This window comes from Sorangium sp. So ce836 (assembly GCF_028553905.1).
GTDB lineage: Bacteria > Myxococcota_A > Polyangia > Polyangiales > Polyangiaceae > Sorangium > Sorangium cellulosum_D.
This window is the reverse complement of the sequence record NZ_CP102233.1, coordinates 14,055,742-14,517,114: the sequence shown is the minus strand read 5'-3', so window position 1 is coordinate 14,517,114 and position 461,373 is coordinate 14,055,742. Positions and strand designations below refer to the sequence as shown.

Sequence of the window (461,373 nt, the reverse complement as noted above, 5' to 3'; positions counted from 1 at the left end):
AGGAGCCACTAGTATGCCGAGAGACGTATACCGATTCCAGCCATCCTTCAGAATGCGAGCCCGATCGGACAGCGTGCTTTTCTCGTTGCTCCAAGAGTGGACCGGTCAAGCGAAGAACTTCCGAATCCTCCGGGCCGGCATTCTGAAGGCTAACATGGAGCTGCTCAAGGCTTCCATGGAGGTCCTCAACGGTGAGCTGCGTCGCGTCGAGCACGACGATGACATGTCGGAGGACGCTCTCATCGACGAAGTGGCGGACGTGAGCGGCGGGAGTCCGCTCGGTTCGTCGCGAACTCCCAGCGAACGTTACCAAGCCACGTCACCCCGGGGGCGCCCCGGCGCGGTAGCGTCGATCAATATTAACACGCGGGATCGAAAGTGACACGCGTCGAATCCTCGGACCTGAGCAGCACGGCTAGGTACCAGATTATCTCGTTCGATGGAGGAGGGATCCGGTCGCTTCTCGCGATAACCCTGCTCCAGCGCATTGAGGAAGCGCGGCTCGGATTTGTGGGTCGGGCGAAACTCTTCGCCGGTACGTCTGCTGGTTCTTTCACCGCGTTGGCGCTCGCGGCGCTCCCGGATTCACTCGCGGCGCTCTCGCAGCTCCAACAGCTATGGATGGATCCGTCGATCTTCGACGTGCCACTGCGAAAGAAGATCCTCGCAGCGATGGGCTTCGAGGCACTCGTACCCGTCGGTGCGATGGCGCAAGCGCTCACCCGCGTGCTGGGCGATCGGCGGGTGGGTAGCATCAAGCCCAATATCGTAATCCCGGCGTTCGAACTCGACGATAGGAATCCGAACGGAGCGCTGCGGAGCTGGCGGCCACGCTTGTTCAACAACTTTCACGAAGCGGACGACGACAATTTCCTGGTCGACATCGCGCTGCGATCGAGCGCGTTCCCGATCATGTCGCCGATCCATCAGGGGTATGCCGACGGCGGTCTGTTCGCCGACAACCCGAGCATGACCGCCATAGCGACGGCGATTGAAGCCAACGCGGCTCGGCTCGACGACATCGTACTTATTTCTTTTGGAGCGGGCTCCAACCAGATGTATATGGAGGGGCAAAACAACAGCTGGGGGTACATACGCTGGATGATCGACCCGACTCAGCCACTCGCCCTCGCCACCGCGTTCATTGACGCGACCAACGCGGCGACCGTTCATCAGTCGGAGATGTTCCTGACGAAGAACCGGTTCTGCAGGGTCGACATAGTCCTCAACCCATCGTTGATGCAGAGAAATGACTCGGTCGAGATAGCTAATAGCTTAATTCATGCAGCGTGGGAATTAGACATCTCTCCCATACTCGATTGGATCGATCGATCGGGGTGGTTCGGTCCGGCCGTGCTGGGCGGGGAGCCGGCGTGATCGGGTCGCGGAGTGGCGCCGCTCCGCTGAACGACGGCTGCGTGCCATGGGTTCGGCGCTCGCGGCGCCGAACCATGCGCTTCGTCTCTTCTGCTCTCCTACTATCGACGCCAGCGTAACGTCCTTGCCGGGCAAATAGCGCTTTGCACCATTCAATTGTGGCTGAGCTAGCCGTCGATCTCCAAAATGGGTGTTAAAGTTCATCCGATTCACACGTCGGTTGATCCGCTACTTTCAGCCACAGCTTCGGTCAGTTGGTCGTATTCGAGCTGACGCGGAGCCTCCGCTGACACGTCGCGGTCGGTCTGCTTGCGCGGCTTGAAGCCTTAGGGCAAGTCGACTCCGGGCGGATCCAAGATCTGAACCGACGATCGCGTCGCCCGTGTGCCTGTCGGGATGGGCTGGATCCGGCGTCGCACCTCCTCAGCGAGCCCGGTGACGTGCGGGGCGCGCAGCATCGTCATGTGATCGCCGGCTGTGGGGATCACCTCGATGCCGCCCTCAGAAAGTGCGCCCCATCCGAGGTCTGGCGATAGGGCGATCCCCTGGTTAGCGCATCGGAATACGACGATCTTCTGCTTCAGCCTGCCCATAGGTCGGTAGCGCATCATAGCTCTCTGATGTGCTTGGGCGAGCTTCAGCATCGGTCGGATCCCTGGCTGCTGGAGCAGCAGAAGACGGGAGTCTCGAGGAACCACTTCCGTGAGTGCGGAGCGTTCAACGAAGTCGCGCAGAACCGTGCCGATCCAATTGAGAGGACGGAACGAGCGGTCTGTGACGAGTGTAGACTCATAGTTTCGCACCATGAAGTACAAATAATCTCGGATATACGGTCCGTAATTTCGAAAGACGGAACGTCCGAGGAATCGGAGCGAGTCGACGACGGTTGGCTCCCACGATATCGGGGCAGGAAAGTCGAACATCGCGACAAGACCGACCCGCTTGCCGGCAGTCTCAAGCTGGATGGCCATTTCGAATGCCACGACGCATCCGAATGACCATCCCCCAATGTTATATGGACCTTCCGGAGCCATCTCAAGCAACTCGCGCACGTGAATGCGCGCCAGATCTTCGACGCTCTCGAGCGGAGCTTCGCCCTCGAGGCCGGGAGGTCGAAGCGCGTAGAATGGCTGATTCGAACCTAGGTCGCGAGCGAGCTCAAAATATGGAAACACGACGCCGAGCAGCGGCGCCGCGCAGAAGAACGGCGGATTTCGCCCCTCCGCGCGGATAGGAACCAGACTCCGCCACACGGTCGTGCGTTCGGGCTCGGGCAACATCGGCGCCACAATGTGCGTGAGGGCGCGAATGGTCGGGTTCGCGAAGAAGCTGGAGACGGGGATGTCGAGCCCGATCTCGTTGCGCACGCGACTCAACATTTGAATGGCGAGGAGAGAGTCGCCATTCAGTGAGAAAAAGTCGCTATCGATACCGATCTCGTCGAGGCCGAGGGTGCTCCGCCAGATCGCCGCGATCGCGCACTGCAGCTCAGTCGCGGGTGCGTCACGGCGCGCGGCGATGGAGGATCTTGATGGCCGGGGGCCGGCGGTGCGGTCGGCTAACACCAATTGCGGGTGCCACGAGGAGATCCGGAGGTGTTCGAGCTCCGCAATTCGGGCGTGTAGACCGTGAGTCGAGACCACGATTTGGGGGAACGTGGAGGAGAGGATCCGGTCGAAGGCCTCGACCCCTTCCGCGATGCGAATGCCAAGCTCTGCCTGAGCATGGGCTGTAGCGCGCGGAGCCAATTGGTTTAAGGCAGGCGACTCCGCGATGGCGAGGACGACTTTGCCGATGTGGCGTGCTCCGGCGAGGTGCCGGAAAGCATCCACAGCGCGTTCAAACGGGAACACCGTTCGGGGGAGCGGTACGAGATCGGCGCGATCGGCGCGATCGAGCACCTCTTGGAGGAGAGCCGGAAACCCGGGCATTGCGGGGCCGACCTCGATAGCGCAGAACGAGAGGCTCCGATCGAAGGGGGCGAGTGCGAGCGACTTGTTGGCAAGGATGTCGCGCTTTCCGAGCTCGATGAATCGGCCGTAGGGCGCCAGCACCTCCAGGCTACGGGTGATGAACTCGCCGGAGAGTGAGTTGACCACGACGTCGACACCGTGCCCGCCGGTGTGCGCGAGCACTTCATCGGCGAAGTCGAGCGATCGTGAGTCCATAACGTGCACCACGCCGATCGAACGCAGGTAGGCACGCTTCTCGTCGCTTCCAGCGGTAGCGAAGACCTCGGCGCCCCGGCGCTGCGCGATTTGTACGGCGGCCAGGCCGACGCCGCCGGCTGCGGCGTGGATGAGAATGCGGTCGCCAGCTCTCAGGCGCGCAAGGTGGTCGAGCGCGTGCCACGCCGTAGTGACGGCGACTGGGAGAGTGACCGTTTCCTCAAAAGTGAGCGAGGCGGGCTTGCGGAAGACCTGTGCGCGCGGTGCGAGCGCGTGCGTGGCGAAAGCGCCGGTTGTCGTGGTGACGACGTGATCGCCGGGTGCAAGATCGTGTACGTCGGGGCCGACGGCGGTCACGACACCGGCGCACTCGATGCCGAGCGTGAGCTCATCCGACGCCGGTCGATCGGAGAGTGCGCCGAGGGCGATCAGCACGTCCTTGAAGCTCAGCGCAGCGGCGATCACACGGAGTTCGACCTCGCCAGGCCCTGGGACTTGGCGCTCCAGCACGCGAAACTTAATTGAGCATAGGTCGCCGGGGCGCGTGAGCACGAGGCGCCTCGCGGGCTCGTCGACGGCGTGGCTGTGGACGCTCACGCGACGTAGCGTGTACTCGTCGATAGTGATCAACTCTCGGCCGGACTCGTCGATGATGCGGACGTCGAGCTGTTGGACCGAGCCCACGTTCGCGCGCAGGCGAATGTGGCTGAAAATTCGTTCACAGAGGGGCGCACGAATGCAGACGCGGCCGTACGAGAGCGGTATGTAGTCGCCGGCGGGGAGTGAAGCGAAACCGGTCGCGGCGTCCAACAGTGCGGGGTGCAGCGGAGAGTTCTCGAGGTCGCCGACGAGATCGGACGGTAGTTCGATGCGCGCGAGCCCCTCTAGGTCGTGGAACGCGCGCCGCCAGCGGAGCCGTGACCAGCGTGGGCCGAACGTCGGAGCAATGACGCGCGAGCTGATTTCCGGGTCGGCCTCGGATGCTGCGTCGCACCAGCCGCAGCGAGTGGCGATGTCGTGGATCGTGGTCTCGGTAGGAGGATCACCGGGCTCTAGCGCACGAACGGTGCCGGTCGCATGGACGCGTACGTTCGGGGCGTCGGTCGACCGTGTCGTGCTCTCGATGACGAACGCGGTCACGCCTCCGCGCGGGCGTAGGCGGACGTGGATCTCCAGCTCGCTGTCGTTGGACGCCGTCATCGGGTTCGTGAAGACGAGATCACGGATCTCCAGCTCCGTGCTGCCGTGCTCGACGGAGAAGGCTGCACGTACGAGCTCGAGGTAAGCGGTGCCTGGAAGCGTCGGCACTTCCTGGATTCGGTGCTCGCGGAGCCACCAGGCGTCGGCGACGCGGAGGCGCAGCGTATGGACGCGCTCGCCGTCGGGCGTGGCGGAGGGCGCGAGCCACCGCGGAGCTCGGTCACCGAGGCCGAGGCGCCTCGCGGCGCCCACCTCAAGCCAGCGATCCCAGTCGATGGATACGGTGCGGCGCCCAGCGTGATCTCGGCGTGCATGCGCGTACGCGTCGAGGAACGCGCTCGCGGCACTGTAGTCGGCCTGGCCGATGGCGCCCATGATGGCGCTCAACGACGAGCAGAGGACGATAAAATCAACAGGCTCGTCACGCAGGAGGGAGTCGAGGACCATCGTGCCTCGGACCTTGGGGGCCAGAACGCGTGCAGCGGCCTCCGGCGTCTCGCGCTGGATCACTCCATCGTCGAGAACCATCGCGCAGTGTACGACGCCGTGGAGCGCGCCGAACCGGCACTTTGTCTCGGCGAGAACCTCCCGCATGCGGTTGGGGTTCGCGACGTCTGCCTGGACGACGAGCACCTCGCCCCCGGCGGCTTCGATGGTTTGGACGCCGCGGATCTGCTCCTGAACTGCAGCACGGTCGGCCGGTAGCTGCGCTGCACTGGTAAGTGATGAGCGTTGGCCGAGGAACAGGCCCGTGTCCCACATGGCGCGGCGCCCGGCGTCCATTGGCAGCGCAAATACGTGCTCGAAACCAGCATCGCGTAGCACGCGCTCCCATATCTCGGTGTCGAGCAGAGGTGAGCGCGTGCGCAGCCCGTCTTCAAAAGTCCACCAGCCGTCTGCGAGGCCCCAGATCATGTCGACCCACGGCTGCTGCTTCACACTCTCGACGAGGCCGAGGACGCCGCCCGGCGCGAGCGCGCGCGCGAGGTTGGTCAGGCTGGCGTCGATGCGCGGCGTCGCATGCACCACGTTCACGGCGAGGATCAGGTCGAACGAGCCCGACGTATAGCCTTGCTCGTCGAGCGGGCGGGCGATATCGACAACGCCGGTCTTCACGAAGCGCAAGCCTTCGGCCGTCGCAGCGCGCTCCATCGCGCGGACGAACGATGGGCCGACGTCCGTAAAGTGGTACTCGACGTGGTAACGGGCGAGGCTGCGCTGCAAGGCGCGCAGGAGGAGCCCAGAACCGCCGCCAACCTCGAGGATGCGGATCGTTTTGCCACGTGTGCGCGCGAGGAAGCCGTCGACGAACTCGGTGAGCATTGCGACGCACGCTCTAATAGTGCTCCACTCAAACGCTTCGGGCGATAAGTCCGTGGGCTGTTGGTGCCCGTCGGGATACAGGACCGAAATCGCTGGAATCCGCCCGGAAATCGCGGCGGAGTAGCCGGCCACGCAGTGTTCGAGCAGCTCGACGAGGGGACGCATAGGCGGGTGGTCCGCGAGCAGCTCCGCGCTCAGCGCGGAGGGTGACGTGACGGCGGCGGGCACGATCAACCCTTCGACGCGATCGCCGCTGCGCCGGACGAAGCCAGCTTCCTCGACCTTCGCGAGCATGAAGCGGAAGAATCGCGCGAACTCGGGTCGAAGACCGAGGCGGCACGCGATGTCGTCCTCCGCCTGCGCACCGCCGAGCGCGAGCGACGCCGAGCTCGGGAAAAGGAAGTGATAGAGGTGGCTCGCGCAAAGCGCGTGAAGGCGCCGATCCAGATCCGGGTGGCACATGCGCGTGCTGACACCGACCGCGGCGTTGCCGCAGTCCTCGGCGGCTCGGAGCAGGTCCGTGATGCGATCGGGCGTCACGCACTCCGGCGCGCCGAGCCACGCGGGCCAGCTCTCACGGGGTGGGAAGGGAGAGCGCGTCGCGAGGACGAGACGCGCGGAGGCGCGGCGCGCGAGGTGGGCGCCGATGGCGAGGCCGAGCCCACCGAGCCCGCCGGTGATGAGGTAGACGCCGTGGTGGCGCAGCGGCGACGAGCTATTGCAAGCGGAGAGGTCAACGCGCTCGAAGCTGCGCGTCCAGCGGAGTTCGCCGCGCCGAGCGACGATGCGTTCCGGTGTCTCGTAGGCGAGTTCCTCGGCGATTCGTTCGTACCAGGCGTGGAGTTCGGGACCGTCCGGCGGCGGGTCTGCGTCCACAAGCCGGCAGGAGATGCCCGGCAGCTCCTGCGGAATAACGTCGATCGGCCCGATGATCGTGGCCTTGGCAGGGTGGACCTTGCCACGCTCGTTCACGGCGTGAACGTTCGTGGAGAGCACGACGATCTTCACCGGCGACGGCGCACGTCGGGCGCCGAGCGCCTGCGCGAGGGCGAGGAGGCTGTGGAAACCGAGGCGTTGCGCGCGCTCGGTGGCGTTGAGATCACCCTCGAAGTCGTCGTCGGCCGTCCATGCATGGATGATCTGTTGCGGCGGGGTGGCCTTAAGCGCGCCGAGGAGGCGCTCGAAACCCGCCGGTTGGTGCGGCTCTACTCGATAGTGGCCGGCGGAAAGTTCCGCGAAGCCGCCGCCGGGCTCCGCGGTCGAGACGTCGTGGCCCCGACGTCGCATCAACTCGGCGATCCGGGCACCGATAGAACCCGCGGTCAGCACTAGGACGCGCTCGGGCGTGATCGTTGGGCGTGGTCGCAACGGCGTCCTCCGCCATCGAGGCACGTAGAACCAGCCGGCCGGGGGCGCTGGCGGGGTGCTCTCGGAGGCGCGCGGCGCGGGCGGCTCCGTGGACAACGGGGACGCTGCGTCTACCCAGTAACGACGGCGTTCGAACGGATAGGTCGGAAGCGCCTGCCTGCGGCGATCGCGCCCGCGGTGCAGCGCTGTGGGATCGAGCGCAGCGCCTTCGATCCAGAGGCGACCGAGGCTTCCAAGGACGCGGTCGCGCTCGGCGCTGCCATCCGTCGCGACACCGAGGGTGGAGAGCGACACGGTCGATGAGAGGGCGCGTCGATGGCGCGCGGCCAATCGGGCGAGCGCGCGACCGGGCCCCACCTCAAGGAGCAAGTGGCTCGGGTTTTCGAGAAGTTGTCCGAGTCCTTGAGCGAAGCGCACGGGAGCGCATAGATGGCGCGCCCAGTAGACGGGCGATGTCGCCTCCTCCGGTTGGATCCACCCACCGGTGACGTTGGAGAGAAAGGGGATCGCCGGCGCGTGGAGCGCGACGGCGCGTACCCGTCCTTCGAACTGCGCTGCAGCGCCCTCCATCATCGAGGAGTGGAAGGCGTGAGAGACACGCAACTCATTGAACGCAATCCCCCGTTGACCGAGATCACAACGCAACGCGTCGATCCTTCCTAGAGGACCAGCGACGACGCAGGCATCGTGAGCGTTGTAGGCGGCAATCACGAGCCCACCAGAGAGAAGCGGTTCGACGGCCTCGGCCGGGGAAGCCACTGCGACCATCGCACCTGGCGGTGTGGCGCCCATGAGCTTGCCGCGCGCTGAAACCAGCGCGAGCGCGTCCGGCAGCAAGAAGACGCCGGCGAGGCACGCCGCGACGTACTCTCCGAGGCTGTGCCCAATCATCGCGGATGGCCGCACGCCCCACGAAATCAGCAAGCGCGCGAGCGCATACTCGACGGCGAAGAGCGCGGGCTGACAAATCTGGGTCTGCCGGAGCAACTCCTCGGCTTGTGCGCGCTCCTCGGAAGGGGGCCAGAGAACGCGGCGGACATCCATCCCCACGTCCGGTTGGAGGAGCGCCGCACATCGATCCAGCTCTTCGCGGAATACTTCCTCCGTCTCGTAAAGTTCGCGCCCCATGTCGAGCCGCTGCACTCCTTGGCCGGGCAAGAGGAAGGCGACGCTGCGTGCCCGGGCGTCGGTTCGCCCGCGCAGCACGCGATGTTCCGGCCATTCGTCGAGAGCTCGCGTGGCGTCGGCGGCAGACAAGGATACCAGTGCGAGGCGCTCCGGCAGCATCGATCGTCCGGCGTGCAGTGTGTAGGCGATGTCGTGGAGCGATGCCTCCGGGTGCCGACGGAGCCAGTTGGCTATCGATGCCGATAGGGAGCGCAAGGCCGGCTCGGTTCGCGCTGACAGCACCACGAGCGCGCTGCCGCGCGTCGCGCGTGAAGGCGCCCGCGGAGGCGCTTCTTCGAGGATGAGGTGCGCGTTGGTCCCGCCTATGCCGAACGAACTCACTCCCGCCCGTCGCGGGCTACTGCTCGAGTTCCATGGCAATGGGTGGCGGGGCACATAAAATGGGGTATTGTCGAAATCGATCTGTCGGTTAGGTGCGGTAAAATAGGCACTCGGGGGTAGTTCGCCATGCTCGATCGCGAGCACAGTTTTGATAAAGCCAGCAACGCCGGCAGCCGTGTCGAGGTGACCGATGTTTGCCTTGACCGAGCCGATCGCGCAGAAGCGGACACGATCGGTGTACCTGCGGAACGATCTCGTGAGCGCTTCTAGCTCGATGGGATCACCCATCGGCGTCGCCGTGCCGTGTGCCTCAACGTAGCCGATAGACTCGATCGGGACACCCGCGAGTTCGACGGCCTCCGCGATCACGCGCGCCTGTCCGGTGACGCTCGGGGCCGTGTACCCGACTTTGGCCGAGCCGTCATTGTTTATGGCCGACGCGCGGATCACGGCGCGGATGGGGTCGCCGTCGGCGAGCGCTTCGGCCAATGGTTTGAGCAGGACGACACCAACACCGTTGCCTCGGTTGGTACCGGATGCGGTGGCGTCGAATGGGCGGCAGTGCCCATCGGGCGAGGCGATGCCGCCCTCCTGGTATAGGTAGCCGCGTGTCTGCGGCACCGAGATCGAGGCCCCACCGGCGAGTGCCATTGCGCACTCGCCGTTAAGCAGGCTTTGACACGCCAAGTGGATCGCGACCAGGGAGCTGGAGCAAGCCGTCTGCACGGCGATGCTCGGCCCCTTCAGGTTCAGCCGGTATGAGATGCGCGTGGGTAGGAAGTCCTTGTCGTTACCGATCGACAGCTGGAAATCACCGACTGCCCGCCGCAGCTGTTCGTTGCCGACGAGGCGCTCGAGGTAGTAGGTGTTCATGCTGACGCCCGCGAACACGCCGATTCGTCCCGCGTAGCGTTCGGGGTCGTGCCCGGCCTGCTCTAGCACCTCGTGAGCGCACTCGAGGAAGATGCGGTGCTGCGGGTCGAGGATCTCGGCCTCTCGAGGCGTGCACCCGAAGAACGCGGCGTCGAACAGGTCGACACCATCCAGTACGGCGCCGACGCGTACGTAGTCGCGTTGGCGGATCAATGCCGGGACGGCGCCGGCTTCGAGCAACTCCTCGTCGGTGAAGGTCGAGAACGCGTCCCTCCCATCGCGAATCATCCGCCAGTAGGCGTCTAGGGTCGATGCGCCCGGAAAGCGCCCCGTCATCGCGACGACCGCAATCGCGGTGACGTCATTCGGCCCCTCCGCCGCGCGCTTCGTTTGATCCGACGATTCCATGGGCGTTACTCCTCATTCTCCTGCGCCCGGCGACGGGCTCGTCCGCGCTCAATCGCGGAAATCCGGCGTTCAATGGTTTGCACCGGCGTAGTCGACGCGCTGCATAGGTCGGTAGGATCGACCTCAGCGCGTGCGAGATAGGCCGCGAGCTGCCGTACGGTCGGATTCGCGAACAGGTCGACGAGCGGAACCTCCCTGTCGAACTGGTCACGGAGGGCCGCGGCCAAGCGCACGAGGAGGATCGACTCCCCTCCGAGTTCGAAAAAATTGTGGTCAAGCCCGACCAACGGCGCGTCTAGGAGCGTGCGCCAGATGGCCGCAATCGTCCTTTCGAAGGCGCTCCAGGTCGCGTCCAGCGTGGCGGCTTGCGCATCGGTCTCGTTTCTCCGCTCGACGGGCAGTCGGATCGGCGAGCCGAAATGATCCAGGAGAGTGAGGGAGCTCGGAGCCGCACGCCCATCGGCGCCGGAGAGGCGCAGCGCGTGCGACTCAAAGAGCCACGGAGGGAGTGCGAGACTCCGGCGCACAGCTGGGGTGCGCTCGTCGAGTCCGAGAAGGACGCGCGGCAGGCCACGCATGACGCACGCGAGCGCAGTGGATCGAAGAGCGGCGCGATCGGCGTCGGACCACGGTTGCGACCAGGATTGCAGGAGCACTGGAGCGCGGTGATGATGCGAGAGTGCGTCGCACATCGCTTCGGCAAAATGCGCAGTTGCCCAAGCGTCGCCCCCGAGCGATGCGGAAGCTCCCGTGATGACGACGAGCGCGGTATGCGGGCGCGCGGCGAGGGCGCGGTGGAGCTCGTCGATGCCGAGAAGGGCGCACTGGAGGGCCACGTCGCCGATCGTGCTATATGCGGAGGACCGCGTCGCAGGATCGAAGTATAGGATGCCCGCGAGCGGTGCTCCCAGATCCGACTCCAGGACCGCGGCACGGCGCTCGAGCGCGCCGCGCTCGGCCACGTCGACGTCCCCGGCATGAATCACGCGCGCCCGGAGGCGGCTCCGCATTGCGCCCACGAAGGCGCTGTCTATGTCCTCGGGCCGACCGATCAGCAGGTAGGCGCCGTCGGGATCGAGGCGCTCCGGACTCGGCGGCTCCGCGATCGGGTCAACACGTGCGAGTCCTCCGATCCAGCGTTCACCGCCCCGATAGGCTACCTTCGGCACGGCGCGGCCGGTTGACAGTTCGCTTAAAAGGTCGTTTGCGTCCACATCGAGTTGGGCGCCGTCGAGATCGATGGAGCTAATCCTCGGGATGCCCGTGCTTGAGGCGAGCGCATCGGCGGCCGCGGGCAGAATCACGGCCGGCCAGCACGGAGCGTCGGTGTCGATCACGGCTCGCGCGCGGCGCGTGATCACCCGGAGGCGCATCGGGACGCCCGACCCTCGGCCGAGCCGCTCGAAGCCGACGAGAGCCTGCGAGAGCGCGGCGATGCGCGTGACCTCGCGGTTGACCTGCTCGATCGGCACGTCGTGAGTGACATCGTACGATGGGAGGTAGAGCACCTCGTTGACGCGCGCGCCGTCCTCGCCCAGCGTGGCGAAAAGTGCGTCGCACGACTCGGCTGCCTGAACGTCCACACGGAAGCGTTGATCGCCGAGACGAGCGAACCCGACGCCGGTCTCAACTAGCACGGGAGCGTCGAAGCGCTCGATGAGGCGACTCGCGAACGCGTCGCCGAGCCCAGAGCGATCCACCACGATGATGACCGGGACGCCGCGCGTGCGAGAGATCGCTCCGGTGTGGCGTCTCCGGAACACGGGACGGTGGATCATGGAAATCGTCGATGCTGGGCGGCCGCTCTGCCCCGCAATCCGTTGTGTTTCATTCTCGAAATCTCCCTGCTCGAAGCACGATCTTAGATCGGCGCGGCGAATCTTGCCGATGTCGGTCTTCGGAACTTGCTCGCGTTGCAGCATAACGAGGTGAGCGATCGTGAGCCCGAGTTTGTCGAGTACCCGCCTCCGGATCGCGGAGAGCAGCGAGGGCGGGGCCGGCGTGACGTTAGCCTCCGGGACGAAGAATACCGCGAGTTGGTCGCCGCGCCCGGCGTGACCGTAAACGGCGACCGCCGCCGTCCACGAGCGGTCCACGCCTTGGACCCGCTCGACCTCTGTCTCGATGTCGTGACACGCGTAGTTTGCGCCGTTAATGATTACGAGTTCCTTCGCGCGGCCCGTGATCGTCAAACGTCCGTCGGAGAGGAAGCCCAAGTCCCCGCTGTTGAGCCAGCCGTCGGCAGTGATCAGCGTCGAAGTGGCCTCCGAATCGCCGTAATAGCCCGGCAATACTACCGGGCCGCGGACCTGAATGAAGCCTATGGAGTCTTCCGGCAGCACGACCTCGCTCGCGTCTACCACGCGGACGGTGACACCCGCGATCGGCGGACCAACCTCGATGACCGCAAGCGCGCTGGGATCGTCGGGCTCGACGCGTGAGATTGGGCCCTGCAGCCGTGACCGGTCGATCCGGTGCGTGATCGCGGGTTGCCCAGCGCGTCCGCGGGCGTAAGTGACCCCCGAGGCGAGCTCGGTCATGCCCCACGCTGGTACGAACGCGTCGCGCTCGACGCCGGAGCGCTGGAGCGCCTCCATCAGTTCAGCGACGATCTCGGGTGCGATCTGCTCGCCCGCGCTCAGGAGTGTGCGCACGCCGCTCAGATCCCATCGACGGTGACCCGCCGCGCGTAGCCGCTCGACGAGAAGCACATAGGCAAAGTTTGGCGCCCAGGTTTCGTTGATGCGGTGGCGCTCGAGCCAGTCGAGCCAGCGGAGTGGATCTCTTAGGATCTCGGTGGATGGCGCGTGGAAGGCCGTCATGCCGCCGCAGACAGGGCGGATGTGCCAGTCGGCCATGGCCCCGATGTGGTGCAGCGGTAGCCAGCTGAGCGTGCGGCCACCTGGGGCCGAGCCGAGCGCGACGTTTGCCCCCTCGAGACGTACGAGCAGATTGCGATGGGTCAGCTCTGCGCATTTGGTGCGGCCAGTCGTGCCCGACGTGAGGCTGAGCAGCGCAAGGTCGTCGGGACGCGCGCGATGGATGAACGCCTTCCCCCCAGCGGTCCGCAACTCCTCGATCGTCACGACGGCGCTCGTCTCGGCGCCGTCGTGACGGAGGCGCGCCGCGAGTTCGACGGCGCTGTCGCGTCGGCTGATCACGCGCGGGCCGCCTATCAACCGATGCGCGTGCAACAGGCGAGCGATGCTAGGACCGTCGGCGTCCAAGCTCGCGGGCGCATGCAACACGAGCGGCACCATGCCTCCGAGCGCGCAGGCCCACAGTGCCTCGATGATCTCGCCATCGTTTTCGAGCTGAAATATGAGGATCTCGCCGGGCCGCGCCCCCCAGCTTCGGAGCCCGGCGTGAACACGCTGCGCGCGCTCGACGAGCTCCCCGAATGACCATCGCGTGCACGCACCGTCCGACGCGAGCACGGCGATGCCGCCGTCCGGTTGCGCGTCGGCAACGCGCAGCAGCGCGTCAGCGAGCGTCTCTGCTAGATGGGTTGTGAAGAGCGGCGGCGTCGCCGCGCAAGCCATCGGCCTAGCGTGCTGTGTAGGCTCCGGTGCCGCTGCATACGCACTCTGCGAGATTTGTAGCAGGCGTTCACGGTTAAGGGACGGAGGGTCGGGGGCGACTGGGCGTCGCACAAGTTCAACCTCTTCGACCGTGAGCGCCGCGCGTGCCTCGGCCTCCCAACGCGTTTCGACCTCGAGCGTAATCGACGGTAAGACTCGCACGGCGTTCGCGTCAATTTCGCCCGACTGATCCACCGGAATCACTGCGACCTCGAAGAATGTGCGCGGCGCAGGGATCTCATCGGCGTGCTCGTCAGCCCAGCGCTGCAGCTCTGTCGCTGTCACGGGACGTGTGGCGACGTAGTAAATCGCAAGCTCATGGAGGCCATTCGCGCGCATGCGAATCACCGCGGCGCAATCGGCGATTGACGAATGTTCGCAGAGCACCGCTTCTACGTTCTCTAGATCGACGTGTCGCGATCCTAGCCAGTCGACGCGCGCGCTTCTCCGCCGCTCCTCGATTCGTCCCTCGGCGTGCTGTCGACCGCGCCATCCGAGGTGGAACAGACGACCTCTATCGAGCTCGGGTTCCGCCGACGTGACGAATCGTTCCTCCGTGCGACGGCGGTCATTGAGGTAGCCGCGCGCGAGCGCAGTGCCCGAGGCGTGGAGATCGCCTTCAGCTCCCATGGGCGCGAGCCGCCTTCGCTCGTCAAGCACGACGAGGGCACTGGCGGCGCTCTCGAAAACGTATGGCGCTGCAACGCCCGCCGCGCGTAGCAAACGCGCGGCGACCGGCCCAGTCTCCGGCAGGTCGAGGACGTGGACCACGCGGGAGCGGAGCGCGCTGCGTGTAGCGGTAATGACCGGATCGGGCGCCTCGCCCGAGCAGACGATCCACCGCGGTGCATCGCTGCCAAGCGCCGAACCCGTGAGGAAATCGCTAGCCGCGACGTGCACCACCGTGCAGCGAGGTTCCTGTGAGCGCGCGCTCTCCGGCACGACAACATGGGCACCGGCGATCAGTGGGCCGGCGAGCTCCCAGACCGCGGCGGTACTCGCCGGGCTCGCCCCGTGCAGCAGCGCATCTGCCTCGGACAGTCCGAGTGCGTCGCGGAGCCAGCCGCCGCGCGCCAGGACGGCAGACTCGTCGAGGTGGACAAGACCTTCAGCCGTGGGCAGGAGCCACCCCGCGCATTCATGCGTGCCGACCTGGCCACCACCCCGAGGCGTGATCTGCTCGAGCTCCGCGTCTCCGTGATGGACTAGCACTGCGCCTCGGAAACCCTGCGCTTCGGCGGCGCGATCGGCCGACACTACCAAGAAGGCCGCGCCCGCATGCTCGGCGGTCCCGCGGCGGCGGCGGGCCGAGAGTGCCGGATCGAGCGGGAGATGAACGCCACCCGCGGCGAGGATGGCGCAAGGGATGACGACCGATGCCGATGACGCAGAGAGGCATGTCGCGACCACCGCGCCCGCGGGGACTCCGACTTCACGAAGCCGGTCGGAGATGCGCCGGATGCGGGCGTGGAGATCACCATAGCATAACAGCTTCGAACCACAGATTACTGCGGGAGCGCTGGAGTTGGAGCGAGCCTCGAGGTGCTCGATGAGCGATGTGGCGACGCCACAGGTGGTCCGCGCGCGGAGGGCGGGCGCGAGGAGAGTCCTCCGCTCGTCGGCCGTGTGCAGCGGGACCTCGGTCACCCTGCATGTGACGTTCGATGTGAGAAAGGCGAGCGTCGAGCCGTACCAGCGCGCGACGCGTTCGACGGTGCTCTGGTCGTAGCGCTCGGTGTCGTAGACGAGGACACCTCGTAGTCCGCCATCGTCCACCTCCCAGACATGCACCTCCAGATCGAAGCGTGAAACGCGGTTCTGGAACGGGAAATCGGAGATCATGAGGCCCGGGATTGCGACCCGGCGTAGTGGGTGCTGCTGCAGCGCAAAGAGGACCTGGAACATTGGGTGACGATCGAGTCGGCGCTCGGGGCGCAGCGCGTCGACGATGCGCTCGAACGGGAGTTCCTGGTGCTCTTGAGCGTTGGCCACCGCGCGTGCCACGATATCGATGACGTTCACCAGAGATGGATCGGCACCGAGATCGGCGCGAATCACGAGCGTGTTCGCGAAGCAGCCGAAGACGTCCTCGAGCTCCTTGCGGCTGCGGTTCGCGACCGGCGTGCCAACGGCAACGTCATACCTGCCGGATCCGCGTGCGAGCACGACGAAGAAAGACGCGAGCAGGGCGGCGAACAACGACACACGCCGACTTCGCGCGAGTGCCCGAAGCGCCCGTGCGATATCGGAGGGGATCACGAATTCGTGCGCCGAGCCACGGAGCGCCGGCAGCGCCGGTCGGGGTCGATCGCCCGGGATCGTGCTCTCGTCGCCAAGCCCGGCGAGGCACTCGTGCCAATAGGCGAGGAGGCGCCGATCGCGCTCGCCGGTCAGCCGGCGCCGCTCCCAGTGGGCGTAGTCGGCGTAGGTGACCGATAGCGGGAGCAGCGGCGCGGGTCCGCCGCGCATCGTCGCGGTGTAGAGCGCCGCGAGTTCTCGGATGAAGAGCGCGAGTGACCAGCCGTCGGCGACGACGTGGTGCGTCGCGAAGACCAACACGTGCTGCCTGCCATCGAGCTTTAATAGTAGTGAGCGCTGGAGCGGACCGCGCTCCAGGTCGAACGGCGCGAGCACCACACGCTCCACCTGGCGGTGGACCGCCTCGTCGCGCGCCGTGGATGGGAGCGAGGAGAGATCGCTCCGCTCGAGCCCGATGTCGGCGTCTCGGTCGGCTACCTGCACAGGCTCATCGCCCTGCGCCGGAAAACGGCTTCGCAGAAGCTCGTGCCGCTCGACGAGCGCTCGGAGACATCGCTCGAGCGCATCGGCGTCGAGTGCGCCTTGCAGCAGGAGCGCCGCGTGCACGTTGTAGAATGGGCTCTCCGGTCGGAGCCGCTGGAGGAACCACATCCGCCGTTGTGCGAACGACACAGGTGTTCCTGACGCGCTTCGTTGGATCGGGAGGATCACCTCGTCGGGATCGATGCCTTGCTCGCCTAAGAGCGACAGGAAGAGCTCTCGCTTCTCCGGCGACAGATCAGCGAGCCCCGCGATCGGTTCACTCATGGTCGTCTCCCTACGTCACGCCGCTGCGCACGCAGCATCGTGGTGGCCTCGGATGGCGACATCGAGCGGACCTGCTGGAGCAGGCGTGCGGCCCTCGCCGACGCGTCCTCTGCTGGAGCGCTCGCGGTCCCGGCGACCTCCGCGGATGCCTCGGAGGCGCCGCCAACTAAGCTGGCGAGCAGCACGTCGCTCGGATCGAGTTCAAAAGCGTCACGCACGCCATCGGAGTCGAGCGCGCCGATGTGGCATAGGCCGATGCCGTACTCCGGCGCCCAGAGATCGAGGAGTTGCGCCATCAGCCCTGCCTCAAGCGTCGCGAATCGCTCCGCGTGCTCGTCGTAGACTGGGACGATGGCATGCATCCGGCCGACAAGGAAGACGGAAAAGGCAGCTTCGTCGAACGTCGAGCGGTTCACGAAGGGGTCGTGGATGTGCCGATCGATGGCGGTGGATGTCCCGACCGACACGAGCCGGTGTGTGATCGGATCGTGATAATACATACCGCCGTCGATCTGCTCGACGCGGCCTGGTTTCATATGTAGATACGTTTGCACGGGATACAATCCACCTGCGGACGCGTAAAGACGGCGCGGCCCCCCGTCCAGTTTGGTCTCACGGAGACAAGATAGCATCGATGCGATGCTCCTGAGCGGGAGCGCCTTCAACGCGAACCGCCGAACGCTACGTCGTTTGTGAAGGTACTCGCGTTCCTTGCCGGGCGGCTCGTCGGACGGCAGCACGATCGCGGCGCGCTCGTCGCCGAAGTGTCGCAAGCCGGGCCGCTGCTGCTTGAAGCGCGCCACATCCTCGCGAGCGACTAGGACCGCGGCGTCGCGCGGCGACGTGGACGTGCGCGTCGGCTCCGCCGGCACTGCGCCCTCCCTCTCGAGCAGCGCGAGAAGCCCCTCGATGGTCGGGTGATCGTACATCGCCGCGATGCGAACGCGCGCACCGAGCTCCGCTTCGATGCCATTTGCAATGCGAATCAGCGCGATCGAGTCAGCGCCGAGGTCGAACAGGTTTGTACTTGAATCGACGCGATCGACCCGGAGCACGCGCTCTACCACGCTGACAACGCGGGTGAGCGCCGACGAAAACGCTCCGGACACCGCCGTCCCTCGCCCCGCTTCCCTCGAGCCGTTGACGTCGGGCAGCCGATCGCGCGCGACCTTACCATTCTGGCTCCTCGGCAGTTCGTCGAGGTGCACGAACGCGGATGGGATCATGTACGCGGGCAGACGCTCGGCCAAGAAGCCGCGCAGGGCGGTCGGCGTCGGCGCTTCCCCAAGCCGCGGGACCACGTAGGCGACCAGGCGTTGATCCCCAAGTGCCTCACCTCGAGTTGCTACCACACTAGCCGAGAGAGAGGGGTGCTGCACGAGCACGGATTCGATTTCACCAATCTCGATCCGGAAGCCTTGCACTTTGACCTGCAGGTCCTTGCGACCGAGGAATTCGATCGTGCCGTCCTGGTGGAGCCGACCGAAATCGCCGGTACGGTAGAGGCGCTCCCCGGTTGCACCGCTAGTTACAAATAGATCCGCGGTGGTTGCGGGATCGTTCAAATACGCGCGCGCGAGGCCGATCCCGCCGATGTATAGCTCCCCGGGCACCATGAGCGGTCGCAGCTGCATCCGGTCGTCGAGCACGTAGACGGTCTGGTTCGTCAGCGACCGGCCGTACGGAATGCTCTTCCAGCTGGGGTCGACACGGTCGATTGGATAAACGATGGACCATATCGAAGCTTCGGTCGCGCCGCCGAGACTGATGACCCACACGCCCCGTCCGAGGGCGCGGATCCGGTTCGGAAGGTCTATCGGGATCCAGTCACCGCTCAGCAGCACGCAGCGCAGTGAAGCCGGGAACGAGAGATGCCGCTGCTCGGCGAACTCAACTAGCAGCCGCATCAATGTCGGCGTCGAGCTCCAGATGGTGACCTTGCCGGCGCACAAGCGCTCCCACCAATGAGCTGGATCCTTATCCCACTGGGCGTCCGGTAGAACAAGCGTCCCCCCGACGGAGAGGGGACCGAAGATATCGTAGACCGAGAGGTCGAAGCTCAGCGAAGACACGCCGAGGACGCGATCGTCGGCGCGCATCACGATGCGATCGTTCACATCGACGATCGTGTTCAGCGCGGCATGATGCTCGATGGCCACCGCCTTAGGCCGTCCGGTGGAGCCGGACGTGTAGATGACGTAAGCGAGTTCTCCGGGGCCGCCGCGCGGCTCAAGACAGGGTTCGTCGAGCGCACGCGTGCACGCGTCGACGCGCATCCGCGGCAGAGCGGACGACAAGTCCAGGTGTGCGTTGAGCGCCGAGTGCGTCAGCACGGCGCGGACCTCGGCGCGCTCGATGAGCGCTCGCACGCGCGCCGGTGGAAGATCGCCGTCGATCGGGAGATAGGCCGCGCCGGCCGCAAGGGTGCCGAGCACGGCGACCACCTGCTCCCACCCTTTGCGCATGATCACGGCGACGCACGCACCGGAGCCGACGCCGCCCTCGCGGAGCCAGCGCGCCACGGCGTAGCTCCGGCGAACGAGTTCGCCGTAGGTGAGCGACACGTCGCCGGCGTCGATCGCCGTCCGGTCGGGGTCGCGCGCCGCGAGCGCGAAGATCCGGTCTTCAAGCCGGCCGAGCGGCGGCGGGGCTGAGGCATCGTTGCACCGGGCCACCGCCTCCAGGTGCAGGCTCGGAAGCAGCTCCGGCAGCGCGTCGGTCCAGGGCGCGTCGTCTTCGGCGAGATTTCGGAGCAGGCGGTGGTAGGCTTCGAAGAGGTCGTCTACGAGGCCCGCGGGGAACAGTTCGTCGACCGCATCGCACGTCACTGTGAGCGCACCGTCGCGCTCGTAGATGCCTTGATCGAGCCACACCTGGGGCGTCTGGCCGGAGCAGTAGATCATCTCGCCCTCGAACATGGGGGCCGCCTTCGCGCCGCCCGCAGCGACGAGGCCGAGGGTGCTCGTGAAGACGACTGGCATCACCGCTCCGGGAGAGCGTCGGCCGGTCCGCACGAGCTCCCGCAGGACCCGCACGCCGCTCACGAGCTGGTGATCGAGATCCTCGAGGAAGCGGTCCTGAAGCGCCGCGGCGCGCGCTTCGAAGCGATCGTGGCTCCGCCCATCAACATCGAGCAGCACGAGCGAGGTGAAGTCACCGACGACATCCTCGATCTCTGGGTGGAGCGGAAGGCGCTGGAATAGGGTAATGTTGAGCGTGAACCTCGGCTCTGCGCTCCACCGAGTGAGTACCTCGGCGAACGCGGCCAGGCACGCGATCGACGGCGTGAGCCCACGTGTCTGCGCGCGCTCCTTGAGACGGCTCCAGAGCGGTGCTGACAGCGTCACCTCCCGGTGCACGAAATGCGGTCGCTCGACCAAGGCCGCATTGGCGACCAACGGGAGCGCGGGCGCCGGCGGGAGGGTATCGAGGCGCTTCCACCAGTAATCGAGCGCGCGGCGGTACGCCTCGCCCTCGCGGAGCCGGCGCTCGGCCAGCACGTAGTCGCGGAATGTGACGGCGAGTGGATCGAGCGCTCGATCGGGGTCTACGTAGAGCCGTGCGAAATCGCGCCGCAGTATCGCCGAGCTGCCGGCATCCATGATGAGGGCGTCGATGCTCATGTGAATGCGGACTTGGTCCCCCGGAAGAATGAAGAGCGCGATCTCGAAGAGCGGCCATCGATCTGTAGCGAGCACAGCGTCGCTCATCCGCGCGCGGCTCTCGAGGAGGCGCGCTTCGATCTGCGCCGCGGTCATGCTACGCAAATCTTCGATCGCGGGCTCGTATGGTGGAACCTCGGCGAGTACCTGCTGCTGGCCGTCGCTCCGCACAATCGCACGAAGCATGTCGTGCCGATCGATGAGCACGCGGAAGCCGCGACAAAACCGCTCAATGTCGAGTTCCGGGCTGTCGATTTCGAAATATCCACGCGCTGCGACGTTACCGAGCTCGAAGCTCTCGCGCCGTCCTACCCAGTACGCCTCCTGCACGTCGGTGAGCGGGAACGCCTCGTAACGCGCAGTCGCGTCGTGAACGATCGTCGTCGGCTTGAAGGTCGCGACGGGGCGGCTCGCGCCCTCCTCGCGTCGTCCGGCGCCCCGTGCGCGCAGGGCGTCCGAGAGGGCGTGGACGGTCGGGTTGGCGAAGAAGACAGGGACGGGCAGGTCAACGCCGAAGCGCTTGCGCAGTTCGGCGACGACCTGGATCCCGATCAACGAGTCGCCGCCCAGCTCCAGGAAGTTCTTGGTGCCGATGTGGGCAACGCCGAGGTACTTCCTCCAGACCTCCTCGACCAGTTGCTCGACGTCTGCGTCCGCGGGCGGCACTGCGACGATGGATCCAGCCTCGCCGGTGATGAGGCGTACCTTTTCTCGCACGCCCTGTCCCTCACCAAACGCACGCAAGAGCGCCTCGATCGGCTGTGGGGACACGAGGACATGCGGCGCGTTCTGGCCTAGCACGCGTCGGAAAGCCTCCCTCCCCTCGGCGGCGCCAATACCGGAGGCGAGCTGCGGATCGTCCCACGGAGGAGTCACCGTGGGCGTGGCGGTCGCATCAGGGGAGACGAGCGCGTCCGGCGCGGGGATGCCGCTCTCGCACACATTAATCTCGATCACGACCCGGCCTACGTGCTGCGCTCGCGCCATCATATCGAACGCGCGTGCCGCATCCAACATCGAAAAGGTCGTGGTCGGGAGCGGACGAATGGCGCCCTCGGCGAGCATCTCCATCACCTCATCGAGCACCTGCCGGCACGACGGGTGCTTGGGGCCAAAATCGATCGCGGCGAAGCTCTGCCCCCGCGTGAACCCGGCTAACCCGATCCGGGCATTGGCGTGGATGTCACGCTTGCCGACCTCCAGGAAGCGACCGTACGGTGCGAGGACCGAGAGACCCGCTTCGAGGAGCTCACCGCCAAGCGAGTTGAGCACTACATCGACGCCGCGGCCGCCGGTGATTCGCATCAGCTCTGGAGCGAAGGCCGGTGTGCGTGAGTCGAGCACGTGGTCGATACCGGAAGCGCGCAGATGATCGCGTTTCGCCGCGCTGCCAGCGGTGGCGAAGATCTCGGCGTCAGCGTTAACCGCGAGCTGCACAGCGGCCAGACCGAGGCCGCCGGCTGCAGCGTGGATCAGCACGCGCTCGCCGCGACGCAGGCGCCCGACGTGGTTCAGCGCGTAGTGCGCGGTCGCGAAAGGCACTAGGAAAGCTGCAGCCTCATGGACGCCGAGCCCCGTCGGGCGACGTACCACGGAGGACGCGTCGACGACGACCCACGAGCGGAAGGAGCCCGGTGCAATCGCCAACACGTCGTCCGCGACCGCGAACCCCTCGACTCCCGGACCGACCGCGGAGATGCGTCCTGCGCACTCGCGGCCGAGGGGCTCCTCGCTGGCGCGCGCGGGCGCGATCCCCAGCGCGAACAGAACGTCTAGGAAGTTCAGCCCCGCGGCGGCGACCTCGATCTCGACTTGCCCGGCGGCGGGCACGGGCCGGGGGCTCGCGCGCGTGGCGAGCGAATTGAGGAGCCCCGGGGTGGTCGCGACGAGGGCGACGTTGGACCGCGGCGTGGGGCGGTCGCGAGCCTCGCGCCGTGCGGGCGCCGGACGCAGCGTGTATCCCTCGATCCGGAGCCACTCCATGCCATCCATGTCGACAAGTTGAACGTCGACGCGCAGCGGGTGGCCATCACGCTGCCCCTCGTCCGGGAAGCGGACGACGCTATAGAGAGAGCGTGGCGCGCCCCCGCGCATCAGGACGCGCTCGTAGCCGAATGGTAGCCAGGGGGTGTCACCGGGGATCGCGAAACTTGTCGCGACGTCAAGGAGCGCGGGATGGATGCGGAATCGATCGAGGTCGGAGCCGTAAACGTCGGGCAGTTCCACGAGCGCGAGCGCTCGGTGCGGGCCGCGTCGCATCCAACGCACGAGCCCCTGCCAGCGCGCGCCACCGGAGATCGGCTGCTCTGCGATCCCGCGCGGCGCCTCAATCGGCTCTGGGCAGGAGGAGGCGAGGGCCTCCAACTTCACGTGTTCATGCTCCACCGGGGCACAGTCCACGCGACCCCGCGCGTGCTCCACCCATGGAACTCGGCCGCTCGTTGGCCGGCTCCGGACGCTCACCGCGAAGCCGGGGTGATCAGTATGAAGACCGATCTGCACGTTGCGCGCGTTCCCGTCCGGAACTGAAAGTGGTTCCTGGAACCAGAAATCTGATATAGTTAAGGAGGAAGCGCCCGTGTGCGCGGTGTAGGCTGCGCGAACCAGCTCGAGGTAGGCGACGCCGGGAAGGGTCGGGATTCCGCGTAGCCGATGCTCGTCAATCACCCAGTCCTCACCGGCGCTCAGCGTGAGCTCGAAGCAGCGCTCACCTGCGTGCTCGAAGACACGTACAAACGGCGTTCCATCGAGCGGAGTGGTCGAAGAAGCATGCGTCGGGGCTGCGGCGAGTCGCTGCCGCGCGACGAGGCGCATCGCCGCGCCCGTGTCGCGCCACGTCCCCCAGTCCACAGCGGTCGCGGGTATGCGATGCGTACGGCGCAGGTGATGCGCGTACGCGTCTTGAAAGGCGTTCGCGGCGCAGTAGTCCGTCTGGCCCAATGGGCCGAAGAGCGGCGCGAGAGATGTGCACAGTACGAAGAAATCGAGCGGCTCGTCCACGAGGAGCTCGCGCAGCACACACGTCCCGAGCACCTTCGCCCGGAGGGCGTGCACGGACTGCACGCGTTGTCGCCGCTGAATTAGCCCGTCGTCGAAGGACGCGGCGGCGTGAATCACGCCGTGGATTGCCCCGAAGCGGAGGCGCGCACGATCGATCACCTCGCGCATCGCCGCGCGATCGGCCACGTCGGCAACCTCGATCTCGACCTCCGCACCGAGGCTCTCCAACGCACCGATCTTACGAATTCGATGTTGCGTGCGCCGCTGCGGGTCGGGGTGTGCTTCGTCGATCCACGTCTCGTCGGCCGTGCCATCAAGCGCCGCGTCCCATGCGGCGCGCGGCGGGAATGGGCTGCTCGTCACGAGGACGAGTCTGGCGGCGACGGATCGCGCGAGTTCCTCCGCGAGGGACAGCCCCACGCCGCCAAGGCCTCCGGTGATCAGGTAGACCCCGCGATCGCGCAGTCGCCCGCCGTCTTCGCGTTGGTCGGCACTGCACGGGGCGAAGCGTCTCGCGTAGAGGATGCCTCCGCGCACGGCAACGACCGGCTCGCCGCCGGGCGCAGCGATCACGTCCGCGAGGCCTTTCACGAGTTTGCGCCGGGCCTCGCCCTCGGGAGGGAGATCCACGTCGACGCTGCGGCAGTCGATGCGAGGATACTCGCTCGGGATCACCGCGCAGGGCCCGACGAGGAGCGCTTTCCGTGGGTCCACCACGTCGTCGGGTAGGACCGCTTGGAGGCAGGTCGACACCACGTCAATCGCGATATCCCGATCCGGATCGTGTCGACCGAGGGCCTGAGCCAGATGGACCAGGCTGAAGTAGCAGGCGTCGAGATCTGACTCAAGCGGCGCGGCGTCCCGATCCTCGCGCGGTGGCGAGACGCACCAGAGGTGAAGGACGCGCGGCAGCGACATGCCCGCGCTCGCGAGCGCGGCGACGAGCGCGTCGTAGTCGTCGGGCACCCCTGGGCGGATCCCGAAAGATGCCTCCCCACGCTGCTCGAACCGCGTGGAAGAGACGACGCGTACGGCGCGGGCACCCCAGCCCAGTTCCCCGAGCAGCTGCTCTCCGATCCCGCATGAGTCCAGGAATGCGAGAATAGGACCGGTTGCTCGCTCATTAATGATCGAAGCTGAGGGCCGTCGGGGTAGCGGCTCCCAGACGGGGACGCGAAGCCACTCGCGTACGTCCGCGCTTTGCGGTGGTGCGGACTTCGGGGGAGCTGATGGCTCGTGGCGTACTGGCGTGAGCTCCGTGGCCGAAAGCCGCTCCACGTCGATCCAGTGGCGCTGGCGCTCGAACGGATACGTTGGCAACGGAACCCGAACGCGACGTTGGCCGTGATGCGCGCCCCAGTCGAACTCGACCCCGACGCACCACAGCCGCGCCATCGCCTCGAACAGGCTGCGGAGATGCGTGCCCGACCCGCCCGCGCCCAGCGACGATATCGCGTGGACGCTGGGGAGACGCGCCGGGTGACGCTGCGCCAACGCGGTGAGCATACTGCCCGGCCCGATCTCCAGCAGCACGCGGTCCGGACAACCGCCGAGCACATCGAGGCAGCGCGAGAACCGGACGGTTTCGCGGATCTGGCGGCCCCAGTACGCCGGATCCACCGCCTCCTCGGGGCGGAGCCAATCGCCGCTGACGCCCGAGATGCACGGGATTCGTGGCGCGGCGAACCGCTCCCGGCGGAGCGCGGCGACGAAGGGGTCGACACACGCATTCATGGAGCGCGAATGGAATGCGTGGGAAGTGCGAAGTAAGCGCGCCGCCACGCCGCTGTTTGCCAGCATGTCGGCGAGCGCAGCGACGGTCTCTTCGGGACCGGCGACAACGCATGCATTCGGAGCGTTCACCGCGGCGAGGTCGAGCGCCTCGCCCAGCAACGGTACCACCTCCGACTCAGCGAGCGGCACCGCTAGCATCGCGCCGCGCGCACACCCATCCATCAGTCGGCCGCGCACCGCGACAATACGCAGCGCGTCCTCGAGCGGCAGCACCTCGGCGACGCACGCCGCGACGATCTCGCCCAGGCTGTGGCCGGCGAGCGCCGCCGGACGCACACCCCACGACATCCATAGCCGAGCGAGCGCGAGCTCAAACGTGAATAGCGCTGGCTGGACGACGAGCGTCCGCTCGATATTTGCAGCGTCTCCGGCGCCACTGCACGGGGCGAGGAGCACGTTGCGAACGTCCATCCCTAGCGGGCCCTGGAGCAGGCGCGAGCACGTGTCCACGACCTCGCGGAATACGACCTCCGCGTCGTAGCACTCGCGAGCAACGCCGAGCAGCTGTGTCCCCTGGCCGGCGAACACGAAGACCACGGAGGGCTCCGCAGACGCGATAGGGGTCGCCGAGGCCGCCCCGTCGGTCTCCAAGCGCGCGAGCGCCGCGACGGCCTCGTCATTGTCAGCGCAGACCACCGCGCGTCGTACCCCGAAACGGCTGCGGCCGACCTGGAGCGTGTACGCCGTGTCGGCGAGATTACTATTGGGATGGGCGCGCAGGTGGTCCGTGAGAAGCGTCGCCGCACGGCCGAGCGCGGCAGTCGTGCGCGCAGAGAGCGGCAGCACCTGAAGAGGGCGGCCGGGCGCGGCAACGGCCGGTGGCGGCTCCTCGAGCACCACGTGCGCGTTGGTTCCTCCGATGCCGAAGGAGCTGACGCCAGCGCGACGCGGCGCGCCCTCGGCCGTCCACGGCAGCGCCTTCGCGTTGACGAAGAACGGGCTCTGCTCGATCCCGAGCGCGGGGTTGGGTCGCTCGAAGTGAAGTGTCGCTGGAATCATCCGGTGGCGTAGCGCGAGCACCGTCTTGATGAACCCGGCGATCCCCGCGGCCGCGTCGAGATGACCGATGTTCGACTTCACCGCGCCGAGCGCGCAGAAGCCGGTATCCGCCGTCGCTTGGCGGAATGCCTTCGTCAGCGCCGCCACTTCGATCGGATCGCCGAGTGGCGTACCCGTGCCATGCGCTTCGACGAAGCCGATCTCCCGCGCGCTCACGCCGGCAACCACATGAGCTAGGCGGATCAGTTCGGCCTGCCCATCAACGCTCGGCGCCGTATAGCCGACGCGCGCCGAGCCGTCGTTGTTGAGCGCCCATCCGCGGATCACCGCACGAATTGGATCGCCGTCCCTCACGGCGTCCTCGAAGCGCTTCAGCGCGACCATCCCTGCGCCGTCACCGGCGACCGTGCCCGAAGCTCGCGCGTCGAATGGCCGGCAGTGCCCGTCCGCGGACGGGATGCCCCCCTCTTCGTACAAGTATCCGGCGCGCGCAGGCAGGCGGATCGACACGCCGCCGGCGAGCGCGAGGTCGCACTCGAAGCCCCGCAGCGCGCTGCACGCGAGGCAGAGTGCGACGAGCGACGTGGAGCAAGCCGTGTGGACGCCTATTGCAGGCCCGCGGAGGTTCAGCTTGTAAGCAATGCGCGTCGCGAGAAAATCCGTGTAGTTGCCGAAGAAGCTCGGGACGTCCTTAGCGTCGGTGAGAGGATCACGCCCTGCCCCCATCAGGTGGAACCGGTAGCTAGTATCGCCCGTTCCCGAGTAGACGCCGACCCAACCGGGCGTACGGTCCGGCGCGTACCCCGCGTCCTCGAGCGCCTCCCACGCACACTCGAGGAGTATGCGGTGTTGCGGATCGAGGTAGCTCGCCTCACGGGGACTGAAGCCGAAGAAGGCGGCATCGAACATGTCTAGGTCGTCGAGTGCCCCCTTCGCAGGGATGTAGTTTGGGTCGCGGAAGACATGCTCTGGGATCCCGGCGCTCCGCAGTTCATTCTCGGAGAAGAATCGAACCGTCTCGACACCGGCAACGAGGTTCTTCCAGAACGCGTCTACGCCCGGTGCGCCGGGGAAGCGTCCAGCCATCCCGACTACCGCGATCGCTGATTCGAGCCTCTCGGTTGATGTGTCTATCATGTGTCTCGTTCTCTCCTGCGGCCCGCGTGCCGCAGCGCCTCGCGTCGACGTTGCGCGCGCTGCTCTATGCCCGCGCGGGCTTCGGAAACGTCGCGATCGCCGTCGCTAAGGTACGCGGCGAGCGCTGCAATGGATGGATAGCGGAACAATGTCACGAGCTCGATCTTTCGCCCGAGCGCCGCGTCGATACGGCTGCAGGCCTGGACCAGCAGCAGCGAATGACCGCCGACGTCGAAAAAGTTATCGTGCATGCTGATGCTCTCGACGCGCAAAACGTCCTTCCACACGCGCGCGATGGTCTCCTCGAGCGCAGTGCGCGGCGGAACCAAGGCGATGCCGATGTCCGGCCGAGCATCGATTGGCGTGGGGAGTGAGGCGCGGTCGATCTTGCCGTTGGCCGTAAGCGGAAGCGCGTCGAGCGTGACGACCCGCGCAGGGATCATGAACTCGGGCAGCCGCGCCTGCAGATGCACGCGGAGTGCCGGGACCAGGCGGAGAGCCGCGCGCCCGAGCCCAGGAGTCGAGCCATAACTCGAGAGCGGCCGTGAGTCGTCCAGGCGTTCGGCGATCGGCATCGGCCCCCGCACGCGCGGAGGCGCGCCGCAGCGCGGAGGCATCAGCAGCACGTCGAACGCGTCCGCGCGATCCGGGCACCACGCCACACTCGCGGTCCAGCCGATCTCCTCCGCGAGTTCCCAGAAGCGATCGGGCTCCTCGCCCTCGACGAGCGCGAGCCGATGCAGATCTTCGACCCGACGCGCGCTGCCTGGCTTCACGTGGGTGCGAGCCAGCTGCACGGCTGCCGCGATCCGCGCATTCGGCACACCGGAAACGCCGATCACTCCGGCAGTCGGCTGGGCGAGCCGCTCGCGCAGCGCGGCCAGATCCAAGCGATCACGCATCCAATCGAGCCACGTGGCCGCACAAGACGCCCCCGTGGGCGCCGCGCCGACGTGCAGGATCGCGCTGTACCGGAACCGCGCCATCTCGTTGTCGTGGTTACCGCGCGTTAGCTCGACCTCGATGTGGGTAACACGCGGCAGTCGCCGCCGAAGCGCCGCGAAGAGTGCTGGATCTACCGCGAGTTCCCCGTCTTCGAACACTGCGCGTCGGACACGCTCCTGCCAGAAATCGGTGCTCATCGACGGGGGCGCTCGATGCAGCTCTACCGACGCGTGGAATGCGTGCAATAGCGGCAGGCTCCGGATGTCACCGAGGAACACGAAGCCACCGTCGTCGACCGCGTCCACGGCCGCCGCGATCACGCTCACCAGGTAGTCGAGCGAGGGAAAGTATTGCAACACCGAGTTGAGGACGACCGCGTCGAACGAGCGGGCATCGAGGCCGGTCCAGTCGTCCGCAGGGCGATGAAGGAGCTCGACGCGCGCCACCTCGTCGGGGCGGAGATGGTTTGCGATATGCTCGAGCGCGCTGGCCGAGAAATCAGTCCCGACGTATCGCTCGCAACGCGCTGCGAGAAAAAACGTTAGGAGCCCGGTGCCACACCCGACCTCGAGGATGCGACGCGGTGCGAGCTTGAGCAGACGCTCAACCCGGTGTCGCAGCCAGTCCCGCATTTGTTCGGCGGGGATCGCCTTGCCGGTGTAGCTGCTCTTCCAACCTACGATATTGAACCGCGGTTCGAACTCCGCGGGTGTGTCGCGGTATACGTGCTCGTCAAAGAGAGCGTTCCACTCACGCACGTGGGCGCCCGCCGTGTCGTCCTCACCTGCCGCGTGCTTCGGGTCTGGTACCACATAGCACACAAGTTCCTTGTCGCCGCGCCCGGTGTCACGCCCGATGACGGCGATGTCCTTCACGTACGGGCAAGCGCGCGCGACGACCTCGATCTCACCAGGCTCGACGCGGTAGCCGTTGATCTTGAGCTGCTGATCGATGCGGCCGAGAAACTCGATCGCTCCGTCGACGCGCCTGCGCACAAGATCGCCTGTCCGATATACACGCGCACCCGGCAACCGCTCGAACGGATCCGGCAGGAAACGCTCGGCCGTAAGTGCAGGTAGCTTCAAATACCCCAATGCGAGTCCGGCGCCGCCCACGACGAGCTCGCCTGGAACTCCGTCCGGCACCGGCTCAAGGTGCCGATCCACGATGTCGACCCAACCATGCGGGATGCTTGTTCCAATGGGTATCGATGTCCCCCGCCCGTCATCTTGGGTGGTCGTGTGGCAGCAAGTAAACGTGCAATTCTCGGTGGGCCCATAGCCATTAATCACGCGGCATTCTGGGTGAGCAGACAAAAGCCTTGCCACGTGGGGCACCGAGAGTACGTCGCCGCCCGCAAGGAGCTGGCGTACCCCGCTCAGGCTGGGAAGGTTCTCGTCCACCATGAGGTGGAACAAGCCAGAGGTTAGCCACACAGTCGATACGCCGCGCTCACGGATCTCGCGTGCGATGCTTTCCAGCGACTGCGGGCCCGGAGGCATTAGCACGAGGGAGGCGCCGTTCAGCAGCGCGCCCCAGATCTCGAAGTTCGATGCGTCGAATGCAAGCGGCGCATATTGGAGGAACACGTGCTTGGGGGAGAGATCGACGAATGACGTCTCGCGCACCAATCGGACCACTGCCCGATGGGGCACGCACACGCCCTTCGGCGCGCCGCTGGAGCCTGACGTGTACATGACGTAAGCTATCGCATCGCCTCCCGGCGTCGGCGCCATCGGGGCTTCGCGCGCCCCGGTTGAGTCGTCGTGCTCGTCGTCGCGCTCGAGGACGACCACCGCACGATCCGTGCTCGCAAGCAGATCGGCGCCGGTCCGATCCGCGACGACGATTTGCACGTCGGCGTTACGGAGAAAAAATTCTAGCCGCGCCTTCGGCTGACGCGCTTCCAGAGGCACATACGCGGCGCCGGCCTTAAGGATACCGAGAAGTCCCACGATCATCTCCGGCGAGCGCTCCACGCAGACGGCAATCGTGTCGCCCCACCGCGCGCCAAGCGCGAGGAGCCGCATCGCTAACCGATCCGATCGCTCGTCCAACTGGCGGTAGTCGAGCCGCCGAGCCTGTTGCACGATCGCTATCGTGTCGGGCTGCCGCCGCGCCAGCTCCGAGAACAGTGCGCCGATGCTCGCCTCGAGCACCCGCGGCGCCTCGCCCATGGGTGGGCGCGCAATGATGCGCGCGCGCTCTTCGGCGGTGAGCAGTGGTAGCCGGGAGATGGGCCGCTTCGGCCCTCGCACGACCTCCTCGAGCAGCGTTTGATAGCACGCGAGGAGTCGAACGATAGTCGCATCTTCGAAGAGTTCCGGGCTGTAGACGGCGATGCCATCGAGGCGGTCGTCCTCTTCCCAGACGTGCAGTTCGAGGTCGAAGCGGGTCGTCGCGACGAAATAATCGAGGTGCCCGACGTCAAGCCCGACGATGCGTAGCGATTCGCGCGGCGCGTTATGGAGCGCGAAGACGACCTGTACGAGCGGGTTGCGGGCCGCATCCCGCTCGGTTTGCATCTCCTCGACGAGGCGCTCGAACGGGAGATCCTGGTGCGCGTAGGCGTCGAGCGCCGTCTCCTTCACGCTGGCGAGCACTTCGAGGAACGTGGGATCGGCGCCGAGGTGCGTGCGTAGCACGAGCGTGTTCACGAAGAAGCCGATGAGCGACTCGATCTCACCGCGTGTGCGGTTGGCGATCGGTGATCCGACAGCGATGTCTTCCTGCCCAGCGGTGTAGCGATGGAGGAGGATCTTGAAGGCCGCGAGTAAAACCATGAACAGGGTCGAGCCCGCGGCTCGCCCGAGCCGCCGGAGCTGTGCGGCGAGCGACGCGTCCAGCATGAAACGTCGTTCGGCGCCGACAAAGCTCGGCGTCGCGGGGCGAGCTCGATCGAGCGGGAGGCGTAGCGGCTGGAGACCCGCGAGGCGGCGTGTCCAGTGGAGCAGCTCCGATTGCAGCGTCGCGTCGTCAAGGACGCGGCGCTGCCACAACGAGAAGTCGACGTACTGCACGCCGAGCTCTTCCAGCGGCGACCGCGCACCGACGCGGTAGGCTTCATACAGGGCCGAGATCTCGCGGGTAATGACGCTCATAGACCAGCCGTCCGCGACGACGTGGTGCACGACGACGAGGAGCACGTGCTCGTCTTCGGTGACGCGCGCGACCGAAACGCGCAGGAGCGGACCCACGCGGAGATCGAACGGGCGGAGCGCCTGTTGTCGGATCCAGCGGCGCGCCTCGTCATGCCGTGACGGAGCAGCGCGCCCGTGCAAGTCTTCGAGGTCCATGTGTACCGGCTCGGGCGCATGCACCCGTTGGCTGGGAATGCCGCCGGTGTCATTGAATGTCGTCCGCAGCGCCTCGTGTCGGCGCACGATCTCGGTGAAGACCCGCTCCAAGAGCTCGACGTCGATCGGCCCCTGCAGGCGCCATGCATCGACAATGTTGTACGCCGCGCTGTCCGGCGCGAGCCGATGGAGGAACCACAGACGCTGCTGTGCGAACGAGGGGGGTATCACACGCGGGCGCTCCGCCCGCGTGATCTCGGCCAACGCGGACGCGCGCCCGCGCAACTCTGCGACCCGCGCGGCCAGATCGACGAGCCGGGGCGCCTCAAAGATTACGCGCACGGGGACGTCGACGCCGACGGCCGCACGGAGGCGCGAGATCATCCGCGTGGCGAGCAGCGAATGGCCACCGAGGTCGAAAAAATCGTCGTGCGCCGAAGGCTGCCGGATGCCGAGCACGTCCGACCAGAGTTCGGCGACGATCTCCTCGAACGGCGCGCGCGGTGGGACGTAAGCCGCTCCGCCCTCGGACGAACGGGCACTGGGCGCCGTAAGCGCTGCGCGATCGATCTTGCCGTTCGGCGTGAGCGGGAGCGCATTGAGTGCGACGAACGAGGACGGCACCATGTACTCGGGGACCCGGTTACGGAGAAACGCGCGCAACGCCTCGGCGTCGACGTGATGCCCGAGGCGCATAACGACATACGCGATGAGGCACTTGCCGGGACCGTCCGCGTGCGCCTGCACCACCGCTGCAGCGACGCCGGGGTGTTCGCACAGGCGTTGCTCGATCTCGCCCGGTTCGACGCGGAAGCCGCGCACCTTCACTTGAAGGTCGTCGCGGCCGACGAAGACGATCGCACCGTCGGGCTGAAGGCGCACGAGGTCTCCGGTGCGGTACATCCGCGCCCCCGGCACGGGCGAAAATGGGTCGGGCAGAAAGCGCTCCGCGGTCGCCGCTGGGCGCCCCACGTACTCGCGTGCGACGCCGTCGCCGCCGATGTAGAGCTCGCCGACGACGCCGGGCGGCACGGGTCGAAACTGCGCGTCGAGCACGTATGCGCGTGTGTTCGCGATCGGGCGTCCGATAGGGATCGTCGCGGCGTCGGACGCGACCACGTGCACGAGCTGCCATGTAGAGAATGTAGTGCATTCGGTCGGGCCATAGACGTGGATCAGCCGCTCCGGGGCACCGCGCTCGAGCACGCGTCGCACGCTCTCTGGATGGACTTGCTCGCCACCGAACAGGAGCGAGCGCAGCGCGCCGAACGCCTCCGGCCCTTCGGTTGCGATCATATCGAAGAGAGCCGTCGTCACGAATAAGACAGTGATCCGTTCGCGCCAAAGCGCTTCGGCGAACGCATGCGGCGCGAGGACGACGTCGCTCGACAGGCCGACGAGAGCCGCGCCGCCGAGCAACGCACCCCAAATCTCGAACGTTGCGGCGTCGAACGAGCTATTCGATGCCTGCGCAACACGGTCGTTGGGCGCGATTCGCACGTAGTCTGTGTCTCGCACGAGACGCACGATCGCCCGGTGCGTCACGGCGACCCCCTTGGGCGTGCCGGTGGACCCGGACGTGTAGAGGACGTACGCGAGGTCGTTGGCGCTCACCGCGATCGCTGGTGCCATTTCCGACAGCGCGGAGATCGCCGCCTCCTCGGCGTCGAGGTTGATCACGAAACGATCCCATGCGGCGTCATCACACCGGCCGCGCCGTAGCACGACGCGCGCCCCGACGTCGCATAGGAGGTAGCGGCGTCGCTCCTCGGGGTACGCTGGATCGATCGGCACATACGCAGCTCCCGCTTTGAGCACGGCGAGCATGGCGACCACAAGATCGGCGCCACGCTGCAGTTCGAGCCCAACGACGTCCCCGCGCCGAACGCCGCGCGAGCGCAAGTGGCGAGCCAGCCGGTTCGCGTGGCGCTCGAGTTCCTCGTAGGAGAGTGCGTCGCTGCCGTAGCGGATCGCCTCCGCCGACGGCGATGCCGCCGCCTGCGCCTCGAAAAGCGTATGGACCACTGCGTCGCGTGGGTATAGACGCGCCGTGTCGTTCCACGCCGCGATGGTCCGGCACTGTGAGTCGTCGACGAGCGGCAGCGCGGATACACGCGCCTCCGGGTTGCTCACCGCCGCGCGGACTAGGACACGGAAGCTGTTGAGCAGCCACTCCATCGCCGGTGCGTCGAAGAGATCGACCGCATACTCGAGGCGCGCGGTTATGCCGGCGGGCGTGTCGTAGACCCAGAGGTGCAGATCGAGATCGAGGAAGCCGCGCGGGAAATCGAGCGGTGTGACCCCGATCATGGGGATCGACAGCGAGTGTCCCGGCATCCATGGCGTGTCGCTGACGGCGAACGCCACGCGGCAGAGCGGGTTACCACCGCGCTGGCGCTGCGGATGCAGCGCGGCGACGAGGTCGTCGAACGGCATATCCTGATGCGCATAAGCGTCGATACACACCGCTCGTGCGCGGTGGACGAGATCCACGAAGCTGGGATTGCCGGAGACGTCGAGCCGCATGATGACGATATTCACGAAGAAGCCGATCACGTCCTCGAGACCCCGGTGGTTCCGGTTCGCAATCGCGCTGCAGATGCCGAGGTCCGCACGTTCCGTCCAGCGGCTCAGGAGCGCCGCAAACGCGGCGAGTAGGGTCATGTACGTCGTGGCCCCGGCGCGTTTGCCGATGCGGCGGAGCACGTCCGCCTCCGGGGCGTCGAGCAGGCAAGCGCGGATCTCTGCGCCGCGGAGGGACGGAGCGTGCGGCCTCGCTCGAAGCGAGGGGATCTCGATCGTAGTGAGCCCGGCGAGTTGATCCCGCCAGAAGGCGAGTTCCCGCTCGTGGGCCGGGCTCTTCAGCCACGCGCGCTGCCAGACAGCGTAGTCGACCATCTGCACCTCGGGCTCGGGCAGCGCGGTCGCGTGGCCCACGCGTGCCTCCTCATAGAGGGTCGCGAGTTCCCGATCAAGCACGAGGAGGCCGACACCGTCAGCGACGATGTGCGGCACGCTGACGACGAGTACGTGGCATGCGTGTTCGATGCGGAGTAGCCGGACACGCAGGAGCGCGCCGCGCGCGAGCTCGAAGCGCCGCTCCGCTTCGGCCGCCGCGATCCGCCGCGCCTCGTCAAGCCGGAGGTGCCCCGGCATCGCGGTCAAGTCCTCGACGTCGAGTTCCGGCTGCCAGGGAGGATCGACGAGCTGATACGGCTCCCCTGCGTCGACGACGAGGCGGGTACGGAACGCCTCGTGGCGCGCGACTAAGGACACGATCGCCTGTCGGAGCGCGTCGACGTCGAGCCGTCCGTCGAGGATGACGGCCCCAGTGAGGTTATTGGCCGGGCTCGATGGCGCGAGCGCGTCCTGGAACCACAACCGGTGCTGCGCGGACGAGAGCGGCAGTCGACCCTCGCGTGGCACGCGGGTGATCCGCTCCGAGGCTTCCGCATCCATGCGCCGCAGCAGCTCGATAATTTCGTGCTTGCGCGCCAAGAGCTGCTCGCGGAGCTCGGGGGTCAGCGCGCCGCGTGGGCCCCGATAACGAAGGCCATCTCCATCCACGTGCACGTGGATGCCGAGCGCACCGACGCGCGCGACGAGTTCTCCGGGCGTCAAAGCTCACCCTCCTCGTAGTCGATCGCGTCGCTCGGAGCGCCTAGGAATCGACGCAGCTCGACCCATCTAGCGATCGCGACAACCGTCGGCTGCTCGAAGACAAGGCGCAAGGGCAGCTCGACGCCGAACTCGGTGTGGAGGTGCGACACGAAGCGCGTACCGAGCAGGGAGTGGCCGCCGAGCGCGAAGAAGTCGTCGTAACGGCTGATCCGATCAACGTCGAGGAGTCGACGCCAGATCTCCGCGATGCGTCGCTCTGTCTCGCCCTGCGGCGCGACGTAGTCGCCATCCAACTCGGGCCGACCGGTGTCCGGTGGCGGCAGGGCGGCAACGTCGAGCTTACCCGTTGGCTTAAGCGGCAGAGTATCGAGCACGACGATACACGACGGGACCATATACTCAGGCAGTAGCTGCTCTAGGTGGCGCCGTAGGAGCAATGAGAGGGCGCGGCTCGCGTGCGCCGCGAGCGGATCGTTCGCGTACCTTCGGAGGCCGCGCGCAACGGCCGGCCGCAGCAGGGCCGGCCGTTGTGCGCTATCGCTACGACGCGCGATGAGCACGTCGTAGCGCCCATCGTCCGCGTCGAAGCTGAAGTCGATGTGACAATCGTAACCAGCGCCATCAGCGAGTTCCCAAAAGCGCTCCGGATCGCACCCGCGAGGCGCACACGCAGCGCGCAACCGCGCAGCGGTCCACCCGCGCCCCGACTCCGCGAGCAGCGCACGGCGATGAGCGGCGTCCGCCGTGCGCGCGTTGGGCACGCCGCGCAGGTGGATCGCCCTCGGACATTTGGTGAGCAGTCGCTCGATGCGCTCGATCGTGAGCCCCTCACGCGTCCAGTCGAGCGCGTCGGGTACTTCCATGGTCGGCGCTTCACCGCGCCGAATTACGACGTCGTATCGGTAGCACGACATTTCGTTCCAGTAGCACCCGCGCCGCAGCTCGACGCGCGCGAACGCGGGCGTCGATGACTCCGCGCACACCTCATGGAAAAGCGCTGGATCTACATATAGTTGCTCGTCGAATTGTGCGCGCTGCCGGACGCGGCTTCGAATCGCAGTGGTATCGAGATCGAGCGGAGCTTGGGCGAGGACGACCGACGTGTGGAGTAGTTCCGCGAGGCGATGGTTCTGCACATCGCCTACGAACAGCGTGCCATCCGGCGTGAGGACGCGCAGCGAGCCATCGATGACGCGACGAAGGTAATCGACGCCGGGAAATAGCTGCGTCACCGAGTTGAGGACGACAACGTCGAACGATTCGTCAGGGAGCCCATCGAAGTCATCCGCGGCGCGCGTCTCGACGCGGACGTGCCTGAGTTCGCCCCCCGCTGTATCAAGCTGACGGCGCAGCGCGCAGATCACCACATCGGATAGGTCGGTTCCCACGTAGGTCGAGCACGATGGCGCGAGGCGATGAAGAAGCAGGCCCGTGCCGCAGCCGAGCTCGAGCACGCGGCTCGGGCGGAGTTCCCGGATTCGGCGCACCGTGACGTCGACCCACTCCCGCATCTCGTCGCCGGAAATCGCGGCGTTCTGGACGCTGCTGTTCCAGCCGGCGAGGTTGAAGGTCGCGTCGGCCACGTCGGACGCGCCGCGGTACGTTGTGTCCCAAACCGCGCGCCACCGCTCGATCTGCTCGGCCTCGCTCGCGTAAGGTGACCACGCCGCGTCGCGGGCGACGTAGGCGACGAGGCGCCTCTCTCCCGAGGGGTGCTGGAATGTCCTCACGCAGGCTTCGCAGACGGCGGGGTGCTTGCCCAACGCCACCTCGATCTCGCCCGGCTCGATGCGGAAGCCGCGGATCTTCGTCTGGAGGTCGATGCGCCCGAGAAAATCGAGCTCGCCATTGTTGCGGAAACGCGCCAAGTCCCCGGTGCGGTAGAGACGCGCGCCGGGCGTGTCGCCGAAGGGATCGGGAACGAAGTGCGCGGCAGTCTCCGCCGGTCGAGCAAGATAGCCACGCGCGAGCCCCGCTCCGCCCAGGTAGACCTCGCCGGGTACGCCGATCGGTGTCGGATTGAAGTGCTCGTCGAGCAAGTAGATGCGGATGCCCGGCATTGGTCGGCCGATGGGAGGCAAGCTCGGCCATACTTCGGGTCGCGGCTCAAGATCGTGGATGGTCACCACGTGGCACTCGGATGGCCCGTACTGATTGTGCAGCGTGCAGTCGTCAAGCCGCTGGAAGAAGCGCCGCAGTTCCGGCGTCACCTGGAGCTGCTCGCCGGCCGTGATCACTTCGCGCAGCGACGACGGTGTGAGGCCAAGCTGGTCGGCCACACGCGCGAGCTGCTGCAACGCGATAAATGGCAGGTAGAGCCGCGCGATCTGTTCCTCGTTCAGCACGCGCAAGAGCAGCGCCGGATCGCGGCGCGTTGCGTCCGAGATGAGGACCACCGAGCCGCCCGCAGCCCACGTCACGAAGAGTTCCTGATAGCAGATGTCAAAATTCAGCGACGCGAACTGGAGTGTACGGACCGGGGCGCGAAGCCGCGAATGTTCGAGCTGCCACCCGACGATGCCTGCGAGGCAGCGGTGGATCATCGCTACGCCTTTCGGCGTTCCCGTGGAGCCCGACGTGTGGATTATGTACGCGAGATCGCACGGGTGTACGCTACGCTTCGGCGCACGCTCCGGCAGGCGCGCCAAATCATCCCCGGCCCAATCGAGGCAGACGACCTCCGCTCCCGTCGCGGGCAGCGACTCGATCAGCCGTTCCGTTGTCAAGATCACTCGCGCGTCCGCATCTTTCAGAAGAAACGCGAGCCGCTCGCGCGGGTAGCTTGCGTCGAGCGGCAAGAACGCTCCACCCGCTTTCCACGTAGCAAGAATCGCCGTCGGCAGATCCAGCGTTCGATCGACGCAGATCCCGACGATGACGTCGCGGCCGACGCCGAGGCGTTGCAGCTGGTGGGCGATCTGGTTCGCGCGCCGATCGAGCGCATCGAAGGACAGGCTCTCGCGCCCGCAAACCGCCGCGACCGCGTGGGGCGTGCGCTTCACCTGCTGCTCAAAGTGCTCGATCGCGAGCACGTCCGTTCCCGGCGGCACATCGTCTCGCGCCCTCGCGACTGCACCGACACTCCACGAATCGAGGAGCCGCGACTCCTCCTCCGATAGGAGGGATATTGTCCGCACCGGCACGTCCGGGAAGGCGGCGACACGCTCGAGCAGCGTTAGGTAATGCTCTGAGGCGCGCTGCATGCGGGCCTCGCCAAAGAGGTCCGCATTGTAGTCGAGTGCGCCGCACAACCCGCCATCGCTGGGCTCGAGGAAGAGCGTCATGTCGTACGCGCAAAGCCCCGCGAACACCTGACACGGACGGAAGGTACAGCCGCCCGCCGAGAGCGTCGGCTTCGATGGTACGACGTCGAACATCACCTGGTAGAGCGGGTGTCGGCTCAGATCGCGCTGCGTATCCAGCGCATTGACAATGCGCTCAAACGAGAGTTCCCAATGCGCTTGCGCCTCGCGCAGCTCCGCTTGCAAGACGCGCACCGCCTCGCGGAAGCTCAGATCCATTATGCGCGAGCGCAGCAGGAGCGGGTTCCCAAAATAACCAATAGTACCGCGTAAGTCCTCGTAAGGCCGCCCCGGCGCAGGCCACCCGATCACGAGATCGTTCTGCCGCGAGCATCGATGAAGCAGAACCGCAAATGCGGCCAGAAGAACTGCGAATAGCGACGCGTCCTCGCCCGCACCGAGTTCTTCCAGCCTTGCCGCGAGATCGGGGAGAATCTTCAGCTCAACACGTTTCGCCCGAAACGTGCGCCGTGGCGGACGTGGGCCGTCCGTGGGAAAATCGACCCTGAACAGCGACCCATTGAGCCGCTCCCGCCAGAACGCCTCCAGCTTCTCGACGTGCCCGAACGTCCCGAGCATCGCCGCTTCCCATGCGATGAAATCAAAATAACTCGAACGCAACGGAGCCAGCGAGGGGGCGTGCCCACGTGCGGTGAACTCGTAGGCCGACGTCAGTTCACGAATGAGTATATCGAAGCTCCTGTCGCCGTCCGATACGATGTGATGCATCGTCAGGACGAGGGCTGCGGATGCGGCGCCGAAGCGAACGAGTCGAGCGCGCAGCAGTGGATCACGTGCGAGGTCGAACACCGTCCTCGCCTCCTCGCGGACGAGACGTTCGAGGAGCGACGCCTCGTCGACCCCCTCCGGCGCATCGAGCACAGACAGTTCGACGCGCCGATCAGTGCGTATTTCTTGAAGGGGACTTTCCCCTTGCGTGAAGGCTACGAGCAGCACCGCATGCCTCGCGACGACAACGTCCATCGCAGCGCCGAGTGCGCCCACGTCCAGGGGCCCGTCGATCCGGTATAGGACTAGTAGATTTTGCGTCGGGTTACCTGGTTCGAGTCGCTCCAGGATCCACATTCGCTGCTGCGCGGACGACAGCGGGGCCGTCGTCGACCTTACCGCGTCAGGCGCACTCAGCGCGGCCCCGGCGACTCTCGAATCTGTTACGTTGCTTTCGGTTAGCGCACCCAGTGGGCAGATTGGCTCGATCTGCCCTGGCATCGACGTCATCTCGCCGCCCCTCCCCACGCCTCCGTCGCACCGCTGCGCTGACGCACAATGCGTGAGCGCATGCTTCCCCAGAACCGCGGCGACGATACTCGATGTGCTCGGCCAGTGGCAAGTACGAAAGTGTTGCCTCGTCGGCACGTGAGCGCTCGAGATCTGATCGAGCGAGCAGGTAAGCGGCCCGGCCGTGATCGGCGATGATGCGATGCCGCCCTTCGCAAATCTCCGAAATCTTTGTCTCGTGCGCCCCTAGGACCATACGGTCGACCGACTTGAGCACGCGACGGCGCGCGATATTGGGTGGATGCATCAGCAACAACGTTACCGTATTAATAGAATAAACATCGGACGCACACGAGCCGCGACAGTGAAGATCCGACGAAGACGGAATCGCTCTGTGCCCGCTCGGTCGCGCTGGTTTCGGTGGGTCCGCCGTCGAAGACACTTGACATTTCGATGCCGGACCTCGACCGTGTGTACCGACGAACTCGATGGGCTCGAAACGAATGTAACGGTGGGCCGAATCGGCAGGAGCTCGAATGACACGCGTGCTACTATTCTCGGGTAAAGGTGGCGTAGGAAAGACAACCGTCTCTGCAGCCACGGCGCTAGCCTCCGCGCGGCGAGGATATCGAACACTGGTGCTGTCGTTCGACATCGCCCATAGCCTATCGGACTGCTTCGACCTTGATCGGCGGCTCCTTGATTTTAATAGAGGCCTACCCCATCGAATCACCGACAATCTCGACATGCAAGAGGTCGAGGTGCACGATGAGCTGCGCCGCCACTGGAGCGATGTCTACGATTACATGTCGGTGTTGCTCACCTCCACCGGCCTGACCGACGTGGTTGCGGAGGAGGTGGCGATCTTTCCTGGGACCGAGGAGGTCGTCTCGCTCATGTACCTCAACAGGTATGTGAAGGATGGCATGTACGATGTTATCATTGTCGATTGCCCGCCGACAGGAGAGTCGCTGCGCTTCGTCAATATAACGAGCACGCTGGAGTGGTACATCCGCAAGCGCTTCAACATTGATCGTACGATCGTGAAGTTCGCTCGACCGATCGCCGCCCGCGTGAGCAGCCAACACCTCCCCGACGACGGCTATTTTCAGAGTTTGCAACGCCTCTTCGAGAGAATCAACGGCATCGAACGGGTGCTCACCGATTCGCATACGACGACCGTTCGTCTTGTCGCTAGCGCCGAGAAGATGGTCATTCGAGAGACCCAGCGGGCGTACCTCTATTTCAGCATATATGGAATGACAACTGATCAGATCGTCATGAATCGTCTCCTTCCGTCCGACGGCTATTTCTCTCGCTGGCACGAGATGCAATCCAGCTACGTCGATGGAGCGCGTGAATACTTTAGTCCAGTGCCCGTGTCCACGTTACCGCTGTTCCAGGATGAGATGGTTGGAGTGGCCCGGCTTGAAAAGTTCGCCGAATCTCTCTATGGCGACGTCGACCCGACGGTTCGCCAAGTGCAGTCGCCAACCTACCGCTTCCTGAAGGAGGGCGGCCAGTACACACTCCGCATACACGTACCGGGAGCCGAAAAGACGGACATCGCCCTCGATCGCGCCGAGGACGATTTGATCATTCGCGTGGGAAGCTTCAAGCGGCACGTCCCGCTGCCTCGCGCCGTGGCTCGGCTACAAACCGCGGAGGCGTTCCTTGACAACGGCGAGCTGACGGTGCAGTTCGCAGAGCGGTAATTCGGGGGGGCCATGCGAGAGCTCAAAAAGAGATACGCCGCGGTCGGCGACGCCGGCCTCAGCACGATTGTCCTAGGAGAGGCGGACCTTGCGCAGATCGTTCGGACAATAGGCCTAGATGCGCTGATGGATGAGCTTATCGACGCGCTCGAAGGGTCGCTCCGCGAGCACGATCCCATGCACGTCGAGGTCCGCAAGCGCGACGGGTTCGTCTATGCCGAGCCGCACCCCGGCGTCTTCGAATGGATGCCCGTCATGGAGTCGGGCGACCACGTCGTCGTGAAACTCGTCGGCTATAATCCGAGCAACGTCGATGAGCGGTGCCTCCCCACCATTCTGTCCACCATGGGCCTATACGACGTCCGGAGCGGTCACCTGCGCGCGCTCTGCGACGGCACCTTTCCTACGGCGCTCCGCACCGGCGCCGCCTCGGCTGTCGCTAGCCGGGTGCTCGCGCGGAGCGACAGTGCGGTGCTCGGGCTCGTGGGCTGTGGAGCGCAGAGCGTCACACAGCTCCACGCATTATCTCGAGTGTTCCACCTTCGAAGGGTGCTCATATACGACGTGCTGCCGAGTTCCGTGCGCTCGTTCCGGCGACGCACCGCTTTCCTAGACATCGACATCGTGCCCGCGTCGCTCGCACAGGTTGAGCGCGAAGTCGACATACTGTGCACGGCGACTTCGGTGGAAATCGGCGCGGGTCCCGTCATCTGTGGCACTTCGCTCAAACCTCATGTCCACCTCAACGCCGTCGGCTCCGATCTCCCGGGTAAGATCGAGCTTCCGCGCCAATTGCTCCAACGTGCGCTTGTATGCCCAGATTTCTTGCCGCAAGCTGTTGTTGAGGGCGAATGCCAGCAGCTACAAGCCGGTGAGATCGGGCCGTCACTAGTGGAGCTGGTGAAGGCGCCTGAGCGGTTCCGCGCCTATCGTGACGAGGTTACCGTGTTCGACTCGACTGGCTTCGCGCTCGAGGACAAGGTCGCCTTCGAGCTCATCCTGCAACACGCCGAGCGCCTCGGCATCGGCCGACGTATCCAGGTGGAGACGACGTCGACCGATCCGCGCGATCCTTATGGTTTTATTTATGCCGACGACCTTCTATTGCGAGCGCCTGACACGATCCGCAGAGCGTCAGACGGCGAATGCGATCACGGCCCAGGACCGGTAGGTTGACTCATGTACACAGCCATCATCGACTCGATAGCGAATCCGTCTCCGACCCGCGAGACCCCACTCGAACGAGCGATAATTACGAAAACATGGCGCGTTCTCGGGCTCCAAGGATTCATTTTCGCAGCCTACCTCGACTACTTTTGCGATCTATTCGGCATTCCGAAAGGCCGCACGCATTGGAGAATATACGACTATTTTCGTGAGCGCTGCGAAGATCCGGAGGTCGCCGGTCGCTTCCGAGGTCTCGAGCACCTGCCCGAGGGAACGTTCGGCCGCGAACTCTGGAAGCACTGCCGCGCCAAGGGGGTGCCGCTCCCTGGCGAGCCGCGGGGGCTGCCGCTGAACGGAGCGGTCCATGACATGATTCACCTCCTCTCTGGATATGACATCACATCATGGGAGGAGATGCTCGCTACCGCATTTAGCCTCGGCTTCATGTTCACCCGTAAAGCGCGCAATTATGCGCCGAGACGTCATCTCACCGTCTTGCCGGTGCGGATCCTAGCGAGCCTCGTCCCGATCCGTCGCGTGCAGCGGGCGATAAGGCGCGGAGAGGCGATGACCGTCGATCTCTTCGGAGACTGGGATCCGTGGGAGGTGATGGAGATGCCGCTCGAAGAGATTAAGAGAAATTATAACATCACCCCCGAATGAGTCGGCTGTGTGGACCGGAGCATGTCAACCGTCTCTTGTGAGTAGAGCGATCACCCGGAGAGCGATCCGGTCTGCGGTGTCTGAGGTCATCGTCGGCGTGACGTACATGAACGTCACGCCGAGCCGCTCGTCGATAGTCGCTGCGCCAGCCGCCATGTCGATGCCCCGCACCGTCGCGCCCATGCTGAGACCGCGGATCGCAGAGGCTCTTCCTTGAACCAGGAAGGCAGGTCGGCCCAGGTTGCTCACGAGGATGATGCCCCCGATCGCGGCGCGGGAGAGGCGTTCCATCCATGCGCTCTGCGCGAGATCGACCGCACAATCGAGGCTACGGGATGCGGCAGTCTGGATCAGCAGGCTGCGGCGTTGCCGCGCAGGAGTAAGCGTGGCATTGAGCTCGTGCGCCAGATCGATGGCGCTCGCACCGGGGTGCGTTCGCACCGCTGTGGTTACCCCGAAAGCATAGCAACCAAACTCATCGGCTACCGGCTCGCGCAAATACGGCCGCGCATTGACCGCGAGTGTACAGCTAATTGTGGTGCGCTCCGGCCTTGCGCGCGCCTCGGTGAGCGCGAGAGCGAGTGCTGCGCCGAGCACCGTCTGAATTGGGGTCCCGTGCTGTCGGCATCGAGCGAGGAGCGCACGGGTCCGCTCCGGCTCGACTACGTGCCGCAGAAGGTGCGTACGGAACGGTCGAGGGTGATCGGGCGCGATGGCCTCCATGTGTTTAGGCCCTCGCCCGGACGATGGTGGGAAACGCCGCGCCACCCAATCGAGCAACGGCGACGCGCGGTGAAGCCCGGAGGCGACGTGACCGACGGCGGCTCCGAGCGCATCGGTCCCGCGGGTCGCCCCGGCGATCAAGGTCTCCACAGGGGGCCGGAACGGCAGAGGCGGAAGGGGCGCGTTCGTGTCCGATGCGCTCAACACCACCTCATTCAGCAACATGAAGCCAGACAGCCCATCTGCGAGCGCGTGGTGGTACGCGCAAACGAGCTCCGACGCCGCATCTCCGAGCACGAGCGTGAACCGGACGAGCGGGCCCCGCTTCGCGTCGAATGGAAGGTTCATCTCTTCCTCAACGCACACGCGCCACGTGTCGTCGTTGTCGCGTCGGATGATACGAAGCGGGACGTCTACGGCGTCTACGCTCGTGAACCAGGGCTCCGGCCGGTCGACGATCCGCATCTGAAGGAGCGGGTGGCGCGCCTGCACGCGCTTCAGCGCGGCGCGCACGGCGCCCGCATCCAGCCGTCCGACAAGGTGAGCGGTAGGAACAGCGTTGAACGGCTGGAGACGCGAGAGGCGATAAAAGGCGCGTTCCGACCCACCAAGCGGACGTTCGAGCAAGTTTTGCAAGGGACCCTTCCTCTGGATGCCGATGGGCCGAGGGCGACCCTCGCCATTGTATCGTCGTCGTATGACAGCCGGCACTCCGGTGTGACGGAACTGCACCGGACCTCACCGTGCCAACGAGGCGATGAGGTGGCGCACACACCGCGCGGTCCGTTCGGCGTCTACCGGCGATGTTTCTATCGGAATATACATGAAGTTCATGTGAAGGATTCCAGCCAGCGTCGTCGCCATCAGTGCCACGTCATAGTCGAGCACGGTCGCCCCGAAGCTGAGCCCCTGGAGGTTGAAATCTCCGTAGCGCGTCGGCATGCCCAGCCTGCCGAGATTACTCACCGCGATATGACCGTCGATGCCCAGCTTGACGAGCCCAGCAACCGATGGCTGCCGCGTCAGCTCGATCGTGTGCTCCGCAACACCGATGAGCGCCCGGTAGCTACGCAGGCGTTGCGGCGTGCGCGCGGCGAGGAGCTTGCGTCGGACCTCGCGTGCCAGCTCCCAGAACGAGCCGCCCGCCTCGACGCGGAGCACGTCGGTCGTCCCCATCGCGTAAAGGCCGAAGTCGTCTGTCACATCGGGCTCGAGATACCCCCGCATGTCGAGCGCCGAGGTACACACGAGCCGACGAGCCGCGCCGCGTACCTCCACGAACGCGCACGCGAGCGCCGCGCAGAGCGCCGCGTGCACCGAGACGCGCTCGTCGCGACACCGCGCAACAAGCGCGGAGGTATGCTCAGCCGAGATTGTTTGGTGAACGAAGCGGGTCAAGCACGACGCCGCTGCGTCGTGACTGGCTGCGGGCACTGCCGAAAGGCGATCCGAGAATTGGTCGAGGTAGCTCGACACGCGACGGGCGCGAGCGGCGACCTCGGAGATGACCTTGTCGACAACGGCTTGGCCGCGATTAAGAGGGCCGATCATCTCATCGAACGACGGGCGGCAGGGCAGAGGAGGGAGCGGCTGGCCAGACAGCGCCCGGAGGAGATCGCGGACGGCGATACACCCCGACATCGCGTCACCGAGCCCGTGGTCGTGCGTGAAGATCAGCTCGAACGATTTCTCGCGGCGAACCAGCGCCGCGCGCGCCAGCGGGCCACGCGCGGCGTCGAATGGTCGGTTGAGCTCCGAGTCGAAGCATGCCTTCCATCTATCCAGATTGTCCCCTCCATCGACGACTTCGAGATGCATCTTGGGGACGTCATCGAACAACATGCGCGGCCGAGGCGCCTCGACGAGGCGGGCGCCGAGTACAGGGTGCCTGCGCTGCACTTGCTCCAGCGCGACACGCATCGACTCCGTGCTCACGTGGCCGATCACCGCCGCGACGGTAACAACGTTGAGCGCCTGTGCGATGCGGAGTTTCGTGAAGATTCGCTCCTCCGTCCCGAGCCAACGTTCCATCGATCCCTCCTTGTACGGCGTGTAAGTATACCACATTTGCGATTCTATCGCAAGCAGACGGAGACATACAATGAGCGGTGACAATTTCCAATTCAGTACGATTTACCATATAGTCGTAAATCACGAACAACAATACTCCATCTGGCCCATCGACCGACCCGTTCCAGCGGGCTGGTCCTGCACGGGTCCGCGAGGAGCGAAAGACGAATGCCTAGCATGTATCGAGCAAGTATGGATCGATATGCGGCCCCTGAGCCTGCGTGACCTGGGTCGCTGCGTAGCGAGGAATCGGTCGTGATTACGCGCAACTGCCGGTTCGGGCCCGACGTCTTCGTCGTCGATGCCGACAGCCACGTTAACGAGCCCCATGATCTATGGGAACGCTATCTCGAGAAGCGGTACCGTGACCGCGCGATCCGAATCCGGCCCGGCAAAGACGGCGTGGATCGGATGGAGATCGACGGCCGGCCCTCCCGGTTCATCGATGGGCATTTCCTCGGCCGTGGCCGCAGCATGGGACTGTCTTTCGAGGAGCGCGCCGAGCGTGGTTGCTCCCCGTATCAGGAAACCATTCCATATGGCGGTTGCGACGCCGAGCAGCGGATCGCGCTACTCGATCGTGATGGTGTCGATGCGACAATACTATATCCAACCGTGGCGTTGAACTGGGAGGCGGAGGTGACCGACCTCGAGCTCGCTGATGCCTACTGTCGCGCCTACAATCGATGGATCGTCGACTTCTGCTCCGGATCAAGCGGACGCCTCGTTCCGGTCGCGCACATATCCCTAGGCGACGGTCGTGCAGCCGCGCGCGAACTGGAGCGCGCCGTCGAGTCCGGTGCCCGTGGTGCGTTCGTCGCGCCGTTCACCATCACAAACAAGGCGCACGCCCACCCGGACTACGACGTATTTTGGGCGGTCGCACAGGATCTTGGCGTTCCAATCGCGATCCATCCGGTCGCCGAGCCGCCCGCTCGGCGCGTCTATCAGCGCTTCGATGATATGAAGAGGTGGGCTGAGTGGTGGTTCGACCTACTGGGCTGCCAGGGACCTCAGCAGGCGTTCCTAGCGCTGTTCCAATATGGACTTTTCGACCGCTTTCCGAAGGTCAAGGTGGTCATCGTCGAGTCCGGCGCGGGATGGATTGGTTATCTACTTGATCGGATGGACTCGGTCTTCGCCACAGCTCTTGGGCGGAACGTACGCCTAATCGAGAATCCTAGTTACTATTTTTATAGGCAATGTTGGATCTCGGCCGACCCCGATGAGAAGTCGGTCTCGCACATCGTTGAGCATGTCGGCGCGTGCAAGTTCTTTTGGGCCAGCGACTATCCGCATGACGACCATCCGATCGGGTATATGGACTCGATCGTCAGACTCGTCGCCCCGCTATCCGAAGGCGCTCGGCAGGGGCTGCTCGGGGCGAACGCGGCCCACGTCTATGGGCTCTGAACAGGAGAGGTGACCATGGAGGAAGCGCCTATGCCGCTACATGAGGAGCGCGTTCGGAAAATCGACAGCCAGCCGAGCGATAGAATCGATTTGGCAATCGTGGGGGTGGGTACCCTCGGTGCGACGGTCGCGCAGCTCGCGCTGAGCACCGGCCTCAAGGTACTCATGGTTGTGAGACCCGGCGATGAAAAGAAGATCCTCGCGTCAGAAATGCTCGATGAGTGGCTGCGCCGGGAGGTGTTCTGCGGGCGCATGTCGTCGGAGGCGGCTGTGCGCGCTCGCTCTCTCGCTCGGATCACGTCGTCGTTTGAGGCACTCCACGATTGCGATGTCGTGCTCGAATCGGTCGCCGAGGACCTTCTGTATAAGCGCGCCATCCTGGCGAACATTGAGGCGTCGGTGCGACCCGACTGCCTAATCGCGAGCACCACTTCATCTCTCCCTGCCGCTTGGATCGCGGCCGAGACGGCACACCCCGAGCGGGTCGCGGTCGCTCACTACGTATGGCCGGCGCACCGGATACCGCTGGTCGAGGTGGCGTTCTCGACACAAACTGCGCAAGCCCACAAGGATCGTCTTCATGAACTGCTGCGCCGTCAAGGCAAGATGTGGGTCGAGGTGAAGGACAAACCAGGTTTTCTCACCACACGCGTCCTATTCGGATATTGGAGCGAGACCCTAGAACTCGTCCGAGAGGGTGTCTCACCGACAGACATCGATCGCGCCATGGAGGAATTCGGGTGGCCCATGGGACCGTGTCGCGTGATGGATGGCGCCGGTCTAGAGACCATTCTTCGCGTCCAGAAATGCGTCGCCCCGTTTCTCGGTGGGAGGATCGATGGCCTAGCGCGCATCGGCACGCTCGTCGCCGCCGGCCATGTTGGTGGCCGGTCGCGTTCCGGATTCTACGTACATGATGCGGATGGCACACGCCCGAACGATGCCGTGATCGAACTCTCGAATATCCGACTCTCGGAGGCACCTACGGACATCGTCGATCGTCTGATGGGTGCGATGCTGAACGAGGCAGCTCATTGCATTGCGGAAGGGATCGTCGCTTCATGGGAAGAGGCATCGTTCGCGGTCGACTACGCCTTCCGCTTTCCAGCGCGTCGCGGGGGGATGCTCGGCTATCTGAGGTCGGTCCGGCCGACGGAGGTCGTCGCTCGGCTGGAGTTCCTCTGCGCGAAGCACGGCCCCCGCTTCCGACCGAGCGCGGCTTTCGCCGAGGCTGCTCGCACCACCACGGAGGTGATCTCGTGAGCAAGGTCATCATCGGCACGGGCAGCGACCTACCCACGCGCATCATTACCAACGAGCAAATCGAGGCATCGTCCATGGACTACGATCGAGCCCGCGCTGGCGCGTCGCTCCACGAATGGACGATGGCTCGTACCGGCGTCGCTTTACGTCACCGCGTCGGTCCCGGCGAAGGCACGTCGGACATGGCAACGCGCGCCGCGCGCCGCGCCCTTGATGATGCCGGAATCGGCTCCGAGGAGATCGACATTATAGTGCTCTCGACGTTCACGTCGGACTATCGGCTCCCACAGAGTGTCAGCATTGTTCAGAGGAATCTCGGTTGTGAGGCGAAGTGCTTTCAGCTAGAAGCGGCGTGCGCGGGCTTCATTGACGCGATTATCACCGCGAGCGCGCTCCTCGACGCACTCCATGTGCGCACCGCACTGGTAGTCTCTAGTGAGGCCATGTCTGCTGTCGTGGACTCCGAGCGATTCATGTGTCAGACAATCTTCGGTGATGGCGCCGGCGCAGTAGTCCTCCGCGATATCCCCGGCTCGCGATACGGTCTGAAAGCGTACGTCAGTCACACGCGCGGTCGGGATTGCGAGTGGACACGCGCGCCAGGCGGCGGTACAAAGGCCCCGATCACAGAGCGAGTTCTGGCCGAGCGGTCCCAGTACCTTGAGATCGAGTATCGGAACGTCTACCGCTTCGCCGTAGACCACATGGTGGAGTCGACTCACGAGGTGCTTCGCCGGGCGGGCGTGGCACTGTCCGACGTTGACTGGATTGTCCCTCACCAGGCCGGTCGCAACGTGCTTGTTGAGATGGCCACCCGGCTCGATCTACCGCTCGAGCGGTTCTGCATTTGCCTCGATCACACAGGAAATACATCGAGCGCGTCGATTCCGATCGCACTCGATGAGGCCTGCCGCGCCAGCACCTTCTGTGACGGAGCGCGCGTTGTGATTCCGGCAGTGGGCGCGGGGATGGCATGGGGTGCGTTGTACCTGATTTGGGCTGACCATGCGTCGCTGGGCGCACGTACATGAAGGAGGCGGAGAGTGTTCGATCGATGGTATGACGAGCTGAGGATCGGCGATCGGAGGTCTTTCCGCGGCGTGACGATCACCGAAGCGCACATTGTCGGGTTCGCGGGCGTCACCGGAGATCACTATCCGCTGCACGTCGACGCCGAGTACGCGAGGGCGACCCGTTATGGGCAGCGCATCGCGCACGGTTTCTTGGTTATTTCTTGCTCTGCGGGACTGTTCCCCATGGAAGATCAACGAATCGTTGCCTTCTACGGAATGGATGCGGTTCGCTTCTGCGCTCCGACGTTCATCGGTGATACGATCCACCCCGATATGGAGGTCGTCGCCAAACGCGACAAGGATCCTGGTGGTGTGGTGTCGGTGCGAAACGAGATCATAAACCAGCGAGGTGAGCTGGTTTGTACATCGATCCTCCACATCCTCGCGGCGCGCAGACCGACGCCTATGACGTCGCGGTAATGATTTGGCGCATTCCTGTTGAATCAGTCAGCTCTGAATATTTTCTCAGCGTCGCGGGTCGTAAAATTCCAGCTATTTCCGACGAACCCAGTCCTCAGTTGCGTTCCACTGCCGGACGTGGCCGCGATGATCGACGGTCGGGTCGGGAACTGGCGCGGTGGCTGTCGATCGGGGAGTCGGTGTATCCGGCGGCTTTCGCATGGTGCCGGCGCTTCAATCCGTCATTGGCTCCGTCTCCGGCGTCCGCCACCTAGAACCGGACGGGCGGCGGGTGTTAAGATAGTTGTCCTTTGATTCGGTCAGGTCCTAATGGCTGCTTGTGCCTCGTGCGTGTGGGGGTTGAGGGTCACAGGACCGACCGGAGTCCAGTTACGGGTCTGGCCGGTCCAGCGCAACGGCGTCTTGCGGCGGGCCCGCTGGTAGAGGGCGTGGCGGGCGGCGAGCAGCGCGCCGTCGCGACCGCGGTGGCGGTCGTCGGGCGTGACGAAGCGGATGCTGCTGTGCAGGTGCTGTAGATGATCGTGGCAACCCGAGGGAATTCGGTGAAGTTCACCGGTGAAATCCGCACCCGATGCCGGTGAAGAGCACGCTGGATGCCGGTGAAGTTCACCGGTGAAGTCCGCGCCCGATGCCGGTGAAGTTCACCGGTGAAGAGGCCGCTCAGTGCTTCTTGCTGCGCCGCTGCTTGGTGCGGGTGGCGCTCAGCTCCTTGGCTTCCTTGAGCCGGTAGCTCTCGGCCTCGATCTCGATCACCTCGGCGCGGTGGACGAGCCGGTCGACGAGCGTGACGACGCACGCGGCGTGCGGGAAGACCTGGCCCCAGTCGGCGAATGCCTTGTTCGTGCTGAGCAGCAGCGGCTTCTGCGCGTCGTAGCGACGGGTGACGACCTCGAAGAGCAGGTCGGCGTAGCGGCTGTCGTAGGAGAGTAGCCGCTCCGCAGAGCGCGTTCTGAAGCGAGCTTGTGGAAGGCGGCCCCGTGCGTAGAGTCGCGGTGCGATGACGGAGCGACGGAGCGGGGACGCAGGCGTCGAAGTCCCGAGCCTGATGACGGCGGTGCTGAAGCTGTCCGCGCCGCATGTCGCGTGGCAAGGCCGCGAGGACGTCCCCGCCCGCGCGAAGGGGCGCCCGCGTCGCGCGGCCGGCCAGGAAGAGCGCGCGGGAGCAGCCGAGCCCGCAGGCGTGGGGCGCCGCAAGAGCGCCGCCCAGCCGTCCGCGGAGCAGGAGGGCGGACGGCGGCCGACCCGAGGCGCGGACAAGCAGCGCCAAAGCGAAGCGACCCGGAGGCGCCCCGCCACGACGAGCTCGACGGCGGCCGGGCGAAGCGACGACAGCACCGGCTCGACGAGCCGACGCACCTCGGCGCGGAAAGGACGCGCGCCGGCCTCGACCGCTCCGGACGCGACGAGCGCTGTGGGCGCGGCGGCTGCGGGCGACGCGGCGCGATCAGCGGTCGCGGAAGGCGAGCCGCGAGCCGGTGATCCGAGCCAGGTCCAGGTACTTGAGCCGCCCTTCGGCGATGAGGCGTTGTCGCGTCGCGACCCAGTTCTTGGGACTCAGGTCGAGGATGCGACTGAGCGGATAGCTCGGAGCCACGGTCAGGATCTCCTGCAAGTAGAGCTCGGGGTCGAACCCGTGCATCTGGCAAGTCGCGATGAGCGACGTGATGGCACAAGACCGGACAGCGTGCTCGTCGCTGCCGTGGAAGAGCCAGTTGCGCCGTCCCTTGACGACGCGGCGCAGAGCCCTCTCGGAGGCATTGTTGTGGATGGGGATCTCCCCGTTGGAGAGGAACTCGCAGAGCGCCTCCCTCTGGTTGTGCAGATAGACCAGCCCTTCGCGCAACGGCGAATGCTCGGGGACGACCTGCCGCTGCGCCTCGACCCAGGCGAAGAGCTTCTCAATCAGCGGTGCGGACTTGCGCTGCCGGATCTCGAGGCGCTCGTCCGGGCTGCACAGGGCGCATTCCTGCTCGACGCGGAAGAGCGCCTGGAGGGTCTGGAGCGCGAACGCCGCCTCCTTGCCCGCCCCGGCCTTGAACGCCTTGAAGAAGCGCCTTCGTGCATGGCTCCAGCAGCCGGCCTCACGCGCCTTGCCCGGCCCGAACAGCACGTTGTGGTTGGCCGAGGCGTCGGCGACGAGCGTCCCCTGGTAGCCGCCGAAGAGCTTCGCGACGGTGGGCCCGTCGTACGTCGGTGTATAGCGGAACAGCACCCCATCGCCCGGCGCGACCAGGACGAAGACATGCCCATAGCGGTGCTTGTCCTTGGCCCGGATGGCGGTGCCCGTCGCATCCATGGCGAACCACGACCTCGAGAGCGCGTCGCTCCAGATAGCATCGGCGATGCGCATCGCGATGCCACCACAATCGTACTGCCAGCGGGTCATGTTGCCGCGGCCGATGCGGAAGCCGTGGCGATCCGACTCCACCTCTTGCCGGTAGTAGGGCGTGTGGTAGTCGAGCTTGTGGACGAACAGGTGGGCCAAGAGGCTCGGATCGGCAAGGCACCTGTCGATCGGGCGCTCCGGCAGCGACGCGATCTTCACCGGTCCGCTGTCCTCCGCAGCGTCCGACTCGGGCGTGTAGCGTACAAGGACGCCGTCGACGAAGGGGCTTTGCTTGAAGGACGTGTCCGCGGGGATCCCCAGGAGCTCGTGCTCCCGCACGACGAGCGGCTCGCCGCGCTCGTGATTCAAGGCCGGCCCGGCGGCTGGCGAAGGAGCCGGCGCCTCTTCAGCTGCGCTGCTCGCCGCCGGTGCCTCCGCCTTGGCCACGTACTTGAGGCGACGCGTGACGAGCTCGAGGAGGCCGCCACGCCGGTAGCCGATGCTCGAGCTGTCTTCGGCGCCCACACGCTCGAAGCGCTCGAGGCCTTTGAGCAGCACCTCCTGCGGCAGCGACTCGATGATCACCCTCGGAATGACACCGATGCGGCGGCGCCCGTGCTCGTGGCGCTTGACTGGCTTGCCACCTCCGGGATCGGAGCCGGAGGAGGATTCTGCCGTCCCCGCGTGCTCCGGTGGGCTCGCGGAGCCCGGCGGCGGGCCGCTGGCCTCGCCCGGGTCCACTTCGGGCGCGGCGTCGACGCTCTCGGCCTGCGACGAAGTCGGAGCCGGACAGGCATCTGGCTCTCCGGCCAGCGAAAGCCGCAGCTGGTCAGGCGAGACCTGCTCGGAGACGTGGCGCCGGAATCCGATCTCCAGGGTCCGAATCGTCTCCTGCAGCTGTTGATTGTACGCCTTGAGCGACGCGACGGTGCGAGCGAGCTCTTGGGCCTGCTGCTCCGCCGTCGAGAGCTCGGCCAGCCTCGCCTCGAGCTCCTGCACCCGCCGGAGCAGCGCGTCGACCACCGACGCGGGGCCGGCGGGGCTCCCCTGTCCTTGTCCCCTGGCCTGGAGATAGCCGAGCACGAGCGCCGCGCCGTCAAGGCGCTCTGCCTCCGTCGACTGCGGCAGCGCGGTCTCACCGGGGCGTGTCGTCGAGGTCAAGGCGCGCCATGGATGCCCCCTGCGCTTGCTCTTGACAAGTACCTTATGCAGCGAAATTCGCTGTTTTCGATGAGAATTTCTCGTCGAAGGCGGGAATGCAGGGCCGCCATGGTGCGCCATCGGCGGCGCGCTCTCGCGAGGTCTTCGGGCGCGATGCAGCGCGCGCCCTGCTCCATCTCCGCATCCGGCTGCGCCGGCCGCCATCGGGCCGCGCTGGCGCCGGCAGCGCGGTGAACGAGCGCCGGCGCAGACGCCTCAGTGGACCAGCCGGCGGCGGCTTGCCAGCTCTTCTACAGGCAGACCGGCGAGCAGCTGCGCGAAGTCCTGTGCTGACAGCTCGATACACCTGCCGTCGGCCTCGGTGAACGAAGGCAGAGCAAATGCACCCTTCGAGAGACGCTTATACAAGATCGTGTATCCATTGCGATCCCACCAAAGGGCTTTGAGCCGGTTACGCCTCCTGTTGAGGAACAAGAACAGCGCGCCGCTGGCCGGGTCCAGGCACAGCACTTGCCGGGTGATCGCGGCGAGCCGGTCGAACGCACCACGCAAGTCCACTGGACCGACCGCCAGATAGACGGCTATAGTCGCGGGGGTCACCGTCCCCTCCGCAACGCTTCGAGCGCTTCCACGAGCTCGCGCGCGCCTATCCCACATACCTGCATCCGCGTCCCGTCGGCAAACGCGACGTTGAGCCGCAAAGGCGGCGCCTCGCGGCGCTCCGGGCGCACCACGACGGGTAGGAACGGAATCTGCTGAGCCGCCTTGGGGGCTCTTGGCGACGCACCCTCGTCTGCGCGCTCACCGTCAGCCACCCATCGGTCGGCAGTCATCTTGTGGACACCGAGCTCCGTGGCGATCTCGGTCGGTGTTGCCCCCGAGCGGGAGCGCGCCTTGGCGTAGGCCTCGGCTCGCTCCCGCAGCTCGCTCGGGAATTTCCCACGGCTCTTCTGCTCTCGATACCTCGACAGCTCTGCACGCAGCTGTACCAGCTCCCTGCTTCCTGGCATCGCTCGCTCCTCTTCGCTCGGCGAGGGCACGGCCCTCATCTGGCGTCGCGTAGCGTGCAACCGAATCTGGCCAGGGGAAAGACGCGGTCAGCGGAGCGGCTACCTTCAGGTAGGTGATGTCCCAGCACCACACCTGATTCGGCCTTCTGGCGACGAGCTCGCGAGGGCGATGAGCGGTTGCCGGTCGAGCCGGATTGCGGTGCGCCAGCAGCCCCTGCTCGCGCAGGATGCGGTAGAAGCTCGACTCCGAAGCCAGATACACGCCGCGGTCGGCCAGGCGTGGCACGATCTGCTTGGGCGAGAGGTTGCGGAACTCGGGGCTGTTGGCCGTCTCGACGATGTGCCGGCGCTCGGCCTCGGTCAGCTTGTGCACCGGGGCGTGCCGCGGTCCGGCGCGGCCGTCCTCGCCGCCGGCCTCAGCGCGCCAGCGGGCCACGGTGCGCGCGCTCAATCCGGGTTGTTTCGGGAAAGTTGGCCGAGCAGTACCCGGATCATGTGAAGTCGATTCGCCGCCCCCCTGTTCCTCTCGTGCGCCTCACGCTCGATCATGCGGACCGTGCGATGTCCCTGCTGCCAACGCATCTGGGTACTGGATCGCGTCGAAATATTGCGGGCTTCATTCACCGCATCCTGGCGCTGGCAGCATATCCGGCGCGCCTCATCGGCAGCAACCCCCTGCCGCGCGGCTGGGCCCCTAAGGCAGACGCCGACAAAGCAAAAGGATGCTTGTACCCTGACGAGGATCAGCGTCTCATGGAGAGCACGTCGGTCCCCTTATGCTTTCGGATCTATTACGGCTTCCTCATTCGCGAGGGAATGCGAGCCGAAGAGGCCGGACAGCTGGAATGGTCGGACGTCGATCTCGAACGCGGCGCAGTGGTTCTCGACGAGAACAAGACCGACGATCCCCGGGCTTGGGCGCTCTCACCCGACGTGGTACGCGCACTCCGGAAGTGGCGCGAGGTCTGCTCGGACAAGGTACGGGTCTTCGTGGGAAAATGGGGCAGCAACTCTTTGCCGGGGCAGAACGGGGCGGCACGCTTCAGAGACCACCTTCGACGCGCGGGAATTACTCGGCCTGAGCTGTTCGAGACCACGGATTCAAGGCTGAACATCCGCCTGCACGACACACGCGCAACCTTCATCACCATCAAGCTCGCGAACGGCCGCACGGAGACGTGGATCTCCGACCGAACCGGGCATAGGTCGAGCGGCCAGATCCACCACTACAAGCGCGCCGCGCGCAAGGTCGCGGAGCTCGGCTTGCGCGACTTTGCCCCCTTGGAGGAGGCGATCCCCGAGCTGAGGGACAAGGGAGGCTCGGCAGGCGCAGACGGCCCCGTGGGCGCGGCACCGGAAGCACGAGCGGTGAACGAAGCTGCCTCCGCGCTGCCCGGCCAGGCGCCGGCCGCCTGCGACGATGCCGAGCCCCTCGAGGCGGACCTTGAAGCGCCCGGAAGCGGCCGGTTGGGCCCGCGTTGGGCCACACCGGAAGCTAGCGCAGTCGAGCATCGGCCCGAACCGGTTGAAATCGTTAACCTTCATGCCGATCGCTCCGCGGCACCAGGGGAGTCCTGGAGGCACGTCCACCGCGAGGCGGGTGCCACCCATCTTTTGCTGGAGGCACGTCCACCGCGAGACGGGTGCCACCCATCTTTTGCTGGAACCACGTCCACCAGGAGACGGGTGCCCCCCATCTCCCGCGTGGACGCGCCAGCTCACCCGGATGCGCTCTCGGCGCGCCTCACGCCCGCCCGCGCCGCGCGCCCCCCACCTCGTCGACCGCCTCGAGCGCGCTCTCGATCTCGCGGACCATCTCGTCCGCCGCCTGCTGCTCCCGATCGGCGCGCGCCTCCAGCGCCGACGCGTCGAGGCGCATCTCCACCCGCCGCAGCGCCTCCGCGACCCGCTTGCCCTCGGCCGAGGCGGCGTCCACGCGCCGCCGCTTCAGCGCGCCCAGCGCGGCGTCCACGGCGGGCAGGAGCGGCGCGGCCACGACCGGATCGGCCGCCTTCAGCTTGGCCCGCGTGCGGTTCGCGAGCCCGATCAGCTGCCCGAGCGGCGAGCGCGCGCGCCGGCGCTGCACCGCCCACCCGATCGCGGCGAGCGCACCGACGCCGACAAGCACGGCCGCGCCCTGCACATAAGGAACGGCCGCGGGCGCGACGGGCGGAATCACGGCGTCCGGCACCTCGACGGTGATGCCTCCATGCAGGCAGCTGGTCAGCTCCTGCGCCGTCTGGAGCCGCGCGCGCGCGAGCGGCAGGAGCCGGAGCGGCAGGCACGGCGCCTCCACGCCCGCGAGCGCGCACGCGGGCGCCGGCTCGCCCGTCGCGATGGCGTGGACCTCGTGGGTCGCCGGGTCGCGGCTCGTCACGTGGAAGCCGCCCTGCGCGAAGTCGACAAGCCCGCCGCTGTCGACCGAGGCGCCGCCGGGCGCCCCCGCGGGCCAGGTCGTCGTCGCCGCGTCGACGACCGACGCGTCGGTCGAGCACACCAGCTTGCCGCGAAGGACGATCTCGCCGCCCGGCGGCACGTCGACGTGCTGCGCCGCGCGATCGCGCCGGAGAGGGAAGGTCTGGGTCATGTCCGCGCCTCGGGGGTGCCGGCGGCTCGCCGCGCTCGGGGCATCGTGGCCATGGTCATGCGCCTCAGCGGAGGTGCGACCGCGAGGCGGTCTCGAGGAGCATCGCGAGCACGAGCGGGTCGCCCAGGCCGTCCGCGGCGCCCGCGTGGCTGCGGAGGCGCGCGAGGCGATCCGCGTCCTTCAGGAACAGCGGCTCGCCGAGCGCGCCGGCCGCGGCGCGCAGGATGCCCTCCCGCTCGGTGAGCAACGCGACGGCGCGGGCGCGCTCGCCGAGCGCGATCCGCCGGGCGGCCTCGGCCAGCGTCTCGCCGGCGGCGAAGCCCTGGATCGTCCTGCCGACCGACGGATCGACGCTCGCGGCGCTGTCGGCGTCGCCGGTCGCGTACGCGACCTTGAGCGGCGCCTCGTCGACGACGTTCTTCTTGGTCACCCGGTCCTTGTACTTGAGCTCGATGGACGCGACGGTCCGCGCCTCCGCGCCGGCGGGCAGGCCGAGCTTGAGGAGCAGCGCGTGGCCGTCGTCGCGCGAGAACGCCGGGATGAAGAACCGCATCCCGCCCTCGGCGTCGTCCTCGCGGTCCCTCGCGATGCGATCGCGCCGCGCCGCCTGCGCGTCCGCCGCCACCTCGATCGCCCGCACGCGCGCCGCCTCGGCGTCGCTCAGCCGGCGCGACCCGTAGACCTGGAGCAGCTTCACGTCCGGCTTCAACCGCACCCGGAGCTCGACCGCCGTCGCCACCGGATCGAGCCGCTTGTCGAGCTCCGTCGCGAGCGCCGGGGCGATCTGATCCGGATCGCGCAGGTAGTAGTACCCGCCGGCCCCGTCGCTCGCGATGCCGCTCATCAGCGCGCCGTCGTAGTCGGCGCCGAGCCCGAACGTGCTCGTCTGGACGCCGGCCTGGAAGGCGTCGAGCGCGAGCCTCGAGAGCCGCTCCGAGCTCGTGATCCCGGCGTTCGCGCGCCCGTCGGAGAGCAGCAGCACGACCTTCACGGCGCCGTCGGGGATGCCCGGCTGGGCGGCCTGCGCGTAGCCGAGCTCCAGGCCGCGGCCGATGTTTGTGCCGCCGCCCTCGGTGATGCCCGCGATCGCGGCCTTGATCGCCGCCCGCCGGGCCCCGACGGGGCCGTCGGGGATCCTCACCGCGGCGTCGCTCGAGAAGGTGACCAGCGAGAAGTCGTCGTTCGCGTCGAGCTTGTCGACGAGCGCCTGCGCCGCGTCGCGCGCCCGCGCCATCGGCTCGCCGCTCATCGAGCCGCTCACGTCGAGCACGAGGTGCACCGACAGGTGCGGCCGCGCCGCGGGCGCCTGCGCCGTGGAGCGGAGCGCGACGCGCACGTGCACCGGGCCGCCGCCCGGCGGGACCTTCGCCCGCTCGAGGTCGGTGCGCAGGGCGAGGGTCACGCCCTTCGGGACGTCGATCGCGGGCGCGTACCGGGCGCCGACGTCGCTCACGAGCTCGCGCTCGCCGGCCGGGACGATGCCGCGCGCGACGGCCGACTCGAACGCCGCGAGGTGGCCGCCGCCGGGGCGGTACGTGGTGGCGAAGCGGCCGTTCGGGTCGAGGGCCGCCTCGGGGGCCGCGCCCTCGCTCGCCGCCGCGGCGGGGGGCGCGGCGGCGGGCGCCGGCAGGCCGCCGGCGCCGGCGAACCCCTTCCCGGCCTTCGCGCCGTCCCCGGGCGCGGCGGTCGCCAGCGGCGCCTGGCGCCTGGCCCCGGCCGCCGGCGCCCCGAGCATCACGTCCGTCGCCTCCCCCGGCGCCGATGCCGGAGACCCCCTCGAGGGCGCTGCGGACTCGGATACCTCCCTGTTGCTGCACGCGAGCCCTCCCGCCGAGAGCCAAAGCAGCAGCGCGCCGCCGAGGAGCGCGCGCCTTGCCCACACCATCCCGAGTTCGCCCATGCTCTTCTCCCTCCCCGCGGACCGAGCGGGTGCTCGGTAAGACGGGCCAGCGCCGCATCCGTTGTGTCACGCCGCTCCCGGCGACGCCGCCGACGAGCTCCGGGGTAGACAGCGCCGATCGACCGAGGTTCGCCCGATCGCGCAGGCGCCCGCCGCGGCGACGCATGCCGCCGTCGCGCCAGGGGCGCCGCAAGACCGGAGGCGCGCCGCTCGGCCGGACGAGGGCGATGGCTACTCGATGAAGCGCGGGGGCATGAGCGGGTCGTGCGCGATCGGGACGGCGGGCGCGGCGCTCGGCGCGGCGCCCGCAGCCCTGGAGTGCGCGGCGCTCGGCGCGCCGGAGGGCGCGGCGGCAGGGGACGAGCTCGCCGCCGCAGACCGGGGCCTCCTCTCCGGAGCGCGCTTCCGGGGCAGCGGCAGCTGCAGCTTCGAGGGGAGCGAGCCCGCCTCGGTGATGACGACCTCGCGCTCGATCTCGGAGCTGCCCTTGAAGACGCGCACCTTGCAGCTGCTCCCGAGCTCGCCCGTGAGCTCGACCGTGCCGTCCTTCACGGGCGCGGGCACCCCGTCGACCTCGACCGAGGCGTCCGCGGGGATGATCGCCAGCTCGACCCGGTGCTGGACGGGCGTCGGCAGGGCCGCCGGGGGCGCCGCGCGCTGGACGGCGGAGAGCGCCCTCGAGAGCTCGCGGGAGACGAGGTGCATGCCGGTCATCGCGGCGCCCGCCGGGGCGCCCGCGCGGTGCGTCACGCCCCAGCCGAGGCCCGCCACGAGCAGCGCGGCGATGGCCACGTGCGCCTTGCTCCGGGGGCGCTGCGGCGCCGGCGCCTCCTGGCTCACCCGCGGCGTCTCGTCCGCCTCGAGCGCGGGCACCGTCGCGCAGTCGGTCGACTGGTCCCGCCAGCGCTTCGCGGCGCTCCCCGCCGCCACGCCCGCGACGCTGCCCCGGCGGTGCACGCGCGGGCTCGCCCGGACCTCGAGCCTCGGCGCCACGATCTGGCGCTCCGACGGCGAGAGCGGGACCAGCATGCCCTCGTCGAGCGAGAGCGGGTCGTCCCCGAGGAGCGGCCGGATCGCGTCGAGCATCACCGAGGCGCACGGGTACCGGGCGACGGGCTGGTACTGGAGCGCGCCGTCGACGACCGCGGCGATCTCGGGCGCGACCCACGGCGCGAAGTCCTGGACCGGCGCCGGCAGGTCGGCGACCAGGGTGGCGATGAGATCGCCGAAGGCCTCGACGTCCTCGGTCGGCGTGCGCCCCGCGAGCGCGTGGTAAAGGACGATCCCGAGCGCCCAGATGTCGGTCCGATGATCGATGTCCTTGATGCCCCGCGCCTGCTCCGGGGACATGTAGCGGGGCGTCCCGAGCATGCTCCCGGACCGGGTGAGCCCCGTCGTGTCCCGGCGCGGCTCGTGGGCCGGCTTGATCTTGGCGATGCCGAAATCGAGCAGCTTCACGACGAGCCCGGCGCCCTCCTCGCGCTGGGCGAGGAACAGGTTGGCGGGCTTGATGTCGCGGTGGACGACGCCGGCGTCGTGCGCCGTCTGCAGGCCGACGCAGGCCTGCGCCACGATCCGGAGCGCGACCCGCGGGGGCAGCGGGCCGAGGCGCGAGAGGAGCTGCGCGAGATCTTCGCCGCGGAGCCGCTCCATCACCAGGAACGGCGAGCCCGTCTCGCGGTCCACGCCCGTGTCGAGCACGCGGACGATGTGCTCGGTCTGGATGGCGCTCGAGGCCCTCGCCTCGCGCTCGAACCGCTCCAGCGCGGATCGGCTGTGGACGATCTCGCCGTTCATGACCTTCACGGCCACGCGGCGCCCCTGCTCCGCGTCGTCGGCCTCGTAGACAGCCCCCATCCCTCCTCGGCCGAGGAGGCGGACCAGGGTGTACCGTCCGCTCAAGGTCTTGCCGTCCACAAGAAAGCTTTATTCTAGAAGATGTAGGCGGGGCCTCAATCGCGATGCTACCTCGGCCCGCCAGCCCAGGGCATCCGTGCTACCACGCCGGATTGTTGCGCTCCCACAGGACGGGTTGGACCAGGCAGGCCGGCCCCCCCACGCCACGTCAGAACGTGTAGCGCATCCCGATCTTGGGCGCGATCACGACCATCACCGTGCCGGCGAGCGACTCTTGCTCGAACCTGGCAAAGTACCCGCGACCGGGGTCGATCCGGCCGTAGGCGCCCTCCGGGGGGTTCGTCCACACGGGCTCGTTCAGCCGGACCAGGACCGCCGCCGCGAGGCCGGCCGTCACCTCGAGGTGATCCCCGAGGCGCAGGCCGCCGCGCACCTCCGGCGTCATCACGAAGAACCTGGCGGGGTCCTGCGCCACCGTGGGATCGAGGTGGAATTCCATGCCGCTGCTGGAGGTGAACGTGCCGGTGCGCTCGTCGCGCACGGTGCCGAGCAGGGCGCCGGCGCCGAGCCGGACCGAGAAGCGGTGGCGGTCGCCGAGCGACAGGCCGGCCCAGCCGCCCGCCAGGAAGCCGCGGAGCGCGAGGGCGTCGTCGGCCTCGCCGGAGCTGTCCGGCAGGGGGTCCTGGATCTCCAGCGACATGCGCCGGGCGGCCACCGTCTGGTGCACCTGGAGGTAGCCGGTCGTCACGCCGAAGCCGAAGCCGGACCAGAGCTCGTAGCCGGCGTGGACCGCGCCGAGGCCGCCTGCGCCGACGCCCAGCGAGCACGACCCGCTGCACTGGACCGCGGCGGCGCCGCCGAACGACGGCAGGAACGCCGGGCCCACGTCGAGCTCGACGAGGAACCGCCCCGGAGAGCGCCCGAGCTCCACGCGCTCCAGCGGCACGGGGACGACCTTGCGCGCGCCGCGGGCGAGGACCGCCTCGCGCCGCGCGGTGACGAAGCCGCCCGCGGCGACCTCGATCCGGTGCCGGCCGGGGCTCAGGCGCCCCTCCCAGATGCCGCTGCCGAGCGCCACGCCGTCGACGGTGACGCTCGCGCACACCGGCGTGGGCTCGATCCGGAGCGTCGCGCTCAGCTCCTCGGCGCGGAGGGCGAGGGGCGTCGTCTGCTTGAGCCGGATGATCACCGAGGCGGGGATGGTCCCGAGGTCGCCCGAGCCGCGCAGCACCACCGTGTGCTGGCCGGGCGAGAGCGGCCCCTCCCACGGCGTCTTGCCGACGGTGTAGCCGTCGACGAGCACGTCGAGCGCCTTGCCGTTCCGCTCGGTGACGCGCAGGCGCCCCGACTCGACGAGCTTCTGGAGGCGCGACAGGATGCGGACCACCTGCCCTCCGGCGACGTCGACGCGGGTCTCGAACGGCTCGAAGCCGTCCTTGTAGACGCGGATCACGTGGCTGCCCGCGCCGACGCGCAGCGGGGCGGGCAGCGGATAGTCGCCGCGGTGCTGGCCGTCGACCATGATCGAGGCGCCGATCTCGGCGTCGGCGACGTCGACGGTGCCGACCAGCCCGCGCAGCCGCACGACGGCCTGCTGCGCGGCGTTCCTGGTCTCCGGCGGCAGCCGCTGCGCGAAGTCGGCGAGCAGGGTCTCGAAGAGCGCGAGCGCCTCGTCGTAGCGGCGGAGCTGCTGGAGGCACAGCGCCGCGCTCGAGGTGGCGCTCCAGGTCGGATAGTCCTGCCGCGACGCGAGGAACTCGGCGAGCGCGGGCTCCCAGGCGCCCTGGCGGTACAGATCGAGGCCGCGCTCGAAGTGGGCGCGCGCCTCGGCGACGGGGTTCGCGGCGGGCGGAGGCTCGGCGGCGTCCGAAGGCAGCGCGATGGCGGGCGGCGACGCCGGAGCCGCGGCGGGCGGCGGCGCCGGGGCCGCGGCGGCGGGCGGCGACACCGCGGGCGGCGCGGGGGAGGCCGGCGCCGCGGCCGGCTGGGCGAGCGCGGCGGCCTCCGCGCCGAAGGCGGCGGCGAGCGCGACGAGGGTGCCGAGCGCGCCGGCGGCGCGGCGTCGCCGGCGGCGCGCGACGCCGAGCGCGAGGAGCAGCGCACCGGCGGAGCACGCCGCGACGGGGGCGGCTCGGCCCGGCCCGGCGCTGCAGCCGGACGCGGCGTCCGGCGCGGGCGGCGCCGGGACGCAGTGGCCGCGCAGGTTGCAGACGTGGCCCGGCGCGCAGTCGTCGATCGAGGCGCAGCTCTGTCTGCAGGCGCCGCGCTGCGGATCGCATCGATAGGCGACGCAGGGCACGCTCACCTGCGTGGGACACGCGGAGGACGCAGGCGTGCACCGCACCGCCTCGAAGATGCTGAGGTCGCCGTCGCACCTGGAAGGCGCGCAGATCGAGCCGGCCTTCGCCGCGCTGCCTGCCTCGCCGCAGCGCCCCTCGGTCCCCAGGGCGCCGCAGGTGCCGCAGGGACAGGGCACGTCACAGCAGGTGCCGTCGACGCAGATGTCGGGGGACAAGCAAGCGGTCGTCGCGGTGCACGCCTCCCCTCGGGCCAGGCCGAACCGCTCGGTCTCGGCGAGCGTGATGTCGGAGTAACTCCCCCCTGCCACCAGCACCTCGCCGCTCGACAACAGCGTGGCGGTGTGCCCAGCGCGCGGGGAGCTCATGGAGGTCGTGACGGCCCAGGTATCGACCGCCGGGTCGTACCGCTCCGCGCTGCTCAGGTAGAAATAGCTGTCGGTCAATCCGCCCGCGAAGAGGACCGTGCCGTCGGGTAGCAGCGACGCGGTGTAGGCCGTCCGCCCGCGGTTCATCGGGCTCGTGAGCGTCCAGCTCCCGGCCCCCGGCTCGTATCGCTCCGCGCTCGCGACACAGGTGCCGTCAGGATGCCGGCCGCCCGCCACCAGGACCTCTCCATTCGGCAGCAACGTCATCGTGGTAGCACCGCGCGCGTGGTTCATCGGAGCCGTGAACTCCCATCGATCGACCTCGGGGTCGTACAGCTCCGCGGTGGCGAGCGCGCCGGGAATGTAATGTCCGCCCGCCACGAGGACCTTGCCGTTCGAGAGCAGCGTCGCCTTGTGCCCGGCGCGCGGGTCGCCCATCGGAACCGTGGACTCCCACTGGTTGGACTCGGGGTCGTACAGCTCCACGCTCTCGGTAAAGAAGCTGTTCTGGCCCCCGCCCGCCACGAGGACCTTACCGCTCCGGAGCAGCGTCGCCGTGTGCGCGATGCGGGCGAGGAGCATCGTCGCCGCGTCGGTCCATGCGCCAGTCTCCGGATGATACAGCTCCGCGGTGTCGAGGACGATGTCCGCCTCCTGGAAATTCGCCACCGCACCGCCCACGACGAGGACCTCGCCGCTCGGGAGCAGCGTCGCCGTGTGCCCGCCGCGCGCGTGCTTCATGCTCCCTGTGAAGCTCCAGGAGTCGGCCGCCGGGTCGTACAGCTCCGCGCTGTCGAACGTGGCGATCCTCTCGTGGATGGAGTCGTCGTCCCACCCGCCCGCCACGAGGACGAGGCCGCTCGGCAACAGCGTCGCGGTATGACCTTTCCGCGCGACGTTCATCGCGCCATGGGTCAGCACCCACGCCGGGTCGACGAGCACCGCCTCGCCGCCCGCGTCCGCCGACAGCTCGATGCGCGAGCCCCGCGCCCTGAGCGCCGTGGCCACAGGCCGCCCCGACGCCGCATAGGCCCGCGGCGCCGAGACGCGCAGCACCGCCGTCCCCCTCCCCGCCTCGACGAGCTCCACCGCCTCGCCGCGCTCGCGGAGCGTCGCGCCCTCCACCTCCCACGCCGCCACCGCCTCGCCGCCGCGCGCGACGCCCTCGTCGAGCAGCAGCCACTCCTCCACGCCGCGCTCGGTCGCCGACCAGAACGACGTCCCCCCGCTCCGCCGGTAGGCCACGGCCTGCTCCACCGGTATGCCCTCCCCCGCGGCCCCGAGCTCTCGCACCCGCACCTCGACCCCTGCCGGCGTACGGAACCGGATCGGCTCGCTGCCCTCCCGGGGCAGCACCACGTACGGCCGCGCCGGTCTCCCGTTCACCTCCGCCGAGCCCAGATGAAACCCCTCCTCGTCGCCGGCGAACGCCTCGCGCGCCTCGAGCACGGCCGCGGACTGGTCCGGGAACCGGCGGCGCAGGCCGGCGGCGGACGGTGACTCCGGCTCGGCGCTGCAGCCGGAGAGGCATGCGGCGGCCCAGAGCAGCAGGGTGGAGCGCGGCAGAGCGCACCTGAGCAAGCCGAACGGTGACATCAGGAGCCCCCCCGCCGCCGTGTGAATTGGCCTCGAAAGACCGAAGCTCTCCGCTGCGCGACGGCGAGGAGCGCAAGGAGCGCGGCGCCCAGGCCCGCCCTGGAGGCGCTCGCCGCCGCGGTGGCTGGCCCGGCGTCACAACCCGGGCTCGCGGCGGGCGGAGGGAGCACGCAATGGCCCAAAAAGTCGCAGACATGGCCCGGCGCGCAGTCCTGCGGCGAGCTGCACTCGACCTTGCAGGCACCGCTGGCCTGATCGCAATGGTAGGGCCCGCAGTCCAGGACCTCCTGGCCCTCGCTGCTCGAGCCCGCGCAGCTGGCTCCATCGGCGGGGCAGAGGACCTGCGCCGCGCTGTGCGTCTCGTCGCGGCACTGCGCCGGGGCGCACACGCCGTCCTTCGGCACGGCGAAGCAGGCGCCGAGCCCGTCGCACGATCCATCACAGCCCTCGCGCGCACATTCGCCGCGAGCATCCGAGCCCTTCGGCTGGAGGACACAGCGGCCGAGCGACGAGGGCATGGCGCACGTGTGACAGGGCTCGGAGCACCGCGATTCGCAGCAGACGCCGTCGACGCACGCGCCGAGCCCGCACTCGGCGTCCGACGCACACTTGAGTCCGAAGATCGAATACCGCTCTGGGTACTCGGAGTCGCCGACCAGCAGCACATCGCCGCTCAGCAGCCGTGTCGCGGAGTGGTCGTCGTGCAAACCGTTCGTGGGTGTCGTCTCGGTCCAGGTGCCGGCCTCCAAGTCGTACAGCTCCACGCTCCTGAAGGACCCGCTGTTCGAGAAGAAGGGCTCACCCGCGACCAGGACCATGCCGTTATGCAACGTCGTCGCGCTGGGCGAGTTGCGCAGTCCGATCATCGGGCCCGTGGGGGACCAGGTGCCGGTCTCCGGGTTGTATCGCGCCGCTCCCAGAGTGCCCACGGCCAGGACCTCGCCGCTCGGCAGCGGCGCCATGACGATGGGGGCCCAGGAGAAACGACTGCCTCCGGGCAGCGACCCCGTGGGCGTCCAGGTGTTGGTCTCCGGGTCGTACAGCTCCGCGCTCCTGAGCTCATGGGTGAACTCCACCCCTCCCGCCACGAGGACCCCGCCGCTCGACCCCAGGCGCACCGCAGCGTGGCCTTCGCGAGCGTCGTTCATCGAAGCCGCGGAGGTCCACGTGTCGGTCATCGGGTCGTACAGCTCCACGCTGGCGAGCGTGCTGGTTCCCACCGCTCCGCCCGCCACGAGGACCTTGCCGCTCGAGAGCAGCGTCGCGGTGTGCTCGTTCCGTGACGTGGCCATGGATGCTCTGGACTTCCAGGTGCCGACCTTCGGGTCGTAGAGCTCCACGGTGTCGACGGGCACGGCCCCGGAGAGGCTGCGCTGCCCCCCGAGCACGAGGACCTCGCCGCTCGCCAGCAGCGTCGCGGTGTGGCGGTAGCGCGCTGCGAGCATCTGGCCGACGAGGCTCCAGGTGTCGTCTGTCGGGTCGTACAGCTCCGCGCTGGCGAGAGCCTCGGGCAAGCTGCTACCGCCCGCCACCAGGAGCTTGCCGCTCTGCAACAGCGTCGCGGTGTGATGTCGCCTGAACTTGACGTTCTTTCGCCCCGCCGGCTCCCACGCGGGATCCACGAGCGCCGCCTCGCCGCCCGCGTCCGCCGACAGCTCGATGCGCGCCCCCCGCACCCGGAGCGCCACGGTCACGGGCCGCCCCGTCACCGCATAGGCGCGCGGCGCCGTCACGCGCAGCACCGGCGCCCCGCCCTGCTCGTCCAGGAGCTCCACCGCCGCGCCGCGCTCGCGCAGCAGGGCCCCCTCCACCTCCCACGCCGCCACCACCTCGCCCGCACGCGCGACGCCCTCGTCGAGCAGCAGCCACTCCTCCACGCCGCGCTCGGTCGCGGACCAGTACGACGTCCCCCCGCTCCGCCGGTAGGCCACGGCCTGCTCCACCGCTGTGCCCTCCCCCGCGGCGCCGAGCTCTCGCACCCGCACCTCGACCCCCGCCGGCGTGCGGAACCGGATCGGCTCGCTGCCCTCCCGGGGCAGCACCACGTGCGGCCGCGCCGGTCTCCCGCTCACCTCCGCCGAGCCCAGGTGAAACCCCTCCCCGTCGCCGACGAACGCCTCGCGCGCCGACAGCACGGCCGCGGACTGGTCCGGGAACTGGAGGCGCAAGGCGGCGGCGGACGCAGGCGGATCCACCTCGGCGCTGCAGCCGGAGAGGCATGCGGCGGCCCAGAGCAGCGGGGTGAAGCGCGGAAGGGCGCGCTCGAACGAGCCGGACGGGGACATCAGGAGCAGCTCCTCTTTCATGTGGGTTTCCCTCGGGGAACGAGGAGGGCGGCGGCGAGCCCTGCCAGCGGGAGGGCGGCCGCGCGCCGCCGCCAGCGCGCAGCGCCGAGCACGGCGAGCAGGAGCCCGAGGCCGCGCGCCGCGCCGCAGGGCGGCGAGCCCGGCGCGGCGCGGCAGCCCGAACCGGCGCTCGGCGCCGGCGGCGGTCGGACGCAATGGCCCCGGAGGTTGCAAACGAAGCCGGTCGCGCAGTCGTCGATCGAGCTGCAGCCCGTCCTGCAAGCGCCGCGCTCCGGATCGCAGCCGTAAGCGATGCAGTCGACGACCTCCTGCTCCGGACAGGCGGCGGACGCGGGAGAGCACAGCGCCGGCGCGAGGCTGCGGGTCGCGTCGGCGCATCCGGCCGGCGCGCAGATCATGCCGGCCTTCGCCCGGCTGCCTGGAGAGAGGCACTGGCCCTCCGGGCTGCATTCTCCGCAGGGGCAGGGCGCGTCGCAGCAGATCCCGTCCACGCAGAAGCCGCCGTCGGGGCAGTGCGCATCCGCCGTGCACGCGTCGCCCAGGATGGGGACGAACCGTTCGGCGCTCGCGAGGGCGGGCAAGAGCCCGTCCATGCCCCCCACCACCAGGAGCGGACCGCCCGGGAGCAGCGTCGCGGTGTGCTGATAGCGCGCGTACTTCATCCCGGTCGAGAAGGTCCAGGTGTCGGTCTCCGGGTCGTACAGCTCGGCGCTGTAGAGCCGTTTGGCGCCGATGCCGCCGCCCGTCACCAGGACCTTGCCGCTCGACAGCAGCGCCGCGGCAGGACCGCGGCGCGCCGAACGCATGGTGGACGTGACGGTCCAGGCGCCGGTCTCCGGGTCGTACCGCTCCGCGACGTCGAGCGCGCCATCGCGGTTGGCGCCGCCGGCGACCAGCACCTCGCCGCTCGGCAGCAGCGCCGTGGCGTGACCGAGGCGCGCGAACTGCATCGCGCCCGTCAAGGTGAACGTGCCCTCCTCCGGATCGTACAGCTCCACCCGCGCGATGGGGCGGCCGTCGAGGCCCCCTCCCGCGATCAGGACGCGACCGCTCGGCAGCAGCGTCGCGGAGTGCTCATCGCGCGGGATCTGCATCGAGCCCGCGAGCGTCCACGTGTCCTTCTCCGGATCGTACAGCTCTGCGCGCTCGACAGGCTCGCCCTCGCGGACGCCTCCCGCCACCAGGACCTTGCCATTCCGCAGCAACGTCGCCGTATGACCGGCGCGCGTCACCTTCACCGGAGCCGTGTACGTCCACGTCTCGGTCGCGACATCGTACAGCTCCGCGGCCCTGTCCGCGGGTATCGGGGGGGCTTCGAACCCTTCGCTGCCGCCCACCACGAGGACCTTGCCGCTCGGCAGCAGCGTCGCGGTATGGAAGGCTCGCGGGCGGTCCATCGGAGTCGTGCTGAGCCAGACGTCAGGGTCGTCGTACAGCTCCGCGCTGGCAAGGTAGGTCCCCGGGCTCCGACCGCCGACCACAAGGACCTTGCCGCTCGGCAGCAGCGTCGCGGTGTGCCGAACGCGCTTGGCGCTCATCGAGCCGGCCGGCTCCCACACCGGGTCGGCGAGCACCGCCTCGCCGCCGGCGTCGACCAAGAGCTCAATGCGCGATCCCCGCACGCGGAGCGCCACGGGCACGGGCCGCCCCGAGGCCGCGTACGCGCGCGGCGCGCTGACCCGCAGGAGGGGCGCCCCGCCCAGCTCTCCCACGAGCTCGACCAGCGCCCCGCGCGGCCGCGGCGTCGCTCCCTCCACCTGCCACGCCGCCACCGGCTCGTCGCCGTGCGCGACGCCCTCCTCGAGCAGGAGCCACTCCTCCGCGCCGCGCTCGGTCGCGGTCCAGAAGGACGTCCCGCCCGCGCGCCGGTAGGCCACGGCCCGCTCGAGCGCCACGGCCTCCCCCGCGGCGCCTTGCTCCCGCACCCTCACCTCGATGCCCGCGGGCGTGCGAAACCGGATGGGCTCGCTGCCGGTGCGGGGGAGCACGACGTGGAGCCGGGGGGCGCTCCCGCGCGGCTCCTCCGCCGCGTCCAGGCGATACCCCTCCGCGTCGCGCACGAACGCCGCGGGCCCTGCGAGCACCGCGGCGGCATGCTCCGGGAACAAGCGGCTCAGGGCGGCGGACGCAGGAGGCTCCGGCTCGGCGCTGCAGCCGCAGAGGAGCGAGAGGACCGAGAGCAGGCGAGGGGCGCCCCGATGGATCCCCTGGAGAGCGCAGCGCGGGCGGATCATGCGCCCTCCGCCGCCGCCGCCCGTCCCGCCCGCGAGCCCCGCGATCTCCGCTGCGCTGCCGCGAGCAGCGCGAGGAGCAGCGCGACCAGGCCGCCTCCGGACGCGACCGCCGCGCCGTTCGCGGCGCCGCAGCCGCGGCTCGCGGCGGGCGCAGGGCGGATGCATCGGTTGCCGAAGCTGCACGCGAAGCCCGGCGCGCAGTCCAGCGGCGAGCTGCAGCGCTCCTTGCACTTGCCGTCCCGGAAGTCGCAGCTGTATGGCGCGCAGTCCTCCACCGCCCTCGCCTGGCGGGTCGAGTCCGGGCAGGCGGCGCCGTCCGCGGGGCAGAGGATGGGCATGCGGCTGTGCGTACCGTCGGTGCATTCCGCCGGAGCGCACTCGGCCTCCCTCGGCACGGCGGCGCAGGCGCCGAAGCCATCGCACGCACCGTCACAGCCCTGGTGCGCACACTCGTCGCGGAGATCCGACCCCTTCGGCTGCGGCACGCAGCTGCCGAGAGCCGAGGCCAGGGCGCACGTATGGCACGGCTCGGTGCAGGCCGAGTCGCAGCAAACGCCGTCCACGCAGACGGCGAGCGCGCAATCGGCGTCCGACGCGCACGCGGCGCCGACGCTCGTGTACCGCTCGGAGTACTCCGAGGAGCCGCCCGCGATGAGCACCTGACCGTTCGGCAACGACGCCCCGGTGTGGGCCTGGTGCCCCTCGGTCATGGGCGGGCCCGGGGACCAGAGGTTTGTCGCCGGGTCGTACACATCCGTGCTCTTGCCGGAGCTGCCGTCGATTCCGCCCGCGATCAGCACCTTGCCGCTCGGCAAAAGCGTCGCGCTGTGGAGGACACGCGGGATGCTCATCGGGCCCGTGGGCGTCCAGGTGTCGGTCACCGGATCGTACACCTCCGCGTCTTCCCCGGCGTCGGCGCCCAAGCCGCCCGCCACCAGGACCTTGCCGTCCGAGAGCAGCGTCGCGGTGTGCGCGACGCGCGCCGAGTTCATGCGCGCCGCGAGCTTCCAGGTGCCGGAGGCCGGATCGTACAGCTCCGCGCTGTCGAGCGGGATCTCGATGTCATCGGCCGAGCCGGGCCAGCCGTATCCGCCCATCACCAGGACCTCGCCGCTCTTCAGCGCCGTCCCCGTGTGGGAGTAACGCGGGATGGTCATCGGCGCCGTGAGGGTCCAGGTGTCGAGCACCGGATCGTACAGCTCCGCGGTCTCCTCGAACACGTCCGGATGCCCGCTCGCCACCAGGACCTCGCCGTTCGGCAGCCGCGTCGCGGTGGCGTAGGCGCGCGGCGTGACCATGGGCGCCGCGGGGGACCAGCTGTTGGCCGCGGGATCGTACAGCTCCGCGCTCTGCGCGGACATCGAGTCGGCATATCCGTTTCCACCCGCCACCAGGACCTTGCCGTTCGAGAGCAGCTCAGCGACGTGGAAGACGCGCTCTCTGCTCATCGGCGCGGCGAGGGACCAGCTGCCGCTCTCCGGATCGTACAGCTCCGCGCTGCTGGTAAGCATCGTGCCGACGCGGACCCGTCCCCCCACCAGGAGGACCTGACCTCCGGGCAGCTGCGTCGTGGTGTGGTACGTGCGATCGGCGCTCATGCTGCCGGCCGGCTCCCAGGCCGGATCGACGAGCACCGCCTCCCCGCCCGCGTCGCCCGCGTCGCCCGCGTCGATCGACAGCTCGACGCGCGCCCCCCGCGCCCGCAGCGCCACGGCCACGGCGCGCCCCGAGGCCGCGTACGCGCGCGGCGCCGTCACGCGCAGCACCGGCGCGCCGCGCGCCTCGTCCACCAGCTCCACCGCCGCGCCGCGCTCGCGCAGCAGCGCCCCCTCCACCTCCCACGCCGCCACCACCTCGCCGTCGCGCGCGACCCCCTCCTCGAGGAGCAGCCACGCCTCCACGCCCCCGTCGGTCGCCGTCCAGAACGACGTCCCGCCCGCGCGCCGGTAGCTCACCGCGCGCTCCGCGATCGCGCCCTGGCCCTCGGCGCCGAGCTCCCTCACCCGGATCTCGCCGCCGTTCGCGAGCCGGAACCGGATCGCGTCGCTCCCGTCCCTCGGCAGCTCCACCTCCGGCCGCGCAGCCCGCATCCAGGCCCCGCCGGGCTCGGTCGCCGCCAGCCGGAACCCGCCTGGCGTCGGGGTGAACGCCTCGCGCGCCGACAGCACGGCGTCCGCGTGCTCCGGAAAGCGCAGGCGCAGCGCCGCAGCGGAGGAGTCCTCCGGCTCCGCGCCGCAGCCGCCGAGGAGCAACGCGACCGCGAGCAGGGGTGACGGAGTCGGGAGCGATCGCCTGGATGTCAAGGATGGTGCTGGCACGTCGCGTCTCGTCGCGCCGAGTAGAGCAGCCTTGCCCTGGCCCGCCTAGCCTCCCGCCGCGGCGCCGTCGTCAAGCGACCGCCATGCCGCGGCGAGCCTCGAGGCCGGCCGTCGCCGCTCGCGCCCTCCGCGGCAGAATGGAGCGCCGCGGCCCGCCCGGGCCGCGGGGGGCGGCTCGCGTCAGCGGATGTTGACCCTGAGCCTCACCGGGCGGCCGTCGCGCTCGACGACGACGGACAGGCTCTTGTCGGAGCGCATGCGCGCGTAGGCCATCATCGCCTTCTGTGGGTCGGTGAGGTCGATGCTGTTGATCGACTTCACGAGATCGCCGCTCTGCAGCCCGAACGACTCGAGCACCGAGCCCGGCTTGATCATCATCTTCAGCCCGACCACCTGGTTGTCCCGCATCTCCGGGATCGCCGCCGAGGTGGTCGTCACGATCTCGGGCTGCTCGAAGATCTTCTCGGCGGCCGATCGATCGATGTCGATCTCGGTGTCGCTCACGCGCTTCATGCGCGAGGCGATCTCGGGCGGGACGTCGCTCCTGCCGGACGCGCGCGAGGGGGGCGCGCGGGGCGGATCCGGCGCCCTGGGCTGCGGCTCGGCCGCCTTCTTGCCGTCATTGTCGCTCTTCTTGCCGAGCTGCATCTGGCAACGCGTGCCGCCCGACGTCATCCACACCCGATCCCAGGCGATGTGCTCGACCTTCCGGCCGCCGATCTCCCCCCCGCGCCGCCCGAGCGCCGTGCGTCCGCCCTCTGCCTCGACGGCGGCGAACGACCATTCCGGGTCCTCGGACACCGCGATGAGCACGACGCGGCCCGTATCGCACGGCGGCGCCAGGTAGGGATCGCGCTGGGAGAGATCCGCCTGGCCGGCGATCGCCGCGCTCGGCCGAGGCACGAGCGGCCCTGTCGTGGAGTCGAACGGATTGCGCTCCAGGATGGGCGCCGCGCTCGTCGCGCGGTCCTCGGCGGGCGGCGCCGGGGCGGGCGCGCTCTCCGGGAAAGCGGGAGGGGCGCCGTCCCGCGCGATCTGATGGGCGATGAGCTGAGCGACCCCGGAGGCCTGATAATACGCGGAGACCGCGACCATTCCTCCAACGATGAATGCGAATCCGCGCTTGACGAACGCGTCGGGGTTCATTGGTAACGCTCCTCGTGGCGGGAGCGCGCCGGGGCTCGCGGCGCGCGCGTCCCTTGCCGCCGCGGAGGCCGCGGCAGTGCACGCCCTCGCCACCGGCAAGACCGCGCGTCAGGGCGAGCACCGAGCGTGCCCGCGCACGGGTCATCGCCGCGGTCCGGGCGGCATTCGGCCCGGACAGGCGCGCGCTCAGCGGGGAGGAGCGCTGTTCGCGCGGCTCACTTCAGGGAGTACTCGAGGCCCCAGATGTTCACGGATCCCCGCTCGGGATAGTACACGGTGAGCTCGTCCGAGGCCTCGAGCCGGGCGGCGTCGATCAGGGGATCGGAGAAGAACCGGCCAGCGTCGGAGGCGTCGAGGAGCGTCCAGGTCGCATAGCCGTCGCTCGGCGAGGCGCCGGCGATCCGCAGATCGGGGAGGATCGCGTAGACGTTCTCGGTGGAGGAGATCGCGAGCTTTCCCCGGAAGTTCTCGATCGCGCGCAGGCCGAGGCCGTGGCGCGTCCAGGTTCCCTCCGGATCCCGGACGTAGTGGAAGAACTCGCTGCGCGCCCGCGCGTTCGTGAAGTTCGCGTCGTCGGCCGCGGCGTCGGGCAGGTGCGAGAGCAGCACGTGGACCCGGCCGCTCTCGTCGACGGTCATGTGCTCCTGGTTGATGAGCCCTCGGTTCTGGCCGATGGCCCACACGGACAGGCCCTTCGTGCTCCGCGTGACGAAGGAGGCGCCGGTGGTCGCGACCTTTTCCCCTGCATTGTTGTGCCAGGTGCGCCCGTGATCGTCGCTGTAGACGTAGAGGAGATCGTGGTTCGTGGTCGCGTTCGGCGTGTCCCGCCAGCACCAGGCCGCGTGGAGGCGCGAGCCGCCGCGCGTGTACGCGAGCCCGTGCAGGTAGGCGTTGATGCTGGCGTCCGTGCCCTCGATGTACTCGCCGAGCGCGCTCCAGGCGTGCGCCGTCGTGTCGTATTCCCACAGGTGCTCGTCGCCGCTGCCGCTCTCGCCGATCCGGGCGCTCAAGAGGAGCTTGTCGCCGCCGGGCTCGGTGACGAACCGCGGGTAGGTGACGAGGGTCACGGTGGTCGAGCCGACGAGCGCGCTCGAGACGGCGCCGAAGCTCGCGGCGGCCCAGGCGGTGCCCTCCGGGTCGGTCAGGAGGCCGGTGACCGAGCGGCGATAGTGCAGCGTGCTGCCGTGGTGATCGAAGGCGAGGTGGAGCGTGCCGTCGCCGGGCGCGATCCCGAGAGAGATGGTGTTGTGGGCGTCGTCGGCGCTGAGCCGGTAGTCCTTGAAGTCGAACTTCTGCCATTCCCCGGCGGCCCCTCCGGGGCGGGCCGGCAGCTGCCGTCGCGCGAGGACGACATTGCGATTCGTGTTCCAGAAGGCCGTGTACTGGTAACCGCCGAAGGAGACGATCGCGTCTTGCTGGAACGATTCGCCGTTGAGGTAACCGCCATACGACACCACGGTGAGGCCCGACTCGGCGAGCTTGCCCTCGGCGCGCTTGAGGATCCCCGGCGCGACGGCCTCCGCGCCGCCGCCGCCGGAGGTCGCGCCGCTCGCGGTCGTGCCGCTCGCGGTCGTGCCGCTCGCGGTCGTGCCGCTCGCGGTCGCGCCGCCGCCCACGCCGGTGGATCCGGGGGGCGCAGCTCCCGCGCTGCCGCCGCCGCCGAGGCCCGCGCCGCCCCCGCCGGCGCCCCCGCCCGAGGCGGAGCCTCCGGGCGTCGAATCGCGCTCGCCGTCGCCGCAGCTCGCCAGGCAGCCTGCGGCGATGAGGACGAGCCGCAGGAAGGGGGAAAAGCGAAGGTTCATGGGTCTTTGCCCGAGGCTACTGCCGTTCTGCGGCGGCACCAAGCGCGGTCCCGCCTCGCCTCACGCGTCGTAGAGCAGCACCTCGACCTCGGCGCCCTCTGCCACCGCCGCGTCCTCGGCGCGCACGAGGACCACGCCGTCCGCGCGCGTGGTCGACGACAGGATCGACGCGCCGCTCGTCGCGATCGGAAACACCTGGTCTCCCTCGACGCGCACCCGCACGTAATCGACGCGCCCCGGCAGCGAGGCGATCTCGCGCGCCACCACGCACCGCCGCCGCCGGTGCGGCCACGCGCGCGGCAGGCCGCCCAGGGCGCGGAGCGAGGGGCCCGCGAAGAACTCGTAGGCGCACAGGCACGACACCGGGTTTCCCGGCAGCAGGAACACCGGCCGCTCACCCGCCAGAAACCCGAACCCCGCGGGCTTCGCCGGGCGCATCGCGACGCCGTGGACCGCCACCTCGCCCAGCTCCGCGAGCACGAGCGGCGCATGGTCCTCCGAGCCGACCGACGACCCGCCCGAGACCAGCACCACGTCCTCGCCGGCCGCCGCGAGGGCGCTCCGGACCGCCTCGCGCTGGTCGGGGACATACGCGACCTCCACGTCCTCGACGCCGTCGCGGCGCGCGAGCGCCGACAGCACCAGGCTGTTCGCGTCGACGATGCACGCCCCGCTCGGCGCGCTCCCCGGAGGCAGGAGCTCGTCGCCCGTGATCAGGATCCGCACCGACGGCCTCCGCACCGCGCGCACCTCGGCGACCCCGGTCGACGCGAGCACGCCGACGTCCTGCGGCCGCAGCCGGCGCCCGGCCGGCACGACCTCCGCGCCCTCCATCACGTCCTCGCCGATCGACGCGACGTGCTTGCCCGCCGGCACGGGCGCGCGCACCCGCACCACCGCCGCCCCGTCCGGGCCCGCCGCCTCCTCCGCGTGCTCCGCCATGAGCACCGCGTCCGCCCCGTCGGGCACCGGAGCGCCGGTCGTGATCCGCACGGCCTCCCCCGGGCGGATCGCCCCCGCGTGAGGGCGCCCGGGGAACGACGCGCCCACGAGCGCGAGCTCGACCGGCGCGCCGGCGGCCGCGCCGCAGGTCGCCCCGCCGGCGAGCGCGTACCCGTCCATCGCCGCGCGCGCGAAGTGCGGCACGCTCGCCCGGGCGAGCACGCGCTCGGCCGTGACCCGCCCCGCCGCCCGGGCGATCGGCACCGGCTCGTCGCCGAGCCGCCGGATCCGCTGCCCGAGCACCTCGAGCGCCCGCTCGACCGTCGTCTGCTCTCGGAAACCTCGCATCCGGACGTCGCGCATCGGGGCTCCGTGGACCGTCGGCCCCTCAGCCCGCAGCGGAGGTCTCGAGCGCCCCGCGATAGACCTCGTCGACGTCGAGCACGCCGTCGATCGACGCGAGCCTCGCGCGCTCGCCGGGCCCGGCCTCGTAGAGCGTCCAGGTGTTGTCCTCGTTGCGCCGGAAGACCTCGATCCGCGGGTGCGCCTGAGAGACGAGGACGTACTCCTTCAGCGAGGGGATGCGGCGGTAGTGCGCGAACTTCTCCCCCCGATCGTACGCCTCGGTGGAGTCCGACAGCACCTCGACCAGCACCAGCGGGTTGACGACCGCGTGCTCGTCTTCGGGAGCATGCGCCAGCTTGCCGCAGACGACGCTCACGTCCGGGTACGTCGCGAGGCCCGTCGCGAGGACGCGCACGCGGAGGTCGGACGAGAACACGTCACAGGGGCGCCGCGCCAGCTGCGCGCCGAGCGCCACGGTCACCCGCGCCGCGAGCCGCGCGTGCTCCGGCGTGCCGCCGGCCATGTCGAAGATCTCGCCGCCGAGGTACTCGTGCTTTGTCGGGCTCGCCCGCTCCTGCTCGAGGTACTCGGCGTAGGTGAAGGAGAGCTTGCGGGCGGGTGCGTTCACGTCATGGCCTCCCGCGGGAGTATGGCACGGGAAGCCCCCCTCCGGTGCCGCCCGCGCCCGCCGCGGCGCCGCCCGCCCGATCCCTACCGCCGGCCGCTCCTCCGGGGCCGGCTCGCGCGCCGGAGCGGCGCGATCAGCGCGAACACCCCGAGCGCCATGACCGACAGCTTCGGCCCCCGCTTCTTCCGGGCGCCCGGCTGCCGCTCGCCCGCGATCGAGCAGTCCTCCGACTCGGCGGAGTCGTCGGAGCCCCCGCTGCAGCCGTCGTCCTCCGCGTAATACTCGTCCTCGGACTCGTCGCTCGTGTCCCCGCTGCAGCCGTCGTCCTCCGCGTAATACTCGTCCTCGGACTCGTCGCTCGTGTCTCCGCTGCAGCCGTCGTCCTCCGCGTAATACTCGTCCTCGGATCCCGTCTCGCTCGTGTCCCCGCTGCAGCCGTCGTCCTCGTACTCCCCCGCGTAAACCTCGTCCTCGTCCTGCGGCTCGGGGTCGTCCACCACGACCGTATCGGCGGTGCCGGCGCAGCCGCAGCCCATGTCCGCGACCGGCTCGTCGTCGTAGTAGTAGTCCGGGTCATCCACGCCCGACGGCCCGCCGGTCGTGCTCGACGCGCCGGCGCTCGGCCCGCCGCCGAGGCCCCCGGGCCCACCCACGCCCGACGAGCCGCCGGGATCGCCGCCCGCGCCGCCGCCGCCGGTCTCGGTGGAGCACGCGTCCTGGCGCACGGCGCCGGCCCTCACGACCGGCGAGACGGACGCGCCGGCGCCGAACGCCAGCGGCCAGTCCGCGCCGGACTGCCCGGCCGCGAGCCGCAGCGAGACGCGGGTGAGCCACACCGACGACGGCGCGAGCCCGGAGAGCCCGACCGCGAGATCGTCGGCGATCGGGCCGCACCGCAGGAGATCGGGATCCGTCTCGTCCCTGCGGGGCGACTCCGCGCAGTCGAGCGCGCCGTCGACCACGCCGAGCGCGGCGCGCGGGCAGCTCGCGGCGACCGCGAGGCTCGACTCCAGCGCGGCCGCGGCCACGGCGGCGCACGCCCCCGGGCCGTCGCCGGCGTCGCCGTACGCGCCCGCGCGCGCGAAATAGGCCGCGACCACGCTGTCCACGCTGTCGCTGCCGAGGGCGATGCGGCGGCTCAGCGCCTCGTGCCCCGAGGCCTCGACGAGCGCCCCGTCGGGCCCCGCCTGGCCGAGGGCCTCGGCGCGCAGCGCCTCGTAATCGCTGCGTTGCGCGCCCGCGTCCCAGCTCAGCGAGGCCGGCGGCAGCGTCACCCGCGTCGCGCCCGCCAGCGCGCCCCGGCCGTCGCCGAGGAGCCACGCGGTCACGCGCACGTCGCCCGCGCCCGCCCTGGCCAGCGACAGCGGCAGGCGCGGCTCCCCGCCGCCCACGACGACGCGCAGCGTCCGCGTCACCGCCGGCCCGCCGGGCGCCTCGAACCGCGCCGCCGCGAAGCGCATCCCCTGCAGCGCGCCGAGCTGCGCGGCCGTCCCGGAGGAGAGCGCGAGCCCCGCCGACTCGGCCCAGCGCGCGACCGCGCCCGCGTCCTCGAGCACCGCCACCTCGATCGGCTCGAGCGTCGGCTCGTGCGCGAGCTGCCCGACGGTTTCGAACGGGCCCGGCGGGCCCGCTTCCCCCGGGCAGTACGGGGCGACGCCCTCGGGCGGGAGCACGCGCGGCGCGGTCGCCGCCTCGAGCGCCTCGAACCACGCGTCCGAGCTCGCGTCGAGCGCCGCGAGCGGCGGCACCGGCACGACGACCGCCACCGGCCCGCGCGCGCCGTCGAACCGCAGGCTCGTCCAGAGCGTCGTGCGCTCCGGCCCCGCCGCGACGGCGACGCGCTGCTCGACGGACGCCTGTCCGGCGCCGGGCAGCCACGCCCCCGCGGCGAGGGCGTCGCCGGAGAAAGAGAAGAGGACCGCAGGAACGACAAGCGCAAGCGACCGTCGGGGCATGCGAGGCCGATTGGCAAGCAGCATGCCTCCATCCTACGCGGCCTTCGAGCCCGACTTCCACGCTGCCGCGCCCGGATGAGAACCGCAGTTCACGACGCTCCGTCACCACACCGGCGCCGGCGTCGCGCCGGGATGACTGGCGCTGCACGGCGCGCGGCGGCGGTCGGCGCGGGCCGGGGAGGCGGGGTGGCAGGACGAAAAAGATTAATGGTTTCCTGCGTTCACCGGAGCTCGTCCGGGCGGAGGCGACCGCCGGCCGGCCAGCGGCGGCTCACCCCTCGTGGACGATGACGATGTCGTCGGGGTGAAGGTGGCAGAACACCCTGTCGCCGGCGTGCAGCGCGGCCTGGACGGAGCTCTCGTTGGCCACCACGGCCGTGAGCTCGAGGCCGGAGTCGGTCCGGAGGCGCAGCTGGTCGGTGGCGCCCTTGAACAGCTCGTCCTCGACGTGCGCCTCGAAGCAGTTCTCCAGATCGCCGTGCCGTTCCTTGCGGAGCGCGATCTTCTCGGGCCGGATCGAGATGAGCGCGCTATCGGCCGCGCCCGCGAGGTGCTCGGCGTCGACGAGGAGCTCGATCCCGCCGGCGAGCCGGACCCGCGCGCGCTCGCCGCTCCTCGAGAGGACGGCCGCCCGGAGGATGTTGGCCTGGCCGATGAAGTTCGCGACGAAGGTGGTCTTCGGCCGGTGGTAGATCTGCGACGCGTCGCCGAGCTGCTCGATGCGGCCCTTGTTGATCACGGCGATGCGGTCGCTCATGGTGAGCGCCTCTTCCTGGTCGTGGGTCACGAACACGAAGGTGATCCCGAGCTTCTTCTGGAGCGCCTTGAGCTCGACCTGCATGGCGTGCCGGAGCTTCGCGTCGAGCGCGGACAGGGGCTCGTCGAGGAGCAGGACCTTCGGGCGGCAGACGATGGCCCGCGCGAGCGCGACCCGCTGCCGCTGCCCGCCGGAGAGCTGCGACGGCTTGCGCTGCTCCATGCCTTCGAGCGACACCATCGCGACGGCGGCGCGGACCCGCTCGGCCATCTCCGGCTTCGGGACCTTCTTCATCCGCAGGCCGAAGCTGATGTTCTCCTGCACGGTCATGTGAGGGAACAGCGCGTAGCTCTGGAACACCTGGTTCACGTCCCGCCGGTAGGGCGGCTCGTGCGTGACGTCCTTCCCCTCGAGCAGGACGGCGCCGCTCGTCGGCGTCTCGAACCCCGAGATCATCCGGAGGAGCGTCGTCTTGCCGCACCCCGAGGGGCCGAGGAGGGTGATGAACTCGCCCGCCTGGATCTGGAGATCGACCTCGCTCACGGCTTGAAAGCTGCCGAATCGCTTGGTGACCGCGCGGAGCTCGACCATTACGTCCATCGATTTACCTTGAGGGGCCGATACGCAGAGGGGGAGAGCGGGAGGGGCGGCGGCGGAGGGGCGCGGCGCCGCGTCACCGGTCCGGCTCCTTGCGCATCCCGAGCAGGAAGAACAGCGAGAACAGGAGGAGCAGCGTCATCCCGAGCGCGGCGCCGAACGGCCAGTCGCGCGCCTGACCGAACTGGTTCTGGATGACGTTGCCGATCATCGGCACGCGCGACCCGCCCATGAGATCGGTGATCGCGAACATCCCGAGCGCCGGGATGAACACGAGCAGGACGCCCGCGAGGATCCCCGGGCGCGTCAGCGGGACGATGACGTGCGAGAAGGCGGACACCGGCCCCGCGCCGAGATCGAACGCCGCCTCGATGAGCGCGTTGTCGAGCTTCTCGACGCTCCCGTAGATCGGCAGGATCATGAACGGAAGGTACGAATAGACGAGGCCGATGACCACCGCCGTCGGCGTGTACATGATGTCGAGCGGCGCCGAGATGATCCGCAGGTAGAGCAGGAGCCCGTTGAGGAGCCCCTCCGACTTGAGGATCGACATCCACGCATACGTCCGGATGAGGAAGCTGGTCCAGAACGGCACCATTACGAGCATGAGCAGCTTGTTCCGGATGCCCTCCCGGGCCCGGCCGATGAAGTACGCCACCGGATAGCCCGCCACGAGGCAGATCGCCGTGGTGATGGCGGCGTACTTGATCGAATTGACCAGGATCTTGAGGTAGGTCGCGTCGAGGACCCGCGCGTAGCTCGACAGCGAGAGCTCGAAGACCACCTGCCCGAGCTCGTCCCGCTCGCAGAAGCTGTAAACGAGCATGATCGCGGTGGGCGCCACGACGAAGGCCAGGAGCCAGAGCAGGAGCGGGGCGAGCAGCAGCCACCCGCGGACGCCCGGCCTGCGCTGGGGGCCCTGGACCTCGACGACCTGCCCGGTGGCCGTGTTCATGACGCCCCGCCGCTCACTGCGACGCCTTGAGGTCCGTCACCAGCTTGTCGATGTCCGCCGCCGCCTTCCCGATGTCGTGGAAGGTCTCCATCCCCGCGAGGGGCGGGTAGCTCGCCGGGTTCGCGAGCTGCTCCGGCGTGAGCAGCGCGCGCGCCTCCGTGTTCGGGTTGGTGTAGGGGAACTTGTCCGAGATGATCTTGCTGACCTCCGGGCGGAGGATGTAATTCATGAACATCTCCGCGCCGATCTTGTTCTGCGCGTTGTCGGGGATCGCCAGGCTGTCGATCGCCTTGTGCGTCCCCTCGACCGGCAGGACGAACTGGAACTTGTTCTTGTCCTCCTGGTAGAGCAAGGCAGCCTCACCGCTCCAGACGACGCCGATGTCGACGTCGCCGTTGAGCAGCGCCGTCTTCGGGCTGTCGGAGTCGAACACCTTCACGAGCTTGATCCACTCCGCCAGGGTCGGCTTGATCTTCGCGAGGTTCTCCGGCGTCACGTCGTTCGGGTTCATCCCCATCGTCACCATCACCCAGGTGGCCATCTCGCGGTTGTCGTTCAGGGCCACGATGCGCCCCTTGTGCTTCGGCTGGAACACGTCCTTGTAGCCCTTGATGGGCTCCTTCACCTTCTGGGTGTTGACCACGATGCCGACGGTCGTGCCCATCCACGGGACCGTGTACTTGAGCTCCGGGTCGTGCGGCTGGTTCCTGAACGCGGGCGCGATGTTCTTCAGGTTCGGGAGGCGGGCGTGATCGAGCGGCTGGAGCTTCTTCTGCTTGATGAGCGCCTCGATCGCGTACTCCGAGGGCTGGATGAGGTCGTACCGGGTGCCCCCGGCGAGGAGCTTCGACAGCATCTCCTCGTTCGAGGCGTAGGTCTCGTAGTTGACCTTGATCCCGGTCTCCTTCGTGAAGCCGTCCAGGATCTCCTGCGGGACGTACTCGGACCACCCGAAGAGGTTGAGCTCGCCGCCGGCCTTCGGCTCGGGCGCGGGGCCGCTGCCCGAGGCGGCCGCCTGGGGCGCCGGGCTCTCCTTCTTCCCACAGCCGAGCAGGGCCACGAGGGGCACGAACAACAGGATCAGGAGCGCTGAGATGCGTTTCATTGGCTTTTCCTTGTCTTGCCTGCGCCGGCGCAGGCGCTCGCGCCGCGCGTCGGTCCCCTTCAGCTCTCGTCGGGGGGCCGCCTCGCGGTGCCCTTCAGCGACTCGGCGACCACGACGAGCATCGCGGTCGCGACGATGAACACGGTCGAGATCGTGTTCAGCATCGGGTTCAGACCGACCTTCGCCATGCCGAACACCTTGATCGGCAAGGTCTCGGACTTGGGCCCGCGCGTGAAATACGTGACGATGAGCTCGTCCATCGACAGCGTGAACGACATCAGCGCACCGGAGACGATCGCGGGCAGAAGGTAAGGCACCATGATCAGGAAGAACGCCTTGAGCGGCGTCGCCCCGAGGTCCAGCGCGGCCTCCTCGAGCGACGGATCGAGCCCCGCGAGCCGCGCCTGGACCGCGATGAGCACGAAGGGGAAACAGAAGGTGATGTGCGAGATGATGACCGTCGTGAAGCCGAGCTCGAGCTCCACCGTCTTGAAGAAGATGAGCAGGCTGATCCCCATGATGATCTCCGGGATGATCATGGGAATGAAGATCAGCGTGCTGATCGACCGGAGCGCGGGGAACCTGTACCGGTAGAGCAGGAAGGCGCCCGCCGTGCCGAGGACGACCGAGAACGCCGAGGTGATCGCGGCGACGATCACGCTGTTGCTCAGCGACTCGATGAGCGGCGACCGGCGCTCGTCGCTCATGTGGGCGACGAGCTCGCCAAAGAGCTGCCGATACCACTTGAACGTGAACCCCTCCCACACCACGCTCATCCGCGAGTCGTTGAACGAGTAGGCGACGAGGAGCAGGATCGGGAGATAGAGGTAAACGAGGACGAGCCCGCTCCAGCCGCAGAGGAGCAGATTCGACAGCTTGATGCCCGACATCGTTCGGAGTCGCATGCGGCGGCCTCGCAATCTTACACGATCGCGGCGCGAGCTTATCGCTTGCGGAACGCCGGTTGCAACCCGTTGCCGTGTGGTGAGGCCGACACGGCGCAGGGGACGCGACCACGCCGGCTGACGCTCTTCGCGGCGCGAGGGCGCTCGCGCGCACCCGCGGGCCCGCCGGCGCCCGGGTCGGCGCGGGCCGCGCGCATGCGCGGGGCTAGGCTAGACCAGGCTTGGGTCAGGCCAGGCTGGCGTGGACTAAGGCCAGACAGGGTGGGCCAGGCTCCCGCCAGCAGCCGAGCCCGCGTGGGCCGAGCCGCGCTGGCGCGCGGCTCATCGTTCGAAGGCGCCCCGCGCCCGGCCGCGGCGGATCCTCCCGGAGAAGCCCTTGACACCGCACTCTCCTCCGCTTACCGGCCCTGCATGACCGGGTCGTCGCGCCGCCCCTCAGGTGAGGTCCCGTGAGCACTCCCCGCATCTGGACCATCGAAGAGGCGAACGCGCTCGTCCCGCGGCTATCGTCGCTGATCGGCCGGCAGCTCGCCCTGGCGAGCGATATCGAGCGCTGCTGGCAGGAGCTCGTGAAGACCGTCGAGGGCCCGGCGTCGACGCCCGATCAGCTCCTCGAGCTGGCGCGCGGCGGCAGCGAGCTGGCGCGCGCCCGCGAGCGCGAGCTCTCGGAGAAGATCGCCGCGTACGAGTCGGGGTGGCAGGAGGTCGAGGAGCTCGGCGTGGTCGTGAAGGACCAGCGGATCGGGCTCTGCGACTTCTACGGGCGCCTCGACGGCGCCCTCGTCTGGCTGTGCTGGCGCTACGGCGAGCCGGCCGTCGACCACTACCATGGGCTCGAGGCCGGCTACGCCGGGCGAAAGCCGATCACCGCGGCCAAGCGCCGGCAGCTGCTCAACTGACGGGGCCCCGGTGATCGATCGACAGAGAGCGGCACGGGCGATCGAGGAGTTCCTCCGCGCCCTCGGGCGCGACGTCGAGGGGGAGCTCGCCGGCACGGGCGAGCGCGTCGCCGACGCGTGGGCGGACGACCTGATCGAGGGCGAGGCCATCGACGCGGCCGCGGTGCTCCGCGAGGGCGCGATGGAGACCGGCCCCTTCGAGCGCGGCCTCGTCGTCGCCCGCGATCTCTCGGTGACCACGATGTGCCCGCACCACCTCTTGCCGGGGCACGGCGCCGGGGTCGTCGCCTACCTGCCGGGCGCGCGGGTCGCCGGCATCGGCACGATCGCGCACGTGCTCGACGCGCTGGCGCGGCGGCTGACCCTGCAGGAGCGCATCGGCGGGCAGCTCGTCGAGCTGCTCGTCGGCGAGCTCGGCGCCCGCGGCGCCCTGTGCAAGCTCACGCTGACCCACACGTGCCTCATCGCCCGCGGCGAGCGCAAGGCCGGCGCGGTCATCGAGACCGTGGCGGTCGCCGGGGTGTTCGCCGAGCCGGGCCCGGAGCGCGATCTCGCCTTCGCCGCCGCGCTCTCCGGGGGCAGGGGGTGAGCGGCGTCGCGGTCGTCACGGGGCCGAGCCGCGGCATCGGCCGCGCGGCGGCGCTCGCGCTCGCGCGCCGCGGCCTGTCCGTCGCGCTGCTCGGCCGGCCGAGCCCGCGCCTCGACGAGGTGACCGACGAGGTGCGCCGGCTCGACGTCTCGGCGCTGCCGGTCCCCTGCGACGTCGCCTCCGAGGAGCAGGTCGCGCGCGCCGCCGCCGAGGTCGTGGCGTGGCTCGGCGCGCCCCGCGTCGTCGTGAACAACGCGGGCATCGTGCGCCGCGGGACGCGGGTCCACGAGACCTCGCCCGCCGCCTGGGACGAGGTGATCGCCGTCAACCTGCGCGGCCCCTACCTCGTCTCCCGCGCCTTCCTCCCGGCCATGCTGGCGCGCGGCCGCGGCCGGCTCGTCCACGTCGGCAGCATCTCCTCGACCATCGCGTCCCCGGGCAACGCCGCGTACGCCGCCTCCAAGTGGGGCCTCGTCGGCTTCTCGAAGAGCCTGGCCGAGGAGCTGCGCGGGACGGGGCTCCAGTCTATCGCCGTGCTCCCCGGCTCGGTCGACACCGACATGCTCGCCGGCAGCGGCTTCCCCCCGCAGATGAGCGCCGACGAGGTGGCGCAGCTCATCGTGTACGCCGCGCTCGACGCCCCCGACGCCGTGACCGGCTCGGCGCTCGAGATGTTCGGCTGACGAGGCCGGCCGGGCGGCCGGCGCGCAGCGCGCGGCCAGGCGCGCAGCGCGCGGCCAGGGTGCGCGCTGCGCGATGAGGCCTTCTGCCGAGCTCGATGTACGTGGCGTCGCCACACCCGACCCCCCCGCGTGCTAACCTGATGCCCGTGGAAACGACGCCTCCGCGACCGGGCGATCTCAACGCGGCCTTGCCCGAGCTCCCGCTGTTCCCGTTGCCGCAGACGGTGCTGTTCCCCGGCGCCCTCCTGCCGCTCCACATCTTCGAGCCGCGCTATCGGGCGCTCGTGCGCGACGCGCTCGAGACGCACCGCATCCTCTCGGTCGTCCTCATCACGGACCCCCACCCGATCGACGCGCACGGCCACCCGGCCATCGCGGGGGTGGCGGGCGCGGGCGAGATCATCGATCACGCCGAGCTGCCGGGGGGCCGCTACAACATCGTGCTGCGGGGCCGCGCCCGCGTTCGCCTGGCGGAGCGCCCGTTCGTGCCGCCGTACCGCACGGCCGCGGCGACCGTCCTGGAGGACGAGCCCGGCCAGGTCTCGGCCCAGGATCACGCCGCGCTCATCTCGACCGCGGCCTCGTTCGCCTCGCTCGTCCGCGAGCGCGACGGCAATTTCGAGTTCCGGCTGCCGCGCGACGCGGCCACCTCGCTCGTCGCGGACCTCTGCGCCCATCACCTGATCCTCGACGCGCGGGAGCGGCAGGCCGTGCTGGAGACCCTCGACGTCGGCGCGCGGGTGCGCCGCGTGACCGAGGCGCTCGCGCTCCAGCAGCTCGCGCTCGCCTCGGCGACGCGCGACGTCAACTAGCCTCGCGCCCGCCTCGGCGCGACGCCCGCGCCGCCGCGCGCCGCCGGCGCGGATGGGCTCGATTGCGCGCAGCCCGCGCGGCGCACCTGAACACGGGTCCAGAAGCGGCGCCGGAGCGGGTGCGGTCGTCCCAAGATCGAGTAGGCTGCGCCGCCTATGGCGACCTCTCGTTCAACGGAACCTTCGGCCCCGATCATCGTCAAGCACCCGGGGTGTCCCCAGTGGGGACTCGGATACCTCGTCGAGGAGCGCGACGAAAAGCGCTTCTACGATTTCGAGGACGGCCTCAATCACTCCATCGCCAAGGCTTTCTGGTCCAAGCTCGAGCCGGTGCAGCTCGGCGACGACGAGGCGAGCGCGCTCGAGGCCAGGATCCGCGGTCTCCGGGACCGGCCGTCGGCCGCCGCCAAGAAGCAGCGCGCGCGCGTGGTCGCGCCGCCGCTCACGAGCTTCGACGAGCAGGTCGCGAGCTTCGAGTCGCAGTTCGAGGGCGGGTTCGGGGGCCCGCACTTCATCGCCGAGGAGCGCGGCGCCGCCGGGGCCGTCGCGGCCGAGGGCGGGAAGAAGAAGAGCAAGGCCTTCAAGCAGAGCGCCATCGAGACCGCCCGCGCGCTCCTCGGCAAGGCCGAGCTCGAGGCGCTGCTCGCGGCCGGCAACCTCGCCGATTTCATGGAGCGGATCGCCAAGGTCCACAAGGCCGCGACCGGCCTCCTGCACCCGCTCGGCGATCTCATCCCGTTCAACAAGATGCCGGCCGAGCACCACCGCGCCTATGCCGAGGCGGTCGTCGACCTGCTCTACGGCGCGGGCGACTACGCCGCGCGCTTCGACCGGCTCGCCGGCGTGCTCGCCGCGGCCAAGGTCGCCACCTGGCCGCTCGCGACGATCCTGAGCGCGCTCGTCTACCCGGAGGAGCACGTCTTCGTGAAGCCCTCGTTCTTCGAGAAGCAGGCGTCCGTGCTCGGCTTCGATCTCGCCTACGATCGCGTGCCGAGCGCCGAGGGCTATGGCCGGATGCAGGCGCTCGCGCGCGAGCTCGAGCGGCGCCTGCGCGAGCGCGGCCTCGCCCCGCGCGATCTGATGGACGTCTACGCCTTCCTCTGGCGCACGATCTCCCCGCCCAAGCTCTCCGCCAAGTCCTGACGTCCCGCGTCAGCCCGCCCCGCGCGCCGCCGCGCGGGGCGGGGCGCGACGGCCCTCGACGCCCGGCCGCGGCCCGCCTATGCGACCTCCACGAGGAGGGCTTCGCAGGGAGCGGCCGCGCTGCCCCTGCGATGCCCCGAGGAGGGTCTCGTATGAAGGCAGCCGTTCTCGAAGCCGTGAAGAAGATCGCCGTACGCGACGACGTCGCGCCGCCGCAGATCGGCCCGCGCGACGTCCTCGTCCGCGCGAAGGCGTGCGGCATCTGCGGGACCGACGTGCACATCTGGGAGGGCGATTTCTTCCCGACCTTCCCGCTGATCCCGGGGCACGAGCTCGCCGGCGAGGTGGCCGCCGTGGGCGACGAGGTCGAGGGCCTCCGGCCGGGCGACCGGGTCATGGTCGACCCGACGGTGACCTGCGAAGAGTGCCATTTCTGCATGATCAACCGGCAGAACCACTGCTTGAAGTGGAACGCGGTGGGCGTGACCCGCGACGGCGGCTTCGCCGAGCTCGTCCGGGTCCCGGCGAAGAACTGTTATCGCTTCGAGCGCGTCTCGTTCGGCGAGGCGGCGTTCTGCGAGCCGCTCGCGTGCGTCGTCTTCGGCCAGGATCGGGCGCGCATCGAGATCGGCTCGGAGGTCCTGGTCCTCGGCGCCGGCCCGATCGGCCAGCTCCACCTCCAGGCGAGCCGCGCGAACGGCGCGGCCGCGGTCACCGTGGTCGACCTCGTCGAGTCGAAGCTCGATCTGGCGCGCCAGCACGGCGCGACCGAGGTGGTCGTCGCCGACAACGCGCTCCCGGCGAAGCTCAAGAAGATCGCGCCCTACGGCTTCGACGTCGTGATCGACGCGACCGGCATCGCGCGGGTCCTCGGCGACGCGCTCCAGTACGTGAAGAACGGCGGCCGGTACCTCGTGTTCGGCGTGTGTGGTCCCGAGGACAAGGTCGAGGTCTCGCCCTTCGAGATTTACCGGCGCGATCTCGAGATCATCGGCAGCTTCGCGATCAGGAGGACGTACGACCGGGCATTCAAGCTGATGGAGCGCGGGGCCGTCGACGTGAAGCGGCTGCTGTCCGAGGCGATGCCCGTCGAGGAGCTCCCGCGCGGGCTGGAGATGATGAAGAAGGGCACCGCGCCCATGAAGCTCCAGGTCGTGTTCTAGCCGCTCGGCTTCTCTTCAACGTTCAAGCCGCTCACCTTCTCTTCAACGTTCAAGCCGCTCACCTTCTCTTCAACGTTCAAGCCGCTCACCTTCTCTTCAACGTTCCAGCCGCTCACCTTCTCTTCCAAGGAAAAGGACGCTCTTCATGGCCATCGTGATCGGAATCGACGTCGGGACCAGCGGCCTCAAGGCCATCGCAGTCGAAACGGAGCGCGGCGCGGCGGTCGCGTCGGCGCACCGCGAATATCCGCTCTCCACGCCGCACGCCGGGTGGGCCGAGCAGGAGCCCGAGGACTTCGCCGCCGCGGCGCTGAGCGCCCTGGGCGAGCTCGCCCGCGCCCTCGGCCCGCGCCGGGACGAGGTGCGCGCGATCGGGCTGACGGGGCAGATGCACTCGGCGGTGTTGCTGGACGAGGCGCAGGCCGTCATCCGGCCGGCGATCCTGTGGTGCGACACGCGCACCACGGCCGAGTGCCAGGCGATCCACGCGAACCCGAAGGTCGGCGACGCGGGCCTCGCGCGCCTGGTCGGCAACCGCGCGCTCGAGGGGTTCACGCTGCCGAAGCTGCTCTGGCTGCGGCAGCACGAGCCCGAGGCGTTCGCGCGCGTGCGCGCGGTGCTGATGCCGAAGGACTTCGTGGGCCTCAAGCTCACGGGCGAGCTCGGGACCGACGACAGCGACGCGAGCGGCACGCTGGCGTTCTCGCCGGGGGATCGCGCCTTCAGCGCCGAGCTCCTCGACGCGGTCGGGGTGCCGCGCGCGGTGTTCCCGAAGTCGGCGCCGTCGAACGCGCCGCTCGGCAAGCTCACGCCCGAGGTCGCGGCGGCGACGGGGCTGCCGGCGGGCACGCTGGTCGTGCGGGGCGCGGCGGACAACGCGGCGGGCGCGGTGGGGCTCGGCATCGTGCGCCCTGGCCGGGCGATGGCGTCGGTCGGCACGAGCGGCGTGATCCTGGCGCACACCGACACCTGGGTCGTGGAGCCCGAGATGCGGCTCCACAGCTTCTGCCACGCGGTCCCGGGCCGCTTTTACCTGATGGGGGTGATGCTCGCCGCCGGCGGCGCGCTCCGGTGGTACCGCGACGTCCTCGGCGACGGGGAGCGCATGGCGGCGGAGATCCGCAAGGTCGATCCGTACGAGATCATCTCGGACACGGCGTCGACGGCGCGCCCCGGCGCGGGCGGCGTGGTCTTCCTGCCGTACCTGATGGGCGAGCGGACGCCGCACAACGACGCTGCGGCGCGCGGCGCGTTCGTGGGGCTGAGCGCCCGGACGACGAAGGCCGATCTCTCGCGCGCGGTGCTGGAGGGCATCACGTTCGGGCTCGCGGACTCGCTGGACCTGATGCGCGGCGTGGGGCAGGCGAACGGCGCGGCGGCGGTCTCGATCGACGAGATCCGGCTGACGGGCGGCGGGGCGCGCAGCGGGTTCTGGCGTCAGCTGATGGCCGACGTGTTCGAGGCGCCGGTGGCGATCACGACGTCGACCGAGGGCCCGGCCTACGGCGCGGCGCTCCTCGGCGCGGCGGGCGCGGGGCTGTTCTCGTCGGTCGAGGAGGCGGCGGACGCGTTCGTCCATGTCGTCTCCCGCGTCGCGCCGGACCAGGCGCGCTCGGCGCGGTACCGGGAGATCCACGCGGTGTACCGCGGGCTCTACAGCGACCTGAAGGGGCGGTTCCGGGAGCTCGGGAAGCTGGCGTGAGGGGGTGTGAGATAGAGACGATTTAAGCCACAGAGGCACAGAGGGCGCAGAGAGCGAGAGTTGAATCCTCTCCTCCTCGGTGCCCTCTGTGCCTCGTGGTTCGTCCTGTTGTTTTCGTTCAACTCATCTCACGCAGCCCGTCACGACGTAGATCACTGGAAGTAACTGAACATGTCCTCGTCATCGTCCCAGCTCGTGATGCGAACGCTCGGGTCTTCCCGGACGAAGCCCTGGATCAACGACGACAGCTCTTCCCATGCGGTGGAGGTCATCTCATAGGCCGTGATCCCCAGATCCGGCCCGTCGAACCAGAGCGTGAACTCGGGCACGTCATGCCCGCTCGCCTGCCCGATGAAGCCAAACGAATACTGCTTAAAATTCTCGTCGAAGCCTCGGTAGGACTTCGATCGCAGCAGCGGCTCGATATCATCGCGACGAAAGCCGCCGCTGCGCTGCACACGAAACTCAGTACCCATGATGCACCTCAATGCTTGTGCTTGTGCGGGTTACCGCCTTCGTCGTGCATCCGACCTGTGACGGCCATCGGCCGCTCGATTCAGATCGCACATATCCATTGCAGCCCCCTCACTCCGGTCTGCCCCGGCTTCTCTCCAGCAGCAGGTTCAGGGACTGAACCACCGCACCGAACGGGAGCGTATGCCGCTCCGGCGGGAGCACGGGTTTCAACTCATCGCACGCCAGAAGAACTCCGCACGCTCCTGAAAAAGAGGCAATCTCGACCAGGTTCTCCTGCTTGATGTCGGCCGAAAGAACGACGGGAAACTGATCACACAGCTGCTGTAGATCGGACGGACCAAACTCGTCATCTGCGGCGCACCTCAGGACATTCCAAGAATCTTCCACGTCACAAAACAAATCGAGAACGAACCATTCAACAGGCATCAACGATGCCGCCCATCGGAGCCTGGAAGCCACCCAGGATGGGTCCGTATCGTAAGACACATCCGTGTTCAACACGATGCACCTAAGACCGGACGCCCTTACCGTATCGACGAGAGCTCGATGCTCGAGCTGATGATCGCGCACGAGAATGATATCACCTGGCACCGACCATGTGCGACAAGCGCGCACGCACTCCCCATCATCAGTGTGGCCCGTTAAATCCAGGCAGGAAACGCCGCCCGGGTGCCCCTCCCGACGGCCTGCGCATGCCAGCAATACCTTCGACCCGCCTAGATCAGAGTCAACGCAAACCCGTTCAATATGCATCTGGTCGACCAGACCTGAAACGATGACGATCGATTGACGCGAGTTCATGGTGGGTCTCATTTGTATGGGACAATTGTAGCCTTCTCCCCCAGAGTAGGCACGTAGGTATCGGGATCGACCACCTTGATCTTGCCTTGGGTGGACGTCGAGATCTTGTAGTAAGCCCCTTCGTGTCGACCACCGCCCGGATGGACCTGGATGTTGGATATCTCCGGGTGCCCCGCGATCCTTACTTGCATTGAACGCTTAGAACCTTTGGTCGACGCCTCCAGCGTGGTCTTGTACCCAGCTTTCTCAAAAGCCTCGGAGATCTCTTGCGCAGACTTGCCCCAGATCGATTTCGGATCTTTGAGCAGCTTGCTCGGGAGATCATGTTCATGGGGGTTGCCCGTCGCGCTGAGGCCCAGAGGATCGCTATCATTAACCGCACATCCGTCGAAACCAAACAGCTCGAATCCACCGAAGAGCCCGAGCGGATCGGACGACAGCCACCGCCCCACGTCCGGATCGAAGTACCGGAACCGCGTCGAGCACAGCCCCGTCTCCTCGTCTTCATACTGACCGAGCAGCCTGAACGGCGAGCTCACCTTCCCGCGGTAGCTGAGCTCGCAGATCGGGTCACCGTAGCTGTCGACCACCTTGCCTCAGGCCGAGTGCGTCGCCGACCAGGCGACCATCCCCTTGCTGTCGATGAGCTCCTTCGGCGTCCCCAGGTGGTCGTTGACGTATGTGAACACCTCTCCCCGCTCCGCTTGCAGCAGGGGCACGAGCGTCCCCGGCTCGTGCACGAAGCACCGCGCCCCGCGCGCGCTGTCCAGCTCCGCCGCGATCGCGTCGCCGTCCCACAGGAACGTGACCTCCCGAGCCTTGTCGCCCGTCGCGGCGATCACCTCCTTGCGCACCCGCCGGCCCAGGGCGTCATAGGTCATTCGCACCTGCTCGCCCGAAGGCAGCTTTACCTCGCGCAGCCGGTCGCGCACGTCCCAGCCGTACGTCGTGGTCCGCTCCGCCTCTCCCGTTTCCGGCCCGGCTCCAGCCGCGGCGACCTCACGCTTGCCCACCCGCCGCCCGCGCGCGTCGTAGGCGTACCTCGCCCTGGCCGTCTGCCGGAGCAGGTTGCCCGGCGCGACGGTCCACGACGGCGCTTCCGTGCCCCGCCACCAGCTTGCGCCCTCGCCCGCGCTCGCCCGCGCGTCGAGCCCCTCCAGCGCCTGCACCAGCGCCCCGGCGCCGTCGTACGCGAACACCTCGCGGTGCGCTCCGCGCGTCGCCTCCACGAGGTCCCCGCCCCGGCTGTATCGGTACGCGGTCGCCCCCCAGCGCGACTCGTCGATGCGCGTCACGCGCCCGCCCTCATCGCGCTCCCAGCGCCGCATCACCAGCATCCGGGGGACGCCGTCGCCGGGCGTCGGCGCCGTCGCCCGCTGCTCGATCAGCCGGTCCATCGCATCGTAGCCACGGTAGATCGACAGCCCCACCGCCGCGTTGCGCCGCGCGATCTCGCGGCCCAGCACGTCGCGCTCGATCGCGAGCCAGACGCCGCCGTGCTCCACCCCTGCCAGCGCATCGGCGGCGTCGTAGGCATACCGCGTGGCCGACCCGTCCGGCATCACGCGCACCGCGCGCCTGCCGCGCGCGTCGTGGCCGTAGCGAATCGCGCGATCGCCTTGCCGCTCGACCACGACCCGTCCGAGCACATCGCGCTCGAACAACGTATCCACGCGCTGCCCGTCCTCCTCGATCACGGCCGCGAGCAGCCGCCCCACCCGGTCACGCCCGTACGAAACGGTGCTGCCATCGCTCGCCCTCTCGCTCACGACGAGCCCCCGCCGGTCATAGCCGAAGACGCGCCAGCTCTTGTCTGGATGGTGGATCTCCCGGAGCTTACCCGCCGCGTTCCAGTAATACCAGAGCTCCCGCCCGTCGAAGGTCTTCTCCTGGATTACCCGCCCCGCCTCATCGCGGGTGAACGAGTACACCTCCCCGCGCGGGTTCTTGATCGCCCGGAGCCGCTCCTTGCTCGTGTACTCGAAGGTCCACGCCCGTCCTTCCGGCCCCTTGAGCCACGCAAGCACGCCCATGCCCGAATACCCCATCGAGGTCGTGCGCCCGAGCTGGTCCACCTCCCGCACCACGTTCCCCGCGGCGTCCCGGCTCATCGTGATCCTCGACCCGTCCGGGAACACGATGCCCAGCGGTCGTCCCATCGTGTCGTACCGGACACGCGTGGTGCGCCCGATCGCATCGGTGCGCGTGAGCGCGCGGCCGAGGCCGTCGTACGTGTACGTCGTCCGCGCGCCCCTGGCGTCGATCTCGGCCGCGACGTTGTGATGCGCATCGTACTCGAAGCCGCTCACGAGGCCATCGACGCGGTAGATCCCGGTGAGGCGGCCGCGTTCGTCGTACGTCAGCGAATACGTTGGCCCGGAGGGCAAGATCACGCTCGTGAGCGCGCCGCGCTCGTCGTGGGAGAAGTGCGTGACCAGCCCGTCCGGCGTCACGCGCCGCAAGGGCAGATCGCTATCGCCGTACTCGGTCGCCGTGACGCCGCCCTCCGCGTCGACCGACCGGATGCGATTGCCGCGCGCGTCGTACCAGTGCTGCGTCCCGGCGCCTCCGCCGTTCACCTCGGCGATCAGGAACAGGTCCTCGTCATACGCGCGCTCCTCGATCACCGTCCCGTCGGGCAGCGCCTCGCGCGTCATCAGGCCGTCGTCGTTCCACGCGTACAGCCGCGGCTCCTCGCCCTCGACGGCGGTCGTGCGCGCCTTCGGGTCGGCCCGCAGCGCGATCTCGTACAGCCCGTCAGGCCCCCCGGTCTTGATGCATCGGCCCGAGCCGCCGTACACGTAATGGAAGCGCACGCCCGTCTTGATCGTCGTGGCGCTCATGCGGTGGTCGCGGTTGTACTCGTAGGTGTCGGCCGCGCCGAGCGCGTCGACCGCCGCGAGCAGCAGCCCCGTCGCGCTGTAGCGGTACTCGACCCATTGCCAGAGCCGCCGCTCGCTCCACACCTCGAGGCGCGTGATGCGGCCGCTCTGCCAGATCAGCTTCACCTCGCGCCCGGCCGTATCGACGATGCGGCCGAGCTGCTCGCCGCTGTACTCGAGCGCGATCGCATTGCCCCAGGCGTCGCCGATCGACCGGAGCCGCGCGGGCGCACCAGGGGCCCCGCGGAGAACACGTGCGTCAGGCGCGTGTCGAGGCTGAAGACCCGGTAGGCGCCGTCGTGATCGCGCGACAGACGCAGCCGCTCGCGGCGGTGGAACGTGCTCTCCCCGGGGGCGATCCTGGAGAAGTAGATGGAGCGCCCCTCGCCGTCGCGCAGCACCAGGGATCGTTCTCCTTCGGTGATTCGCTGCTCGAACCCGTGCGCCCAGCCCGGACCGAGGCTGGCCGTTGCATCGCCGCTGCGCGCCGATGAGTAATACCGCTTCCAGACGAGCGGGATGAGCCCCGGCAGATCCAGGTCTGTCGCCTGATCCACGACGTGGCCGGTGACCACGTTGACCGGGTGCCCATCCTGACAGGTATGCGCGTCCGGCGGCGCCGACGATGTTCCGGGTGGACCGCTCGCACCCGTATGACTCGTCCCGCCGCCACCGCCCCCACCGCCGCCCGCCCCCTGGGGCCCGCCGCCGCCCGGCGCCCCCGCCCCACCGCCGCCACCGCCGCCACCGCCGCCGCCAGCGCCGCCCGCACCGCTCGCCGTCGTGCCGGCGCCGACCGTGATCGACTTGTTCATCTGCCCCATGCTGCCGGTGATGCCGGCCATGCCGAGCTCGATGAACACGTTGGGCGCCCCGAGCCAGGGGAAGCAAGGGCCGGCGGTGTTCAGGCTGACGACCTCCTTGAGCGTTCCCGGCTCATTGCCGTGACACGCTTTCATGCAGCCACCGACGGTGAGGATCTTCGCGCCGTTGATCTTCGTGCGCATCGGCGCGTCGATCACCCCCTCGGCCACCGTGCCCATGGTTGGATACGGGATAGGCAGAGGGCTCGGCGCCGCCGGGGTCGTGCATACGCTCACGGCCATTCCGGTCATCTGATGACCGGACTTCTCCGTAATCGTATCCATCCCCAGCGCGGTGACCTTGGCCATGAGCCAGTCAGCTATCCGATCGCTGAGGCGCCGTCCATGGATGCCATGGCGCGACGTCGAACGCCCGTGAGATCGTCCCGGGGTACAGCTCAGACGGACAAAGTGTCGTGCCGTCAGCTTCGCGTCCGGCCGGCAAATCTGCGTCTACGCCGCCCGCACCCACCCCCGCGCCGTCTCCTCGAAGTGCTCCGCGCCCGCGATCCTGAAAATACTGTTCTCCGGCTCCCAGAAGTTCCGCTCGATATCGATCTTGTGCCCGCTGACCCGGATCACGTTGAACGCGTTCTGCTCCCCGCGCCCACGCGTCGACGTCGCCGTGCCGGCCTGGATGATCAGCGACGAGTGCCCGCCGGCCTCGAACCGCTCCGCGGAGTGCCCCGTGTGGCTGAGGTGCAGGTGACCCGACAGGATGATATCGACCCCGCAGCTCGCGATCGCCGCCATCGCCTGCCTCGCGCGCCCCACGATCGCGTGCGGCGAGTTCTTGGGCAGATCGAACGGATGATGCGTGACAACGATCTTCGTGATCTCGGGTCCGAGCTCGCACATCCTCGCCTTGATCCCCTCGATCTGCCGCGCGTTGATGCGCCCGTCCTTGATGGTCAGCGACCGCGCGGTGTTGATGCCGAGGACGGCGAGCTCCGCGTCGAGATGGAACGGCGAGAGGTCGTCCGTGATGTGGCTCCGGTACTTGTCCAGCGGGCGAAAGAACCGGTCGAACAGGTTGTAGAGCGGGACATCGTGGTTGCCGGGCACCACGATCCGCGGCGCGGGCAGCGCGTCGAGGAAGCCGCGCGCCTCCGCGAACTCGGCGCTCCGCGCCCTCTGGGTCAGGTCGCCCGAGATCACGACCACGCTCGGCTCGATCCGCCAGATCCTGTCGATCAGCGGGCGGAGGATGGCCTTGTCGACGCGGCCGAAGTGCAGATCCGACAGGTGCACGAGCGTGCGCATGATGAATCATCCCCCCAGCGCGGCGACGTGTGCCATTGAGCCCTCCCGCCGTCGTGAGCCCGCGCTGATGCTGGACGACAGGGGCACGATGACGCGGAGCGCCTCGGGCCGCGTGCGATAGCAGAGCGGCGGCTCCATCTTCACGACCTCGCCGTCCGCGGCCACGTGGATGCGGCGGCGCCCCGGCGCCTCCACCCGCAGCTCCGTCGTGCGCAAGATGCTGAAATCGCTCGCCTTCTGGATGCGCCCGGCGAGCGCGCTGGCGATGAGCCTGACGCTCGAGAGCCGGCTCTCGGCGTGCGCGACGCACACCCCGAGCTCGCCCGAGCCCGGCGGATGCTGCCGGGCGAGGTCGACGTCGCCGAGCTTGAAATCGTTGTTCGCGACGAACACGAACGGCGTGTCCAGCTGGAGCTCCTGCCCGTCCAGGAAGAGTCGGAGTCGGACGCGCTCGTGCCGCCGGATGCCCGAGACGGTCGCCAGCGAGAGGGCGACCCACTTGTTGAGCCCGCTCCGCTTCCGGAGCGCCTCGCGGTCGCGCACGATGCCGGGATAGATGCCCAGGGTCGAGTTGTTCACGAACACACGGCCGTTGACCTCGCCCACATCGACCCGGGCGCGCCGCCCCTCGGCCAGCGTGCGCACGGCCCCCTCGAGGGTCAGCGGAACGCCGAGGTACTTGGCGAAATGGTTCACCGTCCCGAGCGGCAGCACCCCCAGCGTCTTGTCCGTGCCGGCGATCGCCGCGGCGACCGTGCTCACCGTGCCGTCGCCGCCGGCCGCCACGACGAGATCGTAGGGCTCCCGCGCCGCGTAGCGGGCGAGCTCCCCCGTGTGCCGGGTCTTCTCGGCGCACAGCAGATCTGCGTCAAAGCCGGTCGCCTTCAGGAGCTCCCCGAGCCGCGCGCGCTGCTCCGCCGCGCGGTTCGATCGGGAAGAGCAATTCAACAGGACAGCCACGGATCGATGCATCACCGTCGAGTTTCCAGCAAGAGGCCAGGGCGCGCGCTCACCGATCCTCGATGAAACGGATCGCGCAGAGCGCCCCTCGCGGTGAAGCAATCCGCGCGCCCGACCTCCGCGCCCCTCGCCCTCGCGTCGCGCCGGCGCCTCCGGCCGGCTGCGCCGCCAGCGGCGTGCTCCCCGGCGCGGTGCGTGGCGGATCGCCACGCTCGCTTCCGCGGCCCGCACGGCGGCGCGCCGCGGCCGGCCCTGCTCAGCGCACGCCGCTCCCGACGTCCGGCTCGCTCCGCGGCCAGGTGAAGAAGAACGTGGCGCCGGCGCCCTTCTCCGACTCGACCCACGCCCGGCCGCCCTTGCTGAGCACGATCTTCTGGACGATCGAGAGCCCGATGCCCGTCCCCTCGACGTTGTCGCGCGGGTTCAGGGTCTGGAAGATCTCCCAGACCTTCTGGTGGTACTGCGGGGCGATCCCGGGCCCGTTGTCCTTCACCGAGAACTCCCAGAGCTCGCCCAGATCCCGCCCCCGCACCTCGACGCGCGGGTCGGGGCGATCGGCGTACTTCAACGCGTTGCCGATCAGGTTGAGAAAGACCTGCTCGAGCGGGACCCGCTCCGCGAGGAGCGTCGGCATGCCCGCCGCGATCTCGATCGACGCGCCCTCGGGCACCGTGAGCAGCGCGAGCACGTCGTCGAGGAGCTTCCGGACGTCCACGCTCTCGGGCTTGTCGCGCACGCGTCCAGCGCGCGAGTAGCGCAGGATCCCCTCGATGAGCGCCTCGAGCCGGACCACGCGCGAGCGGAGCAGATCCATGTGCTGGCGCGTCTCCGGCGACGCCTTGTCCACGAGATCGTCCTCGATCCACTGCGACAGGTTCGCGATGGCGCGGAGCGGCGCCTTCAGATCGTGGCTCGCCACGTAGGCGAAGCGATCGAGCTCCTTGTTGCTCCGCTCGAGGGCCTGGATGAGCTGCTGCGCCCGCCGGAACAGGTGCGCGTTGTCCATCGCGATGGCGGCCTGAGCCGCGAGGCCGACCACCAGCTTCTCCGCCCGCTCGGTGAAGACGCCCCGCGCCGAGTGCCCGAAGAACAGCCCGCCGATGACGCTCCCGGAGCGAGAGACCACCGGCACGGCCAGGTAGCTGACCACCGGCAGATGGCCAGTCGGCATGCCGTGGTAAGGAGCGTTGTTCCCGTAGCGCCGGTCCTGCGTGACGTCGTCGAGGCGCACCACGCCCTCTCCGTTGAAGGTCGGCGCGAACACGTCCGTGTTGCGCGGCATCGGGAACCCCGAGAAGTGCTCTCGCGGCACGCCCGAGATCGTGTAGAGCATGTAGCTCTTCCCCTCGGCGTTCGTGACGTTGTAGAAGAACGCGCCGAACTGCGCGCCGGAGAGCCGCGTGGCCGCGTCGGTCACCGCCTGCACGAGCTTCTCCAGATCGAGCTCGGCCGCGAGCTGCTTGCCCGTGAGGTTGAGCAGCTCGAGCGTCTCCCCCTCTTCCTGGAGCCGGTCCTCGGTCCGCTTGCGCTCGGTGATGTCGAGCACGACGGCCCCCACGCCGATGACGCCCCCGTCCTTCGCCCGCACAGGCGCGTAATTGACCAGCCAGGAGCGCGGCAGGTCCGAGGACCGCGTCCGCCCCGTCACCTCGGCGGTGAACGCCACCCCGGTCTCCAGGACGCGCCGGAGCTGGGCGACGATCGCGTCGCCCATCTCCGGGAGCAGCTCGGGGATGGTCCTGCCGAGGTGCGCCTCGAGGGGGATGCCGTTGATGTCCGCCAGCGCCTGGTTGAGCCGCACCACGCGGAGATCGCGGTCGATCACGCCGAGCCCGGCGGTCGTCGCCTGGAAGAAGGCGTCGATCAGCGCGCAGTCCGCGGACGGCTCGTGCAGCGTGTGGCGCTCCTGTTCGCGCGGCGCCGCCCCCGCTGCGCCGCGCGGCGCGGGCTCTGCCGTCGCGCCCTCGCCCGGGGGCGAGACCCGCTCGGCGCGCTCCCCGCTCCCCCTCTTCGAATGCGTGTTCTCCATGGACCTCGTGGGTGCTGGGCTGTCCTCGCCCGAGCGTAGCGCTCGTCGAGGGCTCGTTCAGCGCTCATTCAGCGCTCGTTCAGCGCTTCTGTGCAAAGACGACCCCCGCGCCGTGCCGCCGCGCCGCCGTCGTGCGCCGCGGCGGCGCCCGGCGCGCGCCGGCTCGCCGTGCGCCGGGCTCTGTCGGCGCGCGGCCGTCGGGCGTCAACCGGCGAGCGCGGCGAGGCGGCGGAGCCGGTGCGCCGCGAGCTCGGCGCCATGGACGAGGCCCTGGAGGAGGTGGGCGACCGCGCTGTCCTTCGCCGCGCGGGTGGCGCGCGCCGGGCGCGCCGCGAACCACGCGAGCTCGCCGGCGGCCGCCTCGACGAGGGGTTTGCGCGCCGCGAGCCAGCGCGCGCACCACGCCGCGAGGTGCGTGTCGCCCTCTGCCGCGGCGACGTACTGGATCAGCTCGACGAGGTCGATGCCGTGGCGCATCCCGAGCAGCGTGCCGCGGTAGGACTTCTCGGCGTTCAGCAGGTAATCGGCGAGGTCGTCGCGCAGCGCCGAGAAGACGTGGCCCACCGCGCTCCCGCCCGCGCTGATGGGCAGCCCGCGCTCGCCGAAGAGCGACGGGAGCTCCGTCAGCACGGCCTCGGCGTGGGCCGAGACCGCCCGCATGGCGTGCGCCGGCGGCACATCGCCGAGGCGCTCCGCCTCTACCAGCGGGTGCGCCTTCGCCGAGCGCTCCGTCTGGAACAGCTCCCGCACGAGGCTCGCGAGGAACGCGCGCCCCTTCGGGCTCTCCTCCTGCGGTCCGGACTCGTCCCTCGCCACGCGCCCCTCGCCGTCCGGCGCCCCGTTGCTCTGAAGTTCCTGCATGGCCGTCCCCTCTCCCCTCCTCGCGCCGAGGTCAGGATCCGCTCGCGGAGCGCCGCGCTCCTGTCCCGGTGCGCCGCGAGCTCGTCGTCCGCGAAGCGCTGGCTCCGCTGCGGCGCGCCGTGCCCTGCGTGGCGCGGGGGCGGCTGCTCGCCGTCTTGCGCGAGGCGCTGCTCTTGCGCGCGCTCGACCCCGCGCCCTTGCGCGCGCTCGACCCCGCGCCCTTGCGCGCGCTCGACCCCGCGCCCTTGCGCGCGCTCGACCCCGCGCCCTTGCGCGCGCCCGACCCCGCGCCCTTGCGCGCGCCCGACCCCGCGCCCTTGCGCGCGCCCGACCCCGCGCTCTTCGGCGCCGCCTTCTTCGCCGCCGCGCCCTGGCCGGCGCGGGCCGCGGCGTTCCGCTTGCGGGTCGCGGCCGCCTTCTTCGCCGCCGCGCTCCGCGCCGAGGCCGGCCTCGCCTTCGAGGCGGCGCCGCCCTTGCGGCCCCCCTTCTTCGCCGGCTCCTTGTTCACCGGTTTGCCCACCCCCGAGCCCGACTTCTTCCCTCCGCCGGTCATCTTGTTGACGGTCGCCCAGGCCCGCCGCTCGGCCTCGCCCTCCGAAAGGCCGCGCTTCTCGTACCCTTCCTCGATGTGCTCGGCCTGCCGCTTCTGCTTGTCCGTGTAGCTCGACTTATCGCCTCTCGGCATGGTGTCCTCCTTGGCGAGCTCGCGCCGCCGCGCGGGTCCGCTTCTCCGCTGGAAGCCCGGCTCGCCCTGTCGTGAGAAGAAGACAAGACCGTGCCTGTGGCTCGGATCCATCGAACCGCGGTGTCTGCGTCGATCAAGGAGCAACCGCTGTGCCGTCCGCGAGCGCCGCGATGTCGCCTGACGCGCGTCCGGATTTCCCGTCTATTGCGGATCCAGCGCCGCGCCGGCCGGACGATGGCGGGGCGCGATCGTGGCAATCGGCCCCGGGTGATGAGGAACGCCTCAATCGCGTCGCGCGGGGAGCGCGGCGGGGCGAGGGCTCAGAGCGACTCGAGGTAGGCGACGAGATCGTCGAACTGCGCGGAGGTCAGGCCGGAGACGTCGCCGTGATCGCGGCCGCCGCACGCGGGATCGAAGCGATCGCGGAGCGTCGCCGCGCAGCCGTCGTGCATGAACGGCGCGCGCCCGGCGATGCCGATGAGCGAGGGCACCTGCAAGAGCTCACCGGTCCCGACATCCTCGTTCCGGTTGTTGGTGAGCATCGGGCCGCCGTGGCAGTCGGCGCAGGCCACCTTCTTGTCGTGGAAGAGCGCGGCGCCGCGCGCGACGGCGGCCTCGTCCTCGGGCGGCGACGCCGGGAAGGCGGGCAGGCTGTCGATGTAGCGGGCCATCAGGTCGAGCCGCCGGGCGCCGGGCTTCGGGCCGCCCATGCGGGAGACGAACACCTCTCCCATCAGGCCGGCGAGATCCTGCATGTCGCCGCTCCAGTGGAGGGGCGCCGTCTTCAGGATGCCGCCGCCCACGGTCTGGGTCCGGCGCAGGCCCACGGGGTCGAAGTTCCACGTGTGTCCGTCCTCGTGCCCCTCGGGGTGGCACGACGCGCACGCGACGGCGCTGAAGCCGTTCGGCGGGCGATGGAACATGTCGTGGCCTGTGTCTCTGACGCTCTCGCCCGGAAGCGCGATGGTGCGCCCGCCGAGCACGGCCAGGGCGGCCGGCTCGCGCAGCTGCACGACGATGTCCCCTCGGGCGCTGAACGCCACGGCGACCGGCTGCCCGTCCACCGGCTGCGAGGTGACCTCGGGGTTGCAGTTGGCGGACACGGAGTCGCGCGTCAGGTTGCCGGCGGCCGCGGTCACGACCACGTCGTTGCCGGCCCCGACCACGGCCACGCGGCTGCCGTCGGGCGATAGCGCGATGTCGACCGGCAGCGAGACGCCCGGGATGGCGGCCGCGGGCGGCGGCGAGGCCGCCGTGTCGGGAGTATCCGCCGGGGCGATCCGGCTGATCGCGCCGTGCACGATGTTCCCATCGCAATCGCCTGCCTGGTAATAGCCGCCCGGGCTGAGGGTGACCTGCGACGCCATGGCGCGCTGGTGCACCATCAGCGCGCCGCCCTCGGCGCGCGGCACCATGCGCCAGGCCACGGAAGGCGCGTAATCGGAGGTGCTGAACCCGTTGGAGCGGAAGGCGGGGAGCGTGCGGCGCGAGAGCACCTCGCCCTCGGGGCCGACGACCAGGGTCTCGGCGGACTTGAAGCGGCTGACGAGGAGCCGGTCGCCCTCGACCACGACGTCGCGCAGGTCGGGGGCGGGGCGGATCTTGCGGACGGCGGGGCCGCCGGCGGCGGGGAGCGTCACGAGCTCGCCGCCGGCGCAGGCGACGTGGATGGCGTCGCGCGACGCGTCGAAGGCGACCCCGCGGGGCGCGCGGCAGACCTCCCGACGCTCGACGACGGATCGCGATGCGATGTCGAGGGTCGCCACGGCGCCGGCACGCCGGAGCGCCACGTGGACCCGGCCGCTCGCGTCCTCGACGAGGCGCCCGGGCTCGTCCCCGCGCGCGAGCGCGACCGCGGCCGGCTCGCCGCCGTCGAGGTCCACGATCCAGACGCGATCGCGGTCGGGGTCCGCCGCGACCGCCGTGCGCCCGTCGGCGGCGATGAGCAGCGTTCCGCCGCTGATGGCCGGCGGCGGGACCTCCGTCACCATGATCTGTGGATCAGAGCCGTCGATGCCGAAGCCGGGCGTCGGCATGGGGTCCTCCGGCCCGCAGGCCGCGAGGAGGGAAGAGAAAACACCCGAGGAGAAGAGCCCTACCAGGACAAGAGAACGAGAAAGTCGCTGACGCATGAGGTCCTCCGTTCACCGCGCGCGCGAGCTCAGCAAGAAGGATTCCAGGGAGATGTCGATATTTGGACGGCGGCCATCGCCGGGCGCGGCGCGCGCCGCGCGGCGCCGGAGGCCGGAGGCCGGAGCGGGAATGCGCGTTCTCAGGCGTGGTGCGAAGGGGGCGCGCGCTGGTCCGCGGGGAGCGGGTGTACCGGCGGCGCTCCACGCGGCTCATCCTTCGCCCTGGGCGGAGAGGAGCGCCCCGCGGGAGCCTCGCCGGAGGGAACTCCCGGCGCGGGCCGGCAGCTCCGCGAGACGAGGTGCTCGCGGGGAGGTCTTGAGCTGGAAACGATCGTTACGTAGGATGGCTGCCGGCCGGTGGGTGTTGCGACCAGCCGGCGGACACCTGCCTCCTGCGCGATGTCGTGCGAGGGGGGGCGGGTGCCGGCCCCGCGTCTCCGGGGGCTCGTCGTGCGCATGTGATCAGGAGTTTCGAACCGTGGTGAGGGTCCTCCGGAGCAAGATGGCGTCGCAGGCCGGGGTTGCTCTCTCTCTGCTGCTCGCGGGTCGCGCCGAGGCGCAACCTGAGGCATCCTCGGCTGCGGCGCAGGCGCAAGCGCGGTCCCAGCTCGCCGCCCAGGCGAATACCGCCTTTCGGGAGGGGCGATATGCGGACTCGCGCGAGGCGTGGCTCTCGGTCTGGGAGCTGGATCGCTCCCAGGTAGCTGCCTGCAACGTCGGGGCGCTCTCGCACCGCATGGGCGATCCGGTCATGGCCGTGCGCTGGCTGACGCGATGCAAGGAGATCATGCGCGCGCCGAAGACGCCTGACGAGCGCGCCCTCTACGCGTCGCGGCTCGCCGACCTGGCGCGCGCGCGCCAGCTCGTCGGCGAGATCCGCATTGTCGCCCCGGCGGGCGCCATGATCACGATCGACGGCGAGCCGGCGGAGATCGCGGCTGGAGGCGCGGTCCCGGTCCTGCCCGGCCGGCACGTCGTCCGCGCGGCGCTGAACGGCGCCATTGCGGAGGCCGAGGTCAACGTGCCACGCCGCGAGATGCGGGAAGCGAGGCTCACCCCGCGCAAACCGGAGACGAGACCTCCGGCGCGCGCGCAGGCCAGCGGCGCGCGCGTCGCTTCCGGGGGACCGCCCGCGCCGCCGGCGGCATCGCGAGCCGTCGTCGTCGCGGGCGGGATCGGGGCCGGGGTGTTCGTGGCGGCCGGCGCTGGCCTCTTCGCCTTGGGAGAAGTGGAGCTGAATGCCGGGATCAGGGCCGCGCAGGACGCGGGCCCGAACCGCTGCTATCTCCCCTCGCCCGCCTGCGACAGGGCGCACGCGCACTGGGACACGATGGAGACCGCGCGCGCGTTCGGCGCGGCGAGCCTCATCCTCGGCGGCGCCGTGGCGGCCGGTACCCTCGCGTACGCCCTCTGGCCTCGGCAGAGAGCGGAGGTCGTGGTCTCCGCCGGCGCTGTCGCGGTGAGGGGCGTCTGGTGAGCGCGAGGTCACCCGGCTCACGAGACGCGATGCGCTCGCGGCCGCTGATGGAAACTTGCGCGAAGGCCTCGGAGGTGACGATCGTTGCTGGTAGGATCCGATGGTGACGGCGCCCGGCGCCCCGGCGGACAGGGCCGCGGGGCGGGTGCGCCGCAGCCCTCGTGCCGGAGGACTGGACCGTGGATCGATCTGTCAAGCGCTACATCTTCACCTCTTTGTTTCTCCTCGGCTCTCTCCCCATCGCGGGTTTTCTTGCGTGCGACCGGCCGCCTACCGGCGGCGAGTGCACGTCGCCCATCGATTGCTGGTCGAATGTCCAGACCATTCCCGGCACGACGTGCGCCGGGAACGCCTGCGTGTGCATCGACCCGACGGAGCGCATCTGTTGCAAGCGGGGGTCGACGGATCCGGCGTGTTTGCGGGAGTGCCTCCCTTGCGACCAGTGCGCCGCGGGCACGCCGGGTTGTGAGAAAGAGTGTGTGAGCGACGCCGAGTGCCCTGGCCCGCCGAGCCCGCGGTGCGGGACGGGGCGGTGCGTCGACGGGCTCTGCGAGGTGGAGATCCACGAGGGCAGGATCGACTCCCAGGTCCGGGGCGACTGCATGCAGCTCAAGTGTACGGCCAAGGGCGAGCTCATCGTCCAGGAGGAGCAGGAAGACACCTACGATGACGGGAATCTGTGCACCACGGATCGCTGTGATCACGAGAGACCGTATGTCAGGCTGATCCACGACGAGCCGTGTTCGGGCCCTGGCATCGATCTCGGCGTGTGCGCCCACGGGGTGTGCGTCGAGTGCCTCGACACAGACCCGATGCTGGATTGCCCCAGCGGGCTGGCGTGCGACGGCACGCGCTGCGTCCCTGGCCACTGCGTCAACAACCGGCTGGATGCGGGCCTCGGAGAGACGGACCTCGATTGCGGCGGCGCGTGCCGGCCGTGCGCCACGGGCCTGCGCTGCGCCAGGGGCTCGGACTGCCAGGATCGCGTGTGTCGTGGAGGTGTCTGCGCGTCCCCCACGTGTGCCGACGGCATGAAGAACGGGGACGAGACCGGCGTGGACTGCGGCAAGGACAGCTGCTCGCGCTGCCCGGTCGGCGAGGGCTGCGCCAGGCCGACCGACTGTGCGAGCGGCGTCTGCTGGGCGGGCGTCTGCCAGGCACCGACGTGCACGGACGGCGTGGAGAACGGGAACGAGGGCGGGATCGACTGCGGCGGCGAGGGCTGCGAGCTTCCGTGCCGGGAGTGACCCGGCGCTCCTTGAAGGCGCCCTGGCGCCGCTCCCCTAGCTACCCCGATCGCTGAGGCCAGCGGAGATGCTGCCCCGTTGTGACGACGGGGATGCCCTGGCCCGAGCATGGCTCGTCGTGGGCATGCGCTAGGCAGGCGGTGCGGCGAGGGGCGGCGGCGCTCCATGGTCGAGGCGCCGGGAATCGAACCCGGAGGCCAATCTGGAGGCCCGGTCGCACTCCGGTTCTCATGTGCAGGGACCGCACGGACGCAATGTGGCCCAGATCACTTGTTGACGCCGCCTCTCTGCTGGGAGATCAGACGCGCGCATCCGGAACGGGGAGAAGACATGGGACACGGCCTGAAGGTAAAGGCGAGCGCGCTCGTGCTGTGCGTCGGGCTCGCGATGGTGCTCGCGTCGGCATGCGACTTGACCTACACCTGCGACACGGTGGAGCCCGGGAGCGCGGGTGCTGGATACCCGACAGAATCCGTGGGGGCGGGAGATTACCCGAACAAAGGCAAAAAAGGCGAAGGAGGGGGCGAAGAAGTGGGCAGCGACTCATTCGCACTGATGGCAGGATGCGCCCCGGTCACCAGGTGCAGCGAATACTTCGAAGTTTGTCAGGCCAAAGGGCGGGCTTGCACGCGCATAACGACAAGTGGCTATACGTTCTGCCGCGACTGCCTTGACGACTGCCTTCGCAACGAACCATATGAGTCCAGTGAGTGTTATCGCTGTGGATATCGCTAGTGCAACACATGTAGTGTTTGAGTCTCGTGTTGCGGACCGCATTGCGTCGCTAGGCGCCACCAGCGCGACCGTTGACTCCGACTGCCTTCTTGTTGGGCCGTCCCGCATGGGCACCTCAGAGCATGTCCTTGCGCGTCAGGCATGGTGGGGCTCTTTCGTCGACCCCATCAGTGATGATAATAAGATAGGCCCCGTGGTTGTCGTGTGGGTTTCGTCCACAAATCTGCGCGAGCGCGTGGGTCTCTGGAGAGTCTGCGGTAGGCTGCACGAGTGTGGCATCCCGCGTAAGGACATCGTTGTCGTCGAGCTGGACCCGCCATTCCGCGGGCTGGATGCGCGAGAGTCTGCCGTGCCGACGTGGTGCTCCGCCTCCGAGCTGGGTACCATCCCGGCGCGGCTCCGTGAAGCGCGCCCCTGGCCGCGCGAAGGCTACCGGCGTGCCGTTCGCCTCTGGAGCCAGTACACCGCAGCGGACCCGAGGAGGTTCACGCAGAGTTGCACACGTGGTGTCGAAGGATTTCCAGAGCTCGCCCCCTTATGGGCATTCCTCTCTTCCTTTTTTCCAAGAAGGACTGCGGACGGAGCCCTGCGTCTCAGCCGATTCGACGAGCTGCTCATGACCATCCTGTCGACAGAATGGCAGACTCCTCTCGCGGTGATTAGTCGCGACATGCGATCTGGAATGCATTTATGGCGGATGCTTTCCTGCACAGGCGACCTGTTTCTCCCGCGCCGGCTGGAGCACTGGGCAGACCACAGTTCGAGCGCATTCGTAGAGCGCGCGCCCGGTCCAAAGCCGCCCAATGCTGGCTACCCCATGCTCTCGGAGGTCTACCGCCTCACCGAACGCGGGATGCGGCTCCGGGACAAGGGGCTCGACGAGCTCACGGATGCGCCAAGCCTGCCCATCGCCGGGACCGAGGCGTACTCGCCTTCTGCCCCTTGGGTGCTGCTCGAAGACGGACGGCTCGCCCGGCTGTGAGGCGCAACGCGGGCGCCTGCGAGGAGCCAGCGCGCACGGACGGCGTGGAGAACGGGGACGGGGGCGGGATCGACTGCGGCGGCGAGGGCTGCGAGCTCCCTTGCCGGGAGTGACCCGGCGCCGTCGAGATCAGCTGGCGCGCCGGGGACGGCTCTGGAACGCACGGCGGTAGGCTTGCGGGCTGATCCCGGCCACCCGATGGAAGTGCTGCCGGAAGGCCGCGACCGAGCCGAACCCGGCGCTGGACGCGACCCGCTCGATGGAGAGGGGCGTCGTCTCCAGCAGCGCCTGCGCCCGGCGGACGCGCGCCTTGAGCAGCCACTGGAGCGGCGTCGTGCCCGTCTGCTCCTTGAAGTGGCGGCTGAGGGAGCGGACGCTCATCGCCGCTCGCCGCGCGATGTCGCCGAGGGAGAGGTCGTCGTGCAGGTGCTCTTCCAGCCACTCCAGCACTCGGCTCAACGAGACATGCTCCGTCGGAGGGGGCGCTCGCTCGATGAACTGAGCTTGGCCGCCGTCGCGCTCCAGCGGCATCACGGACAGGCGCGCCGCCGTGGCGGCCACGGCTGCCCCGTAGTCGCGCCGCACGATGTGCAGGCACAGGTCGAGCGCGGCGGCCGCTCCGGCCGACGTCAGCACCTTCCCCTCGTCGACATAGAGGACGCTGGGGTCCACCGATACCCGCGGAAAGCGCCTCGCGAGCTCCTCGGCGGCGAGCCAGTGCGTGGTCGCCCGCTTGCCGTCGAGCAGCCCCGTCGCGGCGAGCAAGAACGCGCCGCTGCAGATCGAAGCGACGCGCGCTCCTTGCTCGGCGGCTCGTCGGACGGCGCGGATCAGAGGCTCCGGGATCTGCCGAGAGACGTCCGCGATGCCCGGAAGGATGACCGTGTCGGCCTTGCGCAGGGCCGACAGCCCCCGCCGGACCCTCATCCGAAATCGCCCGGCGTCGATGTCGCGCTTCACGCCGCAGACCTGCACCTGATACCCCGGGCGCCCGCTCGCGAGGCGTACGCGCTCGAACACCTCGATCGGCGTCGAGAGATCGAAGGCGACCACCCCGTCCAGCGCGACGATCACCACCCGATGCATGGCGCCATCATGGCGCGCCCCTCTTCCTCCGACAACGGCAGCGGCCGCGACGGCGGCGATCCCTGCCGGCTCGCCGCTGCATCGTCTCCCCCCTGGGCCCATGTTCCCGCGACGGGGTGACCCGCGACCTCGCGATGCGGCGGCGACCTCGTTTTCACAGGGCGCGACGCTGGCCAGATCCTGTCGATCATTGTCGTTTTTGCCGCTCGCGCGGAGGGCGCCCGTCCTCCAGACTGGCGTCCGCGTGGAGTCCCGGGCGTCAGCCCCGGACGCCGCCACGTGCCACGGAGATGCTGGACCCCGAGCCGCTTACGATGCTTGAACCCTGGATCAGGGACCTCCGGCGGGAGGCGTACCGATGATCGCGTATCGATGCATTCTCGTGCTCAAGCTCCTGAGCGTCATGGGGTACGCCGGCGGCGCCGTCGGCGCTTTCCTGTGCGAAGATCCAGCCGCGAGGAGGCGCGCCGTGCACCGCGTCGCGTCGCCCAGCCTGCTGGCGACGTGGCTGTCTGGATACGCGCTCTTGGTCCTGAACGGCTGGCCGCTGTTCGAGCTCTGGATCGCGGGCGCGCTGCTCCTGTCGCTCGTCGGCAACGCCGTGCTGGTCTACTGCGTCAGCCGAGAACGCAGCGACCTCTCCGCGTTTCTATGGTCCGCGCTGCCCGTGGTCTGCGTCGTGGCGTTGATGGTGGTCAAGCCGACCTGGGCGCAGGTGCGGCCGTGAACGAGCGCCGGGCCCTCCGGATCGCGAGCATCGTCGAGGGAGCATCTCTCCTGCTGCTGCTCCTCGTGGCGATGCCTCTGAAATACGCGCTTGGCTACCCCGTCGCGGTGCGCATCGCCGGGAGCGTGCACGGCGTGCTCTTCCTGGCGATGCTCTCCGCGGCCTTCCGGGCGGCGCTCGAGCGCTCCCTGTCCAGCCGGGCCGTGCTCAGCGTGGTTGCGCTGTCCGTCGTCCCGTTCGGGTTCGTCATCTCGAACCGGATCCTGCGCGTCGGAGACCGGGCGTAGAGCGGGGTCGACGACCGCGGCGGCGAGGGCTGCGCGCCGCCGCGCCGGGAGCAGCGCCGCGCGCTCCCGGCGGAGAACGCTCTCGGTTCAGACCGGCGCGTCGTCGTCGTCGAGCGGATCGTCCTCCGCCGGCGGCGTGCCGCTGGTCGCGCCGCCGCCGGCGGTGCCGCCGCTCGGCGCGCCGGCGGCCTTCTTCCTCGGCCTCCGGCTGAAGAGCCGCCGGGTCGCGATGGGCACGAGGCGCGGGATGGCCGGGTCCTGCTCGTTGGCGCGCTCGAACACGCGCACGATCTGCTCGAGCAGGATGAGGTTGATGCCGTCGGCCCGGTCGAGATCGCCGCTCGTGACCTTCTGTCCTGCGGGGCGCGCGCCGGCCGCCTTCGCCGCCTGGATCAGCTCCTCGGCGACCTCTTCGAGGCGCTCGACGTAGTCCTGGTCGAGCCGCATCAGCCTGGCGCGCACGGCGAGCGGGCCCTTCTTCTGCGCGAGGTAGCGCCTCCCTAACGCGGCGAGCTGGGCGAGCCCGCGCGCGAGCGCGGCCGGGTCTTCCGCGGTGCCGACCGCCTGCGCGAGCTCTTCGCGCGCCTCCTTGCCCGAGCCGGCGACGCCGCGCAGGACCTCGTAGGCCTGATCGCGCAGGAGCAGGGCGCGCGAGAGCCGCTCGCGCAGCCCCGCGTCCCGCGTGGCGCGCGTGGCGTCCTTTTTCTGGCCGGCGCTCTCGTGCACGTCGAGCAGGCGTTCGAGCGCGATCGCCTGCTCGACCGCGAGCGCGAGCAGCTCCGGAGAGAAGCCGCGCAGCTTCTCCCGCCTGTCCTTCGACGCCCCGTCCCAGCACGCGTGCGCCGTCGCGTAGAGCCGGCGCATGTCGGTCAAGACGCGCGAGGAGGCGATCTGCCTGCCCCGCTCGACGAGCTGCGCCTCGGTCGCGCCGTCGAGCAAGGCCTCGAGGAGCCCAGGCTCTGGCTTGCCGAGGCGCTCGGCCAGGGCTTCGAGGGTGGGGTCGTTGTCGTCGGTCTCTTCGAGGTGAGAGGTAGGTTTGGCCATGACCGCAAGCTAGGCGGCTGTGGCTCGAGACGTCGAGGGAATCGCACGTTCTTGGCATCGGGACGGCGAGCGCCAGCGGGAGCATGTCTCTCGGCGACGCCGGCGCGGCCCGCGCCGCGCGGCTGCCGGCATCGCGGCGGAGATCGTCGTCATTCCGGGACGAGGCGTCGTCATCCGAGATCGGAGCCGTCGTCATCCGGCCAGAGCCCGTCGTCATCCGGCCGGAGCCCGTCGTCATCCGGCCGGAGCCCGTCGTCATCCGGCCGGAGCCCGTCGTCATCCGGCCAGAGCCCATCGTCATCCGGCCGGATGCCGTCGTCATCGGTGGGGCGACCCGTCGTCATCCGGCCGGATGCCGTCGTCATCGGTGGGGCGACCCGTCGTCATCCGGCCAGAGGCCGTCGTCATCCCGCCAGGAGTGCGACGGCGCTGCCTTCCCCCTGCCCCGAGCTCGGGCACGACGCCGACGACGAGCTCGAGGGCGAGCTCGCCGCCGTCCGCAGCAGGCCGCCGTCAGCGGTAGGTTCCGCCGAATCCCATCTCGTGCTCGATCTTGACCAGCTTGTTGTACAGGCCGATCACGAGCAGCGAAGGCACCCACTGGCCGATGAAGTTCGCAGCCTGCCTCTTGCCGGCCAGCATGCAGCCGGCCGAGATCAGCATCGAGCCGATCGCCAGCCCGAGATAGGCACCGGACGGAACCCTGCCGGTCCGCTCCTCGATCCTCTGCGTGACCTTGCCCTCTTCCTTCCGCATCATCGGTTCGGTCGTCGTCATCGTGGATCTCCTCCCGCGGCGCCGGGCCGGCGCTGCGCTTGCCGCCGCGAGCCGTGCGACGACCGGGCCAGAAACCAGGGCGCCCGGACGAGAACAAACCGCGCAGCGCCCTCCCCTCCATCCGGCGCCGCGGCCCGCCGCGATTCGCGGCGATCGCCAGCCCGGCGCGGCGCAGGCCGGCCGCACCAGCGTGGGTGGCAAGCGCGATCACGCCCCGCGCCCACTGCCACGCCGATGCACACGCCGGCCGGCCAAGCCGCGCTTCCAGCAGCCCGGCTGCCTCGAGTGTCGGCCCCGCCCAGGCGCCCGATCCGCTCAGACCCGCGCCGTCACCGCGCGCAGGAGCTGCCGCTGCGCCGCCGCGAACACGAGGAGCACGGGCAGGCTCAGGATCACGTTGCCGGCCATCACGAGGTGCCAGCGGACCCCCGTCCCCTGCTCCCGCAAAAGGGCGATCGCGAGCGGCAACGTGCGCACCCGGTCGTCCGTCGTCATGACGAGCGGCCAGAAGTAATCGTTGTAGTGAAAGACGAAGCTGAACAGGAACAGCGCCGAGAGCGTCGGCCGGAGCATCGGGCCGAGGATCAGGTAGATGATCCTGAGCTCGCCCGCCCCATCCATCCTGGCCGCCTCGATGATCTCGTCAGGCACCGACAGCAGCGCCTGCCGCACGAGAAACGTCCCGAGCGCGCTGACCCCGAAGGGGAGGATCAGCGCCGCGAACGTGTTCACGAGGCCGGCCGCGCCGAGCATCGTGAACACCGGCACGAACGTCACCTGCGCCGGGATGAGCAGGCACGAGAGCACGAGGACGAACGCGGCGCCCCGCCCGACGAACCTGAGCTTCGCGAGGGCATAGCCGGCCGGGAGCGCCAGGGCGATCTGCAAGAGCGCGATGGCCGTCGCCATGAACACGGTGTTGGCGAAATACCGCATCACCGGCACCGCCTGGAGCACCTCGCGGTACGCGCCGAGCTGGATCGCCTGCGGCAACGGGTACGCCGGAGCGCGGGTGATCTCGGGCAGCGTCTTCAGCGAGGTGATCGTCATCCACACGTACGGCCCGAGCCACACGACGGCCACCGCGAGGAGCACGAGGTCCGAGACGAGCCGGCGCGCGCGCGCGCTGAAGAGCCCCGCGCCCGCGCCGCCGCCGCGCCCCGCCGTCACGACGGCCGCCTCCCCTCGCGCGGGACGCCCGCGCGGAGCGCCCAGAGCTGCAGGACCGTCAAGAGGAGCAAGACCCCGAAGAAGATCACGATCATCGCGCTCGCCCGGCCGACCCGCAGGTTCACGAAGACGTGCTCGTAGATGGCGTAGACGAAGAGGGTCGTCGACTTGACCGGCCCGCCCTGCGTCATCACGCGGATCACGTCGAACGCCTGGAAGGAGAGGATGAGGCTCGTCGTCGCCACGAACGCGGCGCTCGGGCGGAGCAGCGGCCACGTCACGTGGCGAAACCGCCGCCACGGGCCGGCGCCGTCGAGCGCCGCCGCCTCGTGCAGCGCGCGCGGGATGTCCTGCAGGCCCGCCAGGAAGATGACCATCGCATACCCCGTGATCTTCCAGACGCTCACCGCGGCCAGCGCGAGCAGCGCCGACCGGGGATCGCCGAGCCAGCTCATCGCCGGCAGGCCGAGCCCGCGGAGCGCCGCCGAGACGATGCCCTCGGCGTCGAGGATCCACATCCAGAGGAGCGCCACCGCGACCCACGACACGACATAGGCGCTGAACACCGCGCCGCGCACGAAGGCGTAGACCGGCCCGGGCCGATCGAGCGCCACCGCCAGCGCGAGCCCGAGCGAGCCGGAGAGCGTCACCACGACGGCGCTGTAGCCGAGCGTGCGGAGGAGCGTGCCGGCGAGCTCGCCGCTCCCGGCGAGTACCTCGTAGTTCCGCAGCCCGACGTACCGCGGCGGCGTGAGCAGATCCCACGCGTAGAAGCTGTTCTTCGCCGCGAGCAGGAGCGGGACCAGGAAGAACACGGCCAGGAAGGCCGCGGTCGGCAGGAGGAGCAGGTACGGCGAGAGGGGGTGCTTGGGCTTCATCGCTCGCGCGCCGCGCGGACGGCCTCGGAGAGGGTCTCGGCGGCGTCGCGCGGGACGAGCACCGCCTCTTCGAGCCGAGGCTGCACCACCTCGCGCTGGATACGGAACAGGTCCGGCGACCAGGGCCAGGGCGCGGCGTGCGCGAGCTGGTCCAGGGCGACGCGATCGTTCGGGTGCGCGGCGTAGTAGCCGTCCCGCGTGAGGTCCTTGAGGCCGCGCCGCGAGACGGGGATGTAGCCCGTCCGCGTCGCGAACGAGTTCGCCTGCTCCGGCTGCATCATCCAGCGCAGGAACGCGAACGCCGCCTCCTGCGCCGACGGCGCCGCGCCCCGCGGCATCACGAACATCGTCCCGCCCGTGGGCACCGAGGCGCGCACGTCGCGCGGCAGCGGGGCCGCGCCCACCTCGAACCTCCCCGCGCCCGCCTGGCTCGCGTTGTCCTCCAGGTACCGGAGGAACGCGGTCGAGGTCCAGATCATCGCGACCCGGCCGGACAGGAAGTCGGTGTTCACCACCTGCCAGGCGTTGTAATCACGCCCCGGCGGCGGCTTCATCGTGCGGTCCTCGTGCACGAGCGTCTGCCAGAACCGGAGCGCGCGCACGCCCGCGTCGCCGCCGAGCGTGGGCGTGCCGTCCGGGCCCACGACGTCGCCGCCGGCCTGCCCGACGAGCGCCGCCCAGAACCACCAGTCCACCGGGCACTCGAAGCCCCACCGCCGCGTGCTCGCGCCGTCGCGCACGACGAGCCGCGCGGCCGTCGCGCGGAGCTCGTCCCAGGTCGACGGCGGCGACAGCCCGAGCTCGCGGAACACATTCCGGTTGTAGTAGGCGATCGGCGTCGACCGGTTGAACGGCAGGCACACGAGCGGGCGCTCGCCCCCGCCGACGAACGTCCCCGCCTGGCCGAGCGCCTCGACCACGTCGATGTCGCCGTGCCCGGGAGGGGGCGCGCGGATGAACCGATCGAGCGGCTCGAGGACGCCCGCCTCGGCCAGGTACGGCACCACCTCGCCGACCACGTGCGTCAGCGCGGGCGCCGCGCGCGCCGCGAGCGCGGTCCGCAGCTTGGCGAGCGCCTCGAAGTAGTCGCCCTGGTACACCGCGTCGATGCGGTAGATGCCCTGCGAGCGGTAGAACTTGTCGACGAGCGACAGGAGCACCTCGCGGTTCTTGCCGCCGTAGGCGAACCACAGCGAGGCCCCGATGCGCCCGTCCGGCGTGCGCCGTGCGCAGTCGACCGCCTCGGACGCGACGGCGGCGCCGGCCGCGGCCGCGGCGATCGACGCGGCGAGCGCCCGGAGCGCGTCGCGCCGCGACACGGCGGCGCTCGACCCGGACCGCGCGGCGCCGCGCGCGCGCCCGCTCACGGCGCGGCCTCCCCGCCCACGGCGCGGACCGCTCCGCTCATGACGCGCCCCGCGGCGGGGCGATCCGCGCGCCGGAGCCCGCGTCGAACCAGAGCACGGCGCCCGGGTCGAGCCGCGCGCGCACCGCCTCCCCCGGCGCGGGCGTCGCGAAGCCGTGCGCCCGCGCGCGCAGCCGCGCGCCGCCGGCCTCGAGGTACAGGAACGTCTCGGCGCCGAGCGGCTCGGCGACCACGACGCGCGCCTCGACCTCCACCTCGCCCCGCGCCCCGTCGCCCGCGGCCCCGGCGTCGCCCCACGCCCCCGCGCCGCCCTGCGCCCCCGGCGCGACGCGCAGGTGCTCGGGCCGCACGCCCGCGATGACCCGCTCCGGGAGCGCCGCCCCCGGCGGGGCGGGCAGCGAGAGCGCCGCGCTCGCGTACCGATCGCCGGCGCGCTCGAGCGGGACCAGGTTGATCGCCGGCGTGCCCAGGAAGCCGGCCACGAAGGTGTTCGCCGGCGCCTCGTAGATGGCGCGCGGCGGGCCGACCTGCTGGAGCTCGCCGGCGCGCAGCACGGCGATGCGGTCGCCCATGGTCATGGCCTCGATCTGGTCGTGGGTCACGTAGACCGACGTCGTGCCGAGGCGGCGCACGAGCGCCGCGAGCTCGACCCGGAGCTCGGCGCGCAGCGCGGCGTCGAGGTTCGAGAGCGGCTCGTCGAAGAGGAACGCCGCCGGCGCGCGCACGATCGCGCGGCCCATGGCCACGCGCTGGCGCTCGCCGCCCGAGAGCTCGCCGGGGCGGCGAGCGAGCAGGTGGCCGATGCCGAGCAGCGCCGCCGCCTCCTCCACGCGGCGCGCCCGCTCCGCCTTCGCGACCCCGCGCATCCGGAGCGGGAAGCCCATGATGTCGCGCGCGGTCATGTGCGGGTACAGGGCGTAGCCCTGGAAGACCATGGCGACGTCGCGGTCCTCGGGCGCGACGCGGCCGACGTCGCGCCCGCCGATCGAGACCGTGCCGCCGTCGGGGCTGTCGAGGCCCGCGATCAGCCGGAGCGCCGTGGATTTGCCGCAGCCGGAGGGGCCGACGAGGACGAGCAGCTCGCCGTCCGCGACCTCGAGGTCCAGGCCGGCGAGGGCGGGGCGCTCGGCGCCCGGGAAGCGTCGGGTAAGGCCGCGGAGCGAGAGGGTGGCCATGGCGGCAGCTCAGGTGTCGAGCAGGACGAGCCCCGGGATCGACCCCGCGACCGCGAGCAGCTTCGGGCTCGGGGCGACCGCGACGGGCACCCGGGCCGTCCGCAGCAGGGCGGCGTCGTACGCGCTGTCGCCGAACGCCGCAAGCACCGCGAGCTCGGGGAACAGGCGCTCGAGCGCGCGGGTCTTGCCGTCGCCGTAGGTCGCGGGCGCGGCGAGCTCCGCGGCGAGCCGGCCCTCGCGGACGGCCGGGGTCATGGCGGCGATCTGCTCGGGCGCGACGCCGAGCCGCCGGACCGCGCGCTCGATCACGGCGCGCGGGGAGGCGGAGACGACGTACACAGGGGCGCCCCGCGACCGCGCCCAGTCGAGGATCGGCAGGAGCGCCGGCCGGATGCGCCCGGCGTGGCCCTTCTCCTCGAGCACGCGGTCGATCAGGGCGGCGAGCTCGTCCTCGCGCCACCCGGCGAAGGCCCAGGCCATCATCGCGAAGGCCCGGTCCTCCGGGTAGCGCTCGGCGGCGAACGCCGCGTAGAGCGCGCTCGCGATCTCGTGCGCGCCGCCGTCCGCCGCGACGCCGAACGCCTCGGCCTCGCGCCGCAGCGCCGCCTCGGCCTCGGGCCGCGCGCAGCGCCCGGCGAGGAACGCCTCGAACAGGTCGATGCCGACGTCGCCCTCCCAGAGGGTGCCGTCCGCGTCGAACGCGAGGGCGGCGCCCGGGCCGAGGGCGGAGCGCGCGGCCTCGATCCGCCGCAGGATGTCGCTCGTGCTCTCGCGAGGGATGGGCGCCGCGCTGCCGCCCTTGTGTGCCGCTGTCATGGTCTCCCGGGGCCGGACGCCGGGTCCGGCCGAGGGCTACGCCTACTGCGGCGCGCGCGTCGCGTCACGCCTGTCAACGTCCTGTCACGCGGCCGGCGGCCGGTGTCACGCGGCCCGCGGCCAGCCGGGGTGAGCCGTCACCGCGCCTTCTCGAAGAGGGAGCGGTGCAGCACCCCGACCGCGGCCGCGACGCTCGCGTCCTCGATGACCATCGACAGGTTGATGCTGCCCATGGCGTAGCTCAGCATCTCCACGTTGACGCCGGCCTCGGCCATCGCCTCGAGCACCTGCGCGGCGACGCCCTTCTGCTTGGGCAGGCCCTTGCCGACGACGACGAGCGTCGTCCGGTTGGGCAGCACCTCGCAGGCGCCGAACCCCTCGAGCTCGGGCAGCGCGCGGCTGAGCTTCCCGAGGTCGTCGGTGGTCATCGAGACCGACACCTCGGACGTGGTGATCACGTCGATCACGACCTCGTGCCGGGCCAGCGCGGCGAGGACCTGCGCGAGGAAGCCGACCTCGCCGAACATCCGGGTCGAGCTGATCTTGAGCACGACCTGCCGCTCGCGGTACGCGATGCTGGTCACGGCCGGGGACCCGGCGTCGGTGTTGAAGTCGATGACCGTGCCGGGGTGATCCGGCCGGTTCGTGTTGAGCACCCGCACCGGGATGCCCTTCTCCATGGCGGGCAGGAGCGTGGAGGGGTGCAGGACGCGGGAGCCGAAGAACGCGAGCTCGGCGGCCTCGTCGAAGCGCATCGTGGGGATGTTCCGGGCCGTCTTCACGACGCTCGGGTCGGCGGTCATCACGCCGTCGGTGTCGCTCCAGATCTGCGCCTCCTCGGCGCCGAGGCCCGCGGCGAGCAGCGTGGCCGTGAGGTCGCTCCCGTTGCGGCCGACGGTCGTGATCTCGCCGGCCTCGTTGCGGCCGACGAAGCCGGTGACGATCGGGACGACGCCCTCGGGGACGCGCTCGGCGAACATGGCCTTCACGCGGGCGTCGAAGCCGGGAAGCGGGCGCGCGCGGCCGAAGCTCGAGTCGGTGATGAAGCCGAGGTCCCAGACGTCGTAAGCGCGGGCCTGGACGCCGCTCCGCGCGAAGAAGTCCGCGATGCAGCGCACGGCCATGCGCTCGCCGAAGCTCGCGATGTAGTCGAGGCTCCTCGGGCTGAGCTCCTTGACGAGGCTGATGCCGCGCAGGAGATCCGCGATCTCCTCGTAGAAGGGGGCGAGGAGCTCGGGCGCGCAGCCGAGCGCCTCGGCGACGGCGCGCTGCTTGCCCACGGGGACGGAGGGGTCGTACTTCCCGGTGGCGGCGAGCTTGGCGGCGTTGATCAGCGCGTCGGTCATGCCCTTGTGGGCGGAGCTCACGACGACGGGGCGGCGGTCCAGACGCGCCCGGACGATGTGAAGGACCTTCTCGATCTGCGCGCGGCTCTCGACCGAGCTGCCGCCGAACTTCATGACGATCATGCGCGTGCCTCCATGGGCCTGCCGGCCCGGTGGGCGCAAAAGGATAGTCAGGACCGCCGGTTAGGCGAGCCCCGCCGACGTCTGACGCGCCGGGCTACGCCTCGGTCGCCAGCAGGGCCCGGAAGCTCTCGCGCTTCGTGAGGAGGAGCCAGCGGAGGTTCTTCATGAGCTTGCCCTGCTCCGACAGGGCCGCGTGGCTCAGGAGGACGAGCTCAGCCACGCTGATGCCCTCGCGCACGTCCTCCGGGGAGACCTTGACGCGGCCGTCCGCCGCGGCGCGGCAGCGGGCGAAGCGAGAGATGATGACGGTGGCGAGCGACAGGTCGAGGACCGCGGCCAGGAGGTGCCGGGGCGCCGAGAAGATGTGCCGGCGCTGGAGCACGAGGCGCAGGTAGTCCTTGACGAGGGTCCCCTCGTCGCCGGCGAGGAAGCGGTCGACCGTCCTCACCCGCTGGAGCTTGAACGGCCTGGGGATGAACAGCATATCGACGGTGCCGCGGCCGAGCATCCAGGCGGCCTTGTTGCCGAAGCTGCGCAGCGCGTGGAGCTCCGTCCACGAGGCCTCTCCGACGCGGTGGGCCTCCCGGACCCGCGACGGATAACAGAGGTTGCCGAGGAGATAGGCGAACAGCACCCGGGCGTAGAACGAGGGCTTCTTGCGGGGCTCGAGCGGCGCGGGCGCCTCGGCGCCGGCGAGCGCGAGGGCGGCGTCGATCGAGACGTCCGCGGCGCGCTCGGCGCCCGGGGGGAGGGCGCGCTCGAAGGCGGTCGTCCAGTCGTAGAGCCGCGCCAGGATCGCCGCCGGCGAGGCGTCGGTCGCGAGCTCGGCGTCCCAGCGCGCCACCGCGCGCAGGTACTGCGGCTGGGCGAGGATGACGCCGCCCAGCGTGGCGAGCGCCTTCGACATCCGCTCGGTGTCGCCCCGCTGCTGGAGCTTGTCCTTGAGCTGTCGATCCACGGGCTCGCCGTAGTTGTCGCGGATCGACGGGCAGAGATGGGACAGCTGCGCGACGACGACGTCCTTCTCGTCGCGGACGAACCCGAACGGGAACGCCTGGCACGACCTGGGGATGTACTCGTGGCCAAACCGCTTCTGCATGCTGCAGAGCAGGTCGTCGTCGAGGAAGACGCACTGGAGCCGGCGGTCCTTCTCCCGCATGGGCAGGACGCCGCGCGCGATGACGAGCGCCCCCTCCTCCCCGGCTCGCTCCCGCACCCACGGCTCCTCGAGGTACCGCTTGGCCTCGTCGCTGCCGAAGCGGATGTTCCAGGGCAGCCGGCAGCAGCGAGCAGGGCAGTCGCGGCACGCGAACTTCTGATCCGGGGGAGAGGAGAGCTTCTCCGCCGGAAGCTTCGGGAGCTTCTTCGCCGGAGAGGCGTGCTTCGTCTTCGTCGCCATGGGGCGGCCGACGATACAACGCGACGGCGATCCGCGCCCGATCCGGCCGCGCCCTCCATCGCCGTCCGCCCCCGCCCCGACCTGCCGGGCGAAGTGAGCCGATGCGCTCAGGCGTGGCAGAACGCGACAGCCGGGAGGGCGACAGACAAAAATACAGCGCCGCCGGGGCCTCAGGGGGGCGAAGGCCGCGCCGGCGGCGCTGGCCTCCCATGAAGCACCGACCATGCCATCCGGAGGATCCCTAGAACCGGCCGAGAATTGCGGCAGTGCGTCGGGGACATCCCCGCCAGGTTTCGATTCTGAAACGCCGTGCTCTCAGCGTTGCACGATTGTAAGGACCATTGTCATACCAACGCATTTCACCGCGGACGTAACAATTACAGCTATTGCTGTGTTTTTCTCCTGATGTGGCACGTACTGGCGTATTCCGTGCTACGAGCGCTGTACCCCCTACTAAGGAGAAACAAGATGCGACTTGCTCTTCCCCTGTCAGCGGTTGCAGCGATGTGCCTGTCGCTTGCCGCCTGCGGCGACGACGACCCGAGGCCGCAAGGGGCGACCTCCGGCACGGGTGGCGAAGGCGGCGACGGCGGCGACGGCGGCCAGGGCGGCGACGGCGGCCAGGGCGAGGGCGGTCAGGGCGGCGACGGGGGCGGCGGCGGCGCCCCGGAGGCGAAGGCGGACGGCGAGGCCTGCACGGCCAACGACGAGTGTCTCGGCGGGCTCTGCTTGACCGAGGAGTCGTTCGGCTGGGCGGGCGGCTACTGCTCTTCGCTCTGCGACGAGGAGCTGCTGCCTTGCGAGGAGGGGTCCGAGTGTCTGCCCCGGGACAGCTACTCGCTCTGCCTCAAGTCCTGCGCAGCTGCGGCCGATTGCGGGGGAGCGGGGCAGACCTGCGTCGACATGGACGGGGCTGGCTGGCAGATGTGCGTCGGCGGCTGCGACGCCGACGAGCAGTGCCAGGGCTCCTGCGACGACGACTCCGGGTTCTGCGTCGCCAAGGGCGAGACCTGCGACAACGGCAAGGACGACGACGGTGACGCCCTGCAGGACTGCGAGGAGCTCGACTGCTCCGTGCAGGGAGCGTGCGCCGATCGCATCGCCGCGGCGTGCACGGGGGCGACCGACGTGTCCGAGGGAGGGACGTTCACCGGCACGACCGAGGACGGCACCGACGTGTTCGGCGCGATCTGCTCGGACATCTTCGGAACGTACGCCGCCGGCTCGGGCCTCAAGGAGAAGGTCTTCCAGTTCGTCGCGCCGGCGAAGGGCGTGGTCGGGTTCGCCGCGTTCTCGGACGATCCGGAGGGCGTATTCGACTGGTACGTCCGGAGCAGCTGCGACGACGCGACCACGCTGCTCGGCTGCGTCCAGGCGTTCGTGCCGGGCGACCCCCTCGTGGAGCTGCCCGTCGACGCCGGCGAAACGTACTTCATCTACATCGAGGCCCTGAGCGAGGCGGACGCGACGTACGAGCTCGAGGTGACCTTCGTGGAGCAGATCTGCGGCGATGGAGAGATCGTCGGCACGGAGGAGTGCGACGACGGCAACACCGTGGACGACGACGCGTGCAAGAACACGTGCGAGGTGAACGCGGAGGTCCTGTGCGCGAACGCCGTGGCGCTCACGGAGCTGGAGGCGGTGGGGGACACGTCCGAGGGCACGCAGGGCTTCACGGGGTCGTGCGGGGGCGCCGGCGGGGAGATCGTGTATCGGTACACCCCTTCGGCGAGCGGCGATGTGACGATCACCGCCACGCCGGAGGGCGACGCCGATATCGTCCTCTACGCGCGGACCGACTGCGCGGATCGGGAGAGCGAGCTCGCGTGCGCGGATGATCCGGTCGAGATCGGGTTCCCCGAGTCGATCACGGTGGCGGTGACCGCCGACACGCCGATCGACATCTTCGTCGACACCTACGGCCCGCGCTACGTCGGGCCGTTCACGCTGACGATCGCGCCGGCGGAGTGACCTGGAGCCGAGCGGCGGCGCCGCCGCCTCGATGTCGCGGCGCTGCCCGCGGGCGGCGCGCGTCGCCGGAAGAGACGCGAACCGGCCGTCCGGGAGGCTCGGCCTCCGGACAGCCGGGGAGCGCAGCAGGTGCCGCTGTCACTGCGGCGGGAGCGCGGCCTCCTGGCCCTTCATGCTCGGCGGGTCGACGACCTGGAGATCCATCGTCGCGACCTGGCCCGGCTTCACCGGCACGCCGCCACCGATGCTGGTCGACTCCACGTTGACGAGATAGGGCCCGGGCGGGAGCCCGGACGCGCGGTACGAGCCGTCCTCCGCGGTGACAGGGTGGTACATGACGAGCGCGCCGTCGTCCCCGATCGAGGTCACCAGCATGAGGCGAACCCCGGCGAGCGGCTTGCCGCCGACGGTGACGCGGCCGCGGATCTCCCCTTCGCCCTGGGGCGCAAAGGCGATGTCCCGCTCCACGGTCTTCCCCTCTTCGATCTCGACGCCAGCGATCATCACCTGCTCACCGCGCCGCAGCATCACGCGGATCCCGCCGGGCGGGACCTGCTCGAAGTGGAAGCGGCCCTCCGCGTCGCTCACCGTGTTGACGAAGCCGATCGGCCGGTGCATCAGCGTGACCCGGGCGCCGGCGATGGGCTTGCCGTCGGCGTCGCGCGCCACGCCGGAGAGGCTGCCGCCGGGCGACATCACGAGCTTCACCGGCGGGATGCCGTCGCAGCTCGAGACCTCGATCTCCTTCGAGCTCACGGCGTTGCTCCCGTCGTAGCCGCGGACGACGATCGTGCCCTTCGGGACGTGCGGCAGGCTGAACGAGCCGTCGTCCTCGGTCTGCGCCTGGGCTGCGGCCTCCATGGCGACGTTGCTCATCTCGCCGGCGACGAGCAGCGACTCGGCGTCGACGTACACGCCCGGCAGAGGGGCGCCGGAGGGGTCCACCGCGCGCCCGGTCAGGGTACATCCCTTCGAGAGGGTCAGCTCCATCTTCTCGACGTCCCCGGCGCGCAGCAGGGTGAGCGGGGAGAACGCCGGCGCGAACTCCGCCGCCGTGGCCCTGACCATGAACTCCCAGGAGGGCAGCTGCTCGATGCGGAACGAGCCGTCCGGGCTCTCGAACGTGCGAGAGAACAGGGGCGGGGTCGCAGGGGTCTCCGCCGTGACGGCCGACAGGACGTCGATGGCGAAGCGCCGCACGGGCTCGCCGCGCTCGTCCAGCACGCGCCCCTCGATGACGCCGCTCTTCGGGAGGACGAGGCTCACCACCTCGCCGGGGTGCGCGGTGGTCGCCGTGGTCCCGTACCCCTCGACGCTCGCGCTCAGCTGATAGGTGCCGTCCGGGAGCGCGAGCTCGAACCGCCCGCCGTCGTCGCTCTTCACCGAGCCCGCCGTCGAGAGCACGTTACCGGCCACCTCGAAGGTCGACGCGACGACGGTCACGCCCGCGATGACGCTCCCGTCGGTGCTGTAGACATGGCCGCTGATCGTGGGCCGCGCCTGCGGCCGCTCTGCGGGCGCGGCGCCGCCGAGGAGCGCCCTGTTGCGATAGCGGGCGCGCTTCTCCACCCCGGCGGCCGGCGCCTTTCCGCCGGCGGTCTGCTCGCCGCTCGGACGCAGGGCGAGGAAGACGGAGACGCCGGCGAGGGCGGCGAGGAGAAGTCCGACGGCGATCCACAAGGGGCGACGCGAGGGGGTCCGTTGCGACGTACTCGGTTGCATCATTGTTCCTCCAGACAAGTTGACCTGGCTAGCGCTCTGCGCCGGACGCTCGGTGGAGGCGGAGAAAGAGAGAGGGGCCGCCGGCGGATGCCGGCGCCCCCTCTCGCTCCGCACGACGCGACCGTCGAGCGCCTCCCCGACCTGCCCGGGGCCGTTACTGAGGGCTTTCTGCAGGGAGGCTCACGCCGATCGGTCGAACGCCGGGCGCCGTCTCAGAGCCCGATGGAGACCGGTCTCAGGGGTGGCCAGGGCTAATGCTCGGAGTGAACGTGACGGGATAGGGCAACGACATCGGGGTATGATACTGGCACACGAGCTTTATCACGCCGTTCCAGTCGTCCTCCATCCCGACGCACGTGGCCAGGCGCGCCTTCTGATACCGTGAATCGATGCCGTAGCTCACCACCGGACCGGGCACGAGGCTGATGGCCCCGCCCGCGTACGAATAGGAGTTCGCCACGCAGTCCGGCATCCCCATCGTCGTCGTCTGGTGAATGAAGAGGTTGGCGAACGTGGCGGCCCCGGGCACCGCCGTGACCCCCCATCTGCCCGCGTAGATGCACCCGTCGTTGAACAGGTCGCCGACCTGCTCGGACAAAGCGAAGCCAGCCACACCGGCGGGAATCTTCCTGATACCGTTACTGATGGTCACACTGTAGCCGCAGTCCTCGCGGACGGCCATGGCGCTGCCAGAGACCGACATGACCGCCGCGAAAGCGAGCGCCCAACGAGCAATCTTCTTCATGAGAAATACCTCCGAGGAATCGAATCTGTGGTGAAGTTTGATGCAGATACCTATCCAGATCGTCACCCAAGGGATTCATGCCCCGGGGCCTGCGCCAGGGGAGTCATGGCCCGGCGGGCGCGACGCGCGTTGTCGTCGGCCCGTCATGGCCACGCTCCCGGAGGAACCCGCCCCGAGGTCATGACGCGAACAACAGGAGACTATTCTCCCCGCGCCCTCGCGCAAGAACTTTTGACTGGCATTCTTCCGCTCGAAAACGCGACGGAGATAGAACCAGGGAGAATACCGGCACTCCTCGACTATGCTCTCATACCCTCTGCCTCGAACGCACCCCATGGGCTCCCACATCCAGCCGAAGTATCACGCACCTGCGCCGCGAGAGGCGCTGTGCGACGGCGCTGCGAAGAGCGGTCCAGGCCGCGTATGGCGGCGGGAGCGCCCGCGCGGGCGCGCGAGGAAGGAACACGCGGAATGCGCGCGAACGCTCGCGCTCGACTCCCGAGGATGCTTGTGGGTCCCGACCCCTCATGCGACGCCGATGAGCACCGCGGAGCCACACGGCGGCGCGGCGTGACGGAGCGCGGCAGTCTCGCGATGATGGGATATCGAGACATCGAGTCGCCGCGGCGGGCCGGGTTCGTCCCGGCCTCCCGGCGGCGCCCGGAGCGGGCGCGCCGCGTCTCGGCTGGACGTGGGCGCGGCGATCCCGGACGCGCGGGGGGGCCGCGCGTCAGCGGATCGTGACGGCCAGCCGGTAATCGAAGAGGGCCGCGGAGCGCGACGCGCCCGACGCGGCGCGGACGCGGAGGAAGTACGTTCCCGCCGGGAGCGCGTGCGCGCCGGGGTGGCGCGGGGCGTCGCCGGTGCCGTCGAGGAGCGAGCAGCGCCCACGGCCGCCGTCGTCGTCGTCCGCGATGAGCGAGCCCTCGGCGTCGAGCAGCGAGAGGCGGCTGTCGATCTCGAGCGACTCGCACGCCTCCGCGCCGCCCTCGACGATCTCCGCGCGGATCGAGCGGCCCTCCGGGAGCTCCACGGCGTAGACGTCGAAGTCGTCGGTCGTCCGCGCGCCGGCGATGAAGACGTCGGAGCCGATGGGCCCGTTCGCCTCGGCGGGGGTGCCGTTCGGCTCGTCCTCGGCCCCGGCGGGCTCGAGGATCTTCACCTGGAGCAGGTAGAGCGGGATCGCCGCGCCGCCGTCCCGCGCCGCCGCCTCGATATCGTATTCACCGGCGGGCAGCGCCACGACGAGCGCCGAGCAACCGCCGATGCCGCCCGCATACTCGGCGTCGGAGAGCCCCTCGTCGGTCGCGACGAGCGCCCCCCCCGCGCCCAGCACGCGGAGGGTCGTGCGGATATCCCCCTCGCAGCCCGCGGCGGTGCCGTCGAGGACCTCGAGGCGCACGACCGAGGCGACAGGCAAGCTCATGTGAAAGACATCCCTGTCGCCCGCGCCGAGGCTCGCCGCGACGAGCGCGTCGCCCTCGATCACGAGATCGCTCGCGACGGCCTCTCCGGGGGTGTCGTTCGGCTCGATCTCCGCGGTCACCGCCTCGAGCTGACAGGCGGCGCTGCACCCGTCGCCGCCCGCGGCGTTGCCGTCGTCGCACCCCTCCGGCGCGTCGCGGAGGCCGTCGCCGCAGACCGCGACCCGCTCGCAGCGCGGGCCGCAGAGCGCGCCGCCGTCGCACTCCTCCGCGCCCTCCCTCACGCCGTTGCCGCACGAGGCGTCGAGCGAGACGCGCAGCGTGTAGCGCGCCCCCGGCAGCTCGGGGAAGCCGCGGACGCGGACATAGTACGTCCCCGGCGCGAGGCGGCGCGCCGCGGCGCCGCCCGCGCTCGTCGAGTCGATGAGCGAGCAGGCGCCCACGCCGCCGTCGTCGTCGGACGCGAGCACGGTCGCGCCGTCCGCCGCGAGGAGCGCGAGGGCGGTGTCGATACCGTCGGCGCAGCGGTCGGGGCCGCTCGAGTCGAAGGTCTCGAGCCGGAGGTCGGCGATGGTGGTGAGCCGCAAGGCGAAGAGATCGACGTCGCCCTCCGGCTCGATCGCGCCGGACACGAGCGCTCCCGGCGCCACGGCGCCGTTCTCGTCGGCCTCGGCAGGGGTCGAGTTGGGCTCGACCTCGGCCGTCGCCCCCTCGAGCCGGCACGCGGCGTCACAGCCGTCCCCGCCGTCGGTATTGCCGTCGTCGCAGACCTCGGGATCGTCGATGAGGCCGTCGCCGCACACCGGGATGCGCTGGCACGCAGGCCCGCACGCGGGGCCGCCGTCGCACTCCTCCAGGCCCTCGACGCGGCCGTCGCCGCAGACGGCCGTCGTCCGCGCGCGCAGCGTGTAGCCGGGGATATAGCCGCTGCCGTAGTCCTCGACGCGCACGAGATACGTGCCCGGCGCGGGGATGGCGGCCTGGATGCGGGAGCACGCGTCCTCACCGCCGTCGTCGTCCTCCGCCATCACGGCGCCTTCCGGCGAGAGGAGCTGCATCACCGTGTCGACATCGCGGCACGAGCGCGGGCCGCTCGTGTCGAACGTCTCCAGATCGAGGTCGGCCACGCGGGGGACCTCGACGGCGAAATAGTCGATCTCGCCCGGCGGATTGATCGACGCGGTGAACAGCGCGCCCGCCGCGGTCGCCTGCCCCGCGGTCGCCTGATCCGGCGCGTCGTTCGGCTCGATCTCCGGGAGCGTCCCCTCGAGCTCGCACGCGGCGCTGCAGCCGTCTCCGCTCTCGGTGTCGCCGTCGTCGCACGTCTCGGCGCCGTCGACCACGCCGTCGCCGCACACCTGGATGCGCGCGCACTCCGGGGAGCACCCCTCGCCGCCGTCGCACGCCTCGGCCCCCTCGACCACGCCGTCGCCGCAGAGCGCGGTGAACACGACAAGCAGGTTGTAGCCGGGGATCGTGGCGTCGCTGGAGAACTCCTCGACGGCGACGTAGTAGGTGCCCGGCTGGAGCTGGGTCGCCCACGGGGCGACGCTCGCGTCGATGAGCGAGCAGGCCTCGGGGCCGCTGTCGTCGTCGCTCGCCAGCACCGTCGCGCCGTCCACGTCGAGCAGTCGAAGGAAGGTGTCGACCCCCTGGACGCACGCGCTCAGGCTCCCTGGGCTGAACGTGGCGAGCAGGACCTCCGCGACGCTCGGCACCTCGAAGGCGAAGACGTCGACGTCGCCGAGCGGCGCGATCGCCCCCGAGACGAGCGCGTTCGGCCGGAGCGCGGCGCGCTGGTCGGCCTCCGCCGCGGTGTCGTTCGGCTCGACCTCGGGGAGCGGGGTGTCCAGCTCGCACGCGGCGCTGCAGCCGTCGCCGCCGACCGTGTTTCCGTCGTCGCAGAGCTCCGGGCCCTCGAGCGCGCCGTCGCCGCACACCGAGGTGTCCAACGTGAGCGAGAGCGTGTAGTCGAAGGTCGCGGGCTCCGCAGCAGGGGAGATCTGCACGCTGACGAGGTATTCGCCGGGACTCAGCTTCTCCAGCACGAGGTGCGAGCAGTAGTTGCCTTCGTCGATATCGTCGTGGTCGGCGATCGTCTCGAGCCTCCCGTCGACGATCGTCACGTAGGTATCGACGCCGAGCGAGCTGCACGTCGTGCCCAGCGGGCCGTCGAGCGTCGCTGCCTCGAGGCGCCCGAGCGCGCCGTCGGGGACGGTCACCGAGAACACGTCCACATCGCCTTCGGGATCGATGAACGCGCGGATCCGGCCGTCCGGCGCGATGGCAAAGGCATCATTGGCCGACGCGAAGCCGTCGTTCGGCTCGACCTCGCACCCGGGCTCCACCTGACAGGCACGCGAGCAGCAATCGCCGTCCTCGTTGCCGCCGTCATCGCACGTCTCCGCGCCGCCCAGCGCGCCGTCGCCGCACCCGGCGGTGCACGCGCTCGGCGACCCGCCGCAGGCGAACCCGGGCTCGATCGCGCAGCCCGGATCGCACCCGTCGCCGGCCGTCCGATTCCCATCGTCGCACGCCTCGGCGGGCGCCCCGACAGCCCCGTCGCCGCACACCCCGCCTGGCGCGCCGCCGGCGCCGCCGCTGCCGGCCTCGCCGCCGGCGCTGGCCTCGCCGCCGGCGCCGCCGCTGCCGACCGCGGGCTCATCGATCTTGCTGCGGTCGACGGCGACGAGCAGCTCGCACCCGATCAGGGCCGGAGCCCCAAGACCGAGGAGCAACGGGAGCGCGGTCCTGCGATGGAAAATCATAGGGGCTCGGCCTCAGCTCGGCGCGATCGCCGACATCATGGCGATCGCGGCCAGCACGTCAGGAGCGCCGCAGGCTCGCCGCGGCGCCGTGGCCGGCAGCAGACCCAAGCCCCACCGTTGCGTCAAGGGACAGCGCGCGCCGAGCGTCAGTACGTCACGGTGACCGTCGTGCGCAGGTATTCGTCGCTGTCGATCTGGGAGAGCATGAAATGCGCGACGTCCTCGCGAGAGATGGTGGGACCAGCAAAGAAGTAACCGCCCATCGACAGGTGATCGGCGCTGGCGCGGTAATCCTTGGTGAGCCGTCCGTCCGTGAGCTTGGGCGGGCGCACGACGGTCCAGGCCACATCGCTCTGGCGGACGGACTCTTCCATGCGCTGCATGTCGGAATACCGGTTGCGGAGCAGCGGCTTCAAAAGGACGCGGAACCACAGCGCGCTCTGCTGATCCTCGCCGATGCCCGCCGAGGTGACGGCGATCAGGCGGCGGACGCGGTGCTCCTTCATCGCGCGGAGGACGTTGGCGATGCCCTCGGAGTAGACGCGCGTCGGGCCCACGCCGCGCGACCCGACGGCGGAGAGGACCGCGTCGTGACCGGACACGGCGCGCGACACCTGCTCGGCATCCATGATGTCGCCCCGGAGCGCGCGCAGCCGCTCGTGGTGCGGGACAGGGATGCTGGCCGGCGTGCGCGCGAATGCGGAGACCTCGTGGCCAGCCTCCAGGCCCTGACGGACCAGCGCGGCGCCCGTGCCCCCAGTCGCCCCCAAGATCAGCAGTCTGCTCATGTACCGCCAGCCTACCCGGTCTGCCGCGGCGGGTTCAATACGCGCGACTCACCTTACGCATGCCCCCCGAATCTCGTTCTGCGTTGTGGAGCGATGCGCGCGCGCCGCCCTGGGCGGGACGCCGGCCTCATCCGTCGAGCGCCGCCGGGGATCCGGGGGAGCGGTGCTCGCCGGTCAGGCGCCGAGCCGCAGCCCCACGACCACGCCGTGGTGATCCGAGCCGGAGAACGGCGCCCGCTCGCAGCGCGTGATCGTCCACCCCTCCCCCGGTTGAACGAAGACATAGTCGATGCGGCGCAGCGGGAGGCCCGCCGGCCAGGTGCCGCCGGCCTCGCCGGGGTGCGTCTGCGACCAGGCGTCGAGCCAAGAGCCCTCTCCGGCGCTCGCCTGGAGGTAACAGACCGCCTCCTCGCTCGGGAGCGCGTTGAAGTCGCCCATCAGCACGGCGCCGAGGCTCTTCGACTTCTCGCGCTCGCGCGCGGCGAAGCTCACGAGCTCGCGCACGGTGCGCGCCCGCGCGCGCTTCGACAGCGAGAGGTGCGTGACGAGCACGTCGATCACCGCGCCCGCGCGCCGGATCGCGGCGCGCAGGACGACGCGCTGGCTGTCGCGCTCGAACGGGTCGTCGCGATCGAGCGTGAGCGCCTCCACGGAGTGGTCGAGCACCTCGATGTCGTCGCGGCAGAGCAGCGCGACCCCCTCGCACTCGCCGCCCGCGGCGACCCGCCCCGGCGCGAACCAGGCCCGGTATCCGCCGACGAGCCGCGAGAGCTCGCCGGCCTGGCCGAGGTCGCCGCTCGCGCCCTGCGCGTGCACCTCCTGGAGCCCGATGATGCAAGGGCGCAGATCGCCGATGAGCCGGGCCAGCATCGCACGGCGCCGCTCCCAGAGGGCGACTCCCCCCCAGATGTTCTGGGTCAAGATGACGAGGTCGCGATCCTGGCTCAAATGCCTCCTCCTCGGGCGTCAGTCCGGGGACGTCTTAACCAGCTTGTCGAGGAGGCTCAAGGCCCCGTGAGCGAGCCAGTCCCCGGCCTTGGCCGGGAGCGACCGCTCCGCGAGCGTGCCCCGGGTCACCGGCCGCGAGCCCGCCCTGTCCCTCGAGAACAGGTCCGCCACCTGCGCGACGAACTCCGGATCGAACACGAAGAGGTTCACCTCGTTGACGGCGCTCAGGCTGCTCGGGTTCGCGTTGAACGTGCCTATCGTGCACCAGTCGTCGTCGATGAGCGCGAACTTCGAGTGCATGACGTCCCGCTGGTACTCGAAGAGCTTGAAGCCCCGATCGAGCCACGCGGCGTGCTCGGCGCGCGCGGCGCGCTGGATGATGGGCAGATCCGTCTCGCCGGGGAGGATGATCTGGACGTCGACGCCGCGCGTGGCCGCGTCGACGAGATCCTTGAGCATCCCGGCGGGCGGGAAGAAATAGGCGTTCTCGATCCAGACGCGCTCCCTCGCCCGCCGGATCGCCTCGCGGTAGCGGCCGTAGACCCGCGCGTTGTCGTCCGGCGTGTCCGCGACGAGCTCGAGATCCGGGTACTTGCGCCCGGTCGCGTAGTCGCGCAGCCCCTCGGAGCCGCCGTCGGCCTCGCGCCAGCGCTGCTCAAAGAGGAAGGCGAAGTCTTCGACGCAGGGGCCCTCGAGGCGCATACAGACGTCGTGCCACCCCTTGCCGCCGCGCCGCTCGGGGAGCCACTCGTCCCCCCACGCGGCGCCGCCGGTGTAGGCATACTCGTCGATCACGATGACGCGCGAGTGATCCCGCGGCAGGAGCCCGCCGCGGCCGAGGCTGGACGACATCGGGCGGTAGGCGCGGACCTCGATGCTGCGGCGCCGGAGCTCGTCGAAGAACGGGGCGTCGGTCTCGTGCGAGCCGAGCGGATCGTAGAGGAGCCGCGCGCGCACGCCGCGCGCCGCGGCCCGCCCCATGACGTCCGCGAACGCGCTCCCGAGCAGGTCGTCGCGGTAGATGTACGTCTCGATGTCGACGCGCCGCTCTGCGCGCTCGACGTCGCGGAAGATCGAGCCCAGCACCGCCTCCATGCCCGGCAGGAGGGTGAGCGCGTGCTGCGCCGTCAGGATGGGGCCGACGGGCCTCGGCGCGCCTGCGCCGGCCGGGCCTCTGGGCGGCTCGCCCGGCACGGGCGAGCTGCGTCCGTCGCCGACGGGGCTCAGCAACCGGCGGTCACGGGAGATCATCGGCGGAGTGTGGAGGATGCGCGGGAGAAGGCGAGCGCTACCGGACCCGCCGGCGCTGCGCCGCGCGCGGGCGCGCTCGCTCACTTGAGGGAGAGCGGACCCTCGCCGGCGGCGGCGCCGCCCTTCATCTCGTGCGTGTTGGGATCGTACTTCGAGGTGCACTTGGCCATCACGAGGCTCGCCTCGAAGTTGCCGTCCTGCTGGAGCGTGCCCTCGACGGTCACCTGGACGCCGCCGCCCTTCACGTCGCGGAAGGTGTCGGGGATGACGCACTGGGCGTAGCGCACGGGCAGCGCCGCCTGCGTGCCGTGGATCTCGAAGCGGTACTCGCAGGGGGTGTCGCGCTTGGCCAGCGTGCCGGGCACGAGCTCTCCCTCGACGCGGACCTTGCGGCCGGCGAGCTTGTCCTTGGAGGCGAGCAGCTGATCGACCGGCGTCGCGTAGACGGCCGCTTCCTTGAAGCCGACGAGGAACAGGGCGACGAGCGCGCCGACCATGACGAGCAGCGTCGCGAGCAGGCCGACGCTGCGCGACGGGCGCCTTGTCGGCGGGCTCGCCGCGGCCGGCTTCACCACCGCGGGCGTGTCCTGCTGCTCTACGAGAGACAGCGCCTGGGCCAACTCTTCATCCAGCTTCTTGCTCATCGTGGAACCCTTCAGGCACAGGCTAGCCCGCGCTCCACGACCGGTCGAGCGCCACCTGCACGCCCCCACGCCCGGGCGGCGGCACCCCGAGGGTTCGGACAGCCCTACCGGACTTGTCCCTCGCGAGCGTACTGCACGAACCGGCGCGCCTGCTCGCGGAGCGTCGAGACGCTCGCGGTGTCGTCGGTCGTGAAGAGCAAGCGGATCCCGTCCGCCGCCTCGACGACCCTGCCGTGCGCGCCCGCGCGGGCCATGTCGAACAGGCGGCAGCGCGCCTCACCCTCCTGCGGCGACGGCTGCTCCTCCTGGTCGAGCGCGGCGAGGTGCGCGTCGAGCCGACGAGCGAGCCGCTCGAGCGACATCGCGGTGGCGCCGGGGACCGGCGTCAGCACGATCTGCACGCCGCCCGGGATGTCCTGCGCGCTGACGCTCGTCGACGCGGAGATCTCCTCGCAGAGCTCGCGCTCGTCGTGGTCGACCGGCGCGCCCTGGCCCTGCCGCTCGCCCGGCGCTCCCTGGCCCTGCCGCTCGCCCGGCGCGCCCTGGCCCTGCCGCTCGCCCGGCGCGCCCTGGCCCTGCCGCTCGCCCGGCGCTCCCTGGCCCTGCCGCTCGCCCGGCGCGCCCTGGCCCTGCCGCTCGCCCGGCGGCTGTCCCTCGGCTGCGTAGGGCACCTCGGACTCGAACGTCGGGGTCCTGCCGATCGGCTGGGCCGGCCGCCGCTGGCCGCCGCACCCGGAGACGAGCGCGAGGAGCGCGGCGGCGCCCAGAGTTACGTGCATGCGATGAATCGACGCGTTCATGGAGGCCTCCTGGCTTTTCTCCACCCGGCCGGGCTGCAGCCGCCGTGCCCGCGGGCGCGCGCCCCGCGGCGATCGCGCCCTGTACAGAGCGGCACCGCGGTGCACGCTCCGGCCTGCGTGCCCCCCACGGCGCGCGGCGCGCGCGCCTGGCGACGATCGCCGGCCCATCTGCGCTAGGCTCGGCCGCCGCCCCCTCCCGGCCGCGCCGCGAGGGAGGCCGAGCGCGCGAAGCATGCGACGTCCCCGATCGCCCCTCTCCCTCCTCGCTGCCCTGCTCGTGCCGCTCGCCTGCGGCGCGGGCGCGTGCTCCGGCCGCCCGATGACGGCGGCGCCCGCGCCCGCCGGCACGGCGGCGCGCGCCCCCGCCCGCGGGCCCGCCGCCTCCCCGCCGCCGCCGCCGGCCGACACCGCGGAGGCGGCCGACGCCGCGGCGCAACCCGGCCGCACCCCGCTCGGCGCGCCGCAGCTCGAGCCGCTCGCGTTCACCGTCGAGCCGTCGCTCGACGGCCGCTCGGTGGTGTTCGTCTCCAAGACGTCGTCGGACCGGTTCGGCTGGGTCAGGCGCCTCGACGCCGCGACCGGCGAGCTCGGGCCGCCGCTCCCGCTCGTCGACGAGGACCTCGCCGGCGCCCTCTCCTCGCCCAGCGGGAGCACGACGCTGCTCACCTCGCAGGACGGCGAGCTCTGCGCGACGACGTTCCTCCCCGACGAGACCTCATCCGCGTCCCGCGCATGCGCGAGGGCCCGCGCGCACGCGGCGGCGGCCGTGGGCGAGCGCGTCGCGCTGATCGAGCTCGAGATCGCCGATCCCGCGAAGCGCGACGTCGCCGCGAAGGCGCGGCGCGCGGCGCGCGAGCGCTCGGCCGCGGCGAAGCCCGCCCGCAAGGCGCCCGCCCGCAAGGCGCCCGCGACGAGGCGGCCCGAGAAGGCGTCCGGCGGCCGCGGCGCGCCGGCCGAGAAGAAGAAGCGCGGCGCGGATCGCGGGCGGGAAGGCCGGCCCAGGAAGGCCCCGCGCGCGGCGCCCCAGCCGAAGCGGCCGGATCCGCTGCCCGAGGTCGAGGTGCGGATCCGCTGGTTCTCGCCGGCCGAGGGGATCGCGACGACGTCGTCCCCCACCGGGCTGCGGTTCCGGCCGCCGCTCGACGGCATGGGGCTCATCGACGCCGGCGGGCGGCCCGGCGCGATCGACCTCCTCTACTACGCGGCGAGCGCGAAGAAGACGAGCACGTCATGGCTCGGGAGCGCGCAGATCGCCTTCGCGTCGCTCGGCGAGGACGGCAAGCTCGACGCGAGCCGGCGCGCCGTCGTGGCCGAGGGGGACCTCGACTACGGCGCGCTGCGCGGCCACGTGGATCCGCGCCTCGCGACGGCGAGCGCGGGCGCGGTGGCCGTCGACGTCACCGGCCGCAACGGGGCCTGCCAGGCGACGCGCGTCGCGCCCTCGCTCCAGCGGCTCCCGGCCGGCGCCGCTCCCAGGGCGGTCTGCGCCGTGGATCCGGCGCGCCTCGCGGACCCGACGCCGCTCGCGCCGGCCGAGATCGGCGCGCTCGAGCGCATCGCCGCGAGCGGCGCCCGGCGCGCCGCGGGGCAGCCGGCGTACGATCCGGGGCTCGCCGTGTGGGCGGGCGATCGCGCCTACTTCCAGACGATCGCCGGCGAGCTCTTCTCGGCCTCGCGCGCCGACGGGCAGCCGCGCCGCGAGCCGGACCCGTTCCCGGCGCGGCGCGCGCGCCTCGCGTGGGGCGCGTTCGCGGCGGACGGCGAGGGGCTCGCCCTCGCCGCGGGGCAGCTCCACCGGCTCGACGCGCGCGGCCAGATCTCCGCGTCGGCCGCGCCGGCAGGCCTCGGCGCCGCGCCGCCCGGGGGCGCGCCGGGCACGCCGATCGACGAGCCGGAGCGCCCCGCCGACCGGCGGCGCGCGGCGCGCATCGGCGCGTCCTGGTGGCTCGCGAGGACCGACGTGGTGCGGCTCGCGCCCGAGCCCCTCGTGGTGCCCGCGCTGCGGGGGCGCGCCCACGAGGGCGGCGCGGCGCTCGTCGGCGGCCGCGAGCGGGGGCTCTTCCTCGAGGTGCTCGGCGATCGGCTCCAGATCACCGGGATCGACGCCTCGGGCGCGCTCGCCGCACCGGGCGCGCAGGCCGCGCTCGCGCGCGTCGACCCCCGCGCGCCCCGCGCCGCAGCGGCGCCCGCCGTGGCGATCGCGTCGCCGGTGCGCGCGGGGTTCGACGCGTGCGAGCGGCGGGGCGGCGGGGCCCTCGTCGCCGGCGTGAGCGCCGGCGATCCGCGCAAGGTCGTGGCGCTCTCGATCGACGCGCTCGGCCGGCCCGGCCCCGCGCGCGAGGCGTCGCTGCCGCTCGCCGAGGGCGACTCCACGGTGCGGCTCGTCGCCCTGCCCGAGGGAGGCGCGCTGCTCAGCGACGCGGCCCGGAGCCACGTGGTCTGGCTGGACGACGACGGCGCGGAGCTCGCGTCGCAGCCGTGGCCGACGGACGACACCGGCGCGCTCTGCGTCGACGGGCAGCCGGCGCGGCGCGCGGTCCCGGCGCCCTCGCCGGGCGCCTTCGTGACCGTCCCGGAGCTCGCGGCCCCCGGCGCCTGCGTGGCGGGTGACGTGGTCTGGGCGGCCGACGGCAGCCTGCGGTGGTTCGGGAGCGCGGTGCGCGGGCTCGACGCGCAGGCCGAGGCGGGCGTCGCGCGCCCCGCGCTGCCGGCGGCCGCGGGCGCGGCGGCGCGCCCCGCCGCGGGGCCGCCGACGGAGGCGCCCGCCCCCGCGCTGCCGGCCGCGCCCGCGTGCCCCTCGGACATGGTCGCGATCGCGGGCGGCCGCTTCTGCATCGATCGCTTCGAGGCGATGCTCGTCGACGGCGCCACCGGACAGGCGCTCTCGCCCGACTACCCGTCGACCCCGAACCTCCTCGAGATCACGCTCGCCGAGTGGTCGACCGGCCGGCGGCGGATCGGCGACGTCCACGCCCGCGCCTTCCCGCTGCCGCTGCTCCCTGGCTGGCAGCGCGGCCGGCCGACCGCCGCCCTGGCCCGCTCCCGGTCCGGGGTGCGGCCGAGCGGCTACGTGACCGGGCTCGTCGCCGAGAGCGCCTGCGCGGCCGCGGGCAAGCGGCTCTGCTCGGTCGACGAGTTCGTCACGGCGTGCCGCGGCGAGGACGACACCCTGTACCCGTACGGCGACACGTTCGAGGAGGGGGCGTGCAATGTCTTCCGGCCGGCGCACCCCGCCGCCCTGCTCCACGGCAACGCGTCGATTGGCCACCTGGATCCCCGGCTCAACCGCGTGCGCAGCGCCCGAGAGCCCCTGCTCCGCGAGACGGGCGGGAGCCCCCGGTGCCGGAGCCGCTGGGGCAGCGACGCGGTCTACGACCTCGTGGGCAACCTCGATGAGTGGGTGAACGAGCCGGGCGGCGCGTTCGCCGGCGGCTTCTACGCGCGCTCGACCCGGGCGGGCTGCGAGGCGCTCATCACGGCCCACCCGCGGAGCTACCTCGATTACTCGACCGGCGTCCGCTGCTGCCAGGACGGCCCCGCGGCGACGGCGACAGAGTCGGAGTCGCTCGAGGCGGCGCCCGCCGGCTCACCGGTGGGGCCGAGCGGGCATCTGCCGGAGCATTCCGGTCACGGCGAAGGCGGCGGAAATCACGAGGAGCACGTTGAGCCAGCCGTCCTCGGGCAGAACGCCGAGCACGCCGAGCAGCCACATCAGCAGCGACACTAGCACCACGCTCCAGAGCACCACGTCGGTCCAGCGTTTCATACGGCCCCTTTCGAGAGGGTTCGCCCGAGGACGAAGCGAATCGCGTGCCACGCCGTCGCGGTCGCGCGCTCCCGCGTGCTACGTTCGGCGTGATGAGCGCGTCATCCTCCGCCATGGAAAGCGACCTGGAAAACCCGACGGAAGAGCACCGGATGCTGCGGCAGATGGTGCGGGATTTCGCCCGTGAGGTCGTCGAGCCGCAGGCCGACGAGCACGACCGGAGCGCCACCCTCAACGTCCCGCTGATGCAGCGCCTTGGCGAGCTCGGCCTGCTCGGCGTGACCGTGCCCTCCGAGTACGGGGGCGCGGGCATGGACGCGCTCGCCGCCGTGATCGTCCACCACGAGCTCGCGAAGAGCGATCCCGGGTTCACGCTCGCGTATCTCGCCCACGCGATGCTGTTCGTGAACAACTTCTTCCATGCCGGGAGCGACGAGCAGCGCGCGCGGTACCTGCCGAAGGTGCTCTCCGGCGAGTGGATCGGCGCGATGGGCATGACCGAGCCCACGAGCGGGACAGACGTGCTCGGCATGAAGACGTTCGCCCGGCGCGATGGAGACCGGTACATCCTGAAAGGGCGCAAGGCGCTCATCACGAACGCCCCCGAGGCCCAGATCTTCCTGGTCTACGCGACGATCGAGGGCAGGGTCACGACCTTCGTGGTGGAGCGCGGGTTCCCCGGGTTCTCGACCGACGAGAAGACGCCGAAGATGGGAATGCGCGCCAGCACGATGAGCGAGCTCATCTTCGACGACTGCGTCGTGCCCGCCCGGAACGTCCTCGGCCAGGAGGGCGGCGGGATCCGCAACATGATGAGGAACCTGGAGCTGGAGCGCCTCACCCTCGCTGCCATGAGCCTCGGAATCGCGGATCGCTGTCTGGACATCATGATCCAGTACGCCGGAGAGCGGAGGAGCTTCGGAAAGCCGATCGCCGAGCACGGGCAGATCCAGCGCTACATCGCGGAGAGCTACGCCAAGACCGAGGCGGCGCGCGCCCTCATCTACTCGGTGGCGCGCAACGTCAGCCCCGACCGGAGAAACCGCCTCGGGACGGACGCGGCGAAGCTCTTCGCGGCGCCGGTGGGCAAGGAGGTGGCCGACAACGCCATGCAGGTGCTCGGCGGCTGGGGGTACTGCACCGAGTACAAGGTGGAGCGGTTCTTCCGGGACGCCAAGCTGCTCGAGATCGGCGGCGGCACGCTCGAGTCCCATCAAAAGAACATCACGCGAGAGCTGATCGGCCGCATCACCTGACCCCGCACGCCGCACGGCCCCGCTCGCCCGGCGCCGGCGCGCATTCGTCGGAGACGGATCCCCGGGCGAAGGGCGATGTCGCCGGCGGCGGTCGGGGCGTATCGTGGCGACTCGCTGCCAGGCGGCGCGGGGGGGCGATGAGCTCCTGTCACGCCCTGGTTGCGAAAAGGCAGCGCTGGTTTTGCGGTCCGGCCATCGGGACGCCACGCGCCTCGTCCAGCATCGTCATCCATGGATTGGGGAGCTCTGGCGACGGTCGCGCCGACGGCGCTGTCATCTACCATCTATGCGACGCTCCAGGCCTCGTTCCTCTTGAGGATCGCCCGGCACCGCCTCGAAGCGGCGCACGACGCGCCGCGGCCGCTCGCGGCGCCCCCGGTCGTCAGCATCCTCAAGCCTGTCGCGGGCGTCGATGACGAGCTCGCCAGCAACCTCGACTCCTTCGCCCGCCTCGATTACCCCTGTTACGAGCTCGTCTTCGGCGTCGCCTCGCGCGAGGACCCGGCGGTGCCGGTGATCCAGGCCTTCATCGAGGCGCACCCCGAGGTGAAGGCGCGGCTCTGCGTGACGGACCCGAGCGAGGCGTTGAACCCGAAGGTGGCGCAGCTCCTCGAGCTCACGCGCAGGGCGGAGGGCAGCGTCCTTGTCATCTCGGACGCGAACGTGCGTGTTCGCCCGGACTACCTCCGCACGCTCCTGTCGCGCTTGATGCGGCCCGGCGTGGGGCTCGTCTCGAGCCTCGTCGCGGGCACGGGGGAGCGCACGCTCGGCGCCGTGGTCGAGAACGCGCAGCTCGGGGCGTTCATCGCGCCCGGGATCGTCGCCGCCGCGGAGCTCGCGGGGCGGTCGATCAGCGTGGGCAAGTCGATGGCGATGCGGCGGGCCGATCTCGAGCGGGTCGGCGGGCTCGAGAGCGTGGGCAACGTGCTGGCGGAGGACGACGTGCTCGGGCAGCGCTTCAGCGCGCGCGGGTTCGTGGTCGATCTGTGCCTGGATCCGATCGAGAACCGCAACACGAGCTGCTCGCTCATGCGCACGCTGGATCGGCACACCCGCTGGGCGAAGATGCGGCGCGCGCTCGTCCCGCGCTGCTTCGCGGTGGAGCCGTTCAACTCGCCGCTGCTCATCGCCTGGCTGACGTTGCTGCTCAGCCCGACGCGCCTCGCCCTGGAGGTGTGGCTGATCGCCTGGGCGCTGCAGAGCCTCGGGACGTTCCTGGCCCTGAGGGCGCTGCGGCCGGCGCGCTCCAACCTGCTGCTCGTGGCCGCGGAGCCGCTCCGCACGCTGTGCTGGTTCTTCTGCTGGCTGAACGCCTACTCGAACCGGCGGGTCGCCTGGCGGGGGAACGCGTTCTATATCGGGGCTGGGTCGGAGCTGGTGGCGGCGGACGAGCCGTCCTCGGTGCGATCGCCGGCCCGGTGACGCGCGGAAGATACGCCAACCGCTCTACAGGTGAACCGAGAGGACACCGATGGCGGCGCCGGCCAGGATGAGCCAGAGCGAGCTCACGCGGTAACGGACGAGCAGGAGCGTTGCCACGATGGCCAGAGCGCCGGTGAGCCAGTCGACCAGCGCCGCCCGGGCGAGGCGGTAGGAGACGACCGCCATCAGCGCGAGCGACGCCGCGTTCACGCCGTCCAGGAAGGCCGACGCCACCGCGGAGCGGCGGACGCGGGGGATCAGCGGGCCGCTCAGCGCGACGAAGAAGAACGCCGGGAGGAAGATGCCCAGCGTGGCGACAAGGGCGCCCGGGCCACGGCCAAGGAAATACCCGATGAACGTCGCCGTCGTGAAGACGGGGCCGGGCGTCACCTGGCCGACCGCCACCGCGTCGAGCAGCTGCGCCTCGGTCATCCAGCCGTATCGCTCGACGAGATCCGCGCGAAGAAACGCGAGGAGCACATAGCCGCTCCCGAAGAGGACCGAGCCCACCTTGAAAAAGAACAGGAACAGCGGCAGGAGCCCGAACGGCACGCCCGCGGCCGCGGCCGTCGCGGCGCCGCCGGCGAGCGGGACGACGAGGCCCGCCACGCCGGGCGACGAGCCCTGAGGGCGCCCGGCCGCGACCCGGAACGCCACCGCGAGCGCGCCGGCGCCGGCCAGGATCGCGAGCTCGTGGACGCCGAGCAGGCTCGCGCCCGCGCAGAGCGCCGCGAGGCCCGCCGAGAGCTTCGAGCGCAGACCGGCGCGGCCGAGACCCCAGAGCGCCTGGACCACCACCGCGATGATCACCGGCTTCACCCCGTAGAGCAGCGCCGACATCTCCGGCACGGCGCCGAACCGGACATACCCCCACGCAAAGCCGAGCGTGATGAGCGCCGCCGGAACGATGAAGCACGCCCCGGCCACGAGCAGCCCCGCCCAGCCGGCACGGCGGTGCCCGATGTGGATCGCGAGCTCGGTCGAGCTGGGTCCCGGGATCAGGTTCGTCGCACCGTAGAGATCGAGGAAGTCCTCGCGCGTCATCCAGCCGCGCCGGCGGACCACCTCGTCCTCCATCATCGCGACGTGGGCCGCAGGGCCGCCGAACGCCGTGACGCCCAGCCGGAAGAACAGCCGCGCGAGCTCCCAGAGCGCCGCGCCCCGGGCCTCGCCGGGCGCCCGGGCCCCCCCGCTGACCGAGCCTTCGCCCATGACCGTGCTGCCTTGTGTACCAGAAGCGGGCCCCGGAAGGGCCGCCGATGGCCTGGATGGGGCCGCCGCCAGGGCAGCCCCCTCCGCGGCGCCGGGCGCCCGCCGGCGGGCGCCGGCGCGGCCTTCATTCGATGGGGAGGTCCGGGATCTCCGGCGGGACGAGGAAGAAGATCTTGCGGGTGCTCAGCGTCGTCACGCCGTCGCCCGTGACGACGATGTTCGCCGTGAAGACCTGCGGCTCCGTCGTCGGGGGCACCGAGACGTTGATCTTCGGGAGCACGTCGAAGCAGACCGTCGGCCCCGGGAACACGTTGGCAAACGTGTCCGCGACGCCGTCGAGGTTCTTGTCCACGACCCTGAGCCCTGAGGTGCAGGGCTCCGGCGCCAGGTTGTTCGCGATGATCCTGTCGATGAACGCGCTCACGGCGTCGACCGTGTCGGTCTCGTCGTCCTGCGCCGCCGCCGAGATGTCGAGCGTGACGTAGGTCGTGAGCACCTTGATCGCCTGCACGACGGCCAGGTTCAGGCCGGTGCCGCTGCTGGAGGTCTGGAACACGAGCGGGCACTTGCCGTTCGCCGCCGTCACGCCCCTGCCGTTCTCGCCGGTGCAGCACTGGCCGACATCGCACCGCGGCGGGCGCATGCCCTCGGGGCCCCACGCCGTCGGCGGAACCACCGAGCCCGTCGCCAGCGCGCCGGCCGTCAAATCGGCCTTCGCCTCGCTCCCGTCGGAGGTCGCCACCATGCCGATGAGGCGGCCGCCCAGGGCGGTCACCGCGCTCAGCGCCTGCTGGTAATTCGGGGACGCGATCCTCGAGTAGCCGTACCCCGGGATCGTCCCGTTGTGGCTTGGCACGTCGGTGATCATCACCACGATGGGCAGCGAGCCGGTGCGGAAGCCCACGCCGCCGATCGTGCCGATCGACTCGCCCGCCGGGATGTGGCCCGGCGGCGCGGTCGCCGGGTTGAACGCCGGCACGCTCGAGCGTCCCTCGTTCGTGCCCCGCCCGCTGGCGATCTGGAAGAGCGCCTCCCAGCCGCTCTCCGGCTCGTCGTTGCCGCCCGAGGCCGAGAGCTCGTCCACCGCGTCCTGCACCGATTCCCGCCCCTCCGGCGTGAGCACGCTCATCACCCGGTGCTCCAGGTAGAACGGCTGGTCGGCGGAGCTTCCGTACGGGTCGGTCGGGAAGTCCTTGTAGTGGGTCACGCCGATACCGATGCTCGGGATCTCCTCGGCGAGCACATCGATCATGTCCTGGAGCGCGCCCTGCAGGTTCCTGATGGAGCCGCTCATGGAGCCCGTGGTGTCCATCGCGAACACCACGTCGGCCTGCGAGATGTTGGTCGAGAAGTCGAGCGTGTCCTGCGCCGGGCTCGGATCGTCCCGGTACGGCACGATGAACACGAAGTCCCCGTTGGCCCGCGGGTTATCCAGGTCGTCGTTCGGGTTCGTGCCGGCGGCCACCTCGATGAGATCGCTCACGCCGTCCTCGTCCGTGTCCTCGCTCGCGGTGCTGGACTCGAGCGGGTCGAGCACGCCGTCGCAGTTGACGTCCTCGAGCTTGTCGAGCAGGCCGTCGTTGTCGCTGTCCAGATCGAGGAAATCGGCCGCGCCGTCGTTGTCGCTGTCGATGGGCGGCTTCGTGATCTCGCCCTCGCCCCGCTCGACCGCGTCGGGCCGGCAGTCGCCGTCCGAGTCGAGATCGCGGAACGCCGGGATCTTGTCGCCATCGGCGTCGATCTCTCGCTCGAACCGATCGAGGATGCCGTCGTTGTCCGAGTCGGTGTCGCGGAAGTCAGGCCACCTGTCGCCGTCGGTGTTCACCGGGTCGAGCGGGTCCGGCCCCAGCTCGTTCTTGTCGAAGAGGCCGTCGCCGTCGTCGTCGAGGTCCGCGTAATCGGCCGTGCCGTCGTCGTCGCGGTCGCCGTCGCCCTCCTCTTCGTCGGGGATCCCGTTGTTGTCGGAGTCCTCGTCGCGGAAATCCGGCACGCCGTCGCCGTCGCTGTCGGGCAGCGCGGTTTGCCCCGCGGGGATGGCGCCCTCGAGCTTGTCGGGCAGCCCGTCGTTGTCGGAGTCGGTGTCCTCGAAATCGGGCACGCCGTCGTTGTCGGTGTCGACCTCCTCGTCGCGCCCCTCGTCCGCGTCGCTGATGCCGTCCTCATCCGTGTCCTCGATCGTCGGCCCCGCATCGGTCGTCGGCGGCGGCAGCGGGGCTTTGTCGTTCGACGCAGCGGTGCAGCCGACCGGCACGGAGAGCAAAAGGCAGTAGAGCAGAGGACGAAAACTACGACGCATAGCAACTCCTGCGCGAGTGTGGGTGCGAAATCCTAGACGCTCCGCACAACCTGGACAACCGACATTCCATCGCGCCGTCGCGCCGTCGCGTCATCGCGCGCGCGCGCTTCCGATGTCATCGACAGCCGAGGGACTGCGGCGCAGCAGCGGCCGCCCGCCGCCTCATGCGCCGACAACGGAACGCCGCGGCCTGCTTCGCTGTCGTCCGCCGCGGGCGCTCGATCGCTTCAGGGAAGTTTCAGGCGAGGCACCGTGACGGTCACCGACTCCGCCGGCGCGCTCTCACGGTAAGGGCAATGACGACATTTCGAGTTGCAGCAGTATCCCCGCTTCAGGTGATACGCCGCTGTGAACACCACCCGGCCGCCTTCGAGGTAATAGTCTTCGCCTTCGATGGCCTTAGGAGGTTTCGGCCCGCGCATCTGCCCTCGATCAAGCTACTCCGAAACGCGTACCGGCGCCATCCGACCCCGGGGCGCGGCCGGGCCGCGACGCCCGCCCGCCGCCCGTGCTACGCCTGCGCCGCCCGCCGCGCGCCGGTGCTCGGGCGGGTCCGCTCGCGATGCTCGATCGATCCTGCCCGAAGCTCCTCCGCGCCCTGCTCCCGCTCCTCGCCGCGACCGGCTGCGACGGCTGCCCGAGCTCCAAGCCCTACACGCCCTACACGCTCGGCTCGGCGGCGCCCTCCGGCTCCCCGCCCCCGCTGAGCGCCGTCGCCCCCGGCGCGCCGGACGCGGGCCCCGACGCCGACGCCGGCGCTCCGGACGCCGCCGCGCCCCGGTTCGCGGCCGTGCCGAGCGTCCCGGCGCCCGAAGGCGGCAAGCGGTGGCCCCTCGACGGCGGCGCCGTGGCCGCCGCGCCGACCGGGCGCACCTTCGAGACCGGCCTCCTGCTCGACCTCGACGGCGACGGCGCGCGCGATCTCGTCGCCTGGGCGCGGGCGCCCGACGGCCTGCGCGGCGAGCTCCTGCTCGCGCCCGCCGCGCGCCCGCAGGCGCCGCGCACGCTCGCCGCCCTCCCCGGCGATCTCGCCGCGCAGGGGTGCACCCCGCGCGTCGGCCTCAGCCAGATCGGCCCCGCGACGCTCGCCCTCGATTTCGCGCCCCAGTGCCCCGATCAGCAGCGCGCCGCCGGCGCGGGCGCCACGCGCTGGATCGCCGTGATCCGCCTCCCCGGCCCCGCCGCGGGCGCGGGCGCGGCGCCGGAGCTCGCCCTGGAGCTCCGCCTCCGCACCCCGCCGCCCCAAGAGGCGCTCTCCGCCTCCCTCGAGGTCGCCGACCGCGACGCCGACGGCCGCGACGACCTCGTCGTCTCCATCGGCCTCTCCGGCGCGCTGCGCCCGTTCCCGGCGCCGGCGGGCGCCGCCGCCGACCTCGGCGTCCCGCTGGTCTTCCTCGATCGCCCCGCGGGCCTGTCGCGCGACGCGGCGCAGCCCGCCGAGGCGCTGCGCGCGCTCGCCGCCTCCCTGCTCCGCGACGCGCGCGGCAAGTCCACCGCGCCGGCCGTGGCCGCCTCCGCCCAGCGGCTGCGCCGGCTCCACGCCGCCCTCTGCGCCGACGCCGCGGCCGGCGGCGGCGCGGTCGCCGGCCGCGACGCCACGCGCGCCGGCGAGGCCCTCGTCTGGACGGGCGCGGGCCCGGTGCGGTGCGGGGAGCCGGGGCTCGCGGCGGCGATCGACCACGCCGAGGCGGTCGCGGCGTCGACCCGCGGCGCGCCGATCGCGGCCGTCGCGGCGCTCGACCGCGGCGGCGCCGAGCCGCGCACGAAGGACGAGGGCAAGCTCCTCGCGAAGCTCGCGCCGCCGGCGACCGCGAGCGCCGTGTACCGCACCGCCGCGGCCCCGCAGCCGACCCGGCCCGGCGCCCTCGGCTCGCTCGCGTTCGAGCCGAGCGGCGCCCTGCTCGTCCGCACCGCGCAGGGCGTCGTCCGCGTCGACCCCGCGGCGTCGCCGACGTTGACCGAGGCCGCGACGGACATCCCCCCCTGGCCCGCCGCCGTCCACGCCGGGCCCGCGGAGCTCGTCGCGGTCGAGCGGCGCTGCGACGCGCCCACGCTGCTCGCGCTCTTCCGCAGCTCGCCCGACGCCGTCGGCGAGATGGAGGTCCCGCTCCCGCTGCTCCGCGGCCAGGGGCCCCGCGCCCGGCCGGGCGCGGCCCCGCCCGAGCGCTGCGCCGGGACCGAGCGGCTGCCGTTCTCCCCGCTCGCCGCCTCCGAGGGCGGCTTCGACATCGCCCTCGGCGCCGCGCTGGTCTCGATCGACCTGCGCGCCGCCGCGCCGACCGCGTCCGCGCTGTCGTTCCCGCTCACCACGCCCGCCCCGCAGGGCGCGGCGCGGTCGCCGGACGGCGCGACGCTCGCGGTCCCCGCCGCCGGCGGGCTCCTCGTGGCGACGGCGGGCGGCGCCGCGCGCCTCTGGTCGGGCGGCGACCTCGCGCAGGCGACCGCGTGCGCGCCGGCCAACGGGGGGGCGCGCGTCGCGTGCGTCGTCGGCGCGGCCGCGGTGATCTTCGAGGCGAAGTGACCCCGCGGCCGAGGCCCCGGGGTCAGCCGGGGCTCAACCCTTGTTGACGCGCTCCAGGTACTTGCCGTCGGTCGTGTCGATCTTGATCCACTCGCCCTCCTTCACGAAGAGCGGGACGTTGACGGTCGCGCCGGTCGACACCGTGGCGGGCTTCGTGGCGCCGCTCGCCGTGTCGCCCTTCACGCCCGGCTCGCTGCTCACGATCTGGAGCACCACGTGCGGGGGCATGCTGACGCCGATCGGCTGGCCGTTGAACAGGGTCACGTCGATCGACATCCCGTCGCTGAGCCACTGGGAATCGTCGCCAATCTTGTCGCCGGGGACCGTGAGCTGCTCGCCGGTCGCCGGGTCCATGAACACGTAGTCCGTGCCCTCGGGATAAATGTACTGGAGGCTGCGCTCCTCCACGTCCGCGGGCTCCAGCTTCTCGCCCGATTTGTAGGTGCGCTCGAGCACCGCGCCGGTCGCCATGTTCCGGATCTTGACGCGGGTGAAGGCCTGCCCCTTTCCCGGCTTGACGAACTGGAAGTCGATGACCGAGTAGGGCTGGCCGTCGACCATCATCTTGAGGCCTTTTCGGATGTCGCTTGTGTCCATAGGCAGAGCTTCCTGGTAGCGTAAGGGCGGCCTGTCGGCGAGGCCGGGGATCCGCGTCTGCGTCCCCCTTGCGCGGCCCGCGAGTCCGCGTTAGCGGCCTCCCGGGCGCGGTTCGGGGGCCCGCGTCGCGGCCCCCTTAGCACGAGCGCGGCCTCCTGCACAGGGCGCGGTTTCAGGACTTGAAAATGCACGACTTCGACGACGAGCTCCGGGAGATCAAGCGTGAAATCGTGGAATCCCGCGGGCTCATCATCAAGACGAACAACCTCACGAACGCCCTCGCCGCGGACCTGAAGAGCATCTCCAAGCGCCAGATGGCGTACGAGCGGCGCGCCTTCTGGAACAGCGCGAGCGCGAACCTCCTCTTCGTGATCGTGGTCATCGGCGTGGTCAAGCTCGCCTGGGACGCGCGCGTGGACGCCGTCCAGGCCGAGACGAAGGGCGCCCGGGACCGCATCGCGAAGCACGAGGCGGATCTCAAGGAGATGCAGCAGCGGAACGACGCGCGGGCCAAGGCCGAGAGCGACGCCGCGGCGTTTTACGAGCTCATCCGTGCCGAGCGGCGGCAGGAGGTGATCGAGGGGTTCGAGGCGCTGCGCAAGGCGCCGCTCACCCGCGCCGAGCTCGCCTTCTTCACGGACTCGGTCGACAAGGCGCGCTCGGAGCTGTCGATCAAATCGTACCAGACGGGCCTCGATCACATGCGGACGGGCCGCTGGCACGAGGCCGCGGTCGCCTTCGAGGACGCGATCCGCCAGAAGGAGACGGCGTCGCACACCCCGTCGGCCCGCCTCAACCTGGCGCGCGCCTACCGCAGGCTGAACCGCCAGCGCGACGCGATCCCGCTGCTCATGACGCTCTCGGAGGCGTCGCCCGACCGCGAGGTCATGGATGACGCGACCTTCCTCCTCGCCGAGTGCCTGCTCGACATCCAGGCCTGGAACGACGCGAAGACGACGCTGCGGTCGTTCATCCGCCGCTTCCCGGACAGCGCCTACATCAACGACGCGCGCCTCGCGCTGGCCGACGTCTCGCTCCGGCACTGACGCCCGCCGCGCGCGCGGCGAGGCGGCGCGCCGGCTCCCGCGCGGCGAAGCGCCGGCGGCTCGCCTCAGGTCGGGGGGCGCACGTCGATCTTCCGCGGCTCGTCCTTGCCCTCGAACCAGCTGGATCGGAGCGTGCGGCGGAAGCCGGACGCGAACAGGCAGTCGCGGAACGCGTTCTGCTGGAAGGTCACCGCGCTGTGCGCGAGCGGGGCCTCGATGAAGATCGCGCGGCCGTCCAGGAGCTGCTTGCGCGTGAGCTCGCCCGGGCGGCGCTCGTGGAGGCAGGCGACGCCCTTCGCCTGGAGCGAGCGCTCGAGCTCGAGGTTGAGCCGCCGCGGCTCGCCCGCGACGAAGTGGCTGATGAGCTTGTGCCGGTCCCGCCCCGACCTGTCCTTCCGCTCGAGCACCCAGTCGCGGAACGCGTCGACCTCCCCGTACAGGGCGTCGAACAGGTACACCTCGCTCACCTCGCAGCCGCCGTGGCGGAGGCACGCGGCCGCGACGCGGTAGCCGCCCGAGTGCGCCGACAGGCAGAGCCTCCCGAGCTTCGCCTTCCGCGGGGCGGCGCGGTCGCCGAGCGCCCGCCGCGCCGCGGGGCCCGCGAGCACCGCCGCGAGCTCGCCGCACAGCCGCCGGAGGCCGCCCTGCTGCCCCAGCTGGCCCGGGGGCGACTCGGCGGCGTTCACCGCGCCCTGCGGCACGACGAGCACCGCGTTCTGCTTGCTCTCGTGGAGCTGCTCGCGGAGCTTGTGCGCCGCGATGGCCCGCTCCGCGGTCGTGACGTGACCGTGGAAGTGGATCACCAGGTCGAGCTCGCCGCTCTCCGGCGCGCGGTAATGGTCCGGCACGAAGACCAGCACCGTCGCGTCCCGGTACGGGGCGCCGGCGCAGGGGAACGGCGCGTGCGACAGCTCGAGCTTCAGCGTCACGCCGAGGTCCGAGGCCTCGACGCGCTTCACCTTCGAGGCGCCCCCGGCGAGCGCCGGCGCCGGCCGGAAGAGCCCCGGCGCGGCGACGGCGCCGCCCGCCGCGCCGAGCGCATGGAGAAAGGTCCGACGGCTGAGCGGTGGTGCTGCGAAGCGGGACATCCTGGCGACCTCGTCCGATGCCGCCTCCGCGCGTACCCCGGCCGCCCGATCCGGGCCAAGAAACCGCCGCTCAGGCCTGGTTGCTGACGGCGGCGGAGCTGACCTGCGCGAGCAGGTCCTGGATGCGCCGGACGAGCTTCGCCGGCTCCTGCACCACGCCCTCGACGAGGAGGGCCTGGTCGAGGAGGAGCTCGGACCACTGCTTCACCCGCTCCGAGCCGGGCTCGCGCCCCGCCAGGATGTTGAGGTTCTTCACCACCGGGTGGCTCGGGTTGAGCTCCAGGATCCGCTTGGACTCCTCGGTGCTCTGGTCGATGAGCTTCATGATCCGCTCGAGGTTCGCCCCTGGATCGCCCTCGGCCGCGACGAGGCAGCTCGCGCTGTCGGTCAGGCGGCGCGAGACGCGCACGTCCTTCACCTGGTCGCCGAGCGCCGCCTTGACCGCCGCCACGGCGGCGTCCACCGACTCCTCCGGCTGGTCCTTCTTCTCCGGCTCCTCGCCGAGGTCGACGTCGCCGTGCGTCACGCTCTTGAGGCGGCGCTTGTCGAACTCGTTCAGCGCCTTCACCAGCCATTCGTCGACCGGATCCACGAGGAACAGCACGTCGTAGCCGCGCTTGCGGAACGCCTCGAGGTGCGGGCTCTGCTCCACCGCGCGGCGGCCGAGGCCGGTCACGTAGTAGATCTCCTTCTGCCCCTCCGGCATCTTCTCCACGTAGTCGCGGAGCGAGATGAGCTTGTCCGCCTCCGTGTTCATCGACTCGAACCGGCAGAGCTCGGCGATCGCGTCCTTGTTCTTCCAGTCGTTGGTGACCCCTTCCTTGACGACCCGGCCGAACTCCTTCCAGAAGGTCGCGTACCGCTCGGGATCCGACTCGGAGAGGTCCTTCAGCGCTTTGAGCACCTGCTTGACGATCTGCTGCTCGATCTGCGAGAGCGTGCGGTTCTCCTGGAGCATCTCGCGCGAGACGTTCAGCGACAGGTCCTCGGAGTCGACGACGCCGCGCAGGAAGCGCAGGTACATCGGCGTGAGCTTGTCGCACTCCTCGACGATGAGGACCCGCTTCGCGTAGAGGCGCACCGCCCTGCGGTCCTTGTGGAACATGTCCGGCGGCGCCTTCTCGGGCACGTAGAGCAGGGCGTGGAACTGCACCGGCGCGTCGATCGACAGGTGCACCGTGAGCAGCGGCTTCTCCCCCTCGTAGCCGCCGGTCACGTGCCGGAAGAACTCCGCGTGCTGCTCCTCGGTGATCTGCGACTTCGGCAGCGTCCAGAGGGCGGCCGAGCGGTTCGCGACCTCGTCGTTCACCTTGATCGGGAAATGAACGAAATCCGAGTACTTGCGGATGATCTCCTTGATCCGCCACGCCTTCGTGTACTCGCGCGCGTCGTCCTTGAGGTGGAGGACGATCTTCGTGCCGGGGTGCTCGCGGTCGCCGGGCGCCACGGTGAAGGAGCCGGCGCCGGACGAGCGCCACAGGACGGGCTCGGCGCCGGGCAGCATCGAGCGGGTCTGCACGTCGACGCGCGAGGCGACCATGAACGCGGCGTAGAAGCCGACGCCGAACTGGCCGATGAGCTGGAGCTTGCCGCCGTCCTTCTTCTGCTGCTGCGCGGCCTCGGCGTTGGCCTTCAGGAACTCCAGCGACCCCGACCGGGCGATGGTGCCGAGGTTCTGCACCACCTCGTCGCGGGTCATGCCGATGCCGTTGTCCTCAATGGTGAGGGTCCGGGCCGCGTCGTCGAGCGTGATGAGGATCGCGGGCTCGCCGACCTGCTCGGCGACCCCTTCGCGCGTGAGGGCCAGGAAGCGGGCCTTGTCGAGCGCGTCCGACGCGTTCGAGATGAGCTCGCGCAGGAAGACCTCCTGGTTCGCGTAGAGCGAGTTGATGACGAGCGCGAGGACCTGCTGCACCTCGGCCTGGAAGGGGAGCTCGACCGCGCCGGCGGCCTTGGCCTCCTCGGACGCGGTCGACGCGGGCGGCTGGGGGCCCGGCGCCGCGCCCGAGGGCTCGGCACCGCTGGTTTCGGGGTTCTGGCTTTCCGTGTTCATCTCGGCGACCAAATGGATCCGATTTTCGAAAGGGCAATCCCCCACCGCGCTGCAGAGCGACGCGCGGGCCGCGGCCGCGTCGCGGCGCGGTCGCCGCGCTCGATGCGCCGCCCTCCCGCGGCGCCGCCCTCCCGCGGCGCCGCGGGAGGGCGGCGACGCGCGATGCCAGGGTGGCTCACCCGCGGCGAAGCGCGCTCCCAGGGTGGGGGCTCACCCGTGGCGACGCGCGCTCCCAGGGTGGGGGCTCACGCGTTCACGGGTCGAGACATGACCCGAGGTCGGACGCCGCGCGCCGGGTCCTCACGTTCAGGTCGCTGGCTGCGATCCCCGCATCCTCGCTCGGTTTTTCCGGAGGGTAAGGGTTTCTTCAGGAGGGTGGCGGCGCTAGATTCACCGAGGTTGCACCCTCGCCGTCGGGGAGATCTGTTGTGGTGGCACTTCTCCGTGCAGTAGTCCGCGTTGTCCCGGTAATCGGGGTGCTGGCGCTCGCGGGGTGCAGCGATCGGGGCAAGGCGACGGGCAACGAGGACATGAAGCGTCCGCCCGCTCTGCTCCAGTTCGAGGGCTACGTCTACGTCCCGACCGAGACGAGCGATTTCAAGATCCTCGAGCGCGTGCGGGCGCAGACGCGCTCGGTGTTCACCGGGCTGCGGCGGTCCCGGGTGATGGTGAGCCGGCGCGAGGTCCAGGGCGCGACCACGGACAACCTCCTCAAGGAGGCCGTGACCGTCGTCGACGCCGCGGGGCAGCGCAACGTCGCGCTCCGCGTGCGCTACCGCTTCGTCGCCCGGCCGGAGGTCGCGAACGGCATCGACGATCGCAAGGAGCTCGCGCTCGCGCTCCTGCACCGGGAGGACGACGCCGTGGCGGAGCGCGTGCTCCGGGAGTGCACGGCGAACCAGGATGTGAGGAAGGGGGGCGCCAGCGCCGTCGGGCTCGACTTCGATCCGTCCCTCCCGGGCTGCAGGGCGGCGATCGACGCGGAGCAGGCGGCGATCGACGCCGCGCGCGCGAAGGTGCCCGAGCTCGCCGGGGCGCCCGCGTCGGTCAAGGACACCGTGGTCCCGGCCGAGGAGGTGCGGCGCGTGTACATCCCGACCCGGGTGACGGTCGAGCTCCGCGCCCGCAGGCCCGGCGAGGTCGCGCCGCGCTACGCCCCGGTGGACCGCCCGGAGGAGCCGGAGCAGGACGCGCGGATCGCGACCGCGACGCCTCGCGGCGGCGGCGAGGGCCAGGAGGCGCTCGAGCCGGCGGCGGTGATCGTCGATCCGGATCTCTCGACGCAGCGGACCCCCGAGGAGCAGGCGCTGGCGGCCGAGGGCGCCCTGCTGCCGAGGCTGCCCGCGACGGGCGGCACGAACGTCGAGATCGGCGGGAGGCGGCTGCCCGAGGTCGTGGCCCCCGCGACGGCGCAGGCGCAGCAGCGCAAGGTGGAGCCCGCGAACGAGCGCTTCGAGATCCCGTTCGAGACGCTGGCCGATCCGAAGTTCCTGGTCGTGTGGCTGAGCCTCCTGATGGCGTATCCGATCCTCCGCGGCGATCCGCGGAAGCGGCGCTGACGCGGCGCCGGAGGGCGTGGAACAGGCGCTGACGCGGCGCCGCCGGGCGTGGAACAGGCGCCGACGCGGCGCCGCCGGGCGTGGAACAGGCGCCGACGCGGCGCCGCCGGGCGTCGCGGCCGAGCTGCCGGCGCTGAAGAAGGCGCTCGCGAAGGTCGCGACCGAGGAGCGCGAGAAGGAGGCGACGCTGCGCGCGAAGCAGAGTGCCATGCGCAAGAGCGACAAGAGCTTCGGCCAGGGCGCAGCGTTGCTCGCCGCGAGCTTCACGTTCGCCGGCCTCGAGGATCTCGCCGCCAAGGTGCGCCCGTCAGGCCGCAGGCCCGGCCGGACCGCGGCCGAGGAGGACGGCGCGCTGCCCGCCGAGGAGCCCGCCTCGCCCGAATCGCCGCTGCCGCTCGAAGGCGGCTGACCGCCGGCCGCGCCTGCGAGCGGCCCTCACGCCCCCCGAATCGCGCTGCCACGGCCGGGAAACGCGATGATCCCGCGGCGAGCCGCGCTCCGAGCCGTTCCCCTCGGCCATCGCCGCGGGCGAAGCCCTTCCGAAGCGCTCGGCAGCTCCGGCGCCGCCGGACCTCGCCTTTCCGACGGCTCCGGCGTCGTCTCGCCCTGGGCACGTCGCCCGCGGAGCGGCTCCAGCGTCGTCTCGCCCTGCGCTCGTCGCCCGCGGAGCGGCTCCGGCGTCGTCTCGCCCTGGGCTCGTCGCCCGCGGAGCGGCTCCGGCGTCGTCTCGCCCCGCGCTCGTCGCCCGCGGAGCGGCTCCGGCGTCGAGCGCCACACCCGGTACGTCCCCTGCGCTCCTGTGGACGGCGGCCTTGGCGTCATCGAGGACTCCCGTCGGACCCACCAGGACTGCTCCCGCGATGCTCCCGCGAGGCGACGGCCTTCCCGTCCAGCGATGGCCCGCGCGTCGAGGAAGGACGGAATGGCGCTCGGGGCGGGCGTCTCGGCCGAGCAATGTCCTACCGCCTTGGTGTGGACGCTTGCTTCTGCTCATACGAGCGGGCGAGCGTGCGCGGCGAGAAAGATCGCGGGGTGGAGGCAATGAGCATGAGAAGGAACACGAGGCGGAAGGCGATCCTCGTGGCGGCCGTGGCCGCCCTGGCGCTCGGCGCGACGGCGTGCGGGTGCTTGTGGGGGCGCGAGGAGCACGCGCCCAGCCGGTTCTGCGCGCAATCGAACACCAGCGTGGTCGAGCACTGCGTGGACGCGAGCGAGGGCCCGGGCAGCGCGTGGAGCAAGGCCGAGGCGGACGGAGAGCTGCCGATCCAGATCTGGGCGCTCGAGCCGAGCGGCGCGATGCTCGACGATCTCGCCGCGAACGAGGCGGCGCTCCGGGCCTGGTTCGATCTCATCGATCGGGCGGTGGCCTACGTGCGCGACGAGGAGAAGAACGCCGAGTCGCTCCGGGCGACCCTGCACGGCAGGCTCCTCGGGCTGCTCTCGCAGTCCAGGCAGCGCCAGGAGGCGATCTTGGAGGAGGAGCCGGTCCGCGCGGCCGACAACTTCCAGCAGGCGATGACCGACAAGGCGAGCGTCGAGAAGGAGCCGCTCGTGGCCGCGCTGGCGGCCGACAAACAGGCGATGGCGGTCGTGCAGGCGATCTTCGACCAGGCCCGGAGCGATGCCGCGCCGCTGCAATCCAGATACGCAGGCGTCGCGGCGAGCTTCGCCGCGTACCGCGCGACCGAGGCGGCGGAGACGGCGGCGTACGCGGCGCTGTCGAAGCAGGCGTCGCGGTCAGGCATCGACGAACTCGACGGCGCGGAGCAGGCGGTGCTCGCGGCGGCGCGCGAGGCGAGCCGGGCGCCGAACGAGCTCGCCGCGGAGATCATGACGCTGTCGGCGGAGCTCCAGGCGCTCGCGGTGTCGTTCGAGGAGGCGATCGCGCCGCACGAGGAGGTCCTCGCGACCCACGGCGCGGTGGTGCCGGACATGACGTCGGGGGCGCTGCGCTCGCTGAGCGCGATGCTGGGCTATGCGCAGCGGCGGGTCGCCCGGAGCGATGCGACGGCGACGGCGCTGCTCGGCGGCATCGCGCTGCGCCGGCAGTCGCTCCGCGTGCTGGAGGGGGACGAAGGGGCGCACGAGGCGATCGCGCGGTCGCGGCTCGAGAGGGCGTCGGAGGTGTTCGGCGAGGGAGCGCGCGCGCGGGTGGAGGCGCTGTCGGCGGCGCCGCCGGTGAGCGAGAAGGTGGGGCTGCCGCTGCTGGCGGAGCGGTGCGGGGAGCTCGTGGCGCTGGTGCAGATGCGGCCGCTCTGCGAGGCGGCAGGGTCGTCGTGGCGCGAGGCCGGGTGCGCGGCGCTGCGAGGGCGGTTCGACGCCGCGGAGGCGGAGCTCAGGACCGGCCTGCCGCGGAAGATCGCGGCGGGCCTGGCGGCGCTGCGGGAAAAGGGAATGACCACGGCGGCGCTCGACGCCGCGCAGGCGAGGCTGGACGCGGGCGACGTGAAGGGCGCCGCGATCGCGTATGACGCCGCCGTGCGCGGGGCGGAGGGGACATGAGCCGGTCGGAGGATGTCGCGCTGCGCCGCTGTTGCGCCGCGGTGTTCCAGAGGCTCGTCGCGCTGGTCACAGCGCTGGCGGTGCTGTCGCCGTCGTTCGCGCGGGCCGGCACGCCGTACAGCCTCGACTGGGTCTCCATGCAGTTCAACGCGAGGTGCGTGACGCCCGAGCTCGCCGTCCCTGGAGCGCCTTATTTCCGCGTGAACCAGACGCCGCTCCCCACCTACGAGGTCCCGGGCGAGTTCGTGTTCCACGATGACGGCTCGGAGAGCAATCGGATGGAGGCGGCGTTCGATTCGGTGCTGCTCCGCATGGGCGCGAACGACTTCCATTTCCACGTCTACACGGAGAGCGGCGACGACACGTGCGTCGACGCGCGCGAGGTGGTGAACCTCGTGTCGGTGCCGCTCGGGTTGAACAAGCCGCTCTTCGACGTCCGGCGCCGTGGGGTGGCGTTCTCGGGTGACACGACCCTCGACCTGAGCCTCGCGGAGATCAACCCGGCACTGGCGCGCGACATCGCGGAGCTGGAGGTCGCGGTCGCCAAGCTGATGGCGGCGCTCCTCCGCAACGCGGCCAAGGTAGCGGACCTCCGGGCGAGGATGGATCTGCTGCGGCAGCTCGATACCGAGCTGCACGATCTGGTGAGCCGGCCGCTGGACGAGATCTCGCGGACCGACCTCGACGCGATCCTGGACCGGTACAAGGACGTGGTCGACCCGGAGACACGGGCGGCGATGGAGCAGCTCGTCGATGACCTGAAGAAGAGCGTCAGCGATCTCGAGGACGAGCTCGGGCGGTTGCTCGACGAGTTTGGCGCGCAGGCGGACGAGGTGGCGGACCTGGCGACGCAGGACGCGCGCGCCGAGGGGTGGGATCCGGATGACCCGTGGAACTACGCGCTCGGGGAGAGCGAGGTGCCGTGGGTGGAGGTGCCCGACATCGCGGAGGTGGACGGGGCGTTCGAGGAGGGGAGGGACCCGTACGCGGCGTACGCGGACGCGGTGATCGCGGCGCTGGAGGCCGACGTGAGCGGCGGGGTGGTGGTCGCGCGGGCCGACTTCGTGGCGAACGTGCGGGCGTGGCGTGAGAACAGCGCGGCGCTGGAGATCGCGCTGCGCGACCGGATGGGGGTGTCGCTGGCGGAGACGAACGCCTTCCTGAAGGCGCAGAACCGGCTCACGGCGTACGTGCGGCGGTTCATGGATGCGTCGGACTGGTTCGTGGACTCGCCGGTGCCGGCGGACCTGCGGGCGCAGGTGGACACGGTGCTGAAGCCACGGTTCGACGCGCTCGCGGACCAGATGAAGGACAGCCTGAACCAGTGGACCGGCGACGCGCTCGATCTGGAGCAGACGCAGCTCTACCAGACGATCAGCGCGTTCGCAGGGGCGATGTCGACCGTCGGCGAGGGCTTCGAGGCGTACGCGGAGGTGATGCAGACGCTGGTGCACGCGACGACGCGCATCGGGGTGGGGTTCGTGCCGGTGGTCGGGCCGGCGCTCGACTTGTGCGAGGCGGTGAGCGGGAAGGCGTGGTGCCTGCCGTCGGGGCAGGCGCTGAGCGACGAGGAGCGGATCTTCTCGGGGGTGGGCTTCGGGCTCGGGGCGGTCGGACCGATGTGGCGCGCGGTCGGTCGCGCCGGCGGGATGACGCCGGAAGCGATCCGGGTCGCCGAGGAGATCGCGCAGATGGGCGAGGAGCTCGCGACAGCGCTGCGCGCATCGCGGCGCACATCGTACAAGACGCTGCGCGGGGCGGTCACCACCAAGCTGATCGACGCCTTCGAGAAGAAGGCGGCCAAGTTCCTTCTGGACGATGGGCGGGCGCTGATCGGCGTTGGCGATGACGGAGTGCGCACGGTGCTGGGTATCCCGAGGAACGCTCCTGCCTACAGCGATGCCGCGAAGGCGCCCGATTTTGTGACGGTAACCACAGGGAATAAGCTCGCAGTGAGCGAGGCAAAAAGTGGGACGCACGTCCAGGAAGCGATCAAGCAGTTGACGAACGCCCTGAAGGCGCTGAAAGAGAAGGGACTCGCCGGCGACGTCGCAAGAGTCGAGATAATCATCAAGAAGGGCGTGGCGTTCGACGATCACAACAAGATCACCAACAATGGATATTTATTCGACAAGTCCACAGGCCGGACCGTTCAGATTTCCGGAGAGGGCTTCAAGCATTTTGTTAGGATCATCGAGATATGAGCGAGTCAAGCGGTCAGCGGATTTTGAGGGAATCAACTCCTTCGTTCTTCGCGTGGTGCGACGAGTCGGATAGGATCGACGCATTTGCAGCGGCGCTGTCGGCTCTCGTTCACCCGCGGCGGATCTGTAGCAGCCTGTCGATATTCTCGACATGGCGTGATGAGATTCCTGTCGACGAAGTCGCTGCGACGCTGCATGCCCAGTTCGGCACGGACGCGTACGCTTGGGCGTCTTTCGGTGTGACGCTAAGCTCCGGACGTGCGCTAGGCTTCAGCAGCCACTGCTGCGGCGACGGGCAGCTTCGCCGCGGCGCCTCAGGTCCTCTCGGCATGTCGCCATTCGACAAGGAGGAACTGCTCCCGCTTCGCCTGCCCGTCGGCGTGCTCGCCAGTGCGAGATCGATCGAGGTTGAGGCGGCCATGGCGTCACTCGTTGTCCAGGAGGACGTGGAGGATCTCCTGCTCCGCCTATGCGCGCCGGGCGCGAGCAGACGCGTAACGACCGGAGGATGTACGAAGCTCGGGCACTGGGGCGCCCCGATCGAAATCGGCGCGACCTACCACGCGACGGCCACGGAGGTCGTGCGTGATCTTGCTCTCTCGTGGGTGCACCTGCACGACGACGACAAGGTGGAACGCGCCGCGGGGTTGTCGATGGACGCGCTGCGTGCGCGCGTCGACGCTGCTCCACACGGGGCGCGCATCGCGGTCAAAGGCGGCGCTGAGGTATCGCGGGAAGCGGTTCTACAGGCCATTGATACTGCACCGGCAGTGCTTCTCGACGCGCTTGAGGCGTCGGCGCTCCCGGACGATGATTGGCGCGCCGTGGAGCCCTATGCCCGCGAGATCATGAAGATAATCGCAGAGGGCGCGCCCGTGCACGACGTGGACCTCACCACGCGCAAACACGTCCGGTTTCTCGAGCAACACGCCCCCTACCACGTCCGTCGCCTCCCGAGCGGCGGTGTGATGCTGGCGACGCACCCGTACCGCACGCTGTGGCCGCTCTGGGCCGACGCCCTCTTCTTGCTGGGCATCACGTCATGACGCAGGGCGCCCGCCTACTCTCCCTTGCAGGTTCCGCACCTGGAAATGCTGGGCAACGCACCCCTCCCTGAGCGCGCGGAGCGCGCGATTTGGGAGGGGCGGACCGCGCGCAGGCGCGAAGCGCCGAGCACGGGCCGGGGTGGGCATCCTCTCTCTCTCTGCCGTCCTTCGCTCTTTCGGACACCGCGTCGGTTGCGCGCGATCTCGCCCTCTCATGGGTCCACCTGCACGAGGGTGACAAGACAGCGCTGACCGCGGGGACGCCCCCTTTCACGTGCAACGCCTGCCGAGCGGCGGCGTGGTGCTGGCGACCCACCCGTACCGCACGCTCTGGCCGCTCTGGGCGGATGCGCTCTTCGCCCTCGGCATTATGCCGTAAGTGAAAGCGAAGGGATGCTCGCCCGGCTCGGAGTCTGTGTCCTCCGCCGTCGTCCGTCCGGCCTCTCCTTGCCGGGCATCACGTCATGCTGTAACGGTGTGTCGGCTTCGCTCGCGGCTCATTGGGCCTCGCGGGCAGGTGGACCCGTTATTGGAGACAAGAGAGGCGATCCATGAGCAAAGACCCTCACGCGAAGCGATTCGAGATTCAGCGGCTCGTCGAGCGCTCGCTCGACGTGGCGAGGCACGCGCTGCTGCAACAGGGATCGTTCATTCCCGGGTTCATCGCAGTCCAGCCGAACGGGAAGTACGACATCGGGGTGGCAACGCAGGGCGGCACCGAAGGTTCGAACCTGCTCATCATGGCGTTGAAGCAGAAGGCATCGGCAAAGCAGATCAGAGCGGCTGCTGTTTATCGAGATGTGCGGGTCCGCCCCCAAGGCGCATCGGAGGATGTCGACGCCATTCAAGTCGTGGCCGAGCTCGCGTCGGGGGAGTCGTACAACGTATTCCAGGTTTACCGCATGGACGAGGAGAGGCTGGTCTTCGAGGAGGGGCGGGAGGTCGAGCGAGTCCCCCCTGTCATCTTCGCGGAGTCGGATCGAAGCGGGGCAGGCACCAAGCGATGGTGGGTATTCTGGAAGTGAGCTCCTCTTCACCGGGGCTATCGCGCCGTGCACGCTTTACCATCTCCGAACCTCACACCCCGGCCGCAGGTCCCCGACGGCGCACCCCTCCCTGAGCGCGCGGAGCGCGCGATTTGGGAGGGGCGGACCGCGCGCAGGCGCGAAGCGCCGAGCACGGGCCGGGGGTGGGCATCCGCTCTCGCAGAACGGTCGGGAGGTGGAGCCCGCGAACGAGCGACTCGAGATCCCGCTCGAGACGCTGGCCGATCCGAAGCTCCGGGTCGTGTGGCTGAGCCTCCTGATGGCGTATCCGATCCTCCGCGGCGATCCGCGGAAGCGGCGCCGGCGGGCGACGCCGCTCAGGCGCCGCGCGCGCCCGCGCTCCAGCGCTTGCGGGCGCGCGCGAGGCTGCCCGGCTCGGCGAAGCCGACGAGCAGCGCCGCCTCCTTGGCGCTCGCCCCGCGGTCGATCAGGTCGAGGGCGCGCGCGCGGCGCTCGCGGTCGACGAGATCCTGAAAGCTCGTGCCCTCGCGCTGCAGCCGGCGCTGCAGCGTGCGGGCGCTCATGTGGAGCCGCCGCGCCACGCTCTCGAGCCGCGGGGCGGCGACGTCGAGCTCGGCGCGGAGCATCGAGGCGATGCGGTCGGCGAGCGACGCGGAGGCGGGGAGCGCGGCGACGGCCGTGCGCGCGATCCGCTCGAGCGCGCGCCCGAGGAGCTCCGGGGGCGCCGCGACCGGGCGCCCGGCCACCTCCGCCGGCAAGACGAGCGCGCTCTCGGCGCAGCCGTACGCCGGCGCGACGCCGAGCGCCGCGCGCAGCGCGTCGTCGGGGCCGAGCCGGTCGTGCCGGAGCCGCGCGGCGTGGCCCTCCGCGGGCCTGCCGGTGAGCAGCCGCACCGCGTCGACGATCTCCACGAGCGCGCACTCGGCCAGCACCGCGCGCGCCAGGGCGCTCCGCCCGGGGTGCTCGAAGCGGACGGCGAGCCCGCCGCGGAGCGCGCTCAGGGCGAAGCGCTCGCCGTCGCCCCACACGCGCTGGTAGGCGACCGCGCGGGCGAGGCCGTCGCGGAACGAAGGCCCCGCGAGCAGCAGGAGCGCGGCGACGCCGTAGGTCTCCTCGTCGCGCACGCGCGCCAGCGCGGGCCCGAGGCCCGCCGCGCCGACGCGCGAGGCCGCGGCCTCGATGGCCCGGTCGAGCGCGGCGTACGGGACGCGGCACGCGGGACGCCGGAGCTCGACCTCGGTGGCGCCGAGCACGCCGAGGAGCGGCGCCGTGTCGATCGCGCGGTCCGCGCAGAACCGCACGAGGCGCAGGGCCATCGCGCCCGAGATGCCGGCGCCGCCGCTACCGCGCGGCTTCATGGGGCGACCGGGATGGCGCGCGAGGCCGCGCGATCTGGCGCGCCCGGCCGCCGCGCCCGAAGGGGGCGTGGGCTACGGTCCTCACCATGGTGCTGCGTCTCATGAAGATTTTCAGTCTCGCATTCGTGGAGACGGCCGTCGAGCGCGCCCGCCGCGGCCCCGCTCGGCCGACCTGGGGCTTTGGCTTCGAGTGGGTGGTCCGGGCGCTCCGCCGCGACTTCATCGACATGCTCGGCTGGCCCTATCCGAAGGTCCGGGCCGATCTGGACGCGCGCTTCTCTCCCGACAAGGCCGTCCGCCGCGTCGAGCGCACGGCCGATGTCCTGGGGGGCGTGCCCGCCGTGTGGTTCGAGCCGCCGGGCGCGATGGATCGAGGCGTCGTGCTCTACCTCCACGGGGGCTCGTACCTGTTCGGATCCACGAAGACCCACGCGGAGCTCATGGCGCGGCTCGCGCTCTCGAGCGGCGCGCGCGTCGTGGGGATCGATTACCGGCTGGCGCCGGAGCATCGGTATCCCGCCCAGCTCGAGGACGCGCTCGCCGCCTTCGGCGCGCTGGTCGAGCGGGGCCACGCGCCGGGCGAGATCGCGCTCGCCGGCGACTCCGCCGGCGGCAACCTCGCGCTCGTCGCCCAGCTGGCGCTGCGCGATCGCGGCGAGCAGGCGCGCTGCGCCGCGCTCGTCTCCCCCTGGCTCGATCTCACCGCGAGCAGCGCCTCGACGCGCGAGAACGACCCGACCGACTACGGCACCCGGGAAGGGCTCGCGCGCCAGGCGCGCGACTTCGCCGGCGCGATCCCGCTCGACGACCCCCGGCTGTCCCCCCTGCACGCGCGCCTCGACGGCCTGGGCCCGCTGTTCGTCCAGGTCGGCGACGCCGAGCGCCTCCGGGACGAGGGCCTCGAGCTGGCGCGGCGCGCCCGCGAGGCGGGCGTCGACGTCACGCTCGACGTGCTGCGGGACATGCCGCACAACGGGCCGGTCCTGGCCGAGTATCACCCGGAAGGCGCCCGGGGCGCGGACGCCGTGGGGGCGTACCTGCGGGCGCGCCTGTCCGCGGGCGCCGTCGAGCCGCAGCCTGGGGCGCCACCCCGCCGCCCGGGCGAGGCGGCGACCGCGCAGCGGGCCTGAGCCGGGCTCCGCGGCCGTTGCGGTGCGCGCGCGCAGCGCGTACTGGATCGGGCCCGCGGGGCTCGCTCCGGGGGGACCTCGAGGAGGACGAGACGATGACGCCTTCCCAAGACCTTGTCGATCTGGCCGAGCGGCTGGCGGACGCGAGCGGCGCGGTGATCCGGCGGTATTTCCGCAAGGGCATCGAGGCCGACGACAAGGCCGACGCGAGCCCGGTCACGATCGCGGACCGCGAGGCCGAGGCGGCGATCCGGGAGCTGCTCGCGGCACACGCGCCGGGCCACGGGATCGTGGGGGAGGAATTCGGCCGCGAGAACGAGGGGGCGGAGCACGTGTGGGTGCTCGATCCCATCGACGGCACGAAGGCGTTCATCACGGGCAAGCCGCTCTTCGGCACGCTCATCGGCCTGCTGCACCGGGGGAGGCCGGTGCTCGGCGTCATCGACCAGCCCGTCCTCGGCGATCGCTGGCTCGGCGTCCTGGGCCGGCCGACGCTCTGGAACGGCAGCCCGGCGCGCGTCCGCGCCTGCGCGGGGCTCTCGCTGGCGCGCCTCTCCACCACGGGCCCGCAGTACTTCGCGGCGGCGGCGGCGCGCGCCTTCGGCGCGGTCGCGTCGCGGGCCAAGCTCGTGAGCTACGGCGGCGACTGCTACCAGTACGGCCTCGTGGCGAGCGGCAGCGTCGACGTGGTCGTCGAGTACGGGCTCAAGCTCCACGATTTCGCGGCGCTCGTCCCCGTGATCGCCGGCGCGGGCGGGCTCATGACGGACTGGGAGGGTCGCCCGCTCGACGCCGCGAGCGCCGGCGACGTGGTGGCCGCCGGCGATCCGCGCGTCCACGCCGAGGTGCTCGCCGCGCTCCGCGGCGGCCTGGCGGAGCGCGAGGCGCGCTGACGCCGGCGTGCCCCGGGGACGGCCGGTGACGCCGGCGCGCCTCGGGGACGGCCGGTGACGCCGGCGCGCCCCGGGGACGGCCGGTGACGAGGGCGGGGCCGGGGAGGCGGGGCCGGGGAGGCGCGCCCGGCGCGTGCCTCACGCGCGGAGCCCCCGGACCTGGAGGGCGAGGGAGCTCTTCAGCACCGGATCGAGCGCCGCGCCGAGCGTCGCGAAGCCGCTGAGCCAGGACAGGAGCGCCGCGAAGTAGAGGGCGAAGATGTTGTGCGCCGCGCCGAGCGGGTCGATGTCGCCGGCCACCTCGCCGCGCGCCTGGGCGTCGCGCACGAGGGCCGCGATGCGGTGCAGGAACGCGAAGGTGAGGGCGTTCAGCCGCTCGCCGTTCGGGCCCGACGCGCCGGGGAAGGCCTTCACGAACGCCTGCGACACGAGCGGCTGCTCGCCGTACATCGCGAACAGCTGCTGGAACACGTGGAGCAGCTGAGGGAGCAGGGGGTCCTTGCGCGGCAGCGTCTCGAACGCCGCGTCGACCGCGGCCGCGAGCCGGTCGTGCATCACCATCATGAGCAGGTCGGCCTTGTCGCGCGCGTGGACGAACACCGTCCCCGCCGCGACCTCCGCGCGCTCCGCCACCGCCTTGGTCGTCGTGCCGTCGTAGCCGAGCTCGGTGAAGAGCGCCCACGCCGCGTCCCGGATGCGGCGGCGGGTGTCGAGCTTCTGCTGGGCGCGGCCGGCACGCTCGAGCGCCGGCGCGGACCGGGACGGCGGCGAGGCGGGTCCCGCCGGGGACGCGGCTGCCGCCGGGGACGCGGCTGCCTTCCGGCGCCTCGCCGCGCCTTGACTGACCTTGCTCATCGTTTGCGCAATGTGCTGCCGCGCGCGGTTACGAGTCAAGCATGGCGGGCTTGACAATGCCGGCTCGAAGAATGACCATGGTCAGTGACCTCAGTCATCCACGGAGGGTGGTGCCATGGCGCTGGTGCATTACGACGAGGGCCTCACGATGCGGGAGGCGCGGGCGATCTACTTCGAGGTGAACGGGTTCGGCGCGGACGGCGGGTACGGGGACGCGTGGGTCGATTTCAAGCTCGGCCCCCTGCCCGTCCCGTTCCCGAACACCCGGGCGCGCGTGCGCGCGGTCCGGTACCACGACCTGCATCACGTGCTCACGGGCTACGACACGAACACGATCGGCGAGTTCGAGATCTCGGCCTGGGAGCTCGGCGCCGGCTGCAAGGGCTTCGTCGCGGCGTGGCAGCTCAACCTGGGCGGCCTCTTCGCGGGGCTGCTCTCGGCCCCGCGCCGGACGGTGCGCGCGTTCCTCCGCGGCCGCCGCGGCGAGAGCCTGTATGGCCGGCCGTTCGAGGCGCTGCTCGATCGGACGGTCGGCGATCTCCGCCGGGAGATGCGCGTGGACGCGCGTTCGTCCGGCGCGACGGTGGGCGACGCGCTCTGGCTGGCGCTCGCGACCCTCGCGGGGCTCGCGGGGGCCGCCGTGGGGCTCGCGCTCGCGCTGGTCGTGACGCCGATCGGGCTCGTGAGCCTCGCGCTGCGCCGGCACCGCGCGCGGCGCGCCGCGGCCTGAGGGACAGATCGGGCGCGGCGGCATCCTCCGCCGGCCGCAACGCACGCTCCTGCCAGCGTCCAGCGTGAACACAGTAGGGACGACCGCCGCGAGCGTTCCGTTCCCGAACACCCGGGCGTGCACGCGCGCCACGTGGGCGCGCACGGCGCGTCGTGCGGTACCACGACATGCACCATGTGCCCACCGGCTACGACACGAGCACGACCGGCGAATTCGAGATCTCGGCCTGGGAGCTCGGCGCCGGCTGCAAGGACCTCATCGCGGCGTAGACGCAATGAGCACGGCGCCGATGTTATTGCCAAACGCTCTCGCTGACCCTGTAAACTCTCTCATCGAACAGGGTGTTCGATGCGGAGAAGATCGGCACAACAGCGCTCCCCACAACGGAGACTGCTGCCCCGCGCACGCATCCTCCTGCTGGTCCCACGCCCGGGGGGCGACGGCCAGAGCATCGGAACGCGCCGCAATTCGGATCGGGATCCACTCGATTCGAAATCACACGAATATTCTTTACCGCCAAAGCTCTGTGCCCAATCAGACCACACCACCGTGTTTCACTGACCAACCGTCGAAACCGTATACGTTTTATGCACCACGGCCCTTGTCAGAACCGGCGCATAGCCGAATTGATGCTGCAGCTGCCACCAGGCGGTGATGCCTCTTGGGGCAAGAAAAATCGAATCGACTCCTCGAGCGACACCGTATTCTCTCAAATCGTCATCATCGAGCCCGAAGACATCGTAGAGGACAAACTTGAGACCGATCTCGTATTTACCCTTGCAAGAGTCATAGCTATATTTTTCAACATACACATACACATATTGTACACCGTTGATCATCACCGCCAGCCCGTTCGCCCAGTCTCCCGAGTTGAAGAGCGGAGCGGGCGTCTTAGTGCCTTCATTGAAAGCGGGCACGCCGAGGCCTTCGATGGTCTTGACGTTATTGATGTCCCAGCCAGCATCCTTGAGCCGTTGATGAATCCTTGGCTTCGTCGGATCGGTCCCATTTGTTCCGGGTGCCGCCAGAGTCCTGTCAGAAAACGCAATAAAATTGGAGCTGGCCTGGACCGCCATATCGAGCCCATCATCGGTGAATATTGTCACCTGGCCGTTCTTCTCCAAAAATTTATCAAATAACCTCTTTGCCATCTCGTCGCGGTCGTAGAAGGCAAAAACGTCGAGGAGCCGCAGCATTGCGTCCCTCAACGTCGCTTCGTCGTTGCTGGTAGCAGGGTAGCCGTCCAACAGTGCTCTGCTAGACGAGTGGGTTATGTCCTGACCGAGCGGCATGATGCCGCCATGCAGGACGTCATCACGGACCTTCAAGCTCACAGTTGGCACGATCGTGGAATCAACCGCCTTGGCGATCAAAAACGGCTTCGCCAACTGATAGACGATACAGTCATTGCATTTCTCGCAAGTCCTCTTGATTTCGCCCCTCCTTTGTGCAGGAGGAACAACGATGACGTCACCTGGGCTGATGCCGTACGGCGGACTCCGGGGCTTAAGCGACGGATTCAGGCTCTTAATCTGCTGAAACGAGACACCCAGCTTCTTTGATATGCCCCAAAGACTATCACCGGTCTGCACAATATAGGTATCGGGCATGGCCTGAGGTCTCCTGAGTCACGACGCTGGTCAGCGCCCTACGTCGACTCCGTCCGCTTTTCGATGATGTCTACCTTATCCTCCGCGCTCAATGCATTCTGTGCCAATACGGCGTGAGCCTCGTCGTCCGGGCCATTGTCAACCCAGCCCAAGGCGTAGCTGCATTCGAGATATCGCAGCGCATCAAACCTATCCGTAATACCGTACGAGAGAGCTTGCCCGAGGCGCGTACGCAGCGAGTCGATGAGTGCCTCATCGTCGAAGCGCGCGACGGCCTCGGGTAGGACATCTCTGAGATGCTGCGCCATTTCGACACAAAACGCGCCAACATTGGCCTCCTCAAAAGCAGCTATTTGGTCTTTGCGGACTCTGAACATGATTCATCTTAGAAGAGCTGGCAGGATGCGCGCGGCCATGCTTGCTAGAACCAGCGCTGTGCGATCCAAGGAGTATACCGTCGACATTTGCGTAGCACCGAAGTCAGATTGCGAATGACCGCCGGCTTCCTGGAATCCCAGGTCTCGATCGCGTCCACCGTACCAGTACGGATCTGGGGCTCGCCGAGCGTAAGCTCTTCAGCGGAATCCGCGCGGAGCACTACATCTTGCCCGCTGGGGATCTTGAGCGTCACGCCGAGATCCGGAATTGGATCGGTCGACTTGAATTCATCAAACACCGCGAACACGACTCACGCATCCTCGGCGTCCACCCCCACCGGCTCCTCCGGCGCCCCCGGGTGCGCTCCCCCGCCCCTCCCGGGCGAGCCGCTCACGTTGATCTTGACGAGCGTCCCCTTGATGGTGACCCCCGCCGCATCCAGCCGGATGAACCCGCCCGGTCCACGGATCGTCACGTCGTCCGCGCCTTCACCCACGAAGTCCTCACCGACGACGTGGATCTTCTTCGCCGCGCGCAGCGCATAACGGCCGCCAACGCGCTCCTGTCGACCTTGCTCAACGGTGCACGACTGCGTTCCTCGAACCTCCTCCCGGTAGCTCGCGCGCACTTCCAGGTGGCAGCTCCCCTCGATCCGCTCCCGCCTGTCGCGCCCCGTCACGGCATCCACGTCCTTGCCCACCGCTCGCTTGACATAGCCGTCCACGCGCTCGGACTCATCGTTCTTGACGAGCTTCTGCCGGTCGTGACCCACCGTGCCCTGCTCGTCGTTCTTGACCAGCCGCTTCCGGTCTTTCTGCGCCTGCTGCCAGACGAGCTCCTTGCCCTTCAGGTCCTCGAACATCACCTCGTTGAACCCGCCCCCTCCCGGCGAGGAGTCGCTCTTCCATGTGCTCCGGGTGCGGTGCTCGGGCAGCGCGTACGGGGCGCTCTGGACCGCGTTGTAGGTGCGGCCGATGACGACGGGCTGATCGGGGTCGCCCTGAAGGAACGTGACGAGGACCTCCTGTCCAACGCGCGGAAGCGCGATCATGCCCCAGCCGGCGCCGCCCCATCCTTGATGCACGCGCATCCAGCAGGAGCTGTGGTCGTCCTTCTGCCCTTCTCGGTCCCACGCGAGCTGCACGCGGACGCGGCCGAACTCGTCCGTGTGGATCTCCTGGCCACGCGGCCCCACGACCACGGCGCTCTGGAAGCCATGGACGACCGGCTTCGGAGCGCGCCGCGGCGGGCGATACGGCGAATCGGCGAAGACCGCCTGCCCGGAGAGCGTCCACTCGCCGTCTGGCGTGCCCTCGAACGAGCTCTCGACGACGAGGAGCTTGCGGGCCGCGGGCAGCTCGGGATGCGGGTGGCCGTCGACCGAGAAGACGACCCCCGGGACGATGTCGAAGGCGTTCGTTTCATAGCCGATACCGTGGACGCCCACGCGCTCGCCGTGGAGCTCGCGCTGTACGAGCTCGTCTCCAACTCCGGAGTCATGGCGGGCGAACCCCTGGTCGTCGGCGACCGGGCTGCCGGCCGGCTTGCCGGTCTCCACGAGAAACGCGCCGGGCCGGTACCGGTATTGCTCGTAGCGATCCTCGGCAGAGGCCGTCCGAGCGCTCGCCGCCAGCGGAAACATCGGACGCCGAAAATCATGGTCCCGTACGCTCACGGCACCAGGACGCACCTCGCGGCTGAGACGCACGCCGGTGACGAACTCCCGTCCGGCGCCCTCGCTCACGTCGCCAAGATAGAGGATCGGGGGCGCCGACCGGGGTGGGTTCGCCTCCAGACGGTCGCTGAAGATCGGCGCAGCGGCGTGACTCTCTTCGTCCGCAAACGTGAAGGCGATCCCCGCTTCCTCGAGCAAGCGGCTCAGGAACAGGTAATCGGTCTCGGCGTACTGAACCTTATAGTCAAGCTTCGGATAGCGCCCGCGATCGATCCTCCACACCGCTTGGATACGCCACTCGCCGAGGAGGCGGTCGATGATATCGGGGATGGAAAGGTGCTGGTAAATGCGCTGATTGCGCCGCTGCGTGAGCTGCCAGAGGGTCGGGACCAGGCGGAAGTGGTACGTGGAGACGTTCTGCTGGCCGGCCGCGGTCTTGACGGCGTGGACCTGCTCGGCGCGGCTGACCAGGCCGCTCCACGTGCGGCCGCCCGGCCGGTGCGCGAAGCCGTAGCCGGCGTCGGCGCGGAAGGTCCCCGGACGGCCGACGATGCTCCCGAGGTCCATGGCGGGATCCGGCGAGCGGGCCCAGACCGAGATCGAGAACGGCATCGAGATGGCCTCGTGGACCGCAAACCGATGCACGACCAGCGAGTCTTCTCGGGAAGAAAGGGTCAGCTTCAGGGTGGGCATCTGGTCATCCCTCGGACGGCGCATCCGCCGTCTCCGACGCCCTGGCGGACCGCTTGGCCGTCGCGAGCTCGGCGTCGATGCTCGCGAGGCCGTGATCGGGGACCTCGTAGAGGATGCGCTCGCTCTCGCTCAGCATCTCCTCGATCTGCAGCGGCGTGCACGTGGGAGCGAAGACGCCGATCACGCCGGGATCGTAAAACCTGAAATAGACACGCTCGCCCGACGTCTCCAGCTCCACCATCAGGAACCGCCGGAAGTGCCGTCGGACCTCGCGGAACGGCTCCCGGCTCGTGCAGTAGATCCCCCAGCGCCTCCCCCAGCCCTCGAGCACCAGCCGCGACAGCAGCGTCGAGCTCGAATCCATCGGGCCGGCCAGGTACGGCGCCACGTCCTCCAGAGGCTCGCCGGGAGTCCCCTCGTAGAGCGACTGGTGGCGCTCCACCGACTCTCGCAAGAGCTCCAGGATCCGGTCGTCACGGGCGGCGTCGAGGACGGCGTACAAAGGAACGCGCGAGGACTCGTCACGCAGCGTCTCCAGCGCTCGCTCCGCGAGCCCCTGGCGCCTCGCTCGACGGCGCCGCTCGTCCTCGTCGACCTCGTCTTCGTCCTCGTCCGGCGGCGGCGTATGGCCCTCGAAATAGACCATGAAATCGGCTTCGCCAGCGCGGATCCAGGCGCCGTGCTCCACCTCGGCTTCGGCCACCGGCTCGCCGCTCAGCTGCGTGCCCGTCGCGCTCCGCAGGTCCCGGAGCGCGCAGCGCGCGCCGTCCCACGCGAGCTCGAAGTGCACCGCCGAGAGCCTGGGATCGTGCCGCACCGCGAGCTGCGCCATGTCCCCGCGCCCGACCCGGAGCGTCTTGCCGGGGTCGATGGCGACCTTCGTGCCCGCGAGCTTCCCCCACCGGACCTCGACGATGCAGCGCGGCGCCGCCATCAGCGCTTCCCCCGGTTGCGGCGCGCCTCGCGCTCCTTGCGCTTGCGCTCGCAGTCCTCGCAGAACGGCTTCTCCGTCCTCAAGGTCTCCGCCTGAGGGCTCGAGCCGATGAGCACCGTCGGGCACCCCTTCACGATCACCCCGCCGTGCGACGTGGGATCCCCCATCCGCGCCGCATCCTTGTGGCCGATGATCACCGTGGGCTCGCCCGCCGAGATGCTGTCGATCGCAGGGACGCACGTGACGCTGTCGCCGACGCGCGCGGCGGGCTGGAAGCCGATCAGGACCGTCCCCTCTCCGCTCAGGACCGGGCCGCCGACGTGCGGGACCGGTCCAGGCTCGACCTTCGGGCAAGTGTGCATGTCGGTGATGCGTGCTGCCGGAGGCATCTCTCCCCTCCTCTCCTCTCGTCTCGAGGACGTTCGATCGTGGACCCTCAAGCGCCGATCACTGCCCTATCAGCGTCCGGCTCACGTCGTCCGTGACGGCCTCCATCGCCTCGGCCGGCTCCTCGGGGCTCGCGCCCTTGCCGCTGCCGGGCGAGCCGCCGCTGTTGATGCGCACGACGTTGCCCCGGATGGTGATGCCGCTCGCGTCGATCCGAATGAACCCGCCCGGACCCTTGAGCGTCAGGTCCTTCGCCGCCTCGATGACCAGCGCCGTGCCGGCGGCGACGTGGATCTCCTCGGCCGCCGCGAGGGCGTGGCTCTTGCCCACGACCTCATGGCGATCTCCGCCCACGATCAGCGAGTGCGATCCGCCGATCTTCTGGTTGCGCTTCCCCCAGACGCGGAGGTGGCTGTTGCCTTCGACGCGCTCGCGCTTCTCCTGCTTGATGACGATGTCTTGATCCTTGCCGACATAGACCTTCACGTTGCCGAGCGTGCGCGCGTGCTCGTCGTTCTTCACGAGCAGCTGGCGATCGTGACCGATGGTGATCGTCTCGTCGTTCTTGACCAGCCGGCGACGATTCCGCTCGGCCTGCTCCCAGACGAGCTCCTGCCCCTTCTGGTCCTCGAACATGATCTCGTTGAATCCGCCGCCGCCCTGCGACGAGTCGCTCTTCCAGGTGCTCCTCGTCTTGTGCTCCGGGAGCTTGTAAGGGACCTGCTGGGTGGCGTTGAAGACGCGCCCGACGACGATCGGCTGATCGGGATCCCCCTCCAGGAAACCGACGAGGACCTCCTGGCCGACGCGGGGGATGACGATCATCCCGTAGCCCGTGCCGGCCCAGCCCTGGCTCACGCGGATCCAGCACGAGCTCGCGTCGTCGTGATGCCCCTCGCGATCCCAGGGAAACTGGACGCGGACCCGGCCAAACTCGTCGGTGTGTATCTCCTGCCCCGCGCGGCCCACGACCGTGGCGCACTGCGCACCCTCGACGCGAGGTTTGGGGGTGCGGAACGGAGGCAGGTAGGGGACGTCCGTGAAGAGGGCGCGGCCCGACATCGACCACTCCTCGCCAGGGGTGCCGTCGATCGAGAACTCGGTGACGAGCAGCCGCGTGCCGTCGGCGATCTCGGGGTGCGGATGGCCGTCGACGCTGAAGACGACGCCGGGCCAGAGGTCGATCGTGTTCGTCTCGAAGGAGATCGCGCGGCGATCCACGCGCTCGGCGCCGAGCGCCCGCTCGGCCAGCCGCGCGCCGAAGGCCTGCTCGTGACGCGTGGCCCCCTTGTCGTCCGCGGCCGGCGTGCCGCCGCCCTTGTCCGCGTGGATCAAGAAGGCGCCCGGCTGGTAGTGGTACTGCTCGTACCTGTCCTCGGGCGCGGGCGCCTTCCGAGCCTCGCCGAGGAGGGGAAACGCCGGGCGGCGAAGATCATGGTCGCGGATCGTGTAAGCACCCGGGCGGACCTCGTGCGAGAGCTGAACGTTGGCGACGAACTGCTGGTCGAGGGGTTGGCTAGGGTTGTCCGCGTAAATCAGCGGCGCCCCCGCGCGCAGCGGGTTCTGGTGCAGGTGATCGCTCAGCGTCAGCCGAGAGCCCGCGCCCTCGTCGTCGGGAAAGGTGAACGCTATCCCGGCCTCCTCCCAGAGGCGGCACAGGAAGGCGTAGTCGCTCTCGCCGTACTGGACCCTGTACTCGAGCTTGGGATAGCGACCTCGATCGATCTGCCAGACGGGCTGCAGGTTCCACTCTGCGAGCAGCCGGTCGGAGATATCCGGGATCGTGAGGTGCTGGTAAATACGGTAGTTGCGGCGCTGGGTGAGCAGCCAGAGATCCGGGACGATGCGCACGTGGTAGCTGGATATGGCCGTCTGGCCGGTGGTCGGCTGCACCGCGTGGACCTGCTCGACATAGCTGCAGATGCCTGTCCATAGGCGGGTGCCTGCGCCGGCATGAGACATGCCGCCGACGACGCGCAAGCGCGCCGGCTTGCCGATGATCGCCTCCAGGTCGATGGCGGGGTTCTCGGATCCTGCGAGGACCGAGACGGTGAACAGGCTCGATACCGCCTCCTGCACCGAGAACCGGCGCACGGAAAGCGGGCCCTCGCCACACGCAAAGGTCACCTCGAGACTCATCGGCGGGCTCTCCTTCGTTCAGCCGGCGAGCACCTCCCTCACCCTGTGCCAGGCTCACCGGTTCGATCGAAGGGTATGCGATCCGCCGCCGCCATCAAAACAAGAAAACGGGTGTGCTCAACGAGAAAGGCTGTGGCAGCCGCCGCAGGCTCGATGAGGAAATCATCGCCTGCGGCTCGACGGACGGAACAGCGCGGGCAGGCCGAGCCCAGATCGGCTCCCCGTCGAGACGACGCAGCGCCGCGCGGACTGCCGCCCGGTTAGCTCCTGGGCAGCCGCAGGAGCTCCGCGGCCGCCGTCCTGAAGATGCGTTCGCAGGCTCCCCACGCAAACTCCAGCCGCGCGCGGACAGCCTGGACAGCCGCCTCCACCCTCGCCCGCTCGCGCGCGCTTCCCTGGACCTGATCGAGCAACCTCTGAAGCGCGCCAGGGTCCTCCGCCGCGCGTGTCATATGAAAGAACGCCCTCCGGACGCGCGTGATGTCGGGCGTGAGGTCGCCCTCGCTGACATAGGATCGCGTGCGCGCGATCTTCGTGAACAGGCGGACCACGGCGTCCTGGAACTCCCGCGCGTGCATCGAGTAGGCGTCGTTGTTGACGTCTCCGCCGAGATAGGTCGCCGTCTGAAGTGACTCTCTCAGATCCCTCAGGGCCACATCCTCGATGAACGCCGTCAGGAGGCTCGACGTCCGCGGCATGCGCCGGCGCATCCAATCGTCCCGCGCCGCTCTGCTGTGGATGAGGGTGACGAGCGGAGCCGAGCCGGCCGAGCCGCTGGCGAGCTTGTCGCGTGCATAGGCGATGAACCCGGCCTCGAACGCGCCGTTCATCTTGGCGACGATGTTGTTGAAGACGTGATCTCCCTTCGACATGCCGGCCTCCCCATCGCTGCGGCTGCGCGCCCGCCCGTCACGCTCGCGGCGCCGCCATCAACCTCCCGAGCGCCGTCACCCTCAGCGCCGCCGGGTGCGTCTCGTACTGATCCTCCTGCAGCTCGAGCGTCGCGATCAGCCTCGCCCTGAACCGCGCCTGCATCGGCAGCCGCTTCGCCAGATCCTCGGGCAGGTACGCCGGCACGAGCCTCGACGCGCCGCCCACCTGCAGCAGCGCGCGCAGGTGCACCGCCCCGAACACCGCGCGCCGCTGGTAGCATCGCCTCTCCAGGAGCACCCGCTCTGCCTGCTCCCCGAGGTACCCCTGCGGCACCGAGCGCTTCACCCGCGCGAAGGCGTCCTCGATCCGCTTGGTGAACCCCTCGGCCACCGCCGGCGGGATGAGCAGGTGCGGCATGCTCAGGAAGCCCTTCGCCTCCTCGACCGCAGCGCTCAGCGCCTCGTCCCCGGCCGCGAACGTGGCCGCCGTCGTCATCGTCGCCTTCAGCCGCTCGAGCTCGTCGAACGGGAAGTGCAGCTCGCCTGCGAGCAGGGCCAGCGGCGGCACGAACTTCCCGTCCTCGCGGACCGCCCGCTCGAGCGCTCGGCTCAGCTCCGCCTCGTCCGCCGCCTCCCCGCGCGCGAGCACCTCGAAGACCTCGCGCCGATCCTCGACCGCCATCGGATCCCTGACGATCGCCGGATCGTCGACCTCCGCGTCGAGCGGCCTCCCCTCGAGCTCGCGGAGGATCTGCTGAAACGCGGGCTTCCGCCGCATCCGCGGCACCTCGTCGGGGTCGTACCAGATGAACTGCAGCGCCGGGGCGCCCTCGGGGCGCGGCGTCGCTGCAGGCGCCGGGCGCGCGGCCGGCGCTGGCTCGGCCCTGACGACCTCGGGGGTCACCAGATGGGCGGCGAGCTGTCCCACGGTCATGGGAGGCGGCTGACCCGCGCGAGGCTCGACCGCCCACGGGTTGCTCTCGCGCGCCGGAGGGATCGCGTCCACCGGCGCGGGCGCCACGACCCTCGGCGGCGGCGGCGGTGACGGCGCGAAGAAGACGTCCGAATCCTCGCTGCCCGTGTGCGTCCGGCGGGAGGGGGGCGGCGGCGCGGGCTGAGCGCCCGCCCCCCAGGACGGCGACGACTGGCCGAGCGACGGCGCGGAGCCCGGCGGCGCGGGCACGGCAGGCGGCGCTGCGCCGCCCCATCCGGACGAGGACTGCGACAGCGGCCGCGGCGGGCTCTGCGCCGGAGGGCCGCCCGCGAAGCCCGCCGCCTGACCCGACGGCGCGAACGGGAGCGCCATCTCCGCCGGGGGGACCACCCCCGGAGCCATCGTCCCCGCGAAGCCCTCGGCCTCGTCCTCGGACGACGGCGCCGGCGGAACGGCCGTCTCCGCGACATCGAGCCCCCGCGGCTGCGACGCCATCGGCGCGCGCCCCACCGCTCCACCGGGCCAGCCGGCCCCCGCCCCGGCCTGCGCGAGCTCGACAAGCACCCTCCCCCGCTCCTGCGGGTGCTCGATCGGGACCTGCGCGCGCCACGTCAACGCGCACACCGATCGATCCGTGTCGATCCACAGCGTGTCGCAGCGCAAGGTGAGCGGCTGCGCCGCGCCGCTGGCGCGCTCGAGCACCGCGCGCGGCCGGACGCCGGGCAGGCTCGCGACGAGGCGCGGGTGCTCCGGGTGGAGGTTCTCGAGCGCGATCTGCCCATCGTCGCGCAGCTCCTTGATCTGCTGATCCTGCGGCGCGTGATTGAAGCACGAGAAGTCGATGTCTTCCGGGAGCGGCTGCTTGTACCAGTCTCTCAGCAGCCCCGGTGCCCCCTTGCGGCCCATCTTCTCGCGCCTCGACGGCCACGTCGGCGAAAGCGGACCGAAGCCGATCGGCGCGATGAAATCAGCCCGGGATGTGACCTTCACCCCGGGCGGCTGGAGGTTGGGGATCATGATCCGCCCTTGCGCGTCGTGGATCCCAGGACGCAGCCCGACAGGATTGAACGTGTCCGGCCCTCCCGCCGCGCGCTCATAAATCAACGGCAGCCGAGAGAACCGTTGTCCTTCATGGAGCGTGCCGTCCTGGCCAAACGCCCGATCGCAGAACACCGCGATCGACTTGTCCACCTCGCCCACGCTGAGCCGGGCGATCAGCGAACGCACGGGCTCCCCCCTCGGCGCGAACGCGTGCCCGACCAGCGCGACGTCTGCCCAGGGCTTCACGGGGACGAGATCGCAGGCGGCGCGGAGGCTCCGGCGGGCGTCGTTGTGCCAGTGCTGGTCGTCCTCGAGCGGCGGCTCCTGCTCTCGTGCCAGCGCCGCCTCGCCTGGACGCAGCACGAACGTCGCTTTGCAGACGACGGTCAGCATCCACGTCGCGGGGCGTGGCTGCCAGACGACCGAAGCGACCGGCAGCGGACCGTTGGAGACGACATCCATGGCGGTGTTCGCCATCTTACACGTCGGCGAGGTGAAGTCGTCCAGCGGGCTCGCGGCCGAGCTCGCGAACTCGCCTCCCCCGCCCACCCCGCGCGCCCCTCCCCCACCCAACCTTGACCCGGCGCCCGCCACGCACGAGGATCCGCCCCGTGCCCCAGCGAAAGCGCTACCTCTTCGTCTGCGTCAACCGCCGCCCGGACGGGGTCCCCAAGGGCTCCTGCGCCCAGCGCGGCGCCGAGGGGATCCACGCGCAGCTCAAGGCCGCCCTCGCCGAGCGCGGCCTCGCCAAGGTCGAGGCGCGCGCCTGCACCGCGAGCTGCCTCGACGTCTGCTGGGCCGGCCCCGTCATCGCCGTCGAGCCGGACGGCTACTTCTACGGGCGCGTGACCCCCGCGGACGTCCCCGAGATCGTCGACGCCCTCGCCGAGGGCCGCCGCGTCGAGCGGCTCGTGCTCCCGCCCGAGGACTTCACCGAAGCCACGGCCGGCCCGCCGCTGCCGGCGCCGCCCCGCCGCCCGCCGGAGGCGTGATGCGCGGCTTCGAGTTCTGCGAGACCATGGCCGGGAGCTTCCACCTGGTCGAGTCCCCCGCCGACGAGCGGCCCATGTCGTTCACCATCCGCGCGCGCTCGCGCGGCCTCCTCGACTTCCTGCGCAAGCCCGAGGTCGAGATCGAGGGCGAGATCGACGCCGAGGGGTTCGCCGACCACCGCTACCTGTCCGGGCGGCTCGGCCTCGACCTCGCGCGCACCGGCACCCTCCCCTACTCCTTCGAGTTCACCGCCAACGACGGCCGCCGCTGCGCGTTCGCCGGCCGCAAGACCGTGCGCCCGAGCGATCTGCTGGCGTCGATGACCGTCCTGCCCGGCGTGCTCGTCGGCGAGGGCGGCGCCGTGATCGGCGAGGCGCTCCTCCGCTTCGACCTGCGGAGCGACCTGCTCCGGTTCCTGCGGAGCTTCCGGACCACGAGGTAGCCATGCGGAGGCTCGATCCCAAAGAGAGCGCGATCATCGTCGTCGACGTCCAGGAGCGGCTCGCGGCCGCGATGCCGGCGCCCCAGATGGAGGCGCTGACCCGCGCGGCCACCCTCCTCATCGAGGCGGCGCGGCGGCTCGGCGCGCACGTGCTCGCGACCGAGCAGTACCCCGCGGGGCTCGGGCGCACCGTCGCGCCCCTCGCCGAGAAGCTCGCCCAGGCGGGCGCGCCGGTCATCCCCAAGATGGAGTTCTCCGCCTGCGACGCGCTCGAGTTCGAGCGCGCCTTCAGCGAGCGCGCGCCCCGCACCGCCGTCGTCGTCGGCATGGAGGCGCACGTCTGCGTCTTCCAGACCGTCCGCGAGCTCGCCGCGCGCGGCGTCGCGGTCCACGTGCCGCTCGACGGCGTCGCCTCGCGCCGCGACGACCACCGGCTCGCCGGCCTCGACCTCTGCCGCGCCGCCGGCGCCACCATCACCACCGCCGAGACCGTCGTCTTCGACTGGCTCAAGGTCGCCGGGACGGACGACTTCAAGCACCTGTCGAAGCTCATCCGCTGAGATCGCCGGGATCTCCGCGGGCAGCGCGGCGCCCCGGTCGCCGTGTCAGTTTGTCAGCCGCCGGCTCGGACTTTGTCAGACCCGTGCTCTTCTGGACACGCCGCCGACGTTCGTGACACAGTGGCGCATGGCTGACGATCTGGCACAAGTCGGAGCCCCCCCGAGCGCGCCTCCGCCCGCCGGCGCCGCGCCGCCGCCCGGCGCGCCGACGGTCCTCGTGGTCGACGACGAGCCGTCGAACGTCGCCTCCATCGAGAAGATCTTCCAGCGCGACGGCATGCGCGTCATCACGGCGGACAGCGCGAAGGCGGCGCTCGAGATCGTGCGCAGCCGCCGCGTCGAGGTGGTGCTCACCGACCTGATGATGCCGGGGGTCAGCGGGCTCGAGCTGCTCCGCGCGCTCAAGCAGCTCGCGCCCGACACCGAGGTCGTGATGATGACCGCGTACGGGACCGTCGAGACCGCGGTCCAGGCCATGCGCGAGGGCGCTTACGACTTCGTGGAGAAGCCGCTCAAGCGGATGACGATCATCAAGAGCGTCCGCAAGGCCGCCGAGCGCCAGTCGCTCGTCGCCGAGAACCGGTCGCTGCGGCAGGAGATCAAGCTGCTCACGAAGCGCGAGATCGTCGGCTCGAGCCCGACGCTCCGCCGCGTGCTCGACATCGCGACCCAGGCGGCGCCCTCGAGCGCCACGGTGCTCGTGCTCGGCGAGAGCGGCACCGGCAAGGAGCTGCTCGCGCGCTTCATCCACGAGCGCAGCGCGCGCTCGCGGGGGCCGTTCGTCGCGGTCAACTGCGCGGCCATCCCGGAGACCATCCTCGAGGCCGAGCTCTTCGGCCACGAGCGCGGGGCGTTCACCGGCGCCCTCGCGAAGCGCGACGGCCGCTTCGCCAAGGCGGCCGGCGGCACGCTGTTCCTCGACGAGATCGGCGAGCTCTCGCCGGCCGTGCAGGTGAAGCTCCTCCGCGTGCTGCAGGAGGGCGAGTACGAGCCCGTCGGCGGCGACACGGTCCGCGCCGACGTGCGCCTCGTCGCGGCCACCAACAAGGACCTCCGCGCCGAGGTCGCCGCGGGGCGCTTCCGCGAGGACCTGTTCTACCGGCTCAACGTGATCGCGATCACCGCGCCCCCGCTCCGGACCCGGCGCGAGGACATCCCGCTCCTCGTCGACCACTTCCTCGGCGTCTACTGCACGAAGAACAACCGCCCCCGCCTGGAGGCGCCGCGCGACGTGCTGGCGCGCCTGACCGACTACACCTGGCCGGGCAACGTCCGCGAGCTCGAGAACGTGATCGAGCGCGCCGTGGTGCTCTGCCGCGGCGACCAGCTCTCGGTCGACGACCTGCCCGACTTCATCCGCGAGGCCGCCCCCGCCGAGCCGAGCTCGCTCACGTTCTCGGTCGGCACCCCCCTCGACGAGGTAGAGCGAAGGCTCATCCGCGAGACGCTCCGCCACGCGCGCGGGGACAAATCCGTGGCCGCGCAGCTGCTCGGCATCTCGACCCGCACGATCTACCGAAAGCTCGGCGAACTGGAGTGATCTCGCGCGCGCCGTCCGGCGGACACGGCGCGCTCCGGCGCGCCGGCACCCCCGGCGAAAATCCATTTGTCACTTTGGCAAAGGAGGCCGCCCCGCGCGCCTCGGGTGCGTCACCTTGGCGGGGCAGCTTCCGTATTTCCGAGAAAAGGCGGGGGAACGGCCAGAGATTGACCCCTGGCACGAAACTCGCTTAGAGGAGCATGGGCGCATGGGCATCGACGCGATCCTGAAGCGGTATTTCCCCTGGGTGTTGGGCGCGCTGATCGCGCTCGCCGCCTACTTCCAGGCGTCGGGCATGGGTCAGCTCGTGGCCTCGAGCGTCGCGATCGACGCGCCGCCGGCGCCGGCCGGCCCGCCGCCGCGCCCCACGTCGTTCGGGTCGACCGCGAGCGCGGACCACGCGACGCACGCCGGGCCGATCCTCTCGCGCAACCCGTTCGACTCGGTGACGGGGCCGCTCGACGGAAAGCCGGTCGAGATCCCGAGCGTGCAGCCGGAGATGAGCAACAAGGATCCGTACGAGGATCCGTCGTGCGACGGCGCCCGCGTGCTGCTCATCACGCAGGCCGACGATCCCGCGTGGTCGTTCGCGGCCATGAGCGGCTCGGACGGCAAGGCGATCTTGCGGCGGCAGGGGGATGAGATCAGCGGGCAGACCGTTTACTACGTGGGGTGGGACCGGGTCTGGCTGACGTCCGGCAGCTCGCGGTGCCAGGCCATCGTGGGCGGCAGCAAGGCCGTCGCGCGCACCGCCGCGGCGCCGACGCCCGTGACGCCCGCGCCGACGAGCACGTCGAAATCGACCGCCCGCGGCGGCAAGAAGGTCCCGCCCGAGATCGCCTCGAAGATCCAGCGGGTGAGCGAGACGGAGTTCAACGTGGAGCGCAGCGCCGTCGACCAGATCCTCGAGAACCAGGGCGAGCTGATGCGCTCCGCGCGCATCGTCCCCGAGAAGGAGGGCGACAAGGTGGTCGGCATCCGTCTCTTCGGGATTCGACCGGACTCGCTGCTCGGGACGCTCGGCCTGGAGAACGGAGATCGGCTGTCCAGCATCAACGGGTTTGAGATGAGCGATCCGCAAAAGGCCCTCGAGGCCTATGCGCGGCTCCGGACGGCGGACCGGCTCACGGTGAGCATCAACCGCAAGGGCAAGCCGATGAACATCGACTTCAACATCAAGTGAGCGCTGCGGACTGAATTCCAGGGACGAAAGCAGGGTAGTGGCATGGCGCGATGGATAGGTAGACTGGACGAGGGGAGCCTGCTGCGGCGAACGCTGATGTATGTCGGCACGTTCGTCCTCGGCTCACTCACGTTCGTCGGGGTCGTGAGCCTGATCCTCGTGTCGGTCGCCAAGACCGTCCTGCCGCCCCACGGCGCCGAAGGCGCGGCGGACGCGGCGGACGAGGCCGAAGGCGAGGCCACAACCGGGGCGAGCAAGACCGCCCTGGGCAGGACATCCCGCTCGAAGCGGCCGCGGTCCCCCTCGCCGGCCGAGCGCGAGAGCGCGCCGAGCGCCGACTGAGCGGCGCCGCCTCCCCCCACCCCAAAACCCACGCAGAGAATATCGAGTCGACTGATGGTGATGACGACCCTCGAGCGATCCTGCTGCCTCCGGAGGAGGCTCCTCGCCGCGCCGGTGGCGGCGCTCGTGTTCGCCGCGGCGGCCCCGCCGGCCGCAGCGCAGCCCGCGAACCGCAACGCCCCCGTGCTGCGCACCCCCGGCCAGGGCGCGCCGGCGCCCGGTCGCCCCGGGATCCCCTCGGGGACGCCGGGCTCCGCGGGCGCCGCCGCGCCGGGCGCGGGCGCGCCCGGGGCAGGCGCGCCGGGCGCTGCAGCCGCGCCGGGGGCGCCGGGCGCCGCGCCGGGCGACACCGGCGACGATCCGCTCGCCGCGGTCAAGCAGGGGGTCCAGGAGATCGAGTTCAAGCCGAAGCCCGGCGGCTACAAGGTCAGCTTCAACCTCGACGAGGCCGACCTCCCCGAGCTGGTGAAGGCGATCAGCAACATCACCGGGCGGCGGTTCATCTACGGCGGCAAGCTCCGGCAGATCAAGGCCACGGTGTACGCGCCGGAGAAGGTGACGGTCGCCGAGGCGTACAGCGCGTTCCTGTCGATCCTCGCGTCGAACGACCTCACCGTCATCCCCCACGGCCGCTTCCTCAAGATCGTGGAGACGCCCGGCGCGGTGTCGGAGACGACCCCCGTGTTCGGGACGGCCGCGCCCGTGCCCGCGGAGGACCGGTTCGTCACCCGCATGTACCGGCTGTCCCATATCGACGCCAACGAGGCGGGCGGCGTCCTGACCAAGTTCAAGTCGAAGGACGGCGACGTCACCGTCTACCCGCCCGGCAACCTGCTCATCATCACGGACACCGGCACGAACATCCAGCGCATGCTCCGGATCGTCGAGGAGATCGACGTCGGCGGCGCCGGCGATCAGCTGTGGGTGCAGCCGGTCCACTACGGCTCCGCCGCGGAGGTCGCGACGAAGCTGAACGAGATCGTCGACCCCAGGGCCGGCGGCGGCGGCGGCGGCGGCGGCGGCAGGCCCGGCAGGGGCGGCGCCGCCGGCGGCGGCGGCACCGGCGCGCGCATCATCGCGGACGACAGGACCAACTCGCTCATCATCACCGCCTCCGAGCCGGACTACCTGCGCGTCCTCGGCATCCTGAAGCGCCTCGACGTGCCGCAGACGGGCGAGGGGCAGGTCCACGTGCTCTCGCTCCAGCACGCCGGCTGCAAGGAGCTGTCCGCGACGCTGAACCAGGTCCTCGGCGGGAGCGCCGGCGGCGGCGCCCCCGCCGTGGGCGGCAGGGGGGCGGCGCGCAACGCCCCCCCGGTGCCCGGCTCGACCGACGACATCTTCGAGGGCCAGGTCAAGGTCACCTGCGACGAGGCGAGCAACAAGCTCCTCATCACCTCGTCGCCCCACGACTACGCCCAGCTGCGCACCGTGATCGACCAGCTCGACGAGCCCCGGCGGCAGGTGTTCATCGAGGCCGTGATCATGGACGTGAACGTCAACCGCTCGCTCAATTTCGGCATCGGCTACCACGCCGGCGCGCCGTTCGACGCCGCGAACGGCCAGGGCATCATCTACGGCGGGAACAACGTCGTGCCCTCGGTCGGCGGCCTTCCGACCGAGCTCGGCGCGCTCGCGCTGGGCGTCCGGGGCGCCGAGATCCCGGGATCGAGCAACATCTTCGGGACGGGCCTGTCCATCCCCGCGTTCGGCATCGTCCTCCACGCGCTCGCGCAGGACGGCGACTCCAACGTCCTCGCGACGCCGCACATCCTCGCGACCGACAACGTGCCGGCCGAGATCTCGATCGGCCAGAACATCCCGCTCCAGACCAACGTCGGCGGCGGCGGGCTCAACCAGCTCGCGAGCCTGGCGGGCGGCGCGGGGGCCGCGGGCGCGCTCGGCGGGCTCGGCGGGCTCGGCGGCCTGCTCGGCGGCCTCGGCGGCCAGGCCGCGCGCCAGGACGTGGGCACGAAGGTCAAGGTCATCCCCCACGTCAACGACTCGGACCAGGTGCGGCTGGAGCTCACCGAGGAGATCTCCGACGCCGGCGCCCCCCTCGAGGGCGCGCTCGGCGCGATCCCCATCAACAAGCGCACCGCGAGCACCACCCTCGTCGTCCGCGACCAGCAGACCGTGGTGATCGGCGGCCTCGTGCGCGACGGCATGACCACCTCGGAGACGAAGATCCCGGTGCTCGGCGACATCCCGGTGCTCGGCTTCCTGTTCCGGCAGCGGGTCAGGACCAAGACGAAGACGAACCTCCTGCTCGTCCTGACGCCCTACGTCATCCGCGACCAGGACGACCTGCGGGCCATCTTCGAGCGCAAGATGCAGGAGCGGCAGGAGTTCATCGACCGCTACTTCGTCTTCAGCGACAGCGCCGCCTGGGAGCCGCCGCGCGACTTCAGCCGGGCGAACGGGCTCGTCGAGGACATCCGGCAGTCGATCCTGACCGAGGAGGAGCGGGCGCGCCTCGAGGAGGAGGCCCGGCCGAGGAGGCCGCAGGATCACACGCCGGTCGAGCCTGTCGGGCTGCCGACGTTCGGCGGCAAGACCGGCGCGGCCGGCGGGGCGATGGCTCCTGGTATGGTCGACATGGAGGGCGACATGCCCCCGCCTCCGCCGCAGAGCGGGGCGGCGCCGGCGCGCCCCATCCGGCGCCCGCCCGGCGGACGGCAGATGGAGCGCGTCGAATGAGCATGCAGCAGCAGCAGTACCTCGGCGAGATCCTGGTCCGGCGGGGCGTCGTCTCCGCGGAGCGGCTCGTGCCGCTCTTCGACACGGTCCGCGAGCGCGGGCAGCCGCTCGCGGACCTCCTCGTCTCGTCCAACATCGCCGACGAGGCGAGCATCGCGAGGGCGCTCGCGGAGGAGTGCGAGGTCGGCCTCCTCCCGCGCATCGACATCGACGCGGTGCCGCTCGAGCTCGCGAGCCGGGTGCCGATCACCTACGCCAAGCAGCACAAGATCCTGCCGCTCTCCGAGCACGACGGGGTCGTCTACTGCGCGATCGCCGACCCCCTCGACACGACCGCGATCGACGACGTGCGGGCGCTGTTCGGCAAGCCGGTCGAGATCGCGGTCGCCACGAGCGACGCCGTGCTGAACGCGATCAACCGCATCTGGGAGCGCAAGGAGGACGGCGGCGCGAAGCTCGAGGGCGACACGGCGCTCGAGGAGGACAACCTCGTCGACATCATCGACTCGGACGACGACGCCCCGATCATCGCCTGGGTCAACGGCCTCTTCGCGCAGGCGGTCCGGGAGCGGGCGAGCGACATCCACATCGAGCCCGAGGAGCGCGACGTCGTCGTCCGCTACCGGATCGACGGCGAGCTCTACGTCGCGAAGCGCGCCTCGAAGCAGTTCATGGCGCCGATCATCGCCCGCGTGAAGATCATGGCGTCGCTCAACATCGCGGAGAAGCGGCTCCCCCAGGACGGCCGCATCACCCTGAAGATCGCGGGCAAGAGCGTCGACATCCGCGTCTCGACGGTGCCGACGAGCCGCGGCTTCGAGCGGATCGTGATGCGCATCCTGCACAAGGCGTCGGTCCTGCTCGGGCTCGACGACCTCGGCTTCGCGCCGCGCGAGTACGCCCTCATGGACGGGCTCATCCAGCGGCCGGACGGCATCATCCTCGTCACCGGCCCGACCGGCAGCGGCAAGACGACGACGCTCTACGCCTGCCTCAACCGGATCAACGAGCCGAGCCGGAACATCCTCACCGCCGAGGACCCGGTCGAGTACGAGATCGGCGGCATCCATCAGATCCACGTCCACCCCGGGATCGGGCTCACCTTCGCCTCGGCGCTCCGCGCCTTCCTCCGGCAGGATCCGGACGTCATCATGGTCGGCGAGATCCGCGACAAGGAGACCGCCGAGATCGCCATCCACGCGTCGCTGACCGGCCACCTCGTGCTCTCGACCATCCACACGAACGACGCGGCCGGCGCCGTGACGCGCCTCGTCGAGATGGAGATCGAGCCGTTCCTCGTGCGGAGCAGCGTGATCGGCATCCTCGCCCAGCGCCTCGTGCGCCTGCTCTGCTCGGCGTGCAAGGTCCCCTACCGCCCGTCGGACTACGAGCTCCAGCAGCTCGGCCTCGACCAGGACCGGCTCGCCTGGAAGGCGCGGCGGAAGCTCTCGAACCGCTACAGCGTGCACGGGCAGAAATACGACTACATCGGGCAGGACATCGACCGGGCCGTGTTCTACAAACCGGGCGGCTGCGACGCCTGCAACCAGAAGGGCTTCGTCGGCCGGCGGGGCATCTACGAGCTGATGGTCATCGACGACGCGGTGGGCCCGCTCATCCTGAAGAGCGCGGACGCGCAGACCATCAAGCGGGTCGCCATCTCCCAGGGGATGGACACGCTCCGCGACGACGGGGCGCGCAAGGTGCTCCTGGGCATCACCACCGTCGAGGAGGTCCTCGCGGCGACGCAGGAAGACGTCATCGTCGACGAGTAGGGAAGGCCGTGGCGGTATTCGAATACAAAGGCATCCTCGTCGGCACCGGAAAGCCGGTCAAAGGGGTCCGCGACGCGGAGAACGCGAAGGCCCTGCGGGCCGCCCTGCGCAAGGACGGCATCATGCTCACCGGCGCGACCGAGGAGCAGGCCGCGAAGGCGAAGGCGAAGCGCGATCTCAAGCTCTTCGCCTTCGCGGGCCGCCCCACGACGTCCGAGGTCGCCATGATGACCCGCCAGCTCGCGACGCTCATCGGCGCCGGCATCCCGCTGTTCGAGTCGCTCAACGCGCTCATCGAGCAGGTCGAGAAGGAGTCGCTGAAGCGGACCCTCACGCAGGTGCGCGAGCAGGTGCGCGAGGGCACGAGCTTCGCGAAGGCGCTGGAGGGGCACCCCACGGTCTTCCCGCCGCTCTACGTCAGCATGGTGCGCGCCGGCGAGGCGTCCGGCACGCTCGAGGGCGTGCTGCTCCGCCTGACCGTCTTCATGGAGAACCAGGCGAAGCTCGTGGGCAAGGTGACCGCGGCCCTCGCCTACCCGGCGCTCATGGCGATCATCGGCATCGGGCTCATCTCGGTCCTCATGATCGCGGTCGTGCCGAACGTGAAGGACATCTTCTCGTCGATGGACCAGACGCTGCCCTGGTACACCTCGGCGCTCATCGGCACCTCGGAGTTCGCCGCGAGCTACTGGTGGCTCGTGATCCTCATGCTGGTCGGCGCGGTGTACGGGTTCCGCCGCTGGCTGCGCACGCCGAAGGGGCGCCTCCGCTGGGACACGTTCGTGCTGGGCGCGCCGATCTTCGGCAAGCTCATCCAGATGCTCTCCATCGCGCGCTTCGCGCGGACCCTCGCGACCCTGCTCTCGTCGGGCGTCGCGCTCCTCAGCGCGATGGACATCGTGCGCAGCGTGCTCGGCAACGCCGCGCTGGAGAAGGTGGTCGCCGACGCGATCGGGTCGATCCGCGAGGGCCAGAGCATCGCCGATCCGCTGAAGCGCAGCGGCCGGTTCCCGCCCATCGTCATCCACATGATCGCCATCGGCGAGCGGAGCGGGCAGCTCGAGGCGATGCTCGAGAACGTCGCCAACGCGTACGACTCCGAGGTCGAGACCCGCGTCCAGGTGCTCACGAGCCTGCTCGAGCCGCTCATGATCGTCGTCATGGGCGGCACGGTCGCGTTCATCGCGATATCCATCCTCATGCCGCTCATGCAGATGTCGAACTTCGTCGGGTAGGGGGCTCCATGGGGCGCAGGAGGCAGCGAGAGAGCACGATCTTCTTCCCGTGGGAGCGCGGCGGCGGGCTCTTCCGCAGGAGCGGCATGGCGCGCGTGCGGCCGTTCGCGGCCGGCCTCGGGATGGCCGTCCTGCTCCTGCTCCTCGGCGCGCGCGAGCGGCGGCTCGTGGGAATTCGCTCGACGCGCGCCACGTTGTCCGTCGTCCACGGGGCCATCACGCTGTACCGCGCCGACCACGAGCGGCGGTGCCCGGCCTCGCTGGAAGAGCTGAAGCGCGAGGGATACCTCGCGATCGATCCGGTCGACGCCTGGGGGAGGCCGCTCCGGCTCACCTGCCCTGGCAGAAAGGACCCGGAGGGATACGATCTGATGAGCGACGGTCCGGACGGCGAAATCGGCGGGCTTGACAGGGTGGAGTGAGGGACATGGAGACGAACAGGGCGAAGAGGATTCGAAGGTTGGGCCGGGGGCTCTCGCGGGGCGTGACCCTGATCGAGGTCCTGATCGTGGTGACGATCATGGCGATCATCGCCGGCGGCGCGACGCTCGTGCTGTGGCCGAAGCTCGAGGCCGCGAAGGTCAGGAGCGCCTACACCGGCGCGTCGGTCATCAAGACCGCGGCGGATCAGTACCAGAACCTCGGCGCGGGCGGCGAGGGCTGCCCGACCCTGCAAGCGCTGGTGAGCGCGAAGCAGATCGACGCCAACAAGACGGACGACCCCTGGGGCCAGCCGTACCGGATCAAGTGCGAGGAGAGCGAGATCCGCGTCTACTCGCTCGGCAAGGACAAGAAGGAGAACACCCCGGACGACATCCGCGACAACATGAGGCAGTCCGAGATCAACAAGATCGCGGAGATGTGACGCCGACGCGGAGGGAGCGCCCATGACACGCCGCCTGCGCACGAGGGGAGTCACGCTGGTCGAGGTGCTGATCTCCGTCACGGTGATCGCGCTCATCAGCGGATCGGTGATCCTCGGCATGGGCGCGGTCACGAGCGCCCGGCTGAAGCGGAGCGCGGCGCTGCTCGCGGGCGCCGTCCGGGTCGCCTACGCCCACGCCAACGCGAAATCGAAGCCGATGCGGCTCGTCTTCGACTTCGAGGAGCGGATGATCGTGCTCGAGGAGGCCACGGGCGAGCTCGTCGTCGAGAGGAACGACCGGACCGGCGGCGCCGCCGCGGCGACCGAGGCCGAGAAGGCGGCGGTGGCGGAGGCCGAGGCGATCCTGAAGGGGCCGCGCGCGCCGCGCCCGTCGTTCCAGCCGGCGAAGGCGTTCGGCTTCGACCCCTCGAGCGAGAAGCCCGGCAAGGAGCTCTCGAGCGGCGTCCGCTTCCTCCAGGTGGAGACCGGGCACCAGGACGAGGCCGCGACCGAGGGGCGCGCCTACCTCTACTTCTGGCCCGGCGGCCAGACCGAGCGGGCGGCCATCCAGCTGTCGCTCGGCGGCGAGGAGACCGAGGACTCCGTGATGACGGTGCTCGTCTCGCCGCTCACCGGCAAGACCGAGATCCGGCGGGGCAAGGCGAGCATGCCGCGGCCGCGCGACGACTCCGAGGAGTCGGAGCGCGAGGACACGGGGTTCTGATGCGCGCCCGCGGCTTCACCCTGCTCGAGATCATGGTGGCGGTGGCCATCCTCGGCCTCGGGCTCACCGCGATCCTCTCCGCCCAGGCCGGCGCCTTCTCGGCGGCGGCGCACGCGCGGAACATCAGCCTCGCGAACGGGCTCGCGCGCTGCAAGATGACCGAGATCGAGGAGCGGCTCGCCAGGGACGGCCTGCCGCTGCTCGACGAGGCCGACAACGGGCCGTGCTGCGAGGGCGACGAGTCGACGTCCGTCAAGTGCTCCTGGCGCATCGAGAAGCCGGAGATGCCCGAGCCCAAGTACGGCGACCTCGATCTCGACACGAACCTCGAGGGGCTCGGCCAGCTCACCAAGCCGGCCGAGTCGAGCGGCTCCGCCGCCCCGAGCGGCAGCCTCGACGATCTCGCGCAGTCGCTGGCCGGCGCGCCCGGCGGCGCCGGGGGCGGCCAGTCCGCCGGCGGGATCGCGGGGCTCCTGCAGCCGTTCATCGACATGCTCGCGCCGACGCTCCAGCCGATCTTCGAGGCGAGCGCGCGGCGGGTGACGGTGCGGCTGACCTGGCAGCAAGGGTCGCAGGAGCACGCGCTCGAGCTCGTGCAGTGGGTCACGGTGCCGCAGATGGGCCAGCCCGAGGACACCGGCGCGGGCGGCGGCACGGGCGAGGGAGGAGGGAGTCGACCGTGACGGCGCGAACGGCGAGCTCGCCCCGCAGGCGCCGCCGGCGCTCGGGCGGGGTGACCCTCCTCGAGGTCCTCGTCTCGGTCGCCATCCTGGCGATCATCGGGACGCTCATCTACGGCGCGTTCGACGGCATGAGCCGGTCGCGCGCGGGCATCTCGCGCATCAGCGACCGCTACCACCAGGGCCGCGCGGCGATCGCCCGCATCTCGCGCGAGCTCCAGGCGGCCTTCCTGTCCCGGCACCAGCCGGCCGACAAGAACATCGTCGTGCGGCTCACGGCGTTCACCGGGGAGGACTCGTCGCCCGCGGATCGCGTCGATTTCACCGCGTTCGCGCACCGGAGGCTCCTCAGGAACGCGCACGAGTCGGACCAGTGCGAGATTGGCTATTTCGGCTCGCGCGACCCCGAGCGCGACAAGCTCGATCTCGTGCGGCGAGAGGCGAAGTTCATCGATCTCGAGCCGACGCGGGGCGGCGTCGTCAACGTGCTCGCCGAGGACATCGAGAGCTTCAACGTCCGGTACCTCGACCCCCTCACCGGCGAGTGGGTCGACTCGTGGAACTCCACGCAGCCGGCGGCGCAATTCGAGCGGCTCCCGTCGCAGGTGTGGGTGACGCTGGTCCTGAACGGCGGGCCGGGCGGGGCGCCCATCAAGTTCGAGACGAAGGTGCCCATCGCCATGCAGGTCCCCATCGCCTTCGGGAACAACTGAGCCATGCTCCGCCCGAAGAGCCCCCAGACCGAGGAGCGCGCCGCCCCCACCCCGCAGGGCGGGCGCGCGCGCCGCCGCCGCCTCCGGAGGCGGCGCGACCGGCGGGGCGTGGCGCTGGTCATGGTGCTCGGCGCGATCACGGTGCTCACCGTGTTCCTGACCGAGCTCCAGGAGGAGACCTCCACCGAGCTCTCGGCGGCGCTCGCCGATCGCGACGCGCTCCGGGCCGAGTACTACGCGCGGAGCGCCGTGAACCTGTCGCGGATGCTCATCGCCGCCGAGCCCAGCGTCAGCCAGACGATCGGGCCGATGCTCGCGATCATCGGGCTCAAGGGGAATTTCCAGGTGCCGGTCTGGAAGTTCACCGACATGTTCCTCGGCCCGTTCAACGCGCAGCTCACCGAGCCGGGCGCGGCGCCGCCCGACGAGGCCGCGGCCGCGGCCTCGGGCGAGGGTAGCGCGGCGGCGGGCAAGAACCTCGGGCTCACCGGCGGCGGCCGCTTCGAGCTCAAGATCGTCGACGAGGACTCGAAGATCAACATCAACCGCGCCGCCGACGACGTGGGCGGCATCGCGGATCAGATCGCCGTGGGGGCGCAGCTCATCAGCCTGATGAGCCCCCCGCAGTACAACCCGCTCTTCGAGGAGCGCGACGGCGACGGCCAGTTCTCGGATCGCGCGACCATCTGCAGCGCGCTCGTCGACTGGGCCGACCCCGGCGACCAGACGTTCGTCTGCGACACGTCGACGAACGCCCCGAGCTCCACGGGCGCCGAGGACAGCTTCTACCAGACGGTCGGCCTCCCCTACGTGCGCAAGAACGCCCCCTTCGACTCGTTCGAGGAGCTGCGGCTGATCCGGGGCATGGGCGACGACTTCTGGGCGACGTTCGTCGATCCGGACCCGAACAACCCGGACAAGCGGGTGCTGACCGTCTGGGGCAACCGGAAGCAGAAGGTGAACGTGACGTCGGCGAACGCGCAGATGCTCCTCACGCTCACCTGCAGCGCCGACTTCGTGGACGTCGCGACGACGCCGCTCTGCACCGACGTGAACCAGCAGACGTCGTTCCTGACCGTGGCGTCGCTCGTGCAGAGCATGACCGGGGGCATCCTCTTCCCCACCCCCAAGGATTTCGTCGACGCCATGACCCAGAAGGCCGGCAATACGCTCGGGGCGATGCTCGGCCAGCAGTTCAAGGCGATGGGCGTCGAAGCGGTGAAGTTCAAGCCGAACGCCACGAAGGCCCTCGGCAACAGGAGCAACTTCCTGAGCATCTATGCCGATGGCGTCGTCCCGGGGAACAAGCGTGAGACGCGCGTGCGCATCCATGCGGTGATCGATCTCACGGGGGCACAGAAGCTCGGCTCTGGCGGGGGCGGCGGCTCTGGCGGGGGCGGCGGCTCTGGCGGGAACGGCGGCTCTGGCGGGAACGGCGGCCCCGGAGCGACCGGCGCCCCCCCGACGCCGGAATCGTACGAACAGCAGGTACGGTCGAACCCCGCCGGGACGATCATCTACTATCGCATCGAATAGGAACCCCCTCCGGGAAGAAGCGCGGAAATGCACAGGCTGCTCGGGATAGATGCTGGGAAATCCGTGGTGCGGACGGCGCTCATCCGCACCGCGTACAGGAAGGTCTTCGTCGAGGCCCTCGGCGAGGCGCCCATCACGGACGCGGTCTCCGAGGCCGAGGCGATCCGCGCCGCGGTGGGGCTCCACCGCCCCGACGCCGCCGCGATCGCGATCTCCGGGGAGAAGTCGTTCTACCGCCGCCTCGACCTGCCCGCGGCCGCGCAGAAGGAGGTCGAGAACGTCCTCGGCTTCGAGCTCGAGGCCACGGTGCCGTTCGAGATGGAGGACGCGGTCTTCGACTACCGCCTGCTCAAGCGGCCGCCCAGCGCCGAGACGCTGCCGGTCTTCGCCGCCATCGCGCGCGCCGACGACGTGCGCGAGCGCATCACCGTCGTGAAGGAGGCGCTCGGCTTCGAGCCGGAGCGCGTCGCGCTCGGCGCGGTGGCGCTCGCCAACCTCGAGGCCGTGATGCCGGAGCTCGCCTCGCCGTCGCCCGCCGGCGCGAGCGTGCCGATCGCGCTGCTCGACCTCGACCACCTCACCTCCGAGATCGTGATCCTCTCCGGCGGGGAGCCGGTCTTCGCCCGGACGCTGTCGCGGGGGACGGCCGGGCTCCCCGGCACGGCGCCGGCGCTCGCGCGCGAGCTCCGCCAGACGCTCGCGGCGTGGCGCAACCTCGGCGGCGAGCCGCTCGCCGGGATGTACCTCGTCGGCGGCGGCGCGAGCGCGCAGGGCGCGGAGGTGTTCCTGTCCACCCAGCTCGGCCTCACGATCCTGCCGCTGCCGGCCCCTCGGGTCGAAGGGCTCACGCCGGAGCAGGCCGCGGCGCTGCCCCGCTTCGCCAAGGCGCTCGGGCTGGCGCTCGGGCTGACGCCGAAGACCAAGGGGTTCAACCTGAGGCGGGGCGCGCTCGAGGCCGAGCGCAGCTACCCGTTCCTGCGCGAGAAGATCCCGATCCTCGCCGGCCTCGGCACCGTCATCGCGCTGAGCTTCGGGTTCTCGATCGTCGCGGAGCTGCGCACCCTGAGCGCCGAGCGGGAGCTCCTGCTCGCGTCGCTCGCGACCGCCTCGCACGACGTGCTCGGCGAGGAGACGAGCGACCCGCTGAAGGCCCGCGAGCTGCTCGACCAGGGCCCCGGCGCGGCCGACGAGGACCCGATGCCCCGCGTCGACGCCTTCGACGTCATGGTGCAGCTCTCGAAGGCCGTGCCGAAGGAGATCACGCACGACGTGCTCGAGCTCGACGTGAACCGCGGCCACGTGACCCTCCAGGGCGTCGTCCCGTCGGTGTCGGACGCGCAGATCATCGCGGATCACATGAAGGAACACCGCTGCTTCCGCGACGTGAAGATCGGGCGGACGAGCCAGTTCACGGAGGGCAAGCACAAGTACGTCCTCGAGCTGGATCTCAAGTGCGAGGACAAGAAGAAGAAGAAGACCGGCGCCGACGCGGCGGACAGCGCCTCGGCGGGGGCGCCGGAGAAGCCGGAGGGATCGCGATGACGCTCCGCGAGCGACTCGACAAGCTGGAGCCGCGCGAGCGCCGGCTCCTCACCCTCCTCGTCGGATTCCTGGGGGTGCTCGTGTTCCTGGCCGTGCCGATCGGGCTCGCGAGCACCGCCTCCGGCAGGCGCGCCGAGAACCAGGAGATCCGCGACCTGCTCCAGCAGATCTACGAGGCCTCGGGGAAGGTCAACGAGCGGAAGGCGCAGAAGGACGCGCTGCTCGCGCGCTACGCGCGGCCGGCGCCGGCCCTCGCCGGCTTCATCGAGGACGCGGCGAAGCAGCAGGGGCTCACCGCGGCCGAGTCGCAGGATCGCCCCGACGTCCCGCACGGCAAGAAGTACACCGAGCGGGTCACGGTCGTGAAGATGCACAGGATCGGGATGCTCGGCCTCGCCAAGATGCTCGAGCGCATCGAGACCTCGGGCCACCCGGTCGCGGTGACGAAGCTGAACATCAAGCCGCGCGCCGGCGAGCCGGACTCGTACGAGGTGGAGCTCGGCGTCTCCGCGTTCGACCGGAAGGGCGACCCCCAGCCGGCGAGCCCTGCGCCGTCCGCGGCCCCGCCCGCCGACGAGGAGGAGCAAGAGCCATGAAGGCGCGGCTCGTCAAGATCGCGAAGTGGGCGGCCTACCCGCTCTTTTACCTCTTCTGCCTGGGCCTCTTCGGCTATCTCACGTTCCCGTACGACCGGCTCAAGGACCGGCTGATCGCCGAGTTCGATCGCGCGCAGCAGAAGCGGGGCTCCGGCCCGGCGCAGCGCCTCGAGATCGACGAGCTCGACGCGTACTGGTTCACGGGCGTGGAGATGAAGGGCGTGCGGCTCATCCTGCCGCCGAACGAGCTCGGCACGGGCAGGCCGACCGGCGCCGCCGCCTTCACCTCCACCTCGGGCGACGCCGCCAAGGACAGCGCGCCGAAGCCGAGCGTCATCGAGATCGAGGAGGCGCACGCCCGGGTGAAGATCCTGCCCCTGCTGCTCGGGCGGATGCGGATCTCGTTCTGGGCGAGCGTGTTCGGCGGGGAGGTCGAGGGCGTGGTCCCGATGGGCAAGTCGGGCGGCGACGTGCACGTCGAGGTCTCGGACGTGGAGCTCGCCCACGTGGGGCCGCTCGGGGACATCCTCGGCCTGCCGATCGCCGGCACGCTGAACGCGAACCTCGAGCTCAGCGCGCCCGACGGCAAGTTCAACAAGGCGAGCGGCGCGCTCGAGGTCTCGGCCAAGGAGGTCTCGGTCGGCGACGGCAAGACGAAGATCCAGGGGCTCATCGCGCTGCCCGAGGCCAAGCTGGGCGAGCTCGTCCTGTCGGCCGAGGCGAAGGACGGCGTCCTCAAGGTCACGAAGATGTCCGCGAACGGCCAGGACCTCGAGCTCGACGGCGACGGCAAGATCACCATGCGCGAGCCGTGGAACAACTCCACGGCGGACCTCTACGTCCGCTTCAAGTTCACCGACGCCTACCGGTCGAAGAGCGACCTCACCAAGTCGCTGCTCGGCGCGCCGGGGTCGAGCGTGCCCGGGCTGATCGAGATGCAGCAGCCCAAGATGAAGCGGTCGAAGCGCTCGGACGGCTTCTACGGCTGGCACGTCCACGGCGTGCTGAAGCGGCCGCGGTTCGATCCGCACGCCGCGGACTCGCCCGCGGCGCGGGGCCGCGGCAAGGCCGACTCGCCGAGCTCGGCCGCGACCACGAGGAAGCCCGGCGGCGTGAACCTGCCGCTCGGCCCCTCGGAGGCCCCGGCGCGGGACAGCGAGGAGCAGGGGAGCCCGCCGCCGGCGATGCCGCCGCCGCCGTCGACCGAGGACGAGTCGCCCGAGCCGCGGTCGCGACCGACGCCCGCCCCGCCCGCCGAAGGCGACCCGCCGCCGCCGGAATAGGACCTGGACCTCGCGCGCCAGAGGCGAGTAGGACCTGGACCTCACGCTCCAGGGACGGGTAGGACCTGGATTCACGCTCCGAGGACGAGGCCATGCGGGACCCCAGGTGGCAGCAGAACCGGCGCATTCTGCTGATCGACGACAACGAGGCCATCCACGAGGATTTCCGCAGGATCCTCCGGTCCGACGCGGAGGCGTCGACCTTCGATAGCCTCGAGTCGGCGCTGTTCCGCGAGGCGCCCGGCCGGCGGCCGGTGAGGTTCGAGCTCACGACCGCGACCCAGGGCGCCGAGGGGCTGGAGAAGGTCCGCGAGGCGCGGCAGCGCGGCGCGCCGTACGCCCTCGCCTTCGTCGACGTGCGCATGCCGCCGGGGTGGGACGGCATCGAGACGCTCTCGCGCATCTGGCAGGAGGACGGCGCCATCCAGGCGGTCATCTGCTCGGCGTACTCGGATTACTCCTGGGAGGAGATCTCCACCCGGTTCGGGAACACCGACAACCTGCTCATCCTCGCCAAGCCGTTCGACCCGAACGAGGTCCGGCAGATGGCCTACGCGCTCACCGAGAAGTGGAACCAGCGCCGCGCCCTGTCCGAGGCGAACCACAAGGTGTCGGCGCAGTACACGGTGACGAGGATCCTGGTCGAGTCGACGACGCTGTCCGAGGGCATCCTCGCGCTCCTCGGCGCGCTCGGGGAGACGCTCGGCTTCCGGTTCGGCGCCCTGTGGCTCGGCGACGGCGAGAGCGGCGGCCTGCGCTGCGAGCACACCTGGAGCGCCGCGCCCGACGACGCGGCCGCGCTCGAGGCGTCGACCCGGGGCGCGCGGCTCGCCCTCGACGCGGGGCTGCCCGGCCGCGCGCTCGCCCAGGGGGAGCCGACCTGGTTCTGCGACCTCGACGCGGTCGAGGACGACCAGCGCGCGCAGGCGGCGCGCGGCGCCGGCCTCCGCTTCGCGGTCGAGCTCCCCATCGCGGTCCGCGCCGACGCGCAGGTCGCGGCCGTGCTGGAGCTCATGGACGCCGAGCCGCGCGAGCCCGACCCGGGGCTGCTCGACGTGCTGCTCGCGATCGCCGCCAAGGCCGGCCACTTCATCGGCAGCAAGCGCGTCGAGGCCGCCCTGCGCCGGAGCGAGGCGAACAACCGCGCGCTGCTCTACGCCATCCCCGACACGATCCTCCGGCTCAGCAGCGACGGCGTCTGCCTCGACTTCAAGGCGTCCCGGGAGTCGAGGCCGTCGCTCCGCGCCGAGGATTTCCTGCACCGGCACGTCGCCGACGTGTTCCCCGCCCGCGTCGCGGAGCAGATCACCGAGCTCGTCGGCCGGGCGCTCGCCGACGAGGCGACGCACGTCTTCGAGTACCAGGAGCAGCTCCGCGAGGGCACGCGCGACTACGAGGTCCGGATCGCCGGCAGCGACCGCGCCGAGGCGGTCGTGATCGTGCGGGACGTCACCGAGCGCAAGCGCGCCGCGGCGGAGACCGAGGCGCGGCGCGCCCGCGAGGAGGCGCTGCGGGCGCAGAACGAGATCCTCGCGGCCCTGTCGACGCCGCTCATCCCCATCAGCGACGACATCGTCGTGATGCCGCTCGTCGGCGCCCTCGACGCGCAGCGGGCGCGCCGCGTGCAGGAGACGCTGGTCCGCGGCGTCGCCTCGCGCCGCGCGCGCGCCGCGATCCTCGACATCACCGGGGTGCCGCGGATCGACGGCCAGTGCGCCGACGAGCTCCTGCGCGCCGCCACCGCGGTGCGCCTGCTCGGCTCGGAGGTGATCATCACGGGCCTGAGCCCCGACGTGGCCAGGACGCTCGTCGAGCTCGGCGTCGACATGAGCGGGATCGTCACGCACAACACCCTGCAGAACGGCATCGCCTCGGCGATGACGTCCGCGGGCGCCCGCGGCAGGCCGAGGCGGCGCCGCGCGCGGCGGCGCAGGTAGCGGCGGCGGCCGCGCGACGCCGGCCGCTCACGGCCCCGCCGCGCGCTCGGCGGCGGCGCCCCCGAGCCGCACCGGGAGCTCGAGCGTGAAGGTGGCCCCGCGCCCCACGCCGTCGCTCTCCACCGACAGCACCCCGCTCATCTCCTCGGCGGCGAGCGCGCAGCTGTGCAGCCCGAAGCCGTGGCCGCCCCGGCGCGTCGTGAACCCGTGGGAGAAGATCCGCGTCAGGTGCTCTTTCGCGATGCCCACCCCCGTGTCCTGCACGCAGATCCGCACCGCGCCGTCCCTGCCCGCCCCGCGCGCCTCGATCCGCAGCGTGAGCTCGTGCTCCCTGCCGGGCAGCTCGTCCATCGCGTGCTTCGCGTTGCTGATGAGGTTCATCAGGATCTGCAGGAGCTTGTGCTTGTCGACGTAGACCGGGCGCGGGCACGCGAGCTCTCTCACGACCTTGAGGTGCGGGCGCGAGAGCGCCGCGTCGTTCATCCGGAGGGCGTCCTCCACGAGCTCCGAGAGCTGCACCGGCTCGACCACCGTGGTGGTGCCCGCGTAGGTCTGCTGCGTCCGGACGATGTCCTTGATGTGGTCGACGCTCTTTCCGAGCTGATCCACGTAGCGCAGGATGCGCCGCCGATCGCCCTCCAGCGCGGCGGACAGCGCCTCCAGGTAGGCGATGAGGTGCCGCCCGCGCTCGTCCTCGGTGAGGAACCGCCCGGGGTCCTCCCGGTGGCTCGCCAGGAGCTGCGCCGCCCGCTCGAGCTTCTCCAGCTTGAGGCCGCCGAGCTCCTCCGCGATGAGCTTGGCCGACACGTTGACGGTGTTCAGCACGTTGCCGATGTTGTGCACCACGTTCGTGGCGATCTCCGCCATGCCGGCGCGCCGCGCCGTGTCGAGGACCTGGCGCTGGGCCGCCGCGAGCTCCGCCGTCCGCTCGACGACCCGCTGCTCCAGCGCCTCGTTCAGCTGCCTGAGCTGCTCCTCGCTCGCCTTCAGCGCCGCCTCCGCGCGGCCGCGCTCGGCGAGCTCGACCTGGAGCCGCCCGTTGGCCACGAGGAGCTCCGCGGTCCGCTCCGCCACGCGCCGCTCCAGCTCGCCCTTGGCGCGCTCCAGATCCTCGTTGAGGGCCTGCACCGTCTCCCGGAGCTGCTGCTCGCGGGCCGCCCGGTCCGAGACGTCCGCGTACGCCTGCTGGAGCCGCTCCTGCCGCGCCAGGGTGACCCCGAGCAGGTGCTGGAAGGCGTCTCGCAAGTGCTTGATTTGTTTTATTTTTCCGGCAGGGCTGAGCTCCCCGGAGACGTCGCCCGAGGCGTAGCGCGCGGCGTCCGCGGCGAGGCGCTCGATGGGGCGCACGATCTCGCGGCTCAGGAGCCAGCCGAAGGTCAGCGCCAGGAGGATGCTGCCGCCCACGCCCACGGCGAGCCCGATCAGCGCGCGCTGCTTGAGCGTGCGGCCCCTCGCCTCGAGCTCGCTCAGCGCCTCCTTGTGCTGCGCCTGGCCCGCCCGCGCGCTCGAGAGGAGCACGAAGGTCAGCTCCTGGGCCTCGCCGTAGAACACCGACGTCGCCCGCGCCGCGTCGCCCTCCTGCATCGCGTCGAAGATCGCCGCGTGCTGCGCGTCGAGCTCCGCGTACACCGCGCCGAGGTGCTGCCACAGCTGCTCTTGCTGCGAGCCCAGCTCGCCCCGCGCGCGGTTGAAATGGACGAGCGTCTGGTCCCGGCGGGACGCGTCATCGCTCGTGTACAGCGAGACGTCGAACCCGCGCAGCGCCTGCCCGACGGCCTCGCGCTGGGTGATCACCGCGAGCTCCATGTCCTGCAGGTCGACGAGATCGCCGAGGAGGGAGAGCTGCTGCGCGGAGATCCGCGAGAGCGTCGCGTTCACCAGGGGGAGGAAGACCGCCAGCGCGACCGCCACCGTCAGGAGCGGGGCGAACGAGAGCAGCGTGCGGTGGCGGATGTCCACGGAGGCCTCTGCCGGACGAGGATGCCGGGGGGATCGAGCGCGTCAAGGCGCGCCCGCGCCGCCGTCCCGCGCAGGCTCGCCAGCCCTCCGTCCAGCCTCCAGTCCAGCCCCCGCCGGCCCCTTGCCGCCGGCCCCCCCGGCCCCGAGCGGGCGCGCCGATCCTCGCGCGCCGCGGCCGCTCAGCGCAACCGCGCGCCGGCGCCGCTCAGCCCTTGCCGGTCTGCGCGGTGTGCTTGGCGTGTTTGTCCAGCGCGGCGAGGACGCGGTCGTAGTCGGGCGGCAGCTCGACCGGCGGGTTGGCGAGCCGGCTCGTCACGTCCGGGAGCGCGCGCTCGTGGTATTTCACCTTGAACTCCGTGAACTTGAGGCCGTTCGCGGTCGAGACCACGACGACCCGCTGGCGCTTCTCGACGAGGCCCTTCTTCACGAGCTTCTCCAGCGCGGCGAGGGCGACCGCCGTGTGCGGGCAGGTGTACATCCCGGTCCGGTCGGCGCGCGCCGCCGCGTCGCAGAGCTCGTCCTCGGTCACCTCCTCCGCGACCCCGTTCATCGCCTGGAGCGCCAGCATCGCCCGCGGCGCGCTCACCGGGTTGCCGATCTGGATCGCGCTCGCCAGCGTCTCGCCCGCCTTCATCGGCACGACCTCGCTGCGCCCCTCGGCCCACGCCCGGTAGAGCGGGTTGGCCCGCGCCGACTGCGCCACGCACAGGCGCGGGAAGCGCGTCGTCAGGCCGAGGTCCTTCAGCATCTTGAAGCCGGCGTAGAGCGCGTAGGCGTTGCCCAGGTTGCCGCTCGGCAGGACGACCCAGTCGGGCAGCGTCCAGTCGAACTGCTGCACGATCTCGATGGCCACGGTCTTCTGCCCCTCGAGGCGCAGCGCGTTCATCGAGTTCGCCAGGTAGACCACGCCGTCGGCCGAGAGCCGCTGCACGATGGCCATGCAGCCGTCGAAGTCCGTGTCGAGCGAGAGCACCAGCGCCCCCGACGCGATCGGCTGGACCAGCTGCGCCATCGACACCTTGCCCCGCGGCAGCAGCACGACGACGGGCAAACCGGCCGCGGCGCCGTACGCCGCGAGCGAGGCCGACGTGTCCCCCGTCGACGCGCACGCGATCGCGCGCACCTCGAGGCCCTCGCGGATCGCCTTGTTCACCACCGAGACGAGCACCGTCATCCCGAGGTCCTTGAACGACCCCGTATGGCTGTTGCCGCAGAGCTTCACCCAGACGTCGTCGAGCCCGAGCGAGCGGCCGTAGCGATCCGCCCAGAAGAGGTTGGTGCCCCCCTCATCCATCGACACGATGGCCTCGTCCGGGACCTGGGGCGCGACCCACTCCCGCTTGCCCCAGACCCCGGAGCCGTAGGGCCACACCGTGCGCTTGTAGCGCTCGTCGAAGAGCTTCATCCACGTCGCGGGGCTCCGGTCGCGGAGCGCGTCGATGTCGTGGGCGACGTCGAGCAGGCCGCCGCAGGTCGGGCAACGGTAGAGGGGCTGCGTCAGCGGGTAGCTGCCGGGACAGCCGGTCAGACATCGGAATGCAGCAGTGTAGGCCATGGCAATACGGATCTCCTGGGTGGCGGGAAGCGCCCGCGGGAGGTGGTGTTCGGTTCAGTCGAAGCGTGGGGCTTCCATGCCGAGCCGCCTATAGAAGTAGATCGCGGCGTTCCTGGCAAACGATCCCTGCGGGACGTAGACGTCGTCCGGCTCGGGGAGCGGCTGGTCCGCCGAGAGCGGCCCGCCCCGCTCGCCGGCGAGGCGCTCGAGGTCCTCGAGGAACGCCTCCATCGAGGGATAGCGGTTCTCCGGGCGCTTGCGGATCGCCTTCAGGATCACGGACTCGAGCAGCGGGTCGATGCTCTTGCGCTTCTCGGAGGGGCGGGGCGGCGGGGTCACGAGCTGCCGGGCGAGGAGCTCGGACTGCTCCGAGCGCGGGAACGGGAGCTCGCCGGTGAAGGTCCGGAACATGACGACGCCGAGCCCGTAGACGTCGGTGCGGGCGTCGGGCCTGTCGCTCACGACCTGCTCGGGCGCCATGTACTCGAGCGTGCCCACCGCGGTGCCGGTCGCCGTGATGTGATCGGCGTCCTGGATCTTCGCCAGGCCGAAATCGAGCACCTTGACCGCGTACGGGTCCCCCTGCGCGCCGACGAGGTAGAGGTTGTCGGGCTTCACGTCGCGGTGGATGATCCCGACCCGGTGCGCGGCGGCGAGCCCGGACGCGGCCTGGGAGAGGACCGGGATGGCGAGGTCCGCGTCCATGCGGCGCTCGCGCCGGAGCCAGTCGCCGAGCGACTCGCCGAAGAGGTACTCCATGACGATGTACGGCGCGCCGTCGGCGGCGCGCGTGCCGGCGTCGAGCACCTTGACGATGTTCGGGTGCCCGATCTTCGCCGCGCTCTGCGCCTCGCGGACGAACCGCTCGCGCGTCCGCTCCGCCCGGGCCGCGAACGCCTCCAGCACCTTGATCGCGACCGGCTGCCCGGTCTCGATCTCGATCGCGAGGTAGACGCGCGCCATCGCCCCCTTGCCGAGGTAGCCGCGCACCTCGTAGCGCTCCCCGAGGATCGTCCCCCGCAGCCGGGTCGGCTTGTACCGGAACAGGTCGACGCGCCGCGCCTCGGCGAGCTCCGCGCCGTCGTACGGGCAGAACCGATGGCCCGCGTCGTACTCCCGGTGGCAGCGCGCGCAGAACATGGCCCCGCTTCGAATAGCGCCCCGCGCTCCGGCCACGCAAGCGCTCCGCGCGCGCCCCGGGCGCCGCGCGCGCCTCGGGCGGCGCGGCGCGCCTCGGGCGGCGCGGCGCGGCCTCGCGCCGCGTGGGCGCCGCGTGGGCGCCGCGCTCACGCCGCCTTGCGGGGCGAGCGCCCCGTCAGCTTGGTGTAGACGTGATAGCCGAGCCAGCGGAGCGGCTCGGGCGGGACGCCCCCGAGCGGGTACATGTAGAAGGGCAGGTCCCGCCACCGCGCGTCGTCGCCCGCGTAGATGTCGCAGAGCACGCGGCCCGCGAGGTTGCCAAGCGTCACGCCGTGGCCGCTGTAGCCGAGCGCGTAGTACACGTTCCGGTGCTCGCCGCGCACCCCCATGCTGCAGATCCGGCTCATCGTGATGCCGAGCGTGCCCGTCCAGCGGTGCGCGATCCGGACCCGCTCGGCCGCGGGGAAGTAGCCGACCAGCCGGCGCCGGATCGCCTCGAACGCCTTCCCGGCCGAGTCGGGTGAGCCGGGGTAGGAGGTCCGGTTCCCGTAGAGGTAGGCGTACGCCGCGTTGCTCCCCCCGCCGAACACGAGCTCCCCGGCCGGGGTCATGCTGGCGTACGCGATCCGGTCGTGGTCGTCGCTGAAGCCGGCGACCTGCCCCCAGCCGAGCGCGGCGCGCGCCTCGGCGTCGAGCGGCTCGGTCGCGATCACGTGCGAGTGCAGCGGGAAGATGCCGGTCTTGAAGTAGCCGAGCCGCGGCGTGTAGCCGTTCGTGGCGAGCACGATCGCCGAGGCCCGGACGACCCCGCCCGGCGTGGTCAGCTCGATCGTGCGACCCTCCCGGATCCGGAGCACCGGTGTGTCCTCGTGGAGGGCGACCCCCCACCCGAGGAGCAGCGGGCGCAGGCTGCGCAGCAGGTCGACCCCGTTGAGCTGCCCCTCGGTCGCGTCCAGCACCGCCCCGGCCGCCCCGCGGACGCCGAGCCGCTCCGCCAGCGCCGCGCCGTCCAGGTACTGTAGCGGAATGCCCCACCCGGCGAGCTGCTCGACCCGCGCGTGCGCCGCCTCGGCCCGGCGCGCGTCCGTGAGGACCTCCATGCAGCCGTCGCGCCGGTAGCGCACCGGGAGACTGTGCTCCTGGATCATCCCGACGATGCCGTCGATGCCCGCGCGCGTCGCGTCGTAGACGCGGCGCGTGAGCTCCGGCTCGCGGTAGCTCACGCCGTTAATCCAGTTCAGCATCATCCCCCCGTTGCGCCCGCTCGCGCCGTTGGCGAGGTGGCGCGCCTCGAGGATCATGACGCGGAGGCTCGGAAACCGGCGGATTAGATGGTATGCCGTGGAGACGCCGGTGAACCCGCCCCCGACGATGGCCACATCGGCCGCCGCGTCCCCGCGGAGCGGCGGGGCGGGCTCATAGCCCGGCCCCGCCTCGCTCCACACGGAGCGAGCGGAATCGATGTGCGTGCGCGTGTCGACGAGAGCCGCCTGGGTCACGATGATTACCTATCAGATGAACGCTCCGTCTGGCACCATGGACCCCAGGAGCCCTGCTTGAAGCGACGTGTCCGGCTCTGCATGAAGGATCTCTTCCACCAGGACGTGGTGGAGATGATCGAGCGCGAAACCCGCAAATACCAGATCTGGTCGATCGAGGACCCCTCCGACCCGGACTTCGACACGGCGTATCAGATCCTCTGGGACTGCTTCGGTCCTCATGGGGAGATGGAGCGCAAGGAGGCGATCCACGCGTTCCTGCGCGACGACCCGTTCACGCCCGAGCCGTCGGGCACATACATGCGCTACTTCCTGCTCGTGGCGCGAGACGCGGACGGAAAGGTGCGCGGCGTGCGCGACGGCACCGTGCTCGTCAATCCGGCGTACGCGCCGGATCTCTGCGTCATCTACCTCGCCCACATCTTCATGATCCCCGAGGCGCGCGGGACGGTGCTGTCGTACTGGCTGCGCATCGCCCCGGTCGAGCTCGCCATGCAGTACCTCGCCGACCTCCACGCGATGGGGAAGATCACGCTCCCCGCGCCCTCGGCCCCCGGCAAGTACTTCGGGATGAACCTCGATCTCGCGGCCGAGGTCGAGTACTTCACGCCCGAAGAGCGCCTGTCGTGGCAGCGCATCCTGTTCTACGGCCGCGGCGGGTTCGACGCGATCAACCCGCGCCATTTCCCCTACCGCCAGCCCGACTTCCGCGATCCCGAGGAGATCCGGGCGACGGGCGACCAGCCCTCTCCGTTCATGGTCCTCGTCCGGCGCATGGGCCGCGAGCGGCAGGCGCAGCTGCCGATCGACGAGGCGCGGGCGCTCATGCGGCTGCTCTACGACGATTTCGCGGATCACTGCGCGCCGCACCTGCTCGAGAACAGCCTCCAGCTCGTGCTCGACCGGCTGGAGGAGCGGGCGAAGCGGAAGAGCTTCGTCGAGCTCCTGCCGCTGCCGACCGGGCCGAAGGACGTGCACCGGCTGAAGCCGCTCTTCCGGTACAACGTGTTCACGAAGTACTACCCGGAGAGCCCCGACATCCGCGGCTACCTGAACAGCGGCATCCGCGAGCGGCTGAGCGCGAACCCGCGCTACCTCGACGAGGAGCTCGCCCGCATCGCGCGCGAGCTGGAGGCCCGCCCGCCGTACGTCTACGGGAGCCGGGACAAGAGCGCGACCTGGGAGGGCACGCCGCTGTCGCCGGGGTCGGAGCCGCCCCCGTCCGAGGGCGCCGACGCGGGCGAGATCACCCGCGAGCTGCCGGCGCCGCCCGGGGCCGCGACGCCGCAGTGAACGAGCGGGCGCGCGCGCGCCCCGGAGACCCTCCTCCCTCATGAACGTATTCGCTGCCTCGCCCGTCCCCGTCGCGTCGATCCTCTGGCAACCGTCCGCGGGCTCGTGGGTGCTCACCGTCGTCTGCAAGGCGACGTTCCTGCTCCGCCCCGGCGAGTCGCCGCTCGCCCCCGACCAGGAGGCGCCGACCCCTCACGACGCGGCGTGGGAGGACGCGCCGTCGAGGAGCCTGCAGTCGGCGAGCGATCTCGCGCCCGCGAAGCCGCGCGCCGACGTCGTGCTCGTCGGCTTCGCGTTCGCTCCGGGCAAGGCGCCGGCGCGCTCGCTTTTGGCCAGGCTCGCCGTGGGCGACCTGGACAAGTCGATCGAGGTGTGGTGCGACCGCATCTTCTCCCAGGACGGGACGCTCCACGAGGGCCCGCCGTTCGCGCAGATGCCGCTGGTCTACGAGCGCGCGGCGGGAGGACCGGGCTCGTGGAATCCGGCCGGGGTGAGCGCCGGCTCGCGGAACGCCTACGGGCAGATCGCCGTGCCCAACCTCCAGCCGCCGGGGCTGCTCGTCTCGGATCCGAGCAAGGCGATCGAGCCCACGGGCTTCGGTCCGATCGCCCCGACGTGGCCGTCGCGCGTCGAGAAGCTCGGCCGTCACGCGGCCGGCTGGTCGCACCGCGACTGGAGCCGCAGGCCGCTGCCCGCCGGGCTCGACCCCGCCTACTTCAACATCGCCCCGCCCGATCAGCAGCTTCCGTCGCTGCGGGAGGACGAGCGCCTCGTGCTCGAGAACCTCCACCCCGAGCACCCGCGCCTCGTGACCCAGCTGCCCGGCCTCCGCCCGACGGCGACCCTCGAGGGCCGGCGAGGCGGCGCTCGACCGGTGCCCATGCGCTGCGACACGCTCTGGATCGACACCGCGCGGGGGCGCTGCGCCCTCACCTGGCGCGGGCAGATCGCGCTGGAGCACCCGGAAGAGCACGGGCGCGTGGTGGTGAGCCTGGAGCCGCCGCAGGCCGCGCGCGGCGAGGCCGAGAGGTCCGTGCCCCCCCCGAGCTCCGGGCTCGTCGCGCCGCGCCCCCCGAGCACGTCGCAGACGCAGCTCCCCGGGCTGCGCTCCGAGCACGCTCCGGTGCTGCCGTGGAAGACGGAGGAGCGAGGGGCCGACAGCGCGCCCCACTCGAGCCCCCCGAGCGGCGGGCTCCCGTTCCGCGCGCCCGCGGGAGACCTCGGGGCGTTGATGGCGGGGTCCGTGGCGCGGTGGTCCCCGCCGTCCTCACCGGCCGGCCCCCTCGAGCAGGCGCCGGCCGCGCCGCCGCCCCCCGCCATGGCGCCGCTCGGGAGCCGAGCCCTCTGGGGGACGAACGACGGGCCGCCGGCGATGACGGTGGGCCAGAAGTTCGGGGCGGCCGAGAGCGCGACCCGCGCCTCGCTGCCCGCCCCGGCCGAGGACGACCGCCCCTCGAGGGCCAGGGCGTCGCCGCCGAGGCCCGCGGCCGACGACATCGTCGAGCTCCTCTGGTTCGATCCCGCCGCGCTGCCGCGCGTCCGCGCTCGGTGGAGCGACCTGATCCTCGAGCTCGACTTCGAGGAGCTCGACCCCCGCCACGACCTGCCGGCCGACGACGCGGCCACGGCCAAGGACCGCCACGACGTGCTCGGCGTGCTCACCGACGGGTCGCCGATCGAGCCGGGCGGCGTGCCGCAGGCGCTCCTCGCGTCGATCGGCGACAGGCGGCGGTTCACGCCGCCGCTCGTGCTCGTGACCGGCGAGGCGCGGTTCCCGTTCGACGAGGTCGAGGCGCTCAAGGCCACCGTCGCCGTGGTCGCGCCGCTCGCGGGCCCCGACAAGCAGCTGAAGGACGCCCTCGACTCCATCGGGGAGCTGCTCAAGTCGCCTTACCTCCAGAGCTCGACCGGCGTCGTGGACCGGCTGAACCAGCAGCTGAAGGAGCTCCTCGCCCAGTCGAGCCGCTCGTTGCCGGCGGGCCAGATCGAGGCGCACACCGAGCGGCTCCTGCTCGAGCAGCGGCGCTACCAGACCCGCAGGGTGCTCGGCGACGCGTGGATCCGCGCGCTGCTCGCGGCGGGCGGGCAGGGCGCGCTGCCGCTCTACCTGCCGAAGGCCCTGGAGCACCGGCTGCCCCTGATGACGAGCCTGAAGGTGCGCGTCCTCGCGGAGGCGCACCTCCGGCAGGATCAGATCGAGCCGAGCCGCTACGCGCTCAAGGCGCTCGCGCTCGGGAGGGTCTTCACCGCGGACGAGCTGCGGCCTGCGCGCTCGTCGGACTGAGGTCAGTCGAGCGGCTCGGTCGGCGCGACGTCGCGCGCGCCGACGAGCGGGAGCACCTCGACGATGAGCCGCTGCTGCGCCTCGAGGAGCTGCCGCTTCACGTCGCCGCCCGCCGAGGAGAAGCGCAGGTGCACGACGAACCTGGGGCCGTCCTCGTAGATGCGCGCCGCCGCCTCCGGCGTGAGCTTGCCGCCGACGTAGTCGCCGTGATGGTGGCTGTCCGAGATCGCCCACGCCGACGGCCACCGCTCGTCGAGCCGCCGGAGCATCTCGTCCTGGGAGAGCTCGCTCTCGAAGGACCACGCGAGCGTCGTGCTTGCCGTCTTGCCCATATCACCTCTCCTCAGCGGCCGCCGTCCCGCGGATCGGTCGAGACGCCCGCCCCGCCCGCGCCGGCCGTCCCGGCGCTGCCGGCCGGCGCCTGCGGTGCAGCGGGGGGCGCCGCGCCGACCGCGTTGGGACCTCGATAGATCGTCGGGAAGTTGCCGTTCGGCTCTCGCGGGCCGTTGAGCTTGAAGTCGAAGCCGCCGTTGCTCGGGTTGGGCTCACCGTAGATCTCCACGTTCCACCGCTCCGCCAGCGCGTTGAGCTTGCTCCCGAGCGACGTGTTGGAAAGCCCAGGCTTCCCCTCCGGGTTCAGCGCGCTCGGCGCCTCGCCGTTCTTGAAGATGCCGTATTTGGCGTTGTACGGCGCGCCCGCCTGCTGCGCCTGGACCAGCGCCTGATCGCTGTGGATCGCGAAATCGGTGTCCGATTTGGACGACCAGAACCCGAAGGGCTTGTCCGGGTTGCCCTTGAACCCGTCCGTGGCCGAGCCGAGCTGCTGCACCGTCGCGTCCGTGATGCCCTCCGACTCGAAGACGTTCCTGATGTCCGACTGCAGCCGGTCGAACTGCGCGCGATCCTTGTACGTGAGCGGGACGCGCTGGCCGTCGGCGTCGCCCTCGACGGCCAGCTTGAGCCGCTCGGGGGTCGTGTTCGGGTGCTCCAGCTCGCCCCGCTGCACCCGCTCGTAGGCCGCGCGGTTCTCGGCGATCCTCGCGTCGAGCTTGGCGGCCGCCGCGGGATCCGCCGCGGGCCCCGCGGCCATCTGCTCGTCGGTCCACGCGCGCGCCCGGGCCACCTCCTCGGGGCTCGGCGGCCCCCTCCGCCCGAGCGGGACCTCCTCCGCGGCGGGCGGGCGGATCCATCCGAGCCGCTCGCCGAGCTTCGCGGCGCCGATGCCCCCGAGGAGGCTGCCGCCGAACTCGCCGAGGATCTCGCCGACGCGCGCGGCGCGCTCGCCGAAGAGGCCGCCCACCGCCTCGCCCACGTGCGCGCCGACGAACGCGCCGGCCAGCGAGCCGGCGAGCCCCAGCCCCGCGACGACGACGCCGGCGCCCACGCCCGTCAGGACGAGCGCGGCCCCGCCCGCGATCAGCGCGGTCCATCGCAGGGTCGTCAGGAGCCACGACGGCACCTCCTCCTCGACGGGCACGAGCGTCAGCGTCTCGCCGCCGATGAACGTGGTGATGGCCGCCTGGCTGACGACGCCGCCGCACTGGGCCTTCTCGGTCCTGCGGCCCAGGTGCTTCCCGTTGACGAAGACCGTGGCGCTGCCCTGCGCGACCTTCTTGCCGCCGTGCTCGAGGACGTCGAGCTCCGCGCGCGCGGCGGCGCGCCCCTCGATGCGCGTGTCCGGCGATCCCGTCGCGATCTCCCCGCACGGGGAGCCCTCGAACATCTTGCCGATCTCGGCGCCGGCCAGCGCCCCGCCGGCGCCGAGCCCGACGCCGCCGGCGACCGCCGCGCCGATGAGGACCGCCCCGGCGCCGCCGGTGGCCACGGTGAACAGGATCGCCCCGCCGATCGCGAGCCCGACGCACGCGCCCGCGATGAGGCCGGCCCACGCGGACGAGTGGCCGATCTCATCGCCCATCCGGGCCGCTTCGAGGGCGCTCACGGCCTCGCAGCCCTCAGCCCTGGCCCAGCTTCACGCTCGCGAGGATGCGATCGAACACCGGGTTCAGCCGCGCGGCCTCGCTCTTCGGCATGGTCGCGGTGAAGCTGAGCACCGTCGGCTTGCGCCCCCCGACGAACACGAGCCGCTGCTCGATCGGCCCGCTCTGCCCCCGCCACGCGAACCGGATCTCCACGGCAGGCTGACCGCCGAGCGTGATCTCCTGCCGCGCGTAGAGCTGGAAGCCGTCGAGCCGCTGGGCCATCTCGACGAGCTGCCGATCGCCGTAACGCCGGATGTCCTCGCCCGCGGCCAGCGTGTCCCGCGTCATGACCAGGTTGGAGATCATCCCCTGGCCGGGCTTCGCCGGCGCGGCGAAGACCACCACCGAGCGGTCCTCCCAGTCGCGCGGCACGTCGAAGGACACCTCGGTGTGTTCATAACGCGGCATCGTTTCCGTCTCCACGCTGCGAGGCGCAGCGCTCGCTCTCCGACATCCAGCGGGCCCCGGGCGTCACGGCTCCACCTTGGCGAAGCCGCCCTGGAGGTCGCCGCGGTAGAGGGCCACGCCCTGCATCGACAGCGCCCCTGCGTACGCCCGCTCCGCGGGCGCGCCCGAGGCCTCGGTCGCCTGCGCCGCGGTCGTCACCGCCGCGCCGTTCACCGACCGCGGCGCCGCCGCGGTCCGCAGCGCCAGGAATTGCGCTACCTGCCCGCCCGCGCCGCCGACGTGGAAGATGCCGGCCGCGCTGCCCGCGTTCACGAGCGTCCCGATGTCGCCCGCGCTCAGGCCGCCGAGCGCGGGCAGCGGCGCCGTGAGCACCGGACCGAGCACGTCCAGCGTCGACGGCAGCGAGGCGAGGCTCTCCCCCTTCGCGAGCCGGAAGAGCTCCAGGGCGCCGCTCCCCGTCGCCACGAGCGCGGCGAGCGACGCCGAGGGCGCGCGCACCTCCTCCTGGATGGCCGCGCCGGCGGCGGGCCCGATCTGCAGGGACGCCGGGGCCGCGGCCGGGGTGAGCGGCGGCGAGGAGACGGCGCGGTCGAGCCGCAGCGCCGCGCCCTCCACCTCGACGTCCTCGATGCCCCCCGGCGCCTCGACGGCGCCGCCGCCGCGCATCACCTCGGCCGGCGCGCTCGTCTCGCCGCCGCCGCCCGGCCGCCCCGGCGCGCTCGGCGCCCTGGCCTTGCCGATCGTCGCCACCGCGGGCGCCTTCGCGGACGTGGTGTTGATGAGCACGTTCGGCCCGCCGTCGATCTGCACCTCCGCGCCGGACAGCTTGAGCAACCCGCCCGCCGAGATCTCGAGCTTGCCCTGCGCGTCGATGAAGATGCCCTCCGGCGTGATCTTGATCGACGCGACGCCGTTCGTGATCTGGACGGTCTTGTCCTTGTTGATCGTGTATCCGACGCCATCGCCGACCGTGACGCTCTGGCTGTCGCCGGCGTCGACCGCGTCCGAGGTGCCCACGATCGACGTGCGGCCCTCGCCGATCTGGTTGATCTGCTGCTCGCCGATCGTGTGGCTCTGGCTCTTGACGACGTTGACGCTCTGGCTCCCCCCGACGGTGACGGCGTCGGCGCCGGTCACGCTGGCCGAGCGGTTGGAGAGCACGGTCGAGCGCTGATCCCGCTTGACGATCTCGGTGTAGTCGCGCTGCGCCTGCACGTGGATGAGCTCGCGCCCGGCGGCGTCGTCGAAGGAGAGCTCGTTGAACCCGCCCGAGCCCGGGGAGGAGTCGCTCTTCCAGCCGCTCTTGGTCTTCTCGGCGGGCAGCGTGTAAGGCACGCGCGTCGTGCTGTTGAAGACGCGGCCCACGATCACCGGCCGGTCGGGGTCGCCGTCGAAGAAATCGACGAGGACCTCCTGCCCGACGCGGGGGATGGCCATGAGCCCGTAGCGGCTCCCGGCCCAGCCCTGGCTGACGCGGATCCAGCACGAGCTCGCGTCGCTGAACCGCCCCTCGCGGTCCCAGTGGAACTGCACGCGCACGCGGCCGAACTCGTCGGTGTGGATCTCCTCGCCCGGGGGGCCGACCACGATCGCGCTCTGCACGCCCACGACCCGCGGCTTCGGCGTCCGCCGCGCGGGGCGGTAGGGCTGCTGCGCGAACACGGCCTCCCCGGTCATGATCCACTCGCCGCTGTGATCGCCCTCGAACGTGGACGCGACGACGAGCAGCGCCTGGTCCGGGGCGAGCTCCTTGCGGGGGTGCCCGCCGAGCGACAGGACGACGCCGGGGCACAGGTCGAGGGCGTTCGTGCGGTACCGGACGGAGCGCCGGCCGCCCCGCTCGCCCTCGAGGCTCCGCGCAGCGAGCGCCTCCGCCTCCTTCATGTCGACCCGCGCGACGCCCCTGTCGTCGGCGACCGGCGTGTCGCCGCCCTTGCCCGGCTCGACCACGAACGCCCCTGGCGCGTAGTGGTACTGCTCGTAGCGGAGCTCCTCCTCGAGCCCCTCCCGCGCCTCGGCGAAGAGCTGATAATCGGGCCGCATCCTGAAATCGAAGTCGCGGAGGGTGACGTGGCCGGGCCGCACCTCGTGGCGCACGATCAGCTCGCTCACGTACTCGCGCCCGGACGACTGGTTCGGGTTGTCGGCGTAGGCGATGGGCGCGCCGGGGCGCGGCTCCCTCCGCTGCGGGGCGTCGCTCAGGACGAGGCGGGTGAGCTCGGCGCCCATGCGCCCGCCGTCCGCGCGGTGCGAGAAGTAAAAGGAGATGCCCGCCTCCTCGAGCAGCCGGCAGAGGAACGCGTAATCGGTCTCGCCGTACTGCACGCGGTATTCATGGGCGGGATACTTCGCGCCCAGCGCCACCTCCGGCTCGATCTCCCACTCCTTGAGCACCAGGAGCACGATCTCGGGGATCGTCATGTGCTGAAAAATGCGGTTGTTGCGCCGGAGCGTCGCCCGGAACAGCAAGGGCACGATGCGCAGCCGGTAAGTGGAGAGCCCCGTCGGCTCGGCCTGCACCTGCTCCATCTGGGCGCAGAGCCCGGCCCAGACCCGGGCGGGAACGACCGAGTGCAGGACGGTCGACTCGGCCTTGAAGGCGGCGGTCTTGCCCACGAGGCTGTCGAGATCGAGATCCTCGATCTCCGAGACGGCCAGTATCGACACCTCGAAGAGCGACGAGATCTGCTCCCGGACCGAGAACCGTCGCACCGAGAGCGATTCTTCCTTGGACGCGAACGAGAGCGAGAGGCGCGACATGGACGGATCAGCGAGCGTAGATCATGGGCTCGTCGCGATCTAGATCACGGCGCCGCTGCCCGTCGCTGCGCGCGCGCGCAGGGCGCCCGCGCGGATCTCGTTCACGGCCGCGCAGGCGGCCTCGTGGGCTTCGATCGCGCCGCGCAGCACGAGCGACCTCCCCCGCTCGGCGGCGGTCTCCTCGAGCGTCCCCTCGAGCACGCCCTCGGCGAGGCGGACGAGCGGGCCCACCTCGGCCATGCCTCGCGCGAGCGCCCGGGCCGCCGCGACGAGCCCGGACGCCGCGGGGGCGGAGCTCGCGACGGCCGCGGCCTCGTCGCAGAGCTCGTCCGCCACGGAGCCCATGTCGCGCCAGCACCCGACGGCCGCGCGCAGGCTGGCGATCGTCACGAGCGCCGAGGGGGTCGCGTGCATCGCGTCGACCGGCGCCTGCGGCCGCACCCCCGCCGCGTTCTGCGCGGCGGCGATGACCGGGGCGAGGGACAGGAGCGCGCGCTCCAGCACGCGCGTGGCCTGCTCGATGCGGACGAGGCGCTCCTGCAGGTCGGCGCTGCCGGCCGGCGCGTCGCGCTCGACGAGGTCGGAGAGGCGGCCGGCGACCTCGATGGCGAGCTGATCGAGCCCGTCGATGGTGCGCGGGTCGAAGCGGCGGGGCACGACGTCGAGGACGCACAGCGAGCCGATCGCGTGCCCGCGCACGCGCACCGGCACCCCGGCGTAGGCGCGGATGCCGTAGTGCTCGACGAGCTCCTTCGGCACGCGCTCGTCGCGCAGCGCGTCCTCGACGAGGAGCGGCGCCTCGTCGCGCACGACGAGCTGGCAGAAGGAGTTGCTCCGCGAGGTCGCGCAGCTCACGGCGAGCTCCAGGGGCAGCCCGTGGTGCGCGCGCAGGAGCTGGATATGGCGGACGACGAGGCTCACGAACGCGATCGGCGCGCGCGCGAGCCTGGCGGCCCGCGTCACGCAGGCGTCGAGGATGGCGTCCGCGTCCGTGCGCAGCATGGCGCCGTGCAGCTCGGCCAGGCGGACGGGGTCGTTGAGGTCGGCCATGGCGAAAGTCTACCAGCAAAGGCCGCCGCCCCGGCGCTGCACTGCGTCGCGCCCCGCGGAACCCGGGGCGCGGGAGCATTCACCTGCGCCGCGCGGATTTGCCGGGAGCGTGCGCGGCGCCTCCCGCCCGGCGCGCGCCCGCGTTGTCGTACCGTCTTGGGGCGGGCAGAATCCGCGGGATGGCTGATCCCGCGCGAAGGCTCGCTCCCGCAACGATGGCCGACCTCGAGGCGCTCCCGCCGCACATCAAGGGCGAGATCATCGAGGGCGTGCTCTACACGCAGCCGCGCCCGCGTTCCCGGCACCAGCGCGTGCTGTCGCTCATCGACCATGAGCTCCTCGACCCCTACGACCGCAGCCGCGGCGGGCCTGGTGGCTGGTGGATCCTGCCGGAGCCCGGCGTCGAGCTCGAAGGCTCGCCGGAGTTCTCGCCCGACATCGCGGGATGGCGGCGCGAGCGCTTGCCCGAGCTGCCCGACGAGGAGTCCATTCGCATCGCTCCCGACTGGGTCTGCGAGATCTTCTCTCCGCGGATGCGCGCGTACACGCAGGGCACCAAGCGGCCGTTCTACGCGCGGATCGGCGTCGGCTGGCTCTGGTACGTCGATCTCGAGGCGCAGACGTTCACCTGGAGCCGGCGCCACGAGGGGAAGTGGCTGGAGCTCGGCGTGGCCGTCGGGGAGGCGCGGGTGCGCGCGGAGCCGTTCGACGCGGTGGAGCCCGACGTCGCGGAGTGGTGGACGAGCGGGCGCGCCCGGGGCGCCGAGTAGACCCGGGACACGGCGGCGAGGGCGCGCCGATATGCTGGTTCTGCTCAAGCGATGAGTGGAATACGAAGGTGCATGAGCGGTGGCAGCGCTGGAGTCTGGCCGTCGCGAGAGTAGCCTCTTCGGCCTTCATGCCGTAGGCTCACGCGTCGTGAATCGTCCCACCGATTCCATGTCATCAGCGACGTTCGCCGTCTCGTGAGCTCACGAGAACGGCACCGCCGAACGTCGCCAGGGGCTCGGCAGAGCTACGGATAGAGCCCATGGGCTGAGCCGAAGCTCACGAACCCAGGAGCCCGACGCCGCGAAGGTCACGCGCGAGCCGCCTGCGCCTCCCTCGCCCGCACCGCCGCCACGAACGTGCCGAGGTGCACGTCGACCACCCGGCTCACGTCGGGCGTGTAGCCGCCCGCCAGCACCCACGCGATCGGGATGCGGCGCTCGAGCGCGGCCCGGAACACGATCTCGTCGCGCGCGCGGAGATCGTCGTGCGTCAGGTCGAGCGGCGAATACGGGTCCTCGCGGTACGGGTCCGCGCCGGCCTGGTACAGGATCAGGTCGGGCGCGGCGCGGTCGATCGCGGGGCCGAGGTGCCGCTCCAGGATCTCGAGATAAGCGGCGCCGCCGCTCCCGCCCGGCACCGGGACCGACCAGCCGTTCTCCGTGTCCGGAGCGCGCTCGGCCTCGACGTCCCGGTACGCCCGGTTCTGCTTGTACCAGTTGCCGTAGATGGAGAGCTGGAACGCCCACGGCCGCGAGGCGAGCAGCGACGCGGTGCCGTTGCCGTAATGGAGGTCCATGTCGACCACCAGGGCGCGGCGGACGCGCCCCTCGGCGCGCGCGCGCTCCATCGCGACGACGAGGCCGTTGAAGGTGCAGAAGCCCTCTCCATGATCGCCGTGCGCGTGGTGAAAGCCGCTAGCGAGGTTGCCCGCGATGCCGTCCTCGAGCGCCGCGAAGGCGGCGGCGACGCAGCCGCCGTTCGTGAAGCGCACCGCCCCGGCGAGCGCCGGCGACCACGGGAACTTCTGCGACTCGGCCAGCGCCCGCGGCTCGCCGGTCGCGATCGCCCGGACGTACTCGGGCGTGTGGACGCGGAGCAGGTCCTCGTCGCCGACCGGCTCGGGCTCTTCAACCCGCGCGCAGAGGCCGCTCCGCTCGATCGCCTCGCGCACCAGGGCGAACTTGCGCATCGGCATGACGTGCTCGCCGATGTCCGCGAAATAGCGCGGCGAGTGGAACACCCGGATCGGCGGCGAGGCGCCCGTCACTTGCAGACCGACTCGAGCAGATCGAGCGCCTCGGCGACGTGGCGCGGGGCGAAGACGAGCGCCGGCCGGAAGCGGAGCGTGCGCTCGCCCGAGCCGCCCACCTCGAGGCCGCGGTTCCGCAGCGCGGTGAGCGCCGCGTCGCGGCGGGCGGCGTGGGGGAAGTCGACCGCGGCGAAGGTGCCGCTGCCCCGCGCGCCCGAGAGCACCCCCGGGTACCGGACGCAGAGGTCCTCGAGCCCGGCGACGAGGCGCTGGCCGGTCGTCCGCGTGTTCTCGAGGAGCCGGTCGCGCTCGATGACCTCGAGGATCACCTCGAGCTGCGCGCCGCGGAGCGGGTCGCCGAGCCAGGTGTTGAAGATGCGCAGCGGCTCGATCGGCGCGAGCTCCTCGCGGCAGTAGAAGCCGCCGAGCTGCATCTTCTTGGAGAACGTCACCATGTCCGGCGGCTCGGGCAGGTCCCACGCCTCGTGCGCCCACAGCGCGCCGGTCCCGCCGCCGCAGGTCTGCACCTCGTCGATGATGAGCGCGACGCCGCGCTCCGAGGTGAGGCGGCGGAGCGCCTGGAAGAACGCCGGGCTCGCGTGGCGATCGCCGCCCTCGCCCTGGATCGGCTCGACGATGACCGCGGCGACCTCGTCCGGGTGCGCGTCGATCGCCGCCTTGACCGCCTCGAGCGAGCGCGCCTCGGCGGCGCGGTTCTGCTCGGCGTGGGCCGCCTCGGGGAACTGGAGCGTAGGGAACGGCACGACGGGCCAGTCGAACGCCGGGATGTCGAGCTTGTGGACCGGCTTGCTCCGCGTCGCCGAGAGGGCGCCCATGCTGCGGCCGTGGAACCCGCCCTCGAAGGAGATCACCTTGAAGGCGTTCACGCCGGGCTGCCGGTTGAGCATGCAGGCGGCGAGGTCGGCGTCGCTCGGCTGCGCGCCGCCGCGCCGGCGCCGGGCGAGCCGGATGAACGCGGCCTTGAGCGCGTTCTCCACCGCCTCCGCGCCCGTGGTGAAGGTGAACACGTGCGAGTGCCCCTTCGGCGCGACGCGCATCAGCGTCTTCTCGACGATGTCGACCCACTCGGGCGCGGGCGCGACCCCGAGCGCCGAGCGGTAGCCGGCGCACCAGTCGAAGCGCCCGTCGCGCCACGCGGCGAGCAGATCCGGGTGGTTATAGCCGATGGGCACGGCGGCGATGTGACCGTAGACGTCGAGCAGGACGTTGCCGTCCACGTCGACCAGGTAGTTGCCCAGGCTCTTCCGCGCGTCCTGATAGAGGTGGATCGGCCGCGCGTCCTGGTAGCGATGGTGGCGGGCGCGGAGCGCCTCGGACGCGGGCCCCGGGACGGCGGTGCGCATGGAGGCGCGCTCGGGCTCACCGGGGATGGGCGGAGAGATGCTGGGCGGTGCGTTCATGGTCGGACTCCAATGCAAAGGGCGCGGCGGAGCGTCACGCGGATCCGTCGCTCGCGACGGCCGGTCGGACGCGCACCACGATCGATTTCGACGCGGGGGTGTGGCTCTTGTCGGCTTTGCTGCCGAGCGGCACGAGCACGTTGGCCTCGGGGAAATAGGCCGCCACGTTGCCGCGGGGGATCGTGTAGAGCACGACGCGGAACGCGCGCGCCGCGCGCTCGCCGTCGGAGAAGCGGCTCGTGATGTCGACGAGGTCCCCCTGCGCGAGCCCGCGCTCGGCCGCGTCCTCGGCGTTCATGAACACGACGCGGCGCCCGCCGCGGACGCCGCGGTAGCGGTCGTCGAGCCCGTAGATGGTCGTGTTGTACTGGTCGTGGCTGCGGATCGTCATCATCAGCAGCTCGCCCGGCTCGAGCTCGTGCCGCGGGAGCGGGTGGACCAGGAAGTTCGCCTTGCCGGTGGCGGTGCGGAACTCGCGCCGCGCCGCGGCGTTCGGCAGGGCGAAGCCGCGCGGGTCCTTGACCCTCGCGTTGAAATCGTCGAACCCGTCGATGGTGCGCTCGATGAGGTCGCGGATCCGATCGTAATCGGCCGTGAGCGCCTCCCACGGCACGCGCGAGCGCGCGCCCAGCGTCGCGCGGGCGAGCCCCGCCACGATCGCCACCTCGCTCCGCAGCAGCTCCGACGCCGGCGGGAGGTTGCCGCGCGAGCTTGACACCACGCCCATCGAGTTCTCGACGGTCACGAACTGCGGCCCCCTCGCCTGCACGTCCCGCTCGGTGCGCCCGAGGCAGGGCAGGATGAGCGCGCGCCGGCCCGTCACGAGGTGCGCCCGGTTCAGCTTGGTCGACACGTGCGCCGTGAGGTCGCACCGGGCGAGGGCGCGGGCGGTGAAGGCCGTGTCCGGCGTCGCCGAGAGGAAGTTGCCGCCCAGCGCGAAGAAGACGCGCGCGCGCCCCTCGGCCATCGCGGCGATCGCGGCGACGGTGTCGAGGCCGTGGCGGCGCGGCGGCGAGAAGCCGAAGTTCTCCTCGAGCCGGTCGAGCAGCTCGGCCGGCGGCCGCTCCCAGATCCCCATCGTCCGGTCGCCCTGCACGTTGCTGTGCCCGCGCACCGGGCACGGGCCCGCGCCGGGCCGCCCGACGTTGCCGCGCAGGAGCAGGAAGTTCATGACCTGCTGCACGTTGGCCACGCCGTTCTGGTGCTGCGTGATGCCCATGGCCCAGCACGCGATCGTGCGCTCGGACCGCATCGCGACCTCGGCCGCCGCCCGGATCCGGTCGCGCGGGATCCCGCTCTGCTCCACGATGTCGTCCCACGGCGCGGCGCGCACGGCGGCCGCGAACGCCTCGAAGCCGTGGGTGTGGCGCTCGATGAACGCGCGATCGAGCACGGCCCCAGGCCGCCGCTCCTCCTCCTCGAGCATCTCCTTGATGATGCCGGTGAAGAGCGCGACGTCGCCGTTGATGCGCACCTGGAGGAAGAGCGTCGAGAGCGGCACCCCCGCGCCGACGAGATCGAGCGGGTGCTGCGGGTGCTGGAAGCGCTCGTTGCCCACCTCGGGGAGCGGGTTCACGGTCACGATCTCGCACCCGCGGAGCCGCGCCTCGCGCAGCGTCGAGAGCATGCGCGGGTGGTTCGTCCCCGGGTTCTGCCCGACGACGAAGATCGCGTCGGCCCGCTCGAAATCGTGGAGGGAGACGGTCCCCTTGCCCACCCCGATGGCCTCGCGCAGGCCCACGCCGCTCGACTCGTGGCACATGTTCGAGCAGTCGGGCAGGTTGTTCGTCCCGTACTCGCGCACGAACAGCTGGTAGAGGAACGCCGCCTCGTTGCTCGTGCGCCCCGAGGTGTAGAAGACCGCCTCGTCCGGGGAGCCGAGGGCGCGCAGCGACGAGGCGACGAGCTCGATCGCCTCGTCCCACGACACCGGGCGGTAGTGCGACGCGCCCTCGTCGAGCAGCATCGGGTGGACGAGCCGCCCCTGCTTGCCGAGCCAGTGGTCCGACTGCCGCGAGAGCTCCTCGACGCTGTGCTTGCGGAAGAACTCCGGCGTGACCCGCCGGAGCGTCGCCTCCTCCGCGACCGCCTTCGCGCCGTTCTCGCAGAACTCGGCGGCCGAGCGGCTCTCCTCGGGCTCCGGCCACGCGCAGCCGGGGCAATCGAAGCCCTCGCCCTGGTTCACGTGCAGGAGCGTGCGCACGGCGCGCGCGACCCCCATCTCGGAGACCGCGTGCCGCAGCGTCGCCCCGACCGCCGCGAGCCCGCCGGCCGCCGCGCTGCGCTCGCCGAGCTGGGGCGCCTCGGCCTCGACCGGCGGCTCGGCCTGCACGTCGCGCGGCGCGTCCCGCGCCGTCACGACGCCGCCTCCGCCGCGACATCCACGCGTTCCCGGCCCGTGTAGACGTTGAACCGGCCGTCCCGCGCGAAGCCGACGAGCGTCATCCCGTGCGCCGCCGCGAGCTCGGCGGCCAGGCTCGACGGCGCGCCCACCGCGACCATCACCGGGATGGAGGCCCGGAGCGCCTTCTGCACGAGCTCGAACCCGGCGCGCCCGCTGACCATGAGCACCGCGCCCGGGTCGGGCAGCCGCCCGGCGAGCAGCGCGGCGCCGATCAGCTTGTCGACCGCGTTGTGGCGCCCGACGTCCTCGCGCAGGTCGGCGAGCGCGCCGCCCGCGTCGAAGAGGGCCGCCGCGTGCAGCCCCCCGGTCCGCCCGAACACCGGCTGCGCGCCGCGGAGCCGCGCGGCGAGCCCGTGCACGACGCGCGGCGCGATCCGCGGGACGCCCCGCGCGAGCGGCGCGGGCGGCGCGCACGACGCGACGTCGATCGACGCCTTGCCGCAGACGCCGCAGCTCGCGTTCGCGACCGCCAGCGCGCGCTCGCTGCGCCCGAGATCGACGGTCACGTCCTCGGCGAGCGCGACGCGCACGAGATCGCCCGAGGGGCCGGAGAGCTCGTCGACGCCGACCACGTCGGCCGCGCGGGAGATGATCCCCTCGGCGAACAGGAGCCCGATCGCGAGCTCGCGGTCGTTGCCGGGCGTGCGCATCGTGATCCCGAGCCGGCGCGGGGCGCGCTCCTGCAAGGCCGAGGGGCGCGCGTCGGGGGCGCGCGCGGCGCGCGCGACGACGACGATCTCGAGCGGCGCCTCGACGGCGAGCTGGTCCTCGACGTCCGAGGCGCTCTCGTCCGTGATCCTGTGGATCGAAACGGGGGTCGTGGTGGACGGCATGCGGGGTCGTTCCGCGCTCCATTCTACCGCGCAGCGCCCGTTCGAGCAGACCCCTGCGAAGCCGCGCTCGCTCGGTGCCGGCCCTTGGGGCGACGTTCCGGCTGAAATGCAACGGCGGGCGACTCCTCTGATCCCAGCTGGAGGGGTCGGGACGTCCCCATGCGGACGATGGGGCTCATCGTCTCGCTATCCTCAAGGCGCGGCGGGCCGCCATCAGGACGGCGGCGAGACGAGCTTGCGAAGTTGCTCGAGCAAGGGATCAATCTGGCTGTCATCCAGTCCAGAGAGAAGCTTCTGGACTTCCCTCCGCCGCGGGTCGGGGCTCGTTGGCTGCGGCGTTGGCCACCCTCGCCCATCATCACGCTTCCACAGCGCCTTCGCGCCAGCGAGGTTGAATTTGGGCAGATAGACGAGTCGCCGCTTGGAGTACACGTCGCGCGGCAGCTTGCTGGTTGTGCCAGCGACATCGAACTCTTTCGAGTTTGTGGAAAGCACGGCTGCCTCTGGCACGCGATTGAGATCACGATCGGCCAGGATGGCGCTGATGATGTGGAGATCGACGACGTCGGTTCCCCGCATTCCCACGCTGGGGAGGAGCGCATCCAGCGCCGCTTGCTCCTCTTGTGGATGGTGAATCATGAAGGACTTACACCTGGCGGTCAGATTCTCCAGCTCCCGCTGTGGATCGGGAAGGTGGTAGGATGACTCCGCCTTGACGATGTCTCTGGCGACGGCGAGGAGTGCAGGATCGTTCAGGTTCCGTGCGGCGGCGGATAGACCTTCGGACACGGCCTTCACCGCCCTGGCATGATCCTCCGTCTCCCTCTGAACCACATGTCGCGCCTCGAGAAATGCGGCGACTGGGATGCGCAGCTTGCACTCGCCCCGCTCTGCCGCATCAAGAAGCGAGCGAGCTTCGCCCCTCCACTGATGGTGCGGCAGAATGAACGAAACTAGCCAATTTGTCTCCAGGTACACGAAGAACATGCTCATGAATCTTCGTCACGCTGCGTCAGACAAGTCCTCGTACTCCTCGAGGTCGGCCTCGGCGAGCCCGATCATGGCAGGGAGCATCATCGCAAGCGCCTCGTCCGGCACAGAGCTCCACCATGAGCGCCCCACCGCCTCGAGCCACCGCCTGACCTGAACGTAGAGCCCTTCGCCATGCTCGACGTCATTATCGATTCGACTGAACAGCTTGCCAGTCGGTAGCACCTTGACGTCGTATGACTCGCTGGAAAATTCAACGGATGTAAACGAGTCGCAAATGAAATGCGCAACTCTAGGCGTGATGAGCAGGCCCGCGTGAATGTGACGCTCGTAGAGCCGGTGCTTGAACCGTTCGATGTCGGCAGGAGCCGCCCCGTCGAGCAGGTCGGGTCGCACCTCGATCAATGCCTCGTGCTTGCCCGAGCGCGGGTCGGATGCGATGAAGGTGCGCGCCATTCCAGGCAGTTAGCACGATGGCGCTGTCCCATCAAGAACACCACGGCTGGAAGAGCCGCGGCTGGGAGAGCGCGCGCGCTCGTCGAGGCTCGCCGCGGCGCCGCCAGCGTTATCGCTCTCCTCCGCCGGCCCACGCGGCGACGAGCCGCTCGAGCTCCCGGTCCGGCGCGTCGAGCGGCGCCTTGCCGCGCCACGCCGGCGGGAACAGCGGCATCACCGCGCTCCGGAGCACCGGCGCGAAGCCGGCGATCTCGGCCGGACCGCGCGGGATCCGGATCAGGGGCACGCGCTCGCCCGGGAAGGCCGCGAGGCGCGCGAGCGCGTTCTCGCGGATCGGCGCGAGCTCGCCCTGGCTCACCTCGGCGGCGTGGACGGCCTGGTAGTGGCGCAGGAACGACGCGGCCCGGGCGCGCGGGATGTCGTCGCGCCCCTCCTCGCCGACCTGGCGCACCACCGCGAGCAGCGGCAGCGGCACCGGCGCCACGCCGAGCGCCGCGACGTCGCGGAAGTCGGGCTGCGCGTACGGGAGCACCGCCGGCGGGACGATCGCGAACCCCGCGCGGCCATAGGCGATGAGCCGCACCACCGAGTCGCGGTCGTCCGGGTCGACGGCCTCCATCTCGGCGGCGAGCATCACCTCCGCGCCGCCGCCGCCGAGCCCCGCGCCCTCGAGCGCGCGGCGCGCGAGCGCGACCGGCGCCGCGCGCAGCAGGGCGGCGAGGCCGGTGCGGCGGTACGCCGGCAGGACGAGGGCGTGCGAGAGCAGCATCACGCAGCGCCGCGCGGCGCGATCGAGCGTGACGTAGCCGTCGCGCACGCCGGCGAGGCGCCCGTCGTCCACGCTGCGCGCGAGCAGCATGTGGTACCTCGCCTCGATCGGCGCCGCCGGGTCCGTGTGCCGCCCGGCGAACCACGCCGCGAGCACCTCGCGCCGCTCGAGCTCGCCCTTCGGCCCGAAGACCTCGTCGAGCGCCCGGTAGCCCTCGTCGAACGCCGCCTCGTCCCGCGCCTCGTCCACCGAGAACCGCGCGAGCGCCCACGCGACCTTCTCCGGCCCCTCCCCCGGGCGCACGTCGCGCGGGTCGACGATCATCCGGCCATCTCGCGCAGCACGGCGTCGAACACCGAGGCCGCCTCGTCGACGTCCGCGGTCGTCGTGATGAGGTGCGGCCGGAGCCGCACCGAGCGCGTCCCCGTGTAGCTCGCGAACACCCCGCGGCGGAGCGCGCGCGCGAGGAAGTCGTCGCGCGCCGCGGTCGTCGGCAGGTCGAACGCGAGCAGGAAGCCGCGGCCGCGCGGCTCTGTCGCGAGCGCGGGGTAGCGCTCGCAGAGCTCCTCGATCCGCGCGAGGAAGTGGCGGCCCGTCGCGCGCACGTTGGCGAGCAGCTGCTCGGACTCGATCGCGCGGAGCGTCGCCAGCGCGACCGCGGCCCGCGCGCGGTCGCCGTTGCGCGTCTGGTACATGCGCCCGAACTGCGCGACGTCGTACGCCGACGTCGCGAAGAACCCGCCCATCTGCATCTTCTTGCCGAAGCACATCAGATCGGGCGGGCGCGGCAGGTCGAGCTGCTCGTGCGCCCACAGCGTGCCGCTGATCCCGAGGCCCGTCTGCACCTCGTCCAGGATGAACGCCGCGCCCGCCTTGCCGGCGAGCTCCTGCGCGCGGCGGAAGAAGAGCGGGCTCGCGTGCCGGTCGCCGCCCTCGGACTGCACGGGCTCGACGATCACGGCGGCCACCCTGCCCTGGTGCGCGTCGAGGATCCGCTCCAGGGCGGCGAGCGCCTCGACCTCGGCGCGGTCGTTCTGATCGGCGAAGCGCGCGAGCGGGAAGCGGCTCGCGGGGAACGGCGCCGTGGGCCACGGGAACGCGGGCAGGTCGGCCTTGTGGATGACCTTGGAGTGCGTCGCCGACATCGGCCCGAGGCCGCGGCCGTGGAACGCGCCGGAGAACGACACGACCACCGCGTCGGTCCCCGCGTTGTCGAGGATGCGCTGCTGCTGCTCCTCCGGCAGCTCCAGCGGGTTCTTCGGCAGGCCGGCGGCCTCCCGGCGGCGCTCGCCGTGCCGGATGAACGCCGCCTTGAGCGCCGACTCGACGCCCTCGCCCCCCGCGTCCACGCAGAAGACGCGCGCCATGCCGCGCGGGGCGTACCGCTGCTCGAGCGCCTCCACGAACTCGAACCAGGCCGGCGTCGTCACGAACGGCGTCGACGTCGGGTTCGCGACGGCGCGGATGAACGCCTCGCCGTGGGCCGCCTCGACAAGCGCGGGGTGGTTGTAGCCGAGCGCGCCGAGCGCGAAGTTCGCGAACAGGTCGAGGAACACGTTGCCGTCCACGTCGACCAGCGAGCACCCCCGGCTCGCGGAGTCGTCCATCACGACGGCGCGGTAGCGCGACTGCATGTCGAAGCCGCCGCGGGCCATGAAGGCGCGCGCCTTCGGCCCCGGCAGCTCGGTGACGACTCTTCGCGGAGGGACGGACGGCAGCGTGGGGCGGTCGGAGAAGTCCATGGGCAGGGCCAGTATCCCGCACGGCAGGGCCCGTGTCATCGCCGCTTGCCGCGCCCGGGTGCGCGGGTTTACGACGAGGGCATGGCCGAGACGCGCGAGACGGTGAAGAAGCTCTGGATCGACAACGCCGACAGGGAGGCCCTCTCCGGCGAGACGTTCGAGACCGCGAACCCCGCGACCGGCGGGGCGCTCGCGCAGCTCGCCCGCGGCCGGCGGGAGGACGTCGACGCCGCCGTCGCGTCCGCGCGCGCGGCGTTTCCGCGCTGGGCGGCGATGGATCCGAACGAGCGCGCGCGCATCCTGTGGAAGGCCGGGGAGCTGATCCTCGCGCGGTGCGAGGAGCTCGCGCGCCTCGAGGCCGTGGACACGGGCAAGCCGATCACGGCGGCGCGGACGATCGACGTGCCGCGGACGGCGGACACGTTCTTCTATTTCTCCGGGTGGGCGACGAAGCTCGGCGGCGAGACGATCCCGGTGCGCGGCCCGTTCCTGAACTACACGGTGCGCGAGCCGCTCGGCGTCATCGGCGCGATCATCCCGTGGAATTTCCCGCTGCTGCTCGCGGCGCGGAAGGTGGCGCCGGCGCTTGCGGTGGGCAACACGGTGGTCGTCAAGCCGCCGGAGGAGGCGAGCCTGACGACGCTGGAGCTCGCGCGCATCCTCGCGGAGGCGGGGGTGCCGCCGGGCGTCGTCAACGTGGTCACGGGGCACGGCGAGGAGGCGGGCGCGGCGCTCGTGGAGCACCCTGGTGTCGCGAAGATCTCGTTCACGGGCGGCACGGAGACGGGCCGGACGATCATGCGCGCGGCGGCGGGCACGCTGAAGAAGCTGTCGCTGGAGCTCGGCGGCAAGAGCCCGAACATCGTCTTCGCGGACGCGGACGTCGAGAGCGCGGCGAAGGCGGCGGTGACGGCCATCTTCTACAACCAGGGCGAGCTCTGCACGGCGGGGAGCCGGCTCCTCGTGGAGCGGGCGGTGCACGATCGCGTGCTGGAGACGGTCACGAGCGGCGCGCGCCGGCTCGTGGCGGGCGATCCGCTCGATCCGTCGACGCAGATGGGCCCCCTCGTCTCCGAGGCGCACTTCACGAAGGTGCTCGGCTACATCGATCGGGGCGCGGCCGAGGGGGCGCGCCGCGAGATCGGCGGTCGCCGCGAGGGGCCGGGGTTCTTCGTGGAGCCGACGGTGTTCTCGGCGGTGTCGCCGTCGATGAGCATCGCCCGCGAGGAGATCTTCGGCCCGGTGCTGGCGGTCATCCCCTTCGACGACGTGGAGGAGGCGGCGCGCGTCGCGAACGCGACCGAGTACGGCCTGGCGGCGGGCATCTGGACGCGCGACGTGGGCAAGGCGCACGCGCTGGCGGCGCGGCTCGCGGCGGGGACGATCTGGATCAACACGTACAACCGGTTCGACGCGGCGAGCCCGTACGGCGGCTACAAGCAGTCCGGCTTCGGGCGGGAGAACGGGCGGGCGGTGCTGGACGAGCTCACGCAGCTCAAGTCGGTCTGGGTGGCCCTGGGCTGAGCCGAGGGGGCGGCGTCGCCAGAGCTCTCCTGAGAGAAGCCACCTAGAGAGGAGAGACCGCAAGGGCGCAAGAGGCGCAACCGGACAGAGATGGAGTTGTATTCTTCTCTTCCCCTGCGTCCCTTGCGCCCTGGCGGTCCTCTTCTCATGAATCGATGTTCGCCGAATTTCAACGTGATCGTCGTTTAGTACCGCGGGGCGGAGATCCCGCCAGGGTCTGCCTCGCGAGCGAAGAGAATTTCAACGTAAAGACGCATAACATTTGTTCTTTTTGCCCCTTTGCGTTGGACTCTCTCCGGATCCCTGGCCGGATTCTTGGTGGGTGGACGTCGATGTGGAGAGGAATTCTCCTCTCACGTCTCGTTGTCCAGGTGATTCGACATCGAGTCCGCTCCGGGCCGATACCGCAGAAACGGCGACGCGCGCAGCCGGTCGATGGACCCGCTGCGCGCGTCTCTTCAATCGCCACCCGGGGCGCGCGATCGACGCCGCGCGCTCACCTTCGCGACGCCGTGGGCCGCGGGGACTACTTCGTCCCGGCCGAGGCCCCCTTCATGCCGGCGCCGGCGCCGGCGGCCGGGGTCGCCGCCGGCGGCTGCACGCCGCCCTGGCCGCCCGGGCTCCCCGCCGTCACGCCGGTCTGGCCGGCCTGGTGCCCCGACTGCGCGCCGGCGGCGTGCTGGCCGCCGCTCGCGGCCCCCTGGGCGCCAGCGCCCGTCGCCCCGGTCGCCGCGCCGGTCGCCGCGCCGGTGGCCCCCGCAGGGCCGAGCTTCTGCGCGAGCGCCTCCGCGTCCTTCAGGTGCTTCTCGATCGTCGGCCGGAGATCCTTCTCGAGCAGCGCCTTCAGGTCGGCGTTCTTCGCGTCCTGCAGGATGCGCCGGTCGATGAGGTCGAGCGTCGTCTGGTGGTCCTTGACCATGATCTGCACGAACTGCTGATCGAAATCGGCGCCCTGGAGCGCCTTCAGCTGCTCGACAGCCTGCTGCGTGTCGGTGGCGAGCTGCTTGCTCTTGTCCGACTCGGCCGCCGCGATGCCGAGCTTCTTGACCAGCTTGGCCTGCTTCGCCTTCGCGTCGTTGTGGTGCTGGACGATGACCCTGGCGTACGCCTTCACGTCCTTGTTCTTGGCCTTGGTCTGCGCGAGCTGCGCCTCGTCGATCTCCTTCTCGTTCGCGGCGTCGAGCACGGCGACGATCTGCTCGTCGGTGAGCGGCGCCTCGGCAGGCGCGCTCGGCGTCGTGCTCGTGGTGGCGTCCGGCTGCGTCGTCCCCGCCTGCGCGTCAGCGCTCGGCGGAGGGGCCGGCGCCGTCTCCGGCGGCGTGGTCGGAGCCGGGGTCGGGGCCGGCGGCGGCGGTGCGTTCACCGTGCTCGGGTCGCTCGCCGCGGGCTGGTTGGAGCAACCGGCTCCGAGAGCAAGACCGAACGCCAAGACGAGAACGTTGCGCGATACGACCATAGATAAGGACCTCCTCAGGTGTGTTCAGGTGCCGGGCCGTGTGCAAGATCGGTGCACAGGACGACACCACGTTTTCCCCGGAAATCCTCACGACAGTTGCCGCCCAACCTGTGGCAACTTGCTACGGCCGTGGCGAATCTGCTTTGGAAGCCGCTTCGAGAGCCGCGCCGTTCATCCCACAGGATGCCGAATTCGCCGAATGGGTGATCCCGGCACGCACAACCGTGCTCTAACCGCGTTCCGCGGCCCCGGAGCTCTGCTTGGCGCTCGCCAGCGCGGGGCTCGGCGAGGGCGTGAGTTGCGGCGGGTTCATCTTCCGGATGCAGTAGCTGAGGGCGGCCCGCAGGTTCCGCTGCGTGACGATCTGCGAGAGATCGAGCCCGAGCGCGACCATCGTCTGGGCCACGTTCGGCTTGATGCCGGCCACGATCCCCTCCGCGCCGAGGAGCCGGATCGCCGTCACGAGCTCGATCAGGTGGCTCGCCACCCGCGTGTCCACCATCTCGACGCCGGTGAGGTCCAGGATGGCGAAGCGCGCCTGCTGCTCGACGATGCGCTGGAGCACGCTGTCCATCACGTCGGCGGTCCGCACGCTGTCCACGATGCCGACCATCGGCAGGGTGAGCACCCCGCTCCACACCTCGATGATCGGCGTCGAGAGGTTGCGGATCACCTCCTGCTGCTTCTCGATCTGCCGCAGCCGCGAGCGGAGCTCCTCCTCGGCGGATTTCGCCGGCGAGATGTCGAGCGCCACCCCGACCGCCCCCTCGATCTCGCCGTCGCCGCCGCGGAGCGGGACGACCCAGCTGTCCCAGTGAGCGCCCTGCACCTCATCGCAGGTGTGGATCGGCTCCCCGGCGAGCGCTCGCTTCACCTCGCCGGCGAGCTCGCTGCCCTCCTGCGCCTCGAAGAGGCTCACGCCGTCGCACTGGTGCGGCGCGAGGCAGAGCTTCTCGAGCGCCCTGCCGTCCTGGTAGCCGAACCTGCCCTCGCGATCGACCGCCCAGAGCGCGATGGGGAGGTGAGCGACCACCTGATCCAGGATGCGCTCCTTGAGCGACCGGCTCGCCTCCGGCGCGGGCGCGCCCTGGAGCGAGCCGAAGATCGCGTCGCCGTCGGGCGACAGGGTCGCGCTGCACGTCAGGGCGTGCTCGGCGCCGCGCGCGTCGCGGAAGCGCAGGGCGAGCCGGAGCGGCTCCGCGCGCTGCTGCAGCCGTGACCAGGCCGCCGCGAGCGGCTCCCGATCGACCTCGGCGACGAGCGAGGCGAGCGTCGCCCCGGGCGCCGCCGCCGGCCCCAGGGCGCGCCGCAGCGCTCCGCTGACCTGCTGCAGGCTGCCGTCCGATCCCGCGACGAACAGCATGTCCGGGCAGGAAGCGAAGAATGCTCGAAGTGAATCCTTGGGTGATCCCTGGTCCGCCACGTTCCCTCCCAGCGCACGCGAGCGTCGAGGTCGGGTTGTAGCAGAGCCCCGTCTCGCTTGAGAAGCGCGTTCGCTCGGGCGACGCGAGCGCCTGCTCGCCAGTCCGCGCTCCGTCTGTCATCGCGGATGCGACATCGTCGCTCGGGCTACAGCGCTGTCAGGCGACTCAGGATGTGTCTCCGCGGCCGCGCGTCATCGGAGCTTCCGTGCTTCCGTTGCGGCGGCGCGCGCTTGCCGTCACTCAGGTCGAGGCGCCTCGCGGCGAGCTCGACGGGGCGGCAGGAGCGTTGTCGCGCAGGAGCCCCGGGAGCGCCGCGCGGCAGGGGGCGACGACCTCGGCGAGCACCTCGCGGCGCAGGGCCCCGAGCGCGGGCGCGGGGAGCAGGCCGAGCGCCTCGTGCGCGGGGAGCCCCGGCGCCGGGTCGACCGCGAACCGCGCGGCGGCGCGGGAGAACGCCCGCTCCGCCGCGGCGCGCGCCGGCTCGCCGAACGTCGCGAGCATCCACGACAGCGCTCGCCACGAGAGCGCCGCGTGCCGCTCCTCGTCGGCGGCGATGCGCGCGAGCGCGGCCGCGAGCGCGGGGTCCGCGGCGATCCGCGCGAGCTCCCGGCCCTCGGCGGCGCCCAGCGTCTCGCCGACGCAGCCCTCCTCGACCAGCGCCTCCACCACCTCCGCGACCCCGGCGCCGACGGGCGCCGTGGCCGCCTCGAGCAGCGGCCCCGGGCCGATCGCCCGGCCCGCGAGGCGCGAGGCGATGTCGTAGGCGAGGCGCGCGTGCTCCAGCTCGTCGAGCGCGGCGCGGTGCGCCTCGCCGACGAGGGCGGCCGGCGCGCCGAGCGCGAGGAGCTGCAGGGAGAAGCGGGCGAAGCTCGCTATCGACGCGTGCTCGAGCGCGGCGACGGCGGCGTAGTGCGCCGCGGCGCGCTCGCGCACCTCGGGCGGGAGGGACGCGACGTCGAGCTCCGCGGGCGCCGCGGGCGCGCGCCAGTCGTCGCGCGCGGCGCGCTGCGCGGCGCGCGGCGCTCCCTCGACGACGAGGGGGCGGCCGATGGCGCAGGAGATCCCGGCGCACTCCCAGCGCGCGCTCTCTCCCTCGATGTCGGGGACGACGCAGGCGACGCCCGGGTTCGTGTCGGACGCGCAGTCGGCGTCGCTGTGGCAGGCGTCGTCCTTGGTCCGGCAGGCGAGCGTGACCTGCTCCCAGCACCCGTTGAAGTACGCCGACAGGCCGCAGGTGCTGCCGGGGCAATCCGCGTCGACCGCGCAGAGGGCCTTCGCGCAGACGGCGTGCTCCTCTCGGAGCGCGCCGGTCCCCTTGCACACGCACACCTCGGACGCGCCGCACTCGGCGTCGGTCTCGCAGGCGTACTCGCAGCCGCAATAGGCGCCGATCTGCCCGAAGGAGCTCACGCACCTGCCGCGGGGGCCCTCCGTGCAGTCGGCGTCGGTCTTGCATTGGAATGATCGCTCGGTGCCGGCGCACGCGCGCTGCGCGATGGTCGCGTCGCAGCGGACCGGCGACGCGCGGTGCACGGTGCCGTCTGCTTCCTGCACCCAGCCCGCGCTGCGCTGCGGCCGGGGCGCGGGCGCCGCCGGGTCGTCCGCGGCGCCGGCGTCGTCCCCCGTGGCCTGCGGCTCTGCGAGCGTGACGATCGCGATGTCGCGGCTCTTCGCGCTGGAGCAGCCGGCGGCGCCGGCGGCGAGGAGGAGGGTCATGCGGAGCGAGCGGTGGCGGTCCATGCCGCGAGGGTAGCAGAGGGGCGCGCGGCCGACGGTCGGGCGCACGGCGCGGCGAGCGCTGCGCGTGGACGCCGAGGACGATCACGGTGGGTCGCGAGCGTCGGCGAGCTCGGCGCATGCGGTGCGACGCTGCCGGCACGACCGGATGCTGTTGCCTGGCGGATCGCTCATCGCACGCGTGGAGCGGCTCACGCCAGCGCGTCGACGTTCATCGGAGTGCCCGCGGGATGGGACGGGTATTCCCCGTCCATTCCGTCGTCTCGGCGTTCGCCAGCCGCGAGCGAGGTTGATCACAACCCACGCCGGAGATACGGAAGCGGCGCGCTTTTAGGGAGAGCATTGCAAATGAGAGCCAGATCATCTCGCGCCGCCAGCGTGTCGCCTTATGTGCCATGGCGGTCTCGCGGCTCTCGCGGTCAGCAGAGGCGCGCGCATCGCTGGCTCCTGGCAGCGCTGCTTGTCGCGGCGTGTGTGCTCGCCATGACGGCGTGCTCGGATTCGCCGCGGTTACCCCCCTCGTTGCTAGAGCTGCCGGACACGCCCTGCCCGGAGCCCGACGAGGCGGCGTCGCCGTTTCCGGCAGAGCTGCCGCACTCGGCGACGGTCGAGGCAGGCGCGATCGCCGGGTCGTTCGGCGTGACGAGCACCGGAGAGGCGACGTACACGATTCCGCTCGTCGTGCCGCCGGGGCGCGCCGGGATGCAGCCAGAGCTCGCGGTGCAGTACGACAGCGCATCGGGTGAGGGCGTGCTCGGCATGGGGTTTTCCGTGACCGGGCTGTCGGCGGTGACGCGGTGTCCGCGGAACCTCGCGCAGGACGGCGAGATCCGGGCGGTGCGGTACGACGAGGGCGACGCGCTCTGCCTCGATGGCAAGCGGCTGGTGGAGGTCGGCGGTGGCGGCGAGGTCGTCGAGTACCGGACGGTCCCGGACACGTTCGCGCGGGTAGTCGCGAGCTACGAGGGCGGGTGGGACCGGGCGAGAGGGCCGAAGCGATTGCGGGTGTTCACGCGTGCAGGGCGCGTCCTCGAGTACGGCGGGGAGCCGAGCGGGCAGGTGCTCGCGAAGGGGGGTGTCATCCGCGCGTGGTGGGCGACACGGGTGAGCGATCGGAGCGGCAACACGATCGACTTCCATTACCAGAACGAGACGAGCGCGAGCGAGGGCTACACGGTCGAGCACGCGCCGCGGCGGATCGAGTACACGGGGCACCCGCGGGCGGCGGCGACGCGAGCGATCGAGTTCGTGTACGCCCCGCGGCGGCCGGGAACCGGGCGCGTGCTGTACTCGCGGGGCATGGCGCTTCGGAGCTCGCAGCAGCTGGATCGGATCCGGATGCTCGGTCCCGGCGGCGCGCTCGTGCGGGAGTACCGCTTCTCGTACACGAGTGGGCCGGCGACCGGACGGCGGCTGCTCAATGCGGTGCGGGAGTGCGCGGCGGACGGCAGGTGCAAGCCGGCGACGCGCTTCCGGTGGCATCACGGCACGGGGCCGGGGTTCGCGGAGGTGGGGACGCGGCTGCGGGTGCCCGAGTCCGAGCGTGGCAGCCTGATGACGATGGATGCGACCGGCGACGGGCGCGACGACCTCGTGACGACGGATCTGGACCTGCCGGTCGATGACGATAACCCCATCACGAATTTCTTCGTCGCGCCGAACCGCATGGCCGAAGGGGGCTCTTCGTCCTTCGGCGCGCTCGCGCTCGCGCATCAGGAGATGCATCACGCGCCGCCGTCACCGGTTCAGCCGGAGCTCGGCACGCCGATCGATTACAACGACGACGGGAGGATGGATATCTTTCTGCACGACGTCCATGGCCGTTATCCCGATTGGCACGTGCTGCTCGCGACGCCGGAGGGGACGTTCCGGCGGAAGAGCACCGGAATCCGGCGCAAGTTCGGGATCGACGCCCCGCCGCCGCTCGATCTGAACAGCCGCAACGCCTCGGCGCACCTCGCCGACGTCGACGGCGATGGCATCGCCGACCTGCTCCAGTGCGAGGACACCGGGAGCGTGTTCACCGATTGGACGCTGCACCTGTGGCGTCCGGCGGCGTCGGGCTTCGAGCCGGAGCCGAGCCGGATCCCGGCGCTGCGCGGGCACCCTTGCAACGCCGAGACGCACCTCGCCGACGTCGACAGCGACGGCAAGGTCGACCTGCTCGTCTACGAGGCGACGATCACGGGCAACGGAACCCTGTTCGGCACCACGTTCGAGGCGCTGTCGTTCGTGCGACCGGGCGAGTGGACGAAGCGGGCGACGGGGCTGCCGGTGCTCAAGGCCGGCAGCGGCGGGCGGGTGATCGTGCTCGACGTGAATGGCGACGGCCTGCCGGACGCAGTGGAGACGGGCTTCGACGATGGCCAGCTGCGCACGTTCATCAACACGGGCGACGGCTTCGCGGCCGGCGTGAGCAGCCTGCCCTCGTTCGTGTTCGACGCCGACGCGTTCGCGAAGCTGGCGGCGCCGATCGATCACAACAGCGACGGGCGGCAGGACCTGCTGATGCCGATACGCGAGCCCGGCGGGCCTGTCCTGTGGAAGATCTTGCAGGCGACGGGCAGCACCGGCGACGGGACGTTCGCGGTGATCGACGCGCGCCTGCCCGTGAGCGAGGTGCTGGTCGACCGCGAGATCACGCTCGCGCACCCGTGGGCGCCGCGCGTCACCGACGTGGACGGCGACGGCAACCAGGACGTGGTGCTGGCCGTGGGCAAGGAGCTGCGGGTGTTCCGCAGCCGGCTGCGCGAGGAGGACCTCCTGTGGACCGTGAGCGACGGCATGAGCGCGTACGACCCGGAGGAGGCGGGGCACGTGCCCAAGGTGCAGATCGAGTACAGCCACCTGTCCGCCGCAGAGCCGGGCGTGCGCGGCGAGCAGAGGACGTACCTGCCCCGGTACGACACCGGCGAGCCGGGCGACGGCGCGTGCGATTACCCGGTGCGGTGCGCGCTCGGGCCGCGGCGCGTGGTGAGCAGGTATGCGGTGAACAACGGCGCGGATCGGTTGCGCACCTTCCAGGTGGCCTACAGAAACGGCAAGTACCACCGGCTGGGCCGCGGCTTTCTCGGCTTCGGCGTGCGCATCGTGCGCGACGCAGCTTCGGGCGCGGGCAGCGCCGAGTTCTTCGACAACGTCACGTTCGATCCGTCGGACCGCAGCTTTCCCCTGGCGGGTCACGTCGTCCGGGAATGGCGGTGGACCCCCGAGCCGCAGCAGAAAGGCGTTTCCAGGGTCGAGCTCTCGTATACCGAGCGGCTGATCCACGCGATCCTGACGAACCGCGGCAAGAGCTACTTCACGCTACCGGTGTATCAAAAGCAGCGGCGGGAGCAGGGCGAGCACCGGCGGGACAGCGGCAAGACGCTGGAAGAGTATGTTCGCGATACGTGGTATGCGCCGACGCAGGTCGTGAGCCGTACGGAGAGGCTCGTGAGCGCGTGGGATGCGTTCGGCAACATCCGGGAGGAGAGCACATCGACCGCGGGCGTCGACCTCACGCTGAAGGTGAAGCGGACGTTCCGGAACGACGAGGACGCGTGGCTCATCGGCTTGCTGGAGACGCAGCAGGAGTGCAGCCGCGCGCTGTCGATCGAGCAGTGCCGCACGAGCTCGCGCGCATACGACCGGCACGGGCGCGTGCGCACCGAGTCGGCGGGCAGCGACGACGACGATCCGGAGACCGTGGTCCGCGTGCGGTACACGCGCGACGCGTTCGGCAACGTGATCCACACGAGGGCGGAGGACGCCTTCGGAGGGCGGCGGAAGGCGTGCGTCTCGTACGACGCCGAGGGGGTCTTCCCGTACGCGCAGCGGAACCCGGAAGGGCACGTGACGTACACGAGGTACGACGCGGGCCACGGGGCGCTCGAGGCCGTGGTGGATCCGAACGGCCTCGCGACGCAATGGGCGCACGACGGCCTCGGGCGCATCACCGAGGAGCGCCGGCCCGACGGCACGACCACGCGCGCGACGCTCTCGCGCACGCGCGACGGCGGGCCGAGGGGCGACGCGTGGCGGGTGCTGCGCAGGACCGCAACCGACGGCGGCGCCGACGAGACGGTGGAGCTCGACGGGTTTGGGCGGCCGATCCGGGGGTGGGCGTACAAGGCGCGCACCGACGACGGGCCGGCGGAGCGCGTGGTGCAGGAAATCGCGTTCGACCAAAGCGGCGAGCGCGTGGCGCGGCGGTCGCTCCCCGCGGCCGAGGGCACGCCGCGCGAGCGGATGCAGGTCGAGACGTACGGGCACGACGCGACGGGCCGGATCGCCTGGCACCGCGCGGCGTGGGGGGCGGAGACGCGCTACCGGTATCTCGGCAGGACGGTGGAGGTGGAAGGGCCGGGCGGGCGCGTGACCACGATCGAGAACGATGCGCTCGGGCGGCCGGTGCGGATCGTCGATCCGGAAGGGGGCGTCACGTCGTATGCATACGGCCCGTTCGGCGGCTTGTGGACGGTCACCGACCCGGGCGATGCGAAGACGACGACCGAGCGCGACGCGTACGGCCGGGTGCGCCGGCACATCGACCCGGACCGCGGGACCGCCGTCGCGCACTACGATGGGTTCGGCCAGCAGACCTCGACGGTGGATGCGCTCGGGCGAGAGGTGAGCTGGAAGCACGACCGCCTGGGCCGGGCCGTGGAGCGCAGCGACGAGGACGGCACGACGACGTGGACCTGGGACGAGGCCGAGCACGGGGTGGGCAAGCTCGCCGAGGTGGCGAGCCCCGAAGGGCACAGGACGACGTACCGGTACGACGCGCTGGGGAGGTTGCGCGAGGAGGAGCTGGCGATCGAGGGCGAGCGGTTCGCCACCACGGTCGATTACGACGGGCACAGCCGGCCGTTCCGGCTCTGGTACCCGCAGGCGGAGGGGGAGCGGCGCTTCGGGGTGCGGCGCATCTTCGATGCGCACGGCCATCTCGTGGGCCTGCGGAATGAGCGCTCCCGAGAGATGTTCTGGCGGCTCGAGGACACCGACGAGGCCGGCCGGATCCGGATTGAGGAGTTCGGCAACGGGGTGACCACGGAGCGGTCGTACCACGAGACCAAAGGCCGGCTGCGCCGGGTGGCCACGATGAAGGACCACGTCGTGCTCCAGGACCTCTGGTACGGGTACGACGACCGGCTCAACCTCTCCTCGCGGCGCGACGACCGGCTGGAGAGGACCGAGCACTTTCGGTACGACAAGCTCGATCGGCTGACGTGCGCCGCGCGGCATGAGCGGTTCTGCCTGTTCGAGACGACGTACGCGCCGAACGGGAACATCCGAGAGAAGCCCGACGTCGGCGAGTACACGTACGACCCGGAGCACCCGCACGCGGTGAGGACGGCCGGGGCCGACGTGTTCGCGTACGACGCCGTGGGCAACCAGGTCCGGAGGCCGGGCGTTGAGGAGATCCGGTACACGGCGTTCGACTTGCCGGCGAGCATCACGCTCGCTGGCGGGACGGGTACGGTCGACCTCGACTACGACGGCGACCAGCGGCGGATCAGAAAGACCACGCCCATGGAGCAGACGGTCTATGCCGGCGACCTGTACGAGCGGGTCACCGACCTCGCGACGGGGGTGGTGGAGCATCGGTACACGGTGCGATCCAGCGAGCGCGCCGTGGCGGTAGTCACGAAGAGGGCCGGCGGGGAGGCGAGGACTCTGTACATCCACGTCGACCACCTCGGCTCGGTCGACCTGCTCACCGAGGGGCGCGGCGAGGACGCGGGCAGGGAGGTGGAGCGGCGCAGCTACGACGCCTTCGGCGCGCGCCGCGATCCGGTGACATGGAGGCGCGCGCCGAAGGCGGAGGCGCCGCCGGCGCTGCTGGCGCGCGGGTTCACCGGGCACGGGAGCGACGACGAGCTCGGGCTCGTCCACATGAAGGGGCGGCTGTACGACCCGAAGATCGGGAGGTTCACGACGCCCGATCCGGTCGTCTCCAGGCCGCTCTTCGGCCAGAGCTGGAACGCCTACAGCTACGTGCTGAACAACCCGCTCGCGTACGTCGACCCGAGCGGCTTTCAGGAGGCGGTTCCGGAGGACCGGGGTGGGTCATCGCGAGCGGCCGGCGCGGAGTTCACATCGGACGAGCTGGGGCTGCCGCCGATCGAAGAGCTGGTGGTCGCCAGATTCCCGGAGCACGAGGCGCGGTCCGATGCCGACGCAAACGCCATGGGCGCCGAGGTCGGCGGCGCCGTGCCGCCGGTCGACGTCGGCGTCTACGGCACCAGCGCGGGCTTCGTGCCCCAGCCGGGGCCGTCGTCGCCGGAGCACGCGAGCGCCGCCAGCGTGGTCGGCGAGGGCTTGCTCGGCGCCGGCGAGGGCACGGGCGAGCTGGCGCTCCGCGTCGCGCGGTCGCTGGTGCTGAGCGCGCTCACGTTCGGCGGCTACGGCACCTACGAGCTCGGCCGGGCCATGTGGGACGGGTACAAGGAGAACGGCGTCGTCGGCGCGCTGAACGCCGTCAACCCGCTCTACCAGATCGGGCGGGGAGCGGCGGACACGGCGCTCGCCATCGATCGGGACGACTACCGCGCTGCCGGCGCGGCGGGGGTGAAGACGGTCATCATCGGCGCGGCCACGGTGTTCGGCGCGGGGAGAGGGCTGGGGGCGCTCGAAGAAGCTACGACCGCGGCGGGGATCGCCCGGGGGGCCCCGTCGCTGCCGGTATACACAGGGGGTAAAACCACAGGAGTATTGAGAACAGCCACAGGCGATATGCCGCTCGTCAGCGGTTACAAGGGGCCTTCCGCATCAATGCCCCGCGGAACGCCAGGCATGAATGGACGAATCAAGTCGCACGTCGAGGCCCACGCGGCAGCTGTTATGCGAGAGCGAGGAATCAAGGATGCAACTTTGCACATCAACCAAGTCCCTTGTTCTAGCGCTACCGGTTGTGGTGCGATGCTTCCGCGAATGCTACCTGAAGGCGCACAACTTCGCGTGCTCGGGCCGGACGGCTATGACCAGGTATTCATCGGGTTACCGGACTGAGAGGAGGCGAAGAACATGCTCGTAGTAGAATGGGACCAGCAGAAGCGGCAGCTGTCGTCAATCTCCGACTTGGAGCACCTTCTCGATGAGCTTCATGCCACCTTTTCACAGACCGATCCCACGCTCGTAACCGTAGAGCTGTCGGAGTCGGGAGACTCAATTGCAATCGGCCTTGGTCGTGAGAGGAGCGTGCTGAACTATATAAAGGGCGACAAAAATCCACCTTATTTTACAAGTAAAGGAGATCTAGATCTTGACGACGGGATCACTTTTCGCTTCGGAGGCAACTGGTCCGAGTTCCCAATGAGAAACAGCATCTCGACACCTATTGCCCGGGAGGCGATAAGGTTCTTCTGTAGCAGAGGCGGGCTCACCAAGGCAATTGAATGGGAACAGGACTGAGGGATATTGGCGCCGGCGGAGCGCGCCACACGAAAAATTGCGCACATTCGCCACCAAAACTGATGCGATAACACTAGAACGCGCAGCACACAATTTTCTCACAGATCAGCAATGCGGCACTTTCAGCTAGTTGACGACGTGAGCATTCCGCAGCGATGGCATATCGGAGAGGTCACTGCCGATGACGGCTGGGAGCCGCCATTCTGGGCGGGGAGCGCTTTCCAGGGGAGCCCAATCGCAACAATTTCTCGACCTGGCATACCTCTGGATTTTTCCCTAACCAGCTTCGCTGTCCCTGTAGCTACACGTCGGGTTGCGCAAGCGATCGGCTCCGTTGCAGACGACGACCTCCAGCGAATTCCCCTGCGAATCCATGGGCACGTCGGATTCGAGGTGCTCAACGCGCTGCGTGTCGTCAAGTGCCTCGACGAGAGCCGGTCAGAGTTCACCAAGTGGACAGAGCGGGATCACCGGGCCGATCTTGCGGGACAGTACCGGGGGGTCACAAAGCTACGGATCGAGCCCGCGAACGTTCCGAACGACGCACATTTCTTTCGCATCGAGGGCTGGCTAGTCGCTCTTATTGTATCGGATTCGGTAAAGCTCGCAATGGAACAGATCGGATGCCGCGGAGCCAAGTTTCAGGAAGTTACATAGCGAAACACATGGTCGATTGCTATATGCCTTCGCCGTATGCTCAACGCCTTCCGGCATCACAGCGGGGTGCGGGTGGGGTTCCAGGTCGGTGACTCCGGGGCCCCCTTGTGCTCAACGCCTTCCGGCATCACGGCGGGGTGCGGTCGCGCGGAACGACGGGCCGACGCAGTACGTGTTCTGGTGCTCAACGCCTTCCGGCATCACGGCGGGGTGCGGGTGGTGCTCTGCGCGGTCACGGGGGAGTTCGACTAGTGCTCAACGCCTTCCGGCATCAAGGCTGGGATCGGCGCGGTGGCCTCGATCTGGGCGCGCTCGGCGTCGTGGTGCTCAACGCTTTCCGGCATCACGGCAGGGATCAGGCGCGCGTGGGCCCGGAGATCTCTTCTCTCTTCTGGGTGCTCAACGCCTTCCGGCATCACCGCGGGGAGCGGTCTTGCAGGGGGACGAGAAGGGCGTCCCGGGCGAGATGCTCAACGCCTTCCGGCATCACCGTGGGGATCGGATGGCGGTCCTGAAGTCGATCGTCACGAAGTCCCCGTGCTCAACGCCTTCCGGCATCACCGCGGGGATCGGACCAGAGTTGATCGCGCATCCACTGGTACTCGCGAGGGTGCTCAACGCCTTCCGGCATCATGGCGGGATCCGCTACGAACTCGTAGCGGACTTGGCCGCCGTTGCCGCTGTGCTCAACGCCTTTCGGCATCACGGCGGGGAGCGGCGGGTCGGTCAGAACGGGATCTCGCGCGAGTCCGGGTGCTCAATGCCTTCCGGCATCACGGCGGGGAGCGGGAGCGGCACGATCGTGGACGAGCTCCGGACGGTGTAGTGCTCAACGCCTTCCGGCATCATAGCGGGGATCGGGCCAGAACCTCGGCCAGCTCCACTCGTGCCCGAAGTGCTCAACGCCTTCCGGCATCACCGCGGGGATCGGGTTGCCGCCGTCGCGAGGGTCGGAGATGCACCGGAGTGCTCAACGCCTTCCGGCATCACCGCGGGGATCGGGGCGTCGATGAGTACGGGCGGATCTCGGAATCAAGGTGCTCAACGCCTTCCGGCATCACCGCGGGGATCGGGGCCTCGATGAGTACGGGCGGATCTCGGAATCAAGGTGCTCAACGCCTTCCGGCATCACGGCCGGGATCGGCAGGTCGGCCGCCCACGGCGCAGCAGGGGCTAGCGTGCTCAACGCCTTCCGGCATCACAGCGGGGAGCGGACACCTACCTCCCGAGGGAGACGTACCTGGCGGCGCTGTGCTCAACGCCTTCCGGCATCACCGCGGGGAGCGGGGCGCCGCGAACTCCCAACGCAAAGGCGATTGCCGGAGCTCAACGCCTTCCGGCATCACGGCGGGGATCGGCTTTCGATAAGGGGCAATGGTTCAACCCTGGTTCAATTGTGCTCAACGCCTTCCGGCATCACGGCGGGGATCGGGTACGCCCACCCGAACGGAACCGGGTGGGCCGGATAGTGCTCAACGCCTTCCGGCATCGCGGCGGGGATCGGCGCGGCGCATGGCGCTGCCCTACCACTTCGGGACGTGCTCAACGCCTTCCGGCATCACGGCGGGGATCGGGCTGGCGACGTTCTCGACGACGACGACGCGGGGGCGGTGCTCAACGCCTTCCGGCATCACGGCGGAGATCGGGCGGCATCGACCCCGGCGCAACGATCGGCTGGTGCGAGTGCTCAACGCCTTCCGGCATCACGGCCGGGATCGGCCGCCGCAGCTCGCCGAGGTCCTCGACGGCTCGGATGTGGTGCTCAACGCCTTCCGGCATCACGGCGGGGAGCGGACGAGTCGCTCGGACCGCTGGAACGCCCTGTCGGGTGCTCAACGCCTTCCGGCATCACGGCGCGGATCGGCCGTCTCGCATCGTTCGTCCCGAGGGTAACCGAGTGATCAACGCCTTCCGGCATCACGGCGCGGATCGGGCTGCAGGCGACGCTGCAAGAGCTCGTCGCCGAGCTGTGCTCAACGCCTTCCGGCATCACGGCGGGGATCGGGCGGCTCCTCCGGAGACGTGACGATCAACATCAAGTGCTCAACACCTTCCGGCATCACGGCGGAGTCGGCTCCTCGGCGGTGGTCGCGCCCCGGCGGTAAACCTCGAGGTGCTCAACGCCTTCCGGCATCACCGCGGGGATCGGGACCACGTTGCGCCGGCGGCGGCGGCCAGCATCCGGTGCTCAACGCCTTCCGACATCACGGCGGGGATCGGAGGGCGTTCAGGTAGTCGCGCCCGGCCTGGGGCTTGTGCTCAACGCCTTCCGGCTTCACTGCGGGGAATCGGACTCGCATGGCGGCTTGGCGTCGCTGTCCGCGTGGTGCTCAACGCCTTCCGGCATCACGGCGGGGAGCGGGGCTGGCGCGCCCCGGGGCGCGACGGCGAGTTGGGTGCTCAACGCCTTCCGGCATCACGGCGGGGAGCGGACGGGACAGCCGCTCATTAAAGCGCGTCTAGGCCGGTGCTCAACGCCTTCCGGCATCACGGCGGGGAGCGGTTCCCGCTGGAACTCGGTGGGCAGACCTCGCAGTGCTCAGCGCCTTCCGGTATCACGGCGGGGATCGGACGAAGCGCCTCGCAGTCGAGTCGTCGCACGTGTGGCGGTGCTCAACGCGTTCCGGCATCACCGCGGGGATCGGAGAAAGGGAACAACGATTCTTCTGATCGCGCAGGATGGTGCTCAACGCCTTCCGGCATCACCGCGGGGATCGGCCCACGCGGACGAGGGCGCACTCGCCGCGCTCCCCGAAGTGCTCAACGCCTTCCGGCATCACCGCGGGGATCGACCCTCCGTGGTCTGCGGGTGCGTCTGATCCCACAGGTGCTCAACGCCTTCCGGCATCACGGCGGGGATTGGCCGGCCCCCACTGCGCCGCCGCGCCGAACCGACGTGCTCAACGCCTTCCGGCATCACGGCGGGGATCGGATGGTTCGTCTCCGCGCCTCCTCCGCCCTGTCGGCGTGCTCAACGCCTTCCGGCATCACGGCGATGGCCGAGATGATGCGCCCGTGCTCGTCGAGGAGACTGGCGTGCTCAACGCCTTCCGGCATCACGGGCGCGGATCGGTCGGATCGCTCCGCGGCGCCGTTGGCGCGGGAGATGTGCTCAACGCCTTCCGGCATCACGGCGGGGATCGGAGGCTGCGCTCGAGTTCCGGCGTGAGTTCTGCGTAGTTGTGCTCAACGCCTTCCGGCATCACGGCGGGGATCCGGTCGGGTCGTCGCGTTCGAGGGGCTGCACACGAGCGAGTGCTCAACGCCTTCCGGCATCACGGCGGGGATCGGAAGCGATCATCCAGGTCGTCGAGTCGCCGCAGGACGAGTGCTCAACGCCTTCCGGCATCACGGCGGGGATCGGGAGCACGGGCGCGATGGCAACTGGTCGTAATTCGAGTGCTCAACGCCTTCCGGCATCACGGCGGGGATCGGCCACGATCTCGACCGAAGCGCGCGCCGGCTGGACGTGCTCAACGCCTTCCGGCATCACGGCGGGGATCGGCTGGCCAGCGCCGCATCGCCTCGACGTAGAGGCCGGTGTGCTCAATGCCTTCCGGCATCACGGCGGGGATCGGGCTACCTGCGGCGCGATGCCGCGGGCTACAGCGTCGAGTGCTCAACGCCTTCCGGCATCATTGCGGGGATCGGATCCTGTCACGTTCGGCGGTCGATTCCGCGGGGGCGTGCTCAACGCCTTCCGGCACCACGGCGGGGCTCGGCTGCGCGCACGTCGCCCGTGATACCGTCGACCTCCACGTGCTCAACGCCTTCCGGCATCACGGCGGGGATCGGCCGCCACCGCCCATCACGCTTAGCGTCTGGGGCAAGTGGTGCTCAACGCCTTCCGGCATCACGGCGGGGATCGGTGACCGAGGGGACCGATCTCCCGCCCTGTGAGGCGGTGTGCTCAACGCCTTCCGGCATCACGGCGGGGATCGGCCCGCCCTCACAAGCCATTGACATTACTCATCAATTTCACCTCCCCTGCAAGCTCCTCCCTCCGCTGGCCGGCGTCCACGCCCCGCCCGCGTGCTCGCTCCTCGTCCAGCGGCGTCTTCACTCGCATCTGCTGCCATTCACGCACCTGCCCAGCCTTCAACACGACGTAAATTCTCGGAATCACTAGGTTCGATTGTCAAGGACCGAGGCGCGCCGGGCATCGCGCGCCGATGCTTGATCCTACGCCTCACACGATCCGGAACGGCGGTGGCTCAAGGTCGAGCGGCGCAAGATCTTTGCCCTGAACGGTAACCCTGGTGGCGCAGTCCGGGCAGAGTCGGATGAACATCAGGCGGTCTTCCGAGGCGACGAGCCCGGTCTGCTCGAAGCGCAGGCGCACGAGCTCTCGAGCCGTTCCGCGCACGCGGAAGACCGAGTACTGAACGGGCTTTCCCCAAGCGCTCAGCACCTTGTGCACCTTGCGCAGCGCCTTCGGCTCGGAGACGTCGCACACGACGAGGTACCAGTAACGGGGCTCGGGCATGGGGACCTCTACCGGATTCAAAAGCGGCCAAGAGACCGGGCTCGCCCGACCACTCTTTCTCCATCAGCCGCACTTCGAGCTCCATCATGCGCGCATAGGAGAGAGAGAAGCCGAGCACGTCGTGGCGGTACTCCTCGTGCTTGCGACGCTCGTACACCTCGATGAACGCGCGGCGACCAACATCGGACAGCCAGACCTGACGGCCCGTGATCGCGAAGTCGCGCTCCGCATCGAAGGTCCGGCGGTTGACAGCGCCGAGGACCGCCATGTCGACAACCGGCACCCGGAAGAGCTCGGTCAAATCCAAGGCCAGCGGGAAGGCCGCGGAACGTGGCTGGTGCAGCACACCGAAGCCGGGCCCCAGCTCGACCCGGAGGATCGCGCCGAGCACGTCCCGGTAGAGCAGCGTGTAGCCGAAGGAGAGCAGCGCGTTGAAGCGATCTTCCGGCGGCCGGCGAGAGCGACCGCGCGGGCGTAGCGCGTCTCCGGCATCCGGATGCACGAGCACTGCGAGCGCGCTGAAGTAGCCACGCGCAGCGTTGCCCTCCTGACCCATGAGCGACAGGCGATCCGCGCCGCGGCGCAGGCTGCCGCGCAGGATATCGATCGGCTCCTCGATGGCAGCGCCCAACGAGTCGTCCTTGCTCGATGCCCTGAGCACATGGCGAAGCTGCATCTCGATCTTCGCCATCACCAGCCGCCAGGCGAGCCCGATAGCGAAGGTGTCGTCCGTCAGCCCGCGGAACTGGCGGATCCTCCGCTGCACGCCCGAGCTCCCGCCGCTGAACACGCCGATGTGTACCCCGCCGGCGCCGACGAAGTGGACGGCGATCTCCTCGGCGGCGCAGAGTCGGAGCGCCTGCGTGGTGATCTGCGCATGGCCGTGCACGACGATGTCGCTCACCTCTCGCGCCCCGATCCGCGTGCGCTCGCCTTCGCGCTCGGTCACCTCGAACGCGTCGGCGGAGCGACCGCGTCGAGGCTGACCGCGCTTGTGCTCCACCGGGTACAGCTCGCCGCTTCGTCCGCGGAGCGCGTCGATGCGCCCTCGGATGCCCAGCGCGGCCGACGCGAGCGTCATCTCGACGACGTCTCCCGGCGGCTCATCCGCCGCGGCCAGGACGCGGATCGTCGATCTCCACGAAGTGATCCCGCGGAGGCGAGCGGGAGACCTCCTGCGACTCCGCGTCGAAGTGAAACCGCCTCCAGCGCGTATCGAGGGAGCCGACGTGATCGACCCACGTGGGCAGCTCGACTTCCCCTGCCTCATCCGGCACCAGCCATCGCCATCTGCCCTCCGGTTGGCTCACCAGGGTCACCGCGTCGACCGCGTCGTCGCTGAGGCCCAAGCATACGATGCCGCTCCGCGTGACGGTCTCCGGCGACAGCACGGCGCGCTCCACGCGCTCCTCCAGCCCTGAGACAGCTGCGCCGTGTCCCTCCCCCGTGACCTCGCCGGCGCTGTCGATCCAGCAGAGGAAATCGAGCCCGCAGAGCGTCTCGACGAAGTCCGGCGCATTGCCGAGCTTCTCCTGCTTGATGGCCACGCCGTACTTGTACCGGCTCAGCTTGCGGAGCGTCGTCGCGACGGTCGGCTGGCGCGCGTACGCGAACGCGAGGCGAACGCCCACATGGCGCGCGCGCGAGCGCTCGCCGACGAGCGACAGGAGCATGCCGTAGACCGTCGCCGGGGGCGCGAACGGATAGCTCTCCGCAAACGAGCGCGCGTACGATCTGCGAAAGCTCGCGTACGGCGCCTGGACGCGTACGGTGATCATCCCTTCGCGCCGCGCGAGGCAACCGCCGCGAAGGGCCCTCCGAGCTTGACGACGCGGGCGCGAGCCTCCGCGCCTGCCGCCGCGATCCCGGGCAGAACTGTCGCGCCGAGTTCCCTGAGCCGCGCCCCTTCTGGCGTGGCAGCCACCTCGCCCGCCACGATGAGCTCACCTGCAGGCACGTCACCGCTCTCCACACGCTGGAGAAGACGATCGACCTTGTAGGTACGCCGCGCCTCGTCGTGGTCGAAGCAGTTCTGGATCCGCGACGAGTGCGCGTTCGTGAGCCGAAGGACGATCGACGCGGGCGAGAAGTCGTACGCGAAGCGCGCATGGTTCCCCGCGACCGGCGGCGGGTCGAGGATCGCCTCGACGAGGTGGCCGATGTTCCGCTTGTCCACGACATCACCGAGGTTCAGCCCGAATGAGTACTGGTACTCGGTCGTGTGCATCTCCGCGCTGTAGAGCGAGAGCTTGCCCTTCTCCTTCTCGCCGCTCACGGCGTTGTACGAGAGCTCTCCACGGTAAGGACGCAACGACACGGCCCGACCGATGGCGAGCGGGCTCGGGCGTTTCGTTGTCTTGCCCTTCACCTTCGGCTTGGCGGCCAGCTTCCCCTTCTTGCTGCCGTTACCCTTCGCGCCCGATACGTCCGCGTCCTCCTCGCTCTCGTCGCCGTCCTCTTCCTCTCGCTCCTTGGCCGCTGCCGCCGCGTCCATGAAGCCCATGAGGTCGTCGTCGACGTAGACGTCGCCGCCGGGGTCCCAGGTGGCCCTCTTCTCGTCGATATAGACGAGCTTGCCCGAACTGTATGTGCGGTTTACCTGGAGCCCCTGGAGCTGGAACCGGTAGCGGATCGCGAAGCGGATCGCCTCCGCTGAAACGCTGGTGTGGAGGTCGTCCTGATGGAAGACCTTCTGCAGCGTCGTCGTGTTGCCGATGTTCTCGCCGCGGTTGTTGGCCGCGACCGCCTCCCCCGTGAGCACGGTGCCATAAAGATAGTTCGTGGCCATCGTTCACGCCTCCCCGTTGGTCTGACCCTTGGTGTCGTCCTTCGCGTAGCTGACGAGCGCGAAGAGGAGCAGGTTCTGCAATCGGCTTGCGTTCCGCTCATTGAAGATGAACTCGCGCAGCGTCGCGGCCTCCTGCCTCGCCGCGGCCAGCGTTGCCCCTTGCGTGGCGTCGGCGCAGAAGCGCAGGAACCAGCCCGCGAGCGCGTCGGCGGTCTTCGCGCGCAGGATCGAGTTCCGGATCCGCTCCCGCTCAACCTCGACCTGCCGCTTGAAGCTCGCGCCTTCGCGGAGCTCCCGATCCTTGAACACGCCCATCTTCCTGCGCCACGCCTCGTGAAACATGCCTATGACGGCCTGATCAACGCCGTCCTTGATGGCCTCCTTCATTTTTTGCAGCCCTTTCCGCGCGAAGCGCATCCTCGAGAAATCCTTCGACTCGCTCACGAGCGCGCGGAAGTCCGCCGCCCAGTGCCGACCGGCGGCGAGGTTCGCCGCGACGAGTTCCGGGACCGGGCTCATCGGCACGGCGTAGCCGTCCCCCTTGCTCCCTGGAACGATCCTCGTCTTCCCGAGGTGCTTGCTCGCGCACCGGAACACCTCGAGCTCGGGGTAGGTCAGCCCGATCCTGACCGTGGCGCTCCGGTTGACCTGGTTCTTGTCCCACGCGACCTTCCCCATCGCGATCACGTGGAGGCCCGCCACCGCAGGGCGATCGCGCAGGTCGTCCGCCGTGAGATCGATCAGCAGCCGCAGCGCCGCCTCCTCGGCCCCTCCGGCGATGCGCCCGAGATACCCGCCGCTCAACCGCGGCCGCTCGACATCGACGCCTGCCACCGCGCGCATCGCCCTGGCGAACGCGACGAGGTCGCTCACGTCCGGCACGACGACGCACGCCTGCATCTTTTCCTTGTACGTCCGCGGGCGCAGGAGAAACACGACGCTGCCCACCATGAGGTAGAGCAGCAGGATCGCCTCCTCCGGGGCGGTCTCGAGCGGCTGCATCCCCGTCATGGCGCCCGGGACGACGGACTGCGGGATCGTCGCGACCGCGGGGAACGCCCCTGCCGATGAGCCCTTCTTCGCGGGCTCGAGCAACCCGGTTCCCTGCGCCTTCTGGTGGGCATAGGACGTGATCGCCTTGTACGTGAACATTCCGCGTGCCTCGTCATCCACGCTCCTGATCTCGACACGCCTCGGCTCCTTCTCCGACGGGCGCATCTTGGGGTGCTGCAAGAACGTCGCGCAGAGGCCGTTGTGGATCGAAAGCCGTAGCTCGACGTTGGCTTCGGCCACCGCTTGGCCGACCAGATCGATCAGCTTGTCCTTGGTGAGCCGGAACGACGCGCCGAGGATCCGCTGCAGGGCCTCCTGATCGGGAAGGTCGTCACCCCACGCGAGCCTCACGCTGTCGCGCTGGACGTCGTGCTCGATCTCGGCAGGTGCGCTGCCCCGCTTCGCTCGCCACGCGAGCACCGTCGCCGCGAGGCCACCAAGCGCCGCGCGATGGTAGACAGTGTAGTTCGGGTTCGTGAGCCGGTAGCTCAGCTCTCTCGCCATCGCGCGCCGGTCCCTTCTCCGGTGGCTTCGTCGTAGTCGTAGACAACAACGTCATCGGGCGCGACGGGCAGCCCGGCCACGCGCGGCCACCCGAGCACCGCCTGTTTGATGGGGATCGAAACCTCGTGCTCGCGGAGCCACTCGGCGGCCGGGACATCGTCGCCGCGCGCCCGCCGATGCGCTGCCACATCGCGCTCGAGCAGCACGGCGACGGTGTACCCGGCACCGCGGGTGCTACCAGGCCGCGTGCGCCAGAGGCCGCTGCGCTCCGGGACGCCCAGGAAAACGGCAGCCTCCTCGGCGGCGCTGTAGTCGAGCGAGTGCGCGGAGGCGCCGGCGGAGAACTGCTCCGAGAGATCGCGCTGGTGCAGCGCCCGCCCGAGCTTCACGAGAGCGCTCCTCCAGCTGCGGCTCGCCTCGATCTCCTCCGGACTGTAAGGCAGCGCTTCCTTCCTCGCGACCGGCACGATCAGAGCCCGCTTCGGGCTACCCGGAGACTTCGGCGTCGCGTGACGGTTCAGACGCCCGAGGCGCTGGATCAGCGCGGGAACGGACGCCTCGTCCGTGACCAGCAGGTCCGCGGAGAGATCGAGCGACATCTCTGCCACCTGCGTGGCGACCAGGAGCGCCGGCGTCCCCGCGCGCTTGAAGCGATCGATCACGCGACGGTGCCGGCGGCTGCGATCTCTGTACCGCAAACGCGAGTGGTACACGTCGACGCTCATCTCCGGGAACCGCTCGATCGCCCTGCGGTACACCGCGTTCGCCCACTCGACCTGGTTCCGTACCCAGAGCACCTTGCCGCCTCCGCGCAGGCAGTCGTCGATCTCTGGCCAGCAAGCCTCCGGGCTTTCGATCTCGGCGAGGCGGTACCGCGGAAGCGTCTCCAGGTCCGTCGGCCCGGGCACGACGTGGAGGTCGGTGCGAACTTCGGCCAGCGCGCGCCGGCGCGCCTCGGGCAGCGACGCGGTCATCAGGAGCACCGGGATGCCCGGAAAGTTTCTCAGGAACACCAGCAGGTGACCGAAGAGGTGATCGTCGAACGCGTGGATCTCGTCGAAGACGATCGCCGACTGCACGATCGCCGGCAGCGCGCACAGCGCACGGCGCGCGTTCGCCATCAGCCCGAGCACGGTGTCGGCGGTCGTCACCGCGACGCGGGCGTCCCAGAGCGCGAGCGCCTCGATCTTGTCCCGCTCAGCCCGCAGCGCGTTCTTCGCTGACTCGGCGCGCTTCGAACGATTGTCGCCGTCTTCCCCGTCGTCGTCTTCCTCTTGGTCGGCGGTCGTCGCGAGGGTGTGCAGGTCGACGGATGCCCGCGAATGGACGAGCTCCGCCGGTACGTCCGCCTCGAGCGCGTAGTCCCTGAAGTGCTCGGTGGTCGTGCCGGTGGTCGGGAGGCAGAAGAACAGGCGGAAGCCGGGTGCACCGGCGATCTCGCGGCGTGCACACCATTCGCGCGCCCAGAGGTAGGCGGCGACGCTCTTCCCGGAGCCGCACCCCGCCTCCGCCAGCGTCAGGCGCGAAGGGGACGCCGCCACGTCCTCCTGAAACGGCCGGTACCCGAAACCAGGTGGAAGCTGCGAAAGGTCTACCGGCGCACGGCCGTCGTAGGTCTGCCACGCCCAGCGATGGATCAGCCCAGTCAACTCGCTGCGGGTGAGCCGCGTCGACAAACTGCGAGCGATGAACTCCGGGAGGGAGTAGCGCGCTGCCATGACGTGGCGCCGTGCCACCGCGCTCGCCGCCACATCGGCGGCGATGCCGAGCCCCTTCACCAGCGCAACGAAGCGGCGCTGGCGGTCGTCCTTGAAATCGGCCTCGGCGTCCCGGAAGTCGTCGACCATCTGCTGTCGCATCGGCCCGGCGGCGCGGTCCGCACGATCCCGCCTGCTGCGGCCGATCGTGAAATCGCGCTCGAACCTGGGCGGCGCTGGCAGCCCGAGGTCGGCCGCCATGTCCCTGAGGAGCGTCGCGAAGTCCTCGTGGGCTGCGTGCACGGTCAGCGCGGCGCCCTGGTTCATTCCAACCTGCTCGTCGAACTTGCGGTGGTGACCGAGCGCGCCCCACGTCGCGACCATGAGGACCTCCTCCATCGGCGCGAGCCATCGACGGATCGCGGGATCCAGCCAGACGAGGAACCCGGAGACGGTCTCATGCCGCACGAGCTGCTCGATCTGCGGCTGGTCGTGGACCATGGCCTGGAAGTCGCTGTTGGCCTTCCCGACGTCCTGCATCCAGCCGCACAGCCGCAGCGTCATGGCGAAGCGCTCGAGCTCGCCTGCGTCAAGCGCTGCCGCCTCCAGTGCGGCCGGACCGATCACATCGGCCAGCGCCCGACACGCAGCGGCCACGTCGCGGCTGTGCTGCGTGAGGAGCGCGAAATCCGGCGGGCCTTGCTTGAAGTCCTTGCGGTCGTACGACTTCGCGAGGAGCGGCGAGCGCATCACGCCTCGGCCCGCGCCTGCGTTCGACGAGTGCGACGCCCGGTCGGCACGAGCACACCGCACCCCATCCGCTGCTTGCCTCCGAGGCCCGCGTACTGGGCCCGCAGCGATCCGTCCGGCGTCAGCTCATGCAGCGCCGTCTCGAACCCCACGACGGTGTAGCCGTTGACGGCGATCGTGCGCCGTCGCCCGAGCTCGATGCGCGCGGCGACCTCCAGGGCGTCGAGCTGCCGCCGCAGCGCCTCCCGGAACGGCTCCGGCTCGGTGAACCCCTTGATGACGACGATGCGGGCGCGCAGCTCCGCCGCGGGCTCGATCGCGTGCACCGTGGAAACACCCACGCGCGTGGAGTGTCCGTCGAGCTCGAGACGCTTGCCGGCAAGGCAGAGGACACGAGCGATCTGGCCAGGCTCCAGCCGGAGGCGAAGGCCGCGGTGTGCGTCCACCGCGAGCAGGCCGTCAGGCCGTGGCACGCCGGGAAGCGGATGCACCGCGAGCCACCCCGCGCCGTGCAGGTCGCCGGCGATCCGGCAGATCGCGCCGAACAAGGCGTAGCCGTGGTCGAGCGGGACGAGATTCGCCGCGAGGCGGAACGCGACATCGACGCGTAGTGCGATCTCCTGGGGCACCGACATCTCCTCGAAAACAGGTTATGTGCGCATGCGGCACATCGCAGCTCAACATCATCAATGAAGCAGAGCAGCCGTGCTCGACTGTGTTCCTTCGATGAGAGAGTCCTCGCGACCATCTCTCGGCTGCGGCAGTTCCTAGATTCAATGGACCGGCTGCGGACGTTGCAACGGTCACACCAGTGCCTTCGATCGAAGCAGTGAGCTGTTCTCGCCCACTACCAGCCGAGCCGCCGGGCCTTCTGCGCCGCACAGATGCTGGCAGCAAGGGTTTGTCGGCCGGCCCTGTGCCGACCTCTCACACGTCGTGCAGTTTCAGTCGGGAAGGCTGCCTTCGCCTTCTCGTCTTCTTGATCTCGTCCTCACGTACGGCACCCTCCTCGCTCTCGACGCACACCACGCTTGCGCACTGGAAACCATAGTTCCAGTGCGCAACACGGAGCTGGAGTCGATAGTACAAATGCGAAGCTAACTGCTACGGAGCTGGCTCCGAACCAAAGACGCAACAAGAAAACGTTAATCGGTACGGGAAAGCTGATGCTCGAGCTCGCCCCCCCGACAACCGATCTCGAATGTTGACCATATACACATCCGTAGCTGGCATGGATGGTGCTCGTGAAGAATCCACGCCGTACTACGGAAAGGCGATCGTCCTCCGATCAGCTCGTCGGCTAACCGAACCAGCTGGCACGGCCCTGCCCTCGTCTCCGCATCCTGCAGCCACCGACGAAGCTGAACGCAGGCCGTGCAACATCCCGCAGCCCGCGTCCTCTGCGGCGAAGCGCACGCATCTCCCGCAACGCTCGGCGCCACCTTCGCGAAGCCCCGCGCGCTTCCCGCAACGTCCTGCGCCACCCGCGGCTCCCCGCAACGCTCGGCGCCACCTTCGGCGAAGCCCCGCGCGCTTCCCGCAACGTCCTGCGCTACCCGCGGCGAAGCCCCGCGGCTCCCCGCAACGCTCGGCGCCACCTTCGGCGAAGCCCCGCGCGCTTCCCGCAACGTCCTGCACCACGCGGCGAAGCTCCGCGCGCTTCCCGCAGCGTCTTGCACCACCCGCCGCGAAGCTCCGCGCGCTGCCCGCAGCGTCCTGCACCACCCGCAGCCAAGCCCCGCGCGCTTCCCGCAACGTCCTGCACCACCCGCCGCGAAGCTCCGCGCGCTTCCCGCAGCGTCCTGCACCACCCGCAGCCAAGCCCCGCGCGCTTCCCGCAACGTCCTGCACCACCCGCCGCGAAGCTCCGCGCGCTTCCCGCAGCGTCCTGCACCACCCGCAGCCAAGCCCCGCGCGCTTCCCGCAACGTCCTGCACCACCCGCCGCGAAGCTCCGCGCGCTTCCCGCAGCGTCGCAGCGCCCTGCGCCGCCGGCGAGCCGATGCACCGGCCGGAGCACCGTCTGCTCCTCCACCCACCCCGCCCGGGCGACCAGCTCGACCGACCCGCTCGCCCAGCACGGCGTTCAATCCCCACGCCCCATGCGACCTCCCCCCGCCATCCTGCAACCGCACGACGATATTCATGAATCGCGTCCTTTTCGTGCTCGCTCGCGGCATTCTCTCCAACGCGACTTAGTCCTTGCGTCCATGCCCAAACCCAAGAACCCGAACAAATCAGGGACACCCGCCGTCGAGCCCACCCAGCTCCATATCGCGGAGGCGGCCTTCCAGCGCGTGAAGCCCGCCCTGGACGCGATACCGCTCGCCGGGCTGGACACGCCGCGGCTCGATCTCCAGGCAGCCGCCGTGCAGGCCATCGGCGTGGCCCAGACGCTCGCCGCGCCGCAGCTGCGCCAGCGCATCGCGGCCATCGCCGCGGCGGGCGCGCTCGATGCCGCGCTCATCGACGGGCTCGAGAGCGTCGCCTGGGCGACCTGGTTCGCCCGGCACAAGCTCCTCCTCACCTCGGCCACGCACTCCGGGGCGGCGCTCCCGGCCACCCTCGTCGAGCGCGCCTACGAGATGCGCGCGCGCATGCTGAAGACGCTCGAATACCACCTCGACGGCGACGCGGAGGCCACCGCCCAGCTCGCGCACCTGCGCGCGGGCAGCGGCCACCTCGACCTCGCCAACGACCTGTCGGGCGCCGCCGATATGTACCGCAAGCACCGCGACGCCATCCAGGACGATAAAAGGAACTTCCGCAGCGAGGACGAGCAGGACGCGAGCGCCCTCGCGGAGCAGATCCTGCGCCTGCTCGGCGCCACGTCGACGCCCGAACAGATGCTCTGGAAAGGCTACCAGGCGCGCGCCGCCAAGCTGCTCTTCCGCCATTACGACGAAGCCGTCCGCATTGGCCGGTTCCTCTTCTATTATGACGATCCCGAAGGCCGATTCCCCAATCTGTACACGGCGACGCGCGCCACGCACGCGTCCCCTCGGCCCGACAAGAAGCCGGATGCCGGCCCCGTGAAGCCCGAGCCCGCTCCCGTCGAGCCGCCCGTCGCCGGCATCGCCTGATCCGGCCAGACGCTCACGCTTCCCCGCCCGCACCTCATCCCCTCCACCGCGGCCGCTCGCGCCCGCCGGCCGCATGCGCTACTGCGCCCTCATGCGCCTCTACACGTTCCGCCACTCGCCCAACGCGCTCAAGGTGCGGCTCGCCCTCGCCGAGCTCGGGCTCGCGTACGAGCCGGTCGAGGTCGACCTGTTTCGAGGCGAGCAGCGCGCCGAGGCGTTCGCCCGGCTGAACCCGCACCGGAAGGTGCCCGTCCTCGAGGACGGCCCGCTCGTGCTCCGGGAGTCGAACGCCATCATCGCCTACCTCGGCCGCACGCACGGGACGACGCGCTGGCCCGACGTGCCGACGTCCGAGGCCAGGGCGCTCCAGTGGCTGTTCTTCGACAGCGCGCACCTGACCCCGCACTGCAGCGCGATCTGGTGGACCAACGTCGTCGCGCCGAAGACCGGCCTCCCCGCCCTCGCCGAGGCGGTCGTCAAGCGGGCCAGCGACGAGGCGACGCGCTCGCTCGATCTGCTCGAGGCGGAGCTCGAGGATCAGTACCTGCTCAAGAGCTCCATGTCGCTCGCGGACTGCTCCGTGGGCGCCGCCCTCTCGCTGCTCCGCGGCTCGCACCTCGACGACGCCGGGCGCTGGCCGAAGGTGATCGCCTACCGCGAGCGGCTGCGCAGCCGCGACAGCTGGACCGAGGCGGGCGGCGACGCGGTCGCCGACCTCGGCTGAGCGACGCGGCAGGCGCGGCGCGCCCGCGGCTAGCGCCTCGCCCTGCGGCCGATCCCGCGGGCGTCCCGCCCGATCGGCTCGCCCAGCTCGAACGCCGGATCTACGGCGGCGGCGGGCAGCTCCTGCGGCTCTCCCGGCTCGAGCGGGCCGTGCGCCCGCTCGGCTTCGGCAACCGACGGATAGAGCTCCACGTCGCCGTCGAGTCGCCGTCGACCCGGAAGCCGCCGGCGCGCGCGGGGCGCACGACGCGGCCGAGGACGAGCCCCTCGTCCCAGATGCCGCCATGCTCCACCGCGATCGCCGCGCCCACGGCCACCTCGGCGAGCCGCGCGGGCGCGCCGTCCGGCCGCTTCGGCGTGGGGCGCCACCGCAGGATCGCATCCTCGTGGAGCACCACCACCGCGTGCTCCCCGGGCAGCTCGGACACCCCGAGGGCAAAGCGGACGCGGCACCCCGGCGCCCCGACGCGCTCCGCCCCGCGCTCGCCGCCGGCGGCGCCCTCCGCCTCCTCGAGCGCGGCGAGCGGCTCCGCACCCAGTTCCTCGAGCGGCGCCATGCGAAGTCCTCCCCGGGAGATGTCGGCCGAGCGCACGACGACGTCAAGGCCGCTCGGCCCGTGCCCCGCGCTTGACGCCCGGAGACCTCCGCTGATGCCATCGGCCGATGACGTCGTTCGATCCGTTCCCCGTCCTCGCGACGCCGCGCCTGGCGCTCCGCGCGATCGCGCCCAGCGACGCCGAGCGCATCTTCCGCATCCAGTCGGATCCGGAGGTGGTGCGCTACGCCGGCCGCGCGCCCGACGGCTCGCTCGCGGACTCGGAGCGGCGCATCGCCACCATCCTCGCCGGCGTCCGAGAGAACACCTCGATCCGCTGGGGCATCACCCTCAAGGACAGCGGAGAGCTCGTCGGCACGGGAGGCTTCTGGCGCTGGAACAAGCCCCATCGCTGGGCCGAGATCGGCTACGACCTCCTGCCCGCGTTCTGGAACCGGGGGATCATGACCGAGGCGCTGCGCGCCGTGATCGGCTTCGGCTTCGCGTCGATGGAGCTCCACCGCGTCGAGGCGCAGATCGATCCGGACAACCGCGCCTCCGCGCGCGTGCTCGAGCGCCTCGGCTTCGCGCGCGAGGGGCTGCAGCGCCAGAACTGGTACTACGACGGGCGGTACACCGACACCGCGCTCTACGGCCTGCTGCGCGGCGAGCTCGCGGCCGCCGCGACGTGACCCGCGCTCGCCGGCCTCCGCCGCCGCGGACGCCCTCGCCGCGCCTCCCCGGTCGCCGCGCCGCCGCCCGCCCCCGCGGCTACTTCGCCGCCGGCGCGCTCCCGCTGCCCGGCGGCGCCGCGGCCCCGGGGCCGGCCCCGCCCCTCGGCTCCAGGTCGATCTGGATCCGCGCGGGGGACTCCGACGTGATCTCCACCGTCTGCGAGACGCCGTCGCTCGACCGCGCCTCCACCACGAGCGACACCCCCGGCTTCGGCCGGGCGATGACCTGGCTGCCCACGCCGAGCACCACGCCGTTCAGCTTCACCACCGCGGCGCTCGGCTGGGTCTGCACCGCGATCGGATCCACGAGCGGCCGCGGATCCCTCGGCCGGCTCAGCGCGACGAACATGAGCGACGCCACCGCGACGCCCGTGGAGACCGACGCCACGAGCCACGGCAGCGCCACCGGGCGCAGCGCGTCGCTGCCGGCGCGCATCAGCCCGCCGATCCCCCGCCGCGGCGCCGTGCGCGGGTTCCGCGAGCGGCCCTCCGACGGCGGCCCGACGCTCAACGTCGCCCCCGGCTTCGGCCGCCACGCCGGGCGCTGCTGCGGGACGATCGCGTCCGCGATCCGCTGCCGCTCCTCCTCGAGCTTGTCCCCGCAGCGCGCGATCAGCAGCTCCGCCACGTGCGCGGTCGTGATCACGCCCGACCGGCGCATCAGGAAGTCCTCCAGCGCGCTCGCCATCTCGCCCGCCGTCTGGAAGCGCTCGCGCGGGTCGCGCGCGAGCGCCTTCAGGATGATCTCCTCGAGATCCCGCGGGCACTGCGGCGCGATCAGCGTGGGCCGCGGCGGCTCCGACGCCCCGGTCTGCGGCAGCACGAGGTCGTGCAGCACCTGGAACGGGAGCGCCCCCGTCACCGCCTCGAAGAGCACCACGCCGAGCGAGAAGATGTCCGAGCGGCGGTCGACCGGCTGCCCCTGCGCCTGCTCGGGCGACATGTACTCGCCCTTGCCCTTGATCTCGCCGGTCTGCGTCGTGTCGCCCAGCCGCTCGAACGCCTTCACGATCCCGAAATCGGCCACCTTCACCGTGCCGTCGCGATCGATGAGGATGTTCTGCGGGCAGACGTCCCGGTGCACGATGCCGAGCGGCACCCCGCGCTCGTCGTGGAGCTCGTGCGCCGCGTGCAGCCCGTGCGCCGCGTCGGCCACGACCCGCGCGGCCATCGCCGGGGAGATCGGCATCGGGCGCAGACCCGGCCGGAGCAGCCGCTGCATCGTCTGCCCGTCGATCCACTCCATCACGAGGAAGAGCACGCCGTCGGAGTCGCCGAGGTCGAGGATCTCGACCACGTTGCGGTGGTGGATCTTCGCGGCGAGGTTCGCCTCGTCGAGGAACATGCGCTGGAACTGCGGATCGCGCGCGAGCGCCGGGATGAGCGTCTTCAGCGCGACGACCTTGTGGAAGCCGCGGGAGCCCTCCATGCGCGCGGCCCAGACCTGCGCCATCCCGCCTTCGCCGATGAGGCGCAGAAGCTCATATCGCCCGAGACGCTGCCCCGGTGCGGGGTCCTCGGAGATCCGCATGGCTCACCAGACGCTTGTGCTCGGGGAGCCGCGCCGCGGTCCCCAGGAGCAGCCCGGGCCGCGGGTCGCGGCCCCTTCTCTCTCCAGGCGCTCACCATAGCCAAGCGCGACCGCGCAGCAAAGGATCGTGTGGATCGAAGGCCGCCCGCGGCCACCCCCGGACCGTCGCGCCGTCCCTCCTCCGGCCCCCGCACCGCGCGCCCGACGCGCCGCGACGCCGCGAGCCCGGCGACCGCGACGCCACGCGTCCGGCGCGCGGCGACCGCGGCGCCGCGCGCCCGGCGGCCTCGATCCGCGTCGCTCCCCCGCCCTGCCCCTGCTATGGCCCGGAGCACGATGACGAACGAGAAGAGCGCTCCTCCGCCCGCCCGCGGGGGCCGAGCCCCCGCCTCCAAAGCCCTGTTCGACCGCGCCGCCGCCGTCCTGCCCGGCGGCGTGAACAGCCCGGTGCGGGCCTTCCGCGCCGTCGGCGGCGACCCCCTCTTCATCGCTCGCGCGCAGGGAGCGCGGCTGTTCGACGCCGACGGCGCCGAGTACATCGACTACGTCGGCTCCTGGGGGCCGGCCATCCTCGGCCACGCGAACCCCGCCGTGGTGGAGGCCGTCCGCGAGGCGGCCCTCGGCGGCCTCTCGTTCGGCGCCCCGACCGAGCTCGAGGTCCGCTTCGCCGAGAAGATCCGCGAGCTCTACCCGAGCATCGAGATGCTGCGCTGCGTCTCCAGCGGCACCGAGGCGACGATGAGCGCCATCCGCGTCGCGCGCGGCTTCACCGGCCGCGACGCCATCATCAAGTTCGAGGGCTGCTACCACGGCCACGCCGACCACCTGCTCGTCAAGGCGGGCAGCGGGCTCGCCACCTTCGGCGCGCCCGACTCCGCCGGCGTCCCCGAGAGCGTCGCCCGCGCCACCCTCTCCCTGCCCTACAACGACCCGGCCGCCCTCGAGGCCGCCTTCGCGGCGCGCGGCGGCGACATCGCCGCGGTCATCCTCGAGCCGGTGGTCGGCAACATGGGCTGCGTCCCGCCGGAGCCCGGCTTCCTCGCCCTCGTGATCGACCTCTGCCGCAAGCACGGCGCGCTCTCGATCTTCGACGAGGTGATGACCGGCTGCCGCCTCGCCCGCGGCGGCGCGCAGGAGCGCTTCGGCCTCCGGCCGGACCTGACCACGCTCGGCAAGATCGTCGGCGGCGGCATGCCCCTCGCGGCCTACGGCGGCCGCGCCGACGTGATGCGCGTCGTGTCGCCGCTCGGCCCCGTGTACCAGGCCGGCACGCTCAGCGGCAACCCGCTGGCGGTCACCGCCGGGCTCGCGACGCTCGAGCGCCTCACGCCCGACCTCTACGCGCGGCTCGAGCAGCTCGGCGCGTCGCTCGAGCAGGGCCTCAGGGCCGCCGCCGAGGGCGCCGGCGCGACCGCGTGCGTCCAGCGGGTCGGCTCGATGATCACGCTGTTCTTCACGAAGGGCCCGGTCCGCTCCTGGGCCGACGCCGCGACCTCCGACACGAAGCGCTTCAGCGCCTTCCACGCGGGCATGCTCGCGCGCGGCGTCTACTGGCCCCCGTCGCAGTACGAGGCGGCGTTCCTGAGCGGCGCGCACACCGAGGAGGACGTCGAGCGGACGGTCGCCGCCTGCCGCGAGGCGCTCGCGGCCTGAGGGCGGGCCGGAACGGCGAGGGGCCGGCCGCCTCTGCGATCGGCCCCTCGCGCGAGCGCACGCGCCGGGGCCCGCACGCGCGGGCCCCGGAGGCGCGCGTCAGTCCGCGCGGACCCAGCCGTTTCTATAGAGGTTGCCGCGGGCGGTCGGCCAGAGCAGGCAGTTCGTCGACGACCGCGGCACCGTGTACACGTACGTGTTCGGCTCCGGGGTCTGGCCGTCGATCCAGCCGATCTCGCGGAGCGAGACGACGATCTCGATCGTGCCGTCGCCGTTCACGTCGGCGAGCGTGGGCACGGGCATCGCGCCGAGCCGCGGCAGCGGGATCTTGTGGAGGAGCTTGCCGCCCGCCTCGAGGACGAAGAGGTGGCTCCTGTTCTCCTCGGTCGAGTAGGTGTTGAACACGACCTCGGGGATGCCGTCGCCCGACAGGTCCCCGACCACGACGCCGCCCGTGAGCACCTGCGTGTCGTCCGTGTACTCGACGTCCCAGTACTCCGTCTTGTCGGCGTAGACCGCGTGGATCCGCCCGTCGAGGCCCGCGAAGATCATCTCGGGGCCGGGGTGCGTCGCGTCGAGGTCGGCCACGGTCACCTGCTGCGTCGCCGCCACGATGTTGCCGCCGAGGTCCTCGCCGCCGGACAGGTAGTCCGGCGCGTAGAACGGGCTCTCCCAGCCCTGGATGCGGCTCGCGTCGTTGCGGACCACCCACAGGCCGACGCCCCGGGACTGGTCCGACATGTCGACGTCCTCGGCCGCCGCGAGCATGATGACCTCCGGCTTGCCGTCGCCGTCCACGTCCGCGATCGCAGGGGCCGAGTTCTTGAAATAGGCCTGCAGGTCGCGGCTGTCGCCGAAGCCCTGCTGCGCGAGCGCGAGGTCGTGCATGTACCGCACGCCCGGCGTCTTCGGGCGGCCCTTGAACATGGGATTCGCGTCGAAGGCCTCCCCCGTGCCGTGGTAGAACCCGGCATAGGAGTTGTCCATCGGCGAGACGATGTCCTGCGCGCCGTCCCCGTCGAGGTCGCCGATGGCCAGGTTCTGGTCGTAGACGCCCACGATCCAGCACTCGGCGTCGTCGCTGCGGCGGGCGTCGCACCCGATCGTCTTGCTCGAGATCGGCGGGAAGCCGGCGACCGGCGCCCCGCTCGCGTGGAAGGCCATCAGGACGTCGGGGGTCCTGTCGGTGCTCGCGGCAACGACGTCGAGCTGGCCGTCGCCGTCGACGTCGCCGGCGGCCAGGGCGCGGATCTCGTCGTTCCAGGCGACGGGCCAGCCGTCCACCACCCGGCCGCTCGCGTCGAGCATGTAGATCCGGGTGCGCGCCGCGAAGACGACCTCGAGCTGCGCGTCGCCGCGGAAATCCGCGACGATCGGGCTCGCCCAGATGCGGCCGTACTCCCGCGAGTCGTCGAACCGCCACTTCTGGGCGCCGTCCGGCCCCCAGGCGACGATGTTGCCGTTGTGCGTCACCAGGATCTCGTTCTCGCCGTCGCCGTCCAGATCGGCGACCGCCGGCGACCCGAGCCACGCGCTCTCGTCGTCGTCGGAGAGCTGGAGGAGGAGCTCTGGCTCCGCGACGGCGGCGGAGCCGCTGCCGGCCGGCGCGCACGACGCGGCGGCCGGCAGGGGCTTGGAGCCCCCGGGCACCGGGCGGGGGTGGGACCAGGAGCCGCTGCTGCCGCCGCCGTCGTCGTCGGGAAGGGTGCCGTCGACGTTGCCGAGCTGGCCCTCGCAGGCCGCAAGGGCGAGGACGCTGGTCAAGAGAGCGATTCTACCGGGAATTACAAAACCTCGGTTGCAGACAAAGGACTTCATCATGGCCTGGGAGCTTACCAGCGCTTCGCGGCCGAAGAAGAGGTGAAGCGGAAATTTGACGCGGTCGTGGATGCGCTGAACGGTACGTTACGCTCCTCCTTCAGGAGGGGAGGTAGGCTGCATGTCCCCGACGTGGCGAGCGCTGGTTGACCTGTCGTTCGTCGTCCATCGTCGGCCATCGTCGGATTGCGTCAGGTTGCCGGTATGGGTGCGGGTAGGTGCTGTGCTAGGCTCCGCCGCCATGAACGTATCGCGACGGCTTTGGATTGCCGGCGCCGCCTGTGCCCTGCTGCTGGGGACGACGGCGCTGGGCTGCAGCTCGACCCCCGCACCGAAGACGGCCAAGGTGGAGGCCGGGGACATGCCCGAAGGAGGCGACTGGACGGGCGTCTATTACAGCGAGCTCTACGGTTACCTGCACCTCGTCCGGGACCCGAACTCCGACTCCATCGAGGGCCGCTGGATCCGTCCCGTCAAGGACCGGTGGGGCGAGCTGCACGGGTCGGTGGCGGGCGACCTCATCAAGTTCACGTGGACCGAGCACGTCATCGGCGCCATCGGGCCCAACTCGACCAAGGAAGGCCGGGGGTACTTCAAGTACACGCGGCCGGAGGGCGAGAACATCGACGACAAGGTCGTGGGCCAGATCGGCCGCAACAAGGATGAGGTCGGCGAGCCCTGGGAAGCCGTCAAGCAGCGCAACATGATGCCGGACCTGCAGTCGATCGGGGGCACCGGCAGCTCCGACATCGGCGGCGGCGACTGGGACGGCGACAACCAGGAGTCCGGGAAGCCCGAGCCGCCCGCCTCCCCCTCCGAAGAAGCACCTGCCGAGCCCCCCGGCCTCTGACATAACTGCCCCCGATGACCCAGCCGCAGCCGCGAGGCATTCAGTTCCGCGAACCCCCCATCTTCGAGCGAGGCACGCCGGGCAGGACCGGCGCGTCGCTCCCGCCGCTCGACGTGCCCGACGTCGATCCCGGCGCCCACTACGGCGCGCTCGCGCGCAAGGAGCCGGCCGGCCTGCCGGAGGTGAGCGAGCCGGAGGCCTTCCGGCACTTCGTCCGGCTCTCGCAGTGGAACTTCTGCATCGACGGGCAGATGTACCCGCTCGGGTCGTGCACGATGAAGTACAACCCGAAGATCAACGAGTGGGCCGCGCGCATCCCGGGCTTCGCGAAGCTGCACCCGATGACGCCCGACGAGCTCAGCCAGGGCTCGCTCGAGGTGATGTGGCGCCTGCAGGAGGCGCTCTGCGAGGTCAGCGGCATGGACGGCTGCTCGCTGCAGCCGTCGGCGGGCGCGCAGGGCGAGCTCGCGGGGCTGATGATGATGCGGGCGTTCCACGAGTCGAAGGGGCGCTCGCCGCGGAAGGTCTTCATCCCGGAGAGCGCCCACGGCACGAACCCGGCGAGCTGCGCGCTCAACGGGCTCGTCGCCGTCAGGATCGAGAAGACCGCCGACGGGATCACCCACCCCGAGCAGGTCCTCGCCGCGATCGAGCGCGAGGGGTCGGACGGCGACGTCTGCGGGCTGATGATCACGAACCCGAACACCCTCGGGGCGTACGAGACGCACCTGCCGGCGATCATCAAGCTCATCCACGACAAGGGGGGGCTGGTCTACGGCGACGGCGCGAACACGAACGCCATCATGGGGCACGCGCGGCCGGGCGACGTGGGGATGGACGTCATCCACATCAACCTGCACAAGACGTTCACGACGCCGCACGGCGGCGGCGGCCCCGGCGCCGGGCCGGTCTGCTTCAAGAAGCACCTGGAGCCGTTCCAGCCCGCGCCGGTCCTCGTGCGGCGCGGCGACGGGCTCGCGTGGGACCGCGATCGGCCCCAGAGCGTCGGGCGGCTCCGGGCCTTCACCGGCAACTTCGGGATGTTCATCCGCGCGTACGCGTACATCCGGGAGATGGGCGGCGAGGGGCTCACGGCGGCGAGCAGCCTGGCCGTGCTGAACGCGCGCTACCTCTGGGCCAAGCTGAAGGACCACTACCTCGCGCCGGTGCCGCAGCCGTGCATGCACGAGGTGGTGCTGTCCGACAGCCAGATCGAGAAGGAGACCGGGGTCAAGACGCTCGACATCGCGAAGCGGCTGCTCGACTACGGCTTCCACGCGCCCACGGTCTACTTCCCGCTGGTCGTGCCGGGCGCCCTGATGATCGAGCCGACCGAGACCGAGACGCGCGAGACCCTCGACGAGTTCGCGGCCGCGATGCTGAGCATCCTCAAGGAGGCGCAGGAGACGCCGGACGTCGTGAAGCAGGCGCCGCACGGGACGGTCGTGGGCCGCCTCGACGAGGCCCGGGCCGCGCGCCAGCCGCGCCTGCGGTGGTCGAGGACGTGACCCGCCCGGAGGAGGCGGCCGGCGGCGCGCGGCCTCCTCCGGCGGGCGGCGCCGGCGGGCCGCGCGCTCCAAATTCGCGAATCTCCGCCGGACGCGTCTACAATGAGCGCCGAGGTTCCGTGGTGCGGGGCCTCACGGGACGAGCGACGCGTGGCCGATACCGTTGAGAACGAGGGCGACATCGAGACGATCAGCCAGACCATCCCGGTCTCGGTTGGAGACACCGTGCGCCTGGTGTTCCGCGCCTACGACGAGGCGACGCCGCCGTTCAACATCAAGATCCGGTCGCCCTCGGGGAAGATCATCATCGAGCGCGTGCTGCGCGACCTGCCCACGGGGAAGCCGCAGAGCGCGTCGCCGGTCGAGTTCAGCGCGTCGTCGCCGGGCGAGTACAAGATCGAGATCAAGCAGCTCTACGGCAAGCAGAGGGGCACGGCCGTCCTCCGCGTGAAGCCCTGACGGGCGAGCGCCCATCCCAGGGCTATCTTGCGAAGCCCGGCATGAGCATGCTCGTCATGCGGTCGGGGCTCACGATGCCCTGATCGTGCATCCAGCCGTTCGCGGCGGCGACGGCGGCGCGGCCCTCGTCGCCCTGGAGCAGGTCGCCGTGGCGGCGGCGCGCCGCCGCGGCGTAGAGGGCCATGCCGGCGGCCTCGAAGCCGCGCACGGCCTCGGCGAGCTGCTGCGCCGCCGGCTCCGACTCGCCTCGGGCGGCGGCGACCGCGGCGCGCACCGCCGCGGCGAGCGGGTCGGCCCAGGGCATGTGCTCGGCCTCGATCTTGCGGGCGGCGCGCGTCGCCTCCTCGTAGAGCGGCTCCGCGTCGGCCGGCGTGACGGCGGCGGCGGCGGCCAGCGCGGCGCAGGCCCGGAGGTGGGTGATGATGATGCGCACGGCCTGGATGCGCAGGACGAGCGAGCTCTCGAGGCCCGCGCGCTGCTCGGCGAAGAGGCGGTGCGTGGCCTCGCCGTCGCCCCGGTACAGGCCGATGTGCGCGCGGGCGACGAGGTCGAAGTAGCTCTGCAGCTGGAAGCCCGCCTTGGACCAGCTCCGGATCGCGTCCTGCGCCTGGCGCTGCGCAGCGTCGGGGTCGTCCCCCACCAGCCAGTAGGCGTTGCTCTGCGAGGAGCGCAGGCTCGTGGCGAGGTAACGGTCGCCGCGCTCGTCGGCCGCCTGCAGGTACATCGGGACCCGGCGCATGAACTCGCGCGTCTCGCCGCCGTACCAGAGCGCCCAGGCCGAGAACGTGTGCGTCCAGCTCCGCTCCCACGTGACGCCGGTGCAACGCTCGCGAAAGATGACGTCCGCCCGATCGAGATCCGCCACGCCCTGGTGCCAGCGGCCGAACAGCGTGGACGTGACGCCGCCGACGAACCCGACGAGGCCGAGCGCATGCGGCCGGCCGATGCGCGACGCGATCGCGCTCGCCGTCGAGAGCAGGTCGGCCACGCGGGAGGCGGACGGGCCGCCGTCGATCGCCAGGTAGGTCGCCTCGAAGGCGAGGGCGCGGGTCACGCGGTAAGGCTCCCCCGCCTTGAGCGAGAGCAGCAGGTTGCGCGCCTGGAAGTCGGCGCCGCGCGTGGGATCGACGATCGCGAGCCCCATCGCGGCCGACCAGCAGACGTCGATGCGCATGAGATCCTCCGGCGAGACCTCGTCGGCCGGCCGCTCGACGAAGTTCAGCCCGCGCAGGCGGACCTGCGCGCGCCGCAGCATCAGCGACGCGACCGCGAGCTCCGGCGTCTTCGGCACCTGCATGCCCACCGCGCCGAGCACCGAGCGCAGGCCCGCCATGCCCGCGTCGACGTAGCCGGCGCGGAGGAGGTTCTCGGCGGCGCGGCGCCCGAGATCGATCGCCTCGGCCTCGGGGGCGCCGTCGCTCGCGGCCATGTAGGCCTCCGCGGCCTTGGCGCCGCGGCCGGCGCTGCTCAGCGCGTCGCCGAGCTTGGCGAGCACGACCCGGCGCTCCGCCCCGCCGGGCAGGTGGAGATCGATCGCCATCCGGTAGAGGCGCGCCGCGTGGTCGAACGCGAACGCGGCCTCGGCCTGCTCGCCCGCGCGCACCGCGTAGCCGGCGGCGCGCTCGGAGTCCCCGGCGGCGCGCCAGTGCTCGGCCAGCGCCTCGAGCTCGGCGCGCCCCGAGGCCTCCAGCGCCAGCGCGAGCCGGCCGTGCCAGCTGCGCGCCGTCTGCTCGTCGAGCCGGCTCGTGACGGTCTCCCGGATGCGGTTGTGAAACGGCTCGACGAACTCGTCCTGCCCCGAGCCGCCGGTCCGCACGAGGTTCGCCCCGCGCAGCACCGAGAGCACCCGCGTGAGCTCCGCGAAATCGGCCGCCATGGCGTGCGCGGCCACCGACGTCAGCACCGGCGCGCCGGCGCAGACGACGAGCTCGAGCAGCTGGCGCGCCCGCGGGTCCAGCCGGCTGATCCGCGCCCAGAGGACGTCGTCGAGGCGCACCGGGCCGCCGTCGTTGTCCTGCGCCATCCGGTGGCGCAGCAGGGCGTCGATGAACAGCGGGTGGCCGCCGGCCTCCTGCGCGATCGCCTCGATGCTGAGCGGCCGGCCTACCGGCGCGCCCCGGAGCAGCAGCGCGCAGAGCTCCTGCGCCTCCGCGAGCGACAGGCGGTGGAGGATGATGTGCCCGAGCGCGTCGATCGGCACCCCGAGCTGCCGCGAGACCGGCGGCGCCGTCTCGGAGGCGGTCCGCACCGCCGCGACGAGCATCATCGCCCGCGGGCGCGCGGGATCGACGGGCGACGCGCCCGCGCACACGGGCCCGTCCAGGCCGGCGAACGAGCCCGGGCGGGCCGCGGCGCTGAGATCGGCCTCGGTCCACGGGCGCATCACCTCCGAGAGCAGCGCGACGCTGTCGGCGTCGGCCCACTGGAGATCGTCGATCGCGAGCACGAGCGGCCGCTCGGCCGCGAGCCGGCCGAGCAGCTCCCGCAGCGCGGCGAAGACGAGGGCGCGGATCTCGGGCGGGTCGATCGCCTTGCGCCGCGCGCGCGCCTCGGTGATGGCGGGGACCGTCCGGAGCACCGGGAACACCGTGCCGAGCAGGCCCGCGTTGGGCGGCAGGAGCGCCTTGACCTCCTCGGGGGGGCGGCGCACGAGGTGTCGGCTCAGCCCGTCGATGAGCTCGTCCACCGCCTTGTAGGGGACCGCCTCGCGCTCGTAGCAGCGCCCGGCCAGGACGAGCGCCTCCTTGTCGATGCGCTCCAGGAACCGGCGCAGGAGCGCGCTCTTGCCGACGCCCGACTCGCCCTCGAGGAACCGCGTGACGGAGCGGCCCATCTTCGCCTCCGCGAACGCGCCCTCGAGCGCGGCGAGCTCGCTGTGCCGGCCGACGAAGCCGATGCGCTGCGAGAGGACCGGCGGCTCCTCGATGAGCTCCTGCACCCGGAGCCGCCGCAGCACGTCGCGCGCGGTCGGCCGGGCGGCCGGGTCGATGCGGAGCATGTCCACGCAGAGCTCGTCGATGTCCTGCGGCATGTCCTCGACGAGGCGGCTCGGCGGCGGCGGCTCGGCCCGCCGCATCATGTCCATCGTCGCCTTGGGCGCCGTCTGGAACGGATAGACCCCGGTCAGGGCGAGGTAGAGCATGACCCCCGCGCTGTAGATGTCCGCCTCGGGCCCGGCCGCCTTCCCCTCGGCCTGCTCGGGCGCCATGTAGTGGAGCGTCCCGACGACGGCCTGCTCGCGCCCCTGGCCGCTCGCGTCGGCGACGAAGCCGAAGTCGAGGAGGACCACCCGCTCTTCTGCGGTGACGAGCACGTTGGAAGGCTTGATGTCGCGGTGGACCTTGTAGGCCGCGTGCACCGCCGCGAGCCCCTGGGCCAGCTGGGCCAGCGCCGAGCGGAGGCGGGCCTCGTGGAAGGGGCGCTTGATGCGGGGCAGTTGCTCGGGCGCGGTGCCCGGCGCGTGCCAGAGGGGGATCGACGGCAGGGTGGAGCGCCGGCCGCCGCCCGCGGGCTCGCCCCGCGGCCCGGCGTCGCCCTCCTCGTGGAGCCGCACGTGCACCACGAAGTCGACGCCCCGGATGAGCTCCATCGTGAAGAAGAGCTGCCCCTCTTCCTCGTGGAGCTCGCCGAGGCTGACCAGGTTCGGGTGCTGGATGTCCTGCAGCGAACGGAACTCGTTCTTGAACCGGAGGCGCGCCTCGGCGCTCAGATTGCGGAGGATCTTGAGCGCGACGCGCCCCTTCCGCTCGCGGTCGAAGGCCTCGTAGACAACCCCCATCCCGCCGACGCCCACCACGCGAACGACCTGGAAGCGACGCGTGCCTCCGAACTCGGGTCTCGCGTTCCTCAGGCCCATGCGTGGACCAAGAAATCACCGGCGCCGAGCGGTGGCAAGCTGCGCGTGGAAGCGCGTGGGAAGCGCGCAAGAAGCGCGGGAAGCGCGTGGCCCGCGCGCAGAAAACGCGCCGACTGCGCGCGGGAGGCGCGGCGAGGGTGCGGCGGAGCGCGCAGCAGCCGCGCGGGCCGCGCCGGGCCTGCGTGGCGCGCCGGGCCTTCGCGGCGCGCGTCCGGCCTGCGTGACGCGCGCGTCACGCCGCGAGCAGGATCGGCAGAAAGGTGGCACGCCCAGGGGAAGGGCGGTAGCGTACCCGGCCTGCGAGCGACAAGAACCCGGTCCGGCGCGCGCCGCTCAGCCGGTCAGCCCGGCGCGCACCCAGTTGACAACGGGAGGGCATCATGGTCTGCGTAGTACGCTCCGAGGCTTCGGAAGCGGTTCCGAGAGCGCCACGCGCAAAGGGTTTGCTGGGGTGATCCAGAGGTTGAGAGACTTCTTCTCGTCGTCGGCGCGGCGCATCACGAGGCCCCCGAGCGAGAGCGCGGCCGAGAGCAACCCGGGATGCAGCCTCGTTGTAGAGAATGTCAGCAAGAGCTTCGGGAAGACACAGATACTGAACGACGTGTCGTTCAAGGCGGAGGCCGGCGAGTTCGTCACGCTCCTCGGGCCGTCCGGCTGCGGAAAGACCACGCTGCTCCGCATCATCGCGGGGCTCGATCGCTCCGATCGGGGGCGCATCCTCCTCGCGGGCAGGGCGGTTGACCACCTGCCGGCGAACCGCAGGCCCGTGAACACGGTGTTCCAGAACTACGCCCTGTTCCCGCATCTCACCGTGTTCGAGAACGTGGCCTTCGGCCTGAGGTCGCGCAGCATCCCTGATCCCGAGGTGCGCGAGCGCGTGCGCTCGAGCCTCTCGATGCTCAAGCTCGATGATCTCGCGGAGCGATATCCGCACCAGATCTCGGGCGGCCAGAAGCAGCGAGTCGCGCTCGCGCGCGCGGTCGTCAACGAGCCTGAGGTGCTGCTGCTCGACGAGCCCATGTCGGCCCTCGACGCGAAGCTGCGCGCCGAGGTCCAGCTCGACCTGCGCCGCCTCCAGCGCGCGCTCGGGAAGACGTTCGTGCTCGTCACTCACGATCAGGACGAGGCGATGACCGTCTCGGACCGCATCGTGCTGATGAACAAGGGCCGCATCGAGCAGCAGGGCGCGACGGCCGAGGTCTACGAGCGGCCGCAGAGCCGCTTCGCCGCCGAGTTCTTCGGCGCGGCCAACCTCATCTCGGCGCAGCGCGTCGGCGCCACGCTCGTCTTCACGACGGTGGGCGCGCTCCGGGTCCAGACCACGCCTCAGTGGGAGTTCGGCACGCTCGCGATCCACCCCGAGTGGATCGAGCTCTGCGACAGCGAGCCGCCGGAGAACGGCGTGCGCGGCGTGGTGCGCGAGAGCTTCTACCGCGGCGACCACGTCGAGCTCATCATCGAGCCCGGGCCGCTGCGCGTGCAGCTCAGCCCCCGCTCGATGCTGAAGCCCGGCTCGTCGGTCTGGCTCGCCCTGCCCGCCGAGCGGCTCGAGGTGCTCAGTGACTGAGCCGACGGTCTGGTATGGCCAGCTGACCACGCGGCGGCGGCTGCTCGCGCGAGGCTTCCTGCTCATCGCGGGCGGCGTCTCGTGGCTGTCGGTGTTCCTCCTCCTGCCGAGCCTCGCCCTGCTCGTCGTGTCGTTCGTGAAGCGCGACGCCGACGGCGCGCTGATCTGGGAGCTGACGCTCGAGTCGTTCGCGCGCATCTTCGGCTCCGCGTCGGGCGAGAACGCGCGCATCCTCATCCGGAGCATCATCCTCGCGCTGGTCGCCACGACCGCCTCCGTGCTCCTCGCGTATCCGATGGGCTTCTTCATCGCCCGCGGCTCGCAGCGCCGGCGGTTCTTCTGGCTGGCGCTCGTCTTCGTCCCGCTCTGCACGAACCTCGTCATCCGCACGTTCAGCTGGAAGCTCCTCCTCTCGGCGCAGCTGCCCCCCGCCAAGCTCGCCGCGTGGCTCGGCTGGGTCGACCCCGGCCGCGACATCTACCCCAGCTGGGTCGCGGTCACGCTCGGCCTCGTCGCGGCCTCGCTGCCGTTCGCGGTGGTCCCCCTCTACACGAGCATCGACCGCCTCGACTGGTCGCTCGTCGAGGCGGCGCAGGACCTCTACGCCTCGCGGCTCCGCGTCTTCTTCGCCGCGATCCTGCCCCAGACCCTCCCCGGCCTCAGCGTCGCCGTGATCCTGACGTTCGTCCCTGCGATGAGCGTCTTCGTGGTGAGCGACATGCTCGGCGGCGCGAAGCACTGGCTGATCGGCAACCTGATCCAGCACCAGTTCGGCCCCGGCCGGAACATCCCCTATGGCGCGGCGCTGAGCCTCCTGCTCATCGTCATGACCCTGGGCGGCGTCTCCCTGTATCGCCGCAACGGGCGCTCCGTGGAGCTCCTGTGAACAGCGATCGCGGCCCCTGGCGCGCGCTGACGACGATCGCCGCCTTCCTCGGCTTCGGGCTGCTCTACGTGCCGCTGCTCGCGGTGGCCATGTACTCGTTCAACGCCGCGGAGCGGGGCCTGCTCTGGACGGGCTTCTCGGTGCGCTGGTACATCGATCTCTTCGCCGATCCGGAGACCAGCCGGCGCGCCCGGGAGATCCGCGAGGTGGCCGTGAATACGCTGCTGCTCGGCGGCGCCTCCACGCTCGTCTCGACCGTCCTCGGGACGCTGCTCGCGCTCGGGATGCGCTTTCCATGGACGAGCTCCGTGAGCCGCCTGCTCGAGTCGATCGTGGACATCCCGGCGGTCGCGCCGGACATCACCTTCGCGGCGGTGCTGGTCATGGCGTTCAACCTGCTCCGCCGGCTGGTGGACTGGTTCGACCTGGGCATGACGACGATGATCATCGGCCACGTGACGTTCGAGATCGCGTTCGTCACGCTCATCGTCCGCAGCCGCCTCATATCCATCGGACCGACGCTGAGCGAGGCCGCGATGGATCTCTACGCCTCGTCCTGGATCCACTTCCGGAGGGTCACGCTCCCCCTCCTCTGGCCGGCCATCGTGGGGGGCGCGATGCTCGCATTCACGATGTCGCTCAACGACTTCGTGATCAGCTTCTTCACGTCCGGCCCCCGCTCGGTCACGCTCCCGCTCTTCGTCTATCACTCTCAGGTGCGGGGGATGCGGACGGACCTGTTCGCGATTTCGACGATCCTCGTGTTCGGGGTGATCGTGTTCATCATGGTGCTGGAGCGGCTGACCCGCTGGCGGAACGATTGAGCCGCCGCCGCCCCACGGCCGAGCTCGAGTCGCGCCACCGATGAGGGCGCGCGCCGCCGCGCCGCGCGAGCGCCGGCGCCTCACGAACACTTATGCATGTGGCGGCGGCGCGAGCCGGCGCGCCGCCGCCCGGCGCGGGCGCGGCGGCGCGCGGCGCGCGAGCGAGCCCGAGCTCGGACGCTTGCCTTCCGGCGCGGAAAGCGCGCGCTGTTCCCGGGAGATCCGCGCGCGCGGCGAGCTCCGCGCGCTGGGCTCGACCGCGGCCCGCTCACGCTGTCACGCGGCCCGCGCAGAAGCGCCTACACAGCGGCGGCGACGTGGACGCGGGGGCGTCCGCCGCTTGTGCGAACAGGTTGGATCGGCTCACGGCTTACGGTAAGCTGACCCGGCAATGCGGCTGTTCGTCCGAAGCTCGCCGTGTCTCAGCGTGACTGCTAGGCCACGGCGGACGGCGCCTTGCGCTCCACTACGACCGCTGGGAATCGAGATCGAAAGATGAGCTTTCGTCGTTCCGCACTCCTACTCATACTCGTTTCACTCCTCACATTCTCCGGTCGGCCTGCCTGGGCGGACGATCTGGCCGATGAGGCCGATCTACACTTCAGGATTGCCACGGAGCGTTACGCCAAAGCCGATTACCGGAGCGCCCTGGAGCACTTCCTGGTGTCGAACCGGCTCGTGCCGAACCGCAACGTCATCTTCAACATCGCACGAACGTACGAGGCGCTCGGGGAGTACCCGGACGCGTTCCGCTACTACGTTCAGGCGCTCGAGCAGGAGCCCAACGCGGCGCGCCGGCCCGCCATCGAGGAGGCGCTCGCGCGCATACGGCCGAACGTCGCCGTCATCAAGGTGACGACGGACCCGCCGGGAGCGACGGTGTACATCAACCGCCGTGATCTCGGCGGCCGCGGCAACACGCCCCGCCTCCTCGGCTTCCCGCCGAACACGAAGCACAAGATCATCGTCGATCTCGAGGGGTACGAGCCGGCGGAGGTCGAGAACGTCGAGGCGAAGCTCGGCGAGCAGACGAACGTCGAGGTCAAGCTGAAGCGCATCATCGGGACGGTGCGCGTGGTGGGCGAGACGGCGGGCACGACGGTGCGCGTCAACGACGCGAGCGGCCCGCCGGCGTGCACCGCGCCGTGCGACCTCACGCTGCCCCCGGGCCGGCACCGCCTGTACCTCTCGCAGGAGGGGTATCAGCCGTCGGAGCAGGACGTGAACGTCGCGGCCGCGAGCACGGTGACCGCGCGCTACCGCCTGAACCCGCTCACGGGCAGCCTGGTGGTCAACGCGGACGAGCGCGACGCGCTCGTCGAGGTCGACGGCAAGCCGATGGGCTTCACGCCGGCGGTCCTCAACGTGCAGAGCGGCCAGCGCCGGGTGCGCGTCTCGCTGCGCGGCTTCCGCCCGGTGGAGCAGGTCGCGACGGTCGTGGCGAGCCAGCAGACCCGGATCGACATCTCGCTCCGGCAGCTCGAGGAGGTCGAGGCCGCGTCTCGTTCGACGGAGGCCGTCGAGGACGCCCCCGGCTCGGTCACCATCATCCCCGGGCAGGAGCTGCGCGCGATGGGCTATCCGACCGTCGCCGAGGCGCTCCGGGGCGTGCGCGGCGTCTACACGACGTACGACGGCGTGTACACCTTCGCGGGCATCCGCGGGATCAACCTGCCGGGCGACTTCGGCAACCGCATGCTGACGCTGCTCAACGGCCACTCGATGAACGACAGCTGGGTCAACCTGTCGTACTTCGACTACCTCGCCCGGACGGACCTGGAGGACGTGGAGCGGATCGAGATCGTGAGGGGCCCCGGCTCGGTGCTCTACGGTACGGGCGCGTTCTCCGGCGTCGTCAACATCGTGACCAAGGGCCGCCCGACGGCGAGCAGCGTGGGCTTCGGCGTGGGCACGGCCGACAACTCGCTGATCCGCGGGCGCGCGTCGTTCCAGCTGCCGCTCGGGCGCGACTCGGGCGTCTGGGCGTCCGTCGGGGCCGCGCGGAGCCTCGGGCGGGATTACTTCTTCGATGGTTACCAGGATCACTTCACCTCCAGTTATCCGCGGCCCACGGGACCGGATCCGGACAACCCGCCGGCGGACGACCCGCTCCGTTACAAGTTCGACGGTCACTCCCGGAACAACGACAAGTTCACCGTGGGGACCTTCCAGGGGCGGCTCTGGCTGAAATCGTTCTCGGCGCAGTGGTACCTGAACTCCCGCGACAAGACGGTCCCCAACGGCGTCGCGACGACGCAGCTCGGCGTCGACAAGACGTACTACAAGGACACCCGTGGGTTCCTCGAGCTCTCGCTCTCGCCGCGCTTCGGGGACAAGCTCGCGACGCTGACCCGCGCGAGCATCAACATGTACCAGTTCAGAGACAGGCTCTGGTACTATCCTCCGTTTATCGCGGACGGCCTGTACCAGGTCTATGACAAGGAGGCCTTCGATGATGTCTGGTTGCTCGCCGAGCAGCGGGTCGAGTTCAGCCCGATCCCGCAGCTGAAGATCACCGCGGGCGCCGAGGCGCAGCTGCACTTCCTGGCCGCGCAGCAGGGCGTCGACACGGCCATCGACGGCACCGGTCAGTATGACTTCGTCTACCTCCCGCTGGGCGCCGGCGACGATACGAACGCTCTCGACAAGCACCCTTACCGGATCTTCGCTGCGTATGCGCTCGTCGACATCACGCCGTCGGAGCGGCTCCGCATCTCGGCGGGCTCACGCTTCGACTACTACTCGACGTTGGAGGATGCGACGCCGGTCCCGAGCCCCAGGATCGCGCTCATCGTCAAGCCGTACGAGCAGGGCAACCTGAAGATCACCGGCGGCCGCGCGTTCCGCGCGCCCTCCATCCAGGAGTTGTTCTACGGGTATGCTCTTCCTCCGGCCCCGGGGGAAACAGAGCCGCACGTGACCTACAGGCCCTCGCCGGATCTCCGACCCGAGAACGTCTGGTCGGGCGAGGTCGAGTTCACGCACCGGCTCTCCTCCACGGTCTCGGTGCTCGGCGCGGGGTACGTGAACCACCTGAGCAACCTGATCTTCCAGGAGGGGAGCAACGTTGAAGGCGACCCGACCGACTACAACAACACCGATGTTCCGATCTTGGTCGTCGGTGGCGAGGCCGAGCTGCGCCGCGAGTGGCGCCAGGGGTGGATGGCGTCGCTCTCGTACTCCTATGCGAAGGCGCGGTACCTGGAGGACAGCGGCGTCAACGAGCGGCGCGAAGTCCCGAACTCGCCGGAGCACATGGCGTCGGCCCGCGGCGCGGCCCCGCTCTTCGGCAAGGCGGTCGTCCTGGCGTCGCGCTTGACGGTCGAGGCGCCACGGTTCGACCGCAACATCAGCACGGCCAGCTCGGCTCCCCCCCAGACCAAGACGGAGCCGGCCATGATCTGGGACATCGTCGTCTCCGGGCAGCTGGACGTCGGCAACCTCCGGTACAACGTCGGCGTCTACAACGTCGCCGACTGGCGCTGGACGGCGCCCACGGCCGCGCAGTACACCATCGCGAAGTTCCCGCAGAACGGCCGTACGTTCCTCGCCTCGCTCAACATGAGCCTCTGAGCAGCGCCGGCGCTGGCGGCCGCCAGCGTCGCAGAGCGCCCCTCCCCGTTCGGCGAGGGGCGCTGTCCTTTTGTCCCCCCCCCCGAGCTCGTCAGCGGCCCCGCCGCCACGTGGCACCCACCGTCACGCGGCGCGCTCCCTCCGGCGGCCCCCGCCGTCAGGCGGCGCGCTCCGTCACGCGGCGCGCTCCGTCACGCGGCCTCACGCTCGTCGACGCGTTCCAGCGCAGAAGCGCCTCGATTCATGGACAAACGAAGGCCCCCGGGGCGGGGGGTCGTCGCGCGGGGTGGAGGATGGGCTGATGTTTGAGCCCGAGTGGCGTCCTGTCTCCGTCGTGCCGCGCACGACGGGGACAGGACGCCCCAGGCGAGCTCAGCCCATCCCCCGCCCCGCGCGACGACCCCCCGCTCCGGGGGCCGGGCAGCTCGGGAGGACCTGGAAGCCTACGAGACCCGCAGAAGCCCCGTCACTTGTTGTACGGCCGCTGCGCCGGCTTGGGGCTGAACATCGTACACAGGATGGTGTCGTAGAACTTCCCCTGGAAGAAGTAGTTCTCCCGGAGGTACCCTTCGCGCTGGAAGCCGACCCGCTCCGCGACCCGGAGCGACGGGCCGTGCTCGGGGTCGATGCCCGCCTCGATCGTGTGCAGGTCGAGCTGCTCGAACCCGAACCGCACGACCGCGCGCAGCGCCTCCGTCATGTACCCCTTGCCGCTGGCCGTCTTCGCCTGCTCGTACGTGATCTCGGCGCGGTAGTGCGGCGTCAGGAAGCGGAAGAACCCGGCGGCGCCGATCAGGTGGTCCGACCCCCGGACGCTGATGCCCCATCGCAGCTGCGACCCCTCCTGGTGCGCGCGCTTGAGCATGACGATCATCTTCCTTGTGTCGGCGACCGTCTTGTGGACGGGAGCGCCCCACAGCCTCAACCACTCATCGTCGGAGCAGACGGCGAACAGGGCTTCTGCGTCGGATTCCGTGATCTCGCGCAGGATCAGGCGCTCTGTCTCGAGTCGAGGATGAACGGCGAACGGAAGGGCGAGAGGGCTACTCATCAGGGGCTTCTCCCAGGTATAACGCCCAGCCTATCATCGTTCCGCGGCGCGCCGCGCAGCAATCTGGCGTGTGCGCGATCGGATTGTGTCCGCCGCGCATGCTGACGCGCCGCGTATCGCACGCCGCGCCTCACACGAGGTCGCGCTCCGCCTCACATGAGGAGTGTCCGGGGGAGAGCCAGCGCGCAGCCGGTCACGCAGGGTCAGACAGGCGACCTCACGGCAGGTGCGTGTCCGTCCACGTGGGCAGAGGTGCTTCCGTGAGCCCGCGGTCGCGCATCGCGCCACCATCGATGGTGACGGCGCGATGGCGTTACTGCGACTTCACTTCCGTCCAGACCTCGTCAAACACCTTCGCCGCCTCGCCGAGGTCGCGGTGGTGCTCTAGGCGATCCGCCACCTCCTTCGTCGGATAGATGAGCGTGTTCGTCCGGTCGGCGTCCGGCAGCTTCCCCTGCGCGGCGGCGTTGGGCGTCGCGTACTTCGTGTACATCGACAGCTGCGCGCCGCCCTCCGGCGTGAGCACGTGATTGATGAACTTGTGGGCCAGCTCGGGGTGAGGCGCCTTCGCCGCGATCGTCATCACGTCGACCCAGATGACCGAGCCTTCCTTGGGGATCACGAACGCGAGGCGCTCCTTGTCCTGCTCGATCTGCTTCTGCGCGTCGCCGTTCCAGACGACCGCCATGTCGACGGAGCCCGCCCTGACGTCCTCCATGGCGCCCACGCCGCCCTTGAAGCCGAGGCACTTCGGCTGTTTCTTCACTTCCTTGAGGACGCGCCCGGCCTCCCGGATCTCGTTCGCGTTCGTGGTGTTGCTCGAGTACCCCTTGTACTTGAGCACCGAGCCCAGCATGTCCCGCTGCTCGTCGAGCAGCACGAACGTGCCGGCCAGCTTCTGCGGATCGAGCAGCACCGACCAGGACGGGTCGAGGTTGGGCAGCTTCTTCTTGTTGTAGACGATGCCGACGGTGCCCCACTGGTACGGCACGCCGTGCTTGTTGCCGTCGTCGAACCCGGGCCCGGCGAACCGCGACTCGAGGTTCTTGAGGTTCGGGATCTGCGCGTGATCCAGCGGCCTGACCAGGCCGCGCCGCACCATCCTGGGCAGGATCTGGCTGGCCATGATCACGACGTCGTACTGGCTGTCCGCGCCCGCGTACGCCAGCTTGCTCTCCATCTCCTCGGTGGAGTCGTACCTGGTCAGCCGCACCTGGGCCTTGGTCTGAGCCTCGAACTCCTTGATGATCTTCTCGTCGATGTAGTCTGGGAAGATCAGCAAGTTCAGCTCGCCTACTTCGGCGGGCGCGGCTGGTTTGGCGCCGGCGGCCGGCTCCTGCCCCGGAGGCGGGGACTCCTTCTTGCCGCAAGCCATAAGCGAAAGGACCCCCAGCAGCAGCGAAGCAAGCACCAGGGGTCTACGTCGGTATTGCATTAGTCCGTCCTTTCTCCTTCTTGTTCAAGGCATCTCGCGGTGACGCGGCATGACTGGACGTTCTTCGCACTAGTTGAACAATGATTTGACAGGACCAGTCGAGTGGACGATTCGACGCGCGAGCAACGTGACCACGAAGTGGTGGAACGCGGCTGCCAGCTCGGGCGCCTCGTCGGTGAGCCGCCGCAGCGCCTCCTCCGAGAGCCTGTAGAGCGTGGCCTGGCGGCTCGCGGTCACCGTCGCGGAGCGCTTCTCGCCCATGTAGAGCCCAGACTCACCGACCACGGAGCCCGGCCCCATGGTGCGAAGCCGCTTGATCTTCTTCCCGTCGATCTCGAGCCACGCCGTCAGCTCACCGCTCTCGATAAGGTAGAGATCCTTGGAGACGTCCCCCTGCCGGAACAGGTCGAACCCCGCCGGGGCCTCGACGCGCTCCAGGTAGCCGAGGAAGCGCAGCATATCTTCCCTGCCGTTGAAGACGTCCTGGAGATCGTAGAAGAGCATGGGCGGCGGCAGCATGCTCGGGGGCGCCTCCTGGATGATCTCGTTCTCACACGCCTCCAGGCCGCGGTCCAGATCCGGGTAGATCCGGCACACGTCGTCGTTCTCGATCACGACCTCGCCGCGCTCGAGGTGGTTCCTGATGTCCGCCGGGACCTCGGTGAGGATGAGCCTCACGCCGTTCGCCTTCGCGAGCCGGCGGAGCCGGAGGAAGCTGGCGATGGCCGAGGAGTCGAGCCCGTTCACGTGCCGGAAGTCGAGGAGCAGATACCGAATCTCCGCTTCCGTGCTCTGGATGCGCTGCTGTGCGCTGGTGAGGAGGTTGTACGCCGTACCGAAGAACACATAGCCCTGGAGCTGTAGGATGTACAGCTGCTTGGCGCGCTCCATCAGCGTCATCTCCTCGCCGTCGCTGCGCGCCACGTTGCTGCGGAGGTGCACGCCGGAGATGGCGTTGCGGATGACCTCGATGCGGCTGTAGCTGAGCGCGAACAGGATGAGCGAGACGCCGAGCCCCACGGCGACGCCGAGGAGGAAGCCCCAGACGGCGACGACGAGGAGGATGACCACCACGACGAGGTACTCGGTCCGGCGCAGCCGGAAATAGCCCTCGTACAGCGTGTTGATCAGGAAGTGGAAGCCGAGGTACGCGATGAGCCCCCCGAGCACCGGGCGCGGGTAATAGCTGATCGCGTCGGCGCCGATGATCAGCACGAGCGCGCTGACCGACGCCGCGAAGAGGCCGGCGAGCCGGGTGTTCGCGCCGGTCTTGAAGTTCATCGACGACTCGGGCATCGACATGTACCCGACGACGCACCCGAACATGCTCCCGACGATGTTCGCGACCCCGGTGGCCCTGAGCTCCCGATCGAGGTCGATCTCCTGCTCGGTGGCGAGCTCCACGCCGGACGCGCTCAGGAGCACGGTGATGGCCGCCATGACGGTCACCGCCACCATGTTGCCGCCGCTGTCGAACAGGACGGGCCAGTTCACCTTCTGGAGATCCGAGACCTGGACGGGCGGCCAGAGCCCCTCGCGCGGGAACGGCCCGAGGAGCCACCCCTCCGAGAACGCCTGCGTCACGCTCGAGTTGGCGAGGGTGAGGATGAGGTAGAAGACGCCGGTCGACCCGACGAGCAGGATCGGCAGCAGCAAGAGGTTCGTGTAGCGCCGGAGGAGCGCCACGAGGAGCAGGCCGAACAGGAGGCCGGTGAGGACCTTGTCGAGCGAGCTCGCGAACAGCTCCGGCAGCATCGGCAGCGTGGCCGGCTTGCCGGACATGACCGAGAGCGACCCCTGGACGAGCAGCCAGCCGGCGCCGGCGAGGAAGCCGCCGGCCACCGGGTAGGGGATGAAGCGGACCAGCACCCCGAGGCGGAGGATGCCGAGCAGCAGGAAGAAGCCGCCGGCGACGACCGACGTGAGCGCGATCGCGACGATCACCGTCGGGAACGCGTCGGCGTTCGGGTCGACCTTGTGGACGCCCGCCGCGATGGCCGACGCCATCGAGGCGAAGATGACGGCGGCGTCCTCCTGCGGCGCGGCGATGACGGGGCGGAAGGAGCTGAGCAGGGCGACGATCACCCCGACGATCACGGAGCTGACAAGGAAGATCCCGATCCCCTTCGACAGCCGGTCCGCGAAGTCGTGCGTGAACACGAGCGCCGCCAGCGAGATGTCGAAGGTGACGACCAGCGTCCCCGAGACCGCGGCGGCCAGGGCCGCCTGGACCAGCTTGAGCCGCTTCGCCGACCCGCGCTGCTCCTCACGCACCGGCTCCGCAACGTCCCCTGCTTCCTGCTGTGTCATGCTCTTGAGAGACCTCTCGGACGATGTGGCGAAATCCGCGCCGCGCTAGGCCCGAGGGGGCGCTAGCGTCGACCCGCAGGCGAGCCGAGCATAGCGATTCTGCAGCCGGGCAGGTATGCGGCAGCGAGGGTCGCGACGACGATGTTGGCGGCGTGGCAGGCGGGGGGCGCCGCGGCCCCCCGCCCCGGCTCAAGAGGCGCCCAGCTCACGCTCGATCGCCGCGGCCTGCTCCTGCAGGGCCTCGGCCTCGCCGAGGTGACCGCTCAGCCGGTGCAGCTTCGCGAACTCCGCGAGGAGCCTCGCCTCCTCGCGCCGGTTGCCGATCTGCCGCTCGATGGCGATCGCGCGCGAATAGAGCGTGCGGGCGGCGTCGTACCGGCCCTGGACGGCGTAGGCCATCCCGAGGCTCGCGAGCGTGAGCCCCTCGGCCGGGAGGTTGCCCGCCTCACGCGCGGCGCGCAGCCCTTCCTCCCAGTACGTCCGCGCGTCGTCCGGCTGCTGCATCGCCCAGTGCGTGCGGCCGAGGCCGAGGAAGCCGAGCGACTCCGACGCGCGGTCGCCGAGCTTCTGCGCGTCGGTGAGCACGCGGATGTGCTCCTGCCGGGCCTCCTGGTACCGCCCCCTCGCCTCGAGGACGTCGCGGGCGAACTCGTAGCGCACGACGACGCTCTCGGGCGTCGGCTCCGGCGAGAGCTTGAAGTAGACGCGGTAGAGGCGCGTCGCCTCCTCGTGGGCGTAGCGCGCCGCCGCCTTGCGGGCGCCCGCGAGGAAGTAGCGGCGCGCGTGATCGACCTTGCCCGCGCGGCGCCAGTGCCGGCCGAGCGCCACGAGCTGGTCCTCGAGGTCGTCGCCGTACAGGCTCTCGATCGCCTCGGCGGCGAGCCGGTGGAGCTCCTGCAGGCGCGCGCGCGACTGCATCTCGTAGGCCGCGTTGCGGAGGAGCGCGTTGCTGAACTGGAAGCGCCGCTCCGTCATCTGCGACCAGATGCACTGCGCCTCGCCGATGCGCACGTGCTCCTCGAGCACGGAGGCGTCGGGGAGCATCAGCGCGAGCACGCGCAGGTCGAACTCGCGCCCGAGGACCGCCGCGGCGACGATCGTCTGCTTCACCTTCGCGTCGAGCCGATCGAGCCGCGAGATGAGCAGGCTGTTCACGTTCTTCGGCGGCATGAACGTGTTCGAGATCGAGATGGAGCTCGAGCTCGAGCCGTAGCGCCCGTCCTCGAGCCAGTAGGCGAGGATCTCCTGCGCGAAGAACGGGTTGCCGCCCGCGGTCTCGCAGAGGAGCGTCGCGAGCATGTCCGGCATCGGGCCGCCGAAGAACGGGACCGCGAGCGCGAGCAGCTGCTCGCGCGGCAGCGGCTTCAGCTCGATCACCTTCTCGGAGATCCCCGGGTCGAGCGGGATGCGCACCGGCGTGCCGTCGTCCTTGCGCCGCGTCGTGCAGATGATCGCGATGGGCAGCCCCCGGCACGCGCGCGCGATCACGCGCACCGCCTCGAGCGAGTCCTCGTCGGCCCAGTGCGCGTCCTCGAGGTGCAGGATCACCGGCTGGAGCGACGCCTCGGCGAGGAAGACGAAGGAGAGCGCCGAGAGCGTGCTCGTGTACCGGAGCTTCGGGTGCAGGCGCTCGTACGGCGAGTCCTCCCAGCGGATGCCGATGAGCGCGGCGAACACCGAGCGCGCGCGGTCGAGCTCGCGCTTCAGCGCGCTCTGGCTCTCGGGCAGCCGCTCGAGGAGGTACTCGAACGCGTCGTCGAAGTTCGTGAGCTTCTCTTCCTTGCCGAGCGCGGAGGACTCCCAGAAGTACTCCTTCAGCGCGAACTCGAACGCGTTCAGCGAGCTCTGGAGCGTCTGGTCGCAGCGCGCGTCGATCCACAGGAAGGGCCGGTCGCTCTGGTGCTCCTCGCACCGGTGGCGGAAGCGCTGCACGAGGTAGCTCTTCCCGAGCCCCGGCTCGCCGTCGATGTAGATGATCCCGGCCGGCTTGCCCTCGAAGATCGGCCCGACGTAGCGCGCGAGCTGCTCGATCTCCGCCTCGCGGCCGATGAGGCCGAGGTCGTAGAACTCCTTCTGCACCGAGATGCGGCGGCGCTCGAGCGAGTAGACGAGGATGGGCAGGTCGAAGCCCTTGAACCGGAAGATGTTCTCCGTCGTCCACTGGTAGCTCGTCTCGCCGGCGCGGAAGACCTGCTCGTCGGCCCAGATCGCCGACCAGGGGGCCTTCGCGACGAGGCGCGCGGCGAGGTTCGTCGCGCGGCCGATGCACGCGAACTCGTGCCGCTCGGTGCCGCCGTTGAAGCCGGCGTAGCGGACGTCGCGCGTGATGCCCGCGCGGAGGCGCATCTGCCGGAGGCCGCGCTTCTTCAGCTCGAGGGCGAAGTCGAGCGCGCGATCGTTGTCGTTCTCGTGGGTGATCGGCGCGCCGAAGTGGATCAACGCGGCGATGCCGAGATCGCCCGCGTCGATGCCGGTGAAGGTGCCGCCGTAGAGCTCCGAGAGCTCGTGCAGGAGGCGCGTGAGCTCCGCGAAGCTCGGGATCTGCTCGAACGAGAGGAAGACGCTCGTGACGTTGCGGAACTCGCCCTCCGGCGGCATGTCCGCGACGCCCCTCGCCACGAACGCGGCGCCGTCGCCGCGCGGCGGGTTGCGCGGGACCTGCGGCAGCCGGGGCGCGGGCACGTCGCCGAGCTTGTAGACGCCCTCGCCGTGGTACTTCGCGCTCGCGGGCGGGATGCGATCGCAGAGCGCGCGGTCGAGGAGGATGTCCCCCTTCTGCGCCTGCCGCTCGATCGCGACGCACGCGGCGAGCGCCTGCCCGTGGAAGTGGTAGTACGCGCGCTCCGGGGAGATGCGGACGATGCCCCACTCGACCGAGCCCCACGCGAGCCCCATCCGGAACGAGAACGGGAAGCTGCCGAAGGGCGTGTCGCGCTCGGGGTGCTCGGCGAAGAGGTCGCGCATCGAGAGCGCGGCGCCGAGCACGTACTCCGCGACCTTGCGGTCGGGCGTGTCCTGGAACAGCGCCGTGAACGCGTCGCCCGCGAAGTTCGTGATGAAGCCTCCGGCGTGGTGGACCGCGGCGATGAGCGGGTCGAAGTAGTACCGGAGCGTGCCCGCGAGCGTCTCCGCGCCCGCGCGCCCGTGCTGCATCAGCTTCTCCGTGAGCTCGGTGAAGCCGGGGATGTCGATCATCAGCACCGCCCCCGTGAAGCTGCCCTCGGTGTTGCCGAGAGCGTCTTGCTGGATGATGAAGTCGGGGACGAGCGGGTTCATTTCCTTGCTCCTCAGCAACGGATCCCGCTTGGAATCGGCCTGGGAAGCGCGTCTGCGGGACGCAGAGCCTGGAGTCTACTGCCGGCGGGAACAGATGAATACCGGGATCTTCGATCGATGGCGACGACGACGGTGCCTGCCGATGCGATGCCGGCCTGGCGCCGCGCGGGCGGGCGAGCGTGCGCCCGTTCCGCAGAGCGCAGCACACCGGCGCCTCGCGGGCGGCGACCCGCCGTGGAGAGCCTGGAATACTGCGCCTCCACGTCGGCTGGGACATCCGCCCAGAGCGGTCGCGCGGCGAGGACAGACGGGGAGGCGACGAGGAGGCGTGCGGGGCGCTTTCGGGTCATCGCTCGATTTGAATGTCCAGCGGCCGGGGAGACGGAGCAGCGGGAGGCGGCGCGTCGGGCGCCGGCGTGGGCCGCGCGGCGGGCCGCCCGGAGTAGGGCCGCGGCGCCGGGGCTGCGGGGGGCGGCGGCGTGGGCGCGGCCGGCGAGCTCGTCGGCGCGGCCGCGCGCTTCGTGAGCGTGGCGACCAGGCGAACCGACTGATCCGAGGGGCCCTGGACGATCGAGTACGGCTCGTACCCCTCCTGCCGGACGGTCAGCCGGCGGGGGTTGGCGCGCACCGAGCTGTTCGAGATCGAGAGCTGGAGCGGCGTGGTCCCGAGGGGCTTGCCGTCTTCGAGGACCTCGGCGCCGGAGGGCATGGACTCGACCATCAGCACGAACGTCCCGACGTCGGCGGGCGGCGGCGCCGGGGCGACCTGCGGCTTCTCCGGCTGGGCCGGGACCGGCGGCGGCTCGCTCGGGCGCATCTGCGACATCGCGACCCCGATGCCCGCGACCGCGAGGACCCCCACCGCGACGAGCACGATGCCCTTGCGGCCCTGCGGCGCCGCGTCGGCCGGACGCGAGGCGGCGCCGAGCGACGCGTCGTCCACCGGCGAGGCCGCGCCGCCGGACGACGACGGCGGCGACGGGCTCGCGGGGATCGCCGTCATCACGCGCACGGGCGGCATCGGCGTCGGCATCCTGCCGGTCCCGGTGGAGTCCATGGTGACGAGGCCCGTCGAGCCGAACGCCGGGGACAGGCCCATCGCCTGCGCGCACTCGCCGAGGCCGCGGATGAAGGCCTCCATGTTGGCCGGGCGGCCCTCCGGATCCTTCGACAGGCAGCGCAGCACGAACGCCTCGAGCGGCTCGGGCACGTCGGCCTCGGGGTTGCGCTCGCGCATCCGCGGGACGGGCTGCTGCAGGTGGGCGATCAGGATCTGGACCGAGTTCTGCGCCTCGAACGGGACCTTCCCGCAGAGCATCTGATACACGATCACGCCGAGCGAGTAGACGTCCGTCCGGAGATCGACCTTGCCGTGCGAGATCTGCTCGGGCGACATGAAGCGCGGCGAGCCGAGGAACGAGCCCTGCTGCGTGAGCTCCTCCGAGTCGTCCGCGAGCACCTTGACGAGGCCGAAGTCGAGGATCTTGACGAGCTCCCCGGTGTCCTCGCCGGGGACGAGCATGACGTTCGACGGCTTCAGGTCGCGGTGCACCACCCCGTGCTTGTGCGCCTCGCGCAGCCCGCGCGCGATCTGCCGGGCGACGCCCATCGCGTCGGGCGCCGACAGGCGGCCGGCCTTGCGCAGCCGCCGGAAGAGCGTCTCGCCCTCGAGGAACTCCATGGCCATGAAGTACCGCTCGGGCTCCATGTTCTCGACTCGGCCGTAGTCGAAGACCGTGACGATGTTCGGGTGCTGGAGCCGGGCGAGGATGCTCGCCTCGAGGAAGAAGCGCTTATGAAAGTTGGGGTCGATTTGATTCGATGAGTTCGTCGGCGTCAGGACCTTGATCGCGACCTGGCGCTCGAGGGCGATCTGCTCTCCGCGATAGATGACGCCCATGCCGCCCGTCGCGAGCAGGGAGTGGATCTTGAACTTCTGATTCAAGACCTTTCCCAGCAGCGGGTCGGACTCTCCGCTGGCCGAGGCACCGTCCGAAAGCTTCTCCGCCGTGCTCATGGCCTCTGTCTCTTTCCCCTTCCCATCCCGCTGGCCCCCACTGCTGGCACTCGGGGAAAGCGTACCCCGTGCCCGTCCCGCGCCGCCCTACGTTCGGCTGACGTTCGACCTATGCGCGACTTCCGTTCTGGTTGACGTGCTGGTGTCCGTTCTGGCGCAAATTCTGGGACCTACCTTCGCTGCGGTACCGCCCGCGCTCGTCGGCTTGGCTTCCGGACCGGCTGCGGCACGTTTGAGCTCAGCCTACCGTAAGCTGCGAGCCGATCCAACCCAGCTGCTGAAGATGACATTCGTTGGCTACCCGACCACACGCTGTGGGCGGGCGCCCCCGGCCGGGACGCCGGGTCCCGGAACGAGCTTGCTGCATGGGCGGATGTACCCGTACTCTGACCGGGTCCCCGATGCCGCCGCAGCACTTCATCCGATGCCAGGCGTGCGGGTTGCCGCACCCGTCGGACACCGAGAGGTGCCCGGTGCACGGCACGGCGGTCACGCCGAGCGTCGCCCCGCCCTCCTCGACGCGGGTGCCGCCGACGAGCCGGGGCGAGTCGCTGTGGCCGGTGGACGGCCCGCTGCCGCCCGACATCGATCCAGATCAGCCCCGGCCGACGAAGGAGGCCCCGCTCGTCGGCCGGCTGCTGCACGATCGCTACCGCATCCTCGGCGTCATCGCCAAGGGCGGGATGGGGATGGTCTACGACGCGATCCACATCGGCCTGCGGCGCCGGGTCGCGATCAAGACGCTCCGCGCCCAGTACGCGCAGAGCAAGACGGCGATCGCCCGCTTCCACAACGAGGCGGCCGTCGCCGGCCGCTTCGGCCACCCGAACATCGTCGAGGTGTACGATCTCGGCGTCCTCGAGGACGGCACGCCCTACCTCGTGATGGAGCGGCTCGAAGGCGAGACCATCACCGAGCGGCTCGGGCGCGAGCGCCCGATGCCCATCCCCGTCGTGCTGGACGTGGCGGTCCAGGTCCTGAGCGCGCTCGTCGTCACGCACAACGAGGGCATCCTCCACCGCGATCTCAAGCCGGACAACATCTGCCTCGTCGGCGGCGATCGCGGCCCGCTCACCGTGAAGGTGCTCGACTTCGGCGTCGCCGAGGCGTTCAGCACCGGGCCCGCGGCGTCGATCCTCGTCTCGACGGGCGCCGCGGGGAGCCACTCGGTGGCCGGCACGCCCGCCTTCATGGCGCCGGAGCAGGCCCAGGGCGTCCGCGACCTCGACGCGCGCGCGGACCTCTACTCGGTGGGCATGCTGCTCTACGTGATGCTCACCGGGCAGCTGCCGTTCAAGGCGCCGACGCCGGCGGCGCTGCTCGCCGAGATCCAGCGCGTCAAGCCGATCCGCCCGCGCATGCTGCGGCCGGAGGTGCCGCACTCGCTCGACGTCGCGACGATGCGCGCGCTCGCGCTCGACCGCGACGAGCGCTTCCCGAGCGCGGCCTCGATGATGGACGCGCTCGAGCAGGTGCAGATCGAGGCGGCGATCGGCGGCGGCGCGCCGACCGAGCCGGCGGGCGAGCCGGTCGATCCGGACTCGGAGAAGGTGGAGTACTTCTACCGGAAGAGCGTGCTCCCGCCGCCCATGGAAGACTGAGCGGCACATCGATCATGCGAGCCGTCGTCATTCGCGAGCCGGGCGGTCCCGAGGTCCTCGAGGTGCGCGAGGTGGACGCGCCCGACGTGCCCGAGGGGCACGTGCGCGTCGCCGTCCGCTTCGCCGGCGTGAACCGCGCCGATCTGCTGCAGCGGCTCGGCATGTACCCGGCGCCGCCCGGCGCGCCGCCCGACGTGCCGGGGCTCGAGTACGCCGGCGTCGTCGAGGCCGCGGGCAAGGGCGCGCGCCGCTTCGCGCCCGGCGATCGCGTCTTCGGCCTGGTCCCGGGCGGCGCCTACGCCGAGCGGATCGTCGCCCACGAGCGCGAGGTCGCGCCGGTGCCGGACGGGCTCTCCGACGAGGAGGCGGCGGCGGTCCCCGAGGCGTTCGTCACCGCCTACGACGCGCTCGTCACGCGCGCGCGGCTCGCCCCCGGCGAGCGCGTGCTCGTGCACGCGGCCGGCAGCGGCGTGGGCACGGCCGGCCTCCAGATCGCCCGCGCGCTCGGGTGCTTCGTCGTGGGGACGTCGCGCACGCAGGACAAGCTCGACCGCTGCCGGGAGCTCGGGCTCGACGCCGGGATCGCGGCGCCCGGCGGGAAGTTCGCCGACGAGGTGCTGAAGGCGACGCGCGGCGCGGGCGTCGACGTGGTGCTCGACCTCGTCGGCGGCTCCTACGTCGCCGAGGGCCTCAAGGCGTGCGCGCCCCGGGCGCGCATCGCGCTCGTCGGGCTGACGGCCGGCGCGTCCGCGGAGCTCGACCTGCGCGAGCTCCTGCGCAAGCGCGTCGAGCTCATCGGCACCGTGCTCCGCTCGCGCCCGCTCGAGGAGAAGATCGCCGCGGCGCAGGCGCTCGAGCGGAACATCTCGCCGTGGCTCGCGCGCCGCGCCGTGCGGCCCGTCGTCGACCGGGTCTTCTCGATCGACGATGCCGCCGCAGCGCACATTTACATGGCCAGCAACGCCTCGTTCGGGAAGGTGCTGCTCCGCATCGGCGCGTGAGCGGGCGGGTGCGGCGTCACCCGCCGGGGCCGAGCAGCTTCGCGAGCGCGCCGGCCTCGGCGTCGTGCGCGTCGGCCTCGTCGGCCGGCGTCCACGACATGTCGAGCTCGAGCCGGTACGAGCCCTCGAACGCGTGCGGCGGCGCGCCGCCCCACTCCTCGGGCGAGAGCATCGAGAGGTAGCGGACGCCGTCGCCGCGCCGGTAGAGGTGGTAGACGTGGCCGGGCCGCTTCTTGAAGTTGCACGCCGCCCGGTGGAGCTCGCCGTCGCGCTGCGCCGCCTCGAGGACCTGCCGCGCCTGCTCCTGCAGCGACCGGATCTGCCGGGCGATCTGCGCGAGCTTGCCGCCGGTGACCGCGCCGAGCAGCGTGTCGGCCTGCTGGATCTCGCGCGCCACGTCGACCAGCTCGTGCGGCGCGGAGAGCCGGCTCAGGGGGTACGGCGAGGTGCGGGCGGGCCCCTCGTGGCGGCCGCCGCCGTGCTTCGTGAAACCGTCGTCGCTCATGCGGAGACCCTGAGCTTAGTGCAGCGCGCCCCCGCGCTGTAGCGACGACGTCACGGGTCGGGGCAGCCGTCCTCGTCCTCGACGCCGTCCTCGTCTTCCTTCTGCGCCGGGCAGCGGTCCTCGTCGTCGAGGACGCCGTCCTCGTCGTTGTCCCCCTCGGGGCAGCCGTCCTCGTCCTGGAAGCCGTCGCGATCCTCGGCGAGCTCGCGGCACTGGTCGACGTCGTCGTCCACGCCGTCGCCGTCGCCGTCGTGGACGCGCGGCGTCCACGCGACCGAGAGGACCGCGCGCAGCGGCGCGGTGCCGACGCCGCCCACGAGCGCGGTGCCGACGCCGCCCAGGAACGAGACGTCGCCGAGCGCGTAGCGCGCTGCCAGGCCGAGCTCCAGCGCGGCCGTCTCCTGGTTCTCGAACGGCGCGATCGGCGAGAGCGGCAGGTGCCCGTGCGCCTCCAGGAAGAGCGTGGCGCGCCCCTCCGGATCGATGCCCAGGATCTGCGGCCGGAACGAGAGGCCCAGGCCGAAGGGGAGCTCGTGGCCGAACACCGTCGGGCACGGGTCCCCCGCGGCGGTGACCGGGGTCGCCCGGCACGCGAAGCGGGCCTCGTCGGCGCGGAGCTTGAGCCCGGCCGCGAGGTGCGCGCCGAACGCGATCAGGCGGTACTCGGCGAGGAGCCTGAGCTCGTTCGTGACGCTCCCCTCGCCCACGAACGACGCCTCGTCGCCCGTGGGCAGCGTGAGGCGCTCGTGCAGCGCGAGCGCGAGCCCGCCGAGCTCGCCGCCGGTGGGCTGCACGAGCGTGAGCTTGCCGACGAGGCCGAGATCGCCGAGCGCCTGCGCCGGGACCCACGTGTCGCCGAGCACCCGCGTGGCGTCGGACGTGGGCGCGTCGCCGGACTGGTAGAGGACCACCGGCAGCGTGAGCCCCACGAGCAGGCGCCGCGCGATGCCCACGCCGGCCGCGAAGTCCGCGCTGACCTGGTGGCGGAGGACGTCGAAGCGGGCCTCGTCCGAGGCCGGGTGGCGGAGCACGATGGGGCGGTAGGCGTAGGAGGCCCAGAGGCTCGCGCTCCACTCGCCCGTGTCCGGGGTGGAGGCGGGCTCCGAGTAGACGCCGGACCCGGGGTCGATCGAGGCGCGGAACCCGCGGAGGTCCGCCGACGGCTGGGCGGCGGCGGGCGAGGCCACGGAGACGGCGAGCAGCGAGGACAGGGCGATGGCGCTCGGTCGCATGGCCGGAGGAGACTAGACCAGCGCCGGGGAAAGTGGGGCTCGAGTCGCCCGCGGCGCGCCGCCCCCGCCCGCGCCAGCGCGCGGCGACCCCGCCCGCGCCAGCGCGGCGGACAACCGACGAGCGGCCGGCGGCGTCGCCCGAAACATCGCGTTCCGCCGCGGGTTGTGCGATAGCGGGGGCATGGACTCCATCCGGATCCGGGGCGGCAAGCCGCTCTCCGGCAAGATCCGCATCAGCGGCGCGAAGAACGCGGCGCTGCCGATCCTCTGCGCGACGCTGCTCTCCGACGGCGAGAGCCTGCTCCGCAACGTGCCCGCGCTCCGCGACATCGACACGACCTCCGCGCTGCTCCGGTTCCTCGGCCGCAACGTCGAGGTCGCGCCGCCGCTCGTCAAGGTCGGCGCCGGCGACAACGTGCGGCCCGAGGCCCCGTACGAGCTCGTCAAGCAGATGCGCGCGAGCGTGATGGTCCTCGGCCCGCTGCTCGCGCGCTTCGGCCGCGCCAAGGTGTCGCTCCCCGGCGGCTGCCAGATCGGCACGCGCCCGGTCGATCAGCACCTCAAGGGGCTCGAGGCGCTCGGCGCGACGATCCGGCTGTCGCGCGGCTACATCGTCGCGGAGTGCAAGCGGCTGCGCGGCGCCGAGGTCGTGTTCGATCTGCCGACGGTGACCGGCACCGAGAACCTGATGATGGCCGCCGCGCTCGCGAAGGGCCGCACCACGCTGGTGAACTGCGCCCGCGAGCCCGAGGTCGAGGAGCTCGGCCGGGTGCTCAACAAGATGGGCGCGCGCGTGAGCGGCGCCGGCACGGACGTCATCCACATCGAGGGCGCCGACGAGCTCGAGCCGTTCGACCACGCGATCATCTCGGATCGGATCGAGGCCGGCACGTACATGGTCGCGGCGGCCGCCGCCGGCGGCGACGTGCTGATCGAGAACGCGCCGCTCGAGGACCTCGAGGCGGTCGCGGCCAAGCTCCGCCAGGCGGGCGTCGAGGTGGGCCGCGAGGGCGACTGCGTGCGCGTCCGCCGCGACGGCCGGCCGCTGCGCGCCGTCGACGTCACGACCGCGCCGCACCCCGGCTTCCCGACCGACATGCAGGCGCAGTTCATGGTCCTGATGTGCCTCGCGCAGGGCACGTCGCGCATCGTCGAGACCATCTTCGAGAACCGCTTCATGCACGTGCCCGAGCTCGCGCGCATGGGGGCGCACATCGACGTGGACGGCCACACGGCGCACGTCCACGGCGGCGCGCCGCTGTCGGGCGCGACCGTGATGGCGACGGATCTGCGCGCGAGCGCCTCGCTCGTCATCGCCGGGCTCGTGGCGACCGAGGGCGAGACCGAGGTGCTGCGCGTCTACCACCTGGACCGCGGCTACGAGTTCATGGAGCGCAAGCTCGCGCAGCTCGGCGCCGACACGGTGCGGGTCGAGGGGCGGGCCGGATGACGAAGCCGCTCACCATCGCCGTGCCCAAGGGGCGGATCCTGAAGGATCTGATCCCGCTCGTGCAGCGCGCCGGCCTCGACAGCACGCCGCTCCAGGAGAACGATCGCCGCCTGGTCCGGCCCACGGCGGACGGCGCCTTCCGGTACGTGTTCCTGAAGCCCGACGACGTGCCGACCTACGTCGAGTACGGCGCCGCCGACCTCGGGGTCTCCGGCCGCGACACGCTCCTCGAGCGCCGCCACGATCTCTACACGCCGCTCGATCTCGGGATCGGCCGCTGCCGCCTCGTCGTGGCCGGGCCGGAGGGGACGCCGATCCCCGACCTGCCGCGCGTGGCCACGAAGTACCCGCGGATCGCCGGGGATCACTTCGCGAGCAAGGGCGTGGTGGCCGAGATCATCCCCGTCCACGGCTCCGTGGAGCTCGCGCCGCTCGTCGGCCTCTCCCACCTGATCGTCGATATCGTCGAGACGGGCGCCACGCTCCGCGAAAATCGCCTCGAGGTGCTCGAGACGGTCACCGAGGTGAGCACCCTTCTCATCGCGAACCGCGCGTCGTACAAGCTGCGGAGCGACGCCGTGCGCCCGCTGGTCGAGCGCCTGCGGGCCGCGACGGCCGGCGTGGCGCGGTGACCGCCGCGGGCGCGCCCGCCGCCGCCGGCGGATGAGCCCGCCGATACCCGGGACACGAGAGAGAGGAGGCCCAGCTGCTACCGCTATTCGCCGCGCTCCCGGCCGACATCGACGCGTGGGTGGGCGGGGGGACCAGCATCGTCGCCGGCGTGCACCGCGATCCCCCGGGGACCCGCCGCCTCGACGCCATCGCCCAGGCCGAGGTCGGGCTGCGGCTCGCGAGCGAGTCGCTGTATTTCCGGCTCGATCTCGACATGCAGGCCACCTCGGCGCCGCTCGGCCTGCCGGCGTTCGGCCTGCCGGCGTTCGTCTACCCCGAGTGGTCGCTGCCCGCGCAGGAGCTCAAGATCGGCCCGCCCGAGTGGGCGATGCTCCAGATCGGCCGCGAGGACTACCACCTCCGGCTGGGCATCGTCTCGCACGCGATTGGCATCGAGGACTGGGACAGCTGGACCAACTACTTCCCGACCTTCTCGACGATGATCAGCACGGTCCCCGGCCGGATGCTCGGCGTCGAGCCCGGGCTCGTCCTCGGCGAGGGATACGAGATCAACGTCTTCGGCGGCTTCGACCTCGACGTCGACGCGCCGACGTTCGGCGCCGGCCTGACCACGATGCAGGCGCTCTGGTCGACCTGGTCGGGCGTGGCGTTCTATCCGACGATCGATTTCTACTCGGCGGTCGTGGCCCTGGAGCTCTACCCGGCCGAGGCGCTGTCGGTGTCGATCGACGGCAGCGTCGGGCTGGTCGGCGCGGCGGACGAGGCCGGCGCGATCGAGCTCAAGCCGTGGGTGGGCGGCGAGGTCATCGCCAATATCCTTCCGAGCATGCCAATCCATCCGCTCGTCCGAGTCCAGGCTCTCCACGAGCACGAGGGCGCGCTCTCTGCGTTCCTGTTCGCGCCCCAGCCGAGCGTCTCCGCGAGCGCCGGGCTCACCTTCACGCCGTTCGACGAGCTCAAGATCAGCCTCGAAGGCAAGGCCTCCAAGGTCGGGGACGACATCCTGCCCGGCCTGTTCGCCCTCGTGGCCCTCCGCCGACCCGAGCCGCCCCCGTACGCCGCCAAGTGACGAGAAACGGCAGCGGCGCTGTGGGCGCGGGACGCCGTCGCCGTCAGCGCCCGTCGCCGCGCGCCTGACAGCGACGGAGGCAGACGGCGTCGAGCGCCGCTGCGTCGCACTTTTCCATCGATGCGGCGGCCGACACGAAACACTCGAAACGGAGCGAGCGCGCAACCACGTAACCACGTCACCACGTAACCGCGCGACCGACGCCGACGACCCTGTTTTTCGCGTCTCGCGGGGCTCGCCCTTGTGATAGGGTTGCGGCCCCTCTCATGAAAATCCACGAGTATCAAGGCAAGCAGCTCTTCGCGCGCTACGGGGTGCCGGTACCGAAAGGGGAGCCCGCTTTCCAGGCGAGCGAGGTGGCGCCGATCGCCGACCGGCTGATCGCGCAGACGGGCAACCCGGTCGTCGTCGTGAAGGCGCAGATCCACGCGGGCGGCCGCGGCAAGGGCGGCGGCGTGAAGGTCGCGAAGGGCGGCAGCGCCGAAGCGACCGCCCTCGCCGAGAAGATCCTCGGCATGCAGCTCGTCACCAAGCAGACGGGCCCCGAGGGGCAGAAGGTCCGCCGGCTCTACATCGAGCAGGGCCTCGACATCGCGCGCGAGCTCTACTTCGCGATGCTGGTCGATCGCGAGCGCCGCCGCATCGCGGTGATCGCCTCGACCGAGGGCGGCATGGACATCGAGGAGGTGGCCCACAGCACGCCGGAGAAGATCTTCAAGCTCTTCATCGATCCGGTGCTCGGCCTCGCCCCGTACCAGGGTCGGCAGCTCGCGATCGCGCTCGGGCTCACCGCGAAGGAGACGCAGCGCCAGTTCCTCAAGCTCGTGGCCTCGCTCTACGCGTGCTTCACCGCGGAGGACTGCTCGCTGCTCGAGATCAACCCGCTCGTCGTGACCCGCGCGGGGGACGTCTTCGCGCTCGACGCGAAGGTGAGCTTCGACGACAACGCCGAGTTCCGGCACCCCGAGTGGAACGCGATGCGCGACGTCGACGAGGAGGATCCGGTCGAGCTCCAGGCGAAGCGGTCCGGGCTCTCCTACGTGTCGCTCGACGGCGACATCGGCTGCCTCGTGAACGGCGCCGGGCTCGCGATGGCGACGATGGATATCATCCTCCATTACGGCGGCAGGCCGGCGAACTTCCTCGACGTCGGCGGCGGCGCCTCGCAGGAGCAGGTCAAGACCGCGTTCCAGATCATCCTCCGGAGCGAGCGGGTCCGCGGCATCTTCGTGAACATCTTCGGCGGCATCATGCGCTGCGACGTCGTCGCGGCCGGGGTGATCGCCGCGGCGAAGGAGCTCGGGCTCAAGGTGCCTCTCGTGGTCCGCCTCGAGGGGACCAACGTCGAGGCCGGCCGCAAGCTGCTCGACGAGAGCGGCCTGACCATCCAGTCGGCGAGCTCCATGGCCGACGGCGCGCAGAAGATCGTCGCCGCCACGCGCGGCAAGGCCCAGGGCGGCGCCTAGGCGCCCGCGAGCACCGAGCCCCGAACCCAGTTGAGCAGCGAGCGACCGGCGATTGCCGAGCTCCTGTCCACGTTGAAGGTAGAGTAATCAAGCGATGAGCATCCTCGTCAACAAGGACACGCGGGTCGTCTTCCAGGGCATCACGGGCGCCTACGGGTCGCAGCACGCCCGCGCCTGCATCGAGTACGGGACCAAGGTCGTCGCCGGCGTGACGCCCGGTCGCGGCGGCCAGCGCTTCGAAGACAAGGTGCCGATCTTCGACACGGTCGAGCAGGCCATGCGCAACGAGGGCGCCGATGTCTCGTGCATCTTCGTGCCGCCGGTCGGCGCCGCGGACGCGATCACCGAGGCCGTGGACGCGGGCTGCAAGCTCGTCATCTGCATCACCGACGGCGTGCCGGTGCTCGACATGGTGCGGGTGCGTCGCTTCCTCGAGGGGAAGCCGGCGCGCCTCATCGGGCCGAACTGTCCGGGGGTGATCACGCCGGGCGAGTGCAAGATCGGGATCATGCCGGGCCACATCCACAAGAAGGGGAACATCGGCGTGCTCTCCCGCTCGGGGACGCTGACCTACGAGGCGGTCGGCCAGCTGAGCGCGCTCGGCATCGGCCAATCGAGCTGCGTGGGCATCGGCGGCGATCCGGTCGGCGGCATGGACTTCATCGACGTGCTCGAGCTCTTCAACCAGGATCCCGAGACGCACGGGGTCGTGCTGATCGGCGAGATCGGCGGCACGGCGGAGCAGCGGGCCGCGGCGTGGATCAAGAAGAACATGAAGAAGCCGGTGGCCGCGTTCATCGCCGGCCGCGCGGCGCCTCCGGGCAAGCGCATGGGCCACGCCGGCGCGATCATCGCGGGCGGCGAGGGCACCGCGGCCGAGAAGATCGCGGCGCTCGAGGCGGCGGGGGCCAAGGTGGCCACCACGCCGGCCGAGATGGGCGTCGCCATGCAGGCGGCGCTGGCGGCGGCACGCTGAGCCCACGCAAGGGCAGAGCCCGTCCCATGCGGACGGCGCTCTGCTCCTGGGAAATATTCTGCCTTCACCGGCTCCCCTGCTCGGGCAGCGCACGCGGCGAGCAGCGCGCGAGGTGAGCTCTTCCGGGATGGCAGTGGCCGGGATGGATTCCTGATCAGCGCAGCGCTCCGAGCGGCGAGCGGCGAGCGGCGAGCGGCGAGCGGCGAGCGGCCTCGACATGCGGCTGTTGCGCCGCGAAACTGGCTCTTATAGCGTGGCCGTCCACGCGTGCTCGGCCAGGTCCTCGACGGGAAGTACACCATCGTCCGCCTCCTCGGGCAGGGCGGTATGGGCTCGGTGTATGAGGCGATCGAGCTCGTCTCTGACCGGCGCGTCGCGATCAAGGTCATTCGCGCGGAGAAGAAGCTCAGCGACGATCTCGTACGCCGCTTCCGGCGCGAGGCGAAGGCGGCCATGGCCGCAGCCTCGCCGCACATCGCTCAGGTGCTCGACGCCGGGGTCGAGCCGGCGACCGGAGCCCCGTATATGGCGATGGAGTACCTCGCCGGAGGAGATCTGGAGGATCTGCTCCGTCGCCTGGGACCGCTTCCGCCCGACCTGGCGCTCCGGATCGTCGGCCAGGCGTGCATGGGCGTGCAGCACGCCCACGGGGCGGGCATCGTGCACCGGGACATCAAGCCGGCGAACCTGTTCCTTGCCCACGGCCATGGCGGGGAGATCGTGGTCAAGGTCCTCGACTTCGGGATCGCCAAGATCCGGACGGATCCCGCCTACGGCATCGATACGACAGGACTGACGAGCTCGGGGACTTTGCTCGGATCGCCGGTTTACATGTCGCCCGAGCAGGCGCGGGGCATCAAGACCATCGATCACCGGACCGACATCTGGTCGCTCGGCGTCGTGCTCTATCGCGCGCTCACCGGCCGCACGCCGCATCAAGGGGCCGACGCGATCGGCGCTCTCATCCTGGCCATCTGCACCAGACCGCCGCCGCTCGTGCAAGATCTCGCGCCCTGGGTGCCGGCCGAGGTCGCGTTCCTTTGCCATACCGCGCTCAGGATCGAGGCCGACGGTCGCTTCCGGAGCGCCGAGGCGATGCTGCACGGTATCCGGGCGCTCACGCCCGAAGGCCTCGGCTTGCGCGAGGACATGCTCGCCCCGCTCACCGAGGCGGAGCGCACGGCCGTCGCGCATCGGCTCGACTGCGCCACGACGCAGATCCTATCGAGTCCGTCTGCCGCCGCCAACGCGCAGCCCGATCTCCCCCCGCGCGACACGGCCGTCGCGAGCCAGGCGCTCCAGGCGGCCTGCCCAGGCGAGGCTCGCGTGAACCCGGCGCCAGGGCCCGTCCAACCCGGCGCGACGCCGCGGGAGGCCGGCGGCAGGATCCGACGCATGGGAGCGCTCGGCGCCGCGCTGACGCTCGCGCTGGGCGGCGCGGCGGTCGCAGCGATGGCGCTCCGCGAGGCAGGCGCGCGCGCCGGCGCGCGGCCCGAGGAGCAGCAGCACGTGGCGCAATCCCCGGCTGCGCAGCCCGAAGCCGTCGCGCCGGCGAGCGTGTCGAGCGTCGCCGTCCGGATCTCGCCGCAGGATGCGTCCGTGGAGGTCGACGGCGTGAGGAAGGATCCGAACGACGGAGCCATCGAGCTCACGGGCGCGCTCGGGACAGTGCGCCGCGTCCGTCTCTTCAAGGATGGATCCGAGCTGGTCGAGGAGGTCGTGATCACCCCACAGGGCGCGCAGCCGGGAGCCCTGGAGCTCGCCGCAGCCGCGCACAGGCGGCGCGACGCCGTGGAGAACGCGCCGCCCTCCTCTGCCGTCGTGCGCAGCGGCATTGCGCCTCAGAATCGTAAGAAAAAGAGGGTGACGGTCACCCGATCGCCGCCGGCGCCCACGGCCACGGCAGCTGCGGCGCCCCCGCCCAGGGAGATCACCGCCCCGGCGATCTCGGACATCGTCGAACCCTACAAGTAGCGGGCGCGCCCGCGCGTCGCAGCGGTGACTGCGCGCGCGGACGCGACTGCGCGCGCGGACGCCCTCGCGCTCACTCGAGCGGGATCGTCCGCCGCTCGGCCGAGCTCCTCATCGCGGCCTCGATGATGCGGATCACGTCGCGCGCCTCCTCGGCGCGCACCGGCGGCGGGGCGCCGTCGAGGATCGCGTCCGCGATCCCTTCGTAATAGGCCTCGTAGGCGCCGGGCAGGCTCTCGATCGCGCGCCGCTCGCCGCTCGCCGTGACCAGCGTGCCGAACCAGCGCGGCTCCTCCCTCCCCCACTCCGGCGTGCCGGGGCGCTTGCCCGCCTTCAGGGCCTCCTCCTGGCCGTCGATGCCGTACTTGAGGAAGCTCCCGCCGTCGCCGTGGACCGCGAAGCGCGGGCCCGGCTCGCACGCCAGCGTGGAGGAGCGCACGATCACCCGGCGCCTGCCGTAGTCGAGCGTGAGGTGGAAATAATCGACGGTGCGCGCCTCGGGCCGCTGCGCCAGGAGGTCGGCGGTGACGGCGCGCGGCGGGCCGAAGAGCACCAGGGCCTGATCGATCAGGTGCGCGCCCAGGTCGTACAGGATGCCCGAGCCCGGGGCCGCCTCCTCTCGCCAGCCTTGCTTGATGGCGGGGCGGAACCGGTCGAAGTGCGCCTCGTACGAGGCCACCTCGCCGAGCAGGCCCTGCTCGACGCAGTGGCGCACGGTGCGGAAATCCGCGTCCCAGCGGCGGTTCTGGAACACCGAGAGGAGCCGGCCGCGGCGGCCGGCCAGCGCGATGAGCTCGTCCGCCTCGGCGCTCGTGATCGTGAACGGCTTGTCGACGACCACGTGCTTGCCCGCCTCGAGCGCCGCGCGCGCGAGCGGGACATGGGTCTCGTTGGGCGAGGCGATGACCACGAGGTCGATCCCGGGCTCGGCGATCAGCACCTCGGGCGTCGGATGCACGGCGACGCCCGAGTGATCGGTCATGACCTGGCCCTCCCGTCGGGTCGCGATGGCGGCGAGGCGCAGCCGCGGGATGGCCCGGATCAGCGGGGCGTGAAAGACGGCGCCGGCGAGGCCGTAGCCGACGAGGCCGACATAGACGCGCTGGGACATGGCTGGCGAGCTCGCCGCGGACGCTAGCCCGAAGAGCCACTGGGGGGAAGCCCGGCGGCGCAGGCGGGCCGCCAGGGGCGTCCGCAACGCTCGCGATCGCGACGGGCGAACCCGCCCAGCGCGTCCGCAACCCTCGCGATCGCGACGGGCGAACCGCCCAGCGCGTCCGCAACCCTCGCGATCGCGACGGGCGAACCGCCGCGAGCGTCCACAGCGCTCGTCATCGCATGAGCCGCTCTGCACAAGGCCCCTTCGACGCTCACGATCTCACCGCAGAGGGCCCGCGCGACCGAGGATCGCGGGGGAGGTGGTCGCCGCGCTTCCGATGTCGTCGCCCCTACCCCTCATCGCCGCGGCACGAGCGCCTCCGTACAGACGCAGCGGAGCGCTTGCGATAGCCTGCTCCGCTTGGAGGCTTTGATGCACGCCAAGCGCGTCGTTTCTGCGGTCGCCCTGGCCGCCCTGATCGCCGGCAGCTCGCTCTCGGCCGGCTGCAAGAGCAGCGCTGAGGCCAGCGTGACCGAGGAGTCGGTCGAGGCGGCCCCGGTCGCCCTCGAAGAGCCGCTCACCGAGGAGCACGACGGCGGCTCGGTCGCGTGGGAGATCGCGCCCGACGGCGCCGTGCGGGCGCTCGTGAAGGCGCCCGACGGCAAGGCCATCGACAAGGACGTGAGCGGCACGCTCACCTGGAGGGGGCCGAACGGCGAGGAGAAGGTCCCGCTCGCGCTCGACGCGAAGACAGGGCTCCTCGTCGCGGCCGGGCCCAAGCTCGAGGCCGACCTCACCGAGGTGCAGTACAACGTCGTCGTCGCCGGGAAGCCGTGGAATGGCACGCTCCACGTGCCCGCCGGGGGCACGAGGGTCATCGTCGAGGGCGCGCGCAAGGCCGAGAAGAGGCCCATCCCCGCGGGCAAGACGGGCCCGAACGGCGGGATCATCCAGGTGGTCGGCGACGACACGATCGAGGTGGTCGCGGACAAGACCTCCGGTCAGGTGCGGGTGTACGTCCTCGACGCGAACCTCAAGCCCATCCCCGTCGGCGACCGCAAAATCAAGCTCGGCTTCGTGGGCTCGAGCTCCGAGGTCGTCGTGCTGACCCCCGGCCCCGGCGGCCTCTACTGCGTCGGCACGGTCGCGGCCAAGGTGAACCCCGTGAAGCTCACCGTCGTCGTGGCGCACCCGACCCACGCCGACGTGGTGCTCGTCGGCTACCGCCCCGGCGTGCACGTCGTGGTCGGCCCGGCCGCGCCGGCCCTGAACGTGATCGTGGCGACGACGTGGAGCGTGGGCGTCAAGGTCAATGCGGCCCCAGGCGTGGTGGTGGTCCACGACGACGATGACGACGATGACGACGGGCGAGCGGTCCACATCCACGTGCACGGCAAGCACAAGCACAAGCACAAGCACCACCACCACCCCCACCACCGCCACTAGGGCCCTCGCGCGGCGCTGGGCGGCCTACCTCTCCGCCGAGGTCGACGCCGCCTCGATCGCCGTCTTCCGCATCGCCTATGGCGCCCTGATCGCGTGGGAGGTCGTCCGGTACGTCCTCCACGACCGGATCTACCGCTATTACATCGAGCCTGGCTTCTACTTCAGCTTCGTCCCCTTCATCCGCCCCTGGGGCGGGACGGGGATGTACTGGCACTTCGCCGCCCTCTTCGTCCTCTCGCTCCTCTGCGCCGCCGGGCTCTTCTACCGGGTGAGCGCCGCGCTCCTCTGCGCCGCGCTCGCGTATGTCTTCCTCCTCGACAAGGCCCAGTACCTCAACCACCTCTATCTCCTCTGCCTCCTCGGCCTGCTGCTCGCCGTCGCCCCGGCGCACCGCGCCCTCTCGCTCGATCGCCTCCGCGCGCGCCGCGCCTCGCCGGCCGGCGCGCCCGCCGAGACGGCGCCGCGCCTCTACCTGTTCGCCCTCAAGGCCCAGATCGCGATCGTCTACTTCTACGGCGGTGTCGCGAAGCTGAACGGCGACTGGCTCCGGGGACAGCCGCTCACCATGTGGCTCGCCGAGCACCGCGGCTCGCCCCTCGTCGGGCCGCTCCTCGCCACGCCGGCCGCGGGGCTCGCGCTCTCGTGGGCGGCGCTGCTCATCGACCTCTCGATGGGCTTTCTGCTCTTCTCCCGACGCACCTTCCCGATCGGCGCGGCGCTCGCCGTGGTCTTCAACCTCTCCAACGCTCTCCTCTTCAAGATCGGGATCTTCCCCTACGCGATGATCGCCTCGCTCGCGCTCTTCGCCGATCCCTCGTGGCCGAGGCGGCGTCTCCCGTTCCTCTTCCGGAGCGCGGACCGCCCGGGCGATGGCGCCGAGGTCCCCTCGCCCGCGGCGGGGCGGCGGCGCGGCCTGCCGCTCGCGCTGCTCCACGGGTATCTCCTGGTCCACCTCGCGGTGCCGCTCCGCCACTGGGCCTATCCGGGCGACGTCGCCTGGAACGAGGCCGGGCACCGCTTCTCGTGGCGGATGAAGCTGCGCGACAAGGACGTGAGCGAGCTCGACATCCGCGTGCTGGATCCGCGGACCGGCGTGCGCGAGTCGCTCGACCTCGAGGCGTGGCTCACCGATCGCCAGCTCGGGGAGATGAGCGCGCGGCCCGACATGATCGTCGACTTCGCGCACCACGTGGCCGATCGCTGGCGGGAGGACTTCGGCGTGCGGCCGATCGTCACGGCCAAGGTCGTCGCGTCGCTGAACGGAGGGCCGTACCGCGATCTCGTCGACCCGACGCTGGATCTGGCGTCGCAGCCGAGAGGGCTCCTCGCGGTCGTGCAGCCCCCCTAACCCCGCGTCGTCCAAGTAACCCCAACGACAATCTTGCGCGTCGAAGAGGTTGTCTTCGCTCTACAGCCTCTGGACTGCAGGCGTGCCTCGGCGCCTCGTGTGCTCCCCGACCGATTGGGCGCGAGGGCGCTCTCGAATCAGCTTGTCATCGTTGCAGGATTGCAGCACCATTCACGCGTCTTGGGAGGTGATCCGTGTCGAAGCTCGATGGGCAATACTCCGGTGCTGCACTGCACTCCTTCATCCGCGGCCTCGAGCGATCACAAACGCTCATCGACCGGATCCTCGAGGCTCATGACCTGGATGGAATCGACGAGGACGCGTGGTACCCGCTGGAGACGGCTCGATCCATCTTCATGGCCGTCGGCGCACAGGTCGGCGACGTGGTCCTCCACGCGGTCGGGATGAAGATCATGGAATCGGCGATGCTTCCTCCGGAGATCAAGGACCCGAAGGGCGCTTTGGCCGGCCTGAACACGGCATACCGCATGAACGTCCGAGGATCCGAGATAGGCTACATCGCCACCACCTTCGAGGACGAGCACAGCGCGGTCATCCGCTACGCAACCCCGTTGTTCCCATGTGCGCTGTGCCGCGGCGTCGTCCAGGGGTGCTTCAAGAAATTCGGAGAGAGAGCTCTGCTCGAGCACGGCACCGATGGCTGCATGGACAAAGGCGCGCCATTGTGCACGTTTCACATCACATGGTGACATGGCCAACCTGATGACGACATCGGTAAGCGAGCACATCGAGCAGGCGTCCGACGAGCTCTCCGCGGAGCTCTGTGAGCAGCTCGTGAAGCGGCGCGGGGGGGCGTTCGCCAGCATGGGTGCCCCGGCCGCACGGCGGCTCGTCGCCAAGCTCTTGGCCGCCCTCGCGGCCGACGTCGAGCACGGCGCGAACGAGCAGACCCGGAGGGCCGTGGCGGAGCTCCTCGATGTCCCTCAGTCCGTACAGCTCGGCTGGCACGATCTGCGCCTGTTGCTCACGTCGCTGCGCAAGGCGCTCTTCGCGAGGTTGGATCACGAACGCGACGTCCCGCCGTCCGCGACGCGCGCGTTGGAGGACCTGCTGTCCCATGCCACGTTTCAAATAGGGCTAGGGTTCGTCACGCAGCGCGAAGAGATCATCGAGAAGCAGGCGGGCCAGCTGGAGGTCCGGCTCGCCGAGCTCGCGGCGCTGGACGCCGAGAAGACCCGCGTCCTCGAGCAGGCGCAAGAGCTGAGCCAGAGGCTCGACAGCATCCTGGCGAACGTGCCGGCGCTCGTGTGGGAGACGCGGTTCGGCGACGGCTCCGCGACGCCGAGCGCTCAATTCGTCAGCGAGTATGTCAAGGTGCTCACCGGATACGACGTGGCCGAGTGGTATTCGACGAGCGAGTTCTGGCTGACCATCACCCACCCCGACGACAAGCGGCGGGCGCTGGCCGAGACCGGCGCGATGCTGGCTGCCGACGGGGGCGTCTGCTCCGTTCGATGGATCACCAAGGACGGGCGCACAATCCACGTGGAGATCAGCCTGGTCCCCATCAAGGACGAGGCTGGCGCGCTCGTGGGCGTGCGCGGCGTGACCGTGGACGTCACCTCGCGCAGGCAAGCAGCGGAGGCTGAAGGGGCGGCGCGGCTCAGGGAAGAGATCATCCGCATGCAGGCGGCGCGGCTGGACGAGCTGTCCGCGCCGTTCATTCCGATCACGGAGAAGGTCATGGTCATGCCGCTCATCGGCGGCATCGATCATGAGCGCGCGCAGCGGGTGATCGATGCGCTGCTTCAAGGGGTCGAGAGGACCGGCGCGAGCGTGGCCATCATCGACATCACGGGCGTCCGCGAGGTCGATAGCCACACCGCGGACGTCGTCCTCCGGGCGGCAAAGTCGGTTCGGCTCCTCGGGGCGCAGGTGGTGCTCACCGGGATTCGCCCCGAGGTGGCCCAGACGCTCGTTCACCTGGGCATCGATCTGAGCGGCCTCGTGACGAAGGGCACCTTGCAAAGCGGCATCGCTCACGCGGTGAGCAGCGCCTGGTAGGCAGCTCCGGGCGCGGCAGCGGCGCCGCCGCGGCGCTCGGAGCGAACCCAGGGAACTGCAGCGTCATCCGCCCTCTCCTCTCGCGTCAGGGCGAGCTCGGGCCCGGGCTCGCCGACGGGAGGGCTCGACGCTCGCGCCGGCGCGAGGCGTCCCGCGCCCCACGAGCCGCGGGACCTCGCTCGCGAGGAAGTCCGCGAGCGCGCGCACCGCCGGGAGCTGCCCACGGCGCGAGGGCACCAGCATCGTCACGCGGTGATCGCCGACTTGCCACTCGGGCAGCACGCGCCGCAGCTCCCCGCGCGCGCGCTCGTCACGGCACGAGTACTCGGGCAGCGCGACGATGCCGAGGCCCGCCACGGCCGCGCCCAGGAGCGTCACGGAATCGTCGGTGCGCAGGCGCGGCACGAACGGGATCTCCTCGGTCGCCTCGCGGGAATGCAACCTCCAGACCGCGCGTGAGCTCGGCCCTCCGAGCAACAGCCCGCTATGCGCGCGGAGCTCGTCGGGCGTCGCGGGCGCGCCGCGCGCGTCGAGGTAGCGCGGCGCGGCCACGAGCACCCAGGGCGTCGGCGAGAGCAGCCGCTGCACGAGCCCGGTGTCGGGCAGCGGGCCGCCATAGCCGCGCAGCGCGAGGTCGAAGCGCTCCTCGACCAGATCCACGAGGCGATTCGTCGCGTGGAGGAACACGTCGACCTTGGGATGACGCACCATGAAGCGCGGCAAGAGCGGCGCGACGAGGTGCTTGCTCATGCCGATCGAGCAGGTCATGCGGATCATCCCGCTGGGCTCCGCGACGCGATGGCGCGCCACGGTCTCGACGGCGTCCGCCTGGACGCGCATCGCGCGCGCGTGCTCGAGCACCGCTTCGCCCACGTCGGTGATGATGAACTTGCGCGAGGTGCGCTGGACGAGCCGCACCCCCAGCCGCTCCTCGAGGAGCTGGAGACGCCGGCTCAGGCTGGACTTGGGCGCGCCGAGCGCGCGCCCCGCCGCCGACAGCCCGCCGTGCTCCGCGATCCGCACGAACAGCGCGAGGTCGTTCCACTCGTCCATCGGCCCGCTGATCGTACCATCTGGTGGACGATACGTCCAAATGGAGCCTCTACCGGCTCGATCGTCCACGTAGCAGGATGGTCGCATGAACGATCCGTCCCTGCTCCGAGCGATCGGTATGTCCGGCAGCCTCCGGGCTCGCTCGCTCGACACCGCCTTGACGCACACTGCCGTCGAGCTCGCGCCGCGCGACGTGGAGGTCGTCCGCGCCCCGGGGCTCGGCGAGACGCCGCGCTTCGGCGCGAATGCCGCGCTTCACCGAGGAGGCGGCATGATCGCGCTCGACGCCTACCTCGCGCGCATCGGCTACGACGGCCCACGTGCGCCGACGCTCGATACGCTGCGCGCCATCCACGCCCTGCATCCGCGCGCGATCGCCTTCGAGAACCTCGACTCGTGGTCGGGGCGGCGCATCGACCTCTCCCCGGCGGCGATCGAACGCAAGCTCGTGCGCGGCCGCCGCGGCGGGTACTGCTACGAGCAGAACGGGCTGCTCGCGCACGCGCTGCGCGCGCTCGGGTTCGAGGTGCGCGGGCTCGCGGCGCGCGTGCGGTGGGGCGCGCCCGAGGGCGAGACCAGGCCGCGCAGCCACATGCTGCTCCGCGTCGAGCTTGCGGAGGGGACTTACCTCGCCGACGTCGGGTTCGGGGCGCTCGCGCCGGTCGCGCCGCTCAGGCTGGTGCACGACGTCGAGCAGGAGACGCCGCTCGAGACCTTCCGGTTGCGCGGAGAGGACGGCGGTCAGGTGCTCGAGGTGAAGTCGGGTGAGGCCTGGCGCGCGCTGTACTGGTTCGATCTGACCGAGCAGCTCCCCGCCGACTACGACCTGTTCAACTGGTGGGTCTCGACGAACCCCGGGTCGCTCTTCGTGCGGAGCCTTGTCGTGGCGCGACCGACCCCGCAAGGGCGCGTCACGCTGTTCGATCGCGAGCTCACGTACCGGCGCCGCGACGGCGGCGTCGAGCAGCGCACGCTCGCGAGCGCGGACGCGCTGCGCGACGCGCTCGAGGGGGAGTTCGGGCTCGACCTTTCAGGCCTGGAAGGGATCCACGAGGCCTTGCGCCGCCTCGCGTCGCCCGGCGGAGCGAGCGAAAGAGAGGAGAGATTTTAATGCAAAGGCGCAAAGGCGCAAAGGCGCTGAATCCGACGACCGGCGTGCGCGAGTCGCTCGACCTCGAGGCGTGGCTCCCCGACCGCCAGCTCGGGGAGATGAGCACGCGGCCCGACATGGTCGTCGCCCAGGTGAGCCGAGCGCCGGAGCGCGACCTGCCCGGCGCGCAAGATGTGCGGGACGCGAGAGCGTGACCCGGCGCACATCGAGCCTTCATCACGTGCGTTCTTTGCGCGTTCCAGAAGAAGATTGTTCTATACTCATGCTCTCGGCCCGTCGTCGACCCGACGAGACAGAATGTCAGGGCCATCACGAGCTCGAGCGCAAGCACGTATGGGCACCACAGCGTCGATCGATTTGCCAGGATATGTTGTCGAGCAGCTGCTCCACGAAGGCAGCAAGACCCACGTGTACCGTGGCCGCCGCGCCGCGGATCAGCGGCCGGTCGTCATCAAGACGCTGAAGGGCGAGCACCCGAGCGTCCGCGATCTCGCCCTGTTGCGGCACGAGTTCGCTCTGCTCCGCGATCTGGACCTCGACGCCGTGGTGCGGGCGTGCTCGCTCGAGAGGACCCGCGGCGGCCTCGCGCTCGTCACGGAGGCGGTCGAGGGCACGACCCTGAGGGCGATCCTCCACGATCGCCGGCTGGACCTGCGCACGGCGCTGGCGCTCTCGGTCGCCATCGCCGACGCCATCGGCGCGGTGCACCGCTGTCACATCACGCACAAGGACATCAACCCCAGGAATATCATCATCAGCTCGGATCTCCGCCGAGCCACGCTCATCGATTTCGGCGCCGCGTCGCGGCTCCAGCAGGAATTCCAGCAGCCGACCTCGGTCTCCACCCTGCAAGGGACGCTCGCGTACATATCGCCCGAGCAGACCGGTCGCATGAACAGGGGCATCGACTACCGCACGGATCTCTACTCGTTCGGCGTCACCCTGTACGAGATGCTCACCGGCGCGCTGCCGTTCTCGGACGCCGATCCGATGGACCTCCTCTACAGCCACATCGCGCGGCCGCCCGTGCCGCCGCACGAGCGCCGCGGGGACGTGCCGCAGCCGGTGTCCGAGATCGTCATGAAGCTCCTCGCCAAGGCCCCCGAGGATCGGTACCAGAGCGCCTACGGCGTCAAGGCCGACCTCGCGGAGTGCCTGCGCTCCCTCGAGCGGACGGGCCGAGTCGACCCCTTCCCCATCGGGCGGAGCGATCGCAGCTACGAGCTGCGCGTCCCGCAGAAGCTCTATGGCCGGGACGCGGAGCGGGACCGGCTCCTCGCCGCCTTCGAGCGGGTCCGAGCCGGCGCGGCGGAGCTCGCGCTCGTCTCCGGCTACTCCGGCGTCGGCAAGAGCGCGCTGGTCCACGAGACCTACAAGGCGATCGCCAGGGTCGGGGGGCACTTCGCGCACGGGAAATTCGATCAGCTGAATCGCGGCGTGCCCTGCGCCTCGGTCGTCCAGGCGTTCAGGGGTCTCGTGCAGCAGATCCTCTCCGAGCGGACGGAGGCGCTGTCCCGCTGGAGAGCAGAGCTCGGCGCGGCGCTCGGCGCGAACGCCGGGATCCTGGTCGAGCTCATCCCCGAGCTCGCGCTCATCCTCGGCGAGGCGCCCCCGGTCGCGGCGCTCGGCCCCTCCGAGTCGCAGAACCGCTTCGACATGGTCTTCCGGAGCTTCCTCGGCGTGTTCGCCGCCCCGTCACACCCGCTGGTCCTGTTCCTCGACGACCTGCAATGGGCGGATCCGGCGTCGCTCCGGCTGCTGCGGCTCCTGCTCACCGACCCCGACACGGGCCACCTCCTGGTCGTCGGAGCGTACCGCGACAACGAGGTGAGCCCGGCGCACCCGCTCATCATCACCCTCGACGCCGTCCGCGCCGCGGACGCGGCGGTGGCGGACATCCCCCTCGCGCCGATCTCGCCGGAGGACGTAACGGCGCTCGTCTCGGACGCCCTGGGCCGCGCGGCGCAGGACGTCGCGCAGCTCGCCGAGCTCATCCACGGCAAGACGCAGGGCAACCCGTTCTTCATCGGGCAGTTCCTGCGGATGTTGAGCGACGATGGGCTCCTCCGCTGCGAGCCGGAGACCGGCAGATGGACATGGAGCCTCGACGTCATCGCGTCGCAGGACGTGACGGACAACGTCGTCGATTTCATGATCGCCAAGCTGCAGAGGCTCTCGCCGCCCACCCAGCGCGCCCTGAAGCTCGCGGCGTGCATCGGGCACAGGTTCGACCTGCGCACGCTCGCGACGATCTCCGAGCAGCCCGCCGCACAGGCGGCGCAGGACCTGTGGGAGGCCATGCAGGAAGGGGTCCTGCTCCCCATCGACACAGACTACCGGCTCGTCCAGCCGGGAGAGCCATCCCAGGGCGACCCCCCGAGCGAGGCGTCGCTCGCCGTCTCCTACCAGTTCTTGCACGATCGCGTCCAGCAGGCGGCGTACGCCTTCATCGCGGACGAGCACAAGCGCGCTGCCCACCTGCGCGTCGGCCGCCTGATGCTGGCCAGTCAGCACGGCGAGCCGCCCGAGGAGCAGCTCTTCGATGTCGTGAACCACCTGAACTACGGGGCCCCCCTCGTCTCCGATCCCGGCGAGCGCGAGCTGCTCGGGCGCCTGAACCTGCGCGCCGGGAGGAAGGCCAAGAGCGCGACCGCCTATGGGGCCGCGGCCGAGTACTTCAGCGCCGGACGGAGCGCGGTCGGAGACGACGGGGCCTCCGGAGACCGCGCGCTGCGCTGGGCGCTCACGCTGGAGGCGGCCGAGTGCGAGTACCTGTGCGGCCGCTTCGCCGAGGCAGAGGCGCTGTTCCAGCGCCTGCTCGACACGGCGCCGGCCAACCTCGATCGGGCGCGGGTCCAGAGCCTGCGGATGAAGCTCTATCAGGTCGCCGGCCGCTACGACGAGGGCGTCACGGTGGGACAGGACGCGCTGCGCCTGTTCGGCGTCGAGATCCCCGGGGCGAGCGAGGAGATCGGCGCCGCCATCTCGGCCGAGATCGCGCAGATCCCCGAGAGCATGGCGGGCAGGACCATCGAGGACATCCTGCACGCGCCGCTGCTCGCCGATGAGCACATCCGCGCGATCATCAACCTGCTCGCCGACTGCGCCCCCTGCGCGTACATCGGGCGGCCGGGCGTGTTCCCGCTCATCGCGCTGAAGATGCTCAACCTGTCGCTGCGGCACGGCAACACCGAGGCGTCGTGCTTCGCGTACAGCGTGTACGGGCTGATGCTGGTCTCGGCGTTCGGCGATATCCCCTCGGGGTTCCGCTTCTCGGAGATGTCGATCCGGCTGAACGAGAAGCTCGGGGACGTCTCGCTGCGCGGTACGCTGCTGCACCTCCACGGCGACCACATCAACTTCTGGGTCCAGCCCATCCGGAACGACCTGCCCATCCTGGAGAGGGCGTTCCTCGCCTGCCTCGAGGCCGGCGACCTGGTGTACGCCAGCTACCTGGCCTTCGAGACCGTCTGGCAGGTCTACGAGAAGGGCGACCCGCTGGAGGAGGTCCACCGCGTCGCCGAGCGCTTCGCGTCGTTCGCGCGAAAGACAGGCAACCGCGCCGTCCTAGAGACCATTCGGCTGGAGCAGCAATTCCTGCGCAATCTGAAGGGGCTCACCGCGGACGACGTCTCGCTGAGCGAGGAGGGCTTCCCCGAGGAGGAGTGCCTGGCCGCCCTCACCCGGGCGAGCTTCGGGTGCGGTATCGCCTTTTATCACATCATCCGCCTCATCCTGCTCTACTCCCACGGCCGGCACGACGCGGCGCTCGCCGCCGCGGAGGCGGCGCGCCCGGTCCTCGGGGCCGTCATGGCGATGCCGATCGAGGCGACATACCATTTCTATCTCGCGCTCACGCTCGTCGCGCTCGGCGAGCGCGACGAGCGCGAGCGGCAACGGCACGCCGAGGCGCTCTCCGCGTCGCTCGAGAAGCTCGAGCGCTGGGCGACCCAGTGCCCTGACAACTTCCGCGCGAAACACCTCCTGGTGCTCGGCGAGGTGGCGCGCGCCTCCGGCCGCGACGCCGAGGCGATGGAGCTCTACGACGATGCCATCGACGCCGCCCGTCAGAGCGAGTTCATCCAGTACGAAGCGCTCGCGTCGGAGCTGGCCGGGCTGTACTACGCCCGCAAGGGCCGGCGGCGCATCGCGGCGCTCTACCTGAACGCGGCGATGCACGCCTACCGGCAGTGGGGGGCCGAGCGAAAGGCCGCGGCGCTGATCCGGCAGCACGGGCTCGACGCGCCCCTCGCGGATCGAGCGCCCGCGGCGGAGCGCGATCAGGCCATCTCCAGATCGAGCACCATTTCGGCGGACCACCCGCTCCTCAACAAGCTCGTCGACGTCGCGGCGGTGCTGCAGGCGACGCACGCGATCTCCAGCGAGCTCGTGCTCGGGAAGGCGCTCGATCGCGTGATGCGCGCCGTTCTCTCGAGCGCCGGCGGCCAGCGCGGCTCCCTGGTGCTCGCGCGCGAGGACCGGCTCGTCATCGAGGCGGCCATCACGATCGATCCTGAATCGATCGAGGTGGAGCTCCGGCGTCCGCTCGAGGAGTCCTCGGATCTTCCGGTCAGCGTCGTGCATTACGTGGCGCGCACGCGAGAGCTCGTCATCCTCGACGACACCGCCGCGACCCCTCGCTTCGCGGCGGACCCTTACCTCGCCGCGCGCCGGCCGAAATCGGCGATGGGCCTCCCGCTCATCCACCAGAACCGGCTCACGGGCGTGCTGTACGTGGAGAACGCGCTCGCGAGCGGCGCCTTCACCCCGGAGCAGATCGAGCTGCTCCGCCTCCTCTGCGCGCAGATCGCAGCGGCGATCGAGAACGCGCTGCTCTACGGCCGCCTGCAGGAGATCTCCGAGGGCTATCGCGCCATGAGCGACCGGCTCGAGAGCGAGGTGCAGCGACGCACCGAGGAGCTCTGCTCGGTCAACGAACGCCTGTCACGGAACGCGGACGAGCTGAACCAGGCCAATGAGCGGCTGCTCGAAGAGCTCTGCGAGCGCGAGCGCGCCGAGCGGGCCCGGGCGGCCCTCCAGGAGGAGATCATCGAGGTGCAGCGCCTGCGCCTCTCGGAGATGGCGACGCCCATCATCCCGATCACCGATCGCGTCCTGGTCATGCCGCTCATCGGGACGATGGACGCGGCGCGCGCCGCCCAGGTGCTGGAGGCGAGCCTCGCCGGCGTCGAGCGCCACAACCCGTCCGTCGTCATCATCGACATCACCGGCCTGAAGCACGTCGACGCCGGGGTCGCCGACTCGCTGATCCGCACCGCCTCGGCGCTGCGGCTGCTCGGCGCGCGGGCGATCTTGACGGGGATGCAGCCGGAGGTCGCCCGCGCGCTCGTGCAGGGCGGGATCGATCTTCGGAGCATCGTCACCCGAGCGACGCTGCAGAGCGCCGTGGCCCACGCGCTCGCGCCGCCCAGCACCGGACCGGCCCACTGAGCCTGCGGCGCTCCGCGTCGCCCCCCCGGTGCGGTGGGCGCGGCCGCGCGCCCCCGCCCGGGCCCTGGTCACGGCGACGCCTGCTTGTCCTCGCAGCGGCCCAGCACGAAGATCCCGCACACCCGCTCCTCCAGCAGGCACTCCTGCCCTTTCGGGCACTGCGACGGGTCGATCACGCTCGGATCGCAGGGCCTCGCGCAGAACGGAGGCGGGCCGCGCGGGGCGTCGTAAACGCCGTTGCCGTCCCGGTCCAGGAAGATGGGGTTCGTGACCGCATACGGCGCCACCGGGTACCAGTCGGGGACCGGCGGAGACGCCGTGAAGAACCGCGAGAGCGCCTCGACCTGCGTGAACGCGAGGCTCGCCACCCGCGGCAGCTGCAGCTCGCCGAACGACACCGGCAGCGCGACCGGCGTGAGGAGGTTCTCGTCGCGCAGGCCCATCGCCACCACCACGACCCAGCCGTCCGACGCCGGCGCCGGCAGCTCGATCCGCTCGTCGACGTCCACGATCGCCGACGGGCCCGCCGAGGGCTCGAGCACCCGGACCAGCCGGCCGCTCACGTACACCTCGACGCGATCCACGCCGAACCAGCTCGCCGTCTCGATCCGCAGATCGAGCGGCACCGTGTCGCCCTCGATCCGCGCCACCCCGCCGTACGTCACGCCGCCCACGCCCGCGCGGACGAACGGGCCGTACGTCGCGAACGCGCCGCCCGCGCGCAGCGCGCCGGTGACCTCGCCCAGATCGATCGCCGCAGGCTGATCGGTCGGCGAGCGGAAATAGGTGCGCGGAAACCCCGGCTCCGGCGACGCGCCGTGGCTGTCGCTGCTCGCGAGCTGCGTCGGCGAGAAGCCGTGGTCGAGGTAGCGGAACAGATCGTCGACCTGGCCCGCGTGGAACGTGCACGGCCGATCCGCGTCCTCCTCCGGGACCGCGCCCCCCTCGTCGACACGGCAGAGCGCCTCCCCCTCGGCCGCGGTCCCGTCGAACCCCCAGATCGCGTCCTGCTCCTCGGGCGTCCTCGTCAGGATCCGCTTCGTGACCTGCCAGGCGAGCGCCGAGCGGGCGCGCTGCTGGCACACCGCGTACCGCTCGCCGGGCAGGCACGCCGGCAGCTCCACCGGGATCCCGCCGCACGCCGCGCCGAGCGACGCCTCGTCCCGCGCGGCGTCGATCCGGGACAGGCAGCGGTTGAAATCGACCACCTCCTGCACCGTGGGGGTCCGGAGCAGATCGAACCGCTTCGCGTTGAACACCTCCATCGCGTCGAAATCGCAGCTGCCCGCCTGGAACAGCGGGTTGCTCGCCTCGAGCGTGGGGATCGTCCGGTCCAGCGTGAACGGGTCGACGCCGAGCTGGTCGATGTACCCGATGAACCCGTCGCGCGGGTGCGCCACGATCACGAGCGCGTCCTCGCCGTCCGCCGCCGCGCCGCGGACGCCGTCGATCACGTCGCCGCCCGGGCGGCAGACCCAGTCGAAGACGCCGTGATCCGGCACCGCGAGCTCGTCGTAACGGAGCGGGAAACCGATGAAATGGCCGAGCTCGAGCGTCGAGACCTCGGCGCCGATCGCCGTCTTCAGGAGCGGCTCGAGCCCGAGCTGCCGCACCGCCGGCTCGAGATCGGTGTGCACGTCGTGATCGGTCGCCACCGCGACCTCGAGCCCCTCGACGACCGCCGAGGTCACCCGCTCCTCGAGCGGCATGCCGCTGTCGAAGCTCGGGCGCTGGTGCAGGTGCATGTCGATCGACATCCAGCCCGTCGAGTCGACCTCGCGCGGCACGACCGCCTCGATCCGCCGCATCTCGCCGGCGCGCACCTCGAGGTCCGGGACCTCGAACCGGCCGAACTCGGGCCCGCGCGTGACGAGCACCCGGTAGCGGCCCGGCTCGATCTCGACCGAGCCCTCGCCCGTCGCCGAGCGCTCGATCTGCCGGACGCCGCTGCCGAGCCGGCCGTGCCCGAGGTAGACCCGCCGCGTCCCGTCGCCCTCGCGCGGCCGCCCGGCGGCGTCGAGCGCGACGAACGTCAGCTTGGCGGGCGAGAGCCGGCCGCCCTCGTCGACGACCCGGTACGCGATCCGCGCGGGGCTCGGCAGCTCCGCCGCGACCGACACCGTGGCCCCGGCGCCGAGCGCCACGCGGATCGGCGCGGACACCGCCGCGCCGCCCGGGCTCTCCGCGACGAGCAGGTAGCCGCCGGGCTCGAGCCGCGCATGGAAATCGCCGTCCTCCACCGGATCGAGCCCGAGGTCGGCGTCGATGGAGCTCACGAGCCCCACGTCGCCCGAGCGCGCGAGGCTCGCCTCGACCAGCTCGTCGACGGTCGCGAAGCGCGCGGCCGGGTCGGGGTCGCGGAAGACGTGGACGCGCGCGTTCGGCACGGGCTCGCCGGTCGACCGCCAGAGGACCGCGCCCTCGAGCGCGCCCGTCGGCGCGCCGCGGGCGCCGTACACCACCTCGGCGACGCTCGCGATGTCGCCCTCGCCCACGGCGAAGTAGCGCTCGTAGGTGAACGACCGCTTGTGGTCGCACGCCTCGTCGTCGTCGCCCGCGGCGAGGCAGCTCTTGCCGGCGCTCAGGAAGGCGGTGGCCGCGCTCGTGAAGACGGGGACGTTGACCGTGGAGGGCGGGTCGCCCGGGCGCGCCTTGGTGAAGTAGCCGTAGCTGACGTCGCCGCCCGCCGCGGCCACGAAGTCGAAGCTGAGCGGCCGCTGGAACGTGTCGCGGCCGGAGAAGAGGGCGTCGAAGACCGCCTTCTCCTCGTCGAACCCGATGCCGGGGCCGAAGATGTCGTTCTGGTTGCCGAAGAAGACGAAATCGCCGGCGACGATGCCGCCCTTCCGCTCGGGATCGTCGCCGCGGACGTCGCCGAGGATGCCCCGGAAGATGTCCGACGGCCCCGCGTAGTTGTCGAGCGAGAGCGGCTCGCCGCAGGCGCACGTGGGGCAGCCGTCCTCGCCCGCCGCGAGGCCGTTCTCGCACTCGAGCGCGCAGGCGCCGACGCTCGGGCACCCCACCGCCCTGTCCGGCAGGAGCAGCGTCGTGCGGATCGTGACGAACCGCTCGCCCGGGCGAAGGACGTAGTCGGTGCGGAAGCGCATCTCCGGCTTGAGGCCGTCGAACAGGAGGCCGAGCAGGTCCTCCTGGGTCTTCAGCACGCCGAGCGCGTGGAAGAGGAACCCGCCGTCGCCCTCGACGCGGACGATCGCCTCCTGCCCGTCGGAGCCGTCCTTCGCCACGGAGACCTCGGTGGCGCCGGGATCCGGCACGAGCAGGTTGGCCACCGGGAACGACTCGGCGAAGCGATCGCGCCCCGACGCGCTCGCGAAGCGCGGATCGGGGCGGCGCAGGTCGGCGTCGACCAGCGAGCCGCCGTAGACGCCCGGCCCCGGCGAGTGGCGCGCCCCGAGGATCGCGACCCGGATCTCGTCGTTTTCCAGAAGGAAATCGCCGACGTCGGCCATCGCCACCGGCCCGCCGACGAGCTCGAACCGGTTCTCGATCGGCTTGGCGCGCAGGAGGTTCGGCGCGTCGCAACCGACCAGGCCGATCAGGCCGATCAGGCCGGCGAGGCCGAGGGCGAAGCGCGGCGCGAGCGGGGCGGGGCGGCGGGTTCGCATGGCGGGCCGCTACAGGTTGAGCTGGAGCCCTAGCGCCACGGCGTCGTTGTCGAGCGCGACGCCGTGGATCTCCTGCCGGTGGGTGAAGTCGGCCTGCGCCTTGAGCACGTTGTCGATGAAGTGGTAGCTCGCGCCGGCGGTGAGCGCCCAGCTGTCGGTCTCGTCGTCGAGATCGAGGTTGGGATCGAGCCACTCGAACCGCGCGGTCACGCCGAGCTTGATGCGCTTCACGAAATAGCCCACCTCGCCGACGAGGCCGAGCGAGGTGACCGGGGCGAGCTGGCCGAGCGGCTGCGTCGGGGCGCGCTCGGGGTCGCTCTGGTTCCAGAGGAGCTCGGCGAGCGCGTGCGCGCCCGCGGCCTGGAACAGGACGTCGGCGCCGATGCCGTGGATGTCGCGCGTCCCGCCGTCGCTGAAGAAGTAGCTCGCGCCCGCGCCGAGGCGGGGGCTCGAGACGGCGAGGTCCTGCAGCGAGCGTGGGAGGGGGCCGAGCGGCTCGGTGGCGAGGCGCGCGACGTAGGCGACGTGGTCGAACCGGTTGCCGGAGAGCGCGGCGTTCTCGACGTAGCCGGCGAAGAACTGATCCGAGCGCTGGAAGCCGTTGAACATGCCGGCGAAGTAGCTGAACGTCCTGTCCCGGAAGTGCCCCTCGACGTGGAGGCCGACCTGGCGGAAGGGCGCCATGGCGCGCACGGCGAACGGCCGCTCGAGGAGCGCCCCCTCGCCGGCGCCCGTCATCGCCGAGCGGCTGAACGGCACGTCGTGCGCGCCGAAATAGAGGTTTGCGAACGGGAAGTGGGCGTAGCCGATCCACGCCTCGGAGAGCCGCGGCGCGCCGTCCGCGCCCGCGGCGAGCTCGCCCGAGACCGCGAACGGCACGTACCCGGCGAGCGTGCCCGCGAAGCCGACGCGGGCGCGCCGCACGCGGAACCCCTGCCCTTCGGCGACGTCGCCCGCCTGGAGGTAGGCGTCGTCGCCGACGTACGGCACGGCCTGCGCCTGCACGAGCACGAGCGGCGAGAGCAGGAGCCGCCCGATGCTGAGCTGGAACGGCGGCCCCGCCGCGCCCTCGGACGCCGGCGCGGCGTCCGAGCCGGCGGGCGACGGCGCGGCCGCAGCGCCCGGCGTGGCGGCCGCGGCGCCGGCGGGCGGCAGCGCAGCGCCCGCGGGCGGCGGCAAGGCGGCGCCGGCGGGCGGCAAGGCGGCGCCGGGGGCGGCAGCGCCGCGCCCGCGGGCGGCGCGGCGGCGGGCGGCGCGGCGGCGTCGGGCGGCGTCGCGGGCGCGGCCGACGGCGCGGCGGGCGCGGGGTCGCCGGGGGCACGACGGAGATGGGGCCGGCGGGCGGCCCCGGGGCCGCGGGCAGGGGCACGGGGAGCGGGTCGGCGGCCGGCGGCTGGACCGGCAGCGGCCGGCTCGGCTGCGCGCCCGCCGGCGGGCACCCGAGCGCCGCCGCGGCCCCGAGGACGACAGCGGCAGCGCCGCCCGAGCGCCGCCTCGCCCTGGACCACCGAGGATCCGCGCCGCGGCGCGTCCATGCGCAAGCTGTCATCGGCCTCCCCTGTCGGCCGGCGGCGCGGGTGGGAATCGCTGCGGAGCTGCAGCGGGCGCCGCTGGCAGGCGCTGTTCGTCTATCGCAGGACGCGACGGGGTGTCAACGCGCGGGCGGGCCGGGCGCGGGCCGACGGCGCGAGGAGCGCGCTCTCCCGCCACGAGCGCTCGCCCCGGGCCGCGATCACTCCTCGTCCGCCGACGGGCCGATCATGCGCTCCGGCCTCACGACCTCGTCGAACGTCCGCGCGTCGAGGAGCCCGAGCGCGAGCGCCGCCTCGCGCAGGGTGGTCCCTTCCGCGTGCGCCTTCTTGGCGATCTTCGCGGCGTTGTCGTAGCCCACGTGCGGGTTCAGCGCGGTCACCAGCATCAGGCTCTCGCGGACGTTGCGGGCGATCCGCTCGCGGTTCGGCGCGATGCCGCGCGCGCAGTGCTCGTCGAACGACGCGCAGCCGTCGGCGAGCAGCCGGATCGACTGCAGCACGTTGTGGATGATGAGCGGCTTGTACACGTTGAGCTCGAAGTTGCCGCTCGCCCCGCCCACGCCGACCGCGACGTCGTTGCCGAGCACCTGCGCGCAGAGCATCGTCATCGCCTCGGCCTGGGTGGGGTTCACCTTGCCCGGCATGATCGAGCTGCCCGGCTCGTTCTCGGGGATGGTGATCTCGCCGATGCCGCAGCGCGGCCCGCTCGCGAGCCAGCGGACGTCGTTCGCGATCTTGGTCAGGCTGCAGGCGAGCGCCTTCAGCGCGCCGTGCGCCGCCACGAGCGCGTCGTGCGACGCGAGCGCCTGGAACTTGTTCGGCGCCGTGACGAACGGCGCCCCGGTGAGCTCGGCGATCTTCGCCGCGACGCGCGCCGGGAACTCCGGGTGGGCGTTCAGCCCCGTCCCGACCGCCGTGCCCCCCAGCGCGAGTTCGTACAGCGGCGGCAGCGCCCGCTCGATCGCGGCGATGCCGGCGTCGAGCTGCGCGACGTAGCCGGAGAACTCCTGCCCGAGCGTGAGCGGCGTCGCGTCCTGCAGGTGCGTGCGGCCGATCTTGACGATGTCCGCGAACGCCGCGCTCTTCTGCGCCAGGGTGTCGCGGAGCCGCCGGACCTCCGGGAGCAGGCGGCGCTCGATCTGGAGCGCGGCGACGACGTGCATGGCCGTCGGGAACACGTCGTTCGAGCTCTGCGACCGGTTCACGTCGTCGTTCGGGTGGATCGGCGATTTCGACCCCATCACCCCGCCGCTGAGCTCGATCGCTCGGTTCCCGATGACCTCGTTCACGTTCATGTTGGTCTGGGTGCCGCTCCCCGTCTGCCAGACGACGAGCGGGAAGTGGTCGTCGAGCTTGCCCGCGATCACCTCGTCGGCCGCCGCGACGATGAGCCCGCATTTGTCCGCTGGCAGGAGCCCGAGGTCGCGGTTGACGAGCGCCGCGGCCTTCTTGACCGTGGCGAGCGCGGCGATCATCTCCCACGGGAAGCGCTCGCCGCCGATCCGGAAGTTCTCCAGGGATCGCTGCGTCTGCGCCCCCCAGTAGCGGTCGGCCTGCACCTCGATCGGCCCGAAGCTGTCCTTTTCGATGCGAGTCCCCATCGCCGCGTCTTAGCGGCGGCGGGCGCGCCCCTCAAGCGGCGCGCCCCCCGGCGCCCGGGCTCCTGCGTAACGGCATTCGCGCCGCGGGTGTTAAGCGGGGGTAAAAAGCGGGCGTGCTCTTGTTTTCTCGCCTATTTTTTGCGAAGTTCCGGGCCGCGCACGCGCGAGAAACACGGAGATCAGTATGGCCGGCATGGACACGGTACCGCGGGAGCTGCTGCAGGCTGCCTACAAGCGCAACCCGATTTACCTGCTCAAGATTCCGCTTCATTTCGGCATCTGGGCCGCGCTCACGTGGGTGCTGTACGCGACGCAGCACCACCCGCTCGCCATCCCGATCGGGATCGTCTGCTCCTTCGCGATTGCCAACCTCGTCCGTGGCCTCGGCGCGGTCGCGCACGACGCCGTCCACGGCAGCTGCTCGCGATCGAAGCTCGTCTCGTACCTCATCGCCCTGGTCTGCTGGGCGCCGACCGGGATGAGCGTGACGCTGTACACGAACTACCACCTTCATCATCACAAGATCGCGAACACGTACCCTGACGTCGACAACTTCGTCGTCACGGACTACACGCGGAACCCCGTCCTCGCGAAGCTCCTGCTCCTCGCGGTCTACACGTTCGCCTATCCGCTGTACTTCCTCGGCTGCATGGCGCGCTACGTGAAGCGGCTGTCGGCGCTCCAGCGCGTCAAGATGAACCTGGAGATCCTCGGCTTCTGGGGCCTTATGGCCTTCTTCTTCTGGGTCATGCCGCGGCAGGTGTTCTTCTTCTTCTATGCCCTGCCGTTCATCTTCGGCGCGATCCTCGCCAGCGTGACCTCGATGATCGAGCACTACGAGATGCTCCCTGGGGAGGACGCGTACAGCTCGCGCACGTACGGGACCAGCGCGCACTTCACCAACTTCATGTGGAACAACGTCACGTACCACAACGAGCACCACAAGTTCCCGGGCATCCCGTTCTACAACCTGCGCCGCTTCCACGTGGCGGCGTATCCCTATTACGATGAGCGGGTGAAGTCCGCGTGCCACCCGTCGATCGTCGGAATCGCCCTCGAGCTGTACGGCCGCATCCTGAAGCTCGACATCGCGAAGCTCGACGAGCGCTACCGCGGCCTCAACAAGGAGGCCGAGCGGCAGAAGATGATGGCGATGAACGGCATCCAGCCGGGCGTCACCGCCTGAGCCTCGCTCCCCAGCCCGGAGCGGGCTATCGCTTCTTCTCCGTCATCGTCTTCACGATCGCCTCCGCCGCCGCGATCATCGAGCGCCTGAAGGCGTGCAGCCGCTGCTGCGCCGCCGCTCCCCTCGCCGCCGGCTGGCTCGAGGCGAACGTGAACCACGCCATCGGCATCCCGAGGAGGAGGACGAACAGGTCCTCGGCGCACTGCTTGGAGGTCACCCCGAGCTCGTGGGCCGCGCCGAGCGCGCGCACCTTGGCGGCCGCCGCCTCGTGCTCCGCCTCGTCGGGGAGCTCCAGCTGCCTCCACATCATCATCCGCACGCTCTTCGGGTTCTCGACCAGGTAGTCGAACACGCCGGCGACGAAGGCCGGGAGGTCCGACGGGTCGCACGGCACGGCGTCGAACACGCTCTTGCACCGCTCCTCGAGCACGCAGCGGAACAGGTCCTCCTTCGAGCCGAAGTAGGCGTAGATGGCCTGCTTGTTCGCCGACGCCTTCTCGGCGATGCGGTCCACGCGCGCGCCGGCCAGGCCTCGCTCGGCGAACTCGTCGAGCGCGGCGTCGAGGAGCCTCTTCTTGGTCGCCGCCGAATCGTAGGGCATGGGTCGATCCTTCATGATGCCCACCCCGGGGCGCGGTGCAAGAGCGCGGGACCGCCGTTCACGAGGGCAGTGTAGCGGCAAGCGAGCGGCTCGCGCAGCGGCGACATCGCCCCGCCCCGCGACATCGCCCCGCCGCGCGACGTCGCCCCGCCGCGCGACGTCGCCCCGCCGCGCGACATCGCCCCGCCGCGCGACATCGCCCCGCCCCGTTGACAGGGCCGAGACCGCTCCCTAGGTTTTCAACCATCCAGTTGGTTTGTTGCCCGAATCACGCCGGCCGCGGCGCCGAGGGGCGGTCACGATCGCAGGCGCGGTCGCCGCCGAGGTGCCGGGGCGCAGCTCGAGGCGCGCGGCGGCGGGGACGGGGGACCGAGGAAGGATGGAGAGATGACGGATCGGGATCCGAACAAGCACGAGGACGTCAGCGCGCTCTTCAGGCCATTTCGGCTGAAGGGGCTGACGCTCGAGAACCGGCTCGTCATGGCGCCCATGACGCGCCAGAAATCGCCGGGGAACGCGCCCGGCGAGCCGAACGTCGCGTACTACGCGCGGCGCGCGGCCGGCGGCGTCGGGCTGATCCTGTCGGAGGGGACGGTCGTGGAGCGGCCCGGCAAGCTCCATCTGCGCGACGTCCCGCACTTCTACGGGGATCGGGCGCTGGACGGCTGGAAGAAGGTCATCGACGCCGTGCACAGGGAGGGGGGAAAGATGGCCCCCCAGCTGTGGCACGTCGGGATCGCGCAGCGGAATCCCAACGGCTACGAGGAGCCTGCGGATCTGGAGGGCCCGGCGAACATGTCCCGCGAGGACGTGCAGGCCACGGTGCGGGCCTACGGCAAGGCGGCGGGGGACGCGAAGCGCCTCGGCTTCGACGCCATCGAGCTGCACGGCGCCCACGGGTACCTCATCGATCAGTTCTTCTACGAGGTGACGAACCAGCGCACCGACGAGTACGGCGGAAAGACGCTCGCCGAGAGGACGCGCTTCGCCGTGGAGGTCCTCGAGGCCGTTCGCGAGGCCGTCGGTCCGGAGATGGTGGTGATCCTCCGTCTCTCGCAGTGGAAGATAGGCGCCTACGATCACAAGATGGCGAAGACGCCGCAGGAGATGGAGCAATGGCTCTCGCCTCTCGTGGACGCGGGCGTCGACATCTTCCACATGTCCCAGCGGCGTTACTGGGAGCCCGAGTTCGCCGGCTCCGACTTGAACACCGCGGGGTGGGCGAAGAAGATCACCGGGAAGCCGACCATCACCGTGGGCTCCGTCGGGCTGTCGGGTGATCTCTTCGGGAATATTGCGGGCGAAGCCTCCGTGCCCCAGGGGCTCGGTGAGCTCGTGCGCCGCTTCGAGCGCGGGGATTTCGATCTCGTCGCCGTCGGGCGCTCGCTGCTGAGCGACCCCGCCTGGGTAGAGAAGATCAAGGCGGGGCGCACTCATGAGCTGACGAATTTCACGAGGGAGAGCCTCGGCCTTTACTTCTGAGGTGGATCATGAAGATTGCCATCGTGGGTGTCGGTAGGATCGGAAGCACGTTCGCGTTCCAGCTCGCGCGGGCGGGGCACGACGTGACGGTGGTCGCTCGTGGAGCGCGGCTCGCGCAGCTGCGGCGGGACGAGGCCATCGTGACCGCCGCGGGGGAGCGCGCCGCGGTCGGCGTGAGCGCCGCGCTCGACGAGGGGGCGGCGTGGGACCTCGTGCTCGTGACGGTGCTCGCGCATCAGGTGGACGAGGTGCTCCCCGCGCTGGCCGCCAGCGCGGCGAAGACGGTGATGTTCATGTTCAACACCTTCGAGCCGCTCGGCCGCCTCCGCGACGCCGTGGGCGCGGCGCGCTTCGCCTTCGGATTCCCCGCGATCCTGGCGGCCCTCGACGACGGCAAGCTGACGTCGACGATCGTCACCCGGGGCATGGTCACCCCGGTGACGGACGCGGCCTGGGCCAAGGTCTTCACGGACGCGGGTATCCCCGCCGTCGTGGAGCCCGACATGGAGAGCTGGCTGCGCGCGCATGCGGCGGTCGCCGCGCCGGTGATGGTCGCCGCCGTCACCGCGCACGCGCGCCAGGCAGGCGTGTCGTGGACCGAAGCGATGAACCTGGCGCGCGCCCTGGAGGAGGGGCTCCGCGTGGTGCGCCAGCTCGGAAACACCCTCACGCCGGCGCCGATCGCGGCGCTGAGCCGCTTGCCCACGCCGGCGGCGGCCGCGCTCGTGTGGACGCTCAGCCGGATCGAGGCGATCCGCAAGACGGGCGCCACCGGGCCCAGCGAGCCGCGCGCGCTGATCGACGCGATCGCCGCCGCGGCGCCAGGTCGAACGCCGGCGCTGCTCGCCATCCGGCCCTGAACCGGCCCTGAAGACGCCAGCGCGCGCCATCGCCTGTCGGCGCTCGGTGCAGACGGAGGACAGCGACGATCTTCATGCGGGACTCCCCGGCGCACCGTGGATGCTGTCGGACTTGGTGCGGTGGATGTCAGATCACCGTTGCCCACCACAGTTCGTCCAGCGATAGGGCCCCGTAGTCGATGCTCCCCGAGACCTCGCGCCCAAACACCTTCTCGAGAATCTCTGGCGCAACCTGATAGTCTCGCGCTCTCGTAGACTTGAATCGAATCCACGTGACGTCGCTCGGCAGCTCCGAACGCGGAACGTCGTCCCGCACTGCACCTATCGGGATGCGTGCACAGACGAGCCCCACGATTTCGGTGTCAGCGTCGAGAACCCGGCCCCACTCCTCGTCGCCAGGCTCCCAATCGACGCTGTAGCCTGGAGAGTGCGCCGCCAACGCCCGAAGGGCATTGTGGACCTTCTCGTGCGTCCACGTCCCCGATGCCGCGCGGCTGTGCCGAAAGATGTCGCTGAGATCCTGTTTCATAGAGGACGCCCCGGCGCACCGTGGATGAGACCCGTTCCGGTCAGGACACGGTTGCCCACCACAGGTCGTTCATCGACAGGTCTTCATAGTTGACGTTCCGCGATATTTTGCGTCCAAAAACCTCCTCAAGAAGCTCAGGAAAAATTCGGTAATCATGATCGTCCGCGGACCTGAATCGAATCCATGCCACGGCGCTCGGCAGCTCCGATAGCGGGACGTCGTCCCGGGCTGCGCCTATCGGGACACGCGCACAAACAAATCCCAAGACCTGATTGTCAGCATCGAGCACCCGCCCCCACTGCTCGTCGAAAGGCTCCCAGTCCACCCATGAGCCTGGAGAGTGTGCTGCCAACGCCTGAAGGACATCCTGGACCTTCTCGTGCGTCCAGGTCGCCGATGGCGCGCGGCTGTGCCGAAATACATCGCTGAGATCCTGTTTCATAAAGGACTCCCCGGCGCACCGTGAACGAAACCCGTGTCGGTGCGGTAGATGTTCAGGACGTTGGTTCTCTGACCTGTTTTATGATGCACGCCGATGAAGTCGTCGAAAACAACTCTTGCCTTTCTGCCGTTGCTTGCTGTCCACAGGTTTGCCTCGTCGGCGTAAGCCGCAGCATCAAGGACGAGTTGCTTCTCGTTCACTCCGTACAAGAACTGGCTCCTGCCGTCGGCAAGGCTGCCTGCCGTATGAGGAGCCATCCCCGGCTCGTCAAGAATGTAACGGCCGTTCGTGAGCTGCCCGTGTCTATTCCTGAAGACCCCCCTGCTGACGAGCCAACCTTCTCCCGTCGCGGCCCTCGTTGCCAAGGCTCTTCCGCTCACCGCCGTGAGTCCCTCGCCGAGCCCGACGGCCGCGCCCAGGGTGAGCACGACCGCCTTAGTCCCCGCCGCGCCCGCGGCGCGGTAGTCGCCCCCCACGGCCGCCAGGACCGTGTCCGTTCCGGCCCTCAGCGCGTGGTACAGGGGATTCACGGCGTTCAGCGCCCCGACCACGCCGTCCTCCTTGTACCCGTCCCACATCGCGGTCCCGAACTCGTAGGCGCCGTAGCCGCCGAACGTCAGCGCGCTGAGCACCAGCGACCGCCCGAGCTCGACGGTGAGCTCGCCAAGCCCTTCACCGACGCCGAGCAGGCCCTCGCCCACCACGCTGCCGACCGTGCTTTGATCCGGCGTGGATGCCACCGGCTCGGGCACGTAGCCCGAGCTCGTTCCGTAGATGTTCACGTCGACGGGAGGCGCGACGACGCCGACTTCGGCGCCCGTGGTGTTGGTATCGCTGTCGGACTGCGCCTTTTGCTCCGGGCGCTTGCCGACGGCAATCTCTTCCGGCACCCAGCCGAGCCTCTCCCACGGGATGTGCATGACGGCCGGTGGCCGTGACGCATCCAGGTCCTCCGCCGGCGCCTCCTGAAAACCGTTCGGATCCACGTACGCCAGCGGGTTGTTGAGGACGTAGCTGTACGGATTGAGGCTCTGCCCGGACAGCGGATTCGCCACGAGCGGATCCGGCGTCAAGAAGCGCCCGATCACGGGATCGTACATCCGTCCCCGCATGTTGACGAGCCCGAGCTCGTCGTCGCCCTCGTGCCCCGTGAACCCCCGCCGGACAGGGGAGCTGCCGAACGAGCCCGGAGCCGCGCTCTCCCAGGTCGGCTGGCGGCGCTTGCCCCACGCCTGGTAACTGCGCCGCTCGTGCACGCCGCCCGAGGCGTCCGTGATCACGTCGATCGAGCCCAGGTTGTCGCGATGCAGGTACAGCGTCGTGCCCGGCGCCCCCGCGACGCGCGTCACGAGCGCCACCGGGCGCCCCTTCACCAGCACGGAGTACCGGTGCTCGACGCTCGGCTCGCCAGCTTCCGGAGCGAGCCGGGTGACCCGCTCGTACAGGTCGCCCACGTAGAGGGTCACCTCGTCCGGCGTCGTCTTCCGGATGCGGTTCTGATCGCCGTCGTAGTCGAGCTCGATCGTCGCGCCGCCGTCGAGCGTGAACGTCTCCGGCTTGTCGAACGGCGTGTACGAGACCGTCGCGCCGGGCCTCGAGATCTGGTTGCCGACGGCGTCATAGCCGTACAATCTGTCCCCCGCCTGGACCACCGCGTGCGGCTGGTCGGGGTCGTACGCGTACGTGCCGATACCCAGCTTGGAGTCGATGTTGCCATTCGGCGCGTACGTGTTCTCGAACAGGCAACGGCGCAGATGGCGGAGCTGCGAGCACCTCAGGCGATCGAGCTCGTCGTAGATGAAGTACTCCGTCTTCGTCTGGCGTAGGTCCTTCCTGGTCTCGAGGTTGAGCCTGTTGTCGTACGTGTACGCCAGGTTCTGGATCTCCACGGCGTCCTTCGTCGTGCGCAGGCTCTCCAGGCGGTTCTTCGTCGCGTGGTACGAGCGCTCGGTGACGACGCCGTTGCCGAACTCCTCGGTCCGGATCCTCCCGGCCCGGTCCGTCTCCTTCAGCTCCCAGTACGGATCGCCGGTCTCGGCGTTTCGCGCCTCGAGGACGTGGCCGTGCGGATCGAGCTCGTAGAGGACCGAGAACGGCTCCCCGCCGTCGCCCGCGGGGTACGAGATGAGGTTGAGCTGGTTCGAGGGGGTATAGCCGAAGGTCGTCGTGAACGTCTCGCCCTCGAGCGCCAGCCGCTTGGTCTCGAGCCGCCCGAGCGGGTCATAGGTGTAGGTCGTCTTGTGATGCTCGGGGCTCTCGACCTCGGCGATCTTGCCCTTGCCCGTCGCCCCGCGGTCCCACGTCCACGTGGTGCGGTAGGTGCTTTCGCTGCCCTCCTCCTTGTCGATGCGCGCCGTCATGCGGCCCAGGCGATCGTACTCGAACCAGCGCTCCCGCCCCAGCGCGTCCTTCGCGTACGTCGGCAGCCCGAACCCGCTGGTGTGCGTGATCGTCTCGCCGCGATCGGGATCCGTGAACTTTCGCACGCGGCCGTAGGCGTCACGCTCGGTCGTCGTCACCGCGTCGCCCGGATCGGTCACGGTCCACAGCCCGCCGAACGGTCCGTAGCTATAACGCGTCTCCCCCGCCATCGCGTCGGTGATCGACACCGGCCGGCCGAGCGCGTCGTTCTTGATGATGGTCGTCACGCCGCGTGGACCGATCACCTCGACGGTCGTCCTCCGGTACCTGTACATCGTCGTGGTGCCCCACGGCGTCCGGTGCGTCTTGATGCGACCCATGCCGTCGTAGGTGGTTTCGTCGTAGCGCAGCGCATCGCGCGGCGTGTCCTCGCCGGCGGGCAGCGATCGTCGCGCTACGTGCTCGCCCAGCGCATCGAAGACGATCTCCTGCATGACGCGCTCGTCGGCGCCGGCGCCCACGTCGGGGCGATGCGTCCACCACCGGACCGGACGCCCGAGGCTGTCGAGCTCGACAGTGTCATCGCGACCGCCTATCTCCTGCGTTCGCACCTTCACGTTCCACTCGGTGCCGGACGCGCCGCCGTCCTTCGTCCGCGTGAACGTGGTGATCACCTCGTCCTCCTCGCCCGGCCGGATCTCTTTCGTGACGCGCCCGAAGCCATCGATCGCCCAGCGCGTGACGAGGTGGTTCGGATCGACCAGCGCCGTCCTGACGCCGAGGCCGGGGTCGAACTTCATCCGCGTGACGTGCCCCTCCGCGTTCGAGCGCGCGTACGGGAAGATGCGCTCTTCGTCGTACGAGATGCAGGAGTTGCGGCGCGCGCCGAACGCGTCGACGGAGCGGGTGATCCTCAGGTTGCCGTACACGTCGCGCGTGTACGTGAGGTGGAGCTCCGTCTGCGGGTCGCCCTCGGTGCCGACGGACTCCCGGATGACCTGTCCGCGCGTGTTGTACGTGCGCGACATCGTGCGGCACTGGTCGATCCCCGAGGCGCTGCTGCACTCGTTCACGGAGTCCAGCTTGCCGATCAGCCAGGCAGCGGTGTCGTTCGTGTACTTCCGCTTGACCAGGAGCGAGAAATCGGCCCCCGTCGTAGACGACGACTCGGCGAGGATGTTGCCGAACTCGTCGTAGTCGCCATAGCCGATCGTCGCGTCGCTCATGAGGATCGGCGGGAACCCCGCCCGGTCGATCGCGTACGCCTCCAGGCTCTGCCCTCCGGCCGGTGAGTACGTTCCCTGTCCCCTGACGTCCCTGCGGAAGACCGGCAACGTGAAGTACGTGCGGCCACCGTTCGTCTTGACGGTCTGGATCAGCGAGCTCGTCTGCGAGAGCTCGACGATCCCGGAGGGCGCTTGGTCATGAGTCTCGGGAGGGCTGTAGCGCACCTCCCGCATGACCTGGCGCGCGTACGGGAAGACGTTGAGGTCCTTGTCGAACGTCACGTTGTCGTAAAACTCCACGGTCCCGGAGCCGGTGTCGAGATCGCGCACGATCCGCTTGCCGAAGCCGAGGAAGCCACGGCCGAGCCGGTGGTAACGGCCGTTCCTGTAGGCGACCTCGAAGCGCCGCTCGGCGTTCGCGCCGTTGTTGAGCGTGTAACCGCTGACCACCGCCCGCGGGCCGAGGGCGCAGCGGAGCGGGTAAGCGCACTCCTCCTCGACGGCGTTCTCCATCGGGTTGTAAATCTTCTGCTCGTCCGGCAGCGGCGACAACCCGTCCCAAGCGTGCGGTGACGACAGGTGGCTGTAGGTGATCGTCACGTTCGGCAGGAAGCCGGGGTCGTCCGGATCGAGCGAGTTCATCCCGTCGGTCACGCTCGCGAGGAGATCCTCGTCCTTGAGCAGGTTCGGGAAGATGCGGAAGAAACGTCCCACCGACATCAGCACATCCTGGACGCCGTCGCCGTTCAGGTCCGTCACCCGCGGAGCTTGCGCGTGGGCGAGCGTGACCTCGGAATCGAGCATGAGGGGCTCGACCGGCAGGTGCGAGTCCACCAGCGTGAAGGTGCCGTCTCCGACCCTTCCCGTCGACTCGAGGATCATCCACGCGGGCACCCCGCCCGGCTCCGCCATCGGCATGAGCAGGTCCTGGCGGCCGTCGTCGTTCCAGTCGATCGGCACGGCGAGGTTCGCGAACCGGTCGGCCTCGAGCCAGAGTTCGGGCAGGCTGTTCACGGCAGCGGCGAACCCGTCGCCGGTGTTCACGTAGGTGCGCAGCTGCCGGTCCGGAAGGCCGGTCTGGACCGCGTCGGGCAGGCCGTCGCCGTTCACGTCGAGGAAGAGCATGCGGCCGCCGGGGAGCCGGACCGGGAGGCCGGTCGGGGTGATCGACCACGCGCCCGGGCTCTGGTACGTCACCGCGTCGTACGTGGTGCCGAAGGTCACCGTCACGTCGTCGAGCCACACCGCCGTGTGCACGAGCAGATCGATCTTGCCGTCGCTGTCCGCGTCCACCGTGTGCAGGTCCGCGTTGCACGGGTACGCGTACAGCGCGGGGATCGGGCTCGGCGTGGGCTCGAACCCGGGCCCCTCTGGGCCGCTGGGGCGCCAGATGTGCACCCACCAGGCCGTGCTGATGCCGTCATCGCCGCACTGGATGAGGTCGGAGACGCCGTCGCCGTCGACGTCAGCCAGGTGTGCCGAATGTGTCGCGGTCTTGATGCTGCCCGGCGTCCACGGCGAGAGCAGCGGGTACATGCGAGCGACCTCGGTGTCGAGGCGCTTGAAGTTGCCCTCGCGCTCCGCGAGGAGGACGTGCCAGTTCGGCCATCGACCCTGCAGGTCGTGCATGAAGATGTCGGTGAGCCCATCTTGATTGTAGTCGATCGGCGTGCCGACTTCGGGCTGGAAGGGCGTGTCCGGATCCAGGTGAGTGACCTCGGCCACCAGCCTGTCCACGTTGAAGGCGGTCGAGACCCCCTCCGACAGCCGGTTCGGAGCGAGGAACCAGGTGGTCAATGGCACCTCGACGCCCTCGTACATCGCGAGCTCGTCGTCGGACATCACGATGTCGTCGAGCCCGTCGCCCGTCGCGTCCATCAGCATGCTGCTGCCGCGATCGGACGTGGGGACCTCGAGCGGCGTCGCCAGCCAGGTGAACCCCTTCGTGCCGTGGTGCCACCCGAAGCGGGTCGGCGGCTTGCACACGCCGTCCCAGGCGCACTCCTCGACGTGCTGGAGCAGCCGCCGCCCTGTCGCGGGCGCGTCGTCGAAAGAGAAGTGATAATTCCGGACGATCGCGTCGCCCGGCCCGAGCATCCGGATCTCGTCGAGGCGCCACGAACTGCGGAGCTCCATCCCGCGCGAGTAGAGCACGCGCCCTCCCCACTGCGGCGCGCCGTACACGAACTCGACGGCGCGCGTCGCCGGGGCCGACGGATGACCGGTGTAATCGATCCGCAGCGGCGCGTGCTCGACGGTGTACTTCTCCGTCGGGTGCTCCGCGCTCTTGTACCGAGTGTCCATCGTGTTTCCGTAGCGGTCGCTCACGCGCGTCACCCACCACGCGCGGACGACACCGAGTTTGGCCATGACCCGGCCGCTCGGCTCGCTCCCGTACTCGATGATCCGCCCTGACTTCGTGTACGCGCGGAGGTACATCGGGCCCTTTTCCCAATCCCAGCCTTCATAGCTGGCGATCACCTTGGTAAAGGTATCGGGGAACGTGCGGTACTCCACGAGATCCCCCGCCCTGCCCACCTCGACCAAACGCTTCCCGTCGAGGCAGAGCGCATCGTCTTGATCGTAATGAACGGCCCGAATCTCGCCGTCCTGCGCGATCGTGCGCGGGCACCGCGTCACCGCGGACAGCCCCGTCACGGAGAACCCCATGCCGAGCACGCCCTCTCCGCCCGAGCTGTCGTAGCTCGCAAGCGGCGAGGCATAGCCCCGCGAGCGAAAAGTGATGCTTTCGCCGGGCCGTGGCACGGCGTGACATCGCGAAATCGTGCGCGGCCGAAGGCGCACGTGTGCGCCGTCTCCTGTGAATGCTCATGAGATATGCCTGTTCTTGACGTTTCTCGCTGACGTCCGGCGGCGTGAAGCACACCCGCGCCGCACCCCGCCCGCTCCGCGGTCGAGCGTCTCGCCTCGTCGCCTCTGGGCCACCCCGAACGGGCCGTCGGCCGCGTGACGCGCGCCTATGGCAAGAGGGGGGCCAGAATGCGTGGCGACCACGCTGCGCGGCGTGAGGCAGCAGACACCGCCTCGAAGGCGGCGAGGCGGCGTCGCCCGGGGACGTGCTCCTTTGCGGAAGTGCGCAAGCGCTTGCGGGAGGACGCCAACCCGGGCTCCGCGCCGTGCGGGGGCCGGGAGGCAGGCAGCTCAGCTGCCCCGCTGAGACCGGATCCGGTCCCCAGGCCATGCGCAGCTCTCCCCGAGAGACCGGATCCGGTCTCCAGGCCATGCTCAGCTGCTCCCGAGAGACCGGATCCGGTCTCCAGGCCATGCTCAGCTGCTCCCGAGAGACCGGATCCGGTCTCCAGGCCATGCTCAGCTGCCCCCGAGAGACCGGATCCGGTCTCCAGGCCATGCTCAGCTGCCCCCGAGAGACCGGATCCGGTCTCCAGGCCATGCTCAGCTGCCCCCGAGAGACCGGATCCGGTCCCTCGGGCATGCTCAGCTGCCCCCGAGAGACCGGATCCGGTCCCTCGGGCATGCCAGCTGTCCCGCCGAGACCGGATCCGGTCGCTCAGGCCAAGCTCGACTATCCCGGCAGACCGGATCCGGTCGCCGCAGGCAGCTCCGCTCCCCCGAGGGGCTGGAAGAGCCAGCCCCCAGGCCATGCCCAGCTGCCCCGGCGAGCGCCGAGCGCCGCGGCGGCGCCGGAGAAGGCGCCCCCTCACAAAACCAGGGAACGCGACCGAAGCAAGGCGCAGATCAGCGCAGGACCCCGCGCCCCCTACTGCCCGCCGGGCACGCAGATCGCCGTCGCCGAGCCGGCGCCCATGCACGAGAAGCCCGCCGCGCAGTCGGTGTTCGCGGCGCACGGGAAGGCGCACTTGCCCACGGCCGTGTTGCACTTGTGCGTGCCGCAGACCATGTCGTTCGTACACGGGAGCGCGAGCGGGCTCGGCTGCGCCGTCGTCGCCGGAGCGGTCGTGCCCGGCTGCTGATACTGCCCCGGCTGCTGGTACTGCCCCGGCTGCTGATACTGCCCCGGCTGCTGATACTGCCCGGGCTGCTGATACTGCCCGGGCTGCTGGTACTGCCCCGGCTGCTGGTACTGCCCCGGCTGCTGGTACTGCCCCGGCTGCTGGTTGTAGGCGTTGTACTGCTGGCTCGACGGATCCTCGGCCTCGCTGCCACGGCACGCGGAGGACAGGAGCCCGAGGCCTCCGAGAGCAACGACGACCGCCGCGGCAGAGCGCACGCTGGTGAACCACATGGATCGCTTCATCAAGGTCTCCCGCAGATGCGGGGCTTTCCCCGCGTGAGCAGCGGGCCGGTACCGACCCGCCGCTGAGTCTGAGCCCCGGCCCCCGGAGGAGCAACGGCAGGCCCTTCGCCGGCGAGCGCCGCGTCGCGGGCCCGCTGGACGCGAGCGTACCCCCGGTCGGCGGCCACGCGCCCCCCAAAATGAAGGCGCCACCGCGCGCTCACCGCGGCGCAGCATCCTTGCAGCAACGAAACCCCTGCTCGTAGCCGTAATCCTCTTCCTTGTGGAACCCCACCGTCGGGCGGCATCGGCCGCGCATCGGGCCCCACCAGCCGCCCTTGAGCCCGCTCCGCTCCGGGGACTTGCGGCCCGGCCGCACGACCCACTCGTTGATGTTGCCGTTGAGGTCGTAGACGCCGAACGGCGACACGCACGCCGGCATCGAGCCGGCCGGGACGCGCTGATCGAGCCGCTCGAGCTCCGCCTTGCACTTGGGGTGCCGCATGCACCGCTCGTAACGGTAGAGCGCCAGCTCGCGCTGGCGGAACGGCCGGTCGATGTTGCACTTCGTCGCGTCGCGCACGAACCCGTACGTGTACGGGAGCATCTCCTCGCCCTCGCAGGCGAAGTTGAACTCGTCCTCGGTGCAGAGGCGCTTGCCGACGCCCTCGCACGCCTTGACCGCCTCGCGCCACGAGACGAGCAGCGCAGGGAGCTCGCCCTTCTTGTTGGGCCACTCGTACCGGTCGACGCAGTAACGCATCGGCGCGCGCTTCTTCGAGAGGCACGCGGTCGGCTGCTTGTACTCGAGGCAGCGCTCGCTGACGCTTGTCGAGCCCTCCACCTCGCCGTACGGGTTCGCCCGCCGCGCCTGGTCCTTCTCGAACTCCTTGTGGTGCTTGAGGCAGATCTGCTCGACGAGGGGGCAGTAGTCGCCGTCGACGAGGACCATGTCGTCCGGACACCCCGCCGAGCTGCCAGGCAGCCCGGCGTCCGACACGCCGCCGTCGGGCGACGCCGCCGCTGCCGCGCCATCGAGGGCCGCGACGGCGTCGGGCAGCCCCGCGGCGTCGGACAGCCCTGCGGCGTCGGACAGCGTCGCGGCGTCGGACAGCTCCGCGGCGTCCGGCGGCTCCGCGGCGGCGCCGTCGGGTGGCGCGGGCTCGGCGGGCGCCGCCGCGCGGGCGCTCGCGGGCGCCGCGGGCGCCGCGGCGTCGGTCGCGGCGGGCTCGCGGCGATCGCAGCCGAGGATCGCGGCCGCGAGGCCGCACAGCAGGACGAGGCCCCCCGCGCAGCGCCGACAGAGGGCCCTGCGCCGCCGGCGCGGGGCGGCCGGCGGCGCGATGCGGCGGGGGCGCCGGCTCATCGGCCGGGGGCGGGGATGACCTTGAGCGGCACCCGGGTGCCGCCGCGCTCCACCTCGATCACGACCTCGCGGCCCGGCTCGAGCTCGCCGAGCGCGAACATGAAGTCGTGGATGTTGGTGATCGCGTGGGCGCCGATGCGCACGATCACGTCCCCCGCCTGCATCCCGGCGCGCGTGGCCGGCGCGTCGGGCCGCACGCCCGTGAGCTTCACGCCGGGCCCCTGGTACGCGTAGTCCGGCATCGTGCCGAGCGACGCGCGGAAGCCGCGGCGCATGCTGCGGTGAGGGTCGGCCGGCGGGTCGGTGAAGGCCATCCGCGCGTCGCGCTGCGCGAGGGCGAGCGCCATCCGCGCCGCGAGCACGGCGCAGCGCGAGACGCCCGCGGCGTCGATCTTGTCCGCCGTGTCGCTCGGCCGGTGGTAGTCCTCGTGGACGCCCGTGAACAGGAAGGCGACCGGGACGCGCGACGCGGTGAACGACGTGTGATCGCTCGCGCCGAACCCCTCGACGCCGAACTGGAGCGCGAGGCCGAGCCCGCGGGCGGCGCCGTCCACGATCGGCTTCCAGTCGGGCGAGGTGCCGAGGCCGTCGACGAGGAGCTTGTCCTCCCGCATCCGGCCGACCATGTCCGCGTTGATCATCGCCACGATGGACTTCGTCCCCTCGAGCGGCGCCGGCGGGTGATCGACGAAGTGGCGCGAGCCGAGGGTGCCGAGCTCCTCGGCGCCGAACGCGATGAACAGCAGGTTGCGGTCCGGCCGCGCGGGGAGCGCGGCGAACCGCCGCGCGACCTCCAGGAGCATCGCGGTCCCGGAGGCGTTGTCGTCGGCGCCCGGGTGCACCGCGTGCACGCCGGGCGCGCGCGAGTACGAGTTGCCCCCGTGGCCGAGGTGATCGTAGTGGGCGCCGATGACGACGTACTCGCCGGCGTGCGGTGAGCCATCCCGCGCCGGGAGCAGGCCGATCACGTTCCCCGCCTGCGCCATCCGCGGGGTGACCTTGGTCGTGATCTCGACGGTGGTGCCGGCGAGCGGCTTCGGCCCAGGGGCCTTCGCCGGGGCCTGCTTCGCGGCCGCGGGCTTCGCGGCGGCCTGCTTCGCGGCCTCGGGCTTCGCGGGCGGCGGAAGCCCCGCCGTCGGGAAGAGCGCCCGGGCCGCGGAGCGCGTGATCACCACGGCCGGGATGCCCATGCTCGCCGCGTCGTCCGACACCCGCGGGAGCTCGTCGCCCGCCGCGACGAGGATCACGCCGGCGGCCTTGTGCTCGCGGGCGGTGCGGAGCTTGTAGCGGACGCTGCCGAAGTCGCGGAGCGCGTCGGCCGGCCGCGAAGACGACCCGTGATGCGGATCCGCGTGCGCTGCGCCATGCGGGTCGGCGTGCGCCGCGCCGCCGTGCGGATCTGCCTTCGCCGCGCCGCCGTGCGGGTCTGCCTTCGCCACGCCGCCGTGCGGGTCTGCGTGCGCCGCGCCGCCGTGCGGGTCTGCCTTCGCCGCGCCGCCGTGCGGGTCTGCCTTCGCCGCGCCGCCGTGCGGATCTGCCTTCGCCGCCCCCGCCTGCGGCGCCGCCTCCGCGCCGTCGCCCAGCGTGGGCACGCCGTCGAGCACGACCGCGATCTTCCCCTCGATGTCGCGGCCGCCGTAGTCGTCCCAGGAGAGCGCCGGCGCGGTCACGCCGTGGCCCACGAGCACCGCCGCCCCCGAGGCCGTGCCGCTCGCGCTCCCGTCGGCCGTGACCAGCTTGCCGGCCTCGACGCTCTGCTTCCGGCCCGCGCGCTGCACCGCGAGCGCCGCAGGCGCCACGTCGGCGCCCACCCGCGCGTCGAACACCTGCAGGTACGCGTTCGCGTCGCCCCCCTGCCCGCCCAGCGGCGAGAGCTTGAGCTCGTCGAACCTGCGCGCGATGAACTCGGCCGCGAGCTCGGCGCCCGGCTCGCCGGTGGCGCGCCCCGCGAGCTCGGGCGACGCGAGGTACGCGACGTCCGCCTTGATCCGCGCCTCCGCGGCGGGGTCGAGATCGATCGAGGCCGGCGCGGCGGGCGCCGCGGCGGCGGCCGGCGACGAGGCCGGCGGCGCGGCCGCCTCGCGGGGCGGCGCGGCCGGAGGCGCGCACGCCCCGAGCGCGGCGAGCAGCCCCGCGACGAGGCCCGGGCGGAGCCCCGCCGCGCGCGGCGCGCGCGCCGCGGCGCGCCCGGCGGTCACCACGGCGCGGCCTTCTGCGCCGCGCGGACCAGCTCGAGCGCACGGCGCCCGATGTACTCCTCCACGTCGGCCGGCGCGATGTGCCTGTCCTTCGCGAAGTCGAACTCGCGCGGCTTGCCGTCGCCGAAGGTGACCCGGACGATCGCCGACTCCCGCAGGAGCTCGAGCGCCAGGCTGAACTCGCCGAGCGCGAGCCGGTGCTTGTCCGGCTCCTGCGAGAGCGCGACCGGCTGCCCCTTGTCCTGCAGCCTCTCGTGCGCGAACTTCAGCGACTCGGCCCCCTGCGACACGGCCGACTCCGCGGCCGCGAGCGCCTCGGCGACCCGCTTCTTGTGCCGCGCGAGCTCCTCCGACTCGCGCTCCGCCTTCGATTTCACGGCCTCGATGAGCTCATCACGCCAGGTAGCCACAGTGCACCTCGGCGCGAACACTCTTCCGAAACGCGCGCTTTGTCCAGCCCGACACGCGCCGGCCGCCCGTCGTCCGGCCCGCCCGACGCGCCGGGCGCGGGCTCGCCCGCGCAACCTCGACAAAAACAGGAAGCCCGGGATCCCCGGGGAGGACGGCCTCCCTCGAGAGCTCCCGGGCCCCTCGCCCGATCGCGCAGGCGCGCGCCGCTACTGCACGTCGGCGCCCCCGGCCTTGGCCGGGGCGAGCGCGCTCAGGTCCTCGGCCACGGTGGCCTTCGGGTTCATGAGCTCGTGGAACGCGCGCTTCGCGAGCGCGCCGGTGTCGCCCGGCTCGTGCCGCAGGGCCATGAGCGCGCCCTTCTCCTTCATGAACTTGAGCGTGTCGATCGCGCCCTTCTTCTGCTCGCCGTCGCCGCTCTTGGCCGCCTGGTAGAGCCGGTAGCGCAGGACGACGCGCGTCTCGGAGTGCGGGCCGTTGTCGTACTTCAGGTTGTCGAACTGGGCCTGGAGCCGCTGCCGCGCCCACTCCTGCGGCGCGTCCGCGACCTTCACCCGCGTGATCGCCTCGGCGTTCGCGACGTACCGGTAGAGGTTGCCGCGCTTGAAGTCCTCGTCCGACCAGTAGCCGAACGCGCGGTAGTAGTGGTCCTTGAGGTCGTCGAGCGCGCCCTTGTCGAAGTCGGCGTACATCGCGACCGTCCGCGCCGCGGTGTCGCTCGTGCCGCCGAGGATGAGCGAGAGCGCCGCGGCGTTCCGGACCTCGACGTCCTTGAGCTTCTCGAAGAGCTGGCCCTGCGCCGCCTCGTCGAAGCCGCCGATGCCGATGGCGCGCGCGATGGCCATGCGCACCCCGGGCTCGACGTCGGCCGTGAGCAGCGGGACGAGCTCGCCGGCGGCCCCGGGCACCGGCCGGAGCGCGAGCGCGGACGCGTAACAGGCGCCGATGAGCTGCTTGCGCGGCTCCTTCTTGCTCGCGAAATCCTTCGCCTTCTTCGCCACCTCGACCATCGTCTTGTCGTCGGCGCACCAGGCGAGCGCCTCGCACGCGGCCTGGCGGGCCTCCTCGTGCCACGTCTCGTCCTCGATGAGCTTCGTCAGCGGCTCGACCGCGCGCGGGTCGCCCCACTCGGCGAGCCCCTGCGCCGACCCGTAGGCGACCGCGCGCAGCGCCATGCCGAGCATCGCGAGCCCCGCGCCCTGGAGCCCGTCCTGGGTGATGTCCATCTTCGGGTCCTTCTTCCGCTTGAACTGCTCGAGCAGCCGCGGGAAGGAGGGCTCGTCCTTCATGCGCCCGATGTACCGGAGCGCGCTCTGCGCGGTCTCGAACGCCGCCGGGAACGGCGGCAGCTGCCCCTCCTTCGGGAGCGGGTCCGTCGGGAAGGCCCAGTCGCGCATGTCCTTCAGGATCTTCTCGGAGCGGATCGTGGCGAGGAAGCGCAGGCCGTTCGCGTGCGGCTGCGGGCGATCCTTGAGCCACAGGATGACCGGCGACTCGGCCGCGGCCTTGAGCTCGGCGGCCTTGTCCGCGTGGATCACGGCGAGGTCGGCGAGCATGCGGGCGCCGACGACGCGCGGCAGGTCGGTGCGCGACAGGTGCCCGCCCTCGTCCGCCTCCCAGAACTTCTCGAGCTTGTAGAGCTTGAGCGGGTCGGCCAGCATCCGCTCGCCGATGTACTTGGCGCCGCGGATGTCGCCGATCTCGGCGAGCCGCGTCCCCGCCTCGCCCTGCCAGTGCAGCGGCGGCTTCTTCGCCTCGATCCACTTCACGAGCGGGTCGGCCGCGCGCGGATCGGCGAGCTCGCGCAGCATCTCCATGATCTGCTTGGTCTGGAACCAGGTCGTCTCCTCGGGATCCGACTTCACGCTGTCGAGCGCGAGGACGAGCCCCTCGCCGCCGATGCCGTCGCGCAGCGCCTCGAGGAAGCGCTGGCGGTTCTCCTTGTCGGCGTTCGTGAGCGCCTCGAGGAGCGGGGCGCGCGCGGTCTCGTCGCCGATGCGCCCGAGGCCGTTCGCGGCCTCGCGCGCGACCTCGACGTCCTTGTCCTTCACGAGCGTGATCAGCGTGCTCGTCCACTTGGGCTCGGCGTTGCGCGACAGGACCGTCGCGACGAGCTGCCGCACCGACGCGCTCTCGTCGCTCGCGAGCTTCGCGAGCTCGTCGAGCGGCACGAGGCCGGCGAGCTTCTCGGGATCGAAGGCGATGCCGCCGCCGAGCCGCTCGACCTTCGAGAGGAACCCCTTGCGGTACTGGTCCATCGCGTCCTTGAACGCGGCCGGCTCCTTGAGCTCGACGAGGGCCCAGACGAGCTGGGGCCGGTCGCTCTCGTCCGCGACCTTGAGCGCCTCGAGCAGCGCGGGCTTGGCGCCGTCGGCCTTGGGCGAGCCGTAGTAGGCGAGCACCTGCGCGGCGACGCCCTTCACGCGGTGGTCCTGGAGCGAGAGCGCCGTCGTCGCGTGCGTGACGCCCTCGGGGTCGCCGGCCCACGCGAGCTGCATGAGCGCCTCCTGCTGGAGCGAGGGCTCGGCGTTGGAGGCGGCCCACTTCCGCCAGAGGGGCAGCTGGTCCTTCTTCGGCAGGACGAAGATGTTCTTCTTCTCCTTGGAGATGGCGTCGACCGTCATCTTCTGGCTGTCCTGCTTGACGCCGAACCAGATGGCGCCCGCGGCGCCGAGCGCGAGGAGGAGGCCGACCACGATCGACACCGGGCTGAACCGGCCGCGCTTGAAGTTGCCGTCGTCCGCGAAGCCGCCGCCGGCGGGCGCCGGCGGGGCTCCGGGCAGATCGTTGTCATCGGGGGGCCACTTGGCCGCCCGCTTGGCCGGGGGGAGCCCGGGCGGCGGGCGCCGCCCGCGGGGCCCCGCGGGATTTTCTCGTGAAAGATTCGGACGATCCAGCATGGTTCCTCCAGCGCGCGGGCGACGACGTGACCCGGACGGCGGTGGCAGCGCGCGGCGAGCCGCGCTGCGCCCCGACCCCCACCGGCGGCGGCGGCGTCGCGCGGCTCGCCGCGCTGCGCCCCCGACCCCGGGCCAGGCGGCGCAGCGCCTGGCCGGTCGAGGCGCCGGACCGTACCAGAGCCGCTCGGACGTAGGCCCAAAGATTTGCTATGAAGCCCAGGGCCCCGTATGGCCGAACCCGAGTCCAATTCCGGTAAGATTCTCTACCCTGCAGTCGCGGTGCTCATCGCCCTGAGCGCGCTCTTCGGCCTTGCGATCCTGCCGCGACTTGCGCCTGGGGTCGGGGGCATGGTCGGCGCGGTGGCCCCCGACGTGACGCTGCCGGTCGCGGCCAACGGCGAGCCCGGCGCGCGCATGCAGCTCGCCGAGCTCAAGGGCCAGCCGGTGATCCTCGACTTCTGGGCCACCTGGTGCGGCCCCTGCGCGGTCCAGGCGCCGATCCTCGACCGGATCGCGCGCCGGTACGAGAAGAAGGGGCTCGTGGTGCTCGGCGTCAACGTGGACGACCCGCCCCACGTGGCCAGCCAATACGCCCTCAAGAAGGGCCTCTCGTATCCGATCCTCATCGACGACGCCAAGGAGGCGTCGGTCCGGTACGGGGTGGACAAGCTGCCGAGCCTCGTCGTCATCGACCGGCAGGGGAACGTCGCGGCGTACCTGACCGGCATCGTCGACGAGGCGAGCCTCTCCGAGATCGTCGCGGCGACCCTCTGACCTCGCTCCACGTGTCACGGCCCTCCCGAACCTCGCGCGTCGCGCTCGCGGCGCTCACCGCGGCCTCGGCCGCCTGCTCCCGCGGCGAGCCCGATCGCGGCCCCGGCGACGCCGCCGCGCCGGCGGCCAGCGCCTCGGCGCCCTCGGCGGGCCCCGCGGCCTCCGGCCCGGGGGGCGCGGCCCCGCCGGCCGCCGGGTCTGCCGGCGCGGCTGGGTCTGCCGGCGCGCCTCCGGCGGCCGGGGGTCCTGCCGGCGCGCCTCCGGCGGACGGGGGCGCGGCGCCGCCGCCGGCCGGGGATCCGATGGCGATCCACTACGAGGCGCGCGAGGACCTGGTGCGGCTCTTCTCGCTGAAGGAGCTCACGCCGCGGGAGCGCAGGTTCAAGAACCCCGAGCTCTTCCTGGAGAAGAACTTCGGCGGCGGCGGGCCGGGGCGCATCAACCAGGGCAACAGGGCGCTCGCGCGGCACACGCGCTCGAAGGAGCAGTGCCTCGAGGGGCTGCGCGGCGTGGTCCTCCAGACGGAGGAGCAGCGCGCCCGCTGCGGCGGCCACGAGAACATGGTGCCCGTCTTCAAGACCGTGCGGGGGAAGGCGAGGCCGGCCGAGTTCTGCATCGACGTCTTCGAGTTCCCCAACAAGCCGTGCGAGCTGCCGATGGTGTGGGCGAGCCCGACGCAGGCGGCGGCCATGTGCAGCCTCCAGGGCAAGCGCCTCTGCACCGAGGACGAGTGGAGCCTCGCGTGCCGCGGCGATCCGGAGGGCGGCGCGCCGCGGACGTACGCCTACGGCGACGAGCTCGACCTCGCCGTCTGCCACACGCAGACGCGGCACCGCGACATCGACGGCAAGCCCTGCGACGCCGACACGGCGCGCTCCGCCTACGAGACGTGCGCGACCGACACCGAGCCGGCGGGCGCCTACCCCGCGTGCCGCTCCCGGTTCGGGGTCTTCGATCAGCACGGCAACGTGGCCGAGATCATGACCCGCCGCGACCGGGACGACGGCAAGCAGTACAGCCAGCTCAAGGGGAGCGCCTGGTTCTACGTCGAGGTCGCCCGCGCGCACGACGCCCCCCGGCCGAAGGGGCAGGAGACGTATCCCGATCACTGCTCCTTCAGCCCGCGCTGGCACGTGGAGCCGATGGAGAACGCCTGGCACGTGAATTACCACCTCGGGTTCAGGTGCTGTAAGACGGTCCACTGACGCGCCCGGGCGCCGCGGCGGGGCTCTTTTTGCCTCACGCGGCGTCTTTCCTCTCGGGAGAGCGCGATCGTCTCGCTGTCCGTATCCACGGGATGAAGAGAGCCAGTCTCCTCGTGCGGCTCGGGGGGCCTCCGCCTCGGGGAGGAGGCGCCCGCCTGCGACCGAGGCGCGCGGCTGGATCGCGCCTGCGCCGAGGGGTACCCTTGCGCCTCGATGCAGGCGCTGGCTCAGCACGCGCGGATCGCGCGCGGCACGTCGGGTGAGAGCCGCTGGGAGATGGCGACTCGGCCCCCGGCGCCGCGCCTCCGCCCCTACATCCGCGACTACTGCGGTTACAAGGAGGAGACGCCTGGGCCGCTGCGGCGGGTCGAGTTCCCGATGCCGCAGGTCGTCGTCATCATCGAGTTCGGACCGCCGGTGCGCGTGTTCGACGCCGGGAGCGATCGCCGCCACGCGTCGTACCCGGGCGGCTTCGTCGCGGGGCTCGACGACACCTTCACGATCACCGAGCACGACGGGCTCCAGCGCGGGATCCAGGTGAACCTCACCCCCATCGGGGCGCGGCTCTTCTTCGGCGTGCCGATGGCGGAGCTCACCGGGCGCGTGATCTCCGCGCGCGATCTGCTGCCGAGCAAGCACGCCCGCCTGGCCGAGCGCCTCGAGGAGCTCCCCACCTGGGACGCGCGCTTCGACCTGATCGAGCGCGCGCTCGGCGAGCGCGTCGACGAGGCGCGACACGCGCTCGGCGTGGTGCCGTGGGCGCTCCGGCGGATCGAGGAGCGCGGGGGCGCGGTCGACATGCGGGCGCTCGCGCGCGAGCTCGGCTACAGCCACAAGCACGTGATCGACCTGTTCCGCGAGCACGTCGGCGTCCCCCCCAAGCTCCTCGCCCGCCTCGTGCGCTTCGAACGGCTTGTGCGGCACCTCAAGGCGGGCGCCTCGGGGACGTGGGCCGAGCTCGCGCAGCGCTTCGGCTACTACGACCAGGCGCACCTCGCGCGGGACGTGAAGCAGTTCACCGGGACGACCCCGACCCGAGCGCGCGCCGCGCTGCTCGAACTCTCCGGCATCAGCCCCTGATCCCTTGTCGCCCCAACGAGGAGGCAGCCGTCCGGCCGCGCGGAGGACGCAGCGGATCGGCGGTTCCATCGCGACGGCCTCTCGAAGATCTGCCGCGTAATTCGATTCACAACCAAACCTGCTTCTTCAAGATCGTGCCGCAGGAAGACATGGCATCCGCCGTAGAATTTTCGTACAAGTGAAGAGGGCATGGCCGACAAACATCGTTTCGTTCCAGAGGGCATCGTCCTTCTCTGGACCGACGCCGCGCTCGGCCCGTGCACCGCGACCTCGCGCAGCCAGATCCGCTCCAGTTGCCGGTCGTACCGTGATGTCGTCTGTGTGTTACCGATCGTAGCGCGATGTCGTCCGCGTGTTACCGATCGTAGCGCCACGTCGCCGAACGAGGTCCCCCGCGCGTTGCCGGCCGTGAAACGTGTATTCCCTCGACGCCTCGTATGGTATCCTCCCGGCGAGATCAGCGGATGGCGTGTGCGCTGCGCAGCGGGCATTCGACGCATGGCGGCGCGGCGCTCGCCTCATCGAAGATACCGGAGCCGACGGGTAATTCCCACGAATGCGCTCGCTTCCGGATGACGGCGCGTTCAACGCGACCATCGTGAGGACGGGATTGCGATCACACGGAAGCTGATCGAAATGCCTTCCGCCGGGAATGCACCTGCGGTCGCGCTGCGCGGTGTCTCCGACGGAGGAAAGCGCAGCACGACCGTTTCGAGCATGACCATGCCGAGCCCCTTAGACTCAGCGAGGCCCACCATGTCCTGTCGATTGAAATACTCCAAGCTGCTCACTGCAACCGCCATTCTCCCCCTGCTCGTCGCGTGCGGCTCGAGCGATGACACGGGCAACGCCGGCGGCGGCGGCAACGACATCGCGACCAGCAGCGGCGGGTCGCCCGGCAGCACGTCTTCGAGCGGCGCCGGTGGGCCTGGCTCCGGCGGCGGGGGCCCGGGGCCGAGCAGCTCGAGCGCCGGCGGCTCGGATCCGGTGGGCAGCACCACGAGCGGCACCGGCGGCTCCACGCCGGGCGAGGACTCGGAGCTGACCGGCGTCGAGATGCCCGGCGAGGCTTGCCCCGTCCCCAACATGCCCGCCTTCGACGCGTTGCCGACGTATGAGAAGCTGCACGATCCCTTCACCATGATGGATGGCACGAAGGTGACGACCCGGGCGCAGTGGGTTTGCCGCCATCGGGAGATCCGCGAGATGGTCCTGCACTACGAGACCGGCCCGAAGGAGATCAAGAAGGCCACCGTCTCGGGCAGCATGGCGGGCGACAAGCTGACGATCAACGTGACCGGCGGCGCGCAGGACGTCTCGTTCACCGTGAGCATCTCCCTGCCCAGCACCGGGACAGCCCCCTACCCTGCGCTGATCGGGCTCTCCGGCGGCTCTCTCAACAACAACCGGCTGAAGCAGATGGGCGTCGCGATCATCAACTACGATCACAACGGCGTGCAGCCGGAAGGGGACCGGAGCAAAGGCATCTTCTCCAAGTTCCATGGGAGCGCGGAGAGCGGCGCCCTGATCGCCTGGGCCTGGGGCGCGAGCCGCATCATCGATGCCCTCGAGTCCACGCCTGCAGCGCAGATCGATCCGACGCGGCTCGCCATCACGGGCTGCTCGCGCAACGGCAAGGGGGCGCTCATGGTCGGCGCCATGGATTCGCGCTTCGCGCTGACCATCCCGCAGGAGTCCGGCTCTGGCGGCGTGGCGGCGTGGCGGGTCTCGGAGGTCGACAACATGGGCCGGACCAGCGGCGGCGTCCAGAACCTGAGCAGGACGTACAGCGAGCAGCAGTGGTTCAGCAAGGCGATCGAGCCGTTCGGCCGCGCGGTGACCAAGCTCCCGCTCGATCACCACGAGCTGGTCGGCATGGTGGCGCCCCGCGGGCTCCTGATCCTCGGAAACCTCAACTACGAGTGGCTGAGCACGAACAACGCAGACCAGGCCGGCGGCGCCGCCCGGATGATCTACGAGGCGCTCGGCGCGAAGGAGAACATCGGGTACGTCGACAGCGGGCACAACCACTGCGGGCAGGACTACGCGAACGGCGAGCAGGACGCGATCGAGGCCTTCGTCAAGAAGTTCCTGCTCAAGGATGCGAGCGCGAACACCAACGTCTGGAAGCCGAAGAACGAGCTCGACAAGGCCAAGTGGGTGGAGTGGACGGCCCCGGCGATCCCCTGACGGCGAGCCCCCAAGGGAGAGACGGCCCCGGTCCCTGGCCTCTCCCCGGCGGCGGCGCAGCGCGGCGCGGCCGACGCGCCGCCGGGCGACCCGGCAGGGGCCGAGGTAAAATCTTTACAATACCCCCGGCGTCGCGCTCCCCAAGGTAGGCCCCGAAGGAGCGAACACCATGTCGAGCGGGTCTCCCACGAATCTGCCCCCTGCGTTCCGCCTCAACCAGATGATCATGAGCCTCTGGGTGCCGCAGGTCGTCCACGCGGCCGCGGAGCTCGGCGTCGCTGACGTCCTCGCCGAGGGGCCGCTCCCGAGCAGCGCGGTCGCGGCGCGGCTCGGCACGCACCCCGACGCGACGGAGCGCCTGCTCCGGGCCCTCGTCACGCTCGAGCTGCTCGCCCCCCGCGGGGACCGCTTCGAGCTCACCGAGATGGGGCGATGCCTCGAGACGAGCTCCCCGAGCTCGCGGCGCGCGTGGTCCCGGCTCATGGGCGGGCCGGGCGTGTGGAAGGCCTGGGGCCGCTTGACCGACTGCGTCCGCACCGGCCGGATGGCGTGGGGCGCCGGAGACGCGGCGGCGCCGTCCGGGACCGAGCACTTCGACGAGATGGGGCGCGACCCGGCCGCCGCCGCGATCTTCCACCAGGCGATGGTGGAGCTCACCCGCGGGGTCGCGCCCGGCATCGTCGAGGCCGCGGATCTGCGGGGCGCGCGCCGGGTGGTCGACGTGGGCGGCGGCTACGGCGCGCTGCTCTGCGCGATCCTGGAGGCCCACCCCGGCGTGGAGGGGGTCGTCTTCGATCTCGAGCACGCGCGCGCGGGGGCGCTCCAGCTGTTCGCGTCGCGCGGCGTCGCCGCCCGCGCCTCCTTCGTCGCGGGGAGCTGCTTCGACGCGGCGCCGCCGGCCGCCGACGTCTACGTGCTCAAGAGCGTGATCCACGACTGGGACGACGCGCGGAGCCTGACGATCCTGGGCAAGTGCCGCGAGGCGATGGACGGCGCGGCGCGCCTGCTCGTCGTGGAGCCGCCCGCCCCCGCACAGCGCGGGAACGCGGCGCTCGAGTGGGTCCTCACGTTCAGCGACATCAACATGCTCGTGAACACGGGCGGGCGCGAGCGCACCGAGGCCGAGTACCGCGCGCTGCTCGAGGCCGCCGGGCTCTCCGTGAAGGGCGTGCGCGAGACGCCGAGCTTCTACCGGATCTTCGAGGCGGCGCGGGCCTGAGATAACTTCACGAGAGCGACCCTTCCCCTTGCCGAGGTGCACCGCCGTGGTCTCTTCCGACGAACTTCGAAAGCTCGCGATGTCGCTGCCCGAGGCCGAGGAGCAGGACCACTTCGGCAAGCCGTCGTTCCGCGTGCGGGGGAAGATCTTCGCCACCCACTGGGTGGCGCAGGAGCAGGCGGTCCTGAAGCTGTCGCTGGAGGAGCAGGACAGCCTGGTGCAGGCGCAGCCGGACGTCTTCTCGGTGACGCCGTGGGGACACCAGGGCTGGACGCGGGTGGAGCTCCGTCGCGTCGACACGGCGCTCCTGGAGGAGCTGCTCGTGGGGGCGTGGCGCCGCGTGGCGCCGAAGCGCGTGGTCGCGCAGCGGGACGCGGGCCGGAGCGCGGAACCGGCGGCGCCGCCGGGGGCTCCCTCACGTCCGCGGAGACGCCAGCGCGCGACGTGACGGACGCCGGGGCGCGCGGCCCGGAGAGCGCCTCGGCCGCGCGCGGCGATCCCGGCGCGGAGGGCGCTGTCTTTTTTTTCTGATGGGGAAGGAAAAATCGATCGAGGTCGTAGTATGTTCACGCGCCGCGCGCCTGACCGGTCGACGATTCAGCCCGTTCGCATCCTTCGACGGAGCCGTCCTCCAGCGCCGCGCGGACTCTCAGGTGAACATTCTCGATGATGGAGCGCTCGATGACACGGATGAAGCTTCTTGGAATGCTGATGGTGGGGCTCGCGCTCGTTGCGTGCGGCGATGATGGCGAGGAGGGCAATTCGGGCCCCGGCGGCACCAGCAGCACCAGCGGCACCGGCGGCGCGGACGGCACCGGCGGCAACGGCGGCACGGACGGCACCGGCGGCAACGGCGGCACGGACGGCACCGGCGGCAACGGCGGTGAGACCGGGGGCGACCTGGACGACAAGCAGCTCGGCGAGCTGACGGACGCGGAGGCGCAGGCGGTGTGCGACGCGCTCGCCGCCTCGGCCGCGGACATCACGAAGGAGGACGCGTGCGAGCTCTTCGGCTTGATCACCGCCGCCACGCCCGGCTCCGGCCTCGACTGCGAGACCGCCAAGGAACAGTGTATGGACGAGCCCGAGGAGCCTACGGAAGAGGGGATGTGCCCGACGGAGGACTTCGCGGGGTGCACCGCCACGGTCGCCGAGTTCAAGGCCTGCACGAACCGCCAGCTCGAGACCGTCAAGGCGCTCACGTGCGAGTCGGACCTCGCGTCCGTCGAGACGCCTCCGGAGTGCGAGGCCATCGGCGAGAAGTGTCCGGAGCTCGCCGGAGGCGGGGACACCGGCGGCGAGGAGCCCTGAGGCTCCCCGCTCGCCCGCTACCGGTCGATCTCGGGCGCCACGACGTCGAAGCTGGCGATGAGCGCCACGAGATCGGCCAGGAATAGCCCCGGGCTCTTCGCCTCGATCATCGCCATCGCGGTGAAGCTCCCGGTCCGGAACCGCGCCCGGTACGCCTCCTCCGCGCCCCGCCCGATCACGTAACACCCCATGTCGCCGCGGGCGCTCTCGATCCGCGCGTAGGCCTCGCCGTCGGGCCTCATCTTCTTGGGCAGCTTGCCCAGGATGTCGTCCTCCGGGTGCTCGTCGACCTTGTCGAGCGCCTGGCGGAGGATCTTCGCCGACTCGCGGCACTCCTCGACCCGCACGTAGAACCGGTCCCAGCAGTCGCCCACGGCGCCGTAGCGCCCGCGGCCCACGGGGACGTCGAACTCGAGCTCAGGATACACCGAGTAGCCGTCTTCCTTGCGGAGATCCCATTTCACGCCGGACGCGCGCAGGTTGGGGCCGACGAGCCCCCAGTCCTTCGCCTCCTCGGCCGTCACCACGGCGACGTTGGCGAGCCGCTTGATGAAGATGTCGTTCAGGCTGATGAGCCGGTCGAACTCGACCATGATCGGCTCGAAGCGGTCGAGCCACCGCCTCACCTTGTCGGCCCACCCCTTCGGCATGTCGAACGAGACGCCGCCGATGCGGTGGTAGTTGAAGGTGAGCCGCGCGCCGCACAGCTCCTCGATGAAATCGTTGATGTGCTCGCGCTCGCGCAGCGCCCACGGGAAGGGGGTGACCGCGCCGACGTCCATGGCCATCGCGCCGAGCGCGATCATGTGGCTGCCGATCCGGTTGAGCTCGCAGGAGATGACGCGCAGGTACTGCGCCCGCTTCGGCACCTCGATGCCCATCAGCTTCTCGCAAGCGCTCGCCCAGGCCTCGTTGGCGAACATCGCCGCGACGTAATCGACGCGGTCGGTATAAGGCATGAAGCCGCTGTAGGTGCAGCGCTCGCCGATCTTCTCGATGCTCCGGTGCAGGTAGCCGACGTCCGGCACCGCCTTCCGGATGATCTCGCCGTCCGTCGAGATGACGAAGCGGAGCACCCCGTGGGTCGACGGGTGGTGAGGCCCCATGTTGAGGGTCATCTCGTCGTCGAGGTCGCTCCCCGGGCCCGCGCCCCCGCGGTCGACGCTGAAGATGACCTGGCTCATGTCGCCTCCGCCTCCTTCTTCGGCAGCTTGATCTTGAAGAGCTCGACGGGGTTCGGCCGCTGCGTCGGGATGCCGTGGTATTCGGCCTTCTCCTGCCAGTCCTTGCGGAGCGGGTGCCCCTCCCAGTCGTCGGGCAGGAGCAGGCGCCGGAGGTCCGGGTGCCCCTCGAAGCGCACGCCGAGGAGGTCGAAGCACTCGCGCTCCTGCCAGTTCGCGGCCGACCACACGTCGACCAGCGTCGGCATCGCCGGGCTCTCCCGGTCGAGGAACGCCTTGAGGACGACCCGGTGCTTCTTCGCGTACGAGTAAATGTGATAGACGACCGCGATCTTCTTGAGATCGGGGTAGTCGACCCCGGTGATGCACTCCAGGTAATCGAACTCGAGCTCCGGCGCCTCGCGCAGGTGCTGGCCCACGGCCTGGATCTTCTCCGGCGCGACCTGGAACCAGGCGTCGCGATCCTTCGCGGACACGGGGTGGAGGTCGAAGACCGCGTCTTCGCCGAGCTTCGCCTGGAGCGCCTGGAAGATCTCTTCGGGTGTCATGGGGTGCGGGAGCGCGGAACGAGCATGGAACGAGACAGAGTGGCGGCTCAGCCGCCCGTCGCGCCGCGGCGGCCGAGGGCCCGCTCGCTCTTGATCTTCTCCTGGATCTTCAGGAGCCCTTCGAGGAGCGCCTCGGGGCGCGGGGGGCAGCCGGGCACGTAGACGTCGACCGGGATGATCTGATCCACGCCCTTGCAGACCGAGTAGGCGTACTGGAAGAGGCCGCCGCAGTTCGAGCAGCTGCCCATGGAGATGACGTAGCGGGGCTCCGACATCTGGTCGTAGAGGCGCTTCACCCGGGTGGCCATCTTGTACGTCAGCGTCCCCGCGATGATGAAGAGATCGCTCGAGCGGGGGCTCGGCCGCGGGGCCGCGCCGAAGCGCTCGAGGTCGCCGCGGGGGCCGCCGGTCTGCATGAGCTCGATGGCGCAGCAGGCCAGGCCGAAGAGCATGTACCAGACGCTGTTCGACCGCCCCCAGTTGAGCAGCCAGTTCACCGTCTGGTCGACGCTCGTCGTGATGACGCCGCCGCCGTCGCTCTCGTACTTCGCCTCCCACCCGCGGGGCGGGGCCATCAGGTTCAGGTTCGATGTCATGACTCCGCACCTCCGTCGGCCACCGCGGCGCGCGCGCCGCTCGCGAGCGCCGCCCCGGCCGGCGCGCCCTCGCCCGCCGCGCCCGCGATCGGCGCGCGCGCCCGAGACCGGCTGCTCACGTTCTGGGCCCCGCGCGGATCGCCCTTGATGGCGCGGATCCAGTTGAGATCGCCCTTCGCCCAGACGTAGGCGAAGCCGAGCATCAGGATGGCGACGAAGAGGAAGATCTCGATCAGCGCGAAGAGGCCGCTGCCCTGGTCCACCCAGCGCTTGAACACCGCCGCGACCGGGTAGATGAAGGCGATCTCGACGTCGAAGATGATGTAGACGAGCGCGATGATGTAAAACCGCGGGTTGAAGTTGAACCACGCGGGCCCGACGGGCGCCTCCCCGCACTCGTACGTCTCGACCTTCTCGGCGTACGGGTTGCTCGGGCGCAGCAGCTTCCCGAACAGCAGAGAGCCGAGGACGAAGCCGATCGCCACCAGGAAGAACGCGGCAACGCTGGCATATGCCATCAACATCGGACGGGACCTCGCTCGGCTCGCCCTCCCTCGCCCCGGGCGAGAGAGCGCCAGATCAGGGGCGGTATGTAGGTGAAAAGATGAAGCGCGGCAAGCCAGCAGACCCGGGAGCGAGCGCGCGCTGAGCCCGCCCCCTCGCGCGGTTTTTCGGGCGGCGCTGGGGCAGCGCGGGGTGAGGCGGCTCGCGGAGCCGCCGCTCGAAGCCCCTCGGAGCCGCTGCTCGGGATCGACAGGACGCGCCGCGCTGGGGTATCGGTCGGGCGTGGGTCTCGTGGACGTGGCTGTGCTCGCGGCCGTGGACGGGGCGGCGCAGGCGCTGCCCATCTCGGCCAGCGGGCACGCCGCGGCGGCGCGGCTCTGGCTCCGCTCGGCCGACGGCGACGCGTGGACCGCCGCCGCGCAGGCGCTCGCGGCGGCCGCGGCGCTCGCGGTCGCGGCGCGGCGGCGGCTCCTCCGCGCGCTCGGCGAGGGCGCCCGCGCGCTCGCGCGGCCGTCGCTCTTCCGGGCGTCGCCGCCGGCGCGCGACGCGGCGCTGCTCGCGCTGGGCGCCGCCGCGAGCCTCCTCGTCGCGGCGGCGCTCCGGCCGTACGCCGCGCTGTGGGGGCAGGAGCCGCTCGCGGTGGGGCTCGGCCTGCTCGCGACCGGCGCGGCGCTCGCGAGCACGGCGATCGCGCCGCGGCGCGACGGGCGCGGCGCGACCGACGCGCCGTCGCTCGTCGGGATGCTCGCGGTCGGCGCGGCGCACGGGGCCGCGGCGCTGCCGGGCGGGTCGCGCGTCGGGGCGGCGCTCGTGCTCCTGCTCTGGCTCGGCGTCCGGCCCGCGCGCGCCGTCGAGCTCGCGCTCGCGCTGACCATCCCCGCGCTCGCCGCCGCGGCGCTCGCGGAGGCGCCCGCGCTCCGCGACGTGCCGCCCGGGGCGGACGCCGCGGCGCTGAGCCTGCTCGCCGCCTTCCTGAGCGCCCTTGCGGCGGCCGCCGCGCTCCGCGCGCTCGCCGAGCGGCGGCGCACGGGCGCGCTCGCGCTGTGGGTCGTCCCGCTCGGCCTCGCGATGGTGGCCTACGCGCACGCGCTGCCGGGCCCCGCCTAAGCGGCCCCCTGCCACGGCGCCGCGTCCCTGCGTTACCCTGGGGCGTGTAACCCTCGACGATCGCTCATGAGCTCGACCGAGACCCCCGTCCATGTCCTGATCCTCGCCGGCGGCGCGGGCACGCGCTTCTGGCCGGCGTCGCGCGCGGCGCGCCCGAAGCAGCTCCTGCCGCTGCTCGGCGGCGAGCCGCTCATCACCGCGACGGCGCGCCGGGTGCTCCCGCTGTGCGGAGGCGCCGGCTGGGAGCGCATCTGGATCGCGACCGGCCAGCACCTCCTGGCGCCCACGCGGGCCGCGCTGCCCGACGTCTCCGAGCGGCGCCTGCTCGTCGAGCCCGCGCCGCGCAACACGGCGCCGTGCATCGGCTGGGCGGCGGCGACCATCGCGCGCGAGGATCCCGAGGCGGTCGTGGTCGTGCTCCCGAGCGATCACCACATCGCCGACGTGCCGCGGTTCCTCGAGGCGCTGGAGGCCGCCGTCGCATCGGCCCGGGGCGGCGCGATCACGACGATCGGCATCCGCCCGACGCACGCGGAGACGGGCTTCGGCTACATCGAGGCGGAGGGCGCGGCCGGCGCCGGGAGCGCGGCGCCCGCGGCGCCCTGCAAAGTGCTGCGCTTCGTCGAGAAGCCGAGCCGCGAGCGCGCCGCGGAGTTCGTGGCGAGCGGCCGCTTCCTCTGGAACGCGGGGATGTTCATCTTCCGCGCGGGCGACATGCGGGCGGCGATCCGCGCCCACCTGCCGGCGCTCGCCGAGGGGCTCGACGAGATCGACCGCGCCGCCGCGCAGGGCGCCGCGGCCGAGGCGGAGGCGGTGCTGCGCGTGTTCCCGCGGCTGCCGGCCGTGAGCGTCGATCACGGCGTGATGGAGCACGTCGCCGGGCTCGCGGTGGTGCCCGGCGATTTCGGCTGGAGCGACCTCGGCAGCTGGCAGAGCGCCTGGGAGCTCGCCGAGAAGGACGAGCGCGGCAACAGCGCGCCCGCGGGGTCGGTGCTCGTCGACGCGCAGGGCAACCACCTGGTCGATCTGCGCGCGCGCGCCGGCGGCGCGCCGGGCGACGGCCGGGTGATCGCGCTCGTCGGCGTGGAGGGCCTCGTGGTGGTCGAGACCGACGACGCGCTCTTGATCGTGCCGCGCGACCGGGCGCAGGACGTGAAGCACGTGGTCGACGCCCTCAAGGCGCGGGGGCAGGGGCGGCACACCTGACGGCGCGTCGCCCGCCCTACTCGCGCGGCTCCCCCCGCCGCGCCACCGCCCGCGCGTAGAGCTCGCGCCGCGGGAGCCCGAGCTCGACCGACAGCTCCTCGGCGATGTGCTTCGCCCGCCTCCCCTGGGCGAGCTCGCGGTCGATGCGCGCGTCGAGCTCCTCGTCGCTCGGGCGCGCGCCCTCCGCGGCCGGCTCGGCGGGCGCGAGCACCAGCGTGATCTCGCCGAGCCACTCCCGCTCCAGCGCCGCGAGCTCCTCCACCGCGCCGCCCAGGATCTCCTCGTGCACCTTCGTCAGCTCGCGCGCGACGACCGCGCGCCGGCCGCGCATGCGCTCGGCCAGCTCGGCCAGCGTGTCGCGGAAGCGCCGCGGCGATTCGAACAGCACCACCGCCTCCGGCGTCGACGTGACGAGGGCCAGCGCCTCGCGCCGCTCGCGCCCGCCGCGGGGCAAGAACCCCACGAAGCGGAAGCCCCCGGTCACGAGCCCCGACGCGCTCACCGCGGCCATCACCGCGCTCGGCCCCGGGATCGCCACGACGCGGGCCCCGGCGTCCCTGGCCGCGCGCACGAGCGCCGTCCCCGGATCGCTCACGACCGGCGTGCCGGCGTCGGTCATGAAGGCGATCGACTCGCCCGCCGAGAGCCGCGCGGCCGCCCGCGCGGCGTCCGCCTCGGAGGCGTGCGCGTCGAACCGGTCGACCGGCTTGCCCGCGACGCCGAGGTGGCCGAGCAGCGCGCGCGCGCGCCGCGTGTCCTCGGCGAGGATCCGGTCCGCCGCGCGCAGCGTCTCGACCGCGCGCAGCGTGACGTCGCCGAGGTTCCCGATCGGCGTCGCGACCACGTAGAGGCACCCGCGATCGCTCACCCCGCCCTGCTCGCCGCCGGTCGACAAGGCCTAGTCCGCTTCGACGGCGTCGCCGAGCTCCTCCTGCAGGTACGTCCGCAGCTTCGACTGGAGCCGCGCCTCGAGCTGGCGCACGCGCTCGCGCGAGATGCCGAACTCGTTGCCGAGCTCCTGGAGCGTGAGCGGATCCTCCGCGGCCATGCGCTTGTCGAAGATGATCACGTCCTTGCCCTTCAGCGTCTCGCGGAACTTCGAGAGCCGGTCGTGGACGAGCATGCCCATCTCGCTCGCCTCGAACGCGCTGTCCGGGCTCGCCCCCGACGAGACGAGCAGCTCGACGCGCGGGATCGTCCGGCCCTCGAGATCGCCGACCGGGGCGTCGAGCGACGCCTCGCCGCTGGCGAGGCGGCGGTCCATGTCGACCACCTCCTTCTCCTCGACCGACAGGCGCTTCGCGATCTCCGCCGCCGTCGGCTCGATCCCCATCGCCGAGAGCTTCGCCTTCTCCTTGTTGAGGTTGAAGAAGAGCTTCCGCTGCGCCTGCGTGGTGCCGAGCTTCACCAGGCGCCAGTTGTTGAGGATGAAGCGCAGGATGTACGCGCGGATCCACCACGCCGCGTACGAGGAGAGCTTCACGCCGCGGTACGGATCGTAGCGCTTCACGGCCTGCATCAGGCCGATGTTCCCCTCCTGGATGAGGTCCATGATGTTCTTGTACGCGCGCCGGTACTCGTACGCGAGCTTGACCACGAGCCGCAGGTTCGCCGTCACGAGCCGCGCGGCGGTCGCGACGTCCTGCGTCTTCGCGTACTTCATCGTCAGCTCCTTCTCCTCGTCCGCCGTGAGCAGCGGGTGGCGCTGCACCTCGCGCAGGTAGGCCTGCAGCGGGTCCGTGCGCGACAGCGCCGCGTCGCCGCCGCGCCCCTCGGGGGCGGCGCCGGCGCGCGCGGTGCGCGGGAGCTCGATGTCGTTCAGATCGAGGTTCGCGTCGTCGATGACCTCGCCGACGACCTCCACGACGTCCCCCTCGTCGACGTCGCCGGCCGGCGCGGCGCCGCTCTCGGGCGGCGCGTCCCCCTCGTCCTCGTCGTCGCGCGGGCCGTCGTCGTCGCTGGCCGCGGGCTGCGCCTCGCCGCGCGCGCCGCCGGCGCCCTTCGCCGCGGAGCGCGCGCGGCGCTTCGCGGCGGGCCTGGGGGCCGCGTCCGCGCCCCCGTCCGTACCCGTGCTCCCGTCCGCGCCTTCGTCCTCCGGCCCGGGCGGCGGGCCCGCCTCCGCCGCCCCCGCGGGCTGCGGCGCACCGGTCCCCTTCGTTCGCTTCGTTCGCGGCTCGCTCTTGCTCTTCGCCACCAGGACCTCGTCCTCGAAGTTCTAGTACAGGCCCGCCGCACCGCGCCACCGGCGCCGGCGCGCAGGCACCTCGCGATCCGAGGCTACCCGCTCCGCAATCCGCAGGTAAGGAAGAGAGCGCGCGAGATCGGAGAACGTGCTACACGGCAGCCTCCACGTGGACTCGCACCGCCCCCCGCGCCCGCGCTCGCTGCGCCCCTGGTACCTGGTGGCCACCATGCTGCTCACCTGGCTCATCGGCGTGCGCGGCTTCATGGCGGGATGCGGGACGGCCATGTACCTGCGCGGCGGCATGGCCCCCGACGTGATGGCCGTCGCCCAGCAAGCACGCGACCAGGGCGAGCCATTCCAGTTCACGTACCTGGTGCTCGAGGCGGCCCAGGCGCGCGCCCTCAGCCTGTACCAGGACGTCTCCTTCCCGCTCAGCATCGGCAAGGTGATCCTCGGCGGGCTGCTCGTCATCGCGAGCGGCCTGGCGCTCGGCGGGCGGCCCGGCACGCGCGGCTTCGTGCTCCAGGTCCTCTTCGCCAACCTGGCCTTCGCCGCGGTCGATTACGCGCTCACCCGGGGCGTCCGCGGCGCGTGGATCGACATGGTGGCGCAGGCGGGGGCGCTCCTGCCCCCCGACGTCCCCGAGCGCGCCGGCCTCACGAACCCGGGCCTCTGGTGGACCGCCGAGCGGGTGCGCTTCGTGGTCTTCGAGCTGGCCATCCTCGGCGCCGCCGCGCTGGCGCTGACGCGGGCGCGCACCAAGCTCTACTTCCAGGCGGTCGCCCGGACGGCGGTCGACCCCGGCGACGAGCCATGAGCACCGCGGAGAGGATCGCCGGCGCGGATCCTCGATCGAAGCCCGCCCAGCCCGAGGCGCGAAGGGTCGCCGTCCTGCCGGACGACCTCGCCAACCAGATCGCGGCCGGCGAGGTGGTCGAGCGGCCGGCGAGCGTGGTCAAGGAGCTCGTCGAGAACGCGCTCGACGCGGGCGCGCGCCGCATCCGCGTCGACATCGAGGGGGGCGGCGTCGGCCTGGTGCGCATCGCGGACGACGGGCGCGGGATGAGCCGCGAGGACGCCTCGCTCGCGGTGCTGCGCCACGCGACGAGCAAGATCGCGCGGATCGACGACCTCCGCTGCATCCAGAGCTTCGGCTTCCGCGGCGAGGCGCTCCCGAGCATCGCCTCGGTGAGCCGCTTCTCGCTGCGCACGCGGCGCGACGGCGAGTCGGAGGGGACGGAGATCCGGATCGAGGGCGGCGGCCCGACGCAGGTCGTCCCCTGCGGGTGCGCCGTCGGCACCGTGGTCGAGGTGCGGGACCTCTTCTACAACGTCCCCGCGCGGCGCAAGTTCCTGCGCGCCGTCGGGACCGAGTCGGCGCACGTGACCGAGATCGCGCAGGCGGTCGCGCTCGGCGAGCCGGGCGTGACGCTGGTGCTCTCGCGCGACGGGCGCGTCGCGCGGGAGTGGCTGCGCACCGCGAGCCGCGCGGAGCGGGCGCGCGCGATGCTCGCGGGCGAGGAGCTCGCGACGTGCGCCGGGCAGCGGGGGCCGCTCACGGTCGAGGCGTTCGTGTCGCGGCCGGAGCGCGCCCGCTCGGGCGCCGGCTGGCTGTGGATGTTCGTGAACGGGCGGCACGTGCGCGACCGGTCGCTGGCGCGCTCGATCGCGCTCGCCTACGGCAGCGTGCTCGAGCCGGGCCGGTACCCCATCGGCGCGGTGTTCATCGATCTTCCTCCCGAGCTCGTGGACGTGAACGTCCACCCGCAGAAGGCCGAGGTCCGCTTCGCCGACGGCCGCGCCGTCGCCGACGCGCTCTACAAGATCGTCGCCGCGCAGGTGGCCGCGGCGTTCGGCCTGCCCGCGCCGGCCCCCGGCGGCTTCCAGGGCCGCAAGGGCAAGCTCTTCGAGGACGCGGCCTCGCCGCCCGGAGACGCCTGGGTCTGGTCCAGCGGCCCCTCCGCGGGGGCGCCCGCGGCGGGCGCGCCGAGCGAGCGCCAGGAGCCGCCGGCCGACCCGTGGGGCCTCGGCGGCGATCTCGTCGGGATCCCGCCGGGGCGCCCCGAGGCCGCGCGCCCCGGGTCCGCCACGAGCGGCGTGGGCGCGCCGGCGCAGCTCGGGGTGTGGGACGACATCGCGCTCCCCGAGCGGCGCGACGGGGCGGTCGGGCCGGCGATCGCGCCGGGCGCTCCGGGGATCGCGCCAGAGGAGCCGGCGGCCGCGCTGGGCGGGCCGGCGAACGTGCCGGGCGGGCTGGCGACCGCGCAGGGTGGGCCGGCGGCCGTGCCGGGCGGGCCGGCGAACGTGCCGGGCGCGCCACCCGTGCCGTACCCGACCGGCAGCGGGGCCGTGCTCGCCGCGGCCGAGCGCGTCCTCGCCTGGAAATCGCTGCGTTTCCTCGCGCAGGTGCGCAACACGTACTTCGTGTGCGAGGGCCCGGACGGGATCTACTTCCTCGACCAGCACGCGGCGGCGGAGCGCGTGACGTTCCACCGGCTGCGCGCGGCGTACGACGGGCGCGACGTCGCGACGCAGAAGCTGCTCTTCCCGGTGCTCGTGCCGGCGGCGCCCGCGGAGGTGTCGCTGGTCGAGGAGGCGCAGGAGGCGATCGCGCGGCTCGGGCTCGACGTCCGCCCGGCGGGCGCGGCGCAGCTCGCGGTGCACGCGGTGCCGACGCTGCTCCGCCGCGCGGCGCCCGAGCGCCTCGTGCGCGACCTCGTGGACGAGCTGAGCCACTCGGGCGAGCGCGCCTTCTCGGGCGCGGTGGACCTCGCGCTGGCGACGATGGCCTGCCACGGCTCCCTGCGCGCCGGCGATCCGGTGGCGCCGGACGAGGCGCGCGCGCTGCTCGCGGCGCTCGACGAGGTCGATTTCGCCGGCCACTGCCCGCACGGCCGGCCGATCGTGATGCGCGTCGGCTGGCCGGAGCTGGAGCATCGCGTGGGGCGGCGGTGATCGAGGCCGAGCGCGGGCTCGCCCCGGAGGCGAGCGAGGCCGCCGCGCCGCCGTACGCGGCCGCCGCGCCGCCGTCGTGGGAGACGATCGCGCCGCCGTCGTGGGAGGCGATCGCGCCGCCGTCGTGGGAGGCGATCGCGCCGCCGTCGCCGGGCGAGCTGCTCGTCGTGGTCGGGCCGACGGCGAGCGGCAAGACCGAGCTCGCGATCCGGCTCGCGGAGCGCTTCGGCGGCGAGGTGGTGAGCGCCGACAGCGTGCAGCTCTACCGGGAATTCGACCTCGGCTCCGGCAAGCCGACGTCCGTCGAGCGGGCGCGCGCGCCGCACCACCTGATCGACGTGGCCGATCCGCTGGAGGCGATCGACGCCCAGCGCTTCGCGGAGCTCGCGGAGGCGGCGATCGGCGATATCCGCCGCCGGGGCCGGGTGCCCATCGTCTGCGGCGGCACGTTCCTGTGGGTGAAGGCGCTGCTCTTCGGCCTGTCGCCCGCGCCGCCCGCCGACCCCGAGGTGCGGGCGCGCCACCGCGCGATCGCCGAGGCCGAGGGGCGCGCCGCGCTCCACGCGCGCCTGGCCGAGGTGGATCCGGAGAGCGCGGCGCGCCTCGCGCCGAACGATCTCGTGCGCGTGAGCCGGGCGCTGGAGATCTACGAGCGCTCGGGCCGGACGCAGAGCGCATGGCACGCCGAGCACGGCTTCCGGGAACGCCGCCACGCTGCGCGCCTGCTCGCGGTGCAGCGGGACCGCGCCGAGCTCGACCGCCGCATCGAGGCGCGCGTCGCCGGGTGGCTGGAGCAGGGCTGGGTGGACGAGGTCCGCTCGCTCATGGCGCGCGGCTACGGCGGCGCGCGGGCGATGGGCTCGGTGGGCTACCGGGAGGTGCGGGCGCACCTGGAAGGCGGCCTGCCGGCCGCGGAGCTCGCGCCGGCCATCGTGCGCTCCACGCGCGTCTTCGTGCGGCGGCAGCGCACCTGGCTGAGAGATCAGCCGGTCGCGTACGTCGCGCTCGCCGAGCGGTGATAGTTAGATAGCCTAACGAACCTTATCGCGCCGCGAAGCAGCCCCCGACGAGCGGACGAGGGCGGTCGAGGGGGGCAGGCCGGTCGCATGCGCCAGGCTCACGGGCAGCGTTGATAGTTAGATAGACTAACGAACCTTATCGCGCCGCGCGGAAGCCCCTCCACGAGCCCCCGAGGCAGCCCCGGGGCGTCGCGGCCACGGGCGGTCCGGGCGCGCGACGGCGCGGGTCAATAGGCGAAGGCCTGGTAGACCTCGGTCTCCTCGGGGCCGTCGAGCGACTCGACGATCGGGTTGAAGCGGAGCATGCGCTTCGCCCGCTCGGACAGGTGGGGGAGGCTCTCGCGGGGCACCCGGATCGAGACCTCCGGGCGGAAGAGCCAGCGGCGGCTGTAGCCGATGACGACCATGGGCCGCGGCTCGCGCGAGCGGTTCGGGGTCCCGCGGTGCAGGCCGCGAACGTCGCGGACCATGACGTCGCCGAGATCCATGGTGATCGGCTCGAGCGCGACCTCGCCCTGCTCGAGGCGCCGCATCCCCTCGGCCTTGGAGAGCATGTGCGTGCCACGAGCGATCTCGAGCGGGCCGTTCTCGGCGGTGACGTCGACCAAGGGGAAGTTGACGGCGAGCTGGAACGCAGGCGTCTCCCTGCCGGTCTCCGGGAAGAGCGGCGGCGTGTCGCGGTGGACGTCCTGGTACTCGGACCCGAGGAGCGGTGTGTCGGTCGCGAGCTGGACCATGGTCGTGTCGGCCCCCACCAGGCGCTCGACGACGCCCAGGATCGTCTCGTCTTCGTAGATGCGCGGCTCCGCGAAGGGGGCTTTGAACGGGAGCGTCACGTAATAGCGCCCTGGCCCCCGGTTCTTGAGGTGCCCCTCGCGCGCGATGTGCGCGTCGAGGAGCGGCGCGAACGCCTCACGCCACGAGTGCAGCAGGCTCTTCGGGATGAGGCTCTTGATCAAACAGAACCCATCGCGCTGCGCTGCGTGGGCAAGCTCATCCAGTTCGGCGCTCGTGCGTCGGGCGTGGCTCATAGCTCGGCGCCAAGCTTGGTGTGGCTCCCGCCGAGTCGTCAAGCTCAGCACTCGCCGTCTACCGATTCGTGCCGACCCCGCCTTTCGCGGAATCGTCGTCTTCGAAAGAGAAGTCGCCGCGTCAGGCAGCTGGAGCACGCGCGGGACGGACGAGCGCTCTCATCTCGCCCGATGTCCGGAGGACGCCGCGTCGGCGGCGTCGATTCCCTCGCCGTCAGCGCGGCTGCACCTCACCTCGCCGTCGCAGCGCGGGCAGCCCGCGCCGCGGGGCCGCGGCTCCTGCGCGAACGCGACCCGACCGCAACCAGCGCAGACGGTCATGTGGCTCCGGTAGAGCTCCGCGTCGGAGAGGATCTCGGCGGCGAACAGGCTGAGCACGATGTCGCTCAGGAGGTCGCTCTCGCGCGGCGCCGGGATCCAGCCCGAGCGGTCGCCGACCACGCTCCACCTCACGCGCGCGCTGTACAGCGCTGCGCGGAGGAACCCGCGATCGGGGTTCGGCGACACGAAATCGAGCAACGCGAGCGCCACGCGCCGGCGCGCACATCCGGTGAGCGCCGCGATCTCGCGGTGACGCTCGTCGAGCTCGCAGAGCTCCACGGTCGCCGCGCCCGGCTCGCGCAGCGCGCGGGGGGCCTTCATCCAGCCGGGCGCGATCACGTGCTCGTGGAGCCACGCCGCGAGCTCGTGGGGTTCCCACGGACGGGTGGTGACCTGCATGAAGCTGAGCGCGCCGGCCAGGCTCGGGCTCGCGAGCAGGCGCGCCCGCAGCGCGACGAACGAGCTGGCCCGCCCAGCGCCGACTCGAACGCCCTGCCCGAGCGCCTCTCGTCGGACGGAGCGGCTCGCGGGCCTGAGGCCTTCCATCGCGATCTTCAGGGAATTGCTCATAAGTTCCATGGTGTTCCGTCCCGCGGTACGCTGCGGGGGGCGGCCGATCGCCGGCGATGTGCGGCGCTGTAAGCGCCCCGCGTGCCAGCCATTCGATGCGTCAGCCCTCCGCCGCATCGCGCGAAGACGCGCTGATTGCGCTCAAAAGAGCGCGGCGCGCGAATGCAGCTGAGGTCTCGAGACCGCCGTCCATCGCACGCAATTGCTGCGTCCAGGCATCAGGCAGCTGGAACGCAATCGACATCTGCGCTCGGAGCGCGTCCTGCGCTCATCCGCGGCTCGATGAAGAGGGTCCGTTTCGCGCGCCGGCGCGGCACCCAGGCGATCATCCGCCCGCGACGACCCGAGATCGCGTCCGATCGCTCCCCGAAACATCGTGATGAGAGCACCCGATGCGTGCCTGCCGTCGGCTCACCCGCCGGGCAGCGAGGAATCCATCACTGCGGGCGCGGCGGCGAGATCGCGGCGCCGAGCGCGTGGGCCGCGCGCAGGGTCACGACCCGCAGGTGACCGTCGGGCAGGTGCTCCCGCCCCGCGACCAGCGCGGTCAGCGGCACCCAGTGAAGCCCCCGATGCGGAGCGGACACCGGCGCCGCCACCCCGGTGACCACGAAGGCGATGGGATGGACCAGCTCCGGCGTCAGCCCTGCCGAGGGGCGGTAGGCGCCTCCGAGCTCGACGGCCTCGCCCGCGTCGACGCCGTACTCGACCAGGAGCCGCGCCCGCACGAAGGCCTCGGCCTCCGCGAGGGTGCGCGCGCTCCGAGGCAGCCGCCACGCCGGCGCGACCAGGAGATCGCTGTTGCCCGAGAAGCTCTGGGCGGCGGGCAGGTCGTGGTCGTCCACGCCGAGCACCACCTCTCCCGACGGCGCGCGCGCCAGCAGCGCGGTCGAGACGGTCAGCGCGCCGAGCGGCCGCGGCACCACGTACTCGAGCTCGCGCGCGGCCACCACGGCGCCGCCTTCGGCGAGCTCCTCGAAGCGCGCCCGCCGCACCTCGAGGAACCCGGCGCTGGCGCTCGGGTCCACCCGCGCGTACCGCCGGCGGCTCGGGCGCTCGAGCAGGGCGCGCAGCGACGTCGGCTCCACGACGGCCACCGCGCCGCCGCCCACGCTCGCGAACGCGGCGCCTGCGGCGCCCGCTCCGGGCGGCGCGGAGGGCCCCGCGGGGAGCGCGATGTCGTCGCCGATCCACGGCCCGAACGGCAACCCGAAGCGCGCCAGCAGGTCGTAGACGTTCAGCTCGAGCCGCGCGTCGGGCAGGCCGCCGACCTGCGCGGCGCGCAGCAGCTGGCGCGCCTCGATCGCGCGGATGCGGCCCGAGGTGCCGAACCCGGAGACGTTCTCGGGAGGCGCGTTCACGAACGACGGCTCGACCTCCACGAGCATCGAGCGCACCTCTTCGAGGATGCCGCCGGGCGACGGGTAGTACGTCGTCCCCGGGATCATCCGCTGGATCGCCTCCGCCCGCACGCCGGCCGCGCGCTCCAGCGCTCGCTCGACCGTGTGGCCGACCGGGAGCTCGGTCTGCACGACCGCGATCGGCTCGGCCAGGTAGTCGGCCGGGCCGCTGCCGTCGAGGGGCGGCGTCTCCTCGCGGCAGGCGCGCGCGATCGGGCGCGGGTAGCTCGTCCTCGCCAGCACGTACGCCGTCTCGCCGGCGAAGAAGAACGGCACGATGTCCAGCGTGGGGTGGGGCCGCGCCGCCAGGTCGAACACCCGCCCGGTGGCGCGATCCTGGTGGTGCTCGATCCGCAGGAACCGCGGAGGGCCCTCCGCCGGCCGGAGCCGGAACGCGACCCCCTGACCGGCCCTCACCTTCTCGCCGACGATGAGGTAGTTCGTGGGCGGATACGGCAGCCGCGCGCCCGCGGCGTCCCGCAGCTCGAAGCGGCCGGCGAACCGGTTGCGCACGATCCACGGGTTGCGCAGCGGCGTGGACGACAGCACGCGCAGGCCGAGACGGGCGAAGAGGGCCTCGAACTGCGCTTGCGAGAAATAGGTGTACTCCTCCTTGACCTCGGCCTCCCAGTCGGCGCGGTAATCCTTCCGCAACGCGAACTCGACCGCGTGCTTGTGGGCGAGCCGATACCGCCGCCACCCGGGGCGCGGCGCGGGAAGCGCGCCGGACGGCCCGGGGGAGAGCCGCTCCAGCGGGAACCCGGGCTCGGGCGACAGCGAGCGAAACTCGCCGGCGAACCGCTCGAGCAGCGCCGCGGTCGAGGCGCTGCGGGGGTCGGGGCCGCCGTCGCCGTCGTCGGCGGGCACGTCGAGCAGCACCGGCTCCGGCCCAGGGTCGACGAAGTCGCGCACCACCAGCACGCCGCCCGGCGCGAGCTGCTCCACCTGCGCCGAGAGCGCGTCCGCCGCGTTCGCGTGGCGATAGCCGCCATACGAGGTCACGTGGTGCAGCACCGACGAGTCGAAGATCCCGTCGAGGCTCTCGGGCGGGAAGACCGCCGTGGCGATGTCGCCCAGCTGGAAGCTGAGGTTCGGGTGCCGGTGAGCGCGGCGCGCGAGCTCGACGACCGTGGGATCGATGTCGACGCCGATCACCTCGAGGCGTGGGTAGAGCTGCGCCAGCGCGGCGCTGCCCTGCCCCGAGCCCATGCCCATGTCGGCGACGCGGCCCTCGCACAGGAGGTGCGCGGCCGTGAGCGCGATCTTCTGGCGCATGGACGCGTCCATCGCGGACAGGTACCGCGCGTACGCGGAAAGGTCGTCTCGCCGTTGATCCGCCTCGTACCCCGCCGCCGCGCTCGTCGTCATGGCCACGAGTGTACGCGGGGCGCGGGGGGCGGAAAGACCGCAGCACGGGTCGTCGAGCGCGCTCCTGCGTGCGGCGCAGGACCTCGTCCGAGGTGGTGTTCGACGGGATCGCCGCGCCGAAACAGGGTGGAGTACGCGGATGTTGGGGGAAGCGATGGTCGGCAGGTCGTCCGCGGCTCCGCGCGACCGACCCTCCCAGTCGCCGACCCCCGCGGAGCCCGCCGCGACAGGCGCGTGGGGGCGCGCCTGTCGCGGCGGCGGTGCGCGTGGCTCAGGTCGCGGCCAGGCCCGGGAGCGGCGACTTCGCCGCGAGGGTCGGATCGCCGAAGCCAGCGTAGTCCGTGACGCCCATCGCGTCGCACAGGCTGAGCAGCACGCGCTCGTGCCGTTCGTTGCTCTTGATGTACCGGCCGCCCGGGGCCGTCTTCAGGTAGCCGCCGGTGCCGCTCGCCAGGACGAACTTCATCTCGTTCTGGGTGTGGTTCGGCGCGTCGCCCATGTCGCGGCACCAGGCGACCAGCGTGTTGTCGAGGAGCGTCCCCGAGCCGTCGGCCTCGGGGATCGACTTCAGCTTCTTGACGAGGCTGACGAACTGCTGGTGCAGCCACTTCTCGAGCTTGATCAGGTCGGCGTGCGCAGGGGCGCCGGTGTGGATCATGCCGTTATGCTCCTCACCCCTGAGGCCGATCTCGTCCAGAGCCACGTTCATCGTCTGATCCGAGCCCCACTGGATCCCCGCGACCCGGGTCATGCCGCACGCAAAGGCGCTGACGATGATATCCATGTGAATCAGGTTCGCCTTCAGGTTGTTGGTGAAGTCGCCCGTGGGCTTTCCCGGGACCGTGCAGGCCCCGCCGCCGCCGCCGCCGCCGCCGCCGCCGCCGCCGGTCATCTGGCCCGCGATGGACTGCTCGAGCTGACGGATCGAGTCGAGATGCAGATCCAGCTTGTACTTCTGCTCCGACCCGAGATTCCCCTTCAGCGTCGTGATCTCGCCCCTGAGATTGTCGAGGATGCTCTTGCGCCGGCGCAGCCGCTCCTCGGCGGAGTTGTCGTTGGGGGTCGTCGGGTTCGTCGGCGCCACATCGCTGAACAGGTTCGAATAGGCGGTCACCGGGGACGCGGTGGGCGGCAGGTTGTCCTTCTTGTAGAACCCGGTCTTGCCGCCTCCGGTGTCGGCGCCGAGCAGGAGATACTCGGTGGACGTCCCCAGCGTCCCGGCGGCCTTCAGCTTCTCCACGATGAACTGGTCGACCGAGATCAGCCCGTAGGGGCCGTTGCTGAAGTAGCCCATCCCGGTGAGGCCGTCGGCGGACCCGTGGTTGTTGCTCGGGCTGGCGCTGGGGAGGCCATCCACCATCACGATGTGCTCCTTGATCTCTGCGAGCGGCGAGGTGGACTCGCTGAACGTCGGGGTCTCGCCGGAGACGCTCGTGGGCTTCCAGATCGAGGGAGCCGTCCCCATGGTGAAGAAGATCAGGAGCCGCTTCGGCTTCTTTCCAGGAGCCGCATTGGCGATCGAATCATAGAAGGGCGCGAACAGCAGGCTGGCCCCCAGGCTCGCCCCGACACCCTTAAGAAAGCTCCTACGATTGTGGCTGCGCATGACCGATCCTTTCACTCACTACCGAACTCTTCGTTGTTTGCAGCCGTGAGATCACGGACCTTGAACTCTGCGGGTGAAGTGCGGCGCGTGGGTCAGCGCGAGCCACACGCTCTTGAGGCGGAAGTCTCCGGCAGCCGCCTCCTCCTGAACCGTCTCGTACGTGCAGCCGTCCTGCTCCCAGGTGCCGCCGAACGCGTAGTACGACCAGTAACGGACCATGCACGCCTTGACGTCCTCGTTCGCCGCGAGGTAGTCGGCCAGCTCGGTCAGGCCGTCGAAGCTGAAGTTTTCCCCCGAGGGCGGCTCGACGACCGTGCCGGTCGCGTCGATCTGGAACCCTTCCTCCTCGCTCCGCCACCGACCGAACGTGTCGTAATGCTCGAAGCCGTAGCCCATTGCGTCCGTGAACTTGTGGCAGCCGGCGCAGTAATCCGCCTTGGTGTGCGCCTCGTATCTCATGCGCGTGGTGGCCGGGCCCTCCAGCGCCTTGACGTTCGGATCCACGCCGGGCGGCGGGGGCTCGAGCGGCTGGCAGAGGAGGCGCGTGCGGACCATCTTGCCGCGCTGGGTCGGCGAGGAGTACTCCGAGCCCCCGTGGCCCGTCAGGAAGCTGGCGTGGGCCAGGATGCCCCGATCGCGCTGCCCCGGGCTGATCGACACCCGGGTCAGCTCGGGGCCGCCGGCGCCGCCGATGCCGTAGTGCTGGGCAAGGTTGCTGTTGATGAACGTGTAGTCCGCCTGCAGGAGGTTGGCGAACGTGCCGTCGTTGTTGAACACGGTGTCCACGACGAGCGCCTGCGTTTCGGCCATCATGTCCGGGCGCAGGGCGTCGAACTGCGTGTCCTTCTTCACCACGGGGCCGAGCCGGTTGAGCTGGAGCCAGCCGCGCATGAACCGCATCAGCTCGGCCTCGGCGCGCGGCCGGGCCGCCGGGTCGGTCATCAGGCGCAGCGCGTGCTCGGCGATCTGCTCGCGGGTCAGGCTGGCGCCCTGGTCCGCGGCCGCGTCGGCGGCCTGCAGCAGCGCGTCGTCCGGCATGGTGCCGGTGATCAGGTACGAGAGGTTGTTCGCGACCTCGTACGGGCCGAGCTCGTAGACGCCCGCGCCCGTGTCGTTCCCGATCTCGCGGCGGTACAGGAAGTACGGCGACTGCAGCATGGCGGCCACCACCACCTTGGCGCCGTCCTCGAACGTCTTCTCCGCGCCGAACAGCGTGTCGTAGGACTTGAACTGCTCGTCCGTGAGCTTCTGACGGAACGCGCGGCGGCCGAAGTCGCGGATAAACTGCCCGCGGCAGGCCTCATCGACGGTCCTGCAGGTGGCCGAGGTCAGGCTGTCGAGCTTGCTCGTCACGGCCCAGTCCGCGGTCTCCTCGGCCCAGAGCATGATGGACTTGGCGGTCCCGTCGCGGATCACCAGCGCGTTCGCGTCGACCCTGAAGCCGAGCACCTCCTTGTCGTCCAAGATCGGCGGGACGGTGATGCTCGGGTCGCGGAACAGGTCGCGAACGGTGGCCTCGAACTGGTCGACCGCCAGGCGCCGCACGACGCGCGGGCCCGGGGTGCCCTTGTCGGCCGCCAGGCACTCCGACACCTTCGGGATGTCGTGGGGCTGCGGCGGCGGATCGCCGATGGGCGGCGTGCCATCCGGGTTGCTGGAGTCGCCACCGTTGCCGCCGCTGCTGTCGGAGGGGGTGCCGTCGACATCGCCCAGATTGCCCAAGCAACCGAGCGGGCCGGCGAGGAGGAGGGCCACCGCGCAGGAGCGGCGGCACGCGCTCGCCGAAACTAAGCCCTTAAGCGTGCTCATCATTGCTTGAGAAAAGCTGATGTCTCTCATGTTGTCAAGCCCCGATCAAGCGGTGTCGCCTTGCTAACTCACGAGCTCACGTGGTTTCCACGTGCCCTGACTGGATTCGTCGGTTATCGGTTAATCGATTCAGCGCTTCTGCCTGTCTCCGCCGGCCTCCGCATCGTTCACAGGATCGTCACAGGACCGAGTTCGCTCTCCAGAGAGGGAGTCTCGCTCGACGCAGAGCGTCGAGCCGTCTCACGATGTCGTGCGCCATGCGGGCGAGCTCGGCCGGCCCGCGAACCCAGAGCCGAACCGGAGCCGCTGGATCGCCAGGCGCGCCTCGACCTCGGGTCCCGCGACGAGCCGCTGGGCGAGCGCGCCATTTCCCGTGAGTGTCGAAAAGCGATCCACGACGAGATGAACTGCAACCCCTGTGCCGCGTCGTCCCTCGATGCCGACCCGGGGCCGACCCGGGGTCCTGGGCCGATTTCTGGATTTTTTCGGAGGTTTCGCTGGGGTGGACGAGAAAAAGTCCAGGAAGCGTGATCCACCCCGGTAGCGATCCATCCATGCTCATCCGTGACGGGGCCCCCGCCCCGGCCGCGTCAGCCCTTGGACCAGGCGCTGATCGAGCGATAGCTGGCGACGGACTCTTCGATGACCTCCAGGGCGCGGTTCCTGTCGTACATCGTCTCGACCTCGGCGAGCTTGTTCTCGAGCGTCTTGTAGTCGATGAAGAACCGCATGAGCTCCTTGGTCACATGCGGGGGCAGCTCCTCGTGGGTCAGGTAATGGGCCACGGAGGGGTCGTCGACGGCGACCGCGATGATCTTGTCGTCGACGCCCTTGTCGTCGCGCATGAAGAAGCCGCCGATGGCGCGCGCCCTCACGATCGTGAGCGGCACGACCGGCTCCTGCATGAGGACGAGGACGTCGAGCGGGTCGCCGTCGCCCGCGTGCGTCTGGGGGATGAAGCCGTAATTGGCCGGATAATGAACGGACGAGTAGAGCACGCGGTCGAGCATCAAGAGCCCGGTCTTCTTGTCGAGCTCGTACTTGCACTTCGACCCCTTGGGGATCTCGATCACCACGGGAAAGAAATCGTGCCGGCTGTCGGGGAGCAGGATGTCGTGAAGCGGATGGGTCATTGAGGCGTCCTGGGCTTTCGCCCCGCCCTGGGTGTGGACGAGGGGCGCACAGGATAGCAGAATTCCAGGTAAATTGGCGCGCGACGTGGCGCCCGCCACGCTCGCCGCGCGCCATCTTCTAATGACGCGCTCGCGCGGCCGAGCCGGCGCGGCCGCGCCGGCTCGGCCGCGCCGGCTCGGCCGCGCCGGCTCGGCCGCGCCGGCTCGGCCGCGCCGGACGTGGCGGCGGCGCGCCGCCGCGGCTCACTCCCGCCAGCAGAACCCGAAGCGCGCGGACGCGCCCGGCAGGAGCTCGGCGTTGTAGCTCATGCCGGAGAACGTCACGCCCGCGTTGCCCGCCTCGGCCACGGCGTTCCACACGTCGGTGGGCGTGCCGTCGGTCTGCAGGGTGACCACCCAGGTCGCCGGTGCGTCGCCCACGTTGGTGACGTCGACCGACTTGCAGCCGCCGCCGTCCCACACCGTGTCCACGGTCTCCTTGATATCGAAGTCCGAGCTCACGGGCGGCGGGTCGTTGTCGGTGCCCGACGGCTCCTCGCCGCCGCCGGGCTCCTCCGACGGATCCGGCTGCGCCGCCGCCTCGGCGAGGCGCCTCGTGAAGCGCGGCGACTGCGCGATCGCCTTGATGACGCCCGCGACCGTGAGGTCCTCGGGCCCGAGCTGGCCGGTGATCTGGTCCGCCATGCAGGAGAGCTCGGCCTGGTCCATGGCGCCGAAGCCGAAGCGGAGCCACTGGAGGGTGAAGCACGCCTGCGCGTCGGGGCTCTCCGCGAGCTTCTGGGCGAGCTCTCCGGTGCCGTCGAACGGGCCGCTCGTGCCCGCCGCCCCCACGACGTTGCCGCTCGCGTCGACCGGGTGTCCGTCGTCGGTGTCGCGGTAGCGGCCGACGCCGTCGAAGTGCTCGAAGCCGAAGCCGATCCCGTCGATGAGCGAGTGGCAGCTGCCGCACGCCTCGTTGTTCGAGTGCTCGAAGAACCGCTCGCGGGTCGACTTCGTGGGATCGGGCTGGGGCGGCTTGACGTCGAGCCCCGCGGGCGGCGGCGGCAGCGGCTGGCAGAGGAGCTGTTCGCGCACGAACTTGCCGCGGTGCACCGGCGACGACTCGCCGGCGTGCGCGTGGGTGCTGAGGACGCTGCCGAGCGTGAGGATGCCCATCCGGTTCGACCCGGTGAGATCGACCCGCGCCGTGCCGTCCTGGTCCGCGGCCCCGCCCGGCGCCGCGAGCCCGTAGAACGACGCGAGCTCCGGGGTCACGTAGGAGTAGCTCGCGGTGTACATCTCGCCCAGCGAGCCGGCGCCGTCGTGGATGAGGTGGCGCACGAAGGCCGCCGTCTCCTTCTCGATCGCCTGCCGGATCTCCTCCGTGTACTCCGGGTACGCGGTCATGTCCTTCGACGGCTTGGCGCTCAGCTGGAGCCATGTCCTGAAGAACCGGAGGACGCCGGCGTCGGCCCGCGGATCCTGCATCATCCGGTCGACCTCGGCGGAGATGGCCGCCGGCGTCGCGAGCTCGCCCGACTCCACCTTGCTGAGCAGCTCGTCGTCCGGCATCGAGCTCCAGATCATGTAGGAGAGCTGAGAGGCGATCTCGTGCGGCAGGAGCTGGTAAGTGCCGTCCTGCGCGGCGACGCCGAGCTCCGGGCGATAGAGGAAGTAGGGAGACTGGAGCGCGGCGGCGATCATCGCCTGGATGCCCCCGGCGAAGCCCTCGTCGGCCTTCACGCTGCCGTAGAGATCCATGTACCGGGATCGGTCCTCTTGCGTGAGCGGCCGGCGGAAGGCGCGGCGCCCGAATCGCTCGAAGAACTCGGTCGCGCACGCGTCGTCTCCGGCCTCGATCGGGCAGGGGACGAGCGACCCCGGCGCCGCGACCACCTTTGCGGCGATGTCCTCGGCGGCGTCCCGCATGAGCTGGACGTCGGCCCCGGCGTAGAGGAGCGCGTCGGCGTTGTTGTCGAACCCCTCGACGTTCGCGTCCGTCGGGAGGATGTAGCCGGTCGTGTCGACGCCGAGGAGGTCGGCCACGGTCCTGTCGAACTCGACGCGCGACAGCCGGCGCAGGACGCGCCGCCCGGACACCGAGTTGGGCTCGCAGGCCGTCGGCTGCTCCTCGCACCCCTCACCCAGGTTGACGCGGTTCACGAACTTCTCGAACGCCTGGTATTCCTCGCTCTGGAACGGGATGAGCGCGCCGCCGGCGTGGCCGTCGGGGTGCCGTCCGGAGGGGCGCAGGAGGAGCGTCGACTCGCCGTTCACCTCGAGCGCGGCCATGGCGCGCACCGCCTCGAAGTTGGCCTGCAGCGCCTCGTCGGTGCCCGAGGTGTCGAACACCATGCGGGTCCCCTTCGCGAGCCCGCTCGCGGTGTGGCAGACGGTGCACTTCGAGGACATGATCGGGTCCCAGAGGTTCGCCTTGAAGAACTCGATGTTGTCGGCGCACCCCGAGTCCAGCGAGCCGGTGTCGTCTCCGCCGTTCGTCTCGTCGCCGCCGCCGAACATGCCGTTGCAGCCGGCGCCCGCGGCGCCCAGCGCGGCGCACGAGAGCAGGAGCGCGTAGCCGAGGCGCGGAGTCCGCCGGCGCCGCGGGGGGTCGCTCGCCGGCAGGGGCCGGGAGACGGACGCGTCCGCCGTGTCGAAGGGTCCCTTCGCGTGTGTGTTCATAAGCTTCTTCCTCGTAATCCCAAGTGCTTTAAGAGGACGGACGTGCGGACGACCGCGCGTCACGCGAGCCCGTCCAGCGGGCCGGTGCCCTTCGAGGCGTCGCCGAAGGTGCTGTTGCCGAGGCCCATGGCCTGGCAGATGGAGACCAGGAGCTGCTGGTGGGGAGCGCCGCCGAACTTGATGTAGCGGCCGGGCGTGAAGGCTCCCCCGCCGGCGAGGACGAACGGGACCGACTCGCACCGGTGCAGCGGCGCGTCGCCGAGCTCCTTGGCCCACACGACGAGCGTCTCGTCGAGCAGGGTGCCGCCGCCGGCGCCGGCGGTCGACTTCAGCTTCTTGAGGAGATAAGCGAACTGCTCGGCGAACCATCGCTCCGCGATGCGGAACCTGTCGACGTCCTCCCCCGAGCTCGCGTGCGAGAGCGAGTGATGATCCTGGCTGGACAGGCCGAGCCACCTGAGGTGCAGCGGCGAGACCGTGTGGGAGAACTGGACGGTCGCGACCCGGGTCCGGCCGCAGGCGAGCGCCGCGGCGACGAGGTCCATCTGCGCGACGGCGATGTCGGGGACGGCGTCCTCGTCCGTCGGGTTGAACGAGGGCGGCGGCGGGGGCGCCGTGCCGCAGCTCGCCGCGACGGGGCCGACGCCGGTGCTCGCGCCGGGCGCGATCTGCTTGAGGCCGTCGATGTGCGCGTCGAGCTTCGCCTGCTCGCGCGCGGGCACGCCGGCGCGCAGCGCCTCCATCTCGCCGTTCGTGACGCGCAGGATGCTCTGCCGGCGCTTCATCTTCGGATCGATCTCGGGAGCTCCCGTTCCGGTCGAGCCGCCGTTGCCGGTGAAGCCGTCGAAGATCTGGTTATAGGCGGTCCGCGGCTCGTCGATCACGGGCGCGAACTGCCCCGCCGCGCTGTAGGACATGCGGGTCTGCGCGCCGGTCCCCCACGGGCTCGTGTAGATGCCGAGGTTGACCGGCCGGACGCCGAGCTCCTGGGCGACGTACCAGTCGACGCTTTGGCCGCGGCTCGCGCTGCCGGCGTTCCCGCCGCCCGTGAGCATGTTGATCATGCCGGGCTCATGGTTGTCGACGCCCTTGAAGTCGATGCCGTCGCAGACGATGAGATCGGACTTGTGCGCTGCGAGCGGCTCGAGGATCGAACCCGCAGGGAAAGAGAAGCTCGATCCCGAGCCCGTCGGGCGCCAGAGGTGATGATGGGTCCCGTTGGGGGAGAAAAAGATGACGAGATTGCGCGCAGTACCACCGTCGGCGCGAAGCTGGCTGATCCTCCCGAGGAACGGAGCGGCGAGGAGACCAGCGCCCAGGCCGGCGGCGAAGCGACGTCGGGATATGCGGTTCATGCGAGCGTGCTTTGCAGACGCCGTGCCCGCGAGGCGATCAGCGCCAGAGCACTCGAATCCATCGAGCTCGTGAGAGTGCCACATGTCGCCTGAACCCGGAGCGGTTCTGGGCGCGAGATCCAGTCGATTTGGAGGATGATCCTGGACCGGAGCGAGTTCGGCGCACATTCAGCACAATGCGTGAGCCTCTGCGGCATGGCACGGGATTCCCCGCGAAGCGCGCGCCGCAGGCCCTCATTCAGCGGCGGAGATTCAAGACACGTGCCGTGGGCGTCCGGAAATGCCTTAAGGGGTCCCAGCGTCGTTGGTGATGCCTGGCACATTCACGCAGAGACAGCATCACGAGGACGCCAGGAACGCGAGGAGAAGCCACAATTTTATCATCCTGGCATCCTTTGTACCTCGGCCGCTCGACATCTCCTCGCTTGGGGAATACGACGGTGCAGCGATGTTCGTGAGCGTCCGATCCAGTCACACAGAGCCAAGACCGCCAGGACGCCAAGAGCAGTCGAGACCGTGCCCCGCGCACGCCCCCCCCGGACGTCGGGAGCGCGCGCCCGCGCGTCGGCGCAGGGCGCCGTGCGCGCTCGCGCTGCTCGCGCTGGCCGCGGCCCTCGGCGGCCCCCCCGCCGCGGCAGCGCGCGCGCCCGACGCGGCGCCGTCCGGTCCGCCGCCGCCCGCGGCGGGCGCGCAGCCCGGCGCGCCCGCCGATGAGGCCGCCGAGCCGCCGGCCGAAGGCCGCCCCGTGGTCTCGCCGGTCCAGCGCCCCGACGAGCGCGACGTCCCGCAGCGCGCCTGCTCCTTCGCGCTGCCCGTCTGCGCGCATGCGCCCGCGGGCGTCCCCGGCGCCGCCGTCCTGGAGAGCCTCGCCGACCTCGAGGCCGCGATGCGCGCCTACGACGCGCTCGGCCTGCCGCGGCCGCTCCCCGACGGGGCGCGCGGCGGAAGCCCGGCGTACGACCTGTACCTGGAGCGCGGCCCGCGCCGCCCCGCGCGCGTCGGGCACGACCTCAGGGCGATCGGCGAGCGGTTCGACGCCGCGAGCGCGTTCGCCATCGTCGCGGCGCCGGGGCGGGGCGGGTGCTCGAGCGCGTCCGACGCGGCGTACGCGCTCGGCCACGCCGTCGCGACGCGCCTCGACGCCGGGGCCGAGGAGGGCGCGCTCGCCATGGCGGCGAGCTACCTCGCCGCGATCGCGGCGCCGTGCCCGGCCGAGGAGCTCGCCGCGATCGACGCCTTCCAGCGCGCGCCCGAGCGGGCGCTCACGGGCGCGGCGCTCGGCGCCCTCGACGGCGCCCTGCTCTTCCCGTGGTACCTCGACGACGCCTACGGCACCGGGACGCCGGCGCAGGTCGCGATGTCGCTGCTCGCCATCGCGGCGCAGGCCACGCCCGGCGGCGCCGCGCGCTTCCGCGCCGAGCCCGACACGTTCGACGCGCTCCGGGCGTCGCTCCGGTCCCGCGGCAAGGACCTCGACGACCTGCTCCTCGAGTTCGCGATCGCGCGGGCGTTCGTGGGCAGCCGCAGCGACGGCGCCCATCTGTCGGACGTGGAGCGCTTCGGCGACTTCGGCCGGGTGCGCTTCGAGTGGTCGCTGCCCTACGCGACGCTCCCGCGGCGGGTCGCGCCCCTGCGCCCGATCGAGCCGACCGGCGCCACCTACCTCTGGCTCGATCTCGGCGCGGAGAGCGCGGCCGGCGGGCCGGACCTCAAGGCGGCCGAGATCACCCTCGTGGCCGACTGGGAGCTGCCCGCGCTGTTCCGCTGGGCGATCGTGAAGGTCGACCGGCAGGGCGCCGAGGCCGGCCGCGTCGAGGTGGCCGGCATCTTCGGCGAGAGCCGCGCGCAGCGCACCGTGGTCGGGCTCGACGGCCTCGCGGGGCTGCTCATCGTGGGCGTCAACGCGGGGAGCATGATCCGGAGCCGCCCCTTCGACCCCGACGACGCGCCGTTCATGCCGCACGCGTACACGGTCTGGCTCTCGAGGTGATCGCGGCGTAACTCGACGTAGACAGCGCGCCGGCCGGCGCCGCGGACGGCGGCCCAGGGCGCCGCCGCGACGGCCGCGCAGCGGCCGTCCGGCGCGTCACGCCCGCGCCTCGTCGCCCCTCGGGGACAGGTGCTGCGCGAACCACTCCCCCGCGAGCCGGGCCACCGCCGCGAGCGCGCCCGGCTCCTCGAACAGGTGCGTCGCCGAGGGCACCACGGCGAGGCGGCGCGGGCCGGCGAGGCGCTCGAGCGCGTCCTGGTTCAGCGCCAGCACCGCGGTGTCCGCGCTGCCGACGATGAGCAGCGTCGGCGCCCGCACCCGCGTCAGGGCCGCGCCCGCGAGATCCGGCCTGCCGCCGCGCGACACGACGGCGCCCACGGCGCGAGGCCGCGCCGCCGCGGCGACGAGCGCGGCCGCCGCGCCGGTGCTGGCGCCGAAGTAGCCGACGCCGAGGTGACGGAGCTCGGGGCGCGCGAGCGCCCAGTCCGTCACCCCGACCAGCCGCCGGGAGAGCAGGTCGATGTCGAAGCGGAGGCGAGCGCTCCGGCGATCTTCCGCGGCCTCCTCCTCGGTGAGCAGATCGAACAGCAGCGTGGCCAGCTCCCACCGCCAGAGCGCCTCCGCGACCGAGCGGTTGCGAGGGCTCCTGCGGCTGCTGCCGCTGCCGTGGGCGAAGAGCACGAGGCCGATCGCGCGCTCCGGGATCGCGAGATCCCCCGGCAGCGCCGCCGGGCCCGCCTGGACGAGGAGCGGCCGCTCCGCGCCCTCGGACGGCGGCAGCTCGCGCCGCGCCTCGGCGAGCAGCCAGGCGACGGCGTCGTCGGAGGTCTGCGAGAAGTCCTCGTAGTAGGCGCCGATCGCCTGGAGACCGGGGTCCTCCTCGATGCAGGCGATCGAGTCGACCTCGCGGGCGAGCGACGACAGGCTCGATGGCGCGGCGACCGGCGCCGCGAGCACGAGCCGCCTCGGCGAGCGCTTGCGCAGGTCGCGCAGCGCGGCCCGCACCGTGCTGCCGGTCGCGATGCCGTCGTCCACGACGATGACCGTCCGCCCCTCGACGCGGGGCATCGGCCTGTCGCCCCGGAACCGGCGCACCCCGCGCTCCACCTCGGCGGCCTGCTGCTCCGCGATGTCGGCGAGCTCCGCCTCGGTGATGCCGAGCAGCGCGACGAGGCTCCGGTCGATGTACACCTCGCCCCCCTCGGAGATCGCGCCCACGCCGAGCTCCGGCTGCCCGGGCGCGCCGAGCTTGCGCACGATCCACACATCGAGCGGCGCGCCCAGCGCGCGCGCCACCTCGTAGCCCACCTCGACGCCGCCGCGCGGCAGGGCGAGGACGAGCGGCGCCTCGCTCCTGTACCCCGAGAGCAGCTGCCCGAGCCTGCGCCCGGCGTCCCTGCGATCCTGGAACAGCTTCGCTCGACCCATCGCCGCCTCCCCTCACCTCCGCTCCCTTGGATCGTGTTGATCTTTCAAGAGCGGTGCCGCGCGCAGCGCGCGGCAGGGGGGCGCGCCGGCGCGGGCTCAGCCGCGCGGCGCGGGGCGGCGGACCGTCAGCCGAACAGGCTCCACTCGTCCTCGATGAGCGAGAGGGCGTTGATCAGCTCGAGCGCGAGCTCGCGATCGAGCCACTCGTCGACGCGCTGGCCGGCCGCGACCGCGCTGAAGCACGCGCGCGGGATGCGCTTGGCGAGGTGCATGAGGCACGAGCCGGTCCGATCGAGGCGCGCGACCCAGTCGGTGTCGCGGTAGGCGTACCTGGCCTGGTGGAACAGCGAGTCGCTGAGCGCGGAGATCCTGTCGCGGATGACGTCGGCGGGCTCTGCGCGCGACGCGATCGCCTCGCGGACCTCGCCGATGGCGCGCAGCACGAGGCCGACCGGCGCGCCGGGGTGGAACGAGGCGCGCTTCGGCGAGAACGTGAGATCGTCGAGCGCCAGGAAATACCAGGCCTGCGGCGAGGACACGCGGTAGAGGTACGCCGCGCCGCAGGCGTCGGCCGCCCTCATCGCGATCTGCCAGGCGCCCTCCTCGTCGACGCTGTCCTGCTCCGCGGGCATCCCATCGATGCGCTCGATCCCGGCGCTGCTGACGAGCGGATCCGCCCACGCCATGACCGCGACCGACGTGGTGCGCGACCAGCTGCACAAAAGGCGCGCCCTCGCCTCGGCGGACACGCGGCCGCCCGGCGCGATCCAGACGAAGCGCCCGTCCTTGAGGTCGGCGCGGTACTCGTGCTGCGAGGCGCCGTGCTCGGCGAGCTGCTGGAAGAGCTCCTCGCCCCGCGTCGCCCAGCGCTGGGCGAGGGCCTCCTCGGCGCCGTCGGACGGCGTGTCGTCCCAGTCGAGCTCCGGCGGCCGGGGCGGCGAGAGCTCCGCGTCGTCCGCCTCGCTCGTGGGCTTTTCGCTGCGGGGTCGCCGCTTCGGCGGCGCCGCGCGGGCGTGCTCGTCGGCGCGCGCCCTCGCGGGGCGGAGCCTCGGCGCCGCCGGCCGCTCCGCCGCGGCGCCCTTCCGCGCCGACGAGCGCTCCGTCGCGGCGCCCTTCCGCGCCGACGAGCGCTCCGTCGCGGCGCCCTTCCGCGCCGACGAGCGCTCCGTCGCGGCGCCCTTCCGCGCCGACGAGCGCTCCGTCGCGGCGCCCTTCCGCGCCGACGAGCGCTCCGTCGCGGCGCCCTTCCTCGCCGACGAGCGCTCCGTCGCGGCGCCCTTCCTCGCCGACGAGCGCTCCGTCGCGGCGCCCTTCCTCGCCGACGAGCGCTCCGTCGCGGCGCCCTTCCTCGCCGCCGCCGAGCGCTTCGTCGTGGCCACCTTCCGCGACGTGGCCGATCGCTTCGCCGGCGCGGCCGACCGCGCGGCGGCTGCCTTCGCCTTCCCGGGCGTGGCTCGCGCGCTGGCGGCCGGCCGCTCGTGCCTGTCGCGCAGCGCGGCCGGCGAGCCCGCCTCGGCGACGCCGCGCTGGCCCGCCTTGTCACGGGGCTGCGCGCGCGCCCGCCCGCTCGATGCCTTGACGGTGCGCCTGGGTTCGGCCGATGTCCTTCGACCGCGCGGTTTGGGCATTGGGACAGCGTATCACGAGCTCGGAGGGCGATACCGACAGACGCGCGCCGAGAAACGCGCGTGTCGAACGGAAAGGCGGTCTACCGAGCGCCGGGCGAGCGCCGGGCCCGGGAGCCCGCAATCGAGCGCCAGCCCACGAGCCCTTCACCCGAGCTCGCGCCCCCCCGGCCCCGCGCGCTCACGCCGCGTTCGGCGCACGTGCGTTTGCGTTCAGCGCGCGTCAGTTCTGCGTCTATTCGCGCCCGTTTGCGCCCGTTTACGCCCGTTCACGCCCAGTTGCGTTCAGTTCGCTTCGCTGAGGGCGCGGCGCACGACCTTCTTGAATTTCCTGAGCGGTTGGGCTCCGCTGACCAGGTAACCGTTGATCACGAACCCCGGAGTCCCGGTGATGCCGGCGCTCCGCGCGGCCTCCGCGTCGGCCTCGACGGCGGCCCGGTGGGTGCGCTCGTCGAGGGCCCGGGCGAAGCGCGCCGCGTCGAGCCCGATGCTCGCGGCGTGCTGCTCCAGGGCGGCGCGATCGAGGTTCGCGGCGTCATGGGCCTTGAAGAGCCGATCGTGCATCTTCCAGAAGCCGGCCTGCCCCTGCTGCGCGAGCGCCTCCATGGTTGCTTCGGCGGCCAGCTGCGCTTCGGCGTGGAAGGGGAGCGGCAGGTGGCGAAAGACCACGCGGACCTTGCCCGGGAACGCCTTGATGAGCTCATCCACCGTGGCGACGCTGCGCGCGCAAAAGGGACACTGGAAGTCGGAGAACATCTGGATGACCACCTTGCCGGCGGGCGCCCCCTTGGCGGGGTGGCCCTTGGGCGGCGGCGGCACGGACACCTTCGGCGGGGGCGCCGGCGGGACAGCCTGCTTCTGGATGGCCTCGTAGACCTTCGCGCGCGGCGTCCCCGCCACGACCATGGCCTCCGCCTTGGCGATCTCCTCGTCGATGAGCGCCTGGAACTCCTCGATCGGCTGCGCGCCGACCAACCTGCGCCCGTTGATGAAGAAGTGCGGCGTGCCCGCCGCGTCGAGATCGTCGGCGAGCTCCATGTCGGCCTCGATCGCGGCCGCGTGCTTGCGCGAGGCGACGGCGCGCTTCGCCGCCGCCACGTTCAGCTGGAGCTCCGCGGCGAGGGCCTCGAGCGCCGCGTCGTCGAGGCCGGCCTCGGGCTCGAGGAGGCGGTCGTTCACCCGCCAGAAGGCGGCGTCCCCCTTCTGGGCCCGCGCCTCCCGCGCGAGCTCCGCCGCGGGCTCGGCGCGGGGGTGGAACGGGAGCGGGTTGTCCTTCCAGACGAGGCGCAGCTTGTCGCCGTACTGCGCCGCGAGCTTCTCGACCGTCGGCGTCACCCGCCTGCAGAACGGGCACTGGTAGTCGCTGAACAGCACCATCGTGACGAGCGCCGTGTCCTTGCCGCGCACGGGCGAACCGCCGACGGGCACGAGGTGCACCACCCGGCGCTCTTCCTCCTCCGCCGCCTCCTCGGGATCCGCGGCGGGCGCCGCGAAGTTCTTCTTGGCGAGCGCCGCGTAGATCTGCTCGGGCGGCGTCCCCTCGGCGCGGAGCGCCCGCGCCGCGGCGAGCTGCGCGTCGATGATCTCGGCGAACCGCTCCGCCGGCTGCGCGCCGACGAGCAGGACGCCGTTGATGAACGACGCCGGCGTGCCGTCCACGCCGAGCCGCGCGGCGAGCGCCATGTCGGCGTCGACCTTCCGCGCCGCCCCGCTCCGCTCGACGAGCTGCTTGACCTGGCCCGGCGTCACCCCCGCCCGCCGGAGCGCCGTCGCTTCGAGCTCCGGCGAGAGCCGCTCGTCGGCCCCGAAGATGGCGTCGTGGAACGCCCAGAAGGCGCCGGGGCCGGCGTGCGCGAACACCGCCATCGCCGCCTCGGCGCTCGGCCGAGCCTGCTTGTGGAAGGCGAGCGGGAAGTTCTTCCACACGATCCGCAGCTGCTCCGGGCCGTAGCTCCGCTCCAGCTGCCGCAGCGTGCCGCCCAGGTGTTTGCAGAAGGGGCACTCGAAATCGGAGAACACGACGATCGTCACGGGCGCGATCCGGCTGCCGCGCGCCGGATCGGCGCGGGTCACCGGCACCGGACCGGGGTCGCCCTCCGCGACCATGAGCTCGTCGAGCGGCGGGCGCTCTGCGGCGCTTGCGCCAGGTGGCCGCGCGGCCTTCGCCGGCTGCGACGGAGGGGACGGCGGGAGCGCGGAGCTGCAGGCCAGGGCGAAGATCAGCGAGAGCCAGGCGACGGCGGCGAGGGCGCGGCGGAGCATCGCGCGAGTGTACTCGCGTTCCGCGACGACGCCGGCCGTCGCCGCGCGGCCTCGCTGCGCCCGGCGCGGAACGCGTCCGCGCGCCGCGTCCGGGAGCGGCGAAGCCCACGGATGCGCCGGGCCAGGCACGATTGACGCCCTCGCCGCCTTCGGCCATGACGGGCCCGGCGCGCCGCTCGGCCGCGCCAGGAGAGCGCACCGGAAGCCATGGAGAAGGTCTACAGCGCCGCCCGCGTCCAGCCGGACGAGCACAGGGACGTCCTCGCGCAGCTCTGGAAAGAGAACCTCGCCCACGGCGACGTCTCGCAGGAGTTCGTGGAGCGGCGGATGCGCTGGTTCCAGGAGCAGAACCCGGCGGGCCCCCCGCGGACCTGGATGGGCTTTCACGGCCCGGAGCGCGAGATCATCGGCTGCGGCTCGTTCTACCCGCGCGACGTCTACGTCAGCGGGCGGAAGCTCAAGGCCGGCGTCCTCGGCGATTTCGGCGTGACCAAGGCGCATCGCATCGCCGGGGCCGCCATGAGCATCCAGCGCGAGCTCGCGAAGGGCTGCCGCGACGCCGGGGTCGACTTCGTGTTCGGCTTCCCCAACAAGGCCTCGTTCCCGATCTTCCAGCGCGCCGGCTACAAGAAGATCGCGGACTCCACCATCTGGGTGCGGCCCCTCATGGCCGCGTACAAGCTGAACGAGCTCGCGGCCTCGTCGGCCGGGGAGCAGCAGGGCACCGTCAGCGCGGTCGTGCAGCGGGTCGCCGAGCGGGCCGCCTCGGCGGTGCCCCACCCCCGCTGGCGCGCGCTCTGGGAGCCGGCGGCGCCGGGCGCCCCGCCCGCCCCCCTGACGCAGGCGCTGTCGACGGCCGCCGAGCGCGCCGTGCAGCGGGCGACCGTGAAGCCCGACAACGCCCTGGTGCGCGCCGCCGGGCGCGCCGTCGACGCCTCGATGGCGCTCCGGGACGCCGCGGCGCTGCTCGCGCGGGGCAGCCGCGTGCGCACCGAGCTCGTGGACGCCGCCGACCACCGCTTCGACGAGCTGTGGTCGCGGGCGAAGCCGTCGCCGATCGTCGGCGAGCGGAGCGCCCAGTTCCTGAACTGGCGCTACGCGCAGCTCGGCACCGTCCGGTACCGCTTCTTCTGCATGCTCGACAGGCACGACGGGCGGCTGCTCGGCTACGCGGTCTACTCGGTGCGGAACAACAAGGTCGAGATGTCCGACGTGTTCTGCGAGGACGGCGGCCCCCTGCTCGACGCACTGCTCCTCGAGTTCTGCCGGGCGATGCGGCGCGAGGGGCACGTCTCCGTGGGGATGCTCGTCGTGACGCCGCCCGCGTTCAGCGCGCGCCTGCGGGCGCTCGGCTTCTTCTCGCGCCCCCACCCCCCGAGCGTCGGCTCGCGGTGGCTCATCGTACACCTCGACCCGAGCTTCCCGGACGACCTGCGGCGCGTGCTCCTCGACCCCGACAACTGGTTCATGACCGACGGCGAGCTCGACGTCTGACCGCCCGGGCGCCCGCCCCCCGCAGGATCCCACCGATCCGCTGGACCCCCTCCTGCCGCCGGTTACCCTTGCCTCTCCATGGATAACGAGGCGCCGGCCCTGTCCATCGCGCGGCTGCGCTCCCTCTGGGACGCGGAGGTGGACCCCTCCGCGCGGCGCGCGCTCACCGCCGCGGCCTTCGCGGGGCTGTTCGGCGCGGCGCACGTGGCGCGCGTGGGCTCCCCGCTCGCCCGCGGGCTCGCCGGCGCCGGCCTCGCGCTGCTGCTCGCGGCGATCGTCGCGCGGGTCGTCCTCGCGCGGCGGCGGCGCGGCGACGCCCGGCGCACCGTGCGCGAGATCGTCGGCCGCACGGACGAGGCGCTCGGCGCGGCCACCCTGCGGGCGCTCTCGCTCGTGGATCGCGCCGCGGCCGACGATCGGGTCGGGTCGCCGGAGCTCGCCGGCCTGCACCTCCGGCGGCTGCTCGGCCGCGCCTCGCGGGCGCGCATCCTCGCGCGCGCGCAGCGGTCGGCCGCGCGGTGGGCGAGCGCGGGCCTCGGCCTCGGCGTGGCGGCGCTCGCGGCCGCCGCGATCGATCCGCCCCGCGTCGTCGAGGGGCTCGACGTCCTCGCCGCCCGCGGCGGCGAGGCGCCGCTCGATCTGCTGTGGCTCGAGGACGTCGAGATGACGGCCACGCCGCCCGAGTACCTGCACGAGGGCGCCGAGGTGCTCCTGCCGTTCACGACGACGATGCAGCCGCGGGGGACCGTGATCACGGTGCGGGGCCGCCCGATCCGGGCAGGGCGCGCGCTCGTGCTGACCGACGGCGGCGCCGAGGTCCCGTTCGTCGACGACGGCAAGGGCGGCGTGATCGCCCACTGGACCCTCGGCGACTCGACGACGCTCCAGGCGGCCGCGCGCTTCGGGCAGGTCCGCGTCCGGCAGGCCGACGCGCAGCGCGTCGTGTCGATCCCGGACGACGCGCCGCGCGTCACGCTCGAGGGCGCGCCGCGCACGGTCAGGCTCCTCGACGAGCCCAGCATCCCGCTCCGCTACGAGATCACCGACGATCACGGCCTGCGCGAGGTCGACCTCGTCCTGCGCGCCGGCGCGAAGGAGGAGCGGCGGGTGCTCTCGCGACCGGCGGGGGACGCGAAGATCGACCGCGGCGGCTACGAGCTCAGGGCGCGCGATCCGTTCTTCCGGAGGACGTACGTGCCCGTCGAGGTGCGGATCGAGGCGCGCGACAACGATCCGATCGAGGGCCCGAAGTGGGGCAGGAGCGAGGCGATCGTGGTCATCCCGCCGCAGGTGGGCGAGCCCGAGGCGCGGCGCTACGCCGCGCTCGCGAAGGCGCGCGACGCCCTCACCGACCTGCTCGCGGACCGCATCGGCCAGCGGACGCCGGAGGCGGGCGGCGCCGCGGCGCACGCGGCGCACGAGGCCGAGGCGCAGGCGACCGCGAAGGCGGAGGTCGAGCGGGCGCTCTCCGCCGACTACGGCGGGCTCCGGGTGCGGGGGCGCATCGCGTCGCTCGCGCGCGGCCAGCTCGCCCGGCTCGACGAGGCGCTCGCCGCCGAGCGGAAATCGACCACCCGCGCGGCGCACCAGAAGCTGCTCGACGAGACCGAGGGCGTGCTGCTCGCCTTCGACGCCGGCCTGCGCGGCGTCGGCGTCCGGGACGCCCGGGCCGTCGCGCAGCGGCTCGCCGACGTCGCGGACGAGGCCGCGGCCGCGGCCGAGCTCCTTCAGGGCGGCGACCGGGAGGGCGGCGAGATCCGCCTCGAGGCGGCCGTCACGGTGCTGGGCGGCGGGGGCGCCGAGCTGCGCAAGCTCGGCGAGCTCGGCCTCGATCTCGGCGAGATCGTCGCGAGCGACCTGCGCAGGGTCACGCGCGCCCGGGGCGCCGGCGACTGGGCGCACGCCGAGCTCGCGGCGCGCGACCTCGCGGCGCGGCTCCGGCGGCCGGAGCCCTCGTTCGGCGGCGGCGGCCGCGGCGGGGTGGAGTCCGGGGCGCCGCGCGGCGCGCCCGATCCCGGGGAGGCCTCGAGCGCCGACGAGAGCGTCGCGCAGAGCGAGCGGGAGCTCGAGGACCTCGCGCGCGATCACGCCGCCGAGACGAACGCGGTCGCCGAGGAGCTCATGCGCGCCTCGCGGCCCGAGGACGTGGCGGCGCTCCGCGAGGAGGCGAAGAAGCACGCGGAGGCGATCCGCGAGGCGGTGCAGGAGCTGCCGCAGCCCGGCGGGGCGCCGGGCTCGGCCGAGTCCGCCGCGGCGGCCGGCAGGGAGCAGGCCGAGGCGATGGCCGGCGCGCTGGAGCAGGGCCGCCTCGAGGAGGCGGTCGAGAGCGGCCAGGGCGCGGCGCGCTCGCTGGGCGAGGCGAAGCGGCTCGGCGCGCAGGGCGGCGGCTTCTTCCCGGAGGAGCGGGCCGGCCGCGAGGCCGGCGAGGCGCAGCAGGCGCTCGCCCGGGAGCTCGCCTGGGCCGAGGAGGCGCTGCGCCGGCTGCAGCAGGCGGCGGCGGAGCGGGCGCGGGAGGGCCTCGCGCGCTCGAGCCAGCGCGAGGGCTCGCTCGCCGATCGCGCGCGCGAGCTGCGCCGGCGGGGCGAGCGCGGCGACGGCCGCATGCCGGAGGAGATGCTCGAGCGCCTCGAGGAGGCCGAGCAGGCGATGCGCGACGCCCAGCGCGCCCTCTCCGAGGGGGAAGGCGAGCAAGGCAACGACCGCCAGCGCGACGCGCAGCGGCTGCTCGAGATGTCGCGCAGCGACGACCAGAGCCAGGACGGCGACGCCGAGTCGGAAGGGAACAGGGACATGGCGAGGAAGGCCGACATCCCGGACAAGGACAAGCACAAGGGCCCCGAGGAGTTCCGTCGGCGCGTCCTCGAGGGGCTCGGGAGCGCCTCGGAGCCGCGGCTGCGAGAGGCGGTGAAGCGCTACGCGGAGGGGCTCCTGAAATGACGCGCGCCGGCGCTACGGCGGCCCCGGCGAGGGCTCCGCGCGGGGCGACGGCGCTCGCGAGGCGCGGCCTCCGGGCGGTCGTCCTCGCCGCGCTCGCGACCGTGTCGGCGACCGCGTCCGGCCGCATCACGGTCGGCGATCTCGATCGCGCGGTGCGGACGCGGGCCGCGATCCTGGAGATCGACGCCCCGGCGGCGCGCAGCCTCCTCGAGGGCGCGGATCCCGCCGATCCCGCGCTCGCGCTCGAGCGCGGCCGGCTCGCCATCTACGAGGGCGACTGCGACGCCGCCGCGGCGATCCTCGCGCGCCCCGACCTCGCGGCGACGGCGGAGGGCGCGGCGCTCGGCGACATCGCGCGCGGCTGCGCCCGCGCCACCGCCGCGACGGTCGTCGTCGAGGACGAGGCGCGCGGCGTGTGGGTGCGGCTCCAGGACGACGACGATCGCGCGCTCGTTCCGCTGCTCGTCGAGGTGGCCGCGAAGACGCGCGACGTGCTGGCGAAGGATCTCGGGGTCGAGCTCCTCCGGCCGCTGCGGATCGACCTCGTCCGGGATCAGTTCACGCTCTCCGCGATGACGGGCCTGCCGGAGGACGCGGCGCGGACGACGGGCACCGTCGCCATCGCCAAGTGGGGGCGGGTGACGATGCTCTCCCCGCGCGCGACGCCGAACGGCTACCCCTGGATGGACACGCTCGCGCACGAGATCACGCACCTCGCGCTCTCGCGCGGCACGCGGGACAACGCCCCGCTGTGGCTGCAGGAGGGCGTGGCCAAGCGCGAGGAGGTCCGCTGGCGCGAGCCCGACCCGCTGGACGACGTGCCGTCCGCGGACGCGATCGCCTTCCTCGGCATCCAGAAGGGCCTCGGGCGCCCGCTCGACAAGATCGGCCCCTCGATCGCGATGCTCCCGAGCGCGGAGGAGGCGGCGATCGTGTTCGCCGAGGTCGCGAGCTTCATCCGGTACTGGACGAGGGAGGCGGGCGACACGGCGCTGCCCGAGCTCTTGCGCCGGCTCAAGGACGCGAGCAGCGACGCGGATCTGGAGCGGGCGATCGCCGAGATCTCCGGCGCGGATCTCGCGGCCTGGGACGGGCGCTGGCGCGCCTACCTCGCCACCGTGCCGGCGAGCGTGCCGCCCGACCTCGCGCCGGGCGGGGACATGCCGCACCGGCAGGAGGTCGCCAAGCGGGTGCGGCTCGGGCAGCTGCTCCACGATCGCGGCCACCACGCCGCCGCCGCGGTCCAGCACGCCCGCGCGCAGGCGCTCGCGCCGCACGAGCCGGCGGTGCGCTGCTTCCTCGCCGCCGCCCTGCTGGCCTCCGGCGAGCGGGCGAGCGCCGCTCCGCTGGTCGAGCACGTGGAGGACGTGAACAGCCGCCACGGCCGGTGGTGGTCGCTGCACGGCCTGCTCCACGGAGGCGCCGACGGCGGCCGCGCCTTCTCGGCGGGCGTCGCGCTCGACCCGCTGAGCCCCGAGGTGGCCTGCGAGGAGAAGCTGCCGCCGGAGCTCCCCAGCGACCCCACCCGATCGGCGCTCTGCGAGGCCGCGCGCCGCAGGGCGCGCTGATCAAACGACCGCGACGCGAGGAAAAGCCGCCGCTCGGCGCAATGGCGCGCGCTCGCCGGTTTCTGCGCGAGCGCGCGCGCTCCGCGCTTCCGTCGCGCTGGAGCGCGCTCCTACGGTCGCGCGGTGCCGAACCTGGATCGCATCGCCCTCGTCGTCGCGCTGAGCCTCGCCTTGCCGGCTCGGTCGCACGCCGACGACACGCCGCCCTCCTCGGCTCCGCGCAGGGTCGTCGAGCTCGGCGCGTCGTCCGTGCTGGCGTTCGGCTTGCTGCCTGCGGCGAGCTTGGGCCCCTCGCTGGAGGTCACCCTCCGCTGGCTCGACGCGTCCCTGTCGGTCGAGGCGCGCGTGCTCCGGGCGCTGGGCCGCGACCCGAACGCCGCCTCGATCCTGGGGCCGGAGAGCACCGCCGGCCTCGGGCTCATGTCGATCTGCAGGCACGACGAGGCCGTCTTCGTGTGCGCTTCCTTTCAGACCGGGGTCGTCGCCGCGGACGTCGAGGGGGACCTGAAGTCGACGGACGACGGCAAGCTCTCCTGGATGGTCACCTCCGGCCTGCGCGGGGGCGCCGCGTGGCGCCTCGTTCGCCACCTCGAGCTGCGCAGCTTCCTCGAGCTGCACACCGTCCTGGAGCGCCCTCATGTGAGGGTCGACTCCGTCGAGCGGTGGCGGGCGTCCTACGTCGCGGGGATCATCGGCGTCGGCCTCTCGTTCCGCCTGAACCCGGAGTGACGCACGCCTCCCGGCGCGCCGAGGCGCCCGCGCCGCCGCCTCAGCTCTTCGTGCGGAGCGCGCGCGCCAGGGTGTTCCTGCCGACGCCGAGCCGCTTCGCCGCTTCCGTCTTGTTCCCCTCGCACGCGCGGACCATCGCCTCGACGTAGCGCCGCGTCACCTCGTCGAGGGTGAGGCCGAGCGGCAGCGCGACCTGATCGTCGCCCTCGGGCCCCGCGGCGGCCTGCGGCGGGGCCCCCCCGCGCCGGCGCGCCGGCAGGTGCCCGGCGGAGATGCGGCCGTCCGGGGCGAGGGCGATCGCGCTCTCGACCCAGTGCTCGAGCTCGCGCACGTTGCCCGGCCAGGTGTGGGCGCGGATGTGGCGGAGCGCGTCCGGATCGAAGCGCGGCGCGGGCCTGCCGTACCGCGTCGCGTAGACGTCCGCGAAGTGGCGGGCCAGCGTCTCGACGTCCTCGGGGCCGCGCTCGCGCAGGGCCGGCAGGTCGATCTCGACGACGCGCGCGCGGTAGTAGAGATCCTTGCGGAAGCGGCCCTCGGCGACCGCGCGCTCGAGGTCGCAGTGCGTGGCGCACACGACGCGCACGTCGGCGCGGAGCGTCTGCCGACCGCCGACGCGCTCGAAGGAGCGATCCTGCAGGAAGCGCAGGAGCTTGCCCTGGATGTCGAGCGGCAGATCCCCGAGCTCGTCCAGGAACAGCGTGCCGCCCTCCGCGAGCTCGACCTTGCCCGGCACGCGCCGGTCCGCGCCGGTGAACGCCCCGCGCTCGTGGCCGAAGAGCTCGCTCTCGACGAGCTGCGCCGGCAGCGTCGTGCAGTCGACCGTGACGAAGGGCCGCGTCTGGCGCCGCGAGTTGACGTGGATCGCCCGCGCGAACAGGCTCTTGCCGGTGCCGGTCTCCCCGCGCAGGAGCACGGTCGCGTCGGTCTGCGCCGCGAGCTGGACCTTCTCGTACACGGCGGCCAGCCGCTCGCTGCGGCCGACGATCCGGTTGAACGGCCCCTGCAGCACGACCCCCGGACCGCCGCCCTCGGCCGCGCGGAGCGTCGTCAGGAGGAGCGCGCGCGCGAGCTGCGTCGCGAGCGCGACGAGGTAGCGCTCGTCCTCCTCGTCGAAGGGCGCCTCCGCGCGGTTCAGCAGCTGGACGACGCCGCGGATCGGCGCGGCGGCGTCCTCGCGGATCGGCGCGACGAGCATCGAGCGCGTCGTGTAGCCCGTCGCCCGATCGGCCGACGGATCGAAGCGCGGATCGCGCGCCGCGTCGTCGACGCGCACGACCTCGCCGGTCCTGGCGACGTGCCCCGCGATGCCGCGCTCGAGCGGCTGCCTGAGCGCGGGGAGCTCGGGCAGGACGGCGACGCGCGTCACGAGATCGCCGCGCTCCGCGTCGACGAGCCAAATGGTGGCGCGGTCGGCGCGGAGCGCCCTCGCGAGCCGCTCGCACGCCGTGCCGAGGAGGGCGTCGAAGTCGACCTCCCGGGCGAGGAGGGAGGCGAGATCGACGAGCAGCGAGAGGCGCGACATGGATAACGGAGCAGGATCCAGCATAGAGGCCGCCGCCCTTGTCGTCACCCGCGTCATCACGCGGCCCGCGCGACGGCCTCGACGTCGATGCAGAGCCCCTCGCGCGCGGCGACCGAGGCAGGGAAGAGCTCGCGCGCGAGGCGCTCGATCTCGGCGACGCCGGCGTCCGTCCGCTGCGGGTCGTGGTGGAAGAGTACGAGCTGACGCGCGCCGCACGCCCGCGCGATCTCGGCGCCCGCGATGTACGTCGAGTGCCCCCATCCGACCCTCGATCGCCCGGCGTCGCCGCGGTACTCCTCCGGGGTGTACTGCGCGTCGTAGATGAGCACGTCGGCGCCGTCCGCGAGCGCGCGCAGCGCCGGATCGACGCAGGCGTAGTGCTCGGTGTCGGTCGCGTAGACGACGCTCTTCCCCGCGTGCTCGAGGCGGTAGGCGAGCACGCCGCCCGGGTGGTTGAGCTTGGCGGTGCGCACGCGGACCTCGCCCACGTCGAACGCCTCGCCCGGCCGCGCCTCGCGCAGGGCGATCTGGGCGCCCAGCTCGTCCAGCCGGACCGGGAAGCTCGGCGCCGCCATCTGCGTCGAGAGCGCCTCGCGAAGCGTCCCGACCCCGTATGCGCTGCCCACGATCGACAGCGCCGAGCTCGGCAGGTACGCCGGCACGAAGAACGGCAGGCCCTGGATGTGGTCCCAGTGCAGGTGGGAGAGCAGCACCGTGGCCTCCACCGGCCCTTCCCGGAGCAGGGCATCTCCGAGCTTGCGAACGCCCGTCCCGGCGTCGAGGATGATCTGCGTCGATCCGCAGCGGACCGCCACGCAGCTGGTGTTTCCGCCCACCGCCGCCGTCTCCGGCCCAGGCGAAGCGATGCTCCCGCGAACCCCCCAGAACCTGATCTCCATCGTCGTCGCGTGCCTCCTGGGCTCCCTTCAGCGAGCGGCGTGCCAGGGCGCAGGGACTTGAAATCGCTCCGCTTTTCTGCTGCCCCCGGCCGGGCCGATCGAAGTTGCAGCGCCGGGTCCGGATCGGCGCTTCAGAATGGAGCGCGCGGCCGGCGCGGCCTGCCGGCGCTCGCGCCGCCATTTGCGTGGGGCGGCGCTTCGCGGTTGACGCCCTCGCGACGACGTGGAGAAACGTGGAGCGCGGGGGACGGGCCTTGGGTCGCGCCACGGATCGCGCTGAGCGTCGCGCGTCGCGTCAAGGCTGAGCTCCTTCGCTGGATGGGGGGACCGCGCCGGCGCGGAAAGGTTCGCCTGACCCGAGCGTTGACCGAGGTCCGTCCCGAGGCCTAGCATTCCTGCACCGCTCTCTTTCCCGCATTGCTACCGCCGCTCCGCACAATGACCGTTGCCACCTACGCCGCCGCACAGCTGTTGCGGGTGCTTCCGCGAGAGCGCATTACCCGGGCCGTTGGCCGCCTCTGCGACGCCAGGGCACCCGCCGCCGTCTTGAACGCGGTGGTCAAGCTCTACGCGCGCGCGTACCGCGTCGACATGGACGCCGCCGAGGTGCTGACGAGCCCTTACGAGAGCTTCGACGCGTTCTTCACGCGCAAGCTCCGCGAGGGGATGCGCCCTGTCTGCTCCGATCCCGGAGCCATCACCAGCCCCGCCGACGGCCGGATCGAGGCGATCGGCCCCGTGACCGAGGGCGGGCGCCTGCTCATCAAGGGGCAGCCTTACCGCGTGGAGGACCTCGTGGGCGATCCCGCGGAGGCGTCGCGCTACGACGGCGGGCAGTTCGCGGTCGTCTACCTCTCCCCCCGCGACTACCACCGGGTCCACTCGCCCGTCGCCGGCCAGGTGAGCCTCATCCGCTCGATGCCGGGGGAGCTGTTCCCGGTGAACGCGATCGGCGAGCGCCACATCCCGGGCCTGTTCGCGCGCAACCGGCGCGTCGCGATCGTGATCGACACCGAGCGCCAGGGGCGCGTGACGGTCGTGATGGTGGGCGCGATGATCGTCGGACGGATCACGGTGAGCGCCGTCGACGCGCGCGACGTGCCGCTCGGCGAGCACCCGATCTCGCCGGCCCTCCCGGTCGCGTGCGGCGAGGAGATCGGCAAGTTCCACCTCGGCTCCACCGCGGTCCTGTTCGTGGAGCGCGGGGTGTCGCCCCCCTGGAGCAGGGCTCCGGGGCCGGTCCTCTACGGTGAGCCGCTGGACGGAGGGGGCAAGCAATGACGAGCGAGCGGCCGCGCAACCCCCTGGCCCAGGCCGCCCAGGAAGGCGGCGCCTCCGGAGAACCCGGCGCGCCCCCGCCGGGCGAGGCAGGGAACGCGGCCGCGCTCGCGCCGCAGGGAGAGGGCTCGCTCCCCGCGCGCTCGTCCGTCGCCCCGCGGCCCGAGCGCACGCCCAGCGTGCGCCCGCAGCTCGCGACGACCACGCCGCTGCCGCGCCTCGACGTCATCCCGGGCATGGCCGACGGGAGCTCCGGCCGGCCGCTCTCGGAGATCCCGGATCTCGATCTCGATCCGCGCATCGCCGGGCCGCCGACGGAGCGCTCGCGGCACGGCACCCCTTTGCCAGCCACACCCACCTCGAGGCGGGCCTGGCAATCGCTGGCCGCGGAGGTCGAGCGGGCCACGGAGGCAGAGCGCGGCGACGGCGCGAAGACCGCGCGTCGCCGCTCGCGGCGGCTCGTGAACGTGCCCGGAGACGCGGCGCAGCAGGGCGACGATCCGGGCGCCTCGCACGACTCGGGCGCCGCGCAAGCGGACACGGCGACGCCGCGCTCGCTGGGGCTCGATGAGGCGGAAGACGACGGATGGTTGACCGCCGGCGCGAGGCCTCCCAGCGAGCCGCCGATCGAGGTGCCCAAGACCGCCAGCAAGCCGGCGCCGCCGCCGAACCTGGCGGAGCTTGTCGCGCCGCGGGCGGTCCCGCGGCCGTCGCCGAAGTCCTCGAGCGTTCCGCCGATGCCGACGCCGGGGCTGATCATCGACCCGGACTCGGTCGCGGTGATCCGGCCGCTCCAGATCCTCAGCATCGAGTCGAACCTGCCGCCGGTCACCTCGCAGGCCGAGCCGCAGCCCGAGCCCGCCAGGCCGCCGCTGCTGACCGACCCAACCGAGCACGAGTGGCCGCCGCTCCAGTTCCGGATCGGGCCGGACTCGCGCCACACCGCGCTGGGCCTCGACCCGTACCAGGAGGGCCCTTCGGAGGGCCCGCCGACGGCGCGCGACGCCGCCTTCGACGCCCTCCAGCCCGAGCCCCGGCGGCCGCAGGCCTCGGCGCCGGAGATCGAGGCGCGCCCGCTCGACTGGCGACCCGGGTCGAGCCCGGAAGAGCTCACGGAGGTCGAGCCCGAGCCCGAGCTGACCGACGAGGCCAGGGCCGACGCGACGAGCGCCCCGCCCGTGGCGGGCGGAGGCGAGCAACAACAGGTCGACCCGACGCGCATCACCCTGCCGCCGAAGAGCAGCGAGGTCGAGCTGGAGGAGGTCGAGCCCGAGCGCGACGCCGAGCTGACCGAAGAAGGCCTGGCCGCCCGCGCCGACGCGCAGGCGGCGCATCCCAAGAAGCCGCCGCCGCCCCCGCCGCCGCCGCGGCGCCCGCGCGCGCAGGCGCTCGCCTCGCCGGATCTCGCGACGTTCACGTCGGCGCCCCCGCCGCCCGTGTCCGTGCCGCCGCCGCACGGCGATCCCTCGGCGCGCATCTCCGCGCCCCCCGCGTCGCCCGCGGCCAAGCCGCTCGATTTCGAGCCGAACTCCGGCCCGTCGACCGAGCCCGCCGCGCGCCGCAAGCGCCCGTGGTGGGAGGAGCTCTTCGGCGACGACTTCCTGCGCACGCTCGACAAGATCGACAGCAAGGTGGTTCGCCGCGAGGTCGACTTCATCGAGGAGCGGCTCGGCGTCGAGAAGGGCGCCGTGATCCTCGATCTCGCGTGCGGCGCGGGCGGCCACGCGATCGAGATCGCGAGCCGCGGCTACAGCGTGGTCGGCTTCGACCTGTCGCTGGCCATGCTGGCCCGCGCCGCCGACGACGCGCAGGACCGCGGCCAGAAGCTGAACTTCCTCCAGGGCGACATGCGCGAGATGACGTTCGAGGAGACCTTCGACGGCGTCTACTGCTGGTCGACGAGCTTCGGCTACTTCGACGACGAGAAGAACGCGGACGTCCTCGCCCGCATCCGCCGCGCCCTCCGCGCGGGCGGCATGCTCCTGCTCGACATCGTGAACCGCGACTACGTGGCGTCGCGCCAGCCGAGCCTCGTCTGGTTCGAGGGCGACGGCTGCGTCTGCATGGATGAGATGCAGGTCGACTTCTTCACGAGCCGGCTCAAGGTGAAGCGCACGGTCATGTTCGAGGACGGCCGCTCGCGCGAGATCGACTACTCGATCCGCCTCTACGGCCTGCACGAGCTCGGCAAGATGCTCCACGAGGCCGGCTTCAAGGTCACCGAGGTGACCGGCCACCCCGCGCACCCGGGCGTCTTCTTCGGCTCGGAGTCGCCGCGGCTCATCATCCTTGCCGAGCGCAGCTGACGCGCTAGGGGGCTCCTGACGCATGCGCTTCGAGGCCGCGATCTCGCGCGCGCTGCCGGGGATCCCGGCCAGCGCCTCCCCCGTCGATCAGATCGCCTACGCCCGCGATCTCTGGCCGCGGCACCACCTCGCCGTGACGGAGGGCCGCATCGCCGAGCACCGGCCCGGGATGATCCTCTGGCCGGCGTCCACCGAGGAGGTCGCCCGGGTGGTCCGCTTCTGCGCGGACGAGGGGCTCCCGCTCGTGCCGTACGGCGCGGGCTCGGGCGTGTGCGGCGGCGTCCTGCCGGACGACCGCACGGTCGTGCTCGACCTGAAGCGGCTCTCCCGCCGCCGCTCGCTCGATCGCCAGGCCCCCTCGGTCGAGATCGAGGCCGGCGCCCTCGGCATCCGCTTCGAGGAGGAGCTCAACGCCGAGGGCTTCACGCTCGGCCATTTCCCGTCGTCGATCCTCTGCTCGACGGTGGGCGGCTGGGTCGCGGCGCGCAGCGCCGGCCAGTGCTCGGGGCTCTACGGCAAGATCGAGGACATGGTCGCGTCGCTCGAGTGCGTCGTCGGCCGCGGCGAGGTCGTCCGCTTCGATCGGCGCGCGCGCGGCCCGGATCTGACGCCGCTCCTCATCGGCAGCGAGGGCGTGCTCGGCGTGGTCACCGCCGCGACGCTCCGGCTGCACCCCGCCCCGCCGGCGCGCGCGTTCGCCGCCTTCTCCTTCCCCACGCTGGAGGCCGGGTGGAACGCGATGCGCGAGATGTTCCAGGCCGGCCTTCGCCCGGCGGTCTCGCGGCTCTACGACCCGTTCGACTCCTTCATGGCCCGGCTCGGCGCGGTGCGCCGGCAGCACGGCCACGCCGGCGCGGGCGACGAGCCGACCGAGGGGCCGGCCGCGCCGGCGCGCGGCGCGCGGGGCCCGGGCGCCGGCGCCGCCGTGCTGCGCGGCCTGCTGCGCGCGCCGGGGCTCCTCAACCAGGCCGTGGACGCCGTCGGGTCGCGCGTGCTCCGCGGCGCGACGCTCATCCTCATCTTCGAGGGCACGGCGCGCGCGAGCGCCGAGGATCTCGCCCGCGCCGCGGCGATCGCCGGGCGCGCCGGGGCCAAACCGCTCGGCGAGGAGCCGGCGCGCCACTGGCTCGCGCACCGCTACAGCGTGAGCTACCGCCAGGCGCCCGTCTTCATGGCCGGCGCGTTCAGCGACACGATGGAGGTCGCCGCGCCCTGGTCGCGCCTCGACGCGCTCTACCGCGCGGTGCGCGGGGCGCTCGGGCGCCACGTCTTCGTGATGGCCCACCTGTCCCACGCCTACCCGGACGGCTGCAGCATCTACTTCACCTTCGCGGGCAGCGCGCCGACCGTGGCGGCGGCCGAGGCGAAGTACGACGCGGCCTGGCGGGCGGCCCTCGACGCCGCGATCGACGCCGGCGGCACGCTCTCGCACCACCACGGCGTCGGCCGCAGCAAGGCGCCGCGGCTCGGCGCCGAGCTCGGCCTCGGCGCCGACGTCGTCCATGCGCTCCGGGGCGTCTTCGACCCCGCCGGCATCATGAACCCGGGCAACCTGCTCCCGCGCGACGCCGCCCGCGCCGCGCGCCGCCCGCTGCCGCCGCCGCCCGCGTCGCCCGTGATCGACCTCGACTCGCTGCTCGTGCACGCCGCCGGCGAAGCTCGCCTCGGCGAGGTCGAGCGCGCGCTCGAGCAGCGCGGCCTCACGCTGGCGGTCGACTTCGGCGCGGCCTCGCGCGAGCTCACGCTCGACGCGTGGCTCGCGGCGGGCGCCCCGGGCGCGCCGGATCCGTGGAGCGATCCGGTCGATCACCTCGTCGCCGGCTTCACCGCGCGGCTCGCGTCGGGCGCCGAGCTCGCGGTGCGCCCCGCCCCGCGGCGCGCCGTCGGCCCGGATCTCTTCGCGCTGTTCCTCGGCGTGGGCGGGCGCGTCGGCGCCGTCACGTCCGTGCACCTGCGCGCCCACGGCGCGTCGCGGCCGCGCGCGCTGCCGACCTCGCTGCCGCGACAGCCACCGCTCGGCGAGGCCGAGGCGGCGTGGCTCGACGCCGTGGTGAGCGCCGCCCGCGACGTCCGCTGAGCGGAGCCGGCGCTGGCCGGCTCAGCCGGGGGGCCAGGCCATGGGCCGGCCGCCGATGACATGGACGTGGAGGTGGAAGACCGTCTGGCCGGCGTTCGCGCCGCTGTTCACGACGGTCCTGAAGCCGCCCTCCGCGATGCCGGTCTTCTCCGCGACCTGCCGCGCGGCGAGCAGCAGCCGCCCGAGGGCGGCCTCGTCCTCCGGCGTGGCCTGGGCGATCCCCGCGATGTGGCGCTTCGGGATGACGAGCACGTGCGTGGGCGCCTGCGGGTTCACGTCGTGGAAGGCGATGACGTGCTCGTCCTCGAGCACGACCTTCGACGGGATCTCCTTGTTCGCGATCTTGCAGAAGATGCACATGGTCGCCTCCTAGTACCGCGTCGTACCGCGCGTCATGAACCCCTATCAGGATTTCGGTCCGCCGCCTCGCGGCGGAACGCGCGCGGCGCGAGGCGGTCTGCTCGGGGCCGCCGCGCCCGCGTGGCGTCCGCCCCATCCCTGGCCCGGCGGCCGGCGGGCGACTCAGGCAGCGCTAGGGCGCCTGCGTATCGCGCCGCTCCCGGTCGCGGGGCAGCGCCCTGGTCGCCGGGTCCGGCTCCCCCGGCTCTCCCTGGCCAGCGGCCTCCAGCGCGCCGCCCTGCCCTTCCCTGGGCAGCAGCCGGGCGAGCGCGCGCTCGATCCGCGAGGTGTCCCCCGGCTCCGGGAGCAGGTCGTCGGGCAGCGCAGCGCCCGACGGCGGGCTCGGCGCAACGCCCCCGCCGTCCTGCTGCACGACGCGGGGGACCGTCCCGCGCGCGACCGCGATGCGGAGCACGGCGAGCTCGAGGTCGTCGAGCGCGGCGGTGCGCTTCAGCCCGAGCGACGGCACGTCGTAGGTGAGGAGCGCGCCGCCGCTCGCCGCGGGCGCGAGCCCGGCGCGGCCCGCGCCGCCGACCAGCTGCCGCACGATGCTCCTGAGCAGCGCCGCCCGCCGCCGCACCCGGCGCGCCTCGGGATCGGCATAGAGCGAGTAGAACCGGTTCCGCGAGAACGTGGACGGCGCCAGCACGAGCGCGACGAACAGCGCCTCCAGGTCGATGGGCGGCGTCCCCCTCACGTCGCGGGCTCCACCGCGCCGCCCGCGGGCCCCGAGAGCCCGCCGCGCCGCAGGAGCTCCGCCTGGCGGTGCGTGCGCAGCGCGCCGATGAGCTCGTCGAGATCCCCCTCGACGATCTTGTCGAGCTTGTGCAGCGTGAGGCCGATCCGGTGATCCGTCACGCGGTTCTGCGGGAAGTTGTAGGTCCGCACCTTCTGCGCGCGCTCCCCCGTGCCGACCATGGTCCTCCGCTCCGCGCTCTGGGCCTCCTCCTGCCGGCGCTGCTCGAGCTCGAGCAGCCGGCTCCGGAGCACCTTCATCGCCTTCGCCTTGTTCTTCAGCTGGGAGCGCTCGTCCTGGCACTTCACGATCATGCCCGTCGGCAGGTGCTTGATCTGCACGGCGCTGTTCGTCGTGTTGACGCCCTGCCCGCCGGGGCCGCCCGATGCGGCGATCGAGATCTCCAGGTCCTTCTCGTCGATGTGCACGTCGACCTCGTCCGCCTCGGGCAGGACGGCGACCGTCGCGGTCGAGGTGTGGATCCGCCCCTGCGTCTCCGTCGTGGGGACCCGCTGCACGCGGTGCACGCCGCCCTCGTAGCGGAGGTGGGAGTAGACGTCCTGCCCCGAGATCAGCGCCGCGACCTCCTTGTAGCCGCCGGCCGAGGCCTCGCTCAGGTTGAGCACCTCGACCTTCCACCGCTTCGTCTCCGCGTAGCGGCAGAGCATGCGGAAGAGGTCGGCGGCGAAGAGCGCCGCCTCCTCGCCGCCCTCGCCGCTCCGGATCTCGATCACGGTGTTGCGCGCGTCGTTCGGGTCCTTCGGCAGGAGGAGCAGCTCGAGCTCGCCGGCGAGCCGCTCCCGCTCCGTCTCGAGCTCGGGCAGCTCCGCCTGGGCGAGCTCGGACAGGTCGGGATCGTTCAGCGCCTCGCGGTCCTCGGCGATGCGCCGCTCGACGTCCCGCAGCCGCGCGAAGGCGACGACCACCGGCTCGATCTCGGTCCGCTCGCGGTTGAGCCGCTGGAGCTCGGCCGGGGAGGAGAGCACCGCCGGGCTGCACATGAGGTGCTCGAGTTCCTGAAAGCGGCGCTGGACCGCCTCGAGTTTCGCGATAGGTAGCATCTGGAATCCGAAGGCGACGCGGAGAGTTGGACGGCGGCGGCGTGCGGCGGCGCCGGCGCGCGCTAGCCGTGGGCGCCAGCGTAGCCGGGGTCGGCCAGCACCTTGGAGTAGTCGGCGAACACCCGATCGGGCTGGACCGGCGCGGTCACCGACTCCTCCCGCCAGAGCGTCGCGCGGAGCGACGCGAGGGCGATCTCGAGCTGCGCGTCCTCCGGCTCCGCCGTCGTGATCTTCTGGACCAGGAACCCCGGCCAGAGGAGCACGCGGAGCGGGCCGGTGGTGCAATAGCGCGCGAAGAGCCGCTGGATCTCGAAGGTCACCGCGGCGATCAGCGGGAGGAACGGCAGCTTCATCAAGAAGAAGCCGACGCTCTCGACGAGCCGGCCGCCGGGCAGCTTGGGCAGGAACGCCCCGAGGGACGCCCCGGCCACCGAGAACACCACGATCGACACGAGCGCCACCATCACCAGGAACGTCGTCCCACAGCGGGGGTGCATGGCCGTCTTGCGGCGCGCGTTCTCGACCTCGAGCGGCTCGCGCGCCTCGTAGGTGGAGATCGCCTTGTGCTCCGCCCCGTGGTACTGGAAAACGCGCCGGACCTCGGAGATCTGGCGGATCAGGAGGAGGTAGGCGACGACGATGGCGAGCTTCGCCACGCCGGTGATCGCCTGGAACCCCGGCGACGTGACCTCCAGCCCGAGGCCGAAGACCTTGTTGACCAGCTCGGCGCCGGCCTGAGGCGCCGCCACGAAGAGCAGGACCGCGAAGAGGATCGGGATGATGCCCATCCCCCCGCCCTTCTTCTTTCCGTCTGCGCCGGTGCCGCCGGGCGCCGGGGCGCCCGCGACCTGCGCGGGCTCGCCGTCCTGCGTCGCGATCGCGGCCATGCTGAGCGCCAGGGAGGTGAGGCTCGCTCCGCTCGCGGGGCCGGCGCTCGAGCGCCTGGAGGCCGGCCCCTTGGCCGAGGCCGCCTCTTCGGCCGCCAGATCCTGCTCGTAGAGATCCGCGGACCAGCGGAGCGCCTGGGACCCGAGGCGCAGCGACTCCACGAGCGTCGCGACCCCCCGCACGAACGGCCACGTGCGCGGCCCCTTCGAGACCGCGGTCATCGGCTGCTCGCGCACCACGAGCTCCCCCGAGCGGCGCCGGCAGACGATCGCGACCGAGCTCGGCGATCGCATCATGACCCCTTCAATCACCGCTTGGCCGCCGATATACGGACGTGCAGGCTGATCGCTCATACGCGTTCCAATCTAGCGCATCACGCGGCTTTCGCATCGGCCTGGCCGATCAGCGCCGCGAAGATGGATGGGCGACCTCGTCCGTCGTCCGTCGTCGTCTGGCGCGCGCGAGACGACGTCTCGGCCGGTCGCGCGGCGCGGGTCGGCTGCACGGGCCGGGCAGCGCGCTCGGGACGAGCGCGGGCCTACGCCACGCCCCGGGCGGGGGCGGCGTGACGGGTGCGTCAGTAAAGAAGGGATGTCGAGGAGGGGGCGAGCCGCCCGCCTACTTGCCAGCGGTCGCGTACTTCTTGCGGAAGCGGTCGACGCGGCCGGCGACGTCCATGATCTTGTGCTTGCCCGTGTAGAACGGGTGGCAGGCGGAGCACACGTCGGTCGTGAAGCTGCCGCGGGTGGAGCGGGTCTCGACGACGGCGCCGCACGCGCAGGTGATCGTGGAGGCCTTGTACTCGGGGTGGATGCCGGGCTTCATGGTGAGTCCTTCGGGTGTTGCGAGGGAGGGCGCCTATAGCTCAGGGCGTCTCGGACCGCAAGAAGCCCTCCAGCGCGCCGCGTGTCTCCCTGCTCCCCGCCTGCTCCCGCCGGAGTCTGCCGGACGGGCGTTCGGCGCGGGTTGCAGCGCGGGTTGCGTGAGGAGGTCGAGCGGCCGGAGGGATCCTGGCGTGGCCGGCGGAGCCCGCCGCTCCGCATCGACGCGGCACCTCGGACCGGGGCGTCGGTTCGAGGCGCTCGACGGCGCGGAGCGCGGACGTTCTACCTGCGGCCCGAGGGCGCTCCCGTCAAGCGTCCGGCCCGGCTGGCCCCCGCGCACGGCAATTGCTAGGGGCGGCGTTGACGCTCGGATGCACATGGTTAGTTTCGCGGTCGCGAGCCAGCGAGCTCGCGAAATCCGGCGAAAGTATCCGAATTCCCAGCGGTTTTTGACGGCTCTGGAGCAGGGGCTCGCGGCAGCTGTCAGCCGGGCCCTGCTGGCCGGTCGGGTCTTCTCGCCCCCCCGGCGGCGACCAAGCCGTCGCGCAAACATTTCTCGGAGGGTTCAACGTCATGGGCAAGATCATCGGCATCGATCTCGGCACGACCAACAGCGTCGTCGCGGTGATGGAGGGCAAGGAGCCCAAGGTCATCGTGAATGAGGAGGGCTCGCGCCTCACGCCGTCCGTCGTGGCCTGGGACGACAAGGGCGAGGTGCTCGTCGGGCAGATCGCCAAGCGCCAGGCGGTCACGAACCCCACCAACACCATCTACTCGGCCAAGCGCTTCATGGGGCGCCGCGCCGAGGAGGTGCAGGACGAGACGAAGCGCGTCCCGTACAAGGTCAGCAAGGGCAAGAACGGCGACGCCTCGATCGAGGTGCGCGGCAAGCAGCTGTCGCCCCCCGAGGTCTCGGCGAAGGTCCTGCAGAAGCTGAAGAAGGCCGCGGAGGACTACCTCGGCGAGAAGGTGACCGAGGCCGTCATCACCGTGCCCGCGTACTTCAACGACGCGCAGCGGCAGGCCACCAAGGACGCCGGCCGCATCGCCGGTCTCGAGGTGAAGCGCATCGTCAACGAGCCCACGGCGGCCGCGCTCGCGTACGGGCTCGACAAGAAGAACGAGCAGGTCATCGCCGTCTACGACTTCGGCGGCGGCACCTTCGACATCTCGATCCTCGAGGTCGGCGACAACGTCGTGCAGGTCATCTCGACCAACGGCGACACCCACCTCGGCGGCGACGACGTCGACCACCTCGTCATGGACTGGCTCGCGGCCGAGTTCAAGAAGGACACGGGCATCGACGTCTCGAACGACAAGATGGTCGTGCAGCGGCTCAAGGACGCCGCGGAGCAGGCGAAGATCGAGCTGTCGAACGTGCAGGAGACGACGATCAACCTGCCGTTCCTCACCGCGGACGCCTCGGGGCCGAAGCACCTCCAGAAGCAGCTCACCCGGGCGAAGCTCGAGCAGATGATCCGGCCGCTCATCGAGCGGACGCTCGAGCCGACCCGCAAGGCGCTCGCGGACGCGAAGAAGACGCCGCAGCAGATCGACGAGATCGTCCTGGTCGGCGGCTCGACGCGCATCCCGCTGGTCCAGGAGACGGTCAAGAAGTTCTTCGGCAAGGAGCCGCACAAGGGCGTGAACCCGGACGAGGTCGTGGCCGTCGGCGCCGCGGTGCAGGCGGGCGTGCTCTCGGGCGACGTGAAGGACCTCGTGCTGCTCGACGTCACCCCGCTCTCGCTCGGCGTCGAGACGCTCGGCGGCGTGATGACGGTGATGATCGCGAGGAACACGACGATCCCGACGCAGAAGAAGGAGATCTTCTCGACCGCGACCGACAGCCAGCCGAGCGTCGAGGTCCACGTCCTCCAGGGCGAGCGCACCGAGGCCCGCTACAACCGGACCCTGGGCCGCTTCCACCTGGAAGGCATCATGCCGGCGCCCCGCGGCGTGCCGAAGATCGAGGTGACCTTCGACATCGACGCGAACGGCATCCTGTCGGTGCACGCCAAGGACACCGCCACCGGCAAGGATCAGCGGATCACGATCACGGCGTCGGGCGGCCTGAAGGAGGACGAGATCAACCGGATGGTCAGCGAGGCGGCGACGCACGAGGCCGAGGACAAGCGGCGCCGCGAGGAGATCGAGCGGCGCAACAAGCTCGACAACCTCTGCTACACGCTGGAGAAGACGATCAGCGAGAACAAGGAGAAGCTGCCGGAGAGCGACGTCTCGGCGCTGAACGGGATCATCGCCGAGAGCCGGTCGGCCATCGAGAAGCAGGACGACGCGGCCGTGACCGCGGCGCTGGAGCGGCTCGAGAAGGAGGCGCACCGCATCGCGAGCGTCATGTACGAGAAGGCCGGCCCGCCGCAGGACGGCGGGGGCGCCGCGCCCGGCGCCGCGGGCGGCCAGCCGCCGCCCCCCGCCGGCGGCAAGGGGAAGGACTCGGTCATCGACGCGGAGTTCGAGGAGTCGAACTGACCGACGCGGGGTGAGCGGTCCTCGACCGGTGAAGCCGGCGCAACCGGCGCAACCGACGCGACCGATGCGACCCGCGCGACCGACGTACCCGATGGTACCGGCGCGATTGGCACAACGATGAACGAGCAACGAGCGCGGCTTCGTCCGCGCTCGTTTGCATTTGCGGCCGCGCCTCACGCTCCGAGGCGGCGCGGACCGCCATCTCCCCTCGCCGCGCGCTCCTTGGGCGTCGACTCGGATGTCCGGGGGCCGTATAACCGGCGCTCATGCGAACTCTCCTGCCGCTCGCCACCCTGGTCCTGATGGCCGGTCCCGTCGCCTGCGGGCCGGCCCCCACGCCTGCCGCGCCGACAGGAGCACAAGGCGAGGTCAAGGCCGGGCCCTCCCAGCCCGCAAGCCCCGCGTTCGATCTCTCCCCGGTCGCCGAGCCCGCCGACATCGTGGGCGTGCTCCGCTGGAGCAACCCGGCGGCCACGCTGTCGGGCGTCGCCGCCTGCGCCGGGCTGCCGCCGGCGCTCGCCGAGGCCGGCGCGCAGGGGCTCTCCGCGGGCGTCCTGAGCGAGCTCGTGAGCCCCTCGATCGACGCGAACCAGCTCGCCGCGGTGGTCGCGCTCGACGCGCCGGTCCACCTCGTCGTCGCGCTCGACGACAGCTCGAAGCGGGGCAACCCGGTCGCGGCCGTGTCGCTCGGCCTCACGTCGCTGGAGCGGGCCAGGGGCGCGCTCGAGGCCGGCGCCACCCTGACCGAGGTGAAGCCGGGGATGTGGAAGATCGGCGGCAAGGAGCGCGCGTCGTCGAGCTGCTTCCTCGCCGCGTCCGCGGGCTCGACGCCGGCGCGGCTCCTCTGCGGCGATCGAGACCGGGACGTGACGACGCTCGGGCCGTACCTCGCGCGCACGCTGCCGACGCTCGCGCCCGAGGCGCGCGACCTCCACGGCGAGGTCCGCTTCGTCCCGCTCAGCACGAAGTACGGCGACATGGCCAAGCAGCAGCTCGGCGGGCTCCCGATCCTCGCGCAGAGCCAGCTCTCGATCGGGCAGCCCCAGTTCGACCGGGCGCTCACCGACGCGACGACCGCCGTCCAGGCGGAGCTCGAGGCGCTGATCAACGACGCGGGCAGGGCGGTCGTCGATCTCAAGGTCGACAACCAGACCTGCGTGAACCTCACGGCGGCCCTGGAGCTGCGGGGCCAGTCGTCGTGGCTCGCGAAGACGATGGCCGACGGCGCGAGCCGCGCCGCGCCCGCGCCGGCGCTCTACTGGCGCGTGCCGAAGGACAGCCACGGCGCCTTCTTCGACCACGGCTACGACCCGGCGCACTACACCGGCATCCTGAAGACGCTGCGCGAGATGCTCGAGGGGTGGCTCGAGAAGGAGAAGATCGGCAGGCCCGCCGATCGCAAGGCGCTCGCCGACGTCCTCTCGCTGCCGATCAACCGGACGCCCAGCGTGTCCGCGCACGGGTACGTCGACGCGCCGCCCGCCGCCGCGAAGACCGGCAAGCCGTCGCCGAACGAGATCCTCGACGGCATGATGGGCGGCTTCGTCGGCTGGAACCTGTTCGGCTTCGAGGAGGCGCCGGACGCGCTCATCAAGTACCTGAAGAACGCCGTCACCGCCTACAACACGCCCGCGCTGCGCAAGCGGCTCCCGGAGCTCGACGTCGATCCGAAGGACCTGCCGACGGTCAAGACGGTGCAGGCGCCGAAGGAGCTCGGGAAGACGTCGCTCGCCGTCGAGATCCAGATCACGAGCGAGCTGCCGTCGCCCGACGCCGACGCGGCGCAGGCCCCCGGCGGCAAGGCCAAGCCGAAGCCCAAGGTCACGGTGACGCTGCACCTCCTCCTCATGCTCATGGGCGACGAGAAGACGACGTGGATCGCGTTCGGGCACGACAAGCGCGAGCTGCTGAGGCGGCTCGCCATGGTGAAAGCGGGCGCCCCCGACACCGACACGCTCGCGTCGCGCCCGGGGCTCGAGAAGCTGAAGACCGGGAAGTTCGTCTCCGGTGGATTCTCGACGCTCGCCCCCATCACCCGCACGGTGCAGAGCGTCCTCACGAGCCTGGACAGCCCCGGCGCGGCGCCGGTGGCGCTGCCGCCGGAGGCGCGGCGGTTCGGCGAGGCGCTGGCGAAGCTCCCCCACAAGGGCGAAGGGCTGATGTTCATCACGACGCAGGAGCAGGGCGGCGCCGCGCCGCGCGCCGAGATCGCCATCAACGTGTCGAAGCCCGTGCTCGAGGACATCGGCGCGCTCCTCGCGGCGGGGCTCCAGATGGCCGGCATCACGAAGCCATAAGCCCGCGGATGCGCTATCACAGCGGGAGCCCAGCGTGGCCGCTCCTGCTCGGTCGTGTCCTCCGGCGGGCGCACGTAGCGCGTGCGCTCGCCGCCCACGTTCAAGACCGGTACGCGGATTGCCCAGCTCCCTGAAGAGATGAGAGGAAACCCATGAACAACCGTGAAGGTGCGAGTCGCGACGGAACGAGCCCCGCGCGACCGGAGACGTCCGGGAACGCCCCGATGGCAGCCCCCATGCCGAGGCCGCCCGTGCGCCGCGCGGCGCCCGATACGGACGACTCCGATCTGCCCGAGCTGACGCCGGAGCAGCTGAGCGAGCTCAGGCAGGCGCTCGAGGAGCGCCGGGCGAGCCTCGTCGCCAACATCGACGAGCGGCAGCACGCGGAGCGCGACGTCTCGCGGGAGGTGGGCGACGAGATGGACGAGGCGAACGCCGAAGGCGCAACCTCGCTGACGTCGAAGCTCCTGGAGCGCGATGTCCGGGTGCTCGCCGAGATCGATCGCGCGCTCGCCAAGATGAAAGAAGGGACCTACGGGATGTGCGAGGGCACCGGCGAGCCCATCGGCTATCGCCGCCTCAAGCTGCGCCCGTGGGCGCGCTACAGCGTCGCCTACCAGGAGCAGATCGAGCGCGAGGAGCGGACCGGCGGCGGCTCCTGATCCCGAACGCCAGCGCAGCGCACGCCCCGCGCCGATCGCGGGGCGTGCGGCCGGGCGCTAGCGGAAGCGCGCGTCCAGCGGGGCGCTCGAGCTCGTGCCGAGCGCCTTGGTCCACGCGATCACCGGCGCGCGCCAGTCGAGGCCGGTCCATTGCGGGGACGGGTCCTGAGCCTGGAAGCGAAAGCCGTCCCCGCCGTAGTAGAGGAAATCGATCGTCGCGACGGTGTAGCGGCGCTCCTCGTCCAAGAGGCGCCCGTCGTGCAGGACGTAACGACCGCCGGCCGAAGGCGATAGGCCGACGAGCACCGCGTCGCGGTGGCGGAGCGTCTCGAGGATGTCGCTGCCCCGCAGCGAGCAGATGACGAGCTTGTTGTCGAACGGGAGGACGGAGAACACCGTCGCTTTCGTGATGGGCCCCCTGGGGACGGCCTGCCGGATGCCGTCCTTGTTCAGGATCGCGATGTCGACCCCGAGCTGCTCGCGCCACGACCCCGCGATCCAGCGCTGGATCTCGGCGGAGTCGCGCTCCATTCCGTCGCTCGAATAACCGATCTGCTCGCCGAGCGCCGCGTCCAGCTCACGCTGCCAGCCTGCGGCGGCCCTGGCGAGCGCCTCGTCCGGCGGGGCCGCGGACGCGCCCTCCGGGTGGGCCACGTCGACCACCTCCGCGGCGGCCGACACGACGCGCTGCTGGAGCGGACGGCGGGGGTCGATGTCGAGCGAGACGCGGGCGTAGCTGCGCAGCCGCCAGCCAGGGTTGACGAGCGGGACGCCGCCCACGCGCAGCTCGGCCCTCGTGTGGCAGTGCCCCGCGCCGACGAAGGACAGGCGCCACTCGGGGTGACGCGCGAGGATCGGCGCGAGCACGTCCTGGCACTGGTGCGCGACGAGCACGAGCGCGTCGGGCGCGGCGCGCCACGCCTCGGGGATGGCGCGCGAGAGCGCCGCCTCCTCGCCCTCGAAATCGATGCCGTCGAAGCGGCTCGCCGTCGCGGCCTCGCGGGTGCGCGAGGTCGAGAGGCCGACGACGCCGATGCGAAGCCCGCGCCGCTCGAACACGGCGAAGGAAGGCAGTGCGAAGGCGGAGAGCCCTGGATCGGTCACGCGCAGGTTCGCCGCCAGGTAGGTCACGCGAGACCGTGTCCGGTTCTGGAGAAAGGCGTCCCTGCCGAAATCGAACTCGTGGTTTCCGAACGCCGACGCGGCGTAGCCCATCCGCGCCATCGCGTCGGCCATCGGCGCGCCCAGGAAATAGGAAGAGATCGCGGGGCCGGTCCAGTTGTCGCCGCCGGAGAGCGCGAGCGTCGACGGGTCCTTGCAGGCCGGCGCTGGCGGGAGGTGGGGCGGAGCCCCGGGCGCCGGGCCCGCGCAATGGCCCTCCCGCGCGCGCCACACGGCCAGCACCTCGGCCGCGCCGCCGACGACCTTGCCCTCCTCGGCGGCGGGCAGGAGCCACCCGTGCTCGTCGGTCGTGTAGAGGAGGGTGACCGCCGCCGGAGCGCGCTCGGACGGAGCCGGCGCTTGCGCGCCCGTCGCCGCTTCCCTGGGCTCGCACGCGGAGAGGGGCAGCAGCGCCTGCGCGCCGAGCGAGAGCGCGGCGATCGCGCGCGCGGCGCGGGGCCGTCGCGCCGCCGGCGCAGCGCTCAAGGGCATCGCGCAGGCTCCGCGCGGCGACGCACCTCAGCCGCCCATCCGCTGGATGAACGGGACGATGCGCTCGACGAAGGGCTGCTTGTGGTAGCGGTCGAACTCCGCCCACGTGCAGAGCGTGCGGGGATCCTTCACGCGATCGACGAAGAGCACGCCGTCGACGTGGTCCTTCTCGTGCTGGAAGGTGCCCGCCGACAGCCCGCGCACGACGCGGTCGATCGGCTTCCCGTCGCGATCCAGGCCGGTCAGGCGGATCTCGGTGGCGCGATCGACGACGCCCCTCAGGTTCGGGACGCTCAGGCACCCTTCGTAGTTCTCGAACGTCTCCTGCGTGAGCGGCTCGATCACGGGGTTGACCACGATCGTGAGCGGGATGTTCGGCTTGTACGGATATCGCGGGTTGTTCTGCACCTCGACCGCGAAGATGCGCAGCGGCGCATGGACCTGAGGGGCGGCGATGCCCGCGCCGTTCGCGTCGCGCATCGTCTCGACGAGGTCGTCGATGAACGCCTGCATGGCGGGAGAGGAGAGCTCTTCCGGCGTGACCTCGCGCGCTCGCTGCCTGAGGACGGGGTTGCCGATGTGGGCGATTTTCAGGAGCGTCACGCGCCGATCGTACCATACGCGCGCCATACGCGCGCGCCGCTACCCCCCGCCCCGCGGGGACGCGCTCACGCGCGCGGCCATGCGGCGCGCTGGAGCGTCAGCTATGGAGAAGGGCCATGCACTACTTCCCCGACGAGCCCCACGTCCCCGAGCAGCAGCAGGCGAACGCCGTCATGCACCTCCGCTTCGAGGACGTCAGCCAGAACGGACGGGTGATGCTGGACGCGCTGCCGCACGGCCTCGGGCCCGCGATCTGGGTGAAGCTGCTGCGAGCGAGCCCCATCGAGGCGCTGATGACCGCGCAGGGGATCATCCCGATCCTCACCCGCCTCATCATCGAGGGCGGCGACGGCCCCGTCGCGGCGCGGGAGCCGCTGGAGCTCAAGGGCAGCTACCAGCTCGCGCGCACGGAGGACGCCGCGTCGGAGGTGAACCGGCTGATCTTGGCCATGTGGCTCTCGGCCAGCGCGCGCCGCAGCCGGACCTACGGCCCACCGCCGCCCGGCGCCGGCGAGCCGATCCAGGTCGGCCGGGTGTTCGCGGAGCACGTCTTCACGCGGCCCTTCGCCGAACCCGGCGCGCGCAAGGTGCTGCGCTTCGACGCGCCGGATCTGCCGCCCGTCCCGCCGGAGCGCTACGCCTGGCGCTCGCCGGAGGCGCTGATGGGCCTGCCGGCGGGCGCGGAGCCGTTCGACCCGGAGCCGACGCTGGATCCGATCTCGATCGCCTTCGGCCTGGATCACACGGACGGGAACCAGCACGTGAACTCGCTCGTGTACCCGCGGCTCTTCGCGGAGGCCGCGCTCCGGCGGCTCGCGCAGCACGGGCATGGCACGGCGCTGCTCGCCCGCAGGGTGGAGGTCGCCTACCGCAAGCCGTGCTTCGCGGGCGCGCGCGTGAGGATCGTGCTGCGCACGTTCGCGATCGACGGCGCGCTCGGCGCGCTCGGCGCGTTCGTGCCGGACCCGCCGCACGGCGCCGAGGCCGCCGCCCCCGAGGCGCGCGCGTACTGCTACATCCGCACGCTGTTCCAGGGCTGAGCGGGCCCTCGGGCGAGCGCGCCGCCGCCGGGCAGCGCGGCGGCGCGGGCCGGCGAGCGGCGCGCGGCCCGCGCGCGACGACCGGGCGCGCTACGCGCTCGCCGGGCGCGGGAGGCCGGCGCGATCGGCGATCTCGTCGTGGAAGGCGCGGAACGTCGACTCCTGCGGCCACGAGGGCGCATCGGCAAGGAGCTCCCCGACGCGGGTGAGCTCGCCCTCGTCGATGGCGATGACGGCCGCGGCGTAGCGCATGGCCCAGAAGACGAGCGGGCTGACCTCGCTCGCGCGCTCCAGGAGCGCGCGGTCGCCCGGCACGCTCGTGTGCGCGAAGGCGCGGGCGAGCGCGCCGGCCGCCGCCCGCAAGGTGACCACCCGGTCGCGGAAAGGAGATCTGACGTTCGGGAGCGGGAGGCGCTCCAGGCGACCGGCGCGCTCGAGGGCCGCGTCGCGATCGCCCTCGAAGGTGTAGAGGAGCGTGTCCAGGAAGAGCCGGTGCTCGAGCGCCGCGTCCCAGGCCGGCCCCCGCTCGGCCGCCGCCATGGCCGCCCGCGCCTTCTCGACCCAGCCGTAGGCGGCGAACGCCGTCGCCGTCATGAGCGGCGCCATCGTGGCGGGGTGCGGGATGCGGTGCAGCGTCGGCGACCAGCGCTGCAGCACCGAGCGCACGTCGCCCGAGCGGAGCAGCCGGCGCAGCTTGCGGCGCGCGAGCCAGCGGGCCGCGGCGAACGCGAGGACCAGGCCGAGCACCGCCGCCATGATCACCGGCTGCTGCCAGGCGAACCGGAGCGCAGCCGCGGCCAGCGCTGCGGAGCCGGTGAAGAGCAGCACCGGAATCAGCCGGCTGCTCCGCCCCTCGTCCTCGGAATCGAACGGATCCACGACACCTCCAAGCGTACGGGGCTTCCCGAACGAGGCAAGTCCCGGGCGACGCGCGCTCCGGCGCCCCCCACACCCGCGCGCGTCCCGCGCTGAATTGCACTCCGACTGCAGCCGGATGGCCCCCGGCGGGAGAGCCCGGCGAGGCATGGCCTCCGGGTGTTCGCCGCGCGGCCGAGGTGCCGTGGCGCCGTCGACGCGCCGCCGCGCGCTTCATGGGGCTCGACACGGCGCCGAAGTTCGACTACGTAGTCCGTGCGTCAGGCGAAAGCCTGAACCTCATGGGTCCGCCGACAGCGCGCCGTGAACCCCGCCAGGCCCGGAAGGGAGCAACGGTAGCGGAAAGCGAGTGTGGCGGGCCCACTTGCTTTTTGTGGGCTCGATGCGCTCCCGCCCCCACCTCGGGCGCGGCCGCGGAGCCCGGTGCCAGGTCGCTGCCGCGGGCGCGACCGGCCGTCAGGGCGCTTCGAGCGCCGCCGGCGCGATGGGCGCGACGGGCACGGAGAAGAGCGCGTCCGGGCTCGTCGTGATGCGCGGGACATCCGTGCTCCGCAGCGGGCTGACGCCGCCGGCGGCCAGGCGCTGCTGCACGATGCCCGCCTCCTCGTCGCCGCCCTCGAGCGTGATGGCCCCGAGGCGGCTGTCCCGGCCGACGTCGCCGTCGATGAGCACGCTCGCCCGGCGCGACGGGGTGATGGACGGGTTGCTGGACTCGAGCCCGTTGCCGCTGAGGACGAGCCCGTGGATCGCCGCTTGCGCCCGCTCCTGCCAGCTCACGCCGTCGCCCACGACCTCCTGCGCCTGCTCGCCGCTCGCGCTCACCACCGCCGAGTCGGCGAAGGTCCCCGCGATGCGCATGCCGTCGATGATGATGCCGCGCGCTTCGCCGCTCATCCCCAGGCCGATGGCCCTGTTCTTCTCGAGGACGCCCCCACGGAGCGCGACGGGCTGCTCCGGCGTCGTGTTCTGGATCCAGATCCCGGGCTGGTTGCCGCTCACCTCGAACCCCGCGCCGTCCCCGCCGATGGCCGCGCTCGCGCCGTCGATCAGGAGACCGAAGCCGCTGTTGTCGGCCACCTTGAGGGACGTCGCCTCGAGGCTCGAGCAGCTGGACACGGAGACGCCGCCGCTCGGATCGAACCCGCTCAGGCCGTTGCCGCTCACCTCGACGCGGGACAGCGAGGCGCGCGCCCCGACGAGCGACACGCCGACGACCTTGTTGTCGCGGAGGACCGTGTCCTCGACCTCGAGATCCACCGTCGCCTCGCAGTCGCAGCCGCCGGTGCACTGCGCCCACAGCCCCGGCCCCCGCGAGCCGGAGACGACGGACCGCGCCACCGAGACGCGGTCGGCGTCGAACACGCTCAGGCCGTAGCGCGCCGAGCCCTCGATCGCCGCGTCGACGAGGTCGAGCGTGGCGCCGAGGCCGACCGTCACGCCGTCGGCCGCGCTCGCCGCGACGCGCACCGCCTCGATCCGCGCCCGCGCGCCGGCCGCGACCGCGACGCCGCCCTCGCCGACCGTGAGGCCCCGGAGGACGGCGCCGTCGCCGGCCGCGAGCGAGACGGCCGCCACGGTCACGGAGCCGGCGCCCCTGCCCAGCAGGCTCACGCCGGGCGGCAGATCGACGGAGCCGTAGGCGCCGGGGCCGAGCGCGATGCACGCCCCGGGCTCGGCCGCCGCGGCGGCCGGCGAGAGCGCCGCGGGGCTCGCGACCTCGATCACCTCGGCGCAATCGACGGACCCGGCGCAGAAGTCGCCGTCGCAGAGCGCGCCGGCGGGGACGCCGACACACGCGCCGGAGGCCGTGAGCGCGCCCGGGCACGCGCCCTTCGTCGGTTCAGGGTCCGACGCGCACCCGAGCGCCGCCGGGCCGAGCGCGGCCACGGCGGTCAAAACGAGAGCTGCCTGATTCCAAGCCTTCATCATGACGAACGTCTCCTGCGCGGCACGCCGCGCTGCCCAACGAGAAGAGGCGCGGCCCCTCAGGACCCCGCGAGCACCGCGCGGCACTCGCGCGCCCGCGCGGCGAGCTCGCCCTCCACGAAATGCGCCGCCAGGGAGGCGGAGAGCTGCGCCGCGGCGGCCTCGGCGCGAGGGCGCGTCGCGGCGTCGCGCAGGCCCGCGCGGCAGATCGTCGCGAGGCCGAGCGCCACGTCGGCGAGGTACACGCGCCCGCCGCCCACCTCGGCGAGGCGCAGCGCCGCGCAGCCGGACTCGAGCGCCTCGCCGACGTGGCCGACCGCGAGCAGCGCCGCGGCCAGGTTGCGGTACGCGTCCGGGAGGTCGGCGCCCGCGCCGGCCTGCTCGCCCAGCGTCACCGCGCGCCGCGCGTGCTCGAGCGCGGCGCGCGGGCGCGAGAGCCGGAGCTCGACCTCCGCGAGGTTGTTGTGCCCGGAGGCGATTGCCTGGAGATCGCCGAGCCGCTCCTTCAGCGCGAGCGCGCGGGCGAACACCTCGCGGGCGCCGCCGAGGTCGCCCCTCGCGAACAGCGCGGCCGCGACGCCGTTCAGCGCGAAGCTCAGCGCCTGCGGGGACGCGCGCTCGTCGACCGCGCGCGCGGCCTGGCGGTAGCAGCGCTCGGCCTGCACCAGCCGGCCGCGCGAGTAGAACACCGTCCCGAGCGCGAGGAGCAGCTGCGACGCGGCCTCGCGGCGGCGGCCGTCGCCGGGCGGCAGCGCCGCGCAGACGCGCAGGCTCCGGAGCGCGGCCGCGCGGCAGGCGTCGAGATCGCCGTCGCGCCGGTGGAGCGCCGCGAGCAGGCCGACCATCGGGAGCGCCTCCGGCGCGGCGCCGCCGCGCTCGGCGAGCGCGATCGCCCGCTCGACGAGCGCGCGCGCCTCGGCCGTCGCGCCGCGCACCTTGAGCGCGAGGGCGAGGCGGTAATCCACGCGCGCGTCCCAGAGCAGCGCCGCGCTCGGGTCGCGCGCCGACGGCGCGGAGGCGCGCCGCTCCACGCGGAGGATCCGCGCCCGCGCCTCGTGGTACGCGCGCTCCGCCTCGTCGAGGCGGCCCGCCCGCCGGAGCGCGTCGCCGGCGTCGAGCAGGAGCCCGGCGCGCTCGTGCCACGCGAACAGCCGGCGCTCGCCGCCCGCCGACGCGGCCGCTGACGCGGCCGCCGACGGGGCGCGCGCCTCGGGGCCGCCCGCCTCGGGGCCGGCCTCGGCGCGCGCGTGGATCTCCCGGACCCGCGCGAAGTGGCGCAGCGCCTCGGCGTTCTGCCCGAGCGACGCCGCGCTCGCCGCGGCGCGGGCGTAGGCGAGCGCGGCGCTCCGCGCGTCGCCGCCGCGATCGTGGTGCAGCGCCGCGAGCGCCGCCCCGACCTCCCCGAGCCCCCGCGGCGCCGCCGACATGCCGTCGAGCCAGGCGGCGACCGCGCGGTGCATCGCGCGGCGCACCTTGAGGCTGAGCGTGTCGTAGGCGATCTCCTGGGTCGCCGCCTCGGCGAAGACGTACTCGCAGTCCTCGGGGAAGGTCGACGCGTCGCGCGCGCGGATGAGCTGCTGATCCCGCAGCCGGCGCAGCACGTCCGCGGTGCTCGAGGCGCCGCCGCCCTGCGGCGCGACGCCGCGGAGGTGGTCGATCGCGCCCTTCCAGAACGTCCTGCCGACCACGGCCGCATGCGCCAGGACGGCCCGCGCCTCGCCGTCGAGCCGATCGAGCCGCGCCTGGACGATGCCCTGGATCGTCGCCGGCAACGAGAGCCGGGCGAGCTTCTCCTCGTGCAGGATCCACGGCTCGCCGTCGCGCCGCTCGAGGGCGCCGACGTCGATGAGCAGGTACAGCGTCTCGGTCAGCGTGAGCGGGTTGCCCTCCGCGCGCTCGGCCAGGGCGCGGATGGCCTCCGCGGAGCAGCGCGCGGCGAGGCGCAGGCGATCGCGGGCCATGTCCTCGACGTGCCGCCGCGACAGCGGGCCGAGATCGAGGCGCGCGTGGCTCGCCTTCCCCTCGCCCCAGTGCGGCCGCCTCTCGTAGAGCTCGGGCCGCGCGGCGCCGACGAGGAGCAGCGGCGCGTCCGAGAGGCGCATGGCGAGGTCGTCGAAGAGGTCGAGGCTGGCGTCGTCCGCCCAGTGGATGTCGTCGAGCAGGACGACCACGGCCCCGCGCGCGGCCATGGCCCCGAGGAGCGCCGCGACGGCCGCGGCCACCCGCTTCTTGACGTCCGCGCCGCCCTCGTCGGGGACGATCGCGGTCGCGGGCGCGACCGGCGCCGCGCGGCGCGGGCAGAGCACGTCCGCGATCTCGGCCAGCGCGTCCTCCAGGGCGAGCGGATGGGGCGCGCCGCCGGCGTCGCCGCCCGCGCCTGCCCCGGAGACGCCGGCCCTGAGCTTGCGCACGACGACGTCGCGCGCGTCGTCGTCCTGGATGCGGAAGTGGGCGCGCAGGAGCGACGCGGCGAGGTGGTAGCTCGCATCCATCGACAGCGAGGAGCACGCGGCGCCGAGCACGACGCACGGGCCCCCCTGCGGGGGCGCCATCGCCCGGATCTCCGACAGGAGGCGGCTGCGCCCGACGCCGCCCGCGCCGATCACGGAGACGAACATCGCGCGCCGCTCCGCGACGACGGTCTCCAGCGCGTCGGAGAGCCGCTGCAGCTCCGCCGCCCGCCCGACGAAGCGGGTGCCCTGACCGAGGAAATCGGAGCCGGCGATCGAGGCGCTCGCGGGCTTGAGGACGCGGAAGCTCGGCGCGTCGCCGCCCTGCGGCTCGACCTCGAAGAGGCCGGCGACCTGCCGGAACGTGGGCTGCGCGATCAGCACCGCGCCCGGCGCGGCGGCCTGCTGGAGCTGCGCGGCCGCCCTCAGGGCCTCGCCGGAGGCGTCGACCGGGGCGCCCGGCCCGGCGGCGCCGCTCACGAATAGCCTCCCCGTGCTGACGCCCACGCGCAGCCTCGGCCGGCACCCCGGCGGCAGCTCTGCGCCGAGCGACGCCGCGTCGATCGCGGCGAGCTCCAGCCCGGCGCGGACCGCCCGCTCGGCGTCGTTGTCGGTCGCGCGCGGCGCGCCGAACAGCGCGGAGACGGCGCCGTTGCCGCGGCCGCTCACGGCGCCGCCGAGCGCCTCGACCCGCGCGCGGACGAGCGCGAAGCAGGCCTCGCGAAGCTCGAGCTCCTGCTCCGGATCGAGCGGCGCCTGCCCGTCGCCGCCGGCCACGATCTCCGCCGAGAGCACGGTGCAGACGCGGTACTCGCCCGCCGGCGGCGCGGCCCTCGCGGCGCGCGCGGGCGCGGCAGCGGCGTTCGGCAGCGTGGCCGCCAGCCCATCGGAGGGCCTCGGCGCGGCGCCGCGGCGCGCTTCCGGGACGCGCGCGAGCGCCGCGCCGAGCTCGCGCGCGTCCCGGAAGCGCGCCGCGGGCTCGACCGTGACGGCGCGCCCGATGACCGCTTCGAGCGCTGGGCTCGCCGCGACGCCCAGCCCCGCGAACGACGGACGCCTGCGCGGGTCGACGGCGGCGAGGTAGAGATCGGCCCAGTCGCCCCCGTCGAGCGGCTGCTTGCCCGAGGCGAGCTGCAGCAGGATGAGCCCCAGCGCGAACACGTCGGTCCAGGGCCCGGTCGCGCCCAGCCTCGGGTCGAACTGCTCCGGAGCGCCGTAGAGCGGGGTGAACGCGTGCAGCGTCCGCGACGCCGCGAGCTCCTGCGTCGTGTCGGTCGCGGCCCCGCCGGCCGCCGGCGTCGCCGAGCGGCTCGTCTCGACGAGCGCCTTCGACAGCGGCATCGACGCGTCGATCACCTTGGCGATGCCGAAATCGACGACCTTGATCGTCGTCGCGCCGGGCACCCCGACGAGGAACAGGTTCGCCGGCTTGATGTCGCGGTGCGAGACGCGCTCGTCGTGCGCCATCGCGAGCGCCGACACCGCCGGCGCGAGGAGCTCGATCGCCTCGTCGACGGGGTACGGCCCGCGCCCGGCGGCGCTCCGCGCGTCGATGTGCTGCGCGAGCGTCTCCCCCTCGAGCCACTCCATGACGAGGTACGGCGTCCAGTGGCCCTCCGGCGAGGTCGCGGCGGCGACGTCGAGCGCCTGGACGATGCCCGTCGTCCGGCGCGAGAGCCGGTGCAGCAGCCGCGCCTCGCGCTCGAACGTGTCGAGCAGCGCCCCCCGCTCTTCCAGCGATAGATCCGCGGGGATCTTCAAGCACTTGACCGCGACCTGCTCCTGGAAGCCGAGGTGCGTCGCCCGGTAGACCACGCCGAACGCCCCCTCCCCGGCCACGGCGTCCACCAGCAGCTTGCCGCCGATGGTGCTGCCCACCCAGCCGAACGGGTCTCCCGCGATCATCCGCGCAAATCCTACCGCCCAGGCCACCACGCCGGGAGCGCGCCGCCTCCGCGGGGCGACGATCGCCGCCCCGCGCCGCCGCCGGTGGTCGAGGCGGCGAGGCGAGCGCGACAGCAGTCGCCCTGCGCGCGCGTCCATGCTACGCAGCCGCCTGCAAGGCGCGCCCTCGGTCCTGGCCGCCGTCCTGCGCAAGCTGCCGCAACGGTCCCCGGGACGGATCGCACGCGTGCAGTGGAAGGGCGCCCTCGGGCGCCCGGCGCGACTCTGGGGTGCGATGTGGCTGAGCCGGAGTTTGTTTCCCGCGATGGTGGCCCGCTCGAGGTCCTGATCATCACCCAGGGCTCGATGAGCACGCGGCAGCTGCCGGGCTCCGGGAGCGTCGTGCTGGGCAGGGACGAGGACGCCGGCATCTGCGTCCCGGACTCCTCGGTGTCGCGCCGGCACGCGGTGCTGCACCTCGGCCCGCCGCTCCGGGTCGAGGACCTCGGCAGCAGCAACGGGACCCGCGTGCGCACCCGGCACAGCAGCGCGGCGACCGAGCGCCTCATCGACGTCGGCAAGGACGCGCCCGCGCGCGGCGCCGTCGAGCTCGCGCCCGGCGACGTGATCTACCTGGGCGCCGCGCGCGTCATCCTCCGGCAGAAGGACGCCGAGCGGGGCGCGCGCAAGGACGTCATCGTCAAGGACGACGCGATGCGCGCCATCTACGCGCTGGCCGAGCGCGTCGCGAAGGGCCCCATCAACATCCTGATCCTCGGCGAGACGGGCGTCGGCAAGGAGGTGCTCGCCGAGTCGATCCACAAGGCGTCGCCGCGCGCGGGCCGGCCGCTCCTGCGCCTCAGCTGCGTCGCGCTCTCCGAGTCGCTGCTCGAGAGCGAGCTGTTCGGCCACGAGCGCGGCGCCTTCACCGGCGCCGTCCGGGCGAAGCCGGGGCTGCTCGAGACGGCCGAGGGGGGCACGGTGTTCCTTGACGAGATCGGCGAGCTGCCGCTCTCGATCCAGGCCAAGCTGCTCCGGGTCATCGAGGAGCGGAAGGTGATGCGGGTCGGCGGCCTGACCCCCACGAAGATCGACGTCCGCTTCATCTCGGCGACGCACCGCAACCTCGAGGCCGAGGTGAGCCGCGGCGCGTTCCGGCAGGACCTGTACTTCCGGCTGAACGGCGTGACCCTCACCCTCCCGCCGCTGCGCGAGCGCCCCGGCGAGGTCCCGGCGCTGGCGCAGCTCTTCGCGGAGCGCACGGCGAAGGAGCTCTTCCCCAGCGAGGCCAGGGCCGCGGCCGTCCCGCTCTCGCCCGCGGCCCTGGCGGCGCTCGAGCGCCACAGCTGGCCAGGCAACATCCGGGAGCTGCGCAACGTGATCGAGCGCGCGGTGATCCTCGCCGACGGGGCGCCCATCGGGCCGGAGCACCTGCTCCTCTCCTCGCTGGCCGATCCCGCCCGTCCCTCGCATGAGCCTACCCTTCCGGCGCAACCGTCTCAGGCGCCCGCCCCGGCGGCCGCGTCCCCGAGCTCCCCGCAAGGGAATGCGAGGGGCGTGCCCGACGGCGCGAAGGGCGCGCTCGACGGCGCGGGCGCGGGCCCCACGCGGCTGCGCGACGCCATGGAGGCCCACGAGCGCGAGCGCATCGTCCAGGCGCTCGAGCAGTGCATGGGCAACCAGACGCGCGCCGCGGCGCTGCTCGGGATCTCGCGGCGCACGCTGGTCGAGCGCATCCGGGTGTACGGGCTGCCGCGGCCGCGCAAGGCCTGAGCGTCGCCTCAGCGTTGCGCGAGCCGCCGCGCAAGTCGCGCGAGGGCTCGCTCAACCGCGCGCCCGCGCGCGCAACGCCTCAGGCGGGCGTCTCGCGACGCGTGAGCGGGGCGAGCTCGATCCCGAGCTCCGTGGCGAACCGGAAGATGCGCTCGTCGCGGTAGAACTCGCCGAAGACGACGCGCGAGATGCCCGCGTTCGCCATCATCTTGAAGCACCCCCAGCACGGCGAGGCCGTGACGTAGACCATCGCGCCTTCGATCCGCACCCCGTTCCGCGCGGCCTGGATGATCGCGTTCGCCTCCGCGTGGATCGTGCGCACGCAGTGGCCGTCCTCGATGAGGTGCCCCTCCTCGTCGCAGTGGGGCAGCCCCCGGATCGAGCCGTTGTACCCGGTCGCGAGGATGCTCTTGTCGCGCACGATCACCGCGCCGACGTGCTTCCGGTCGCAGGTCGCCCGGGACGCGACGACCTCGGCGATGCGCATGAAGTATTCATCCCACGAAGCCCGGTGAGTCATCGCTCGTCTCCACGGCGGGGATCCGCGCCCGCTGCCCCCTCGGTGCCGAGGCTCGCGCCCGCTGTCCCCTCCAGAATGTTCAGGGATCCGCCCTCCGGTCCCCGCGCGAGGAGGCCCGGCGGCGCGCGCTCGCGGCCCTGGCCGAGCCGCGCCGCGCGCCCTGCGGGCGCTTCTATCACGATGTCGGGCGCCGCGGGGCCCCCTCCCGGACGGGCGACCGCGCGAGGCGCCTCGACAGCGAGGGCCGCCGCGTGGTAGCGCGCGTGCGTGAGCTCCACTGCCAAACCACGCCGGTCAGATCGCCGCATCCTCGTGCTCGGCTCGGGGGGGCGCGAGCACGCCCTCGCGCGCGCGCTCGCCCGATCGCCCTCGGTCGCCGAGGTCATCGTGGCGCCCGGGAACGCCGGCACGACGGCGCAAGGCGGCCCCGGCCGCGCCCCGATCCGCCGCGCCGACCTCGCCTCGCTCTCGCCCGACGAGGCGACCCGGCTCGCCGTCCGCGAGCGCGCCGACCTGGTCGTCGTCGGCCCCGAGGCGCCGCTCTGCGCCGGCGTCGCCGACGCGCTCGCCGCCGCGGGCGTCGCCGTGTTCGGGCCGAGCCGCGAGGCGGCGCGCCTCGAGGGGTCGAAGGCGTTCCTCAAGGAGTTCGCCGCCCGCCACCGGATCCCGACCGCGCCGTTCCAGATCGCGCGCTCCTTCGACGAGGCGGCCCGCATCATCCGCGAGCGCGGCGCGCCCATCGTCGTGAAGGCCGACGGGCTCTGCGCCGGCAAGGGCGTCGTCGTCGCGGCGACCGTCGACGAGGCGCTCGCGGCGGCGAAGGACATGCTCGTGGATCGCCGCTTCGGCGACGCCGGCGCGACCGTGATCCTCGAGGACGCGATCGTCGGCGAGGAGGCCAGCCTGCACGCCCTCAGCGACGGCGAGGCGATCTTCGTCCTGCCGGCGGCGCGCGATCACAAGCGCGTCGGCGAGGGCGACACCGGGCCGAACACCGGCGGCATGGGCGCGTTCGCGCCGAGCGCCCGCGTCACCCCCGAGCTCACCGCCCGCGTCGAGCGCGAGATCCTCCGGCCGACGATCGACGGCATGCGGGCGGAGGGGAGGCCCTTCCGCGGCGTGCTGTTCGCGGGCCTGATGATCACGCCCGCGGGGGACCCCATCCTGCTCGAGCACAACGTCCGCTTCGGCGATCCCGAGTGCGAGGCGCTGATGGAGCTCCTCGAGGGCGACGTCGCCGAGCTCTGCGCGTCGGCCGCGGCGGGCGCGCTCGACCCCGGGGCGGCGCGCGTCGCCCCCGGCCGGCACGCGCTCACCGTGGTCCTCGCGGCGCGCGGCTACCCGACGGCGCCCGTGGCCGGCGACGTCATCCGCGGCCTCGACGCCGCGGCCGCGGTCGAGGGCGCCTTCGTCAACCACGCGGGCACGGCGGAGCGGGACGGCGCGATCGTGACCGCAGGGGGCCGCGTGCTCGCCGTCACCGCCGCGGGCGACTCGCTCGCGGAGGCGCGGGAGCGCGCGTTCCGCGCCGCGAGCGCCATCGACTTCGACGGCAAGGTGCTCCGCCGCGACATCGGGGTGGACGGAGCGCGCGCCGCCGGGTGAGGCGCGGCGCCCGCGCGGCGCCGCGCTTGACCCTCGGCCGCCCGTCGTGCCTATCGTCTCACAGGGCGCGCCACCGCCGCCCAGGCCGTCCGCCGGGGTGCGCGCGGCGACGCGGCTTGCCGGAGAGCGCATCGGCCACAGAGAGACGGGGGGCGGCGCTGCGCCGCTCCCGACGCGAGAGCGCGACACCATGGAGCCCATCGTCGATCTTGCCCCGGGCGCGGAGGACAACGCCCTCGCCGCCCACTTCGGCCGGCTCATCCGCGAGCACCTCGGCCGCGATCCGAGGCGCCTGTCCGATTTCCGGGCGCTGCGCGGCTCGGTGCTCGTCGTCGCGCAGGACACCGCCACGTCGATGACGATGCGCTTCGATCACGGGCGCCTCACCATCCACGACGGCGCCATCGGCATCCCCTCCGTCACGTTCTGCGGCGACGAGGCGGCGCTGCTCCGGCTCCCGGACATCGCGTTCCACCGCTGGCTGAGCTTCCCGAAGCTCGGCCTCTTGCACCGCCGCCAGAGCGGCCCCCTGCGCGAGCTCGCGCGGCTCGTGGCCAGCGGAGACCTCAAGATCTACGGCCTGCTCGCCCACCCGCGGCTCATCCTCACGCTGCTCCGGGTCCTCTCGAGCCACCGCTGAAGTCCGACCAGGTCGATCGCGCAGCGCCCGCCGGTGTGATACTGTACGACGGTAACGGACTTCACCGTCCGCGTTCAACGGGCGTTCTTGTGGGCTTGCAAACCTTTGCAACGCGGCCCAGAAGCTGGCTTTTGACGGCCTGTTGGGCTGTTGGTATGGCTCGATCATGGGCATCCGATTGCGCTACCTCGCCCACGATCTCGAGGTGCCGCTCGGCGAGTTCTTCATCGGACGGAGCGCCGACTGTCAGCTGTCGCTCGACGACCCGCTGGTGTCGCGCAGGCACGCGCTCTTGACCGTCGGCGAGGGCGGCGTCGCGATCGAGGATCTCGGCAGCCGCAACGGCGTGCTCATCAACGGGACCCGGATCACGGGCCGCCAGATCCTGTCGGACGGCGACAAGATCGCGATCGGGGGGCAGGAGATGTTCCTGCTCGGGGCGATCGAGCCGAGCTCGACGCACTCGCCGCGGAGCGCGCCGCTGTGGACCCGGCAGCAGAACGCGCGCACGGTCGACATGAGCGAGATGTCCTCGGGCGAGGACGACGGCGCGACGGCGATCGCCTCGCGCAGGTCGCTGCCCGGGCTGATCCCGCAGCACCCCGACAAGCGCGTGCACGCGCTGAGCCTCATCGGCAGCGTCGCCGACAAGGCGCTCGCCCTGGGGCGGGTCGACGAGGCCGAGCGCATCCTCCAGCGCTCGCTCAACGACATCCTCACCAAGGCGCGGGAGGGGGGCGTCGGCGCCGTCCAGCCCGAGCTGGTCGAGAAGGCCAGCACGTACGCCGCCCGCCTCGCCGCCGCCACCGGCCGGGGGTCGTGGATCAACTATATTTTCGAGCTGAACACGCGGCTCGAGCTCCTGCTCCCCGCCTACCTCGTCGATGAGCTGTATAGTGTCCTGCGCAAGGTGAAGGCCGTCGACATGTCCATCCTTCGTGGCTACGCGAAGCGGCTCCGCGAGCGTGCGGGAGAACGTACCCCGGCGGAGCGGTTCATCCTCCAGCGAATCGAAGGGCTCGAGCGCCTCGGCGCACTGAAATAGACCATGCCTTTCCGCCTCCGGTACTTGGCGCACGATTTCGAGCTCCCCGAAGGGCCCTTCGTGATTGGCCGGAGCGGCGACTGCCAGCTCTCGCTCGACGATCCGCTGGTGTCCCGGCGCCACGCCACGCTGCAGGTGCGCAGCGACGGCGTGGCCGTGCTCGATCTCGAGAGCAGGAACGGCGTGTACGTGAACGGCACGCGCATCTCCGGCCAGCGCGAGCTGGTCGACGGCGACCGCATCATCATCGGCAGCCAGGAGATGCTGCTCTACGGCGGCGAGGAGTCGCGGCCCCACGACGCCTACGGGGTCGAGTTCCGGCGCGCGACCGCGACGCTCGGCGCGATGGCGCTGACCGAGATGCGCAAAATGTCGGACGACCCGACGGAGCTCACGAGCCCGACGGGCGACGGCGGCTCGAAGGGCTTCCAGTCGCTGCGCCTGCTCGCGAGCCTCGCCGACAAGGCGCTCGCGATGGGGCGGAGCGAGGAGGCCGAGCGCATCCTGCAGACCGTGCTGATCGACATCCTGAGCCGCGCGCGGACGAACGTGCCGCTGGAGATGCCGGCCGCGGAGCTCGCCGCGCGCTACGCGGCCCGCCTCGCGGGCGCGACGACCAAGGGCACGTGGGTCAACTACGCGTTCGAGCTCTTCACGATCGCGCGCCGCCCGCTGCCCGGCCCCGTCGTCGACGAGCTCTACACGGTGGTCCGCCGCGTGAAGTCGCTCGATATCCAGCCGCTCAGGATCTACCTCGACGACCTGCGCCGGATGGCTCCTTCGTTCGGTCCGACCGAGCGGTTCTTGATGCAGCGGATCGAGGGTCTCGAGCGGCTCGTCGCGGCGAAGTAGCCGCCGCCTCGTCGTCCGGCGCGGCGGTCGCCGGCGCGGCGGCTCGCGGTGACGCGCGCGGGCCCGGCGGCGCGGCTGCGCGCGCGGTCGCCCGAGAGGTCGCCGGCATCGACGACGTCGGCGGCGCCGGCGCCCGGGAGGGCTGCGGCGGGGCCGCGGCGGGGGCCGGCGGCTCGTTGCGAGGGCGCGCGCTCGCGCTCGCGCTCGCCTCTGCTTCCTGCCAGCCGAGGTTCCTCGCGGCGGCCTTCGCGATCGCGTCGCGCAGCTCGGAATCGGCGACCTTCCCGAGCTCCTGCCGCACCTCGACCGGGAGCGGCGCCTCCTTCGGCGCGGGGCGGACCTCCTCGCGCCACGGCGGGCGCGCGACCGGCTCCACCTTGCCGACGCGGAACCGGAGCGACTGCACCGCGAGGCCGCGCGCGCGGAGCTGCTCGGTGATCACGTCGCCGAGCATCGAGAGCTCCTGCGCCCACGTCGAGCTCGCCGCGCGGACGTGAAGGACGCCGCGCTCCAGCTTGAGCGGCCGCGCGCGCGCGGCGATCCGGGATCCGACGGCCGCCTCCCACTCGCGGAACGGCATCGGCGCGGTGTCGACCTCCGTCGGCGCCGAGAGCGACGACTCCCGCTGGATCAACGCGCCCAGCCGCTCGATGCCTCGGGTCCGACGCGACATGCGCGCCGAGCGTAGCAGCCCGACGGCGGCTTGTTCCGGCGGACCGCGGCGTTCAGGATCGCCCGACGTCACGGACGGCCGGCCCCCGCCGCGCCGTGGCCCCGCCGCGCGCCGCGCGACGAAGACAGCCGACGGTCGACCGCAGGCGCCCTCACCCCGCCGGAACGGCCCGGAGCCGCAAGCGCGTTCACCAGCAGAAGACGAGCCCCGCGCAGAGGCGCCTCGTCCAGGGATTCCGCATCGGTACCGAAGGTGGGACTCGAACCCACAAGCCCGTGAGGACAGCGGATTTTGAATCCGCCGCGTTTGCCATTCCGCCACTTCGGCTCAGCGCTCCGAGGAGCGTGCGCTCCGGGAACCGTAGATCACCCGGCGCGATCCTGGCAACGGTCGTCGACGGTCTGACAACGGTCCGAGAGCGATCGAAGCGCGGTCCAGGCGCGGCGAGGCGCGCGCGAGCGACGGGCGAGGCGCGGCGAGGGCGCGCGGCGGCCGCGGATCGCGGCCGCGCGGCGCGAGATCACACCACGAAATCCAGCATCTGGAGGCGCGTCAGGTAGTCCTGGAGCGCGGCGGCGTACTCGTCGATCAGGAGATCGAGCCGCACCACCGCGCCGTGATCGTCGATCGCGTCGACCGTCCCGCTCACCGGGATCTCGCGCGCGGGCAGGATGAGCACGCCGCTCCAGTGCGCGCCCTTCTCGGCGTCGCGGAGGCCGGCGAGGCGCAGCCAGCCGTCGGAGAGCTCGACCACGGGGACGAGCGCGCCGCTGTCCAGGCGGACGGAGCTCTTCAGCGTGTGCGCCGGCTCGACCATGTAGTGCGAGCGCCGGTTCTTCTCGATGAGCTCCTCGAGCGTCGCGCAGATGACCTTGCTGAGCGGCGTCTCCTCGCTGTCGAGCACGAGCTCGAGCAGCCGCTTCATCGCCCGCTGCGTGCGGATGAGGTTCGCGCGGACCTCCTCGAGCCGCCGCGCGTCGCGGCGGATCTTGCCGGCCACGACGTTGAGCAGGTTGTTGTAGAACGGGTAGGCGACGTCGCCGTGCTCCTCGAAGAAGTCCTGCAGCGCGGCGACGCCGATGCGCCAGATCTCCGAGGGCTGCGTGGTCACCGCGGTCGTCGTCCGCCGGAAGCCGGTGAGCGCGCCGAGCTCGCCGATCGGCGAGATGGGGCTCAGGCGGAAGCGCGTCTCGCCCCCCTCGAGCAGCGCGACCTCGCCCTGGACCAGGAGGAACAGGTGCGCCGGCGCGCTCCCGGCCTCGAAGAGCACGTGGCCGGACGGGACCTCCTGGCGCTGGAACGCCCTCATCAGCTCGTCGAGGTGGTCCTCCGTGATTCTCTCGAACAGGGGGATCGCGTGCAGGTCGGAAGGACGGACCGCCATGGGGTGACACTCCTCTTCAACGTGGGTCGGGCCCCGCGTCCGCGGCGTTGCGAGACACGGATCCATGCGGCGCGCACGGGCTCGGCGTGGACCGCGGGGAGGGGCATCCTACTCCAGGTCCCGTCGCGAGGAAGAGGGATGGCCGCCTCGCCGAGCGGCGCGCGCCCGCGGAAGAGGCTTGCCCGGCTGGCAGGATCGGGTGGGTGCCGGTAACGTCGCGTGGGTGATGTCGTCCGTTCGTCAAGGGCTCTTCGCCGCGATGCGCCTCCTGCCGCTGCGGCTCCTCGCGCTCGGCCTCGCCCTCGCCGTCGTCGCGTGCGGCTCCGCGCCCTCGGCGGCGCCGGTCGGCGCGGAGGCGCCGCCGCCGCCGAAGCCGCGCAACGCGGCCGCGATCGCGCAGTCGATCGCCGGGGGGAAGGTCTCGGTGCTCGTCTTCGCCGACCGGACCCGGGGCCACCCGATCATGGCGCGGCTCGCGGCGCTCGACCTGTGGGGCCCCGTGCTCGCCGGCACCGGGCTCGATCCGGAGCGGGACCTCGAGCGCGCCTTCGTCACCGCGCCGCGCGCGGACGCGGCCCACGAGGCGGTGATCGTCCTCGAGCACAACGTGCCGCCGGAGCGGCTGGAGGCGGGGCTCGACACGCTCCTCTCGCGCAGCCAGCCGCCGGGCGCCGAGGAGGGCGGGCTCGGCGTGCCGGCCGTGCGCGTGACCCTCAAGGGGCACACCCGCGTGGTGGCGACCGTGGAGCCGAACTTCCTCGTGGTGCTGCCGGTCTCGCGGGCGCGCGAGGCGCGGCGCTTCATCGGCACGGGCGGCTTCCCCGATCCGGTCGGCGAGGAGGCCGCGCTCGCCGCGGCCATCGACCCGGCGCGGACGCTGCGGGGGCCGCGCGAGGCGCCCCGCGTGCCGCCGACGCTGAGATCGCTCGAGGCCGCCGTGACGCTGACCAAGGACGGCGGCGCCACGGTCGCGCTCGACGGGGCGAGCGCGAGCCCCGAGGACGCCGCCCGCGACGCGGCCTTCCTCAACGAGGAGATCGAGCGCGCGACCTCGTTCCGCATCGCGGTCGTGACGGTCCGGGTCGTCGACCCGGTCGAGTTCTTCGCCGAGGGAGACCGGGTGAAGGCGAACCGGCGCGTGACGCCCGGGGAGATCGACAAGCTCTTCGCCCTGCTCAGCGCCGTGCTGCCGCGCTAGGCTGCCGCCCGATGCGACTCGTCAAGATCGGAATCGCCAACGTCAACGCGACCGTCGGCGCCGTCCGCTCGAACACCGACCGGTGCCTCGCGCTCGCCCGCTCGATGGCGCGCGACGACGTCACCCTGGCGGTCTTCCCGGAGCAGGTGATCGGCGGCTACGCGTCCGAGGACCTCGTGCAGTGGCCCGCGTTCATCGCGAGCCAGCAGCGCGAGCTCCGCCGCTTCGCCGAGGAGACCGCGTCGCTCCGCACCGTGTTCGTCATCGGCGTGACCGTCGGCGTGGGGGGCGACCTCTTCAACGCCGGCGCGGTCGTCCACGCCGGCCAGGTGCTCGCCTTCTCCCCGAAGGAGAAGCTGCCCACGTACAACATCTTCTACGAGGCGCGCACGTTCTCGCGCGGCATGCCGTTCATGGAGCTCGACGCCGACGGCGTGATCTGCGGCGACCGCATCCTCGCCTTCGATTTCGGGACGATCGCCGTCGAGGTGTGCGAGGACATCTGGTCGCCCGATGGGCCGATGCGGCGCCGCTGCTACGCGGGCGCCGAGATCATCTGCAACATCTCGGCGTCGCCGTTCCGCGCCGGGGTGACGGGCACCCGGCGCGAGATGATCGCGACCCGCGCGGCGGACAACCAGTGCACCATCGCCTACGCGAACCTGGTCGGCGGCAACGACGGGCTCGTCTTCGACGGCGGCGGGTTCATCAACCAGAACGGCCGCCCGATGCTGGAGGCGCCGCGCTTCCGCGAGGGGTACGCCGCGGCCGTGGTCGACCTCGACCGGACGACGCGCTGCCGTCGCGAGGCGAGCACCTGGCGCAGCGACCTCGAGGAGTTCCGCCGCGCCTCCCCGCACATGGTGGAGGTCCTCCGGGCGCCCGGGCAGACCGCGGACCGCTCGCGGCTCGCCTATCCCGCCCCGCCGCCGGGCACGACGCCGTTCTTGCCCTCGGCGGCGCTGCCGGCGATCTCGGCGCGCGACGAGCTGCTCGACGACTTCTACGAGGTGCTCGCGCTCGGCGTCGCCGACTACTACCGCAAGATCGGCGCCTTCAAGGGCATCGGCCTCGCGCTCTCGGGCGGCCGCGACTCGCTCCTCACGCTGCTCGTCGCCTGGCGCGCGGTGCAGCTCCTCCACCCGGGCCTCGAGGGCGAGGCGCTGCGGGCGCAGATGAAGGCGTCGCTCCACGCGTTCTTCATGCCGTCGCGCTACTCCAGCGACGCGACGCACCGGGCCGCCGCGCAGATCGCCGACGATCTCGGCGCCTCGTTCGCGGTGATCCCGATCGAGGACGCGTTCCCCCGGGAGCTCGAGGCCGCCCAGGCGATGGTCGGCGAGGGCCGGCAGCTCACCGAGCTCACGCGGCAGAACGTGCAGGCGCGCATCCGCGGCGGGCGCATGTGGAACTGGGCGAACACGAGCGGCGCGCTGTTCCTGCAGACGGGGAACATGAGCGAGAAGGCGCTCGGCTACACCACGGTGGGCGGCGATCTCGAGGGGGCGTTCAGCGTGATCGCCAACCTCCCGAAGACCGTGGTCATCGCCCTGATCGAGCGCCTCTCGCAGCGCTTCGGCTTCAAGGGGATCCAGCAGACGCTCGCCACGACGGCGGGGCCGGAGCTCGCCGAGAACCAGTCGGGGGAAGCCGAGCTCATGCCGTTCGAGGTCCTCGACGCGTGCCTCTACCTCTACGGCGCCGAGAAGCTCGCCGCCGACGAGCTGGCCGCGGCGCTCCCCAGCCTGTTCCCGGACAAGGACCCGGCGGCGCTGCGGGCGTGGGCCGAGAAGTTCGCGACCCTGTTCTCGAGATCGATCTTCAAGTGGGTGCAGGCGCCGATCGCGATCCACCTCGGCTCGCTCGATCTCGACCGGGAGCGCGCGCTGCAGCTGCCCGTGGTGCAGCGGACCGAGTGGAAGGGCGGCTGAGCCCCGCCCGGGCGCGCCCCGCGGCCGCCCTCGCCGCGCGGGGAGGCCAGCGCGTCAGTTGGGGGCCTTCTCGACCGGCGTCTGCGCCGCCTGCCGGCCGTCCTTCCCGTCCATCGGGGTGAGCTCGAGGATCTCGTGGCCAGGGGGCGCCGGCGGCGGGGCGGGGCGGATCGAGCCGTCGGCGGAGAAGCGCTCGAGCTCCTCGGTCACGCGGCGGAGGTAAGCCTGCTTGATGTGGAACGGCAGGAAGGCGCTCTTGAAGCCGGCCACGATGGTCGACTTGATCTCCTTCAGGCCGAATCCCATCTTCGTGTGGCAGTGCCAGAGCTCGTGCGACACCGTCGTGTCGGTGACGAGCCGGTTGTCGGTGTTGACCGTCACGCGCAGCCCGAGGCTCTGGTAGAGCTTGAGCGGGTGCGAGGCGAGGTCGCGCACGGCGCCGGTCTGCACGTTCGAGGACGGGCAGCACTCGAGCGGGATCCGGTGATCGTTGATGTAATGGAGCAGGCCCCCGTCCTCGCGCAGGCGGCAGCCGTGGCCGATCCGGTGCGCGCCGCAGACGTGCAGCGCCTGCGCGATCGACTCGGGGCCGTAGGCCTCGCCGGCGTGGATGGTGCAGTTGATGTTGTTCTGGCGCACGAGCTGGAACGCCGCCTTGTGGTGCTTCGCCGGGTGGTCGTACTCGGCGCCGGCGAGGTCGAATCCGACCACGCCGCGGCTCTTGTAGGCCACCGCGAGCTCCGCCATCTCCAGCGACGACTCCGGTGAGATGTTCCGGATGCCGCAGACGATGACGTTGCTCTCGATGCCCAGCGCGTCGCGCGCCGCCCTGAGCCCCGAGAGCACCGCCTCGACGACGCTCGTGAGGCGCAGGCCGAGGCGGGTGTGCAGCATCGGCGAGTAGCGGACCTCCATGTAACGGACGTTCTCGCGCGCGGCGTCCTCCGCGAGCTCGTAGGCGACGCGGTAGAGCGCCTCCTCGGTCTGGAGGACCCGCAGCGTGATGTCGAACGCCTTGAGGTACTCGACCAGCGAGCCGCAGTTCTGGCCCAGGTTCATCACCCGGCGCAGCTCCGACGGCTCGTACGTCGGGAGCTCGACGCGGTTGCTGCGGGCGAGGTCGATGATCGTCTCGAGGCGCAAGGAGCCGTCGAGGTGAACGTGCAGATCGGTCTTGGGTAGTTGCCGGAAGAACTCCAGCGGGAGCTTGCCGGCTAGCTCGGGATGATCACTCATGAGCTATTCTGTCACCCGCCGACCGGCCGCGAAAGGCGGCGGGCGGGCGCGGCGCGGCGCGGCTTACGGCGCCGCCGCCGACGACGGGGGCGCCGCGGCGGACCCGCCCGACGCGCCGCGCGAACGATCTCGGCTGCCCACGACCACGGCGGCCGCGGAGACGCCGAAGAGGGCGACGAAGAGCAGCGGGAGCGGCAGGCTGAGCGGATCTCCGGCGGCCTCGCGCCGCAGCGCATCGCGGAGGCGATCGGGGTTGTAGCCGACCACGAGCCGCCGCCCGACGTAGGTGGCGGGGAGCCCGCGCGCCTCCATCCGCCCATACAGCGCGACGTCCGCGTCGATCTTGGCCTGGGTCTCCGGCGCGGCGAGGCAGGCCTCGAAGCCGGCGGGGAGCCCGAGCGGCGCGAGGACGGACGCGACGCGGTCGTCCGTGAGCTTGCTGGGCGACGCGCTGTAGAGCAGCGCCGCGGCCTGCTCGCGCTTGTCCGGGGGCGCGCAGACGTAGGCCTTCGCCGCGGGGAGCGCGCCGGGGTGGCTGGGCAGCGGCACCATCTTGCGCACGTGGCGCAGCCGATCGCCGTAGGGCTCCTCCATCTGGCTCAGCTCGGGGTGCAGCCGGCGGCAGAAGGGACACTCGAAGTCGGTGAAGGCGACGACCGTGATCTTGCCGGGCTCCTGCAGCGCCGCGAGCTCCGGCGGGAGCGGCGGGATGACCGGGTAGCTGCCCCAGAGGAACGGCAGGCCGACCGCCGCCACGGCGGCCGCGCCCCACGCCGTGGTGGCCGGCAGCCCGCCCTGCGCGGCGCGATCGAACGCGGCGCGCGGCATGCGCCACGCCTGCCAGGCGACGAGCGCCGACGTGATCGCGGCGGCGAGGGCCGCGACGTCGACCGCGACGCACCACGCGCAGAACGCGCCGATCGCGAAGGCCTGCAGCCCGAGGAGCACGGTGGCGGCGAGGCCGCCGGCGGCCGAGGCCGCCGCGATCGCGACGTGGTGCCAGCGCTCCCGCGCGAGCAGCGAGGCGGCGAGGAGCGTGGTGAAGGCGGCGAGGCCGAGGTTCGGCAGCGGGACCCCGAAGAGCCGGCTGTACGGCGACACCCGGACGGCGAAGCAGCCCGAGCTGACGCCGCAGAACGCGGGGTCGCCGGCGTTCTGGTACTCGACCACGAGCGCCGCGCTCGCCGCGATGGCGACGAACAGCGCGAGCCGGAAGAGCGTGACGACGAACCGGGCGCGCCCGGCCTGCGCCTCGCCGGTCGAGGTCGCGGGCCCCTCGGCCTGGGTCGCGGGTCCGTCGCGGGGGGGCACCTCGGGGCCGGCCCGAGGCGCCTCCGCGGATTCACGCGCGCCGTGTCTGCCGCGCGCCGGACGCACCGCGAAGACGTTGCCCCTCCCGGCGAGGAAGACGAGGAGCATCAGCGCGAGGAGCAGGGCGATCGAGTTCAGCAGCATCGGTCCGTGGCGGCGCCAGAGGCGCGGGTTCGAGGCATACCGGACCCGGGCGGCGACAGCCAGCCAGAGGAGACTCGTGCTAGTCGAGTTTCATGCGTTCCCCATCTCGCGGAGATTCCCCGACGACCGGCTCCGGCGCGCGCCGCCGGGAGGCCGTGGTCGATCTGTTGTCGTCGTTCAAGCGCGCCCTGCACGCCAACGAGATCGCCGAGCGCCTCGGGGTCGAGCCGAGCCGCTACACGAAGCTGCAGCGGCTGCTCGAGGAACTATCGACGGAGGGGAGCATCGTCGCCCTCCCCGGCCAGCGGTTCCGCGTGAGCCGCCAGCAGGTCGAGGCGCGCGGCGCCGAGCGCGAGGGCACGCTGACCGTGCACCCGCGCGGCTTCGGGTTCGTGTCGCTCGGAGGGGCGGCCGAGGACGTCTACATCTCGCCCGAGGCGATGGGCGGCGCGCTCCACGGCGACACCGTCGCGGTGCGCATCGCGACGCGCTCGCGGCGCGGCGTGGAGGGGGAGATCGTCCGCGTGGTCAAGCGGCGCCACGCGCGCGTGGCGGGCGTGCTCAGGCGGCGAGGCAGGAGCGCCTGGCTCGAGCCGGACGACGGGCGCGTCCGCGGGCCGATCGTGATCGTGCCGCGCGAGCCGGGCGGGCCGCTCGCGCCGCCCGACGCGGAGGACGGCGCCGCGGCGGTCGTGTCGATCGCCCGCTTCCCGGACCTCCCCGACGAGAACCCGGAGGGCGTGCTCGAGGCGGTGCTCGGGACGCCGGGCGACCCGAACGTCGAGGTCGCCAAGATCCTGATGCGCGAGGGGATCGAGGAGGAGCATGCGAAGGAGGCGATCGCCGAGGCCGAGGCGTTCGGGGGCGAGGTGCCGGCCGAGGCGCTCGAGGGGCGCACCGACCTCACCCACCTGCCCATGCCGACGATCGACCCGGAGGACGCGCGCGACCACGACGACGCGGTCTGGGTGATCCGCGAGGACGACGGCTCGTACCGGGCCTGGATCGCGATCGCCGACGTGTCGCACTACGTGCGGCCGGGCAGCGCGCTCGACCAGGCGGCGCTCGGGCGGGGCAACTCGATCTACCTGCCAGATCGCGCGATCCCGATGCTGCCGCGGGCGCTGTCGTCGAACCTCTGCTCCCTCCTGCCGGGCGTGATCCGGCTCTGCCTGTGCGTCGAGGTCGAGCTCGACCCGACCGCGACGGTGCGGCGCGCCCGCGTCATCGAGGGGTACATCCGGTCGATCGCGAAGCTCACCTACCCCGGCGTGGCGCGCGCGCTCGGCTTCACGCCCGATCCGCCGCGCAGCCCGGAGGCCGAGGCGCTCAGGAACGACCTCCAGGTGATGTGGGACCTCGCCCGGCTGCTCCGCGGCCGGCGGATGCGGCGGGGCGCGCTCGACCTCGACCTGCCCGAGGCGAAGGTGGTGCTGGATCCGTCGACGGGCGCGCCGGTCGACGTGCAGAAGCGCAGCCACGACCCCGGGGTGGCGAAGGCCTACCAGCTCATCGAGGAGCTGATGCTCCTGGCGAACGAGACCTGCGCGCAGTTCGTGGTCGACCAGGGCATCCCCACCGTCTTCCGGTACCACGCGCCCCCGGACCAGGCGAAGCTCGAGCGCTTCGCGACGATGTGCGGGGAGCTCGGGCTCGCGTTCGATCCGGAGGACGCGGCCGATCCGAAGCGGCTGTCGTCGTTCCTGCGGAAGCTCGACGCGCACCCGCAGAAGCAGGTGCTGCACATGCTCCTGCTCCGCGCCATGAAGCAGGCGGTGTACGACGTGGCCAACGTGGGCCACTTCGGGCTGGCCTCGAGCGCGTACCTGCACTTCACCTCGCCCATCCGGCGGTACCCGGACATCACCGCCCACCGCGCGATCCGCGCGGTGCTGCGCGGCGAGCGCGTCGACCGGAGCGAGGCGGCGCTCGAGCGGCTGCGCGAGGCGGCCATCCTGGCGTCGGAGCGCGAGCGCAAGGCGATGGAGGTGGAGCGCGAGGTGGTCGACCTGCACCGCGCGCTGGTCATGCGCTCCCGGCTCGGGGACACCTTCGAGGGCACCGTGACGGGCATCGTGGGGACGGGCGTTTACGTCAACATCGAGGATCCCTTCGTCGACGTGCTCGTCCGCATGGAGTCGCTCGGCCCGGACGATTACGAGATCGACGACGAGGGGCTGCGCGTCATCGGCCGCCGGTCGGGGGACCGGATCGCGATCGGCGACGCGATGCTCGTGCAGATCGAGGACGTGGCCATCCTCCGGCGCACCATCTACGGCCGACGGCTCGCCGGAGACGCGATGTCGGACGAGCCGAAGCCGCGCCGGCAGCGGCGCGACGCGGACGCACGGACGACTCGTCGTGTCAAGGCCAGCAAGAGCACGAAGCCCGCCAAGGGCATGAAGGCCGGCAAGGGCGGCAAGGGCGGCAAGAGCGCCAAGGGGCGAAAGAAGCAGCGATAGCAGGGCGCCCGAGGGCAGGGCGATCCGCCGGCATTCCCGCCGGCCTTTGCCGCTCGGACGCACGAGCGCGCAATACCCATCGAGCCGCGCTCACGCGCGCGGACAAGCGCGCGAAACCTCCTCGAAATCACCGAGATAGGCCCTCGAAACCGACGAGGCCGGCCCGCGGCGCGCGCTGCTCGGTTCGCCCGCGGCGCGCGTCGACGCGAGATCCACAATCGCACATCCTCCGCGCCTCCTTCGAGCCTCCGTCGTGCCTCCGTCGTGCCTCCGTCGTGCCTCCGTCGTGATCAAGTCGCGACCAAAAGAGGGCGGGTCCCTGCATTTCCCTTGCGTTCAGAAAATCACTATGGTCTCAACTTATTCATTCTAGGAGAGAGGTAACCAATGCCGAAGCCGACGTATCCCGCCTACAACGCTGGTGACTTCCTGGTCGATTACGAGGAGAAGGTCTTCGAAGACGTCAAGGCGAAGCCGGGCGAGAAGGCGCTGGTCACGTTTCACACCGTGGCCTTCGAGGGTTCGATCGGCCTCGTCAACGTGCTGACGGCGATCCGCCTTCAGCGTAAAGGGTTTGAGACATCCATCTTGCTGTACGGCCCGGGCGTCACGCTGGGGCTGCAGCGCGGGTTTCCGAAGCTCGGCAGCGAGGCGTTCTCCGGGCACCTCGCCGTGAACCAGCAGATCGGGCGGTTCATGGAGGAGGGCGGCAAGGTGTACGCGTGCCGGTTCGCGCTGCAGGCGCTCTACGGCCACGGCGAGCACGCGCTGATCCCGGGAATCAAGCCCATCAGCCCGCTCGACGTGCTCGACATCCAGCTGATCCACCGCCGGGAGAACGCGTTCATGGTCCACTCCTGGACGCTCTGACCCGAGCGCCGTCCATGGAGTACAACCGCAAAGTCCGGGCGGCCGCGGTGCAGGCCAGTCCCGTCCTCGGCAGCAGGGACGGGACGACCGAGCGAGTCGTCGCCGCGATCGCCAGGGCCGCGAAGGAGGGCGCCGAGCTCTGCGTCTTCCCCGAGGCGTTCGTCCCGTATTATCCCTACTTCTCCTTCGTGCTCCCGCCGCCCGCCATGGGGAAGGAGCACATGCGCCTTTACGACGAGGCGGTCACCGTCCCCGGCCCGGTGACGCGGGCCGTGGCCGCCGCCGCGCGCGCGCACGGGGTGGTCGTGGTGCTCGGCGTGAACGAGCGCGATCACGGCACGCTGTACAACGCGCAGCTCGTCTTCGACAGGGACGGCGCGCTCGTGCTCCACCGGCGCAAGATCTCGCCGACCTACCATGAGCGGATGATCTGGGGGCAAGGCGACGGCTCGGGCCTCAGGACCGTGGACACCGCGGTCGGGAGGCTCGGCGCGCTCGCGTGCTGGGAGCACTACAACCCGCTCGCGCGGTTCGCGCTCATCGCGCAGCACGAGCAGATCCATTGCAGCCAGTTCCCCGGCTCGCTGGTCGGGTCCATCTTCGCCGAGCAGATGGAGGTGACCATCCGGCACCACGCGCTGGAGTCGGGCTGCTTCGTGGTGAACGCCACGGCCTTCCTGACGCCGGAGCAGGTCCGGGAGATCGCGCCGAACGAGCAGATCCAGGGCGTGCTGCGCGGCGGGTGCATGACGGCGATCGTGACGCCGGAGGGCGCGCACGCGTGCCCGCCGGTGACCGACGGCGAGGGGATGGCCGTCGCGGACCTCGACTTCGCCCTGATCACGAAGCGAAAACGGATGATGGACGCGGCGGGGCACTACGCCCGGCCCGACTTGCTGCGGCTTTGGATGGACACGGCAGAGCGACCGATGATGCTCGGCGCGGGCAGCTCCAAGGCCTCCTCCCTCGATCCTGCGGCGGTGGACCATGGATACCCAGACGCTGATCACCGAGCTCCAGTCGTTCGGCCTGAGGCTGGCTGAGGCCCCCGAGGGCGCCCCGGGCGCGGACGCCGCGGCGCCGGGCGAGCCCGCGCCGCCCGCGCCGCCGACGTCGGAAGGCGGCGAGGGCGGCCGCGCGGCGTGGACCTCGCGCCGCGGCGGGGCGGGGCCGACCCAGCACGTGGCGGCCACGCTCCGCGGCGCCACGGTGATGATCCCGATCCACACCGACCAGGCCGCGGCGTCGCCGTTCGTGGCGCGGATCGGGCGCGACGGCGCGGGCACCGTCGAGCGCGACGGCGACGAGCTCGCGCCCATCGCCCTCGTGAAGGCGCCGCGCTTCTACGCCCTCTCGACCAAGGACGGCATCCCCTACCCCAAGATCGCGCTCTTGCACGGGGCGGACGTCCTCGCCTCGACGGTGCTCCAGACGTGCATCCGGTACTCGGAGCGCGACAAGGCCTGCACGTTCTGCGCGATCGGGCAGTCGCTCGCGGCCGGACGCACCACCGCGAAGAAGACGCCGGAGCAGCTCGGCGAGGTCGCCGAGGCGGCGGCGCGGCTCGACGGGGTGCGGCACGTGACGCTGACCACGGGCACGCCGCGGTCGCCCGATCGCGGGGCGGCGCACCTCGCCGACTGCGCGCGCGGCATCAAGGCGCGCGTCGACCTGCCGGTGCAGGCGCAGTGCGAGCCGCCCGACGATTTCGCCTGGTTCGAGCGGATGCGCGCGGCCGGCGTCGACAGCCTGGGCATGCACCTCGAGGCGGTCGAGGACGAGGTGCGCGCGGCCGCGATGCCGGGCAAGGCCGAGGTGAGCGTGGCCCGGTACTTCGAGGCGTTCGAGGCGGCCGTGCGCGTGTTCGGCCGCGGCCAGGTGTCGACCTACCTCATCGCGGGGCTCGGCGACTCGCCGTCGTCGCTGCTCGACGCGAGCGAGCGGCTCATCGCGATGGGGGTCTATCCGTTCCTCGTCCCGCTCGTGCCCATCCCGGGGACGCCCGCGGCCGATCGCGCGCCGCCCTCGGGGGAGCTCATGCGGGCGCTCTACGCGCACATCGGCCCGCTGCTCGCGCGGGCGGGGCTGCGATCGACCGACGTGAAGGCGGGCTGCGCCCGCTGCGGCGCCTGCTCGGGGCTCTCGGGCTTCGAGGCCGAGGGCCGGGCCGCGGCGCCGCCGGACTCCGGCGCGGCATGGACACCAACCTCGGAGAGCTCCGATGACGCCTCAGTACAGCTTCGAGCTTGTGCAGACGCGGGACACGTATCTCGCGTACCTCCGCTTGCGCCGGGCCACCTTCTGCGACGAGCAAGGGCTGTTTAAGACGACCGACGAGGACGACTGGGACGCCTCGGCGTTCCCCATCGCGGCCGTGCTGCGCGGGGCGCCGGGCGGCGAGGCGGTCGTCGGCACGGTGCGCATCTACGAGGCGGAGCCCGGCCTCTGGTACGGCGGCCGGCTCGCCGTCGAGCGCGCCCACCGCAAGCAGGGCGTGGTCGGCCGCGGCCTCGTCCACAAGGCGGTCACCACCGCCCACGGCTGGGGGTGCCAGCGGTTCCTCGCGCTCGTCCAGGCGGCCAACGTGCCGTTCTTCGAGAGCATCCACTGGCGCTCCCTCGAGGAGCGGTCGTTCCGCGATCGCCCGCACCACCTGATGGAGGCCGACCTCGCGAGCTATCCGCCGAGCGACGAGCCCCGCCCGCCGCCCGGGCAGAGGTTCCGCTGATGCTCGCCGGCATCGCGGCCGAGCTGCGGGGCGCGCTCGGGATCCTCGCGAAGCGGGACGTGCAGATCCCGGCGCGGTATCTGTCCGGCGAGCCGGGCGCGGGCGGCGCGGGCGGCGCGATCGGCGCAGGCGACGCGATCGGCGCGGTCCATCGGCCCGCCGCGCTCGGCGACGACTGCGCGGCCATCCCCGACGGCGACGGCTACCTGCTCCTCGCCGCCGAGGGGATCTGGCCGACGTTCCTCGAAGGAGACCCGCGGTTCGCGGGCTACAGCGCCGTGATGGTCAACGTCAGCGACGTCTACGCGATGGGCGGCCGCCCCATCGCCGTGGTCGACGTCGTCTGGGGGACCTCGGCCGGCGCGCTGGAGCCGGTCTGGGAGGGCATGGTCGCCGCGTCGCGCGCCTACGGGGTGCCGATCGTCGGAGGCCACACGAGCGCGCGCAGCCCGTACAACGCCCTCGCCGTGGCCATCGCGGGGCGGGCGCGGCGGCTCATCACGAGCTTCGCCGCGCGCCCCGGGGACGTGCTCGTCGCGGCGATCGACCTGCGCGGCAGGATGCACGCGGAGCACCCCTTCTGGAACGCCTCGACGGGGACCGACCCGGCGCGGCTCCGCGGCGACCTCGAGGTCCTGCCCGCCCTCGCCGAGGCCGGCCTGTGCGACGCGGGCAAGGACATCAGCATGGGCGGCGTCGCGGGGACGCTGCTCATGCTCCTGGAGACGTCCGGCGTCGGCGCGGTGCTCGACGTCGCGGCCGTCCCGCGGCCGGGCGACGTGCGCGATCCGTCGCTCGCGCGCTGGCTGCTCGCGTTCCCGAGCTACGGCTTCCTGCTCAGCGTGCGCCCCGACGCCGCCGGCGCGGTCCTCGCGGCCTTCGCCCGGCGCGGCATCGCGAGCGCCGCGGTCGGCGCCGTCGACGGCTCGCGGCGGCTCACCCTCGAGGCCGCCGGCGAGCGGCAGACGCTCTGGGACCTCTCGGCCGAGCCGCTCACCGGCTTCGCGGGCGAGGGCGCGCGATGAGCGCCGGCGACGCGCCCGGCGCGCCGCTCTCGGTCGCGCTCCTCACCTACTCGACGAAGCCGCGCGGCGGCGTCGTGCACACGGTGGAGCTCGCGGAGGCGCTCCACGACCTCGGCGTCTCGGTCTGCATCTACGCGCTGAACAAGGACCAGGGCGGCTTCTACCGGCCGCCGCGCTGCCCCGCCGTCCTCGTGCCCGCCGCGCCCCCGCCGGAGGGGATCGACGCGGTCGTGCGGCAGCGCATCGCGGAGTTCGAGGCCGGGCTGCGCCGCCTCGGGGCGCGGCACGACATCTGGCACTCCCAGGACTGCATCAGCGCGAACGCGCTCGCCGCGCTGCGCGCCGAGGGGCGCGTCCCCCACTTCCTCCGGACGGTGCACCACCTCGACGACTACGACAGCCCCTACCTGCGCGCCTGCCAGGAGCGCTCGGTGCGCGAGGCGGACGCGTGCCTCGTCGTCAGCGAGGCGTGGCGGAGGACGCTCCGGGCCGATCTCGGCGTCGACGCGGCGATCGTCCCGAACGGCGTGAGCCTGCGGCGGTACTCGCCGGCGCCGGACGCGCGCGACGCGGAGCTCCGGGCGCGGCTCGACGCGACCGGGTCGCCGCTCTTCGTGACCGTGGGCGGCGTCGAGCCGCGCAAGAACTCGATCGGCCTGCTCAAGGCGTTCCTGTCGGTCCGGAGGCGGCTGCCCGGGGCCCAGCTGATCATCGCGGGCGGAGAGACGCTGTTCGATTACGCGCCCTACCAGCGCGAGTTCGAGGCGATCGCGCGGGAACACGGCGTCTTTCCCGCGCCCGCGGGCGCGCCTGCGGCGGGGGCACGGGCCGCGGGCGCGCCGCCGCCGCTCGTCCTCGCGGGCGTGCTCCCCGACGCGCTGATCCCGCCGCTCTACCGCCTTGCGGACGCGTTCGTATTTCCGTCCGTCCGCGAGGGGTTCGGGCTCGTCCTGCTCGAGGCGATGGCGTCGGGCGCGCCGGTGGTGAGCTCTGCTCAACCTCCCTTCACCGAGTTCCTCCGAGACGGGGAGAGCGCGCTGCTCGTCGATCCCTCGAGAACAGAGGATCTCGCGGCCGCGATGGAGGCTATCCTGGAGGGAGGCGTGAGGCGGCGCCTGCGCGCGGCGGCGATCGAGGCCGCGGCGCGGTACACGTGGGAGCGCTCGGCGCGCATCGCGGCCGGCGTCTACCGCGAGTTCCTCGGATCCCGCCATAACTAGGACGAGCGACGTATGCCGGAGATGCGCTTCGTGATCGAGTGGCCGAGCGGCGAGCAGCAGGTCTGTTACTCTCCGTCGCTCGTCGTGAAAGAGCACCTCGACGTCGGGGAGAGCTACTTCATCGACGATTTCGTGTCGCGTTGCCGGAAGGCGCTCGAGATCGCGAGCGAGCGGGTCCTCAAGAAGTACGGGTTCCCCTGCAGCCTGGCGCGGGCGGAGGCGGCGCGCATCGCGAGCGCGGCCGCGCGATTCCGCGGCCAGAGCGGGGCCAAGGTCCGGGTCCTCAAGTTCGTCGAGTGACGGAAGGAGCACGGTATGGTGTCGAAGTCGAAGATGGAGCGCCTCCTCAGCGAGCGCCAGTTCCTCGTGTCCGCCGAGCTGACGCCACCGCGTCACTACGACCTGGAAAAGCTCTTGAAGCACGCCCGAAACATGGCCGGGTGCGTCGACGTGGTGCAGATCAACGATCACCTGCTCTCCCAGGCGCGCTGCGCCAACATGGCAGTCGGCCATTTCGTCAAGCAGGAGGGGCTCGAGCCGGTGCTCCAGTTCTCGCTCCGCCACAAGAACAGGATCGCGCTCCAGGGCGACCTGCTCGGGATGGCGGCGCTCGGGCTCTCGAACATCATCATCCTGGGCGGCTATCCGTGCGCCATCGGCTCGGATCCCGACGCCAAGGAGGTGAGCGACGTCGACAGCTATGCGGCGATCGAGCTGACCCGCCGGATGACGCGCGAGGGGAAGCTCTACAATGGAGACGTCATCTCGCCGGCGCCCTACTTCCACGTCGGGACCATCGATTTCCCGTGCGCGGAGCAGGCGATCGCCGGGGCGATGGACCGGCTCAGCGCGAAGATCGACGCGGGCGCGAGCTTCATCCAGGTGCAGGCGGTGTTCGAGCTCGCGCCGATGCGCCGCTGGATGGCCGCGGTGGTCGAGCGCGGGCTCCACGAGCGCGCGCACTTCATCGCGGCGATCTTCCCGTTCGCCGGCGTGGACCGGCTGAGCTTCTTGCAGAAGGTGCCGGGCCTCGTGGTGCCGGATCACCTGATCGAGCGCGTCCGCCGGAGCGGCGACGCCGAGGGGGAGAGCTACCGGATCACGCTGGAGCTCATCCGCGGGCTCCGCGACGTCCCCGGGCTCTCGGGCATCCACATGCGCTCCATCGGCGCGGAGGACTGGGTGCCCCGGCTGGTCGAGGAGGCGGAGCTCCGGCGGGCGGCGTGAGCCGGGCGGCGTGAGCCGCTCCGGGCGGGGCTCACGCCTTGTGCGCGATCCAGAGCAGCGCGAGGCCGTTCATCCTGCGCTCGCGGCGATCGATCTCGAAGCCCGTGCCGCTCAGATCGGCGCCGAGGCGGTCCTCGGTGTGGCGGTAGGTGACCTCCGCCGCGTCGGCCCACGCGAGCATCGCGTGCGCCGTCGGCGGGTTGTACCGGTGGCCGCGCAGGTAGCCGGCCATCGCGACGCGGTTCATCACGGGCGCGGGCTCCAGGAGCGCGAGGCGGCCGCCCGGGCGGAGCACGCGCGCCGCCTCCGCGAGCACCGGGCCCGGCTCGGGCACGTGCAGGAGCAGGTTCGACGCGGTCACCACGTCGAACGAGGCGTCGGGGAACGGGAGCCGCGTCGCGAGCGCCTCCCGGAAGGTCACGTTGTCGAGGCCGAGCGCCTTCGCCCGCTGCGCGGCGCGCTCGATCATCGCCGCGGTCGCGTCGATCCCGACCGCCTCGTGACACCGGCGCCCCATCTCGCGCGTCAGGCGGCCGGTGCCGCAGCCGAGGTCGAGGCACCGCTCCTCCACGCCCGGATCGACCAGCGTGACGAGCTCGTCGATGAGCGTCGCGTACGGGCCCTCCGCCTGCATGCGATCGAAGAAGTCGACCAGCTCGTGGAACGGGGTCGCCTGCTCCTTCGCCGCGTACCGATCGCGCCACCGCCAGACGTCGTCGAGCGCCTGGTACGTGCCCCGGTAGTACAGGAGCGGCGCGCCCGCCTCGCCCCGGCCGGACGAGAGCGCGCGGCCGACATAGATGATGTGATCGCCCCCGTCGTACGCGTGCTCCACCTTGCAGTCGATGAAGGCGAGCACGTCCTTGAGGATCGGGCTGCCGGACTCGGCCACGTGCGCCTCGGTGAGCACCGCCTGCCGATCGATGTCCGTCCCCTTGCCGGCGAACAGGTCCGAGATGTCCCGCTGCTGCTCCCGCAGGATGTTCACCGCGAAGACGCCCGACGCCTCGATGGCCGCGCTCGTGCGCGAGCGCCGGTCAGCGCAGAACAGCACGAGCGGCGGATCGAGCGAGACGGCGCTGAACGAGTTCACCGTCATCGCCTGCGGCGTGCCGTCCTGCACCGTGGTCACGAGCGTGATTCCGGTCGCGAACTGGCCCAGCACCTTCCGGAACTCCGCGGGATCGAAGAGCATAGGCCATAGTACGCGCTCGGCGAGCACCCGGGATCCAGGATCTGCGCCGCGCGCGCGCTCTCGTCCATCGCCACCCCGCGCGCACCTCACCCGGCGTCGCGCCGCGCGAGGTCCGGCGCGAACGCCGGTATGCAGAGGGCGAAGTACTCGCTCTCCTCGTCGAACGGGTTGCTGTAGCAGACGCGCTGATCGGGCTCCGTCCAGATGGCCTGCCCGGCGGAGAGATCGACCGTCTCGCCCGCGATCTCGACGCGCATGCGGCCGCGGATCATCAGCGTCAGCTCGCCGAACGTGGGCGTCTGCGCCGGCTCGCTCCACCCGGGCGGCGCCACCATGTGCGCCAGGCTGAACCCGTCCGTGCCGGTGTTCACGCGGCCGAAGAGCTCCTCGATCAGCTTGCCGCCCGGCACGGGGATGCGGGTGGCGGACGTGACGAGACGGTAAGGGCGCGCCATCGGGGACCTCCAGATCAGAACGCGCGCGTCCGATCGTCGGACACGCGGTAGAGCTGCATGAGCAGGTGGCGGCCGCCGTACGGCTGCAGGTAGCGGAGCGCCGCAGCCTTGTTCGCCACGAAGCGGTGATAGCGCCGCGCGGGCACGGCCACGAGATCGCCCGCGCCGACCCAGATCCGCATCCACTCGTCGTTCATGCAGCGGACGTCGTAAAGGGCCTGCCCCTCGAGGAAGAGCCGCACCTCGTCGCCGAGGTGGCAGTGCTCGTCCGCCTCCCGCGCGCTCTCCGCCTCGTCGCGAGGATTGCTCGTGTCGCGGCGGACCTCGTCGTGCTCCGTCCACCCGCGCTCCGCATGCACGCGCTGCAAGGCGAGCGCAGCTGCGCCCGGGTCGAACGTGCCGCACCGGATCCCTTCCGCCTGGAGCTCCGCCTCGGTGAACTCGATCTCGCCTTCAGCGCTCATTCGGATCGCACGCATGCGCACCCTCCGGGACTGGGCTCTTCGACCTCTGCGCGCGCGCGACGTCAAGACGCTAACCGCGTCCAAGCAGCCACATCAGACCTGCGATGCTGAGAGCCAGCACACCCAGCGCGAGCAACGCAATGAGCGCCTCGGTGAACCCCCACCCGCCGCCCTGCACGACGCGCGGCGCCGCCGCGGCAGGCCGCGCGAGCGGCGATAACGTGCTCGCGGAGGCAGGTGACGGCGTCGGCGTAGAAGTCGGCGAGGATGACGTCGCGGGCGGCTCCTCGGGCGAAGGAGGCTCGACGGCCGTATCAGGAGAGAGCGGCTCGCACGGGCTGCGCTCGATCTCCGCGAGCGCCTCGGCGGCCGGATGCTCGAACACCAGCCGATCGGCCGAGATCGCCAGCACCTGTCCAGGCCGCCACACCGTATCGAACTGAGGCACCGGAGCGCCGTCGAGCGAGGCGCCGGAGCGCGATCCGAGGTCCTGCACTGAGAATTGATCGCCCCTGCGCGTAATGGCCACATGGCGGCGGGAGACGTCCGGGTCGTCGAGGGTGAGATCGGCGTCCTTGGCGCGCCCGACGAAGTAGGGCCGCCCGGGCGCCTCCACGCGCAGCGTGCGGCCGAGGTCCGGGCCGTCCACGACGACGACGCGCGGCGTGGGATCCTCGCCCTGGGCGGCGAGGCCGCGGGCGACGAGCTCGAGGGCGAGCTCCTTGGCGGCCGCGGCGGGGGACGCCTTCGGGACCGCCGGCTCGATCCGGAACGCGAGCCACACGCGCCCGATGCGGATGCGGTCGCCGGTGCGCAGCGGCATGGCCGTGCGCGGGGCGATGCGCGTCTTGCCGAGGAAGGTGCCGTTCTCGCTGCCCTCGTCGAGGAGCAGGTAGGTGGCGCCGCGCTGCCGGATCGACGCGTGCCGGGGGCTCACGCTCGTGTCGGGGAGGCGGACCTCGCAGCCCTCGGCGCGGCCGAGGATGATGCGGGGCGCGTCCAGGGTCAGCGAGAGCTCGCCCTCCTTCCCCGCCCCGCCGGGCGAATCCCCCGCCCCGCCGGACGAGAGCACCACGATCGTTAGCGCCATCGACGCTGCCTCTGCGCGGAAGGGCCGCGGGGGGTCAAATCGCCGCCGTGCGACGCATCCGCTCGGTGGCGCTGACGAGCTGCCGCACCGCCTGATCCTGCTGCCGCGCCGCCTCCTCGATGCGCTTGCCGGCCTCGATGAGCTGCTCGCCGCCGCGCGTCTGGCTGCGGTGCGAGGCGTTGAGGCTGTGGACCTGGTTCGAGATCTGCTCGATCGCGCTCGTGATCTGGCGGCCGCCGCGCGCCTGCTCCTGGCTCGACCGCTCGACGTGCTGCGTGATGGTCCGCATCTTCTCCGCGCTCTTCATGATGAGCTCCGAGCCGCGCGCCTGCTCGGCCGTGGCGGCGGCGATCTGCTGCACCGTCTCGGCGATGCGGCCGATCGCGTCCGTGACCTGCTTCGACCCCTTGGCCTGCTCGACCGTGGCCCGGGCGATGGCGCGCACCATGTTCGTCGACTTCTGTGAGCTCTCCAGGATCTTCTTCAGCGCCCGCTCGGCCTCGTTCGACACCTCGACGCCGCGGTCGACGTTGTGCGCGCCGCGCTCGACGGCGGCGATCGCGTTCTTCGACTCGGACTGGATCGTCTTGATGAGCTCCGCGATCTCCTTCGTGCTGCCGCCGGCGCGCTCGGCGAGGTCCTTGATCTCGTCGGCGACGACCGCGAAGCCCTTGCCGTGCTCGCCGGCCTGGGCGGCGATGATCGCGGCGTTCAGCGCGAGCAGGTTCGTCTGCTCGGCGACGTCGTCGATGACGGCGAGGATCTGCCCGATCGCCTCGATCCGGAAGCCGAGGTTCGAGATGACGGCCACGGCCTCCTGGCTCGACTCCTTGATGCGGTAGATCTCGCCGATCGTCTTCAGGATGGCCTCGGCGCCCTTCTCGGCGTCGGTCGCCACCTCCTCCGAGAGCCGGGCCGTCTCGTTCGCGTTCGACTGGACCTGGTCGATGGAGACGTCCATCTGGTTCATCGAGGAGCTCGTCTCCTCGGCCGTCAGCGCCAGGGCGTCGACGTTCTTCGCGACCTCGCGGATCGAGTAGGCCATCTCCTCGATCGACGAGACCGTCTCGCGCACGCTCGACCCGAGCTCGCCGACGTTCTCGGCGACCTCCTCGTTCGTGGCCGTCATCTCGAGGATGCTCGAGCTCGACTCCTCGGCGCTCGACGCGAGCGACTCGACCGACTGGGCGATGTTGGCGAGGGCCGTCGTCATGTCGCGGATGTACACGGTCGCCTGCTCGCTCGCGTGCATGACGCTGCTCACGCCGTCGCTCAGCTTGGGCAGGAGCTCGTCGAGCAGCACGGTGGCCTGCGCCAGCTCGGACCGGCGCTGCTTGTCGCGCAGCTCGGACTGGGTGACGCGCTCCGCGATGCCGGTGAGCTCCGAGTAGAGGCGCGAGAGCTCCGGCGGCGCGCCCGGGGGGACGCGCACCCGCTCGCCGGCGGTGGCGCGCAGCACGGCGTCGACGAGCGCGTCGACGTCGATGTCGGGGCCGCGCTGCGCGAGGTCGTTCACCTTGCGGGTGAGGCTCGTGCACTCCCGCTCGAGGGTGTCGCGCTCCTTCACGAGCCCGTCGCGCTCCTTCACGAGCCCGTCGCGCTCGCGGCTCAGGCTGTCCCGCTCGCGCTCCAGGGCGTCGCGCTGCCGCTCGACCCCGTCGCGCTCGCGGCTCAGGCTGTCCCGCTCCCGCGCGAGCTTGTCGCGCTCCTCGGCGAGCGCGTGGCGCTCCTCCGCGAGCTCGGCCTGCCGGCCGGCCAGCTCGGCGATCTGCTCGTAAGTCTCCGCGATGTCGGCGGGGGCGCCCTCGGGCAGCTTGGGCCGCTTGCCCCGCGCGGCCGCGCGGAGCGCGTCGCGCAGGCCCCCGAGGGGGACGCCGCCCTTGCCGGCGAGGCTCGCGTACACCACCGCCACCGCCGCGGAGAAGCCGAAGAACATGAACAGCTGGCCCGAGAACTCCGCCAGCGACCTCGACGCGAAACTCAACCCGAGGCCGACGAGCGCGAGGACTACGGCGATGGGGATGGAGAGCTGCTTGGAGTTCATTTCGTGCGTTCCAGCGCGGTCGAGCGGCGGCGCGCGCGTGGGCCAGCGCGCACCCGACGACCCCGAGGACGACCGAGCGTAAGAGGCGAGTGCCCCCCGGTGCAAGGAGAGCGCGCGGCAGAAGCGCGGCGAGGGCCCGCGGGCAGGCGAGCCGCGGACCGAGCGCTCCCTGGGCAGAGGCGCAGGGGCGGCCGCGCGGCCAGGGGCGGCGTGTGGGGAAGTCGCGAGGAACTTGGACGATCTCGACCCGATGGCGTATGCACGGAGACGGCGGCGGAGAAGGACCGCCGCGGGGGCTCGGCGCGGGCGCCGGTTCCTCTAGGTTCGATCCTGAACACCGCCGCAGACCGCGGCGGCCGCCCGGCCGTCCTGGCCACCGGGGTGGCCACGCGGCCGGGCGGCCGTGGCCGCCCCGCCATGCCCCTCGCCGCTCGCCTCCTGCTCGCCTTCGGGCTCGTCGCGATCATCGCGACGGCGTTCGTCGGCCTGACGTTGCGCGAGGCGTCGCGCGAGATCATCGAGAGCGGCTTCGCCGATCGGATCGACGCGGCGCACGCCGGGGTCCGGCAGCAGCTCGCGTGGGAGGCCGAGGCGCTGCGCGATCTCCTGCCGCCGTTCTGCCAGCACGACACGTTCGTCGACAAGGCCCACGTCGAGCTGGAGCGGGCCAAGGGCGACCCGGACGCGATGGACCCGACGAGCCGCATCGCGCTGCGCCGCCTGGTCCCGAGCCAGGCCATGGCGCTGCGCCTCGACGAGCTGTCGCTCGTGGCGGGCAACGGGAGCGTCCTCGCGGCTGAGGACGCCTCGCGCATCGGCGCCCGCGACCCGCGGCTCGCGGAGGCGATCAAGGCCCCCGGGGGCGCGCCGCGGCTCCGGCCGGCGAAGGCGGGCGGCGAGCCGTCGCTGGAGGTCCACTGCGCCCTGTCGCGGCACGGGGTGACGGTCGGCCTCGTGGGGGCGCGGCGGATCGGCCCGGTGCTCGCGCGCATCGGCGACGCGTACCACGTGCGGCTCACGGCGGCGCCCGAGGGGGGGCCCGCGCCCCGGAGCGGCGAGGCCGAGGTGGTGCGCGTCCTCGACTTCCCGGAGATCCCGGGCCTCGACGTGGTCGCCTCGGTGTCGCGCGAGCCGCTGAGGCAGGCGCTGGCCCGGCTCGATCGCTCGATCGCGCTGACCGGCGCCACGGTGCTGGCGATCGCCCTCGGGATCGCGGTGGTGCTGGCGCGCAGCCTGTCGCGGCCGATCGCGGCGCTGGCCCGCGAGACGCGCGAGGTGATGAGCGGCGCGCCGCGGCGGGTGGAGGGGCGCGGGGGGCGGGAGATCGCGGATCTCGCGGCGGCGTTCAACGCGACCATCGACGAGCTCGCCGCGATGCGCAAGCGCCTGGCGGCGACGGAGCGGATCGCGGCGCGGCGCGAGGTCGCGCGGCAGATCGCCCACGAGATCAAGAACCCGCTGGCGCCCATCCGGGCGGCGGTGGAGACGCTGCGCCGGCTGCGGCAGCGCGAGGACCCGGCGTTCGACGACTACTTCGAGGAGGCGACGTCGACGGTGCTGAACGAGGTGCACCGGATCGCGAACATCGTGACCGAGTTCACGCGGTTCGCCCGGCTGCCGGCGCCCAACCCGGAGCCGGTGGATCTCGTGGCGCTCGCGCGCGGGGTGGTCACGCTGCACGCCGCGCCGGCGGGCGAGGAGACGGGCGGGACGGGCGGCGCGGCGCCGTCGCGGGTCGAGCTCGTGGCCGAGCCGATCCCGAGGGTCTCCGCGGACCGGGACCAGCTGATCCAGGTGCTCACGAACCTGGTCCAGAACGGGCTGGAGGCGGCGGGCGCGGTCCGGCGCGACCCGCGCGTCTCGGTGACGATCGGCCCGCTGCCGAGCGATCGCGTGCGGATCGTGGTGCGCGACAACGGGCCGGGGGTGGCCGAGGCCATGGTGCCGCGCCTGTTCGAGCCGTACGCGACCAGCAAGGAGAAGGGGACGGGGCTCGGGCTCGCGATCGCGCAGCGGATCGTGTTCGAGCACGGGGGGGAGATCAGCTACCGCAAGGCCCAGAAGGGGGGCGCGGTCTTCGAGATCTGGCTGCCGGTCGGGGGGCCGCCGCTCCTGGAGAAGCCGCCGGGGGACACCACGGTGCGGCCGAGGGCGCCGGACGTGCCGTGACGGAGGCGCCGCCCGCGGGCGCGCCCCCGTCGCGGGGCCCTCTGACTAGAGCGGCTGGTTGTCGTACTTGCAGGCCGAGCTGCAGCCGTCGCCGCTCGCGTTGTTCCCGTCGTCGCACTCTTCGTAGGGGCTCTGCCGGATGCCGTCGCCGCAGTGCGGCCCGTACTTGCACCCCGGCGCGCACTTGCCGTAGCCGCCGGTGTTCTTGCCGTCGTCGCACTGCTCGGGGCCGTTGACCACGCCGTCGCCGCAGCGCGGCCCGTACTTGCACAGCGGGCCGCACTCGCCGTAGCCGCCGTCGTTCACGCCGTCGTCGCACTGCTCGCCGAGGTGGGCCTGCACCACGGAGTCGCCGCACTGGGCGCCGAGGCGGCAGTTGCTGCTGCAGCCGGTCGCCTCGTTCGGGGGATCGCACTGCTCGCCCCACTCCTCGTCGATGCGGCTGTCGCCGCACCGGGCCGCCGGCGTGCAGTCGGGGAAGCAGCTCCCGTAGAATCCGTCGTTCACGCCGTCGTCGCAGGTCTCGGCGCCGTTGATGGTCGCGTCGCCGCAGTACGGACCGTAGGTGCAGGAGGCGCTGCACCCGTTGTACGCGCCGGTGTTCATCCCCTCGCCGAGGTCGCAGTCCTCCTCGTCGGGCTGCACCACGCCGTCGCCGCACCGCGGGCCGTAGAGGCACATCGGGGCGCACTCGCCGTAGCCGCCGTCGTTGCGACCGTCGTCGCACTCCTCGCCGTAATTCGACTGCACCACCGCGTCGCCGCAATGCGCGCCGAGCTGGCAGCCCACGCAGTTCGGGTCGGTGGGGTCGTCGCACTCCTCGCCCCACTCCTCGTCGACGCGGCCGTCGCCGCACCTCGACGCAGGCGTGCAGTTCGGGTTGCAGGTGCCGTAGAAGCCGTCGTTCTTGCCGTCGTCGCACTGCTCGGGCCCGTTGACCACGCCGTCGCCGCAGGACGGCCCGATCTCGCACGCGGTCGTGCAGCCGCCGTAGCCGTTCGCCGTGTTGCCGGAGCCGAGATCGCACGCCTCGTACGGCGCGTTGACCAGGCCGTCGCCGCAGCGGGGCGGGGCCACGCACCCCGGCGCGCAGGCGTTCGAGGCGTTGGCGTAGGTGCTGTTGTTGACGCCGTTGTCGCAGGCCTCGGGGCCGTTCTTCACGCCGTCGCCGCAGTAGGCGCCGAGCTGGCAGTTGTTGCACTGGCCATAGCCGGTCCCGTTCGCGCTGCCGTCGTCGCACTCCTCGCCCGGCGTGACGACCGGCGGGTCGACCCCGCACTGCGGCGTGCACACCGACGTTCCGGCGCTGAAGCCCGCCAGCGTGAGCTGGTAGTTCGATCCGGTGACGTGGCGCTCGGCCTGGAACACCGCGATCTCGTAGACCTTCCCGTGCTCGAGGTTGAGGTCGACGGTGTAGGCCGCGCGGTTCGGGCAGCCGGAAGAGGTGGGGCAGGGGGTCACCTGGGCGTCGCCGTTGTCGAGGATGGTCACGCTCTCCTGGGCTTGCCCGTGGATGCCGCCGATGTCCGCGGTCAGCGTGTTCTTGATGAACACCCAGACGTCGTCGTCACCGTAGAAGGTGAGCACGGGGTTGTTGCTCGCGTTGCCGTCCGAGCGGTGCTGGAACCAGTAGCGGACCTCGCTCGTGAAGTAGAAGTTGTGCCCGTTGTCCTGCGCCCGCTCCAGCCCGGCGGCGACGAGGCTGTCGAGCGCGGGATCGGCGCCGGGCGGGTCGAGGTCCAACGGCCAGAACGGGTTCCGCTGGTACACGTACCTGCCGCTGCCGGCGCCCATCTCGGTCAGCTGGATGGTCGTGACGAGCGTCCTGTTGAAGATCGGGTTGTCCCGGTACCACCACTGGAAGTTCTCCTGCCCCGTGGTCCAGCCGTTGCTGCTGGCCGGCTCGAAGTAGCCGTTACCGTGGGCGTTCACGGGCTTGCCGTCGGCGTCGAGCGTCGACTCGACGGTGCCGTCGGTCTGCAAGGTGGTACCGCTGGGCGTGATCTCGAAGTCGAAGTGCCCGATGAGGCGGTCCGTCAGGCGGGCGTCGCACTGGGAATTGCTCGCGCTGGTCTCCCTCGGGCACCAGCCGATGAAGTCGCGGAGGACCATCGGCAGCCGCATCTCGGTGGGCGCCACGGTGCAGACGTAGCCCGGCTCGATCCGGCAGTCGGCGGAGCAGCCGTCGCCGCTCTCGGTGTTGCCGTCGTCGCACTGCTCGGTGGCGTCGCCGGGCAGGAGGATGCCGTCGCCGCAGATCGAGAGGCACGCGCCGGCCCTGCAGTCGGGCTCGCGCTTGCAGTCCGGCGTGCAGCCATCGCGCCAGTTGCCGTTGCCGTCGTCGCAGACCTCGGTGCCCTCGCGGACGCCGTCGCCGCACACGGAGCGGCCCCTGCAGTCCTGGGGCTCGCGATTGTCGCACACCCGGCCGGGCTCGATCCGGCACCGATCGTCGCAGCCGTCGCCGGAGACGAGATCGCCGTCGTCGCACTGCTCGGCGCCGACCTTGATCCCGTCGCCGCAGACCGTCTTGCAGGGGAACCCGACGCGCGAGCAGTCCCACCCCCTCTCGATGGTCCGGCAATCGGCGCTGCAGCCGTCGCCGCTGGCCGGCTCCTCGCCGTCGTCGCACACCTCGTCGCCGCCGATCACGCCGTCGCCGCACACGGGGGGCGGGGGCGGCGTGCAGGCGCCGCCGGCCGGCGGGCACGTCCAGCCGAGCTCGATCTTGCACTGCGCGGTGCAGCCGTCGCCGCCCGCGGGCGACGCCCCGCCGCCGTCGTCGCATTGCTCGCCGACCTGCACGACCCCGTCGCCGCAGAAGGTCCTCACGGTGCAGGGTTGGCCCGGCCTGCAGACCCAGCCCTCCTCGAGGCGGCAGTCCGCGGAGCAGCCGTCGCCGCTCTTCGGCACCGCCTCGCCGTCGTCGCACTGCTCGCTGCCGTTCACGCGGCCGTCGCCGCAGCGGTAGAGCAGGATGCACGGCTCGCCCGGCCTCGGGCACACGTACGACGCGTCCCGCACCTGGCAGTCGGCGCTGCAGCCGTCGCCGTCCGCGGCGTTGCCGTCGTCGCAGAGCTCTCCCGGCTGCACCTCGCCGTCGCCGCACTCGAGCAGCCGCTCGCAGGGCGACCCGGGCGTCGGGCAGTAGTAATAAGGCTCCTGCCGGCACAGGCTCGAGCAGCCGTCGCCGCTCGCGGTGTTGCCGTCGTCGCACCCCTCGCCGGTCTCCTTGGCGCCGTTGCCGCAGACCGGCAGCGGCGTGCACGGCAGACCGGGCCGGCTGCACTGATATCCCGGCTCGCGCTTGCACTCGGCGTCGCAGCCGTCGCCGGACGCGGGCGGATCGTCGCCGTCCTCGCACTCCTCGGAGCCGTTCACGCGGCCGTCGCCGCACCGGTAGAGCAGGATGCACGGCTCGCCCGGCCTCGGGCACACGTACGAGGAGTCGACGTAGAGGCAATCGGCGCTGCAGCCGTCGCCGTCCGCGGTGTTGCCGTCGTCGCAGAACTCGCCGGGGTGGAGGATGCCGTCGCCGCACGCGATGGTCAGCCGGCAGGGCTGGCCGGGCGTCGTGCACTCCCAGTAAGGCTCGACCTGGCACTGCCCCGAACAGCCGTCGCCGGGCAGGGTATTGCCGTCGTCGCAGGCCTCGGCCTCCTGGTTCTTCTCCCCGTCGCCGCAGGCGGGATCGGGCGGCAGGAAGCACTCGGGCGGCGGCTCATCGACGTCGCACGGATCCGGCTCGCCCGCGCCGCTGCCGCCGAGGCCATGGCCGCTGCCGACCGTGAACTCCGGCACGCCGCCGGCGCCGCCGGAGCCGGGCCCGCCGGTGCCGGAGCCCGCGCCGCTCCCGGAGCCGGTGGGGCCGCTCGAGGACGAGTCGCCCCCGCCGCAAGCCGCCGTGATTTGAAGCAATCCCAACGCCAAAGCCAGATAAGAGGTTCTCAAGCCCACAGCCACCTCGATAACGCACGTTGCGCTCAGCAGAGGCCAACGGCGCTAGGATGCACCATATCGTAAACGCGCCTCACACCTCTAGCGGTAAATCACACCTCGTTGTCTTTACCGTTTCGCCGTTTCGCCGTGCGGCTGTGCTCGGCGCGCCCCGCTGCCTTGGCCTTTCCCTTTCCTGTCCGCCGTCGTGATCGTCGTCCTGCCCGCGCAGCCGGGAGCCGCGCGAACGGATGACGCACCTGACGCGACGCAGGGTGCCGGCGGGGGGTTGACGGATAGCTGCTGAGGCGAGCGCGGCAGGGCTTCGTGCTTGACAAGGCCGGCGTTCCGGCTCGTCCGCGCGCGACGCGGCGTTTGCGCCACAGTGTCGCGAGCCGCGGGGAGAGCTTGAGACAAATCGCCGCGGCGGAGTCGGCCGTGGGCCTCGGCGCTCTGGCTCGCGCCGGAGGACGAGAGGGAGCGATAGCGCCGCCGCCTCGCGCCGCTGGCCAGCTCATCCATCCTCCGCGCCGGCCGCCGCGCCGGCGGCCGGGCGCGGCGCCCGAGGGCACGGGAGATGAATACCGCGCCGGCATGCACGCACGCTGGGCCCTTCCTCTCGCCGTGATCACCGCGCTTCCGCTCGGCTGCCGGGCGGAGCGCCGGGTCGAGCAGATCGCCGAGGCGACCCCGCCGCCGGCTCCGGGGCCGCTCGACGTGCCGCCCTCCGCCCGCGAGGCGGTTTCGCTCCAGGAGGGCTTCGCGCCGATCGTGTCGCGCGTGAGCGCCGCGGTCGTGAACGTCTCCTCGGTGCGGTTCGTGCGGCCGCCGACGCCCGAGCGCGTCCCGTTCTTTTCGAACCCGTTCTTCCGCGAGTTCTTCGGGATGGGCGGCGACGGGCGCGACGGCCAGGGCGGCCAGGAGGGCCAGGCGCCGGGCCCGCTCGTGCAGCGCGAGCAGAGCCTCGGATCGGGCGTGATCGTGTCGCGCGAAGGCCACGTGATCACCAACGCGCACGTGGTCGAGGGCGCAAGGGAGGTGCGCGTCGCCGTGCCGGGGAGGCAGGAGATGAAGGCGACGGTCGTCGGCGTGGACCCGAAGACCGACGTCGCGGTGCTGAAGCTCGCGGGGGGCGAGTTCGCGTTCGCGCCCTTCGGCGACTCGGACGCGGCGCGCGTGGGCGACTTCGCGCTCGCGATCGGCAACCCGTTCGGCATCGGCCAGACTGTCACCCAGGGGATCATCAGCGCCGTCGGCCGCGGCAACATGGGGATCGTCGACTACGAGGACTTCCTCCAGACCGACGCGGCCATCAACCCGGGCAACTCGGGGGGCGCGCTCATCAACATGGCGGGTGAGCTCATCGGGATCAACACGGCCATCCTCACGCGCGGTGCGCAGGGCAACCAGGGCATCGGGTTCGCCGTGCCCTCGAAGCTCGCGCGCGCGGTGATGGAGCAGATCATGGAGCACGGCCGCGTGATCCGCGGCGCGCTCGGCGTCGCGATCCAGGACGTCTCGCCCGGGCTCGCCGAGGCGCTCGGACTGCCGCCGGACACGCGCGGCGCGGTGGTCAGCGACGTGTCCGAGGGGAGCGCCGCCGACAAGGCCGGCCTCCGGCGCGGGGACGTGATCGTCGCGCTGCGCGGGGAGCACCTCGCCGACGGCCGCGACCTGCGGATGCGCATCGCCGAGACGAAGCCGGGCACCCGGGTCGAGCTGCGCGTGCTCCGCGACGGGCGGAGCCTGGAGCTCGCCGCGACCCTCGACGAGCTGCCGGAGCCGAAGGCGGAGGCGCCCACGCCGGCGCCGGCGCCGACGGGCGCGCTGGGGATCGAGATCGCCGCGCTCTCGGACGACCTGCGGCGGCGGTTCGAGATCCCCGGCGACGTGAAGGGCGCGCTCGTCGTGGGGCTGAGCCCGGGCAGCCCGGCCGCGCGGGCGGGGCTCGGCCCGGGGGACGTCATCCTGGAGGTGAACCGGAAGCCGGTGACGGCCCCCGAGCAGCTGAAGCAGGAGATCGACGCCACGGACAAGCGGCCGGTGCTGCTCCTGGCGTGGCGGGAAGGGCGGACGCGCTTCGTGCTCGTGGAGCGGTGAGCTCGGGCGGCGCGCGCCGCGCCGGCCCCGCTCAGCCGGCGATCACCATGATCTCGGTCGCCTTGATGAGCGCCTGCACCTCCTTGCCGACCGAGAGCCCGAGCTCCTTCACCGCGTCGCTCGTGATCACCGCGACGAGCTCCGTGCCCCCCGGCCCCTCCATCACCACCTTGGCCATCACGTCGCCGACCACGATCTCCGTGATCTTCCCGGGAATCTTGTTCCTGCCGCTGATCTGCATCCCCTCACCCCGGGGGATCGTAGTGCCGAGCTGCCCGATCGTCCCCGCGCGGGCGCCGAGCGTCTGCGTCTCACGGCCACGAGTAAGTTAGGATGGCTAACTAATCGTTCCGGCGCGGGCCGCTGCCAGGAGCCCCACGGTCGCGCGTAAGTTAGTAAGGCTAACTGATCGTTCCGCGCGGGCCGCTGACGGCAGGAGGGCGCCGCGGCCGTTCAGGCCGGGAGCGGCTGGCCGCCGGCCCTGCCGGGCCGCCGCCGCGCGACCTCGATCCCGGAGATGCAGACGGCCAGCCACATGCTGCCCGCGGCGAACCCCGCGAGCACGTCGCTCAGGTAGTGCACGCCGAGGTACATCCGGCTGAAGCCCATCGCCACGGTCCAGCTGAGCGCGAGCGCGACGAGCGCAAGGCGAGCGCGGAGCGTCTGGAGGAACAGGAGACCGAGGTACGAGAGCATGCCGAACGTGACGAATGTGCCCATCGAGTGCCCGCTCGGGAAGCTCCACCCCGCGGCGACCGCGAGCGGCTCGTCGAACAGCGGCCGCGGCCGCGCGAACAGGGCCTTGAGCGCCTGGTTGAGGAGCCCGCCCCCGGCGAGCGCGATCAGCCAGCCGACCGCGAGGACGCGGTGCCGCCGCATCAGCAGCGCCGCGGCCACGACGATCGCCAGCACCGTGAGCGCCCAGCCGCTGCCGAGGCGGGTGAAGGCGCCGAGCGCCGTCACGCCGGCGCTGCTCGACGACGCGTGGAGGGCGCGCGCGAGCGCGAGGTCGACCTGAACGATCCACGCGTCGCCGCTCACCGCCTCCGCGATCGCGACGAACACGAGCGCGGCGAGGGTGAGCGCGAGGCCGAGGCCGAGGTGGATCACGAGGTACTCGGACGCGGAGAGATCGCGGAGCACCCGCGCGATCGCGGGGAACCGGGCCGAGAGCCGCTGCGTGATCGGGTGCTCGGCCGCCGCGCGGTAAGCCCGGGCGGCCCGCCCCCACAGCGCGCGGGCGTGGCGCTCGGAGAGGCGCGCGACCGCGACCAGCCCGAGGAGGACCCCCACCGTCCCGGCCAAGAGCAGCGCGAGCAGCAGAACGGGCCGCGCGCCGACCGCCGAGGCGAGCTGATCCGCGCGGAGATCCAGCGCTTCCATGCCCGGAGCTCTAGCACGCGGCCCGCCCGGTCCGGTGCGGCCGCGCCCCTCGCCGGCGCGCGGCGCAGCGCGCGCGGCGGGTCGCGCTCACGGGGTGAGCGACACGATGGCTTCCGGCGCCGAGACCTTCGGAGGTGGAGCATGTCGATGACACCACGAGATCCCCGTCAGCGGGGCGCAATCGGTCTTCCTCCGCCGCGGCGCGGGCGCGCTATGCTGGGGACCTCGCGCGAGCGACGTCGCTCCGCCGGGGGAGCCGGAGAGGGACGAGAGAGGGAGTGATGGCGAAGCTGATTCTCGAGCCGTACGCTGCGCAGGCCGCCCGCTGGCCCGCCGCGGGGCGCCATATCCTCGCGCAGTTCGACGCCGAGACCATCGTGGTCTACCAGGCGTACCGGCCCTCGATCGCCCGCCACGCGGCGCTGCACCAGCGCCTCGGAGGACCGGAGTTCAGCTTCGGCCGCATGAGCTGGATCAAGCCGAACTTCCTCTGGATGATGTACCGCTCGGGCTGGGGCACGAAGCCCGACCAGGAGGCGGTGCTCGCCATCCGCCTCCGGCGCGCTGGGTTCGACGCGATCCTGGCGGCCGCGGTGCCGTCGAGCTTCGTGCCCGAGCTGTACCCGGACCAGGAGGCGTGGAATCGCGATCTGAAGCGCTCGGACGTGCGGCTCCAGTGGGATCCGGATCATCATCCCTCGGGCGCGCCGGTCAACCGGAGGGCGATCCAGCTCGGGCTGCGCGGCGCGGCGCTGCGGCGGTTCGCCGAGGAGTGGACGGTGGGCGTGGAGGACATCTCGGCGCTCGTGGCGGAGCAGCGAGAGGCGCTGAGGGGCCAGGGCGCCTCGGGGCTCGTGATCCCGCGGGAAGAGGTGTACTGGCCGGCGGAGGCGGAGGGGGCGAGGCGGGTCGGGCTCGAGCGCTGGGCGGGCGGAGAGGAGCGAGGTCGATGAACGACGGGAGGGCCGCCCGCGCGGCGGCAGGCCTCAGCGGCCCATGAGCGGCCGTCCGACCATCCTCGAAGTACCGCCGCGCTTTCGCGTGGTCACCGGCCCATGGGACGCGGAGGCCGACGAGCGCACCATCGTCCTCGGCCCGAGCCACGCCTTCGGCGACGGCCGGCACGAGAGCACGCGGATGTGCCTTCAGGCGCTCGCGGCGTTCGCGCCGCGAGGCGGCTTCCGCCTCCTCGACGTCGGGAGCGGGACCGGCATCCTCTCGATCGCCGCCGCGAAGCTCGGCGGCGAGGCGATCGGGGTCGACATCGACGCCGCCGCGATCGCGATCGCGGCGGAGAGCGCCCGGCGGAGCGCGGTGGAGGCGCGCGTGCGCTTCGCGACGACGTGGCCGGATGGGGGCTTCGACCTCGTCGTGGCCAACATCCTCCGCGACGTGCTCACCGAGCTCGCCCCCCTCATCGCGGCTCGCCTGGCGCCGCTCGGCACGCTGATCCTGTCGGGCCTCGTGTCCACCGACGTCCCGGAGATCGTCGCGCGGTATGCGCCGCTCCTCGCCGGACGAAGGCCGGAGATCTTCGAGCGTGGCGCGTGGCGTACGCTCGTGTGGCGCCTGGCCGCCCGACGAGAGCCCTAGTCCCCTCCCCTCTCGCCTCGGCGCCTGTTCAGCGTCTGGCTCGCCGCCGCGCTGGCGGAGCCGCCTTGGAGGCGCTACCGCTGATCCGGGGCGACCTCCCGCAGTCGTGCTAACGGTCGACGGCGTCCATGACGGCCTGCCACTCCGGCGAGAACGAGCCGTCCGTGCGCTTGATCTCCGACCCTGTGTCCCACAGCACGGGGACGATGCGGCGAGACAGCGCCGCCTCCACCACCGACTGCATCCACAGCCTCCGTGACGCCGGCTCACGGGGGTACTTCTCGCCCAGCGTGACGGCGAACTCGCCGAGGATGACCGGGATGCTCCGCTCAGCGCTGAACGCGCCGAGCTTGTCGAACAGGCCCTTGAGCTCCGCCTTTTCGGCATCCGTGCCCCACGTCGTCTTGGGAGAGCCCCAGGACTCCACCGTGTCGAGGCCGCAGAACGTGTAGGGCGTGTAGTAGTGGATCGAGAGGAAGAGGCTCTTCGTGCCGGCCGGATCGGTCGGCACCTTGAAATCGCTCACACAGGTCCTGTCGATGTCCGTCACGAAGCCGGCGATGAGCAGGGCGCGGCTCGCGTTGTAGCCGCCCTGCTCGCGCACGGTGGTGACGAAGAGCTGGTTCATCTCGTTCAGGGCGGCGTAGTCCGGCGTCCCCCCGTCGTGAACGCCGTTGACCCAGTAGTTCCCCTCCTCGTTCATCCCCTCGAAGATCAGCTTGTGACCGACGCCGCTGAAGGCCGTGGCGATCTGGGTCCAGTAGGACGCGAACTTGGTCTTGACGTCGTCGGTGAGCTTGTACTTGTTGGCGTTGGCCTCGTTGTAGATCCAGCCCCCGTCCCAGTGGATGTTCACGATCGAGTACATGCCGGCGGCCTCGATCCAGCCCACCACCTCCTTGACTCGGGCCATCTTGGCAGCGTCGATCGTGCCGTTGACGGCGTAGGTGTCCCAGGCCACGGGCACGCGCACCGTCTTGATCCCATGGCTGGCCATGCCGTCGATGAACGCCTGCGTGATCAGCGGCTGGCCCCAGCCCGTCTCCCAAGCGGTGGTGTTCTCCAGCGTGTTGCCGATATTGGCCCCGATGCCCATGTCGGCGACCATGGCTGCGGCATCCGCCGGCGTCGCCGATCCGCCGGTCCCGCCGGAGCCCCCCGTTCCTCCCATGCCGGCGCCGCCCGTCCCCGCGTCGCCCGCGCCGGCGCCGCCCGTGCCGGCGCCGCTCGTGCCTGCGCCGCCCGTGTCGGCGCCGCCCGTGTCGGCGCCGCTCGTGTCCGTGCCTCCGCTGCCGCCTCCGGCGTTCCCGCCCGAGTTGCTCTCCGAGGAGCACCCCAGTGCGACGAGCATCAACAAGGGGGCCGTGAGATTGAGCCAAGGAGTAGCCGCAGAGCGGCAGACGTGAAGGAAGGCCATGAACGACACGATATCTCACCTCGCCGCGAATGACAACCTCGACCTCGGCCCGATCCGACCCGGCTCGAGCACGATTTCAGAGGCCATCGTTCGGCGCCCTCAGAACTGGGTGAAGAACTCCCAGGTCACCTTAGGTATCCAGGTCGTGGTGCCATTGTCGCCGGCCCCGCCGTCGGCATGAGCGGCGATGTGCCCACCATCGAATGTGCACACCTTGACGGGATACCCGGCCCTGCACCCCATGAAATGGGTGACAGACCGTTCCTTACGGGATCCGCGGGAGGAAGCGGACCGGGAGCGCGGAGGTGCCGGGAGCCGGCGCTCCAGCCCCCTCGACGCGAGGTCACTCCCAGTTCTTGCGCTGGGGATTCACCCAGGGCGAGGTGCACATCACGCAATCATCGCCGTAGAATAGTGCTTCCCACCGGTATCGTTGTAGATCCAGTAACGGAGCCAGGCCACGATCGCCGGCCGCTGGACGCCTCCCACGTCGCGCGTGATGTACCCATGATCCGCGCCCATCACCGTCGCCAGGAACGTCTGGGTCTGGGACATGTCGTAGGTCTTTTGCTGCATCGGCAGCCCGACCGTGTCCTGCGTCCCGCTGGTCTGCAGCATGGGCCCGTGCAGGGCCGCCGTCACGATGTGGCCGTGGATCGAGACGACGGTGGCCACCGCCTCGTGACCGCCGATCTCCACGGCGGCGGTACCGCCGACCGAGTAGCCCATGGAAACGGCGTGCTCCACGTCGATCTTGCCCTGGTAGGCGCTGCCCGCCTTGCTGTTTTGCTCGATGATCCAGTCGCGCCTCTCCAGCATGGCCGCGCGGTTGTTCGGGGCGTTGGGACCGCCGGTGAGGAGATTGGCTCCAACCACCACGAAGCCGTGAGAAGCGAAGCTCTTCAGGAGATCCGTGTAGCTGGTCACCTGCGTATTGATCCCTGGCCCAAAGATGATCGGCGCGTGCAAGAAGCCGCCCTCGCCCAGGTGTTCAGGCCTGAATATCGTGTGGTTTCCGCTGGGCCCCGAGTTCCGCTCCACGGTCGTCGCGAACGGACCCTCGCCGGAATAATCCGTGATCGGCGGGAGCGGCGAGCCACCGGCCGCCCCCCCGCCGCATCGCCGCCGTCCCCCGCTCCGCCCGCGCCCGCGCCCGCTCCGCCCGCGCCCGCCCCGCCCGCTCCACCGTCGCCGATATCGGCACCGCCGCTGCCGCTGGCAGCGCCGCCCGATCTCCAGCGGTCACGCTGGTCGATGCCCCGCTGGTGGCTGACACGCTGGAGCTGCCCGCGCTGGCACCTTGTGCCGCGTCGCCGGAATCTTCGCCGCACGAGAGCAGCGCGACGCTCGAGAGCAAACAGAAGACATGGAAGCGCCTGACGGCTTTCTTTTCGTCGTGCACGAGGCTCCTCTGGTCGCGTCACGCCAGCGCGAAGCGCTCGCTTCAGGCCGACGATGGCGAAATTGGCAAACAGATGGTTGTCAGGCGCTCCGCCTCGGCGTGCGCCCTGATGTCATCCCAGCCGAGCCCAACTGCTGCTCCTTCCCGCCATGCGTGCGCCTCGTCTGGAGCCATGGCGCGACCGTCAAGGCGAACGCGCATGAGGGCGCAGGGCCCGTTGCGCATGACGGCCTTTCAGGGCAAGGCAAGAGGATATCCGCAGCGCGGAATGTGAACGTTCACATGGCCGGCGTCAATCACAAACTGGCGCGCGGCGATCGCCCGCGGGCGCGAGGTCCGCGTCTGGCGGGGACTGGCGGGGAACGGAGCGGGCGACGCGGCGTGACCGCGCCGTCGACGCTCATGCTCGCGTCACCGACGCCAGCCACACCGACGCAATGCGGCGCAGGCCTGCCGTGCCGACGCCGCCGCAGGGGCGAGCGGCACGCGGCCCGCGGTCGCTCGCCTCCTTCTCCGCGGTTCGGCGATGTACCGGCGGTCTCGAGGGCACAGAGGCCGGGCGCGTCGATGCGTGGCGTCGACGTCGTGTGACCCTGCGCTACACTCCCGCGCAATTCAAAGGAGATTGCTCGCCATGGAGTACCGATCGCTAGGAACCAGTGGGCTCAAGGTCCCCGTGCTCTGCCTCGGCGCCATGACCTTCGGGGAGGCGGACGAGAAGTCGTTCATGCACAAGGTCGGCTGTGATGAGAAGACGTCGTTCGCGATCATGAGCCGAGCGCTCGAGCGGGGCGTGGGCTTCATCGACACCGCCGACGTCTACGGCCAGGACGGGCTGTCCGAGCGCGTGGTGGGCGCGTGGATGGCGGAGACGAAGAGCCGCGATCGCGTGGTGCTCGCCACCAAGTTCCGTTTCCGCATGGGCGAAGGGCCGAACTCCTCCGGCGCTTCCCGCTACCGCATCGTCCGGACGGTGGAAGACAGCCTGCGGCGCCTCAAGACCGATCGCATCGATCTCTACCAGATCCACATGCAAGACATCGACACGCCGGAGGAGGAGACCCTCCGCGCGCTCGACGATCTCGTGAGGGCGGGCAAGGTCCTCTACCTGGGCGCGAGCAACTACGCGGCGTACCGCCTCACCGACAGCCAGTGGATCTCGAAGACCGAGCACCTCCATCGGTTCGTCGCTCTGCAGATGCAATACAGCCTGCTCGTGCGCGACCTCGAGCGCGAGCATATCCCGGTGTGCAAGCAGTTCGGCATCGGCGTCCTCCCGTGGTCGCCGCTCGCCTCCGGGTTCCTGTCCGGGAAATACGTGAAGGGCCAGCCGCCGCCGGAAGGCGTGCGCCTCGAGAAATGGAAGCAGCGCTTCGCCGATTACGACAACGACCGCGGCTGGCGGACGCTCGACGCGGTGAACGCGATCGCGAAGGAGAAGCAGACCACGCCCGCGGCCATCTCCCTCGCCTGGCTGCTCGCCAAGCCGACGGTCACGTCGGTCATCTTCGGCGCGCGCTCGCTCGAGCAGCTCGACGACAACCTCAAGGCCGCCGACGTGAAGCTCTCGGCCGAAGAGGTGCAGAGGCTCGACGACGCGAGCGCGTTCGAGCTCGGGTATCCCTACAACTTCATCGGGAGCCTCCAGAAGCGCTGGTGAGCGCAGCGAGCGCGCCTCCCCCGTCGCCTGCAGTTCGGCGATCGGCGACCAGAACGCCGGCGGCGCGGGCAGGTCCGGATAGAGCGTGCCCGCCGGACAATCGGCCAGCGCGAAGCCGCTCTGCAGCGCGGCGCGATGGGCGAGCGAGGCTCGCCGCGCGACGCGCCGCTGGTTGACGCCTCGCGCCGCCTGGATGTAATGGGCACCCGATGCATCGCGCCCTCGCCACCGCTGCACTGCCGCTCCTCTTGCTCGCGTGCGCCACGGCCTCGCCACCGCCCTCCGCGCCGCCCGCGCCCGCGGCGCCCGCGCCGGCGGCAGCTGCGGCGGCGCCCGACGCGCGCACGCAGCAGGCGCTGGGGGAGCAGCTCGTCGCCGCGTTCAACGATGCCTGGAACCGCCACGACATGGATGCGTTCGCCGCCCTGCACGCCGAGGACGCGGACTTCGTGAACATCTTCGGGATGTGGTGGCACGGGCGCGCGACCATCCGGGAAAACCACGCTGGCATTCACAAGACCGTCTTCCGGCAGAGCCGCCTCGAGAGCGTGCGTGTCGAGACGCGCTTCGTGGCGCCGGACGTCGCGGTGGTCCGATGGGCATGGGTGCTGACAGGCGTCCTCACGCCCGACGGCCAACCTGTGCCCGACATGCAGGGCATCCTGGTCCACGTGGCGCGGCTCGAGGGGGACCGGCTCCAGTTCGTGACGACGCAGAACACGCAGGCGACCGCCGACGCTTTCCGCGTGGTGCGCGGCACGGAGCCGCAGGTCAGACCGGCCCAGTAGCGCCGCCTCGTCATCCCCGAGCGCGACAGCGCGGCTCGAGCTGCGCCAAGGCGGAGCGCCGCGCGCGGTAGGCCGGGTCGACCCCGGTGCGCCGCCGCGGCCGGTCGCCACGAGGCGCGCCCCCCACCGGCGCTCGCCGAGCCGAGCCGAGCCGTCAGCTCGCCATCGCCGCCTCGCCCCGCCGCGGCCCCTCCCCCGCCCCCGAGAGCGCCGCCCGGAAGCTCTGGATCGTCGCGTAGAGCCCCTGCCGGAGCGCCACCCGGGGCTCGAACCCCAGCGCCCGCCGGGCCAGCTCGATCGCCGGGCGCCGCTGCCGCGGATCGTCCTCCGGCAGCGGGCGGAACACGATCCGGCTCGCGCTGCCCGTGAGCCGCACGATCTCCTGCGCCAGCTCGAGCACCGTCACCTCCACCGGATTCCCCAGGTTGACAGGCCCCATCTCCACCGGGTGCTCCATGAGCCGCACACACCCCTCCACCAGATCGTCGACATAACAGAAGCTCCGCGTCTGCGCCCCGCTCCCGTAAATCGTCAGCTCCTCCCCCCGCAGCGCCTGGACGATGAAGTTGCTCACCGCGCGCCCGTCGTCGATCGCCATCCTCGGCCCGTACGTGTTGAAGATCCGCGCGATCCGCCCCGACGCCCGGCCGTGACGGTGGAAGTCCATCACCAGCGACTCCGCGCAGCGCTTGCCCTCGTCGTAACAGGCGCGCACCCCGACCGGGTTGACCCGGCCGAGGTAGCCCTCCGGCTGCGGGTGCACCTCCGGGTCGCCGTACACCTCGCTCGTCGACGCCTGAAGCAGCCGCGCGCCGTGCCGCTCGGCGCACTCGAGCGCGTGCAGCGTGCCCATCACGTTCGTGATCGTGGTGCGCACCGGATCGCCTTGATAGCGCGCGGGGCTCGCCGGCGACGCCAGGTTGTAGACCCGGTCGATCTCGTAATCGAAGGGCAGCGTCACGTCGCGCTCGACCAGCCAGAAGCGGCTGCTCCGCATCAGGTGGGCCACGTTGGCCGGCGAGCCCGTCGAGAAGTCGTCGAGCGCGATGACATCATGGCCTTCCGCGAGGAGCCGCTCGCACAGGTGCGAGCCCACGAAGCCGGCGCCCCCCGTCACCAGGATGCGCATGCTCCTCCCCACCGATCTCCCGTTCGCGTCCACCATCGGAACACCTCCGTTGTCGCAAGCCCGCCCCTCGCGGAGCGGCGAGACCACGCCCGCCCGCGCCGCGCCTCACGCGAGCGGGCTCCGGTGATGCGCGGGGTCGCAGCGGCGGACCCCGGACGGCGCGCCGCTCCGCTCGAGCTCGTCCTCCTCGTCGCCCGCGAGCCAGAACGACGGCCGCAGGAGGAGCTCGTCGATGAGGTCGAGGAGCGTGTCGACGCGGTGCGCGCACGTGTGGCGCGAGAGCACCGTCCGACGCCCGTGCTCGGCCACGCCGCGCGCGAAATCGGGGTCCGCGAGGAGCGCGCGGAGGTGCTCCGTCATCTCGGCGCCGGTGCGCGCGACCAGGTAGTCGCGGCCGGGCGAGAAGAGGCGCTCGGCGTCGGTCCACGGCGCGCTCACGAGCGGGATCCCGCACGCGAGCGCCTCGAACGGCCGGATCGTGGGGATGCCGGGGAGCAGCGCGGCGTACGGCCGCCGCGGGACGTGCACCGTGACCCGGGCGCGCGCGAAGGCGTCGGGGACGAGGTGGTTGGGGAGCCAGCCGGCGTACTCGATGCCAGCGTCCGCGAGCGCCGCGAGCGCGTGGTCGGGGTAACGCACCCCGTGCACGCGCGCGCGCAGCCCGAGCGCCCTCACCGGCTCGATCAGGAACTCGCGGAGCTCCGCCGTCCGCTCGCCGTCCCCGAAGTTGCCGATCCACACGAGATCGCGCTCCTTCTCGACCCCCGGCAGCGGCCGGAACACGCGCGCGTCGGCGGCCTCGTGCCACACCACGGCGCGCCGCGCGACGCCGCGGCGCAGGTAGAGCTCGCAAAGGCTCTTTCCGAAGCCGAGCACGCAGTCGTACCCCGAGAGGTCGCGCCGCACGATCGCGGCCGGATCGGTGAGCAGGCGGTGGTGCGTGTCGTGGAAGAGCAGGCGGTAACGATCGGTGCGCGCGCGGTGCTCGCCGAGGCGCCGCACCAGCTCGGGGTCGTTCCGCTCGTGGACGAGCACGACGTCGACGCCCGCGAGCGCGGCGTCGAGGTCGAGCGCCGAGGGCGCGTAGCGGCGCGGGCAGAGGCGCGGGTACACGGCGGCGACGTCCCGGCCGCGGGCGGCCGCGAGGCGCTCGGCGCTCGCGGCGTCCTCCGGCTCGAAGGCGAGGACGTCGTGGCCGCGGGCGTCGAGCTCCGCCGCGATCCCGCGGAGGAAGTGCGCCTGCCCGTGGTCCCAGTCGGAGAGCAAGGAGTGGCAGAAGAGGGCTATTCGCATGGTGTCCCGCAAGGCGTGGGCGTCGAGGGGGGGCAGGCCCGCGAGGCGGCCTCCGGCCGGGCCGACAGCGCGACGGCGTAGACCTCGAGGTAGCGGCGGGCCATGGCGCGCGGGCTGAAGCGCACCGCGCGCCGGCGGGCGAGCGCGCCGAGCGCCTCGCGGCGCGCGGCGTCCCGGATGAGCTGATCGAGGGCGCGGAGGAGCGCGCCCGGGTCGTCCGCGGGGACGTAGACGGCGGCGTCGCGCCAGAGCTCGCGCAGGCTGGGCAGGTCGCCGAGCACGAGCGCGCAGCCGGAGAGGCCGGCCTCGAGGACCGACATGCCGAACGGCGCGTACCGCGCCGGGAAGGCGTAGATCGCGGCGCGGCCCATCCACCACGCGAGCTCGCCCTCGTTCATCCACCCGAGCGAGCAGAGGCTCTCCCCGGCGCGCCGGCCGACGCCGCCCGGCGCGACGTCGCTCCCGGCCACGAGCACGGGCCACGGCAGGCGCGGCGCGACCTTCTCGAGCGCGGCGAGGTTCTTGGCCTCGTCCCAGAGCCGGCCGGCCGCGAAGACGAACCGCTCCTTCGGGGCCGGCGCGAACCGCCGGCGGTCGCGCGCGTGCGGGATGACGTGGCCGCGCCCCAGGCCGAGCGCGCCGTACTCGCCCGCGAGGGCGCTGAGCATGGCCGCGCTCGGCGCGACCACGGCCTCGGCGGCGCGGAGCCCCTCCGCGACGCGCGCCCGGTAGCCGTCGTGCCGGACCGGCGCCGGCCGGCGGTGGACGGCGCGCCACCACGACAGCACGCAGGCGTGCGCCACGACGACGCGCGGCGCCCGGAACGGCAGGGCGGCGTGGCAGTAGCCGTTCAGGTGGACGACGTCGGGCCGCGTCCGCTCCTCGAGGTCGAGCAGCCAGTCGCCCGCGGCCGCGACGTCGTCCCAGGGGTCGTCCATCCACTCGAGCCGGTAGGCGCTCTCGACGAGCTCGAGCCTCGGGATCGCGGCCGCGGCCGCGCGCGCCGCGGGCGACAGCGGCCCGCCCATGACCGCGAGCGCCGTGGTCACGCCGGCGCGCGCGAGCCCGGCGGCGAGCTCGAGCGCGTAGGTCCACACGCCGCCCTGCGCGTCGGCCGTCATGAGCACCCGGCCGGGCCGCGGCGCCGCCGCGCCGGGGAGGTCGCCGTCACCATGCGCCATGCTCGAGCTCCGGGAGCGGCAGCGGCGGGCCGTCCTGCAGATCGCTGAGCGCCCGGTGCTCGGCGATGTAATGGGCGTGCGCTCGCTCCCAGGCGCCGTCGTCGGGCGCGCCCCACCGACGGACGTACGCCGGAGAGCCGGGGTACGGGAACGTCGGGACCGGCTCGTTCGCCCACACGCCCAGCCCGAGGAGGCGCTGCCGCCACGACGCCGCCTCGGCCGGGTCGTCGGCGTCCGCGTGGATCAGGCTCGCCTGGACGAACGGCACGCTCCGCCGGGCGTGGACGAGCAGCCCGGTGAGCTCCTCGACCGACGCGCCGCACCGCCTCCCGGGCGCGCCGCTCCCCTCCGCCGGGGCGCGCTCGACGCCGGCCTCGATCGAGACGCAGCCCGCGCGGCCGAGGAGGTCGAGCATCTCGCGCGACCAGGCGTCGATCCGGATCTGGACGCCGAACACGACGTCCCGCGCCCAGAGCGCCTCGAGGAGCGCCCGGTCGGGCAGGAAGAGCTCGTCGATGAAGTAGACGTGGCGGACGCCCTGGGCGAGGAGCGCGTCGAGCTCGTCGAGCACGGTCGCGAGCGGGCGCCGCCGGGGCTTGTCGCGGAGGCGCGCCGCCGCGCCGGAAGCGCAGGGGTGGGGGCAGCCGCGCGAGGCCTCCATCTCGGCGCTCGGCCCGTCGGGCACGGCGTCGAAGCGGTGGTGGTGGTGGGCGTGGCGCGCGATCGCCGCGGCGTCCCACCGCAGGGCCGGCAGCGTCCTCATGCAGGCGGCGTACGGGCCGCCCTGCACGTGATCGACGCCGTTCCTGCGGTAGGCGATCGACGGGATCTGCCAGAAGCGCGACTCGGGCGCGCCCGCGAGCAGGGCGAGGAGCTCCTCGCACTCGCCGAGGACCACGACGTCCACGCCGAGCTTGCGGAGCGCCGCGCGGGGCGTGGCGGAGCCGTGGGGCCCCACCGCGACGAGCAGGCCGCCGTGGCCCCGCAGCGCGGCGGTCGCCGCCATGGGCACGCGCAGCTCGGGCGGCGGGCAGCGCCAGAGGAGGTAGCTCGGCGCCGTGGTGATCACCGTCATGTCCGGGCGGAGCGCGGCGACCTCGGCGCGCACGGCGCCGAGGTCGATCCCGCGCGCCTGGGCGTCGATGAGGGCGGCCTCGTGGCCGGCGCGCTCGAGCAGCGCCTTCGCGTACCCGAGCTCGAGCGGCAGGTGCGGCTCGCGGCAGCCGGCGTAGACGCTGCCCTCGAAGCGCCAGGGCGGGTTGACCAGCGCGACCTTCACGAGGCGACCCCCAGCCGCCGGTCCGCGCGGCCCAGCCGGACGGACGCGGGCACGTCCCCGTAGACGGCCCCGAGGCGCTCCTCGACCCCGAGGCGCCATCGATAGAGCGCGCGCAGCCCGTCGCGGAGCGCGACGCGCGGCGTCCAGCCGGTGAGCGCCTGGAAGGCGCGGCAGTCGGAGACGTAGTAACGCTGATCGCCCGGCCGCCACGCGGCGAGCGAGACGGCCGGGCGGCGGCCGTCGAGCTCGGCGATGAGATCGAGCAGCTCGACCGGGCTCACCGCCCGCTCCGGGCCGCCCCCGATGTTGAAGGCGCAGCCCGAGGCGGGCTCGAGCTCGCGCCGCGCGAGCAGGAGGGCGTCGACGAGGTCCTCGATGAACAGCGCGTCGCGGACCTGCAGCCCGTCGCCGTAGAGGGTGATCGGGTCGCGGCGGATGGCGCGCGCGACGAGGTGGGCGATCCACCCCTGGTCCTCGTTGCCGAACTGCCGGGGGCCGTAGATGCAGCTCATCCGGAGCACCGCGGCGCGGAGGCCGAAGGTGCGGGCGTAGTCGAGGACGTACTGATCGGCGGCGCCCTTGGAGCAGCCGTGGGGGCTCCGGAGATCGAGCGGCTGCGCCTCGGAGATGCCGTGCTCGCGCGCGCGCTCGCAGAGGGGCTGGTACCGGTCCTCGCGCCGCTCGAGCGGGAGGTCGGCCAGCGCGCCGTAGACCTTGTGGGTCGAGGCGAAGACGAGCGGCGGCCGGCGATCGAGCCGCCGGAGCGCCTCGAGCACGTTGAGCGTGCCGCGCGCGTTCACCTCGAAGTCGAGCGCCGGGTCCGAGATGCTGCGCGTGACGGCGACCTGCGCGGCGAGGTGGAAGACGAACGAGGCGCGCCGCACGGCGTCGCTCACGGCCTGCTCGTCGCGGATGTCGCACAGGAGGACCTCCACGCCGTCGCCGTGGCGCTCCCGGAGGAGATCGACGTTCCGCTCGACGAAGGCGCGCGAGAGGTTGTCGAGGACGAGGACCGGCTCCCCCTCGCGGAGGAGCCGATCGGCGAGGCTCGATCCGATGAAGCCGGCCCCTCCGGTGATGAGGACGGGCGGCTTCACAGCGAGAGCCCCCTCGCCTCGAGCTCGGCGCGCGCCTGGGCGGCGCCGTCGCGCGCGACCTGCCCTTCGATCCAGCCGGCGAGCTCGAGGAGCCCGCGCTCGAACGGGACGGACGGCGCGAACCCGAGGACGCGCCGCGCCTCGCGGGCGTCGGCGAAGCAGTGCCGGACGTCGCCCACGCGGCACCGGCCGGTGATCTCGGGCTCGATCTCGCGCTTGCCGAGCGCCTTGCAGAGCGCCTCGGCGACGTCGCGGATCGAGCGCGGGCGGCCGCTGCCGATGTTGAGCGCCTTGCCGGCGGCGGCGTCCTCGGCGAGCGCCTTCGCGCAGGCCTCGGCGACGTCGCGCGCGCTCACGAAGTCGCGCTGCTGGAGCCCGTCCTCGAAGACGAGCGGAGGGCGGTTGTTGAGCAGGCGCGAGGCGAAGATCGCGATCACGCCCGTGTAGGGGTTGGAGAGCGCCTGGCGCGGGCCGTACACGTTGGCGAGGCGGAGCGCGACGACGGGGATGCCGTAGGCGCGACCGGCGATGAAGCAGAGCCGCTCTTGATCGTACTTGGAGAGGGCGTAGACGGACTCGAGGGCAGGTATCTTGTCCTCGGGCGTCGGCACGGGGACGAGGGGCTCGCCGTCCGCGGCGCAGATCTCGAAGGCGCCGCGCTTCAGCTGCTCGACGGGCCGGCTCCGCGGGGCGACGAGCTCGCCGCTGGCCCGGCGGTAGAGGCCTTCTCCATAGACGCTCAGGCTGGAGGCGACGACGAGCCTCCGCACCGGCTGCTCGGCGAGGGCCTCGGTGAGCACGGCGGTGCCGACGGTGTTGACGGACGTGTACCGCTCGACGCGGTACATGCTCTGTCCGACGCCCACGGCGGCGGCGAGGTGGACGACCGCGTCGACGCCGCGGAGGGCGCGCCTCAGGGCGTCGCGGTCGCGGACGTCGCCGACCATGAGCTCGACGGCCGGATCGAGGTGGGCCGGGCGCCGCCGGTCGGGGCCGTGGACCTGGGGTACGAGGCAGTCGAGGGCGCGGACGCGGTGGCCTGCGCGGAGCAGCTCGTCGGCGAGGTGGGAGCCGATGAATCCGGCGCCACCCGTGATCAGGACATGGTCAGGCATATCATGCTCCGTTCCGGTCTGGACGAGCAGCGGGCGGCGCGAGAGAGCACCTCGCGAGCGGGCGGCGCAGGACGGCGCGGCGGACAGAGCGCCCGCGCGCCGCGATCTCCCCCCGGCTCCGCGCCTCGCTGCGCTGGAGTCTCCGAGGGGACACCGATTAACATGCGGTCCTGAGGCTCGCAATCCGATCGGGGGCGCTTTGTCATGCGGCCGATGTCGCGCCTCGCGCGCTCCCTGGACAGGGTACGGAGCCGCCGGACGACGGCGCAGACTCGATGTGTCGCAAGCAGCGTTCGACAGGAGGAGCGATGTTCGCGCGAGCTTCGCGCGGGCGATGAGAGCGGCCGGGGACGACGCCGGGAAGGAGCGGGCGCCCTCGGCGCGGGGCGGAATCGCGGCTGCGCGACGGCGTCGTGGAGGGGCGCGCCCGGGCGGGCGAGCGCGCCCGATCGGCCCGGGGACATGCCGCTGGCTCCGATCTTGCCGAGGCGAGAGGAGGCGAGGAGGAAGGGGGCGAGCGTGCTGGGATTTCCGCTCTGGATCCGACTGACCCACCTCTTCAACTTCCTGTTCCTGACCCTCCTCCTCCGCAGCGGGATCGAGATCCTCGGAGGGCACCCGAAGCTCTACTGGAGCGACGACGCCCTGCCGGGCAGCGAGTGGCTCCGATTGACCCGGAAGGCGCTGCCCAGCGGCGAGCCGTGGACGGCCGAGGACGAGATCCAGCCCTGCTCGCCCTGGCTCGCGATGCCGGGGCGGAACAACCTCGGCCTCGGCCGGCACTGGCACTTCTGGTCGGCCCTCGGCTGGGTGGCAGTGGGGCTCGTCTACGTGGCGCTGCTCGTGGCCACCCCGCAGTGGCGGCGCCTCGTCCCGACGTCCCTTCACGTCTTCGCGGACGCCTGGCGCGCCCTCACGACCTACCTGCGCCTGGAGCTGCCCCCCGAGGGCAACCCGTACAATCCGCTCCAGCAGCTCACGTATTTCGTGGTGGTCTTCGTGCTCGCCCCGCTGCAGATCGTGACGGGGCTCATGATGTCGCCGGCGCTCGGGGCGCGGTTCCCGTGGTTTGCTCGTCTGCTCGGCGGACGCCAGGCCGCTCGCAGCCTGCATTTCCTCGGGCTCGTCGCCTTTTCCCTCTTCCTCTTCGTCCATGCCGCCCTCGTCGTCGCCCACGGATTCGGCGCGGAGATGGCGAATATCGTCCTCGGCAGCGAGGCCGCGTCGCGGCCGCTCGCCGTCGCCCTGGGGCTCGCCGGCATCGCGCTCGTCGCGGCGCTCCACGCGGCGGGGACCCTCTATTCCCTGCGGCGGCCGGCGCGCACGAAGAGGCTGCTCGAGATCGGCGTCGACCCCCTGCGGCGCGCGCTGTTCCACCACTGGGCGCCGCGCCAGCGCCGCGACCGCATCTCCGCAGTTGCCCGGACGAACGGGCGCCCGCCGCGGAACGAGGCGTACCGGCGCCTCGCCGAGGGCGGCTTCGCGGCGTGGCGGCTGGAGATCAAGGGGCTCGTGGCGAAGCCAGGGAGACTATCGCTCGAGGACCTGCGCGCGATGCCGCCGAGGACGCAGTCGACCCTGCACGTCTGCATCCAGGGGTGGAGCTATTTCGCCGAGTGGACCGGCGTCGCGGTGTCGGATCTCCTCGATCGGCACGAGCCGCTGGATAGCGCGCGCTACCTCGTCTTTCACACCCTCGACGAGAAGTGGGAATCTCCCGGTCACGGGCATTACTACGAGGTCATCGATCTGGAGACGGCGAGGATGCCGCAGGTGATCCTCGCCTACGAAATGAACGGGCAGCCGCTGCCGATCCCGCACGGCGCGCCGCTGCGGCTGCGCG

The 461,373-nt window shown here is 71.4% G+C and carries 319 protein-coding genes, 1 tRNA gene, 1 other RNA gene, 4 pseudogenes and 1 CRISPR repeat array (1 of these 326 only partly in view); of the genes and pseudogenes, 143 read left to right on the top strand and 182 right to left on the bottom strand.

All coding sequences use genetic code 11. The annotated features are described in order from the left end of the window. The first annotated feature begins 154 nt into the window (after positions 1 to 154). Positions 155 to 382, top strand: coding sequence for a hypothetical protein (locus tag NQZ70_RS52925; RefSeq protein WP_129581024.1), 228 nt, complete (start codon positions 155 to 157; stop codon positions 380 to 382). Continuing rightward, the gene (locus NQZ70_RS52920) at positions 379 to 1,377 is read left to right on the top strand and encodes a patatin-like phospholipase family protein (protein ID WP_129581023.1); all 999 of its coding nucleotides are present in this window, start codon (positions 379 to 381) and stop codon (positions 1,375 to 1,377) included. Before NQZ70_RS52925 ends, NQZ70_RS52920 begins: the two co-directional genes overlap by 4 nt. A gap of 326 nt (positions 1,378 to 1,703) precedes the next feature. Here the strand turns inward: NQZ70_RS52920 and NQZ70_RS52915 are convergent, their stop codons facing one another. The 5 genes from NQZ70_RS52915 to NQZ70_RS52895 are packed head-to-tail and all read right to left on the bottom strand — an operon-like array spanning position 1,704 to position 39,859. Then, a complete protein-coding gene (locus tag NQZ70_RS52915) occupies positions 1,704 to 10,226 on the bottom strand; it encodes a type I polyketide synthase (RefSeq protein ID WP_129581022.1) in 8,523 nt (2,840 codons plus the stop codon). Between the two features lie 5 nt (positions 10,227 to 10,231). Further along, positions 10,232 to 16,873, bottom strand: a complete 6,642-nt coding sequence (locus NQZ70_RS52910; RefSeq protein WP_129581021.1) for a condensation domain-containing protein — start codon at positions 16,871 to 16,873, stop codon at positions 10,232 to 10,234. Further along, positions 16,870 to 27,465, bottom strand: coding sequence for a non-ribosomal peptide synthetase/type I polyketide synthase (locus tag NQZ70_RS52905; RefSeq protein WP_129581020.1), 10,596 nt, complete (start codon positions 27,463 to 27,465; stop codon positions 16,870 to 16,872). Before NQZ70_RS52905 ends, NQZ70_RS52910 begins: the two co-directional genes overlap by 4 nt. Further along, positions 27,462 to 35,327, bottom strand: coding sequence for a non-ribosomal peptide synthetase (locus NQZ70_RS52900; protein ID WP_129581019.1), 7,866 nt, complete (start codon positions 35,325 to 35,327; stop codon positions 27,462 to 27,464). The genes NQZ70_RS52905 and NQZ70_RS52900 overlap by 4 nt, the downstream gene beginning before the upstream one ends. Then, entirely contained in the window at positions 35,324 to 39,859 is a 4,536-nt protein-coding gene (locus NQZ70_RS52895) for a non-ribosomal peptide synthetase (protein ID WP_257792759.1), read from the bottom strand. The genes NQZ70_RS52900 and NQZ70_RS52895 overlap by 4 nt, the downstream gene beginning before the upstream one ends. Before the next feature lie 545 nt (positions 39,860 to 40,404). Here NQZ70_RS52895 and NQZ70_RS52890 point away from each other — a divergent pair. From NQZ70_RS52890 to NQZ70_RS52880, 3 genes are read left to right on the top strand one after another with little or no spacing between them, the layout of a single operon-like run. Further along, the gene (locus NQZ70_RS52890; RefSeq protein WP_129581017.1) at positions 40,405 to 41,583 is read left to right on the top strand and encodes an ArsA family ATPase; all 1,179 of its coding nucleotides are present in this window, start codon (positions 40,405 to 40,407) and stop codon (positions 41,581 to 41,583) included. Between the two features lie 12 nt (positions 41,584 to 41,595). Continuing rightward, complete coding sequence (locus tag NQZ70_RS52885) at positions 41,596 to 42,759, top strand: ornithine cyclodeaminase family protein (RefSeq protein WP_129581016.1); 1,164 nt, start codon at positions 41,596 to 41,598, stop codon at positions 42,757 to 42,759. Positions 42,760 to 42,762: 3 nt separating this feature from the next. Continuing rightward, on the top strand, positions 42,763 to 43,413 hold the full coding sequence (locus tag NQZ70_RS52880; RefSeq protein WP_129581015.1) for a hypothetical protein: 651 nt from the start codon (positions 42,763 to 42,765) through the stop codon (positions 43,411 to 43,413). Between the two features lie 24 nt (positions 43,414 to 43,437). Here the strand turns inward: NQZ70_RS52880 and NQZ70_RS52875 are convergent, their stop codons facing one another. Together NQZ70_RS52875 and NQZ70_RS52870 are read right to left on the bottom strand one after the other, a co-directional pair. After that, positions 43,438 to 44,772, bottom strand: a complete 1,335-nt coding sequence (locus NQZ70_RS52875; protein WP_165374611.1) for a condensation domain-containing protein — start codon at positions 44,770 to 44,772, stop codon at positions 43,438 to 43,440. 102 nt (positions 44,773 to 44,874) lie between these two features. After that, complete coding sequence (locus NQZ70_RS52870) at positions 44,875 to 46,167, bottom strand: condensation domain-containing protein (protein WP_165374610.1); 1,293 nt, start codon at positions 46,165 to 46,167, stop codon at positions 44,875 to 44,877. A gap of 70 nt (positions 46,168 to 46,237) precedes the next feature. Here NQZ70_RS52870 and NQZ70_RS52865 point away from each other — a divergent pair, with 70 nt between their 5' ends. From NQZ70_RS52865 to NQZ70_RS52845, 5 genes are read left to right on the top strand one after another with little or no spacing between them, the layout of a single operon-like run. After that, positions 46,238 to 46,465, top strand: coding sequence for an MbtH family NRPS accessory protein (locus NQZ70_RS52865; RefSeq protein WP_129581012.1), 228 nt, complete (start codon positions 46,238 to 46,240; stop codon positions 46,463 to 46,465). Continuing rightward, a complete protein-coding gene (locus NQZ70_RS52860; protein WP_129581011.1) occupies positions 46,462 to 47,619 on the top strand; it encodes an amidohydrolase family protein in 1,158 nt (385 codons plus the stop codon). Before NQZ70_RS52865 ends, NQZ70_RS52860 begins: the two co-directional genes overlap by 4 nt. 15 nt (positions 47,620 to 47,634) lie before the next feature. Then, positions 47,635 to 48,882 (top strand): 3-hydroxyacyl-CoA dehydrogenase family protein, encoded by a 1,248-nt coding sequence (locus tag NQZ70_RS52855; RefSeq protein ID WP_129581010.1) that lies wholly within the window; start codon positions 47,635 to 47,637, stop codon positions 48,880 to 48,882. Then, on the top strand, positions 48,879 to 49,913 hold the full coding sequence (locus NQZ70_RS52850; protein WP_165374609.1) for a 3-oxoacyl-ACP synthase III family protein: 1,035 nt from the start codon (positions 48,879 to 48,881) through the stop codon (positions 49,911 to 49,913). Before NQZ70_RS52855 ends, NQZ70_RS52850 begins: the two co-directional genes overlap by 4 nt. Positions 49,914 to 49,925: 12 nt before the next feature. Next, positions 49,926 to 50,375, top strand: a complete 450-nt coding sequence (locus NQZ70_RS52845) for a MaoC/PaaZ C-terminal domain-containing protein (RefSeq protein ID WP_129581008.1) — start codon at positions 49,926 to 49,928, stop codon at positions 50,373 to 50,375. 299 nt (positions 50,376 to 50,674) lie between these two features. On the opposite strand, the pseudogene NQZ70_RS52840 reads toward NQZ70_RS52845, so the two are convergent. The 6 genes and pseudogenes from NQZ70_RS52840 to NQZ70_RS53690 all read right to left on the bottom strand — a co-directional run. Beyond that, positions 50,675 to 50,887 (bottom strand): annotated as a pseudogene (locus NQZ70_RS52840) (IS3 family transposase); the annotation flags it as partial. Between the two features lie 148 nt (positions 50,888 to 51,035). Beyond that, positions 51,036 to 51,731, bottom strand: coding sequence for an ATP-binding protein (locus NQZ70_RS52835; RefSeq protein ID WP_237244875.1), 696 nt, complete (start codon positions 51,729 to 51,731; stop codon positions 51,036 to 51,038). An 88-nt stretch (positions 51,732 to 51,819) separates the two neighbouring features. Next, positions 51,820 to 53,862 carry an IS66 family transposase gene (gene tnpC, locus NQZ70_RS52830; RefSeq protein WP_165373741.1) on the bottom strand — a complete coding sequence of 681 codons (2,043 nt, stop codon included), beginning with the start codon at positions 53,860 to 53,862 and terminating at the stop codon, positions 51,820 to 51,822. A 255-nt stretch (positions 53,863 to 54,117) separates the two neighbouring features. Next, positions 54,118 to 54,462, bottom strand: coding sequence for an IS66 family insertion sequence element accessory protein TnpB (gene tnpB / locus NQZ70_RS52825; protein WP_165373740.1), 345 nt, complete (start codon positions 54,460 to 54,462; stop codon positions 54,118 to 54,120). Continuing rightward, complete coding sequence (locus NQZ70_RS52820) at positions 54,459 to 54,872, bottom strand: helix-turn-helix domain-containing protein (RefSeq protein WP_129572567.1); 414 nt, start codon at positions 54,870 to 54,872, stop codon at positions 54,459 to 54,461. The genes tnpB and NQZ70_RS52820 overlap by 4 nt, the downstream gene beginning before the upstream one ends. A gap of 283 nt (positions 54,873 to 55,155) precedes the next feature. After that, positions 55,156 to 55,308 (bottom strand): annotated as a pseudogene (locus tag NQZ70_RS53690) (IS3 family transposase); the annotation flags it as partial. Positions 55,309 to 55,433: 125 nt separating this feature from the next. Between NQZ70_RS53690 and NQZ70_RS52815 the strand changes: the two are divergent. Further along, positions 55,434 to 56,102 (top strand): annotated as a pseudogene (locus tag NQZ70_RS52815) (tyrosine-type recombinase/integrase); the annotation flags it as partial. Positions 56,103 to 56,616: 514 nt separating this feature from the next. Here the strand turns inward: NQZ70_RS52815 and NQZ70_RS52810 are convergent. The 16 genes from NQZ70_RS52810 to NQZ70_RS52735 form a co-directional block, all read right to left on the bottom strand. After that, entirely contained in the window at positions 56,617 to 57,459 is an 843-nt protein-coding gene (locus NQZ70_RS52810) for a hypothetical protein (RefSeq protein ID WP_129581005.1), read from the bottom strand. A gap of 64 nt (positions 57,460 to 57,523) precedes the next feature. Then, positions 57,524 to 59,359: a VWA domain-containing protein gene (locus NQZ70_RS52805; protein WP_272827412.1), complete on the bottom strand. Its 1,836-nt coding sequence runs from the start codon at positions 59,357 to 59,359 to the stop codon at positions 57,524 to 57,526. Positions 59,360 to 59,590: 231 nt separating this feature from the next. Then, a complete protein-coding gene (locus NQZ70_RS52800) occupies positions 59,591 to 61,276 on the bottom strand; it encodes a serine/threonine-protein kinase (RefSeq protein WP_129581004.1) in 1,686 nt (561 codons plus the stop codon). 148 nt (positions 61,277 to 61,424) lie between these two features. After that, positions 61,425 to 65,462 (bottom strand): kelch repeat-containing protein, encoded by a 4,038-nt coding sequence (locus NQZ70_RS52795; RefSeq protein WP_129581003.1) that lies wholly within the window; start codon positions 65,460 to 65,462, stop codon positions 61,425 to 61,427. A gap of 14 nt (positions 65,463 to 65,476) precedes the next feature. Then, entirely contained in the window at positions 65,477 to 67,783 is a 2,307-nt protein-coding gene (locus NQZ70_RS52790; RefSeq protein ID WP_129581002.1) for a kelch repeat-containing protein, read from the bottom strand. Then, a complete protein-coding gene (locus NQZ70_RS52785) occupies positions 67,780 to 70,017 on the bottom strand; it encodes a kelch repeat-containing protein (protein ID WP_165374608.1) in 2,238 nt (745 codons plus the stop codon). The genes NQZ70_RS52790 and NQZ70_RS52785 overlap by 4 nt, the downstream gene beginning before the upstream one ends. Continuing rightward, entirely contained in the window at positions 70,014 to 72,320 is a 2,307-nt protein-coding gene (locus NQZ70_RS52780) for a kelch repeat-containing protein (protein WP_129581000.1), read from the bottom strand. The genes NQZ70_RS52785 and NQZ70_RS52780 overlap by 4 nt, the downstream gene beginning before the upstream one ends. A gap of 195 nt (positions 72,321 to 72,515) precedes the next feature. Next, positions 72,516 to 73,481, bottom strand: a complete 966-nt coding sequence (gspC, locus tag NQZ70_RS52775; RefSeq protein ID WP_129580999.1) for a type II secretion system protein GspC — start codon at positions 73,479 to 73,481, stop codon at positions 72,516 to 72,518. Positions 73,482 to 73,696: 215 nt separating this feature from the next. Beyond that, positions 73,697 to 75,283: a BNR repeat-containing protein gene (locus tag NQZ70_RS52770; RefSeq protein ID WP_129580998.1), complete on the bottom strand. Its 1,587-nt coding sequence runs from the start codon at positions 75,281 to 75,283 to the stop codon at positions 73,697 to 73,699. A gap of 60 nt (positions 75,284 to 75,343) precedes the next feature. Continuing rightward, complete coding sequence (gene glp / locus NQZ70_RS52765) at positions 75,344 to 76,573, bottom strand: gephyrin-like molybdotransferase Glp (RefSeq protein WP_237244873.1); 1,230 nt, start codon at positions 76,571 to 76,573, stop codon at positions 75,344 to 75,346. A gap of 40 nt (positions 76,574 to 76,613) precedes the next feature. Further along, the gene (locus NQZ70_RS52760) at positions 76,614 to 77,198 is read right to left on the bottom strand and encodes a Uma2 family endonuclease (RefSeq protein WP_129580996.1); all 585 of its coding nucleotides are present in this window, start codon (positions 77,196 to 77,198) and stop codon (positions 76,614 to 76,616) included. Positions 77,199 to 77,281: 83 nt separating this feature from the next. Further along, entirely contained in the window at positions 77,282 to 79,177 is a 1,896-nt protein-coding gene (locus NQZ70_RS52755) for a DUF2330 domain-containing protein (protein WP_129580995.1), read from the bottom strand. A gap of 247 nt (positions 79,178 to 79,424) precedes the next feature. Beyond that, complete coding sequence (locus NQZ70_RS52750; RefSeq protein ID WP_129580994.1) at positions 79,425 to 80,510, bottom strand: ABC transporter ATP-binding protein; 1,086 nt, start codon at positions 80,508 to 80,510, stop codon at positions 79,425 to 79,427. A 73-nt stretch (positions 80,511 to 80,583) separates the two neighbouring features. Next, positions 80,584 to 81,462 (bottom strand): ABC transporter permease, encoded by an 879-nt coding sequence (locus tag NQZ70_RS52745; protein ID WP_129580993.1) that lies wholly within the window; start codon positions 81,460 to 81,462, stop codon positions 80,584 to 80,586. 13 nt (positions 81,463 to 81,475) lie between these two features. Further along, positions 81,476 to 82,567: a spermidine/putrescine ABC transporter substrate-binding protein gene (locus NQZ70_RS52740; protein WP_129580992.1), complete on the bottom strand. Its 1,092-nt coding sequence runs from the start codon at positions 82,565 to 82,567 to the stop codon at positions 81,476 to 81,478. A 59-nt stretch (positions 82,568 to 82,626) separates the two neighbouring features. Beyond that, positions 82,627 to 83,472: an ABC transporter permease gene (locus tag NQZ70_RS52735; RefSeq protein ID WP_207217696.1), complete on the bottom strand. Its 846-nt coding sequence runs from the start codon at positions 83,470 to 83,472 to the stop codon at positions 82,627 to 82,629. A 449-nt stretch (positions 83,473 to 83,921) separates the two neighbouring features. Between NQZ70_RS52735 and NQZ70_RS52730 the strand changes: the two genes are divergently transcribed. The 6 genes from NQZ70_RS52730 to NQZ70_RS52705 all read left to right on the top strand — a co-directional run bounded on the left by NQZ70_RS52730 (position 83,922) and on the right by NQZ70_RS52705 (position 88,761). Beyond that, on the top strand, positions 83,922 to 84,371 hold the full coding sequence (locus NQZ70_RS52730; RefSeq protein ID WP_129580991.1) for a DUF2203 domain-containing protein: 450 nt from the start codon (positions 83,922 to 83,924) through the stop codon (positions 84,369 to 84,371). 10 nt (positions 84,372 to 84,381) lie between these two features. Next, positions 84,382 to 84,960, top strand: a complete 579-nt coding sequence (gene folE / locus NQZ70_RS52725; protein ID WP_129580990.1) for a GTP cyclohydrolase I — start codon at positions 84,382 to 84,384, stop codon at positions 84,958 to 84,960. Further along, positions 84,957 to 85,643 carry an SDR family oxidoreductase gene (locus NQZ70_RS52720; RefSeq protein WP_129580989.1) on the top strand — a complete coding sequence of 229 codons (687 nt, stop codon included), beginning with the start codon at positions 84,957 to 84,959 and terminating at the stop codon, positions 85,641 to 85,643. The genes folE and NQZ70_RS52720 overlap by 4 nt, the downstream gene beginning before the upstream one ends. Before the next feature lie 146 nt (positions 85,644 to 85,789). Next, the gene (locus tag NQZ70_RS52715) at positions 85,790 to 86,455 is read left to right on the top strand and encodes an LON peptidase substrate-binding domain-containing protein (protein WP_129580988.1); all 666 of its coding nucleotides are present in this window, start codon (positions 85,790 to 85,792) and stop codon (positions 86,453 to 86,455) included. Positions 86,456 to 86,611: 156 nt separating this feature from the next. Then, positions 86,612 to 87,598: a hypothetical protein gene (locus NQZ70_RS52710; RefSeq protein WP_129580987.1), complete on the top strand. Its 987-nt coding sequence runs from the start codon at positions 86,612 to 86,614 to the stop codon at positions 87,596 to 87,598. A gap of 152 nt (positions 87,599 to 87,750) precedes the next feature. After that, a complete protein-coding gene (locus tag NQZ70_RS52705) occupies positions 87,751 to 88,761 on the top strand; it encodes a zinc-dependent alcohol dehydrogenase family protein (protein WP_129580986.1) in 1,011 nt (336 codons plus the stop codon). On the opposite strand, the gene NQZ70_RS52700 is transcribed toward NQZ70_RS52705, so the two are convergent. Continuing rightward, positions 88,758 to 88,889, bottom strand: a complete 132-nt coding sequence (locus tag NQZ70_RS52700) for a hypothetical protein (protein WP_257792758.1) — start codon at positions 88,887 to 88,889, stop codon at positions 88,758 to 88,760. The genes NQZ70_RS52705 and NQZ70_RS52700 overlap by 4 nt on opposite strands. Positions 88,890 to 88,906: 17 nt before the next feature. Between NQZ70_RS52700 and xylB the strand changes: the two genes are divergently transcribed. Continuing rightward, positions 88,907 to 90,463 (top strand): xylulokinase, encoded by a 1,557-nt coding sequence (xylB, locus tag NQZ70_RS52695; protein ID WP_129580985.1) that lies wholly within the window; start codon positions 88,907 to 88,909, stop codon positions 90,461 to 90,463. 152 nt (positions 90,464 to 90,615) lie between these two features. Here xylB and NQZ70_RS52690 read toward each other — a convergent pair whose 3' ends face one another. The 11 genes from NQZ70_RS52690 to NQZ70_RS52640 all read right to left on the bottom strand — a co-directional run bounded on the left by NQZ70_RS52690 (position 90,616) and on the right by NQZ70_RS52640 (position 103,320). Next, the gene (locus tag NQZ70_RS52690) at positions 90,616 to 90,939 is read right to left on the bottom strand and encodes a hypothetical protein (protein ID WP_129580984.1); all 324 of its coding nucleotides are present in this window, start codon (positions 90,937 to 90,939) and stop codon (positions 90,616 to 90,618) included. Positions 90,940 to 91,048: 109 nt separating this feature from the next. After that, complete coding sequence (locus NQZ70_RS52685) at positions 91,049 to 91,741, bottom strand: hypothetical protein (RefSeq protein WP_129580983.1); 693 nt, start codon at positions 91,739 to 91,741, stop codon at positions 91,049 to 91,051. An 8-nt stretch (positions 91,742 to 91,749) separates the two neighbouring features. Further along, positions 91,750 to 92,331: an RHS repeat-associated core domain-containing protein gene (locus NQZ70_RS52680; RefSeq protein WP_129580982.1), complete on the bottom strand. Its 582-nt coding sequence runs from the start codon at positions 92,329 to 92,331 to the stop codon at positions 91,750 to 91,752. Between the two features lie 6 nt (positions 92,332 to 92,337). Then, a complete protein-coding gene (locus NQZ70_RS52675) occupies positions 92,338 to 94,749 on the bottom strand; it encodes an RHS domain-containing protein (RefSeq protein WP_129580981.1) in 2,412 nt (803 codons plus the stop codon). After that, complete coding sequence (locus NQZ70_RS52670) at positions 94,746 to 95,795, bottom strand: DUF6531 domain-containing protein (protein WP_207217695.1); 1,050 nt, start codon at positions 95,793 to 95,795, stop codon at positions 94,746 to 94,748. The genes NQZ70_RS52675 and NQZ70_RS52670 overlap by 4 nt, the downstream gene beginning before the upstream one ends. Before the next feature lie 144 nt (positions 95,796 to 95,939). Further along, on the bottom strand, positions 95,940 to 96,749 hold the full coding sequence (locus NQZ70_RS52665) for a metallophosphoesterase (protein WP_129580980.1): 810 nt from the start codon (positions 96,747 to 96,749) through the stop codon (positions 95,940 to 95,942). 6 nt (positions 96,750 to 96,755) lie between these two features. Further along, positions 96,756 to 97,709 (bottom strand): diacylglycerol kinase family protein, encoded by a 954-nt coding sequence (locus NQZ70_RS52660; protein ID WP_237244872.1) that lies wholly within the window; start codon positions 97,707 to 97,709, stop codon positions 96,756 to 96,758. Between the two features lie 256 nt (positions 97,710 to 97,965). Beyond that, complete coding sequence (locus tag NQZ70_RS52655) at positions 97,966 to 99,738, bottom strand: PAS domain-containing protein (RefSeq protein ID WP_129580979.1); 1,773 nt, start codon at positions 99,736 to 99,738, stop codon at positions 97,966 to 97,968. A 204-nt stretch (positions 99,739 to 99,942) separates the two neighbouring features. Beyond that, positions 99,943 to 100,599, bottom strand: coding sequence for a hypothetical protein (locus NQZ70_RS52650; protein WP_165374607.1), 657 nt, complete (start codon positions 100,597 to 100,599; stop codon positions 99,943 to 99,945). Positions 100,600 to 100,630: 31 nt separating this feature from the next. Beyond that, a complete protein-coding gene (locus NQZ70_RS52645; RefSeq protein ID WP_129580978.1) occupies positions 100,631 to 101,284 on the bottom strand; it encodes a hypothetical protein in 654 nt (217 codons plus the stop codon). Positions 101,285 to 101,604: 320 nt separating this feature from the next. Continuing rightward, complete coding sequence (locus NQZ70_RS52640) at positions 101,605 to 103,320, bottom strand: cytochrome-c peroxidase (protein ID WP_129580977.1); 1,716 nt, start codon at positions 103,318 to 103,320, stop codon at positions 101,605 to 101,607. 574 nt (positions 103,321 to 103,894) lie between these two features. On the opposite strand from NQZ70_RS52640, the gene NQZ70_RS52635 reads away from it, so the two are divergent. The 3 genes from NQZ70_RS52635 (at position 103,895) to NQZ70_RS52625 (ending at position 107,857) form a co-directional block, all read left to right on the top strand. Beyond that, complete coding sequence (locus NQZ70_RS52635; RefSeq protein WP_129580976.1) at positions 103,895 to 104,893, top strand: hypothetical protein; 999 nt, start codon at positions 103,895 to 103,897, stop codon at positions 104,891 to 104,893. Between the two features lie 179 nt (positions 104,894 to 105,072). Then, on the top strand, positions 105,073 to 106,140 hold the full coding sequence (locus tag NQZ70_RS52630) for a hypothetical protein (RefSeq protein ID WP_237244871.1): 1,068 nt from the start codon (positions 105,073 to 105,075) through the stop codon (positions 106,138 to 106,140). Positions 106,141 to 107,491: 1,351 nt separating this feature from the next. Further along, positions 107,492 to 107,857 carry a hypothetical protein gene (locus tag NQZ70_RS52625; RefSeq protein ID WP_237244870.1) on the top strand — a complete coding sequence of 122 codons (366 nt, stop codon included), beginning with the start codon at positions 107,492 to 107,494 and terminating at the stop codon, positions 107,855 to 107,857. A gap of 129 nt (positions 107,858 to 107,986) precedes the next feature. Here NQZ70_RS52625 and NQZ70_RS52620 read toward each other — a convergent pair whose 3' ends face one another. Next, positions 107,987 to 108,943, bottom strand: coding sequence for a GlxA family transcriptional regulator (locus NQZ70_RS52620; protein ID WP_129580975.1), 957 nt, complete (start codon positions 108,941 to 108,943; stop codon positions 107,987 to 107,989). Between the two features lie 358 nt (positions 108,944 to 109,301). Here NQZ70_RS52620 and NQZ70_RS52615 point away from each other — a divergent pair, with 358 nt between their 5' ends. Together NQZ70_RS52615 and NQZ70_RS52610 are read left to right on the top strand one after the other, a co-directional pair. Beyond that, positions 109,302 to 109,670, top strand: coding sequence for a hypothetical protein (locus NQZ70_RS52615; RefSeq protein ID WP_129580974.1), 369 nt, complete (start codon positions 109,302 to 109,304; stop codon positions 109,668 to 109,670). Continuing rightward, a complete protein-coding gene (locus tag NQZ70_RS52610; protein ID WP_165374606.1) occupies positions 109,667 to 109,957 on the top strand; it encodes a DUF3817 domain-containing protein in 291 nt (96 codons plus the stop codon). The genes NQZ70_RS52615 and NQZ70_RS52610 overlap by 4 nt, the downstream gene beginning before the upstream one ends. Positions 109,958 to 110,044: 87 nt before the next feature. Here the strand turns inward: NQZ70_RS52610 and NQZ70_RS52605 are convergent, their stop codons facing one another. The 10 genes from NQZ70_RS52605 to NQZ70_RS52560 all read right to left on the bottom strand — a co-directional run bounded on the left by NQZ70_RS52605 (position 110,045) and on the right by NQZ70_RS52560 (position 120,051). Further along, positions 110,045 to 111,001: a hypothetical protein gene (locus tag NQZ70_RS52605; RefSeq protein WP_129580972.1), complete on the bottom strand. Its 957-nt coding sequence runs from the start codon at positions 110,999 to 111,001 to the stop codon at positions 110,045 to 110,047. Between the two features lie 170 nt (positions 111,002 to 111,171). Beyond that, complete coding sequence (locus tag NQZ70_RS52600) at positions 111,172 to 111,366, bottom strand: hypothetical protein (RefSeq protein WP_129580971.1); 195 nt, start codon at positions 111,364 to 111,366, stop codon at positions 111,172 to 111,174. 148 nt (positions 111,367 to 111,514) lie between these two features. After that, positions 111,515 to 111,778, bottom strand: coding sequence for a hypothetical protein (locus tag NQZ70_RS52595; RefSeq protein ID WP_129580970.1), 264 nt, complete (start codon positions 111,776 to 111,778; stop codon positions 111,515 to 111,517). Positions 111,779 to 112,093: 315 nt separating this feature from the next. Further along, complete coding sequence (locus tag NQZ70_RS52590; protein WP_129580969.1) at positions 112,094 to 112,948, bottom strand: carbohydrate ABC transporter permease; 855 nt, start codon at positions 112,946 to 112,948, stop codon at positions 112,094 to 112,096. Next, positions 112,945 to 113,826, bottom strand: coding sequence for a carbohydrate ABC transporter permease (locus NQZ70_RS52585; RefSeq protein ID WP_129580968.1), 882 nt, complete (start codon positions 113,824 to 113,826; stop codon positions 112,945 to 112,947). The genes NQZ70_RS52590 and NQZ70_RS52585 overlap by 4 nt, the downstream gene beginning before the upstream one ends. Next, positions 113,823 to 115,193: an ABC transporter substrate-binding protein gene (locus tag NQZ70_RS52580; protein ID WP_129580967.1), complete on the bottom strand. Its 1,371-nt coding sequence runs from the start codon at positions 115,191 to 115,193 to the stop codon at positions 113,823 to 113,825. Before NQZ70_RS52580 ends, NQZ70_RS52585 begins: the two co-directional genes overlap by 4 nt. Before the next feature lie 37 nt (positions 115,194 to 115,230). Beyond that, positions 115,231 to 116,367 carry an ABC transporter ATP-binding protein gene (locus tag NQZ70_RS52575; RefSeq protein WP_129580966.1) on the bottom strand — a complete coding sequence of 379 codons (1,137 nt, stop codon included), beginning with the start codon at positions 116,365 to 116,367 and terminating at the stop codon, positions 115,231 to 115,233. Between the two features lie 9 nt (positions 116,368 to 116,376). Further along, the gene (locus NQZ70_RS52570; RefSeq protein ID WP_129580965.1) at positions 116,377 to 117,183 is read right to left on the bottom strand and encodes an HAD family phosphatase; all 807 of its coding nucleotides are present in this window, start codon (positions 117,181 to 117,183) and stop codon (positions 116,377 to 116,379) included. Positions 117,184 to 117,320: 137 nt separating this feature from the next. Next, positions 117,321 to 118,652 carry an aspartate kinase gene (locus NQZ70_RS52565; protein WP_129580964.1) on the bottom strand — a complete coding sequence of 444 codons (1,332 nt, stop codon included), beginning with the start codon at positions 118,650 to 118,652 and terminating at the stop codon, positions 117,321 to 117,323. A gap of 94 nt (positions 118,653 to 118,746) precedes the next feature. After that, a complete protein-coding gene (locus NQZ70_RS52560; protein WP_129580963.1) occupies positions 118,747 to 120,051 on the bottom strand; it encodes a YkgJ family cysteine cluster protein in 1,305 nt (434 codons plus the stop codon). Positions 120,052 to 120,555: 504 nt separating this feature from the next. Between NQZ70_RS52560 and NQZ70_RS52555 the strand changes: the two genes are divergently transcribed. Next, positions 120,556 to 122,022, top strand: coding sequence for a DUF4215 domain-containing protein (locus NQZ70_RS52555; RefSeq protein WP_207217694.1), 1,467 nt, complete (start codon positions 120,556 to 120,558; stop codon positions 122,020 to 122,022). Positions 122,023 to 122,160: 138 nt separating this feature from the next. Here NQZ70_RS52555 and NQZ70_RS52550 read toward each other — a convergent pair whose 3' ends face one another. The 8 genes from NQZ70_RS52550 to NQZ70_RS52515 all read right to left on the bottom strand — a co-directional run bounded on the left by NQZ70_RS52550 (position 122,161) and on the right by NQZ70_RS52515 (position 133,112). Continuing rightward, positions 122,161 to 123,744 (bottom strand): collagen binding domain-containing protein, encoded by a 1,584-nt coding sequence (locus NQZ70_RS52550; RefSeq protein ID WP_237244869.1) that lies wholly within the window; start codon positions 123,742 to 123,744, stop codon positions 122,161 to 122,163. 235 nt (positions 123,745 to 123,979) lie between these two features. Continuing rightward, positions 123,980 to 124,489 (bottom strand): hypothetical protein, encoded by a 510-nt coding sequence (locus tag NQZ70_RS52545; RefSeq protein WP_129580960.1) that lies wholly within the window; start codon positions 124,487 to 124,489, stop codon positions 123,980 to 123,982. 730 nt (positions 124,490 to 125,219) lie between these two features. Next, positions 125,220 to 128,681 (bottom strand): DVUA0089 family protein, encoded by a 3,462-nt coding sequence (locus NQZ70_RS52540; RefSeq protein WP_129580959.1) that lies wholly within the window; start codon positions 128,679 to 128,681, stop codon positions 125,220 to 125,222. A gap of 146 nt (positions 128,682 to 128,827) precedes the next feature. After that, a complete protein-coding gene (locus NQZ70_RS52535; protein WP_129580958.1) occupies positions 128,828 to 129,469 on the bottom strand; it encodes an NAD(P)-dependent oxidoreductase in 642 nt (213 codons plus the stop codon). Between the two features lie 174 nt (positions 129,470 to 129,643). Continuing rightward, positions 129,644 to 130,417, bottom strand: coding sequence for an endonuclease/exonuclease/phosphatase family protein (locus NQZ70_RS52530; RefSeq protein ID WP_129580957.1), 774 nt, complete (start codon positions 130,415 to 130,417; stop codon positions 129,644 to 129,646). An 18-nt stretch (positions 130,418 to 130,435) separates the two neighbouring features. Continuing rightward, positions 130,436 to 131,668, bottom strand: a complete 1,233-nt coding sequence (locus tag NQZ70_RS52525) for a phosphatidylserine/phosphatidylglycerophosphate/cardiolipin synthase family protein (protein ID WP_129580956.1) — start codon at positions 131,666 to 131,668, stop codon at positions 130,436 to 130,438. Between the two features lie 80 nt (positions 131,669 to 131,748). Next, a complete protein-coding gene (locus NQZ70_RS52520; RefSeq protein ID WP_129580955.1) occupies positions 131,749 to 132,312 on the bottom strand; it encodes a cytochrome c maturation protein CcmE in 564 nt (187 codons plus the stop codon). A 104-nt stretch (positions 132,313 to 132,416) separates the two neighbouring features. After that, entirely contained in the window at positions 132,417 to 133,112 is a 696-nt protein-coding gene (locus NQZ70_RS52515) for a collagen-like protein (protein WP_129580954.1), read from the bottom strand. A 232-nt stretch (positions 133,113 to 133,344) separates the two neighbouring features. Between NQZ70_RS52515 and NQZ70_RS52510 the strand changes: the two genes are divergently transcribed. From NQZ70_RS52510 to NQZ70_RS52500, 3 genes are all read left to right on the top strand, one after another. Then, positions 133,345 to 136,839 carry a hypothetical protein gene (locus NQZ70_RS52510; protein ID WP_165374605.1) on the top strand — a complete coding sequence of 1,165 codons (3,495 nt, stop codon included), beginning with the start codon at positions 133,345 to 133,347 and terminating at the stop codon, positions 136,837 to 136,839. A 131-nt stretch (positions 136,840 to 136,970) separates the two neighbouring features. Continuing rightward, a complete protein-coding gene (locus tag NQZ70_RS52505) occupies positions 136,971 to 138,134 on the top strand; it encodes an acyl-CoA dehydrogenase family protein (protein WP_129580952.1) in 1,164 nt (387 codons plus the stop codon). A gap of 231 nt (positions 138,135 to 138,365) precedes the next feature. Beyond that, the gene (locus NQZ70_RS52500) at positions 138,366 to 139,556 is read left to right on the top strand and encodes a glycosyltransferase (protein WP_129580951.1); all 1,191 of its coding nucleotides are present in this window, start codon (positions 138,366 to 138,368) and stop codon (positions 139,554 to 139,556) included. A 24-nt stretch (positions 139,557 to 139,580) separates the two neighbouring features. On the opposite strand, the gene chrA is transcribed toward NQZ70_RS52500, so the two are convergent. From chrA to NQZ70_RS53685, 3 genes are all read right to left on the bottom strand, one after another. Continuing rightward, on the bottom strand, positions 139,581 to 140,768 hold the full coding sequence (gene chrA, locus NQZ70_RS52495) for a chromate efflux transporter (RefSeq protein ID WP_129580950.1): 1,188 nt from the start codon (positions 140,766 to 140,768) through the stop codon (positions 139,581 to 139,583). Positions 140,769 to 140,892: 124 nt separating this feature from the next. Next, positions 140,893 to 143,064, bottom strand: coding sequence for a VWA domain-containing protein (locus NQZ70_RS52490; RefSeq protein ID WP_165374604.1), 2,172 nt, complete (start codon positions 143,062 to 143,064; stop codon positions 140,893 to 140,895). 227 nt (positions 143,065 to 143,291) lie between these two features. After that, entirely contained in the window at positions 143,292 to 143,486 is a 195-nt protein-coding gene (locus NQZ70_RS53685) for a DUF5522 domain-containing protein (protein ID WP_129580949.1), read from the bottom strand. 140 nt (positions 143,487 to 143,626) lie between these two features. Here NQZ70_RS53685 and NQZ70_RS52485 point away from each other — a divergent pair, with 140 nt between their 5' ends. Beyond that, entirely contained in the window at positions 143,627 to 145,585 is a 1,959-nt protein-coding gene (locus NQZ70_RS52485; protein ID WP_129580948.1) for a hypothetical protein, read from the top strand. Between the two features lie 33 nt (positions 145,586 to 145,618). Here the strand turns inward: NQZ70_RS52485 and efp are convergent, their stop codons facing one another. After that, positions 145,619 to 146,182: an elongation factor P gene (gene efp / locus NQZ70_RS52480; protein WP_129580947.1), complete on the bottom strand. Its 564-nt coding sequence runs from the start codon at positions 146,180 to 146,182 to the stop codon at positions 145,619 to 145,621. A 185-nt stretch (positions 146,183 to 146,367) separates the two neighbouring features. Here efp and NQZ70_RS52475 point away from each other — a divergent pair, with 185 nt between their 5' ends. Further along, positions 146,368 to 147,228 carry a tol-pal system YbgF family protein gene (locus tag NQZ70_RS52475; protein ID WP_129580946.1) on the top strand — a complete coding sequence of 287 codons (861 nt, stop codon included), beginning with the start codon at positions 146,368 to 146,370 and terminating at the stop codon, positions 147,226 to 147,228. A 65-nt stretch (positions 147,229 to 147,293) separates the two neighbouring features. Here NQZ70_RS52475 and NQZ70_RS52470 read toward each other — a convergent pair whose 3' ends face one another. Both NQZ70_RS52470 and htpG read right to left on the bottom strand, forming a co-directional pair. Beyond that, the gene (locus NQZ70_RS52470; protein ID WP_129580945.1) at positions 147,294 to 148,316 is read right to left on the bottom strand and encodes a hypothetical protein; all 1,023 of its coding nucleotides are present in this window, start codon (positions 148,314 to 148,316) and stop codon (positions 147,294 to 147,296) included. A 70-nt stretch (positions 148,317 to 148,386) separates the two neighbouring features. After that, positions 148,387 to 150,369 (bottom strand): molecular chaperone HtpG, encoded by a 1,983-nt coding sequence (gene htpG, locus NQZ70_RS52465; protein WP_129580944.1) that lies wholly within the window; start codon positions 150,367 to 150,369, stop codon positions 148,387 to 148,389. 530 nt (positions 150,370 to 150,899) lie between these two features. Between htpG and NQZ70_RS52460 the strand changes: the two genes are divergently transcribed. From NQZ70_RS52460 to NQZ70_RS52435, 6 genes are all read left to right on the top strand, one after another. Next, positions 150,900 to 151,928, top strand: coding sequence for a hypothetical protein (locus tag NQZ70_RS52460; protein ID WP_237244868.1), 1,029 nt, complete (start codon positions 150,900 to 150,902; stop codon positions 151,926 to 151,928). Between the two features lie 16 nt (positions 151,929 to 151,944). Continuing rightward, a complete protein-coding gene (locus NQZ70_RS52455; RefSeq protein WP_237244867.1) occupies positions 151,945 to 152,337 on the top strand; it encodes a hypothetical protein in 393 nt (130 codons plus the stop codon). A gap of 638 nt (positions 152,338 to 152,975) precedes the next feature. Continuing rightward, positions 152,976 to 154,430, top strand: coding sequence for a hypothetical protein (locus NQZ70_RS52450; RefSeq protein ID WP_237244866.1), 1,455 nt, complete (start codon positions 152,976 to 152,978; stop codon positions 154,428 to 154,430). Continuing rightward, the gene (locus NQZ70_RS52445; RefSeq protein WP_129580942.1) at positions 154,427 to 156,634 is read left to right on the top strand and encodes a hypothetical protein; all 2,208 of its coding nucleotides are present in this window, start codon (positions 154,427 to 154,429) and stop codon (positions 156,632 to 156,634) included. The genes NQZ70_RS52450 and NQZ70_RS52445 overlap by 4 nt, the downstream gene beginning before the upstream one ends. Continuing rightward, positions 156,631 to 157,680 carry a hypothetical protein gene (locus NQZ70_RS52440; RefSeq protein ID WP_237244865.1) on the top strand — a complete coding sequence of 350 codons (1,050 nt, stop codon included), beginning with the start codon at positions 156,631 to 156,633 and terminating at the stop codon, positions 157,678 to 157,680. The genes NQZ70_RS52445 and NQZ70_RS52440 overlap by 4 nt, the downstream gene beginning before the upstream one ends. A 551-nt stretch (positions 157,681 to 158,231) precedes the next feature. Continuing rightward, on the top strand, positions 158,232 to 158,705 hold the full coding sequence (locus NQZ70_RS52435) for a hypothetical protein (protein ID WP_129580941.1): 474 nt from the start codon (positions 158,232 to 158,234) through the stop codon (positions 158,703 to 158,705). 338 nt (positions 158,706 to 159,043) lie between these two features. Here the strand turns inward: NQZ70_RS52435 and NQZ70_RS52430 are convergent, their stop codons facing one another. Then, positions 159,044 to 160,045 (bottom strand): AraC family transcriptional regulator ligand-binding domain-containing protein, encoded by a 1,002-nt coding sequence (locus NQZ70_RS52430; protein ID WP_129580940.1) that lies wholly within the window; start codon positions 160,043 to 160,045, stop codon positions 159,044 to 159,046. A 101-nt stretch (positions 160,046 to 160,146) separates the two neighbouring features. On the opposite strand from NQZ70_RS52430, the gene NQZ70_RS52425 reads away from it, so the two are divergent. Both NQZ70_RS52425 and hisN read left to right on the top strand, forming a co-directional pair. Next, positions 160,147 to 161,175 carry an alpha/beta hydrolase gene (locus tag NQZ70_RS52425; RefSeq protein ID WP_237244864.1) on the top strand — a complete coding sequence of 343 codons (1,029 nt, stop codon included), beginning with the start codon at positions 160,147 to 160,149 and terminating at the stop codon, positions 161,173 to 161,175. A 95-nt stretch (positions 161,176 to 161,270) separates the two neighbouring features. Continuing rightward, positions 161,271 to 162,068 (top strand): histidinol-phosphatase, encoded by a 798-nt coding sequence (gene hisN / locus NQZ70_RS52420; protein ID WP_129580939.1) that lies wholly within the window; start codon positions 161,271 to 161,273, stop codon positions 162,066 to 162,068. A 138-nt stretch (positions 162,069 to 162,206) separates the two neighbouring features. On the opposite strand, the gene NQZ70_RS52415 is transcribed toward hisN, so the two are convergent. Next, positions 162,207 to 162,923 carry a TetR/AcrR family transcriptional regulator gene (locus NQZ70_RS52415; RefSeq protein ID WP_129580938.1) on the bottom strand — a complete coding sequence of 239 codons (717 nt, stop codon included), beginning with the start codon at positions 162,921 to 162,923 and terminating at the stop codon, positions 162,207 to 162,209. Between the two features lie 115 nt (positions 162,924 to 163,038). Here NQZ70_RS52415 and NQZ70_RS52410 point away from each other — a divergent pair, with 115 nt between their 5' ends. Continuing rightward, positions 163,039 to 163,653, top strand: a complete 615-nt coding sequence (locus tag NQZ70_RS52410) for a hypothetical protein (protein ID WP_129580937.1) — start codon at positions 163,039 to 163,041, stop codon at positions 163,651 to 163,653. 554 nt (positions 163,654 to 164,207) lie between these two features. On the opposite strand, the gene NQZ70_RS52405 is transcribed toward NQZ70_RS52410, so the two are convergent. The 9 genes from NQZ70_RS52405 to NQZ70_RS52365 form a co-directional block, all read right to left on the bottom strand. Beyond that, positions 164,208 to 165,263 carry a LysM domain-containing protein gene (locus NQZ70_RS52405; protein WP_129580936.1) on the bottom strand — a complete coding sequence of 352 codons (1,056 nt, stop codon included), beginning with the start codon at positions 165,261 to 165,263 and terminating at the stop codon, positions 164,208 to 164,210. A gap of 38 nt (positions 165,264 to 165,301) precedes the next feature. Beyond that, entirely contained in the window at positions 165,302 to 165,640 is a 339-nt protein-coding gene (locus NQZ70_RS52400) for a hypothetical protein (protein ID WP_129580935.1), read from the bottom strand. Positions 165,641 to 165,684: 44 nt separating this feature from the next. Then, entirely contained in the window at positions 165,685 to 165,948 is a 264-nt protein-coding gene (locus tag NQZ70_RS52395; RefSeq protein ID WP_129580934.1) for a hypothetical protein, read from the bottom strand. 3 nt (positions 165,949 to 165,951) lie between these two features. Then, positions 165,952 to 168,009, bottom strand: coding sequence for a type VI secretion system Vgr family protein (locus NQZ70_RS52390; protein ID WP_129580933.1), 2,058 nt, complete (start codon positions 168,007 to 168,009; stop codon positions 165,952 to 165,954). Positions 168,010 to 168,013: 4 nt separating this feature from the next. After that, entirely contained in the window at positions 168,014 to 168,943 is a 930-nt protein-coding gene (locus tag NQZ70_RS52385; protein WP_129580932.1) for a DUF4123 domain-containing protein, read from the bottom strand. Next, positions 168,943 to 169,332 carry a PAAR domain-containing protein gene (locus tag NQZ70_RS52380; protein WP_129580931.1) on the bottom strand — a complete coding sequence of 130 codons (390 nt, stop codon included), beginning with the start codon at positions 169,330 to 169,332 and terminating at the stop codon, positions 168,943 to 168,945. Before NQZ70_RS52380 ends, NQZ70_RS52385 begins: the two co-directional genes overlap by 1 nt. A 58-nt stretch (positions 169,333 to 169,390) precedes the next feature. Then, a complete protein-coding gene (locus NQZ70_RS52375) occupies positions 169,391 to 171,457 on the bottom strand; it encodes a type VI secretion system Vgr family protein (RefSeq protein ID WP_237244863.1) in 2,067 nt (688 codons plus the stop codon). A gap of 272 nt (positions 171,458 to 171,729) precedes the next feature. Next, the gene (locus NQZ70_RS52370; protein ID WP_129580929.1) at positions 171,730 to 172,341 is read right to left on the bottom strand and encodes a hypothetical protein; all 612 of its coding nucleotides are present in this window, start codon (positions 172,339 to 172,341) and stop codon (positions 171,730 to 171,732) included. Positions 172,342 to 172,378: 37 nt separating this feature from the next. Further along, positions 172,379 to 174,778, bottom strand: coding sequence for a DUF2169 domain-containing protein (locus tag NQZ70_RS52365; protein WP_207217693.1), 2,400 nt, complete (start codon positions 174,776 to 174,778; stop codon positions 172,379 to 172,381). A 149-nt stretch (positions 174,779 to 174,927) separates the two neighbouring features. Here NQZ70_RS52365 and NQZ70_RS52360 point away from each other — a divergent pair, with 149 nt between their 5' ends. The 19 genes from NQZ70_RS52360 (at position 174,928) to NQZ70_RS52270 (ending at position 194,962) form a co-directional block, all read left to right on the top strand. Then, complete coding sequence (locus NQZ70_RS52360) at positions 174,928 to 175,308, top strand: ferredoxin (RefSeq protein ID WP_129580927.1); 381 nt, start codon at positions 174,928 to 174,930, stop codon at positions 175,306 to 175,308. Beyond that, positions 175,308 to 175,751 carry a hypothetical protein gene (locus NQZ70_RS52355; RefSeq protein WP_129580926.1) on the top strand — a complete coding sequence of 148 codons (444 nt, stop codon included), beginning with the start codon at positions 175,308 to 175,310 and terminating at the stop codon, positions 175,749 to 175,751. Before NQZ70_RS52360 ends, NQZ70_RS52355 begins: the two co-directional genes overlap by 1 nt. A 2-nt stretch (positions 175,752 to 175,753) precedes the next feature. After that, a complete protein-coding gene (locus tag NQZ70_RS52350) occupies positions 175,754 to 176,311 on the top strand; it encodes an isochorismatase family protein (RefSeq protein ID WP_129580925.1) in 558 nt (185 codons plus the stop codon). A 127-nt stretch (positions 176,312 to 176,438) separates the two neighbouring features. Further along, positions 176,439 to 177,851 (top strand): sigma-54 dependent transcriptional regulator, encoded by a 1,413-nt coding sequence (locus NQZ70_RS52345; protein ID WP_129580924.1) that lies wholly within the window; start codon positions 176,439 to 176,441, stop codon positions 177,849 to 177,851. Between the two features lie 208 nt (positions 177,852 to 178,059). Further along, a complete protein-coding gene (gene gspC / locus NQZ70_RS52340) occupies positions 178,060 to 179,034 on the top strand; it encodes a type II secretion system protein GspC (protein ID WP_129580923.1) in 975 nt (324 codons plus the stop codon). Positions 179,035 to 179,076: 42 nt separating this feature from the next. Continuing rightward, complete coding sequence (locus tag NQZ70_RS52335) at positions 179,077 to 179,376, top strand: hypothetical protein (protein ID WP_237244862.1); 300 nt, start codon at positions 179,077 to 179,079, stop codon at positions 179,374 to 179,376. Positions 179,377 to 179,430: 54 nt separating this feature from the next. Further along, positions 179,431 to 182,076: a type II secretion system secretin GspD gene (gene gspD, locus NQZ70_RS52330; RefSeq protein WP_129580922.1), complete on the top strand. Its 2,646-nt coding sequence runs from the start codon at positions 179,431 to 179,433 to the stop codon at positions 182,074 to 182,076. Beyond that, entirely contained in the window at positions 182,073 to 183,851 is a 1,779-nt protein-coding gene (gspE, locus tag NQZ70_RS52325) for a type II secretion system ATPase GspE (RefSeq protein WP_129580921.1), read from the top strand. Before gspD ends, gspE begins: the two co-directional genes overlap by 4 nt. 8 nt (positions 183,852 to 183,859) lie before the next feature. Further along, positions 183,860 to 185,086 (top strand): type II secretion system inner membrane protein GspF, encoded by a 1,227-nt coding sequence (gene gspF / locus NQZ70_RS52320; RefSeq protein WP_129580920.1) that lies wholly within the window; start codon positions 183,860 to 183,862, stop codon positions 185,084 to 185,086. A gap of 8 nt (positions 185,087 to 185,094) precedes the next feature. Beyond that, the gene (locus NQZ70_RS52315) at positions 185,095 to 185,508 is read left to right on the top strand and encodes a type II secretion system protein GspG (protein WP_020742219.1); all 414 of its coding nucleotides are present in this window, start codon (positions 185,095 to 185,097) and stop codon (positions 185,506 to 185,508) included. 5 nt (positions 185,509 to 185,513) lie between these two features. Beyond that, positions 185,514 to 185,951 (top strand): type II secretion system protein, encoded by a 438-nt coding sequence (locus NQZ70_RS52310; RefSeq protein WP_237244861.1) that lies wholly within the window; start codon positions 185,514 to 185,516, stop codon positions 185,949 to 185,951. Positions 185,952 to 185,973: 22 nt separating this feature from the next. Continuing rightward, positions 185,974 to 186,675: a Tfp pilus assembly protein FimT/FimU gene (locus NQZ70_RS52305; protein ID WP_129580919.1), complete on the top strand. Its 702-nt coding sequence runs from the start codon at positions 185,974 to 185,976 to the stop codon at positions 186,673 to 186,675. Further along, positions 186,675 to 187,358, top strand: a complete 684-nt coding sequence (locus NQZ70_RS52300; RefSeq protein ID WP_129580918.1) for a prepilin-type N-terminal cleavage/methylation domain-containing protein — start codon at positions 186,675 to 186,677, stop codon at positions 187,356 to 187,358. Before NQZ70_RS52305 ends, NQZ70_RS52300 begins: the two co-directional genes overlap by 1 nt. Further along, complete coding sequence (locus NQZ70_RS52295; RefSeq protein WP_129580917.1) at positions 187,355 to 188,068, top strand: type II secretion system protein GspJ; 714 nt, start codon at positions 187,355 to 187,357, stop codon at positions 188,066 to 188,068. The genes NQZ70_RS52300 and NQZ70_RS52295 overlap by 4 nt, the downstream gene beginning before the upstream one ends. Before the next feature lie 3 nt (positions 188,069 to 188,071). Beyond that, complete coding sequence (locus NQZ70_RS52290) at positions 188,072 to 189,604, top strand: general secretion pathway protein GspK (RefSeq protein WP_129580916.1); 1,533 nt, start codon at positions 188,072 to 188,074, stop codon at positions 189,602 to 189,604. A gap of 27 nt (positions 189,605 to 189,631) precedes the next feature. Beyond that, a complete protein-coding gene (gene pilM / locus NQZ70_RS52285) occupies positions 189,632 to 191,146 on the top strand; it encodes a type IV pilus biogenesis protein PilM (protein WP_129580915.1) in 1,515 nt (504 codons plus the stop codon). Continuing rightward, entirely contained in the window at positions 191,143 to 191,742 is a 600-nt protein-coding gene (gene gspM / locus NQZ70_RS52280) for a type II secretion system protein GspM (RefSeq protein ID WP_129580914.1), read from the top strand. The genes pilM and gspM overlap by 4 nt, the downstream gene beginning before the upstream one ends. Then, a complete protein-coding gene (gene gspN / locus NQZ70_RS52275) occupies positions 191,739 to 193,025 on the top strand; it encodes a type II secretion system protein GspN (RefSeq protein ID WP_129580913.1) in 1,287 nt (428 codons plus the stop codon). The genes gspM and gspN overlap by 4 nt, the downstream gene beginning before the upstream one ends. A 92-nt stretch (positions 193,026 to 193,117) precedes the next feature. Beyond that, complete coding sequence (locus tag NQZ70_RS52270) at positions 193,118 to 194,962, top strand: STAS domain-containing protein (RefSeq protein WP_129580912.1); 1,845 nt, start codon at positions 193,118 to 193,120, stop codon at positions 194,960 to 194,962. A 27-nt stretch (positions 194,963 to 194,989) separates the two neighbouring features. On the opposite strand, the gene NQZ70_RS52265 is transcribed toward NQZ70_RS52270, so the two are convergent. The 4 genes from NQZ70_RS52265 to NQZ70_RS52250 form a co-directional block, all read right to left on the bottom strand. Beyond that, the gene (locus NQZ70_RS52265; RefSeq protein ID WP_129580911.1) at positions 194,990 to 196,921 is read right to left on the bottom strand and encodes a PAS domain-containing sensor histidine kinase; all 1,932 of its coding nucleotides are present in this window, start codon (positions 196,919 to 196,921) and stop codon (positions 194,990 to 194,992) included. 205 nt (positions 196,922 to 197,126) lie between these two features. Next, a complete protein-coding gene (gene thrC / locus NQZ70_RS52260; protein ID WP_129580910.1) occupies positions 197,127 to 198,476 on the bottom strand; it encodes a threonine synthase in 1,350 nt (449 codons plus the stop codon). Between the two features lie 54 nt (positions 198,477 to 198,530). Continuing rightward, positions 198,531 to 199,616, bottom strand: coding sequence for a serine/threonine-protein kinase (locus NQZ70_RS52255; RefSeq protein WP_129580909.1), 1,086 nt, complete (start codon positions 199,614 to 199,616; stop codon positions 198,531 to 198,533). A gap of 146 nt (positions 199,617 to 199,762) precedes the next feature. Next, the gene (locus NQZ70_RS52250) at positions 199,763 to 201,115 is read right to left on the bottom strand and encodes an FAD-binding oxidoreductase (RefSeq protein ID WP_129580908.1); all 1,353 of its coding nucleotides are present in this window, start codon (positions 201,113 to 201,115) and stop codon (positions 199,763 to 199,765) included. A gap of 57 nt (positions 201,116 to 201,172) precedes the next feature. Between NQZ70_RS52250 and NQZ70_RS52245 the strand changes: the two genes are divergently transcribed. Both NQZ70_RS52245 and NQZ70_RS52240 read left to right on the top strand, forming a co-directional pair. After that, positions 201,173 to 202,408 carry a hypothetical protein gene (locus tag NQZ70_RS52245; protein WP_237244860.1) on the top strand — a complete coding sequence of 412 codons (1,236 nt, stop codon included), beginning with the start codon at positions 201,173 to 201,175 and terminating at the stop codon, positions 202,406 to 202,408. A 40-nt stretch (positions 202,409 to 202,448) separates the two neighbouring features. Then, positions 202,449 to 204,692, top strand: a complete 2,244-nt coding sequence (locus tag NQZ70_RS52240; protein WP_129580907.1) for a DUF2169 domain-containing protein — start codon at positions 202,449 to 202,451, stop codon at positions 204,690 to 204,692. A 2-nt stretch (positions 204,693 to 204,694) separates the two neighbouring features. Here NQZ70_RS52240 and NQZ70_RS52235 read toward each other — a convergent pair whose 3' ends face one another. The 5 genes from NQZ70_RS52235 to NQZ70_RS52215 form a co-directional block, all read right to left on the bottom strand. Continuing rightward, a complete protein-coding gene (locus tag NQZ70_RS52235; RefSeq protein WP_129580906.1) occupies positions 204,695 to 205,024 on the bottom strand; it encodes a hypothetical protein in 330 nt (109 codons plus the stop codon). An 11-nt stretch (positions 205,025 to 205,035) separates the two neighbouring features. Continuing rightward, complete coding sequence (locus NQZ70_RS52230; RefSeq protein WP_129580905.1) at positions 205,036 to 206,634, bottom strand: PAAR domain-containing protein; 1,599 nt, start codon at positions 206,632 to 206,634, stop codon at positions 205,036 to 205,038. Positions 206,635 to 206,647: 13 nt separating this feature from the next. Continuing rightward, a complete protein-coding gene (locus NQZ70_RS52225) occupies positions 206,648 to 207,082 on the bottom strand; it encodes a DcrB-related protein (protein ID WP_129580904.1) in 435 nt (144 codons plus the stop codon). A 63-nt stretch (positions 207,083 to 207,145) separates the two neighbouring features. Beyond that, the gene (locus NQZ70_RS52220) at positions 207,146 to 209,842 is read right to left on the bottom strand and encodes a type VI secretion system Vgr family protein (protein ID WP_129580903.1); all 2,697 of its coding nucleotides are present in this window, start codon (positions 209,840 to 209,842) and stop codon (positions 207,146 to 207,148) included. A 39-nt stretch (positions 209,843 to 209,881) separates the two neighbouring features. After that, entirely contained in the window at positions 209,882 to 210,892 is a 1,011-nt protein-coding gene (locus NQZ70_RS52215; protein WP_129580902.1) for a GAF domain-containing protein, read from the bottom strand. A 215-nt stretch (positions 210,893 to 211,107) separates the two neighbouring features. On the opposite strand from NQZ70_RS52215, the gene NQZ70_RS52210 reads away from it, so the two are divergent. Further along, positions 211,108 to 211,662 (top strand): Uma2 family endonuclease, encoded by a 555-nt coding sequence (locus tag NQZ70_RS52210; protein WP_237244859.1) that lies wholly within the window; start codon positions 211,108 to 211,110, stop codon positions 211,660 to 211,662. Positions 211,663 to 211,970: 308 nt separating this feature from the next. Here NQZ70_RS52210 and NQZ70_RS52205 read toward each other — a convergent pair whose 3' ends face one another. From NQZ70_RS52205 to NQZ70_RS52170, 8 genes are all read right to left on the bottom strand, one after another. Further along, the gene (locus NQZ70_RS52205) at positions 211,971 to 212,930 is read right to left on the bottom strand and encodes a histone deacetylase (protein ID WP_129580900.1); all 960 of its coding nucleotides are present in this window, start codon (positions 212,928 to 212,930) and stop codon (positions 211,971 to 211,973) included. Continuing rightward, positions 212,927 to 214,333, bottom strand: coding sequence for an aminotransferase class III-fold pyridoxal phosphate-dependent enzyme (locus NQZ70_RS52200; protein ID WP_129580899.1), 1,407 nt, complete (start codon positions 214,331 to 214,333; stop codon positions 212,927 to 212,929). Before NQZ70_RS52200 ends, NQZ70_RS52205 begins: the two co-directional genes overlap by 4 nt. A 34-nt stretch (positions 214,334 to 214,367) precedes the next feature. Then, a complete protein-coding gene (locus NQZ70_RS52195) occupies positions 214,368 to 216,692 on the bottom strand; it encodes an FdhF/YdeP family oxidoreductase (RefSeq protein WP_129580898.1) in 2,325 nt (774 codons plus the stop codon). After that, entirely contained in the window at positions 216,689 to 217,570 is an 882-nt protein-coding gene (gene fdhD, locus NQZ70_RS52190; RefSeq protein ID WP_129580897.1) for a formate dehydrogenase accessory sulfurtransferase FdhD, read from the bottom strand. The genes NQZ70_RS52195 and fdhD overlap by 4 nt, the downstream gene beginning before the upstream one ends. A 213-nt stretch (positions 217,571 to 217,783) precedes the next feature. Beyond that, positions 217,784 to 218,563 (bottom strand): hypothetical protein, encoded by a 780-nt coding sequence (locus tag NQZ70_RS52185; RefSeq protein ID WP_129580896.1) that lies wholly within the window; start codon positions 218,561 to 218,563, stop codon positions 217,784 to 217,786. A 9-nt stretch (positions 218,564 to 218,572) separates the two neighbouring features. After that, the gene (locus NQZ70_RS52180) at positions 218,573 to 219,016 is read right to left on the bottom strand and encodes a hypothetical protein (RefSeq protein ID WP_129580895.1); all 444 of its coding nucleotides are present in this window, start codon (positions 219,014 to 219,016) and stop codon (positions 218,573 to 218,575) included. A gap of 109 nt (positions 219,017 to 219,125) precedes the next feature. After that, positions 219,126 to 220,109, bottom strand: a complete 984-nt coding sequence (locus NQZ70_RS52175; RefSeq protein ID WP_129580894.1) for a hypothetical protein — start codon at positions 220,107 to 220,109, stop codon at positions 219,126 to 219,128. Then, the gene (locus NQZ70_RS52170) at positions 220,106 to 221,527 is read right to left on the bottom strand and encodes an aminotransferase class III-fold pyridoxal phosphate-dependent enzyme (RefSeq protein ID WP_129580893.1); all 1,422 of its coding nucleotides are present in this window, start codon (positions 221,525 to 221,527) and stop codon (positions 220,106 to 220,108) included. The genes NQZ70_RS52175 and NQZ70_RS52170 overlap by 4 nt, the downstream gene beginning before the upstream one ends. A gap of 81 nt (positions 221,528 to 221,608) precedes the next feature. Between NQZ70_RS52170 and NQZ70_RS52165 the strand changes: the two genes are divergently transcribed. Further along, positions 221,609 to 223,051 carry an aldehyde dehydrogenase family protein gene (locus tag NQZ70_RS52165; protein WP_129580892.1) on the top strand — a complete coding sequence of 481 codons (1,443 nt, stop codon included), beginning with the start codon at positions 221,609 to 221,611 and terminating at the stop codon, positions 223,049 to 223,051. A 526-nt stretch (positions 223,052 to 223,577) separates the two neighbouring features. Here the strand turns inward: NQZ70_RS52165 and NQZ70_RS52160 are convergent. Then, positions 223,578 to 224,507, bottom strand: a complete 930-nt coding sequence (locus NQZ70_RS52160) for a DUF4142 domain-containing protein (protein WP_129580891.1) — start codon at positions 224,505 to 224,507, stop codon at positions 223,578 to 223,580. 38 nt (positions 224,508 to 224,545) lie between these two features. Here NQZ70_RS52160 and NQZ70_RS52155 point away from each other — a divergent pair, with 38 nt between their 5' ends. Next, entirely contained in the window at positions 224,546 to 224,740 is a 195-nt protein-coding gene (locus tag NQZ70_RS52155) for a hypothetical protein (protein WP_165374602.1), read from the top strand. Here the strand turns inward: NQZ70_RS52155 and NQZ70_RS52150 are convergent. Both NQZ70_RS52150 and NQZ70_RS52145 read right to left on the bottom strand, forming a co-directional pair. Then, complete coding sequence (locus NQZ70_RS52150) at positions 224,737 to 225,930, bottom strand: PAS domain-containing protein (protein WP_257792757.1); 1,194 nt, start codon at positions 225,928 to 225,930, stop codon at positions 224,737 to 224,739. The genes NQZ70_RS52155 and NQZ70_RS52150 overlap by 4 nt on opposite strands. A gap of 241 nt (positions 225,931 to 226,171) precedes the next feature. Next, the gene (locus NQZ70_RS52145; RefSeq protein ID WP_237244857.1) at positions 226,172 to 227,671 is read right to left on the bottom strand and encodes a ferritin-like domain-containing protein; all 1,500 of its coding nucleotides are present in this window, start codon (positions 227,669 to 227,671) and stop codon (positions 226,172 to 226,174) included. 519 nt (positions 227,672 to 228,190) lie between these two features. Between NQZ70_RS52145 and NQZ70_RS52140 the strand changes: the two genes are divergently transcribed. The 3 genes from NQZ70_RS52140 to NQZ70_RS53680 all read left to right on the top strand — a co-directional run bounded on the left by NQZ70_RS52140 (position 228,191) and on the right by NQZ70_RS53680 (position 235,720). Then, positions 228,191 to 234,661 carry an FG-GAP-like repeat-containing protein gene (locus NQZ70_RS52140; RefSeq protein ID WP_207217691.1) on the top strand — a complete coding sequence of 2,157 codons (6,471 nt, stop codon included), beginning with the start codon at positions 228,191 to 228,193 and terminating at the stop codon, positions 234,659 to 234,661. Between the two features lie 15 nt (positions 234,662 to 234,676). Then, a complete protein-coding gene (locus NQZ70_RS52135) occupies positions 234,677 to 235,063 on the top strand; it encodes an Imm1 family immunity protein (RefSeq protein ID WP_129580887.1) in 387 nt (128 codons plus the stop codon). 111 nt (positions 235,064 to 235,174) lie between these two features. Continuing rightward, a complete protein-coding gene (locus tag NQZ70_RS53680; protein WP_408022408.1) occupies positions 235,175 to 235,720 on the top strand; it encodes an imm11 family protein in 546 nt (181 codons plus the stop codon). A 36-nt stretch (positions 235,721 to 235,756) separates the two neighbouring features. Further along, a CRISPR array of direct repeats spans positions 235,757 to 239,650; the repeat unit is 24 nt; unit sequence GTGCTCAACGCCTTCCGGCATCAC. 259 nt (positions 239,651 to 239,909) lie between these two features. Here the strand turns inward: NQZ70_RS53680 and cas2 are convergent. The 7 genes and pseudogenes from cas2 to cas6 form a co-directional block, all read right to left on the bottom strand. Then, positions 239,910 to 240,206: a CRISPR-associated endonuclease Cas2 gene (cas2, locus tag NQZ70_RS53675; protein WP_408022453.1), complete on the bottom strand. Its 297-nt coding sequence runs from the start codon at positions 240,204 to 240,206 to the stop codon at positions 239,910 to 239,912. Positions 240,207 to 240,237: 31 nt separating this feature from the next. Beyond that, positions 240,238 to 241,287, bottom strand: a pseudogene (cas1, locus tag NQZ70_RS52130) (type I-MYXAN CRISPR-associated endonuclease Cas1); the annotation flags it as partial. A gap of 22 nt (positions 241,288 to 241,309) precedes the next feature. Next, positions 241,310 to 241,984, bottom strand: coding sequence for a type I-MYXAN CRISPR-associated protein Cas5/Cmx5/DevS (gene cas5 / locus NQZ70_RS52125; protein ID WP_129580885.1), 675 nt, complete (start codon positions 241,982 to 241,984; stop codon positions 241,310 to 241,312). Further along, on the bottom strand, positions 241,981 to 242,994 hold the full coding sequence (locus NQZ70_RS52120) for a DevR family CRISPR-associated autoregulator (RefSeq protein WP_129580884.1): 1,014 nt from the start codon (positions 242,992 to 242,994) through the stop codon (positions 241,981 to 241,983). Before NQZ70_RS52120 ends, cas5 begins: the two co-directional genes overlap by 4 nt. A 3-nt stretch (positions 242,995 to 242,997) precedes the next feature. Beyond that, positions 242,998 to 244,551, bottom strand: a complete 1,554-nt coding sequence (cas8a1, locus tag NQZ70_RS52115; RefSeq protein ID WP_129580883.1) for a type I-MYXAN CRISPR-associated Cas8a1/Cmx1 — start codon at positions 244,549 to 244,551, stop codon at positions 242,998 to 243,000. Then, positions 244,536 to 246,998: a CRISPR-associated helicase Cas3' gene (cas3, locus tag NQZ70_RS52110; RefSeq protein ID WP_129580882.1), complete on the bottom strand. Its 2,463-nt coding sequence runs from the start codon at positions 246,996 to 246,998 to the stop codon at positions 244,536 to 244,538. The genes cas8a1 and cas3 overlap by 16 nt, the downstream gene beginning before the upstream one ends. Further along, positions 246,998 to 247,627, bottom strand: coding sequence for a type I-MYXAN CRISPR-associated protein Cas6/Cmx6 (gene cas6, locus NQZ70_RS52105; RefSeq protein WP_165374600.1), 630 nt, complete (start codon positions 247,625 to 247,627; stop codon positions 246,998 to 247,000). Before cas6 ends, cas3 begins: the two co-directional genes overlap by 1 nt. 1,472 nt (positions 247,628 to 249,099) lie before the next feature. Here cas6 and NQZ70_RS52100 point away from each other — a divergent pair. Together NQZ70_RS52100 and NQZ70_RS52095 are read left to right on the top strand one after the other, a co-directional pair. Then, entirely contained in the window at positions 249,100 to 250,080 is a 981-nt protein-coding gene (locus NQZ70_RS52100) for a hypothetical protein (RefSeq protein WP_237244856.1), read from the top strand. 73 nt (positions 250,081 to 250,153) lie between these two features. Next, the gene (locus tag NQZ70_RS52095) at positions 250,154 to 250,804 is read left to right on the top strand and encodes a glutathione S-transferase family protein (protein WP_129580880.1); all 651 of its coding nucleotides are present in this window, start codon (positions 250,154 to 250,156) and stop codon (positions 250,802 to 250,804) included. Positions 250,805 to 250,904: 100 nt separating this feature from the next. Here NQZ70_RS52095 and NQZ70_RS52090 read toward each other — a convergent pair whose 3' ends face one another. Continuing rightward, the gene (locus NQZ70_RS52090) at positions 250,905 to 251,360 is read right to left on the bottom strand and encodes a hypothetical protein (RefSeq protein ID WP_237244855.1); all 456 of its coding nucleotides are present in this window, start codon (positions 251,358 to 251,360) and stop codon (positions 250,905 to 250,907) included. 107 nt (positions 251,361 to 251,467) lie between these two features. On the opposite strand from NQZ70_RS52090, the gene NQZ70_RS52085 reads away from it, so the two are divergent. Continuing rightward, positions 251,468 to 252,031 (top strand): GNAT family N-acetyltransferase, encoded by a 564-nt coding sequence (locus NQZ70_RS52085; RefSeq protein ID WP_129580879.1) that lies wholly within the window; start codon positions 251,468 to 251,470, stop codon positions 252,029 to 252,031. Positions 252,032 to 252,110: 79 nt separating this feature from the next. Here the strand turns inward: NQZ70_RS52085 and NQZ70_RS52080 are convergent, their stop codons facing one another. Then, positions 252,111 to 253,604: a serine/threonine-protein kinase gene (locus NQZ70_RS52080; protein WP_129580878.1), complete on the bottom strand. Its 1,494-nt coding sequence runs from the start codon at positions 253,602 to 253,604 to the stop codon at positions 252,111 to 252,113. A gap of 336 nt (positions 253,605 to 253,940) precedes the next feature. Between NQZ70_RS52080 and hemL the strand changes: the two genes are divergently transcribed. Then, positions 253,941 to 255,257 carry a glutamate-1-semialdehyde 2,1-aminomutase gene (gene hemL / locus NQZ70_RS52075; protein WP_129580877.1) on the top strand — a complete coding sequence of 439 codons (1,317 nt, stop codon included), beginning with the start codon at positions 253,941 to 253,943 and terminating at the stop codon, positions 255,255 to 255,257. A gap of 99 nt (positions 255,258 to 255,356) precedes the next feature. Here hemL and NQZ70_RS52070 read toward each other — a convergent pair whose 3' ends face one another. Continuing rightward, positions 255,357 to 257,021, bottom strand: coding sequence for a VCBS repeat-containing protein (locus NQZ70_RS52070; protein ID WP_237244854.1), 1,665 nt, complete (start codon positions 257,019 to 257,021; stop codon positions 255,357 to 255,359). A gap of 295 nt (positions 257,022 to 257,316) precedes the next feature. On the opposite strand from NQZ70_RS52070, the gene NQZ70_RS52065 reads away from it, so the two are divergent. The 3 genes from NQZ70_RS52065 to NQZ70_RS52055 all read left to right on the top strand — a co-directional run bounded on the left by NQZ70_RS52065 (position 257,317) and on the right by NQZ70_RS52055 (position 259,892). Continuing rightward, entirely contained in the window at positions 257,317 to 257,925 is a 609-nt protein-coding gene (locus NQZ70_RS52065) for a hypothetical protein (protein WP_129580875.1), read from the top strand. A 14-nt stretch (positions 257,926 to 257,939) separates the two neighbouring features. Beyond that, positions 257,940 to 259,433 carry an aminomethyl-transferring glycine dehydrogenase subunit GcvPB gene (gene gcvPB, locus NQZ70_RS52060; protein WP_129580874.1) on the top strand — a complete coding sequence of 498 codons (1,494 nt, stop codon included), beginning with the start codon at positions 257,940 to 257,942 and terminating at the stop codon, positions 259,431 to 259,433. 150 nt (positions 259,434 to 259,583) lie between these two features. Continuing rightward, positions 259,584 to 259,892, top strand: coding sequence for a hypothetical protein (locus NQZ70_RS52055; protein ID WP_129580873.1), 309 nt, complete (start codon positions 259,584 to 259,586; stop codon positions 259,890 to 259,892). Between the two features lie 22 nt (positions 259,893 to 259,914). Here NQZ70_RS52055 and NQZ70_RS52050 read toward each other — a convergent pair whose 3' ends face one another. Further along, positions 259,915 to 263,748: a serine/threonine-protein kinase PknK gene (locus NQZ70_RS52050; RefSeq protein ID WP_129580872.1), complete on the bottom strand. Its 3,834-nt coding sequence runs from the start codon at positions 263,746 to 263,748 to the stop codon at positions 259,915 to 259,917. A gap of 451 nt (positions 263,749 to 264,199) precedes the next feature. On the opposite strand from NQZ70_RS52050, the gene NQZ70_RS52045 reads away from it, so the two are divergent. The 4 genes from NQZ70_RS52045 to NQZ70_RS52030 all read left to right on the top strand — a co-directional run bounded on the left by NQZ70_RS52045 (position 264,200) and on the right by NQZ70_RS52030 (position 270,598). After that, positions 264,200 to 265,315 carry an ABC transporter ATP-binding protein gene (locus NQZ70_RS52045; protein WP_129580871.1) on the top strand — a complete coding sequence of 372 codons (1,116 nt, stop codon included), beginning with the start codon at positions 264,200 to 264,202 and terminating at the stop codon, positions 265,313 to 265,315. Continuing rightward, positions 265,308 to 266,201 carry an ABC transporter permease gene (locus NQZ70_RS52040; RefSeq protein ID WP_129580870.1) on the top strand — a complete coding sequence of 298 codons (894 nt, stop codon included), beginning with the start codon at positions 265,308 to 265,310 and terminating at the stop codon, positions 266,199 to 266,201. Before NQZ70_RS52045 ends, NQZ70_RS52040 begins: the two co-directional genes overlap by 8 nt. Then, a complete protein-coding gene (locus NQZ70_RS52035) occupies positions 266,198 to 267,025 on the top strand; it encodes an ABC transporter permease (protein WP_129580869.1) in 828 nt (275 codons plus the stop codon). Before NQZ70_RS52040 ends, NQZ70_RS52035 begins: the two co-directional genes overlap by 4 nt. 663 nt (positions 267,026 to 267,688) lie before the next feature. Then, positions 267,689 to 270,598: a TonB-dependent receptor domain-containing protein gene (locus NQZ70_RS52030; RefSeq protein ID WP_129580868.1), complete on the top strand. Its 2,910-nt coding sequence runs from the start codon at positions 267,689 to 267,691 to the stop codon at positions 270,596 to 270,598. A 466-nt stretch (positions 270,599 to 271,064) separates the two neighbouring features. On the opposite strand, the gene NQZ70_RS52025 is transcribed toward NQZ70_RS52030, so the two are convergent. The 5 genes from NQZ70_RS52025 to NQZ70_RS52005 all read right to left on the bottom strand — a co-directional run bounded on the left by NQZ70_RS52025 (position 271,065) and on the right by NQZ70_RS52005 (position 280,687). Beyond that, on the bottom strand, positions 271,065 to 271,649 hold the full coding sequence (locus tag NQZ70_RS52025; protein ID WP_129580867.1) for a GNAT family N-acetyltransferase: 585 nt from the start codon (positions 271,647 to 271,649) through the stop codon (positions 271,065 to 271,067). 313 nt (positions 271,650 to 271,962) lie between these two features. Next, positions 271,963 to 272,931, bottom strand: coding sequence for a spermidine/putrescine ABC transporter substrate-binding protein (locus NQZ70_RS52020; protein WP_237244852.1), 969 nt, complete (start codon positions 272,929 to 272,931; stop codon positions 271,963 to 271,965). 222 nt (positions 272,932 to 273,153) lie between these two features. Beyond that, positions 273,154 to 275,394, bottom strand: a complete 2,241-nt coding sequence (locus NQZ70_RS52015) for an SLC26A/SulP transporter family protein (RefSeq protein WP_129580865.1) — start codon at positions 275,392 to 275,394, stop codon at positions 273,154 to 273,156. 189 nt (positions 275,395 to 275,583) lie between these two features. Further along, on the bottom strand, positions 275,584 to 278,670 hold the full coding sequence (locus NQZ70_RS52010; protein ID WP_020742163.1) for an AAA family ATPase: 3,087 nt from the start codon (positions 278,668 to 278,670) through the stop codon (positions 275,584 to 275,586). Between the two features lie 346 nt (positions 278,671 to 279,016). Further along, complete coding sequence (locus NQZ70_RS52005; protein ID WP_272827369.1) at positions 279,017 to 280,687, bottom strand: serine/threonine-protein kinase; 1,671 nt, start codon at positions 280,685 to 280,687, stop codon at positions 279,017 to 279,019. 440 nt (positions 280,688 to 281,127) lie between these two features. Here NQZ70_RS52005 and NQZ70_RS52000 point away from each other — a divergent pair, with 440 nt between their 5' ends. Together NQZ70_RS52000 and NQZ70_RS51995 are read left to right on the top strand one after the other, a co-directional pair. Next, a complete protein-coding gene (locus NQZ70_RS52000; RefSeq protein ID WP_237244851.1) occupies positions 281,128 to 282,288 on the top strand; it encodes a serine/threonine-protein kinase in 1,161 nt (386 codons plus the stop codon). 14 nt (positions 282,289 to 282,302) lie between these two features. Continuing rightward, a complete protein-coding gene (locus NQZ70_RS51995) occupies positions 282,303 to 283,289 on the top strand; it encodes an NAD(P)H-quinone oxidoreductase (protein ID WP_129580862.1) in 987 nt (328 codons plus the stop codon). 16 nt (positions 283,290 to 283,305) lie between these two features. On the opposite strand, the gene NQZ70_RS51990 is transcribed toward NQZ70_RS51995, so the two are convergent. After that, complete coding sequence (locus tag NQZ70_RS51990) at positions 283,306 to 283,794, bottom strand: DUF2452 domain-containing protein (RefSeq protein WP_129580861.1); 489 nt, start codon at positions 283,792 to 283,794, stop codon at positions 283,306 to 283,308. A gap of 50 nt (positions 283,795 to 283,844) precedes the next feature. Beyond that, positions 283,845 to 285,026, bottom strand: coding sequence for a thrombospondin type 3 repeat-containing protein (locus NQZ70_RS51985; protein WP_129580860.1), 1,182 nt, complete (start codon positions 285,024 to 285,026; stop codon positions 283,845 to 283,847). Between the two features lie 181 nt (positions 285,027 to 285,207). On the opposite strand from NQZ70_RS51985, the gene murA reads away from it, so the two are divergent. From murA to NQZ70_RS51955, 6 genes are all read left to right on the top strand, one after another. Then, on the top strand, positions 285,208 to 286,476 hold the full coding sequence (murA, locus tag NQZ70_RS51980) for a UDP-N-acetylglucosamine 1-carboxyvinyltransferase (protein WP_129580859.1): 1,269 nt from the start codon (positions 285,208 to 285,210) through the stop codon (positions 286,474 to 286,476). Then, positions 286,473 to 287,108 (top strand): ATP phosphoribosyltransferase, encoded by a 636-nt coding sequence (gene hisG / locus NQZ70_RS51975; protein WP_129580858.1) that lies wholly within the window; start codon positions 286,473 to 286,475, stop codon positions 287,106 to 287,108. The genes murA and hisG overlap by 4 nt, the downstream gene beginning before the upstream one ends. 119 nt (positions 287,109 to 287,227) lie before the next feature. After that, positions 287,228 to 288,178, top strand: a complete 951-nt coding sequence (locus NQZ70_RS51970) for a hypothetical protein (protein ID WP_129580857.1) — start codon at positions 287,228 to 287,230, stop codon at positions 288,176 to 288,178. A 266-nt stretch (positions 288,179 to 288,444) separates the two neighbouring features. After that, positions 288,445 to 289,644: an ADP-forming succinate--CoA ligase subunit beta gene (sucC, locus tag NQZ70_RS51965; RefSeq protein WP_129580856.1), complete on the top strand. Its 1,200-nt coding sequence runs from the start codon at positions 288,445 to 288,447 to the stop codon at positions 289,642 to 289,644. Positions 289,645 to 289,738: 94 nt separating this feature from the next. Next, complete coding sequence (sucD, locus tag NQZ70_RS51960) at positions 289,739 to 290,620, top strand: succinate--CoA ligase subunit alpha (protein WP_129580855.1); 882 nt, start codon at positions 289,739 to 289,741, stop codon at positions 290,618 to 290,620. A gap of 267 nt (positions 290,621 to 290,887) precedes the next feature. Then, entirely contained in the window at positions 290,888 to 292,594 is a 1,707-nt protein-coding gene (locus tag NQZ70_RS51955; RefSeq protein ID WP_129580854.1) for a serine/threonine-protein kinase, read from the top strand. Between the two features lie 70 nt (positions 292,595 to 292,664). Here the strand turns inward: NQZ70_RS51955 and NQZ70_RS51950 are convergent, their stop codons facing one another. Beyond that, a complete protein-coding gene (locus NQZ70_RS51950; protein WP_129580853.1) occupies positions 292,665 to 293,702 on the bottom strand; it encodes an oxidoreductase in 1,038 nt (345 codons plus the stop codon). A gap of 420 nt (positions 293,703 to 294,122) precedes the next feature. On the opposite strand from NQZ70_RS51950, the gene NQZ70_RS51945 reads away from it, so the two are divergent. The 4 genes from NQZ70_RS51945 (at position 294,123) to NQZ70_RS51930 (ending at position 298,509) form a co-directional block, all read left to right on the top strand. After that, complete coding sequence (locus tag NQZ70_RS51945) at positions 294,123 to 295,136, top strand: hypothetical protein (protein WP_129580852.1); 1,014 nt, start codon at positions 294,123 to 294,125, stop codon at positions 295,134 to 295,136. Then, entirely contained in the window at positions 295,048 to 296,484 is a 1,437-nt protein-coding gene (locus tag NQZ70_RS51940) for an HTTM domain-containing protein (RefSeq protein ID WP_237244850.1), read from the top strand. The genes NQZ70_RS51945 and NQZ70_RS51940 overlap by 89 nt, the downstream gene beginning before the upstream one ends. A gap of 194 nt (positions 296,485 to 296,678) precedes the next feature. Continuing rightward, the gene (locus NQZ70_RS51935) at positions 296,679 to 297,194 is read left to right on the top strand and encodes a hypothetical protein (protein WP_129580850.1); all 516 of its coding nucleotides are present in this window, start codon (positions 296,679 to 296,681) and stop codon (positions 297,192 to 297,194) included. Positions 297,195 to 297,207: 13 nt separating this feature from the next. After that, complete coding sequence (locus NQZ70_RS51930; RefSeq protein ID WP_165374598.1) at positions 297,208 to 298,509, top strand: STAS domain-containing protein; 1,302 nt, start codon at positions 297,208 to 297,210, stop codon at positions 298,507 to 298,509. 63 nt (positions 298,510 to 298,572) lie between these two features. Here NQZ70_RS51930 and NQZ70_RS51925 read toward each other — a convergent pair whose 3' ends face one another. Then, on the bottom strand, positions 298,573 to 299,562 hold the full coding sequence (locus NQZ70_RS51925) for a LysR substrate-binding domain-containing protein (protein ID WP_237244849.1): 990 nt from the start codon (positions 299,560 to 299,562) through the stop codon (positions 298,573 to 298,575). An 85-nt stretch (positions 299,563 to 299,647) separates the two neighbouring features. Here NQZ70_RS51925 and NQZ70_RS51920 point away from each other — a divergent pair, with 85 nt between their 5' ends. From NQZ70_RS51920 to NQZ70_RS51910, 3 genes are all read left to right on the top strand, one after another. Next, on the top strand, positions 299,648 to 300,673 hold the full coding sequence (locus tag NQZ70_RS51920) for an arylamine N-acetyltransferase (protein ID WP_129580848.1): 1,026 nt from the start codon (positions 299,648 to 299,650) through the stop codon (positions 300,671 to 300,673). Then, positions 300,673 to 300,867, top strand: coding sequence for a hypothetical protein (locus tag NQZ70_RS51915; RefSeq protein ID WP_129580847.1), 195 nt, complete (start codon positions 300,673 to 300,675; stop codon positions 300,865 to 300,867). Before NQZ70_RS51920 ends, NQZ70_RS51915 begins: the two co-directional genes overlap by 1 nt. A 139-nt stretch (positions 300,868 to 301,006) precedes the next feature. Continuing rightward, on the top strand, positions 301,007 to 306,124 hold the full coding sequence (locus NQZ70_RS51910) for an AAA family ATPase (RefSeq protein WP_129580846.1): 5,118 nt from the start codon (positions 301,007 to 301,009) through the stop codon (positions 306,122 to 306,124). 68 nt (positions 306,125 to 306,192) lie between these two features. Here NQZ70_RS51910 and NQZ70_RS51905 read toward each other — a convergent pair whose 3' ends face one another. From NQZ70_RS51905 to fumC, 3 genes are all read right to left on the bottom strand, one after another. After that, positions 306,193 to 309,750 (bottom strand): PHP domain-containing protein, encoded by a 3,558-nt coding sequence (locus NQZ70_RS51905; protein WP_129580845.1) that lies wholly within the window; start codon positions 309,748 to 309,750, stop codon positions 306,193 to 306,195. A 9-nt stretch (positions 309,751 to 309,759) separates the two neighbouring features. Beyond that, positions 309,760 to 310,950, bottom strand: coding sequence for a porin (locus tag NQZ70_RS51900; RefSeq protein ID WP_129580844.1), 1,191 nt, complete (start codon positions 310,948 to 310,950; stop codon positions 309,760 to 309,762). Between the two features lie 532 nt (positions 310,951 to 311,482). After that, positions 311,483 to 312,883, bottom strand: coding sequence for a class II fumarate hydratase (gene fumC / locus NQZ70_RS51895; protein ID WP_129580843.1), 1,401 nt, complete (start codon positions 312,881 to 312,883; stop codon positions 311,483 to 311,485). A gap of 193 nt (positions 312,884 to 313,076) precedes the next feature. Between fumC and NQZ70_RS51890 the strand changes: the two genes are divergently transcribed. After that, positions 313,077 to 314,069, top strand: coding sequence for a fatty acid desaturase (locus tag NQZ70_RS51890; protein ID WP_237244848.1), 993 nt, complete (start codon positions 313,077 to 313,079; stop codon positions 314,067 to 314,069). A 25-nt stretch (positions 314,070 to 314,094) separates the two neighbouring features. Here NQZ70_RS51890 and NQZ70_RS51885 read toward each other — a convergent pair whose 3' ends face one another. Next, positions 314,095 to 314,670: a TetR family transcriptional regulator gene (locus NQZ70_RS51885; protein WP_129580841.1), complete on the bottom strand. Its 576-nt coding sequence runs from the start codon at positions 314,668 to 314,670 to the stop codon at positions 314,095 to 314,097. Between the two features lie 387 nt (positions 314,671 to 315,057). Here NQZ70_RS51885 and NQZ70_RS51880 point away from each other — a divergent pair, with 387 nt between their 5' ends. Next, positions 315,058 to 316,152 carry an NADH:flavin oxidoreductase gene (locus NQZ70_RS51880; RefSeq protein ID WP_129580839.1) on the top strand — a complete coding sequence of 365 codons (1,095 nt, stop codon included), beginning with the start codon at positions 315,058 to 315,060 and terminating at the stop codon, positions 316,150 to 316,152. 8 nt (positions 316,153 to 316,160) lie between these two features. Then, positions 316,161 to 317,012: a ketopantoate reductase family protein gene (locus NQZ70_RS51875; RefSeq protein WP_129580838.1), complete on the top strand. Its 852-nt coding sequence runs from the start codon at positions 316,161 to 316,163 to the stop codon at positions 317,010 to 317,012. 127 nt (positions 317,013 to 317,139) lie between these two features. Here NQZ70_RS51875 and NQZ70_RS51870 read toward each other — a convergent pair whose 3' ends face one another. The 8 genes from NQZ70_RS51870 to NQZ70_RS51835 all read right to left on the bottom strand — a co-directional run bounded on the left by NQZ70_RS51870 (position 317,140) and on the right by NQZ70_RS51835 (position 332,658). Continuing rightward, positions 317,140 to 317,541 carry a hypothetical protein gene (locus tag NQZ70_RS51870; RefSeq protein WP_129580837.1) on the bottom strand — a complete coding sequence of 134 codons (402 nt, stop codon included), beginning with the start codon at positions 317,539 to 317,541 and terminating at the stop codon, positions 317,140 to 317,142. A gap of 40 nt (positions 317,542 to 317,581) precedes the next feature. Further along, positions 317,582 to 317,983 carry a hypothetical protein gene (locus tag NQZ70_RS51865; protein ID WP_129580836.1) on the bottom strand — a complete coding sequence of 134 codons (402 nt, stop codon included), beginning with the start codon at positions 317,981 to 317,983 and terminating at the stop codon, positions 317,582 to 317,584. Next, positions 317,980 to 324,240 (bottom strand): RHS repeat-associated core domain-containing protein, encoded by a 6,261-nt coding sequence (locus tag NQZ70_RS51860; protein WP_272827363.1) that lies wholly within the window; start codon positions 324,238 to 324,240, stop codon positions 317,980 to 317,982. The genes NQZ70_RS51865 and NQZ70_RS51860 overlap by 4 nt, the downstream gene beginning before the upstream one ends. A 1,069-nt stretch (positions 324,241 to 325,309) precedes the next feature. Continuing rightward, a complete protein-coding gene (locus NQZ70_RS51855; RefSeq protein WP_207217689.1) occupies positions 325,310 to 325,795 on the bottom strand; it encodes a hypothetical protein in 486 nt (161 codons plus the stop codon). A 211-nt stretch (positions 325,796 to 326,006) separates the two neighbouring features. Then, positions 326,007 to 327,152, bottom strand: coding sequence for an SUMF1/EgtB/PvdO family nonheme iron enzyme (locus NQZ70_RS51850; protein ID WP_129580833.1), 1,146 nt, complete (start codon positions 327,150 to 327,152; stop codon positions 326,007 to 326,009). Then, entirely contained in the window at positions 327,149 to 329,353 is a 2,205-nt protein-coding gene (locus NQZ70_RS51845; RefSeq protein WP_129580832.1) for a M20/M25/M40 family metallo-hydrolase, read from the bottom strand. The genes NQZ70_RS51850 and NQZ70_RS51845 overlap by 4 nt, the downstream gene beginning before the upstream one ends. After that, on the bottom strand, positions 329,347 to 329,727 hold the full coding sequence (locus NQZ70_RS51840; protein WP_129582084.1) for a hypothetical protein: 381 nt from the start codon (positions 329,725 to 329,727) through the stop codon (positions 329,347 to 329,349). The genes NQZ70_RS51845 and NQZ70_RS51840 overlap by 7 nt, the downstream gene beginning before the upstream one ends. A gap of 240 nt (positions 329,728 to 329,967) precedes the next feature. Further along, positions 329,968 to 332,658, bottom strand: coding sequence for a HEAT repeat domain-containing protein (locus NQZ70_RS51835; RefSeq protein ID WP_272827359.1), 2,691 nt, complete (start codon positions 332,656 to 332,658; stop codon positions 329,968 to 329,970). Between the two features lie 228 nt (positions 332,659 to 332,886). Here NQZ70_RS51835 and NQZ70_RS51830 point away from each other — a divergent pair, with 228 nt between their 5' ends. From NQZ70_RS51830 to NQZ70_RS51820, 3 genes are all read left to right on the top strand, one after another. Continuing rightward, positions 332,887 to 333,432, top strand: a complete 546-nt coding sequence (locus tag NQZ70_RS51830) for a TlpA disulfide reductase family protein (RefSeq protein ID WP_061621161.1) — start codon at positions 332,887 to 332,889, stop codon at positions 333,430 to 333,432. 11 nt (positions 333,433 to 333,443) lie between these two features. Beyond that, positions 333,444 to 334,637 (top strand): SUMF1/EgtB/PvdO family nonheme iron enzyme, encoded by a 1,194-nt coding sequence (locus tag NQZ70_RS51825; RefSeq protein WP_129580831.1) that lies wholly within the window; start codon positions 333,444 to 333,446, stop codon positions 334,635 to 334,637. A gap of 276 nt (positions 334,638 to 334,913) precedes the next feature. Then, on the top strand, positions 334,914 to 335,717 hold the full coding sequence (locus NQZ70_RS51820) for an AraC family transcriptional regulator (protein WP_237244845.1): 804 nt from the start codon (positions 334,914 to 334,916) through the stop codon (positions 335,715 to 335,717). Positions 335,718 to 336,301: 584 nt separating this feature from the next. On the opposite strand, the gene NQZ70_RS51815 is transcribed toward NQZ70_RS51820, so the two are convergent. Beyond that, a complete protein-coding gene (locus NQZ70_RS51815; protein WP_165374596.1) occupies positions 336,302 to 336,442 on the bottom strand; it encodes a hypothetical protein in 141 nt (46 codons plus the stop codon). Between the two features lie 31 nt (positions 336,443 to 336,473). On the opposite strand from NQZ70_RS51815, the gene NQZ70_RS51810 reads away from it, so the two are divergent. The 4 genes from NQZ70_RS51810 (at position 336,474) to NQZ70_RS51795 (ending at position 340,437) form a co-directional block, all read left to right on the top strand. After that, on the top strand, positions 336,474 to 337,907 hold the full coding sequence (locus NQZ70_RS51810; protein WP_165374595.1) for a dockerin-like protein: 1,434 nt from the start codon (positions 336,474 to 336,476) through the stop codon (positions 337,905 to 337,907). A 169-nt stretch (positions 337,908 to 338,076) separates the two neighbouring features. After that, positions 338,077 to 339,126: a methyltransferase gene (locus NQZ70_RS51805; protein WP_129580827.1), complete on the top strand. Its 1,050-nt coding sequence runs from the start codon at positions 338,077 to 338,079 to the stop codon at positions 339,124 to 339,126. A gap of 46 nt (positions 339,127 to 339,172) precedes the next feature. Then, a complete protein-coding gene (locus NQZ70_RS51800) occupies positions 339,173 to 339,574 on the top strand; it encodes an MmcQ/YjbR family DNA-binding protein (protein WP_129580826.1) in 402 nt (133 codons plus the stop codon). Between the two features lie 233 nt (positions 339,575 to 339,807). Then, on the top strand, positions 339,808 to 340,437 hold the full coding sequence (locus NQZ70_RS51795; RefSeq protein WP_237244844.1) for a hypothetical protein: 630 nt from the start codon (positions 339,808 to 339,810) through the stop codon (positions 340,435 to 340,437). A 17-nt stretch (positions 340,438 to 340,454) separates the two neighbouring features. On the opposite strand, the gene NQZ70_RS51790 is transcribed toward NQZ70_RS51795, so the two are convergent. From NQZ70_RS51790 to NQZ70_RS51775, 4 genes are read right to left on the bottom strand one after another with little or no spacing between them, the layout of a single operon-like run. Beyond that, positions 340,455 to 341,621, bottom strand: coding sequence for an NADH-quinone oxidoreductase subunit D (locus tag NQZ70_RS51790; protein WP_129580823.1), 1,167 nt, complete (start codon positions 341,619 to 341,621; stop codon positions 340,455 to 340,457). Further along, complete coding sequence (locus NQZ70_RS51785; RefSeq protein ID WP_129580822.1) at positions 341,618 to 342,166, bottom strand: NADH-quinone oxidoreductase subunit C; 549 nt, start codon at positions 342,164 to 342,166, stop codon at positions 341,618 to 341,620. The genes NQZ70_RS51790 and NQZ70_RS51785 overlap by 4 nt, the downstream gene beginning before the upstream one ends. A gap of 47 nt (positions 342,167 to 342,213) precedes the next feature. After that, on the bottom strand, positions 342,214 to 342,762 hold the full coding sequence (gene nuoB, locus NQZ70_RS51780; protein WP_129580821.1) for an NADH-quinone oxidoreductase subunit NuoB: 549 nt from the start codon (positions 342,760 to 342,762) through the stop codon (positions 342,214 to 342,216). Beyond that, the gene (locus NQZ70_RS51775; RefSeq protein WP_129580820.1) at positions 342,759 to 343,286 is read right to left on the bottom strand and encodes an NADH-quinone oxidoreductase subunit A; all 528 of its coding nucleotides are present in this window, start codon (positions 343,284 to 343,286) and stop codon (positions 342,759 to 342,761) included. Before NQZ70_RS51775 ends, nuoB begins: the two co-directional genes overlap by 4 nt. Positions 343,287 to 343,548: 262 nt before the next feature. Here NQZ70_RS51775 and NQZ70_RS51770 point away from each other — a divergent pair, with 262 nt between their 5' ends. Then, entirely contained in the window at positions 343,549 to 344,373 is an 825-nt protein-coding gene (locus NQZ70_RS51770) for an undecaprenyl-diphosphate phosphatase (RefSeq protein WP_237244843.1), read from the top strand. A gap of 66 nt (positions 344,374 to 344,439) precedes the next feature. Next, a complete protein-coding gene (locus NQZ70_RS51765; protein ID WP_129580819.1) occupies positions 344,440 to 345,579 on the top strand; it encodes a mannose-1-phosphate guanylyltransferase in 1,140 nt (379 codons plus the stop codon). A gap of 16 nt (positions 345,580 to 345,595) precedes the next feature. Here NQZ70_RS51765 and rsmI read toward each other — a convergent pair whose 3' ends face one another. After that, the gene (gene rsmI / locus NQZ70_RS51760; protein WP_237244842.1) at positions 345,596 to 346,447 is read right to left on the bottom strand and encodes a 16S rRNA (cytidine(1402)-2'-O)-methyltransferase; all 852 of its coding nucleotides are present in this window, start codon (positions 346,445 to 346,447) and stop codon (positions 345,596 to 345,598) included. Positions 346,448 to 346,477: 30 nt separating this feature from the next. Beyond that, positions 346,478 to 347,773 carry an RNA polymerase factor sigma-32 gene (locus NQZ70_RS51755; protein ID WP_129580817.1) on the bottom strand — a complete coding sequence of 432 codons (1,296 nt, stop codon included), beginning with the start codon at positions 347,771 to 347,773 and terminating at the stop codon, positions 346,478 to 346,480. Positions 347,774 to 347,909: 136 nt separating this feature from the next. On the opposite strand from NQZ70_RS51755, the gene NQZ70_RS51750 reads away from it, so the two are divergent. The 3 genes from NQZ70_RS51750 to miaA are packed head-to-tail and all read left to right on the top strand — an operon-like array spanning position 347,910 to position 351,738. Next, on the top strand, positions 347,910 to 348,581 hold the full coding sequence (locus NQZ70_RS51750; RefSeq protein WP_129580816.1) for a hypothetical protein: 672 nt from the start codon (positions 347,910 to 347,912) through the stop codon (positions 348,579 to 348,581). After that, positions 348,578 to 350,719 carry a DNA mismatch repair endonuclease MutL gene (gene mutL / locus NQZ70_RS51745; protein ID WP_129580815.1) on the top strand — a complete coding sequence of 714 codons (2,142 nt, stop codon included), beginning with the start codon at positions 348,578 to 348,580 and terminating at the stop codon, positions 350,717 to 350,719. The genes NQZ70_RS51750 and mutL overlap by 4 nt, the downstream gene beginning before the upstream one ends. Then, a complete protein-coding gene (gene miaA, locus NQZ70_RS51740) occupies positions 350,716 to 351,738 on the top strand; it encodes a tRNA (adenosine(37)-N6)-dimethylallyltransferase MiaA (RefSeq protein ID WP_129580814.1) in 1,023 nt (340 codons plus the stop codon). The genes mutL and miaA overlap by 4 nt, the downstream gene beginning before the upstream one ends. A gap of 227 nt (positions 351,739 to 351,965) precedes the next feature. Here the strand turns inward: miaA and NQZ70_RS51735 are convergent, their stop codons facing one another. From NQZ70_RS51735 to NQZ70_RS51695, 9 genes are all read right to left on the bottom strand, one after another. After that, positions 351,966 to 352,769 carry a phytanoyl-CoA dioxygenase family protein gene (locus NQZ70_RS51735; protein WP_129580813.1) on the bottom strand — a complete coding sequence of 268 codons (804 nt, stop codon included), beginning with the start codon at positions 352,767 to 352,769 and terminating at the stop codon, positions 351,966 to 351,968. Between the two features lie 159 nt (positions 352,770 to 352,928). After that, a complete protein-coding gene (locus NQZ70_RS51730) occupies positions 352,929 to 353,660 on the bottom strand; it encodes a hypothetical protein (RefSeq protein ID WP_237244840.1) in 732 nt (243 codons plus the stop codon). Positions 353,661 to 353,760: 100 nt separating this feature from the next. Then, complete coding sequence (locus NQZ70_RS51725) at positions 353,761 to 353,904, bottom strand: hypothetical protein (RefSeq protein ID WP_165374594.1); 144 nt, start codon at positions 353,902 to 353,904, stop codon at positions 353,761 to 353,763. A gap of 193 nt (positions 353,905 to 354,097) precedes the next feature. Next, entirely contained in the window at positions 354,098 to 356,428 is a 2,331-nt protein-coding gene (locus NQZ70_RS51720) for a class I SAM-dependent methyltransferase (RefSeq protein ID WP_129580812.1), read from the bottom strand. 271 nt (positions 356,429 to 356,699) lie between these two features. Beyond that, positions 356,700 to 358,034: a DUF1552 domain-containing protein gene (locus NQZ70_RS51715; RefSeq protein ID WP_129580811.1), complete on the bottom strand. Its 1,335-nt coding sequence runs from the start codon at positions 358,032 to 358,034 to the stop codon at positions 356,700 to 356,702. Positions 358,035 to 358,085: 51 nt separating this feature from the next. Next, positions 358,086 to 359,756, bottom strand: coding sequence for a DUF1592 domain-containing protein (locus tag NQZ70_RS51710; RefSeq protein WP_237244839.1), 1,671 nt, complete (start codon positions 359,754 to 359,756; stop codon positions 358,086 to 358,088). Between the two features lie 677 nt (positions 359,757 to 360,433). Further along, positions 360,434 to 360,976 (bottom strand): inorganic diphosphatase, encoded by a 543-nt coding sequence (locus tag NQZ70_RS51705; protein WP_020742099.1) that lies wholly within the window; start codon positions 360,974 to 360,976, stop codon positions 360,434 to 360,436. Between the two features lie 243 nt (positions 360,977 to 361,219). Continuing rightward, entirely contained in the window at positions 361,220 to 363,637 is a 2,418-nt protein-coding gene (locus tag NQZ70_RS51700; RefSeq protein WP_129580809.1) for a DUF1592 domain-containing protein, read from the bottom strand. Between the two features lie 59 nt (positions 363,638 to 363,696). Then, positions 363,697 to 364,992: a DUF1552 domain-containing protein gene (locus NQZ70_RS51695; RefSeq protein ID WP_129580808.1), complete on the bottom strand. Its 1,296-nt coding sequence runs from the start codon at positions 364,990 to 364,992 to the stop codon at positions 363,697 to 363,699. 745 nt (positions 364,993 to 365,737) lie between these two features. Here NQZ70_RS51695 and NQZ70_RS51690 point away from each other — a divergent pair. Further along, positions 365,738 to 366,982, top strand: a complete 1,245-nt coding sequence (locus NQZ70_RS51690) for a hypothetical protein (protein ID WP_129580807.1) — start codon at positions 365,738 to 365,740, stop codon at positions 366,980 to 366,982. A gap of 96 nt (positions 366,983 to 367,078) precedes the next feature. Here the strand turns inward: NQZ70_RS51690 and NQZ70_RS51685 are convergent, their stop codons facing one another. From NQZ70_RS51685 to NQZ70_RS51675, 3 genes are all read right to left on the bottom strand, one after another. After that, positions 367,079 to 368,410, bottom strand: a complete 1,332-nt coding sequence (locus tag NQZ70_RS51685) for a phosphoribosyltransferase family protein (RefSeq protein WP_129580806.1) — start codon at positions 368,408 to 368,410, stop codon at positions 367,079 to 367,081. A 125-nt stretch (positions 368,411 to 368,535) separates the two neighbouring features. Next, complete coding sequence (locus tag NQZ70_RS51680) at positions 368,536 to 370,038, bottom strand: DUF6882 domain-containing protein (protein WP_129580805.1); 1,503 nt, start codon at positions 370,036 to 370,038, stop codon at positions 368,536 to 368,538. 282 nt (positions 370,039 to 370,320) lie between these two features. Further along, a complete protein-coding gene (locus NQZ70_RS51675; RefSeq protein ID WP_129580804.1) occupies positions 370,321 to 372,297 on the bottom strand; it encodes a DsbA family protein in 1,977 nt (658 codons plus the stop codon). Between the two features lie 207 nt (positions 372,298 to 372,504). On the opposite strand from NQZ70_RS51675, the gene NQZ70_RS51670 reads away from it, so the two are divergent. The 4 genes from NQZ70_RS51670 (at position 372,505) to NQZ70_RS51655 (ending at position 379,025) form a co-directional block, all read left to right on the top strand. Next, the gene (locus tag NQZ70_RS51670) at positions 372,505 to 373,791 is read left to right on the top strand and encodes a GNAT family N-acetyltransferase (protein ID WP_129580803.1); all 1,287 of its coding nucleotides are present in this window, start codon (positions 372,505 to 372,507) and stop codon (positions 373,789 to 373,791) included. 78 nt (positions 373,792 to 373,869) lie between these two features. After that, positions 373,870 to 376,728 carry a DUF4175 family protein gene (locus tag NQZ70_RS51665; protein WP_129580802.1) on the top strand — a complete coding sequence of 953 codons (2,859 nt, stop codon included), beginning with the start codon at positions 373,870 to 373,872 and terminating at the stop codon, positions 376,726 to 376,728. Then, positions 376,725 to 378,296, top strand: coding sequence for a hypothetical protein (locus NQZ70_RS51660; RefSeq protein ID WP_129580801.1), 1,572 nt, complete (start codon positions 376,725 to 376,727; stop codon positions 378,294 to 378,296). The genes NQZ70_RS51665 and NQZ70_RS51660 overlap by 4 nt, the downstream gene beginning before the upstream one ends. A gap of 123 nt (positions 378,297 to 378,419) precedes the next feature. Then, the gene (locus NQZ70_RS51655; RefSeq protein ID WP_129580800.1) at positions 378,420 to 379,025 is read left to right on the top strand and encodes a hypothetical protein; all 606 of its coding nucleotides are present in this window, start codon (positions 378,420 to 378,422) and stop codon (positions 379,023 to 379,025) included. 40 nt (positions 379,026 to 379,065) lie between these two features. On the opposite strand, the gene NQZ70_RS51650 is transcribed toward NQZ70_RS51655, so the two are convergent. Beyond that, complete coding sequence (locus NQZ70_RS51650; protein WP_272827349.1) at positions 379,066 to 380,571, bottom strand: sigma-54-dependent Fis family transcriptional regulator; 1,506 nt, start codon at positions 380,569 to 380,571, stop codon at positions 379,066 to 379,068. A 32-nt stretch (positions 380,572 to 380,603) separates the two neighbouring features. After that, positions 380,604 to 381,446 (bottom strand): MBL fold metallo-hydrolase, encoded by an 843-nt coding sequence (locus NQZ70_RS51645; protein WP_129580799.1) that lies wholly within the window; start codon positions 381,444 to 381,446, stop codon positions 380,604 to 380,606. A gap of 555 nt (positions 381,447 to 382,001) precedes the next feature. Between NQZ70_RS51645 and asd the strand changes: the two genes are divergently transcribed. The 3 genes from asd to NQZ70_RS51630 are packed head-to-tail and all read left to right on the top strand — an operon-like array spanning position 382,002 to position 387,107. Then, entirely contained in the window at positions 382,002 to 382,727 is a 726-nt protein-coding gene (gene asd / locus NQZ70_RS51640) for an archaetidylserine decarboxylase (protein WP_129582082.1), read from the top strand. Continuing rightward, positions 382,724 to 385,030 (top strand): methyltransferase domain-containing protein, encoded by a 2,307-nt coding sequence (locus NQZ70_RS51635; RefSeq protein WP_129580798.1) that lies wholly within the window; start codon positions 382,724 to 382,726, stop codon positions 385,028 to 385,030. The genes asd and NQZ70_RS51635 overlap by 4 nt, the downstream gene beginning before the upstream one ends. A 22-nt stretch (positions 385,031 to 385,052) precedes the next feature. Continuing rightward, complete coding sequence (locus NQZ70_RS51630) at positions 385,053 to 387,107, top strand: FAD-binding oxidoreductase (protein WP_129580797.1); 2,055 nt, start codon at positions 385,053 to 385,055, stop codon at positions 387,105 to 387,107. A 21-nt stretch (positions 387,108 to 387,128) separates the two neighbouring features. On the opposite strand, the gene NQZ70_RS51625 is transcribed toward NQZ70_RS51630, so the two are convergent. From NQZ70_RS51625 to rpmE, 5 genes are all read right to left on the bottom strand, one after another. Next, entirely contained in the window at positions 387,129 to 387,467 is a 339-nt protein-coding gene (locus tag NQZ70_RS51625; RefSeq protein WP_129580796.1) for a histidine triad nucleotide-binding protein, read from the bottom strand. 172 nt (positions 387,468 to 387,639) lie between these two features. Then, entirely contained in the window at positions 387,640 to 388,203 is a 564-nt protein-coding gene (locus NQZ70_RS51620; protein WP_129580795.1) for a hypothetical protein, read from the bottom strand. Then, positions 388,200 to 389,303, bottom strand: coding sequence for a peptide chain release factor 1 (gene prfA / locus NQZ70_RS51615; protein ID WP_129580794.1), 1,104 nt, complete (start codon positions 389,301 to 389,303; stop codon positions 388,200 to 388,202). Before prfA ends, NQZ70_RS51620 begins: the two co-directional genes overlap by 4 nt. A gap of 62 nt (positions 389,304 to 389,365) precedes the next feature. After that, entirely contained in the window at positions 389,366 to 390,487 is a 1,122-nt protein-coding gene (locus tag NQZ70_RS51610; protein WP_129580793.1) for a DUF1385 domain-containing protein, read from the bottom strand. 322 nt (positions 390,488 to 390,809) lie between these two features. Next, positions 390,810 to 391,016 (bottom strand): 50S ribosomal protein L31, encoded by a 207-nt coding sequence (gene rpmE, locus NQZ70_RS51605; protein ID WP_012241637.1) that lies wholly within the window; start codon positions 391,014 to 391,016, stop codon positions 390,810 to 390,812. Between the two features lie 572 nt (positions 391,017 to 391,588). Here rpmE and dnaK point away from each other — a divergent pair. The 3 genes from dnaK to NQZ70_RS51590 all read left to right on the top strand — a co-directional run bounded on the left by dnaK (position 391,589) and on the right by NQZ70_RS51590 (position 396,464). Then, a complete protein-coding gene (gene dnaK, locus NQZ70_RS51600; RefSeq protein ID WP_129580792.1) occupies positions 391,589 to 393,505 on the top strand; it encodes a molecular chaperone DnaK in 1,917 nt (638 codons plus the stop codon). Positions 393,506 to 393,771: 266 nt separating this feature from the next. Then, a complete protein-coding gene (locus tag NQZ70_RS51595; protein ID WP_129580791.1) occupies positions 393,772 to 395,802 on the top strand; it encodes a hypothetical protein in 2,031 nt (676 codons plus the stop codon). Positions 395,803 to 396,038: 236 nt separating this feature from the next. Beyond that, entirely contained in the window at positions 396,039 to 396,464 is a 426-nt protein-coding gene (locus tag NQZ70_RS51590; protein WP_020742079.1) for a TraR/DksA family transcriptional regulator, read from the top strand. Between the two features lie 57 nt (positions 396,465 to 396,521). Here the strand turns inward: NQZ70_RS51590 and NQZ70_RS51585 are convergent, their stop codons facing one another. After that, positions 396,522 to 398,117 carry a bifunctional UDP-sugar hydrolase/5'-nucleotidase gene (locus NQZ70_RS51585; RefSeq protein WP_129580789.1) on the bottom strand — a complete coding sequence of 532 codons (1,596 nt, stop codon included), beginning with the start codon at positions 398,115 to 398,117 and terminating at the stop codon, positions 396,522 to 396,524. Positions 398,118 to 398,144: 27 nt separating this feature from the next. Further along, positions 398,145 to 398,720, bottom strand: coding sequence for a peptide deformylase (gene def, locus NQZ70_RS51580; RefSeq protein ID WP_129580788.1), 576 nt, complete (start codon positions 398,718 to 398,720; stop codon positions 398,145 to 398,147). A 116-nt stretch (positions 398,721 to 398,836) separates the two neighbouring features. Here def and NQZ70_RS51575 point away from each other — a divergent pair, with 116 nt between their 5' ends. Then, the gene (locus NQZ70_RS51575; RefSeq protein ID WP_129580787.1) at positions 398,837 to 399,760 is read left to right on the top strand and encodes a hypothetical protein; all 924 of its coding nucleotides are present in this window, start codon (positions 398,837 to 398,839) and stop codon (positions 399,758 to 399,760) included. 90 nt (positions 399,761 to 399,850) lie between these two features. Here NQZ70_RS51575 and NQZ70_RS51570 read toward each other — a convergent pair whose 3' ends face one another. Then, positions 399,851 to 400,639: a hypothetical protein gene (locus NQZ70_RS51570; protein WP_129580786.1), complete on the bottom strand. Its 789-nt coding sequence runs from the start codon at positions 400,637 to 400,639 to the stop codon at positions 399,851 to 399,853. Positions 400,640 to 400,915: 276 nt separating this feature from the next. Here NQZ70_RS51570 and ffs point away from each other — a divergent pair. Next, positions 400,916 to 401,005: signal recognition particle sRNA small type (gene ffs / locus NQZ70_RS51565), an RNA gene on the top strand. An 87-nt stretch (positions 401,006 to 401,092) separates the two neighbouring features. Here ffs and NQZ70_RS51560 read toward each other — a convergent pair. Both NQZ70_RS51560 and NQZ70_RS51555 read right to left on the bottom strand, forming a co-directional pair. Beyond that, positions 401,093 to 402,565: a right-handed parallel beta-helix repeat-containing protein gene (locus NQZ70_RS51560; RefSeq protein ID WP_129580785.1), complete on the bottom strand. Its 1,473-nt coding sequence runs from the start codon at positions 402,563 to 402,565 to the stop codon at positions 401,093 to 401,095. Between the two features lie 56 nt (positions 402,566 to 402,621). Continuing rightward, a complete protein-coding gene (locus NQZ70_RS51555; protein WP_129580784.1) occupies positions 402,622 to 406,917 on the bottom strand; it encodes a serine/threonine-protein kinase in 4,296 nt (1,431 codons plus the stop codon). Between the two features lie 345 nt (positions 406,918 to 407,262). Here NQZ70_RS51555 and NQZ70_RS51550 point away from each other — a divergent pair, with 345 nt between their 5' ends. After that, the gene (locus tag NQZ70_RS51550) at positions 407,263 to 408,669 is read left to right on the top strand and encodes a sigma 54-interacting transcriptional regulator (RefSeq protein ID WP_129582081.1); all 1,407 of its coding nucleotides are present in this window, start codon (positions 407,263 to 407,265) and stop codon (positions 408,667 to 408,669) included. A 79-nt stretch (positions 408,670 to 408,748) separates the two neighbouring features. On the opposite strand, the gene NQZ70_RS51545 is transcribed toward NQZ70_RS51550, so the two are convergent. After that, positions 408,749 to 409,189, bottom strand: a complete 441-nt coding sequence (locus tag NQZ70_RS51545) for a dCMP deaminase family protein (RefSeq protein ID WP_129580783.1) — start codon at positions 409,187 to 409,189, stop codon at positions 408,749 to 408,751. Between the two features lie 267 nt (positions 409,190 to 409,456). Here NQZ70_RS51545 and purD point away from each other — a divergent pair, with 267 nt between their 5' ends. The 4 genes from purD to NQZ70_RS51525 all read left to right on the top strand — a co-directional run bounded on the left by purD (position 409,457) and on the right by NQZ70_RS51525 (position 413,331). Then, positions 409,457 to 410,794 carry a phosphoribosylamine--glycine ligase gene (purD, locus tag NQZ70_RS51540; protein WP_237244836.1) on the top strand — a complete coding sequence of 446 codons (1,338 nt, stop codon included), beginning with the start codon at positions 409,457 to 409,459 and terminating at the stop codon, positions 410,792 to 410,794. A gap of 190 nt (positions 410,795 to 410,984) precedes the next feature. Beyond that, complete coding sequence (locus NQZ70_RS51535) at positions 410,985 to 411,434, top strand: hypothetical protein (protein WP_237244835.1); 450 nt, start codon at positions 410,985 to 410,987, stop codon at positions 411,432 to 411,434. 166 nt (positions 411,435 to 411,600) lie between these two features. Beyond that, positions 411,601 to 412,479, top strand: a complete 879-nt coding sequence (locus NQZ70_RS51530; protein ID WP_129580782.1) for an FHA domain-containing protein — start codon at positions 411,601 to 411,603, stop codon at positions 412,477 to 412,479. Between the two features lie 3 nt (positions 412,480 to 412,482). Further along, positions 412,483 to 413,331, top strand: a complete 849-nt coding sequence (locus tag NQZ70_RS51525; RefSeq protein ID WP_061626907.1) for an FHA domain-containing protein — start codon at positions 412,483 to 412,485, stop codon at positions 413,329 to 413,331. On the opposite strand, the gene NQZ70_RS51520 is transcribed toward NQZ70_RS51525, so the two are convergent. From NQZ70_RS51520 to NQZ70_RS51510, 3 genes are all read right to left on the bottom strand, one after another. Further along, on the bottom strand, positions 413,222 to 414,004 hold the full coding sequence (locus NQZ70_RS51520) for a DUF721 domain-containing protein (protein ID WP_129580781.1): 783 nt from the start codon (positions 414,002 to 414,004) through the stop codon (positions 413,222 to 413,224). The two genes, NQZ70_RS51525 and NQZ70_RS51520, sit on opposite strands and share 110 nt — an antisense overlap. Before the next feature lie 244 nt (positions 414,005 to 414,248). After that, positions 414,249 to 414,331 (bottom strand) — tRNA-Leu (locus tag NQZ70_RS51515). Between the two features lie 193 nt (positions 414,332 to 414,524). Next, positions 414,525 to 415,388 (bottom strand): Crp/Fnr family transcriptional regulator, encoded by an 864-nt coding sequence (locus tag NQZ70_RS51510; protein WP_129580780.1) that lies wholly within the window; start codon positions 415,386 to 415,388, stop codon positions 414,525 to 414,527. A 199-nt stretch (positions 415,389 to 415,587) separates the two neighbouring features. Here NQZ70_RS51510 and NQZ70_RS51505 point away from each other — a divergent pair, with 199 nt between their 5' ends. Then, entirely contained in the window at positions 415,588 to 416,586 is a 999-nt protein-coding gene (locus NQZ70_RS51505; protein WP_237244834.1) for a hypothetical protein, read from the top strand. An 11-nt stretch (positions 416,587 to 416,597) separates the two neighbouring features. Beyond that, positions 416,598 to 418,517: an NAD(+) synthase gene (gene nadE / locus NQZ70_RS51500; protein WP_129580778.1), complete on the top strand. Its 1,920-nt coding sequence runs from the start codon at positions 416,598 to 416,600 to the stop codon at positions 418,515 to 418,517. Between the two features lie 54 nt (positions 418,518 to 418,571). On the opposite strand, the gene add is transcribed toward nadE, so the two are convergent. Then, complete coding sequence (gene add, locus NQZ70_RS51495) at positions 418,572 to 419,753, bottom strand: adenosine deaminase (protein ID WP_129580777.1); 1,182 nt, start codon at positions 419,751 to 419,753, stop codon at positions 418,572 to 418,574. A 63-nt stretch (positions 419,754 to 419,816) separates the two neighbouring features. Then, positions 419,817 to 421,208 (bottom strand): vitamin K epoxide reductase family protein, encoded by a 1,392-nt coding sequence (locus NQZ70_RS51490; RefSeq protein WP_129580776.1) that lies wholly within the window; start codon positions 421,206 to 421,208, stop codon positions 419,817 to 419,819. 92 nt (positions 421,209 to 421,300) lie between these two features. Between NQZ70_RS51490 and rnr the strand changes: the two genes are divergently transcribed. The 9 genes from rnr (at position 421,301) to NQZ70_RS51445 (ending at position 430,740) form a co-directional block, all read left to right on the top strand. After that, a complete protein-coding gene (rnr, locus tag NQZ70_RS51485; RefSeq protein WP_237244833.1) occupies positions 421,301 to 423,670 on the top strand; it encodes a ribonuclease R in 2,370 nt (789 codons plus the stop codon). Between the two features lie 387 nt (positions 423,671 to 424,057). Beyond that, a complete protein-coding gene (locus NQZ70_RS51480) occupies positions 424,058 to 424,540 on the top strand; it encodes an MSMEG_0572/Sll0783 family nitrogen starvation response protein (RefSeq protein WP_020742060.1) in 483 nt (160 codons plus the stop codon). A gap of 14 nt (positions 424,541 to 424,554) precedes the next feature. Further along, positions 424,555 to 425,583: a Nit6803 family nitrilase gene (locus tag NQZ70_RS51475; RefSeq protein WP_129580775.1), complete on the top strand. Its 1,029-nt coding sequence runs from the start codon at positions 424,555 to 424,557 to the stop codon at positions 425,581 to 425,583. Continuing rightward, positions 425,528 to 426,865, top strand: a complete 1,338-nt coding sequence (locus NQZ70_RS51470) for an MSMEG_0568 family radical SAM protein (RefSeq protein WP_129580774.1) — start codon at positions 425,528 to 425,530, stop codon at positions 426,863 to 426,865. The genes NQZ70_RS51475 and NQZ70_RS51470 overlap by 56 nt, the downstream gene beginning before the upstream one ends. Further along, positions 426,825 to 427,268: an MSMEG_0567/Sll0786 family nitrogen starvation N-acetyltransferase gene (locus tag NQZ70_RS51465; RefSeq protein ID WP_237244832.1), complete on the top strand. Its 444-nt coding sequence runs from the start codon at positions 426,825 to 426,827 to the stop codon at positions 427,266 to 427,268. Before NQZ70_RS51470 ends, NQZ70_RS51465 begins: the two co-directional genes overlap by 41 nt. Then, the gene (locus tag NQZ70_RS51460; RefSeq protein WP_129580772.1) at positions 427,268 to 428,293 is read left to right on the top strand and encodes a sll0787 family AIR synthase-like protein; all 1,026 of its coding nucleotides are present in this window, start codon (positions 427,268 to 427,270) and stop codon (positions 428,291 to 428,293) included. The genes NQZ70_RS51465 and NQZ70_RS51460 overlap by 1 nt, the downstream gene beginning before the upstream one ends. Then, positions 428,290 to 429,513: an MSMEG_0565 family glycosyltransferase gene (locus tag NQZ70_RS51455; RefSeq protein WP_129580771.1), complete on the top strand. Its 1,224-nt coding sequence runs from the start codon at positions 428,290 to 428,292 to the stop codon at positions 429,511 to 429,513. Before NQZ70_RS51460 ends, NQZ70_RS51455 begins: the two co-directional genes overlap by 4 nt. Before the next feature lie 12 nt (positions 429,514 to 429,525). Then, complete coding sequence (locus NQZ70_RS51450; RefSeq protein WP_129580770.1) at positions 429,526 to 429,813, top strand: MSMEG_0570 family nitrogen starvation response protein; 288 nt, start codon at positions 429,526 to 429,528, stop codon at positions 429,811 to 429,813. Between the two features lie 15 nt (positions 429,814 to 429,828). Continuing rightward, complete coding sequence (locus NQZ70_RS51445; RefSeq protein WP_129580769.1) at positions 429,829 to 430,740, top strand: methylenetetrahydrofolate reductase; 912 nt, start codon at positions 429,829 to 429,831, stop codon at positions 430,738 to 430,740. Between the two features lie 31 nt (positions 430,741 to 430,771). On the opposite strand, the gene NQZ70_RS51440 is transcribed toward NQZ70_RS51445, so the two are convergent. The 5 genes from NQZ70_RS51440 to NQZ70_RS51420 form a co-directional block, all read right to left on the bottom strand. Then, positions 430,772 to 431,935, bottom strand: coding sequence for a flavin reductase (locus NQZ70_RS51440; RefSeq protein ID WP_129580768.1), 1,164 nt, complete (start codon positions 431,933 to 431,935; stop codon positions 430,772 to 430,774). 86 nt (positions 431,936 to 432,021) lie between these two features. Further along, on the bottom strand, positions 432,022 to 432,390 hold the full coding sequence (locus tag NQZ70_RS51435) for a cupin domain-containing protein (RefSeq protein WP_129580767.1): 369 nt from the start codon (positions 432,388 to 432,390) through the stop codon (positions 432,022 to 432,024). Positions 432,391 to 432,404: 14 nt separating this feature from the next. Further along, complete coding sequence (locus NQZ70_RS51430) at positions 432,405 to 432,854, bottom strand: cupin domain-containing protein (RefSeq protein ID WP_129582077.1); 450 nt, start codon at positions 432,852 to 432,854, stop codon at positions 432,405 to 432,407. A gap of 70 nt (positions 432,855 to 432,924) precedes the next feature. Next, positions 432,925 to 433,944, bottom strand: a complete 1,020-nt coding sequence (locus NQZ70_RS51425) for an FHA domain-containing protein (RefSeq protein WP_129580766.1) — start codon at positions 433,942 to 433,944, stop codon at positions 432,925 to 432,927. A 34-nt stretch (positions 433,945 to 433,978) separates the two neighbouring features. Beyond that, positions 433,979 to 435,988, bottom strand: a complete 2,010-nt coding sequence (locus NQZ70_RS51420) for a methyl-accepting chemotaxis protein (protein WP_129580765.1) — start codon at positions 435,986 to 435,988, stop codon at positions 433,979 to 433,981. Between the two features lie 417 nt (positions 435,989 to 436,405). Here NQZ70_RS51420 and NQZ70_RS51415 point away from each other — a divergent pair, with 417 nt between their 5' ends. Continuing rightward, positions 436,406 to 438,157, top strand: coding sequence for a PAS domain-containing sensor histidine kinase (locus NQZ70_RS51415; protein WP_237244831.1), 1,752 nt, complete (start codon positions 436,406 to 436,408; stop codon positions 438,155 to 438,157). 45 nt (positions 438,158 to 438,202) lie between these two features. Here NQZ70_RS51415 and NQZ70_RS51410 read toward each other — a convergent pair whose 3' ends face one another. Continuing rightward, positions 438,203 to 442,075 (bottom strand): DUF4215 domain-containing protein, encoded by a 3,873-nt coding sequence (locus tag NQZ70_RS51410; RefSeq protein ID WP_129582076.1) that lies wholly within the window; start codon positions 442,073 to 442,075, stop codon positions 438,203 to 438,205. A gap of 612 nt (positions 442,076 to 442,687) precedes the next feature. On the opposite strand from NQZ70_RS51410, the gene NQZ70_RS51405 reads away from it, so the two are divergent. Beyond that, on the top strand, positions 442,688 to 444,193 hold the full coding sequence (locus NQZ70_RS51405; RefSeq protein ID WP_129580764.1) for a Do family serine endopeptidase: 1,506 nt from the start codon (positions 442,688 to 442,690) through the stop codon (positions 444,191 to 444,193). Between the two features lie 31 nt (positions 444,194 to 444,224). On the opposite strand, the gene NQZ70_RS51400 is transcribed toward NQZ70_RS51405, so the two are convergent. Further along, positions 444,225 to 444,434: a molybdopterin-binding protein gene (locus tag NQZ70_RS51400; RefSeq protein WP_129580763.1), complete on the bottom strand. Its 210-nt coding sequence runs from the start codon at positions 444,432 to 444,434 to the stop codon at positions 444,225 to 444,227. A gap of 212 nt (positions 444,435 to 444,646) precedes the next feature. Then, the gene (locus NQZ70_RS51395; protein WP_129580762.1) at positions 444,647 to 445,576 is read right to left on the bottom strand and encodes a phosphatase PAP2 family protein; all 930 of its coding nucleotides are present in this window, start codon (positions 445,574 to 445,576) and stop codon (positions 444,647 to 444,649) included. Between the two features lie 281 nt (positions 445,577 to 445,857). On the opposite strand from NQZ70_RS51395, the gene NQZ70_RS51390 reads away from it, so the two are divergent. Both NQZ70_RS51390 and NQZ70_RS51385 read left to right on the top strand, forming a co-directional pair. After that, complete coding sequence (locus tag NQZ70_RS51390; RefSeq protein ID WP_129580761.1) at positions 445,858 to 446,529, top strand: DUF4291 domain-containing protein; 672 nt, start codon at positions 445,858 to 445,860, stop codon at positions 446,527 to 446,529. A 43-nt stretch (positions 446,530 to 446,572) separates the two neighbouring features. Then, positions 446,573 to 447,169, top strand: a complete 597-nt coding sequence (locus NQZ70_RS51385) for a 50S ribosomal protein L11 methyltransferase (RefSeq protein ID WP_129580760.1) — start codon at positions 446,573 to 446,575, stop codon at positions 447,167 to 447,169. A gap of 109 nt (positions 447,170 to 447,278) precedes the next feature. Here NQZ70_RS51385 and NQZ70_RS51380 read toward each other — a convergent pair whose 3' ends face one another. After that, on the bottom strand, positions 447,279 to 448,520 hold the full coding sequence (locus NQZ70_RS51380; RefSeq protein WP_237244830.1) for a glycoside hydrolase family 5 protein: 1,242 nt from the start codon (positions 448,518 to 448,520) through the stop codon (positions 447,279 to 447,281). A gap of 64 nt (positions 448,521 to 448,584) precedes the next feature. Here NQZ70_RS51380 and NQZ70_RS51375 point away from each other — a divergent pair, with 64 nt between their 5' ends. Further along, the gene (locus NQZ70_RS51375; protein ID WP_129580759.1) at positions 448,585 to 448,767 is read left to right on the top strand and encodes a hypothetical protein; all 183 of its coding nucleotides are present in this window, start codon (positions 448,585 to 448,587) and stop codon (positions 448,765 to 448,767) included. Positions 448,768 to 448,976: 209 nt separating this feature from the next. On the opposite strand, the gene NQZ70_RS51370 is transcribed toward NQZ70_RS51375, so the two are convergent. Beyond that, positions 448,977 to 449,513 carry a dienelactone hydrolase family protein gene (locus NQZ70_RS51370; RefSeq protein ID WP_237244829.1) on the bottom strand — a complete coding sequence of 179 codons (537 nt, stop codon included), beginning with the start codon at positions 449,511 to 449,513 and terminating at the stop codon, positions 448,977 to 448,979. A 1,109-nt stretch (positions 449,514 to 450,622) separates the two neighbouring features. Between NQZ70_RS51370 and NQZ70_RS51365 the strand changes: the two genes are divergently transcribed. Beyond that, a complete protein-coding gene (locus tag NQZ70_RS51365; RefSeq protein WP_129580758.1) occupies positions 450,623 to 451,648 on the top strand; it encodes an aldo/keto reductase in 1,026 nt (341 codons plus the stop codon). Positions 451,649 to 451,857: 209 nt separating this feature from the next. Further along, positions 451,858 to 452,436, top strand: coding sequence for an SgcJ/EcaC family oxidoreductase (locus NQZ70_RS51360; protein WP_129580757.1), 579 nt, complete (start codon positions 451,858 to 451,860; stop codon positions 452,434 to 452,436). A 154-nt stretch (positions 452,437 to 452,590) separates the two neighbouring features. Here the strand turns inward: NQZ70_RS51360 and NQZ70_RS51355 are convergent, their stop codons facing one another. The 6 genes from NQZ70_RS51355 to NQZ70_RS51330 all read right to left on the bottom strand — a co-directional run bounded on the left by NQZ70_RS51355 (position 452,591) and on the right by NQZ70_RS51330 (position 459,530). Then, entirely contained in the window at positions 452,591 to 453,601 is a 1,011-nt protein-coding gene (locus tag NQZ70_RS51355; protein WP_129580756.1) for a UDP-glucuronic acid decarboxylase family protein, read from the bottom strand. A gap of 69 nt (positions 453,602 to 453,670) precedes the next feature. Next, on the bottom strand, positions 453,671 to 454,858 hold the full coding sequence (locus NQZ70_RS51350; protein ID WP_129580755.1) for a glycosyltransferase: 1,188 nt from the start codon (positions 454,856 to 454,858) through the stop codon (positions 453,671 to 453,673). After that, the gene (locus tag NQZ70_RS51345; RefSeq protein ID WP_129580754.1) at positions 454,849 to 456,039 is read right to left on the bottom strand and encodes a glycosyltransferase family 4 protein; all 1,191 of its coding nucleotides are present in this window, start codon (positions 456,037 to 456,039) and stop codon (positions 454,849 to 454,851) included. Before NQZ70_RS51345 ends, NQZ70_RS51350 begins: the two co-directional genes overlap by 10 nt. Beyond that, positions 456,026 to 457,318 carry a TIGR04295 family B12-binding domain-containing radical SAM protein gene (locus tag NQZ70_RS51340; protein WP_129580753.1) on the bottom strand — a complete coding sequence of 431 codons (1,293 nt, stop codon included), beginning with the start codon at positions 457,316 to 457,318 and terminating at the stop codon, positions 456,026 to 456,028. Before NQZ70_RS51340 ends, NQZ70_RS51345 begins: the two co-directional genes overlap by 14 nt. After that, positions 457,315 to 458,415 (bottom strand): SDR family NAD(P)-dependent oxidoreductase, encoded by a 1,101-nt coding sequence (locus tag NQZ70_RS51335; RefSeq protein ID WP_129580752.1) that lies wholly within the window; start codon positions 458,413 to 458,415, stop codon positions 457,315 to 457,317. Before NQZ70_RS51335 ends, NQZ70_RS51340 begins: the two co-directional genes overlap by 4 nt. Further along, a complete protein-coding gene (locus NQZ70_RS51330; protein WP_129580751.1) occupies positions 458,412 to 459,530 on the bottom strand; it encodes an NAD-dependent epimerase/dehydratase family protein in 1,119 nt (372 codons plus the stop codon). The genes NQZ70_RS51335 and NQZ70_RS51330 overlap by 4 nt, the downstream gene beginning before the upstream one ends. A 519-nt stretch (positions 459,531 to 460,049) precedes the next feature. Here NQZ70_RS51330 and NQZ70_RS51325 point away from each other — a divergent pair. Then, a protein-coding gene (locus tag NQZ70_RS51325; RefSeq protein WP_207217688.1) for a molybdopterin-dependent oxidoreductase crosses the window boundary here: on the top strand, positions 460,050 to 461,373 show its 5' portion. The gene runs 140 nt beyond the window's last position; 1,324 of the gene's 1,464 nt are visible here — the first part of the coding sequence; the start codon lies at positions 460,050 to 460,052; its stop codon lies off the right edge, out of view.

Excerpts from the sequence above, each read along its gene's own strand:
- NQZ70_RS52925 (WP_129581024.1), top strand. The coding sequence starts at position 155 with ATGGAGCTGCTCAAGGCTTCCATGGAGGTCCTCAACGGTGAGCTGCGT.
- NQZ70_RS52915 (WP_129581022.1), bottom strand. The coding sequence starts at position 10,226 with ATGGAATCGTCGGATCAAACGAAGCGCGCGGCGGAGGGGCCGAATGAC.
- NQZ70_RS52910 (WP_129581021.1), bottom strand. The coding sequence starts at position 16,873 with ATGAGTGAACCGATCGCGGGGCTCGCTGATCTGTCGCCGGAGAAGCGA.
- NQZ70_RS52905 (WP_129581020.1), bottom strand. The coding sequence starts at position 27,465 with ATGATAGACACATCAACCGAGAGGCTCGAATCAGCGATCGCGGTAGTC.
- NQZ70_RS52895 (WP_257792759.1), bottom strand. The coding sequence starts at position 39,859 with ATGCCAGGGCAGATCGAGCCAATCTGCCCACTGGGTGCGCTAACCGAA.
- NQZ70_RS52890 (WP_129581017.1), top strand. The coding sequence starts at position 40,405 with ATGACACGCGTGCTACTATTCTCGGGTAAAGGTGGCGTAGGAAAGACA.
- NQZ70_RS52885 (WP_129581016.1), top strand. The coding sequence starts at position 41,596 with ATGCGAGAGCTCAAAAAGAGATACGCCGCGGTCGGCGACGCCGGCCTC.
- NQZ70_RS52880 (WP_129581015.1), top strand. The coding sequence starts at position 42,763 with ATGTACACAGCCATCATCGACTCGATAGCGAATCCGTCTCCGACCCGC.
- NQZ70_RS52870 (WP_165374610.1), bottom strand. The coding sequence starts at position 46,167 with ATGGAACGTTGGCTCGGGACGGAGGAGCGAATCTTCACGAAACTCCGC.
- NQZ70_RS52865 (WP_129581012.1), top strand. The coding sequence starts at position 46,238 with ATGAGCGGTGACAATTTCCAATTCAGTACGATTTACCATATAGTCGTA.
- NQZ70_RS52855 (WP_129581010.1), top strand. The coding sequence starts at position 47,635 with ATGGAGGAAGCGCCTATGCCGCTACATGAGGAGCGCGTTCGGAAAATC.
- NQZ70_RS52820 (WP_129572567.1), bottom strand. The coding sequence starts at position 54,872 with ATGCCAGGAAGCAGGGAGCTGGTACAGCTGCGTGCAGAGCTGTCGAGG.
- NQZ70_RS52810 (WP_129581005.1), bottom strand. The coding sequence starts at position 57,459 with ATGACCCAGACCTTCCCTCTCCGGCGCGATCGCGCGGCGCAGCACGTC.
- NQZ70_RS52805 (WP_272827412.1), bottom strand. The coding sequence starts at position 59,359 with ATGGGCGAACTCGGGATGGTGTGGGCAAGGCGCGCGCTCCTCGGCGGC.
- NQZ70_RS52790 (WP_129581002.1), bottom strand. The coding sequence starts at position 67,783 with ATGAAAGAGGAGCTGCTCCTGATGTCCCCGTCCGGCTCGTTCGAGCGC.
- NQZ70_RS52785 (WP_165374608.1), bottom strand. The coding sequence starts at position 70,017 with ATGATCCGCCCGCGCTGCGCTCTCCAGGGGATCCATCGGGGCGCCCCT.
- gspC (WP_129580999.1), bottom strand. The coding sequence starts at position 73,481 with ATGAACCCCGACGCGTTCGTCAAGCGCGGATTCGCATTCATCGTTGGA.
- NQZ70_RS52770 (WP_129580998.1), bottom strand. The coding sequence starts at position 75,283 with ATGAACCTTCGCTTTTCCCCCTTCCTGCGGCTCGTCCTCATCGCCGCA.
- glp (WP_237244873.1), bottom strand. The coding sequence starts at position 76,573 with ATGCGAGGTTTCCGAGAGCAGACGACGGTCGAGCGGGCGCTCGAGGTG.
- NQZ70_RS52755 (WP_129580995.1), bottom strand. The coding sequence starts at position 79,177 with ATGCTGCTTGCCAATCGGCCTCGCATGCCCCGACGGTCGCTTGCGCTT.
- NQZ70_RS52750 (WP_129580994.1), bottom strand. The coding sequence starts at position 80,510 with ATGGACGTAATGGTCGAGCTCCGCGCGGTCACCAAGCGATTCGGCAGC.
- NQZ70_RS52745 (WP_129580993.1), bottom strand. The coding sequence starts at position 81,462 with ATGAACACGGCCACCGGGCAGGTCGTCGAGGTCCAGGGCCCCCAGCGC.
- NQZ70_RS52740 (WP_129580992.1), bottom strand. The coding sequence starts at position 82,567 with ATGAAACGCATCTCAGCGCTCCTGATCCTGTTGTTCGTGCCCCTCGTG.
- NQZ70_RS52735 (WP_207217696.1), bottom strand. The coding sequence starts at position 83,472 with ATGCGACTCCGAACGATGTCGGGCATCAAGCTGTCGAATCTGCTCCTC.
- NQZ70_RS52710 (WP_129580987.1), top strand. The coding sequence starts at position 86,612 with ATGGCGACCTCTCGTTCAACGGAACCTTCGGCCCCGATCATCGTCAAG.
- NQZ70_RS52705 (WP_129580986.1), top strand. The coding sequence starts at position 87,751 with ATGAAGGCAGCCGTTCTCGAAGCCGTGAAGAAGATCGCCGTACGCGAC.
- xylB (WP_129580985.1), top strand. The coding sequence starts at position 88,907 with ATGGCCATCGTGATCGGAATCGACGTCGGGACCAGCGGCCTCAAGGCC.
- NQZ70_RS52690 (WP_129580984.1), bottom strand. The coding sequence starts at position 90,939 with ATGGGTACTGAGTTTCGTGTGCAGCGCAGCGGCGGCTTTCGTCGCGAT.
- NQZ70_RS52685 (WP_129580983.1), bottom strand. The coding sequence starts at position 91,741 with ATGAACTCGCGTCAATCGATCGTCATCGTTTCAGGTCTGGTCGACCAG.
- NQZ70_RS52670 (WP_207217695.1), bottom strand. The coding sequence starts at position 95,795 with ATGGCCAAGGTCACCGCGCTGGGGATGGATACGATTACGGAGAAGTCC.
- NQZ70_RS52665 (WP_129580980.1), bottom strand. The coding sequence starts at position 96,749 with ATGCGCACGCTCGTGCACCTGTCGGATCTGCACTTCGGCCGCGTCGAC.
- NQZ70_RS52655 (WP_129580979.1), bottom strand. The coding sequence starts at position 99,738 with ATGGAGAACACGCATTCGAAGAGGGGGAGCGGGGAGCGCGCCGAGCGG.
- NQZ70_RS52650 (WP_165374607.1), bottom strand. The coding sequence starts at position 100,599 with ATGCAGGAACTTCAGAGCAACGGGGCGCCGGACGGCGAGGGGCGCGTG.
- NQZ70_RS52645 (WP_129580978.1), bottom strand. The coding sequence starts at position 101,284 with ATGCCGAGAGGCGATAAGTCGAGCTACACGGACAAGCAGAAGCGGCAG.
- NQZ70_RS52640 (WP_129580977.1), bottom strand. The coding sequence starts at position 103,320 with ATGCCGACGCCCGGCTTCGGCATCGACGGCTCTGATCCACAGATCATG.
- NQZ70_RS52625 (WP_237244870.1), top strand. The coding sequence starts at position 107,492 with ATGACCATCCTGTCGACAGAATGGCAGACTCCTCTCGCGGTGATTAGT.
- NQZ70_RS52620 (WP_129580975.1), bottom strand. The coding sequence starts at position 108,943 with ATGCATCGGGTGGTGATCGTCGCGCTGGACGGGGTGGTCGCCTTCGAT.
- NQZ70_RS52615 (WP_129580974.1), top strand. The coding sequence starts at position 109,302 with ATGATCGCGTATCGATGCATTCTCGTGCTCAAGCTCCTGAGCGTCATG.
- NQZ70_RS52605 (WP_129580972.1), bottom strand. The coding sequence starts at position 111,001 with ATGGCCAAACCTACCTCTCACCTCGAAGAGACCGACGACAACGACCCC.
- NQZ70_RS52600 (WP_129580971.1), bottom strand. The coding sequence starts at position 111,366 with ATGACGACGGCATCCGGCCGGATGACGACGGGTCGCCCCACCGATGAC.
- NQZ70_RS52595 (WP_129580970.1), bottom strand. The coding sequence starts at position 111,778 with ATGACGACGACCGAACCGATGATGCGGAAGGAAGAGGGCAAGGTCACG.
- NQZ70_RS52585 (WP_129580968.1), bottom strand. The coding sequence starts at position 113,826 with ATGAAGCCCAAGCACCCCCTCTCGCCGTACCTGCTCCTCCTGCCGACC.
- NQZ70_RS52575 (WP_129580966.1), bottom strand. The coding sequence starts at position 116,367 with ATGGCCACCCTCTCGCTCCGCGGCCTTACCCGACGCTTCCCGGGCGCC.
- NQZ70_RS52570 (WP_129580965.1), bottom strand. The coding sequence starts at position 117,183 with ATGACAGCGGCACACAAGGGCGGCAGCGCGGCGCCCATCCCTCGCGAG.
- NQZ70_RS52565 (WP_129580964.1), bottom strand. The coding sequence starts at position 118,652 with ATGATCGTCATGAAGTTCGGCGGCAGCTCGGTCGAGAGCCGCGCGCAG.
- NQZ70_RS52560 (WP_129580963.1), bottom strand. The coding sequence starts at position 120,051 with ATGGCGACGAAGACGAAGCACGCCTCTCCGGCGAAGAAGCTCCCGAAG.
- NQZ70_RS52555 (WP_207217694.1), top strand. The coding sequence starts at position 120,556 with ATGTGCCTGTCGCTTGCCGCCTGCGGCGACGACGACCCGAGGCCGCAA.
- NQZ70_RS52550 (WP_237244869.1), bottom strand. The coding sequence starts at position 123,744 with ATGCAACCGAGTACGTCGCAACGGACCCCCTCGCGTCGCCCCTTGTGG.
- NQZ70_RS52545 (WP_129580960.1), bottom strand. The coding sequence starts at position 124,489 with ATGAAGAAGATTGCTCGTTGGGCGCTCGCTTTCGCGGCGGTCATGTCG.
- NQZ70_RS52540 (WP_129580959.1), bottom strand. The coding sequence starts at position 128,681 with ATGATTTTCCATCGCAGGACCGCGCTCCCGTTGCTCCTCGGTCTTGGG.
- NQZ70_RS52535 (WP_129580958.1), bottom strand. The coding sequence starts at position 129,469 with ATGAGCAGACTGCTGATCTTGGGGGCGACTGGGGGCACGGGCGCCGCG.
- NQZ70_RS52525 (WP_129580956.1), bottom strand. The coding sequence starts at position 131,668 with ATGATCTCCCGTGACCGCCGGTTGCTGAGCCCCGTCGGCGACGGACGC.
- NQZ70_RS52520 (WP_129580955.1), bottom strand. The coding sequence starts at position 132,312 with ATGAGCAAGAAGCTGGATGAAGAGTTGGCCCAGGCGCTGTCTCTCGTA.
- NQZ70_RS52515 (WP_129580954.1), bottom strand. The coding sequence starts at position 133,112 with ATGAACGCGTCGATTCATCGCATGCACGTAACTCTGGGCGCCGCCGCG.
- NQZ70_RS52510 (WP_165374605.1), top strand. The coding sequence starts at position 133,345 with ATGCGACGTCCCCGATCGCCCCTCTCCCTCCTCGCTGCCCTGCTCGTG.
- NQZ70_RS52505 (WP_129580952.1), top strand. The coding sequence starts at position 136,971 with ATGAGCGCGTCATCCTCCGCCATGGAAAGCGACCTGGAAAACCCGACG.
- NQZ70_RS52500 (WP_129580951.1), top strand. The coding sequence starts at position 138,366 with ATGGATTGGGGAGCTCTGGCGACGGTCGCGCCGACGGCGCTGTCATCT.
- chrA (WP_129580950.1), bottom strand. The coding sequence starts at position 140,768 with ATGGGCGAAGGCTCGGTCAGCGGGGGGGCCCGGGCGCCCGGCGAGGCC.
- NQZ70_RS52490 (WP_165374604.1), bottom strand. The coding sequence starts at position 143,064 with ATGCGTCGTAGTTTTCGTCCTCTGCTCTACTGCCTTTTGCTCTCCGTG.
- NQZ70_RS53685 (WP_129580949.1), bottom strand. The coding sequence starts at position 143,486 with ATGCGCGGGCCGAAACCTCCTAAGGCCATCGAAGGCGAAGACTATTAC.
- NQZ70_RS52485 (WP_129580948.1), top strand. The coding sequence starts at position 143,627 with ATGCTCGATCGATCCTGCCCGAAGCTCCTCCGCGCCCTGCTCCCGCTC.
- efp (WP_129580947.1), bottom strand. The coding sequence starts at position 146,182 with ATGGACACAAGCGACATCCGAAAAGGCCTCAAGATGATGGTCGACGGC.
- NQZ70_RS52475 (WP_129580946.1), top strand. The coding sequence starts at position 146,368 with ATGCACGACTTCGACGACGAGCTCCGGGAGATCAAGCGTGAAATCGTG.
- NQZ70_RS52470 (WP_129580945.1), bottom strand. The coding sequence starts at position 148,316 with ATGTCCCGCTTCGCAGCACCACCGCTCAGCCGTCGGACCTTTCTCCAT.
- htpG (WP_129580944.1), bottom strand. The coding sequence starts at position 150,369 with ATGAACACGGAAAGCCAGAACCCCGAAACCAGCGGTGCCGAGCCCTCG.
- NQZ70_RS52460 (WP_237244868.1), top strand. The coding sequence starts at position 150,900 with ATGAAGCGTCCGCCCGCTCTGCTCCAGTTCGAGGGCTACGTCTACGTC.
- NQZ70_RS52450 (WP_237244866.1), top strand. The coding sequence starts at position 152,976 with ATGAGAAGGAACACGAGGCGGAAGGCGATCCTCGTGGCGGCCGTGGCC.
- NQZ70_RS52445 (WP_129580942.1), top strand. The coding sequence starts at position 154,427 with ATGAGCCGGTCGGAGGATGTCGCGCTGCGCCGCTGTTGCGCCGCGGTG.
- NQZ70_RS52440 (WP_237244865.1), top strand. The coding sequence starts at position 156,631 with ATGAGCGAGTCAAGCGGTCAGCGGATTTTGAGGGAATCAACTCCTTCG.
- NQZ70_RS52435 (WP_129580941.1), top strand. The coding sequence starts at position 158,232 with ATGAGCAAAGACCCTCACGCGAAGCGATTCGAGATTCAGCGGCTCGTC.
- NQZ70_RS52430 (WP_129580940.1), bottom strand. The coding sequence starts at position 160,045 with ATGAAGCCGCGCGGTAGCGGCGGCGCCGGCATCTCGGGCGCGATGGCC.
- NQZ70_RS52425 (WP_237244864.1), top strand. The coding sequence starts at position 160,147 with ATGAAGATTTTCAGTCTCGCATTCGTGGAGACGGCCGTCGAGCGCGCC.
- hisN (WP_129580939.1), top strand. The coding sequence starts at position 161,271 with ATGACGCCTTCCCAAGACCTTGTCGATCTGGCCGAGCGGCTGGCGGAC.
- NQZ70_RS52415 (WP_129580938.1), bottom strand. The coding sequence starts at position 162,923 with ATGAGCAAGGTCAGTCAAGGCGCGGCGAGGCGCCGGAAGGCAGCCGCG.
- NQZ70_RS52410 (WP_129580937.1), top strand. The coding sequence starts at position 163,039 with ATGGCGCTGGTGCATTACGACGAGGGCCTCACGATGCGGGAGGCGCGG.
- NQZ70_RS52405 (WP_129580936.1), bottom strand. The coding sequence starts at position 165,263 with ATGCCCGATACCTATATTGTGCAGACCGGTGATAGTCTTTGGGGCATA.
- NQZ70_RS52400 (WP_129580935.1), bottom strand. The coding sequence starts at position 165,640 with ATGTTCAGAGTCCGCAAAGACCAAATAGCTGCTTTTGAGGAGGCCAAT.
- NQZ70_RS52390 (WP_129580933.1), bottom strand. The coding sequence starts at position 168,009 with ATGCCCACCCTGAAGCTGACCCTTTCTTCCCGAGAAGACTCGCTGGTC.
- NQZ70_RS52385 (WP_129580932.1), bottom strand. The coding sequence starts at position 168,943 with ATGGCGGCGCCGCGCTGCATCGTCGAGGTCCGGTGGGGGAAGCTCGCG.
- NQZ70_RS52380 (WP_129580931.1), bottom strand. The coding sequence starts at position 169,332 with ATGCCTCCGGCAGCACGCATCACCGACATGCACACTTGCCCGAAGGTC.
- NQZ70_RS52370 (WP_129580929.1), bottom strand. The coding sequence starts at position 172,341 with ATGTCGAAGGGAGATCACGTCTTCAACAACATCGTCGCCAAGATGAAC.
- NQZ70_RS52365 (WP_207217693.1), bottom strand. The coding sequence starts at position 174,778 with ATGGATGTCGTCTCCAACGGTCCGCTGCCGGTCGCTTCGGTCGTCTGG.
- NQZ70_RS52355 (WP_129580926.1), top strand. The coding sequence starts at position 175,308 with ATGCGCGGCTTCGAGTTCTGCGAGACCATGGCCGGGAGCTTCCACCTG.
- NQZ70_RS52350 (WP_129580925.1), top strand. The coding sequence starts at position 175,754 with ATGCGGAGGCTCGATCCCAAAGAGAGCGCGATCATCGTCGTCGACGTC.
- NQZ70_RS52345 (WP_129580924.1), top strand. The coding sequence starts at position 176,439 with ATGGCTGACGATCTGGCACAAGTCGGAGCCCCCCCGAGCGCGCCTCCG.
- gspC (WP_129580923.1), top strand. The coding sequence starts at position 178,060 with ATGGGCATCGACGCGATCCTGAAGCGGTATTTCCCCTGGGTGTTGGGC.
- NQZ70_RS52335 (WP_237244862.1), top strand. The coding sequence starts at position 179,077 with ATGGCGCGATGGATAGGTAGACTGGACGAGGGGAGCCTGCTGCGGCGA.
- gspD (WP_129580922.1), top strand. The coding sequence starts at position 179,431 with ATGGTGATGACGACCCTCGAGCGATCCTGCTGCCTCCGGAGGAGGCTC.
- gspE (WP_129580921.1), top strand. The coding sequence starts at position 182,073 with ATGAGCATGCAGCAGCAGCAGTACCTCGGCGAGATCCTGGTCCGGCGG.
- NQZ70_RS52315 (WP_020742219.1), top strand. The coding sequence starts at position 185,095 with ATGGGGCGCAGGAGGCAGCGAGAGAGCACGATCTTCTTCCCGTGGGAG.
- NQZ70_RS52310 (WP_237244861.1), top strand. The coding sequence starts at position 185,514 with ATGGAGACGAACAGGGCGAAGAGGATTCGAAGGTTGGGCCGGGGGCTC.
- NQZ70_RS52305 (WP_129580919.1), top strand. The coding sequence starts at position 185,974 with ATGACACGCCGCCTGCGCACGAGGGGAGTCACGCTGGTCGAGGTGCTG.
- NQZ70_RS52300 (WP_129580918.1), top strand. The coding sequence starts at position 186,675 with ATGCGCGCCCGCGGCTTCACCCTGCTCGAGATCATGGTGGCGGTGGCC.
- NQZ70_RS52290 (WP_129580916.1), top strand. The coding sequence starts at position 188,072 with ATGCTCCGCCCGAAGAGCCCCCAGACCGAGGAGCGCGCCGCCCCCACC.
- pilM (WP_129580915.1), top strand. The coding sequence starts at position 189,632 with ATGCACAGGCTGCTCGGGATAGATGCTGGGAAATCCGTGGTGCGGACG.
- gspM (WP_129580914.1), top strand. The coding sequence starts at position 191,143 with ATGACGCTCCGCGAGCGACTCGACAAGCTGGAGCCGCGCGAGCGCCGG.
- gspN (WP_129580913.1), top strand. The coding sequence starts at position 191,739 with ATGAAGGCGCGGCTCGTCAAGATCGCGAAGTGGGCGGCCTACCCGCTC.
- NQZ70_RS52270 (WP_129580912.1), top strand. The coding sequence starts at position 193,118 with ATGCGGGACCCCAGGTGGCAGCAGAACCGGCGCATTCTGCTGATCGAC.
- thrC (WP_129580910.1), bottom strand. The coding sequence starts at position 198,476 with ATGGCCTACACTGCTGCATTCCGATGTCTGACCGGCTGTCCCGGCAGC.
- NQZ70_RS52255 (WP_129580909.1), bottom strand. The coding sequence starts at position 199,616 with ATGTTCTGCGCGCGCTGCCACCGGGAGTACGACGCGGGCCATCGGTTC.
- NQZ70_RS52240 (WP_129580907.1), top strand. The coding sequence starts at position 202,449 with ATGAACGTATTCGCTGCCTCGCCCGTCCCCGTCGCGTCGATCCTCTGG.
- NQZ70_RS52235 (WP_129580906.1), bottom strand. The coding sequence starts at position 205,024 with ATGGGCAAGACGGCAAGCACGACGCTCGCGTGGTCCTTCGAGAGCGAG.
- NQZ70_RS52225 (WP_129580904.1), bottom strand. The coding sequence starts at position 207,082 with ATGCCGCGTTATGAACACACCGAGGTGTCCTTCGACGTGCCGCGCGAC.
- NQZ70_RS52220 (WP_129580903.1), bottom strand. The coding sequence starts at position 209,842 with ATGTCGCGCCTCTCGCTCTCGTTCGCGTCCAAGGAAGAATCGCTCTCG.
- NQZ70_RS52215 (WP_129580902.1), bottom strand. The coding sequence starts at position 210,892 with ATGGCCGACCTCAACGACCCCGTCCGCCTGGCCGAGCTGCACGGCGCC.
- NQZ70_RS52210 (WP_237244859.1), top strand. The coding sequence starts at position 211,108 with ATGGCCGACCTCGAGGCGCTCCCGCCGCACATCAAGGGCGAGATCATC.
- NQZ70_RS52200 (WP_129580899.1), bottom strand. The coding sequence starts at position 214,333 with ATGAACGCACCGCCCAGCATCTCTCCGCCCATCCCCGGTGAGCCCGAG.
- fdhD (WP_129580897.1), bottom strand. The coding sequence starts at position 217,570 with ATGCCGTCCACCACGACCCCCGTTTCGATCCACAGGATCACGGACGAG.
- NQZ70_RS52185 (WP_129580896.1), bottom strand. The coding sequence starts at position 218,563 with ATGAGCATGTTCTTCGTGTACCTGGAGACAAATTGGCTAGTTTCGTTC.
- NQZ70_RS52180 (WP_129580895.1), bottom strand. The coding sequence starts at position 219,016 with ATGGCGCGCACCTTCATCGCATCCGACCCGCGCTCGGGCAAGCACGAG.
- NQZ70_RS52175 (WP_129580894.1), bottom strand. The coding sequence starts at position 220,109 with ATGATCGTCGACCCGCGCGACGTGCGCCCGGGGGAGGGGCCGGAGAAG.
- NQZ70_RS52170 (WP_129580893.1), bottom strand. The coding sequence starts at position 221,527 with ATGGACTTCTCCGACCGCCCCACGCTGCCGTCCGTCCCTCCGCGAAGA.
- NQZ70_RS52165 (WP_129580892.1), top strand. The coding sequence starts at position 221,609 with ATGGCCGAGACGCGCGAGACGGTGAAGAAGCTCTGGATCGACAACGCC.
- NQZ70_RS52160 (WP_129580891.1), bottom strand. The coding sequence starts at position 224,507 with ATGGTCGTATCGCGCAACGTTCTCGTCTTGGCGTTCGGTCTTGCTCTC.
- NQZ70_RS52145 (WP_237244857.1), bottom strand. The coding sequence starts at position 227,671 with ATGGACCGCCACCGCTCGCTCCGCATGACCCTCCTCCTCGCCGCCGGC.
- NQZ70_RS52135 (WP_129580887.1), top strand. The coding sequence starts at position 234,677 with ATGCTCGTAGTAGAATGGGACCAGCAGAAGCGGCAGCTGTCGTCAATC.
- NQZ70_RS53680 (WP_408022408.1), top strand. The coding sequence starts at position 235,175 with ATGCGGCACTTTCAGCTAGTTGACGACGTGAGCATTCCGCAGCGATGG.
- cas2 (WP_408022453.1), bottom strand. The coding sequence starts at position 240,206 with ATGCCCGAGCCCCGTTACTGGTACCTCGTCGTGTGCGACGTCTCCGAG.
- cas5 (WP_129580885.1), bottom strand. The coding sequence starts at position 241,984 with ATGATCACCGTACGCGTCCAGGCGCCGTACGCGAGCTTTCGCAGATCG.
- NQZ70_RS52120 (WP_129580884.1), bottom strand. The coding sequence starts at position 242,994 with ATGGCCACGAACTATCTTTATGGCACCGTGCTCACGGGGGAGGCGGTC.
- cas8a1 (WP_129580883.1), bottom strand. The coding sequence starts at position 244,551 with ATGGCGAGAGAGCTGAGCTACCGGCTCACGAACCCGAACTACACTGTC.
- cas3 (WP_129580882.1), bottom strand. The coding sequence starts at position 246,998 with ATGCGCTCGCCGCTCCTCGCGAAGTCGTACGACCGCAAGGACTTCAAG.
- NQZ70_RS52100 (WP_237244856.1), top strand. The coding sequence starts at position 249,100 with ATGCGACCTCCCCCCGCCATCCTGCAACCGCACGACGATATTCATGAA.
- NQZ70_RS52095 (WP_129580880.1), top strand. The coding sequence starts at position 250,154 with ATGCGCTACTGCGCCCTCATGCGCCTCTACACGTTCCGCCACTCGCCC.
- NQZ70_RS52090 (WP_237244855.1), bottom strand. The coding sequence starts at position 251,360 with ATGGCGCCGCTCGAGGAACTGGGTGCGGAGCCGCTCGCCGCGCTCGAG.
- NQZ70_RS52085 (WP_129580879.1), top strand. The coding sequence starts at position 251,468 with ATGACGTCGTTCGATCCGTTCCCCGTCCTCGCGACGCCGCGCCTGGCG.
- NQZ70_RS52080 (WP_129580878.1), bottom strand. The coding sequence starts at position 253,604 with ATGCGGATCTCCGAGGACCCCGCACCGGGGCAGCGTCTCGGGCGATAT.
- hemL (WP_129580877.1), top strand. The coding sequence starts at position 253,941 with ATGACGAACGAGAAGAGCGCTCCTCCGCCCGCCCGCGGGGGCCGAGCC.
- NQZ70_RS52065 (WP_129580875.1), top strand. The coding sequence starts at position 257,317 with ATGAACGTATCGCGACGGCTTTGGATTGCCGGCGCCGCCTGTGCCCTG.
- gcvPB (WP_129580874.1), top strand. The coding sequence starts at position 257,940 with ATGACCCAGCCGCAGCCGCGAGGCATTCAGTTCCGCGAACCCCCCATC.
- NQZ70_RS52050 (WP_129580872.1), bottom strand. The coding sequence starts at position 263,748 with ATGGGCCTGAGGAACGCGAGACCCGAGTTCGGAGGCACGCGTCGCTTC.
- NQZ70_RS52025 (WP_129580867.1), bottom strand. The coding sequence starts at position 271,649 with ATGAGTAGCCCTCTCGCCCTTCCGTTCGCCGTTCATCCTCGACTCGAG.
- NQZ70_RS52015 (WP_129580865.1), bottom strand. The coding sequence starts at position 275,394 with ATGACACAGCAGGAAGCAGGGGACGTTGCGGAGCCGGTGCGTGAGGAG.
- NQZ70_RS52010 (WP_020742163.1), bottom strand. The coding sequence starts at position 278,670 with ATGAACCCGCTCGTCCCCGACTTCATCATCCAGCAAGACGCTCTCGGC.
- NQZ70_RS52005 (WP_272827369.1), bottom strand. The coding sequence starts at position 280,687 with ATGAGCACGGCGGAGAAGCTTTCGGACGGTGCCTCGGCCAGCGGAGAG.
- NQZ70_RS51995 (WP_129580862.1), top strand. The coding sequence starts at position 282,303 with ATGCGAGCCGTCGTCATTCGCGAGCCGGGCGGTCCCGAGGTCCTCGAG.
- NQZ70_RS51990 (WP_129580861.1), bottom strand. The coding sequence starts at position 283,794 with ATGAGCGACGACGGTTTCACGAAGCACGGCGGCGGCCGCCACGAGGGG.
- NQZ70_RS51985 (WP_129580860.1), bottom strand. The coding sequence starts at position 285,026 with ATGCGACCGAGCGCCATCGCCCTGTCCTCGCTGCTCGCCGTCTCCGTG.
- murA (WP_129580859.1), top strand. The coding sequence starts at position 285,208 with ATGGACTCCATCCGGATCCGGGGCGGCAAGCCGCTCTCCGGCAAGATC.
- hisG (WP_129580858.1), top strand. The coding sequence starts at position 286,473 with ATGACGAAGCCGCTCACCATCGCCGTGCCCAAGGGGCGGATCCTGAAG.
- sucC (WP_129580856.1), top strand. The coding sequence starts at position 288,445 with ATGAAAATCCACGAGTATCAAGGCAAGCAGCTCTTCGCGCGCTACGGG.
- sucD (WP_129580855.1), top strand. The coding sequence starts at position 289,739 with ATGAGCATCCTCGTCAACAAGGACACGCGGGTCGTCTTCCAGGGCATC.
- NQZ70_RS51950 (WP_129580853.1), bottom strand. The coding sequence starts at position 293,702 with ATGTCCCAGCGCGTCTATGTCGGCCTCGTCGGCTACGGCCTCGCCGGC.
- NQZ70_RS51945 (WP_129580852.1), top strand. The coding sequence starts at position 294,123 with ATGCACGCCAAGCGCGTCGTTTCTGCGGTCGCCCTGGCCGCCCTGATC.
- NQZ70_RS51940 (WP_237244850.1), top strand. The coding sequence starts at position 295,048 with ATGACGACGGGCGAGCGGTCCACATCCACGTGCACGGCAAGCACAAGC.
- NQZ70_RS51930 (WP_165374598.1), top strand. The coding sequence starts at position 297,208 with ATGACGACATCGGTAAGCGAGCACATCGAGCAGGCGTCCGACGAGCTC.
- NQZ70_RS51925 (WP_237244849.1), bottom strand. The coding sequence starts at position 299,562 with ATGGACGAGTGGAACGACCTCGCGCTGTTCGTGCGGATCGCGGAGCAC.
- NQZ70_RS51920 (WP_129580848.1), top strand. The coding sequence starts at position 299,648 with ATGAACGATCCGTCCCTGCTCCGAGCGATCGGTATGTCCGGCAGCCTC.
- NQZ70_RS51915 (WP_129580847.1), top strand. The coding sequence starts at position 300,673 with ATGCAAAGGCGCAAAGGCGCAAAGGCGCTGAATCCGACGACCGGCGTG.
- NQZ70_RS51910 (WP_129580846.1), top strand. The coding sequence starts at position 301,007 with ATGGGCACCACAGCGTCGATCGATTTGCCAGGATATGTTGTCGAGCAG.
- NQZ70_RS51905 (WP_129580845.1), bottom strand. The coding sequence starts at position 309,750 with ATGCGAACCCGCCGCCCCGCCCCGCTCGCGCCGCGCTTCGCCCTCGGC.
- fumC (WP_129580843.1), bottom strand. The coding sequence starts at position 312,883 with ATGGGGACTCGCATCGAAAAGGACAGCTTCGGGCCGATCGAGGTGCAG.
- NQZ70_RS51890 (WP_237244848.1), top strand. The coding sequence starts at position 313,077 with ATGGACACGGTACCGCGGGAGCTGCTGCAGGCTGCCTACAAGCGCAAC.
- NQZ70_RS51885 (WP_129580841.1), bottom strand. The coding sequence starts at position 314,670 with ATGCCCTACGATTCGGCGGCGACCAAGAAGAGGCTCCTCGACGCCGCG.
- NQZ70_RS51880 (WP_129580839.1), top strand. The coding sequence starts at position 315,058 with ATGACGGATCGGGATCCGAACAAGCACGAGGACGTCAGCGCGCTCTTC.
- NQZ70_RS51875 (WP_129580838.1), top strand. The coding sequence starts at position 316,161 with ATGAAGATTGCCATCGTGGGTGTCGGTAGGATCGGAAGCACGTTCGCG.
- NQZ70_RS51870 (WP_129580837.1), bottom strand. The coding sequence starts at position 317,541 with ATGAAACAGGATCTCAGCGACATCTTTCGGCACAGCCGCGCGGCATCG.
- NQZ70_RS51865 (WP_129580836.1), bottom strand. The coding sequence starts at position 317,983 with ATGAAACAGGATCTCAGCGATGTATTTCGGCACAGCCGCGCGCCATCG.
- NQZ70_RS51860 (WP_272827363.1), bottom strand. The coding sequence starts at position 324,240 with ATGGGGTTCTCCGTGACGGGGCTGTCCGCGGTGACGCGGTGCCCGCGC.
- NQZ70_RS51855 (WP_207217689.1), bottom strand. The coding sequence starts at position 325,795 with ATGTGGTTCACCAGCGTGCGCTCTGCCGCGGCGGTCGTCGTTGCTCTC.
- NQZ70_RS51850 (WP_129580833.1), bottom strand. The coding sequence starts at position 327,152 with ATGAGCCGGCGCCCCCGCCGCATCGCGCCGCCGGCCGCCCCGCGCCGG.
- NQZ70_RS51835 (WP_272827359.1), bottom strand. The coding sequence starts at position 332,658 with ATGCTGGATCGTCCGAATCTTTCACGAGAAAATCCCGCGGGGCCCCGC.
- NQZ70_RS51830 (WP_061621161.1), top strand. The coding sequence starts at position 332,887 with ATGGCCGAACCCGAGTCCAATTCCGGTAAGATTCTCTACCCTGCAGTC.
- NQZ70_RS51820 (WP_237244845.1), top strand. The coding sequence starts at position 334,914 with ATGGCGACTCGGCCCCCGGCGCCGCGCCTCCGCCCCTACATCCGCGAC.
- NQZ70_RS51815 (WP_165374596.1), bottom strand. The coding sequence starts at position 336,442 with ATGGTCATGCTCGAAACGGTCGTGCTGCGCTTTCCTCCGTCGGAGACA.
- NQZ70_RS51810 (WP_165374595.1), top strand. The coding sequence starts at position 336,474 with ATGTCCTGTCGATTGAAATACTCCAAGCTGCTCACTGCAACCGCCATT.
- NQZ70_RS51805 (WP_129580827.1), top strand. The coding sequence starts at position 338,077 with ATGTCGAGCGGGTCTCCCACGAATCTGCCCCCTGCGTTCCGCCTCAAC.
- NQZ70_RS51795 (WP_237244844.1), top strand. The coding sequence starts at position 339,808 with ATGACACGGATGAAGCTTCTTGGAATGCTGATGGTGGGGCTCGCGCTC.
- NQZ70_RS51790 (WP_129580823.1), bottom strand. The coding sequence starts at position 341,621 with ATGAGCCAGGTCATCTTCAGCGTCGACCGCGGGGGCGCGGGCCCGGGG.
- NQZ70_RS51785 (WP_129580822.1), bottom strand. The coding sequence starts at position 342,166 with ATGACACCCGAAGAGATCTTCCAGGCGCTCCAGGCGAAGCTCGGCGAA.
- nuoB (WP_129580821.1), bottom strand. The coding sequence starts at position 342,762 with ATGACATCGAACCTGAACCTGATGGCCCCGCCCCGCGGGTGGGAGGCG.
- NQZ70_RS51775 (WP_129580820.1), bottom strand. The coding sequence starts at position 343,286 with ATGTTGATGGCATATGCCAGCGTTGCCGCGTTCTTCCTGGTGGCGATC.
- NQZ70_RS51765 (WP_129580819.1), top strand. The coding sequence starts at position 344,440 with ATGAGCTCGACCGAGACCCCCGTCCATGTCCTGATCCTCGCCGGCGGC.
- mutL (WP_129580815.1), top strand. The coding sequence starts at position 348,578 with ATGAGCACCGCGGAGAGGATCGCCGGCGCGGATCCTCGATCGAAGCCC.
- NQZ70_RS51735 (WP_129580813.1), bottom strand. The coding sequence starts at position 352,769 with ATGAGCCACGCCCGACGCACGAGCGCCGAACTGGATGAGCTTGCCCAC.
- NQZ70_RS51730 (WP_237244840.1), bottom strand. The coding sequence starts at position 353,660 with ATGAGCAATTCCCTGAAGATCGCGATGGAAGGCCTCAGGCCCGCGAGC.
- NQZ70_RS51725 (WP_165374594.1), bottom strand. The coding sequence starts at position 353,904 with ATGTCGATTGCGTTCCAGCTGCCTGATGCCTGGACGCAGCAATTGCGT.
- NQZ70_RS51720 (WP_129580812.1), bottom strand. The coding sequence starts at position 356,428 with ATGACGACGAGCGCGGCGGCGGGGTACGAGGCGGATCAACGGCGAGAC.
- NQZ70_RS51715 (WP_129580811.1), bottom strand. The coding sequence starts at position 358,034 with ATGCGCAGCCACAATCGTAGGAGCTTTCTTAAGGGTGTCGGGGCGAGC.
- NQZ70_RS51705 (WP_020742099.1), bottom strand. The coding sequence starts at position 360,976 with ATGACCCATCCGCTTCACGACATCCTGCTCCCCGACAGCCGGCACGAT.
- NQZ70_RS51700 (WP_129580809.1), bottom strand. The coding sequence starts at position 363,637 with ATGAACACACACGCGAAGGGACCCTTCGACACGGCGGACGCGTCCGTC.
- NQZ70_RS51695 (WP_129580808.1), bottom strand. The coding sequence starts at position 364,992 with ATGAACCGCATATCCCGACGTCGCTTCGCCGCCGGCCTGGGCGCTGGT.
- NQZ70_RS51685 (WP_129580806.1), bottom strand. The coding sequence starts at position 368,410 with ATGGGTCGAGCGAAGCTGTTCCAGGATCGCAGGGACGCCGGGCGCAGG.
- NQZ70_RS51680 (WP_129580805.1), bottom strand. The coding sequence starts at position 370,038 with ATGCCCAAACCGCGCGGTCGAAGGACATCGGCCGAACCCAGGCGCACC.
- NQZ70_RS51675 (WP_129580804.1), bottom strand. The coding sequence starts at position 372,297 with ATGCTCCGCCGCGCCCTCGCCGCCGTCGCCTGGCTCTCGCTGATCTTC.
- NQZ70_RS51670 (WP_129580803.1), top strand. The coding sequence starts at position 372,505 with ATGGAGAAGGTCTACAGCGCCGCCCGCGTCCAGCCGGACGAGCACAGG.
- NQZ70_RS51665 (WP_129580802.1), top strand. The coding sequence starts at position 373,870 with ATGGATAACGAGGCGCCGGCCCTGTCCATCGCGCGGCTGCGCTCCCTC.
- NQZ70_RS51660 (WP_129580801.1), top strand. The coding sequence starts at position 376,725 with ATGACGCGCGCCGGCGCTACGGCGGCCCCGGCGAGGGCTCCGCGCGGG.
- NQZ70_RS51650 (WP_272827349.1), bottom strand. The coding sequence starts at position 380,571 with ATGCTGGATCCTGCTCCGTTATCCATGTCGCGCCTCTCGCTGCTCGTC.
- NQZ70_RS51645 (WP_129580799.1), bottom strand. The coding sequence starts at position 381,446 with ATGGAGATCAGGTTCTGGGGGGTTCGCGGGAGCATCGCTTCGCCTGGG.
- NQZ70_RS51635 (WP_129580798.1), top strand. The coding sequence starts at position 382,724 with ATGACGAGCGAGCGGCCGCGCAACCCCCTGGCCCAGGCCGCCCAGGAA.
- NQZ70_RS51630 (WP_129580797.1), top strand. The coding sequence starts at position 385,053 with ATGCGCTTCGAGGCCGCGATCTCGCGCGCGCTGCCGGGGATCCCGGCC.
- NQZ70_RS51625 (WP_129580796.1), bottom strand. The coding sequence starts at position 387,467 with ATGTGCATCTTCTGCAAGATCGCGAACAAGGAGATCCCGTCGAAGGTC.
- prfA (WP_129580794.1), bottom strand. The coding sequence starts at position 389,303 with ATGCTACCTATCGCGAAACTCGAGGCGGTCCAGCGCCGCTTTCAGGAA.
- NQZ70_RS51610 (WP_129580793.1), bottom strand. The coding sequence starts at position 390,487 with ATGATGCGATCGCCGAGCTCGGTCGCGATCGTCTGCCGGCGCCGCTCG.
- rpmE (WP_012241637.1), bottom strand. The coding sequence starts at position 391,016 with ATGAAGCCCGGCATCCACCCCGAGTACAAGGCCTCCACGATCACCTGC.
- dnaK (WP_129580792.1), top strand. The coding sequence starts at position 391,589 with ATGGGCAAGATCATCGGCATCGATCTCGGCACGACCAACAGCGTCGTC.
- NQZ70_RS51595 (WP_129580791.1), top strand. The coding sequence starts at position 393,772 with ATGCGAACTCTCCTGCCGCTCGCCACCCTGGTCCTGATGGCCGGTCCC.
- NQZ70_RS51590 (WP_020742079.1), top strand. The coding sequence starts at position 396,039 with ATGCCGAGGCCGCCCGTGCGCCGCGCGGCGCCCGATACGGACGACTCC.
- NQZ70_RS51585 (WP_129580789.1), bottom strand. The coding sequence starts at position 398,117 with ATGCCCTTGAGCGCTGCGCCGGCGGCGCGACGGCCCCGCGCCGCGCGC.
- NQZ70_RS51575 (WP_129580787.1), top strand. The coding sequence starts at position 398,837 with ATGCACTACTTCCCCGACGAGCCCCACGTCCCCGAGCAGCAGCAGGCG.
- NQZ70_RS51560 (WP_129580785.1), bottom strand. The coding sequence starts at position 402,565 with ATGATGAAGGCTTGGAATCAGGCAGCTCTCGTTTTGACCGCCGTGGCC.
- NQZ70_RS51555 (WP_129580784.1), bottom strand. The coding sequence starts at position 406,917 with ATGATCGCGGGAGACCCGTTCGGCTGGGTGGGCAGCACCATCGGCGGC.
- NQZ70_RS51550 (WP_129582081.1), top strand. The coding sequence starts at position 407,263 with ATGAGCACGCGGCAGCTGCCGGGCTCCGGGAGCGTCGTGCTGGGCAGG.
- NQZ70_RS51545 (WP_129580783.1), bottom strand. The coding sequence starts at position 409,189 with ATGACTCACCGGGCTTCGTGGGATGAATACTTCATGCGCATCGCCGAG.
- NQZ70_RS51535 (WP_237244835.1), top strand. The coding sequence starts at position 410,985 with ATGGAGCCCATCGTCGATCTTGCCCCGGGCGCGGAGGACAACGCCCTC.
- NQZ70_RS51530 (WP_129580782.1), top strand. The coding sequence starts at position 411,601 with ATGGGCATCCGATTGCGCTACCTCGCCCACGATCTCGAGGTGCCGCTC.
- NQZ70_RS51525 (WP_061626907.1), top strand. The coding sequence starts at position 412,483 with ATGCCTTTCCGCCTCCGGTACTTGGCGCACGATTTCGAGCTCCCCGAA.
- NQZ70_RS51520 (WP_129580781.1), bottom strand. The coding sequence starts at position 414,004 with ATGTCGCGTCGGACCCGAGGCATCGAGCGGCTGGGCGCGTTGATCCAG.
- NQZ70_RS51510 (WP_129580780.1), bottom strand. The coding sequence starts at position 415,388 with ATGGCGGTCCGTCCTTCCGACCTGCACGCGATCCCCCTGTTCGAGAGA.
- nadE (WP_129580778.1), top strand. The coding sequence starts at position 416,598 with ATGCGACTCGTCAAGATCGGAATCGCCAACGTCAACGCGACCGTCGGC.
- add (WP_129580777.1), bottom strand. The coding sequence starts at position 419,753 with ATGAGTGATCATCCCGAGCTAGCCGGCAAGCTCCCGCTGGAGTTCTTC.
- NQZ70_RS51490 (WP_129580776.1), bottom strand. The coding sequence starts at position 421,208 with ATGCTGCTGAACTCGATCGCCCTGCTCCTCGCGCTGATGCTCCTCGTC.
- rnr (WP_237244833.1), top strand. The coding sequence starts at position 421,301 with ATGCGTTCCCCATCTCGCGGAGATTCCCCGACGACCGGCTCCGGCGCG.
- NQZ70_RS51480 (WP_020742060.1), top strand. The coding sequence starts at position 424,058 with ATGCCGAAGCCGACGTATCCCGCCTACAACGCTGGTGACTTCCTGGTC.
- NQZ70_RS51475 (WP_129580775.1), top strand. The coding sequence starts at position 424,555 with ATGGAGTACAACCGCAAAGTCCGGGCGGCCGCGGTGCAGGCCAGTCCC.
- NQZ70_RS51470 (WP_129580774.1), top strand. The coding sequence starts at position 425,528 with ATGGATACCCAGACGCTGATCACCGAGCTCCAGTCGTTCGGCCTGAGG.
- NQZ70_RS51460 (WP_129580772.1), top strand. The coding sequence starts at position 427,268 with ATGCTCGCCGGCATCGCGGCCGAGCTGCGGGGCGCGCTCGGGATCCTC.
- NQZ70_RS51455 (WP_129580771.1), top strand. The coding sequence starts at position 428,290 with ATGAGCGCCGGCGACGCGCCCGGCGCGCCGCTCTCGGTCGCGCTCCTC.
- NQZ70_RS51450 (WP_129580770.1), top strand. The coding sequence starts at position 429,526 with ATGCCGGAGATGCGCTTCGTGATCGAGTGGCCGAGCGGCGAGCAGCAG.
- NQZ70_RS51445 (WP_129580769.1), top strand. The coding sequence starts at position 429,829 with ATGGTGTCGAAGTCGAAGATGGAGCGCCTCCTCAGCGAGCGCCAGTTC.
- NQZ70_RS51440 (WP_129580768.1), bottom strand. The coding sequence starts at position 431,935 with ATGCTCTTCGATCCCGCGGAGTTCCGGAAGGTGCTGGGCCAGTTCGCG.
- NQZ70_RS51435 (WP_129580767.1), bottom strand. The coding sequence starts at position 432,390 with ATGGCGCGCCCTTACCGTCTCGTCACGTCCGCCACCCGCATCCCCGTG.
- NQZ70_RS51430 (WP_129582077.1), bottom strand. The coding sequence starts at position 432,854 with ATGAGCGCTGAAGGCGAGATCGAGTTCACCGAGGCGGAGCTCCAGGCG.
- NQZ70_RS51425 (WP_129580766.1), bottom strand. The coding sequence starts at position 433,944 with ATGGCGCTAACGATCGTGGTGCTCTCGTCCGGCGGGGCGGGGGATTCG.
- NQZ70_RS51420 (WP_129580765.1), bottom strand. The coding sequence starts at position 435,988 with ATGAACTCCAAGCAGCTCTCCATCCCCATCGCCGTAGTCCTCGCGCTC.
- NQZ70_RS51415 (WP_237244831.1), top strand. The coding sequence starts at position 436,406 with ATGCCCCTCGCCGCTCGCCTCCTGCTCGCCTTCGGGCTCGTCGCGATC.
- NQZ70_RS51405 (WP_129580764.1), top strand. The coding sequence starts at position 442,688 with ATGCACGCACGCTGGGCCCTTCCTCTCGCCGTGATCACCGCGCTTCCG.
- NQZ70_RS51400 (WP_129580763.1), bottom strand. The coding sequence starts at position 444,434 with ATGCAGATCAGCGGCAGGAACAAGATTCCCGGGAAGATCACGGAGATC.
- NQZ70_RS51395 (WP_129580762.1), bottom strand. The coding sequence starts at position 445,576 with ATGGAAGCGCTGGATCTCCGCGCGGATCAGCTCGCCTCGGCGGTCGGC.
- NQZ70_RS51390 (WP_129580761.1), top strand. The coding sequence starts at position 445,858 with ATGGCGAAGCTGATTCTCGAGCCGTACGCTGCGCAGGCCGCCCGCTGG.
- NQZ70_RS51385 (WP_129580760.1), top strand. The coding sequence starts at position 446,573 with ATGAGCGGCCGTCCGACCATCCTCGAAGTACCGCCGCGCTTTCGCGTG.
- NQZ70_RS51380 (WP_237244830.1), bottom strand. The coding sequence starts at position 448,520 with ATGCTCGTCGCACTGGGGTGCTCCTCGGAGAGCAACTCGGGCGGGAAC.
- NQZ70_RS51375 (WP_129580759.1), top strand. The coding sequence starts at position 448,585 with ATGAACGACACGATATCTCACCTCGCCGCGAATGACAACCTCGACCTC.
- NQZ70_RS51365 (WP_129580758.1), top strand. The coding sequence starts at position 450,623 with ATGGAGTACCGATCGCTAGGAACCAGTGGGCTCAAGGTCCCCGTGCTC.
- NQZ70_RS51360 (WP_129580757.1), top strand. The coding sequence starts at position 451,858 with ATGCATCGCGCCCTCGCCACCGCTGCACTGCCGCTCCTCTTGCTCGCG.
- NQZ70_RS51355 (WP_129580756.1), bottom strand. The coding sequence starts at position 453,601 with ATGGTGGACGCGAACGGGAGATCGGTGGGGAGGAGCATGCGCATCCTG.
- NQZ70_RS51350 (WP_129580755.1), bottom strand. The coding sequence starts at position 454,858 with ATGCGAATAGCCCTCTTCTGCCACTCCTTGCTCTCCGACTGGGACCAC.
- NQZ70_RS51345 (WP_129580754.1), bottom strand. The coding sequence starts at position 456,039 with ATGGCGCATGGTGACGGCGACCTCCCCGGCGCGGCGGCGCCGCGGCCC.
- NQZ70_RS51330 (WP_129580751.1), bottom strand. The coding sequence starts at position 459,530 with ATGCCTGACCATGTCCTGATCACGGGTGGCGCCGGATTCATCGGCTCC.